The organism is Novosphingobium sp. 9U (assembly GCF_902506425.1).
Taxonomy (GTDB): domain Bacteria; phylum Pseudomonadota; class Alphaproteobacteria; order Sphingomonadales; family Sphingomonadaceae; genus Novosphingobium.
Genome location: NZ_LR732469.1, coordinates 55,154 through 511,069 on the forward strand (window position 1 = coordinate 55,154; position 455,916 = coordinate 511,069).

404 protein-coding genes, 6 tRNA genes, 1 other RNA gene and 1 pseudogene (1 of these 412 running past the window's edge) are annotated in these 455,916 nt (G+C 66.4%); 200 read left to right on the top strand and 212 right to left on the bottom strand.

What is annotated here, in order from left to right; genetic code table 11:
* Positions 1-236 precede the first annotated feature (236 nt).
* The 11 genes from GV044_RS00285 to GV044_RS00335 form a co-directional block, all read right to left on the bottom strand.
* Complete coding sequence (locus GV044_RS00285) at positions 237-2,528, bottom strand: EAL domain-containing protein (protein ID WP_159863843.1); 2,292 nt, start codon at positions 2,526-2,528, stop codon at positions 237-239.
* A gap of 248 nt (positions 2,529-2,776) precedes the next feature.
* On the bottom strand, positions 2,777-4,672 hold the full coding sequence (locus GV044_RS00290; protein WP_159863845.1) for an XrtA/PEP-CTERM system amidotransferase: 1,896 nt from the start codon (positions 4,670-4,672) through the stop codon (positions 2,777-2,779).
* A gap of 13 nt (positions 4,673-4,685) precedes the next feature.
* On the bottom strand, positions 4,686-6,239 hold the full coding sequence (gene xrtA / locus GV044_RS00295) for an exosortase A (protein ID WP_159863847.1): 1,554 nt from the start codon (positions 6,237-6,239) through the stop codon (positions 4,686-4,688).
* Positions 6,229-7,449 (bottom strand): TIGR03087 family PEP-CTERM/XrtA system glycosyltransferase, encoded by a 1,221-nt coding sequence (locus GV044_RS00300; protein WP_159863849.1) that lies wholly within the window; start codon positions 7,447-7,449, stop codon positions 6,229-6,231. Before GV044_RS00300 ends, xrtA begins: the two co-directional genes overlap by 11 nt.
* Entirely contained in the window at positions 7,450-8,526 is a 1,077-nt protein-coding gene (locus GV044_RS00305; RefSeq protein ID WP_159863851.1) for a FemAB family XrtA/PEP-CTERM system-associated protein, read from the bottom strand. It lies immediately after the preceding gene.
* A complete protein-coding gene (locus GV044_RS00310; RefSeq protein ID WP_159863853.1) occupies positions 8,523-9,395 on the bottom strand; it encodes an XrtA system polysaccharide deacetylase in 873 nt (290 codons plus the stop codon). The genes GV044_RS00305 and GV044_RS00310 overlap by 4 nt, the downstream gene beginning before the upstream one ends.
* 23 nt (positions 9,396-9,418) lie before the next feature.
* Positions 9,419-10,615 carry an XrtA/PEP-CTERM system-associated ATPase gene (locus GV044_RS00315; RefSeq protein ID WP_159863855.1) on the bottom strand — a complete coding sequence of 399 codons (1,197 nt, stop codon included), beginning with the start codon at positions 10,613-10,615 and terminating at the stop codon, positions 9,419-9,421.
* A gap of 20 nt (positions 10,616-10,635) precedes the next feature.
* Complete coding sequence (locus tag GV044_RS00320) at positions 10,636-12,378, bottom strand: preprotein translocase subunit YajC (protein ID WP_236554547.1); 1,743 nt, start codon at positions 12,376-12,378, stop codon at positions 10,636-10,638.
* Positions 12,375-13,454, bottom strand: a complete 1,080-nt coding sequence (locus tag GV044_RS00325) for a capsular biosynthesis protein (protein WP_159863857.1) — start codon at positions 13,452-13,454, stop codon at positions 12,375-12,377. The genes GV044_RS00320 and GV044_RS00325 overlap by 4 nt, the downstream gene beginning before the upstream one ends.
* A 10-nt stretch (positions 13,455-13,464) precedes the next feature.
* Positions 13,465-14,982 (bottom strand): XrtA system polysaccharide chain length determinant, encoded by a 1,518-nt coding sequence (locus GV044_RS00330; protein ID WP_159863859.1) that lies wholly within the window; start codon positions 14,980-14,982, stop codon positions 13,465-13,467.
* 19 nt (positions 14,983-15,001) lie between these two features.
* Positions 15,002-15,643, bottom strand: a complete 642-nt coding sequence (locus GV044_RS00335; protein WP_159863861.1) for an XrtA/PEP-CTERM system exopolysaccharide export protein — start codon at positions 15,641-15,643, stop codon at positions 15,002-15,004.
* A gap of 462 nt (positions 15,644-16,105) precedes the next feature.
* Between GV044_RS00335 and GV044_RS00340 the strand changes: the two genes are divergently transcribed.
* Positions 16,106-16,603, top strand: coding sequence for a hypothetical protein (locus GV044_RS00340; protein WP_159863863.1), 498 nt, complete (start codon positions 16,106-16,108; stop codon positions 16,601-16,603).
* Positions 16,604-16,744: 141 nt separating this feature from the next.
* Positions 16,745-17,770, top strand: a complete 1,026-nt coding sequence (locus tag GV044_RS00345; protein WP_159863865.1) for an IS110 family transposase — start codon at positions 16,745-16,747, stop codon at positions 17,768-17,770.
* 297 nt (positions 17,771-18,067) lie between these two features.
* Here the strand turns inward: GV044_RS00345 and GV044_RS00350 are convergent, their stop codons facing one another.
* Both GV044_RS00350 and GV044_RS00355 read right to left on the bottom strand, forming a co-directional pair.
* Positions 18,068-19,294: a pyridoxal-dependent decarboxylase, exosortase A system-associated gene (locus tag GV044_RS00350; RefSeq protein WP_159863867.1), complete on the bottom strand. Its 1,227-nt coding sequence runs from the start codon at positions 19,292-19,294 to the stop codon at positions 18,068-18,070.
* The gene (locus GV044_RS00355; protein WP_159863869.1) at positions 19,291-20,802 is read right to left on the bottom strand and encodes an acyl-CoA ligase (AMP-forming), exosortase A system-associated; all 1,512 of its coding nucleotides are present in this window, start codon (positions 20,800-20,802) and stop codon (positions 19,291-19,293) included. The genes GV044_RS00350 and GV044_RS00355 overlap by 4 nt, the downstream gene beginning before the upstream one ends.
* Between GV044_RS00355 and GV044_RS00360 the strand changes: the two genes are divergently transcribed.
* The 5 genes from GV044_RS00360 (at position 20,773) to GV044_RS00380 (ending at position 24,602) form a co-directional block, all read left to right on the top strand.
* Positions 20,773-21,843, top strand: coding sequence for a GNAT family N-acetyltransferase (locus GV044_RS00360; RefSeq protein ID WP_159863871.1), 1,071 nt, complete (start codon positions 20,773-20,775; stop codon positions 21,841-21,843). The two genes, GV044_RS00355 and GV044_RS00360, sit on opposite strands and share 30 nt — an antisense overlap.
* 59 nt (positions 21,844-21,902) lie before the next feature.
* Positions 21,903-22,166, top strand: a complete 264-nt coding sequence (locus GV044_RS00365; protein ID WP_159863873.1) for a phosphopantetheine-binding protein — start codon at positions 21,903-21,905, stop codon at positions 22,164-22,166.
* 64 nt (positions 22,167-22,230) lie between these two features.
* Positions 22,231-22,902, top strand: coding sequence for a hypothetical protein (locus GV044_RS00370; protein ID WP_159863875.1), 672 nt, complete (start codon positions 22,231-22,233; stop codon positions 22,900-22,902).
* A gap of 16 nt (positions 22,903-22,918) precedes the next feature.
* Entirely contained in the window at positions 22,919-23,695 is a 777-nt protein-coding gene (locus tag GV044_RS00375) for a hydrolase 1, exosortase A system-associated (RefSeq protein ID WP_236554548.1), read from the top strand.
* Between the two features lie 346 nt (positions 23,696-24,041).
* Positions 24,042-24,602, top strand: coding sequence for an outer membrane protein (locus GV044_RS00380; protein ID WP_159863879.1), 561 nt, complete (start codon positions 24,042-24,044; stop codon positions 24,600-24,602).
* Positions 24,603-24,753: 151 nt separating this feature from the next.
* Here the strand turns inward: GV044_RS00380 and trxB are convergent, their stop codons facing one another.
* Positions 24,754-25,737, bottom strand: coding sequence for a thioredoxin-disulfide reductase (gene trxB, locus GV044_RS00385; RefSeq protein WP_159863881.1), 984 nt, complete (start codon positions 25,735-25,737; stop codon positions 24,754-24,756).
* 167 nt (positions 25,738-25,904) lie between these two features.
* On the opposite strand from trxB, the gene GV044_RS00390 reads away from it, so the two are divergent.
* On the top strand, positions 25,905-26,699 hold the full coding sequence (locus tag GV044_RS00390; protein ID WP_159863883.1) for a histidine phosphatase family protein: 795 nt from the start codon (positions 25,905-25,907) through the stop codon (positions 26,697-26,699).
* Complete coding sequence (locus tag GV044_RS00395) at positions 26,696-27,577, top strand: NAD(P)H-hydrate dehydratase (protein WP_159863886.1); 882 nt, start codon at positions 26,696-26,698, stop codon at positions 27,575-27,577. The genes GV044_RS00390 and GV044_RS00395 overlap by 4 nt, the downstream gene beginning before the upstream one ends.
* 13 nt (positions 27,578-27,590) lie before the next feature.
* On the opposite strand, the gene GV044_RS00400 is transcribed toward GV044_RS00395, so the two are convergent.
* The 4 genes from GV044_RS00400 to GV044_RS00415 all read right to left on the bottom strand — a co-directional run bounded on the left by GV044_RS00400 (position 27,591) and on the right by GV044_RS00415 (position 32,992).
* A complete protein-coding gene (locus tag GV044_RS00400) occupies positions 27,591-28,640 on the bottom strand; it encodes a phosphotransferase family protein (protein ID WP_159863888.1) in 1,050 nt (349 codons plus the stop codon).
* 119 nt (positions 28,641-28,759) lie between these two features.
* A complete protein-coding gene (locus GV044_RS00405) occupies positions 28,760-29,614 on the bottom strand; it encodes an IclR family transcriptional regulator (protein WP_159863890.1) in 855 nt (284 codons plus the stop codon).
* A 131-nt stretch (positions 29,615-29,745) separates the two neighbouring features.
* Positions 29,746-31,305, bottom strand: coding sequence for a class I adenylate-forming enzyme family protein (locus tag GV044_RS00410; protein WP_159863892.1), 1,560 nt, complete (start codon positions 31,303-31,305; stop codon positions 29,746-29,748).
* A gap of 301 nt (positions 31,306-31,606) precedes the next feature.
* Positions 31,607-32,992, bottom strand: a complete 1,386-nt coding sequence (locus GV044_RS00415) for a short-chain fatty acyl-CoA regulator family protein (RefSeq protein WP_159863894.1) — start codon at positions 32,990-32,992, stop codon at positions 31,607-31,609.
* A gap of 139 nt (positions 32,993-33,131) precedes the next feature.
* Here GV044_RS00415 and GV044_RS00420 point away from each other — a divergent pair, with 139 nt between their 5' ends.
* From GV044_RS00420 to GV044_RS00440, 6 genes are all read left to right on the top strand, one after another.
* Positions 33,132-34,718 (top strand): isocitrate lyase, encoded by a 1,587-nt coding sequence (locus GV044_RS00420; RefSeq protein ID WP_159863896.1) that lies wholly within the window; start codon positions 33,132-33,134, stop codon positions 34,716-34,718.
* A 129-nt stretch (positions 34,719-34,847) separates the two neighbouring features.
* Positions 34,848-35,015, top strand: a complete 168-nt coding sequence (locus tag GV044_RS21765) for a hypothetical protein (RefSeq protein WP_184244221.1) — start codon at positions 34,848-34,850, stop codon at positions 35,013-35,015.
* A gap of 226 nt (positions 35,016-35,241) precedes the next feature.
* The gene (locus tag GV044_RS00425; protein ID WP_159863898.1) at positions 35,242-36,342 is read left to right on the top strand and encodes a type III polyketide synthase; all 1,101 of its coding nucleotides are present in this window, start codon (positions 35,242-35,244) and stop codon (positions 36,340-36,342) included.
* Positions 36,343-36,344: 2 nt separating this feature from the next.
* On the top strand, positions 36,345-37,049 hold the full coding sequence (locus GV044_RS00430; protein WP_159863900.1) for a methyltransferase domain-containing protein: 705 nt from the start codon (positions 36,345-36,347) through the stop codon (positions 37,047-37,049).
* The gene (locus GV044_RS00435; RefSeq protein WP_159863902.1) at positions 37,043-38,149 is read left to right on the top strand and encodes an NAD(P)/FAD-dependent oxidoreductase; all 1,107 of its coding nucleotides are present in this window, start codon (positions 37,043-37,045) and stop codon (positions 38,147-38,149) included. Before GV044_RS00430 ends, GV044_RS00435 begins: the two co-directional genes overlap by 7 nt.
* A 156-nt stretch (positions 38,150-38,305) precedes the next feature.
* Positions 38,306-40,336 (top strand): bifunctional diguanylate cyclase/phosphodiesterase, encoded by a 2,031-nt coding sequence (locus GV044_RS00440; protein WP_236554549.1) that lies wholly within the window; start codon positions 38,306-38,308, stop codon positions 40,334-40,336.
* A gap of 105 nt (positions 40,337-40,441) precedes the next feature.
* On the opposite strand, the gene GV044_RS00445 is transcribed toward GV044_RS00440, so the two are convergent.
* A complete protein-coding gene (locus GV044_RS00445) occupies positions 40,442-41,089 on the bottom strand; it encodes a TetR/AcrR family transcriptional regulator (protein ID WP_159863908.1) in 648 nt (215 codons plus the stop codon).
* 157 nt (positions 41,090-41,246) lie between these two features.
* On the opposite strand from GV044_RS00445, the gene GV044_RS00450 reads away from it, so the two are divergent.
* The gene (locus GV044_RS00450) at positions 41,247-41,573 is read left to right on the top strand and encodes a 2Fe-2S iron-sulfur cluster-binding protein (protein ID WP_159863911.1); all 327 of its coding nucleotides are present in this window, start codon (positions 41,247-41,249) and stop codon (positions 41,571-41,573) included.
* Between the two features lie 13 nt (positions 41,574-41,586).
* Positions 41,587-42,846 (top strand): cytochrome P450, encoded by a 1,260-nt coding sequence (locus GV044_RS00455; RefSeq protein ID WP_159863914.1) that lies wholly within the window; start codon positions 41,587-41,589, stop codon positions 42,844-42,846.
* A gap of 288 nt (positions 42,847-43,134) precedes the next feature.
* Here the strand turns inward: GV044_RS00455 and GV044_RS00460 are convergent, their stop codons facing one another.
* On the bottom strand, positions 43,135-43,995 hold the full coding sequence (locus tag GV044_RS00460) for an alpha/beta fold hydrolase (RefSeq protein WP_236554551.1): 861 nt from the start codon (positions 43,993-43,995) through the stop codon (positions 43,135-43,137).
* Between the two features lie 131 nt (positions 43,996-44,126).
* Here GV044_RS00460 and GV044_RS00465 point away from each other — a divergent pair, with 131 nt between their 5' ends.
* Entirely contained in the window at positions 44,127-45,473 is a 1,347-nt protein-coding gene (locus GV044_RS00465; protein WP_236554553.1) for an MATE family efflux transporter, read from the top strand.
* Positions 45,474-45,515: 42 nt separating this feature from the next.
* Positions 45,516-46,313 (top strand): molybdate ABC transporter substrate-binding protein, encoded by a 798-nt coding sequence (gene modA / locus GV044_RS00470; RefSeq protein WP_236554559.1) that lies wholly within the window; start codon positions 45,516-45,518, stop codon positions 46,311-46,313.
* Here the strand turns inward: modA and GV044_RS00475 are convergent.
* The 3 genes from GV044_RS00475 to GV044_RS00485 are packed head-to-tail and all read right to left on the bottom strand — an operon-like array spanning position 46,310 to position 50,521.
* Entirely contained in the window at positions 46,310-47,860 is a 1,551-nt protein-coding gene (locus GV044_RS00475; protein ID WP_159863917.1) for a DHA2 family efflux MFS transporter permease subunit, read from the bottom strand. The two genes, modA and GV044_RS00475, sit on opposite strands and share 4 nt — an antisense overlap.
* Positions 47,860-49,065 (bottom strand): HlyD family efflux transporter periplasmic adaptor subunit, encoded by a 1,206-nt coding sequence (locus GV044_RS00480; RefSeq protein WP_159863920.1) that lies wholly within the window; start codon positions 49,063-49,065, stop codon positions 47,860-47,862. The genes GV044_RS00475 and GV044_RS00480 overlap by 1 nt, the downstream gene beginning before the upstream one ends.
* Positions 49,058-50,521 carry an efflux transporter outer membrane subunit gene (locus tag GV044_RS00485; protein WP_159863923.1) on the bottom strand — a complete coding sequence of 488 codons (1,464 nt, stop codon included), beginning with the start codon at positions 50,519-50,521 and terminating at the stop codon, positions 49,058-49,060. The genes GV044_RS00480 and GV044_RS00485 overlap by 8 nt, the downstream gene beginning before the upstream one ends.
* Here GV044_RS00485 and GV044_RS00490 point away from each other — a divergent pair.
* Together GV044_RS00490 and GV044_RS00495 are read left to right on the top strand one after the other, a co-directional pair.
* Positions 50,506-51,210: a TetR/AcrR family transcriptional regulator gene (locus GV044_RS00490; protein WP_236554562.1), complete on the top strand. Its 705-nt coding sequence runs from the start codon at positions 50,506-50,508 to the stop codon at positions 51,208-51,210. The two genes, GV044_RS00485 and GV044_RS00490, sit on opposite strands and share 16 nt — an antisense overlap.
* A gap of 45 nt (positions 51,211-51,255) precedes the next feature.
* The gene (locus GV044_RS00495) at positions 51,256-54,699 is read left to right on the top strand and encodes an acyl-[ACP]--phospholipid O-acyltransferase (protein WP_159863926.1); all 3,444 of its coding nucleotides are present in this window, start codon (positions 51,256-51,258) and stop codon (positions 54,697-54,699) included.
* 35 nt (positions 54,700-54,734) lie between these two features.
* On the opposite strand, the gene GV044_RS00500 is transcribed toward GV044_RS00495, so the two are convergent.
* From GV044_RS00500 to GV044_RS00640, 29 genes are all read right to left on the bottom strand, one after another.
* Positions 54,735-55,643 carry an NAD(P)-dependent oxidoreductase gene (locus GV044_RS00500; RefSeq protein WP_236554563.1) on the bottom strand — a complete coding sequence of 303 codons (909 nt, stop codon included), beginning with the start codon at positions 55,641-55,643 and terminating at the stop codon, positions 54,735-54,737.
* The gene (proB, locus tag GV044_RS00505; protein ID WP_159863930.1) at positions 55,640-56,770 is read right to left on the bottom strand and encodes a glutamate 5-kinase; all 1,131 of its coding nucleotides are present in this window, start codon (positions 56,768-56,770) and stop codon (positions 55,640-55,642) included. Before proB ends, GV044_RS00500 begins: the two co-directional genes overlap by 4 nt.
* A gap of 110 nt (positions 56,771-56,880) precedes the next feature.
* Positions 56,881-57,939: a GTPase ObgE gene (gene obgE, locus GV044_RS00510; RefSeq protein WP_159863933.1), complete on the bottom strand. Its 1,059-nt coding sequence runs from the start codon at positions 57,937-57,939 to the stop codon at positions 56,881-56,883.
* A gap of 99 nt (positions 57,940-58,038) precedes the next feature.
* Positions 58,039-58,114, bottom strand: a tRNA-Ala gene (locus tag GV044_RS00515).
* Between the two features lie 88 nt (positions 58,115-58,202).
* The gene (locus GV044_RS00520) at positions 58,203-58,898 is read right to left on the bottom strand and encodes a hypothetical protein (protein ID WP_236554565.1); all 696 of its coding nucleotides are present in this window, start codon (positions 58,896-58,898) and stop codon (positions 58,203-58,205) included.
* A 179-nt stretch (positions 58,899-59,077) separates the two neighbouring features.
* A complete protein-coding gene (locus GV044_RS00525) occupies positions 59,078-59,818 on the bottom strand; it encodes a Bax inhibitor-1/YccA family protein (RefSeq protein ID WP_159863939.1) in 741 nt (246 codons plus the stop codon).
* A 115-nt stretch (positions 59,819-59,933) separates the two neighbouring features.
* The gene (proC, locus tag GV044_RS00530) at positions 59,934-60,752 is read right to left on the bottom strand and encodes a pyrroline-5-carboxylate reductase (protein ID WP_159863942.1); all 819 of its coding nucleotides are present in this window, start codon (positions 60,750-60,752) and stop codon (positions 59,934-59,936) included.
* 9 nt (positions 60,753-60,761) lie between these two features.
* Complete coding sequence (locus tag GV044_RS00535) at positions 60,762-61,280, bottom strand: YbjN domain-containing protein (RefSeq protein ID WP_159863944.1); 519 nt, start codon at positions 61,278-61,280, stop codon at positions 60,762-60,764.
* A 136-nt stretch (positions 61,281-61,416) separates the two neighbouring features.
* Positions 61,417-63,579: an SPOR domain-containing protein gene (locus tag GV044_RS00540; RefSeq protein ID WP_159863947.1), complete on the bottom strand. Its 2,163-nt coding sequence runs from the start codon at positions 63,577-63,579 to the stop codon at positions 61,417-61,419.
* A gap of 178 nt (positions 63,580-63,757) precedes the next feature.
* On the bottom strand, positions 63,758-65,365 hold the full coding sequence (gene ftsZ / locus GV044_RS00545) for a cell division protein FtsZ (protein ID WP_159863950.1): 1,608 nt from the start codon (positions 65,363-65,365) through the stop codon (positions 63,758-63,760).
* A gap of 193 nt (positions 65,366-65,558) precedes the next feature.
* Positions 65,559-66,869 (bottom strand): cell division protein FtsA, encoded by a 1,311-nt coding sequence (gene ftsA, locus GV044_RS00550; protein ID WP_159863953.1) that lies wholly within the window; start codon positions 66,867-66,869, stop codon positions 65,559-65,561.
* Positions 66,869-67,798 carry a cell division protein FtsQ/DivIB gene (locus tag GV044_RS00555; protein WP_159863956.1) on the bottom strand — a complete coding sequence of 310 codons (930 nt, stop codon included), beginning with the start codon at positions 67,796-67,798 and terminating at the stop codon, positions 66,869-66,871. The genes ftsA and GV044_RS00555 overlap by 1 nt, the downstream gene beginning before the upstream one ends.
* Positions 67,795-68,748, bottom strand: a complete 954-nt coding sequence (locus GV044_RS00560; protein ID WP_159863959.1) for a D-alanine--D-alanine ligase — start codon at positions 68,746-68,748, stop codon at positions 67,795-67,797. Before GV044_RS00560 ends, GV044_RS00555 begins: the two co-directional genes overlap by 4 nt.
* Before the next feature lie 160 nt (positions 68,749-68,908).
* On the bottom strand, positions 68,909-69,871 hold the full coding sequence (gene murB / locus GV044_RS00565) for a UDP-N-acetylmuramate dehydrogenase (protein WP_159863962.1): 963 nt from the start codon (positions 69,869-69,871) through the stop codon (positions 68,909-68,911).
* Positions 69,871-71,280 (bottom strand): UDP-N-acetylmuramate--L-alanine ligase, encoded by a 1,410-nt coding sequence (gene murC, locus GV044_RS00570; RefSeq protein WP_159863965.1) that lies wholly within the window; start codon positions 71,278-71,280, stop codon positions 69,871-69,873. Before murC ends, murB begins: the two co-directional genes overlap by 1 nt.
* A complete protein-coding gene (gene murG / locus GV044_RS00575) occupies positions 71,277-72,461 on the bottom strand; it encodes an undecaprenyldiphospho-muramoylpentapeptide beta-N-acetylglucosaminyltransferase (RefSeq protein ID WP_159863968.1) in 1,185 nt (394 codons plus the stop codon). Before murG ends, murC begins: the two co-directional genes overlap by 4 nt.
* The gene (locus tag GV044_RS00580) at positions 72,458-73,666 is read right to left on the bottom strand and encodes an FtsW/RodA/SpoVE family cell cycle protein (protein WP_159863971.1); all 1,209 of its coding nucleotides are present in this window, start codon (positions 73,664-73,666) and stop codon (positions 72,458-72,460) included. The genes murG and GV044_RS00580 overlap by 4 nt, the downstream gene beginning before the upstream one ends.
* Positions 73,666-75,009 carry a UDP-N-acetylmuramoyl-L-alanine--D-glutamate ligase gene (gene murD / locus GV044_RS00585; protein WP_159863974.1) on the bottom strand — a complete coding sequence of 448 codons (1,344 nt, stop codon included), beginning with the start codon at positions 75,007-75,009 and terminating at the stop codon, positions 73,666-73,668. The genes GV044_RS00580 and murD overlap by 1 nt, the downstream gene beginning before the upstream one ends.
* Positions 75,010-75,019: 10 nt before the next feature.
* Positions 75,020-76,090 (bottom strand): phospho-N-acetylmuramoyl-pentapeptide-transferase, encoded by a 1,071-nt coding sequence (gene mraY, locus GV044_RS00590; RefSeq protein WP_159863977.1) that lies wholly within the window; start codon positions 76,088-76,090, stop codon positions 75,020-75,022.
* Between the two features lie 17 nt (positions 76,091-76,107).
* Complete coding sequence (gene murF, locus GV044_RS00595; RefSeq protein ID WP_159863980.1) at positions 76,108-77,577, bottom strand: UDP-N-acetylmuramoyl-tripeptide--D-alanyl-D-alanine ligase; 1,470 nt, start codon at positions 77,575-77,577, stop codon at positions 76,108-76,110.
* Between the two features lies 1 nt (position 77,578).
* Positions 77,579-79,057, bottom strand: a complete 1,479-nt coding sequence (locus GV044_RS00600) for a UDP-N-acetylmuramoyl-L-alanyl-D-glutamate--2,6-diaminopimelate ligase (RefSeq protein ID WP_159863985.1) — start codon at positions 79,055-79,057, stop codon at positions 77,579-77,581.
* The gene (locus tag GV044_RS00605; RefSeq protein ID WP_159863988.1) at positions 79,054-80,871 is read right to left on the bottom strand and encodes a penicillin-binding protein 2; all 1,818 of its coding nucleotides are present in this window, start codon (positions 80,869-80,871) and stop codon (positions 79,054-79,056) included. The genes GV044_RS00600 and GV044_RS00605 overlap by 4 nt, the downstream gene beginning before the upstream one ends.
* Positions 80,872-81,423, bottom strand: coding sequence for a hypothetical protein (locus GV044_RS00610; protein WP_159863991.1), 552 nt, complete (start codon positions 81,421-81,423; stop codon positions 80,872-80,874). It lies immediately after the preceding gene.
* A complete protein-coding gene (gene rsmH / locus GV044_RS00615; protein WP_159863994.1) occupies positions 81,420-82,388 on the bottom strand; it encodes a 16S rRNA (cytosine(1402)-N(4))-methyltransferase RsmH in 969 nt (322 codons plus the stop codon). The genes GV044_RS00610 and rsmH overlap by 4 nt, the downstream gene beginning before the upstream one ends.
* Positions 82,385-82,888, bottom strand: a complete 504-nt coding sequence (locus GV044_RS00620) for a division/cell wall cluster transcriptional repressor MraZ (RefSeq protein ID WP_159863997.1) — start codon at positions 82,886-82,888, stop codon at positions 82,385-82,387. Before GV044_RS00620 ends, rsmH begins: the two co-directional genes overlap by 4 nt.
* Positions 82,889-83,293: 405 nt before the next feature.
* Positions 83,294-83,875 (bottom strand): GldG family protein, encoded by a 582-nt coding sequence (locus tag GV044_RS00625; protein WP_236554567.1) that lies wholly within the window; start codon positions 83,873-83,875, stop codon positions 83,294-83,296.
* 127 nt (positions 83,876-84,002) lie between these two features.
* Entirely contained in the window at positions 84,003-84,347 is a 345-nt protein-coding gene (locus tag GV044_RS00630) for a hypothetical protein (protein ID WP_236554569.1), read from the bottom strand.
* Between the two features lie 15 nt (positions 84,348-84,362).
* The gene (locus GV044_RS00635) at positions 84,363-85,376 is read right to left on the bottom strand and encodes a cysteine synthase A (protein WP_159864000.1); all 1,014 of its coding nucleotides are present in this window, start codon (positions 85,374-85,376) and stop codon (positions 84,363-84,365) included.
* A gap of 82 nt (positions 85,377-85,458) precedes the next feature.
* Positions 85,459-85,776 (bottom strand): 2Fe-2S iron-sulfur cluster-binding protein, encoded by a 318-nt coding sequence (locus GV044_RS00640; protein WP_159864003.1) that lies wholly within the window; start codon positions 85,774-85,776, stop codon positions 85,459-85,461.
* A 126-nt stretch (positions 85,777-85,902) separates the two neighbouring features.
* Here GV044_RS00640 and GV044_RS00645 point away from each other — a divergent pair, with 126 nt between their 5' ends.
* Positions 85,903-86,520 (top strand): DNA-3-methyladenine glycosylase, encoded by a 618-nt coding sequence (locus GV044_RS00645; protein ID WP_159864006.1) that lies wholly within the window; start codon positions 85,903-85,905, stop codon positions 86,518-86,520.
* A gap of 10 nt (positions 86,521-86,530) precedes the next feature.
* Here the strand turns inward: GV044_RS00645 and GV044_RS00650 are convergent, their stop codons facing one another.
* The 4 genes from GV044_RS00650 to argH are packed head-to-tail and all read right to left on the bottom strand — an operon-like array spanning position 86,531 to position 90,219.
* Positions 86,531-87,316 carry a bifunctional precorrin-2 dehydrogenase/sirohydrochlorin ferrochelatase gene (locus GV044_RS00650; protein WP_159864009.1) on the bottom strand — a complete coding sequence of 262 codons (786 nt, stop codon included), beginning with the start codon at positions 87,314-87,316 and terminating at the stop codon, positions 86,531-86,533.
* A gap of 4 nt (positions 87,317-87,320) precedes the next feature.
* On the bottom strand, positions 87,321-88,577 hold the full coding sequence (gene lysA / locus GV044_RS00655) for a diaminopimelate decarboxylase (RefSeq protein WP_159864013.1): 1,257 nt from the start codon (positions 88,575-88,577) through the stop codon (positions 87,321-87,323).
* Between the two features lie 5 nt (positions 88,578-88,582).
* Positions 88,583-88,831: a hypothetical protein gene (locus GV044_RS00660; protein WP_159864016.1), complete on the bottom strand. Its 249-nt coding sequence runs from the start codon at positions 88,829-88,831 to the stop codon at positions 88,583-88,585.
* Between the two features lie 14 nt (positions 88,832-88,845).
* On the bottom strand, positions 88,846-90,219 hold the full coding sequence (gene argH / locus GV044_RS00665) for an argininosuccinate lyase (protein WP_159864019.1): 1,374 nt from the start codon (positions 90,217-90,219) through the stop codon (positions 88,846-88,848).
* A 121-nt stretch (positions 90,220-90,340) separates the two neighbouring features.
* On the opposite strand from argH, the gene GV044_RS00670 reads away from it, so the two are divergent.
* Positions 90,341-90,832, top strand: coding sequence for a TlpA disulfide reductase family protein (locus GV044_RS00670; RefSeq protein ID WP_236554571.1), 492 nt, complete (start codon positions 90,341-90,343; stop codon positions 90,830-90,832).
* 36 nt (positions 90,833-90,868) lie between these two features.
* On the opposite strand, the gene GV044_RS00675 is transcribed toward GV044_RS00670, so the two are convergent.
* Positions 90,869-91,777: a glyoxalase gene (locus GV044_RS00675; RefSeq protein ID WP_159864025.1), complete on the bottom strand. Its 909-nt coding sequence runs from the start codon at positions 91,775-91,777 to the stop codon at positions 90,869-90,871.
* Between the two features lie 10 nt (positions 91,778-91,787).
* Positions 91,788-93,152: an SRPBCC family protein gene (locus GV044_RS00680; RefSeq protein ID WP_159864028.1), complete on the bottom strand. Its 1,365-nt coding sequence runs from the start codon at positions 93,150-93,152 to the stop codon at positions 91,788-91,790.
* A gap of 165 nt (positions 93,153-93,317) precedes the next feature.
* On the opposite strand from GV044_RS00680, the gene GV044_RS00685 reads away from it, so the two are divergent.
* On the top strand, positions 93,318-93,833 hold the full coding sequence (locus tag GV044_RS00685) for a nitroreductase/quinone reductase family protein (RefSeq protein WP_159864031.1): 516 nt from the start codon (positions 93,318-93,320) through the stop codon (positions 93,831-93,833).
* A 42-nt stretch (positions 93,834-93,875) separates the two neighbouring features.
* On the opposite strand, the gene GV044_RS00690 is transcribed toward GV044_RS00685, so the two are convergent.
* The 3 genes from GV044_RS00690 to GV044_RS00700 form a co-directional block, all read right to left on the bottom strand.
* On the bottom strand, positions 93,876-95,189 hold the full coding sequence (locus tag GV044_RS00690) for an MFS transporter (protein WP_159864034.1): 1,314 nt from the start codon (positions 95,187-95,189) through the stop codon (positions 93,876-93,878).
* Positions 95,179-95,592: an EthD domain-containing protein gene (locus GV044_RS00695; protein WP_159864037.1), complete on the bottom strand. Its 414-nt coding sequence runs from the start codon at positions 95,590-95,592 to the stop codon at positions 95,179-95,181. Before GV044_RS00695 ends, GV044_RS00690 begins: the two co-directional genes overlap by 11 nt.
* A gap of 89 nt (positions 95,593-95,681) precedes the next feature.
* Positions 95,682-97,280: a gluconolaconase gene (locus tag GV044_RS00700; RefSeq protein ID WP_159864040.1), complete on the bottom strand. Its 1,599-nt coding sequence runs from the start codon at positions 97,278-97,280 to the stop codon at positions 95,682-95,684.
* Between the two features lie 294 nt (positions 97,281-97,574).
* Between GV044_RS00700 and GV044_RS00705 the strand changes: the two genes are divergently transcribed.
* Both GV044_RS00705 and GV044_RS00710 read left to right on the top strand, forming a co-directional pair.
* Entirely contained in the window at positions 97,575-98,480 is a 906-nt protein-coding gene (locus tag GV044_RS00705) for an SDR family NAD(P)-dependent oxidoreductase (RefSeq protein WP_159864044.1), read from the top strand.
* A gap of 107 nt (positions 98,481-98,587) precedes the next feature.
* On the top strand, positions 98,588-100,420 hold the full coding sequence (locus tag GV044_RS00710; protein ID WP_159864047.1) for an NAD(P)/FAD-dependent oxidoreductase: 1,833 nt from the start codon (positions 98,588-98,590) through the stop codon (positions 100,418-100,420).
* A 169-nt stretch (positions 100,421-100,589) separates the two neighbouring features.
* On the opposite strand, the gene GV044_RS00715 is transcribed toward GV044_RS00710, so the two are convergent.
* The 5 genes from GV044_RS00715 to GV044_RS00735 form a co-directional block, all read right to left on the bottom strand.
* The gene (locus GV044_RS00715) at positions 100,590-101,768 is read right to left on the bottom strand and encodes an NAD(P)/FAD-dependent oxidoreductase (protein ID WP_159864051.1); all 1,179 of its coding nucleotides are present in this window, start codon (positions 101,766-101,768) and stop codon (positions 100,590-100,592) included.
* Between the two features lie 46 nt (positions 101,769-101,814).
* Positions 101,815-102,582, bottom strand: a complete 768-nt coding sequence (locus tag GV044_RS00720) for an enoyl-CoA hydratase/isomerase family protein (RefSeq protein WP_159864054.1) — start codon at positions 102,580-102,582, stop codon at positions 101,815-101,817.
* A 2-nt stretch (positions 102,583-102,584) separates the two neighbouring features.
* The gene (locus tag GV044_RS00725; RefSeq protein WP_159864057.1) at positions 102,585-103,847 is read right to left on the bottom strand and encodes an acetyl-CoA hydrolase/transferase family protein; all 1,263 of its coding nucleotides are present in this window, start codon (positions 103,845-103,847) and stop codon (positions 102,585-102,587) included.
* Complete coding sequence (locus tag GV044_RS00730; RefSeq protein ID WP_159864086.1) at positions 103,844-104,728, bottom strand: CoA ester lyase; 885 nt, start codon at positions 104,726-104,728, stop codon at positions 103,844-103,846. Before GV044_RS00730 ends, GV044_RS00725 begins: the two co-directional genes overlap by 4 nt.
* A gap of 130 nt (positions 104,729-104,858) precedes the next feature.
* Positions 104,859-106,025: an acyl-CoA dehydrogenase family protein gene (locus GV044_RS00735; protein ID WP_159864091.1), complete on the bottom strand. Its 1,167-nt coding sequence runs from the start codon at positions 106,023-106,025 to the stop codon at positions 104,859-104,861.
* 168 nt (positions 106,026-106,193) lie between these two features.
* On the opposite strand from GV044_RS00735, the gene GV044_RS00740 reads away from it, so the two are divergent.
* The 3 genes from GV044_RS00740 (at position 106,194) to GV044_RS00750 (ending at position 110,888) form a co-directional block, all read left to right on the top strand.
* A complete protein-coding gene (locus tag GV044_RS00740; RefSeq protein ID WP_159864094.1) occupies positions 106,194-107,366 on the top strand; it encodes a CaiB/BaiF CoA-transferase family protein in 1,173 nt (390 codons plus the stop codon).
* Between the two features lie 206 nt (positions 107,367-107,572).
* On the top strand, positions 107,573-109,351 hold the full coding sequence (locus GV044_RS00745) for a thiamine pyrophosphate-binding protein (RefSeq protein WP_159864097.1): 1,779 nt from the start codon (positions 107,573-107,575) through the stop codon (positions 109,349-109,351).
* A 127-nt stretch (positions 109,352-109,478) separates the two neighbouring features.
* On the top strand, positions 109,479-110,888 hold the full coding sequence (locus GV044_RS00750; protein ID WP_159864100.1) for an aldehyde dehydrogenase family protein: 1,410 nt from the start codon (positions 109,479-109,481) through the stop codon (positions 110,886-110,888).
* A gap of 150 nt (positions 110,889-111,038) precedes the next feature.
* On the opposite strand, the gene GV044_RS00755 is transcribed toward GV044_RS00750, so the two are convergent.
* Positions 111,039-111,641: a hypothetical protein gene (locus GV044_RS00755; protein WP_236554573.1), complete on the bottom strand. Its 603-nt coding sequence runs from the start codon at positions 111,639-111,641 to the stop codon at positions 111,039-111,041.
* 185 nt (positions 111,642-111,826) lie between these two features.
* Between GV044_RS00755 and yghU the strand changes: the two genes are divergently transcribed.
* Positions 111,827-112,666, top strand: coding sequence for a glutathione-dependent disulfide-bond oxidoreductase (yghU, locus tag GV044_RS00760; RefSeq protein WP_159864106.1), 840 nt, complete (start codon positions 111,827-111,829; stop codon positions 112,664-112,666).
* 66 nt (positions 112,667-112,732) lie between these two features.
* Here the strand turns inward: yghU and GV044_RS00765 are convergent, their stop codons facing one another.
* Positions 112,733-115,261 (bottom strand): TonB-dependent receptor, encoded by a 2,529-nt coding sequence (locus tag GV044_RS00765; protein ID WP_159864109.1) that lies wholly within the window; start codon positions 115,259-115,261, stop codon positions 112,733-112,735.
* A 140-nt stretch (positions 115,262-115,401) separates the two neighbouring features.
* Between GV044_RS00765 and GV044_RS00770 the strand changes: the two genes are divergently transcribed.
* Positions 115,402-115,476 (top strand) — tRNA-Gln (locus GV044_RS00770).
* 812 nt (positions 115,477-116,288) lie between these two features.
* Positions 116,289-117,185, top strand: coding sequence for an STM4504/CBY_0614 family protein (locus GV044_RS00780; RefSeq protein ID WP_159864115.1), 897 nt, complete (start codon positions 116,289-116,291; stop codon positions 117,183-117,185).
* Between the two features lie 142 nt (positions 117,186-117,327).
* Here the strand turns inward: GV044_RS00780 and GV044_RS00785 are convergent, their stop codons facing one another.
* Positions 117,328-117,867, bottom strand: a complete 540-nt coding sequence (locus GV044_RS00785; RefSeq protein WP_159864118.1) for a recombinase family protein — start codon at positions 117,865-117,867, stop codon at positions 117,328-117,330.
* 22 nt (positions 117,868-117,889) lie between these two features.
* On the bottom strand, positions 117,890-118,120 hold the full coding sequence (locus tag GV044_RS00790) for a hypothetical protein (RefSeq protein WP_159864121.1): 231 nt from the start codon (positions 118,118-118,120) through the stop codon (positions 117,890-117,892).
* Positions 118,121-118,767: 647 nt separating this feature from the next.
* On the opposite strand from GV044_RS00790, the gene GV044_RS00795 reads away from it, so the two are divergent.
* A complete protein-coding gene (locus GV044_RS00795; RefSeq protein WP_159864124.1) occupies positions 118,768-119,142 on the top strand; it encodes a hypothetical protein in 375 nt (124 codons plus the stop codon).
* A gap of 52 nt (positions 119,143-119,194) precedes the next feature.
* Here the strand turns inward: GV044_RS00795 and GV044_RS00800 are convergent, their stop codons facing one another.
* From GV044_RS00800 to GV044_RS00815, 4 genes are all read right to left on the bottom strand, one after another.
* Positions 119,195-122,890 (bottom strand): hypothetical protein, encoded by a 3,696-nt coding sequence (locus GV044_RS00800; protein ID WP_159864127.1) that lies wholly within the window; start codon positions 122,888-122,890, stop codon positions 119,195-119,197.
* 530 nt (positions 122,891-123,420) lie between these two features.
* A complete protein-coding gene (locus GV044_RS00805; RefSeq protein WP_159864130.1) occupies positions 123,421-123,837 on the bottom strand; it encodes a hypothetical protein in 417 nt (138 codons plus the stop codon).
* Between the two features lie 562 nt (positions 123,838-124,399).
* The gene (locus GV044_RS00810) at positions 124,400-124,591 is read right to left on the bottom strand and encodes a hypothetical protein (protein WP_159864134.1); all 192 of its coding nucleotides are present in this window, start codon (positions 124,589-124,591) and stop codon (positions 124,400-124,402) included.
* Between the two features lie 380 nt (positions 124,592-124,971).
* A complete protein-coding gene (locus GV044_RS00815) occupies positions 124,972-125,736 on the bottom strand; it encodes a hypothetical protein (protein ID WP_159864137.1) in 765 nt (254 codons plus the stop codon).
* 555 nt (positions 125,737-126,291) lie between these two features.
* Here GV044_RS00815 and GV044_RS00820 point away from each other — a divergent pair.
* Together GV044_RS00820 and GV044_RS00825 are read left to right on the top strand one after the other, a co-directional pair.
* Entirely contained in the window at positions 126,292-126,873 is a 582-nt protein-coding gene (locus tag GV044_RS00820) for a hypothetical protein (protein ID WP_159864140.1), read from the top strand.
* 216 nt (positions 126,874-127,089) lie between these two features.
* A complete protein-coding gene (locus GV044_RS00825) occupies positions 127,090-127,281 on the top strand; it encodes a DUF6771 family protein (RefSeq protein ID WP_159864143.1) in 192 nt (63 codons plus the stop codon).
* A gap of 1,770 nt (positions 127,282-129,051) precedes the next feature.
* Here the strand turns inward: GV044_RS00825 and GV044_RS00830 are convergent.
* Both GV044_RS00830 and GV044_RS00835 read right to left on the bottom strand, forming a co-directional pair.
* Positions 129,052-130,488: a tyrosine-type recombinase/integrase gene (locus tag GV044_RS00830; RefSeq protein WP_159864146.1), complete on the bottom strand. Its 1,437-nt coding sequence runs from the start codon at positions 130,486-130,488 to the stop codon at positions 129,052-129,054.
* 278 nt (positions 130,489-130,766) lie between these two features.
* Entirely contained in the window at positions 130,767-132,044 is a 1,278-nt protein-coding gene (locus tag GV044_RS00835) for an MFS transporter (RefSeq protein ID WP_159864149.1), read from the bottom strand.
* A gap of 192 nt (positions 132,045-132,236) precedes the next feature.
* Here GV044_RS00835 and GV044_RS00840 point away from each other — a divergent pair, with 192 nt between their 5' ends.
* From GV044_RS00840 to rutA, 6 genes are all read left to right on the top strand, one after another.
* Positions 132,237-133,031: an SDR family oxidoreductase gene (locus tag GV044_RS00840; protein WP_159864152.1), complete on the top strand. Its 795-nt coding sequence runs from the start codon at positions 132,237-132,239 to the stop codon at positions 133,029-133,031.
* Between the two features lie 141 nt (positions 133,032-133,172).
* Positions 133,173-134,363, top strand: a complete 1,191-nt coding sequence (locus GV044_RS00845) for an acyltransferase (protein WP_159864155.1) — start codon at positions 133,173-133,175, stop codon at positions 134,361-134,363.
* 11 nt (positions 134,364-134,374) lie between these two features.
* Entirely contained in the window at positions 134,375-135,103 is a 729-nt protein-coding gene (rutB, locus tag GV044_RS00850; RefSeq protein WP_159864158.1) for a pyrimidine utilization protein B, read from the top strand.
* A 4-nt stretch (positions 135,104-135,107) separates the two neighbouring features.
* Positions 135,108-135,491 (top strand): pyrimidine utilization protein C, encoded by a 384-nt coding sequence (rutC, locus tag GV044_RS00855; protein ID WP_159864161.1) that lies wholly within the window; start codon positions 135,108-135,110, stop codon positions 135,489-135,491.
* Positions 135,484-136,269 carry a pyrimidine utilization protein D gene (gene rutD / locus GV044_RS00860; RefSeq protein WP_159864164.1) on the top strand — a complete coding sequence of 262 codons (786 nt, stop codon included), beginning with the start codon at positions 135,484-135,486 and terminating at the stop codon, positions 136,267-136,269. Before rutC ends, rutD begins: the two co-directional genes overlap by 8 nt.
* Before the next feature lie 104 nt (positions 136,270-136,373).
* The gene (gene rutA, locus GV044_RS00865) at positions 136,374-137,447 is read left to right on the top strand and encodes a pyrimidine utilization protein A (protein ID WP_159864167.1); all 1,074 of its coding nucleotides are present in this window, start codon (positions 136,374-136,376) and stop codon (positions 137,445-137,447) included.
* On the opposite strand, the gene GV044_RS00870 is transcribed toward rutA, so the two are convergent.
* From GV044_RS00870 to GV044_RS00890, 5 genes are all read right to left on the bottom strand, one after another.
* Positions 137,434-138,180, bottom strand: a complete 747-nt coding sequence (locus GV044_RS00870; RefSeq protein ID WP_159864170.1) for an SDR family NAD(P)-dependent oxidoreductase — start codon at positions 138,178-138,180, stop codon at positions 137,434-137,436. The two genes, rutA and GV044_RS00870, sit on opposite strands and share 14 nt — an antisense overlap.
* An 89-nt stretch (positions 138,181-138,269) precedes the next feature.
* Positions 138,270-139,256, bottom strand: coding sequence for an L-histidine N(alpha)-methyltransferase (gene egtD / locus GV044_RS00875; RefSeq protein WP_159864173.1), 987 nt, complete (start codon positions 139,254-139,256; stop codon positions 138,270-138,272).
* A gap of 2 nt (positions 139,257-139,258) precedes the next feature.
* On the bottom strand, positions 139,259-140,494 hold the full coding sequence (gene egtB, locus GV044_RS00880; protein WP_159864176.1) for an ergothioneine biosynthesis protein EgtB: 1,236 nt from the start codon (positions 140,492-140,494) through the stop codon (positions 139,259-139,261).
* A 569-nt stretch (positions 140,495-141,063) separates the two neighbouring features.
* Positions 141,064-143,205 (bottom strand): M13 family metallopeptidase, encoded by a 2,142-nt coding sequence (locus tag GV044_RS00885; RefSeq protein ID WP_159864179.1) that lies wholly within the window; start codon positions 143,203-143,205, stop codon positions 141,064-141,066.
* Between the two features lie 300 nt (positions 143,206-143,505).
* Positions 143,506-145,335, bottom strand: a complete 1,830-nt coding sequence (locus GV044_RS00890) for an ABC transporter transmembrane domain-containing protein (RefSeq protein WP_159864182.1) — start codon at positions 145,333-145,335, stop codon at positions 143,506-143,508.
* 237 nt (positions 145,336-145,572) lie between these two features.
* On the opposite strand from GV044_RS00890, the gene GV044_RS00895 reads away from it, so the two are divergent.
* The 5 genes from GV044_RS00895 to GV044_RS00915 all read left to right on the top strand — a co-directional run bounded on the left by GV044_RS00895 (position 145,573) and on the right by GV044_RS00915 (position 149,974).
* Positions 145,573-146,817, top strand: coding sequence for a polyhydroxyalkanoate depolymerase (locus GV044_RS00895; RefSeq protein ID WP_159870628.1), 1,245 nt, complete (start codon positions 145,573-145,575; stop codon positions 146,815-146,817).
* A gap of 101 nt (positions 146,818-146,918) precedes the next feature.
* Entirely contained in the window at positions 146,919-147,653 is a 735-nt protein-coding gene (locus tag GV044_RS00900) for a murein L,D-transpeptidase catalytic domain-containing protein (RefSeq protein ID WP_371741543.1), read from the top strand.
* 76 nt (positions 147,654-147,729) lie between these two features.
* Positions 147,730-148,332 carry a TetR/AcrR family transcriptional regulator gene (locus tag GV044_RS00905; RefSeq protein ID WP_236554575.1) on the top strand — a complete coding sequence of 201 codons (603 nt, stop codon included), beginning with the start codon at positions 147,730-147,732 and terminating at the stop codon, positions 148,330-148,332.
* Between the two features lie 77 nt (positions 148,333-148,409).
* Positions 148,410-149,411 (top strand): XdhC family protein, encoded by a 1,002-nt coding sequence (locus tag GV044_RS00910; protein WP_159864188.1) that lies wholly within the window; start codon positions 148,410-148,412, stop codon positions 149,409-149,411.
* The gene (locus GV044_RS00915) at positions 149,408-149,974 is read left to right on the top strand and encodes an NTP transferase domain-containing protein (protein ID WP_159864191.1); all 567 of its coding nucleotides are present in this window, start codon (positions 149,408-149,410) and stop codon (positions 149,972-149,974) included. The genes GV044_RS00910 and GV044_RS00915 overlap by 4 nt, the downstream gene beginning before the upstream one ends.
* Here the strand turns inward: GV044_RS00915 and GV044_RS00920 are convergent.
* Positions 149,964-150,698 carry a TetR/AcrR family transcriptional regulator gene (locus GV044_RS00920; protein ID WP_159864194.1) on the bottom strand — a complete coding sequence of 245 codons (735 nt, stop codon included), beginning with the start codon at positions 150,696-150,698 and terminating at the stop codon, positions 149,964-149,966. The two genes, GV044_RS00915 and GV044_RS00920, sit on opposite strands and share 11 nt — an antisense overlap.
* A gap of 223 nt (positions 150,699-150,921) precedes the next feature.
* Between GV044_RS00920 and GV044_RS00925 the strand changes: the two genes are divergently transcribed.
* The 4 genes from GV044_RS00925 to GV044_RS00940 are packed head-to-tail and all read left to right on the top strand — an operon-like array spanning position 150,922 to position 154,066.
* The gene (locus GV044_RS00925) at positions 150,922-151,806 is read left to right on the top strand and encodes a TauD/TfdA family dioxygenase (RefSeq protein WP_159864197.1); all 885 of its coding nucleotides are present in this window, start codon (positions 150,922-150,924) and stop codon (positions 151,804-151,806) included.
* Positions 151,807-151,854: 48 nt separating this feature from the next.
* On the top strand, positions 151,855-152,751 hold the full coding sequence (locus GV044_RS00930) for an SDR family NAD(P)-dependent oxidoreductase (protein ID WP_159864200.1): 897 nt from the start codon (positions 151,855-151,857) through the stop codon (positions 152,749-152,751).
* A gap of 37 nt (positions 152,752-152,788) precedes the next feature.
* A complete protein-coding gene (locus GV044_RS00935) occupies positions 152,789-153,754 on the top strand; it encodes a TauD/TfdA family dioxygenase (RefSeq protein WP_159864203.1) in 966 nt (321 codons plus the stop codon).
* Positions 153,755-153,784: 30 nt separating this feature from the next.
* A complete protein-coding gene (locus GV044_RS00940; protein ID WP_159864206.1) occupies positions 153,785-154,066 on the top strand; it encodes a putative quinol monooxygenase in 282 nt (93 codons plus the stop codon).
* 165 nt (positions 154,067-154,231) lie between these two features.
* Here the strand turns inward: GV044_RS00940 and GV044_RS00945 are convergent, their stop codons facing one another.
* Positions 154,232-154,792: a YqgE/AlgH family protein gene (locus tag GV044_RS00945; protein ID WP_159864209.1), complete on the bottom strand. Its 561-nt coding sequence runs from the start codon at positions 154,790-154,792 to the stop codon at positions 154,232-154,234.
* A 132-nt stretch (positions 154,793-154,924) separates the two neighbouring features.
* Between GV044_RS00945 and GV044_RS00950 the strand changes: the two genes are divergently transcribed.
* Positions 154,925-155,617, top strand: coding sequence for a fumarylacetoacetate hydrolase family protein (locus GV044_RS00950; protein ID WP_201298985.1), 693 nt, complete (start codon positions 154,925-154,927; stop codon positions 155,615-155,617).
* On the opposite strand, the gene GV044_RS21995 is transcribed toward GV044_RS00950, so the two are convergent.
* Both GV044_RS21995 and GV044_RS00955 read right to left on the bottom strand, forming a co-directional pair.
* Complete coding sequence (locus tag GV044_RS21995) at positions 155,614-155,751, bottom strand: hypothetical protein (protein WP_236554577.1); 138 nt, start codon at positions 155,749-155,751, stop codon at positions 155,614-155,616. The genes GV044_RS00950 and GV044_RS21995 overlap by 4 nt on opposite strands.
* Before the next feature lie 23 nt (positions 155,752-155,774).
* The gene (locus GV044_RS00955) at positions 155,775-156,074 is read right to left on the bottom strand and encodes a hypothetical protein (RefSeq protein WP_159864215.1); all 300 of its coding nucleotides are present in this window, start codon (positions 156,072-156,074) and stop codon (positions 155,775-155,777) included.
* Between the two features lie 170 nt (positions 156,075-156,244).
* Here GV044_RS00955 and GV044_RS00960 point away from each other — a divergent pair, with 170 nt between their 5' ends.
* Positions 156,245-157,540 (top strand): cytochrome P450, encoded by a 1,296-nt coding sequence (locus GV044_RS00960; RefSeq protein WP_159864218.1) that lies wholly within the window; start codon positions 156,245-156,247, stop codon positions 157,538-157,540.
* A 38-nt stretch (positions 157,541-157,578) separates the two neighbouring features.
* Here the strand turns inward: GV044_RS00960 and GV044_RS00965 are convergent, their stop codons facing one another.
* Positions 157,579-158,823, bottom strand: coding sequence for a sulfotransferase (locus tag GV044_RS00965; RefSeq protein ID WP_159864221.1), 1,245 nt, complete (start codon positions 158,821-158,823; stop codon positions 157,579-157,581).
* Positions 158,824-158,970: 147 nt separating this feature from the next.
* Entirely contained in the window at positions 158,971-161,247 is a 2,277-nt protein-coding gene (locus GV044_RS00970; protein ID WP_159864224.1) for an FdhF/YdeP family oxidoreductase, read from the bottom strand.
* Positions 161,248-161,401: 154 nt separating this feature from the next.
* Here GV044_RS00970 and GV044_RS00975 point away from each other — a divergent pair, with 154 nt between their 5' ends.
* From GV044_RS00975 to GV044_RS01055, 17 genes are all read left to right on the top strand, one after another.
* Complete coding sequence (locus GV044_RS00975) at positions 161,402-161,632, top strand: AtzG-like protein (RefSeq protein WP_159864227.1); 231 nt, start codon at positions 161,402-161,404, stop codon at positions 161,630-161,632.
* Positions 161,629-162,981, top strand: coding sequence for an AtzE family amidohydrolase (locus GV044_RS00980; protein WP_159864230.1), 1,353 nt, complete (start codon positions 161,629-161,631; stop codon positions 162,979-162,981). Before GV044_RS00975 ends, GV044_RS00980 begins: the two co-directional genes overlap by 4 nt.
* Positions 162,978-164,351 (top strand): NCS2 family permease, encoded by a 1,374-nt coding sequence (locus GV044_RS00985; protein ID WP_159864233.1) that lies wholly within the window; start codon positions 162,978-162,980, stop codon positions 164,349-164,351. The genes GV044_RS00980 and GV044_RS00985 overlap by 4 nt, the downstream gene beginning before the upstream one ends.
* On the top strand, positions 164,348-165,277 hold the full coding sequence (locus tag GV044_RS00990; protein ID WP_159864236.1) for a 5'-methylthioadenosine/S-adenosylhomocysteine nucleosidase: 930 nt from the start codon (positions 164,348-164,350) through the stop codon (positions 165,275-165,277). Before GV044_RS00985 ends, GV044_RS00990 begins: the two co-directional genes overlap by 4 nt.
* Positions 165,277-166,854, top strand: a complete 1,578-nt coding sequence (locus GV044_RS00995) for a gamma-glutamyltransferase family protein (protein WP_159864239.1) — start codon at positions 165,277-165,279, stop codon at positions 166,852-166,854. The genes GV044_RS00990 and GV044_RS00995 overlap by 1 nt, the downstream gene beginning before the upstream one ends.
* A 166-nt stretch (positions 166,855-167,020) precedes the next feature.
* Entirely contained in the window at positions 167,021-168,265 is a 1,245-nt protein-coding gene (locus tag GV044_RS01000) for an allantoate amidohydrolase (protein ID WP_159864242.1), read from the top strand.
* Positions 168,258-169,490 carry an alanine--glyoxylate aminotransferase family protein gene (locus GV044_RS01005; protein ID WP_159864245.1) on the top strand — a complete coding sequence of 411 codons (1,233 nt, stop codon included), beginning with the start codon at positions 168,258-168,260 and terminating at the stop codon, positions 169,488-169,490. The genes GV044_RS01000 and GV044_RS01005 overlap by 8 nt, the downstream gene beginning before the upstream one ends.
* A 157-nt stretch (positions 169,491-169,647) precedes the next feature.
* The gene (gene puuE / locus GV044_RS01010) at positions 169,648-170,520 is read left to right on the top strand and encodes an allantoinase PuuE (RefSeq protein ID WP_159864248.1); all 873 of its coding nucleotides are present in this window, start codon (positions 169,648-169,650) and stop codon (positions 170,518-170,520) included.
* The gene (gene hpxZ / locus GV044_RS01015; RefSeq protein WP_159864251.1) at positions 170,510-170,890 is read left to right on the top strand and encodes an oxalurate catabolism protein HpxZ; all 381 of its coding nucleotides are present in this window, start codon (positions 170,510-170,512) and stop codon (positions 170,888-170,890) included. The genes puuE and hpxZ overlap by 11 nt, the downstream gene beginning before the upstream one ends.
* Complete coding sequence (gene uraD / locus GV044_RS01020) at positions 170,887-171,330, top strand: 2-oxo-4-hydroxy-4-carboxy-5-ureidoimidazoline decarboxylase (RefSeq protein ID WP_159864254.1); 444 nt, start codon at positions 170,887-170,889, stop codon at positions 171,328-171,330. The genes hpxZ and uraD overlap by 4 nt, the downstream gene beginning before the upstream one ends.
* Positions 171,327-172,742: an NAD(P)-binding domain-containing protein gene (locus tag GV044_RS01025; protein WP_159864256.1), complete on the top strand. Its 1,416-nt coding sequence runs from the start codon at positions 171,327-171,329 to the stop codon at positions 172,740-172,742. Before uraD ends, GV044_RS01025 begins: the two co-directional genes overlap by 4 nt.
* The gene (gene uraH / locus GV044_RS01030) at positions 172,739-173,068 is read left to right on the top strand and encodes a hydroxyisourate hydrolase (RefSeq protein ID WP_159864259.1); all 330 of its coding nucleotides are present in this window, start codon (positions 172,739-172,741) and stop codon (positions 173,066-173,068) included. The genes GV044_RS01025 and uraH overlap by 4 nt, the downstream gene beginning before the upstream one ends.
* Position 173,069: 1 nt before the next feature.
* Entirely contained in the window at positions 173,070-174,497 is a 1,428-nt protein-coding gene (gene xdhA / locus GV044_RS01035) for a xanthine dehydrogenase small subunit (RefSeq protein WP_159864262.1), read from the top strand.
* The gene (xdhB, locus tag GV044_RS01040; protein WP_159864265.1) at positions 174,490-176,808 is read left to right on the top strand and encodes a xanthine dehydrogenase molybdopterin binding subunit; all 2,319 of its coding nucleotides are present in this window, start codon (positions 174,490-174,492) and stop codon (positions 176,806-176,808) included. Before xdhA ends, xdhB begins: the two co-directional genes overlap by 8 nt.
* Positions 176,805-177,722, top strand: coding sequence for a xanthine dehydrogenase accessory protein XdhC (xdhC, locus tag GV044_RS01045; RefSeq protein WP_159864268.1), 918 nt, complete (start codon positions 176,805-176,807; stop codon positions 177,720-177,722). Before xdhB ends, xdhC begins: the two co-directional genes overlap by 4 nt.
* Before the next feature lie 103 nt (positions 177,723-177,825).
* Positions 177,826-179,109 (top strand): guanine deaminase, encoded by a 1,284-nt coding sequence (gene guaD / locus GV044_RS01050; RefSeq protein WP_159864271.1) that lies wholly within the window; start codon positions 177,826-177,828, stop codon positions 179,107-179,109.
* Positions 179,110-179,135: 26 nt separating this feature from the next.
* Positions 179,136-180,608, top strand: coding sequence for an NCS1 family nucleobase:cation symporter-1 (locus GV044_RS01055; protein WP_159864274.1), 1,473 nt, complete (start codon positions 179,136-179,138; stop codon positions 180,606-180,608).
* A 13-nt stretch (positions 180,609-180,621) separates the two neighbouring features.
* Here GV044_RS01055 and GV044_RS01060 read toward each other — a convergent pair whose 3' ends face one another.
* The 3 genes from GV044_RS01060 to GV044_RS01070 form a co-directional block, all read right to left on the bottom strand.
* Entirely contained in the window at positions 180,622-181,200 is a 579-nt protein-coding gene (locus GV044_RS01060) for a TIGR00730 family Rossman fold protein (protein ID WP_159864277.1), read from the bottom strand.
* Positions 181,200-181,733 carry a phosphoribosyltransferase gene (locus GV044_RS01065; RefSeq protein WP_159864280.1) on the bottom strand — a complete coding sequence of 178 codons (534 nt, stop codon included), beginning with the start codon at positions 181,731-181,733 and terminating at the stop codon, positions 181,200-181,202. The genes GV044_RS01060 and GV044_RS01065 overlap by 1 nt, the downstream gene beginning before the upstream one ends.
* Before the next feature lie 88 nt (positions 181,734-181,821).
* Entirely contained in the window at positions 181,822-182,739 is a 918-nt protein-coding gene (locus tag GV044_RS01070) for a LysR family transcriptional regulator (RefSeq protein ID WP_159864283.1), read from the bottom strand.
* A 310-nt stretch (positions 182,740-183,049) separates the two neighbouring features.
* On the opposite strand from GV044_RS01070, the gene GV044_RS01075 reads away from it, so the two are divergent.
* Together GV044_RS01075 and GV044_RS01080 are read left to right on the top strand one after the other, a co-directional pair.
* Positions 183,050-185,605: a TonB-dependent siderophore receptor gene (locus GV044_RS01075; RefSeq protein WP_159864286.1), complete on the top strand. Its 2,556-nt coding sequence runs from the start codon at positions 183,050-183,052 to the stop codon at positions 185,603-185,605.
* 150 nt (positions 185,606-185,755) lie between these two features.
* Positions 185,756-186,838: a purine nucleoside permease gene (locus tag GV044_RS01080; protein WP_159864289.1), complete on the top strand. Its 1,083-nt coding sequence runs from the start codon at positions 185,756-185,758 to the stop codon at positions 186,836-186,838.
* 199 nt (positions 186,839-187,037) lie between these two features.
* Here the strand turns inward: GV044_RS01080 and GV044_RS01085 are convergent, their stop codons facing one another.
* Together GV044_RS01085 and GV044_RS01090 are read right to left on the bottom strand one after the other, a co-directional pair.
* A complete protein-coding gene (locus GV044_RS01085) occupies positions 187,038-188,207 on the bottom strand; it encodes an isovaleryl-CoA dehydrogenase (RefSeq protein ID WP_159870633.1) in 1,170 nt (389 codons plus the stop codon).
* 94 nt (positions 188,208-188,301) lie between these two features.
* On the bottom strand, positions 188,302-190,641 hold the full coding sequence (locus GV044_RS01090) for a transketolase (protein WP_159864292.1): 2,340 nt from the start codon (positions 190,639-190,641) through the stop codon (positions 188,302-188,304).
* Between the two features lie 118 nt (positions 190,642-190,759).
* Between GV044_RS01090 and GV044_RS01095 the strand changes: the two genes are divergently transcribed.
* Positions 190,760-191,224 carry an Lrp/AsnC family transcriptional regulator gene (locus GV044_RS01095; protein ID WP_159864295.1) on the top strand — a complete coding sequence of 155 codons (465 nt, stop codon included), beginning with the start codon at positions 190,760-190,762 and terminating at the stop codon, positions 191,222-191,224.
* On the opposite strand, the gene nagE is transcribed toward GV044_RS01095, so the two are convergent.
* The 4 genes from nagE to GV044_RS01115 form a co-directional block, all read right to left on the bottom strand.
* Positions 191,225-192,865 carry an N-acetylglucosamine-specific PTS transporter subunit IIBC gene (gene nagE / locus GV044_RS01100; RefSeq protein WP_159864298.1) on the bottom strand — a complete coding sequence of 547 codons (1,641 nt, stop codon included), beginning with the start codon at positions 192,863-192,865 and terminating at the stop codon, positions 191,225-191,227.
* Entirely contained in the window at positions 192,862-195,291 is a 2,430-nt protein-coding gene (gene ptsP, locus GV044_RS01105) for a phosphoenolpyruvate--protein phosphotransferase (protein ID WP_159864301.1), read from the bottom strand. The genes nagE and ptsP overlap by 4 nt, the downstream gene beginning before the upstream one ends.
* Positions 195,288-197,231, bottom strand: coding sequence for a beta-N-acetylhexosaminidase (locus tag GV044_RS01110; RefSeq protein ID WP_159864304.1), 1,944 nt, complete (start codon positions 197,229-197,231; stop codon positions 195,288-195,290). Before GV044_RS01110 ends, ptsP begins: the two co-directional genes overlap by 4 nt.
* Positions 197,232-197,352: 121 nt before the next feature.
* Positions 197,353-200,079 carry a TonB-dependent receptor gene (locus GV044_RS01115; RefSeq protein WP_159864307.1) on the bottom strand — a complete coding sequence of 909 codons (2,727 nt, stop codon included), beginning with the start codon at positions 200,077-200,079 and terminating at the stop codon, positions 197,353-197,355.
* A 191-nt stretch (positions 200,080-200,270) separates the two neighbouring features.
* Between GV044_RS01115 and GV044_RS01120 the strand changes: the two genes are divergently transcribed.
* From GV044_RS01120 to nagA, 3 genes are read left to right on the top strand one after another with little or no spacing between them, the layout of a single operon-like run.
* A complete protein-coding gene (locus tag GV044_RS01120; RefSeq protein WP_159864310.1) occupies positions 200,271-201,014 on the top strand; it encodes a GntR family transcriptional regulator in 744 nt (247 codons plus the stop codon).
* Positions 201,015-201,016: 2 nt separating this feature from the next.
* Positions 201,017-202,048: an SIS domain-containing protein gene (locus tag GV044_RS01125; protein ID WP_159870636.1), complete on the top strand. Its 1,032-nt coding sequence runs from the start codon at positions 201,017-201,019 to the stop codon at positions 202,046-202,048.
* Positions 202,048-203,175: an N-acetylglucosamine-6-phosphate deacetylase gene (gene nagA, locus GV044_RS01130; protein ID WP_159864313.1), complete on the top strand. Its 1,128-nt coding sequence runs from the start codon at positions 202,048-202,050 to the stop codon at positions 203,173-203,175. Before GV044_RS01125 ends, nagA begins: the two co-directional genes overlap by 1 nt.
* 29 nt (positions 203,176-203,204) lie before the next feature.
* Here the strand turns inward: nagA and GV044_RS01135 are convergent, their stop codons facing one another.
* The 4 genes from GV044_RS01135 to GV044_RS01150 are packed head-to-tail and all read right to left on the bottom strand — an operon-like array spanning position 203,205 to position 209,397.
* Positions 203,205-203,480, bottom strand: coding sequence for a hypothetical protein (locus GV044_RS01135; protein ID WP_159864316.1), 276 nt, complete (start codon positions 203,478-203,480; stop codon positions 203,205-203,207).
* 59 nt (positions 203,481-203,539) lie between these two features.
* Positions 203,540-205,030 (bottom strand): efflux transporter outer membrane subunit, encoded by a 1,491-nt coding sequence (locus GV044_RS01140; protein WP_201298987.1) that lies wholly within the window; start codon positions 205,028-205,030, stop codon positions 203,540-203,542.
* A 2-nt stretch (positions 205,031-205,032) separates the two neighbouring features.
* Positions 205,033-208,221, bottom strand: a complete 3,189-nt coding sequence (locus tag GV044_RS01145; protein ID WP_159864319.1) for an efflux RND transporter permease subunit — start codon at positions 208,219-208,221, stop codon at positions 205,033-205,035.
* Between the two features lie 6 nt (positions 208,222-208,227).
* Positions 208,228-209,397, bottom strand: coding sequence for an efflux RND transporter periplasmic adaptor subunit (locus GV044_RS01150; RefSeq protein ID WP_159864322.1), 1,170 nt, complete (start codon positions 209,395-209,397; stop codon positions 208,228-208,230).
* A gap of 96 nt (positions 209,398-209,493) precedes the next feature.
* Between GV044_RS01150 and GV044_RS01155 the strand changes: the two genes are divergently transcribed.
* From GV044_RS01155 to GV044_RS01165, 3 genes are all read left to right on the top strand, one after another.
* Entirely contained in the window at positions 209,494-210,120 is a 627-nt protein-coding gene (locus GV044_RS01155) for a TetR/AcrR family transcriptional regulator (protein ID WP_159864325.1), read from the top strand.
* A gap of 300 nt (positions 210,121-210,420) precedes the next feature.
* Positions 210,421-211,416, top strand: coding sequence for a sterol desaturase family protein (locus GV044_RS01160; RefSeq protein ID WP_159864328.1), 996 nt, complete (start codon positions 210,421-210,423; stop codon positions 211,414-211,416).
* 83 nt (positions 211,417-211,499) lie between these two features.
* A complete protein-coding gene (locus GV044_RS01165; protein ID WP_201298988.1) occupies positions 211,500-212,186 on the top strand; it encodes a hypothetical protein in 687 nt (228 codons plus the stop codon).
* A gap of 366 nt (positions 212,187-212,552) precedes the next feature.
* Here GV044_RS01165 and pgl read toward each other — a convergent pair whose 3' ends face one another.
* The 7 genes from pgl to GV044_RS01200 all read right to left on the bottom strand — a co-directional run bounded on the left by pgl (position 212,553) and on the right by GV044_RS01200 (position 219,023).
* A complete protein-coding gene (gene pgl, locus GV044_RS01170; RefSeq protein ID WP_159864331.1) occupies positions 212,553-213,263 on the bottom strand; it encodes a 6-phosphogluconolactonase in 711 nt (236 codons plus the stop codon).
* 163 nt (positions 213,264-213,426) lie between these two features.
* Positions 213,427-214,236 (bottom strand): GGDEF domain-containing protein, encoded by an 810-nt coding sequence (locus tag GV044_RS01175; protein WP_159864334.1) that lies wholly within the window; start codon positions 214,234-214,236, stop codon positions 213,427-213,429.
* Between the two features lie 126 nt (positions 214,237-214,362).
* Positions 214,363-215,148 (bottom strand): SDR family oxidoreductase, encoded by a 786-nt coding sequence (locus GV044_RS01180; protein ID WP_159864337.1) that lies wholly within the window; start codon positions 215,146-215,148, stop codon positions 214,363-214,365.
* On the bottom strand, positions 215,145-215,963 hold the full coding sequence (locus GV044_RS01185; RefSeq protein ID WP_236554919.1) for an NAD(P)-dependent oxidoreductase: 819 nt from the start codon (positions 215,961-215,963) through the stop codon (positions 215,145-215,147). Before GV044_RS01185 ends, GV044_RS01180 begins: the two co-directional genes overlap by 4 nt.
* A 5-nt stretch (positions 215,964-215,968) precedes the next feature.
* On the bottom strand, positions 215,969-216,730 hold the full coding sequence (locus GV044_RS01190) for an SDR family NAD(P)-dependent oxidoreductase (protein ID WP_159864343.1): 762 nt from the start codon (positions 216,728-216,730) through the stop codon (positions 215,969-215,971).
* Between the two features lie 17 nt (positions 216,731-216,747).
* Positions 216,748-217,539 (bottom strand): carboxymuconolactone decarboxylase family protein, encoded by a 792-nt coding sequence (locus GV044_RS01195; RefSeq protein WP_159864346.1) that lies wholly within the window; start codon positions 217,537-217,539, stop codon positions 216,748-216,750.
* On the bottom strand, positions 217,536-219,023 hold the full coding sequence (locus GV044_RS01200; protein WP_159864349.1) for an aldehyde dehydrogenase: 1,488 nt from the start codon (positions 219,021-219,023) through the stop codon (positions 217,536-217,538). The genes GV044_RS01195 and GV044_RS01200 overlap by 4 nt, the downstream gene beginning before the upstream one ends.
* Positions 219,024-219,227: 204 nt before the next feature.
* On the opposite strand from GV044_RS01200, the gene GV044_RS01205 reads away from it, so the two are divergent.
* From GV044_RS01205 to GV044_RS01240, 8 genes are all read left to right on the top strand, one after another.
* Positions 219,228-219,893, top strand: a complete 666-nt coding sequence (locus GV044_RS01205; RefSeq protein ID WP_371741545.1) for a GntR family transcriptional regulator — start codon at positions 219,228-219,230, stop codon at positions 219,891-219,893.
* 100 nt (positions 219,894-219,993) lie between these two features.
* Positions 219,994-220,890 carry an SMP-30/gluconolactonase/LRE family protein gene (locus tag GV044_RS01210; RefSeq protein WP_236554579.1) on the top strand — a complete coding sequence of 299 codons (897 nt, stop codon included), beginning with the start codon at positions 219,994-219,996 and terminating at the stop codon, positions 220,888-220,890.
* On the top strand, positions 220,887-221,795 hold the full coding sequence (locus tag GV044_RS01215) for a 2-dehydro-3-deoxygalactonokinase (RefSeq protein WP_159864352.1): 909 nt from the start codon (positions 220,887-220,889) through the stop codon (positions 221,793-221,795). Before GV044_RS01210 ends, GV044_RS01215 begins: the two co-directional genes overlap by 4 nt.
* Positions 221,782-222,414 carry a 2-dehydro-3-deoxy-6-phosphogalactonate aldolase gene (locus tag GV044_RS01220; protein WP_159864355.1) on the top strand — a complete coding sequence of 211 codons (633 nt, stop codon included), beginning with the start codon at positions 221,782-221,784 and terminating at the stop codon, positions 222,412-222,414. The genes GV044_RS01215 and GV044_RS01220 overlap by 14 nt, the downstream gene beginning before the upstream one ends.
* A gap of 54 nt (positions 222,415-222,468) precedes the next feature.
* Positions 222,469-223,020, top strand: coding sequence for a transcriptional regulator (locus GV044_RS01225; protein WP_159864358.1), 552 nt, complete (start codon positions 222,469-222,471; stop codon positions 223,018-223,020).
* A 353-nt stretch (positions 223,021-223,373) separates the two neighbouring features.
* A complete protein-coding gene (locus GV044_RS01230; protein WP_159864361.1) occupies positions 223,374-224,549 on the top strand; it encodes an HlyD family secretion protein in 1,176 nt (391 codons plus the stop codon).
* 1 nt (position 224,550) lies between these two features.
* Entirely contained in the window at positions 224,551-226,128 is a 1,578-nt protein-coding gene (locus tag GV044_RS01235; protein WP_159864364.1) for a DHA2 family efflux MFS transporter permease subunit, read from the top strand.
* Positions 226,128-227,600 (top strand): efflux transporter outer membrane subunit, encoded by a 1,473-nt coding sequence (locus GV044_RS01240; protein WP_159864367.1) that lies wholly within the window; start codon positions 226,128-226,130, stop codon positions 227,598-227,600. Before GV044_RS01235 ends, GV044_RS01240 begins: the two co-directional genes overlap by 1 nt.
* A gap of 215 nt (positions 227,601-227,815) precedes the next feature.
* Here the strand turns inward: GV044_RS01240 and GV044_RS01245 are convergent.
* Together GV044_RS01245 and GV044_RS01250 are read right to left on the bottom strand one after the other, a co-directional pair.
* A pseudogene (locus GV044_RS01245) lies at positions 227,816-228,097 on the bottom strand (IS110 family transposase); the annotation flags it as partial.
* A gap of 301 nt (positions 228,098-228,398) precedes the next feature.
* On the bottom strand, positions 228,399-228,962 hold the full coding sequence (locus tag GV044_RS01250) for a TetR/AcrR family transcriptional regulator (RefSeq protein WP_159864370.1): 564 nt from the start codon (positions 228,960-228,962) through the stop codon (positions 228,399-228,401).
* A gap of 130 nt (positions 228,963-229,092) precedes the next feature.
* Between GV044_RS01250 and GV044_RS01255 the strand changes: the two genes are divergently transcribed.
* Complete coding sequence (locus GV044_RS01255; RefSeq protein WP_159864373.1) at positions 229,093-229,791, top strand: glutathione S-transferase family protein; 699 nt, start codon at positions 229,093-229,095, stop codon at positions 229,789-229,791.
* An 87-nt stretch (positions 229,792-229,878) separates the two neighbouring features.
* Here GV044_RS01255 and GV044_RS01260 read toward each other — a convergent pair whose 3' ends face one another.
* On the bottom strand, positions 229,879-231,270 hold the full coding sequence (locus GV044_RS01260; protein WP_159864376.1) for a sensor histidine kinase: 1,392 nt from the start codon (positions 231,268-231,270) through the stop codon (positions 229,879-229,881).
* Positions 231,260-231,925 (bottom strand): response regulator transcription factor, encoded by a 666-nt coding sequence (locus GV044_RS01265; RefSeq protein WP_201298989.1) that lies wholly within the window; start codon positions 231,923-231,925, stop codon positions 231,260-231,262. The genes GV044_RS01260 and GV044_RS01265 overlap by 11 nt, the downstream gene beginning before the upstream one ends.
* Before the next feature lie 103 nt (positions 231,926-232,028).
* On the opposite strand from GV044_RS01265, the gene GV044_RS01270 reads away from it, so the two are divergent.
* The 8 genes from GV044_RS01270 to GV044_RS01305 all read left to right on the top strand — a co-directional run bounded on the left by GV044_RS01270 (position 232,029) and on the right by GV044_RS01305 (position 241,012).
* Complete coding sequence (locus tag GV044_RS01270; protein WP_159864379.1) at positions 232,029-233,102, top strand: ABC transporter substrate-binding protein; 1,074 nt, start codon at positions 232,029-232,031, stop codon at positions 233,100-233,102.
* The gene (locus GV044_RS01275; protein WP_159864382.1) at positions 233,099-234,580 is read left to right on the top strand and encodes an OprO/OprP family phosphate-selective porin; all 1,482 of its coding nucleotides are present in this window, start codon (positions 233,099-233,101) and stop codon (positions 234,578-234,580) included. The genes GV044_RS01270 and GV044_RS01275 overlap by 4 nt, the downstream gene beginning before the upstream one ends.
* Positions 234,581-234,605: 25 nt before the next feature.
* Positions 234,606-235,907: a CitMHS family transporter gene (locus tag GV044_RS01280; protein ID WP_159864385.1), complete on the top strand. Its 1,302-nt coding sequence runs from the start codon at positions 234,606-234,608 to the stop codon at positions 235,905-235,907.
* A gap of 4 nt (positions 235,908-235,911) precedes the next feature.
* Positions 235,912-236,565, top strand: coding sequence for a YjbE family putative metal transport protein (locus GV044_RS01285; RefSeq protein ID WP_159864388.1), 654 nt, complete (start codon positions 235,912-235,914; stop codon positions 236,563-236,565).
* Positions 236,562-237,635 carry an AbrB family transcriptional regulator gene (locus tag GV044_RS01290; RefSeq protein ID WP_159864392.1) on the top strand — a complete coding sequence of 358 codons (1,074 nt, stop codon included), beginning with the start codon at positions 236,562-236,564 and terminating at the stop codon, positions 237,633-237,635. Before GV044_RS01285 ends, GV044_RS01290 begins: the two co-directional genes overlap by 4 nt.
* Positions 237,632-238,339: an alpha/beta fold hydrolase gene (locus GV044_RS01295; RefSeq protein ID WP_159864395.1), complete on the top strand. Its 708-nt coding sequence runs from the start codon at positions 237,632-237,634 to the stop codon at positions 238,337-238,339. Before GV044_RS01290 ends, GV044_RS01295 begins: the two co-directional genes overlap by 4 nt.
* Before the next feature lie 424 nt (positions 238,340-238,763).
* A complete protein-coding gene (locus GV044_RS01300; protein WP_159864398.1) occupies positions 238,764-238,943 on the top strand; it encodes a hypothetical protein in 180 nt (59 codons plus the stop codon).
* Between the two features lie 488 nt (positions 238,944-239,431).
* Complete coding sequence (locus tag GV044_RS01305) at positions 239,432-241,012, top strand: M10 family metallopeptidase C-terminal domain-containing protein (protein WP_159864401.1); 1,581 nt, start codon at positions 239,432-239,434, stop codon at positions 241,010-241,012.
* On the opposite strand, the gene GV044_RS01310 is transcribed toward GV044_RS01305, so the two are convergent.
* From GV044_RS01310 to GV044_RS01325, 4 genes are read right to left on the bottom strand one after another with little or no spacing between them, the layout of a single operon-like run.
* Positions 240,927-242,282 (bottom strand): serine hydrolase, encoded by a 1,356-nt coding sequence (locus GV044_RS01310; protein ID WP_159864404.1) that lies wholly within the window; start codon positions 242,280-242,282, stop codon positions 240,927-240,929. The two genes, GV044_RS01305 and GV044_RS01310, sit on opposite strands and share 86 nt — an antisense overlap.
* Before the next feature lie 41 nt (positions 242,283-242,323).
* Positions 242,324-243,805, bottom strand: coding sequence for a mannitol dehydrogenase family protein (locus GV044_RS01315; RefSeq protein ID WP_159864407.1), 1,482 nt, complete (start codon positions 243,803-243,805; stop codon positions 242,324-242,326).
* Positions 243,802-244,686: an ROK family protein gene (locus GV044_RS01320; RefSeq protein ID WP_159870651.1), complete on the bottom strand. Its 885-nt coding sequence runs from the start codon at positions 244,684-244,686 to the stop codon at positions 243,802-243,804. The genes GV044_RS01315 and GV044_RS01320 overlap by 4 nt, the downstream gene beginning before the upstream one ends.
* Before the next feature lie 36 nt (positions 244,687-244,722).
* Positions 244,723-246,036, bottom strand: coding sequence for a glycoside hydrolase family 1 protein (locus GV044_RS01325; protein WP_201298990.1), 1,314 nt, complete (start codon positions 246,034-246,036; stop codon positions 244,723-244,725).
* Between the two features lie 273 nt (positions 246,037-246,309).
* Between GV044_RS01325 and GV044_RS01330 the strand changes: the two genes are divergently transcribed.
* A complete protein-coding gene (locus GV044_RS01330; RefSeq protein ID WP_159864410.1) occupies positions 246,310-246,693 on the top strand; it encodes a TonB-dependent receptor plug domain-containing protein in 384 nt (127 codons plus the stop codon).
* Between the two features lie 223 nt (positions 246,694-246,916).
* Entirely contained in the window at positions 246,917-247,393 is a 477-nt protein-coding gene (locus GV044_RS01335) for an alpha-hydroxy acid oxidase (protein ID WP_236554920.1), read from the top strand.
* A gap of 419 nt (positions 247,394-247,812) precedes the next feature.
* On the opposite strand, the gene GV044_RS22000 is transcribed toward GV044_RS01335, so the two are convergent.
* Together GV044_RS22000 and GV044_RS01345 are read right to left on the bottom strand one after the other, a co-directional pair.
* Entirely contained in the window at positions 247,813-248,058 is a 246-nt protein-coding gene (locus GV044_RS22000) for a four-helix bundle copper-binding protein (protein WP_236554586.1), read from the bottom strand.
* A gap of 1,138 nt (positions 248,059-249,196) precedes the next feature.
* Positions 249,197-249,286, bottom strand: a tRNA-Ser gene (locus GV044_RS01345).
* Between the two features lie 167 nt (positions 249,287-249,453).
* Here GV044_RS01345 and hspQ point away from each other — a divergent pair.
* Complete coding sequence (gene hspQ / locus GV044_RS01350) at positions 249,454-249,834, top strand: heat shock protein HspQ (RefSeq protein WP_159870657.1); 381 nt, start codon at positions 249,454-249,456, stop codon at positions 249,832-249,834.
* Between the two features lie 26 nt (positions 249,835-249,860).
* On the opposite strand, the gene GV044_RS01355 is transcribed toward hspQ, so the two are convergent.
* Both GV044_RS01355 and GV044_RS01360 read right to left on the bottom strand, forming a co-directional pair.
* The gene (locus GV044_RS01355) at positions 249,861-250,325 is read right to left on the bottom strand and encodes a nuclear transport factor 2 family protein (protein ID WP_159864416.1); all 465 of its coding nucleotides are present in this window, start codon (positions 250,323-250,325) and stop codon (positions 249,861-249,863) included.
* A 79-nt stretch (positions 250,326-250,404) separates the two neighbouring features.
* Positions 250,405-251,298: an ABC transporter permease gene (locus tag GV044_RS01360; RefSeq protein WP_159864419.1), complete on the bottom strand. Its 894-nt coding sequence runs from the start codon at positions 251,296-251,298 to the stop codon at positions 250,405-250,407.
* 131 nt (positions 251,299-251,429) lie between these two features.
* On the opposite strand from GV044_RS01360, the gene GV044_RS01365 reads away from it, so the two are divergent.
* Entirely contained in the window at positions 251,430-252,134 is a 705-nt protein-coding gene (locus GV044_RS01365; protein ID WP_159864422.1) for a GcrA family cell cycle regulator, read from the top strand.
* Between the two features lie 98 nt (positions 252,135-252,232).
* Here GV044_RS01365 and GV044_RS01370 read toward each other — a convergent pair whose 3' ends face one another.
* The gene (locus GV044_RS01370) at positions 252,233-253,633 is read right to left on the bottom strand and encodes an MFS transporter (RefSeq protein WP_159864425.1); all 1,401 of its coding nucleotides are present in this window, start codon (positions 253,631-253,633) and stop codon (positions 252,233-252,235) included.
* Between the two features lie 133 nt (positions 253,634-253,766).
* On the opposite strand from GV044_RS01370, the gene GV044_RS01375 reads away from it, so the two are divergent.
* Positions 253,767-254,396 carry a peptidylprolyl isomerase gene (locus tag GV044_RS01375; protein WP_159864428.1) on the top strand — a complete coding sequence of 210 codons (630 nt, stop codon included), beginning with the start codon at positions 253,767-253,769 and terminating at the stop codon, positions 254,394-254,396.
* 20 nt (positions 254,397-254,416) lie between these two features.
* Here GV044_RS01375 and GV044_RS01380 read toward each other — a convergent pair whose 3' ends face one another.
* On the bottom strand, positions 254,417-255,175 hold the full coding sequence (locus GV044_RS01380) for a M23 family metallopeptidase (protein ID WP_236554588.1): 759 nt from the start codon (positions 255,173-255,175) through the stop codon (positions 254,417-254,419).
* 169 nt (positions 255,176-255,344) lie between these two features.
* Here GV044_RS01380 and GV044_RS01385 point away from each other — a divergent pair, with 169 nt between their 5' ends.
* Together GV044_RS01385 and GV044_RS01390 are read left to right on the top strand one after the other, a co-directional pair.
* On the top strand, positions 255,345-256,511 hold the full coding sequence (locus GV044_RS01385) for a diguanylate cyclase (protein WP_159864431.1): 1,167 nt from the start codon (positions 255,345-255,347) through the stop codon (positions 256,509-256,511).
* Between the two features lie 322 nt (positions 256,512-256,833).
* Complete coding sequence (locus GV044_RS01390; protein WP_236554590.1) at positions 256,834-258,009, top strand: sensor domain-containing diguanylate cyclase; 1,176 nt, start codon at positions 256,834-256,836, stop codon at positions 258,007-258,009.
* 749 nt (positions 258,010-258,758) lie between these two features.
* Here GV044_RS01390 and pnp read toward each other — a convergent pair.
* From pnp to rbfA, 5 genes are all read right to left on the bottom strand, one after another.
* A complete protein-coding gene (gene pnp, locus GV044_RS01395) occupies positions 258,759-261,089 on the bottom strand; it encodes a polyribonucleotide nucleotidyltransferase (RefSeq protein WP_159864437.1) in 2,331 nt (776 codons plus the stop codon).
* A 192-nt stretch (positions 261,090-261,281) separates the two neighbouring features.
* Positions 261,282-261,551 carry a 30S ribosomal protein S15 gene (gene rpsO, locus GV044_RS01400; protein WP_159864440.1) on the bottom strand — a complete coding sequence of 90 codons (270 nt, stop codon included), beginning with the start codon at positions 261,549-261,551 and terminating at the stop codon, positions 261,282-261,284.
* A 4-nt stretch (positions 261,552-261,555) separates the two neighbouring features.
* On the bottom strand, positions 261,556-262,578 hold the full coding sequence (truB, locus tag GV044_RS01405; protein ID WP_159864443.1) for a tRNA pseudouridine(55) synthase TruB: 1,023 nt from the start codon (positions 262,576-262,578) through the stop codon (positions 261,556-261,558).
* A gap of 3 nt (positions 262,579-262,581) precedes the next feature.
* Entirely contained in the window at positions 262,582-263,262 is a 681-nt protein-coding gene (locus tag GV044_RS01410) for a site-2 protease family protein (RefSeq protein ID WP_159864446.1), read from the bottom strand.
* A gap of 35 nt (positions 263,263-263,297) precedes the next feature.
* A complete protein-coding gene (gene rbfA, locus GV044_RS01415; protein ID WP_159864449.1) occupies positions 263,298-263,699 on the bottom strand; it encodes a 30S ribosome-binding factor RbfA in 402 nt (133 codons plus the stop codon).
* 108 nt (positions 263,700-263,807) lie between these two features.
* Between rbfA and GV044_RS01420 the strand changes: the two genes are divergently transcribed.
* Complete coding sequence (locus tag GV044_RS01420) at positions 263,808-264,122, top strand: RcnB family protein (RefSeq protein WP_159864452.1); 315 nt, start codon at positions 263,808-263,810, stop codon at positions 264,120-264,122.
* A 184-nt stretch (positions 264,123-264,306) separates the two neighbouring features.
* On the opposite strand, the gene GV044_RS01425 is transcribed toward GV044_RS01420, so the two are convergent.
* The 5 genes from GV044_RS01425 to rimP all read right to left on the bottom strand — a co-directional run bounded on the left by GV044_RS01425 (position 264,307) and on the right by rimP (position 270,910).
* The gene (locus GV044_RS01425) at positions 264,307-264,843 is read right to left on the bottom strand and encodes a DUF1697 domain-containing protein (protein WP_159864455.1); all 537 of its coding nucleotides are present in this window, start codon (positions 264,841-264,843) and stop codon (positions 264,307-264,309) included.
* 379 nt (positions 264,844-265,222) lie between these two features.
* Positions 265,223-267,943 carry a translation initiation factor IF-2 gene (gene infB / locus GV044_RS01430; protein WP_159864458.1) on the bottom strand — a complete coding sequence of 907 codons (2,721 nt, stop codon included), beginning with the start codon at positions 267,941-267,943 and terminating at the stop codon, positions 265,223-265,225.
* A 22-nt stretch (positions 267,944-267,965) separates the two neighbouring features.
* Positions 267,966-268,718: a DUF448 domain-containing protein gene (locus GV044_RS01435; protein WP_159864461.1), complete on the bottom strand. Its 753-nt coding sequence runs from the start codon at positions 268,716-268,718 to the stop codon at positions 267,966-267,968.
* Positions 268,699-270,333 (bottom strand): transcription termination factor NusA, encoded by a 1,635-nt coding sequence (gene nusA / locus GV044_RS01440; RefSeq protein WP_159864464.1) that lies wholly within the window; start codon positions 270,331-270,333, stop codon positions 268,699-268,701. Before nusA ends, GV044_RS01435 begins: the two co-directional genes overlap by 20 nt.
* A gap of 4 nt (positions 270,334-270,337) precedes the next feature.
* Entirely contained in the window at positions 270,338-270,910 is a 573-nt protein-coding gene (gene rimP, locus GV044_RS01445) for a ribosome maturation protein RimP (RefSeq protein ID WP_159864467.1), read from the bottom strand.
* 241 nt (positions 270,911-271,151) lie between these two features.
* Between rimP and GV044_RS01450 the strand changes: the two genes are divergently transcribed.
* Positions 271,152-272,303 (top strand): SGNH/GDSL hydrolase family protein, encoded by a 1,152-nt coding sequence (locus GV044_RS01450; RefSeq protein ID WP_159864470.1) that lies wholly within the window; start codon positions 271,152-271,154, stop codon positions 272,301-272,303.
* A gap of 44 nt (positions 272,304-272,347) precedes the next feature.
* Here GV044_RS01450 and pspF read toward each other — a convergent pair whose 3' ends face one another.
* Entirely contained in the window at positions 272,348-273,361 is a 1,014-nt protein-coding gene (gene pspF / locus GV044_RS01455; protein ID WP_159864473.1) for a phage shock protein operon transcriptional activator, read from the bottom strand.
* A gap of 162 nt (positions 273,362-273,523) precedes the next feature.
* Here pspF and GV044_RS01460 point away from each other — a divergent pair, with 162 nt between their 5' ends.
* From GV044_RS01460 to GV044_RS01480, 5 genes are read left to right on the top strand one after another with little or no spacing between them, the layout of a single operon-like run.
* Positions 273,524-273,709 (top strand): hypothetical protein, encoded by a 186-nt coding sequence (locus tag GV044_RS01460; RefSeq protein WP_159864476.1) that lies wholly within the window; start codon positions 273,524-273,526, stop codon positions 273,707-273,709.
* Entirely contained in the window at positions 273,706-274,611 is a 906-nt protein-coding gene (pspA, locus tag GV044_RS01465; protein WP_236554592.1) for a phage shock protein PspA, read from the top strand. Before GV044_RS01460 ends, pspA begins: the two co-directional genes overlap by 4 nt.
* 25 nt (positions 274,612-274,636) lie before the next feature.
* Positions 274,637-275,002 carry a PspC domain-containing protein gene (locus GV044_RS01470; RefSeq protein WP_159864479.1) on the top strand — a complete coding sequence of 122 codons (366 nt, stop codon included), beginning with the start codon at positions 274,637-274,639 and terminating at the stop codon, positions 275,000-275,002.
* 22 nt (positions 275,003-275,024) lie between these two features.
* Entirely contained in the window at positions 275,025-275,318 is a 294-nt protein-coding gene (locus tag GV044_RS01475; protein WP_159864482.1) for a hypothetical protein, read from the top strand.
* A gap of 17 nt (positions 275,319-275,335) precedes the next feature.
* Positions 275,336-275,551: a hypothetical protein gene (locus GV044_RS01480; protein ID WP_236554594.1), complete on the top strand. Its 216-nt coding sequence runs from the start codon at positions 275,336-275,338 to the stop codon at positions 275,549-275,551.
* A 133-nt stretch (positions 275,552-275,684) separates the two neighbouring features.
* Here the strand turns inward: GV044_RS01480 and GV044_RS01485 are convergent, their stop codons facing one another.
* Positions 275,685-277,730 carry an NAD(+) synthase gene (locus GV044_RS01485; protein ID WP_159864488.1) on the bottom strand — a complete coding sequence of 682 codons (2,046 nt, stop codon included), beginning with the start codon at positions 277,728-277,730 and terminating at the stop codon, positions 275,685-275,687.
* Positions 277,731-277,903: 173 nt separating this feature from the next.
* Between GV044_RS01485 and GV044_RS01490 the strand changes: the two genes are divergently transcribed.
* Positions 277,904-278,314 carry a SufE family protein gene (locus GV044_RS01490; protein WP_159864491.1) on the top strand — a complete coding sequence of 137 codons (411 nt, stop codon included), beginning with the start codon at positions 277,904-277,906 and terminating at the stop codon, positions 278,312-278,314.
* Positions 278,301-278,696 carry a YbaN family protein gene (locus GV044_RS01495; protein WP_236554596.1) on the top strand — a complete coding sequence of 132 codons (396 nt, stop codon included), beginning with the start codon at positions 278,301-278,303 and terminating at the stop codon, positions 278,694-278,696. The genes GV044_RS01490 and GV044_RS01495 overlap by 14 nt, the downstream gene beginning before the upstream one ends.
* 160 nt (positions 278,697-278,856) lie before the next feature.
* Here the strand turns inward: GV044_RS01495 and katG are convergent, their stop codons facing one another.
* On the bottom strand, positions 278,857-281,070 hold the full coding sequence (katG, locus tag GV044_RS01500; RefSeq protein WP_159864494.1) for a catalase/peroxidase HPI: 2,214 nt from the start codon (positions 281,068-281,070) through the stop codon (positions 278,857-278,859).
* Between the two features lie 129 nt (positions 281,071-281,199).
* Positions 281,200-281,718: a sterol desaturase family protein gene (locus GV044_RS01505; protein ID WP_159864497.1), complete on the bottom strand. Its 519-nt coding sequence runs from the start codon at positions 281,716-281,718 to the stop codon at positions 281,200-281,202.
* Positions 281,719-281,898: 180 nt separating this feature from the next.
* On the opposite strand from GV044_RS01505, the gene GV044_RS01510 reads away from it, so the two are divergent.
* The 8 genes from GV044_RS01510 to GV044_RS01545 all read left to right on the top strand — a co-directional run bounded on the left by GV044_RS01510 (position 281,899) and on the right by GV044_RS01545 (position 286,778).
* On the top strand, positions 281,899-282,270 hold the full coding sequence (locus GV044_RS01510; RefSeq protein ID WP_159864500.1) for a hypothetical protein: 372 nt from the start codon (positions 281,899-281,901) through the stop codon (positions 282,268-282,270).
* A gap of 74 nt (positions 282,271-282,344) precedes the next feature.
* A complete protein-coding gene (gene leuC / locus GV044_RS01515; protein WP_159864503.1) occupies positions 282,345-283,778 on the top strand; it encodes a 3-isopropylmalate dehydratase large subunit in 1,434 nt (477 codons plus the stop codon).
* A 5-nt stretch (positions 283,779-283,783) separates the two neighbouring features.
* Complete coding sequence (locus GV044_RS01520) at positions 283,784-283,963, top strand: hypothetical protein (protein WP_159864506.1); 180 nt, start codon at positions 283,784-283,786, stop codon at positions 283,961-283,963.
* Complete coding sequence (leuD, locus tag GV044_RS01525) at positions 283,963-284,562, top strand: 3-isopropylmalate dehydratase small subunit (RefSeq protein ID WP_159864509.1); 600 nt, start codon at positions 283,963-283,965, stop codon at positions 284,560-284,562. Before GV044_RS01520 ends, leuD begins: the two co-directional genes overlap by 1 nt.
* Before the next feature lie 103 nt (positions 284,563-284,665).
* Positions 284,666-284,989 (top strand): DUF1476 domain-containing protein, encoded by a 324-nt coding sequence (locus tag GV044_RS01530; RefSeq protein WP_159864512.1) that lies wholly within the window; start codon positions 284,666-284,668, stop codon positions 284,987-284,989.
* A gap of 3 nt (positions 284,990-284,992) precedes the next feature.
* Positions 284,993-285,226, top strand: a complete 234-nt coding sequence (locus GV044_RS01535) for a BolA/IbaG family iron-sulfur metabolism protein (RefSeq protein WP_159864515.1) — start codon at positions 284,993-284,995, stop codon at positions 285,224-285,226.
* A gap of 47 nt (positions 285,227-285,273) precedes the next feature.
* Positions 285,274-285,603, top strand: a complete 330-nt coding sequence (grxD, locus tag GV044_RS01540; protein WP_159864518.1) for a Grx4 family monothiol glutaredoxin — start codon at positions 285,274-285,276, stop codon at positions 285,601-285,603.
* A 386-nt stretch (positions 285,604-285,989) separates the two neighbouring features.
* Positions 285,990-286,778: an NUDIX domain-containing protein gene (locus GV044_RS01545; protein WP_159864521.1), complete on the top strand. Its 789-nt coding sequence runs from the start codon at positions 285,990-285,992 to the stop codon at positions 286,776-286,778.
* Positions 286,779-286,787: 9 nt separating this feature from the next.
* Here GV044_RS01545 and GV044_RS01550 read toward each other — a convergent pair whose 3' ends face one another.
* The 4 genes from GV044_RS01550 to GV044_RS01565 all read right to left on the bottom strand — a co-directional run bounded on the left by GV044_RS01550 (position 286,788) and on the right by GV044_RS01565 (position 289,902).
* The gene (locus GV044_RS01550) at positions 286,788-288,044 is read right to left on the bottom strand and encodes an MFS transporter (protein ID WP_159864524.1); all 1,257 of its coding nucleotides are present in this window, start codon (positions 288,042-288,044) and stop codon (positions 286,788-286,790) included.
* Positions 288,045-288,170: 126 nt separating this feature from the next.
* Entirely contained in the window at positions 288,171-288,497 is a 327-nt protein-coding gene (locus GV044_RS01555) for a PilZ domain-containing protein (RefSeq protein ID WP_159864526.1), read from the bottom strand.
* A gap of 387 nt (positions 288,498-288,884) precedes the next feature.
* On the bottom strand, positions 288,885-289,667 hold the full coding sequence (locus GV044_RS01560; RefSeq protein ID WP_159864530.1) for a LuxR family transcriptional regulator: 783 nt from the start codon (positions 289,665-289,667) through the stop codon (positions 288,885-288,887).
* Between the two features lie 158 nt (positions 289,668-289,825).
* Positions 289,826-289,902, bottom strand: a tRNA-Arg gene (locus GV044_RS01565).
* A gap of 160 nt (positions 289,903-290,062) precedes the next feature.
* Between GV044_RS01565 and GV044_RS01570 the strand changes: the two genes are divergently transcribed.
* Together GV044_RS01570 and recF are read left to right on the top strand one after the other, a co-directional pair.
* Positions 290,063-290,857: a queuosine precursor transporter gene (locus tag GV044_RS01570; protein WP_159870669.1), complete on the top strand. Its 795-nt coding sequence runs from the start codon at positions 290,063-290,065 to the stop codon at positions 290,855-290,857.
* 56 nt (positions 290,858-290,913) lie between these two features.
* Positions 290,914-292,005, top strand: a complete 1,092-nt coding sequence (recF, locus tag GV044_RS01575) for a DNA replication/repair protein RecF (protein ID WP_159864533.1) — start codon at positions 290,914-290,916, stop codon at positions 292,003-292,005.
* A gap of 205 nt (positions 292,006-292,210) precedes the next feature.
* On the opposite strand, the gene GV044_RS01580 is transcribed toward recF, so the two are convergent.
* On the bottom strand, positions 292,211-292,873 hold the full coding sequence (locus GV044_RS01580) for an arylesterase (RefSeq protein WP_236554599.1): 663 nt from the start codon (positions 292,871-292,873) through the stop codon (positions 292,211-292,213).
* Between the two features lie 56 nt (positions 292,874-292,929).
* On the bottom strand, positions 292,930-293,391 hold the full coding sequence (locus GV044_RS01585) for a DUF805 domain-containing protein (protein WP_159864536.1): 462 nt from the start codon (positions 293,389-293,391) through the stop codon (positions 292,930-292,932).
* Positions 293,392-293,585: 194 nt separating this feature from the next.
* Between GV044_RS01585 and typA the strand changes: the two genes are divergently transcribed.
* The gene (gene typA, locus GV044_RS01590; protein ID WP_159864539.1) at positions 293,586-295,418 is read left to right on the top strand and encodes a translational GTPase TypA; all 1,833 of its coding nucleotides are present in this window, start codon (positions 293,586-293,588) and stop codon (positions 295,416-295,418) included.
* Positions 295,419-295,655: 237 nt separating this feature from the next.
* Here typA and GV044_RS01595 read toward each other — a convergent pair whose 3' ends face one another.
* A complete protein-coding gene (locus tag GV044_RS01595; RefSeq protein ID WP_159864543.1) occupies positions 295,656-296,234 on the bottom strand; it encodes a hemerythrin domain-containing protein in 579 nt (192 codons plus the stop codon).
* 308 nt (positions 296,235-296,542) lie between these two features.
* On the opposite strand from GV044_RS01595, the gene GV044_RS21770 reads away from it, so the two are divergent.
* Positions 296,543-296,899 carry a hypothetical protein gene (locus tag GV044_RS21770; RefSeq protein WP_201298991.1) on the top strand — a complete coding sequence of 119 codons (357 nt, stop codon included), beginning with the start codon at positions 296,543-296,545 and terminating at the stop codon, positions 296,897-296,899.
* Between the two features lie 101 nt (positions 296,900-297,000).
* Here GV044_RS21770 and GV044_RS01605 read toward each other — a convergent pair whose 3' ends face one another.
* Positions 297,001-297,843, bottom strand: coding sequence for an outer membrane protein (locus GV044_RS01605; RefSeq protein WP_159864546.1), 843 nt, complete (start codon positions 297,841-297,843; stop codon positions 297,001-297,003).
* A gap of 250 nt (positions 297,844-298,093) precedes the next feature.
* Here GV044_RS01605 and GV044_RS01610 point away from each other — a divergent pair, with 250 nt between their 5' ends.
* The 3 genes from GV044_RS01610 (at position 298,094) to GV044_RS01620 (ending at position 303,619) form a co-directional block, all read left to right on the top strand.
* Positions 298,094-298,615: a hypothetical protein gene (locus GV044_RS01610; RefSeq protein ID WP_159864549.1), complete on the top strand. Its 522-nt coding sequence runs from the start codon at positions 298,094-298,096 to the stop codon at positions 298,613-298,615.
* A gap of 121 nt (positions 298,616-298,736) precedes the next feature.
* A complete protein-coding gene (locus GV044_RS01615) occupies positions 298,737-299,891 on the top strand; it encodes a glycosyltransferase family 1 protein (protein WP_159864552.1) in 1,155 nt (384 codons plus the stop codon).
* 416 nt (positions 299,892-300,307) lie between these two features.
* The gene (locus GV044_RS01620; protein WP_159864555.1) at positions 300,308-303,619 is read left to right on the top strand and encodes a hypothetical protein; all 3,312 of its coding nucleotides are present in this window, start codon (positions 300,308-300,310) and stop codon (positions 303,617-303,619) included.
* 115 nt (positions 303,620-303,734) lie between these two features.
* Here GV044_RS01620 and GV044_RS01625 read toward each other — a convergent pair.
* The 4 genes from GV044_RS01625 to GV044_RS01640 form a co-directional block, all read right to left on the bottom strand.
* Positions 303,735-303,810, bottom strand: a tRNA-Thr gene (locus tag GV044_RS01625).
* Positions 303,811-303,875: 65 nt separating this feature from the next.
* Positions 303,876-305,621: a DUF885 domain-containing protein gene (locus tag GV044_RS01630; RefSeq protein ID WP_159864558.1), complete on the bottom strand. Its 1,746-nt coding sequence runs from the start codon at positions 305,619-305,621 to the stop codon at positions 303,876-303,878.
* A gap of 72 nt (positions 305,622-305,693) precedes the next feature.
* Positions 305,694-306,593, bottom strand: a complete 900-nt coding sequence (locus tag GV044_RS01635) for a hypothetical protein (RefSeq protein WP_159864561.1) — start codon at positions 306,591-306,593, stop codon at positions 305,694-305,696.
* Between the two features lie 57 nt (positions 306,594-306,650).
* Positions 306,651-307,982: a replication-associated recombination protein A gene (locus tag GV044_RS01640; RefSeq protein ID WP_159864564.1), complete on the bottom strand. Its 1,332-nt coding sequence runs from the start codon at positions 307,980-307,982 to the stop codon at positions 306,651-306,653.
* 80 nt (positions 307,983-308,062) lie between these two features.
* On the opposite strand from GV044_RS01640, the gene GV044_RS01645 reads away from it, so the two are divergent.
* Positions 308,063-308,512 carry a hypothetical protein gene (locus tag GV044_RS01645; RefSeq protein ID WP_159864567.1) on the top strand — a complete coding sequence of 150 codons (450 nt, stop codon included), beginning with the start codon at positions 308,063-308,065 and terminating at the stop codon, positions 308,510-308,512.
* Here the strand turns inward: GV044_RS01645 and GV044_RS01650 are convergent.
* The 4 genes from GV044_RS01650 to GV044_RS01665 form a co-directional block, all read right to left on the bottom strand.
* Positions 308,509-310,029 carry a phospholipase D family protein gene (locus tag GV044_RS01650; protein WP_159864570.1) on the bottom strand — a complete coding sequence of 507 codons (1,521 nt, stop codon included), beginning with the start codon at positions 310,027-310,029 and terminating at the stop codon, positions 308,509-308,511. The two genes, GV044_RS01645 and GV044_RS01650, sit on opposite strands and share 4 nt — an antisense overlap.
* Before the next feature lie 115 nt (positions 310,030-310,144).
* A complete protein-coding gene (locus tag GV044_RS01655) occupies positions 310,145-310,774 on the bottom strand; it encodes a molybdenum ABC transporter ATP-binding protein (protein ID WP_159864573.1) in 630 nt (209 codons plus the stop codon).
* A gap of 128 nt (positions 310,775-310,902) precedes the next feature.
* The gene (locus GV044_RS01660; protein ID WP_236554601.1) at positions 310,903-312,180 is read right to left on the bottom strand and encodes a glycoside hydrolase family 130 protein; all 1,278 of its coding nucleotides are present in this window, start codon (positions 312,178-312,180) and stop codon (positions 310,903-310,905) included.
* Positions 312,181-312,184: 4 nt separating this feature from the next.
* Complete coding sequence (locus tag GV044_RS01665; protein ID WP_159864579.1) at positions 312,185-314,530, bottom strand: glycosyltransferase family 4 protein; 2,346 nt, start codon at positions 314,528-314,530, stop codon at positions 312,185-312,187.
* Positions 314,531-314,790: 260 nt separating this feature from the next.
* Between GV044_RS01665 and GV044_RS01670 the strand changes: the two genes are divergently transcribed.
* The 6 genes from GV044_RS01670 to GV044_RS01695 all read left to right on the top strand — a co-directional run bounded on the left by GV044_RS01670 (position 314,791) and on the right by GV044_RS01695 (position 321,089).
* Positions 314,791-315,813, top strand: a complete 1,023-nt coding sequence (locus tag GV044_RS01670) for a 2-oxoadipate dioxygenase/decarboxylase family protein (RefSeq protein WP_159864582.1) — start codon at positions 314,791-314,793, stop codon at positions 315,811-315,813.
* 2 nt (positions 315,814-315,815) lie between these two features.
* Positions 315,816-317,228, top strand: a complete 1,413-nt coding sequence (gene astD / locus GV044_RS01675) for a succinylglutamate-semialdehyde dehydrogenase (protein ID WP_159864585.1) — start codon at positions 315,816-315,818, stop codon at positions 317,226-317,228.
* Positions 317,225-318,424 carry a hydrolase gene (locus GV044_RS01680; protein WP_159864588.1) on the top strand — a complete coding sequence of 400 codons (1,200 nt, stop codon included), beginning with the start codon at positions 317,225-317,227 and terminating at the stop codon, positions 318,422-318,424. Before astD ends, GV044_RS01680 begins: the two co-directional genes overlap by 4 nt.
* Entirely contained in the window at positions 318,421-319,437 is a 1,017-nt protein-coding gene (locus GV044_RS01685; protein ID WP_159864591.1) for an arginine N-succinyltransferase, read from the top strand. The genes GV044_RS01680 and GV044_RS01685 overlap by 4 nt, the downstream gene beginning before the upstream one ends.
* 7 nt (positions 319,438-319,444) lie before the next feature.
* Positions 319,445-320,698 (top strand): N-succinylarginine dihydrolase, encoded by a 1,254-nt coding sequence (locus GV044_RS01690; protein WP_159864594.1) that lies wholly within the window; start codon positions 319,445-319,447, stop codon positions 320,696-320,698.
* Positions 320,699-320,819: 121 nt separating this feature from the next.
* On the top strand, positions 320,820-321,089 hold the full coding sequence (locus GV044_RS01695) for a hypothetical protein (RefSeq protein WP_159864597.1): 270 nt from the start codon (positions 320,820-320,822) through the stop codon (positions 321,087-321,089).
* A 4-nt stretch (positions 321,090-321,093) separates the two neighbouring features.
* On the opposite strand, the gene queF is transcribed toward GV044_RS01695, so the two are convergent.
* On the bottom strand, positions 321,094-321,555 hold the full coding sequence (gene queF, locus GV044_RS01700) for a preQ(1) synthase (protein WP_159864600.1): 462 nt from the start codon (positions 321,553-321,555) through the stop codon (positions 321,094-321,096).
* Between the two features lie 142 nt (positions 321,556-321,697).
* Between queF and GV044_RS01705 the strand changes: the two genes are divergently transcribed.
* Together GV044_RS01705 and metC are read left to right on the top strand one after the other, a co-directional pair.
* Positions 321,698-322,942 (top strand): hypothetical protein, encoded by a 1,245-nt coding sequence (locus GV044_RS01705; RefSeq protein ID WP_159864603.1) that lies wholly within the window; start codon positions 321,698-321,700, stop codon positions 322,940-322,942.
* Between the two features lie 34 nt (positions 322,943-322,976).
* The gene (metC, locus tag GV044_RS01710; protein WP_236554603.1) at positions 322,977-324,197 is read left to right on the top strand and encodes a cystathionine beta-lyase; all 1,221 of its coding nucleotides are present in this window, start codon (positions 322,977-322,979) and stop codon (positions 324,195-324,197) included.
* Between the two features lie 42 nt (positions 324,198-324,239).
* Here metC and GV044_RS01715 read toward each other — a convergent pair whose 3' ends face one another.
* From GV044_RS01715 to hisB, 14 genes are all read right to left on the bottom strand, one after another.
* The gene (locus GV044_RS01715; RefSeq protein ID WP_159864606.1) at positions 324,240-324,773 is read right to left on the bottom strand and encodes a J domain-containing protein; all 534 of its coding nucleotides are present in this window, start codon (positions 324,771-324,773) and stop codon (positions 324,240-324,242) included.
* A 127-nt stretch (positions 324,774-324,900) separates the two neighbouring features.
* Positions 324,901-325,431, bottom strand: a complete 531-nt coding sequence (pal, locus tag GV044_RS01720; protein ID WP_201298992.1) for a peptidoglycan-associated lipoprotein Pal — start codon at positions 325,429-325,431, stop codon at positions 324,901-324,903.
* A 101-nt stretch (positions 325,432-325,532) separates the two neighbouring features.
* Positions 325,533-326,945, bottom strand: coding sequence for a Tol-Pal system beta propeller repeat protein TolB (gene tolB / locus GV044_RS01725; protein ID WP_159864609.1), 1,413 nt, complete (start codon positions 326,943-326,945; stop codon positions 325,533-325,535).
* Positions 326,942-328,027, bottom strand: a complete 1,086-nt coding sequence (locus tag GV044_RS01730; RefSeq protein ID WP_159864612.1) for a hypothetical protein — start codon at positions 328,025-328,027, stop codon at positions 326,942-326,944. Before GV044_RS01730 ends, tolB begins: the two co-directional genes overlap by 4 nt.
* 18 nt (positions 328,028-328,045) lie before the next feature.
* Positions 328,046-328,498 (bottom strand): biopolymer transporter ExbD, encoded by a 453-nt coding sequence (locus GV044_RS01735; RefSeq protein ID WP_159864615.1) that lies wholly within the window; start codon positions 328,496-328,498, stop codon positions 328,046-328,048.
* A gap of 1 nt (position 328,499) precedes the next feature.
* Positions 328,500-329,210 (bottom strand): protein TolQ, encoded by a 711-nt coding sequence (tolQ, locus tag GV044_RS01740; RefSeq protein WP_159864618.1) that lies wholly within the window; start codon positions 329,208-329,210, stop codon positions 328,500-328,502.
* Entirely contained in the window at positions 329,207-329,689 is a 483-nt protein-coding gene (locus GV044_RS01745) for a YbgC/FadM family acyl-CoA thioesterase (RefSeq protein ID WP_371741546.1), read from the bottom strand. The genes tolQ and GV044_RS01745 overlap by 4 nt, the downstream gene beginning before the upstream one ends.
* Before the next feature lie 126 nt (positions 329,690-329,815).
* Positions 329,816-330,193, bottom strand: coding sequence for a histidine triad nucleotide-binding protein (locus GV044_RS01750; protein ID WP_159864621.1), 378 nt, complete (start codon positions 330,191-330,193; stop codon positions 329,816-329,818).
* A 28-nt stretch (positions 330,194-330,221) separates the two neighbouring features.
* Positions 330,222-330,545, bottom strand: coding sequence for a phosphoribosyl-ATP diphosphatase (locus GV044_RS01755; protein ID WP_159864624.1), 324 nt, complete (start codon positions 330,543-330,545; stop codon positions 330,222-330,224).
* A 68-nt stretch (positions 330,546-330,613) separates the two neighbouring features.
* The gene (locus GV044_RS01760) at positions 330,614-330,802 is read right to left on the bottom strand and encodes a PEP-CTERM sorting domain-containing protein (protein WP_159864627.1); all 189 of its coding nucleotides are present in this window, start codon (positions 330,800-330,802) and stop codon (positions 330,614-330,616) included.
* Between the two features lie 134 nt (positions 330,803-330,936).
* Positions 330,937-331,698, bottom strand: a complete 762-nt coding sequence (hisF, locus tag GV044_RS01765) for an imidazole glycerol phosphate synthase subunit HisF (protein ID WP_159864630.1) — start codon at positions 331,696-331,698, stop codon at positions 330,937-330,939.
* Between the two features lies 1 nt (position 331,699).
* A complete protein-coding gene (gene hisA / locus GV044_RS01770; RefSeq protein ID WP_159864633.1) occupies positions 331,700-332,428 on the bottom strand; it encodes a 1-(5-phosphoribosyl)-5-[(5-phosphoribosylamino)methylideneamino]imidazole-4-carboxamide isomerase in 729 nt (242 codons plus the stop codon).
* Positions 332,429-332,552: 124 nt separating this feature from the next.
* Positions 332,553-333,212, bottom strand: coding sequence for an imidazole glycerol phosphate synthase subunit HisH (gene hisH, locus GV044_RS01775; protein WP_159864636.1), 660 nt, complete (start codon positions 333,210-333,212; stop codon positions 332,553-332,555).
* Positions 333,175-333,768, bottom strand: coding sequence for an imidazoleglycerol-phosphate dehydratase HisB (gene hisB / locus GV044_RS01780; protein ID WP_159864639.1), 594 nt, complete (start codon positions 333,766-333,768; stop codon positions 333,175-333,177). The genes hisH and hisB overlap by 38 nt, the downstream gene beginning before the upstream one ends.
* 163 nt (positions 333,769-333,931) lie before the next feature.
* Between hisB and GV044_RS01785 the strand changes: the two genes are divergently transcribed.
* The 5 genes from GV044_RS01785 (at position 333,932) to GV044_RS01805 (ending at position 336,941) form a co-directional block, all read left to right on the top strand.
* Positions 333,932-334,432 carry an SspB family protein gene (locus GV044_RS01785; protein WP_159864642.1) on the top strand — a complete coding sequence of 167 codons (501 nt, stop codon included), beginning with the start codon at positions 333,932-333,934 and terminating at the stop codon, positions 334,430-334,432.
* A gap of 27 nt (positions 334,433-334,459) precedes the next feature.
* Positions 334,460-334,912 (top strand): hypothetical protein, encoded by a 453-nt coding sequence (locus tag GV044_RS01790; RefSeq protein ID WP_159864645.1) that lies wholly within the window; start codon positions 334,460-334,462, stop codon positions 334,910-334,912.
* 74 nt (positions 334,913-334,986) lie between these two features.
* Complete coding sequence (gene gmk / locus GV044_RS01795; RefSeq protein ID WP_236554607.1) at positions 334,987-335,661, top strand: guanylate kinase; 675 nt, start codon at positions 334,987-334,989, stop codon at positions 335,659-335,661.
* 102 nt (positions 335,662-335,763) lie between these two features.
* Positions 335,764-336,600: a 2,3,4,5-tetrahydropyridine-2,6-dicarboxylate N-succinyltransferase gene (dapD, locus tag GV044_RS01800; RefSeq protein ID WP_159864648.1), complete on the top strand. Its 837-nt coding sequence runs from the start codon at positions 335,764-335,766 to the stop codon at positions 336,598-336,600.
* A gap of 101 nt (positions 336,601-336,701) precedes the next feature.
* Positions 336,702-336,941 (top strand): hypothetical protein, encoded by a 240-nt coding sequence (locus GV044_RS01805; RefSeq protein WP_159864652.1) that lies wholly within the window; start codon positions 336,702-336,704, stop codon positions 336,939-336,941.
* Between the two features lie 33 nt (positions 336,942-336,974).
* Here the strand turns inward: GV044_RS01805 and GV044_RS01810 are convergent, their stop codons facing one another.
* Genes GV044_RS01810 through GV044_RS01820 form a run of 3 tightly spaced genes read right to left on the bottom strand, consistent with a single transcriptional unit; the run spans position 336,975 to position 340,164 of the window.
* On the bottom strand, positions 336,975-337,364 hold the full coding sequence (locus tag GV044_RS01810; RefSeq protein ID WP_159864655.1) for a response regulator: 390 nt from the start codon (positions 337,362-337,364) through the stop codon (positions 336,975-336,977).
* Positions 337,361-339,553 (bottom strand): ATP-binding protein, encoded by a 2,193-nt coding sequence (locus GV044_RS01815; protein ID WP_159864658.1) that lies wholly within the window; start codon positions 339,551-339,553, stop codon positions 337,361-337,363. The genes GV044_RS01810 and GV044_RS01815 overlap by 4 nt, the downstream gene beginning before the upstream one ends.
* Entirely contained in the window at positions 339,550-340,164 is a 615-nt protein-coding gene (locus GV044_RS01820) for a response regulator transcription factor (protein ID WP_236554609.1), read from the bottom strand. The genes GV044_RS01815 and GV044_RS01820 overlap by 4 nt, the downstream gene beginning before the upstream one ends.
* A gap of 159 nt (positions 340,165-340,323) precedes the next feature.
* Here GV044_RS01820 and GV044_RS01825 point away from each other — a divergent pair, with 159 nt between their 5' ends.
* The 3 genes from GV044_RS01825 to GV044_RS01835 all read left to right on the top strand — a co-directional run bounded on the left by GV044_RS01825 (position 340,324) and on the right by GV044_RS01835 (position 347,134).
* Complete coding sequence (locus GV044_RS01825) at positions 340,324-340,995, top strand: hypothetical protein (RefSeq protein ID WP_159864664.1); 672 nt, start codon at positions 340,324-340,326, stop codon at positions 340,993-340,995.
* Between the two features lie 448 nt (positions 340,996-341,443).
* Positions 341,444-345,724, top strand: coding sequence for an autotransporter domain-containing protein (locus tag GV044_RS01830; protein ID WP_159864667.1), 4,281 nt, complete (start codon positions 341,444-341,446; stop codon positions 345,722-345,724).
* 72 nt (positions 345,725-345,796) lie between these two features.
* Entirely contained in the window at positions 345,797-347,134 is a 1,338-nt protein-coding gene (locus tag GV044_RS01835) for a bifunctional diguanylate cyclase/phosphodiesterase (protein ID WP_159864670.1), read from the top strand.
* 192 nt (positions 347,135-347,326) lie between these two features.
* Here the strand turns inward: GV044_RS01835 and GV044_RS01840 are convergent, their stop codons facing one another.
* Together GV044_RS01840 and GV044_RS01845 are read right to left on the bottom strand one after the other, a co-directional pair.
* Entirely contained in the window at positions 347,327-348,700 is a 1,374-nt protein-coding gene (locus tag GV044_RS01840) for a class II 3-deoxy-7-phosphoheptulonate synthase (protein WP_159864673.1), read from the bottom strand.
* 134 nt (positions 348,701-348,834) lie between these two features.
* Entirely contained in the window at positions 348,835-351,804 is a 2,970-nt protein-coding gene (locus tag GV044_RS01845; protein ID WP_159864676.1) for a pitrilysin family protein, read from the bottom strand.
* 114 nt (positions 351,805-351,918) lie between these two features.
* Here GV044_RS01845 and GV044_RS01850 point away from each other — a divergent pair, with 114 nt between their 5' ends.
* From GV044_RS01850 to GV044_RS01875, 6 genes are all read left to right on the top strand, one after another.
* On the top strand, positions 351,919-352,506 hold the full coding sequence (locus GV044_RS01850; RefSeq protein ID WP_159864679.1) for a NifU family protein: 588 nt from the start codon (positions 351,919-351,921) through the stop codon (positions 352,504-352,506).
* A 20-nt stretch (positions 352,507-352,526) separates the two neighbouring features.
* Positions 352,527-353,144, top strand: a complete 618-nt coding sequence (gene tsaB / locus GV044_RS01855; protein WP_159864682.1) for a tRNA (adenosine(37)-N6)-threonylcarbamoyltransferase complex dimerization subunit type 1 TsaB — start codon at positions 352,527-352,529, stop codon at positions 353,142-353,144.
* Positions 353,145-353,170: 26 nt separating this feature from the next.
* Complete coding sequence (locus GV044_RS01860; protein ID WP_159864685.1) at positions 353,171-353,605, top strand: GNAT family N-acetyltransferase; 435 nt, start codon at positions 353,171-353,173, stop codon at positions 353,603-353,605.
* Between the two features lie 159 nt (positions 353,606-353,764).
* A complete protein-coding gene (locus GV044_RS01865) occupies positions 353,765-354,220 on the top strand; it encodes a MucR family transcriptional regulator (protein WP_159864688.1) in 456 nt (151 codons plus the stop codon).
* 112 nt (positions 354,221-354,332) lie between these two features.
* Complete coding sequence (locus tag GV044_RS01870) at positions 354,333-354,764, top strand: Fur family transcriptional regulator (protein WP_159864691.1); 432 nt, start codon at positions 354,333-354,335, stop codon at positions 354,762-354,764.
* A 1-nt stretch (position 354,765) separates the two neighbouring features.
* A complete protein-coding gene (locus tag GV044_RS01875) occupies positions 354,766-355,515 on the top strand; it encodes a 1-acyl-sn-glycerol-3-phosphate acyltransferase (protein ID WP_201298993.1) in 750 nt (249 codons plus the stop codon).
* Between the two features lie 79 nt (positions 355,516-355,594).
* Here the strand turns inward: GV044_RS01875 and GV044_RS01880 are convergent, their stop codons facing one another.
* Entirely contained in the window at positions 355,595-356,269 is a 675-nt protein-coding gene (locus GV044_RS01880; RefSeq protein WP_159864694.1) for a hypothetical protein, read from the bottom strand.
* A gap of 83 nt (positions 356,270-356,352) precedes the next feature.
* Between GV044_RS01880 and ispH the strand changes: the two genes are divergently transcribed.
* From ispH to GV044_RS01900, 4 genes are read left to right on the top strand one after another with little or no spacing between them, the layout of a single operon-like run.
* The gene (gene ispH / locus GV044_RS01885; protein ID WP_159864697.1) at positions 356,353-357,327 is read left to right on the top strand and encodes a 4-hydroxy-3-methylbut-2-enyl diphosphate reductase; all 975 of its coding nucleotides are present in this window, start codon (positions 356,353-356,355) and stop codon (positions 357,325-357,327) included.
* Between the two features lie 19 nt (positions 357,328-357,346).
* Positions 357,347-358,327, top strand: a complete 981-nt coding sequence (thrB, locus tag GV044_RS01890) for a homoserine kinase (RefSeq protein WP_159864700.1) — start codon at positions 357,347-357,349, stop codon at positions 358,325-358,327.
* Positions 358,328-358,343: 16 nt separating this feature from the next.
* Complete coding sequence (gene rnhA, locus GV044_RS01895) at positions 358,344-358,784, top strand: ribonuclease HI (RefSeq protein WP_159870690.1); 441 nt, start codon at positions 358,344-358,346, stop codon at positions 358,782-358,784.
* A 7-nt stretch (positions 358,785-358,791) separates the two neighbouring features.
* The gene (locus GV044_RS01900; protein WP_236554611.1) at positions 358,792-359,907 is read left to right on the top strand and encodes an FUSC family protein; all 1,116 of its coding nucleotides are present in this window, start codon (positions 358,792-358,794) and stop codon (positions 359,905-359,907) included.
* Positions 359,908-359,958: 51 nt separating this feature from the next.
* On the opposite strand, the gene GV044_RS01905 is transcribed toward GV044_RS01900, so the two are convergent.
* The 4 genes from GV044_RS01905 to GV044_RS01920 all read right to left on the bottom strand — a co-directional run bounded on the left by GV044_RS01905 (position 359,959) and on the right by GV044_RS01920 (position 363,013).
* Entirely contained in the window at positions 359,959-360,390 is a 432-nt protein-coding gene (locus tag GV044_RS01905) for a hypothetical protein (protein ID WP_159864703.1), read from the bottom strand.
* Between the two features lie 10 nt (positions 360,391-360,400).
* Complete coding sequence (locus GV044_RS01910; protein ID WP_159864706.1) at positions 360,401-360,874, bottom strand: hypothetical protein; 474 nt, start codon at positions 360,872-360,874, stop codon at positions 360,401-360,403.
* Between the two features lie 73 nt (positions 360,875-360,947).
* Positions 360,948-362,036, bottom strand: a complete 1,089-nt coding sequence (locus GV044_RS01915; RefSeq protein ID WP_159864707.1) for an FAD-binding oxidoreductase — start codon at positions 362,034-362,036, stop codon at positions 360,948-360,950.
* A complete protein-coding gene (locus GV044_RS01920) occupies positions 362,033-363,013 on the bottom strand; it encodes an alpha/beta hydrolase (RefSeq protein WP_159864708.1) in 981 nt (326 codons plus the stop codon). Before GV044_RS01920 ends, GV044_RS01915 begins: the two co-directional genes overlap by 4 nt.
* Before the next feature lie 88 nt (positions 363,014-363,101).
* Between GV044_RS01920 and GV044_RS01925 the strand changes: the two genes are divergently transcribed.
* The 7 genes from GV044_RS01925 (at position 363,102) to GV044_RS01955 (ending at position 370,536) form a co-directional block, all read left to right on the top strand.
* A complete protein-coding gene (locus tag GV044_RS01925) occupies positions 363,102-363,806 on the top strand; it encodes a prepilin peptidase (protein WP_159864709.1) in 705 nt (234 codons plus the stop codon).
* A gap of 87 nt (positions 363,807-363,893) precedes the next feature.
* Positions 363,894-364,916 (top strand): Flp pilus assembly protein CpaB, encoded by a 1,023-nt coding sequence (gene cpaB / locus GV044_RS01930; RefSeq protein ID WP_159864710.1) that lies wholly within the window; start codon positions 363,894-363,896, stop codon positions 364,914-364,916.
* 45 nt (positions 364,917-364,961) lie between these two features.
* Complete coding sequence (locus GV044_RS01935) at positions 364,962-366,551, top strand: type II and III secretion system protein family protein (protein WP_159864711.1); 1,590 nt, start codon at positions 364,962-364,964, stop codon at positions 366,549-366,551.
* An 11-nt stretch (positions 366,552-366,562) separates the two neighbouring features.
* On the top strand, positions 366,563-367,195 hold the full coding sequence (locus tag GV044_RS01940) for a CpaD family pilus assembly protein (RefSeq protein WP_159864712.1): 633 nt from the start codon (positions 366,563-366,565) through the stop codon (positions 367,193-367,195).
* A gap of 2 nt (positions 367,196-367,197) precedes the next feature.
* Positions 367,198-368,487 carry a pilus assembly protein CpaE gene (locus tag GV044_RS01945; protein ID WP_159864713.1) on the top strand — a complete coding sequence of 430 codons (1,290 nt, stop codon included), beginning with the start codon at positions 367,198-367,200 and terminating at the stop codon, positions 368,485-368,487.
* A 47-nt stretch (positions 368,488-368,534) separates the two neighbouring features.
* Entirely contained in the window at positions 368,535-369,506 is a 972-nt protein-coding gene (locus GV044_RS01950; RefSeq protein WP_159864715.1) for a type II secretion system F family protein, read from the top strand.
* 19 nt (positions 369,507-369,525) lie between these two features.
* Entirely contained in the window at positions 369,526-370,536 is a 1,011-nt protein-coding gene (locus tag GV044_RS01955; RefSeq protein WP_159864717.1) for a type II secretion system F family protein, read from the top strand.
* A 41-nt stretch (positions 370,537-370,577) separates the two neighbouring features.
* On the opposite strand, the gene GV044_RS01960 is transcribed toward GV044_RS01955, so the two are convergent.
* The 3 genes from GV044_RS01960 to GV044_RS01970 all read right to left on the bottom strand — a co-directional run bounded on the left by GV044_RS01960 (position 370,578) and on the right by GV044_RS01970 (position 373,128).
* On the bottom strand, positions 370,578-371,219 hold the full coding sequence (locus GV044_RS01960) for a TetR family transcriptional regulator (protein ID WP_159864719.1): 642 nt from the start codon (positions 371,217-371,219) through the stop codon (positions 370,578-370,580).
* 7 nt (positions 371,220-371,226) lie between these two features.
* On the bottom strand, positions 371,227-372,012 hold the full coding sequence (locus GV044_RS01965) for an SDR family oxidoreductase (RefSeq protein WP_159864722.1): 786 nt from the start codon (positions 372,010-372,012) through the stop codon (positions 371,227-371,229).
* Between the two features lie 156 nt (positions 372,013-372,168).
* Positions 372,169-373,128, bottom strand: coding sequence for a TauD/TfdA family dioxygenase (locus tag GV044_RS01970; RefSeq protein WP_159864724.1), 960 nt, complete (start codon positions 373,126-373,128; stop codon positions 372,169-372,171).
* Positions 373,129-373,177: 49 nt separating this feature from the next.
* Between GV044_RS01970 and GV044_RS01975 the strand changes: the two genes are divergently transcribed.
* Entirely contained in the window at positions 373,178-374,149 is a 972-nt protein-coding gene (locus GV044_RS01975; RefSeq protein WP_159864726.1) for a hypothetical protein, read from the top strand.
* 22 nt (positions 374,150-374,171) lie between these two features.
* Here GV044_RS01975 and GV044_RS01980 read toward each other — a convergent pair whose 3' ends face one another.
* Positions 374,172-374,636: a hypothetical protein gene (locus GV044_RS01980; RefSeq protein ID WP_159864728.1), complete on the bottom strand. Its 465-nt coding sequence runs from the start codon at positions 374,634-374,636 to the stop codon at positions 374,172-374,174.
* A gap of 326 nt (positions 374,637-374,962) precedes the next feature.
* Between GV044_RS01980 and GV044_RS01985 the strand changes: the two genes are divergently transcribed.
* Positions 374,963-378,103, top strand: coding sequence for a TonB-dependent receptor domain-containing protein (locus tag GV044_RS01985; RefSeq protein ID WP_159864730.1), 3,141 nt, complete (start codon positions 374,963-374,965; stop codon positions 378,101-378,103).
* 247 nt (positions 378,104-378,350) lie between these two features.
* On the opposite strand, the gene GV044_RS01990 is transcribed toward GV044_RS01985, so the two are convergent.
* Positions 378,351-379,988: a sulfotransferase gene (locus tag GV044_RS01990; RefSeq protein ID WP_159864733.1), complete on the bottom strand. Its 1,638-nt coding sequence runs from the start codon at positions 379,986-379,988 to the stop codon at positions 378,351-378,353.
* 78 nt (positions 379,989-380,066) lie between these two features.
* Here GV044_RS01990 and GV044_RS01995 point away from each other — a divergent pair, with 78 nt between their 5' ends.
* Entirely contained in the window at positions 380,067-380,330 is a 264-nt protein-coding gene (locus GV044_RS01995) for a hypothetical protein (protein ID WP_159864736.1), read from the top strand.
* A 9-nt stretch (positions 380,331-380,339) separates the two neighbouring features.
* Here the strand turns inward: GV044_RS01995 and GV044_RS02000 are convergent, their stop codons facing one another.
* A complete protein-coding gene (locus GV044_RS02000) occupies positions 380,340-381,506 on the bottom strand; it encodes an aspartyl/asparaginyl beta-hydroxylase domain-containing protein (protein WP_236554613.1) in 1,167 nt (388 codons plus the stop codon).
* On the bottom strand, positions 381,506-382,549 hold the full coding sequence (locus tag GV044_RS02005) for a hypothetical protein (protein ID WP_159864742.1): 1,044 nt from the start codon (positions 382,547-382,549) through the stop codon (positions 381,506-381,508). Before GV044_RS02005 ends, GV044_RS02000 begins: the two co-directional genes overlap by 1 nt.
* A gap of 80 nt (positions 382,550-382,629) precedes the next feature.
* On the opposite strand from GV044_RS02005, the gene GV044_RS02010 reads away from it, so the two are divergent.
* The 3 genes from GV044_RS02010 (at position 382,630) to GV044_RS02020 (ending at position 388,365) form a co-directional block, all read left to right on the top strand.
* Positions 382,630-383,916 carry an aspartyl/asparaginyl beta-hydroxylase domain-containing protein gene (locus GV044_RS02010; protein WP_201298994.1) on the top strand — a complete coding sequence of 429 codons (1,287 nt, stop codon included), beginning with the start codon at positions 382,630-382,632 and terminating at the stop codon, positions 383,914-383,916.
* Positions 383,917-384,153: 237 nt separating this feature from the next.
* Positions 384,154-387,288 carry a TonB-dependent receptor domain-containing protein gene (locus GV044_RS02015; RefSeq protein WP_236554615.1) on the top strand — a complete coding sequence of 1,045 codons (3,135 nt, stop codon included), beginning with the start codon at positions 384,154-384,156 and terminating at the stop codon, positions 387,286-387,288.
* Positions 387,289-387,381: 93 nt separating this feature from the next.
* On the top strand, positions 387,382-388,365 hold the full coding sequence (locus tag GV044_RS02020; protein WP_159864745.1) for a 2OG-Fe(II) oxygenase: 984 nt from the start codon (positions 387,382-387,384) through the stop codon (positions 388,363-388,365).
* 15 nt (positions 388,366-388,380) lie between these two features.
* On the opposite strand, the gene clpB is transcribed toward GV044_RS02020, so the two are convergent.
* Positions 388,381-390,960, bottom strand: a complete 2,580-nt coding sequence (gene clpB / locus GV044_RS02025) for an ATP-dependent chaperone ClpB (RefSeq protein ID WP_159864748.1) — start codon at positions 390,958-390,960, stop codon at positions 388,381-388,383.
* A 105-nt stretch (positions 390,961-391,065) separates the two neighbouring features.
* Between clpB and GV044_RS02030 the strand changes: the two genes are divergently transcribed.
* From GV044_RS02030 to GV044_RS02115, 18 genes are all read left to right on the top strand, one after another.
* Entirely contained in the window at positions 391,066-391,812 is a 747-nt protein-coding gene (locus tag GV044_RS02030; RefSeq protein ID WP_236554617.1) for an ATP-binding cassette domain-containing protein, read from the top strand.
* Entirely contained in the window at positions 391,809-393,293 is a 1,485-nt protein-coding gene (locus GV044_RS02035) for a glycine betaine ABC transporter substrate-binding protein (protein ID WP_236554619.1), read from the top strand. The genes GV044_RS02030 and GV044_RS02035 overlap by 4 nt, the downstream gene beginning before the upstream one ends.
* Before the next feature lie 90 nt (positions 393,294-393,383).
* Positions 393,384-393,830: a nuclear transport factor 2 family protein gene (locus tag GV044_RS02040; protein ID WP_159864751.1), complete on the top strand. Its 447-nt coding sequence runs from the start codon at positions 393,384-393,386 to the stop codon at positions 393,828-393,830.
* A 234-nt stretch (positions 393,831-394,064) separates the two neighbouring features.
* Positions 394,065-396,989, top strand: a complete 2,925-nt coding sequence (locus tag GV044_RS02045; protein ID WP_159864754.1) for a pitrilysin family protein — start codon at positions 394,065-394,067, stop codon at positions 396,987-396,989.
* Positions 396,986-397,285: a hypothetical protein gene (locus GV044_RS02050; protein WP_159864757.1), complete on the top strand. Its 300-nt coding sequence runs from the start codon at positions 396,986-396,988 to the stop codon at positions 397,283-397,285. The genes GV044_RS02045 and GV044_RS02050 overlap by 4 nt, the downstream gene beginning before the upstream one ends.
* Before the next feature lie 191 nt (positions 397,286-397,476).
* Positions 397,477-397,683, top strand: a complete 207-nt coding sequence (gene rpsU, locus GV044_RS02055) for a 30S ribosomal protein S21 (RefSeq protein ID WP_091145878.1) — start codon at positions 397,477-397,479, stop codon at positions 397,681-397,683.
* A gap of 134 nt (positions 397,684-397,817) precedes the next feature.
* A complete protein-coding gene (locus GV044_RS02060) occupies positions 397,818-398,384 on the top strand; it encodes an FKBP-type peptidyl-prolyl cis-trans isomerase (protein WP_159864760.1) in 567 nt (188 codons plus the stop codon).
* A 93-nt stretch (positions 398,385-398,477) separates the two neighbouring features.
* Positions 398,478-398,780: an Asp-tRNA(Asn)/Glu-tRNA(Gln) amidotransferase subunit GatC gene (gene gatC, locus GV044_RS02065; RefSeq protein ID WP_159864763.1), complete on the top strand. Its 303-nt coding sequence runs from the start codon at positions 398,478-398,480 to the stop codon at positions 398,778-398,780.
* A gap of 2 nt (positions 398,781-398,782) precedes the next feature.
* Positions 398,783-400,270 carry an Asp-tRNA(Asn)/Glu-tRNA(Gln) amidotransferase subunit GatA gene (gatA, locus tag GV044_RS02070; protein ID WP_159864766.1) on the top strand — a complete coding sequence of 496 codons (1,488 nt, stop codon included), beginning with the start codon at positions 398,783-398,785 and terminating at the stop codon, positions 400,268-400,270.
* Positions 400,271-400,503: 233 nt separating this feature from the next.
* Positions 400,504-401,508: an acyltransferase family protein gene (locus GV044_RS02075; RefSeq protein WP_159864769.1), complete on the top strand. Its 1,005-nt coding sequence runs from the start codon at positions 400,504-400,506 to the stop codon at positions 401,506-401,508.
* A gap of 140 nt (positions 401,509-401,648) precedes the next feature.
* The gene (gene gatB / locus GV044_RS02080; RefSeq protein WP_159864772.1) at positions 401,649-403,151 is read left to right on the top strand and encodes an Asp-tRNA(Asn)/Glu-tRNA(Gln) amidotransferase subunit GatB; all 1,503 of its coding nucleotides are present in this window, start codon (positions 401,649-401,651) and stop codon (positions 403,149-403,151) included.
* Positions 403,152-403,258: 107 nt separating this feature from the next.
* Complete coding sequence (gene crcB, locus GV044_RS02085; RefSeq protein ID WP_159864775.1) at positions 403,259-403,672, top strand: fluoride efflux transporter CrcB; 414 nt, start codon at positions 403,259-403,261, stop codon at positions 403,670-403,672.
* The gene (locus GV044_RS02090; RefSeq protein WP_159864778.1) at positions 403,669-404,988 is read left to right on the top strand and encodes an RluA family pseudouridine synthase; all 1,320 of its coding nucleotides are present in this window, start codon (positions 403,669-403,671) and stop codon (positions 404,986-404,988) included. Before crcB ends, GV044_RS02090 begins: the two co-directional genes overlap by 4 nt.
* 16 nt (positions 404,989-405,004) lie before the next feature.
* Positions 405,005-405,655, top strand: coding sequence for an HAD-IA family hydrolase (locus GV044_RS02095; RefSeq protein ID WP_159864781.1), 651 nt, complete (start codon positions 405,005-405,007; stop codon positions 405,653-405,655).
* The gene (locus GV044_RS02100) at positions 405,655-405,882 is read left to right on the top strand and encodes a hypothetical protein (RefSeq protein WP_159864784.1); all 228 of its coding nucleotides are present in this window, start codon (positions 405,655-405,657) and stop codon (positions 405,880-405,882) included. Before GV044_RS02095 ends, GV044_RS02100 begins: the two co-directional genes overlap by 1 nt.
* Positions 405,879-406,577, top strand: coding sequence for an ATP12 family chaperone protein (locus GV044_RS02105; RefSeq protein ID WP_159870708.1), 699 nt, complete (start codon positions 405,879-405,881; stop codon positions 406,575-406,577). The genes GV044_RS02100 and GV044_RS02105 overlap by 4 nt, the downstream gene beginning before the upstream one ends.
* Before the next feature lie 29 nt (positions 406,578-406,606).
* Entirely contained in the window at positions 406,607-407,110 is a 504-nt protein-coding gene (locus tag GV044_RS02110; RefSeq protein ID WP_159864787.1) for a nuclear transport factor 2 family protein, read from the top strand.
* Positions 407,111-407,135: 25 nt separating this feature from the next.
* Positions 407,136-407,531 (top strand): DUF6157 family protein, encoded by a 396-nt coding sequence (locus GV044_RS02115; RefSeq protein WP_159864790.1) that lies wholly within the window; start codon positions 407,136-407,138, stop codon positions 407,529-407,531.
* Between the two features lie 146 nt (positions 407,532-407,677).
* On the opposite strand, the gene GV044_RS02120 is transcribed toward GV044_RS02115, so the two are convergent.
* From GV044_RS02120 to GV044_RS02135, 4 genes are all read right to left on the bottom strand, one after another.
* Positions 407,678-408,286 (bottom strand): ABC-type transport auxiliary lipoprotein family protein, encoded by a 609-nt coding sequence (locus tag GV044_RS02120; RefSeq protein WP_159864793.1) that lies wholly within the window; start codon positions 408,284-408,286, stop codon positions 407,678-407,680.
* Positions 408,287-408,351: 65 nt separating this feature from the next.
* The gene (locus GV044_RS02125) at positions 408,352-409,290 is read right to left on the bottom strand and encodes an MlaD family protein (RefSeq protein ID WP_159864796.1); all 939 of its coding nucleotides are present in this window, start codon (positions 409,288-409,290) and stop codon (positions 408,352-408,354) included.
* 10 nt (positions 409,291-409,300) lie between these two features.
* Positions 409,301-410,227 (bottom strand): ABC transporter ATP-binding protein, encoded by a 927-nt coding sequence (locus tag GV044_RS02130; protein ID WP_159864799.1) that lies wholly within the window; start codon positions 410,225-410,227, stop codon positions 409,301-409,303.
* Positions 410,224-411,339, bottom strand: a complete 1,116-nt coding sequence (locus tag GV044_RS02135; protein WP_159864802.1) for an MlaE family lipid ABC transporter permease subunit — start codon at positions 411,337-411,339, stop codon at positions 410,224-410,226. Before GV044_RS02135 ends, GV044_RS02130 begins: the two co-directional genes overlap by 4 nt.
* Before the next feature lie 146 nt (positions 411,340-411,485).
* On the opposite strand from GV044_RS02135, the gene GV044_RS02140 reads away from it, so the two are divergent.
* The 3 genes from GV044_RS02140 (at position 411,486) to GV044_RS02150 (ending at position 416,539) form a co-directional block, all read left to right on the top strand.
* Entirely contained in the window at positions 411,486-414,140 is a 2,655-nt protein-coding gene (locus GV044_RS02140; RefSeq protein ID WP_159864805.1) for a valine--tRNA ligase, read from the top strand.
* 198 nt (positions 414,141-414,338) lie between these two features.
* Positions 414,339-415,070: a 7-carboxy-7-deazaguanine synthase QueE gene (locus GV044_RS02145; RefSeq protein ID WP_159864808.1), complete on the top strand. Its 732-nt coding sequence runs from the start codon at positions 414,339-414,341 to the stop codon at positions 415,068-415,070.
* Complete coding sequence (locus GV044_RS02150; protein WP_159864812.1) at positions 415,067-416,539, top strand: MATE family efflux transporter; 1,473 nt, start codon at positions 415,067-415,069, stop codon at positions 416,537-416,539. The genes GV044_RS02145 and GV044_RS02150 overlap by 4 nt, the downstream gene beginning before the upstream one ends.
* Before the next feature lie 34 nt (positions 416,540-416,573).
* Here the strand turns inward: GV044_RS02150 and GV044_RS02155 are convergent, their stop codons facing one another.
* The 5 genes from GV044_RS02155 to GV044_RS02175 form a co-directional block, all read right to left on the bottom strand.
* Positions 416,574-418,250 carry an ATP-binding protein gene (locus tag GV044_RS02155; protein WP_159870711.1) on the bottom strand — a complete coding sequence of 559 codons (1,677 nt, stop codon included), beginning with the start codon at positions 418,248-418,250 and terminating at the stop codon, positions 416,574-416,576.
* 106 nt (positions 418,251-418,356) lie between these two features.
* Positions 418,357-419,109 carry a TIGR02186 family protein gene (locus GV044_RS02160; RefSeq protein WP_159864816.1) on the bottom strand — a complete coding sequence of 251 codons (753 nt, stop codon included), beginning with the start codon at positions 419,107-419,109 and terminating at the stop codon, positions 418,357-418,359.
* Positions 419,106-420,020, bottom strand: coding sequence for a sulfite exporter TauE/SafE family protein (locus GV044_RS02165; protein WP_159864819.1), 915 nt, complete (start codon positions 420,018-420,020; stop codon positions 419,106-419,108). Before GV044_RS02165 ends, GV044_RS02160 begins: the two co-directional genes overlap by 4 nt.
* Before the next feature lie 89 nt (positions 420,021-420,109).
* On the bottom strand, positions 420,110-421,300 hold the full coding sequence (locus tag GV044_RS02170) for a hypothetical protein (protein WP_159864822.1): 1,191 nt from the start codon (positions 421,298-421,300) through the stop codon (positions 420,110-420,112).
* Positions 421,297-422,688, bottom strand: a complete 1,392-nt coding sequence (locus GV044_RS02175; protein ID WP_159864825.1) for a glycosyl transferase family protein — start codon at positions 422,686-422,688, stop codon at positions 421,297-421,299. The genes GV044_RS02170 and GV044_RS02175 overlap by 4 nt, the downstream gene beginning before the upstream one ends.
* 131 nt (positions 422,689-422,819) lie before the next feature.
* On the opposite strand from GV044_RS02175, the gene nhaA reads away from it, so the two are divergent.
* Positions 422,820-424,010: a Na+/H+ antiporter NhaA gene (gene nhaA / locus GV044_RS02180; RefSeq protein ID WP_159864828.1), complete on the top strand. Its 1,191-nt coding sequence runs from the start codon at positions 422,820-422,822 to the stop codon at positions 424,008-424,010.
* 3 nt (positions 424,011-424,013) lie between these two features.
* Here nhaA and GV044_RS02185 read toward each other — a convergent pair whose 3' ends face one another.
* Both GV044_RS02185 and GV044_RS02190 read right to left on the bottom strand, forming a co-directional pair.
* The gene (locus GV044_RS02185) at positions 424,014-424,433 is read right to left on the bottom strand and encodes a VOC family protein (protein WP_159864831.1); all 420 of its coding nucleotides are present in this window, start codon (positions 424,431-424,433) and stop codon (positions 424,014-424,016) included.
* 165 nt (positions 424,434-424,598) lie between these two features.
* On the bottom strand, positions 424,599-425,366 hold the full coding sequence (locus GV044_RS02190; protein WP_159864834.1) for a TorF family putative porin: 768 nt from the start codon (positions 425,364-425,366) through the stop codon (positions 424,599-424,601).
* Positions 425,367-425,604: 238 nt separating this feature from the next.
* On the opposite strand from GV044_RS02190, the gene GV044_RS02195 reads away from it, so the two are divergent.
* From GV044_RS02195 to GV044_RS02205, 3 genes are all read left to right on the top strand, one after another.
* Complete coding sequence (locus GV044_RS02195) at positions 425,605-426,429, top strand: metallophosphoesterase family protein (RefSeq protein WP_159864837.1); 825 nt, start codon at positions 425,605-425,607, stop codon at positions 426,427-426,429.
* Between the two features lie 110 nt (positions 426,430-426,539).
* Positions 426,540-427,703 (top strand): diguanylate cyclase, encoded by a 1,164-nt coding sequence (locus tag GV044_RS02200; protein WP_159864840.1) that lies wholly within the window; start codon positions 426,540-426,542, stop codon positions 427,701-427,703.
* A 124-nt stretch (positions 427,704-427,827) separates the two neighbouring features.
* Positions 427,828-428,397 (top strand): DUF1579 domain-containing protein, encoded by a 570-nt coding sequence (locus GV044_RS02205; RefSeq protein WP_159864843.1) that lies wholly within the window; start codon positions 427,828-427,830, stop codon positions 428,395-428,397.
* Between the two features lie 11 nt (positions 428,398-428,408).
* Here GV044_RS02205 and rnpB read toward each other — a convergent pair.
* The 4 genes from rnpB to GV044_RS02225 form a co-directional block, all read right to left on the bottom strand.
* Positions 428,409-428,839, bottom strand: an RNA gene (rnpB, locus tag GV044_RS02210) — RNase P RNA component class A.
* A 9-nt stretch (positions 428,840-428,848) separates the two neighbouring features.
* Positions 428,849-429,553: an N-acetylmuramoyl-L-alanine amidase gene (locus GV044_RS02215; protein ID WP_159864846.1), complete on the bottom strand. Its 705-nt coding sequence runs from the start codon at positions 429,551-429,553 to the stop codon at positions 428,849-428,851.
* 51 nt (positions 429,554-429,604) lie between these two features.
* Positions 429,605-430,249, bottom strand: a complete 645-nt coding sequence (locus tag GV044_RS02220) for a histidine phosphotransferase family protein (protein WP_159864849.1) — start codon at positions 430,247-430,249, stop codon at positions 429,605-429,607.
* Between the two features lie 50 nt (positions 430,250-430,299).
* Positions 430,300-430,695, bottom strand: coding sequence for a M67 family metallopeptidase (locus GV044_RS02225; protein WP_159864853.1), 396 nt, complete (start codon positions 430,693-430,695; stop codon positions 430,300-430,302).
* A gap of 98 nt (positions 430,696-430,793) precedes the next feature.
* Between GV044_RS02225 and GV044_RS02230 the strand changes: the two genes are divergently transcribed.
* The 3 genes from GV044_RS02230 to GV044_RS02240 all read left to right on the top strand — a co-directional run bounded on the left by GV044_RS02230 (position 430,794) and on the right by GV044_RS02240 (position 433,512).
* The gene (locus tag GV044_RS02230; RefSeq protein ID WP_159864857.1) at positions 430,794-431,729 is read left to right on the top strand and encodes an RluA family pseudouridine synthase; all 936 of its coding nucleotides are present in this window, start codon (positions 430,794-430,796) and stop codon (positions 431,727-431,729) included.
* Between the two features lie 94 nt (positions 431,730-431,823).
* Positions 431,824-432,729 carry an RNA polymerase sigma factor RpoH gene (rpoH, locus tag GV044_RS02235; protein WP_201298995.1) on the top strand — a complete coding sequence of 302 codons (906 nt, stop codon included), beginning with the start codon at positions 431,824-431,826 and terminating at the stop codon, positions 432,727-432,729.
* A 129-nt stretch (positions 432,730-432,858) separates the two neighbouring features.
* Positions 432,859-433,512, top strand: a complete 654-nt coding sequence (locus GV044_RS02240) for a glutathione S-transferase family protein (RefSeq protein WP_159864862.1) — start codon at positions 432,859-432,861, stop codon at positions 433,510-433,512.
* Positions 433,513-433,727: 215 nt separating this feature from the next.
* Here the strand turns inward: GV044_RS02240 and GV044_RS02245 are convergent, their stop codons facing one another.
* The 5 genes from GV044_RS02245 to GV044_RS02265 form a co-directional block, all read right to left on the bottom strand.
* Complete coding sequence (locus tag GV044_RS02245) at positions 433,728-434,009, bottom strand: hypothetical protein (RefSeq protein ID WP_159864865.1); 282 nt, start codon at positions 434,007-434,009, stop codon at positions 433,728-433,730.
* A gap of 146 nt (positions 434,010-434,155) precedes the next feature.
* A complete protein-coding gene (locus GV044_RS02250; RefSeq protein WP_159864868.1) occupies positions 434,156-436,957 on the bottom strand; it encodes a xanthine dehydrogenase family protein molybdopterin-binding subunit in 2,802 nt (933 codons plus the stop codon).
* Positions 436,954-437,430, bottom strand: coding sequence for a (2Fe-2S)-binding protein (locus GV044_RS02255; RefSeq protein WP_159864871.1), 477 nt, complete (start codon positions 437,428-437,430; stop codon positions 436,954-436,956). Before GV044_RS02255 ends, GV044_RS02250 begins: the two co-directional genes overlap by 4 nt.
* The gene (locus GV044_RS02260) at positions 437,427-438,296 is read right to left on the bottom strand and encodes a xanthine dehydrogenase family protein subunit M (RefSeq protein ID WP_159864874.1); all 870 of its coding nucleotides are present in this window, start codon (positions 438,294-438,296) and stop codon (positions 437,427-437,429) included. Before GV044_RS02260 ends, GV044_RS02255 begins: the two co-directional genes overlap by 4 nt.
* On the bottom strand, positions 438,293-439,030 hold the full coding sequence (locus GV044_RS02265) for a CoxG family protein (protein WP_236554622.1): 738 nt from the start codon (positions 439,028-439,030) through the stop codon (positions 438,293-438,295). Before GV044_RS02265 ends, GV044_RS02260 begins: the two co-directional genes overlap by 4 nt.
* A gap of 295 nt (positions 439,031-439,325) precedes the next feature.
* Here GV044_RS02265 and mtgA point away from each other — a divergent pair, with 295 nt between their 5' ends.
* Entirely contained in the window at positions 439,326-439,994 is a 669-nt protein-coding gene (gene mtgA / locus GV044_RS02270) for a monofunctional biosynthetic peptidoglycan transglycosylase (RefSeq protein ID WP_159864881.1), read from the top strand.
* A gap of 3 nt (positions 439,995-439,997) precedes the next feature.
* On the opposite strand, the gene GV044_RS02275 is transcribed toward mtgA, so the two are convergent.
* Positions 439,998-440,606 (bottom strand): carboxymuconolactone decarboxylase family protein, encoded by a 609-nt coding sequence (locus GV044_RS02275; RefSeq protein WP_159864884.1) that lies wholly within the window; start codon positions 440,604-440,606, stop codon positions 439,998-440,000.
* Between the two features lie 176 nt (positions 440,607-440,782).
* Entirely contained in the window at positions 440,783-444,133 is a 3,351-nt protein-coding gene (locus GV044_RS02280) for a carboxypeptidase regulatory-like domain-containing protein (protein WP_159864887.1), read from the bottom strand.
* 415 nt (positions 444,134-444,548) lie between these two features.
* On the opposite strand from GV044_RS02280, the gene GV044_RS02285 reads away from it, so the two are divergent.
* A complete protein-coding gene (locus GV044_RS02285) occupies positions 444,549-445,499 on the top strand; it encodes a cation diffusion facilitator family transporter (protein WP_159864890.1) in 951 nt (316 codons plus the stop codon).
* An 8-nt stretch (positions 445,500-445,507) separates the two neighbouring features.
* Here GV044_RS02285 and GV044_RS02290 read toward each other — a convergent pair whose 3' ends face one another.
* Positions 445,508-446,365, bottom strand: a complete 858-nt coding sequence (locus GV044_RS02290; RefSeq protein WP_159864895.1) for a VOC family protein — start codon at positions 446,363-446,365, stop codon at positions 445,508-445,510.
* A gap of 149 nt (positions 446,366-446,514) precedes the next feature.
* Here GV044_RS02290 and GV044_RS02295 point away from each other — a divergent pair, with 149 nt between their 5' ends.
* Complete coding sequence (locus GV044_RS02295) at positions 446,515-447,162, top strand: nuclear transport factor 2 family protein (RefSeq protein WP_159864898.1); 648 nt, start codon at positions 446,515-446,517, stop codon at positions 447,160-447,162.
* Positions 447,163-447,335: 173 nt separating this feature from the next.
* Here GV044_RS02295 and clpX read toward each other — a convergent pair whose 3' ends face one another.
* From clpX to GV044_RS02315, 4 genes are all read right to left on the bottom strand, one after another.
* Positions 447,336-448,598 carry an ATP-dependent Clp protease ATP-binding subunit ClpX gene (gene clpX / locus GV044_RS02300; RefSeq protein ID WP_159864901.1) on the bottom strand — a complete coding sequence of 421 codons (1,263 nt, stop codon included), beginning with the start codon at positions 448,596-448,598 and terminating at the stop codon, positions 447,336-447,338.
* A 124-nt stretch (positions 448,599-448,722) separates the two neighbouring features.
* Entirely contained in the window at positions 448,723-449,397 is a 675-nt protein-coding gene (gene clpP / locus GV044_RS02305; RefSeq protein WP_159864904.1) for an ATP-dependent Clp endopeptidase proteolytic subunit ClpP, read from the bottom strand.
* Between the two features lie 246 nt (positions 449,398-449,643).
* Positions 449,644-451,245 carry a trigger factor gene (tig, locus tag GV044_RS02310; protein ID WP_159870714.1) on the bottom strand — a complete coding sequence of 534 codons (1,602 nt, stop codon included), beginning with the start codon at positions 451,243-451,245 and terminating at the stop codon, positions 449,644-449,646.
* Between the two features lie 55 nt (positions 451,246-451,300).
* Positions 451,301-451,385, bottom strand: a tRNA-Leu gene (locus tag GV044_RS02315).
* Positions 451,386-451,520: 135 nt separating this feature from the next.
* Here GV044_RS02315 and GV044_RS02320 point away from each other — a divergent pair.
* Positions 451,521-451,712, top strand: coding sequence for a hypothetical protein (locus GV044_RS02320; protein WP_159864907.1), 192 nt, complete (start codon positions 451,521-451,523; stop codon positions 451,710-451,712).
* Between the two features lie 141 nt (positions 451,713-451,853).
* On the opposite strand, the gene sppA is transcribed toward GV044_RS02320, so the two are convergent.
* Positions 451,854-453,740 (bottom strand): signal peptide peptidase SppA, encoded by a 1,887-nt coding sequence (gene sppA / locus GV044_RS02325; RefSeq protein ID WP_159864910.1) that lies wholly within the window; start codon positions 453,738-453,740, stop codon positions 451,854-451,856.
* Between the two features lie 279 nt (positions 453,741-454,019).
* On the opposite strand from sppA, the gene GV044_RS02330 reads away from it, so the two are divergent.
* Together GV044_RS02330 and GV044_RS02335 are read left to right on the top strand one after the other, a co-directional pair.
* A complete protein-coding gene (locus GV044_RS02330) occupies positions 454,020-455,000 on the top strand; it encodes an aspartate carbamoyltransferase catalytic subunit (RefSeq protein WP_159864913.1) in 981 nt (326 codons plus the stop codon).
* Positions 454,997-455,916, top strand: the 5' portion of a protein-coding gene (locus tag GV044_RS02335; RefSeq protein WP_159864916.1) for a dihydroorotase family protein. 313 nt of this gene lie beyond the right edge of the window; only the first 920 of its 1,233 coding nucleotides appear in the window; it begins with the start codon at positions 454,997-454,999; the stop codon falls past the right edge of the window. The genes GV044_RS02330 and GV044_RS02335 overlap by 4 nt, the downstream gene beginning before the upstream one ends.

The window sequence follows — 455,916 nt, forward strand, 5'->3', positions numbered from 1 at the left end:
CTACCTGACGATTCACCATCGTCAGAACTTTCTGCGACCTTATCTTTATCAAGATCGAGATTACTTAAGCTTCAATCTTCGAAACGCGGTAAGTTACTTGACCGCTGTCGAAGGATGTCACTCGAACGAGGACCAACCCCAATGCCAGATCATATCGATTCCCCATGTAAAACCATCCGCGGTTTTCCGCGGTGACAACAGGGTTACCGAAATCTTAGCGATTCATCAACTCTTTTTTAACCAGTCGTTCGCACGCTCTTCTCAGCCAGATGCACGACGAAGTCTCTAAATGAGACAGGTCTACCTACGTAGTATCCCTGAACTTGGTCGCACTGCAGGCTTCTCAGCAAGGCCAGCGACTCGGCTGTCTCCACACCTTCGGCCACGACCTGCCGCCCCAGCGAGTGCGCCATCTCGATGATCGACTGGACAAGCAGGTGATCGCCCGGGTTGGTGTCGATCTCCCGAATAAACGACTTGTCGATTTTCACCTCGGCGGCCGGCAGGTAGCGCAGGTAGTCAATCGTCGCGTTGCCCGTGCCGAAGTCGTCGATCGAGATGCGCAGCCCCGCAGCTACCAGCTCCTCCATCATCTGGACGGTCTTGGCCGAGCGATCGAGGCGATCGGTTTCGGTGATCTCCAAGATCAGGTGCGCGGGATCGAGATCATGAGCGGCCAGAGTCTCAAGCACCATGCGCGGCAGCCTGGGGTTGCGCAGCAATTGCGCGGAGATGTTGACCGAGATCGAGAACTCATGGCCCTCGCGCACGAAGCTGGCGGCCGCGCGTACCGCCTTGTCGAGAACGAAGCGGGTGATGCGCTCGATGCGGTGGTACTCTTCGGCGATGCCGATGAACTTCTCCGGACTGATCGGCCCGCGTTCGGGATGCGACCACCGCGCCAGGGCTTCGGCACCGATGACTTTGTTCGTCAGCAAGTCCAGCTTGGGCTGGAAGGCAACCCAGACCTCGCCATTGTCGATGGCACGGTCGAGCGAGGCAAGCAGCGAAATCTCCCACTGCACTTCCCCCTTGGCGCCATCGTGATGGCACACCAATTCGTCCGATCGCACAGCTTCTTCGGCAGACTGCATGGCATTCGCCAGTCGGTTTGCGATGGTGTTCTGCAGTTCTGAGTCGACCCCACAGTTGAAACCGACGTCGACCTCGGTTCCGTCGATCACGATCCCGTTCTGGACGATCCGGTGCAGGCCTTCCAGGTTCTCGAACAATTCGACAATGTCGGTCAGGTTCGAAAGCCACACGAACATGCCGCCCTCATGGTACACCACCACCTCGGGCTCGCTTATGCGGATGCGGCGCTGGATCTCGGCTGCCAGATCGGCTTCCACCGCCCCTTCAAAGCTGCGAAGGATGCCCGAGTAGTTGCGGATTTTGAGCGCGACGAGCAGCCCGGAAGAGCGCTCGCGCATGTCGCGCAGTGCCTGCAGGCTTGGCAGCCCGGACGCGGCATTCGTCTCACTGACGTCTTTGATCTTGTCGAGTGTTCGAGCGCGGACCGTCGCATAGATCGCCATGATCGCAGCGGGTAGCACCGTAACTTCCACGCCATAACGGTCCAGCACGGTCGGAAAAACGAGCAGGATCAAGGCATAGCCAGCCAAACGGAGTGGCTTGAAGGATCGACCTCGGCCGATGCCGGTGGCCATCATAACGGCTACCAGGAGGAAGGCGGGCACCCAGCCCAGAGCCGTAGGGTTTTGCTCAATCAGTGTTTCTGCGGCGATTACATGGAAGTAGACACTCGGCACGAAGTCGCCAAGCGGCAGAGGATGTTGCTCGCTCGAAGAGGCAGTCAAACCCACGACGGCTTTGCGCCCGGAGAATTGCGCGGGAGTTATCCTGCCGTTCAGTACGTCGATGTAGCTGACCGTCGGTATGGTCTGATGATCGATCGCGAAATCGGCCCGGAACATGCGGCTGGTTTCGTGCACCTGATCGGCGAGCGCGGCAGACAAAGACTGCACCCGTCCAACCGTGCTCTTCGACATATAAGGGAAGCTGAAGCTCAAGTTGAGCGGATGGGCAACGACGGCCAGTGAGACCAAGCGAGCGTGCTGACGGAACGCTTTGGCGGGCACCCTGCTGAGCGTCGCATCTGAGCCTCCGGCGCGCATCGAGGCACCGAGATAAACACGACCCGGATAGCGATCGAGCGTCTTGATTAGCTTTGCCGCGCCCGCTGTCTGATCCGAAAACGGGTAAGTGCGGTTGAAGTACACACTCGTCGCCCCAGCCTTCATCAAGTTTTCGACGACCTGAGCATCAAGGCCTGGGTTCACGTCATTGTCGTGCAGTGCTTCCAGTGATCGATCGTCGATTTTAACGATAACGATCTGCCCGCTCGCATTCTCGCTGCGCAACTTCGTGCGCGCGGCAATGAATAGATCTTCCAGTGGCACCGTCACGCCGAGCACGCCGCACACCGCTCCTATCAGCAGCGCCGAGATGACGATGCGTGAGCGGCGATGGCGCCAAGCTGCTTTGAGGCGGGAAAGCAGGATCATGCGACGTCACCGGGCGGCCGCAAGCCGCGGCGCACGATGTCCCGCGCGCAAGCGCTCGGATCGGCGATCCGAGGTGCTTGCGTGAGCAGGAATTGGAAGAGGCGACCGTGGCTTTTCATGACGTCCTAGCTGACGCTTACCAGGCCGTCCTAGGGGCAATGTCCTAAGATTGGGTTTAGTTAACACGCCAGCCCGACGTTCGCGGGAGCCGCGCGCAGCGGGCGGGACAAGGGTTAAGAGGCCCTTTATCAGGCGATACCGAGTTGCCCTAGTGATCTATCAAGCATCAAAAGCTGCCACAATATCCGTGCGTTGTTGGCTGTTCCTGAGACATGATCGTGCGCAAGTGCAGTCAGACGCCGGTTGTCGAACCAGCCGGTTCGCCCCAGCGATGCACTGGCGCCGATCTCATGCGCCGCCCCGGCCAGTGGTCCGCGAAACCACGCCTCGATCGGCATGACGAAGCCCTGCTTCTGGCGGTACAGGATGTCGTCGGGCAGGTAGCGGCGCATGGTCCGCTTCAGCAGCCACTTGCCCTGTTTGCCGCGCAGCCGTGCGGTCTCCGGCAGCGTGGCGGCAAATTCGATCAAGCGGTGATCGAGCAGCGGCTCGCGAGCCTCCAGGCCTACCGCCATGCTGGTTCGGTCGACCTTGGTGAGGATGTCGCCAGGCAACCAGACCTTCAGGTCGGCGTACTGCGCGCGGTCCAAACCCGAGCGAGCGGGAGCCGCGCGCATCAAATCGGTGACGAGCGTCTCGCCTCGGTAGTCACCGCGCAAACGCTTGTATTCGGGCGAGTAAAGTGAGTCGCGTAGTTCGGGCGGTGCCACCCCGATCGCGCGGGCATAGCCCTGTGCGCTATCCCCAGCGAGCGACAACAGTGTGGTCTTGGCCCGGAGTGGCCGGGGTGCCCAATCCGCCTTTGGGTAGATTGCCCCGAGCGATCCGAACACCGGACCGCGCAGCGCGGCAGGCAGGACCGACCGCAGCCGATCCTCGCCATGTTGGAACAAGTGACGCCGGTAACCCGCGAACGCTTCGTCCGCGCCATCGCCCGACAAGGCGACGGTGACCGTCTCGCGCGCGAGCTGGCACACCCGCCAGGTCGGCAGCGCGGAGGCATCGGCGAACGGCTCGTCGAACATGGCAGCTAAAATATCGACCGACTGGAAGTCGTCCGGCGAAACCGCTCGTGCACGATGGTCGGTGCCGAAGCGTTCGGCGACGCGAGTGGCGTAGGCGCTCTCATCCAGGTCGGCGACGTCGAAGCCGATCGAGCAGGTCTTGACCGGAGACGCGCTCGCCTCCGCCATCAAGGCGACCACGCTGGAGCTGTCGACGCCGCCCGAGAGGAAGGCGCCGAGCGGCACATCGGCCACCATGCGCGAAGTCACTGCCTCGCGCATCAGGTGCAACAGTTCGGCCTCCAGGTCCTCGACCTTGCCCTTGCGGCGTTCGGCAAAGGAAATGTCCCACCACTGGCGCGGGTTGGGCATCGGCTTACCGCATTCGAGCAGCAGCGAATGGCCGGCGGGAAGCTTGGTCACGCCCTTCAGGATCGAGCGGGTGTCGGGCACGTAGCCCCAAGTGAGGTAATCCTCGATCGCCAGTGGGTCGACCTCGCGCCGCAGCAGCGGGTGCGCGACGAGTGCCTTGAGCTCGGAGGCAAAGGCCAGGCTGCCGTCACTGAGCGGCGCCAGGAACAGGGGCTTCACGCCCAGCCGATCGCGCGCCAGGAACAGCGTGCGCGCCGCCAGGTCGTAGATCGCGAAAGCGAACATGCCGTGCAGGCGGGTGACGCAGTCCGGCCCCCACTTCTGCCAGGCGGCGAGGATCACCTCGCTGTCGCCATCTGTGCGGAACACGGCGCCGGCTGCGCGCAATTCGTGGCGCAACTCGCGGTAATTGTAGATCTCGCCGTTGAAGACCAGCATCGCGCGGCCATCGAGTGAGGCCATCGGCTGCGGTGAGCCGGCGACGTCGATGATGGAGAGGCGGCGATGGCCGAGCGCGACGCCCGGCGCGGTCCACACGCCCTGCCCGTCGGGCCCGCGATGCGCGATGGCATCGCACATGCGCTCGAGCCGGGCCGGGTCGACCGGCTTGGGGGTCTCGAGATGGAAGATACCGGCGATGCCGCACATGTCGCCGAGGCTCCTACTTCACGCCGCCGATGCGGTCCATCCAGGTGCCGAGCGGGCCGGCGGCGTGCACGAACGCACGGATTGCCGGCTCGGCAGGTGCGCCGCGCAGGTCTTCGGCCGAGACGATCAGCACCATCGTGGCGCGCGTCCGCAAGGCGAGGCGGTCGGCCATGGCTGCGAGTTTCAACCGCGCGTTGCTGCCTGTCAGCAGGGGGCCCGTTCGATACCAGGTGTGCGCAACACGGCCGACATGGCCGGCGCCGAGCAGACGCTCCCCATGGCTTTCGGCGAGCGGTGTGGCGTTCGCCTGCCAGGCCCATTCGCTTTGCGGCACCAGGGCGCCCTCGCCGAACCCGCCCGCCTCGTGGCCTTCGCTCTGGCTGGCGTAGAGCGCGTAGAAGACGTCGACCCGGTGCCCTGCCGCATCGGCATAGCTGCCCAGCAGACGATGGTCGGAACCTCCGGCACGGGGCTGCCACCAAATTTGCGGGCGATAGTCGACGCGGGTCCAGCCGGGCACTGGCGGCAGGTCGATCGCAGTCGGCAGCGGTGCACTCATGCGATTGGCGGCATGAGCCCACCCCTGCACGCCCAGCACGATCGCCAGTGCTGCGAGGAGCGCGGGAACGGTGCCAAGGTGCATCGTGGAAAGCCTTGCCAGCACAGGTTGAGCAGCGATGGCCTCAGCATCGATCATCGGGTCATCGGCGGCGCGATCGAAGAAGCGCCAAGCCAGCGCCACGATCAGCGCAATGACGAAGGCAAAGAAGAACCAGCCGTAGACGATGTGGTCGAAGCCGGCTGCTGCCTTGGCACCGAAGAACTGTGCGGCATAGATCGTGCCCCAGGCGCGCACGCCGTTCGCCAGGATCGGCACCACGACGCACGCCAGCATCAGCCCTGCGCGCCGCCACGGCCGCACGAAACACGCGTTCGCCATCAATGCCCCAAACGCGACCATCGCGACCAGGAACTTGACGCCCGAGCAGGCCTCGGCGACCTCGAACAGTCCGGCCGGCGTGTGAATGAACACACCGTCGACTTGCGCCGTGATGCCGCTGAGGTGGACCAAGGCGATGGTGATATGCGCGGTCAGTGTCTGCAGCAGGGTCACCAGTTCCTCACCGCAAGGCACCAGGAAAGCCATGTAGAACAAGGGGAACAGCAGACCGGCAGTGACCTTGGGGCCGGTCAGCAGCGGCACCAGGGCCGCACTCAGCGCCACCACTCCAGCCTGGCGCGCTAGGTCGAGGCCGCTGAATGCGCCTAGCAGCCAGAGAAACGCTGCACCCGCCACCGCGAACAGGCCCGGCCACCATGCCTCAGGCGTCAGCTTCGCCAGTTCGGTGCGGCGCTGCCAAACCAACCAGGCCAGGATCGCCGGCACCAGCAGGATGTGGTTATAGGTAGAGATGTTCCACCACTGGCGAACCATGGCCGACCAGTCGCTTGCGAACAGCGCGAGAACCAATGCCGCCGCCAGGCTCAGCCTGACGATCGCCGCGCGCCACTGAGGGCTGAGCGCGTGCCAGCGCCAGCGTGGCAGCGGCAGTGCCTCAGGCAGCATCGCGCGCTTCCGCGGTGGGCAAGCCGACCAGTTGATCGAGATCGGCCAGGGCGGCAGGCCAGCTGGCGTTCTGAACGACATGCTCGCGCGCGGCCCTGCCCATCGCTTGCGCGCGAGGTCGGTCCTGCAGCAGCGCAATGCAGGCGGCGGCAAGCGCATCGTCGTCTGACGCGATCGACAGCTCCGCGCCATCGCGTGCGGCGATGCCGGTCGCGGCCTCAGGCGTGAGCACGACCGGCAGCGCCATGGCCATCGCTTCGAGGACCTTGTTCTGCACGCCGCGGCCGATCTCCAGCGGCACCAGCGCCAGGTCGCTGGCGGCTAGCCAGGGCTGCACATCCGGAACGCGACCCCAAACGTGCACGCCATCACCGCCGAGCGCGCTGACGCGATCGGCAGGATTGCGGCCGACCACGTGGAAGCTCGCTTGCGGAAAGGCCTCACGGATACGCGGCAGGATGCGCGTGACCGCACGCACGCAGGCATCGACGTTGGGCGCGTAATCCATCTGCCCGGTAAAGATCAGACGTGGATAAGGGAGCGATGCCAGCTGCGGCTCGGGGCGGACGCTCGAGGGATCGAACACCACGCTGTCGATGCCGTTGGCAAGCGTGCGGACACTGTCGTTACCCTCCGCGCGCGAGCGGAACAGTGCGGCTTCTTCATCGCTGATCAGCAGGCTGACGTCCGCGCGGCGGGCGAAGCGGGTCTCCTCCGCGCGTAGCAGGCGCCCCTCCCGCTTCTCGGCCCAGGCTTTCAAGCCACCATCGCGCGAGGCGTAAGCCTCGAACTTGGCGGAGTCGACGTCGACGAAGTCGGCGATCACCCTGCCTTTGAAGTCCTCGGGCACATACTGGCCCATCTGCCCGGAGAAGACGTAGATCGTTGTGATCGGACGCGTGGCTAGAACCTTGCGGATGTAACCTGCCAACGCAGTCGAATGAAAGGCGGTCAGGCTGATCGGCTTGCCGGTGAGCATGGCCGCCGCAGCGGCAAGCGGCAGCGGCTTGGACCGGTGCACCAGGCAATGGCTCGCTGCCACCCCTGCAAGCGCGCCTTGCTCCGCATAGTCGAGCGCATCGTCCGCGAAGGTGGCGACATGGACCGGCGCCAGGCCGGCGAGATGCTTGAGCACGTTGTGCGAGCGGATCTTGTCACCGCGATCCGGCGGGAACGGGATGCGGTGCGAAATGAACAGGATTTCGGACACTTAGCCCAGGCCTCGGGCGATCCAGGGCCCCAATCGATTGGCGACAGGCAGCGGCAGCTTCTGCCACAGCGCGATCTGCAACTTGTGCTTGGCGCTAGTCGGGTCGGCGTCGCGCGCCTCGCTGCCAGGCGCGGTCCACACGGCGTAGCTCAGCGGTTCGGGCGTAAAGCCCCAGTTACGCTTGAAGTGGTATGCGCCGCTCTCGGTCTTTGAGCGTCCGAAGTCGAACCGTTCGCACCCGCGCCGCCGAGCATGGAGCATCAGCTCGTAATACATGCGATCGTTGGCGCGCAGCCGTCGCGCATCCCAGGTACCGCCGCCCCAGTAGGGCATCACCGCGCCGCGCCAATAGAGCGAGAGCACGCTGGCAACGGGCTGGCCATGGTGCCGCACGGTGAGGATGTCGGCCTGATCTCCGAAGCCATCGAGCACGGCTTCGAACAGTGCGCGGGGAAACACCGGGGTACCCAGGTTGCGCACGCTTTGCGCGTAGACGGCGTAGTGAGCGGCGCGATCTTCGGGCGAGGTGCCGACCTCGATCTGGAAGTCGTTGGCCAGGCTCTTGCGAACCTCGGCGCGCTGCTTGCGCGGGATCGCGGTGAGCTGCGCTTCGTCGTCGGCAGCGAGCGCCGTGACAAAGCCGCAGTGCGATTGCGTGCGCAGCGCCCAGCCCTCGCGATCGTCGCTGACCGGCCCGCCGCGCAATTCGATGGTCGGGCAGGAATGGCTGGCGGCCAGGCGCTCGGTAGCGGCGAGCAGTTCGGCAGCTTCGCCGTCGTCAGCCATCAGCAGTCCACCATCGACGGCAAAGCCGGTGGAGGCCAGCAGCCGTCCGAAGATCGGCGAGTGGATCTCGTTGAGCGGGAGGTAACCGCTGAGAGTTCCCCCGCGCTCAGCGACCAGCGCGAGCGCGCGGTTGCCGGTACCCTGCTCCACCGCCTTCAGCCAGGCCGGCAGGTGGAACGGCGTGCCTTGCGGGTGTGCGGCGACGAACCGCTCGATACCCGCGCGCTCGTCAGGGTCGCGCAGATCGGCGAGCCTTACCGTCGTACGCATAGGTGCGAAGGGCGCGTTCATGCGGCGAGCGCCACGGCGCTGCGGGTCTCGCGCGCGGCAATCGCGTCCATGCGGCCCCAGGCGAAGTCCCGCACCAACCGGCGCAGCTTGGCCGCCATCACGTCGATGTTGGTGTAATGGCGAAACCGCGATCGCAGCGGCGCATCCTCCACGCGCGGCTGCTCGGGGTCGACTTCCCACGGGTGGAAGTAAAACACCGCCGGCCGCCCCTCGGCGTTCACCTGGCGGATCGCCCAGCGCGAAAAGGCGTAGGGCAGCACCCGAAAGAAGCCGCCGCCGCCCGCTGCCAGGCGCCGCCCGGCGAACATCGCGGTGGTCACGGGAATCTCCACCAGATCGCGCCGGGCGAGCGGGTGGAACGCGAAGCGCGGCGCCTCGCGCCAGCCATAGTGATCGTGCGCGATCGGCGCGACGCTGGACGAGTAGACGTAGCCTTGCGCTGCCAATTCCTCGTGCGCCCAAGGCGTGCGCGCATCGATGGAGAAGCTCGGCGCGCGATAGCCGGTGACCGCGACGCCTGCGGCATCCTCGATCGCACGGCGGCTGATCGCAAGGTCCTGCGCGAAGCTGGCGCGGTTCATGCGGAACACGCGCTGGTGGTCCCAGCCGTGGCTGGCGATCTCGTGTCCTTGCGCGACGATCCGGCGGATCAGTGCGGGATGACGCTCCGCCACCCAGCCCAAGGTGAAGAAGGTGCCCTTCACTCCCGCGTCATCGAACAGTGTCAGGATCGCGTCGCAGTTGCGCTCGACACGGGTCTTCAGCCCTTCCCAGCTGTCGCGTTCGATCACCGTCTCGAACGCGCCGACCTGGAACCAGTCCTCCACGTCGACCGAGAGGCCGTTGATGACTGGTGACGCCGATTGCATGCCTTGAACTCCTGCAGGCGCGATCAGGCCGCGGCGCGGCCTTCGTCGCCGCTCTCGATCCACTCGATGATCATGGTCAGCGCATGGCGGATAGTGCGGTCCTGCTCGGACAGGCGCGCGTCGAGCGCGGCGATCTGTTCGTCGATCGCGGCGACAAGCTCTGCGTGCACGGCCTGGCGGTTCTCCTCGCGCTCCTCGACCGTATTGGCGAGTTCCACCACGGCCTGCTGCAGTTCCTGGATCTGCGCATCTCGCTCTGCCACGGCGACTTCCAGCGCGGCCGTCGCGGCGACGGCGTCGGCGCGATCTTGCTCGGTCGGGCCCGTGGAGGCGACGGGTTGCGCAAGGGGCTGCGGGGTGGGCTGCTCGACCTTGGCTTTTAGCTGCGGCGACACCAGCGCGATGGTACCATCGTCGTTCAGCTCACCCAAGACTTGCGCCAGCATGGCACCGTCGATCCGCTCGCGCTGCTCGACCGCGCCCAGCAGCAGCAGGCGGTTCACCACCTGGTTGACGCGCCGCGGGATGCCGCCGGTTGCCTTGTGGATCTCAGCGAAGAGATGCTCGTCGAAGCTCGGATTGCCGTGCCAGCCGGCGCGGTTCATCCGGTGCTCGATATAGGGCTGGATCTCGTCCGGCTGCATCGCCTCCAGGTGATGCGTCGCGATCACGCGCTGGCGCAGCTGCTCCAGCTCGGGGCTGTCGAGCAGCAGGCCGCGAAACTCGGGCTGGCCGAGCAGCAGCGTCTGCAGCAGCGGGTGCGCGCCGAGCTGGAAGTTGGAGAGCATGCGCAGCTCCTCGAGCGCGCCGATCTCCAAGTTCTGCGATTCGTCGACGATCAGCAGGCAGCGGCGGCCGGCGCGCGCTTCCTCATGCAGGAAGTGCTCGATCATGCCGAGCGCGGTCGCCTTGTCGTGTCCTTCAACTTCAAGGCCGAAGGCATGCGCGACGACGTGGACGATCTCCTCGCCGTCCAATGCACTGGTGACTACTTGCGCAGCGGTCAGCATCGCCGGGTCGATCGTCGCCATCAGGTGCGCGACCAAGGTCGACTTGCCCGCGCCGACTTCGCCGGTAATGACCACGAAGCCCTCGCCCTGCGCCAGGCCATAGCCGAGGTAGGACAGCGCCTTGCGGTGCGTCAGGCTCTCGAAATAGAACGCCGGATCGGGAGTAAGCTGGAACGGCCTGGCTTCAAGCCCGTAGAAATCGTCGAACATCGTCTCTCTCCTACGGATGATCAGAAGCTGTAACGCATGCCAACAAGGGCAGAGGCGGTCCAGATGTCGTCGAGCGGTTCCGGTTGCAACGTGCCGTCGATGCCCACTGCCGCCGTGGCGCGCAGGCGGGCGGTGAGCAGGCGGTAGTAGCTCGCCGAAGCGCCGACGTTGGTGATGTCGTCCAGCAGCAAGTCGTCGCTCTTCAGCCACTGCGCATAGCCGTTGGTGGACCAGCCGGATTGCGGATCGATGCGGCCGCTGAGGAACGCGGCGAGCCAGTAATTCTGGTCCACTACGCCGTTCGCCGATGCGAGCACAGTGCCGCGTGCCGCCAGGAACTTGCGCCGATCATAGCCCGCGCCGATGCCGGCATCGAGCCCGCCCATCTTGAGCGTGTAGCTCGCCGCCACGCCGCGGGCGCGGAAGGTTGCCGAGCGGATCGAGCCGAGCGCCCCTGCCAGGCAGCCGTTGCCGCTGAGTGTGGAAGCACAGCCGCGCAGCTCGCCCGAGATGGGATCGCGCACCGCTTCGAAATCTTCGGGCAGGCCGTCGAGCAGGCGCGTGACCTGGCCGCCAAATCCGGCTACGTTGTCGTAAACCATGACGTTCAGCGCGCTGCGGTCGTTGGGCGCGTAGGTCAGCGTACCGTTGAAGCTGGTCGAGCCATAGCGGCGGCCGACATGCGCGGTCAGTGAGGTGCGGCGACTCGGACGCCACATCACTCCGACATCCCAGATCAGGCCGTCGACGTCGTAGGCGATCTGGCGCGGTGCGCTGTCGTCGGTAACGTAGCGTCCATTGCGCACCAGCGGCGCGCCATTGGGCCCACGCACCGCGTCGCGGCTGGAGATCTCGACATCCTCGTAGCCGAGTGCGCCGGTGACCTGGAGGTCGCGGTTGATCGGTACCGTGACGATGCCGCGCGCCTGCATGTCGCGCACGCGCTGGTCGAGGTTGGAGACATCTTCCTGGTAGAAACTGCCCGCCGCGCCCAGGCCGACCGGCAGCACCGTGCCGGGGGCCACCATCGCGGACAGATCGGCGATCTGCACGACGCTCTCGTCGAACACGTCGAACGAGCCGAGACCCAGGTCCTCGCCGTTGAAGTCGAAGTTGTTGTCCTGGTCGACCTTGGTGTAGCCGGCCCGGTAGTTGGCCGAGAGCGCGACATCGCCCGCGCGCGTCGCGAAAGAAGGGCCGGCATAGACCGAGTAGATCTTGGTGCTGCCATCGTTGCCGATGCCGCTGCTGCCAAAGCCGACGCCGCCGCGATCGCCGCTCGCCCGAGTGGCCAGCGCGCCGCCCTCGACCGTCAGGCCACGCGCGATGGTGGTGTAGCCGTTGACGAGGCCGCTGATGGTGTCGCCGTCGCCGGCGCGCTTGCCCCAGCCGAAGTGGTGCTCGTAGCGCACGGACGCTGCCAGCGCATTGTTGCGGCCGGAGATCGAGGCGTCGACGCCCGCCGCGACCTGAGTGTAGGTCAGCACTTCGTTGCCGGGCGACAGCTCGGCATTCACGATCTGGTTGACCTCGGCATAGGGGATCACGACCACCTGCTTGCCGCCACCGCCGCGGCCATTGCGGCCTGAACGCGTGGGCTTGCCGGCCTCGGGCGTGTCGCTCGGGGCATCGGCGCCCGGACCCTCGCTGACGTTGCCATAGCCGATCGACTGCGCCTGCGCGCCAGATGATAGCGCAAGGGCAGGCAGCGCGAGCGCCACCAGCGACGCGGTCGCCAGGAAGGTGGGGGGCATGATAGTCATTCCCTGTATCCGTAATAGGTGCCGAAGCTACGGCCGCTGGGGCTGAACTGCGCGGCGTTGAGCAGCAGCTGGATGTTCGGGCACGAGGACAGCAGTGAGACCGCGTCTTCCAGCGCGCCCTGTCCGGTGCTGTCGGCGCGCACGATCACCACCGCCTGGCCGACGTACTTGGCAAGCTCTGCCGCCGGCGAGGCCGCGAGCGCGGGCGGCGAATCGAAGATCACCATGCGGTTGGGAGCGCCGTGCGTCAGCCGCTCCAGCACCTTTTCGGTACGGGCGCTGGACAAGTATTCGCTGTCGTTGGTGGTGGTGTCGCCGGCAGGCAGGACCCACAGCCCGGGAATGTCGGTGGCGAGCACGAAATTGGCGACGTCCGCCGTCTCGTCCATCAGCGCGTCCATCAAGCCCGGTCCACCTGGCAGGCCGAGTGCGGAGAGGATCGACGGCTTGGCGAAATCGGCATCGACCAGCAGGACGTCGCTGTCCTTCTCGGCCGCGATCGACAGCGCCAGGTTGGCGGCGCAGTAGGTCTTGCCCTCGCCCGGATGGGGAGAGCTGATCAGCACGCGCTGCGCCTTCGTACCGGCCTTCTGGCGGCGCAGTTCGCTGGCCTGCACCATCAGCTGGCGCTTGACGATGCGGAACTCCTCGAGGAGCGCGGTAACCGAGCCCTCGGGCACGATCAGCCCGCTCTCGCGCAAGTGCTCGCGATCGATGGCGTGGCGCTCGCCAGAGAAGATGGCGGGGGCGGCGGGCGGTTCTGCCGCAACCTCGCGTTCCCGTTCCCCGTTCGGGTCGAGCGAAGTCGAGACACGGGGTTCCGGCGCAAACGTGTCTCGACTCCGTTCGACACGAACGGGAGTGGGATCAATGGCTTTTGCAGCCGCCGGAGTGGGTGCCTCCGCCACCTTCTTCGCCCGCAACACCGGCTCGCGCTTGGGAGGCAATGCCTCAGGCCGCGGAGCCGCCATGTAGCGCTTGAAGTCGAACCGCTCGGCCGCGCGCTCGATCAGCGAGTCGCGCGCAGGCTCGGCCTTGTCGCGCAGCGGGAGGGGGATCTTGCTCTGGTCGGTCATTGTCCGTTCCTCAAGCCACCATGCCGCGCTGGATGAATTCGACCGCGAGCAGCAGCACGAACAGACCGCCCAAGGCCGCCGTGCCGCCGTACCAAAGCTTCAGCCGCTTCGCGCGGAGGCGCCGGGCCGAGTCGGTCAGCGTCTGCGAGATTGCGCCCAAGACCGGCAGACCGGTGGTCCGCTCCAGCCCCGCCGTGGTGGCGAAAGTCGAGCGCAGCTTGCCCATGCCGAACGCCGCGCCGGCTCCGCCGACCAGGCCGACGATCAGGACGCCCAACAGCAGCACGGGGCGATTGGGAGCCGTGGGCGCACGCGGCGTTGTCGGCGGATCGACCACCTCGAACTTCACCGCCTCACGCTCGGTCTTGATCTCGCCGCGCAGCCGCAGCTCCTCGCGGTCCTGCAGGAGCTTGTCATACTGATCCTTCAGCACCGCGTAGTCGCGGCTGATCTTCTGCGCTTCGGCCGCAGCCTCGGGGTTGTCGAGCGCCTGCGCGGTCAGCTGCGCGATCTCGGACTGGAGCCCGGCCCGGCGCGACGTCAGCGCCTGCACCGTCGCCTGCCGATCGGCGCGCATCGATTCTAGCGAGCTGTACGCCGGGTTCGGCACGCCGCCGCCGCTCGCTGCTTCTTGCGCGGCAGGTGACTTCAGCGCCGCCACCTGGTTGCGCGCGGCGATCACGTCGGGGTGGCTTTCGGTAAGGCCGCGAGCACGCATGGCAGCAAGGTCCGCCTCGGCGCGCGCCAGCGATGCGGAAGCACCGCCGCCCGCACCTGCCAGCGTGCGCGGCGTGCCGGCAAGCTGGCCGTTCATCGCCGCTGCCGCGCTCTGCGCCGCGACAAGGTCGGCCTCCACGCCGCGCAGTTCGCTGCGGGCCGAGTCGAGCCGGGCCGAGCTGTTCGCTCCCCCTGCCGCCATCTCGGGATGCGCCTGCTCGAACACACGGCGGCGGTTCTCGGCCGCTTCCAGCTCTTTCTCGCGCTGCGCCAATTGCCCATTCACGAAGTCGAGCGTCTCGGTCATCTCGCCGCGATTGCCGGAGAGGTTCTCCTCGCGGAAAATGTCGATCAGCTTCTGCGCCACCGCCTGCGCGACCTTCGCGTTCTCGGCATCCGAGAGCGAGCTGTCGTTCGACACGGCGGTGATGTTGAAGAGGTTGTCCTGCTCGCTGACGACCTTGATGTTGTCGGCGAGGCTCAGCACCGCGGCCTCCATCGCTTTGGGCGACTCGATGCGATCGCCAAGCTCCGTGGCGCGGATGACCTTCTCCAGGTTCACTGCGCTGGTGAGCGTCTGGCGGATGCGCTCGATATCGCGCTTGCGGTCGGCAACCCCGATGCCGACTTGCTCGGCCAGTGCGTCATCCAGCTGGATGAAGATGCGCGCTTGCGATTCGTAGCTGTTGGGGATCAGCGCCACGACCAGCCAGCCGAGCAGGCAGATCGCCCAGGCGACGGCCAGCGCCAGCCACTTGCGGTGCCAGACGGAGTGGACTGCCGCGAGCGCTTCTTCGTAAATCGAGTTCATGTTCCTGCCCCCACCCTGCTCAGAACATGCTTTCGGGGATGATGATCACGTCACCGGGCGCCAGCATGACGTTGGCTTTGCTGTCGCCCTTCTTGAGCAAGTCGCCCAGCTTCACCGCGAACTCGGTCTGCTTGCCGGTGGACTTGTCGAAGCGGATCAGCCGCGCCTTGTTGCCCGCCGCGTATTCGGACAGGCCGCCCACCGCGATCATCGCGTCGAGCAGCGTCATGTTGGCGCGATAAGGGATCGAGGCCGGCTTCTCGGTCGCGCCGACGACGCGGATCTGCTGGCTGAAGGTGCCCGCGAACTTGTCGACGATCACCGAGACCAGCGGCTCTTGGATGTACTGCGAGAGCTGAAGGCGGATGTCCTCGGCCAGCATCGAGGGCGTCTTGCCCACCGCAGGCATGTCGGTGATCAGCGGCGTGGTGATGCGCCCGTCGGGCCGGACCTGGACCTTGGCGCCAAGCTCGGGATTGCGCCACACGAAGATCGTCAGCTCGTCCAGCGGGCCGATCACGTACTCTTCGCCCGGCCCTTCCTGCATCGACACGAAGGACGCCGGCGGCAGCTGTGGCCCGCTCGCGGTCGAGCAGCCGGTCAGCACCAGGCTTACCATCGCGCTGCCGGCCAGAAGACGGGCGAGGCGTACGTTCGGCATGGACATATCCCTGTGACGCCGACCATTCACGCGGTCGGCTGAAATCAGCCTCCGCTATCCCGCCAAAGGGTGAATATTAGGTTAGGGAAACCGCGTGGTTTGGCCCGGTCCCGCTTTGGGACGGGCGGGCTGGGGAGGGTTAAGGGTGTGCCCGGCCGGTGCGAGGAGGCGCGAGTGGCAGGCGCTCTGCTATATACCGACCATCCGTCATCCTGAACTTGTTTCAGGATCCATCGTGCCCCCTAGCCGGAACGTCACCGGCGTAAACCTACTGCACGCTCCGGTGCTCACAGCACAACGCGCCGAGGCGAGATGGACCCTGAAACAAGTTCAGGATGACGGCGTGTTTGGGTGGAAAGCCGTCATCCGCTCAGGCGGGTGCATGGTTGTTTCGCGCACTGTTTATCTTCGATCCACCAAGGCTCCGTTGTAAAGCTCAGTCGATTGTGCTGATCTGATGCAATGAGACGAACTCGATACAGCTTCGTCGTCCTTGCTTTCGCGACCATCTGGATAAAGGAGCCGGCTGCTGCCTGCGTACCGGCGAATTACAGCCCCACGGCCGCCCGAGCCGAACAGAATGCCTTCGAGCATTTCCACGAAGCGAATAGCGTCTACGAAGGCGTTCTTCTTGGGTGGCACGATTATGAAGATGGCGGAAGGCTATTGGTATTGAAGGCCTACAAAGGTCCTGCTGCGCCGTTTGATGTTGTAAGCTTACCGGGCGGCTCCAGTTGTTACAAAGAGGTTGCCCCATTTTCCGCAGGCGTCTGGGGTCAAAGCTTAGCCGTGGACACGTTTGATGGCTTTGAGGAGCAGAGGACCGTCGATATCTGGAAGAAACATGGGTTCGTAGAATCTGGAGCACTTACTCCAATTCGCCAATTCTATTCCGTCATCGCAATGGCGGTGAGCGCACTTGTTATTGTCCTCCATTCTCTGGTAAAAAAAGGCGGCTGAGCTGACACCACCTGCACTTCGCCGCCGGCTTAAGATCGCCCTCAGTTCGGCACGAAATGTCTGCAATTGATGCCGTGGACGGCGCTCCACCCCAAGCGGAGTCGGGTTTAATCTGCTCCGCCCAAGTGGAGGAGAAGTGTCATGGCGGATGTACACGTTATCGGGTTAGACATTGCAAAGTCGGTCTTCCAGCTGCACGGGCTTGATGGTGCAGGAGCCACCGTTCTGCAGAAACGGCTGAGCCGAGCCCGACTGCTACCCTTCTTCCAGAAGCTACCACCATGCCTGGTCGGGATAGAGGCGTGTGCAACCTCTCACTATTGGGCTCGTGAGATTGCCCGGCTTGGGCACGAGGTGAGGCTTATGCCGGCGCAATACGTAAAGCCATACCTGAAGCGGCAGAAGAACGACATGGCAGACGCGGAGGCGATCGCCGAAGCGGTCACCCGGCCCAACATGCGCTTCGTGGCAGGCAAGGATCCGCACGAGCAGAGCGCGATGATGCTGCACAAGGTGAGGCTGATGCTCAACCGTCAGCTGGTTATGCTCACCAATGCCATTCGCGCCCATATGGCCGAATTTGGCATCGTTGCGCCTGTCGGCCGTCTTGGCGTCGATCGATTGTTGGCGGTGATTGAAGACGAGACCGATCATCGCATCCCTGAGGCAGCGCGTCAGTGCCTGCAGATGCTCGTTGCCCAGTTGAAGGTGGTCAAACAGCAGATCCTCGAGAACGACCGCCGTGTCCTTGCCCTTGCCCGTTCAAGCGAGCTGGGCAGGCGGCTCATGGCAGTGCCTGGCATCGGGCCGCTCGTCGCATCGGCGCTGGTCGCATGCGTTCCAGACCCATCAGTCTTTCAATGCGGACGCAACATGGCAGCCTGGATGGGATTGGTGCCTCGGCAAAACTCGTCTGGCGGCAAGGCGCGGCTGGGATCGATTACCAAGGCTGGCAACCGCTATCTACGGCAGATGCTGTTTGCTGGCGCCATGGCCGTAATCCGACGAGCCATGCAGAGCACGCAACGTACATGGCTCGTCAGCTTGCTTGACCGTCGCAAGCCTAAGGTCGCGGCGATGGCATTGGCGAACAAGAACGCTCGGATCGCATGGGCCATGATGACGAGCGGGGACGCTTATCGTGGGCCAGCCGCTATCGCTGCATAAAGCTGCCTGGCTGAAAGCCAGCTTAGAGGTTGGAAAGGGCAAAGGAGCTATTGCACGAACGCCGGTCGACACCGCCGGATCAGACCACCCTATAACGCCCACGCACCTCTAAGTGCGAGCAATTGATCAGGGATCCGGTCCGCGAAAGGCATTATGGCCAGCGGCAACAACACGCCGCATCAAAAGGCCGGACACATGGCCGCACCGACCACCAAGTGCATGCACTCAGAACCCTTGCCAACGGAGCGCCGTCCACACATGGGCGATTGCTGCCGCTCACAGATACAAGTTCGATCGTTAAACCAGCATCTCCATAGCCGCACCCTGCCCCAGAAACGCCGAGGGACTCGCGCTCGCGCCATACGCCCCGGCGCAGAAGACCGCGACGAGATCGCCGGCTTCGGCATGCGGGAGCCCGGCCTTGTCGGCCAGGCGGTCGAGGGGGGTGCACAGGCAGCCGACGACGCTAGCTTCTTCCTCGACCGCGGCCTCGTAGCGTGTCGCGATCGCGACGGGGTAGTTGCGCCGAACCACAGTGCCGAAGTTGCCCGAAGCCGCCAGCTGGTGGTGCAGGCCGCCGTCGGTGACCAGGAACACCTCGCCATGGCTCACTTTGCGGTCGACGATGCGCGTGATGTAGACGCCTGCCTCGCCTACGAGATAGCGGCCCAGTTCAATGCAGAACTCGGTCTCGCGCAGTTCATCGGGCAGAGCGGCGAACTGCTCGGCCAATCGCTCGCCCACGAGGGCGACGTCGACCGGCACGTCGCCTGGAAAGTAGGGGATGCCCATGCCTCCGCCCAGGTTGCAGTGCGGCAGCGGCACGCCGCTTTCTCGCGTCAGCTGCGCTGCCAACGCGATCGCCTGCGCCTGCGTGTCGGCGACCGCGGAGGCATCGAGCGCTTGGCTGCCGGCGAAGATGTGGAAGCCACGCCATTCGGCTCCGGCGCCAGTGATCTCGCGCGCGAGCGCAGGCACCCGCTCGGCATCGATGCCGAACTGCTTCGCCCCGCCGCCCATCTTCATGCCCGAGCCCTTAAGGTCGAACGAGGGATTGACGCGGATCGCCAGCCGCGGTGTCGTGCCCAGCGTCTCGCCGATGGCCAGTGCGCGCCGCGCCTCGGCCTCGCTCTCCAGGTTGAGCGTCACGCCTGCAGCGATGGCGGCTTCCAGCTCGCGATCGCGCTTGCCAGGCCCTGCGAAGCTGACGCGCGCGGAAGGTATCCCAGCCGCCTGCACCAGTGCGAGTTCCCCTCCAGAGGCGATGTCGAACCCGTCCACCAGTCCGGAGAACAGCTCCAGCACCGGCCCGAACGGATTGGCCTTCACCGCATAGTGCAGCGCCAGCCGCTCGGGCATGGCCGCGCGCAGCTGGGCAACGCGCGTGCGGATCAGGTCGGCGGAGTAGAGGAACAGCGGTGTCTCGCCGGCCTCCTCCACCCATTCGGTCACCGGCCGACCGGCGACGGCCAGCACGCCATCTACGCTCTCGTAGCCTGCCGGAATCGGCCCTAGCGGCTTCATGCGGCGAGCTCCTGCTGGAGGCCGTTGCGGTCGATCTTGCCATTGGGGCCGACCGGCATCGCCTCGCGCCAGTGGATCAGCCGCGGCTGCATGAAGTTCGGCAGGTCCTGCGCCAGGCGCTTGGGCAGAGCGTCGCGCGCGTCCGGCGCACCGGGCGATGGCCTCACCACCAGGTGCACCGCCTGGCCCAACCGCTCGTCGGGCACGCCAAGCGCCACGGCTTCGATGACCAGCCCCGTCGAGAGCGCGGCCTCCTCAAGCTCCTGCGGGCTGATGCGATTGCCGGCGGACTTGATCATCGCATCGCGCCGCCCAACGAAATAGAGCAGCCCTTCCCGGTCGCGCCGAACCCGATCGCCTGACCACACGGCCATGCCGCCATAGCGGGACGCCGCCGGTGCCGGCCTGAACCGTTCGGCCGTGCGTTCGGCGTCCTGCCAGTATCCTTGCGCAACCAGCGGGCCACAGTGGACGAGTTCGCCTTCTACATCGTCAGCGGCGACTGCGCCGGCATCGTCGATGACCAGGATTTCGGCATGCGGAATGGCCTTGCCCATCGAGGTGGGATGGGCGTCCACCATGTCGGGATCGAGATATGTCGAGCGGAACGCCTCGGTCAGGCCATACATCGGGAAGAGCCGCGCTTTTGGGAAGAGAACGCGCAAACGGCGTACGAGATCGACCGTCAGAGCGCCGCCGCTATTGGTCAGTCGTCGCAACCTGGAGGCGGTCTCGACGGGCCAATCGAGTTCGGTCAGCTGCACCCACAGCGGCGGCACCGCGGCGAGCGTTGTGATGCCGTGCTTCTCCACCGCCTTCATCACGTCGCGCGGCACCAGGTAGTCGAGCGGGACCACGCAGCCACCCGCGTACCAGGTGCTGAGCAGCTGGTTCTGGCCATAGTCGAAGGACAGCGGCAGCACCGCCAGCGTGCGATCGTCCGCAGCGAGCCCGAGGTAGTCGGCCACGCTCTCGGCACCCAGCCACATGTTGGCATGGCTCAGCATTACGCCCTTGGGCCGCCCGGTGGAGCCGCTGGTGTAGAGGATCGCCGCCAGCGCCTGCGGATCGCCCGAGGACGGCGGCAGCGCGCGCCCGAGGGACTGGGCGGCGTCCAGCGCCGCCGCTTCTTCCACCAAGGCACAGCTTTGCGGCACATCGCCCGGCTCCAGCGTCTTTAACCGCGCCGGCGTGCCGATCAGCATGGCCGCGCCGCTGTCTGCCAGGATGTGCGCCACTTGCGCGCGCTTCAGCAGCGGGTTGACCGGCACGTGGACCAGCCCGGCTCGCGCCGCGGCGAGCGGCATCAGGCAGGTCAGCTCGCCCTTCGCAGCCCACGTCGCGATGCGAGCGCCCGGTTCGGCTTGCTCCGCCAGCCAGCCGGCCAGCACGGCGACACGCGATCTTAAGGTCTCGTGGTTAATCGTGCCCTCGCGCAGCACCAGGGCTGGCGCATCGGCCGCCCCTCGCTCGGCGAGATGGTCGAGCGTCTGGATCTGCGCAGGCATGAGGACAACTCCGAGGGCGATCGAAAAGTGGTGAACGTCGAATATCACGACGATCTTAAGGAAGTGCAATCCGACGCAGCACTGGCGCGGTTGCTCTCCCCTGAGATGCAGAGTGCGCCGTTCGATCGGCTCGAATGGTGGCGCTTGCTGGATGAGCATTGCGGCCTCTCGCCACGGCTGGCTGTCGCCCGCAATGGGGTGGGGAGCGCCGTGCTGCCGCTTACCGGCACAGGGCCGCACCTGACGCAGCTTTCCAACTGGTACACCTTCCGCTTTCGGCCCGTCGTAAGTCCAGGCGCCGAGGCCCTGCTGGCGGATCTCGCGCGTGACCTGTCCAGCCGTGCGCGGCGGCTCACCCTCACCGGCTTGCCCGAGGAGGATGCCGATCAGCTGGAAACGGCATTCCGCGCTGCAGGCTGGCTCGCCTGGCGCGAGCAGAGCGACGTCAACCATGTGCTCGAAGTCGCCGGGCGCGACTATGCCGCTTTCCTCGCCGGGCGGCCGGGCAAACTGCGCACGACCCTCAAGCGCAAGTCGGGCAAAGTCGTGACGCAGGTCCTCACCCGCTTCGACGCCGATGTATGGGCCGCCTACGAGGAGATCTACGCCGAAAGCTGGAAGCCCGAGGAAGGGTCGCCCGCGTTCCTGCGCGCGTTTGCACAGGCTGAGGGTGAGGCCGGACGGCTGCGCCTTGCCGTCGCCCATGCTGCCGATGACTCTAGCGGCCCTGCCCTCGCAGCGCAGATGTGGACGGTCGAGGGCGGCACCGCCTTCATCCACAAGCTCGCCCACCGCGAAAGCGCTAAGCCGCTGTCGCCCGGCTCGGTGCTGAGCGCCGCACTGTTCCGCCATGTCATCGATGTCGACACCGTCACGCTGGTGGACTTTGGCACGGGTGACGATCCCTACAAACGCGATTGGATGGAGCAGGTCCGCCCGCGCTACCGGCTCGACCTCGTCCGCCCGCAAGCGCCGGCGAACTGGCCCGTTATCGCGCGCCGCATGGTGCGCTCCCTTGCCGCAACTGCGAAGCGCGGCTAGAGCGCCCCGGTTTCAAATACCGCCCAAGAACAGAGTTTCGCGAAAAAGCTGGGAGACCCATGTCCGACGACACCGATCTGTTGCTGCGTCGCATCCTGACGGACGTGCTCGGCCTCAAGCAGAACCAGGCCGCCGACTTCACGGACGAGACCGGCCTGTTCGGCCACTTGCCCGAGTTGGACTCGATGGCGGTGGCCGGCCTCCTGACCGAACTGGAGGACCGCCTCGACATCGTCATCGACGACGACGAGATCGATGGCGAGATGCTGGAGACCTACGGCGGCCTGCTCGCCTTCGCCAAGGCCAAGCGCGAACAAGCATGAAGGCGCTGCGCCTCGCTTGCGGCCAGTTGAGGCCCGGCCAGGCACGGCAGGAACACCAACCGCGATGACGCCGCGCACCTGGGCATGCCCGCTCGCTAGCGGTAGCACGACTGAAGAATATGCGCTCGCCTTCGACAACGGGCGCGCCAAGCGCCTCCTGATCGTGCCCGCGCTGTTCGACGAGGCCAATCGGCTGCGCCGCTACACGGTAGAGGTCATGCGCCGGCTCGATGGCGCCGGGATCGACTGCTTCCTGCCCGACCTGCCCGGTACCAACGAGAGCCTGCAGCCGCTCGAGCGTCAGGAGCCGCAGGATTGGGTCGAGGCCATGACAGCAGCGGCACGGGTCTTCGGCGCCACGCATGTCCTCGGGCTACGCGGCGGCTGTCTGTTCACGCCGCCGGGCTTGCCGGCGCTGCACTATGCTCCGGCCAAGGCAGCGGGCATCCTGCGCCAGATGTTGCGCGCCCGCACGCTGTCGGCGCGCGAGGCCGGACGCGAGGAGACCCGCGAGGGACTGATGGAACTCGCACTGAGCCAAGGGATCGAATTGGCCGGACACCGGCTCGGGCGCGACTTTATGCGCCAGTTCGAGACGCTGTCGCTGCGCACGGACGCGCTCGAGATTGCGCAGGACACCATCGGCGGCTCCGGCCTGTGGCTGCGCGCAGAGCCCGGCGAAAATGCGGCTCAAGCCGACGCCCTCGCGGCCGCGATCGCGATGGCACTCGCGTGAGCAGCGGATCGCGCATGTGAGGCGGCATCTCACCTTCACTTGCGAGGGCACGCAGCTCGTCGCAACGCTGGACGAGGCGCCCGGCAGCACGGGCCTGCTGCTCGTGACGGGCGGCAACGAGGTGCGCTCGGGCGCATGGGCGGGACAAGCGCAGTTCGCCGCACAAGTCGCCGCTGCCGGCTATCCGGTGTTCCGCTTCGATCGGCGTGGCTGTGGCGATAGCGAGGGCGTCAACGCCGAGTTCCGCTCCAGCGCGCCCGACCTCGGCGCCGCGCTTGCGGCCTTCCGGGCCGAGTGCCCCCGGCTCACGCGGGTCGCCGGCATGGGCAACTGCGATGCCGCCAGCGCGCTCATGCTGGCGGGCGGCGCAGGCTGCGACGGGCTGATCCTGTCCAACCCGTGGACCTTCGAAGCCGACGCGGCGGACGAAGCGCCGCCGCAAGCCGTGCGCAGCCACTATCGCGATCGCCTCAAGGACCTGGGCGCAATTAAGCGACTCCTGACCGGCCAAGTCGCGATCGGTCCTTTGCTGAAGAGCCTGCTGTCTGCGGCCCGGCCCGCTGCCGCACCCAGTTCGCTCGCGCAGGAGATGGCGGCAGGCCTTGAGGCCTATGCAGGACACGTTCGCTTCCTTGTCGCCGATCGCGATCGAACCGGGCAGGCCTTCGCGGCGGCATGGGGCAACTCGGCGCCGATTGGCCGCTGCCCGGGCGCGACGCATAGTTTTGTCGAGGCCGACGCGCGTGCGTGGTTACTCCAACAAACCCTTCGCGCCTTGCAGGAACTTGGCTGAGCCTTCCTGACCGCGGCGATGATCGCTGACTTGCTACTGCAAGCGCAAGTGACGGGATCCTAATACGTGAGCAACGGCGCGCCGCATGATCTGCCAGCGACTGTGTGCCCCGCGCATCTCGGCCTCGATTACTCGCCGTCGCCACAATCCTGCCGCACCGCAGCATGCTGCCCTTCGCAAATGCTCGAGCCGCCAAGAAAAACGCTTGTTCGCCCGCCACTTCCTCCAGTGCACAAATGTCACACCTTCGCCGCATTGCGGTAAGCTGCTGCAACTCCGCACCCCTCAGCCGCATTACACGGCCTCATCGGCAAGGCCGGTGATGCTTTGAAATCGGAGTTTGAGAATGAAGAAGTTTCTGTTCGCTGCGGCCCTCGCTGTGTCGATGCCCGCCGTTGCCGTAGCGCAGGACGCCAGCACCGCGACCGCGCCCGACGGCACGCCCGCTTTCGGGATCGAGCCCTACGTCGGCGTGCTGGGCGGCTGGCACCAGTTCGACAAGGACAGCGAGTTCGGCAGCCCTCGCGGTGGCCGTATGGACGGCGCCCTGATCAGCGGCGTTGCCGGGGTGAACATTCCGCTCGGCCCCGTGTTCGTCGGCGCTGAAGGCAACGCGACCAAGGGCTTTGGCGACATCGATTGGGAATACGGTGCACGCGGCCGGATCGGTGCCCGCGCCGGCGACAGCGGCATGATCTACGTGTCGGGTGGCTACCAGTGGGTCAACGGCAAGCGCGCCTATGGCGACCACAGCGACTGGATGTACGGCGTCGGCGTGGAAGTCGGTCCCAAGGACATCGGCCTGGGCGGTATCACCACCAACAGCGGCATCCGTCTGCGTCTGCAGGCCGAGACCTACGACTTCGACAGCATCCGTCCCATGGCGGGCGTGATCGCGCACTTCTGAGCGGATCGGGGCCGGCCGCTGGTCGGCCCCGCCTTCTTGGGAATGCACAGGACCGAGCTGTCATCCGGGGCGCACCTGCATTCACGCAAGCGAGCCACCGAGACCGGATGACAGTTCGGCCTTTCTCTTTACAAAGGCCGCAGCGTCGAGATTACTCCGCCGCCTCCTTCTGCGCTTCGGCAAATTCCTTTTCCTGCAGGTAGCGCTCCGCATCGAGCGCGGCCATGCAGCCGGTTCCAGCCGCCGTCACCGCCTGCCGGTATGTGTGATCCATGACATCGCCGCATGCGAAGACGCCGGGAATCCTGGTCTTGGGCGTGCCGGGCTCCACTACCAGGTAGCCGCTCTCGTCCGTGTCGAGCTTGCCTGCGAACAGCGCCGTCGCTGGGGCATGGCCGATCGCGACGAAGGCACCGTCGGTTCCGATCTCGCTCTCTTCGCCGCTCACCGTGTCGATCACCGCGACGCCGCGCAGTTCGCCGGTGGCGTGATCGCCGACGAAGCGCTCGACCCGCTTGTTCCACACGACCTTCACGTTGGGGTGCGCGAACAGGCGATCCTGCAGAATCTTCTCGGCCCGCAGCGAATCGCGCCGATGCACGAGCGTCACGTCGTTCGAGTGATTGGTGAGGTACAGCGCCTCTTCCACCGCGGTATTGCCGCCGCCGATCACCACCACCTTCTTGCCACGATAGAAGAAACCGTCGCACGTGGCGCAGGCGCTGACACCCTTGCCCGACAGCTCCATCTCGCCCGGCACGCCCAGCCACTTGGCCTGCGCGCCGGTGGCGATCACCAGCGTCTCGCCTTCGTAGATGTCCCCGCCATCGCCGATCGCGCGGAAGGGCTCGCCGCGGCTCGGACCATCCAGATCGACCGAGACGATCGTGTCCCACAGCATGCGCGTGCCGACATGGACGGCCTGCGCTTCCATCTCCTGCATCAACCACGGCCCCTGGATCACGTCGCGAAAGCCGGGATAGTTCTCAACATCGGTGGTGATGGTCAGCTGGCCGCCGGGCTGCAGGCCCTGCACGACGATCGGCTTCATGCCGGCGCGCGCTCCGTAGATCGCGGCAGACAGGCCAGCCGGGCCGGAGCCGATGATGAGCATGCGGGTGGTATGCGTAGCCATGAAAAAACCTCCGGCTCGCGAGATAGCGATCCGGCCCATGCTTTGCCAATCTTGCGGGCTGCAGGGAATTGTTTGCTGTCCACAACTGCGATTTGCGACGGTCAGGTGGGCTCGGCCCTATGAACCACTAGGCGGAACCCTCGGCGCCGCCCGGCATTGCATCTGCCATGATCGATAGCGCTTCGCAGAACGCACGCAGCAGCCGCTGGCCCGCACGGCTGTGGGTGGTACGCCATGGCCAGAGCGCGGGCAACGTCGCCCGCGATGCCGCGCATGCAGAGGGCATGCTCCGCATCGACCTCGACGTGCGCGACGTGGACGTGCCGCTCTCCGACTTGGGCCAGCGTCAGGCGCAGGCGCTTGGGCGCTGGTTCGCCGACGCTCATGAGGACGATCGTCCCGAGGTCATCCTATGCAGTCCATATGTGCGCGCCCGCGAGACGGCGCGACTGTTCCGCGATGCCGGCGGGGCAGCTCAGGAAGAGCCGATCTGCGGTGACGAGCGCCTGCGCGAGAAGGAGTTCGGCATCCTCGACGGCCTGACCACCGCCGGCCTCCTCGCCGACGAGCCACAGCAGGCCGAGTTCCGCCGCCTCCTGGGGAAATTCTACCATCGCCCGCCCGGCGGCGAGAGCTGGTGCGACGTGATCTTCCGTTTGCGCTCGCTGCTCGACACCGTTTCGCTCCATTATCATGGCCGGCGCGTGCTGATCGTCGCGCACCAGGTGGTGGTGCTCTGCCTGCGCTACATCATCGAGAATCTCAGCGAAGAGGAGATCCTGGCGATCGACGCGCAGGGCGATGTCGCCAACTGCTCGGTTACCGAATACGCCTTCGATCCAGGATTCGGCCGGGAGGGCGGCCTAAAGCTGGTGCGCTACAATGCCACTGCTCCGGTGGCCGACGATCCTTCCGCGCAAGTCACCAGCGAGCCCGACGCCATGGTCGGTGCTCGCGGATGACGCCGCTCGACGACCAGTGGCTTGCCGATCATCCGCTGCCCGGGATCGAGCACGACACCGACAAGAACAAGCGCGGGCGCCTGCTGATCGCCGGCGGATCGGAGATCGTGCCGGGCGCGCTGCTGCTATCGGGCGAGGCCGGCTATCGTGCCGGTGCCGGCAAAGTGCAGCTCGCCCTGCCCGCCTCGGCCGCCACTGGGGTCGGCATCAGCATGCCGGAGGCAGCGGTCTTCCCGCTTCCGGTCAACGCTCAGGGCGAACTGGGACCCTCACCGGAAAAGCTGGGAGAACTGATCGGTCGCTGCGATGCCCTGGTCCTCGGGCCCGGTATGGGCAACGGATCCAACGTGCACGCGCTGATCGAGGCCGTGCTCGAGCACAAGGACGCGGGAGTTGCGCTCCTGCTCGATGCTGCAGCGATCGTTGCGGCGCCCGACTTCGCCGATGCCTTGCGCGGGTGGAGCGGTCCCTTGGTCCTCACTCCACATCCCGGTGAGATGGCCGGGCTGATGAAGTGCGAGGCCGAAGAGGTCTGCGACGAGATGGCGGCGCAGGCGGCGGAACGCTTCGATGCGACGGTGCTGCTGAAGGGTCCCCGCACCGTGGTGGCGACCAGCGGCGGCCCAGTGCTGCAGTTCCACGGCGGTGGTCCCGGTATGGCGACGGGCGGCTCGGGCGATGTGCTCGCCGGCGTGATCGGCGGCTTGCTAGCGCGCGGGGCCGACGCCCAAGTGGCTGCGGCCTGGGGCGTGTGGGCACATGGTGAATCCGGGCGCATTCTGGCCCGCAGCGTGGCGCCGATCGGCTTCCTCGCGCGCGAGTTGCTGCCGGCGATCCCCGCCTTGCTCTACGCGCGAGAACCACAGCAGGAGAGCTGAACCCGGCTGCGGGTCAGGTTACGCGCAGGCGCCTGGCCATGGTCTCGTCATCCATCATTCGGGTGCCGCGCAAGTGGCTGAGGCGCACGCCGGTGCAGGTCATCTTGAAGTGGGTGAAATCCTCGTACCACTCCAGCCCGGCCGACGACTTGCCCGAGACCTGCTCCCACAGGGCCACGGTCTCGTCATGCGAGCCCATGCCTTCGAGCGGCGCGCCATGGGTCGAGTTGGGGCCGTGCATGGTCTCGGCGATCACGCAGAACCACGCAAGGTCGTGCAGCGCGCCGCCAAGCGAAGGTTGCTCCCAATCCATCACTGCCACGACCTTGCAATCATCGCCGAACATCATGTTGCCGATCCGCGCGTCCCCCCAAACGAGGCCATCGGGCTGGTGCTCGGGCCACTCGGACTTGAGCCGCGCCAAGCCCGCACGCAGGATCGGCTGCGGTTCCACGTCTTCCAGCCAGTCCACGAAGCGGGTGTACTTGTCCCACTCCTGCGCCAGACCGCGGCGGGCATGCTCCGGCCCTTCAAGGAAGCCGAAGCCTTCGGTTGAGACCGTCTGGATCAGCGCCAGTTGCGTTACCGCATCGTGCCACAACGTCCGGCGCTGCTCGGGGCTGAGCTCAGTCATCCAGCCGCTGCGCGCGTAAGGGGGAATGCTGACGGGAACGCGGCCCTGCTTCTTCTCCATCACGAAGAACGGCTTGCCCAGCACGGCCGGATCGGCCTCGAACCACAGCGGCTCGGCGACACGGACGCGGCCGTCCTCGTGCAGCGCCTTCATGATGCGGTACTGCTCGTCGAACAGATTGTCGGGGAAGACGGTGAACTTCTCGGGCTTGATGCGCACGACGCAGCCCTTCACCCGCTCAATGCCGCCTTCGGCCCAATGCGCATCGAACAAGATCGTCTCGTGCGACTGACCGGCTCCGCGCGGATAGGCGAAGTTGTCGAGGCGAAGATCGCGCGCTTGCGGCAGCTTGCGTCCGAGCCAGTCCCGCAGGTCGCGCGAGAGATCCTCCAGATCACGGGTTTCCGGCGCTACGATCACATCGGACATGCGGCACTCCCAACCTGCGCATCTATTCGCTATAGCGAATTTCTTTTCGGCAGTATGATCGGGATACGTTGCAGCCTCTCGCGGGTCAACCCGGCGCGAGAGTTCTTCGGCCAGCGATGTCAGTCTTCGCTGTCGACCGATCGTCCGGACAGAAAGTCGGAGACGCGCTGACAGGCAGCGCTCAGGCGCTTGCCGGCCACTTGCAGTTGGGCGCCGCTCTGCGCGTCGTGGAAGCCCGCCATCAACAGCGCGATCGTGACCTTGCCGCGCGCGTCGTAGATCGGCGCCATGATCGCCGCGAGCGGATAGCGAGTCCCATCCTCCACCTGCAGCAGCGGGATCACCGGCGGATCGTCCCGTGCGGTCCGCAGCGGGGAGGACACGTTCTCGAACGACGGCTCCACGCCCGGTCGGCGCACCAGACCGATATAGCCATGCTCGCGCGTGAACTCGATGCCCGCCGCCAGCAAGTCGCTGCGCTCCTGGGTGGCGTCCGGGATGTTGCGCTCGAGCCAAGCAGTGGCGTCCTTGGGTGCGCGCGCGAAGAAAACAGGGGCTTGCGCCATCGTCAACGGCATGCGGGTGCCCAGCGGCACCGGGTAGCCGACGTGGTGCGCGCTGGTCGCCCGCTCGCGCAAGTGCATCATGTCGCCTTCGAGGAAGTAGGCACCGCAGATCACGTCGAAGTCATCGGCGATCGCGCGCATCTCGGGCTGGGCGACCTGCAGCGGCGAGAAGTGATCCGCCGCCGTGCGCCCGATCGCTGCCAGCGCCGGGCCCAGGACGTAAGTCTTGTCTCCAGTGCGATAGAGATAACCGACATCGACCAGGCCGGTCAGCAAGGCGTGGCAAGTCGCACGGCTGAGCTTGAGCGCGCGGACAAGGTCGGTCAAAGCGAAGGCTTGCCCCGGATGGTCGGCAATGAAGTTCAGGATGGCGGCGACGCGGCGCACACCCGGAGAAGACCGCGACATACAAACTTTCGCTATTTCGAATTCAGCGGGTATGTCGTTGTGTGGCGCGCGTCAATAGCACGGAGTCCCCGCCTGGGGATCGGTGCCACGAGCGACAACTGTGCGCTTGCCACCAGCTGGCAGAGCAGAAGCTAAACCGCCCTACCCAGCCGCTGCGCCAGCATCGCTGCGATCTCGCGCCGGGCGATCTTGTTGCTGTGGAGCAGCGGCACTTCCTCGCGCGTGAAGGCGACGTAGGCGCGCGGCACCTTGTAGCCCGACAGGCGCTTGCGCAGTTCCGCCTCGATCGCCGAGAAGTCGAGCTCGGCGCCGTCACGCGGGACCACTGCGGCCACCAGCAGTTGGCCGCGCTCCTGGTCGGGCAGGCCGAGCACGAAGGCGCTGTGCACGCCCTCCAGCGTTTGCATCTCCATCTCGACTTCAGCGGGCGAGACGTTGGACCCCATGGTCTTGATCATGTCGCCGCTGCGGCCGACGAAGTGGATGCGCCGGCCCTCCGGCCGCTCCTCGACCAGGCACATGTCGCCGGTCTTGATGTAGCCATCGGCGGTGTAGTAGCCCGCCTTCTCCAGCTTGTGCAGGCCGGTAGCGACGGGATATCCGCGCAGCTGCATCTCGCCGACCTGGCCGTCCCCGACCTGCTGGTCCTGCTCGTCGGCGATGCGCACGTCGTAGCCCGGCGCAAAATGGTCCATCGGCGCACAGACAGGGTAACCGGGCGCGCGGAACTCGTCGCCGTGGGAATAGGGTCCCAATGTCTCGCTCATGCCCAGGCCCCACCAGGGCTTGGGCGCCCTGGACAGCAGCGCCAGGTCATCGTCCGACAGCACTGACCCGAAAGCCATCCGGCTGTTGCTCATAGTGCGCTCGGCACAGACGGTGACCGCGCCCGCCTCCCAGTTGGGCACCAGCCACATCATCAGCCCGCCGACCCAGAACATCGGCATCATCGCCTGCTTTTCCTGACCTTTCTCCAGCGCGAACATGCCCTTGAGGTAGTGGCTGCGGAACAGCACCGGGCCGTGGTTGTGCTTGACGCCCTTGGGCAGCGCCATCGAGCCGGACGTGTAGATCTCGACGATCTGGTCGGATGTGTGCACCTCGCTCTCGACCCCGCGCAGGAAGTCGTCGTCGATCGCCGCACCCGCCTCGGTCAGGAAGTCGAGGCTGCGGAATGTCGGCGGGAGGTTCTCGCCATGCGAGATGATCCAGCGCAGATAAGGCACCTTGGCGATGCGCAAGTCCGGATCGGTGCCGGTGGCGAGTTCAGGCAGCGCCTCGCAAAGCCGCTCGACGTAGTCCTTGCCCAGCAGTTCGCGCTGCACATAGAGGCCGTGAACGTCCGACTGGCGCAGCACGCGCACCAGTTCATTGGCGCGGATCAGGGTGCTGATCGGGATGGCGATAGCGCCGATCCGCGCGGCGGCGGCGAACCACACGGCGAAGCGCGGACCGTTGCCGCAGATAAAGCCGATGCGGCTGCCCTTGCCCACTCCGCGCGCCAGCAAGCCGCGCGCGATCTGAGCCGACTGCGCGTCGAGTTCGGCGAAGCTGGCGGACTCATCGGGGATCGAGGCGTCGCGCAGCACGATGGCCGGCGCATCGCCGTAGGCCGCGGCGGCTGCGCGGATCAGTTGCGGGAACGTGGTCGCCTGGTGCGGGTCGTTCGGCACGGCGGGCTCCTGGCTCACGTTGGGCTTCCTCTCATGTTCTCTATCGACACGTGTTTAGTCCAGTTGCAGCAGTGCGTGAACCCGCAGGATGGCGCGCGAGGTTTGCTGGAACCGAGTGCGAGGACTAGTTTCGACTATTCGCCTGTGCAAACGATTTGTCACGATATCGAATAGATGTCCTCCCCGGTGCGGGAGGGGGACCGGCGCCGCAGGCGCTGGTGGAGGGGAGTCTCGCCAGCGCGTGAGGTTCGTTGAGGGGGCGACTCCCCTCCGTCGCGCACTGCGTGCGCGCCACCTCCCCGGCCCGGGCAGGTCAGGTTCAGCTCTCCGCGAAGGCAAACGGCTGCGGCGGCCGCCGATACTCATCGGTTAGGATCTCGCGGCCGATAGGGGGAGCCGAACGGGCCTCGCACTCGGCGCGATGGCAAAGCCGGCAAGTCACCCCGATCGGCGTCGGCACCGGCTGCGGCTCTTCGCGCGTATAGCCGAGCCGTGCTGCCTCAGGCGCTGCGCAGGCAAGCGCGATCGCGCGCAAGGTGCGGCCCTGCCCTCGCCCCGCGGCGCCAACTGTCCGCGCGATCGAGAAGAAGCGCTGGCCATCGGGCAATTCGAGCCACTGTGTCAGCACCTCGCCCGGGCTGCGGAATGACTTGTGCAGGCTCCACAAGGGACAGCCGCCGCCATGCGATGCGAAGGGGAAGCCGGCGCCGTCCAGGCGCTTGGAGACGTTGCCCGCTTCATCCACCCGCAGGAAGAAGAAAGGCACGCCCTCCTGTCCGGTACGCTGCAGCGTGGTGAGCCGGTGCGCCACCTGCTCATAGCTAGCGCCGAACACGCCGGCAACCGCCTCGATATCGTAGCCGCGCGCCTCGACGGTGCGGAAGAAGCGGTCGTAGGGCATGACCAACGCCCCGGCAGCGTAGGCGGCGAGCCCGCGGCGCACGAGCGTCTCGGCCGTCTTGCTGGAGAACGCATCCTCGCGCAGCACCTGGCTGATCTCGCTGCGCAGGGCCGTGTAGGCGACGTGCAGTGCAATCTGGAACGCGCGTGCGGACGGGTCGAGCGTGTCGGCGATCAGCAGCTGCTGATTGTGCCGGTCGAACCGGCGCAGCGCATCGACCAGCACGTCCGGAGGCAGGAAGCGCAAGCGCACGCCCTTCTTGGCGAGGAACTTGGCCGCGCCGCCTTCCTTGTCGATCTCTGCAGCCAGGTCCTCGGCGCGGCGATCGAGGCTGTCGATGTAGTTGCGCCGCGCGGCGAGGAACGCCTGGGCCTCGGCCACCGGATCCTGCGCTTCGCCTTCGTTCCCGCCTGCGCGTCGCTGTGCCAGTGCCTGCTGCTCGCGCAGATAAGCACCGTGCAGGCGCAGCAAGGCTTCGGAGATGCCGGGGAAACTGGTCGCCAGGTCGGAGACTTCCAGCGGCGGCATGTCGATGTCGGAGAAGATTGGGTCGCGCAGCACGTCGGCGATGCGCCGCGCGTAGCTCTCGCCATCCTCGCTGGCGAGATCGGTGACATCGAGCCGGTAAGTGCGCGCCAGGCGCAGCAGCATGTCGGCGGTGACCGGGCGCTGGTTGCGCTCCAGCAGCGCGATGTAGGAGGGCGAGATACCCAGGTCCTCGGCCATGACCTGCTGGGTCAGGCCGAGTTCGCGGCGCAAGCGGCGCAGGCGAGGACCAAGGTAGAGGGGGCGTGCTTCAGCCATACAATGGTCTTTGTCATAGCTGCACAACTTTACAAGGATCATCTGTAAAGTTTGACACGGCGACTCCGTCTGCCATTCCGCCGCACGCACCTGCAGCATAGGTGACCCTCAACGCATCACCGCATGAGGACCACCGAAAGTGACTTACCAGCAGACCATCGCCGAAGCCGGCCAGACGATCGAGACCGAACGCAATTGGGACGGGATCGAAGCCGAGTCCGTCGCGCGCATGCGCCTGCAGAACCGCTTCCGCACCGGCCTCGACATCGCCAAGTACACCGCCAAGGTGATGCGCGCCGACATGGCCGCCTACGATGCCGATCCGGCCAACTACACGCAGTCGCTGGGTTGCTGGCACGGCTTCATCGGCCAGCAGAAGCTGATCAGCATCAAGAAGCACTTCGGCACCACCAAGGGCCGCTACCTCTACCTGTCGGGCTGGATGGTCGCGGCGCTGCGTTCCGAGTTCGGCCCGCTGCCCGACCAGTCGATGCACGAGAAGACCTCGGTTCCCGCGCTGGTCGAGGAGCTCTACACCTTCCTCAAGCAGGCCGACGCCCGCGAGCTCGGCGGCCTGTTCCGCGACCTCGACAAGGCGCACGAGGCCGGTGACGAGCTGGAAGCCAAGCGCATCGAGCATGCGATCGACAACTACGAGACGCACGTCGTGCCGATCATCGCCGACATCGATGCGGGCTTCGGCAATGCCGAGGCGACTTACCTGCTCGCCAAGAAGTTCATCGAAGCCGGCGCCTGCTGCCTGCAGATCGAGAACCAGGTCTCCGACGAGAAGCAGTGCGGCCACCAGGACGGTAAGGTTACCGTTCCGCACGAGGACTTCATCGCCAAGATCCGCGCCATCCGCTATGCCTTCATGGAACTGGGCGTCGATGACGGCCTGATCGTCGCGCGCACCGACTCGCTGGGCGCCGGCCTCACCAAGCAGATCGCCTTCACCCGCGAAGCCGGCGACATCGGCGACCAGTACAACAGCTTCCTCGATTGCGACGAGGTCACCAGCGTCGGCCACGGCGAAGTGCTGATCAGCCGCGATGGCAAGCTGCTGCGCCCCAAGCGCCTGCCTTCGAACCTCTACCAGTTCCGCTCGGGAACGGGCGAGGACCGCTGCGTACTCGACTGCATCGAGGCGCTGCAGAAGGGCGCCGACCTGCTCTGGATCGAGACCGAGAAGCCGCACATCGCACAGATCGGTGGCATGGTCAGCCGCATCCGCGAGGTGATCCCGAACGCCAAGCTGGTCTACAACAACTCCCCCAGCTTCAACTGGACGCTGAACTTCCGCCAGCAGGTGTTCGACGCCTGGACCGCAGAGGGCAAGGACCTGTCTGCCTACGACCGCGCACGCCTGATGAGCGTGGACTATGACGGCACCGAGCTGGGCATTGAAGCCGACGAGCGCATCCGCACCTTCCAGAAGGACGCGGCGCGCGAGGCGGGCATCTTCCACCACCTCATCACCCTGCCGACGTATCACACCGCCGCGCTGTCGACCGACAACCTGGCCAAGGAGTACTTCGGCGAAGCGGGCATGCTCGGCTACGTCAAGGCCGTGCAGCGCGAGGAAATTCGCCAGGGCATCGCCTGCGTCCGCCACCAGAACATGGCCGGCTCCGACATCGGCGACGACCACAAGGAGTACTTCGCCGGTGAAGCCGCTCTGAAGGCCGGCGGCGCGCACAACACGATGAATCAGTTCGCCGCCTAAACATCAACGGGAGTTCGCCAGATGACACTTAACAGCGGACACCTGAAACTTCCGGACGGGGCGTTGCTGCCGCTCGCCTCGTTCGCCAGCCCCGCTCAGACACGCGAGCACAGGATAGGAGACGTGACCATGACCACCACGACCGAACCGAGCCGCGCCCGCGCGGTACTCTCGAACGAGGACTTCAAGCTTCTGCAGGAAGCCGTCGTCTATTACATCAAGGCGCATGAGGACGATCCGATCTCGTCCAAGTACGCCAACCTGCATCACCGTCTCGGCAGCGCTATCCGCCGCTGAACGGTCGCCGTTTTCCTGGGGAGGAAAGCCTCGGCCCGTCGCGCTACCCAGCGTGGCGGGCCGTTTCTCGTCTAGTCGAAAGGAGGCCGGCGGGCTTCCGAACCACTTGCCAGGCACTTCGCACTCGCCCGCAGAGGCAGTGCAGCCATCCCGACCGGCACGCGTTTAAACCCAACGCATTCATGGGCATCTTGCCAGCGAGTGCGGGACAGGCAGAGTGCTGGCGATGCAGACCCCGACCACCGCGCATATCAATGCGATCGGCACCGCCGTACCGCCACATGATGTCCACGCCGCCTTCAACCACATGATCGAGCCCATGCTCACCGATCGCCGATCGCGCGCGCTGTATGAACGCATGGCCAAGCGCTCGGGAATCGAGAGCCGTTACTCCTTCATCGAGCCGGTGGTGAACGATGCCGGCGAGATGGCCGACACCGGCCAGTTCTATAGCATGGACGATTTCCCCAGCACTGCTCGGCGCATGGAACGATACGAGCAATGGGCGCCCGAACTGGCGCTGCAGGCGATCGACCAGCTCGATGACGGCATCGCCGACCAGGGCATCACCCATGTCGTGGTGGCCAGCTGTACCGGGTTCGTCGCGCCCGGTCTCGACCAGATCCTGATACGCCGCACCGGCATCGATCCCTCCGCCGAGCGCACCTTGGTAGGGTTCATGGGGTGCTATGCTGCGGTCAACGCGCTGCGGCTGGCGCACCACATCGTGCGCTCCACGCCTGAGGCGCGCGTGCTCGTGGTCAACGTCGAGCTGTGCACGCTGCACCTCCAGAACACCGACCAGATCGACAAGCTACTCGCCATGCTGCTGTTCAGCGACGGCGCGACTGCGGCGCTGGTAACGGCCGAGCCCAAAGGCATCGCGCTCAAGGACTTCCGCCCAGCCGCCATCAAGGGATCGGAGGAACTCATCACTTGGCGGATCGGCGACCAGGGCTTTGCCATGCACCTCGATGGCCAGGTGCCGATTCGCATCGCCGAAGCGCTGCAGCACGAGCGTACGCGCAATGATGCCGACGGCATCCTGCGCGGGCAATCGACCGCCGACTACGACCTGTGGGCGGTCCACGCCGGTGGCCGCTCGATCCTGGATGCGGTTGAACGCGGGCTGGAACTACCGCCCGAAGCGCTGGAGCCTTCGCGCACGGTGTTGCGCGAAAAGGGCAACATGTCTTCGGCCACCCTGATGTTCGTGCTGGCCCGCATGCTGGCGGCGCGCGAGGAAGCACAGGGCGAGCGCAAGGGCCTGGGGATGGCATTCGGACCCGGGCTCGCAGCGGAAACCTTCCGCTTCAGCCTGCTCTGACCATGCCCGACTTGCGCCGCCGTTCGCAGACGCCCGAGTGGATGGACGGAGCCGATGTCACCGTGCAAGACTTCGCAGCCTGCGTGAAGGATCTGGCGGCGGTGAACACGGTCACCCTCGCGCGCGGCCCGACGCTGCAGTTTGTCGCCGATGCGGTGCGTCACGCGAAAGGCATTCCCACGATCCTCGACGTAGGTTTCGGCGCGGGCGACATGCTGCGCGCGATCGCTCGCATGCTGCGAAGCAAGGGATTGGCCGCAAGGCTTATTGGCATCGATCTCAATCCCCGCAGCGAGCCGGTCGCGCGAGACATGACCCCGGCCGATCTACCGATCGAGTGGCACACCGGCGACGCCTACGCCTGGGCGGAAGCGGAGCGCCCCGATCTCATCATCAGCTCCCTGGTCACGCACCACATGGACGATGCCGAGATCGTTCGCTTCTGCGCCTGGATGGAAGCGACGGCACGGCTCGGCTGGTTCGTCAACGACCTGCACCGCCACGCCGTGCCCTGGTACGGCTTCAGCGCCATGGCCGCGCTGGCACGCTGGCATCCCTTCGTGCGCCACGACGGTCCGCTCTCGATCGCCCGCAGCTTCCGGCGCGACGAGTGGCTGGCGCTGCTTCGGCAGGCGGGCATCGGGCAAGCGGCGACCATCCAATGGCGCTTCCCCTTCCGTTACTGCGTGGAGCGCCGGAAATGGTAGCGCCGGTGGTGGTGATCGGTGGCGGTCTCGCCGGGGCCGCGGCGGCCACGCGCCTCGCCCGCACAGGGCAAGCGGTCACCGTGATCGAGCGCGAGGGCGGACCGCATGAAAAGGTCTGCGGCGAATTCCTATCGGTGGAGGCGTGCCAAGACCTCACCGACCTGGGGCTGCCCCCTGAACATCTTGGCGCCGTCGCCATCGATCGCTTGCGGGTGCTGCATGGGCGGCACAGCGTCGAGGCCCCGCTCCCGTTCGTCGCGCGCGGGCTCTCACGCGCGATCCTCGACGAGGCACTGCTGGAGGCCGCCAGCCAGGCCGGTGCCGAAGTCCTCCGCGGTGTCCGCGTGACCGGGCTGGACGGCACACGGGTGCTGACCTCCGCCGGCGAACACCGCGCCGCCCACGTCATGCTCGCCACCGGCAAGCACGACTTGCGCGCAATGCCGCGAGGCGCGCCGGCGACGCGCGAAGGTTATGTCGGCTTCAAGATGCACTGGCGGCTCTCCCCTGCCGCTCTCACAGCGCTTGGCAGTGCGATCGAGCTGGTGTTGTTCGGGCAAGGATACGCGGGGCTGCAGCGGGTCGGCGCTGCCGAGGCGAACCTTTGCCTCGTGGTCCGGCGTAGCCACTTCGCCGACCTTGGCGGAACTTGGGAGGCCTTGCTGGCGCACCTCCTGCTCGAGCCGGGGCTGGCCTCGCGCCTGGCCGATGCGCAGCCGCTGCTCGCCAAGCCACTTGCCATCGCCAACCTGCCGTATGGGCACCTCTACCAGCCCCGATCCGATAACGATGCGGTGTGGCGGTTGGGAGACCAGGCGGCGATGACTGCCTCGCTCAGCGGAGACGGCATGGCGGTCGCGCTGCGCAGTGCCACACTGGCGGCGGACCTTTTTGCGCGCGGCGCGAGTGCGGCGCAGTTCCACCGGCAGCTGGCGGCGCAAGTGGGCCCGCAAGTGCGCCGCGCCATGGCGCTTCAGCGCATGTCCGAACGCCCGCTGGCGCTGCGATTGGGGCTGCGCGCCGCACGCTTTTGGCCCGCATTGCTGACCCATGGCGCCCAGGCGACACGTCTTCCTGCTTACCAGACGACGAAAGTATAACAGACGTCGACGAAGACGAGCGCGCTTTACACACAAGTTAACCTTTTCCGTTCAACTTCGGCGAGGTTTAGTGGGGCGCGGATGAAACTCGACTTCGGAGAAGGCTCTCTGCTGGGAGCCGCTGACTTACATTCCATGCAGTCGCTCGAAGCAGCGATGACCGCCGCGCACCTTGCCGAGCAGCGGCTGCGCGAAGCGATCGACCTGTTGCCCGAAGGCGTCGTCTTCCTCGACGCCGAAGGTCGCTACATCCTTTGGAACCAGCAATACGCCAAGATCTACGCCGTTTCGGCCGACTTGCTCGAGCGTGGCGGCCGTTTCGCCGATACTCTGCGCGTCGGCGTAGCGCGCGGTGACTATCCCGATGCTATCGGGCGCGAGGACGAGTGGATCGCCGAGCGCCTGGCCCGAATGTCGGAACCTTCCTCCCGCCATGAGCAGCGACTGGCAAACGGCCGGCGCATCCTGATCGAGGAGCGCAAGACGTCGGACGGCGGCACTATCGGCCTGCGCGTCGATATCACCGACATGCGCGAGAGCGAGGAAGCTTTTCGCCTCCTGTTCGAGCGCAATCCTGTCGCCATGGTCGTGTACGACATCGAGAGCCGCCGCGTCCGCTCGGCCAACCAGTCGGCGTCCGACTACTTTGGCTATTCGGCCAGTGCCATGGCGGGCCTACCCGCCAGCACGCTGTTCGCCGATCAGGAATGGCCGCGCGCGCATGACATGCTGTCGATGGACTCCAGTGGCCTGGGCGAAGTCTGGCAGATGCGCTGTGCCGGCGGCCTCACCGGAGAGGCGGTGGTCTCCACCCGTCTTTCGCAGCTCGAAGGCTACCCCGCGACGATCGTCTCGTTCTTCGACATTACCGAGCGCCGTCGCATCGAGCAGCGCATGGAGCACATGGCGCGCCATGACGAGCTGACCGGACTCGCCAATCGCGGCCATTGCCGCGCACACTTGCGTGCTACGCTGGAGCAGGCGGGATCGGACGAGACCGTCACCCTGGCGCTGGTCGACCTCGACCACTTCAAGGCGGTGAACGATACGTACGGCCATCACGTCGGCGATGCGCTGCTGACCGACGCGGCACGCAGGATGGCGGAGCTGGTGCCGGAAGACGCTCTACTCTGCCGGATCGGCGGCGACGAATTCGCGGTGATCTTTCGCCGCTCAAGCCGGACTCAGGCCGAGATTGTCTCACGCTCGATCATCGCCACGCTGTCGCAGCCGTTCCATGTGCAGGGCAACGTGCTGCACATCGGCGCGACCATCGGCTTTGCCACCTCTCCCTACGACAGCAGCGATCCCGAGACACTGCTGCGCTATGCCGACCTTGCACTCTATGCCGCCAAGGGTGAGAAGCGCGGCACCTGCCGCAGTTTCCAGCTGGGCATGGACGCGGCCGCGCAGGAGAAGACGCGGCTGGAGAACGACTTTCGCGATGCGCTCAAGCTCGGACAGCTCCACGTCCACTACCAGCCGCTGATCGACCTTACCACCGGTGCGGTCGAGTGCTTCGAGGCGCTGCTGCGCTGGCAACATCCGGTGCGCGGCCCCGTCTCGCCCGACGTCTTCATCCCGCTGGCCGAGGAGATCGGCCTGATCGATGCCGTCGGCCGCTTCGTGCTGCACACTGCCTGCCGCGAGGCGAAGAACTGGCCCGAGCACGTGAAGCTGTCGGTCAACGTCTCGCCGCTCCAGTTCCGCAACGGCAATCTCATCAGCACGGTCATCAACGCGCTCACCTCGGCGAACTTACCGCCCGAGCGGCTGGAACTGGAGATCACCGAAGCCGTGCTGATGGAAAAGGGCCCACGCCCTTCCGCCATCATCCGCAACTTGCGCACGTTCGGCATCGGCATCGCGCTCGACGACTTCGGCACTGGGTTTTCGTCGCTGAGCTATCTGCTCAATTACCCTTTCACCAAGATCAAGATCGACAAGTCGTTCATCCTGAACCTCGAGCGTGAAAGCAATTCGCGCGCGGTGATCCGCGCCGTGATCGGCCTTGCCCGCAATCTCGGGCTGACCGTCACGGCCGAGGGCATCGAGCACGAAGTGGTGCGGGATTACTTGCGGGACGAAGGCTGCATGCAGGGCCAGGGCTATCTGTTCGGCAAGCCCACTCCGGCTTGCGACCTGCAACGCTACCTGGAAACGGACGCGCAGCGCGACGCCGCCTGACGGGTAACGGTCACCGCCCGGTGCTTTCGCCCGGCACGGGCCTGGCCCACCCGGACGACATCGCCCGCCCGCATGCGCAGATCTGCGGCTGCCAGCTATCAATCCTCACACAATGACGGCGCGGCGGCAGAACTCCCAGATTACGCCGGCCAACTGATCGCGGCGGGCGCGGTCGGGCTGGCCGCCTTCCTCGGCGAGCAGCTCGACGTGGATGGTCGCAGAGACGAAGTTGTAGACCAGGCTGGCCTGCAGGCGCGGGTCGCATTCGCGCAGCAATCCCATGGCGACACCCTTGGCCAGTTCCTCGGCGATCAAGGCGATCAGCGGGCTCAGCGCCTTTTGCAGTTCCTGCGGCCGGCTCTCCGCCAGGCGCAAGTGCTCGCGGCTGAGCGCGGCGCTGCGCCGCCCGGTGCCCGGCCCGCCGAAGCCCAATTGGCCGATGACCAGCCCGTCGACGATCCGCCGCAGCGCCTCGACAGGATCGGCGGCGTGCTCCGCCTCTTGCCGGAAGTGCTCGGCCGCGAAGCTCAGCGTGCGCTCGAACACCGCCAGGACCAGATCGTCCTTGCCGTTGAATTGCTCATAGAACGCCCGCCGCGCCAGCCCCGAGCGCAATAGAACGGCGCGGATCGTCAGCCCTTCCAGACCGCTCTCGTCCAGCAGTTCGTCCGCCGCACGGATCAGGGCGTCGTTGCGCTGCGGGTTGCTTCCCAGGCTCGGCGGCTCCGCCTTTGAGGACGTCAATGTATCCATGTTGTGAAAGCTACGCCGGATCGCCTTCAGGGTCCAGCCACGCGACGTTACGCATCCATGCTGGGCATGAACTGCGCGATGACGCTCACGACCGATACATTGACTAAACCGCCCCACCCGTTTAAAACATTCGAGAACGATGTTCTCAGGAGAGTGTATGCCCAAGGTCACTTACGTGGCGCACGATGGCACGGAGACGCAGGTCGATGTGCCCGCGGGTGAAAACGTCATGCGCGGCGCGCTGTACAATGGCGTGGATGGCATCGTCGGCGAATGTGGCGGCGGCCTCTCGTGCGCCACCTGCCATTGCTATGTCGACGATGCCTGGACCGATCGCGTAGGCGGTCCTTCATCCGCGGCCGAGAGCGAACTGCTGGAGTCGGTCGCCACGGAACTGCGAGCCACTAGCCGGCTCAGCTGCCAGATCGACGTGACCGAGGCGCTAGACGGCCTCGTCGTGCACACGCCCGAAACCCAGTACTGAGCAGGAGCGAGACATGCCGATCGACGCCGCCAATCCCGTCCCGCCGACCCTCCCGCGCCGCGCCGGACCCGATCAGGTTCCTGAGCATATCGCGCCCGAACTGGTCCGCTCGGCCGGGATCACCTTCGCGCCCGACTTCCTGAAGGCGCCGCACGACTTCATGGCGGACCTCCACAAAGACTTCCCACCGATCTGGTACGACGTCTCGCCCTTCCAGAACGCCTGGAACGCCATCAAGCACGAGGATGCGCTGTTCGTGCTGCGCAATCCGGAGATCTTCTCCAACGAAGGCGCCACGCCTTTCCCGCGCGATCCGGACGACTACTTCTACTTCATCCCGATCGAGATCGACCCGCCGCACCATCGCAAGTACCGCAACATCGTCGATCCGATGCTCAGCCCCAAGGGCGTGCTGGCGCTGGAAGAGCGCATCCGCGCTCTCGCCAACGACCTCATCGACGAGGCGATCGAGGATATGCGGACCAAGGGCGAGTGCGAGTACACCACCGCCTTTGGCCGGCCGCTGCCGGTCTCGGTGTTCCTCGACATCATGGGCCTGCCCCAATCGATGCGCGACACCTTCGTCGACTGGGCGGTGAACCTGCTCCACTCGAACGACCGCGCGATCATGGCGCAGTCAATGAAGAGCATCTCGGACTACCTCAAGCAGGCGATCGAGGAGAAGAAGGCCAACCCCGACGACGGCGTCGTCAGCCGCATTGCCCATGCCGAGTTCGACGGTCGCCCGCTGTCGGACAAGGAAGTGTTCGGGTTCGTCGTGTTCCTGTTCATCGCCGGGCTCGACACCGTCTTCGCGACCTTGAACAACATCTGGATGTACCTGGCCGAACATCCTGAAAAGCGGCAGGAGATCATCGATCGCCCGCAGGACATCGACAAGGTGGTCGAGGAACTGCTGCGTCGCTGGTCGGTGACCTTCTCGGGCCGGGTGCTGGCGCAGGACTACGAGATGCGCGGCGTGCAGATGAAGGCAGGCGACCGCATCACTTGCGTGCTGCCCGCCTGCAACTTCGATCCGGAGGTCTTCCCCAACCCGCTGGAGGTAGACTTCGACCGCCCGCGCAAGACGATCCTGGCCTTCACTGTCGGCGTCCACAGCTGCATGGGCGCGCACCTTGCGCGTCTGGAAGTGAAGATCGCGCTCCAGGAATGGCTGAAGCGCATTCCGGATTTCGAGATCAAGCCGGGCTATGAGATCGAGTACCGCCCCGGCGGCGTGGTCGGGCCGGAGTACCTGCCGCTGGTGTGGTGAGTGGACGGAGCTGGCATGCTTCGACAAGCTCAGCACGGGCGCTGTCTGGCTGAGCGCGCTGATTTCTGAAGATCCTCCCCTCTAAGGGGAGGTGGCAGCGCGGAGCGCTGACGGAGGGGTGTCCCCCTCTCCGCCGTGTGCATCTCAGGCGGTGACACCCCTCCACCACGGCCTACGGCCGCGGTCCCCCTCCCTTTAAGGGGAGGATCGGGTCTATGCTGTGGGGGAGCGAGGTGCCTCATCGCCGCTTAGCATGATCTTGTCGATGGCCCCCAGCCGACCTCGCAATCAACCGCGAGCCAGCACCCGCTGGAGCGCCCGTTCGAACGCCACGGGCCGCTCGTACATCGCCCAGTGCCCCGCGTCCGCCACGACCTCGAATCCGGCATCCGGGCAGACCGAGTGCAAGGCGGCCTCCTGCAGCGCAGGGTCCGGATGCGGTCGGTCGAACTCACCCCAGATCGCGTCCACCCGGCAGCGCACGTCGAGGAGGATGCGCAGCAACTTGTCCGGCATGACCATGTCCGAAGCGATCAGTCGCGCGCGGTGAGCATTCGGCAGCAGCATGTGGATCGCCAGCGCGTCGGCGCTGTCGGGGTGATGGAGCATCAGCCCCAGCAGGTTGCTCTTGAGCACCGCCGTGCGCTCGTCGCCGCGCAGGCCGCTCACGCGCTGGAGGTGGATCGCCCCGTGCGGCGTGTCCAGCCCACCGCAGCCCGCCAGAATCAGCCGCCGCGCGACTTGCGGATGATAGGCCGCAAGGTGCGCGAAACACACGCCGCCAAATGAAAAACCGCACAGGTCCGCAGGCACGCCGGTGCCCAGTATCTGGTCGAGACCCTCGGCCAAGGCCTTGGCAATTCCGCGATGATCGGGCGTCTCCGGAAGCGCCGAATCCCCGTGGCCGGGCAGATCAACGGCGATGACGCGGCGGGTGCGAGCCAGGTTATCGATGTTGCGCACCCAGTGCTGCCACGAGCCTTGGGCCCCGTGCGCCAGGATCAGCGGCTCACCAGCGCCCCACGCTCGCCAGACCACCGTGCCGTCGCCGCAAGGTGTCTCGATCCGCTCGGCCTTCGCTTCAAGGGCGTCCAGCGTGGCTTCCGCCGTATCCGCACCAGCCGCTGTCCGGTCGCTTGCCATGTCCATCCGATGCTCTCCTCAGGCACAGCAAAGCATGGCCGCGCTGGACTTGTGAAGCATCGGCGGCATGGACGCACGGTCATCGCCGCCACGCTGCGCCGATTGACGTGGCGCGACAGGATCGCCACGCGGCAGGCGTGACCGCCACCTCGTCCTCCCCCACGCGCCTGGTCTGGGCGATCGCGCTTCCGGCGATGCTGACCAACGTCGCAACCGCGCTGTTCGGGCTCGCCGACATGTGGACCATCGGACAACTCGGCAGTGCGCCGGCGCAAGGCGCAGTGGAGCTGGGCGCGAAGTACATGATGGGCCTGCTCAACGTGTTCAACTTCCTGCGCACCGGCACCGTCGCCCTCACCGCTCAGGCAGCGGGGCGCGGCGATGCACAGGCGCAGGCTGCGACCCTGGCGCGGGCCCTTGCGGCGGCAGGAGCGATCGGCGCGGCGCTTCTGATGGCGATGCCCCTCGCCATACCCTTCGGCCTCGACCTGTTGGAAGCGCATGGCTCGCTGCGCAGCGAGGCCGGGCACTACATCGCGATCCGCTATTGGGCCGGGCCGATCTGGCTGGTGAACTGCGTGCTGGTCGGCTGGCTGATCGGGCGACGCCGGCTGCGCGCCGTGCTTGCCGTCGAGATCGCAGCCAACGCCGCCCACATCGCGCTCGATCTGACGTTCGTGCTCGGGCTGCATATGGGCGTCACGGGTGTTGCCGCGGCGACGGTGAGTTCCGAGGTGCTGAAATGCGCCCTGCTCGCCGCACTGGTCGTGCGCGAGCCCGAGGCGCGCCATGCCCTGGCCGCTGCCCGCCAGCGCTCGACCTGGGCGGCGCAGGCCTTGCGCGCGCTGTTCGCCATCAACCGAGACCTGTTCCTGCGAACCGTGCTGCTCACTGCCGCGATGCTGCTGCTGGCCCGCAGCGGCGCGCAGCGTGGCCCCGTGATGCTGGCGGCCAACGGCATCCTGTTCCAGTTGTTCATGCTCGCGACGCTGATCCTCGACGGGATCGAGAGCGCCGCGCAAGTGCTCTGCGGCGAGGCGCTGGGCGCGCGCAACCGCCGCCGCTTCGGAGAGGTGCTGCGCGCGTCTCTGGTGTCGGGTGGCGCAGTCGCGATGGCGCTGGCAGCGATCGCGCTCCTCGCCGGCAGCACTCTGGCGTCACGGTTCAGCACCGATCCGCAGGTCGTCGCCACCGCAGCAGCGCACACCGGGTGGCTGGTTGTGCTTCCGCTCGCCGGCGTCGCATCTTTCGTGCTCGACGGTGTGTTCGTAGGCGCGGGCTGGACGCGGGCGATGCTCGGCACGATGCTCCTGGCGATGATCGTCTACGTCGCGCTGCTGTTCTGTGCCGTGCCGCTGGGCAACCATGGATTGTGGCTGGCGTTCAGCGCGTTCTTCGTCGTGCGCGCAGCAGGGCAGATCGTCGTCATGCCCCGGCTGCTGCGCCGAGACCTTGGCGAACTCGGCCCTTCACAGCCGCGCTGAGTTTTATATACCGGCGGATACCATATCCGAAAGGGCATCTGCTTGCGCCGCATCCTGATCGTGCTTGTCGCACTCGCCGTGCTCGTCGCAGGAGTTGCTCTGTTCCAGCGCGGGCGACCTGCCACGCAAGCGGCGCCAGTGGTCCTCGCCGCCGCCAGTCTGCAGGAGTCGCTGGGGGCCGCAGCCAAGGTCTGGGCAGCCGAAGGTCACGCAAAGCCCGTGCTCTCGTTCGCAGCCAGCTCGGCGCTCGCGCGGCAAGTCGCAGCGGGCGCACCCGCGGACCTGTTCATCTCGGCGGATGAGGAGTGGATGGACACGCTCTCGGCCAAAAGGCTGATCCGCCAGGAGAGCCGCGCAACGCTGCTGGGCAACAGCCTTGTGCTGATCGCACCTGCCGCCAGCAGCGTAGACCTGAAGCTCGCTCCCGGCATGCCGCTCGCGCGTGCACTCGGCAACGGGAGGCTGGCGCTGGCCGATCCTGCCGGAGTGCCGGCGGGGCGCTATGCCAGGCAGGCGCTGGAGAAGCTGGGCGCATGGGATCAGGTGTCGGACAGGATCGCCGCCGGCGACAGCGTGCGTGCTGCCCTCGCCCTGGTTGCACGCAACGAGGCGCCGCTCGGCATCGTCTACGCGACGGACGCCAAGGCCGAGCCGAAGGTGCGCGTGGTCGGCACTTTCCCAGCCAACAGCCATACGCCGATCACCTACCCGATCGCGACACTGAAGACGGCGCGCAGCCCCGATGCGGAAGCCTTGCGGCAGTTCCTGCTGTCACCCGAGGCGCTGGCGGTGTTCCAGCGCTATGGGTTTACCCGGCCACCAGCGCTGAAGTCCACCTAGTGCGAGGCCGCTGGAGCAGCGCCCTTGGGCGGTCTCGGGGCGATCCAGATCGCCGAGGCAGCGAGCAGCAGCACCACGGCGGCGACCATGAACAAATGCGTGGTGCCTACTGCCATGCCCTGGTTGGTGACCAATTGCTCCAGTGCGGCGCGCGCCTGGTCGACGCTGAAGCCGCGCTCCTGCATGCGCGTCATCACTTCGGGAGCGCCGTTGAGCTGACCCGCCATCTGCGCCGTGTCCATCCGTGCCTGGTTTGACCAGTACGTCGTAACCAGGGCCGTCGCTACCGCGCTCGCAAGCGTGCGCCCGAAGTTGGCAATGCCCGCGGCCGACGCGGTCTCCTCGGGATCGACCGAACCAAGGCTGATCGTCGTCAGCGGCACCATGAACAGCGACACACCCGCGCCTTGCAGAAGCTGGGGCAGCGCCAGGGTCCAGAACGTCGCGTCGGTTGACCACCAGAGCGCGCGCAAAACCGAGCAGACTCCGATCCAGCTCACGCCGATGAAGACCAGCAGCCGCGGGTCGAACTTCTTCATCAGGTTCGGCACGATCGGCGACATGACGACAGCCAGCACGCCGCTGAACGCCATCACGAAGCCGGCGTTGGTGGCCGTGTACCCCAGCGACGTCTGCAGCCACTGCGGGATCACGACGACCGACGAGAAGTACGTTCCGAACGCCAGGATCAGAGATAGTGTCGAGGCGGAGAACCCGCCGTGACGGAAGACCTTGAGATTGACGATCGCGTCCTCCTCGGTCAGCTCCCAGATGACGAACAGCGCGAAGAAGATCGCCGCGATCACCGCGCAGGCCACGATAAACGGAGAGGAGAACCAGTCCTCCTCGCGGCCCTTGTCCAGCATGATCTGGAAGGCGCCGACCCAGATCACCAGCAGCACCAGACCCGTCGCGTCGATGGGGCGCTTCTCGGTCGGGGTCTCGGTGCCACGCAGCATGATGACGACGCCGAAGAAGATCGCGATGATGATCGGCGCGTTGATGAAGAAGATCCAGTGCCACGACCAGTTATCACTGATCCAGCCACCGAGGATCGGGCCTAGGATCGGCGCGACGACGACGGTCATCGCCCAGAGCGCCATGGCCTTGGGATGCATCTCCTTGGGGAAGATACGCAGCATCAGCGTCTGCGTCAGGGGCATCAGCGGACCGCCGCAAAGGCCCTGGCCGATGCGGAACGCGACCAGCATGCCCAGCGTGCTCGAGAAGCCGCACAGAACCGAGAAGAGGCCGAAGCCCACGAGCGAGAACACGAAAGTGCGCAAGGTGCCGAAACGCTGCGCGAGCCAGCCCGTCAGCGGCACGCAGATCGCCTCGGCCACGGCATAGGAGGTGATCACCCATGTGCCGGTCGAGACCGAGACGGCCAGGCCGCCGGCGATGTGGGGCACCGAGACGTTGGCGATCGTCAGGTCCAGCACGACGATGAAGTTGGCCATCGCCAGCACCAGGCCGGCAATGAGCAGCTTCACGCCGTGAAAGGCGCGAGGCTGCTCCGAAGCGGCGAAGAGCCCCTTGGCGCCCATCAACGGCGGCCGCTGCTCAGGTCGATGGTCGCCTCCATCGACAGGCCCACGCGCAAGGGATGCTCGCGCAGTTCCTTGGGATCGAGCTGGATGCGCACGGGCAGGCGCTGCACTACCTTGATCCAGTTGCCGGTGGCGTTCTGTGCCGGGATCAGCGCGAAGGCCGCGCCGGTCCCGCCCGAGAAGCCCACGACCTTGCCATGGTAGACCACGTCATCGCCATAGAAGTCCGAAGTGACTTCGACATTCTGGCCGCTGCGCACCTTGCCCAGCTGGTCTTCCTTGAAGTTGGCGTCGACGTAGAGCTGTTCGACAGGCACGACCACCATCGCGACGGTGGCATTGGTCACGCGCTGGCCAACCTGCACGGTGCGCTGAGCGATCACGCCGTCGATCGGCGCGCGGATCACCGTGCGGGCCAGGTCGAGCTTGGCGGTGGCAAGACGCGACATTGCCGCGCGCACTTCGGGCGCCTCGTTGACCGCGAGGCCCTGGGTGGCGGCGCGGCTGGCGGTTTCCTCCTGGCGAGCGCTAATCGCATCGGCGCGAGCCTGGCTGATGCTTGCTTGCGCCTGACGCACCGCGGCTTGGGCGGACGCGAGCGCATTGCGCGCACTGGTCAGCTCTTCACCGGAGACGGCGCCACTGCCATCCAGATTTGCGCGGCGCTGGTAATCCGTGCGTGCTTTCGCCAGGTCGGCTTGGGCGGCGGCGAGACGCGCTTGGCCTTCCGGGATGGCAGCCTCCTTCGCGGTTGCCGATGCCCCGGCGGCAGAGCCTTGGGCCCGCGATTGGGTGTAGCGCCGCTGCGCCATGCTCAGCATTGCTTCGGCTTCGGCCACGGCGATCTTCTGGTCGGCATCGTCCAGCCGCATCAGCAGCTGACCCTTGCGCACGGGTTGGGTATTCACCACCGCCACTTCGACCACCTGCCCCTGCGTCAGCGGCGTGATCTGCGCATTCTCACCCGCGACATAGGCGTTATCGGTCGAGACCGAGCGACTGCCGATAAGGAGCTGATAGGCGAAATAGAGCAGTCCGATCACCACCACGGCCACGACCAGCCCGATCAGGAGCGGCTTGCGGCGAGACTTGTCCATCACCGCGGCGGAGGCGCCGCTGGCACCGGGCTTGCTGTCATGGCCAGGATGGCCACTCTGGTCCTGATCCTGGCCGGCAGGGCGGTCCTGCACGTCGTCACTCATCGGTAGAGACCTTCTCGTTCATGTCTTGCGCAAAGCCCCCACCAAGCGCGCGCTTCAGCGCGACTTCGGTGGAAAGGGTGCGGAAATGGGCATCGATCGCGGCCTGGCGGGACTCTATGGCGACCTGCTGTGCGCTCAGCGCCTCGATGAAGCTGGAGAGCCCGGCGTCGTAGCGCTTGTTCGCCAGGTCGTAAGCGCCCTCGGCTTCACGCCGAGCCGCGACGGCGTCCACCTCCTGCGCGCGCGCCGCGTCGCGGCTGGCGAGCGCGTCGGCGATCTCGCGCAAGGCGTCGACCACGGTGGCATTGTAGTCCGCGACCGCCAGATCGAAGCTGCCGCGCGCCTGGCGATACTCACCCCGAATCCGGCCGCCATCGAAGATCGGCAGGCTGAACGCGCCGCCGGCATTGCCGTAGGTCGATCCGCTATCGAACAGGTTGGACAGGCCCAGTGAAGTGAGCCCGATCAGGCCGCTCAGCGAAATGTTCGGCAGGTATGCGGTCTTGGCGATGTCGATCCGCTTGCCCGCCGCTTCCACCCGCAGGCGCGCCGCGACGATGTCCGGGCGGCGCCCCGCAAGAGCAATGCCCGCGTCGGTCGGCAAGGGCGTTTCGGGAAGCTGCGAGATTGCACTCGGCGTGATCGCGAGACCACGGTCCGGCCCGGCTCCGAGCAGCGCCGCGATCGCGTTGCGCCGCGCGGCGATCTGCTCGCGGTTGGCGGACAGGGCGATGCGCGAGCGCAGCGTCTCGGCCTGGCTCTGGCGCACCGGCGACTGGTTCTCCAGCCCCTGCTCGGCCCGGCGGCGGGTCAGCGCGCCCAGGCTCTCGCGCGACTGCGAGGCCTGCACCAGCGCCTCGTCACGGGCGAGCAGCCGCGACAGGTCGAAGTACGAGGAGACTACATTGCTCGCCAGGATCAGCGAGGCCTGGCTGGCGTCCGCCTGAGCGGCCTCGGCCTCGGAGGTGGCGGCGGCCAGCAGCTTGCGGCGGCGCCCCCACAGGTCCAGGTCGAAGTCTCCTGTCAGCGCCAGGTTGCCGGTGCTCTTCCAACCCTTCGGTACGAACTCGGACGGTATGCCGTTGTTGTAGCTCTGCTTGGTCACACCAGCAGACCCTCTCGCGCCGATCTGCGGCAAGGTGTCCGCGCCGGTCACTTCGGCGGCGCCCCGCGCCTGGCGGACACGCGCCTGCGCAGCCGCGACGTCCGGCGATCCGGCCAGCGCCTCTGCCACCAGCGCATCGAGCTGGGGATCGCCGTAGGCCCGCCACCATTGCTCCCGCGGCCATGCGGCGGCCGGATCGGTCGCGCGCGCAAACGTCTGAGCGGTAGCGAGCGTTGCCGGCGGGCGCGTTTCCGGCCTCGCTCCAAGGTTCGGCAAGCCGCAGGACGCGAGCGCCGTAGTCATGGCCAGAAGCGCAGGGGCCCCGACTCGTGTGATTGTTTGAACCGTCATGTTGCAGTGCGAAATCGTCCTCCGGGTTGCATCTGTCAACGAAAAACTGTACTTGCCGGTACGGTATGGAAATCGTCACCAGCAAGCGCGAGCAAAACAAGCAACGACGCCGCACCGGCATCGTGGAGATCGCCACACGTTCATTCCTGGAGCGGGGGTATGCAGCGACTAGCATGTCCGCCATCGCCGACGAGCTTGGCGGTTCCAAGGCGACACTGTGGTCGCACTTCGCCTCGAAGGAGGATCTGTTCACGGCTGTAGTGGACGATCTTGTCGCGCGCTTCTCGGTCGAGATCGAGCAAGCCCTGACCCACGACAGCTTCACCGTGGAAGGCCTGCGCCGGTATTGCTTGCGGTTCCTAAGCAAGCTGATGGGTGAACAGGCGATAGCGCTTTTCCGGCTGATGATCGCCGAAGGCGAACGGTTCCCCGAGATCGTCGCCGTGTTTCATGCGCGCGCGCCGGTGAAGATGCATGCGGCAGCCGTAGCCTACTTTGCCACCCGCTTCGCCGAGCAGGAGGCCGTGACGCTGGCCCGCCTCACCAACGCGGCGCTGGTGGGCTACAGATCGCAGGCGCTGACCCGCCCCACCCTGCCCGATGAGGCAGAGATCGAGACGTTCGTGGACGACTTCATTGCCCATCTGCGCCTACCCGCATACCGTGACGCGCAAGAAGGCGGCATGTAGCGGCTGCCTCGTGCGGCCGGCAGGGCCGACAATGCAGGAGCCCGCGTGTCAGCACCCGACCTTTCGCTTCTTGGCAAACGCCGGCTCGGGCCGATGTTCGCCGTCCAGTTCCTCGGCGCCTTCAACGACAACCTGCTGAAATACGCGCTCGTCTTCATGGCGAGCTTCACGATCTACGCCGGTGAGCCGGACAAGGCCGGGCAGCTCGGCCTGATCTCGACGGCGCTGTTCATCCTGCCATACTTCCTGTTCTCGTCGATAGCCGGACAGCTTGCCGATCGGATCGACAAGGCACGCCTCGTCCGCCTGGTGAAGATCGCCGAGATTGCGATCATGCTGCTGGCCCTCGCCGGCTTTTGGTTCCAGTCGATCCCGATCCTGCTCGTGTGCCTGTTCGGCATGGGCGTGCATTCGACGGTGTTCGGGCCGGTCAAGTATTCGATCCTGCCCCAGCACCTGCACCCGCAGGAGATCATGGGCGGCACTGGCCTGGTCGAAGGCGGAACGTTCCTGGCGATCCTGGGCGGGCAGCTGCTCGCCGGCTTCATCCCGCCGTGGGAGGCCGGGGTCGTCGCAGTCTGCCTGGCGGCGATCGGCCTCGCGATGAGCCTCGCCGTACCAGCCGCGCCGCCTTCGGGCGCAAGCCGGCCGATCGACTTCAACATTGTCCGCGGCACCTGGGCGGTGCTCAGGACGGCGCACAATGGCCGGGGCGTGTGGCTGGCGATCCTGGGCATCAGCTGGTTCTTCAGCGCCGGCGCGGTGCTCACGATCGAGTTCGCGCCGCTGGTCTCCGGGCACTTCGCCGGCAGCCAGCATGTCGTGAACCTGCTGCTGGCGGTGTTCTCGGTGGCGGTAGCGCTGGGCTCGCTGGCGGTGAACCGGCTGCTCAAGGGCGAAGTCTCGGCCCGCTACGTTCCCGTAAGCGCGCTGCTGATGGCTGCCGGCCTCATCGACCTGTGGCTTTCCTCGCGCGCATTCCAGCCGCAAGTGCCGGGCGCGAGCGTCGAGCAGTTTCTCGCCAATCCCGGCAGCTGGCGAGTGATCGCGGACCTTGTGGTCACCGCCTTTGCCGGCGGTATGTTTATCGTGCCGCTCTATGCCATCCTGCAGGTCTTCACGGTGCCGGAGCAGCGCTCGCAAGTCGTCGCGGCGAACAACATCGTCAACGCGGCCGTCAATGTGCTCGTGGTCGCGGTGGCCGCACTGCTGGTGTCACGCGGGCTCGACATCCCCGGCGTGATCGGCACGCTAGGATTCGCGACGCTGGCGGTGGCCCTGATCAGCATCTGGCTGCTACCCGAAACCGTGTTCAAGACGGTGGTGCGCTGGGTCCTGCGCGCGCTCTACCGCGTCGAGCTGAGCGGCGCCGAGAACATGCCCAAGGAGGGCGAGCCGGCCGTCGTCGTCGTCAACCATCTCAGCCTGCTCGACGGCGTGCTGCTGGGTGCCTTCCTGCCCGGCAAGCCGACTTTCGCGATCAACACGCAGATCGCGAAGTCCTGGTGGGTCAAGCCCTTCCTCAAGCTGTTCGAGGCTTTCCCGGTCGACCCGACCAACCCGATGGCGGCCAAGGCGATGGTCCGCGCGGTGAAGGAGGGCAAGACGCTGGTCATCTTCCCTGAGGGCCGCATCACCGTCACCGGCGCGCTGATGAAGGTGTTCGACGGCCCCGGCATGGTCGCCGACAAGTCGGGCGCGCCGATCGTGCCGGTGCGCCTCGACGGCCCGCAGTTCACGCCCTTCTCGCATCTCAAGGGGAAGGTGAGGACCAAGTGGTTCCCCACGATCACCATCACTGTCCTGCCGCCCCGCCACTTCGAGATCGAGGGCGAGATGAGCGCCCGCCAGCGCCGCGCCGTCGCCGGGCGGCGGCTCTACGACGTCATGAGCACGATGATCTTCGACACCTCGCACACGCATGAGACGCTGTTCGCCGCGCTGTGCGAGGCGCGCCACATGCACGGCGGCCATGCGCCGATCGTCGAGGACACGAAGCGTGAGCCGCTGACCTATGATCGCCTGATCCTGGGCGCCGAGCTGGTGGGCGAACAGCTCGCCTACGTGACAAAGCCGGGCGAGAACGTCGGCGTGCTGCTGCCCAACGTCGCGGGCGTGACGCTCGCGTTCTTCGGCTTGCAGGCCGAGGGCCGGGTGCCGGCGATGCTGAACTTCACCGCCGGGCAGGCGAACCTCGTCTCCGCCTGCCAGACCGCGTGCATCGCCACCGTCGTCACCGCGCATGCCTTCGTCGAGCAAGGCAAGCTCCAGCCGGTGATCGCCGCGCTGGAGGCGGACGGCCGGCGCGTGCTCTACCTGGAGGACATCGCCAAGCAGATCGGCACCGGTGCCAAGCTGTGGAAGCTGCTGACCAAGCTGGGCGCCGCCAGCCGGCACAAGGCGCGCCGGATCTCACCGGACGCCCCCGCAGTGGTGCTGTTCACCAGCGGCTCGGAAGGGACGCCCAAGGGCGTGGTGCTGACGCATCGCAACCTGCTGTCCAACTGCGCGCAGCTGGCCGCGCGGATCGACTTCAACCCATCCGACATCGTGCTCAACGCGCTGCCGGTGTTCCACTCTTTCGGGCTGACCGGAGGCACGCTGCTGCCGATCTTCAACGGCGTGAAGACGGTGCTCTACCCCAGCCCGCTGCATTATCGGATCGTGCCGGCGCTCGCTTACGACGCCAATGCGACGATCATGTTCGGCACCGACACGTTCCTCGCCGGCTATGCGCGCATGGCGCACAGCTACGACTTCTACTCGCTGCGCTACATCTTCGCGGGCGCCGAGCGGGTCCGCGACGAGACCCGCCGAGCCTATGCCGACAAGTTCGGCCTGCGCATCCTGGAAGGCTACGGCGCCACGGAAGCCGGGCCGGTGATCGCCGTGAACACGCCGATGCACTTCAAGGCGGGCACGGTCGGGCGACTGCTGCCGGCGATCGATCAGCGGCTCGATCCCGTCGAAGGCATCGACGAAGGCGGACGCCTGTTCATCCGCGGGCCGAACGTCATGGCGGGCTACCTGCTCGCCAGCGACCCCGGCAAGCTGCAACCGCCGGAAGGTGGCTGGCACGACACCGGCGACATCGTCACCATCGATGACGAAGGCTTCATCGCCATCAAGGGCCGCGCCAAGCGCTTCGCCAAGATCGGCGGCGAAATGGTCTCGCTACCGGCGGTCGAGGGCTATGCGAGCAAGTTGTGGCCGGATGCCGAGCACGCGGTGGTCACCCGGCCCGATCCGAAGAAGGGCGAGCAGCTGGTGCTGTTCACCACCCAGCAGGGGGCGGAGGGCAAGGCGCTACAAGCCTGGGGCCGCCAGAATGGCGTCACCGAACTGATGCTGCCGCGCGACGTGCGCGTGGTCGATACGCTGCCGGTTTTGGGCACAGGTAAGCTGGATTACGTGACGATGGCCGAGCAAGCGAAGGGCGGCGCCAAGACGGCCGAAGCCGAAGAAGAAGAAGCGCCCGACGAAGCTTAACCCTCATCCTCGCGCGCCGGGGGAGAGGATGAGGGTTACATCCAGCCTTGCTCGTGATACCAGTCCGCAGTGGCTTTTAGCCCGGAACGCGTCTCGACTTGCGGCTCCCAGATCGCCGGCGGCACGCCAGCCGCCGGATTGCCGGTCCAGTCCGGATGCGCGAGATACGCCGCGCGATCCGCCGTCATCTTCGCCCCCTTGCCGCGCAGGAAGCCGTCGATCCCCGCCGCCCGCCGCAGCGACTTCGCCGACAAGCCCAGCACCCGCGGGCGCCGGCCCACGGCCCAGCCGATCGCCAGCGCCAATTCGCGGTGCTCCCAGCCTCCAGGCCGACCATCGTCAGGTTCGAACACCGCCTGGCTCACGCCCTCGCCGCCGGGCAGCAGCGCCAGCAGCAGGCGCCCCAAGTCCTCGACGTGGATCAGCGATGCCTTGCCCTCTCCAGGCACCGGCACGACTCCCCATCGCGCCGCGCGGAACAGCTCGAACATATCCTTGTCGTGCGGGCCATAGATTGCGGGCGGACGCACCACCGTCCAGTCGAGCAGGCTCGCCTTGACGATCTTCTCGCCCTTCGCCTTGGACGCGCCATAGGCCGAGAGGCCCGGTTCCCGCGCCGACAGCGAGGAGACGTGGACGAAGCGACCGACGCCTTCCTTCAGCGCCGCGTCGACCAGGTTCAGCGTGCCGAGCACGTTGCCGGTCTCGAACCCTTGCGGATCGGGCGCGTTGACCACCCCCGCAACGTGAACCACCGCATCGACGTCGCGCACCAGCTCGGCCAAGGCGGCGCGGTTCTCCAGATCGCCGATGATCCACTCCACCCCCTCGCGCGGTACCTGCTTGGCACGCGCGAGCGCCACCAGCTGATGCCCTGCGGCGAGCGCAAGATCGACGAATGCCCGGCCGACGAAGCCGGTCCCTCCAGTCAGGGCGATGATCACTTCAGGACCAGCTGGTCGCGATGGATGACGGCAGAGCGTGGGGCATAGCCGAGCAACGCAGCATGCTCGCTGGAGTGCCGCCCTTGCAGCCGTTCGCACTCGTCGGAGCCGTATTCGGCCAGCCCGTGGGCGAGGACCTGACCATCCTCGGCGCAGATCGCCACCGGATCGCCGCGCTCGAACGGACCGGCGACCCGAGTCACACCCTTGGCCAACAAGCTGGACCCGCGCGCCAGAGCCGCCGCTGCGCCCGCATCGACGGTAAGCTCGCCCTTCAGCCGCAAGCGTCCGCCGAGCCATGCCTTGCGCGCACCGGCGCGACGCCGCGTGCTGAACAATGTGCCGATGCCCTGCTGCGCCGCGCGCGCGATCGGACGATCGTGGGTCCCGTTGGCGATCACCAGCGCGATGCCGGCCAGTTCGGCGATCTCGGCCGCTTGGAGCTTGGAACTCATGCCGCCCGAGCCCATGCCGGACGCAGAGTCGCTGCTCGCCATTGCGCGAACCTCGGGCGTCACGCCCTGCACCTGCGGGATCAGCTGCGCGCCAGCATCTCGCGGATTGCGATCGTACAAACCGTCGACATCGGAGAGCAGCAGCACGGCGCTTGCCTGGGCTGCCTGCGCCACGCGCGCCGCCAGCCGGTCGTTGTCGCCAAAGCGGATTTCCTGCGTCGCGACGGAGTCGTTCTCGTTGATCACCGGCACCGCACCGGCGTCCAGCAACCGCGCCAGGGTGGCCGTGACGTTCAGGTAACGGCGGCGATCTTCCAGGTCATCCAGAGTCAGCAAGATCTGTGCGGCGGTCACGCCCTCGCCGCCCAGCAGTTCGGCCCACAGTCCCGAAAGCGCGATCTGGCCGACGGCCGCGGCGGCTTGCGCATCGGCCAGGCTGCCGCGCCCACCCTTTTCGAGCTTCAGCCGCCCTGCCCCCAACGCGATCGATCCAGAGGACACGACGATTACACGCTGCCCACGCGCCCTTGCTTCGGCAATCTCTGCGACCAGTCCCTGCAACCACGTGCGCCGCGCACCATCCGGCCCGACCAGCAGCGACGATCCGACCTTCACCACCAGAAGCGGGCACAGTGCGGCGTCGGCAAGGTCGGAGAGGCGGGCAATCGTCATGGGAGCGCCAGCCTCTAGGCAATTCGCCAAGTCATGGAAAGCGCATGCATGCGATGCGCGGCACGGGTTGTCGTGGACGAAATCTCTTTCGCCTTACATGCTCACGACGTTCAGAGCGGCGACCAGGGTGCCTCGTCTTCCTCTTCCTGCTCACCCTGCGGCCGTTCGGTGACCGTCGCCGCCGGCAGGTGCGCGATCACGGCGTCGAGGAGTTCGTCCATCCCCTCGCCCGTCGCACCGGAGATCGCGAAAACCTCATCCGCGCCGGCGTCCTGCAACTCCTCGGCGAAGCTCGCCGCGAGTTCCGGATCGGCGAGGTCGAGCTTGTTGAGCACGATCAGCCGCGGCTTCTCGTCCAGGCCACCGCCGTACGCGGACAGCTCTTCCTCGACGATCTGCATCGCCTCGGCCGGGTCAGTGCCGGCAATGTCGATCAGGTGGATCAGCACGCGGCAGCGCTCGATATGGCCGAGGAAACGGTCGCCGATGCCGGCACCGTCCGCCGCGCCGGCGATCAGGCCGGGGATATCGGCGAGCACGAATTCGCGGTTCTTGTGGCGCACCACGCCCAGCTGCGGGTGCAGCGTCGTGAACGGGTAGGCGCCGACTTTGGCGCGGGTGTTGGTCAGCTGGTTGATGAAGGTCGACTTGCCGGCGTTGGGCAGTCCGACCAGGCCAACGTCGGCGAGCAGCTTCAGCCGCAGCCAGACATAGGCCTCCTCGCCGGGCAGCCCCGGCTGATGCTGGCGCGGCGCGCGGTTGGTGCTGGTCTTGTACGAGGCATTGCCGCGTCCGCCGAGGCCACCTTCGAAGAACACCACGCGCTGGCCAGCTTCGACCAAGTCGGCGAGCACGGTGTCGCGGTCTTCGTCGTCGGCGATGATCTGGGTGCCGACCGGCACCTTGATCACCAGGTCCTTGCCCTGCGCGCCGTTGCGGTCCTTGCCCATACCATGGCCGCCGCGTGGGGCCTTGAAGTGCTGGGTGTAGCGGAAGTCGATCAGGGTGTTGAGCCCGGCGACCGCCTCGAACACAATGTCGCCGCCTTTGCCGCCATTGCCGCCATCGGGACCGCCATACTCGACGTACTTCTCACGCCGGAAGCTGACAGCGCCCGGGCCGCCGGCGCCTGCGCGGATGTAGATCTTGGCTTGGTCGAGGAAATGCATGGCGATTCCGGTCCGGTAAGCTCAGCGGCCTGTCCAGCGGTCCGCGCAAATGCGAACGGCCGCATCGATGTGCGGCCGATCAGCGTCGATTTCAATTACTGGTGGAGCCGAGGGGGATCGAACCCCTGACCTCGTCATTGCGAACGACGCGCTCTCCCAGCTGAGCTACGGCCCCGTTCCAGCAATCGCGCGAGAGGGCTTGGCCCCGGCTCGCGAGCGGCCCCGTTAGCGAAGAGGCCGCGTCAAGGAAAGTGATATTTCGCTTACTGCGGCTGCACCGCCGGCGGGCCGGGGCGCGCAGTGGTCGTCGTGTTGCGCGCCTGGTCCGGCGCGACCACCACGATGCCGCCGTACTTGGCCTGCCATGCGGCAAGGTCCGCACGATACTGGTCGTAGGCGTCGAAGAAGGCCATAAACGGCGCTTCGATCTTGGCGAGGCCCTGCGGTGCATAGCCCTCGATCTGACCGGCCGGGACGGCCGCGATCTCGGTCGCAAGCGCCAGGGCCGCATTGCAGAACGTCGATTTCACCGGCGGCACCGCGAAGAAGTTGTAGACCTGCGTCTGGTAGGTCTCACGCTCGCGGGTGCCCGACTTGCCGAACGCGCCGTTGAAGTTCTTGGTCAACTCGGCATTGGCCTTGTCGAGCGACTTGTCGTGGACCTTGAGGAAGTCCTTGTAGCCCGCCAGGATCGGCGCGTACTCAGGCTCGACGCAGTTGAGCGCGGCGACATTGTAGGCAGAACGTAAGTTCCACACCGCCTGGGCGGTCGACACGCTGGAGTTCACGGTCTTGCGAGTGCCATCGTCCGCCGCCTCGGGGATCCGCATGTTCAGCGGCGCTCCCATCGGCGGCTGTGGCTGCGGTGGGATGACCACCACGGGCGGGGGCGGCGGCGGGGGCGTCTTCTGGGCGCAAGCTGCCAGGACGCTGATCACCGCGAGCGGTGCAAGCTTCAAGAAACTAAGGGAAAATCCCTTGGTATTCGGACGCGTCACCGGCCCACTCCGCACATTCTGAGATATTCCATCTAACCGCTTAGCCCGACAAAGCAAACGCCCGGTGCGACCGAGTCGCACCGGGCACTGCCAATCACCTGTGGAAGATTCGCGAGGAGGTCCGCGGCTTCCGTTCGTTCTCAGTCGCGCTGACCCATGAAGCTCAGCAGGAACTGGAACATGTTGATGAAGTCCAGGTACAGGCTGAGCGCGCCGAGCACGATCGCCTTGCCCGCGAACTCGGTGCCGGCGAGCACGTAGTACTCCTGCTTCAGGCGCTGGGTGTCATACGCGGTCAGGCCTGCGAAGATCAGCACGCCGAGGACCGAGATGCCCATCTGCAGCGCTGACGAACCCACGAAGATGTTCACCACCGAAGCGACCAGGATGCCGACCACGCCCATGATCAGGAACGAGCCCATCGCGGACAAGTCCTTCTTGGTGGTGTAGCCGACCAGGCTCAGGCCCGCGAACGCTGCGGCCGTCGCGAAGAACGTGGTCGCGATCGAGGCGCCGGTGAAGACCAGGAAGATCGACGAGAGCGACAGGCCCATCACGATCGCAAAGCCCCAGAACAGCGCCTGCAACGTCGAAGTGCGCATGCGGTTGGCGCCAAAGCTCATCGCCATGACGAAGCCGAGCGGCGCCAGCATGATCACCCACTTTAGCGGCGAGGTCAGGACCTGCAGCGCGAGGCCCGACTGCGCGAACAGCATCGCCACCACGCCAGAGAGCAGCACGCCCGAAGCCATGTAGTTGTAGATCGACAGCATGTGCCGCCGCAGGCCGGCGTCGTAGCCGGCGCGGGTACCCGTGCGGGCGCCCAGGCTCGGGGACGCACCGAAGCCCGTACGGGGCTGGGGGTCGTTCCAGTTAGCCATTTCAAACTCCTTTCCGGCATCGCCCAATGCGATGGTTTCCGGACGTTCTCGAATATCGTCCTGTGCCGGCGACAATTCAAGAACAACCCGAACCGGAATAGCGTAACGAAGTGTGTCAGCCGCGCGAGTCAGCCTGGCGCGCTTCGCGGCCCATTTCCGCCGATCGCCGCTCAGCAGCCCTCATTGCCGCCTCGACCAGGCGCACCAGTGCGCTGTCGGCGTCTAGCACGTCCAGCCCGGCCTGGGTCGACCCGCCTGGGCTGGCGACACGCCGCGCCAGCTCTCCCGGCCCATGCTCCGATGACGCAGCGAGGAGTGCCGCACCTTCAGCCGTCGCCAGCGCCAGACGCTGCGCCTGATCCTCAGCCACCCCGAGTGCGACGGCCCCAGCGGCCAGCGCGTCGATGTAGCGATACACGAAGGCAGGCCCGCAGCCTGCGAGTGCGGTCACGGCATCGAACAAGTCCTCGCTCGCGAGCCATTCGGGGGTGCCGAGCGGCTGCAGCAGGGTCGTTACCGCTTGACGGCCCGCTTCATCGAGCCCCTGCCCAGCCAGAGCAAGCGGCGAGCGGCCGATCGCTGCGGCCAGGTTGGGCATGATCCGCACGATCCCGCCCGCATCCGGGAAGCGCGCCGCAAGCGTCGCCAGTTCCACACCCGCCAGGATCGAGAGCAGCACCGTGCCTCGTCCCAGTGCCGGAGCGACCTGAGGTGCGACGGCGTCGAGCAGTTGCGGCTTTACCCCGAGCAGCACGACGTCGAAGTGGCCTGGCGGTACCTCGCGCACCAGCGTCACGCCCGTGGGCACCGCGGCCATGCCAGGATCGGCAACGGTGATCCGCTCGGGCGCCATGCCTCCGGCGAGCCAGCCTTGCAGCATCGCCCCACCCATGTTGCCGCAGCCGACGATCAGCACTCGGTTCAGGTCAGCCATGGCGATCGCTCAAGCCTCGCCCGCAGCGTCGACGAGCGCGGCGGCGAGCGCCTCGGCGGGGGTCTTGTCGCCCCACAGGATGAACTGGAACACCGGGTAAAAGCGGTCGCACTCATCGATCGCGGCTTCCACCACCGTCTGCGCCTGCGCCGGCCCGAGCAGCCCGTCCTCGCCCAGCATCAGCCCGTGACGGTAGAGCACGACCCCGCCGTTCGACCACATGTCGAAGTGCCCCAACCACAGCTGCTCGTTGATCAGCGACAACGCCTCGAACATCGCCTGGCGCTTGGCTTCAGGCACGCGGATCTCGGGCAAGCAGAGCAGCTGGAGCACGCGGTCTTCGGCACGCCAGATCGCCTGGAACTGGTAGGTCGCCCAGCTGCCCTTCACTTCGGCGGAGATCTCGTCCTCGCCGGCATATTCGTGCGGCCAGTCACGCGCTTCGAACAGCGCCGCCAGCATCTCCACCGGAGCGGCTTCCTCTTCGCGTTCGATCTCGTCCCCAACGCTTCTCATATATCCCGACATCACGCCTCCATGACGTGGCTACGATTGCGACGGCAGGTGTGCGCTGCACAATCGCCAGACCGCACACGCCTGCGCAAAACTCGACAAGCCTGTGAACAGCGTGTGGATAAGCCGCGGGTATTAACCAGCGGCACGCCTATTTGGCTGCAAGCGCGTCCACGACTTGTCCTGCGGGGCTGGTCCAAACAAAGGCGCCGTCGAACTCGGCCTTCTTCGACAGAGCCACGAAGGCGCTCGCCGCCTTCTGCGTTTCAAACGGTCCCACCAGGATACGGTTGGTGCGGCCCATGTCGCTGACCGATGCCTGCCGGCCCTTGAACAGCGCAGGGTTCGCCTTCACGAACCGCCGCCAGTCGAAGGCGATCGCCGACTTGTCCCGGCCCACGCCGATCTGCACCCAGATGCGGCTGGGATGGCTCGGAGCGGCCTTCTTGACGTCCGCCTTCTTGTCCTTGGCGCTGGCATTCTTGCTGCCGGCCTTGTCCTTGGCACCAGCCTTCGCGTCGTCCTCGACCACGTCTTCGGCGAGCTTGGCCGCCGCGCCCTTCTTGCCGCCTGCCTTGGCGGGGTCCGTCTTGGCCAGGTCAGCTTTCGTCTTCTCGGCCGCGAGTTTCGCAGTCTCGGCCTTCGACTTGCCGGGCTTGGCCGGTTCGGTCTTCGGAGTGTCCGGCCTGACGAGTTCGGGTGCTCGCTGCGGCAGCGCCTGTGCGCGAGCGATTGAGCGAATGTCCACCGCGCCCGCGACCGGAGCCGCCGCGGCGCTGGGTGCGCCCAGGTCGGCAAAGATCTTCTCCAGCGAGACCGGGTCAGGCGGCGTTTCGGATGGAGCCGGCGCGCTCGAAGGCGTCGATGCAGCGAGACGACCGAGATCGAACCCGGGTGCCGGCAGCGGTGAGGCCGGCGCGCTGGCGAGTGCCGGCGTGCTCGCGGTTAAAACCGATGTCGGTGTCGGAGCAGGCGTGGGCGTAGGTGCTGGCGTTGTGGCGGCGCTTGGCACCGGTGCCTGCACCAATGTCGACGAGGGCAGCTGGATCGAGCCCGTCCGGACGGTTGCCGCACGCGACGGCTGCACCGCTGTGAGCGTCTGTCGCGTCGGTTCCGGCTCAGGCGCCGTGGCCCTGGGCGTCTGCAAGCCGGCAGCACTGGCAACGGGCACCGGCGCTGGCGTGGATTGGGTCGGAGCCGACGGCGCCGGCTGAGGCGAGCGTGATGCCAGCGCCGGGTTCGTGCCACCGACCGGCGGCAGTTCGCCGTCGCGGTCGATCGCCGGCATCGGCTCGGGCGGCGCAACACGCGGATTGGCCTCGGCACGCGCAAGCTGCGCGGTTTTCTCCTGTGCGCGGCGCTGCGCACGCGTGAGCGGACGCGCCTCTGTCGGCTGTGACGTGGACGCCGCCCTCTGACCGGTGCGGCTGCGCCCGCTGCCAAGCGCCTTGCCTTGTGGGATGAGCGCCGCGTCTGCGGCGGCAAGCCGCGTTGTCGGCGTGAAGGCAGCGATGGCGGGGTCGTCGCGCCCGATCTCGGACGCACGGGGGAACTTGCCCAAGTTCGCCGCGGCTGCCTGTTGCGCGCGGGTGAGCCGGGGCATGTAGCGCAAGTACGGCGTCACGCTCTGCGCCAGGGTCCCGGGCAGGATCGCGTTGACGGTGTCGACCGCTTCCTTGGTCTTGCCCTCGATCGCAAGGGCGAAGGCATGGCTGCGCCAGCCCGGCTTGTCCTGCTTGCGCAACAGCGGCATCAGCGTGGCCTCCGCGCCCGCCGTATCGCCGGCGATCGCTTGGCTGACGCCCAACCGGCGACGCGTTTCATCGTCGTCCCGGCGGCTGAGCGCAGTCCGGTAGTACCTCTGCGCCGTGACCGGATCGCCGACGAGGTCATAGGCGAGCCCCCGGTCAGCCGTTACGTCCAGCGACGAGCCACCGGCTTCGGCCTGCGCAAACAGGGGAATAGCCTGAGTGGGATTGCCTTGCAGCACCAGCGCGCGCGCAAGTCCGGCCTTGATGCGCGGATTGTTCGGGGAGATGCCGTCGGCGCGGGTGTAGAACCCCGCCGCCGCCTCCGGGTCGCCCATAGCGTTGGCAGTGTCACCTGCCTCGATGAGCGCCTGAAAATCGCGCGGATCGCGCGCCAGCCGCGCCAGCGCCGCATTCAGCCGCTGCGACTCCGCGCTCGGCATGCCTTGCACCACCGGCCGCGACACCGACGGCAGCGACTGCGCCATCGTCGCAGACGGGCACAGACTCACGCCGGCCGCAGCGGCGCTAGCGAGCCAGGCGGCAAGGCTGCGGCGGAACTGCAAGGTGGCTGAAATCCTTCTTAAAACCGGACGCCTGCAATCAAGACAAGCCGCCGGTTCCGTACGACCGTGCCGATCGATGACACAGCCTGCTTCGATCCCGGATCCATGCCACGCTCGATCTGAACGAGGCTGGAACAGGCACGCGGGAAGGGCCGAAGCGCCCTTCCTGCGCATGCGCTTACTGGTTGTTCTGACGCCCGAGGAAGCGCGGGATGCTGATCGAGCCGCTGTCGTCCTCGCTCTCGTCCTCGGTCGCCGCCGGCTTGGCACCGCGCGAAAGGTTGGACATGCGCTCGAACAACGTGCTGCCCGTGGAGGCAGGACGCGGCGCGGGCGCTGCCGGGGCAGGAGCCGCCGGAGCAGGCGCTGCAGCAGCCGGCTCGGACAAGAACGTGCGGCGGCGGCCGGGTGCCGGTGCCGGCTCGCTGGCTTCTTCCTGCAGGTTCAGCTCGTCTTGGCGACGAGCCTGAGGTGCCGGGGCGGGCTGCGCTGCACCCAGGCCGACGGGCGGGCGAGCCGGGCTCGGTGCGGCGCTACCGTAGCCGGCATCCTCGCCACCCAGTTCCTCGGCACCGCCCAAGTCGAACGCGCTGTCCTCTTCACCCAGTTCGGCGTCCGATCCCAGGTCGAACGGCTCTGCCGCGGGAGCCGCAGCAGCGGGCGCGGCAGGCGGAGCGGGCGGCGTATAGGCAGATGCGGGCGCCGGGCTGTAGGTCGGCGTTGCGGCAACCGGCTGAGCCGGCTGCGCCGCACCCGGACGAACGGGCCCGCGCGAACCGCTGAAGCTGACGGGGCGCGCCGCGATCTCGGCCTGCTCGGCCGATTGCTCTATTCCGGTCGCAACCACCGAGACGCGGATCTTGCCCTGCAAGTCCGGATTGAACGCCGAACCCCAGATGATGTTGGCATCCTGGTCGACCAGCTCGCGGATGTGGTTCGCAGCCTCGTCGACTTCGAGCAGCTTCATGTCGTCGCCGCCGATGATCGAGATGATCACGCCTTTGGCGCCCTGCATCGACACGCCGTCGAGCAGCGGGTTGGCGATGGCGCGCTCCGCAGCCTCCAATGCACGGTTCGGGCCTTCGCCCTCGCCGGTGCCCATCATCGCCTTGCCCATCTCGCCCATGACCGAGCGCACGTCGGCGAAGTCGAGGTTGATGAGGCCGGGCATGACCATCAGGTCGGTGATCGAGCGCACGCCCTGCTGCAGCACCTCGTCGGCGAGCCCGAAGGCCTCCTTGAAGGTGGTGTCGGCCTTGGCTACCAGGAACAGGTTCTGGTTCGGAATGACGATCAGCGTGTCGACATGCTTCTGCAGCTCGTCGATGCCCGTCTCGGCCGAGCGCATGCGGCGCGTGCCTTCGAACATGAACGGCTTGGTGACGACGCCCACGGTCAGCACGCCCTTGTCGCGCGCGGCCTTGGCGATGATCGGCGCGGCGCCGGTGCCGGTACCGCCGCCCATGCCCGCGGCGATGAACACCATGTGCACGCCTTCCAACAGGCGGTCGATCTCCTCGATCGTCTCTTCCGCGGCGGCGCGGCCGACTTCGGGACGCGAGCCTGCACCCAGGCCTTGCGTGATGTCGGGGCCGAGCTGGATGCGGTTTTCCGCGATCGAGCTGTTCAGCGCCTGCGCGTCGGTGTTGGCGACGATGAAGTCGACACCTTCGATCTGCGCCTGGATCATGTTGGCGATAGCATTGCCGCCAGCGCCGCCAACGCCAATCACGAGGATCCGGGGACGCAGCTCTTCGATCGCCGGCGGTCCGATATTGATGCTCATTCTACTCTCCTGGCAGACACGCGCGGGAAGGAATTCTTGACCAAGTCTGATGGCACAGCCCTGCGCGAACAAGCAAAGCGCGGCAAGGGTTTGTCCACAACGAACGGGCGCTTACGCGGGGCATTTCGGCGCAGAGGTCGGTACAGGTGGCCTGCCGCCCTCTCCCATTCGAGCCGAACAGGGCAAGAAGCCGTCAGAAGTATTCACGAAACGCGCGGTAGATGCGGCCGACGGTGCCGAGACGCTCGGCGCGCACGCTGGTCTGGCGGCGCTTGCTAAGCGTGCGGATGTCAATGGGATCGGCCGATGCATAGAGCACCAGGCCCGCCAGCGTGGAGAAGCCGGGCTTCACATGCGCCTCGGCCAGTCCGCTCAAGTGCGGTACGCGGCCGATCCGCACCGGCTTGCCGAGCGCGGCCTGCGCATAGTCGGCCAGCCCCACCAGCTCCGCGCCACCGCCGGTGAAAACCACTTGCTTGCCGCGCTGCCCGTTGAAACGCATCGCCTTGAGCGCCTTGTTGACCTCTTCCATCAACGAGCCGAGCTGGCCGGTGATGACGGCGATCAGTTCGGCTCGCGGAATGCGGTTCTTGTCGTCGGCATGGCGCGCGACCGGGCCGGTTTCTTCCTCGCCGGGCGCGTTGACCGGGATCATCTCGCGATGGTCCGCCGGGCTGGCGAGCGCCGACCCGTTAACGCACTTCAGCCGCTCGGCCTGAAAGCGGCGGATGCCGAAGGCCGAGGCGATCGCGTCGGTGACATCGGCCGAGCCCATGGGGATCGCCGTCAGCCCGGTCAGCATGCCTTGCGAATAGACGGCGACATTCGTGACCTCGGCGCCGAATTCGACCAGCGCCACGCCCAGGTCCCGCTCCTCGGGGGAGAGGCAGGCGTGGCCCGCCGCGATCGGGGAGCCGACCACCGCCTCGACCTCCAGGTGCGCGGACTGCACCGCCTCGGTCAGGTTGCGGATCGGCGCGCCGTCCGCGAGCATGATGTGGATGTCGACGCCCAGACGCTCCGCATGCAGCCCCTTAGGATTGGCGACGCCGTGTGCGCCGTCTAGCCGATACTGCGCGGGCTGCGCGTGGAGCACCATGCGCCCGTCGGGCCGGATCACGTCGCGTGCGGAGCTGAGGAGCATGTCAATGTCCTCCTGCTCGATGCGGCGCCCGCCGATCTCGGCATCGACTTCGGCGACCTGGCTGGCGAGACCCGCGCCCGAGCAGCCGATCCACACGCGCTGCACCGAAGTATCGGCCATCTTCTCCGCCCGGTCGATCGCATCGCGGATCGCGTACGTGGCAGCCGTCATGTCGGTGACGTAGCCGCGCCGCACGCCCTGGCTGGCGCGGTGACCGGAGCCGAGCACCACCACCTCGCCCACGTCCGAGATGCCGGCAACGATCGCCGAGATGCGGAACGAGCCGATGTTGACCGCACCGAACACGCGGCTGATGCGCGGCTGCGACGTGCGCGGGACCGAAGAACGCGAAGTCGCCATCAATTGTCCCCTGCCTTGCGCGTGGCCCCAGCCTTGAGCGCGGCTGCCTCCGCCTCACGACCAGGAATACGAAGATAGATGCGATCGCCCGCGCGCATGTCGAAGATCGTCACCTTGCCGCCCAGCAGCCGGTTGGTGCCGTCGAGCCGCGCGAACGAGACCAGAGCACCCGCCGACTCGCGCTCGCCCTCAGGCAAGGCAAGGACCTGTCCGGTCTTGAACGTCACGTTCCAGCGGCGATTTCCGATCCATTCAGCCTCCTGCACGCGGGGCTTCAATGCCGGCGCGGCGTCGAGCAGCTTGGACAGCGCCACGACCTGCTGGCCTGCGCCCATCCCCGAGACGATCAGCTTGCCCTGCGCCCGCCCGCGCGCCACCGTCTCCAGCTCGTGCCCGGTGTCGTCGATCAGCACGAAGCGATCGGCCTTGCGCAGCACTGCGTGCGGCTCGCGCTCGACGATGTCGATCACCAGGGTGTCCGGCAGCTGGCGCGAGACGCGTGCGTCCTTGACCCACGAGAGCGCGAGCAGGTCCTGACGCAGGCTCTCCAGATCGACCAGCGGCATCGCCCGATCCTGCTGGGCTAGCGCGCGCTCGTAGACCTTCAACTCGTTGATGTTCTTGACGCCGCGGACGTCGACGTGGCGCACTTCGAAGCCGGCATCCGAAGCGACTTGCGCCAGCTGCAGCCCCGCGAAGCTGGGCAGCCCCGCCGCGGACGCGACCACCCAGGCCAGCAGCGCCGCGCCCGCCAAGATCAGGATCAGGAACATGCGATGCAGCTGCGCTTCGGTGAAGGGCAGCGCCGCCATCGCCATGTCCACGGCCGACCCGGTCCGCGCCTTGGCCTGGCTGACCTTGGCCTTCTTGTCCTGTGCAGCGGCGGTCTTGCGGACGGTCGTCGCCTTGCGGCGGATGGTCTGGCTCATGGCGACTTCGCCTTTGCGCGCGCGTCGGTCAGGGCCTCGGCAATGATTGCCTCGACCAAGTCGGGATAGTCCATGCCGCAAGCCTTGGCCTGTTCCGGCACCAGGCTGAGCGGAGTCATGCCCGGCTGCGTGTTGACCTCCAGCAGGAACAGCCCTTCGGCACCCTGCTCGTCGTCCCACCGGAAGTCGGAGCGGCTCGTTCCCTTGCAGCCCAGCAGCTTGTGTGCGCGCAAGGCGATGTCCTTGCAGGCTTGGGTAATCTCGTCCGGGATCTCGGCGGGGCAGACGTGCTCGGTCATGCCCTCCGTGTACTTGGCGTCAAAATCGTAGAAGCCTGACTTGGGCTTGAGTTCGGTTACCAGAAGCGCGCGATCTCCGATCACGGCCGTCGTCAGCTCGCGCCCGCGGATGAATGGCTCGGCGAGCAGCTGGTCAAAGTCCTGCCACGGACCCTTCGCGCCGCGAGCGATCGGGTTGCCGTAGTTTCCCTCAGCAGTGACGATTGCAACGCCGACCGACGAGCCTTCGTTCACCGGCTTGAGCACATATGGCCGGGGCAGCGGATCGCGCTCGAAGATCTCCTCGCAGGCGACGATGCGACCACCGGGCATGGGGATACCGTGCGGCACGAGCGCCTGCTTGGTCAGCTCCTTGTCGATGGCGATCACCGAGGTCGCGAGGCCCGAGTGCGTGTAGGTCAGGCCCATCAGGTCCATCATGCCCTGGACGGTGCCGTCCTCACCCGGCGCGCCGTGGAGCGCGTTGAACACGACGTCGGGCTTGGCTTCGGCGAGCTTCACCGCCACGTCGCGACCCATGTCGAGCCGGGTGACGCGGTGGCCCTTGCTCTCCAGCGCCTTGGCCACGCCCTCTCCGCTCATCAGCGAGACCGGCCGCTCGTTCGACCAGCCGCCCATGAGCACCACGACGTGGAGTTTGGGGAGCGTCATGCTGTCCTCCCCGGCACGGGGAGGGGGACCGCGCGAAGCGTGGTGGAGGGGACTCGCGTCCAGGCGCCATGCACGAGGGACTGCTCGATGCCGAGAGTCCCCTCCACCGCCGTGCCGGCGGTCCCCCTCCCCGTGCCGGGCAGGACATGCGACGCCATACTCACTTCGTACCCACCCTTTGTATCTCCCACTCGAGCTCCACGCCCGAGTTGTCCTTCACGCGCCGGCGCACTTCCTCGCCCAGCGCCTCGATCTCGGCGCTGGTCGCGGTGCCGGTGTTGATGAGGAAATTGGTATGCTTCTCGCTGACCTGCGCGCCGCCGAGGCTCAGCCCGCGACAGCCCGCACGATCGACCAGCTCCCAAGCCTTCTCACCGGGCGGGTTCTTGAAGGTCGAACCACCCGTTTTGGAGCGCAGCGGCTGCGAGGCCTCGCGGCTGGCGGAGATGCGGTCCATCTCGGCCTGGATCGCGGCCGGCTCACCGGGGCGACCCTGGAACCGCGCGGCGACGACGATCGCACCTTCTGGAAGCTCGGAATGCCGGTAGGTGTAATGCAGGTTGTGGTTGGCTAGCGTGGCCAGCTCGCCCGAGCGCAAGACGACATCGCAGTCGACGAGGATGTCCTTGACCTCGCCGCCATAAGCGCCGCCGTTCATCCGCACGAACCCGCCGACGGTGCCGGGGATCGAGCGGAGGAACTCGACACCAGCGATGCCGGCATCGCGTGCGGTGGAAGAGACCAGGATGCCCGAGGCCCCGCCGCCGCACTCCAGCGTGACGTCGTCGAGCCGGCGCACTTGCGCAAAGGCCTTGCCAAGCCGCACCACCACGCCCGGAACTCCGCCGTCGCGCACGATCATGTTGGAGCCGAGGCCAAGTGCCATGACCGGCACCGCCGGGTCGAGCCCGCGCAGGAACGCCTGCAGATCGGCCAAGTCTTTTGGCTCGAACAGCCACTCGGCAACGCCGCCCGACTTGAACCAGACGAGCGGGGCCAGTGGCGCCTCAGGAGTAAGCTTTCCCCTCACCCCGTTCGTGTCGAGCGAAGTCGAGACACGCTGGCCTAGCGCTGCCGTGTCTCGACTGCGCTCGACACGAACGGAGGTGGGCTCCTGGCCCATCAGGCGGTGACCCGCTCGCCGATTGCGCTCGCGAGCCCGGCGGCCCACTTGGTGATGTCGCCGGCGCCCAGGCATACGACCATGTCGCCCGGCCGCGCCGTGCGCGCCAAGGCCTCAGCCAAGTCATCGGCGCCGCTCACGACATGCGCATCGCGATGTCCGCGCGCCTTTAGGCCAGCCACCAGCGTTTCCGCATCGACACCGTCGATCGGCGCCTCACCCGCAGCATAGACCGGCGTCACGTAGACGGCGTCGGCATCGTTGAAGGCGGTCTGGAACTCCTCCATCAGGTCGCGCAGGCGGGTGAACCGGTGCGGCTGCACGACCGCGAGCACCCTGCCGCGCACACCCTCGCGCGCGGCCGCGAGCACGGCGCGGATCTCGACCGGATGATGGCCGTAGTCGTCGATCACGGTCACGCCGTTGACCTCGCCCACCTTGGTGAAGCGTCGCTTGACCCCTCCGAAGCCGGCGAAGCCGCCGCGTACGATCTCATCGTCGCAACCCATCTCGATGGCGACGGCGATGGCGGCCAGCGCGTTCTGGACGTTGTGACGGCCGGGCATCGGCAGTTCGATGCCTTCGATCCGGCGCTGCTCGCCATCGCGCTCGCGCACCACGACGTCGAAGCGGTTGCCGCCCGGCACCGGCGTCACCGCCTCGCCGCGCACATCCGCCTGCGCGGAGAAACCGTAGGTGATCACCCGCCGATCACGCACGCGAGAGATCACAGCTTGCACTTCGGGGTGGTCGATGCACAGCACCGCCGCGCCGTAGAACGGCACGTTCTCGATGAACTCGACGAAGCACTCCTTGACCTTGTCGAAGCTGCCGTAGTGTTCGAGGTGCTCGGGATCGATGTTGGTGACGACCGCGATGGTGCCGTCCAGCCGCAGGAACGAGCCGTCGCTCTCGTCCGCCTCGACCACCATCCAGTCGCTGGCGCCCAGGCGCGCGTTGGAACCGTAGGAGTTGATGATGCCGCCATTGATCACGGTCGGATCGACGCCGCCCGCTTCGAGCAGACAGGCGACCATTGATGTCGTTGTGGTCTTCCCGTGCGTGCCTGCGACGGCAACGGTGTTCTTGAGCCGCATCAGCTCGGCCAGCATCTCCGCGCGCCGGACCACTGGGATGCGGTGCTCCAGCGCGTAGACGACTTCAGGATTGTCGCGCTTCACCGCCGTGGAAGTGACGACCACCGCACATCCGGCGACGTTCTCGGCAGCGTGGCCGATCATTACCTTGATGCCGCGCGCGCGCAGGCCCTCGACCACATAGCCCTCGGCGATATCGGAACCCTGCACGGTGTAGCCCAGGTTGTGCATGACTTCGGCGATGCCGGACATGCCGATGCCGCCGATGCCCACGAAGTGCACCGTGCCGATGTCGGTCGCGACGCCCTTCATTCCGCGCTCTCCAGCGCCAGTGCTTCCTTGTTCTTGGCCGGAGCCGACTTTGCGCCCACCCGGATCACGTCCATCATCGGCGCGACGCCGAAGCTTTCAACGAGATCGGCCAAGTCCTTGGCCGCATTGGGATAGCCGCAATTCCACGCGGCATGCGCCGCATTGGCGAGCGTCTCGGGATGCTGCGCCATCGCCTGGATCTGCTTGGCGAGTTCGCTGGCGGTGAACTTCTCCTGCCGGACCGAGCGCGCGCCGCCTGCGGCAACGATCTCGCGCGTGTTGGCGGCCTGGTGGTCGTCGGTGGCGATCGGGAGCGGGATCAGGATTGCTGGGCGGCCCACCGCCGAAAGCTCGGCGATGGTCGAGGCGCCGGCACGGCCGATGAACAAGTGCGCGCCGGCAAGCCGCTCGGCCATGTTTTCGAAGTAGGTCGCGAGTTCGGCGGGGATGCCGTGCGTCGCATAGCGATGGCGCACGGCTTCGATGTCCTCCGGCCGCGCCTGCTGGATGACCTGCAGGCGCGAACGCAAGGCGGTGGGCAGCATGGCGAGGCCATCGGGCACCACTTCGGACAGCACCCGCGCGCCCTGGCTGCCGCCGGTGACAAGGATGCGCAGCAAGCTTTCGCCCGTGAACATCGGGAACGGCGCCTCGCGCAATGCGAGCACTTCCTCACGCACCGGGTTACCGACCAGCGTCACCTTGTCTGCCAGCTTGGCATCGAGCCGATCCACTTGCGCGAACGAGGTGGCGATCGCATCGACGCGGCTGGCGAAGAAACGGTTCACACGGCCGAGCACTGCGTTCTGCTCGTGCAGGATCGTCGGGATCTTGGCAGAGCGTGCGGCGAGCATCGTCGGCAAAGCTGGATAACCGCCGAATCCCACCACCGCCGTGGGCTTGAAGCTTTCGAACAGGCGGAGCGCCATGCGCCGGCCTTCGAGGACACCCCGGGCGCCCTTCAGCCAGCCAAGTGGGTTCAACCCGGCGATGCGGCCGGGCGGGAGGACATGCGCGGGCAGGCTGTCGGGCTTGCCGGGGATCTGCGCGCCGCGCTCGTCGGTGATCAGCGCCACGTGATGGCCGCGCTTTTCCAGCTCCAGCGCCAGCGCGAAGGCGGGGATCAGGTGCCCCCCGGTCCCTCCGGCAGCCAGCACGTAGTGGCGGCTCACGGCAGTCATGCAATCTCTCCGACGTCGCTGAGCGAAAAGCGCTCGCGCTCGATAAACGGGTTTCTACGCGTGATGGCCAGCAGCAATCCCAGGCACGTGCACATGGCCACGGTGGACGAACCGCCGTACGAGACGAGCGGCAGCGTCATGCCCTTGGATGGGAACAGCTGCAGGTTCACCAGAATGTTGATGAAGGCCTGACCGCCGAACTGCGCCGCCAGCCCGACCCCGGCGAGAACGGTGAACAGATCGTCTTCGCGGATCTGGCGCATGATCGAGCGCACCATGATGGCGCTGTAGAGCAGGATCACGACGCCGCAGACCCACAGCCCAAATTCCTCGCCGATGACGGAGAAGATGTAGTCCGTGTGCGCCTCGGGCAACGACAGCTTGCGCGTGCCCATCCAGAATCCCGTGCCCAGCCACCCGCCGTTCAGCAGTGTGCGTTCGGCCAGCGCCACCTGGTCGTAAGCGCTGCCGCCGCCGAGGAATGCGTCGATGCGGTTTCGGCCGTTCTCGTAGAAGAAGTAGGCCAGCGTGATGCCGACGAGGCCCAAGCCGATGGCGCCGGCGATGCGCTTCACATCCAGGCCCGAAAGCAGGATCAGCACGAACCAGGTCGCCGAGAACAGCATCGTCGAACCGAAGTCCGGCTGAGCCATCAACAGCACCGCAATCAGGCCCATCAGACCGATGGTCACCTGCATGACCGGGATCTTGCCGTCGCGCACGCGCCAGGACAGAATCCAGGCGAGCAGGATGGGAAAGCCGCACTTCAGGAACTCGGAGGGCTGGATCGAGATGCCGAGGTTGATCCAGCGCCGCGCGCCGTTCACCTCGCCGCCGATGAAGGGGACCAGCATCAGCGCGAAGATCATCACGCCCGAGACCAGGATGCCAAGCCGGCGCGCAGTGTCCTTGCCCAGCGTCGAACTGGCGAACAGCGCAATCAGACCGAGCGCCTGCCAGCGCAAGTGAATGAAGAAGAAGTGCAAGTCCGACAAGTGCTTTGCGGAGGTCGACAGCCGGCGAGAACTGGCGGGAGAGGCGGCCGCGACCGAGACCGTGCCAATCGCCATCAGGATCAACACGAGCCCGAGCGTGACGCGGTCGATCTCCTGCCACCAGATCGCAAAGGTGCTGCGGCGGCCGCGGTTATAGCGGACCAGCGCGTTGCCGGTGGCGATCGATGCGACGGGTGCGCTGCTCGCCATCAGCTCTCTCCACCTGCGTTCTCAGCGTCTTCTTCGGTAAGCGCAGTGACGATCTGGCGGAACACGTCGCCCCTCGCCTCGTAATCGCGGAACTGGTCGAAGCTGGCGCAGGCGGGCGAGAGCATGATGACGTCGCCGGGCACGGCGCGCGCGATCGCCTCGCGGATCGCCTCGGCCATCATCTCGCTGCGCACGACTGCCATGTGTGGGGCCAGCAGGTCGGCGAATAGCGGCCCGGCATCGCCGATGGTATAGGCGGCCGCGACGTTGCCGTAGAACGGGCGGCATTCGTCCAGATCGTCTCCCTTGGGCAGGCCGCCGACGATCCAGTGGATCCGCGGATTGGGCGCGGGCGGGAACGCGGCGAGAGCGGGCGCAGTCGAGGCAGGGTTTGTGGCCTTGCTGTCGTTGATGAAGAGCACGCCGCCCGCCTCGGCAACGCGCTCCATACGATGCGGAAGCCCGTGGAACTCAGGCATTGCCGCCTGCCATTGCTCGCGGGTGATCCCCAGCGCCTCGACGATGGCGACGGCAACGGCGGCGTTCTGGAGATTGTGCGGCCCCTGCAGCGAGTGCCAGTCCTGCTGCAGGCTCGCCAGGTCGCGGCCATCGGCGAAGTGGACGCGGCCGGGTTCGTGGCGGGTCACCTGCATGCCGGCGATGGCGGCGGTGTCGTCGTCGCCGATGCCGAATACGGCATGGTGGTCAGGCCCTTGCAACGCGAACAGCCGCGCCTTGGACGCGACATAGCCGGCGAAACCATCGTAGCGATCGAGGTGGTCGGGCGTGATGTTGAGCAACGCGGCGACGTCGCAGTCCAAGCTTTGCGTCAGGTCGATCTGATAGCTCGACAGCTCGAGCACGTAGACGCCACCTGCGGGCAATAGCTCCTGGCCCAGGATCGGCAAGCCGATGTTGCCGCCCATCAGAGTCGGCACGCCGGCGCTCTCGAGCAGGTAGTGGACCAGCGCCGTGGTGGTCGACTTGCCATTGGTGCCAGTGATGCCGACAACTTTGTGCGGCGGCAGGTCGGCGCGGGCCTGCGCGAACAGCTCGATGTCGCCGATCACCGGCACGCCGGCCTGCGCGGCGGCTTCGGCGATGGGGTGGCGGTTGAGCGGAATGCCGGGCGAGACGACGACGCCATCGTAGCCGGTGAGATCGGCGCTGGTCGGATCGTTCAGCTCGACGCGGTCCGCCAGGGCGGCGCGCGGCTCCTCGCGGTTGTCCCACGCCATGACGTGCGCGCCGCTCACCAGCAGCGTCTCCACCACGGCCAGCCCTGAGCGAGCGAGCCCCAGGACTGCGTAGCGCTTTCCGGCAAAGACAGGAGAGACCAGCACGGCCGCGCCGTTACCGCAGTTTCAGCGTCGAGAGACCCAGCAAGGCAAGCACGATCGATATGATCCAGAAGCGGATGACAACGGTCGACTCTGCCCAGCCGAGCTGCTCGAAGTGGTGGTGTATCGGCGCCATGCGGAACACGCGGCGGCCAGTGCGCTTGAAGAAGAACACCTGGATGATGACCGACAGCGCCTCCAGGACGAACAGGCCGCCGACAACGCCGAGCACGATCTCGTGATGCGCGGCGACGGCGATGGCGCCGAGCGCTCCGCCCAGCGCCAGGCTGCCGGTGTCCCCCATGAACACGGCGGCAGGAGGCGCGTTGAACCACAGGAAGGCGAGCCCCGCCCCCATGATGGCGGTGCATAGGATGGCCAGTTCACCAGCGCGCGGCACGTGTGGGATGCCGAGGTAGGTCGCGTAGTCGACGCGACCAGCGAGGTAGGCGATGATCGCGAAGGTGCCCGCCGCGATGATGACCGGCATCGTCGCCAGGCCGTCCAGCCCATCGGTCAGGTTCACCGCGTTGCCAGCGCCTACGATCACCACCGCCGCGAAGACGTAGTAGAACGGACCCAATGGGATGTACCGGCCACTCAGGAACGGCACGTAGAGGTTGGTGTTCAGCTGGCTGACGATGATGAACGCCGCAATGCCGGCCACGATGAACTCCAGCAACAGCCTGATCTTGCTCGACAGACCGGCATGGTGGCGCTTGGTTACCTTGTCGTAGTCGTCGAGGAAGCCGATCACGCCGAAGCCGACCGTCACTGCCAGGCAGGCCCAGACGAACGGATTGGTCAGGTCCATCCAAAGCAGCATGGAGATCACGAGCGAGATCAGGATCATCAGCCCACCCATTGTCGGCGTCCCGCGCTTGGCGAGGTGCGTCTGCGGCCCGTCGGCGCGGATCGGCTGACCCTTGCCCTGCCGGACGCGTAGCATGTTGATGAACTTGGGACCGATGATCAGGCCGATCACCAGCGCCGTCATCAGCGCGGCGCCGGAGCGGAACGTCTGGTAGCGGAAGAGGTTGGAGACCCCTTCGAAGTGAAACCAGTCTGCGATGATGTACAGCATTGGGGGTGGTGCTAGCCTCAGCCTTCGCGTTTGCTGAGCGAGGTCACCAGCGCTGCCAGCCCGACCGAGTTCGATCCCTTCACAAGGATCGCATCATCGCGTTCGAGCCCGAAGGCGCGCAAGGTGTCCACCGCTTCCTGCACCGATCCGGCATGCGCGAAGGCCACCGCTTTGCCAAGCGCGTTGGGAACGGCTTTCCCCAGTTCGTCCGCAAGCGGCTGCATCTCAGGGCCAACCAGCACGGCATAGTCGACACCCGCCTCGCGCAACGGAGCGGCGAGCGCGGCGTGGTAGTCGGGGCCATGGCTGCCCAGCTCCTTCATCGCGCCGAGTACTGCGATGCGGCGGCGTGCCGGGGTGCGGCCAAGCTGCGCCAGCGTGGCGCGCATCGAGGCCGGGTTGGCGTTGTAGCTCTCGTCGATCAGCAGTGCCTGGCCGGGGGGCACGTCATCGTCGATGTCGATCTCCAGGCGAGCGCCGCGCCCGGCCAGACCCTCCATCTCGGCCAGCGCGACGCCCGCGGCACCGAGGTCCCCGCCCACCGCACGGACCGCGGCCATGACCGCAAGCGAGTTGATCACCCAGTGCTCGCCCGGCGATGCCACCGTATAGCACACGCGGCGGTCGCCAATGTCCGCCGTCACCAGCGAGCCGCCGCCGATTGCGGAGACGGCGTCGAGCAAGCGCACGTTGGCGTGCTCGGCCTTGCCGAACGAAACGACGGTAACACCCAATGCGTCGGCTGCGGCCTTCAGGCGCTCGAAGTGCGGGCTGTCGGCCGGGATCACCGCAATGCCGCCCGGCTCCAGGCCTTCGAAGATCTCGGCCTTGGCATCGGCGATTGCCTCTTCGGAGCCGAGCATCTCGATATGCGCGGGCGCGATCGTGGTGATCACCGCGACGTCGGGGCGGACCTGGCGGGTCAGCGCCGCGATCTCACCCGCGTGGTTCATGCCCATCTCGAACACGCCGAAGCGCGCGCGGGCGGGCATCCGCGCGAGGCTGAGCGGTACGCCGACGTGGTTGTTGTAGCTCTTCACCGAGCGATGGGCGTCGCCATGCGAGGCGCGGTCGAGCGCGGCAAAGATCGACTCCTTGACGCCGGTCTTGCCGACCGAGCCGGTCACGCCGATGATCTTGCCCCGGCCACGCGCGCGGGCCGCCGCGCCCAGGCGCACCAGCGCCTCGGTGGTGTCTTTGACCAGAATATGCTGGCCATCGACCGACCGGTCGACCACCACGGCAGCGGCACCCTTGGCGAACGCCATGTCGACGAAGCGGTGGCCGTCCATGGTCTCGCCCTTGAGCGCGAAAAACAGGTCGCCAGGCTGAACGTCGCGGCTGTCGATCTCGACCCCGGATGCCAGGAAGTCGGCACTTGCGGTGCCCTTCACGGCACGCGCGATGCTCTCGGCATCCCACAGCGCCAGCGGGATCTCGTCGGTCGCTTCGACGGGCCAGTCGAGGATGCGGGCGATGGCAGTCATTTCAATGCTCTCCCAAGGGGATAGAGGTCGCGCCAGACATTTCCCTGGCGACCGTTACGTCGTCGAACGGCAGCACCCGCGCATGCGCGCCGCTGCCAACCACCTGCCCCTGTTCATGCCCCTTGCCGGCGACGAGGACCACGTCCCCGCCGCCGGCCTCGGCGATCGCCGCGCCGATGGCATCGCGACGATCTCCGATTTCCATTGCCCCTTCGACACACCCGGCGAGCACCATGGCCCGGATCGCGGCGGGATCCTCGCCGCGCGGGTTGTCGTCGGTGACGATCACTGAGTCTGCATTGCGACAGGCCACCCGGCCCATCTGCGGCCGCTTGCCCTGGTCGCGATCGCCGCCAGCGCCGAACACGCAGATCAGCCGCCCCGTTACATGCGGACGCAGCGCGGCGATCGCCGCCTCGAGGGCGTCGGGCGTGTGCGCATAGTCGACGTAGATCGGCGCGCCCTTGGCCGAGACCGCCGCCCGCTCAAGCCGACCGCGTACCGTCTGCAGCCGCTTCATGGCATCGAACGTCTGTGCCGGAGCGCCACCCGTCGCCAGCACCAGCCCGGCAGCGACCAGAGCGTTGGCAGCCTGGTAGGCGCCGATCAGCGGCAGCTCGATCTTGACGGTCATGCCCAGGTACTCGACCTGCAGCGTCTGGCCGAGCGCGGTCGGCGTGCGCGTGCGCAAGCGAACGTCTGTGCCCTGCTCACCGACGGTGAACAGCTTCAATCCACGCTGCTCGGCATGGGCGATCGCCTTGGCGGACCAGGCATCGTCGGCCCACACGACCGCGGTTCCATCGTTCGCAACCACTTCGTCGAACAACCTCATCTTGGCTGCGAAGTAGTCATCCATCGTCGCGTGGTAATCGAGATGGTCGCGGCTGAGGTTGGTAAAGGCGGCGGCAGCAACCCGCGGTCCTTCGCTGCGAAATTGCGACAGGCCGTGGCTGGACGCCTCGAACGCGACGTGGGTCACGCCCTCGCGCGCGAGGCCGGTCATGTTCGCCAGGAACGTGACGATGTCGGGGCTGGTAAGCCCGGTGGACACGCTCTCATCGCTGGTGGTGACGCCCAGCGTGCCTATGGAGGCGGCGCGCAAGCCCGCCATGCGCCACAGCTGCCGCGTGAGTTCGACCGTGGAGGTCTTGCCGTTGGTGCCGGTCACCGCGACCAGCGTCTCGGGCACGGGAACGAAGAAGCCCTGCGCCAGCTTGGCGAACGCGCGGCGCGGCTCGGGGTCTGCGAAGTGGGCTACGCCCTCGACCTTGGCTTCCGGCCGCGCGACGATGGCGACGGCGCCGGCCTCGATCGCGGCCAGGATGAAGTCCTCGCCATTCACGCGCGCACCGGGGAACGCACCGAACACGGTGCCCGGCGCCACCTTGCGGTGGTCGATCGCAAAACCGGTGACGTTCGCCTCTCCCCCATGGGAGAGCGTCAGCCCGGCTGCCTCGGCGAGGGCAGAAAGCTTCATTCCTTGTCCGCCCCGGCCGGCACCAGCGAACGGATGTCCGAGATATCCACATCGCGCGTCTCGTCGGGCATGATGCCGAGCAAGGGGCCAATGCGCGGAACGACGCGGCTGATCACCGGCGCCGCGTTCCAGGCGGCGGTGCGCTGGAACGAGGTGGCGGCGGTGCCCTGCGGCTCGTCGATCATGGCGATCACGACATAGCGCGGGTGATCCATCGGGAAGGCCGAAGCGAACGTCGCGATCAACGAGTGCCGCTGATAGCCGCCCGCGCCGGGCTTCTCGGCCGAACCGGTCTTGCCGCCGACTCGAAAGCCCGGCGCGTCGGCCTTGCGACCGGTGCCGAAGGCGACGATCATGCGCAGCAGCTGGCGGATGCGCGCGCTGGTCGCGGCGGTGAACACCCGCTCGCCTTGGGGAACCTGGCCGGGCTGCAGCTTGGTGAGCGTCGCCGGACGGTAGATGCCACCGTTCACCAGCGCCGCATAGGCCGAGGCGAGGTGCAGCGGCGTCACCGCAATGCCGTGACCATAGGACACCGTCATCGTGCGCAGGCGCGGCCACACGCCCGAAGGCCAGATCGGAAAGCCGCGCGCGGGCAGCTCGATCGTCGGGCGCGCGTTCATGTGCAGCGCTTCCATGGTCTTCTTCAGCCGCACGCCGCCGAGTTCGTCGGCGATCTGCGCGGTCACCACGTTCGACGAGTGGATCAGCGTCTCGGGTACATTGAGCGAGCCGCCGAAGTTGTGGCTGTCGTGAATGGTGAAGCCCGCGACATGCAGCGGCGCTGCGGGCCAGCGCCGCCCCAGGTTGGTGATCGTGCCGGCATCGAGCGCCGAGGCGACCGTGATCGGCTTGAAGGTGGAGCCCAGCTCGTAGACCTGGTTGGTCACGCGGTTGAAGATGTTCGGCGTCGACGCGCGGTCGATCTTGTTGGGGTCGAACGACGGCAGCGAGGCCAGCGCCAGCACTTCGCCCGTATCGACATCCAAAACCACGCCCGCGGCGCCCTTGGCGGCCGAAAGCGCCATGCCGCGGCCCAGCTCGTCCTCGAGAGCGCCCTGCACACGCACGTCGATCGAAAGCGACATCGGTGCGCTACGGCCCTCGTCGGACTTGAGGCGCTTGTCGAAGAATTCCTCCATGCCGACCTTGCCGTTGCCGTAGCTGTCGACGAAGCCGAGCACGTGCGCCGCGGTGGAGCCCTGCGGATAGAAACGGGTGGTTTCCTGCGGGAACTCCAAGGCCGGCTCACCCAGCGCGTGCACGCGGTTGGCTTCCTCGGGCAGGATCGACTTGCGCAAGTAGCCGGGCGTGCCGGTCTCCAGCATGCGGCGTACCTTGCGCACGTCGAGGTCGGGGAAGATTGCCTGCAGCCGCGCGGCCACGTCCGCTGGCTTGCCGATCAGCGGCGACCCCTCGGTCATCGCCTTGGGGTTGAACCACAGCGAGTAGACATGGAAGTCGCGAGCCAACGGCGCGCCGTTGCGGTCGACGATGATGCCGCGGCTGGGGATCAGCAGGCTCGCCGCATCGAATCGCTGGCCGGTGCCGCCGGTCACGCCCAGGTACGTCAGCCGAATAAGCGCGCAAGTCGCCAGCAGCGCGAAGCCGACCAGCACCCACAGCGCCCGCCACTTCGCGACGACCAACGCCTTCTGGCGCACATTGGCAAGGCGATGCCGCCCCGTGGAGAGCGGGACGGCCGGACGGATCGGGTCGGGATTGACGAATGCCAGGCGCGGCGCGGTATGAGGCCGCACCACACCGGGGCTGACGGGAGCCAACCCCTCGGGCGAGATCGCGCGGGTTGCCATTTACTGGACGTCGCTGGCGAGTTCGATGCGCGCGAGCCGCTTGCGCAAGCTGCGGGCATCGCGGGCGAGCGCCACCGCTTCGTCCTTCTCCTTGGCGTCAGCCGCGGGCTTGTGCGCGGGCGTCTTCGCCTGGGCCGGGGCGACTCCCGTCACTGGAGAGACCATCGCCAGCAGGCCGCCGGCGGGAGCGCCGTCGCTCTCGTTCACCGTTTTGGCGCTGGCGTAGCGGATCGGCTGCGGCGCGCCCGGCGCCGGCGCCTTGCCCAGCGCGGCCAGCTGGCGCTCGCCCTCGATGTACTGCTCGGCCCGCGGCGCCTCGTAGCCGAACTCGACGTCGTTCAGCGTCTTCAACTGCTGCTGGTTGGAGCGGGTCTGGAATTCGGTCTGCAGGAAATCGATGTCGCGCTGTAGGTACGCGATCCGCTTCTCCGAACCGGCCACCTGGCTCCTTACTGCGTTGACCCGCAGCATCAACGCCAGGCTGAGCGCACCGCAGATCAGCAGCACGGTCATCCAGCCGATCGAATGAACGCGATCGCGAGTGAGGTTCATGCGGATTTCCTAGAGCGTGCAGGAGCAGGGGTACGTGACGCGCTGCGCAGGGTGGCGGAACGGGAACGGGGATTTCCGGCGACCTCGGCTTCGCTGGGCCGGATCGCCTTTGACACGTCGGCGAACGTCGGCGCATCGGCGGGCGCGCTCATCGGCAGGTGGCGCGAGGTCGAGGCGCTGGCGCCGCTGGCTTCGCGCAGGAACTGCTTCACGACCCGGTCCTCGAGCGAGTGGAACGACACCACCGCCAAGCGCCCCTCGGCGCGCAGCAGCGCCTCGGCCGCGACCAGACCGGCATCGAGCTCGTCCAGTTCGCCGTTCACGTGGATGCGGATCGCCTGGAAGCTGCGCGTCGCCGGGTCCTTGGGCGCGCCGACACGATAGCCGAGCGCCTTGCGCACCACCCGCGCAAAGTCCTCGGTCGTCTCCAGCGGACGCGCGGCGACGATCGCGCGCGCCACGCGACGCGATTGGCGCTCCTCGCCATAGGTATAGAGCACATCGGCGATGCGGCTCTCTTCGGCGGAGTTTAGGAAATCGGACGCGGATTCGCCCTCCTGGCTCATGCGCATGTCGAGCGGGCCGTTGGTGGAGAAGGCAAAGCCCCGCTCGGGCTGATCCAGCTGCATTGAGGACACACCGATATCCATCGCAATGCCGTCGACCCGCGCTATCCCCAGCTCAGCCAAGCTTTCCACCATTTCGGAAAAGCGGCGCGGGTGCAGCACGAGGCGGGGCGCCTCCTGGTGCAGCTCGGGCCAGCCTGCCGGGTTGCCGCGTGCCGCCGCGATCGCATCGGGGTCGCGATCGAAGGCGTGCACGGTGGCGCCGGCGTCGAGGAGACGCCGGGTATAGCCGCCCGCGCCGAAAGTGGCATCGACGATCACCGCGCCCGGGGCGGGGCGCAGTGCGTGGACGACCTCTTCGAGGAGGACGGGGATGTGGGGGGCAGCGGAGGCGCTCACTTGCCGGCCGCCTTCTTCAACTCGGCCTTGGCAAGGCTGGCGCAGGAGACTTGCGCGCCCTTGAACTGCGGCTCGGTCATGGCGGCCAGGGCTTCGGGGGCAAAGACGAAGAAGTACTGGCCCGCGCCCTGAAAGTAGAGCTGGTCTTCCACTTCGGCCAGGATCGCGAGATCTTCGGGCAGGACGAAGCGGCCCGAGCCGTCGAACGGGATCTCGTGGTAGTTGTAGAGGGTCATCGCCTTCATGTCGCGATCGAAGGGGAGGCCCGCCTGCATGGCGAACTGGCGCTCCTGCTCGATGATGTCCTCGAACTCGTGGGTGCGCGACAGGCCGTAGCCGACCAGGCAGTTCCAGCTTTCATGCCGGGCGAGGCAAAGGATCGGCTTGTCGCCGCTCGACGCCTTGACGGTGCCACGGAACAGGTTGGGCAGCACGAAGCGGTTCTTGTCGCGTCGAAGCGAGAAGCCCTGCCCCCTGTAGATCAACGGCTGCCCCGCCATCAGTTTCGACCAAATTCCCCGAAAGTGCCCCGTCCCGAAAAACAGCCGCGCTCCGCCTCACCCGCGCAAGTGCGCAAGCGGACGTTCCGGGACTTCGCGAGTCACGGAAGAGTTCGGGCTTTCCGATTGATGATTCTTCTATCGCACCCGTTCGGGGCCGAAAAGGGAAAAGTGGGGACGATCGGTGCCAAACTTGTTGATTGTGAGTCAGCTCGGCTCACGACGGGCAGCCCTGCGGCGTGCGGGATGATGCTATCCTCTAGAAATCCATGGTTTACCAGCGCTTCACCGCTAGCTCGCCGAGAAGGCGGCCGTCCCGCTCAATCCCCAGACGCGGCGCACCCGATCATCTCAAGGGAGGAGCCTAGCTCGCCAACCCGCAAGCGCCGCGGCAGCTTCTTCAGCTTATCGGCTAATGGCGAGGGCGATGAGTGCCTCAAGAGCCGTGATGCGTCCCGCATCTTCCCCATCGAACAGCGCTGCGTCCCCGACCACGATGGCGCGGCCCTTGCCGATGCGGCAGTCGGCCAGCAGCTGCTCCTTCCCGACACGACAATGCGCACCTGCTGAAACGCCGAGCTGCCCGCGCAAGTTCACCGGCAGGCGAATGCCTCGCGCCTCAACGGACTGCTCACCGCGCGGTTGCGCTTCGTCGAAGGCGAGCGCCAATCCCCAGTGGCTCAGGATCGGCGAGAGCATGGCGATGTCCTGCGGCCGACGCGGGTCGCCAAGTGGATAGTCCGAAGCCGCGGTCAGCATGGGATCGGCAAACAGCAGGACGTGCCCGCCACCCCTCACCCACGTATCGAGTGCGAAATTCTCATCCGGCGTCAGTGGTCGCGGCTGGACAAGCACCAGTAGAGCGCTGGAAGGCAACGGGAGGCCCTGCTCGCCGGCAAGAGTGTCGACCGGCACGACCTTGCCCTGCTCTGCCAGCGTGCGCGCGGCCCAGTGTTGCGGGCCGACGTCGGCAAGCTGTCCCCGCAAATCCCCGGCTTCGCCCCAGATTAACGGCAGGCTGCTCGACAGTCCGATAGTGCGTTGAGGAACGGGATGGGTCTGCGATCCACAGGCACTCAGGAGCAGGCCAAGTGCGAGCGCTGCCAGGCCGGCCTTATTGCGCCGCGGCTCCGGTCGCCTGCGCAGAAGACGCCACCGCTCCAGGAGTCGGATCGGCAGCCGGGACGACCCCGATGTCGGCCAAGGGCTCGCTCGCCGGCTTCTTGGGCTCCCCATCGACCGCGACGACCTCCTCGACAGGCTCGCGCGTATCGGTCAGGCGGGCACGGTCCATGATGATGTTGGCAAGACCGACGATCAGCAGCATCGCGCACAACCCGAACAGTCCGACCTGCAGGCGATGCATGGCCTGTGCGCGCAGCTCACGCGCGCCGGGAGGCGAGAAGTGCTGCGGCTTGGTGATCGGCTCGACTATGCGAGGCGGAGCGTTACCTGCCATCGACGAGACGATAGCTTATTGCGCCAGCCATGGGAAGACCGGCAGCCCCTTCGCCGTCAGCCACTCGCGATTGTAGAGCGAGGACAAGTAGCGGAAGCCGGTGTCGCACAGGATCGTCGCGACACGCGCGTCAGGACCGAGCTGGCGACCGAGCGCCACGGCGCCGGCGACGTTGATGCCGGAGGACAGCCCGAGGCACAGCCCCTCCTCCTGCAGCAGCCGTCCGACCCACAGAAGGCCCTCCTCGTCGGACACGCGAAACTGCGTGTCGATCGGTGCGCCTTCGAGGTTCGCGGTGATGCGTCCCTGCCCGATGCCCTCGGCGACGGACGAGCCCTCCGCCTTCAGCTCACCGCAGGCATAGTAGTTGTAGAGCGCGGCGCCGTGCGGATCGGTCAACGCAATGGTGATCGATTCATCGAAGGCCTTGAGGCCCATTCCAACGCCCGCGATGGTGCCGCCGGTGCCCGCGGCGCAGGTGAAGCCGCTGATGCGGCCGTCCATCTGCTCCCAGATCTCGGGCGCGGTGCTCTCGATGTGCGCCTTGCGATTGGCGATGTTGTCGAACTGGTTGGCCCAGACCGCGCCCTCCGTCTCCTCGGCCAGGCGGCGCGAGGTGTGGACGAAGTGGCCCGGATTGCTGAACGGCGCGGCGGGCACCAGCACCAGCTCGGCGCCGAGCGCGCGCAGTGTGTCCATCTTCTCGCGCGACTGGGTTTCGGGCATGACGATGACCGTCTTGTAGCCGAGCGCGTTGGCGACCAGCGCCGCACCGATACCCGTGTTACCGGCCGTGCCCTCGACAATGGTGCCGCCGGGCTTCAGCAGCCCCTTCTCCTCTGCATCGCGAACAATCCACAACGCGGCCCGGTCTTTCACCGAGGCGCCGGGGTTGGCGAACTCGCACTTACCCCAGATCTCGCAGCCGGCTGCTTCGCTTGGCCCCTGCAACAGGACAAGCGGCGTGTTGCCGATGAGATCGAGAGTGGACGGACGGGCTTGGGGGGCGGTGCCAGCGGGCGCAGTCATGGAGGCGGAAGTAGGTACAAGAAGCCCCAGGCGCAATCCGCATCTGTCCCCCTCCTCGTCAGAGAAGGGGGAACTCAGAAAATCAGTCTTCCTGCGCGATCGTGACCTTGGCGCCTTCGAGATCGCCGGTGATCGGCACCTGGCACGACAGGCGCGAGTATTCGTTGCGGTGCTCGGAGCTGTCGAGAAGGTCGTTCTCGTCCTCGCTCATCGGCGACAGCTTGCCGAAAGTCTCGGGATCGATGTGGACGTGACAGGTCGCGCACGAGCAGCAACCGCCACACAGCGCCAGCAGCTCGTCAAAGCCGTTGTCGCGGATCACTTCCATCAGCGTGCGGCCTTCGCTCGCTTCGACGTTCGATTCTTCACCAGACTGATTGACGACGATGATCTGCGGCATGGTGGTGTGTTCCGTCCCTATCGGAAAAATAATATGATACGCCATGTATCACAACGCCGGCCTATACAAGCCTTGGCTTCAGGCTGCTAGTGGGTGCCTCCCGCTTTGACAAGGTAGCCGAATTAGATGGGACTAAACGCACAGGCGTTGCGCGAGGGACTCGATGTGATCGCCGCGCAGGAGCCAGGCATGGCGCGCGCTCTGGAAATCGCCGGCTACCCCGAACCGCGCATTCGGGCCACGGGTTACGCCACGCTGCTGCGCACCATCGTCGGCCAGCAGGTGAGCGTCGCTGCGGCGGCCTCAGTCTGGAACAAGCTGGAGGCACTGCTGGGTGAGACCATGGCACCCGAAGTGCTGCTCGCCGCCGAGTTCGATGCGCTGCGCGGCTGTGGCCTCTCCCGCCAGAAACAGGGCTATGCGCGCTCGCTGTGCGAGCTGGTGGTCGCGGGCACGCTCGATCTCGCCAACCTACCAGCCGACGACGAGGAGGCGATCGCGCAGCTGGTGCAGATCAAGGGCATCGGGCGGTGGTCGGCGGAGATCTACTTGCTGTTCGCGGAAGGACGGCCGGACATCTGGCCGGCCGGCGATCTTGCCGTGCAAGCCGGCTTGCACAAGATTCTCGGGCTCGAAGCGCGGCCGACCGAGAAGGAAGCTCGAGTGCTGGCGGAAGGATGGCGGCCACACCGCGGGGCGGCCGCGATCTTCACCTGGCATTGCTACAACAACGCCGCGCTGTAGCGAGGGTCGCCTAGTTTCTCAACGTGACTACGAGGCCGCGTTGAACCTCGGGCTGGGCACCCCGCATGAGCGGCAGCCGCACCGCATCGGCCCTCGCGCGGTCCAGCACCGCGGTCGCGACGTCCGGCTCGAACGCGATCACGTCCGCCGCGCCCAGCCAGCGCATCTCGCGCAAGGTGAGATCGTCGGGATCTGCGCTCCGCAGCATGATCTCGACTGCTTGCGAGTCGAGCGCAACATCTGCTGCCGCAAGCCAGTCACCGACACGCCCGGCGCTGCGCTCGTCCAAAGGATCGAGTGGCCCACCCTGCCCCAACGCCGAGTCCAGCGCGCGCCGGCGATCGCCGGCATCCGGCCATTGCTTGCGCAGCGCCGACCGGCCGGCAAACAGCGCTTCCGCCAAAGCTCCCAAGGATCGCGGCAGCAGCGCCTCCAGCCGCAACCGCAGCTGCTTGGCCAACCCGGCCGAAGCGCCTCCCGTGCCGATAGCTATCAGCACCGGAGAGCGGTCCAGCACTGACGGAACCGTGAAGTCGCACAGTTCCGGCTTGTCTGTGACGTTCACCAGCAGCCCTGCACAACGCGCGCGGATCGCATCGGCTTGCATGCTGGCTTCGTCGTCGTGTGCGATGAAAGCGAGGCGCGCGCCCTTGTCGATGCCCTCCTGCAAGTCGTCCATCACCAGCCCACCGGCACGCTCGACCAAGCGCCGCTTGGCCTCGGCGGCATCGCCTGCCCCCAGCACGATCACCGGTTGATTTGCGACGCGATGGAAGAGGGGCAGGGAGGCGATCATGCGATCACAGCCACTCCGGCACGCGCTCCGCCGCCAGGATCGTCGCCGGCTCGATCCGCTCGGCGACGACGGCCCACTTGTCGCCATCGACCATGACTTCGGGCACCAGCGCGCGACTGTTGTAGGTGTTCGCCATCGTCGCCCCGTAAGCACCGGCGGTGCGGAATACGCCGAGGTCACCGGCCCCGACCATATCGATCTCGCGAGCCATGGCGAAGGTGTCGGAGCTTTCGCAGATCGGGCCAACGATGTTGGCGGTCATGCGCTCGCCCGTGGGCGCGACCGCGGCGAAATCGTGCCAGGCATCGTACATCGCCGGGCGCACGAGGTCGTTCATCGCGGCGTCGACGACGACGAACGGGTTCACCGCGCCCGGCTTGACCCGGATGACCTCGGTGACGAGCACGCCGCCGTTGCCGGTGATCACCCGCCCGGGCTCGAACATGATCGTCGCGTCCCAACCGCGCGTGACCTCGGCAACCATGGCACCGTACTCGGCCGGGCCCGGCAAAGTCTCGCCCACTCGGTATGGTACGCCGAGGCCGCCCCCCAGGTCCATGTGGGTCACGCTCAGCCCCTGCTCGCGCAGTTCGCGCATCAGTTCGCCCATCTTGACGAAGGCGATGCGCGAGGGTTCGAGATCGGTGATCTGGCTGCCGATGTGCACTGCCAGCCCCCGCATCGTCAGGCCTGGCAGCGGCGCCAGGCGCGCATAGATTTCGGCCGCGCGATCATAGGGCACGCCGAACTTGTTCTCAGACTTGCCGGTGGAGATCTTGGCATGGGTCTTGGCATCGACATCGGGGTTCACCCGCAGCGTGGCAACGGCCACCTGCCCGCGCTCGGCGGCCAGGGCGGCGAGTTCGATGCCCTCTTCCTCGCTCTCAAGATTGAACTGGCCGAGCCCGGCTTCTAGCGCCTCGGCCATCTCCGCCTTGGTCTTGCCGACGCCCGAGAAGACGATGTCGCCGGCGGGCATGCCGGCTGCCAGCGCGCGGTGCATCTCGCCGGCCGAAACGACGTCGGCGCCGTAGCCCTCGCTCGCGAGCAGCTTGAGCACGGCAAGGTTGGGGTTCGACTTGACGGCGAAGGCCAGGTGCACCCGCGGCGAGGCGCTCAGCGCCTCGCGGAACACGCGGGCATGCCGCGTCAGCGTGGCGCGCGAGTAGACGTATACGGGAGTCCCGACAGATGCCGCGATTGCGGCCAGCGGCACTTGCTCGGCGTGGAGTTCGCCGTGGCTGAGTTCGAAATGGTCCATGGGTCTTACTTGTCTTCGGGTGGGGGGAGGTCGAACGGATCGTCCTCGCGTTTCTCCGAGCGGGTGCGCAGCTCCACGCTGCGCTCGGGGATCGCCAGCGGCGGCGTGTCGAGCAGTTCGCCCGGGACTGGCTTCACCGCACGGCCATAGGGCGCGGGAGGCAGCTGCTGCCCGGCCTCGACCGCCAGATCCTTGCGCGAGCCACAGGCGGCTAGGGCGGCGAGGAGCCCACAGGCGATCACGATACGGCGCATCGGTGCTCTCACTTTCACTCGAGCCCCAGCGCAAGACGCGCCTCGGCCACCCGCTTCCTCACTTCGTCCGGAGCGGTGCCGCCATGCGACTTGCGCGCGGCGACCGAAGCCTCGACCGACAGCGCGGAGAATACGCGTTCGTCGATGCGGCTGTCGATGGCTTTCAGGTCCTCCAGCGGCAACTGGTCGAGAGCGACGCCGCGCTGCTCGGCCAGCTTCACCGCCGCGCCGGTGATGTGGTGCGCCTCGCGGAACGGAATGTCTGCCTGACGCACCAGCCAGTCGGCCAGGTCAGTCGCAGTGGCAAAGCCAAGTTCGGCGGCGGCCCGCATGCGATCGGTGCGGAACCGCGTCTCGGCGACCATGCCGGTCATCGCCGCGATCGATAGCGCCAGCAGGCTTGCCGCTTCGAACACCGGCGGCTTGTCGTCCTGCATGTCCTTGGAATAGGCGAGCGGCAGACCCTTCATGGTCATCATCAGCGAGACCAGGCAGCCGGTGATCCGGCCCGAGTGGCCGCGCACCAACTCGGCCGCGTCCGGGTTCTTCTTTTGCGGCATGATCGAGCTGCCGGTCGAAAGCGAATCGGGCAGCGCGACGAAGCCGAACGGCTGGCTCGCCCAGATGATGAACTCCTCGGCCAGGCGTGAGAGGTGCAGCGCGCACTGGCTCGCGGCCATCAGGTAATCGAGCGCAAAGTCGCGGTCGGATACCGAATCGAGGCTGTTGGCCGTCGGCGCATCGAAGCCGAGCGCCTGCGCCGTCATCTCGCGATCGATCGGAAAGCCGGTACCGGCCAGCGCCGCGGCGCCGAGCGGGCTCTTGTTCAGCCGCAGCCTCGCATCGGCAAACCGCGAGCGGTCGCGGGCGATCATCTCGTAGTAGGCCATTAGATGGTGGCCCAGCGTCACCGGCTGCGCGGTCTGCAAGTGGGTGAACCCGGGCATGATGCTGTCCGCATGCTCGCCGGCCCGGGTGACCAGCGCGCGTTGCAGCGCTTCGAGCCCGGACTGCGCCTCGTCCATCGCATCGCGCACCCAGAGGCGGAAGTCAGTCGCGACCTGGTCGTTGCGCGAGCGGGCAGTGTGGAGGCGACCGGCCGCCGGACCGATCAGTTCGGCCAGGCGGCTCTCGGTGGTCATGTGGATGTCCTCGAGGCTCCAGTCCTCGGGCACGCCGTTGGCTTCGTACTCGGCTGCGACCTGATCCAGGCCGCGCTCGATGGTTACCGCGTCCTCGTCCGAGACGATGTGCATTACGCCCAGCATCGCGACGTGCGCCTTGCTGGCGCGGATGTCCTGGCGCCACAATGCCTTGTCGAAGGGGATCGAGGCATTTATCTCGCGCATGATCGCCGAGGGCCCTTCCGCGAAGCGCCCGCCCCACATCTGGTTTCCTCCAGAAGCTGTTTCGGAGCTTGTGCCCTTGCTGCTGTCCCGCTCGTTCAAGCTCGTCGCCTTAAGTTGTGCTCTGCTGGTCGCGGGGTGCGATAAGCAAAGCCCCGAGCCGGTGCAACCGGACCAGAGCCCTTCCGAGCTGCCTAAGAGCGAAAAGCTGTCCGGCGTGCTCGACCGCTCGCACAAGGGAGAGGCGATGCCCGACCTGACGCTGAAGGATGCGAGCGGCAAGACGCTCGCGCTCTCCTCGCTGCGGGGTCAACCGACGCTGGTGAACCTCTGGGCCACCTGGTGCGCGCCTTGCGTGGTCGAGCTGCCGACGCTGGATCGCCTGGTCGACATCAAGGAAGGCAAGCTGCGCGTCGTCACCGTGTCGCAGGACATGAGCGGCACGGAGAAAGTCGCCGCCTTCGTCAAGGAGCGCGGCGGCGACAATCTCGAAGGCTGGATCGATCCCAAGGGAGACCTTGGTGCCAAGTACGGCGTGCAGACGCTGCCGACGACGATCCTCTACAACTCGCAAGGTTTGGAAGTCTGGCGCTTTTCGGGCGGCAAGATCTGGACCAACGCCGAGGCGCTGCAGCTGGTGAACGAGGCGAAGTAGGATCGAGGTTGTCCTCCCCGTGCCGGGGAGGACACGTCACCCGGCGGGCGCGAACTCGTGCATGCGTGAACCCACGGGCGGGTACCATTCCGAAGTGACCTCGGTCAGCCAGATCAGCCGGCCATGCGCCTGCTCGGGCACGATGGCGAAGCGGCTCGCGACATCGCCGATCAGTTCCAGCCCGCTCGCCCGCAGCGCATCCGCCGCACAAGCCGCATCGCGCACCTTGAACACCAAGTGGTAGATGCCCTTGATATCACGCGCATGCGCGGCGACGGCCGAGCCCTCTGCCCCGACCAGCGCCTCGAGCACGGTGTCGCCCATGTCGAACGCCGCGCACTCGCCCTCTGCCAGCGTTCGGCTGCCGATCTCCGGCCAGCCCAGCCGCTCGCCGAAGAGCACCCTCGCCTCTTCCAGCGTCGGCACCGACACGCCGATCGCCTGCAGCCCTTCGATCCCCAGCGGATTGTCCGACGGATCAGCCCGCCACACCGGATCACGCCGCGGATCGTTGGGCAGCTCCTGCGCTAATACCTCGATCCGCATGCCGAGCGCTTGGTGGCGCGCGATCAGGCAGTAGTGGTTCTCCATGCCCGGATCGTAGTGCAAATCGAACCCGGCGGCGCGCAGCCGCGCATCCGCTTCGGGCAAGCTCGCAACCTTCAGCGCCACGCCGATCCAGCGCATCGGATGCGCGGAGCGGCGTAGCATGTTGCCCAGCGGCGAGGACGGCTTCACGCCCTCACCCGCCGGCGCGATGGGGATGATCATGGTGTCGCCCACCATCATCAGGCTCTCCTCGCGGTCGAGCCCCATGCCGGCCGTTTCGGCAGTCTCCAGCATTTCGTAGACCGCACGCGCGCCGAACACGTCCTGGAAGAACGCGTCGCATGCGGGCCGGTCCGCGTTGTCGGCGATCGCCCAGCTGATGTGGGCGACCGGCATCACTGCCACTTCACTGCCACTTGAGCGGCGTTCCCGTGCCCATGAACTTGGCCAGGTTCATGTGCAGGCTCGCCACCGAGCGCTCCATGTAGGGGTTGGGCTGCGCGCCGCGGAAGCCGACGTTCTTCATGCCCTGCTGGACCGCGGCCATATTGGTAAAGTCTTGCTGCAGCACGGGTGGCCAGTCCTGCGGCTCGGTATACTCCCACTCGGTCTGCGGCGCCTGTCCCTCCGGATAGAGCTCGTAGACTGCGGCCTCGAAGATGCACTTGTCCGGATCGGCCTTGTAGGGGCGCGCCATGTAGCACAGCATGTTGTTGACGGCGTGGCCGATCTGAAAGTTCGGGAAGATCTGCCAGGCCGTGCCCGCTTTCGCGGTGTGCGAAGGGTCGACGGTCGGCCAGACCACGCCGCGCGCAGCGTCTTCCTCCCGCGCGGTCCGGATCCAGTAAGCCGAGACCTCTGCCGCGGGCGTGCCCTCCGGCAGTTCGTCCTTGAGGCGGTTCGCCACACCGACCAGCGTCTCGGTGGTGTTAGTGTTGGCATTGGCCCAGGTGAAGTTCTGCATTTCCGCCGTCGTCAGGCGGGGATCCTCGCCGGCGCCGAGGCGCAGCTTGCCCGCGTCTTCTTCCTGGCCCTTGGGCGCTTCATAGCCGATGTGCGAGTGCAGGCCCTGGTTGCGCGCCCAGCCGCGGAACTGGCCGAACTCCATGAACTCGGGATGCGTGGTGTTGACGTGGTAGGTCTCGCAGAAGGCCTCCATCGCGACCTTCCAGTTGCAATCGAACACTACCCACTTCCGCCAGCGCGGGCGCATGTTCTGCAGCTGGTAGGGATCGAGCATGGTGTTCGCCGGCGCGAGATACTCCGCCAGCGGCCCGGCTTCGGGATCCAGGTTGATCCAAAGCCAGCCGCCCCAGGTGTCGACCTGCACCTGGCCGACATCGGCCAGCCCGTCGCACAGCTTGCCCTGCCAGTCGTCGATATGCTCGACGTAGGTGTTCTTGCCATCGAGGTCGAAGGTCCAACCATGGTAGGCGCAGATGAAGTTGGGGCGACGGCCGCGGGCGTTGCGCTGGCCGGGCGGCGTGTCGACCAGCTTGCGGCCGCGATGCGGGCAGACGTTGTGCAGCGCACGGATCGTATCCGGCCCGGTGCGTACGATGATCACCGAGTCGTCGAGGATGTCGAACGTGATGTAGCTGCCGACCTCGTCGATATCGTCCACGCGCCCGGCCTGCAGCCAGACCTTGCGCCACAGACGATCGCGCTCCGCCCGGGCGTATTCCGGGGAGATATAAGCCTCGGCAGGGACGTTGACCGGCTCGGTGATGTCCGGCGACGACGCCTGCGCGATCTTGCTGAGTTCACCCATCTTCTATCCTCAATCGATGTGCGGCTTTGCGAGCTTTATCCCACTATTCGCATGGCAGCGCAAACCGGTGCGCCCACCGCCCGGGCGATTGTGTACATCCGCCTTGGCCTCTGGCACGAGATGGGCAAGAACCTGCCAAACGCAACGGGACGAGAGAGACAAGCCATGAGCGACGATACCTCAGCCGCCATCCGCGACACCCGCAAGGACTGGGTGGTCGAGCATCGCGAGATGTACCTGGAGTCGGGCGGCGCCAAGGGTCACATCATGGACATCACCCCAGTCGGCGGCCGCAATTTCGCGACGCATTGCATGATCAAGTACACCGGCCGCAAGAGCGGCAAGGTGTTCATCACCCCGCTGTGCTACGCCGACATCGGCGGCGAAGTGGTGATCGTCGCCTCGAAGGGCGGTGCCGACACCCACCCGGCCTGGTACCTCAACATCCGCGACATGGAGGAGGTCGAGTTCCAGGTCGCTACCCAGGCCTTCCGCGGCACCTGGCGCGAACCCGAGGGCGGCGAGCGCGAGAAGGTGTGGAACTTCGTGATCGACTGCCACCCGTTCTACGCCAACTACCAGGCCTCCACCGACCGGCAGATCCCGCTGGTGATGATGAAGGCGGTCGAGGAGATCCCGGTGTTCAAGGCCGAGGACGCGACCGGCACGCGGCAGTTCTGAAAGCGCCGCCCCCTCCTCTCCCCGTCGGGGAGAGGATACGGGTCAAACGCGGGGTGCGCTCCACTCCCGCGCCTTCCACGGCAAGCTGGCGATCGCCACGCTGCTCGCGGCCATGCACCCCAGCACGCCCCACAGAAACAGGGCATAGCTGCCGGTGTGGTCGAACACCGACGACGCGGCGAGCGGGCCGGCGGCGGTGCCGATCGACAGCGCCGCCAGCAGCCCGCCATAGAGCCCGCCGAAGTTCTTCAAGCCGAAGTGGCGGCTCAGGAGGTAGACGACCACGTCGATCTCGGCGCCCAGCGTCAGGCCGACCAGCGTAGCGGCAAGACCAAGCGCAAAGTACGAACTCGCTGCCAGCAGCAGGATCAGGCACGAGCCGACCGGAAGCACGAAGACCACCGCTCCGACCAGCGAGGCTGGAAACCGGTCGAGCAGCGCGCCCGTCGTAAGCCGGCCGACCAGCGAGAACACGCCGATCAGCGAGGCCAGCCCTGCTGCCGCCACCGGATCGGCACCGCGATCGGTTAGGATCGGCACAAAATGCACCACCAGCGCCAGGATGGTAAAGGTGAACAGCAGGCAAGCCACGAACAGCCGCGCGTAGATCGTCGAGAACACGCCCTCGCGCAACGTGGCTCCCGGCAGGTCGCGCGGTTTCGGCTTCTCCCCGGCCACCTTGCGCGCGCCCTTCTCGCGGTCGAACGCACTGCGGAAGAACACGAAGATGATGGGAAACGCGAGCAGCAGCCACAGTCCGCCCTGCGCCGCCAGTGCCAGGCGCCAGCCGAGCCGCCCGATCAGATAGCTGCCCATCAAGGGGAACACCGTCGCCGCGATCGAAGCGCCGCACAGCGTCACCGCAAAGGCCATGCCGCGCGACACAGTGAAGCGCGAGGCGACCGCGCTGGTCCAGATCGTCGCCTGCACCGGCAGCACGCAGAGCGACAGCAGGCCCCAAAGCAGATACCAGTTGAGATCGCTGCCTGTCGCCGTGCCGATCAACCCGAAGGTCGCCGGCACCAGGACGATGCCGAGCAATGCAAAGCCGCGCGGGCCGAACCGGTCGACCGCAAGACCGATCAGGATGCCGAAGAAGGCTTGGACGATCGTAGCCAGGCTGATCCCCGCCGTCGCCATCGCGCGCGACCAGCCAAACGCCTGTGAGACCGGCACCACATAGGGTCCGAAGCCGTAGATGTGGATGACGCTGGTGGCATAGCCGAACGCCGCCGCGATCGGCAGCATGGGGTAGGCGCGCCACTCGGCGCCACCTGTGATCGGCTCTGCCTGGACCAGCGCGTCGTTCGCAGGGACAGCTCCGACGCCGACGGCGTCGGCCGCCTCAACCCTCATAACGGACTTCGACCTGCGTCTGCTCGCCATTGGGTCCCATCGGCGAATCGTACTCGATGCAGGTTGCGACTGGATTGGCGTGGCTGGCAAACAGCTTCGCCTCGTCGGCCTTGGTCATCGGCATGCGCTCGGGATCGCTGATGATCCGCTGCGAGTTCTCGAAGTCCTCGCGGCTGTTCCACCAAATTTCCATGATGCAGTCGTAACCCGAATCGTGGATCTCGCCGGTAATCGGATTGCGCTCGGGCTGCAGGTAGCGGCGCACGTAGCGCACCGCATTGGGGATCGCCGGCTTGGCTCCGGACTTCTTGGCCAGCTGCGAGTGCTGGTTCTCGTAGTAGTCCATGAACTCGTCCATGGTCATGTTCGGGTTCTTGCGGAAAAAGCAGATCTGCTTGAGCATGGGTGTCCTCTCCCCTTGAAGGCGGCGCACAATGGCGCGCTGCCTCGATCCCTCTTTCGCCATTCCGCCGACGCGGAAATGACGAGGTGTTATTCAGATCTGCGCAAGGCCAGTACGCTGCCTTCCGCGTCAGCCGAGACGTAGACGGTGCCGTCCGACGCCGCGGCGATGCCAACGAAGGTGTTCATCGGGCCGCACATGTCGCCCACACCGCCCAGCTGCACCGTCGGGGCGCCGCCCGGTCCGCCGATCGGCAAGTCGGAGGCAAGCGTCTCGCGCGCGCCGCCCGACAGGTCGCAAGCGACCACGGCATTGGCGCCCGGATCGGCGATGTAGAGCGTGCCCGCGCCGATCGAGAGACCTTCCGGCCGGCCGAGCCCGTCGATCACCGTCTCCTTGCGGCCGCCACTCAGCTTGACCACGCGCCCCGCGCCGCTCTCGGCCACGAACACGGTGCCGTCCTCAGCCACGGCCACGCCCATCGGGCGGTCCAGCCCGGAGGCGAGTTCTGTCACTTCGCTGCCCTGCACTTCCAGCACGCGCCCGGTCGGCAGCTCGGCGAAGACCACGCGCCCGCCCTTGCCGACATCGATGCCCATCAGGCGGTCGTACCCGCTGGCAAGCACTTGCGTCGCCTGACCCGCCGGATCCCACAGCGCGACCTCGCCGTTGGCCGTGGTGACCGCCCACTCGTCGATCCCGGCGGAGGCGACATCGCGGATCCAACCGGGATAACCGGGCGAGAACAGCATGCCGGCGAGCTGCAGATGGTCGCCGGGTGCCAGCAGGTAGGTGAAGCCGCCGTCCGCCACTAGCAGATGGCCGTTGTTGCCGAAGGCCAGGCCCAGCGGCCATTCCAGCCCGCCTTCGACCAGCGGTTTGGTCTTGCCCGGCTCCAGCACTTCGGTGATCGAGCCGTTGATGTGGCTGACGAAGATGCGCTTGCCGATGAAGGCCACGTTGTCCAAGCCCGGGCCGATGTCGGCCAGCACCGACTTGTCGCCGGTGCGCGGATCGATCTTAAGCACCTGTCCCGAGTAGACCTGGGTCGAGACGATGTAGCCGTCCGGATGGAACTTGACCGAGTCCGGCACGCCCAGGTCCTTGGTCACGACCTCTGGCTGGCCGCCGTCCAGGCCAATGCGCCAGATCTCGTTGGCGCCCTGCGCGGGGAAGTAGAGCTTGCCATCGGGGCCGACTTCGAAGGCGTTCACCAGCGGCACGCCTTCGTAGATCACGCGGTGGTCGCTGCCATTGCGATCAAGCTCCATGATCCGCCCGCCGACGCGCAGTTCGCCCGCGATCAGGCGACCCTGGTGGTAGGTGATCGGGTTGGCCACCGGCATGTCACCGTGCACCACGCGGTACTCGCCAGACGGCGTCATCATCGAGACGCGCCCTTCGGTGATCTCCGTGCAGTAGAGGTTGCCGGCTTCATCGAACGCGAGATCGTCGGGGCCGATGATGCCGCCGCTCGACGGGCTGACCGTCTCGATCACGCCGGTATCGACGTCGATCGCGCTGACCCGGCTGCCCGCAACTTGGGCCACCCAGATACGTCCGTCGGCATGGGTGCGGATGCCGTTGGCGCTCTGCAACCGGCTTGCAGGCGTCAGCCGATGGAGCATCCAGCCTTCCGCCGGGGTGGCCGCGATGCCGGACTCGTTCCTGCCACTGGGTTGCAGCATGTATACACCTCTCCTGCGGCTCGATGCCGAATCTTTGGTCGTGGTGGTATCGTGCATACCGGGTGCGCGCAACGCGGGCGCGGTGGAGCCAGCGGGAAACCGCACGGGCGGACTCGTCGTGCCGGGCTCGACCCGGACCGCCGCTGAGCACCCTGCGGGGTTGGTGAGGTCGGCCAAGAAGGTATCGCTGCACCGTCGTCCTGCCGATTGCCATGGCAAGCTTGCGCGCATATCCGTTTGCCGTTCGGATAAATGAGCGCGGCATGTATCCGCCGCGACATGTGGGGAAGAGCCATGGCTGAGAGAAACTTCGAAGGCCGCGTGGCCGTGATCACCGGCGCCGGTCGCGGGCTCGGCCGTGCTTATGCGCTGCTGCTCGGCTCGCTGGGCGCCAAGGTGGTGGTCAACGACCTGGGCGGCGCCCTTCGCGGCGACGGTCCCGACGAGAGCGTGGCCCAGAGCGTCGCCGACGAGATCGTCGCAGCCGGCGGCGAAGCGATCGCCAACACGGATTCGGTCGCAACGCCGGAGGGCGGGAAGGCGATCATCCAGGCCGCACTCGACACCTGGGGCCGCATCGACGCGCTGATCCACAACGCCGGCAACGTGCGCTATGGCACCATCCGCGACATCAGCTACGAGGACTTCCGCAGCGTCGTTGACGTGCACCTGATGGGCGCCTTCCACGTCGTGCAGGCCGCCTTCCCGCACATGCAGGACGCAGGGTACGGACGCATCGTGCTCACCTCCTCGATCGGCGGCGTCTACGGCAACAAGCGCGTGGTGAACTACGGCGTGTCGAAGTCGGGCATGATCGGCCTTGCCAACGTCGCCGCGCTTGAGGGTGAGGACTGCAACGTCAAGTGCAACGTCATCGTGCCCAGCGCCGTCACCCGCATGGCGGAGGGCATCGACATCTCGCAATATCCGCCGATGGAGCCTGAGTTGGTCGCGCCCACCGTCGCATGGCTGGCGCACGAGGATTGCAGCGTCTCGGGCGAGATGATCGCCGCCATCGCCGGGCGCGTCGCGCGCATGTTCATCGCCGAGACACCGGGTGTGTACCAGCCTTCCTGGACGCTGGACGAAGTGGCCGAAGCGGCTCCGCGGTTCCTCGATGCCGCGGAAACGCTGGACTTCGGGCTGCACGGGCACATCGATCACATCACCTACAGCTTCGGCATGGCGAGATCTGGTTGATCAACGCTAATGAACAACACTGTTGACAATTAGGCTTGCGAGTTTATCTCTCGCATCAAGGCCAGCAGCTCGTCGCGAGCGCTGCCAGGAAAAGAGTGGGATCGGACATGAACTGCCTGAAATCGATCGTACCCGCGCCCGAGGAAGTCGACATCCCGGCGCTCAAGGCGAAGTACGCGGCCGAGCGCGACAAGCGCATCCGCAAGGAAAAGGGCGGCCAGTATGCCGCGCCCGAGGATCACCTGGTCCACGACACGCGTGAGCATGATCCCTTCACCCCGGTGGTCCCGCGCGATGCCGTCGACGAAGAGATCGACGTCGCCATCCTCGGCGCGGGCTGGACCGGCATCCTTGCCGGCTTCCACCTGACTCAGGCCGGTGTCACCAACTTCCGTCATATCGAGCACGCCGGCGGTTTCGGCGGCACCTGGTACTGGAACCGCTACCCCGGCATCCAGTGCGACAACGACGCCTACTGCTACCTGCCGCTGCTGGAGGACATGGGCACTCTGCCGTCCAAGAAGTTCGCCGACGGCAAGGAGATCTACGACTACATCCAGACCATCGTCGACAAGTACGGCTTCCGCGACAAGGCGCTCCTCCACACCGAGATCACCGGTCTGGAGTGGCAGGAGGACGCCAAGCGCTGGCTGGTCTCCACCAACCGCGGCGACACCATCCGCGCGCGCAACGTCATCATGTGCGGCGGCACGCTGTCGACGCCCAAGTTCCCGTCGATGCCCGGCATCCACAAGTTCAAGGGCAAGATGTTCCACACCAGCCGGTGGGACTTCGACTACACCGGCGGCGAGTGGGGCAATCCCGTGCTCGACAAGCTAGCCGACAAGCGCGTCGCCATCCTGGGCACTGGCGCCACCTCGATCCAGGCGGTGCCGTACCTGGGCAAGTACGCCAAGCAGCTCTACGTGATCCAGCGCACGCCATCGAGCGTCGACGAGCGGCCCAACCCGCCGACCGATCCGGACTGGGCGAGCTCGCTCAAGCCCGGCTGGCAGTCCGAGCGCCAGGCCAACTTCCTGCGCGCTGCCAACGAGATCATCCCCCCGGGCGACCCGGACCTGATCTGCGACATCTGGACCGAGATCAATCGCAACCTCAACGCGGAACTCGAGGAAGCGGGTTGGCCGACGATCGACTTCAACGAGTTCATGCAGCGGCGCGAAGTCATGGACTTCCGTGTCATGGAACGCCTGCGCAAGCGCGTGGAGTCCATCGTCCAGGACCCGGAGACGGCCGAGGCGCTGAAGCCTTACTATCGCTTCATGTGCAAGCGGCCGCTGTCGAACAACGACTACTACGAGACCTTCAACCGTCCCAGCGTCAAGCTGATCGACGTTTCGAAGACCGCCGGCCTCGAAGCGATGAGCGAGAAAGGCTTCATCCACGAGGGTCAGGAGTACGAGATCGACTGCATGATCTTCGCCTCCGGCTTCGAGGTGACCGGCGACCTCAAGCGCCGTTGGGGCATCGAGACGATCGTCGGGCGCGAGGGCGTGTCGATCTACGACTACTGGTCGGACGGCCCGCTGACGCTGAACGGCACCATGGCGCACAACTTCCCGAACATGTTCTTCACCGGCTACATCCAGGGCGGCCTCAACGGCAACACCACCTTGCAGTTCGGCGAGCAGGGCCGCCACGCCGCCTGGATCATCCGCGAGGCGCTTGAAAAGGGCATCAAGGCGGTCGAGCCGACGCAGGAGGGCCAGGACGCCTACATCAAGGAGTTTCGCGAGAAGGAGCTCGACCTCTCGATGATCCTCAACGAGTGCACGCCGAGCTACTTCACCAACGAGGGCGACAAGGAAGCCAAGTGGTTCCTGTTCCGCGGCTGGGGCCCCGGCTGGGACGACTGGCAGCGCAAGATGGACGCCTGGCGCGCGGCCGGCGACATGCCCGGCATGCGGCTGGACGCTTGAGCACGCCATCCTCTCCCCGCCGGGGAGAGGATACGCAGGCTTGCCGGCTTGTCTGCCTAGCCGAAGTTGGAGAGGGCCGCGGTTTACGCGAGCCTCGCGGGCCCTCTCCAAGCTACGCTCGCTGCCATGCAGCAAACTCCCCTATCCTCTCCCCGCGGGGGAGAATAGGTCAAACCGCTTGCCCCGCTGCGACCCCGCTCGCCCAAGCCCACTGGAAGTTGTAGCCGCCTAGCCAGCCGGTGACGTCCACCGCCTCGCCGATGGCATAGAGGCCGGGCACCTTGGTTGCCTCCATTGTCTTGGACGAGAGCCCGCGCGTGTCGATGCCGCCCGCGGTCACCTCGGCCTTGGCAAAACCCTCGCTACCGTCGGGCAGGAAGCGCCAGTCCGCCAGCCGCCCCTCGGCCGCCGTCAGCGCCTTGTCGGACACGTTGCCGAGATCGCCAGCCACACCGACCCGCTCCGCCAGCGCCTCGGCCAGCCGGGAAGGCAATGCGTCCTCCAGCACGCGGCGCAGCGAGGCCTTGGGACGCGCCCGCTTGGCTGCGACCAACCATCCCGCATCTTCCTCAGGCGCAAAGTCGATACCGACCTCCTCGCCACGCTGCCAGTAACTGGACACCTGCAGGATCGCGGGCCCGGAAAGCCCACGATGCGTGAACAGCGCGGCCTCCGCAAAGCTCGTCTTGCCGACCTTCGCGGCGACCGGCGTGCTGACGCCCGATAGCTCGCGAAACAGCGCCTCCTCTGCAGGCAGCGTCAGCGGCACCAGCGCAGGCCGCGGCTGCACCACCTTGAGCCCGAACTGCCGCGCCAGGTCATAGGCGAACCCGGTCGCCCCCATCTTCGGGATCGACGGCCCGCCCGTCGCGATCACCAGCGAGGCCGCCGAGGCGTCGCCACCGGAGAATCCGACCGTGAACCGCCCCTCCCCATGCGAAACGGCCGAAACCGCCGCCTCGCACCGCACCTCGACCGCACCCATCGCACACTCGTCGAGCAGCATGGCGACGATCTGCCGCGCCGAACCGTCGCAGAACAGCTGCCCAAGCGTCTTCTCATGCCAGGCGATGCCATGCCGCTCGACAAGCGCCAGGAAGTCCTGTGCCGTATACCGGCTCAGCGCCGATCGCGCGAAGTGCGGGTTTGCCGACAAGTACCGATCGGGCGCGGTGTGCAAGTTGGTGAAGTTGCACCGTCCCCCACCCGATATCACGATCTTGCGCCCCACCTCCGGCGCATGATCGAGCACCAGCACCCGCCTGCCCCGCTGGCCGGCGATGGCCGCGCACATGAGGCCGGCAGCGCCAGCGCCGAGGATGATCGCGTCGTAAGTCTGCTGCGTCATCGGCGCGCTCTAGGCGCAAGGGATCTGTGCGTCGAGGTGGCCTCGCTTATCGCCCCTGCCACTCCGGCTTGCGCTTTTCGGCAAAGGCGCGGGGGCCTTCCTGGGCATCGTGCGAATTGTAGGTCAGCTCGTGCGCGACGCGCGCGGCCTGAAGCGCGGCGGAGCGGCCCATCTCGGTCGCGAGCATCACCGTCTCGCGCGCGGCCTTGACCGAGAGCGGCGCGCCTTCGAGCACTTCGTGCGCGAGCGCGATCGCAGCCTCCAACGCGCCGCCCGGTTCGGCAAGGCGGTTGACCAGGCCGATCTCGTAAGCACGCTGTGCGTCGATCGGCTTGCCGGTGAGCACGATCTCCATGAACACCCGCTGTGGAATCATGTGGATCAGCGGCGCCGCCCACGGACTGCCGCGGCCGACCTTGACCTCGGTGATCGCGAACTTTGCGTTCGTACTTGCGACGCACAAGTCGCAGGCCTGGGCGATCATCCAGCCGCCGGCGAAGGCATGGCCGTTCACCGCGGCAATCGTCGGCTTCGTCAGCTCGATCGAGTCGTAGGGCAGCGCGAACATGTCGCGCGGGGGGACGGTCATGCCGGTCTCGACCATCTCCTTGAGGTCACCCCCAGCGCAAAAGGCCTTGTCGCCAGCGCCGGTGAGAACGGCAATCCTGAGCTGCGGGTCGGCCTCGAACCGCTCCCAGGCGGTGCGCAAGCCTTCGCGCACATCGCGGCTGAGGGCGTTTCGGGTGTCCGGACGATTGATGGTAAGGACGGCGATGCCATCCTCGCGGGCGTCGAACAGGACGGCGTCAGTCATGGTCAGAAACCTCGCTTGGCGATGTCGAAGGCGGTGCGGTCCAGCTCTTCGCGAAAGTCCGGGTGGGCCACCGCGACGAGGCGGCGGCCGCGCTCGGCCAGCGATTGCCCCTTCAGCTCGGCGGCGCCGAATTCGGTGACCACCACGTCGACTTCGGTGCGCGCCGAAGTGACCGGGCCCGAGAGCTGGGGCACGATCTTGCTGATCGTCCCGCCCTTGGCGGTGGCGCTCAGCACCATCAACGAGGCGCCGCCGGGCGAACGGGCTCCGGCACGAACGAAGTCGACCTGGCCGCCGGTGCCGCCGAGGTACGAAGCGCCGGACTGCTCGGCATTGACCTGGCCGGTGAGATCGACCTCCAGTGCCGAGTTGATCGTGACCAGTCGTGAAAGCTGCCCGAGCACGCCGGCGTCGTGGGTGTAGCTGGTGGGCGTCATGCGGATCGCCGCATTGTTCGCCGCCCAGGTGAAGAGCCGCCGGGTTCCGATCAGCGCGCCGTTAATCGAGATTCCCCGGTCGATTTCCTTGCGCGCATTGGTGACGACGCCAGCCTCGACAAGGTCGACGAGGCCGTCGCCGAGCATGCCAGAGTGGATGCCCAGGTCCTTGCGATCGAGCAGCAGGCGCAGGATGGCATCGGGCACCGCGCCGATGCCCGTCTGGATGACCGAGCCGTCGCCGATGTACTCGGCGCAGAACTTGGCGATCGCCTCGTCGGTCGCCCCGATCTTGGCCACCGGAACCTCGACCGGCATGCGGCTGACTTCGACCGCGACATCGATGGCGCTGGCGGGGATAAGCTCCCCAGGCACATAGGGGACCTGATCGTTGACTTCGGCGATGACGACCCGGGCCTTGTCGACGGCAGCGCGCACGTAGTCGCTGATCAGGCCGCAGGAGTGGTTGCCCTGCGCATCGGCCGGGCTGACCTGGATCATCGCCACATCGCACAGCATCTGCCCCCACGCGATCAGCGGCGCGACCTGGCTGACGTGGACGGGAATGACGTCCAGCGCGTTAGCCTTGGTCATCGACCGCAGAGCACCGATAGCGCCCATGGAGGACAGGCGGAAAGCGCTCGCGGTCTCGGGCGTGAACAGGCCGGAGAAGCTGGTGGCAATGAAGGCGCCAAGGTCGCCGATCGCAGCACCCTGGGCGATCAGCGCCTCGACCAGGGTGGTAGGCTCACCGCAAGCCTGCCCGAAGACGATGCGGTCTCCCCGGCGGAGGACTTGCGAGAGGTCGAGCGCCTCCGCGGCAATCATAGCCGGCCTGCCTGGCGCAGCACCCGCTCCGCGCGGGCGAGGTAGGGCCGGTCCAGCATGCCGCCCTTCCAGCCGATCGCGCCGACGCCGGGGTTGGCGGCGAACACGTCGACGATCTCTTGCGCCTCGGCGATCTCCGCCTCGCTGGGGGTGAAGGCGGCGTTGATCACCGGCACCTGCGCCGGGTGGATCGCCATCATGCCGCGATAGCCGTCACGACGGACCTTCTCGGCACGCTGGCGCAGCGCGTCGAGATCCTTGAAGTCGGCACTGATCGTTTCGATCGCGGTCACGCCTGCGGTCGCGGCACCCATCACGCAGAAGCTGCGCGCGAGTTCATAGGTGAAAGAATACGAGCCGTCCGGATTGCGGTTCGAGGAAGCGCCGATCGAGTCCGCCAGGTCCTCCGCGCCCCAAGTCAGCGCCACCACGCGCGGCGCGCCCTTGTAATCGCCACAGTGGAACATGCCCTCGGCGGTCTCGGTGACGAGGACGATCACAGGGGTGGAACCCTGCTCGATGCCGTTCGCGACTTCAAAGGCGTCCAGGTACTTGTCCAAGGTTTCGACGTCCTGCCGGCCGTAAACCTTGGGAAGCATGATACCGCCGGGGTGTGCCGGCATCACCGCGGCGAGATCGGCCAGGGTGTGAGGGCCATCGAGCGGGTTGACGCGCACCCACAAGCGATGACGCTGCTCGGGATGGGCCTTGATGAAGTCATGCACCATCGGCCGTGCGGTGGCCTTGCTGTCAGGCGAGACCGCGTCCTCGAGGTCGATGAGGACGATGTCAGCCTCGCCCTCCATCGCCTTGGTCATCTTCTTCTCGCTGTCGCCCGGCGCGAAGAGCCAGGAGCGGGCGGTTGCGGGTTGGTGGTGCATGATGGATCCTCCTTTGAGCCCCTCCTCTTCAGGGTCGGGGTTGGTGGGAGCGTGCCGACGACCGAACGCCGCAGGAGGACGCGAGCCCCACCCCCAAGCCCCTCCCCTGAACGGGAGGGGAGCATGCTCGTCAATAGCTCTTCGGCAGGTCGAGTACGCGCTCGGCGATGTAATTCATGATCTGGTGCGGGCTGACCGGGGCGATGCGGGGGATCAGCACTTCGCGCAAGTAGCGCTCGACGTGGTACTCCTGCGCATAGCCCATTCCGCCCATGCTCATCACCGCAGTCTGGCACGCCTCGTAGCCGGCCTCGGCGGCAAGATACTTCGCTGTGTTCGCCTCGGCGCCGCAGTCGAGGCCCTGGTCGAACATCGTCGCGGCCTTGAACACCATCAGGCTGGCCGCCTCGACTTGCATCCAGGCTTTGGCGAGGGGGTGCTGGATGCCCTGGTTCTGGCCGATCGGCCGGCCGAATACCACGCGCTCGCGGGCATAGCGGCTCGCCTTCTGGAGCGCGACACGCCCAAGCCCCGTCGCCTCGGCGCCCAGCAGCACGCGCTCGGGGTTGAGCCCCTGCAGCAGGATCTTGAAGCCTTGCCCCTCGGCACCGATGCGGTCCTCCTCGGGGATGAACAAGTCGGAGATGAACAGCATGTTCGAGCCGACGGCATGCCGGCCCATCTTGGGGATCAGCCGATGCTCGATCTTGTCGCGATCGAGCTTGCAGTAGAAGAGCGTCAGGCCTTCTGTCTTGCGCTTGACCTCTTCGAGCGGAGTGGTGCGCGCGATCAGCAGCATGCGGTCGGCGACGTGTGCGTTGGTGATCCAGATCTTCTCGCCGCTGACCTTGTAGCCGCCCTCGACCTTCTCGGCGCGCGTCTTCAGGCTGGTCGTGTCGAGCCCGGTGTTGGGCTCGGTCACGGCGAAGCACATCTTCTCCTCGCCCGACAGGATCGGCGGAATCATCCGCTGCTGCTGCTCCTCGGTGCCGTTGAGGATCACCGGTTCCAACCCGAACACCGGACCATGGATCGCCGAGGCCGCGGTCATGCCGCCGCCGCTCTCGGCCACGGCCTGCATCATCACCGCTGCTTCGGTGATGCCGAGCCCCGCCCCGCCGACCGCCTCGGGCATGGCGACGCCAAGCCAGCCTGCTTCGGCCATCGACATGTGGAACTCGTAAGGAAATTCGCCGGAGCGATCCTTCTCCAGCCAGTACTCGTCGGTGAACTGGGCACAGTGCTTGAGCACCGCTTCGCGGATGTTCTGCTGGTCTTCGGTAAAAGCGAAATCCACGGGCGACCGTCCTTCTGCGCGAGGCGAACTCTTGCAGGCGCACCTAGCAAGCCACGCAGGCACACACAACAGCTTGCGTGCCGATAACGGTTCGATGTTCGGAAATACGCATGGACGACGAGGGTTGCTTCGACTACGCGTCAGCACAAGCAAGAAGCGGAGGCGAGGATGAACGCAGCATCAGCAGGAGCGCAAGGACCGCTCGCCGGCGTGCGCGTCATCGATCTGACCAGCGTCGTCTTCGGCCCATACGCCACGCAGATCATGGCGGACATGGGCGCCGAAGTGATCAAGGTCGAATCTCCCGAAGGCGACAACACCCGCTGGATCACCACCGGCCCTGAAGAGGGAATGGGCGGCATCTACGTCAACGTGAACCGCGGCAAGAAGGGCGTCATGCTCGATCTGCGCAGAGACGAGGACAAGGCCGCCCTGCGCGCACTGGTCGCCACGGCCGACGTGTTCATCCACTCGATGCGCGGGAAGGCCATCGCCAAGCTGGGCTTCGACTACGAGGCGGTGCGGGCGATCAGGCCCGATATCGTCTACACCAACTGCTACGGCTACTCGCGGCGCGGCCCCGAGGCGGACAAGCCCGCCTACGACGATACAATCCAGGCCGAATGCGGCATCCCGTACGTCCAGGGCCTGATGAACGGTGAGCCGGGCTACGTCGCCACGATCATGGCCGACAAGGTCGCCGGCCTCCACGCGCTCTACGCGACGATGATGGCCCTGTTCCATCGCGAGCGCACTGGCGAGGGCCAGGAGGTCGAGGTCACCATGTTCGAGGCGATGAGCTCGTTCATGCTGGTGGAGCACGCCAATGGCGCGATGTTCTCGCCGCCGACCACGCCTGCGCACTATCACCGCGCGGTCGAGAAAAACCGACGGCCGTACAAGACCAAGGACGGCTACGTCGCCGCACTTGTATACAATGACAAGCATTGGAACGCCTTCGTCGGCGCGATCAAGCCCGATTGGGCGAGCGACGAATTTGCCACGCTGGCGCAGCGCGCCAGGCAGATCGGCCGCGTATACGGCCTGCTAGGCGAGACGTTCCTGACCCGCACCACGCAGGAGTGGCTAGAGACGCTCACCGCGCTGCACATCCCCTGCTCGCCGCTGCGCTCAACCGACGAGCTGTTCGACAGCGAGCAACTGAACGCGATCGGTTTCTTCGAAGAGGTTGACACCCCGCAAGGCCCGACGCGGTTCCCCGGAGTGCCGACCTGGTTCTCGAAAACGCCCGGAAAAGTGCGGGGCGCCGCGCCCAGGCTAGGGGAAGACAACGATGCGGTGCTCGGCGCCCTGGCGATGACGCAGGCAGCGAAGGAATGATCGCTTGCGGCGCGCGTCGTCGCAGGCAATGAACAGTGCTGTTGATTTGCATTTGGCAGGTGCTGCGCAACTGGCTAACAGCGAGTCCACGGCACGCCTTGGGAGGGTAATCCGCCCCATCATTGTGGAGGCTCGGGCAGCGCGCCTGGAGACCTCCCGCGAAGTTGGCAATAGACCGGACAAGAGATCGGAAGGAAGGCACCAAGATGTACGACAATGAGCCGCAGGCGGAGACCCCGACCACCAACGCGGGCATGATCCCCGTATACAAGCGCATGCTCGACTTGTTCGAGGCCGAGGGCATCAACACCCTGTTCGGCATCCCCGATCCCAACTTCGTCCACCTCTTCCTCGAAGCCGAGACCCGCGGCTGGACGGTCGTGTCGTCGCACCATGAAGCCGCCAGCGCCCATATGGCTGCAGGCGCCGCGCGCATCACCGGCAAGCCCGCCGTGTGCATCGCGACGCTCGGGCCCGGCCTCGCCAACGCCATGCCGGGCGTGCAGTGCGCCAAGGTCGAGAACGATCCCGTCATCATCATCGCCGGCCAGCGCGCCCGCGTGACCGAACGCCGCGTGCGCCGCGGCCGCATCCAGTTCGTCCGCCAGGAGCCGATGGTCGAGGACTCGGTCAAGTTCTCCAGCTCGATCGAGTACGGCGATCAGGTCGACGAAATCATCCGCGAGGCGATCCGCGTCACCATGTCGGGCACCCCGGGACCGGCCTACATCGAGCTGCCGCAGCACGTCATCCTCGAGGACGTGCCCAACACGCCGATCCTGCCGCCCGATCGCTATCGCCTGGTGAACGCCGGCGCCGACGGCGACCGCATCGCCGAGGCTGCCAAGATCATCATGGAAGCCAAGAACCCGATCCTGCTGGTCGGTCATGGCGTCCACACCAGCAAGTCGGGCGCCGCCGTGCGCGAATTGGCCGAGCTGATGCAGTGCCCTGTGATCCAGACCTCGGGTGGCACCAGCTTCATCGAAGGCCTGGAAGATCGCACCTTCCCCTATGGCTTCTCCGAGGCTTCGATCGACGCCGTAGTCGAGAGCGACTGCTGCGTGGCGCTCGCCACCGAATTGGGCGAGCCTTCGCACTACGGCCGCTGGCGCCACTGGGTCGACAACGAGGCCAACCGCAAGTGGATCTACGTCCAACAGGACCCCACCGCGATCGGCGTGAATCGCCCGATCGACGTGCCCTTGGTGGGTGACGTGCGCGGCGTCGTGCCGCAGCTCAGCCGCGCGCTGAAGGAACTCGGCGGCCGCCAGGCAACCGAGAAGCTATCGGCCTACATTCAGCAGGATGCGCAGCAGCTTGAGGAACTCGCCGAGGATGCAGCAGGCAAGCCGGACGGCAGCGAAAGCCTCATGCACACCAGCCAGTTCGTCACCGAAGCGACCAAGGCGTTCCCCGCGGACGGCATCATGATCCGCGATGGCGGCGCCACGGTGATCTTCCAGTGGACCTACTCGCAGTGCAAGCCGCACGACGTGATCTGGAACCAGAACTACGGCCACATCGGGACCGGCCTGCCTTACGCCACCGGCGCCATGCTCGCCGATCGCGCTGCCACCGGCGTGTCACGTCCGGGCATGCTGCTGACGTCCGACAGCTCGTTCCTGTTCCACATCGGCGAGCTCGAAGTAGCCGTGCGTGAGAACCTGAACCTGGTCTGTGTCGTCGGCGTCGATTTCCAGTGGGGCCTCGAAGTGGGCGTCTACAAGCGCACCTTCGGCCACGGCACCAAGGAAACCGGCACGCACTGGTCGGACAAGGTCCGCTTCGACAAGATCGGCGAAGGCTTTGGCGCTGCGGGCGAGTTCGTCACCAAGGCCGCGGACATCGGCCCGGCCATCCAGCGCGCCTACGAGCGTGGCGGCGTGACCGTGATCCACGTGCCGATCGACCCGGTCGCGAACTCGGAGGAAATGCCCAACTACTCCGAATTCCGCACCTGGTACGCCGAAGGCACACAGTAAGCAGCCCTGCCCCCTCCTGCCTGGAGGGGGCGCAAGGATACGGGGTGGGCTTTTCCGACCTCCCGGCCGGATCGCTCTCCCCAACCCCTCCCGAGATCGGGAGGGGATTTTGCGTTTGGAGAGAGCGATGCGCAACTACACCCAATTCTACATCGACGGCGCCTGGGTCGATCCGACCACGCCGAACACGGCCGAAGTCATCAACCCGGCGACCGAGGAAGTTTCGGGCACCATCTCGCTTGGCAGCATCGCCGATGTCGACAAGGCCGTTGCTGCTGCCCGTCGCGCTTTCGCCACTTACGGCGAGAGCACCGTCGCCGAACGCCTGGAGCTACTTGAGGCGATCCAGGCCGAATACCTCAAGCGGGAGGAAGAGCTCGGCCTCGCCATCCTCGAGGAAATGGGCGCCCCGCGCGCGCTGGCCACCGGCTTCCATACGCTGCTCGGCAAGGGACACCTCGGCACAGCAATCGAAGTCCTGCGCGAGTTCAAGTTCGAGGAGCAGCGCGGCCCCACGCTGATCCGCAAGGAGCCGATCGGCGTCTGCGGCCTGATCACACCGTGGAACTGGCCGATGAACCAGACTTGCGTGAAGATCTTCCCCGCACTCGCCGCGGGCTGCACCATGATCCTCAAGCCCCCGCAACTCGCGCCTTATTCGGCGCAGATCCTGGCCGAGATCATCCATGACGCGGGCGTGCCGGCCGGCGTGTTTAACATGATCCAGGGCAAGGGTAGCGAGATCGGCGCTGCCCTTTCCAAGCACGAAGATGTCGACATGATCTCGTTCACCGGCTCGGAAGCCGTGGGCGTGCAGATCCAGAAGGATGCGGCCGACACCGTCAAGCGCGTCGGCCTGGAACTGGGCGGCAAGAGCGCCTGGATCGTGCTGGACGACGCCAGCCTGGCCGGCAACGTCGCCGGTGCGACCGCGGGCATGATGGGCAACTCGGGCCAGACCTGCTCGGCCGGCTCGCGCCTGCTGGTGCCCTCCTCACGTTTGGACGAGGTCAAGAAGATCGCCGCCGAGGCGGCTGACGGCGTCACCGTCGGCGACCCGAACGGCAACTTCGCGATGGGTCCGGTCGTCTCCAAGAGCCAGTACAACGACATCCAGCGCTACATCCAGATCGGCCTCGACGAGGGCGCCGAACTGATCGCTGGCGGGCTCGGCCGCCCCGAGGGCCTCGACAAGGGCTGGTACGTCAAGCCGACGGTATTCGTGACCACCAACGACAAGGTGATCGCGCGCGAGGAGATCTTCGGCCCGGTGCTGGTGATCATCGGCTACGACGATGTCGACGACGCCATCGCGATTGCCAATGACAGCAACTTCGGCCTCGGCGGGTACGTCAGTGGCGAGGACGCGGAGCTGGCCCGCAACGTCGCGCGCAAGCTGCGCACCGGCGCGATCTGGGTCAATGGCGGCTTCGACTTCCACGCGCCGTTCGGTGGCTACAAGCGCTCGGGTAATGGCCGCGAGTGGGGCGAATACGGCTTCCACGAGTACTTGGAAGTGAAGTCGATCATCGGATGATGATCGGCTGAGCCGGCGTCTGTAACCTCGTCATTCCCGCGAACGCGGGAATCCATCTCCAAGTGGTTCCGTTTACGAGTCCTCAGGAGATGGATCCCCGCGTTCGCGGGGATGACGAAGATGGGTGTGGGATGTGGTGAGTAGCCTCACTCAAACCTCCCCCTCCTCCACCGTGTTGAACTGCGGGTGGAGCTCCTTCCACCTGTACATCCACGCCATCCCCTCGCGCGCCCGCACGAGATCATCGTCGCGCGGCGCCAGCGCCTCCGCAGCGGCTTTGGCGACATCCGGCAACACCGAGGTGTCCCAGCCCTGCTCCTCCACGTCGCTGGCGAGGCGGTGCGCGCCGCAGCGGCGCAGCATGGCCGGCAAGCGGTCCTTCAGCGCAGCCACGGCCCAGGGGATCATCGGCCCGTTCACGTCAGGGTCGTAGCCCCACAGGATGTTCACATCCTCCTCGTTGAGGATGTAGTGGTAGTGCAACACTTTCCCGAACACGTCGAAGCGGATGTACTCCTCGCTGCGCGCCGCGTTGTAGACGTGGATGCTGGGCCCGCGCACCATCCGTTCGGCGCTCTCGCCTAGTGCACGCGCCTCGACCGCAACGGTGATCGGCCCAGCCTCGAACCAGCGCGCGTGATGCTCGATAATCGGGATCAGCATGAACCGGTGGCGCTGTCCGCGGATCGTGTCGACCTGGCGATTGCTGCGCGGCGCCCTTGCCGCGGGCGGGTTCTCCATGGTCGCCACCATTGCTGCAATCTCCCGATGTGATCTGTTGTCCCGTGACATTGCAGGGCGGACCAAGTGCGCTGTCAATCGAAGCGGCTTGATCGACCGTCCAGCCAAGCTGTTCGCCTGCCGTTCACCACACCGCTTGTCGGCGCCCCGCCTGCACCTACCTTAGGCCTCGCCAATCACGGAAGGAACTCGCGACCATGGCCGATGCCCCCTACACGCCGCCCGCAGTCTGGACCTGGGACAAGGAGAACGGCGGGCAGTTCGCCAACATCAATCGGCCGATCTCCGGGGCGACGCATGAGACCGAGCTGCCTCGGGGCAACCACCCGTTCCAGCTCCACTCGCTTGGCACTCCGAACGGTCAGAAGGTCACCATCATGTTCGAGGAGTTGCTCGCTGCCGGTCACCCGGCCGAGTACGACGCCTGGATGATCGAGATCGGCAAGGGCGACCAGTTCGGCTCGGGCTTCGTCGGCATCAACCCGAACTCGAAGATCCCCGCCCTGCTCGATGTGAGCGGCGAGAAGCCGATCCGCGTGTTCGAGTCCGGATCGATCCTGCTGCACCTGGCCGAGAAGTTCGGCGCGTTCATCCCCACGGACCCGGAAGGCCGCGCCGAGTGCCTGTCCTGGCTGATGTGGCAGATGTCCACCGCGCCCCTGATCGGCGGCGGCTTCGGGCACTTCTATGCTTATGCGCCCGAAAAGTACGAGTACCCGATCAACCGTTATACCATGGAAACCAAGCGGATCATCGACGTCGCCGACAAGCGCCTGGCCGAGGTGCCCTACCTGGCCGGGGACCAGTACACGATCGCCGACATCGCCGCGTATGGCTGGCTGGGCAACATCGCGCGCGGAGAAGCCTACGGCACCGCGTATCAGTTCCTGGAATTCGGCAGCTACAAGAACGTGATCCGCTGGGCCGAAGAACTGTTCGCCCGCACGCCCGTCAAGCGGGGGATCAAGGTAAACCGCAACGGCGAGGGCTTGGTGCGAGAGCGGCACTCGGCCGCGGACATCGACGCAGTTATGTAAAAGCGAAGGGCTCGCCGATCCGAAGACCGGCGAGCCCTTGCTTGTGCTCAGGACTGAGCGATCCGATCAGCCACCGCCGAAGGTGACGCGCAGGCGCGCACCGTACATGCGCGGCTGGCCCAGGATCAGGTTCTCGGTACCGGTCGAGCCCCACGAGTTGCCGACGAACACCGGGTACTTCTCGTTGGTCAGGTTGGTGACGAAAGCCGCCAGGTCGACAGGGCTGCCACCCACGCCATTCCAGTTGAGGTTCAGGTTCCACAAGTTGGTGGATGGCAGGATGCCGTACGGCGTATCGTTGGAAGCGACCTGCTTGGCGGTGTAGGTGTACGTCGCCGAGACGCTCACCCGACCGATGCTGTCATCCAGCGGCAGCGTGTACGACGGCGTGATCGTGATACGATGCTTGGGCGAAAGCGGCAGTTCTCCGCCGACCAGCGCACCGGTCGTCGGCGGGAAATACCCGACGAAGTTCGGCGGGCTGTACGACTTCAGCTTGGTGTCGAGATAAGCATAGCCCAAGTTGATGTTCGCGCCTGCGTACGAGAACGAGGCGTCGGCTTCGATACCCTGGATCTTCGACTTGCCCGCGTTGACGATCGCCTGCGAGGGCGATGCGTTGGCTACGGTGCCGTCCGGGATCAGGTTGGCCGCCAGCTGCTGGTTCGAGAAGTCGTTGTAGAACGCTGCGACGTTGAAGTAGCCCGACAGCGTGCCACGGAACGAGGTCTTGGCGCCGATCTCGTACGTGTCGACCTTTTCCGGACCCCACGACACGGGGATCGTGTTCGAGGCGTTGACGTTGCCCTGGCGATAGCCGCGCGCGTACTTGGCATAGACCAGGATGTCGTTGGTCGGCTTGTAGTCCACGCTGATCAGCCACGTCGGCTTCTCGGACTTCTGCTTGATCGTGGTCAAGCAGTCCGGACCGGTGTTGCGCGCGGCGCACGAGATGCGCGGCGCCAGGCCATTGATGATCTGGATCGTGCGCGTCGCGCCCTCACCCTTCACCTTGTCGATCGTATAGCGGATGCCGCCCGTCAGCGAGAGCTGGTCGGTAAGCTTGTAGGTGCCCTGCGCGAAGAACCCGACGTTCTGGTACCAGTAGCGCGTCAGCGAGTTCTGGATGATCGACGGGATCGCCGGCGAACCGACATTGTTGATCGCGGTGCACTGCAACGTCGAGATGTCGGCGCAGCTCACCGTGGTGAAGATCGGGAACGGTGCCCCGGTCTGTGCCGGCTGCAGCACGGTGGTGATCGGCGAGTACGAGCCCTGGAACTGGCTGCCCGGCGCACTGCCTTCATAGTAACCGCCGAGCACGTAGTTCAGCGAGCCATCGCTGGTGCGGCCCTGGACCTGGAACTCTTCGGTCCACGTCTGCTGGTTCACGTTGTCGTAGTTGGGATCGGGGTTGAGGCCGACCCACGTGAACGGCAGGCCGCGCTGCGAAGCGGGAACCGTCGGGAACCAGCGCGGATCAGTGCCAGCCGCCGGAACGGTGTAGTTGTCGGAGCCGATGTTGAAGCTCTGGCGCTGACGGAACTGCTGGTAGCTGGCGATGTTCTTCAGCGTGATGGTGTCGCTGACGTTCCAGCTCAGGGTGTCCTGGACGCCCCACTGCTCGACCTTCAGGAACGGATTCGGAGCGTTCACATCAACGTCGAAGTAGCCATCTCCACGCGCGCGGGCCGGCAGAATGGTCTGCGCACAGGCGAGTGGCGCCAGGTAAGCAGCGGTGCTCGTAGCGCTCGGGAAGCCGAAGCGCGAACGGTCGACGCCCTGGTCACAGCCGGCAACGTTTGCACCGACCATGCGCCCGGCAGTGCCGTTGGTATTCGAATGGCTGTAGCGCGCGAGGATGTAGTTCTCGATGTCAGGCGTCAGCTCGGCCAGGATGCTCAGGCGCAGGGCAGTGTAGTTCACATCGCCGAAATCGTCGGCGCCGACGCCCGACTGGTTCTTGAGGAAGCCATCGCGCTTCATGCGGTCGAACCCGAGGCGGACCTTGAAGGTATCGGCCAGCGGAATGTTCAGCGCGCCCTGCACGCGCTTCATGTCGTAGTTGCCGTAAGAGCCTTCGATGTAGCCGCCGAGGTCATCCTTGGGGCGCTGCGGCACGATCAGCACGGCGCCGCCGGTGGTGTTGCGGCCGAAGAGCGTGCCCTGGGGGCCCTTCAGGACCTGGACGTTCTGCAGGTCGAAGAACTGGCCGACCCCTGCGCCGTTGCCGCCCGGCGTACCGCCCTGGGCACGCGGGCCGATCACGTCAGCGAAGTAGATCGCGACCGATGGCGAGGTGAAGCTTTCCTGCGTGAAACCGCGGATCGCGAACGTGGCCGTCTCAGCACCGTAACGCGAGTTGGCCGACAGTGACGGGGTGTAGGTCGCCAGATCGGCGCCAGACACGATGTTGCGGTTGCTCACCTGCTCCTGGTTGAAGACGGTGATGGAAATAGGAACATCCTGCAGACGCTCTTCGGTGCGACGAGCGGTCACGACGATGTCGCCGCCAGCGTCTTGTGCCAGCGCCGGCGTGGCGCTTGCGAGCGCCGTCGTCGCGAACAGGAACAGCTTCGCTGATGCGTGCCTCATTCAATCTTCTCCCTGGTACTCATCGGCGGTCGGAAAAAACTGATACCGCCTGGTTTTTTGCCGCTCGCACAAAGCCATTGATGCGGCAAGGGCCCTTTTCATGACGAAGGTTAGCAGCTAAGCGCCACCCCACCACGCGATGGGGCGTCGCCAAGTGGTAAGGCACCGGTTTTTGGTACCGGCATTCGCAGGTTCGAATCCTGCCGCCCCAGCCATCGCAGACTTTTCCTGACTTCTCAGACTGTTAGTAGCTCGCCACACGAAGTTGTGAGGCAGCTCTGTGGGGCAGGGATGTGGTGCTGTTCCCCGACTTATGAGCCTGAGAACATCGTTATCGCCATGGCGGTTTTGGTACCGCCTGAGTCGCGACAACCTTATTGCGCCCGCATCGCTTGCCGATTGTTGATCCAGCCACGTGCTTCCACGTTAGCCTCGTGGCGAATGGCTCAGCCGCTCGAGCAAGAAGCCGGGCAAAGCGCAACCAGGGCGCATGCCGGAGAGCTTCCCGGCATGAACATGTGGAGAACACGCGCGCCTCTCTGGTTAATTGATCGGTAATGGTGTTACCTGCCGTCGCGACGAAAAGGCCCGAATAGGTCGGTCCTGTCGCGATCAAGGAAACCAACATGAAGAAAACGACGCTTCCTCCTGGCACCTCGGCACCAAGGTCAGGCCAGTACGAGCAAATCGGGCCACGTGGCGGCCGCACGGGCGTAGAGCGCACCGTTGTTCGTGGTGAGCCGCTGCCGCCGACGCCCAGGTCTGGTATGGGGTACACCTTGGTTGATCCCACAAAGACCCGCTGAGCCCATGCGGGAACCGCTGGCTTGATGTTCAATGCGGAGACGCGAAGTCCTTGGCTCTTGAGGAGGGACCGGCCTCGGCCCACCCCTCTTTCACTCCACACACGCCACGTCTTCTATAGGTGAACCTTAGGATAGCGGTGGGGCGGCTCCGCCCGGAGCCGCCCTCTCCTGGGCGCGGCCACTAAACCGCGTGGGCTGAGAAACACAATCTTGAGGATAGCATGGCGTTACCGCAACTATTTTCCCGCAGGAGGCGCCAGCAGTCTGGCCCTGCCAGTGATATCTACTCATATGACTCCGTACCAGGAAAGGTACGGGTACAAATCGTACACTTGATTATCGAAGGTCTTGGCCGTCACGATCAGTACAGCGCGAACGCACCTTGGTGGGCGTTCATGCTCAAGACGATGAGGAAGGAGAAGGGCGTCTTTCATTTGACGGATGGGTTCGCCCACACGACAGAGGAGTACTGTAACTGGCTCTTGGCCGAGAGCGACATCCCGACATTCCTGGATGGGATAGAGGTGGCGTTCCAGGCTATCAAGGCGATGAAAGGTGAGTATCGGGAACAAGAATACGGTGAGATCGAGAACGAACTAAATGCGCGCCTTGCGGAGGCGGCAGTGGGATATCAACTCAAATCAGGCAGCATCATCCAACTTGATCGCGAAATAATCCACAAGGAGGTGGTGATGCCCGCTTTGCAGTTGCTGGCCGACCCACGTTTTGCTGGAGCTAACGACGAGTACCTGGATGCACATCGGTTCTATCGCGACGGTGACTTCGAAAGCTGCCTGATTGAATGTGGAAAGGCCTTCGAAAGCGTTCTGAAGGTTATTGGGGGAAAGCGTAACTGGGCGATCACTCCTAACGACGCCGCGAGCAAGCTTGTCTCGGCTGCTTTCACCTCCGGGTTCATACCTAACTACATGCAGGGGCAATTCACGGCGCTTCGGGCGGTACTGGAGGCTGGCGTGCCCGTGGTAAGAAATCGGATGTCCGGGCATGGTGCAGGCGGTCAGGTTCGGCAGGTGGATCGACATCTTGCCGCCTACCAGCTCCACCAGACAGCAGCCGCAATCGTGTTCCTAGTTGATCATGACAGGCTTACGCCGTGATGACGGCAGGATAGTATCTAGGCAGTTCCCCAGCGCCGGGTTTGCAAGAGAGGTCAGGCACAAATGACGGGCGCGCAGCGATTAGGCGAAAAAAGCAGGGCCTCTGCCGGGAACGCGTAAACTCGAGCGCCCCTCAGGCCCCCTAAGTTATCGCTCGGTACACGCTCGTCCGGCTGATCCCCAACTCGCGCGCTATGTCGGTGGGCCTCTTGCCCGCCCGATGCATCTCGGCAATCCGGTCGTTGTCGAGCTTGGCAGGTCGTCCCCTGTAGACTCCCTTCTCTTTGGCCTTCTCGATCCCATCCTTCTGCCGCTCTCTGCGAATGTCCATCTCGAACTCCGCGAAGCTGGCGAGGATGTTCAACAGGAGCTTTCCGTCTGATCGCGTGGTGTCGATTGCGCCCTGTTGCAGGCATCGGAACGTGACGCCCTTGGCTGCTAGCCCGTCAACGATCTGCCGTAGGTCGATCATGGAGCGCGCGAGGCGATCCAGGCGAGTGACAACTAGCGTGTCGCCCTCTCGGACGAATGCCAGCGCCTGTGCAAGCTGCTCTCGCTCGTCCAGGCTCTTACCGCTTCGCTTCTCAGCAAAGACGCGCTCGCACCCGGCGGCTACTAGCTGCTCTTGCTGCACCTCTAGGCTCTGGCCCACAGTGCTCACCCTTGCATATCCCACAAGCATCTGAGGTTCTCCCGAGTTCGCCTTAGGCAGCCAACAGCCGGTCGAGGCGCGCGGAGACAGCACGAGCCCGCACACCGGCAGCGATCCACTCAGGGTCGCACGGATCGTAAGTAAGGTTCAGTTCCTCGACATCCCCGAGCAGACGCTCGACGCGCTTACGTGCAGCAGCCGGACGGCCAAGGAAGAGGACGTCCGCACGATCACGAGCGCGGCGGGCGGAAGACATTACGACGTTCTCGAAGGCAGCGAGCATAACAGTGTTCCTTTTGGGTCTAAGATGCCTAAGCATATGTGTAACAAAATACCTGTGTCAACCCAAAAGGAACAGAAAAGTTGTACCAGGCTCTTGTGCCCTGTGGGTGTACCCAAAGGATGCAGTTGCGTTGCAGCCAGGATGAGCATGCCGCCACGATCCGGCGAGAGTGTCGCCTGGGCCACGTCGGCCAGCCCTCAGGAACCCGCAGGCACCCTCAGGTCACACAGGGATCATCTCGGCGGACCCACCCCATGGGGGGAAGCGCGGAACATCGTCATGCGTTATCCCGCTGCGGATTTTTTTAGCTGGACTGATCGGCTTTTGAGTTGCCCGAAGGCACCTGAGGATCAAGCCGTTAAGCCCGCAAAACTGCGAAAAGAGCGTGAAGCGCCACATTCGCCAAGGGCGGGAGCTCTCGCTGCTTTTAACTCCTCTTTGCCGTGTTTCCGAGGCCTTATTGCAGACGCCAAGCCGAGGCAGGAACCAGCCCGTAAACTCTCTTCTCCGAGGGTGGGTGGTATTGGACCATAACCGCGCGGGTCAGCTTCCAGGCACAATGAGCAGGTTGTCGCCGTCTGAGCAGTGGACTTTTGCGTTTGGATATGAGTTCCTGCAATAAATGATTCGCCTGTGGGGAGGTAACAGTGACGAAAACGCATAGAGCATTTCTGATCGCCGCCATTATTGGTGAAGTCCTGCTGCTGCTCGGTATCCTCTTGGGTCACCACACCGAGCTTTACCCAATTATCGGTGTAAAGCGCTTCCTACGTGATTCATGTTTGGCTGTCTGGGCAGTGGCCGTCCCAGCGTGGTTCACCCTGGAGGCGATGCTCTTCGCACCGGACCCGACTACGGAGCCGGTGCGCGCGCAAGCCTTTGCCAGAGGTCAGAGAGCCGGTCTTTACGCCACAACTGTGGCTGGCGCGATCATCTTCGCGGCCCTTGGATTATCAGCTCCGGAGGCCCAGCAGGTCACGGTACCACCCACGCAAGCCCCGCCGACGCCCTCAGGAACATAGTTGGAAGATGCCCACGGCAGGGGGACCGCGCTGGAGGCACGGTCCCCCTCACTCACATGCGCGAAGGCTCGGGCAATCCCATTGCCGCCACGTCCTGCATCGCCTGCCCAGCGGCGTCCCTGCGCGATAGACCCTCGGCCATGTAGTCGCTCAAGGACTTCATAGCTGTCCGATCCGAAGCGTACTGCGGGTTCCGCTCCATTAGCAGCTCACGGGCAGGAGCGTTGAAGTCGCGCATGACCGCGACAATCTCGTCCTGCTTCTGCTCCTTGCTGGGCAGCTTCTGGAACCAGGGGTCGGACATGAGGTAGCCTAAAGCCTCCTTCATGGTCTCTCCTTGGTCATTGAGGGCTTCGCCGCCCCGGATGTGGCGCAAGTCGGACAGCTCCTCGCTGGTCAGCTTAAAGCCAGCCGGGTCGGCCCTGCGGAGCGCCTGTATGTCGATGCCAAGGTCAGCAAGCTGAGCAGTGACGGGGTCAACATCAGACGTGGTCCCAAAAGCGACCCCGAGAGCCCTCCCGTCGACATCATTGCCGAGCGGGTCGACCTTGGACGGCAGCAGCATCCCACCGCCCGGCACGGACCGGAGAATGTTGTCCATCCAGCCGATGGCTTCAGGAGCAGAGCCGTGGAAGGTGTCGTTCAGCGTGCGTGACGTGCCCGCGAATGGGATCGTGCGAGCGAAGGCGGACTGCACGGCCTTCTCGTACCCCGGCACCAAACCCTCTTCTTGGTCGGAGAATACCGACTTCATCAGGTCGCGGATGCCGGTGACGTAGGTCTTCTCGAGGATGCCTTCGCGCGCAGCGAGGAAGGCAATCTGGATCGCGCCCGAAAGCGCTTCCTCATGCTCCGCACCTGCGTTGCCAGCATCCTGGTAGGCCTTGACGGCCTGCCCCACGAACCCGCCCAAGGCGAGCGTCAGGGCGAACGGATCAAGCCTGCCGATTTCCACGAAGGAGCCTCCAGGAAGGTTCAGGCGTCCCGGAGGTGCCCCTCGAAGATTGGCAGAGTTGTCGTAGCCGCCGTTGGTCAGCGTGATGGCACCCGATGCGGCAAGCACCGCACCCATGCCGATGACCATGGAGCCCAGCTCCATTCGGGCCTTCTCAAGTTCGGCCTCCATCCCGCCTTTTGCGAGGATGTCCTGGACCTCCTTGGCCTTGGAACCCCAAGGAGTGTAGGAGACCATGCCGCGCTCGAAGATGCGGACGGGTGTGCGGATGTAGGGAGCGAGCAGACCCTCGAAGGTCCCGAGGGAAACCGCCTTGTCCAGCATCTGCGCGCCCTTGGCAGCGGTCTGGCCTCCAGCGGTCTGGGGGCCATCCATGAACAGGACCCGCTCGGCTTCCTTTTCGGCTTGCTGAGAGAGCCCCAAGGCGAACCTGAGGTCCTCTGGCAGGTCACCGTGGGTCGCGAGGGCATCCTCCACCTGATCGAGCAGATCGCGGGGCGGCATCTCAGCCAGCTGCACCGCGCGTTGCTGTGCAAGCTGCAGCATCTCTTCGACGGGCAACCCCAGTTGCATCGTCTCCCGGACAGCTTGCCGAGCTGCCAGGGCGTAAGTCTCTTTCGTCTTCACGAAGGAGCGGCCCCAGTCGTCCAGGCTCCCGACGAGGGCTTTTGCCGTGGCCGTGCCCAGAGCATCCACAGTGTTACCCACAGCGGCCCGCGTGCGATATAGGGTCTCCAGCAGCCGCCCGAAGGAGCCGCCACCCACTTCAGCCATCTTATCGTCGAAGGCAGTGAGGTTGGTCACTGCGAGGCGCGGCTTGTCCGAGAGCTCTCGAACATCCGGCGGTCGATAGCCTTGCTCGACTAGCGCAACCTTGGAGGCGGAGGCTCGGAGCGCCGCCTTGCTCTCCCGCCCGTTCGCAACAGACGCGATCCGCTCGACATCCGACCACCACTCCCACTTTATCCGATCCATTGCAGCTCGGATGCCGCGCTTATGAGCAGTCATGTAGACCCTGCGGCCCACCTCCAACTCGAAGCGAAGGGCAAGTGCCTCGTCAGCCTTACCCGCTATCTCCATGTTCCTCGCCGCCCAGCGCTTCGCAGCGCCGTTGCGGAAGAAGTCATGCCCGATGAAGCCGATGGTGTTGAACAAGCCAGATGCTGGCGTGAGGGAGTTGGACTTGATGAACGATGTCACCGTGTTCATGGTCCTGCGCCATGCCGAGACCGCCTGGGCCTCTGCAGGATTGAGCAGGACCTCTTGGACCCGGTCTAAGTCGTCTAGGTTCTGAAGCCGAGAGATGAGGTCGACAAACTCGCCCTCGCCTAACTCCTTGAGCGATGCATCTACTCGCTTACGGACGCTCTCCTGCGTTTCGACGTGAAGAACGTCGTCCCGGATTTCAGCCATAGCCAACTTGCCGGTGTGCCACCGCATGTCTGCGAGGCCTCGAGCAATCTGCGCCTTGATGGCGGTGCCCTCGGCGTGGATGCGGATGGCCTTGGAGAGTTCGTCCAAGAGGCCCTCGCGTGCCTCGCGGTTCCCCTTCAGTATCTCCGGCAGGTACTTGTCCTTGGCGCGGGTGAACTGGAGGGCAGCCAGTAGCTGCTGATGGCCACCGATGCGGCCATCCGTCACGGCCTGCTGGGTGCGCTCGAGGGCCGCAGCGGTATCCGCTTCGGTCACTCCGGCCCCGTAGGCTGCCTTGAAGGCATTGTCCTGCTGCTTGGTCGTCTTAGCGCCGAGCCCGGCCTTCTCGAGGACGGCCTCAGTGGCCTCCTCCAGGAGCGTGGCTGCGCGCTTCGCGCCGTCCGCGTCAAGACCGTGGTCCGTAGCGTCGAGCCCGAGGAGCGAGCGATAGTGCGGATCGTCAACGACGCCGCCACTCAGCTCTGCGTTCTCCAGGCGCTGAGCCCATCGCTGGGCCTGCTGGACCGTCATCTTCCCGACGCGGTCCTGGATCGCCTTACGGGCCACCGACATCTCACCCACCAGCTCGCGCGTGGTGAGGATCGCGCCCTCGTCGAGGACGTCGTCAGCTTGGCCGGTGAGGCGGTTGAATGTGGGTGCGCGGGGGGTGTTCTCTCGGGTGGCCGAGACGGCACGTCCTGCGGTTTCCTTGCGGGCAGCCTGCAGGTCCTCCGCGACATCCTCCGTGGCACGCTCGATGCGCGCCGGGGTGATGGCAGAGGTGAGCCGAGGCGTGCGCCCGTAGCGCAGCGCCAGCATGTCGCGGGCAGCTACAGTTCCCCACTTGGCAGCGGGGATGATCGTAGCGCCCAGCACGTACCCGCCAGCGGCCCCGAGGGCACCGCCAGAGGCAGCGCCGAGGAGGCGGGACTTCAGGTCACCGTCAGCCGACCCGGAGCCGTAGAGGGCCCCTTGGACGCCTCCGGCCACCACCATCCCCTTGAGGCCTGTGGTGAGCCCACGGGCCGTCGCAGCGGCCTTAACGCGACCACCCCAACCCAGCACGGGCAGGAAGCCGCCGGTCAGCTGACCAGAGATGTAGGAAGCGGCGTGGTCCTCTTGGATGTCCGACAAGGCCTGCCGGTTATCCGCAAGCGCCTTGTCATAGTCCTTGCCGAGGAGGAGCCAATCGGCCCCTGCCCCGATTTCGTCGAGGTACCCAAAGGTGACAGTGTCAGCCAAGCCGTAGACGAAGCTGCCTGCGGTGTCGGTCTTGACGCGGTTGCGGGACCCAGAGCTACGCTCGACGGGCCTCTGCTCGGTCTGCGGTTCGGCCTCAGCGGCATCCGCTTCCGCGAAGAGATTGTCTAGGTCGCTCATGGGGTCCCTTGGTTACCGGCGGGGGAAAGGAAGGTCGCGGCCCGCAACCCGGCGAGCCGCTCCCGGCGGCGCTTGCTGCGAGCGGCTGCTTGCTTGCTGTCGCACGCTCGGCAGTCCGCGCGCTTTCCGTCGTGGGTTTTGCGGTCGATTGCGAACGACGCGAGCGGAAGGTGCCCTTGGCAGCGGAAGCAGAACTTGCATCCGGGCGCTACAGACAGCGGAGCCGACTTGCGCGGTCGTCCGAGCGGTAATGGTGTGGCGGGTTGAGGGGAAAGCGAGTGCTTCACTCTGAGCCCCCTTTAAACGGCGATAGGCGGGCTTGGTGCGCACGACGGCGCGCGGCATCTCGTTCAAGGCACTCCAGGCACTTGCCGCTACTTCGCAGCGCCCAGAAGGCAAAACCGGAACGGCGGTCGAGGTCGCCAATCTCGCGAGCAGCGGTGGCGAACGGAAATCGTGTCATGATGATCTTTCCTGGTGGTCGGTTTATCCGTGGCAGGGCGGCTGGCGGAATTGTGTCGGTGTGCGGGCTAGTTGTCCTGGGCCAGCGCGGGAGTCGGGTCCCACGGCGCGAGAGCAGCCGCGAACGGGTCGCCCACGGCATCGGCACTTGTGGCTGCAATCTCCGGCAAGCCGTCGCGGAGGAAGGCTTGCAGCGCCTTTCGGCGCTCGAAGCTTGGGGTGCCCACTTGCAACAGCTGCACGGCCCCGGAGTGTTCCTCGGGAGTCCTGCAAGATTTGAGGGCCTTATCGAGCGCCGCGCGCTCGGCAAATCGGCAGGCGAGCTCGGCAGTGCTGATGTACCCGCCGCCGGAGCAATCTTTGATCTTCAGGTGCTGCCGCGACGTGGGCTCATGCGACACGGCAGCACGGCGCAAGCGGGCCGTCGCCAAGGCAGACAACAGCTCGTCGGCCCGTGCATCCCGGTCGCCATTCTTCAGGCGCATTTCAGAGAGCAACGTCGCTTAAGTGCGCGTCAGAATAGCGAGGCATGAAAAGGCCTTTCAGAGGGGAACGGTCAGGCGGTGGTAGGTGTCCGCCAGGATGGACTTGATCGCAGCACGTCGACGGTCTCGAGCCTCACGGCACTTGCGACAGTCGGACGTGCGCCGGTCAGGCTTGGACCGGTCCATGTAGAAGCGTTGGAGCGGCTGCGCCGTGGAGCACACGAAACACCACTTGAACCCCGGCGGGACCGGGACAGGGACATTGCGGCGGGGCATGTCAGGATGAGGGCGTAAAGGCCCCAAAACGGACCGTGGGAGAGCGGAAGGTGCGCCGAGGGTAGTCTTACCTACCGCGCCCTTTCACCCCTCACTTTCAATCCGTTTTGGAGCCTTTACTGCTTACGAGCCAAAGGCTGCGCTCGAACAGGATAGAGCGCGCACGGCACGCCTAGACAGCCAGCGACCTGTTCTCGCCACGTACCAGGAACGAGCGGGTCGTAGACGCACTCCTTGCACTTGGCGTCGATGGCCGCACGCAGGGAAGCCCGAGGGCTGTTCGTGGTCATGTTTCGCGATTGAAGAAGTGCGCACGGTGGGCGCAGTCGACGTAGGTCGTTTGCGTCAGGCCATTGCCGAGGTCGACCTCGACCACGTCTTCCGGCGGCAAAGCGCCGCGAAAGCGGCTGAAGTCGTTCCCGTCCAGGTCGTCGGTCTCCGACTTCCAGCTGGTCACGTGAGTGGGGGTATCAGGCATGAGGGTCTTTCGTGTGCCCCTCCAGGCGGACCTAGAGGGGCTTGAGGTTGCTTAGGGTCAGCCCCTGCCGATGCCCGGCTTGAACTCGCCAGGGTCCAGAAGGGGTCTGCGGAGGTCAGCCGGGGACGGCTCGGGGGTGGTGGGTTCTGGTGGGGGCGCTGGGGGCTCCGGCAGTCGTCGAAGGACCGGCGCGGGCTCGGCAGGGAGCCGGAGAATCGGAGTCCCCATATCGACCCGCACCAACCCGTCCGGCAGTGTCGTCTCGGACTGCTGGTGCCGCTCAGCGAAGTGGCCGGAGGCGGGATCGTAAGGGTTCGGCCCGGTGTCGATGGGTCGACGTGGTCGGCTCACCCATCCCCGTGATGGGGAGTAGTGGGCCATTAGCCGAGATGGTTGCGGCGATTGCTCGCGAAGGCGCTGGCAAGACGTTCGATCTCTTCTTCTTCCAGCTTCCCAGCCGCACGCTCTTTCGCTGCCGACATGATGCGCAGCTGCGATTGCACAGCCTTGTGGTCCTGCACCGCCTGGTAGCGCGCACGTTGCAACCGGCGGTCGCCCTCGACGCCATCCAGCGCCCCGATGTGACGGACGATCTCCGCATGCCGCAGTTCTAAAGCGCGTCGGTTAGGACCGTCGACGCTGTAGACAGGCTTATTCACCTTGCCGCCCGTGTCCGGATCGTCGACCACATCCCATCGGGTCACGTCACCCAGCTGGGTCATGATGCCATCGGCTTCGCCTTGGAGTTTTTCCAGGTCCCGCTGGAGGTCGAAGGCTGCTCGCTGGTACGCGTTGGCACCCGCGCCGAGACCCAAGCGCACCCGCAGGCCCAGCGAATTCTTGCGCATGGCCTCAAGTGCCAGTTCGCTTTCCTTGCGGTCCCGAGCCTCTCCTGCCGGAATGCCGACGAGCTTCTGTTCGACCTCCGCGCGCATGCCATCGGGAAGCATTCGCGCGGTGAAACGCTCAGGCGTCTTGAACCCGCCTTCCCCACTGATGGGGCTCGGCGTGTTGTACGGGTCGAAGTTGGTGATGGAGTCCGCGAGTTCCTGATCTTCAGGCGCGATGTCGTAAGACTCGAGCGTGACGTTGCTGCCGGTGGTGTCGGCGGTCAGAGGAGCGAGGGGAGTTTCGTCAATGTGCATGGGTAGGCTTTCGCAAGAACGCGCCTCACCCGAAGGTTATCTGAGAGAGGCGCAAGGATGCTGGCAGACGCCAGCGGTGGGCCATCGGGCCAGGAGGGGCACGACGGGTCTTTGCTTCACCGCGAGGTGAAGCGAAGCTGATGGGGTGTGGTGCGCCCTAGCGTGCCCCTCCGGACACCAGAGCGCACCACAAGGGACCTCGACCCGTTCGACGACGGGGAGGTCTACCTATATCGAATTCGTGATTACCCGACGTACCATCAGCCGAGTATTATGTTCTGAAGCGCTTACCGGCTTCAACGAGCGCGCGCTCGATGTCGATGTTCATGTTACACGGCTATGCAGCAGCGCATCCATGATGTACTTCATTGATGTTTACAGGGGGGAAACATGTTAAAGAAGGTATGCTTTGCTGCATTGTTTCTAACGCCGACGTTGGCTTCGGCGCAAACACGCGAGCAACTCCGGCAGCAGCTAGAAGAAACTCGCGCTCAAATCAGAGAGGCCGAGGCCGCCGGGGTTGACCCGGCTGTGATTGCATCTTTGCGCGAGACCATGAATGACGTTGAGCAGTCGCTCAATGAGGACGATCAAGCAGAGGCGGAGCTTGCACAGCAGCCGCAGCCAGCCCTTTCATCGGACACCACAGCGCCCACGACGCAGGAGAAGGCCGCTACTGCCGAGAAGATACCATACGAGATCGGCGGGTCTCTGGGGCTGCTAGTCATGGTGCCCCTAGTTCCGGAGAGTGAGAACGCAGCTGTGCAGCTCCACACCAACTTCTTCTACTGTGGAGGAGATATAAAGCTTTCCTACTCGCTCCAGCCAGTACCGACGCGAAATCTGCACGAAGTTCAGTTCCGCGGCATGATCACAGCGCCTGACGGCTCGCGGGTTCCGTTCGATTTCGGCTCTGCTAGACATGTAGAGGGGCATCATCTTGGTTGTGGTTCGCAAGCGCGCACCGTCGACCACATAAGTAGGTTTGGCGACGTCGCAAAATACTCAGCTATGCTCGACGGCCTCCGAGGTAGCGAAGTTAATTACATCAAGACGTTCCTAGGCAAGTTCTTCGTCTCGCCGTACCCGGCCCCCTGGCCTCCAGGAACAATTGGTGCGCCGATGCAGAAGCCGTGAGCGTCAGCCGGAACTGTCGTCCGCCGTCTCCCTTCAGCCCATACGCCATCTACAATCAATCGAGCCCCTCACCAACACGTTGCCAGCATGGGACGGCTTAGATTTGACCCAAAGTTCCTCTCTTCCAAGGGTGGGTGATATTTCGAGAAAACGAGAAAGGGTAGGCCGACGCCTCTGATCTTGACGAATGTTCCGCATTCGTTCCATAGAAGGGGCATGCCCGCGCTCGACACTCACACCCTCTCCGAAGCCATCCTAGCTGCTCCTCCGTGGGCTCTTATAGGCGTTACAATGCCAGATGAGCGGATGCGGCTGAGGGCTGCCGATGGGCTTGCCCAGGCCATTGTGGAGCAGCTGGAGCAGGAGGAAGACGAGGGCGGGCCGGAGCAGCTTGTGCTCCCCATCTAGCCGATGATGCGCGGCTTCGACGCTGTAGCCTTGGTCACACCGGAACTAAGCTGATCTGCGCGGGCATCGCACTCACGCGCAAGGTCCTTCAGGCGGTTGATAGTCAAAGGGTCGCCGGCGCTTGTCACTAGACGGCGACACCTTGCAGCCATTGCGCGGAGAGTGCCGGGTTCGTCTTCAATCACCAATGCCTCCCACCTTAACAATGATTAAAGTCGGATGCGGACGAGATGGTTCCGGTGATCACTAGTAATTGGAGGAAAGGAGCGGGTGGTGGTATCCTGCCCCTCTCCCTCCTGTATCCTGAGGCGTCCTATGGTCTTCCGCAAGACACGAGAGAACACCGCAGTCACCCTACCGCTGGACGTGGTGCTGGAGTTGATCAAGGGGACGAGGGGAGAGCCCGTGTCTTTTGGGACAATGGCTCTGCTCCAGGTAGATGTGGGACACGCCATCTGCAGCCTGCCGGTGGAGCCTGAGGTGGCTGAGTCTATCTTCAGGGAGACCTTCGGCTGCGAGGTCTCCTAAGGTATACCCTAAGATATAACCCGCCCCCGAGGATGGGTGATAATTCGAGAGCCTGCCGAGGCAACGTCACCCACGCCCATATTCCGAATGATTTCACGGCCCCTCGGCGTCAGGCGGAACTGTCGCCTGCCGTTCCCTTTCAGGCTCCGCTCTGTCAACAACCAGCCGAGCCCCATCTCCGACGACCTGCGCTCCGCGAGGAACAGCTTGCAGCTCTGCCTGAGGCTCTTTGTCCCGAGGTTCGGTGCTTTTGCCTCGAAGTCCGCGAAGGTAGCCGGTGCGCCCTCTAGGTCAGCCTGGGCGACCGCGAGGAAGAACCCCACTTGCCCCAGCGTCACCCGGTCGGGAGCATCGGCAGCATTAGGCAGCATGGCTCTAGCAAGTGCGGCGAAGTCATGCAGGCGGGTGCGCAGCAGCTTATCGAAACCGTCTCTGGCCATCTCCGTCGACTACACGCAGGCTTGATGCTCTACAGTGGTCCAGACGCAAGTTGCTTAGCCCGGCGCGGCCTGCGTTGCGTGTCGAAGCTTGCTCCGAGGGGAACACGCCCTGAATAGCGACTGCAGAACGACTTTCAGGCGGCCCGCCGGGCGGTGCTAGGGGCGGCAGAGTTCCCCATGATCACAGCAATCGTACCTTCGGCAGCGTCTAGGCATGCGCGATACAGCTTCCTGCCACCAACCTCGATGACCTCGGTGCAATTGGCGTCCACCATCTCCTCTAGGCGACGGCGGATTGTGTCTGTTGAATATGCGCCGCAAAGCCGGTCAGCTATGTATTGGACGTTGGTCCACGGGTTTGAGGTGTAGAAGACCTCCGCGAGTGCAATGCCAATTTCTAGACGGCATGCGTGTCCTGCGGCTCCAACCCACACGCGTCGGAGCGCCTGGGTAGCAGCAAGCTTTTCGCGGGCGGCCCGGTGGCACCTTTCGCGCTCGCGCAACTGATCACAATTGAGCCGCATTCCCGTTCCCCCGTCCTACGGCTACTCTGAATAACCGATACGTTACCCTAAGTCACTGAAAATGAACGTCCATTAACCCGAATAGCCTGCTAACGGAGCCGTCTCGCCAAGGCGGCAACGTCTGAGAGGACCTCCAGGGTCGAGCAGCCACCCGCAGCACCTGCGTTCAAAAACGGGAGAAGAGAGACCACGCGGGCTAAGAGTGGGGCTCACGTACCTCGGAGGCACCTGCACGCGTTCTATAATCCGTTTTGAGGCCTTTACGGCCCCATCCTGACCTATCGGGCTGGGCAGGCGAGAACGGGATAGGACAGGAGCGCCACAATCTCAGCCTTGCGGTGGATGGACACGCCCTGCCCGTAAGTCCCGAACGTGATGCCCTTCTTCTCGTGCCCGACAATCTGCGCGACCTCAGTCTCCGGGATGCTGGCGGCTTCCCACTGCGCCACGGCGTTCTTGCGGAAGGAGTGGAACGCCTTGGCCCGTTCGGTGAAACCGAGGGCTTGCTTAAAGCGGGTAAAGTCCCGCCCCGCGTCCGCACCGGCTTTCTTGCCGGGACCCTCGGGATTGAAGTTGGGCCAGATGCGGTCCGTGAGCTTTTCACCGCGCTGGGTGAATAGCCCGGCGATGGCGGGGTGCACCGGCACCACCCGCTCGCCCGCAGGTGTCTTCGCATCCTTGATGTCGAACACGGGGACGCCCTCAATCTCCCGCAGGTTCCCCCAGGTCAGCCCTGCAATCTCGTCCAGCCGCATGCCACTGTGCAGCGCGACAAGCATGACCTCTCGCAGGTCGGCGCGCTTCGGCCCCGGATCGAACAGCCGCTTCAGCTCCTCAGGCTCCCATGGCCGATAGCCCTTCACGTTCACCCCGGCCCGCAGGCGTGCGCGATGCCCTGTGAATGGGTTGCGCCCCTCGGCATAGCCCCGCTCGCTCGCCCACTCCCACAAAGCTTGCAGGGTCGCGGCGTGGCGGTTGCGCGTGGCGTCCGACAAGCCCTTGTCCCGGCCTCCATAGGTGCGCTGCAGGTCATCCCAGGACATGGCGCGGGCGGCGGGAGAGCGAGCCCAAGAGCCGTCCAAGTGCCGCAAGGCATCCATGAACCTGGCAGCGTCTGGTCGCTCGATCCCTCGGATCGGTCGATCCTTCCAGTACCCAGCGAACAAAGCGAACGTGGCTCGCTTCTGCTGCTCGGTGTTGCTCTCTTTCAAGCCGCTCCGCGTCTTCCAGAGCTTCATGTAATCGGCAGCAAGTTGGCTGAACGATGGCTCGAACTGATGCCGCACCGCAGGCTTGCGACCCAGAACAGCAACGCGAGCGTCCTCCAGTGCAGCCAAGCGCGCAGAAGCCTCAGGCCCGGCTTCCTCGTCCTCCGGGATCGCGTCGGCTATCTTGCCAATCTCGTAGTCAATGCCAGCATCTATCGGGTCCTCTCCAGCGACATGCACCACAAACCGCCCCGCAGACGCCGCTTGCAGTGTCTCCTCGTAGACCCGCCGGAGGTTCGCGCGCTCGTCCTTCGCAAGCCCTTCACGCCCTGCCCACTCGACCCGGAGCCCGGCTTCCCAGGCGTCCGCCTCCACCTGCGCCACCTTCCGGCTGGTCGACGTGAGGGTTCGATAGAGGAACTCACGGTTGTCGTAGGAGGCTCTTAGGGCGGTCGGGATGCGCACCTTCGCCTCGAAGCGATTATGCCGGGCGCGGAGGGATGCCATGGGGAACCTCGGGTGTCTGTGGGGCAGGTTTGTGGGGCAGCTTTGTGAGGCCGAACCCCGCAGAAAACAAGCCTTTCTTTCACCCTCAACGGCTTAGGACCTACTCTGCTCCGGCTCCTGCCGCCCCAGCCATCGCCAAGGCGATATCGCTGTTCTCGCCAGTCTAGCCGCCGTTCGCGGCCTCCAAATGGACCTGCGAGACCGTTTCGCGGGACCAATGTTCTCCAGCAGAGGCATCGGCGCGAATCACCTGACGCCGCGGCGGGCTCGAACGCGCGTTATCCGATGCGGGCGCGATCGCGTTGCCACGGCAGGAGCAGGAACAGCGAGCTCCCCACAGCGACGCTGCCCGCCACGAAGAAGAGGTACGGCGAGAAGCTCCCCGATGCGGATAGCGACCAGCTGATGCCAAGCGCGCCCAATGCGGACGCCAGGAACGAGACGCAGTACAGTAGGCTGAGCGTCGTCGCGTAGATGCGCAGCTGGAAGTAGCGTGCGACTAGGAACGAGATCAAATCGCTCTCCGCACCGATCGAGAGGCCCACCAGGAACATGGCCGCGCCGATCACCGTCACGCTGTCGAGCGTGCTGCCCAGAAGCGCAAAGCCGATCGCGGGCAGGATCATCGAGAGCGCCGTCACCGGCGGCGTCGGATAACGGTCGAGCGCCAGCCCGCAGGAGATCCGTCCGACGATGGTGCCAAAGGCGTAGAGCGGGACGATGTTGGCCGCCGCTTGCGCCGAGATGCCGTTGTCGACCAGCATCAGGTTCATCTGGCTAGAATGCAGCGGCGTCTGCAGGAGGCACAGGAACATGCCGCCAAGGACGATCCAGAACACGCCGCTGCCCGTGATCGTCCGATAATCCTGCCGCGCCGTGCGCCCGGCAGGATCGACCGTCGGCACGCTTTCGGGCACCATCTCCGGACTCTGGCGTACGCGGCCCTGCCCCCGCGGGATCAGCGCCAGCGCGGCGAGCCCCCCGGCCAGCGTCAGGGCGCCGAGCGCGAGATAGGCGCTGCGCCAGCCGAAGTGCTCGATCCACCAGTTCAGTGCCGGCACCAGCACGATCGCCAGTGCTGCCGGAAAACAGTTGACCACCGTCAAGGCAAGACCGGTGGCACGCTCGAACTTCTCGGCAACCAGGCGTGTGTAGACCAGCGGGCTTGTGAGGCTCGCGACGGCAAGCACCACCGTGAAGATCGTCGCGTACCAGACGAAGTCGCCGTTCTGCATGGCGTAGGCGACGAAGCAGAGCGGCACCAGCAGCGTGCCGAGCAAGGCGACGCGGCGCACGCCGACCCGATCGGTCAGGCGGCCGACCACAGGCAGCACCAGCAGCGTCGACAAGGTGGCGATGCCGATCAGCGCGAACTGCGCCCGCGACCACCCGAATTCGCGGATCAGGTGCGGAGCGAAGGCACTGTTGGTATAGGCGAACAGCGGCAGGCTGGTGCCCGATCCGAGGCTCGCCGCCAGCAACGACCGCCAATTGCGGCGCATTTCGCCCCAGTAACTCACATCGCCATCCCCGCAGCGCCGCTCGGAAGGCGGCATTCGTGCGCCGTTGTCCGCGATGCGCCTTCCAATGTCGAGGGCGTGCGGTTTGAAGGAAACGGCGCTCTCCCCACGCCTGTCCCGCACGAGCGATACTTGCGGGTGAAAGCAGTTGGCGTTTCGACAGCCACGCATCGAGCGGCTAGCCAAGCGCCCAACTTTGCGAATCGCAACAATCGGGGAGCTGCCGAAATGAAGATCGACAACACCATCGCCGCCATCGTCACCGGTGGCGCCTCGGGCCTGGGCCGCGCAAGTGCCAAGGCGCTGGCCGATGCCGGGGTGAAGGTCGCCATCTTCGACATCAGCGAAGAAGCCGGCGAGGCGTTCGCGTCCGAGATCGGTGGCGTGTTCTGCAACGTGAACATTATGGACGAAGAGAGCGTGGAAGCCGGCTTCGCCAAGGCCCGTGAGGCGCATGGCCAGGAGCGGATCGTGGTCCACTGCGCGGTTGTCGCCGGTGGCGGCAAGACGGTGTCGTTCGACAAGAAGACCGGCGCTTACAAGCGCACCGCGACCGAGCAGATCGCGCGCTCGGCCGAAGGCATCTTCACCGCCAGCTACCGCGTCGCCTCCATTGCGGCGCTGGGCATGGCAAACGCCGATCCGCTGAACGAGGATGGCGAGCGTGGCTCGATCATCTTCACTTCGTCGGCAGCATCGCAGGATGGCCAGGTCGGCCAGGTCGCCTACGGCGGCGGCAAGGGCGCAGTGAACGCCATGGTCCTGCCGATGGCGCGCGACCTGATGGACCTGGGCATCCGCGTCAACGCGATCCTGCCCGGCACTTTCGCCACTCCGCCGATGCTGCGCGTCAAGGAGCATGCGCCCGAGGTGTTCGAAGGTCTCGGCAAGGCCGTCCCCTTCCCCAAGCGCCTGGGCAACCCCGAGGAGTTCGCCAGCTTGGTGCTCGAGCTTGCACGCAACACCTACATGAACGGCCAGCTGATCCGTCTCGACGGCGCGATCCGCATGCCGCCCAAGTAAGCGGGCTTTTCCAGGCAGAGTGAAGGGCCGTGCCGGAAGGTGCGGCCCTTTCTGGTTCGGAAGGGTGTGCCGCACCGTGCAAGTCGAAGCGTTAACCTTCCTTCTCTAGAGGCTGAGGGCTCGGCGGAGGGTTCCTTGGGATTGTTGCGGCTACTTCTGGCGCTTGCGGTGCTAGTCAGCCATGCTGGCTTGCAGGGCCGCCCGCTGCTCGTCGATGGCCCCGTGGCAGTGCAGATCTTCTACATCGTTTCAGGCTTCTACATGGGCCTGGTACTGAACGAACGCTACGATCGGCTGGCCCTCAACAGGGTGTTCTACGTGAACCGGCTGGCGCGCATCTATCCAGTCTACTTCGCCTTCCTCGCGCTCTATCTTGCCGTTTTCGCATTGCTGCAGTGGAGCACTGGCACCTCGCCATTAGCGCCATACTTTGGGGCCGGCGTGAGCATTGCCGACAAGGTCCTGCTGGGGCTGCTGAACCTGACCGTCGTGGGGCAGGACCTCACCTTTTACCTCGCTCCGGCAGACGGGCATCTGGTGCGAAGCGCCATGCCGTTCCAGCAAGGCGGCCACGAGGTGTTCCGCTTCATGGCCATTCCGATGGCATGGTCGCTCGCGCTGGAGCTGTACTTCTACGCCGTCGCGCCGTTCATCGCCCGCCGTCCGGTTCGGCAGATCGCGTGCGTGATGGTACTCTCGCTGCTCGCCCGGATCGTGGCAGCGTGCGCGGGCGTGAGCGCCGATCCATTCAGCTACCGCTTCTTCCCGTTCGAGCTTGCCCTCTTCCTGGCAGGTGTCCTCGGCTATCGAGCGTGGGCGGCATCGCCCCGGGCATGGCAAGGCACGCGTCCAAGGCTGCTCGCCGTCGCCGCCGTGGCCGCGGTCGTGTTCTACCCCGTCCTGCTCGGAAATTGGTCGGAGATCGCGTTCTTCACGCCGGCGCGCGTGACGACGCTCGCCCTCATGGCGGTCGCTCTCCCTGCGATCCACGAGTGTAGCCGCAACTGGCGGGCTGACCGCAGGATCGGCGAATTGTCGTTCCCGCTCTACCTTGGTCACCTTCTCGTCCTGGGTTTGATCCCCAGGACCGGCATGCTGGAGAGCCATCCGCTGCTTTATCTTGCGGCTGCCATCACCGTCAGCGGCCTTCTGGCCTGGTTCGTGGTGCGGTTCGTCGAGAGCGGCGTCGAGCGCTGGCGCCGTCGCAACGCCGCGCGAGCTGGAGCAGTGGACCGCGCTCAGGAGCCTCCGCGCGTCCCCGACATCGAGCGCACTTACAAGCCACCATGCCCGGTGCACCTGTCCGCTTGCCAAGGGAGCGTCGCTGCCTGATACTCCGCTAAGTGACAGAGCCGATCGTCGATCCTCATCCGGCAGGCGACACGCAGACCGTGGTCCTGCCCGCCCGGCCGCAGTCCGTTCGCCTCGATCCGGCGACGACCGCCGTGATCGTGGTCGACATGCAGAACGCCTATGCCAGCAAGGGCGGCTACGTCGACGAAGCCGGCTTCGATGTCGAACCGGCCGCAGGCGTGATCGCGCAAGTGGCCAAGGTGGTCGACGCAGCGCGCGCGGCACGCATGCCGGTGGTGTTCCTGCAGAACGGGTGGGATCCGGATTATGCCGAGGCCGGCACGCCGCTCTCGCCCAACTATCACAAGTCCAATGCGCTGAAGACGATGCGCGCTCGGCCAGAGCTATCCGGCCGGTTCCTGGCTCGAGGCGGGTGGGACTACGAGCTGGTCGAGGCACTCACGCCGCAGCCCGGCGACATCCGGGTGCACAAGCCGCGCTATTCCGCCTTCTTCAACTCGCAGCTCGACAGCGTGCTGCGCGCGCGCGGCATCCGCACGCTGGTGTTCACCGGCATCGCCAGCAACGTCTGCGTGGAATCGACGCTGCGCGACGGGTTCCACCTCGAATACTTCGGCGTCCTGTTGGAGGATGCGACCCACCATCTGGGTCCGGACTTCACCCGGCAAGCGACGCTCTACAATGTCGAGATGTTCTTCGGCTGGATCAGCACCGTCGCCGATTTCTGCGGCGCGGTGAACCAGCTTCCACAGGAGTAGCCGCTTGCCCTTCGAGCCGATCAACCCGCCCGCATTCCCCCCGCCAATCGCGCCCTACTCCGCCGGAGCGAAGGCGGGCAACGTGCTCTACGTATCGGGCATGCTGGCTTTGGGCGAAGGCGGCAGCGTGCTCCACATCGGCGATCCGGCGGCACAGACGCGCCACGTCCTCGAAGCGATCAGGACGACGGTGGAGGCCGCCGGCGGCACCATGGCCGACATCGCGATGAACCACATCTTCCTGAAGAGCATGGCCGATTACGCCGCGTTTAACGGGGTCTATGCTGAGTACTTCCCCGGCGACAAGCCGGCGCGCTACTGCATCAAGTGCGATCTGGTGAAGCCCGAGTGCCTGGTCGAGATCGCCAGCGTGGCGCACCTTGCCTGAGGCCGCGGGGCTCTTCTACGAAACCCACGGCGATCCCGCGAACCCGCCGCTGATCCTCTCGAGCGGGTTGGGTGGATCGGCCGGATACTGGGCGCCGAACGTTGCGGCGCTAGCGACACGCTTCCACGTCATCGCCTACGATCACCGCGGCACCGGCCGGAGCGACCGCGCGCTGCCTGACGCCAGCATCGGTGCCATGGCGAGCGACGTGCTGGCTTTGTTGGACGCGCTGGGGATCGAGCGGGCCGATGTGATCGGCCATGCGCTCGGCGGCCATGTCGCGCTCGAACTGGCTCGGACAGCGCCCGAGCGCGCGGGGCGCCTGGTCGTGATCAACGGCTGGTCCAGTCTCGATCCGCAGACAGCACGCTGCTTCGACGTGCGTCTGACTTTGCTTCGCAGCGCCGGCGCGCGGGCCTACCTCCAGGCACAGCCCTTGTTCCTGTTTCCCGCCACCTGGTTGTCCGATCACGACGCGCAGCTTTGCGCTGAACTAGAGACGCACCTGGCGCACTGGCCCGGCGACGCGACGATCGAAGCCAGGATCACGGCAGTGGCAGCGTTCGATGCGTCGGCGTGGTTGCACGAGATCGGCAGTCCGGTGCTGTTCGTGTGTGCCGTGGACGATCTCCTGGTGCCTTGGACGTGCTCGGCGCGAATGGTGGAGCGGCTCGGCGCATCGGCGGAACTGGTGCGGTTCGCCCATGGCGGACATGCCTGCAACGTGACCGAGGCAGAGCGCTTCAACGAAGCCGTCCTGGGGTTCCTGACAACATGACCACCTCACCCGTTCGTGTCGAGCGTAGTCGAGACGCGCTGGTGCGGCGCGATGTGTCTCGACTTCGCTCGATACGAACGGGAACTCAGCGGAGGTAAGCAACCATGCAAGTCGGCGTTTTCGTTCCCATCAACAACAACGGCTGGCTGATCAGCGAGAACGCGCCGCAGTACCTGCCCAGCTTCGATCTTAACAAGCAGATCGCCCAGAGCGCGGAAAAGCACGGCCTCGATTTCCTGCTCTCGATGATCAAACTGCGCGGGTTCGGCGGCAAGACGCAGTTCTGGGAGTATGGGCTGGAGAGCTTCACGCTGATGACGGGCCTCGCCGCCGTGACCGAGCGGATCAAGATCTACGCCACCTGCCCCACGCTGATCATCCCACCGGCCTTCGCGGCACGGATGTGCAACACGATCGATTCTATCAGCCACGGCCGCTTCGGCCTGAACCTCATCACCGGCTGGCAGCCGCCCGAGTACACGCAAATGGGGCTGTGGCCGGGCGACGAGCACTTCCGCAACCGCTACCAGGTGCTCGACGAATATGCCCGCATCCTGCGCGAGTTGTGGGAGACCGGGCGCAGCGACTTCAAGGGTCGGTTCTATCAGATGGATGACTGCCGGGTCGAACCGCGGCCTGAAGCGGAGATGAAGATCATCTGCGCCGGATCGTCGGACGCCGGGCTCGCGTTCTCGGCGCAGTGGGCGGACTATGCGTTTTGTCTGGGCGTGGGGGTCAACACGCCCACCTCCTTCGCCTCCAACAACACGCGCCTTGCGAAGTTCACGGCGGAGACGGGCCGTGCGGTGTCCGTCTTCGTGCTGATCATGATCATCGCCGCAGAGACCAACGAGGAGGCGATGGCGCGCTGGCAGCACATCAACGCCGGGGTCGACCTCGATGCGATCGCCTGGCTTGCCGACCAGGGCGCCAAGGACACGGTCAACACGGACACCAACGTGCGCCAGCTCGCCGCACCCGAGGGCGCGGTGAACATCAATATGGGCACGCTGGTCGGCAGCTACGAAAGCGTTGCGCGCATGCTGGACGAGATGGCGGAAGTGCCAAACACCGGCGGCGTGCTGCTGACGTTCGACGACTTCGTGGAAGGCGTCGAGACGTTCGGCACCCGCATCCAGCCGCTGATGAAGAGCCGCTCGGCCGTCACGTCACCGTGAAGCCGGCATCCACGTTCAGCACTTGGTTGGTCACCCGGTGCGCGGCAGGCGTCGCGAAGTAGAGCACGGCCGAACCGATGTCGCGCGGGGTGCACATGCCGAGCGGCGGGCGGCGATTGCCGGGTCCGACCGGTGGCGGCCCCTCTGCGCCGATCGCGCCGGGCGTGGCGACGCCGCCGGGCAGCACGGTATTGACGGTGATCGCATGCTCGGCCAGCTCGAACGCGGCCGTCATCGTCAACGTGGCGAGCCCGCCCTTCGAGGCGAGATAGGCCGAGAGGCCTTGCACGATCTGGCCCTCTAGCCCGCACGAGGCGCAATTGACGATGCGTCCGCCCTCACCCTTGGCGATCATCGCGCGCGCGACTTCGCGGATCAGCAAGTAGGGCGCGAGGCCGTTCACCGCGTGGAGGCGCTGCCAGTGCGCCGCGGTCCCGTCCAGCAGCAGTTCGCGATGCTGAAGCCCGGCGTTGTTGACCAGCACCCAGGGCGCGCCGTGGCGCTCGACAACTTGGGCCACCGCGGAAACGATCGAGGCTTCGTCCGCCAGATCGGCCAGCACGAAGTCAGCCGCCACGCCGCGCTCGACCTGGTCGCGAGCGCCCGGCTCATCGCGGTCGAGTATGACAACCTTGGCGCCTGCTTCGCTCAGGACTTCGCAGATTCCCAAGCCGATGCCCATGGCGCCGCCAGTCACGAGTGCGACGCGCCCACTCAAGTCGAACAAACCCATCGAACCGGCACTCCCCGTGATCGAGCGCTTAGCGCCCTGTCACGCCGACATGCCCCGCCTTGCGAACCCCGGCAAGCCGCGGGTCGCGCTCAGGCCGTCTGCTCGTTACCGATCGCCTGGGCGAGGATCACCATGAAGCGCCCTTGGGCGTCCATCCAGGTATGGCTCGGCTCCCAGCCCCCGGCGAGCAGCAGCGTGGCGGCACTGCGGCCTTCGTACTTGTGGCTGTTCTCCGTGTGGATCGTCTCGCCGCGGGAGAGGGAGAAGCTGCGCCCGGCAACCTCGAACGCGATATCGCGCCGGGCCTCCAGGTGCATTTCGATGCGGGCACGTGCATCGTTCCACACGGCGCGGTGAAGCAGCGCCTCCACCGGGATCGTGCCACCAAGCTCACGATTGATGCGGTGGGCCAGGTTGAGGTTGAACTCGGCCGTCACGCCCTGCGCATCGTCGTACGCCGCGGCGAGCACCGTCTCGTCCTTGATCCGGTCCATGCCGATCAGCAACTGGCTGCCGCTGCCCAGTGTCGCGCGCATGGTTCGCAGCAGGTCGACGGCGGCCGCAGGCTCCATGTTGCCGATGGTGGAGCCTGGGAAGAACCCCAGGCGCGGCTGCGAGGACAAAGCCGCGGGCAACTGCGCGGGTTCGCTGAAGTCCGCTTCGACCGGATGGATCGGCAAGCCCGGATAGCGCGCGGCCAGCGGCGCGCAGCTTTCCCGCAGGAAGTCGCCCGAGATGTCGATCGGCACGTAGCCGGAAGGGGCGATGCAATCGAGCAGCAGTGGGGTCTTGGTGGCGCTGCCCGCGCCGAACTCGACCACGACCCTGCCGGGCCCCACGGTCGAGGCGATCTCCGCGCAGCGCTCCGACAGGATGCCGACTTCGGTGCGCGTCGGGTAGTACTCGGGCAGGACGGTGATCGCTTCGAACAGTTCGCTGCCGCGGTGGTCGTAGAACCAGCGGGCCGGGATCGCCTTGCGCGATTGCGACAGGCCGGTCAGTACGTCTTCGCGAAACTGGATGTGGAGCGTGTCGGAGGCACGGTCGTCCTCCCGGATCAGCGCTGTCGTGGCCATCGTCAGAGATCCTTGGCGAGGCGCAGACCGGTGAACTGCCAGCGCTGATGAGGGTAGAAGAAGTTGCGATAGCTGGCGCGGGAGTGACCGCGGGGCGTGGCGCAACTGGCGCCGCGCAGCACGAACTGGCCGCTCATGAACTTGCCGTTGTACTCGCCCACCGCGCCTGCGGCCGGACGGAAGCGCGGGTAGGGCAGGTAGGCGGAACGCGTCCACTGCCACACGTCTCCGAACAGGGTAGACCCGCCGGCAGGGCTGACGGCTCCACCCTGATCGAACTGGTTGCCCGATCGCGCATCGTGGGCCTGCCCGATTGCTTCCCACTCGAACTCCGTGGGCAAGCGCAGCCCGGCCCAGGACGCGAAGGCATCGGCCTCGTAATACGAGATGTGCGTGACCGGCGCATCCGGATCGCGCACCCGCCAACCCTCGAGCATAAAGCTTTCGCCCTGTCGCCAATAGAGCGGCGCGTCGATGCCCTCGCGCTGCACCCAAGCCCAGCCGTCGGAAAGCCACGGGGCAGCCGTGCGATAGCCACCGTCGGCGATGAAGGCATCCCAGTCGCGCTGGGTGACGAGGCGGTCGGCCAATGCGAAAGGCTCGATCAGCACCCTGTGCGACGGGCCCTCGTTATCGAAGGCGAACCCCTCGCCGCCATGTCCGATGCGGGCGATGCCGCCCGGGTGCTCGTACCAGCCGCTGGGCGACGGGCTGCGCTGCGTCGCTCCTCTTGCGGGAGCGTATGCGGGGCCGAGCGGATTGCTCCACAGCGCATGCTTGATGTCGGTGAGCAGGAGTTCCTGATGCTGCTGCTCGTGCTGGATGCCCAGTTCGATCAGTGGCGCCAGTTCCGGACGCGTCAGCAACGGCGCGAGCGCGGCGTCGACATGCGCGCGCCAAGCCAGCACCTCGTCGAGGCTCGGCCGCGAGAGCAGGCCACGCGCGGCGCGGGCATGGCGAGCGCCTTCCGCTTCGTAGTAGGAGTTGAACAGGAAGGGCCAGCGCTCGTCGAAGCGCGTGTAGCCCGGCAGGTGATCGCGCAGCAGGAAGGTCTCGAAGAACCACGTCGTGTGCGCCAGGTGCCACTTCGCCGGCGAGGCGTCGGGCATCGACTGAACGGTGGCGTCGGCATCGCTCAGCGGCGCGACCAAAGCCTCGCTCAAGAGCCGAGTGGCTCGAAAACGTTCTGCCTGAGATGCTCCCCAGGCCGCTCCGCTCAGAGTGGTCGCAGCCTCCATGCGCGGTTAACGTACGATAAGCGCATCGGCTCCCGCAAGGCCGTTGCCCCCGGGGGAAAGTCGACGCGATCACGGGGCGCGAGCGCCAGGGCAGGCGAACCGCGGGGAATGGGGGAGCGATGAAGCTACGGACCCATTCGGCGCCAGTTCCGGACCGAGCCTAAGGAACACGCGCCAGGATCAAGGGGTCAGTTTTGGCTGGTACACATTCGCATCGTATCACCTCTTCGTTGGCGAGAGGGGAACACGAGCCTGGCGTGGTCGCCTGAGACACTCGCGCGCTTTAGCCTTTGGTGACGCGGGGCAAGCTGCTTCCCATTCAAAAGCCGCGGGTCGGAAGGTGTGACTTCGCGAGAGCGTCCGACCAGCTCTCTCGGGAACACCTCAACCTTATGGGTAGAGATTGAGGGTGTCACGAAAGGTTTGCTGCTGGTGGTGGAAGTTGGGGTTGATGCCGTGAGGAAGCGGACGGGCTTGAACAAGCTCAGCCCGGGCAGTCTCGGTGGTAAATCACGCAAGAAGCTCTAGCCTGCCCCCTCCCCTTGAGGGGAGAGGGCAAAGCGAGCCGATCACCAGATCCGCACGCGCTGCTCGGGCGGCAGGTACAGCTTGTCGCCCGGCTTCACGTTGAACGCCTTGTACCACTCGTCGAAGTTCCGGACGATGCCGTTGATGCGGTACTGGTCGGGCGAGTGCGGGTCGACGATCAGGTATTGCCGCCCCTGCGCCTCGCGGATCTTCGAACGCCAGACTTGCGCCCAGCCCAGGAAGAAGCGCTGGTCGCCGGTCATGCCACCGATCACCTTGTCGGGCTTGCCGTTCAGCGAGAGCTTGTAGGCGCGGTAAGCCAGGCTGAGACCGCCGAGATCGCCGATGTTCTCGCCCATCGTCAGCTTGCCGTTCACGCAGGTCTTGCCCTCGTCGTAGGGGCACAGCGCATCGTATTGCGCGGCGAGCTTGTCCTGCAGCTTCTGGAAATTGGCCTGGTCCTGCGCCGTCCACCAATCGCGCAAGTTGCCGGTGCCGTCGTACTTCGAGCCCTGGTCGTCGAAGCCGTGGCCCATCTCGTGGCCGATCACGCCGCCGATCGCGCCGTAGTTCACCGCCGGATCGGCCGAGAGGTTGAAGAACGGCGGCTGCAGGATCGCGGCCGGGAACACGATCTCGTTCAGCGGCGGGTTGTAATAGGCGTTGACCGTCTCGGGCAGCATCAGCCACTCCTTGCGATCGACCGGCTTGCCGAGGCGGCGCATCTGGTCCTGCTGCTTCCATGCTTCGGCGTTGATGGCGTTGCCGAGCGCGTCGGTAGGCGAGATCGTCAGGCCTTCGTAGGTCTTCCACTCGTCCGGTGCGCCGATCTTGGTGGTGAATGCGTCGAGCTTGGCTTCCGCTTCCTTGCGCGTTGCCGGACCCATCCAGGCGAGGTCCTGCAGGTTCGCAGCCATGGCCTTGCGCAAGTTGCCGACGAGGTCCGCCATCGCCGCCTTCTGCGCCGGCGGATAGTACTTGGCGGCGTAGATCCGGCCGAGCAGTTCGCCGATCTGACCCTCGACCGCGGAGATGCCACGCTTCCAACGCGGGCGCTGTTCTGGCTGGCCGCTCAGCACCTTGCCATAGAAGGCGAAGTTCGCGTCATCAATCTCCTTGGGGAGGTAAGAGGCGTGCGCCGCGACGAAGCGGGTCGCCAGCCACGCCTGCCAGGTCGCGATCGGCGCGCTGTTCACCAGCTTGGCCGTCGCCGGCACGCCGCCGCCGAACAGCGCCTGGGCCTTGGCAGCATCAATCCCGGCGGTCTTCAGCTCATCGGCCGTCGGCGGCATCTGCGACACGACGACGTACTGCGGCGACACGCCCAGTGCTTGGAAGAACGCGTTCATCTCGCCAGGTGTGGCAAGCGCTTCCGCCTCTGCGCGCGACAGCTTGTTGTAGGTGAGTTCGGGGTTGCGCTGCGCGGCGCGGTCCCACTTGGCCTGCGCCAGTTGCGTCTCGAGCGCCAGGATCGCCTTGGCCGTGCCCGGCGCGTCGGCATAGCCGAGCTTGCCGAGCAGGAACGTCGTGTACTCCAGGTACTTGGCCCGGATCTCCTGCGACTTGGCGTCGTTCTTCAGGTAGTAGTCGCGGTCCGGCAGGCCTAGGTCGCCCTGGCTCAGATAGAGCGCGTAGATGCCGCTCTGCTTCTCGTCCGGGTCCATGCTGGCATCGATCGGCGAGGCGAAGCCGGGCTGGCCGAACAGGCTCATCAGCTTGGTCGGGGTGTTCGCGGCCTGGATCTTGGCGAGGTAGGGCTTGAGCGGCGCCATGCCCTTGGCATCGATCGCCGCGGTGTCGGTGAAGGCCTTGTACGCGTTCGCCAGGCGCTCCTCGGCGGTGCCAGGCGCCTGCTTGGTGGCGGCCAGCCCATCGAGGATGTCGTGCAAGCGCGCGATCGAAAGGTTGTTGAGAATGTCGAACGAGCCGAAGCGCGAGCGGTCGGCCGGGATCTCGGTCTGGCTCAGCCACTTGCCGTTGACGTAGGTGTTGAAGTCGTCGCCCGGCTTGACGCTCGGCTCGAAGTACTTGGTCTGCACACCGAACGTGCCCCAGTCGGTCTCAGGCTGGACGGCAGCCGCGTCAGCCTTGGCAGGAGTTGCGGTCTGCGCCTGGGCACAGGGCGATGTGGCCAGCGCCGCCAGCGAGGCGGCGGCAAGAAGCGAGGTGAAGCGAAGAGGCAAGAGGCGAGGTCCTTCCCGGATCTGTAGCTGCGACCATGATGGCCAGCGGGTGCCGGACGGCCCCGCGCGATGGCCAAGGAGATAAGCGGATTCGCCGGGCAATCCAGTCCCTTGATCGGGTGGCGTTGCAGGTTGGTCGATCAAGGCGAGTCGATCCTCCCATACGAGGGGAGGTGGTGCACACGTACTGTGTGACGGAGGGGGGGCACCGCCAGCGGAGTGCTCGACCGAAAGGGTTACACCCCTCCGTTAGCCGCTCCGCGCCTGCCAGCTCCCCTTGCAGGGGGAAGATCTCAGGCCTCACCCATGCGGCGTCACATGCGGCGCATCGAACTGCAGCGCCGCCAGCCGTGCATAGAGCCCACCGGCCGCGCTCAGCCGCTCGTGCGTGCCTTCCTCGACGATGCGGCCTTCGTCCATGACCACGATCCGGTCCGCCTGGCGCACGGTGGCGAGGCGGTGCGCGATCACCAGCGTCGTGCGGTCCTTCATCAGCCGGTCGAGAGCGTCCTGCACCAGCCGCTCGCTCTCGGCATCGAGCGCGCTGGTCGCCTCGTCGAGCAGCAGGATCGGCGCATCGCGCAAGATGGCGCGCGCAATCGCCAGCCGCTGGCGCTGGCCGCCCGAGAGGCGCGCCCCGCCCTCGCCCAGGAAGGTGTCCAGCCCTTGCGGCAGTTCGCGCAGAAAGGTCTCGGCGTTGGCAGCGCGGGCGGCTTCCCAAATCTGCTCGTCGCTCGCGTCCCAGCGGCCGTAGCGCAAGTTGTCGCGCGCGTCGGCGGCGAACAGGACGCCCTCCTGCGGCACCAGCGCGATGCGGCGGCGCACTTCGTCCGGGTCGGCGGAGGTGAGCGGCACGCCGTCGATCTTGATGGTGCCGGTCTGCGGATCGTAGAATCGCTCGGCGAGCAGGAACAGCGTAGACTTGCCCGCCCCCGACGGGCCGACGATCGCGACAGTCTCGCCCGGCTCCACGGTCAGGGAGAACTCTCGCACAGAGGCTTGAGTCGGACGCGAGGGATAGCGGAAGGTGACCCGCTCGAAGGCGATCTGCCCCCGCGGCGGGCTGGGCAGTGCGAGCGGCCGTGCAGGTGCGGCGATCAGCGGCCGCTCGCCGAGCAGTTCGGCGAGGCGGCTGGCCGCACCAGCGCCGCGCACGAGATCGCCGTAGACTTCGGTCAGCGAACCGAACGCGCCTGCGACGATGCCGCCCGTCACCACGAAGGCAGCGATGGTCCCGCCCGAGATCACCCCGTTGGCCACGTCGATCGCGCCGCGCCACATCAGAAGGGTGATGGAACCGAAGATCAGGAACATGATCACCGCCGTCATCACCGCGCGGATCATGATGCGCCGCTTGGCGACATCGAAGGTGCGCTCCACCGCGGCGCCGAAGCGGCTCGCCTCGCGCTTCTCCTGGTTAAAGGCCTGCACCACCCTCAGCGCGCCGAGCACTTCGGCGACCAGCGCGCCGATGTCGGCGACGCGGTCCTGGCTGGTGCGCGAGACGGTCCGCAGTTTTCGACCGAAGAATGCGATTGGCAGGATCACCACAGGGATCGCGAGCAGCAGCCCGAGCGTCAGTTGCGGCGCCAGTGCGAAGAGGTAGATCACCCCGCCCACCGCCATGATCGCATTGCGCAGCGCCACCGAGACGGTCGAGCCGACCACCTGCTCGATGATCGCGGTGTCGGCGGTCATTCGCGAGGCGATCTCCTTGGGGCTGTTCTCCTCGAAGAAGCTGGGCGACAGGCGCAGCAGGTTGTCCTGCACCGCCAGCCGCACGTCGGCGACCACGCGCTCGCCCAGCCAGGAAACGCTGTAGAAGCGCACCGCCGTGCCGATCGCCAGCACCACCACGATCAGCAGCAGCAACTCGAACCAGCCGCCGATATCCGCCGGGTTGCCGCCATTGGCGAAGCCGCGGTCGATGACGAGGCGGAACCCCGCGGGGATCGCCAGGGTCGCGCTGGCGGTGATGACCAGCGCCACCCCCGCCGTGACCAGCCGGCCCGGGTAATTCAGCAACTGGCGCCAGATCATCACGAGTGGCGACAGGCTGCGCCGGCGAAGCGCCTCCGCTTCGATGTCCGAGTTCTGTGCGAGCGGGGCCGGACCGGCTGCTGGTTCCATGCGGCGGCGCCTTACTCTTTCGCATGGAGCAGGGAAAGAGGTGGTTCCGGCCGGGCCGCTCCTGTCTGGGTTTAGGGCCAGCGTGTTGGCACGCACATCGCTGCACGCTGTCGGAGTGGGTCCATAGGCACGCCTCCTGGCCAAATGCCGCATTGCACAATAACCGGATGTGCACCAAATAGAGCGCATTGAAACGGATGCGGCGTGCAAGCGTCGCGGCCCGAGGAGATCGGCTTCGTGCTCTACAACGCATATGAACTTCAACGCACCATGCTCAGCGGAGCGGCCGCCTGGGCCTCTATCGGAGCGGAAGTTCTGTCCAACCCAGCGCTGCCCGTCGGCTACTTCGGCCTTGGTCCGGTGCTCGCCTCCGCGCTCGACGTCTTCGCACATGCAGCGGCACCGCGCGGCAAGCCTGCCTTCGGGATCAAGGAGGTCACGGCTGACGGCAAGACCTATGGCGTGACCGAATCGATCGTGGCGTACCGTCCCTTCGGCAACCTGCTGCGCTTCGAACGTGACGAGCTGCCCGCCGATGCGCCCAACCTGCTGATCGTTGCGCCGATGAGCGGCCACTACGCCACCCTGCTGCGCGGCACCGTCGCGCGCATGGCGCAGTCCTCACGCGTGTTCATCACCGATTGGGCCGACGCCAAGATGGTCCCGCTCGCGGAAGGCACCTTCGATCTCGACGACTACATCGACTATCTGATCGCCTTTCTCGAGCACATCGGCCCCGGCACTCACGTGCTGGCGGTGTGCCAGCCCTCGGTCCCCGCCATTGCTGCGACGGCCGTCATGTCCGCGCGCGAGCACCCCTGTCGTCCGGCCACCCTGACGATGATGGGCGGCCCGGTCGACACGCGCGAGGCGCCGACCAGCGTCAACGATGTGGCCATGCAGCAGCCGCTCTCGTGGTTCGAGAACAACGTCATCGCCACCGTGCCGATGACCTATCCGGGCGCCGGCCGGAAGGTCTATCCTGGGTTCCTGCAGCTCGCCGGCTTCATGTCGATGAACCTGCACACCCATCTGATGAGCCACTGGGCCATGTTCCAGCACCTGGTGCGCGGGGACGAGGACAGCGCGGACGCCACCAAGGCGTTCTATGACGAGTATCGCTCTGTCTGCGACATGGATGCCGAGTTCTACCTCCAGACGATCGAGCACGTGTTCCAGGAACACTCGCTGCCCAAGGGCGAGTTCGTCCACCATGGCGAGCGAATTGACCTCGGCGCCATTCGCGACACTGCGATCCTGGCGATCGAGGGCGAGAAGGACGACATCTCCGGCATCGGCCAGACCCGCGCCTCGCTGCACCTGGCCGCCAACCTGCCGGAAGCGCGCAAGAAGTATTTCCTGGCGCAGGACGTCGGCCACTACGGCATCTTCAACGGTAGCAAGTGGCGCAACCGCATCGCTCCGGTGGTCGAGGCCTGGATCGCCGAGCACCAGAGGCCTGCGCTCAAGATCGTCGCCTGACCGCATGATCGGATCGACTGGGCGCGAGATGCCTGTCCGCCTCGGGTGTGTCTCGCCGGCCGTACTGGTTAGATTAAGCGAAATCCGCTAGACCAATGCCCATGGATCGGATGCTAGGCAGACGCGATGTTCTGAAGGGTACGGTGGCGATCGGCACGGGGCTCGCTGCCGTCGGCTGGGCTACGCCCGGTCTGGCGCAAGCCTTGCCGGCGCCCCTGCCCACGACTGCAGCCCCCGCTGGAGCCCCGCTCGATGGGCTCTTGCCCGGCGCGGCCCCTGTCAGCCCCGCCGCCGCGCTGCCGACCTCGCCGGTCGGCACGCCCGAGTACAACCGCCGCATCCTGGCCAATGCCAAGCGTCAGGTCGAACGGCTCGGCAGCAAGCTGTGGCGCACCGACTTGGTCGGTATCGCCGACTTCTCGCGTCCTTCGTGGGAGCCGCGGCTGCACTTCGCCAACTTGGAGAACGGCACCGTTCGCTCTTTCCTGCTCGCGCACGGCAAGGGTTCGGACCTCAGCCACACCGGTTGGCTGCAGAACTTCTCCGACCAGTACGGCTCGCTCGCGACCTCGCGCGGCGCGTATCTGACGTGCGAGTGGTACACCGGCAAGTACGGCACCTCGATCCGCCTGGTCGGGCTTGATCCTGACAACCGCACCGCGCTCGAACGCATGATCGTGATGCACTCGGCCTGGTATGTCGATGCCGGCATGATCGCCAAGTGGGGCAAGATCGGCCGTAGCGACGGCTGCTTCGCCATGAGCCCGGCCGACTTCAACGAGGCCCTGTGGCACCTTTCGGGCGGGCGCCTGCTGTTCGCGGATCGCATCGTCTAGACTCGTCTGACTTGGGCGCGGACTCGCGTTCTCGCCAAGCATCGACAGCACCGGCCTGCGATGTTACGCGACCATGATGGCAACACTGAGCGGGACCAAGCTGGCCGAACCCACCGACGCGCGGCAAGTCCGCTCGCGCAAGGCCCTCAATGCGGCGCTGCTGGCGCTGCTGGAAGAGAAGCCGTTCGACCAGCTCACCATCCGCGAGATCAGCGCGCGCGCCGGCACCGGCTATGCGACCTTCTTTCGCCACTACGAGACCAAGGAAGCGCTGCTGGGCGATGTCGCGTCCGAGGAGATCGGCGGTCTGCTGGCGATGACGCTGCCGATCCTGGACCAGGCAAACAGCTACGATTCCACGCTGGCGCTGTGCGGCTACGTCGCCGAGCACCGCGCCTTGTGGTCGGCCCTCCTCGCCGGCGGCGCCGCAGCGATCGTGCGCAATGAGTTCATCCGCCAGGCGCGCCTCTTGCCGCTCGCCGCGCAGCAGCAGAAGCCGTGGCTTCCGGCTGACCTGGGCGTGGTGCACGGCACCGGCGCGATGATCGACGGTCTGGCGTGGTGGCTGACGATCGGCACCGACCTTTCGGCCGAGCAGATCGCCACGATCCTCCACCGGCTGATCATCGCGCCGCTAGTCGGGGACACAGCGCCGCGTGAGGCCGCTGCGGCGCAGTAGTCCGCGCAGGACCGCCGGTTCGCCTTTGTCTTCATCGATCGTGGCGTGACCAGGCGCCCGCTCCTATATACCTGCCGATGCTGCCAAACGCCTACCCAGTCGAAGCCGATGTGCTGCTCGCCGATGCCGATTGGCCGACATTCGGCTGGAGCGACGACGTTCGTCCAGCGCTGGCGCAGGCCATGGCAGCGGGCCGACCCGCCGCGCTCGCGACACTGTTCGAAGTCGGTGGCAGCGCGCCGCGTGGTCCCGGCGCGCAGATGCTGTTCGTCGGCAATGCGGCGACCGGCTACTTCTCGGGCGATTGCATCGAGGGCGATGTCGCCGGCCATGCCCGGCAGGTGCTCGAAGACGGCGAACCGCGCCGGCTCCACTATGGCATGGGCAGTCCGTGGATCGACATTCGCCTGCGCTGCGGCGGCGCGCTGCACGTCCTGGTCGAGCGTATCCTGCCCGACAGTCCGCCAGCCCGGGCTCTGATCGCGCACGCTCGCGAGCGGACCGTGTGCCGCTGGCAGAGCGATGGGCGTGACCAGCAGGTACTGGTAGGTGACGGACCTCTGCTCGACATGAGCGACGAGCCGCTGACCATCCGCCGCCGCTATGATCCGCCACGCCGCCTTATCGTCACGGGCGGCGACCCCGGCGCGCTTGCGTTGGCGCGCCTCGGCCACGATGCAAGGTTCGAGACGATTCTCGTGCGCCCCCTCGGCCCGGAGGCCCCGCCGCCCTTCCCCGTGGCGCAGTACTTGCGCGAGCCTGTCGGCGAGGCGCTGGAGCGTCTTGGAGTGGACCGCTGGACGGCATACGTCGGCGCGACGCATGAGGACGAGCACGATCTGGGCGGGTGCCTTGCGGCGCTGCGGGGCGGTGCCGGCTATGTCGCGATGATCGGCGCGCGATCTCGGGCCGCGGCGCGCCTGGCCGCGCTCGAAGCCGCCGGAGCGACGCCTGAAGAGCTCGCGCGGCTGCAACTCTCACCTGGGGTTCCGGGGCTGGGCAAGGCGCCATGGGAAGTCGCGACCGGCATCCTCGCATCGGTCATGCAGGCGCTCAACCCGGCGCGCGAGCGGGCATGACGCGCGCGGCGCTGGTCCTCGCGGCGGGATCGGCTCGCCGCTTCGGCAGCGACAAGCTCTCGGCGCCGTTCCGAGGCGAGCCGCTGCTGTTCCAGGCCATCCGCGCGGCACGCGCGGCACCGGTCGACCGCGTGATCGTGGTCGCTCGTCCAGGCCTCGACTGCGGCACATGGCCCGGGGCACCGGCAACGGCGGTAGTCCGGGTGACAAGCGAAGCTTTGTCGGCATCACTCAAGGCAGGCCTTACCGCCGCCGGTGAGATCGAGACGCTGACCGTATTCCTAGGCGACATGCCGCTGGTTCCGCCCGATCTCGCCGCCAGCCTCGCCGCAATCCTGGACGACAGCTACGCCGCGATGCCGCGCCAGGGCGGCAAGCCGGGGCATCCTGTCGTGCTGAGCCGGCGAGCCCTTGCTGATATCCCAGGCCTGCAAGGCGACGCCGGCGCGGGCAAGCTGCTGCGGTCGCGCGACGATGTGGTCTTCCTAGACTGCGACGATGCTGGCATCCACGCCGACGTCGATCGGCCCGACGATCTGGAGCGCTTGGCAGTCAGCTCGTAGCGCGCAGCCGTTCCAGCCTTTCGCGCGCATCGTCCAGCAGCCTGGCCGCCTCGTCGATCAACCCGGCGTCCGCCGCCCCGTCACTCGCTTGCGATTGCGACAGGCCATGGAGGAACAGCTGCACGCCGAAGCGAGTCTGGCGGGTCACGGCCGCCATATCGAGATCGAGGCCCCATGCGGCGCTGTTGGCCGGGCCGGCAACGATGAGGTTGAGGAACGCATGCGCGGCCTCCATCGCCTGTCCCGGCTCCAGGTCCATGCGACGCGTGAACAGATCGGCGAGGTACGTCAGCGTCGGCTCGGTGCCGAGCCGCACGTTTTCGATGCTGATCTCGGGCATGCGCACCGACTCGGCATTGGTGAGCCGCATTAGCCGCAGGCCGGCGGGCTGAAGCACGTTGCCGACGAGCGCATCGCCGATGCGCACCAGGCTCTGCTCGAGGTCGGCCGCCTCGAGTGCGCGCAAATTCTCCACGGGGACCATCCACTCGTCGATCGCGCGCGAGAGTGCCGCCTTGAACAGGCGCGTCTTGTCCCCGTAGCGCGCGTACACGGTGCGCTTCGCCATGCCGGCAGCGGCCGTGATCGCATCGATGCTGGTGCCGTCGAACCCTTTTTCGAGGAACAGGTCCAGGGCCTTATCCAGCAGTTCCTCATTGCTCAGCGAGGGCCGGCCCGGGCGGCGCCGGACGGATAGATCGCCTGTCGCTTCTGCGTCCTGCAAAGCTGCCTAACCCCCATCCGATTGGTAACCCAAAGAAGCCTAACAGCCCGGTTCCCCTGCGGCAACGCCAGTATGAAACGACATAGGTGTGATTTGCGGGTGGAGGCATCTAGATTGTAAGTGACGTCGAGCTATGGAGGTGCTATTAAAACGACCAGGGTAACAATCGTGAGAGCACCATGAGCCGCTAAGACGGCCGCTCTCTCCAGCCTGGAGGAAGCCGATGACCCTCAGCTCAGTGCGGCTCACGCCGCGGATTGGGTCGGAACTGAAGATCACCAAGGCCGACCTGCTCGGCGGCAGCATGGCGACGGACATCAGAGCCCTTCTGGTCGCACGCGGCGCGGTGGTAATCCGCGATCTGCACCTCGACGACGAAGAGCTACGCACGGTCGCGCGATCGCTCGGAGATCTGCGCCTGGGCTCGGCCAAGCGGGCGAGTGACGGCAAGCTGCTGAACGAAGGCGATGGCGGCGTGCTGAAGGTCAGCCTCGATCCCAAGGTCAACCCGGACTACGCCCGGTTCCTGTTCGGCAACCACCTCTGGCACATGGATGGCACGTACGAGGCAGTGCCGCCGTTCGCGACGCTGTTCACACCGTTCCGCCTCTCGGTCGAGGGTGGCGACACCATGTTCGCCAGCACTTACGCGGCCTACGAGGATCTGCCCGCCGACGAGCAGCGGCAGCTCGACGGCCTGCGCGTGGTACACACGATGCAAGCGGCGCTGTTTCCCGCCAAGCGCGATTGCACGCCCGAGGAGTTCGCCGTCTGGTCGAGCTATCCGCAGCGGTCCCACCCGCTGGTGTGGCAGCACAAGTCGGGCCGCAAGTCGCTGGTGCTCAGCACCTCGGGCGCGTGGATCGAGGGGATGCATGCGGCGCAAAGTCACGATCTGCTGCAGCGGCTGATGGTGCACGCCACGCAGGACAAGTACACCTATCGCCACCAGTGGCGCCTCGGCGACCTGGCGATCTGGGACAACACCGGCGTCATGCACCGAGCGATGCCGTTCGAGCCAGGCAGCCAGCGCGAGTTCCACCGCTGCACGCTGAACGGCGAGGAAGCGATTACCGCGCCTAAGCGGGAGTTGGCGGAAGCGAGCTAAAAGCCGGAATCCTCCTGTGCAAGGCGGATATCAAGGGAGGAGAAACGCATGACCGAGATCACCGGTCGCACCGCGGTCGTCACCGGCGGGGGCAGCGGCATCGGCATGGGCCTGGCGCAGGCACTCGCTCGCGAAGGTGCCCGCGTCGCCGTGGCGGACATCATGATCGGCAACGCGCAGAAGGTCGCCGACGCGATCCGCAGCGAGGGCGGCGCAGCGATCGCCGTCGAGTGTGACGTGTGCGAACGCGCCTCGATCGCCGCCATGAAGGACGCGGTTCATGCCGCCTTCGGCCCGGTCCAGCTCCTGTTCGCCAATGCCGGCGCGACCTCGTTCGACCCGCTGATGGAGATGAGCGACGAAGACGTAGACTGGATCCTCCAGGTCAACCTGCACGGCGTGATGAACACCACGCGCGCCTTCCTGCCCGACATGATCGCTGCCGGAGAAGGCCACATCTGTGCCACGGCCTCCATGGCAGGGCTGCTGCCGGGGTGGATCCCGGTTCATGCGCCTTACTCGGCGGCGAAGGCCGGCATTATCGGCCTGATGATGAACCTCGCGCTGGAGCTGTCCGAGCACAACGTCCATACCACCAGCTATTGCCCGGGCGGGGTGGCGACGGGCATGAAGGTCAACAACGCACGATACCGCCCGCCGCGTTTCGGTGGCCCGGCGGACGAGGCGCCGCTGCATGTCGGCGAAGAGTCCGCCGCGGTCGCCGCTTCCCATGCCTTCTACACGCCCGAGGCGATCGCGCCGATGGTGCTTGACGCGGTGCGCCACAACCGCGCCTTCGTGTTCGACCACCCCGACCAGCGCGAGCACTTCCGTCGCACCTATTCGGCGGTAGTGGAGGCATGCTATGACGCCGCCGACGAGTGGCATCGCGATAACGGCACGCCGGCCGCAAACCCGCACGGCGCGATGTTGCTCCAGGACTGACACGCTGCAAGACTGACATGAGGCACGAGGATTACCGATGAGCGATCTTGATTTCCGTCCCCTGATCGAAGGCCGCAACTTCGGCGCACGCCTGCGCGGCATCACGTTCGAGCAGACTCAGGACCCTGAGATCCGAACCCAGGTGAACGCCTTGTTCGAGCGTCACGGCATGATCGTGTTCGAGGATGTCGAGCCTTCGGGCCGCATGCATGTCGCGCTCTCGAACATCTTCGGGCCGATGAAGGATCACCCCAGCAAGGCGGTGCCGCGCGTCGACCAGGACGCGATGCCTGGCGTCATCGACATGACCGCCAAACCCAACCTGGAAGGCCGCATCCAGGTCGGCGGCAAGGAACTGGTCAGCTGGCTCCCCTGGCACTTCGACCATGCCTACAACAACGAGCTGAACCGTGCCGGCGTCTTGCGCGCGCTCGACATTCCGCCGGAAGGTGGCCTCACGGGCTTCGTCGACGGTATCGAGCTGTACCAGGCGCTCTCGCCCGAGCTGCGTAATCGCATCGAGGGCAAGAACATTCTCTATCGAATGAACGTCTACATGGAGGACTTCCGGTTCGGCGCGCCCGACGATTACAAGTGCCTGGCCGAGAACCCCTACGCCAAGCCGGTGATGGACGAGGCGATTGGCGTACCGCGCTCGGTTCATCCCGCGGTGTGGACGCGCGCGAGCGGCGAGAAGGTGCTCCACGTCTCGCCATGGATGGCCGAGGGCATCGAGGGCGAGGAAACGCCCGAGGGCCATGCGCTGCTCGATGCAGTCAGCAAGGAAGTTTTCTCGCTCTCAAAGAGCCTCGGCTACTGGCACGAGTGGAAGCCTACGGACATGCTGATCTGGGACAACTGGCGCGCGCTCCACGCCGTCAGCGGCCACGACCCGCAGTACGGCCGCCGCATGCAGCGCACCACGATCAAGGGCGACTACGGCCTGGGCTACTTCGAAGGCGGTGCATCGAGCGACAACAAGGTGCTCGAGCGCACGTACTGACAGCTGCGGCGTGATCCTCGCCTGATGATAATGGTCATCGCCACCGTCCGCCTGCACCCGGGCAAAGACCCGGAATACGAGGCGGCGGTGGCGCGGATCATGCCCGAGGTGCGCGCGGCCAATCCGGGCATCGTGTTCTACCATGCGGCGCGCTGCCGCGAGGAGGCGGATACCTATCGCGTGGTCGAAGCCTATGCCGATCAGGCGGCGATGGACCGGCACATTGGCAGTGCGGCATTGCAGGCGTCACTGGCGGGGCTGATGCCGCTGGTGGCAGGCATCGAGATCAAGCTGCACGACGCGGTGGCGTAGTCTATCCTCTGATCCCCCCCTCCAAGGGGAGGTGGCGCGCACGCAGTGCGTGACGGAGGGGTGTCACCGCTGGCGTAATGCCGAGACGAGAGGGTTACACCCCTCCAACACCGGTTACGGCGGCGGTCCCTCTCCCCTTGCAGGGGAGGATCTGGCGCTTCGGACCTAAGCCCGTCCGGTCGTGTTCGCCAAGAACGACGGGTCGATCCCCTCCGCCCGCCAGGTCGCCGCCCAGCGCCCTTCCGCGGGTGTATCGAACAGCACCTCACGATGCCCGCCGGCCGCGTACCAGCCGTGTTGGCGCATCTCGCCCTCCAGCTGTCCGCCGCCCCAGCCGGCATAGCCAAGCGCGATCAGCCAGTCCTTGGGCCCACGCCCCTCGGCGATGGCGCGCAGCACGTCCAGCGACGCCGACAGCGCACAGAGCGGCTCGACGGCGATGGTGTCCTGCCCGCCCCAATCGGTCGAGTGGAGCACGAAGCCGCGCCCCGGCTCGACCGGTCCGCCATGATGCACCTCGCGGTCGGGCGCGTCGCCAGGATCGATGCCGACTTCCTCCAGCAGCTCGCGAAACCGCACGCCTTCGCGCAAGTGGCCGATGCCGATGCCCAGCGCGCCGTGCTCGTCATGGACGCACATAACGTTGACGGAGCGTTCGAACCGCGGATCGAACATGCCGGGCATGGCCAGCAGGATGCGGCCGGAGAGGTACTGTTCCTGTGTCACGCGTACGAATGTAGCCGCTCGGGCGCGCGCGGCAAGCGCAGGCGGAGTTCGGGCGGTCGAGCAGGCCGCGCGTCTTGGCGCGCGGCGACACGGCGGCTAGGGCGACACGGTCCATCTGGAGATCCGCGCTTCGTGAGCCTGCTGTTCGACCTGCCTCCTCCGCCCGCCGTCCCGCTGCTCGGCGAGGACGCGCGGTTCCCCGTCCACCGCGTGTTCTGCGTCGGCCGCAACTACGAGGCACATGCCCGCGAGATGGGCGACACATCGGTGCGCGAGACGCCGATCTGGTTCACGAAAGCGCCCAGCGCCGTGTGCCTGGCGGGTGGCGTGATCCCCTACCCTCCCGGCACCGCCAACTGCCACTATGAAATGGAACTGGTAGTGGCGATCGGGGCGCCGGGTTTTCGAGTCTCGGCGGATGAGGCGCCTGCGCTGGTGCTCGGCTACGCCTGCGGGCTCGACCTCACCCGACGCGACCTGCAGAATGCTGCCAAGGCCAAGGGCTATCCGTGGGACACCGGCAAGGACTTCGAGAACGGGGCCGTGATTGGGCCGATCACGCGCGTGTCGGCTTTCGGCGCGGTCGACGCACAGAAGATCGCGTTGCGCCAGAACGGCGCCGTGAAGCAGGAGGCGCAGCTCTCCGACATGATCTGGAACGTCGGCGAACTGATCGCGGATCTCTCCACGCTATACCACCTGATCCCGGGCGACCTTATCTACACCGGCACACCGGCCGGCGTGGGACCGTTCGTGACCGGCGACGTTCTGGAGGGTGAAATCGAAGAATTGGCGGCGATCAAGGTTGAGATCGGCGCCAGCTAACCCAGGCGATGCGGCGTCGGGTCGCCGCGCTCGGCGATGAGTTGGCGGCGCGCCTGGTTACGGGCGGCAAGGTACTCGCGCCCATGTTCGTGCAGCGTCGTGTCAATCATCTGAAGCGCGGCTGGCAGCGCCATGTCACTACGAACGCGCGCCCGCGCTACGTCTCGGTGGCGAACCGTGCCGGCTTGGACAGCAGCATCGGCAAGTCGGGCGAGGCGATGCGCGATTCGCGTCCGTTGGCGTGGATCAGGACGACGCGGCCAACCCCGGGCGTCGCCACGACGGCGGTGACCGTCTCGACCCAATCGTGCAAGATCGCCTTGAGTTCGGCCAAGGCACCCTGCGCCGTGGTGGCATCGCCGGCTGCTTCGAGTTCGGCCTCGAGTTCGAGGATCCGGCTCGTCGCCTCGCTCATGCGGTCGTCGGGCGTATCGTTCGTGCCTGCGTCCTGGCTCATCTCACGGGTCCCTCTTGTCGGTTCGGACCATCTGGGAACGTGTGAGCCGCGCGCAAGCTGCAAACCGACAGGCATCGCCGCAGCGACCATTGACACGCATGAGCAGCGATTTATGATCCATTGTGTATCATCAATCGTCCGAAACAAGGACGAACGCCTGGAGAGCCATCATGGCAACTACTGCCGAACGACCCGCCGACCTACCACTGGCCCAGCGCGACTACTTCAGCGACCACTCGCTGCTGGTGGACCCTTACGCCTACTTTGAGGCGATGCGCGCCGAAGGGCCGATCCATCGCGCGCCCAATGGCGTGGTGTTCATCACCGGCTTCCAGGAATCGGTCGACGTACTACTCGATACCGAGCATTTCTCCTCGTTCCAGACGCAGCTGGGGCCGGTCGCGCCCCTGCCCTTCGTGCCCGAGGGTGACGACTTGTCCGACCAGATCGCCGCGCATCGCGATCCCAGCACGATGTCCGAGCTGATGGTCGGCTACGATGGCGAGCAACATGCCAATGCCCGCTCGCTGCTCAACCGCTTGTTCGTGCCCTCGCGCCTGCGCGCCAACGAGGAGTACATGTGGATTTTCGCGGGCGAGCTTGTCGACGATGCCGTGGCGCGCGGCGGTTGCGAGCTGATCAGCGAGATCGCCACGCCCTATGTCACGCTGGTGATCGCCGACCTGCTTGGCGTACCGGAGCAGGACCGCGAGAAGTTCCGCGCCGTCATCGACGCCGGGCCGCCCCCGGGCAGCCTCGACGATGAAGGCTACGCGCGGGAGAGCCACCCACTGATGTTCATGGCGCAGTTCTTCATGCAGTACGTCACCGAACGTCGCGCCAATCCGCGCGAGGATGTGCTGAGCATGCTCGCCAATGCGAACTTCCCCGACGGCACCCAGCCCGATGCGCTGGAGGTGGTGAAGTCGGCGATGTTCCTGTTCGCGGCCGGGCAGGATACCAGCGCCAAGCTGCTAGGCAATGCCATGCAGCGCGTCGCGCGCGACAAGGCGCTGCAATCCCGACTGCGCGCCGAACCCAAGCTGATCGCCGGGTTCCTGGAGGAGACGCTGCGCCTCGAGGGCTCGACCAAGGCGACGTTCCGGGTGGTCAAGAAGGCCGTCAAGATCAGTGACTACCAACTGGTGCCGGGCGACCGCGTGTTCGTCGGCCTTGCCGCGGCCAACCGCGATCCGGTCCGCTGGGAGAACCCGACCCAGTTCGAGCTCGGCCGTCGCAAGATCCAGGAACATCTGGGCTTTGGTCGCGGTGCGCACACGTGCCTGGGCGCACCGCTCGCGCGCGTCGAAGTGCGGGTGATCTTCGAGCGCTTCTTCGAGAAGACCAGCGACATCTCGCTGGGCGACGAGCACCTTGGCGCCGACGGTGAGGCCCTGCTGGACTACGAGCCCAGCTTCATCATTCGCGGCCTGTCCAACTTGCGCCTCAAGCTCACGCCCGCGTGACCTGCTGATCCTCTCCCCGCCGGGGAGAGGACGGAGCGCTAAGCAGCCGCCAGCACACTCGCGTCGCGCGGCTGCAGCGTGGCGGCGATCTGATCCTCGGTCAGGCCGTAGTCGGCGATGTCGTAGCGATGCCGCTGCAGCTTGCGATGGCCGCGCCTGGCCATGAACTTGGCCATCTGCCGCTCCACGTCCAACGTGAACGGGGTGCCGAGCATGGCGTAAACCTTGCCCATTTCGGCCCGCCAATCCTGGTGCATGTCGGTGAAGGCGACATCGATCCCCGCCACCGCATGGCGATCTCGCGCGTGCGCCGTCCGTTCGGTGCGCAGCGCCACCTTGCGCAGCCATTCGCGCCCGATCCAATGGCGGTCGACCTCGTCCGATTGCACCATCATCTGATTATGAACAAGCGAGGCGGAGGAGCCGACCACCTCCTTGCCGTTACGGTGGAGCACGACGATGCGCGCATCTGGAAACGTGTGCAGCACCGCGTCGAGATCCTGGCTGAACTGCGGCAGCTTGAGGATCCAGGGCCGGTTGCCCTTGTCACGCCGCAGCCACTTGATCGTCTGCAGGTGCTGGCGGAACTCGGCGTAGATCGGCCGGCTGTCCAGCGCCTCGGCATAGCGAGCGAAGCTGGGGATGCACCATTGTGCTTCGAACGCTGCGCCATAGAGCGCGACGTTATGGAGGCCGATCTCCTCGTCCGCCTGATGCGGTCGGACCGGGTGGATCACGCCGAAGCGCGGATTGAGCCAGTGTGCCACGCGCAAGGCCAGCCATCCGCGCAGGCGCCGATCGTCGATCGGCAGCCAGTTCCAGCGCGGCAGCGGGTTCCAGCTTTCGAAGAACCGCGTGTAGGCGAACCGCTTGTCGCAAGCGAGCAGGCGCTGCATCCGCGTGCTGCCCGACCGCATCTGGCCAACGACGATGATCGGCGCGCGCAGCGGCACTTGTGCGATCTCGGGGCGGCGCTGCCACAACGCGGTCGCGCGCAATCGACCGGCGAGAGCCGCGACGAGCTGGCCGTAGGCAATCGTGGTGCCCAGCGGCGTCAGCGCCGCTTCGTCATGCAACGAGGCGGTCAGCCGGTCCAACCGGTCGCGCCAACCATCCTCGGCGCCGAAGTCGTGCAAGCCGGTGGTCTGCCGCGCGGCCGCGAGCAGCGCGTTCGGCTCCAGGCTCGGTCGCGAAAACCAGCCACGCCGCCAGGCACGCTCCAACCCCTCGTTCACGAAGCCGAGTCGGTCGTTGCCGCTGCTGCACCCTGCGGAGATAACCATCCCTGCGACAACTCGCGACAACTGCTAAGGTGCCGCGGAAGCTCGGCTTTGCCCGTGAGTACTCGCGAATGTTGCCGCAGTGAGGCCTGATGCGGATGTCCGCCGAGAGGTTGCGGGCGGCCTTCGACAAGCTCAGGCTGGGCAGCATCAAGCCACGACGCGCACCGGCACACCCTTCGCCGCCGGCGTCTTCGACTCCTCGTCATGATACCACACGGGGATCAGCGGATTGAGCTCCGGATAGTACCCCGCGATGCAGCCGCGCGGCAGCAGGAAGGGCGTCACGGCCAAACCATCGACCTGCCTGTGCACGCCATCGCCCGCATCGGTGACCAAGCCGACGACCTGACCCTTCGCCAACCCTGCAGCCTCGATGTCTTCGGGGTTCATCAGCACCACGTCGCGTGTGCCCTCGATCCCGCGCAGGCGGTCCGAATAGCCATAGATCGTGGTGTTGAACTGGTCGTTGGAGCGCAAGGTGATCAGGCGGAAGCGACCCGGCGCATCCTCGAACCCGACCGAACGCAGCCCGGTCGGCACGGTGAACTGCGCCTTGCCGCTTTCGGTCTTCCAGACCCGCTCTCGCGCGGCATTGCCCTTGTAGAAGCCGCCTGGCGTGAAGACGCGATCGTTGAAGTCGTGGAATATCTCCGGATAGGTCTCCGCGATCGCATCGCGGATCGTGGCGTAGTCGCCGACCCAGGTGTCCCACGGCACCTTGGCATTGGGCGGCAGCGTCGCCTTGGCCATGCCGGCGACGATCGCGACTTCGGACTTCAGGTGTTTGGACGCTGGCGTGTTCTTGCCCAGCGAGCCGTGGATGCAGGAGAGCGAATCCTCCATCGTCACGGCCTGTTCGCCGGTCGCCTGCGCATCGGTTTCTGAGCGGCCGAGGCATGGCAGCAGGTAGGCGACCTGGCCGTTGATCAGGTGGCTGCGATTAAGCTTGGTCGCGATCTGCACGGTGAGGCGCATGCGGGTCCACGCCTCCTCCATCGCCCGATGTTCGGGAATGGCGCGCACGAAGTTGCCGCCCAGGCCGATGAAGGCCTTGACCTGGCCCGACAGGATGTTCTGGCACGCCACCACGGTGGTCATGCCTTCGTCCCGCGGCGGCTCGAAGCCGAACTGCTCGGCCAGCTTGTCGAGCGGTACCAGATCGGGCTTTTCCGAGATGCCGACGGTACGCTGGCCCTGCACGTTGGAGTGCCCGCGGACCGGCGAGATGCCTGCCCCCTCGCGCCCGACATTGCCCTTCAGCAGCCACAGGTTGGTCAGCGTGGACAGGTTGTGGAAGCCGTGCACCTGCTGCGTCAGGCCCATGCCGTACATGCAGATCGAGTTCTTGGACTCGACGTAGATCTGCGCCGCCTCCTCGATGTCGGCGCGCCGCAAGCCACTCTCGCGCTCGATCTCGTCCCAGCCGGTCGCGTCGGCGTGGGCCTTGATCTCGGCAAAGCCAATGGTGTGCTGCTCGATGAAGTCGACGTCGAGGACGTGCGGCCCACCTGCCGCCAGCGCCTGCTCCTCGGCCGCGAGCACGTACTTGATCATGCCGGTGATCGCCGCGATGTCGCCGCCCGCCTTCACCTGCAGGTAGAGCGTGGAGATCTGCGTCGCCTTGGGCGTCAGCATCTCGACGGGGCTCTGGGGGTTCTTGAACACCTCCAGCCCCTTCTCGCGAATGGGATTGAAAGTGACGATCCGGCAGCCGCGCTTTACCGCTTCCTGCAACGGGTGCAGCAGGCGCGGGCTGTTGGTACCCGGGTTCTGGCCGAAGAAGAAGATGGAGTCGCAATGGTCGAAGTCGCTCAGCACGCACGTGCCGACGGGCGAGCCGATCACCTTCTTGAGCGCGACCGAGGTCGTCTCGTGGCACATGTTCGAGCTGTCGGGCAGGTTGTTGTGCCCATAGAGCCTGGCGAACAGAGCGTAGAGGTAGCTCGTCTCCAGGCTGGCGCGCCCCGACGAGTAGAACACCGCGGCACCGGGATCGATCGCCTTGAGCTCGGCGCCGATCGCATTGAACGCCTCATCCCAGGAACAGGGTACGTATTTATCGCTGGCCGGATCGTAGCGCATCGGGTGCGTCAGCCGGCCGGTCTGCTCGAGGTCGTGGTCCTTCCAGCCCTTCAGCTCGGTGACGGTGTGCTTGGCGAAGAACTCGGGCGTGCAGCGCCGCGTGGTCAGCTCCCACAGCGTCGCCTTGGCGCCGTTCTCGCAGAACTCGGCGACGTGGGGCTTTGCAGGCTTACCCCACGCGCATGAGACGCACATGAAGCCCTTGACCTTGTTCTGCCGCCGCAGCGTGTCGATCGCACCTGGCGTCGGCCGCTCACGCAGGGCCGTCTCGGCGATCCCGCGCAGCGATCCCCAGCCGCCTTCCGTTCCGGTGTAGTGAACGGTCTCGTCTTCGTCGGCCATGGATTCTGCCTTATGTTGCGCAACGTTGCTGTAACGCGTCGCAGCGACTGAGGTTCACGGGCTTGCGGGAGCAGTAGCGCTCGCATTTTTGCATCGATCTGTTCGTTTCATTGCGTTTGCTCGATAGGGTAGCGGTAGGCAGGAGGAAGCACCCATGCGTCGCGCGTCACTCATCCCCAGCATCGGCCTCCTGCTGCTGTGCCTCGGCGTCGGTATCGACGGCGTGCGGAGGTGGCGCAGGCGAAGCGGCGCGGTCCCCCGAACTCCTGAAGAGATTGCCGCGGCCGCACAGGCCCGCGGGCTGCCGATCCCGCCTGCATGCGAGGCGGGCGTCTCCGCCAACCTGGCGCTGCTGGCCGAGCACGCGGCGCGCCTGCGCGCATGAGTGCGATCCTGGATCTTGCGGCGCAGGTGCGCTCCGGTGCGGTCAGCGCCGTCAGCCTGGCCGAACGCACGCTCGCCGATATCGCGCGTGCCGATATCGGCTTGAACGCCGTCACCCGCCTGCTGCCCGAGCGCGCCCTGAAGGAAGCCGCAGAGGTGGACGCCATGGTGGCAGCCGGGCGCGATCCCGGCCCGCTTGCAGGCGTGCCCTATGGCGTGAAGGACCTGTTCGACGTCCGCGGCCTGGCGACCACCGCCGGCTCCACGCTCTACGCCGGTGCGCCGCCGGCGACGCGCGATGCCGAAGCAGTGGCGCGCTTGCGTTCCGCCGGCGCGGTGCTGGTGGCGACGCTCAACATGGACGCGTTCGCCTACGGCTTTGCGACCATCAACGCCCATCACGGCACCACCCTGAACCCGCACGATCCCGCACGCCTTGCAGGCGGGTCTTCCGGCGGTTCGGCGGCGCTGGTCGCAGCGGGGCTGGTCCCCTTCTCGCTCGGCTCGGACACCAACGGCTCGATCCGCGTGCCGGCCAGTCTGACGGGGACCTTCGGCCTCAAGCCTACGCACGGGGACTTGCCGATGGACGGCGTCTTCCCGTTCGCAGCCAGCTTCGACGACATCAGCCCCTTCGCCAACAGCACCGCAGACCTCCACGCGGTCTGGGAAGTGCTGGCGGCTCGCGTCGTTGAGCCCCGGCGACGTGAGTTCCGGGTGGCTCGCCTCGGTGGCCGGTTCCGCCAGAACATCGACCCGGACCAGCTCGCCGCCATCGACGCGATTGCGCCGACAGCGCCGCTGCTGGACTTGCCCGACGTGGCGCGCGCACGCTCCGCCGCGTTCATCATCACCGCCTACGAAGGTGGCGCACTCCACCGCGAGCGCCTGGCGCGCGAAGCGATGGCCTTCGATCCCGCCGTGCGCGACCGCCTGCTCGCGGGCGCACTCCTGCCCAAGCGCCTGTACCTCGAAGCGCAGGCTTTCCGCCGCGCCTACGAGGCCAGAATCGCAGCGCTGGTTGCGGAGTTCGACGTATTGCTCGCGCCGGCGACGCCCTGTGCCGCGCCGCTGGTGGAGGACCCGCGCATTCTCATCGACGGTGCGCTGTCCCCCGCACGGGCGGATCTGGGCATCCACACCCAACCGATCAGCTTCCTCCGCCTGCCCGCGCTGAGCGTGCCCCTGCACCGGCCCGGTCGCTTGCCGCTCGGCCTGCAGCTGATCGGCCGGGCGCATCGCGAAGCGGACGTGTTTGCGTTTGCCGCGCAGCTGGAGGCACAAGGCGTGATCGGATGGTCGCAGCCGCGCGACACGGGGCAGGCTACGCAGCAGGGGGCAATGGCGTGACACAGACCACCTTGGTGGAGGCGCAAGAGCCGCCACCCGCTGCAGAGACCGGCGCCCTCGCCCGCTACTTCCAACTGGGCGCCCGTGGCACCGACGTGCGCACCGAAGTGCTTGCCGGCGTTACGACCTTCCTGACGATGGCCTATATCGTGCTGGTGAACCCGGCGATCCTGGGTAGCGCCGGCATGCCGGTGGCGGCGGTGGCAGCGGCAACCTGCTTTGCCGCGGCATTCGCCTCGATCTTGATGGGCCTGGTCGCCAACACGCCGTTGGCGCTGGCGCCGGGCATGGGGCTGAACGCCTACTTCAGCTACACCGTCGTCCAGCAGATGGGGGTGCCCTGGCAAGTCGCGCTGGGATGCGTGTTCATCTCCGGCGTCGCGTTCCTGGTGTTGACCGCGACCGGCGTACGCCAGTTGATCGTCGCTTCGATCCCGCAATATCTCTTCGCCGCGGTGGCAGGCGGGATCGGGCTGTTCATCGGCTTCATCGGCCTCAAGGACGCAGAGATCGTCGTCGCCAATCCGGCGACCTTCGTGGCGCTGGGCGATCTCAAGGCACCCGGCGCGGCGCTGGCGCTGTTCGGCCTGGTGGTGATCGGCGCGCTGAGCGTCTGGAAGGTGCGTGGGGCGATGCTGATCGGCATCGTCGCCACCGCGATCGTCGGCTGGCTGGCGGGACAGGTGAAGATCGACCCGCAGCCTTACTCGCTCTCCGCTCTGACGGGCACGGCCTTGCAGCTCGACCTCAAGGGCGTGTTCGGCCTTGGCGGCAGTCACGGGTTGGGCTTGCTGGAGATCCTGTTCGTGTTCCTGTTCGTCGACCTGTTCGACAACATCGGCACGCTGGTGGCCGTGACCAAGCGTGCCGGGCTGATGGACTCGGCGGGCCGTATCCCACGGCTCAACCGTATCCTGTTCACCGATGCCACTGCCACGATCGTGGGCTCGATGGCGGGCACCAGCACCGTCACCAGCTATGTCGAGAGCGCCGCCGGCGTGCAGGCGGGCGGGCGCACCGGGCTGACCGCGGTCGTCACCGGAGTGCTGTTCCTGCTGACCATGTTCGTTGCGCCCTGTGCCCAGCTGATCCCGCTTGCCGCCACCGCGCCTGCGCTGATCATCGTCGGCGGGCTGATGCTGCTGCCCTTGACCGAGGTCGAGTGGGAGGATCCGCTCTCCGCCATCCCTGCCTTCCTCACAGTGGCGATGATCCCGCTGACCTTCTCGATCGCCAACGGCCTGGCCTTCGGCATCACGGCGCATGCCGCGCTCAAGCTGGTGCGCGGCACGGTGGTCAAGGGTGACTGGTTCCTGCTGCTGCTCGCCGCCTTGTTCGTGGTGCGCTTCGCCTGGATGGGAGGCGCATGATGCGGTTGCTCTTCACGCTTGCCTTGTCGCTGTTGGCGACGCCCGCCCTCGCCAAGCCGCTCGACAAGACACCTCGCACAGTGGTCATGACCGCGTTCTTCCCCGAGTGGCAGGCGCTGGAGCACGCGGTTGAGACGCCCCGGACCTACAAGATCAACGGCCTGACCTTCCTCACTGGCAAGATGGAGGGCAAGCCGGTGGTGCTGATGCAAAGCGGCGTCAGCATGGTCAACGCGGCGATGAACACGCAGCTGGTGCTCGACCGTTTCAAGGTGAAGCGCATCGTCTTTTCCGGTATCGCCGGCGGCGTCGACCCGGACCTGACGATCGGCGACGTGGTCGTCGCGCAGGACTGGGCGCAGTACCTGGAGGTCTCCTTCGCGCGCAAGACGGCGCAGGGATGGAAGACGCCCGAGCCGGTCGACCCCGCAGCACCGAAGAACTGGGGCATGATGTTCCCGCGCGGCGTGCGCGTGGGCAACGCCAGCGAGCCGGCCGAGCGGCGCTACACCATCGCCGTCGATCCCGGCCTCGTCGCCCTTGCCCGGCAAGTGGCGGGCACGACGCGCCTGCAGCGTTGCGTCAGCGCGCAGCAGGCGCAGGCAGACGCACCGCGCGGCTCCTGCCTCGATCACGAGCCCAAGATCGTCGTCGGCGGCACGGGCGTCAGCGCCAGCGTGTTCGCCGACAATGCCGAGTTCCGCGAGTACCTTCAGGCCACCTACAAGGCCCGCGTGCTCGACATGGAGAGCGCCGCCGTGGCACAAGTCGCCTATGCGAACCAGGTGCCCGCGGTGGTGTTCCGCAGCTTGTCGGACCTCGCCGGAGGCGACGAGAGCGAGAACCAGATGCAGACCTTCATGGCGCTCGCCTCGGTGAACTCGGCGCAAGTGGTGCGCGCCTTCGTGAAGGCGCTGCCGAACTGATGGAGACCGTGCGCGCCACGAACGCCATCGTCACTGCGCCGCACGTGCTCGCCGCCGAGGCCGGCTGTGCCGTATTGCGCGACGGCGGCAACGCGATCGAGGCGACGGTGGCTGTGGCGGCGGCGCTGGCGGTGGTCTACCCGCACATGACCGGGATCGGCGGCGATGGCTTCTGGTTGATCCGCGAGCCGGATGGCCACGTGCACTCGATCCACGGGTGCGGCGGCGCGGCGGCCGCGGCAGACCTGTCGCTTTATGCCGCAATGGACGCGGTGCCGACCCGCGGGCCGCTTGCCGCAAACACGGTGGCAGGCACGATTTCCGGCTGGGCGGCGGCACTGGAAGAGCCGGGCTGCACTCTGCCGCTCGACCGGCTGCTGCGCGACGCGATCCACCATGCGGGGGCCGGCGTGCCCGTCACGGCCGGCGGAGAAGCGATCGCCGCGGCGAAGAGCGCGGAACTGCGCGCGCAACCGGGCAGCTACGGCGCGGTGTTCGAGCCGGAAGGCCGCCCGCTCCGCCAGGGCGACGTGCTGCGCCAGCCGCTGCTCGCCGCGACCCTGCGCCGGCTGGCGGCAAATGGGCTCGACGACTTCTATAGGGGCGAACTGGCCGCCGCGATTGCGCAAGACCTGCAGGCCTTGGGAAGTCCCGTCGTCGCCGCCGACCTCGCCGCACACGCGTCCAGCCGGCCCGAACCGCTGAGCGTGCCGATCGCCGGCGCCCGGCTCTACAACAGCACGCCGCCAACTCAAGGGTTCGCCTCGCTGGTGATCCTGGCGCTGTTCGACCGTCTCGTGGCGGACGCACCGGACCAGTTCGCGCACGTCCACGGCTTGATCGAGGCGACCAAGCAGGCCTTCCTCCTGCGCGATGCCCACGTCGGCGATCCGCTTCACACGGATTACGACTTCCAGGCCCTCCTCGACGATCCCGCGGCGCTCGACGCCCTCGCTGCCCGGCTCGATCCGGTGCGTGCCCTGCCCTGGCCCCAGCCGCCGCAATGGGGCGACACCTGCTGGTTCGGTGCGGCGGATAGCGAGGGTCGGGTCGTCTCCGCGATCCAATCGACGTACTTCGAGTTCGGCTCGGGCCTGGTGCTGCCGCAGACCGGGATCACCTGGCAGAACCGCGGCAGCTCGTTCCGCCTGGCCGAGTCCGGCTGGAATGCGCTCAAGCCCGGGCGCAAGCCGTTCCACACGCTCAATCCGGCGCTGGCGGTGTTCGACGATGGGCGCGTCATGGCTTACGGCACCATGGGCGGCGAGGGTCAGCCGCAGACGCAGGCTGCGTTGTTCACCCGCTATGCCCGCTTTGGGATCGACCTGCAGGAGGCGATCAGCGCGCCGCGTTGGCTGCTGGGGCGCACCTGGGGCGAGCAGTCGACCACGCTCAAGCTGGAGGACGGGTTCAACGAGGCGCTCTACGCGCAACTGGCGCAAGCCGGCCACGACGTGGAGCGGGTCGGCCCACTGACCGCAACCATGGGCCACGCCGGCGCCATCGTACGCCTTTCTGGCGGCGGCTTCCAAGGCGCCACCGACCCACGCAGCGACGGTGGAGTGAGCGGGTGGTGAGTGTAAGCCTGTCCAGATCCTCCCCTGCAAGGGGAGGTGGCGCGCGGCGCAAGCCGCGTGACGGAGGGGTGTCACCGCTGGCGGAGTGCATGACCGAGAGGGTTACACCCCTCCACCACCGCCTACGGCGGCGGTCCCCCTCCCCTTGCAGGGAAGGATCTTGGCGATGACCGGCGCCCGCGCGGTGACCCGATGCGATGAACTCGGCCTGCCGCCTTACAGCGACATGCCGGGCGGGCTCTACCGCGGCTATCTCACCCCCGCCTACCTTGCCGCGCAGGATGCGCTCGCCGGCTGGATGGCCGAGGCTGGCATGGCCGTCCGCCGCGACCCGGCCGCCAATCTCGTCGGCCGCTACGAGGGCACGGATCCGCAAGCGCCGGCCCTGCTCATCGGCAGCCATCTCGATTCCGTGCGCGACGGCGGCCGCTATGACGGGCCGCTGGGCATTATGCTCGGCATTGAGTGCGTCGCCGCGCTCAGCGCGCAGGGCCGGCGCTTGAAGTTTCCCATCGAGGTCTACGCCTTCGGAGACGAGGAGGGCTCCCGCTTTCCTGCGGCCATGCTGACCAGCCGCGCAATAGCCGGGACTTTGACACCGGCCGCGCTGGAGATTGCCGATGCCGAGGGCATGACCTTGCAGGCGGCGCTCGAACTCGCGTCTACCTCCCCGTTCGTTCTTGAGGCTTACCTGACCGCCGCTCGCGCACCTGGCTCTACCCTCGCCTACCTCGAAGCCCATATCGAGCAAGGTCCGGTCCTCGAAGCCGAGGGCCTGGCCGTCGGCACCGTTACCGGCATCGCCGCGCAGCTGCGCTACAAGGTGAGCGTGCAAGGCATGGCGGGCCACGCCGGCACCACCACGATGCACCTGCGCCGCGATCCGCTCGCCGGCGCGGCAGAGATGGTGCTCGCGGTGGAGGCGCTGGCCCGGGCCGACAACTCGGACGTGGTCGCCACTGTCGGCGCGATCGAGGCGCTGCCGGGCGCGCCTAACGTGATCCCCGGCGAAGTCCGCTTCACCATCGACGTGCGCTCCGGCGCCGTCGAACGCCGCGACGCGGTGGCCGAGGCGATCCTGGCCCGAATTGCCGACATTGCCAGCGTGCGCAATCTGAACCTAGCCGTGCCCCGCATCCACGACTTGCCCGCCAGCCCCTGCGACCCCTTGCTGATGAACCTCATGGATCAGGCGCTCGCCGGGGCTGGCCAGCCCGTCCGTCGCCTAGTCTCGGGCGCCGGGCACGACGCCATGAACATCGCCGCGCTGTGCCCCACCGCAATGCTGTTCATTCGCTGCAAGGACGGTATCAGCCACAATCCCGCCGAGCACGTCGACCCCGCCGATGCGCAGATCGCGTTGCAGGTCATGCTCGGATTCATCGAACGACTGGCCGCCACTTATGCCTGACCTGGACCCGCTTCTGTTCGGCGAGATCGACCCGCCTCAGCGCCTGCTGATGGGCCCCGGCCCGGTCAATGCGCACCCGCGCGTGCTGCGGGCGATGAGCGCGGACCTTCTGGGCCAGTTCGATCCCGAGATGACCGGCTACATGAACCAGGTCATGGCGCTCTACCGCCCGATCTTCGGCACGGCGAATGAGTGGACGATGCTGGTCGACGGCACCGCGCGCGCCGGGATCGAAGCCGCGCTGGTCAGCCTGGTGGCACCGGGCGACACCGTGCTGGTCGTCAACTTCGGGCGCTTCGGCCTGCTGCTGACCGAGATCCTGGCGCGGATCGGCGCAGTGGTCGAGACGGTCGAGGCGCCCTGGGGCGAGGTCGTGCAGCTCGAGGCCATCGGCGAGGCGATCCACCGCGTCCAGCCGCACGTCGTCGCCACCATCCACGGCGACACCTCGACCACGATGGCGCAGCCGCTCGATGGCCTTGGCGAGCTGGCCCATGCCGCCGGCGCGCTGCTCTATGTCGATGCGACCGCGACCATCGGCGGCATGGAGCTCGCCGCCGACCGCTGGGGCGCGGACGTCGTGACCGGCGGCTTGCAGAAGTGCCTGGGCGGGCCCTCCGGATCGGCGCCGATCACCATCTCGCCTCGTTCCGCCGAGCACATCGGGCGCCGCCGCCATGTCGAACAGGGCATCCGCCGCCGCGACATCGCCGATGGGCAAGGACCGCGGATCGGTTCGAACTACTTCGACCTGGCCATGATCATGGATTATTGGTCCGAGAAGCGACTGAACCACCACACCGAGGCGACCAGCATGCTCTACGCCGCGCGCGAATGTGCGCGCATCGCGCTGGGCGAGGGTCTGGAGGCGCGATACGCCCGCCACGCCAGCGCCGGCCGGGCGATGACCGTGGGCCTACGCGCCATGGGGCTGACGGTGTTCGGCGACGATGCCTATCGCATGACGAACGTCACCGGCGTGCACATCCCGGACGGTGTGGATGGCGAGGCGGTCCGCACCATGATGCGCGAGGCGTTCGAGATCGAGATCGGCACCGCGTTTGGTCCTTTGCAGGGCAAGATCTGGCGTCTGGGCGCGATGGGCTACAACGCGATGAAGCACAAAGTGCTGCTGACGCTCGCGGCGCTGGAGGCGTGCCTGAGAGCGCAGGGCTACGCCGTGCCGCTGGGCGAGGCGGTGCCGGCGGCACTGGAGGCATGGTGACCGGGGGCGTGCCTGTCCTCCCCGGGACGGGGAGGGGGACAATCCGCAGGATGGTGGAGGGGACTCGCGTCCTCAAGCAGCCTCGCGTGCGGGCGAGAATTCCCTCCACCACCGGCTGCGCCGGCGGTCCCCCTCCCCGCACCGGGGAGGACAGGTCGTGAGAGACCTCGTCGGCTACGGCGCCCACCCGCCCGACCCGCAGTGGCCGAACGGCGCGCGGGTGGCGGTGCAATTCGTCATCAATTACGAGGAAGGCGCCGAAAATTCGGTGCTGAACGGCGACGCGGGCTCCGAGGCGTTCCTGTCCGAGATGGTCGGTGCACAAAGCCACCCGGCCCGCGCGATGGCGATGGAGAGCCTCTACGAATACGGCAGCCGCGCCGGGTTCTGGCGGCTCCATCGCCTGTTCACGCAGCGCGCCCTGCCCGTCACCGTGTTCGGCGTCGCCAAGGCCATGGAGATGAACCCCGAGGCGGTCGCTGCCATGCTCGCCGCGGGATGGGAAATCGCCAGCCACGGCCTGCGCTGGATCGACTACCAGACGGTGCCCGAAGCCGTCGAACGCTCCCACATCGCCGAGGCCATCGCGCTGCACACGCAGCTCACCGGCAGCCGCCCACTCGGCTGGTATCAGGGCCGCACCTCGCCCAACACTGCGCGGCTAGTCGCCGAGGAAGGCGGCTTTCTCTACGATGCCGATAGCTACGCCGACGATCTGCCCTATTGGCAAGGCCCCCAGCTGATCGTCCCCTACACGCTCGACGTGAACGACATGAAGATCGTCGCACTCAACGGCTTCACCGAGGGCGAGCAGTTCTTCCGGCATCTGCGCGACACCTTCGACCAGCTGCGCGAGGAAGGCGGCCGCATGATGAGCGTAGGGCTTCACGGCCGCATCGCCGGCAAGCCCGGCCGCGCACGCTGGCTCGCCCGCTTCCTCGACCATGTGATGCAGCACGAGGACGCCTGGGTAGCGCGACGGATCGATATTGCCCGCCACTGGATGGAGGTGCACCCTCATGCGGATTGACGATCCCGCGCTCCTCGCCGAAGTCACCGCCGCGTTCCACGCCTACGAAGCCGCACTGATGGCCGACGACATCGCCGCGATGGACGCGCTGTTCCACGATGCGCCTACCACCAACCGCTATGGGGTCGGCGAAGTGCTCTACGGCATCGAGGCGATCCGGGCGTTCCGCAAGGGCCGCGGCGGCTCGCCCCCGCGCAAGCTCGGCCGGGTGGCGATCACCACTTATGGCGACAGCTTCGCCACTGCCGATGCCGAGTTCGTCCGCGAAGGATCGGACCGCCGGGGACGCCAGACGCAGACGTGGGTCAGGTTCGCGGATGGCTGGAAGGTCGTCTCCGCCCACGTCAGCCTGGAAGGGACGACCGCGTGACCGCGCTGTTCGAGCACAGCCCCTGGGTCGAGGAGCGCGCCGATGCCCGGCCCTCCTCGGGCGATCGCCATGCCGACCTGATGGCCGTACTTTATATGGCCAGCCCCGAGGAGCAGCTCGCCCTGATCCGCGCGCATCCTGAGCTCGCCGGCAAGGCCGCGATCGACCGGACGCTCACCCAAGTTTCCGCCGCCGAGCAAGCCAGTGCCGGGCTCGATCGCCTCACCCCGGAGGAATACGAGCGCTTCCACGCGCTCAACGCCGCCTATCGTGCGCGCTTCGACATGCCGTTCATCATCTGCGTGCGCCTGACCGACAAGGCCGGTATCCTTCGCGAAATGGAGCGCCGCCTCGGCAACACGCGCGACGAGGAAGTCGCCACCGCGCTCGCGCAGATCGGCGAGATTGTCCGGCTGCGCCTCCAGGACACCGGCTCATGAGCCTGGCCGAGCTCGAAGCGGACCTCGCCCGCCAGCTCATGCTGATCGGCCACGGTGGCGCCGACTGGACTCGTCCACGCACACATCCCGATGGCCATGTCCACGACGTGATCATCGTGGGCGGCGGGCAGAGCGGGCTGGCCGCTGCGTTCGGCCTGCTGCGCGAGCGGGTGTCGAACATCCTGGTCATCGACGAGAACCCGGCGGGTTACGAAGGGCCCTGGGAAACCTACGCGCGCATGATCACGCTGCGCACGCCCAAGGACCTGACGCCGATCGACTTCGGCGTCCCCGCCCTCACCTACCGCGCCTGGTGGGAAGCGCAGCACGGCGCGGACGGATGGGCCGAGGTCGATAAGATCGCTCGCGGCGACTGGATGCGCTACTTGCGCTGGTACCGCCAGGTGCTGAACCTGCCGGTGCGCAACGACACCAGGCTCAAGGCGATCGTGCCGCTCGGAGACGGGCTGTTCCGTCTAGACCTCGTCGGCGGAGATCGCCTGCTCACCCGCAAGGTCGTGCTCGCCACCGGCATCCAGGGCGGCGGCGAGTGGCACACGCCGCCGATGATCTCGCGCGCGCTCGCGCCCGACCGCTACGCGCACACCAGCCAGCCGATCGACTTCGCCCCGCTCGCCGGCAAGCGCGTCGCCATCCTGGGCGGCGGCGCCTCGGCGTTCGACAATGCCAATGCGGCGCTCAGCCAACGTGTCGGCGAAGTTCACGTCCACATCCGCCGCAAAGTGCTGCCGCGCATCAACCCGATCCGCTTCATGGAGCGCGTGGGCTTCACCGCGCGCTATCCGGCGCTCAGCGACGCCGAAAAGTACGCGGTGATGCACGCGTTCCTGGGCCATAACCAACCCCCTACGAACGACACCTTCCACCGCGCCGCCGCGTGGCCGGGGTTTCAGCTGCACTTGGGCTCGCCCTGGCTCTCCGTCGAGGAGACGGGAGATGGCGCCAGGGTCCAGACCCCGCAGGGGAGCTTCGAGTACGACTTCCTGATCCTTTCGACCGGCCTCGTCAGTGACCCCGCCCTGCGCCCCGAACTGCGGCTGGTCGCCGACCGGATCGCCCGCTGGTCAGACCGCTACACGCCCCCGAACGGCCAGGAGAATGCCCTCATCGATGCGCATCCTTATCTCGGCCCTGCGTTCGAGTTTCTTGCGCGCGATCCTGCCGACACCACTCTGCACGGGCTGTTCGCCTTCAACTATTCGGCGCTGATCAGTCTGGGCCTCTCCGCCTCGGCGCTGTCAGGCCTCAGGAACGCGCTGCCCCGGCTGGTCAAGGGCGTAGCCGACCAGCTGTTCCTCGACGATCGCGCGGAGCTCATCGCCGACCTCATCGCCTACGAGGAGCACGAGTTCCTGGGCGAATGGCCTTCCAATGCGGAGGCCGCAGCATGAGCAGCCTCTCCACCCACGTGCTCGACACCACCCACGGCCGCCCTGCCGCCGGCGTCGCGCTCACGTTGTATGACGCCCATGGCGCACCGCTGTTCGCCGGCACGACCAACGAGGACGGCCGCTGCCCCGGGTTGCCCGCGCTCGCCACGGGGCTCTACGCCTTGCGCTTCGCCGTCGCCGATTACTTCCGGGCGTCGGGTGTCGATCTGCCGGAGCCACCGTTCCTCGACGTGGTGACGATCGACTTCGGCGTCTCGGGCGAAGGCCACTACCACGTGCCCTTGCTGGTCTCGCCGTTCGGCTACTCGACCTATCGGGGCAGCTGAGGTGACCGTGCGCTTCCTTGTCGACGGCGAGGTGATCGCGCTGGATGAGGTCGATCCGACCGCCACCCTGCTCGACCACTTGCGCTACCGCCTGCGCCGCACCGGCACCAAGGAAGGCTGCGCGGAAGGCGACTGCGGCGCCTGCACGGTGCTGGTGGGGGAGCTTCAGCCCAATGCGGTCGCATGGCGCGCGGTGAATGCCTGCGTGACGTTCCTGCCGATGCTCCATGGCAAGGCGCTGATGACTGTCGAAAGCCTGGTTACGGACGGTCAGCTCACCCCCCTGCAGGCTTGCATGGCCGCCAACGGCAGCTCGCAGTGCGGGTTCTGCACACCCGGGTTCGTCATGTCGCTGCACGGCCGCGCGATCGGTGCCAGCGGGTGCGAGTTGCCGGTAGCGGATGTGATTGCCGGCAACTTGTGCCGCTGCACCGGCTACGGGCCGATCCTGGCGGCAGGCGACACGGTCGCTGCGCTGTCGCAGGACGATGCCGCGCTGGTGCCTGCACTCCAGGCGATCGCCCTGCACGACACTGCCGGAGGCGAGTGGCACGGCCGCCGCTGGTTCGCCCCGCGCAGCGCCGACATGCTCGCGCAACTCCTTGCCGAGCACCCCCAGGCGCGCATCGTGGCGGGCGCGACCGACGTCGGGCTGTGGGTCACCAAAGGTCTGCGCGAACTCGACACGCTGATCTTCATCAGAGACGTCGAAGAACTGCGCGCGATCGACGAAACGCCCGACAGCCTGACGCTAGGCGCAGCGGTGACTTATGCTCAGGCGCACGCCGCCCTCGGCCGGCTGCACCCGGACATGGGCGAACTGGTGCGGCGGATCGGCGGCCTGCAGGTGCGCAATGCCGCCACCATTGGCGGCAACATCGCCAACGGCTCGCCGATCGGCGATGGTCCGCCCGCGCTGATCGCGCTCGGCGCCACTCTGACGCTGCGCAGCACGCAAGGCCGCCGCACCATGCCGCTGGAGGACTACTTCCTCGACTACGGCCGGCAGGACTTGCGCGCGGGCGAGTTCGTGGAGAGCCTCTCCGTGCCACGCCCCGCCCCTGAGACCGTGATCCATATCGCCAAGCTGTCGCGCCGTTTCGACAGCGACATCTCCGCCGTGTGCGGCGCGATTGCGCTTACCTTGCGCGACGGCTTGATCGCCGAAGCCCGCGTCGCGTTCGGCGGCATGGCCGCGACGCCGCGCCGGGCGGCGGCCTGCGAGGCGGCGCTGATGGGCCAACCCTTTACGCACACTACCATGACGGTAGCCGGCCAGGCCCTCCGCCAGGATTTTGCGCCGCTCACCGACGTTCGAGGGAGCGCCGACTATCGCCTTGAAGCTGCCGCCAACCTTCTGTACCGCCTTTTCGCGCGCGAGCAGGGGCAGGCGACCAGCGTGCTGGAACTCGAGCCGACCGATGGCTGAACGCGACCCGGCCCTGGTGCTCGACAAGCCCTCGCACCCGCACGACAGCGCACACCTGCATGTCAGCGGCGCGGCGCGCTACGCTGATGACATGCCCGAGCCGGCGGACATACTCCATCTCGCCTTTGGCCAGAGCAAACAGGCGCATGCCCGCATCGTCGCGATGGACCTGTCCCAGGTCCTCGCCGCGGAGGGCGTGATCGCAGTCTATACCGCAGGCGACATCCCGGGCGAGAACAACGTCGGCCCCGTCGCGCACGACGACCGGCTGCTGGCCGATGGCGAGGTCGTGTTCATGGGCCAGCCGGTGTTCCTCGTCGCCGCGACGAGCCAGCTTGCGGCGCGCGAGGCCGCACGGTTGGGGCAAGTTTCCTACGAAGTGCGCGAAGCGTTGCTGACCGTCGACCAGGCACGTGCCGCCGCCTCGCTGATCGAGCCGACCCAGCACATGCGCCGCGGCGATGCCGGGGCCGGTCTGGCAAGCGCCGCAAATCGGCTCGCCGGCCGCTTCGCTATGGGCGGGCAGGATCATTTCTACCTTGAAGGCCAGGTCGCCGTCGCGACTCCGGGCGAGGACGGGCAGGTGCACCTGCTCAGTTCGACTCAGCACCCCAGCGAAGTGCAGCACCTGGTCGCCAACCTGCTCAACCTCACCTCGGCCGACGTGACCGTCGAAGTGCGGCGCATGGGCGGTGCGTTTGGGGGCAAGGAAACGCAGGCCGCGCTGTTCGCCGCCGCCGCCGCGCTCGTCGCGCATCGCACCGGCCGCCCCGCCAAGTTCCGCTGCGATCGCGACGACGACATGGTCCTGACCGGCAAGCGCCACCCCTTCGAAGTCGCCTACGAAGTCGGCTTCGACGACGAGGGCCGCTTGCACGCGCTATCCCTGCAGCTTGCCTCGAACTGCGGTGCAACGCTCGACTTGTCCTCCGCCATCAACGACCGCGCGATGTTCCATGCGGACAACTGCTACTTCGTGCCTCACATCGCCATCGCGTCGGAGCGGCTGAAGACCAACACCGTGTCCGCGACCGCGTTCCGTGGCTTCGGTGGCCCGCAAGGCATGCTGGCGATCGAACGCGTGATCGATCACGTAGCCGCCGCCCTCGGCCGCGACCCGCTCGATGTGCGCGTGATCAACCTCTACGGGCCCGGCCGCGACTTGACCCCCTACGACATGCCGGTGGCCGACAACATCGCCCCGCCACTCATCGCGCGGCTGCGCGAGACGTCCCGCTACGACGCGCGCGTTCGCGAGGTGGAAGCGTTCAATGCCGCCAACGCGATCCTGAAAAAGGGCATCGCACTCACCCCGGTGAAGTTCGGCATCAGCTTCACGACCACCCACCTCAACCAGGCGGGCGCGCTGGTGCACGTCTATGCCGACGGCTCCATCCAGGTGAACCACGGCGGCACCGAGATGGGCCAAGGGCTCTACGTGAAGGTGGCGCAAGTGGTGGCGGACGTGTTCGCAGTGCCGCTTGCGCGCGTGCGCATCACCGCCACCCGGACCGACAAGGTTCCCAACACCTCGGCCACCGCAGCCTCGTCGGGTGCGGACCTCAATGGCATGGCCGCGTTTGAGGCGGCAATGACGATCCGCGACCGGCTCGCCGCCTTCCTTGCGCGAACATACGACTGCGAGCCTGGCCATGTGCTGTTCACTCCGGCCGGCGTGCTGGTGGCGGGCGAAGTGCTGGAGTTCGGCCATGTCGCGCGCAAGGCGCACATCGGCCGCGTGTCCCTATCTTCGACCGGATACTATGCGACACCCGGCATCGCCTACGACCGGGCCGCGCACAAAGGCCGTCCGTTCTACTACTTCGCCTATGGCGCCGCCGTGTCGGAAGTCGCGATCGACACCCTGACCGGCGAGCACAAGGTTCTGGCGGTCGACATCCTTCATGATGTCGGCCGCTCATTGAACGCCGCCATCGACCTTGGGCAGATCGAAGGCGGGTTCCTGCAGGGCCAGGGGTGGCTCACCACGGAGGAGCTGGTGTGGGACAAGACCGGGCGCCTGCTCACGCATAGCCCCGCGACCTACAAGATCCCCACCGCCTCCGACCGACCCAAGCGGCTGCGGATCGACTTGTGGGATGGCGAGAATGCCGAGCCGACGATCAATCGCTCCAAGGCCGTGGGCGAGCCGCCGTTCATGCTGGCGATCTCCGTCTTCTCCGCGCTCAATCGTGCGATCGCCGCCACCAACCCCGACAAGCGCGACATGCCGCCGCTGAACGCCCCCGCCACGCCCCAGGCGATCCTCGCCGCCATTGCGAGGCATCGCCAAGGGTCGTTGGGCGCATGACCCAGTGGATCGGCTGGCTCCGCCATTTGCCCGACCGCCCTACGGCCATGATCTCGCTGCTCGCGACCGAGGGGTCCGCCCCGCGTGGCGCCGGCACCCGCATGCTGGTCTGGGCCGAGGGGCAGGAAGGCACGATTGGCGGCGGGCAGCTGGAGCTGCGCGCCATCGAGCAGGCGCGCGCGGTACTGGACCTGCCGCGCGGCACGTGGCGGGTGCAGGACTACCCGCTCGGGCCACTGCTCGGCCAGTGCTGCGGCGGGCGGGTGCGGCTGATGGTGGAGCATCTCGATCCAGCGGCGCTCGACTGGCTGCACGATGCCGAACCCGGCCGCATGCTGGAGACGCGGCTGCGCGATGGTGCGGTGACTCGCGCCGTACACTTGCGCGAGACCGCCACGCGCCAGTCCGCACGCGGCGAGCGGCCCGTTGCGGGTGCGCGCATGGTCGAACCGGTCGGCGAGCGCCCGCGCCCGTTGTACCTGTTCGGCGCCGGTCACGTCGGCCAGGCGATTGCCCGGCACGCCGTCGGCCTGCCCTTCCAGCTGGCCTGGTTCGACACCCGGCCCGAGGAGGCGGCGATCGACGGCGTGACCCTCGTGTCCGAGGAGACCGTGGCCGATTGCCTCGCCGACGCGCCGGCGGATGCGGCGGTGGCGATCCTGACGCACGACCATCCGCTCGACTACCACCTCGCGCTCGCGGCGCTGTCCGGCAAGCCGCTCACCTTCGTCGGCCTGATCGGCTCATCGACCAAGATCGCCCGCTTCCGCTCGCGCCTGGCCGCGGATGGCGTCGGCGAAGAGGCGCTCGCCCGCCTAACCGCACCGATCGGCCTTCCCGGCGTGCGCGGCAAGGAGCCGGATGTGATCGCGATCTCAGTGTTGGCGCAACTGCTGACGCTGAGGGCCGAGTGAGCGTGGGCAACGCAGATCCTCCCCTGCAAGCGGAGGGGGACGGCCTGCAAGGCCTGCGCATCTCGCTACAGGCGGTCCCCTCACACGTCGGGGCTCGCACCTCATGATCCACGCCTTGCGCGCCGAGCTGCTCTCCGTCCCGCATGATCCTCGCGATCACCCCCACCCTATGCGCCACGAAGCCGACGGCTTGCTCGTCATCGAGGATGGCATTGTCGTCGCCCGCGGGCGCTACGCTGAGCTCTCCAAGCGCTACCCCGACGTCCCGACCCAAACCCTCCCCGGCCTCGTCGTCCCCGGCTTCATCGACGCGCACGTCCACTACCCTCAGACCGACCGCATCGCCTCGCACGGCGAGCAGTTGCTCGACTGGCTGGATCGCCACATCTTTCCCGCCGAACAGGCCTTCGCCGATCGCGCCCACGCCGACGAAGTCGCAGGGTTCTTTCTCGACGAACTGCTGCGCAACGGCACCACCAGTGCGCTGGTATTCCCGACCGTGCACGAGGGTTCGGTCGACGCGCTGTTCGACGCAGCGCAACAGCGCAACATGCGCGTGATCTCGGGCAAAGTACTGATGGACCGCGGCCCCGTAGGCCTGCGCGACACGGTGGCGAGCGGGCGGGCTGAGAGCGAAGCGCTGATCCGGCGCTGGCGCGGACGCGGCCGGCTGGGCTACGCAGTCACTCCTCGCTTCGTGCTCGCCTCCAGCGACGCACAGCTGGCGGACGCGGGCGCGTTGCTCGCCGAGCACCCGGACGTGCTGATGCATACGCACCTAGCCGAGAATGTTCGCGAATGCGACGCGGTCGCCGAGCGGTTCGCCGACGCCGCAGACTACCTCGACGTCTACGACCGCTTCCGCCTGGTGACCGCGCGTTCGGTCTTCGCACATGGCATCCACATGTCCGATCGGGCCTGCGCGCACTTGCACCACAGCGGCGCGGGGGTGGCGATATGCCCCAGCTCCAACTTGTTCCTGGGCTCGGGCTTCTTCAACTTCGGCCTGAACGATCGCCACAAGGTGCGCCTAGGCCTCGGCACCGACGTGGGTGCGGGCACTTCGTTCTCCATGCTGCGCACGGCGGGCCTCGCGTACCAGGCGGCGCTGGCGCGGTGCGAGGCGCTGGACCCGTTCCGGGCGCTGTATCTCGCGACCGCCGGTAGCGCCGCCCTGCTTCACATCGGCGACAAGGTCGGCGCGCTGGAGCCGGGGCAAGAAGCCGATTTCCTTGTGCTCGATCCCGCCGCCACGCCTTTGCTGGCGCGCCGCACCGCGCGAGCCGATCTCGCGGACCGGCTGTTCGCGTTGCAGATCCTGGGCGACGACCGCGCGGTGGCCGCCACGTACGTCATGGGCCAGCGCGCCTGGAGCCGAGGGACGTAAGAGTCAGCACAACCAGGGGCAGCGACATGCACGATCAAGACGACGCGCTCTGGAACGCCGACCTCGCGCCGACGGGGCCGGAGCAGCGCACTTGGCGCTGGTACCACTTCGCGGCGCTGTGGGTGGGCATGGTCGTCGCGGTCCCGACCTGGATGCTGGCGTCCGGGCTGATCGAGCAAGGCATGTCGGCCGTGCAGGCGACCTGGACGGTGCTGCTGGGCAACGTGATCATCCTGGCGCCGATGCTGCTGATCGGCCATCCCGGAGCGCGCTACGGCGTGCCGTTTGCAGTGCTGGTGCGCGCCTCGTTCGGCACCACCGGCGCGCGGCTGCCGGCGCTTGCCCGCGCGCTGGTCGCCTGCGGATGGTACGGCATCCAGACCTGGATCGGCGGCGAGGCGCTGCTGACGCTGCTCGGCATCTTCCTGCGCCAGGACTTGCGCGGTGCGGTCCTGCCGATCGTGGGTATCGGCGCCGGTCAACTGCTCGCCTTCCTGGTGTTCTGGGCGGTGCAGCTGCTGTTCGTGCGCAAGGGGCTGTTGACCATCCGGCGGCTGGAGACCTGGACCGCACCGCTCAAGCTGCTGGCCTGTGCCGGCTTGCTGTGGTGGGCGATCAGCGCTGCCGGAGGGCTCGGGCCGATCTTTGCGCAGCCCTCCGCCTTCGCGCCCGGCGGCCCGAAGCAGGGCCAGTTCTGGGCGGTGTTCCTGCCCACGCTGACCGCCATGGTCGGCTTCTGGGGAACGCTGGCGCTCAACATTCCGGACTTCACCCGCTTTGCGCGCAGCCAGCGCGACCAGGCCATCGGCCAGACACTCGGCCTTCCTCCCACGATGGGCCTGATCGCGCTGATCAGCGTGATGACCACGTCGGCGACGGTCGTGATCTACGGCAAGGCGATCTGGGACCCGGTCGCGCTCGCCGGCACGCTGAGCGGACCCTTCGTACTGCTCGGCCTACTGGTGATCGCGGTCGACACCGTCTCGTGCAACATCGCCGCCAACCTGGTGTGCTCGGCCTACGACTTCGCCTCGATCGCGCCCTCGCGCATCGACTATCGCCGCGGCGCGCTGATCACCGCGGCGATCGGCCTCTTCATGATGCCTTGGAAGCTGCTGGAGAGCACGCAAGGCTACATATTTACCTGGCTGACCGGCTACGGCGCGCTGCTGGGGCCGATCGCGGGCATCCTGATCGCCGACTACTGGATGGTGCGCGGCACGCGGCTGGACGTCGAGGGACTGTACCGCGTCGATGGCCCGTACAGCTACGGCAACGGCTGGAACGGCAAGGCGCTCGCGGCGCTGGCTCTCGGCATCGCGCCGAACCTGCCGGGGTTCCTGGCCGTCTCCGCGCCCGGAGTTTTCAGCCGCGTTGGCTCACTGTGGACCGGCATCTACAGCTACGCATGGTTCGTCGGCGTGGGTGTCTCGCTGACAAGCTATGCCTTGCTGATGAAGGCGCGGCCTGCCGGTACGCCGGCAATCGGTTCTGCTTGAGCATGCGGAGACCTCAAACGTCCTTGTCGCCAAGCCAGTGCTCCGTCTCGGGTGGCACGAACCCCGCGATCCGGTCGAGCATCGCCTCGGGATCCTTCTCCACCAGCAGCATCGCGCGGTGGCGCGGCTGGAGGAATCCTTGCGACACGACATGGTCGATGAAATCGCGCAAGCCCGAGTAGAAACCGCCCACGTCCAGCAGTCCGACGGGCTTGGCGTGGTATCCCAGCTGCGACCAGCACCAGGCCTCGAACATCTCCTCGAAGGTGCCGATGCCTCCGGGCAGCGTCACGAAGCCGTCGGCAAGGTTCGCCATCAGCGCCTTGCGCTCGTGCATGGTCTGGACGACGTGGAGCTCGCTGATACCCTGGTGGTCGTGCTCACGCGCGCGCAGCGCTTCGGGGATGACGCCGATCACTTCGCCGCCCGCGGAGCAGACCGCATCGGCGATCACGCCCATCAGGCCGACCGTGCCGCCGCCGTAGACCAGCCCGATGCCGCGCTTTGCCAGCAGGGTACCGAACTGCTCGGCCGCTTGGCGATAGATCGGTAGGGTCCCGGCGGAGGAGCCCAAGTAGACGCAGATGCGCATCAGGACAGGCGCTCCGGCACGGACAGCGCTTCCTCCAACAGGACCTCCTTCGAGCTGACCGATTCCCACGGGAACACGAACCAGCGCTTGTCCTCGGCCCGATCGATCGCGTCGGTCCAGTAATCGACTTGCGCGCGCGAGCCCGAGTTGTTGATCAGTACGGCAAAGCGCAGGTTCTCCGCCGCGCAGCCGTTCCCCACCAGCAACTCGCGAATGTAGGTGATGGTGCTGCCACTGTCGTTGATGTCGTCCACGAACAGCAGCCGCGATCCTTCGGCGCTCATGGTCGCGATCTTGGCAAGCAGTTCGTCGGCAAAGCCCGGCACGCGCGAGGAGTGGTCGATCGAGAGCATCGGCAAGTCGAGCTGGTGCGAAATGTAGACCGCCGGCACCAACCCGCCCCGGCCCACGCCGATCACGAATTCCGGCGCCCAGTCGCTTTCGCGGATCTTGCGCGAAAGCAGGCGAACTTTGGCGAGGAACTCCTCGTAGTATTCCAGGTAGTAGAGGTCGGGTTCTGCCGTTTCGCTCATCGGGGGTTCCTTGCGCAATTGCCCGGGGAGTAACGGACCCGTGCGGGATCGGCAATGCGGCGCAGGGTAAACCGAAAAGTTGGCTGCCTCACCCGGGACCGGCATAGCTCAGCTGCGCAAACCCGTTCTCGATCTCCCCCAGCACGATCCCAGCCGCATAGGACGGCGTCCGCGCGGCGGCGGTGCAAAGCGCCAGGGTCATCGGCCGCAGCAGGGCGTCCGAGATGCGCGTGAAGGAGAGCACGCCCGCCTCCACCTCGGTCTTGACGTCTAGCGAGGTGAGAATGCCGATGCCGACCCGCTCCAGAACTAGCGAGGTGATCATCTGGATGTTGTCGGAGATCGCCGCGCGCTCGGCCGCCATTCCCGTCGCGCCTTCCAGCACCGCGATCTGCTGCGAAACCGCCAGCGGCTCACCGGGCACTATCAACGGCTCGCCCAGGCAAGCCGAGAAGCGCGTCTCGCCCGTACCCGCAAGCGGGTGGTCGGGCGGCGTGACGAAGCCCAGCACCACCTCGACGAAAGCGCGCACCGTCAGGTCGCGATAGGAGTGCGGTTCGAACAGAATGCCGAAGTCAACCTCGCCGTCTGCCACCGCCTTGCGCACGGCCTCGTTCTCCAGCACGCGCACGCCGATGGTGATGCCCGGATAGCGCGTCTTGATCGAGCGGATCGCGGCGGGGATCGCGCCCTTCGCCAGCGCATCGATCACCGCCATCTCGACATGGCCGCGTTTCAGCCCGCGCAAGTCCTCGATCTGCGCGCGCACGTCGAGCATGTTCTTCTGCCAGCGCCCGCCCGCCGCCATCATGATCTCGCCCGCGGCCGTCAGCCGCAAGCCCGAGGGCAAGCGCTCGAACAAGGGCGCGCCAATCTCGGCCTCGACGTTCAGGATCTGACGCGCGATCGCCGAGGCTGAGACGTTCAGCTCGTCGGCCGCACGCCGGATCGAGCCGAGCCGACCCACCGCCATGAAGTAGCGCAGAAAGCGTGAGAATGCCGGCATCGACCCCGCTCTAATTTTTGCAACGCAGCATGGAATTCATTGCGTTTGCGAGCATTAAGTCAAGCGCATAGCACCATGTTGAGCAAGATCGGGCGACCTGCGGGCGCGTGTTCTTGCAAGGGGCTTGGCAAACAGGGCGGAACAAGTGGGCAGTGCGGGCTGCCCTTCATCACACGACCAGGCTGCAGGCGATCCGTCAGAGATCGCAGCCAAGCCACGCGCGTAACGACATCGGGGAGAGGCCAACAGCATCGGGGACCGGACCGGAGGGACAGCCCTGCCGCGAACCGGCCCGCACAGGGGGTAAGACATGACGGCCAAGCGCACACCTGCCGATCGGGCGGCGACCACTGCATCACGTTCAAAGCGCCACCGGGCGCTGCTCGCCGCCACGGCGAGCCTGCTGTGCTGCTCGGCCCTGTGCAGCCCAGCGATGGCCGAAGATGCTGCCGCAGCGGATGCTGCCGACGAGGCGCCTGGAGACGAGATCGTCGTCACCGGCGCGCTCGACGCGCTGCCGGTCAAGGACGTTGGCACCGTATTCGGCTTCGACAAGACGGTGACCGAAACGCCGCGCTCGGTATCGACCGTCAGCCAGGCGCAGATCGAACGCTTCGGCGTGACCAGCATCTACGACCTGATCGCGCAGGCGCCGGGCACCTTCACCAACTCGTTCTTCGGCGTCGGCGGTTCGCTCGACATTCGCGGCACGCCCGGCGAGACCTATTTTCGCGGCATCCGGCGCCTGGACAACCCGGGCAACTACCCCACCCCGATCGGCGCCGCCGACCGCATCGACATCGTGCGCGGGCCTGCCTCTCCCATCATGGGCCCAGCCAAGACCGGCGGCTACATCAACTTCGTGCCCAAGTCCGCCCGCGTCGGCAAGGGCAGCTACTTGAGCGAGCCAAAAGCGGAGCTGACCTACACTCGCGGCAGCTGGAACAACAACATGCTGTCCGGCAGCATCGTCGGCCCTGGCAACATCGGCAACCACGAGTTCGGCTATAGCCTTTACGGCGAGCTGACCGATGCCGACAGCTACTACGACAACATCGAGACGCGTCAGACGCTGCTCCAGGCCTCGTTCGACACCGACCTCACGCCCGAGCTGCGGATCGAGTTCGGCGGCATGTACCAGAACTTCAAGGGCACGCAGAACGGCGGCTGGAACCGCGTGACGCAGGACCTGATCGACAACGGCACCTACATTACCGGCCAGGCGAGCAACCTCGACACCAACGGCGACGGCAAGATCTCCCCCGCCGAGAGCCGCGCGGCCAACGGCGGTCTAGGCCTGGGCACCTTCGGCGGTGCGTTCTGCACCACCCCGCCCTTCTCGGTGCCCTTTGCCTTCGGCCTCAACAACGCGTGCCTCTCCACGCTCTACCCCGACTCCGGCCTGACGAACGTCGGCACCACCAAGCTCAGCCGCAAGAAGACGCTGACCGGCCCCAACGACTTTCTCGATAACATCGCCAAGACGCTCTACGCCGACCTGATCTGGGATGCGGGCGAAGACCTGGAGATCAAGAATCAGTTCTTCTACGACGGGTACAAGAACAGCAACGAGAACGCATACGGCTTCTCGCAGAAGGCGAACTCCTACGTGATCGAGGATCGGCTGGTCCTGTCCAAGAAGATCACCAACGAAGCCGGCACCTTCCAGATCCAGGCGGCGCCGTCGATCCGCTATACCAAGTTCAAGCACGCCGATGACTTTGGCTACGAATACTTCGGCCGCGTCGATTTGACCGAGGGTTACACGCCGCGCTCTACGCGCCTGCTCTCGACCCAGACAGATTCCGAATACTCGAGCTATTTTCAGGGCCATTATACCGACGCGGCGTTCAGTCTGCTCGCCGACCTGGACTTCGACTTCGGCCTCGATGTGACACTGGGCGGCCGTTACGACCGCATGAGCGTCACTTCCAGCGCGGTGCTACCCAAGATCGACCCGACGCAGTTCGGCGTCAACATTCCGCTGGCGGCGGTGAACACGCCCAACCGTGCGAACGGCTACAATACGCAGAAGGACACCAAGGGCGTATGGTCGTGGACGGCCAGCGCCAACTACGAGCTGCCCTTCGGCCTGATCCCCTACGCCACGATTGCCAAGCAGTCGGTGATCATCACCGGCCAGGGCGCCGAGGTCGATCCGTCGAACGTCTATGGCGACAGCTGGATCACCTCGTCCAAGCTTTACGAAGGCGGCATCAAGGGCAGCTGGCTGGACAGCAAGCTCTATGCCGCGCTGTCGGTCTACAAACAGACGCGCACCGACTATTCGATCCAGTCGCTGACGGTGAACCAGGCCATTCGCACCACCGGGCTGGAGGCGGAAGCGCGCTGGTCGGTTGATCGCCACTTGCTGCTGACCACCGCCTACACCCATACGAAAGTGCTGAACCAGGCCTTCGCCAACGGCGGCGGTGTGTTCTTCTACTACTACGGCGCCGACCTACTTTCCGCCAACGGCGTCGACCCGACGCTGATCCTGGGCGGCGCGCCCAATGGCCTCGTCCTGCTCACCGACAAAAGCCTGGCCGAGCGTCCCGGCATCCCGCGCAACCTCTATTCGGGCACCGCGTCCTATGCGTTCGACAACGGCATCGCCCTGACCGCCAGCGCTTACCATGTGCCCAAGACCTGGGCCGACTACCCTCACACGCTGCGGCTGCCTTCATACACCATCGTCGACCTGGGCGTGTCGTTCGAGACCGAGCACTGGCTGTTCCAGGTCAACGTCAAGAACGCGCTGAACGAACGGTACTTCCGCGCCAACTTCGTCGAGCTCTACGCCTCGCAGAACGTGAAGCCGGAACTGCCGCGTAGCTGGCAGGCGGCGATTAAGTATAAGTTCTGATCTTGTCTCCCTCCCCGGCGGGGGGGGGGGCTGTGAGTGGCGGCGCGTGGCCGAAGGCCGCGCGTCCACGCTGGCGTGAGTACGCCCCCACCCAACCTTCCGCTTCAGGGAGGGCCCGTCTTGCACAATCGAAAGGGTAGAGCCTCGCCTATGGCTTTCCGCAACCTCTTGGCCGCCGGCGCACTGACCATGGCGCTCGCAACACAAGCAGCAGCCGCACCGTCGGAGTGCGCCCCCACCCAGCTCTGCGCCAACCCGCTACCGGTCAAGGTCGTGATCGTCTCGCTGTTCGAGATCGGCGCCGATGAAGGCGACGCTGCCGGCGAGTTCCAGCTGTGGAAGACACGGCGACAGCTCACCCAGCGCATTGCCTTTCCGCAAGGCTACCATGACCTCTACTACAATCCGCAAACGCAAGTGCTGGGCATGGTCACCGGTGTCGGCACCGCCCGCTCGACCGCGGCGACCATGGCGTTGGGGCTCGATCCCCGCTTTGACCTGACCCATGCTTATTGGCTGGTGGCCGGCATCGCAGGGATCGATCCCGAGGACGCCTCGATCGGCTCCGCCGCGTGGGCGCGCTATGTCGTCGATGGCGACCTGGCGCACGAGATCGACGCGCGCGAAATCCCCAAGGACTGGAAGTGGGGCTACTTTCCGCGCGGTGCAAAGGGCCCGAACGACACGACCGCCAAGCTTAACCCGGACGGCAACGTCTTCCAGGTCAACCCCGCGCTGGTCGGCTGGGCCTTTCGCCTGACCAAGGACATGGCGCTACCCGACTCGCCAGCGATCCGGACCGAGCGGATGCGCTACACCGGCTATCCTAACGCCCAGAGGCCGCCGTTCGTGCTGCAGGGCGAGCAGTTGGCGGCGATGACCTTCTGGCACGGCGCGCTGCTGAACGGCTGGGCGAACGACTGGGTCAAGCGCTGGACCGGCGGCAAAGGTGAGTTCGTCACGTCCGCGATGGAGGACAGCGGCGTGTTCCAGGCGATGACTTACCTCGATCATGCCGGGCGCGCGGACAAGGACCGGGTGCTCGTGCTGCGCGCGGGCAGCAACTACACCATGCCACCGCCCGGCGTGGACGCGGCCTCGTACCTGTTGCGCGAGAACGAAGGCTATGCCGGCCTCGAAGCGGCGGTGGAGAGCCTGTACCAGGTCGGGTCTAAAGTGGTCGATGAGTGGCTCGACCACTGGGACCGCTACGAAGCGCAGCCGCCGCGCTGAAGTTCGCGCATATCGATACGCATAGCCTTCTCTCTGCCTGAGTGGAGAGCAGACGCAAAAAAAGGGCCGATCCGAAGACCGACCCACTGAAAGTTTGGGAGAGGATGCCTGAAAGGCACCCCCTCTCTGGCCCAAGCCCAGCCATGCTGCAAGTGCGAAGAACGACGCAGGGTGTTCTCTTTTTTGCAACCCCGCTGGCTTACTGCGCCGCGGGAGCGTCATGGGCGACCAGCTCGCGTCCGATCAGCATGCGCCGCACCTCGTTGGTGCCCGCGCCGATGTCGAGCAACTTGGCATCGCGCCAGAAGCGTTCGACCGGCCAGTCCTTGGTGTAGCCCGCGCCGCCCAGCGCCTGGATCGCCTCGCCCGCGACCTTCACCGCGTTCTCGGAGGCGAGCAGGATGCAGCCCGCCGCGTCGAAGCGCGTGGTGCGCCCGGCATCGCACGCCTTGGCGACGGCATAGACGTAAGCGCGCGAGGAGTTCAGCGCGACGTACATGTCGGCGACTTTGGCCTGCATCAGCTGGAACTCGCCGATCGGCCGCCCGAATTGCTTGCGTTCGCGCACATAGGGCAGCACCACGTCGAGGCAGGCCTGCATGATGCCCAGCTGGATGCCCGAGAGCACGACGCGCTCGTAGTCCAGGCCCGACATCAGCACTTTGACGCCGCCGTTCAGCGGCCCCATGACTTGCGCATCGGGCACGAAGCAATCGTCGAACACGAGCTCGGCGGTGGGTGAGCCGCGCATCCCAACCTTGTCGATCTTCTGCCCGATCGAGAACCCGGCGAAATCCCTCTCGATCAGGAAGGCGGTGATGCCCTTCGATCCGGCATCGGGGATCGTCTTGGCATAGACCACCAGCGTGTCGGCGTAAGCGGCGTTGGTGATCCAGAACTTGGTGCCGTTCAGCCGATAGCCGCCGTCCACCTTGTCGGCGCGCAGCTTCATCGAGACCACGTCCGACCCAGCGCCCGCTTCCGACATCGCCAGGCTGCCCACGTGCTCGCCCGATATCAGCTTTGGCAGGTACTTGGCCTTCTGCTCGGGACTGCCCCAGCGGCGGATCTGGTTGACGCACAAGTTCGAATGCGCCCCGTAGCTCAGGCCCACCGATGCGGAGGAACGGCTGATCTCCTCGCAGGCGATCAGGTGCTCCAGATAGCCCAGGCCCAGGCCACCATCGGCCTCCTCGACGGTGATGCCGTGCAGGCCGAGCTCGCCCATCTGTGGCCACAGATCTCGCGGGAACGCGTCGTCGGCATCCACCCGCGCCGCGATCGGTTCGATCCGGTCGAGCGCGAACCGCCGCGTGGTCGCACGGATGGTGTCGGCCATCTCGCCAAGATCGAAATCCATGTTCGCCATGTCGCTCTCCTGAATGCTCTCATCGACCATCCAGGCCGTGTTGCGCATCTTGGCAGTAGCCTCGACATGGTACAGGGCAAGCCACGCGATTGGGTCAGTCCCTGAGGATCAACTCCGCGGCGGCATCGATGATGGCATCGGCGTCGAGACGATAGGTACGGTACAAGTCGGGCAGGTTGCCGGTCTGGCCGAAGCGATCGGTGCCCAGCGGGCTCACGACCATGCCACGCACGCCGCCCAGCCATGACAGCGCCCCGGGCGAACCGTCGAGCACGGTGACGAGCCCGCAACCGCGCGGCAGGTCCGCCAGCAGGCGCTCGGCGTGGCACGGCGGCGATGCCCGGCCACCCCAGCGCGCGGCCCGGCTGGCGGACCATTCGCGGTGCAGCAGGTCGGGCGAGGTAACGTTCAGCAGGCCCAAGCCGGGCATGTCGTCCGCCAGCTGCTCCCACGCCGACAGCGCTTCGGGCGCGACAGCACCGCTGAAGATGATCGCCATCTCTGCATCGGCTGCAGGCTTCCTCAGCCAATAGCCGCCGGCGAGTGCATCGGCCTTCCAGCTATCGTCCGCACGCTCGACCTGCGGGATCGCTCGGGTGGTCAGCCGCAGATAGACGGAACTCCCATCCGCCCCCTGCAAGTACCCGAAGGCCCACTGCATGATCAGCGCCAGTTCGTCGGCAAACGCGGGCTCGAAGTACGTGAGGCCGGGCTGGCCCATACCAATCAGCGGCGTGTTGATCGACTGGTGCGCCCCGCCCTCCGCCGCGAGGGTCAGGCCCGATGGCGTCCCCACCAGCAGGAAGCGCGCGTCCTGATAGCAACCATAGTTCAGCACATCGAGGCCGCGGGCAATGAACGGATCGTAGACCGTCCCCACCGGGATCAGCCGCGTGCCGAAGTGCGGTGCCGCAAGGCCGAGAGCGGTGAGCAGCGAAAAGAAGTTGTGCTCGGCAATGCCCAGCTCGATGTGCTGCCCGGCCGCATGTGCCGACCACTTCTGCGCCGAGGGGATCCGCGCCTGGTGGAACACGTCGGTCAGCTCGCTGCGGCGAAACAGGCCACGCTGGTTGACGAAGCCGCCGAGGTTGGTGGTCTGGGTCACGTCGGGCGCGGTGGTGACGATCCGGTCGGCCAGCGCCTCGCCCGACTTCGCGAGGTCGAGCATGATGCGCCCGAAGGCGGCCTGGGTCGACAGCTCGGCGCCGCTGGGCACTGTCAGGTCCGGCACCGCGACGGCCGATGGCGCGGGCTCTGCCTCACGTCGAGCCAGCGCGCTGGCCTGCACCAATGCCTGCGCCTCGGCCGCGATGTTGTCACCCAGGCCCGCCCAGGGCTCCCACTCCTGTCCTTCGGCGATTCCCATGTCGGAGCGGAACTGCGCCATCTGCGGCGGGTTCATCATGCCCGAATGGTTGTCCTTGTGCCCGGCAAGGGGCAGGCCGTAGCCCTTCACCGTGTAGGCGATGAACAACGTTGGCCGTTCGTCCTGGCAAGCATCGAACGCCTCGACCAGCGTCTCCAGGCAATGGCCGCCCAGGTTGGTCATCAGCCGTCCAAGGGCATCGTCATCGAAGCTGGCGAGCAGCTTGGCGACGTTCGCCTTTGCGCCGATATCAGCGGTGAGCCGCGCCCGCCACGCGGCACCGCCCTGGTAGGTCAGCGCGGCGAAATCGGCATTGGGGCAGTTGTCGATCCACTCCTGCAAGTGCCGGCCGCCCGGCCGCTTGAAAGCGGCGAGCTGGCGCTTGCCGTACTTCAGCGTCAGCACCCGCCAGCCGCAAGTCTCGAAGATGTCGTCGAAGCGGCGAAACATGCGATCGGCAGTGGTGTAGTCGAGCGACTGGCGGTTGTAGTCGACCACCCACCAGCAGTTGCGCACGTCGTGCTTGTAGGCCTCGATCAGGCACTCATAGATGTTGCCCTCGTCCAGCTCGGCATCACCCATCAGCGCGATCATGCGGCCGGCGTCCTCCTCGCGCAGCTGGCCATGCGCGATCAGGTAGTCCTGCACCAGGCTGGTGAACGCCGTCGCCGCCACGCCGAGGCCGACCGACCCGGTCGAGAAATCGACGGGGATCGCGTCCTTGGTGCGCGAGGGGTAGCTCTGCGCTCCGCCCAGCCCGCGGAACCGCTCGAGCGCGTCGCGCGACTGCTGGCCCAGCAGGTAGTGGATCGCGTGCAGCACCGGACCTGCATGCGGCTTCACCGCGACCTTGTCCTGCGGGCGCAAGGCGTGGAAGTAGAGCGCGGCCATGATCGTCGTCATCGAGGCGCAGCTCGCCTGATGGCCGCCCACTTTCAGGCCGTCCACCTTGGGGCGCAAGTGGTTGGCGTTGTGGACGATCCAGGACGAGAGCCAGCGCAATCGACTGTCGAGCGCCTCCAGCGTCGCGATCTCCGCCCTGGCGCTGCTCTCGATAGCTTGTGACATCCGCGTCCTCCTGGACATACAATACCGCATGAGCGTGAGGCGCGTCCTTGCGTAGCGCGGCAGGAAACTGGCAGGAGGCGCAATCTTCCACTCGCCTCAGTCAGGAAGGCCGCAGAATATGCCAAGAACGCTCGACGACATCGATCGGCGCATCCTGATGGAGATCCAGCGCAATGGCCGCATCTCCAACCAGGAACTGGCCGAGCGCATCGGCCTCTCACCCAGCCCCTGCCTGCGGCGGACCAAGAGCCTGGAGGAGCAAGGCCTGATCTCCGGCTATGTCGGGCTGGTCGACCCGGCGCTCGTCGGGTTGAGCGTGACCGCCTTCGTGCGGGTCAGGCTTGAGAAGCAGGGCGACCGCCACCTGACCGAGTTCGAGGAGGCGGTGGCCCAGTTGCCCGAAGTCATGGAGTGCTATCTGATGACCGGCGAGGCCGACTATCAGCTGCGGGTGCTGGTCGGATCACTGGCTGAGTTCGAGGACTTCCTGCGCCAGAAGATCACCCGGATCGGCGTGGTGGCCGAAGTCACCAGCAGCTTCGCCCTGCGCCCGGTGGTGTACCGGACCGCCTTGCCAGTCTGATCAGGAGGCTGGCTCAGGCGCGGCCTGCGGGATAGAACCGATCCAGTCGGCGCCCTGCCAATCGCCGATCAGGTGGACGGAGCCCTCGCCAATCATGGCGGCCTGCACGCCCGCTTGTAGGAACAGGTCGGCCTGCGCCTGGCCCGCGGCATCGGTCATCACGATCAGGCGCCGTCCGCGGATCTCCAACCGCTCGGGATGGAGCGCTCTCACCAGGCCGGCCACATTGGGCGTCGGTGCCGGCGTACCGCCAGCCAGTCGCTGGCGGATCGCGCGGGCGAGTTGGTCCGCTTCGGTCCCCACAACCACTTGCACGCGGCCGCTTCCCAACTTGAGCACTCCGCGCGCGCCGCTCGCGCGCAAGGCGGCTTCGTCTAGCCGGTTCGCGTCGGAGACGACGAGTCGCAGCCGCGTGGTGCAGGCGTCCACTTCGACGAGGTTGCCGGCGCCGCCGAGGGCGCCGATGATCGCGGATGTCCGGTCCTGCGGCACGGTGGCGGCGGATACTTCGGCGTCGCGACCCGGTGTCTTCAAGTCGAAGCGGCGGATGCAGAAGGCGAACGCCGCGTAATAGATCGCGGCATAGGCAATCCCCACCGGGATCAGCAGCAGCGGGCGCGTGGCGAGGCCGTAGTTCAGCACGTAATCGAGCAGGCCGGCGGAGAAGCCGAAGCCCAGCCTCACCCCCAGCAGCGACATGATCACCATCGCCAGGCCGGTCAGGATCGCATGGATCAGGAACAGCAGTGGCGCCAGGAACAGGAAGGTGAACTCGATCGGCTCGGTCACACCGGTCAGGAATGCCGTCAGCGCCAGGCTGAGGTACAGGCCGGACACTGCCTTGCGCCGCTGGGGCAGCGCGGCGCGGTACATCGCCAGGCACGCGGCGGGCAGGCCGAACATCATCACCGGGAAGAAGCCGGCCATGAACCCGCCGGCTTGCGGGTCGCCAGCGAAGAAGCGCTTCAAGTCTCCGGTGGCGCCGTGGAAGTCGCCGATCAGGAACCAGGCGATGTTGTTGAGGATATGGTGCAGCCCGGTCACCAGCAGCAGCCGGTTGAGCAAGCCATAGACGAACAGCCCGATCGGCCCGGAGGTGACCACCCAGTAGCTCAGACCGTCGACGCCGCGCTCGAACCAGGGGAACGAAACCCCCAGCGCCACGCCAATTGCGAGGCCCGCCAGTCCCCCGGCAATCGGCACGAAGCGGCGGCCGGCGAAGAAGCCGAGGTATGGCGGCAAGGCGATGTCGCTGAAGCGATTGTAGAGCACGCCAGCAGCGAGGCCCGCGGTGATGCCGGCCGGAACGCTCAGCTTGGCCATCGCCTTCGCCGTCTCGACCGCGTCGCCGGGCAGCAGCGACTCCGCGCTCTTGGTGGCGACAAGGAAGCAGACGACACCCGCAAGTCCTGCAGCGCCATGGTTCTCGCGCGCCAGTCCGACCGCAACGCCGATGGCGAACAGCAAGCCCAGGTTGGCGAAGATCGCATCGCCGGCGGCAGCGACGAAGGCGACGTCCAGCATGTCGGGCTGGCCCAAGCGCAGCAGCAGCGCCGCGATCGGCAGGACCGCGATCGGCAGCATCAGCGCCCGCCCGAGCGGCTGCAGGCGCTGCAGGATCACGCCGCCCACTCGCTTCATTGCACGGCCCCCTTCAGGATGGTGCGCACCTCTTGCGCGCAAGACGCAGCGCAGGCGCGTTCGGCCAAGGCAACGCACGCCGCCATGTCGAGCCGGCGCACCGCGGCCTTGATCGCCGGGATCGCAGCAGGAGGCGCCGACAGCTCGGTCACGCCCAGGCCGATGAGCACCGGCGCAGCCAGCGTGTCCGCGGCCAAGCCGCCGCACACACCGATCCACCGCCCATGCGAACGCGCGCCCTGCGCCGCCATGCCGATCAGGCGCAGCACGGCGGGGTGCAGAGCGTCGACCTTGGCCGAAACCGCCGCGTTCCCGCGGTCGCAAGCGAGCGCATACTGAGTGAGGTCGTTGGTGCCGATCGACAGGAAGTCCGCCTCTGCGGCGATCTGGTCGGCGAGCAGGGCGGCGGATGGTGTCTCGATCATCACGCCCAGCGCTACCGGCTTGCTGCGCCCGACGGCGGCGATCGCCCGATCGAGCATGGCGCGGACCGCGCGCAGCTCGGCAAGGTCGGTGATCATTGGCACCATGATGCGGCATTGCTCACCAGGAACACCTGCCACCGCCGCGCATAGCTGGGTCTCCAGCAAGTCGGGCCGGGCGAGGCTGAGACGAACGCCGCGCAGGCCCAGCGCCGGGTTCTCCTCGTGCGCCGCGGGCAGGTAGGGCACCGGCTTGTCCCCGCCGATGTCGAGCGTGCGCAAGATCAGCGGCCGATCGCCGAGCGTCGCCGCAATGCTGGCGTAGAGTGCGCGCTGCTCGTCCTCGTCGGGTGCGTGCTCGCGATCGAGGAACAGGAACTCGGTGCGAAGCAGGCCGCAGCCTTCTGCTCCCGTCGAAACGGCAGCAGCCGCATCGGCGAGCGAGCCCAGGTTGGCGAACACCTCGATCCGGGTGCCGTCCGCCATGTGGCAGAGTTCATGCGCCGAGGAGGCGTCCGCCGCGCGGCGCTCTCGCCGCTCGGCAATGGTCTGTGCGACGCTGGCCAGGCGATCGACTGCCGGTTCGCTCTCGATCCGGGCCGCGTCGGCATCCAGGATGATCGACTGTCCCTCAGGGATGGCGAGGACACCCTCGCCCGCAGCGACGATCATGGGAATACCGGCCGAACTGGCGAGAATGGCGACATGCGCGGTCGGGCCGCCTGCCGCCGTGACGATCCCGGCCAGTCGCGCTTGATCGAGCGCCAGGAACTGCGAAGGCAGCAAGTCCTGTGCGATCAGGATCGCGCTCTTGGGCAGCGCAGGCGGGGCTGCCTCGACGCCCGTGAGGGCCTGCACCACTTGCTGGCCCACGTCCTCCAGATCGGCCGCGCGCTCCATCAGCAGGCTGTCGCCCGTGGCGCGCAGCACCGCCGCCGCTTGCTCGGTCGCAACGAGCCAGGCGTGCGCGGCGCTCCGCCCCTCCGCGATCTCGCGCTGGGCGGTGGCGAGCAGATCAGGGTCTTCGATCAAGGCACGGTGCGCCTCACCGATCGCGCCCGCCTGCATGGCGGCGGTCTGTCGGAGTGCGGCGTCGAGCGCCTCGCGCTCCAGCGCGACCCCGGCTCCGTCACGCGGAGGTGCCACGGTGCGGGCGCGGTAGTGGAACGCCTGGCCGATCGCGAGGCCGGGCGAGGCGCAGATGCCCCCGCCGCCCTGGGTACTCGGCTTCATGGGAGCTTCGGCGCCCTCCTCGTCCCCGAAGCGCTCGGCGGCAAAGGCGGCCAAGGCATCAAGCGCAGCCTCTGCATCCGCGCCGCTAGCCTCGGCTTCGATCCGCTGGCCGTGCTTGGCGGCCAGCGCCAGGAGCGATGTCGTACTGCGCGCATTGGCGAAGGCGTCGCCATTGCGAAGCGTCACCTCGGCGACATAGGGCCGCAGCAAGGCGACGATCCGCGCCGCCGGACGCGCGTGAATGCCATGCGGCGCGCTGATCTGGATCGTGCGCCGTGCGATGCTTCCGGTCCGCGTCTGCGGCGCCGCGGCGGCGCCTGCCTCGACGCTGGCGAAGCGATCACCCGCGGCAAGCAGCCGTCCGGGCCGCTCCACGACGATCCGAGCCCCTTCGCTGACCACGACGATCGGCGTGATCAGGTCTTTGGCTGCGAGCGCAACGGCGTCGAGGTCGAAGCGGATCAGCGGATCGCCGACCGCCACCCGGTCGCCGGCGCGCACCTGTGCCTCGAAACCGCGGCCACCGAGCGCGACGGTTTCCAGCCCGATATGCATCAGCAGCTCGACGCCATTAGCCAGCAGCAGCGTGACCGCATGGGCGCTGTCGGGGATCGACAGGACCTGCGCCGCCGCCGGCGCGCGCAGCACAGCCTCTGTCGGATCGATCGCGGCACCAGGCCCCATCATGCCTTCGCCGAAGACCGGATCGGGCACGCTCGACAGCGGAGCGAGCCAGCCGGCGAACGGTGCGTGCAGAGCCACGGCGGTCACGGCAGCACTTCGGCCTTCTGCACGGCCCAGAGCGGATCGGGGCCCTTCGCCGTGTAGGTGATGCACAGGCTGCGTGCCGGGCGCGATAGCGGCGCTTCGAGCCGCGTGGTGCCCGGATTGTCAGCTGCCTTTGCCAGCGGCAGGACGGCCAGGCGATCTCCTTCGCAGCCGTCGCGCACCTCGAACTCCCCGGCCGCCGTGGCGGGAGGCCGAAACACGATCTTGGCCCGGTCGGCGCCGAGTTGGTAGTTGAACGGCAGTTGCCCGACAGTCAGCGCGATCCTGCGCGCCTTGTCGCTGCCATCGAGCATCCAGCACGGATTCATGATGTCGACCAGGAGGCGCGCGCGCGGGCCGGTGGCGGGATAGTCGTCCTCCAGGTCGAGCGTCAGCTTGTCCGTGCAGGTGCGCAGCGGTCCTGCAGCTGGCGGATCCTGGAACGCGGTGTCGGCCGCGGCGAGCCCCAGCGGCCGCAGCCGGTCGAGCTGCGGACGCAGGCGACTGATGAAATCGGCGTAGCTTCCCTTGCTGGCCGACCACGCGATCTCCGCCACGGCACTCACGCGTGGGAACAGCATCCAGGCGGCGCGGTCTTCGGTGCGCACATGCTCGGTCCACAGGTTCGCCTGCAGGCCAAGGATATGGCGCCGCTGGTCAGGCGTCAGCGCAGCGGGCGCAGGGTCGAAAGCGTAAACGTCCGCCAGGCTGACCACCATGCCGCGGCCGGGCGGCTCCTGCGGACCGGTGCCCTGGCGATGGTCGAGATAGAGCACGGGCGCCGGGCTGAGGATCGTGTCGTGCCCGCTGCGCGCTGCGGTGATCGCGCCGTCAATGCCGCGCCATGACATGACGGTGGCATCGGCAGGCACTCCGCCTTCCAGCACTTCGTCCCAACCGATCATGCGCCGGCCATGCTCGGCCAGGAGCTTCCCGACGCGAGCCATGAACCAGCCTTGCAGCGCGTTCTCGTCCTTGAGGCCGAGCGCCTTGATCCTGGCCTGGATCGACGGGTCGGTCTTCCACTGCTCCTTGGCCGCCTCGTCCCCGCCGATGTGGATCCAGGGCGAGGGGAACAGCTCCATCACCTCGGTCAGGACATCCTGGAGGAACCCGAAGGTCGGCTCGTCGGTGTTATAGAGCCAGGGGAACACGCCCCAGTCCGACCACACGTCTTTGGGCAGCGGAACGCCCATGCCGAGCTTCGGATAAGCGCGGATCGCGGACGTCGCATGGCCCGGCATCTCGATCTCGGGTACGATGACGATGCCGCGCTCCGCCGCATAGGCGACCAGCGCACGCACTTCGGCCTGCGTGTAAAAGCCGCTGACTGGCGGCAGCGCCGGTGCTCCGGGAGCACTCGCCGGTACGCGCGAGCCGGACACTTGCGTCAGGCGCGGGTACTTGCGGATCTCCAGCCGCCAGCCCTGGTCGTCGACCAGGTGCCAGTGCAGGCGGTTGAGCTTGTGCGCCTCCATCCAGTCGAGCAGGTGGCGGATGAACGCGGGTGACTGAAAGTGGCGCGCGCTGTCCAGCATGACCCCACGCCAGGCGAAACGCGGCGCGTCGGTGATGGTCACCTCCGGAACGCGGTGATCGGCGCCTTGGCTGGCGAGCTGCCAGAACGTGACGGCGCCGTGGATCAGACCCGCCTCGTCCGTTGCGGTGATCGTCGCACCGCTCTTGTCGGTGATCAGGCGGTAGCCCTCCGCGGGCATGCCCGGTTTCAGGACAAACCGAACCCGGTAGCCCGAAGCACTCTCCGCAATGCCCTGGCTGGCGAGGAGCTCCTTCAAGCGGGCACCAGCCTGCCGGGCGTCACCTTCGATCCGCACCGATCGCAGCGCCCTGCCCTCGCCCTGCACCGCCACGCTCTGCGGCTGCGGGAGGAGTCGCGGCTGCGCGGCGGTGAGCGCGCTGGCGAGTATCAGACCCAACATCATGCCGTCCCCTCGCGCTCCCGGCTCATGCCCGGCTTGTGGACTGTAAGCCCGTTCGCGGACATGGGCGAGATGTCATCCCGGCCTGGTCGGGAGAGAGGTCCAGGCCGGGATGCGCGCAAGCTCAGTACTTCAGGCGGACGCCGGCATAGAAGATCCGGCCGTTGTCGTAGAGCGCGCGGAACGCCGTTGTCTCGCCCGCGTACTGGTGGATCTTCTCGTTGGTGAGGTTTACCGCGTCCGCCGTCACCGCGATGTTGTCGGTGACCCGCACGTTGACCGAGGCATCGAGCGACTCGGTCGCCGACTGGTTCAGCTGCGCCGCGCGATCGATGTTGATGAAGAACTTCGAGCGGTAGTTGTACGACAGCCGGGCCGAGAGCCAATCGTTCTCGAAGTATCCGGTCAGGTTCAGCGCGTGCTTCGAATTGCCCGGGATCGGATCGCCCGAGTCCGACTTCGCATCGGAGTAGGTGTAGTTGACGATGGCACCGAACGGTCCCCAGATCCGGCGCGAAGCCTGTAGCTCGATGCCCTTGTTAGTGCCGCCCGAGCCGTTCGACCGGCGGTTGATGTCGAACAGGCAGTTATAGAGGTTGGCATTGGCCGTGCCCGCGGACTGGCAGCGTGCAAGGTTTGGCGTCGAGGTCTCGACCGGAAACACCTCCTGCACCGTGCGGTTGACGATGTAGGACTTGATGTCCTTGTAGTAGAGCGCCGCAGCGAAGATGGTTTCGCGATCGGGGTAGAACTCGATCGAGAGATCGGCGCCGTTCGCACGGTAGGGCTTCACGTTCGGATCGCCACCGTCACCCGACAGCGCGCCCGGGTTCAGGCTCACGCGGGGAACGATGTCGGTGTAGTCGGGGCGTGCCACCGTGCGGCCCGCGGCGAAGCGCACGACGAACTGCGGCGAGAGATCGAGCGCCAGGTTCACGCTGGGCAGGATGTCGGTGTAGGCCTTTTTGACCGAGATCGGCAGGTAGACGCCGAAGGCATTGTCGGTCACCGCGCCCGGCGTGTTCGCCGGCACGCCCAGCTGATTGCCGCTCGACTTCTGCTCGGTGCGGATCACGCGGACGCCGAAGTTGCCGTGGAACGCGTCGCCCGGGCGGCCGATCTTGGCCATCGCATAACCGCCGTAGGTTTTCTCGTTGATCGAGAAGTTCTCCGGCGGGTTGAGGATGCGTGCGCGCGCGGAGTCCGGAAGCGCCTTGATGATCTGCGCCAGCTTGGCGGCGTCGATGTTGAAGTAGCTCGTCAGAGTGCCTGGCCGGGCGATGTTGTCCAGGAAGTCGTCGGGCGTGGAGCCGCCGGCGAAGTCGTCCGAAGTGCACGGCGCGCCGCCGCAGCCGGTGCTGGAAAGCGGCACGAAGAAGCCGCCGTAGGTCGTCGCCAGGAAGAAGGTGTTGCGATCGTGATCGGTGTACTTGCCGCCGACTTTGATTGCGGAGAGCGCGCCCAGATCGAGCTCGTGCTCCCAATCGGCGTAGATGTACTTCTCTTTATCGCGGTTGCCGATCGAATGGTACGAAGCAAAATCGAAGATTAGGCTGGACGGATCGTTGGGGTTGATGCCGCCGCCGTAGCTGACCTCGGGCACTTTGCCGTCGGTCATGTCGAAGGTGAATGAGCCGGGCGCGCCGCCTTCGTAGAAGGGCTGGTTCTTGGTGTCGCCCTTGGCCTTGGTCAGGCCCACCTTGACGTGGACGGTGTCCGCATCGGTCGGCTTCCAGGTCGTATCGAAGTCCGCCGACCACGTCTGCGCCAGCGCTTGGCGGTAGATCGCGTCGTAGACCACGGCGCGGCCCGTGGGCGTCGACGTGATCGTGCCGGATGTCACGGTGCCGTTCTGGACCACCGCGTTAGTCAGCGTGCCACCGCCCCCCAGCGCGTTCGAGCCCCAGGCCATGAAGTTGCGGTTAAAGTTGTCGGCGTTGAACCGCGAGTAAAGGCCGGTCGCGACGATCTCCAGCGTGTCGGACGGCTTGAATTGCAGCTCGATGTTGGCGCCATAACGCTCGCGCTTTTGCTCGAAGAAGGCCGAGCCGATGAGCGAGGGCACTTGCGCCGCCTGGCCGTTGACCGTGGTGGCGGTATAACCCAGCACCTCGACACCATCGCGGCGAATGCGGCGCTTCTGGTAGACGGCGCCAATCAGCACGCCGAAGGTCTCGTCCGCGTTCTTCCAGCTGAGCAGGCCCGATGCCTGCGGATCGATCTTGTCCGAACGCTCGGAGTAGACGCCCTGCACCGAGCCCGACAGCGACCAGGCATCTAGGTCCAGCGGATGGCGGGTGTGCACGTTGATGGTGCCGCCGATGCCGCCCTCTTCCACGTCGGCCTGCGCGCTCTTGTAGACGTCGAGCTGGCCGACGATTTCGGCGGGAAGGGTCAGGTAGTTGAACGACCGCGTGGCGGAGAGCTGGTCCTCGATGAACCAGTCGGCTGTGGCGATGGCATGGCCGTTGACCAGCGTCTTGGTGAGGTTTGGCGCGGTGCCGCGCAGCGAGACGCGTTCGCCTTCGCCGAAGGTGCGGTTGATGACGATGCCGGGAATGCGCTGCAGCGCCTCGGCGACGTTCTTGTCGGGGAACTTGCCGATATCCTCGGCGGTGATCACGTCGGCGACGATGTCCGACTTGCGCTTGGCATCGATCGAGGCCCGCAGCGAGCCGCGGATGCCGGTCACGACGATGTCGTTCTCGTCTGCGGCACCCGTATCGTTCGGCGGCGGCGTCACTGCGCCCGACGGCGCCGTGTCAGTCGGCGCGGTGTCTTGCGCGGAGGCTGCGCTTGCCATCAGCGCCAGTGCGCTCGCCGTGCCGTAAACTAATCCCCGAATGGCCATGATCGATTCCCCTTCGAACTGAACCTTGCTGGTCTACAAGTAAGTACCACTTACATACCAATATCCATACCATCTCCCCCGAATCGAACGCCGTCAAGGGGTGTTTGCGACATTTTTGTTTCAGACGAGATTAGGGCTTGGCAAGTGGTCTGCTATTGGTCTTATATGCAGCAGATGATGGAAGAGACGACATGGCCAACCTGGCAGGACTGATCGGCGCGCTCGACGATGGCGGGCGCGGCTCGCTCTATGCGAAGCTGCGCGACGCCCTTCGCGATGCGATCGACCGCGGCGTGCTCAAGCCGCAGGAGGCGCTACCGGCCGAACGCGACATGGCGCAGGACTTCGGGATCTCGCGCATCACCGTGCGCAAAGCGCTCGATTCGCTTGTGGCCGACGGCCTGCTCACACGCCGGCAGGGTGCGGGCACCTTCGTCGCCGGACGGGTGGAGAAGCAGTTCTCCAAGCTGTCCTCGTTCTCGGAAGACATGGCGGCGCGCGGGCGCTCGGTGCGTAGCGAGTGGCTGCACCAGGCCGAAGGCGCGGTGACGCCGGACGAGGCGCTGATGCTGGGCCTCAGCCCCGGCAGCGCCGTCTACCGCTTCAACCGCATCCGCTATGCCGACGAGCTGCCGATGGCGCTGGAGCACGCGGTCATACCGGGCTTCGCGCTCAGTGGCCTCGATGTGGTCGGACGCTCGCTCTACGCGGCGCTGCAGGACGCCGGCATGCGGCCGGTCCGCGCGCTGCAGCGGTTGCGCGCCGTGTCGTTCGATGCCGATCAGGCCAAGCTGCTGGGCATCGAGCCGGGCGCGCCGGGCCTGTTCATCGAACGCCGAGGCTTCCTGGACGATGGCCGCGCCGTGGAAGCGACGCAGAGCTGGTACCGCGGCGATGCCTACGACTTCGTCGCCGAACTCAACACACGGGCATGACCATGGCAGCACCTGAGACTACGCGCATGTTCGCCGAGGCTGCAGAGGCCGGCGAAGTCGTGGCGCGGCAACTGGCCGACAACGCGGACACGCTCGCCGCCTTGGGCGAGGCCCTGCGCGAGCGGGCTCCGCGCGGCGTCCTCACTTGCGCACGCGGCAGTTCAGATCATGCCGCCACCTTCGCCAAGTACCTGATCGAGACGCGCGTACAGGTGCTGACCACTTCGGCCGCGCCTTCGATCGCGTCGATCTACGGCACGCCGCCGATGACCGGGGACATGCTGGCGATCGCCATCTCGCAGTCAGGCAAGAGCCCCGACATCCTCGCCACTTTGCAGGCGGCAAAAGCGGCCGGCGCGCGCACTCTAGCGCTGGTCAATGTCGAGGACTCGCCGCTGGCGAGCCTGGCGGACACCATGCTGCCGCTGCGTGCGGGCCCGGAGACGAGCGTCGCCGCGACCAAGTCCTTCATCGCGACCTTGGCCGCCATCACGGCGCTGGTCGCCAGCTGGACTCGGGACGAGCCGCTTGCCGAGGATCTCGCCAGCCTGCCCGAGCTGTTGCCGCAGGCCTTTGCGTGCGACTGGTCGGCGATGGTCGATGCGCTCGCCTCGGCAAAGGGCCTCTACGTGATCGGCCGTGGTCTCGGCCTTGGTGTGGCGCAGGAGGCGGCGCTCAAGTTCAAGGAGACGTGCGGACTCCATGCCGAAGCCTTCAGCGCCGCCGAAGTGAAGCACGGCCCGATGGCGCTGGTCGGCCCGGACTTCCCGCTGCTGGTGTTCCGCCAGGATGACGAGACCGCGGGCGGCACCGACGCCTTGGTGGCCGAGATGGTCGCGCGCGGCGGCACCGTTCTCCTCGCCGGCGGCGAAGCACCCGGCGCGATCGCCATGCCCTTGCCGGTGGCAAGCGCAGCAGTGCAGCCGATCCTTGCGATTCAGGCCTTCTACCGCGCCGCGAACACGCTTTCGCTGCGGCGCGGCTTCGATCCGGACCGCCCACCCTATCTCGCCAAGGTGACCGAGACGGTCTGATGGCGTTCGCACTCATCAATGGTCGCGTGCTGGTCGACGGTGCATTTCGCGATGACGTGGCGGTGACGGTCGAAGGACCGAACATCGTCGCCATCGGCAACGCGGATGCCGGCGTCGAACGGATCGACCTGGATGGCGCCATGCTGCTGCCGGGTTTCGTCGACAGCCAGGTGAACGGCGGCGGCGACGTTCTGTTCAACGCCGAGCCCACGGTCGAGACCATTGCCGCCATGGGGCAAGCGCACGCCCGCTATGGCACGACGGGTTTCCTGCCGACGCTGATCAGCGACGATCTCGAGGTCGTGCGACAAGGCATCGCGGCGGTGGATGATGCCATCGCCGCGGGCGTGCCGGGCGTGCTGGGCATCCACATCGAAGGGCCGTTCATCAGCCTGGAGCGCAAGGGTATCCACAGCGCGAGCCACATCCGCGCGCTCGACGACGCCGGGCTGGAGGTGCTCACCTCATTGAAGCGTGGACGCACCCTGGTGACGCTCGCGCCCGAGCGCGCGACGCCCGGCTTTATCCGCAGCCTCACGCAAGCAGGGGTCATCGTAGCGGCCGGGCACACGAATGGCACGTACGCGCAAGTGACCGCGGCGATCCACGCCGGGCTGACCGGCTTCACGCACCTGTTCAACGCGATGTCGCCGCTCACCAGCAGGGAGCCCGGTGCGGTTGGCGCCGCCCTCGACAGCCTCGAGACGTTCTGCGCGATAATCGTCGATGGCTTCCACGTCAGCCCCGTGACCATGCGCCTGGCGATACGCTGCAAAGCGCACGATCGCTTCATGCTGGTCACCGACGCGATGCCGACGACAGGCGGATCGCAGCGCAGCTTTTCGCTTCAGGGTCGCCGCATCGAGGCGCAGGATGGGCGGCTGGTCGCCGACGACGGCACTCTGGCCGGATCGGACCTCAACATGCTGCAGGCGGTCACCAACGCTGTGGAGATGCTGCAGGTCCCGTTCGAGCAGGCAGTATCGATGGCCACGGCCGCGCCTTGCGCGTTTCTCCAGCTATCCGCCTATGGCCACATAGCAGTGGGCAAGCGGGCCTCGATGATCGCCGTTCGCGACGGCACGGTCGAGCGCAGCTGGGTCGATGGCAGCAGCCTGCAGCTGTAGCGCGGCAGGTACCGGATCAGATCCGGCCGTCAGTTCCGGCGGTGCTTGCCGCCATAGTAGGACCCGATGAAATCGCCGATCTTCGACATCTCCGCAGCAGCGGCGACGGCGCTGTCGGCACAACAGGGCAGCGGGCCCTTGTCGGCCTCCGCCGCGCGTGCGGCCACGCGGTCGCACAGCTCTTCGATATCGGCGCGACTCAGCAGGTTCTTCTCACGCAGCAGGCACAGCAGCGTCTGGAGAATGACAAGGCTCTTGTCGCCATTGTCGATCTGATCGCTGGCCAGCACATCCAGGTTACGCATGGCATCTCTCCTATTTTTTTGGGAGTGTATGCCAAACGCACGAACGTGCAAGGGGTGTGTCAGCGCCTCGTTTGAGGCCCAGTCTCAGGTAAATCCCCCTGCTGCAGCCCGCCGCCCAGAGCCCGATAGAGTTCGATCAGATTGTTGATCCGCGACAGCCGCGTCGTCGCCAGCTGTTGCTGCGCGGCGTACGTGGTGCGTTGTGCATCGAGCGCGGTCAGGAAGCTGTCCACCCCGGCGCGATAGCGCGCGTCGGACAGGCGCGCGGCGACTTGCGCCGCCTCTGCTCGGCGAGTCTGCGCATCGATCTGCTCGACAATGGTACCGCGCTGCGCAAGCGCATCGGCCACTTCGCGAAAGGCGGTCTGGATCGTGCGCTCGTACGTCGCGACCGCGGCCTGCTGCGAGGCGCGCGCATAGTCCAGGTTCGCACGATTGCGGCCGCCGTCGAAGATCGGCAGCCCGATCGCGGGCGAGCCGGTGTAGGTATAGCTGCCGGAGCGGAACAGCCCGCTCAGTGCCGTGCCGATGGTGCCGATCGTGCCGGTCAGCGAGATCTGCGGGAAGAACGCCGCCCGTGCCGCGCCGATATTGGCGTTCTCTGCGATCAGCTGGTGCTCTGCCTGCAGCACGTCTGGCCGCTTCAGGAGCACCGACGAGGACAGGTCCGAGGGCAGCGCATCGCGCGTGATATCCTCGCCGCCCAGCCCGCCGGGCAACTGCTCGGCCGGCACCGTGGTGCCGACCAGCAGGTTCAGTGCGTTCTGGTCCTGCGCGATGCGCGTGGTCAGCGCGGCGACATCGTTGCGCGCACCTTCGAAGTTCGTCTCGACCTGGCGGCTCTCCAGCTCGGACGCGACCCCGATGCGGAACTGCGCGCGTGTGAGGTCCAGGGTTTGCTCGAACGTCTTGAGCGTCTCGCGGGCGATCCGCAGCTGTTCCTGGTCGGACGCCATGGTCGCCCAGGCCGTGCCGATCTCCGCAATCAGGCTGATGCGGGCGGTGCGCGCCGCTTCCTCGCTGGCGAAGTATTGCTCCTGCGCGGCGCGGCTGAGGTTGCGCAAGCGGCCGAACAGGTCGAGCTCGAACGACGAGAAGCCGACGTTGGCCGAATAGATCGCAATGTCGGTGGAGAGGGACGTGGAGCCTGTGCCCATACCCACGCCGGTGCCCGCTCCGCCTGCTCCCGCCGCGCCGAGCGGGCTGTTGGTGTAAGTCGCGCTGCCATTGGCGCTGATCGCCGGCAGCTGGTCGGCGCGCTGCACGCGGTACTGCGCGCGCGCCTGCAGCACGTTGGCCGCCGCTACCCGCAAGTCGCGATTGTTGGCGAGCCCCGTCTCGATCACCGCGACGAGCCGCGGGTCGGTGAAGAAGTCCCGCCAGCCGACCAGCGCGATGTCGGCAGGCGCATCGGCGCGGGGCGCAGGATAGGCGCCACCTTGCGGGAACTGCTCTGGCGCAGCCCCGACCGGCCGGATGTACTTGGGCGCCAGGTTGCAGCCGCCCAGCAGCGAGGCACCGGCGAGCAGGAACGCGATTCTTTTGGTCATGCTCAGGCTCCCTGCCTCTCGGGACCATGCGGCATATCCTGGACCGTCTCGCCATCGGGCTCGTCGCGCGCTGCGGGCTCCTTATCGCCGCCCTTGCCGAAGAGGCGCAGGACCACGACGAAGAACATCGGCACCAGGAAGATCGCGAAGACAGTCGCGGTCAGCATGCCGCCCACCACCGCGCGGCCGATAGCGTTCTGCCCGCCTGCGCCCGCACCGGTCGAGATCGCCAGCGGCAGGACGCCGAAGATGAAGGCGAGGCTGGTCATCAGGATCGGCCGCAAGCGCAGCCGCGCCGCTTCGATCGCGGCCTGGAACGGCTTCATCCCGCCCACCACCCGCTCTTCTGCGAACTCAACGATCAGGATCGCGTTCTTGGCCGAGACACCGATGGTCGTGATCAGGCCGACCTGCAGGTAAATGTCGCTGTTGAGGCCGGTGAGCGCCGCCGCAGTCAGCGCGCCGATCACGCCGAGCGGCACGACCAGGATGACCGAGATCGGCACCGTCCAGCTCTCGTAGAGCGCGGCCAGGCACAGGAACACGATCAGCATCGACAAGGCGTAAAGCGCCGGCGCCTGCCCGCTCGACAGCCGCTCTTCGTAGGAAAGGCCCGCCCACTCCAGCGACGTGCCCGACGGCAGCTTGCCATGGATCTCTTCCATGATCTTCATCGCCTCGCCCGAGCTGACGCCCGGTGCCGGAGCGCCCTGGATCTCCATGGCCGGGCTGCCGTTGAAGCGCGTCAGCTGCAGCGGCGCCAGCGCCCAGTCGAGATTGCTGAAGGCGTTGTACGGCGCCATCTGGCCGTTCTGCCCTCGCACGTAGAACTCGTTCAAGTTGTCGGGCTGCAGGCGATAGGGTGCATCGGCCTGGACGTAGACGCGCTTGACGCGGCCCCGGTCGATGAAGTCGTTGACGTAGGATCCGCCCCAGGCAGTGGCGATAGTGGAACTGGCGTCGCCCAGATTGAGGCCCAGCGCCCGCGCCTTGTCCTGGTCGATTTTGACCTTCAGCTGCGGGGCGTCATCCAGGCTAAGCGGACGCACTTGCGCCAGCCGCTTGTCCTTCGCGGCCATGCCCAGCATCTGGTTGCGCGCCGCCAACAGTCGTTCGTGGCCGATGCCGCCACTATCGACGAGCTGTGCGTCGAAGCCGGTGGCGTCGCCTAGCTCCTGCACCGCCGGCGGGATCAATGCGAAGATCGTCGCGTCCTTGAACGCGGGGAACTGCTTATTCGCGCGTGCGACCACGGCCTGGGCGCGGGAATCGGACCCGCTGCGCTCGTCGAAGTCCTTCAGCTTGACGAAGGCGATGCCGGCATTCTGCCCCTGCCCTGAGAAGCTGAACCCGTTCAGCGTGAAGGCGCCCTCCACTGCTGGATCCTTGCTAAGCACCTCGCGCACGTATTCCAGCGCGCGCTCGGTCCGCGGCGCCGTCGCTCCAGAGGGAGCCTGGACCACGACGAACAGCGAGCCCTGGTCCTCGTCGGGGAGGAAGCCGGTTGGCAGGCGCCAGAACAGCAGGCCCACGCCGCCCACGATCACCAGGTAGATCAGGAGCGAGCGCTTCCAGCTGCGCGCCGTGCGCTTAACTCCGCGCTCGTAGGCTTGCGTGCCCCGGTCGAAGCGATCGTTGAACCAGCGGAAGAAGCGCGCCAGCAGTCCGGTGCCTTCGTGCTTGCTGGGGTCGTGCGGCTTCAGGATCGTGGCGCAGAGCGCCGGCGTCAGGATCAGTGCCGTCAGGACCGACAGCACCATGGCCGCAACGATCGTCAGCGAGAACTGGCGATAGATGACGCCGGTAGAGCCGCCGAAGAAGGCCATCGGCAGGAACACCGCCGAGAGCACCAAGCCGATGCCGATCAGTGCGCCGCTGATCTCGTCCATGGACTTGCGCGCCGCGTTCTTGGGACTGAGCCCTTCGGTGGTGATCAGGCGCTCGACATTCTCCACCACGACGATGGCGTCGTCGACCAGCAGGCCGATCGCCAGCACCATGCCAAACAGGGTCAGCGTGTTGATCGAGTATCCGGCCAGCGCCATTACCGCGAACGTGCCGAGCAGCACGATCGGCACCGCGATCGTCGGGATCAGCGTTGCCCGCCAGTTCTGCAGGAACACGAACATGACGACGAACACCAGCACCACTGCTTCGATCAGCGTATGGATGACCTGCTCGACCGAGAGGCGCACGAACGGCGTGGAATCGTACGGGTAGATGACCTTCACGTCGCGTGGGAGGGTCTTTGACAGTTCGCCGACCCGCTCCTTGACGGCTTCCACCGTGTCGAGCGCGTTGGCGCCGGGCGCCAGATTGATGCCGAAGCCGGTCGCCAGCTTGCCGTTGTACTTGAGATCGAAGCCGTAGACTTCCGAGCCGAGCTGCACGCGCGCCACATCCGAGAGGCGCACGATCGCGCCGTTCGCATTGCTCTTGAGGCGGATCGCGCCGAACTCCTCGGGCGTCTGCAGCCGCGACTGTACCGATACGGTGGCGTTCAGCATCTGCTCGCTCGGGGACGGCTGCGCGCCCAGCTGGCCTGCGGAGACTTGCGCGTTCTGCTCGCGCAAGGCCGCAGTGACGTCGGCGATGGTCAGCTGGTAGCTGTTGAGCTTGGTCGGATCGACCCAGACGCGCATCGCGTATTGCGAACCGAAGGCCTGGGTTTCGCCGACGCCCGTGATGCGGCTGATCGGGTCCAGCAGGCGCGAGGCGACCATGTCGGCCAAGTCGGCGCCGTCGTGCGTGCCGTCTTCCGAATAGAGGCCTACCACCAGCAGGAAGCTGGCCGACGACTTGGCGACGCGGATGCCCTGCTGCTGCACTTCCTGGGGCAGGAGCGGTGTCGCCGCCTGCAGCTTGTTCTGCACCTGGACTTGCGCGATGTCGGGATCGGTGCCCTGTTCGAACGTCAGCGTCACCGTCACCTGCCCGGCGGACGACGAACTGCTATCGAAGTAGCGCAGGTTGTCGATGCCCTTGAGCTGCTGCTCGATGATCTGGGTGGTGGTGTTCTCCAGGGTCTGCGCGTCGGCGCCCGGATAGGTCGCGTTGATCGTCACAGTGGGTGAGGCGATCGCCGGGAACTGCGCGACGGGCAGCGTGCGGATGGCGAGCAGGCCCGCGAGCATCAACAGGATAGCGATGACCCATGCAAAGATGGGTCGATCGATGAAATAGCGCGCCATGCGGGGTTACTTCGCTCCGCCCTGCGAGGGAGCGGAAGCCGGCCGCGCCGGTGCGTTCGGGTGCCAGGGTACCGGCTTCACGGTCGCGCCCGGCTGCGCCATCTGGCTGCCTTCCATGACAACGCGGTCGCCGGGGTTGAGGCCCGAAGTCACCAGCCAGTCGTTGCCGATCACCCGATCCGTCTTGAGCACGCGCTGCGCCACCTTGTTGTCGGACCCGACCACCAGCGTTACCGCCTCGCCGCGCTCGTTGCGGGTCACGGCGCGCTGCGGGATGAGCAAGGCATCGCCCTGCACGCCCTCGACCAGTTCGGCCCGCACGTACATGCCGGGCAACAACAACGCGCGCGGGTTGGGGAAAACCGCGCGGATTGTCTGCGTGCCGGTGGCCGGATCGACGCTCACGTCGGCGAACTGCAGGCGACCCTCAATCGGATAGACCGATCCGTCCTCCAGCCGCAGCCGCACGCGGGCGGCACTGCCGCCGCGCGACAGCGATCCGGCCAGCAGCTGCTGGCGCAGGCGCAGGAGATCCGCGCTCGATTGCGGCACGTCGACGAAGATCGGGTCAAGGCGCTGGATGGTGACCAGCGCGTCGCCCTGCCCGGCGGTCGCCAGGCCGCCGGTCGTCACGACGCTCCGCCCGATCCGCCCGGAGATGGGCGCGCGAATGGTGGTGCGCGCCAGATCGATCTCGGCGCTGCGCACTGCGGCTTGCTGCGCGGACACATCGGCCCGCGCCTGCTGCGCCGTGGTGATCGCATTTTCGTAGTCCTGCCGTGCGATGGCGTTGATCCGCACTAGCTCGCCATAACGACGCTGCAGTGCAGCACTGGAGGCGATCGATGCGCGCGCCCGCGCCAGGGCGGCGCGCGCACTGGCGACCTGCTGCACGTAAGGCTGCGGGTCGATACGGTAGAGCGCCTGCCCCGCCGAGACGGTGTCGCCCTCCTGGAACAGCCGAGCCACGATCAGGCCGCTCACCTGCGGGCGCACTTCCGACGTCTCGTAGGCGGTGGTCCGCCCGGCCAGCGTCACCGTCAAAGTGGCGGGCTGCGGCTTCACCTGCAGCACCCCGACTTCGGGCGTGGGCGGCGCGGCCGGCTGCTTCTCGCCCGACGCGCACGCCGCCAGCAGGAACGACGCCAGGAGTGCTGCGCGTGATGAAAGAGCCATTGGTGTCCTGGTGTTTATGGCAGATTGACTTATTGTGAATGATCGTTCACTCACATGCTGCTACTGCGAAGAAGGCAGGGCGTCAAGGGAGCATCGATGTCGCATCCTTCTGCCGGACAGCCAGTCTCGGGCGCTCGGCGCACGGCCCAGGCCCGGCGCGAGCGCATCATCGCGGCCGCGCGGACGCTGTTTGCGCAGCATGGTTTCGACGGCACCGGGATGGCGCAGATCGCCAAGGAATCGCAGATCCTGGTCGGGCAGATCTATCGCGACTTCGCCGGCAAGGAGGACCTGATCGCAGCCATTGTCGAGCGCGACATCGCCGATCTGCTCGACGATCCCAAGCTAGCAGGCGCGATGGCGTCGGGTCAGGCCGACCATCTCCTGCAATGGATGCGCGCTTTCATCGGGGAAAGCCTGGACGACGACAGTCGCAAGGTGCTGTCGGACATACTGTCGGAGGGCACGCGCAATCCGCGCATCGCCACGATCCTGCGGCAGGCCTGTGAGCGCCTGCGTGAGCGGATCGCCAGCGCTGCGTTGATCTGGATACCGGGGCCCGAGCAGCAGGCCGAGCGCGAGGGCCTGGCCGACCTTATCCTCACCGCATGCGGCGCCCTCCATCACCGCCAGATTTTCGGCCTTGGGACAAATGAGGTCATCACCCGAAAGCTGGTCCAGATGGTCGAGGCGGAGATCGAGCGGCTCAGTAAAGCTAGCTGAGGCAGGTTGTTCGCAGGTGGCGTCGAGGAGTGACAGTTAGGATCCAGGCTGCAATCGATAGACGTGGCGACACCCGGATCAAGAAAGCCGCCGCACCCGGGTCATAGATTTCGCTTCTGTCTCACATCCGATTTGTGCAACTTCTCCGGTAATCGGATTTACGAGATTATGGGAGCCTGAAGAGCCGAGGAACCACGGCGGGCGGCTTGACGCCGATGCGGCTGGGATGATTGCCGCACACACGTTGAGCCTGCCTCGCCCAGGTCCGAGGCCGCAGCAGCGCAATCGAAAGATCTGTTGATGACCGAGACGATCGCAGCCGAGAGACCGTCCTACATGGTGAGCGCGCCCGTTACGATGGGCCTGGACAACTTGCCACGGGTGCAGGGTGGTCCGATCAAGCAGGCGTTCTTCACCCACTTCCAGCCGGCGTTTCTGATCGCGATCGTCGCGTTCTACTACTACGCGCCGGACGCATGGGTGAAGCCATCGGTCACGCTGTGGATCGGCCTTGGCGTGAAGTTCCTCATGCTCGGATTCGAATGGATCAGCCCCCGCCACAAGAGCTGGCAGCACACCTGGAAGGAGCTCGCCTGCGACACCTTCTACGTCGCCATGGGCATGATGGTGGTGCGCGTCCTGTTCGCGCCGATCAGCGACGATGTGATCATCGCCTGGTTCCAGGACAACTTCGACCTGGCCAAGTTCGCCTGGTTCATGACCATGCCGCTGCTGCTGCAGGCCTTCCTGATCTCCTTCATCGGCGACTACTTCCAGTACTGGATGCACCGCGGCATGCACAACTGGTACCCGCTGTGGGTCACGCATGCGCCGCACCACTTCGTCACCCAGCTGAACATCCAGAAGGGCGCCATCGGCAATCCGGTGGAGATCTTCCTGATCGGTCTGGGCGTGGGCGGACTGTTCGACTTCCTGCCGCGTGCCGCCCTGCTGGCCGGCGCATTCGGAATTGCCGTGGGCACGTACCAGCACTGCAACATCCGCTTCAACACGCCCCGCTGGTGGTTCAAGATCTTCAACACCACCGAGCACCACAGCCTGCACCACGCGCAGGACTATGACAGCACGCGCAGCAACTACTCGGGCACCTGGATTTTCATCGACCGCATCCATGGCACCTGCCGCGATGGCGAGGCCGAACTCCTGGGCCAGGAAGGCGGCCGCCGCATGTCGATCTGGGAAACGATGCACTACACCTTCAGCGAGCCGTACAAGCTTCTCAAGGAGAAGTTCGCGGACCGTCGCCAGATCACCAGCGCCGTTCCCGCCGAGTAACGATGCGGACGCCTGCACCAGGCACCGGCATAGGCCCCAAGAACAAGGCGGCACCGCAAGTGCGCCATCCCTAAGGAAGACCTGTGAACCTACGCGGCATCGACTGGATCTGGACGGTCAGGGGACGCATCGCGGTCGAGCCGATGCAGTCGCCCGCCGGCGCCTTCGACAAGCTCGATCCCATGTTCCACGAAAAGGGCACGAGCTACCGCGTTGATGGCGACACGCTGTCCTTCACCAAGAAGGACCAGCTGCCCCAAGACAAGATGTCCGTGTTCGACCACGGCACGCTGCGCATCTCGGACGGTACCCTTCGCTACGAGATGACCAGCCGGGCGCTGCTCGCCTGCTTCTTGGCACCGGCGCTGTTCTTTGGCGTCGGACACATCGGCGTGGCGATCGACGGCTGGCGCAATCCGCCCGAACTCGCCGCCGCCAAGGAAGCGGCGGAAAAGAAGCGCTCTCGGGTGAAGGCCGAGGACGTTCCGATGAACCCCATCGACGAGTTCCTCGGCGCCGCCAAGCCGGAGAAAAAAAAGGAAGACAAGAAGGGCGACGAAGTCGGCAAGCGCAAGCGTAAGCCGTCGATGACCACCGCGTACGTCTTCATGGGCATCTTCTTCGCGCTGTGGGTCCTTGGCCGCATTCTCGAGAACGTCCTGATCCACAAGCGCATGCGCAGGCTGCTCACGGGCGAGAGTCTCGCGCTGGCTACGGACGAGCAAGGGTTTCGCCAGTCCGGCTACCCTTCCCCGCGGCAAGCGGCGTGACGAGGAGCGCTGACTGAACGCAGACCGCTCGGCTGAGGGCTGATGTTGTCATTCCCACCCCGGCTTTGACAAGCCGCGAATCTCGCCGCAACCGGCCCGCCATACGGTTGGCTTCGGTGCTACCGCTACGGCTTACCCCATTACTGCATGGGCTGAGCTACTAAAGCCGCCAAATGCCTTGGCGTCTGACCCGCACCAAAACGCACCCTTAGCCCGCATCCTTCGACAAGCTCAGCATGATCGATGCAGGAGCTCTGCCGCGGTATGAAGCATGCAGAACGGTGCCGCCGTCTGCTCTACCAGGCCTTGTGAAACTGCTGCGGCCGCCAGACCGACCGCAGCCACTGCAATCTTAAAAGCGCAGGATCACTTCGGCGCCCAGTGGATGTCCACCGGCAGTTCGGTGCTCGCCAGCACGCGGCCGATCGGGAAGGCCGAGGACTTGCCCTGCTTGATGGCGGTTTCGATCACCTTGCGCTTGTCCTGGCCCGTCACCGCGATCATCAGCGCTCGCGCCGTGGTGATCGCCGCAAGGCTGAGGGTAACGCGCGGCACCGGCGCGTCGGCCGGCAGCGGATCGGGCATGACGCCGAGCGCACGGCGCTCCTTCGGTCCGGACAGCGCTTCGTCGTAATCGGGCCCGGGAAAGATCGACGCCGTGTGCCCATCGCTGCCCACGCCCAGCAGGCACAAGTCTAGCGGCCAGTGCAGGTCCTGCATCAGCGCATCCGCAGAGCCCCCGGCCGCCTTGTAATCCGGCAGCGCGTTGGGAACGATCGGCATCACGCGCGCGCCCTTGGGCAGAAAGTGCTTGGCCAAGACCGTTACGTTGCTCAGCGGATCGCCGAGCGGCACGATGCGCTCGTCCCCCGGAATGATGGTGACGCGCTTCCAGTCGAGCTTGGCGGCCGCCAGCTTCTCGTAGATCGGCAACGGCGTCTCGCCGCCGGCTAGCGCGATTACCGCGGCACCGCGGGCATCGAGCGCGCTTTCGATGATGAAGCCGATATCGCCCGCGACGGCCGACGCCATCTCGGCTGCGTCATCGTATTCCCACCATTCGACTTCCTCGCTCACGTGAGCTCCCTTCTGGTTCCCGGTTCCGGCAATGCCACGCTGGCGTGATCGGGTGATCCCTAGCCGAACCGCGCAGAGCCGCCAAACGCCGACTGTCGAGAGATGGGGAAAGCCTGGCTTGCTAGCAAGGCGATCAGCCTTGCCAAGCTGCACTGTGTACGTGCTACGCAGGTAAAGCTTGGGACGGCAGCGGCGATCCGCTGTAGAGTGTCTGCGCCATCTGGAAGCAACTTCCTCCTGCGCGCTTGGCGCAGTACATCGCATCGTCGGCCCGGCGCAGCAGCACGCCGACATTGCTTGCGTTTGCGTTCGAAGCGATCCCGACCGAGACCCCGATAGTGGCGCCGCCGCACTGTGGCATCGGTGCCGTAAGCTCTTGTACGATGTTGCTGGCGAGCCGCTCCAGAGCGTCGCCAGATATGCCGGGCTGGATGACGCAGGCGAACTCGTCGCCGCCGAGACGGGCGGCAAGCATTCCGGGCCAACGCTCGGACATGTGTCGCAACCTGTCGGCCACGCAGCGCAAGACGTCATCGCCTGTCTCGTGCCCATGCCGATCGTTCACGGCCTTGAAGCCATCGAGGTCGAGCATCAGCACGGTCATGTCGGCGGCCGCGCCGCAGCGAATGCTCCGCAGCCGCTCTGTGAGAGCCCGACGGTTCGGCAATCCGGTGAGCTCATCGACATGGGCCGCGCGCACAGCACGCGTGCGCTGCAACTCCATCTCGCGGATGTAGCGCCTCACTTGCAGGTCGCGCACGATGAACAGGTAGAGAAAGGCAAGGCTGAGAACGAGCGCGATGATCATCACTTCGTCGAGCTGCATGTACTCGAACCGGCGCACCAGATGGCAGAACCGCTCGAATGCCTGGAAGCGCACGGCGGCGAGCGATGCTGCCAAGGCGCTGCCGAGGACGACCGCAGTTTCGACGTTCAGCGCCGCGAGCCGTGGAACGTGCGGGAACTCTGCCATTGCTCTTCCTCAATCCCCCGGCAGGATATGACATCAATGCGACTGTCCGGGCCGTTAAAGAGAGCGGCTAACGTGCGATTCACATTTCGGCTTCGCTAGGCAGACCAGGCGATTACGCGCCGCCGATCACGGCCGCAGCACCCAGCCGCCGTCGACGTGGATGGTCTGGCCGGTGATCCAGGCGCCGGCCGCCGAGCAGAGCAGTAACGCGGTGCCGACCAGTTCGTCCGGCTCCCCACGCGAGCGCAGCGCCACGGTCATGTCGAGGAACTTGATGAACGGAGAATCGTCCGGCACCAGCAGTTTGCCGGCGTCCGACATGACGTTGCCGGGAGCGATGGCGTTGACGGTGACGCCATCCTTGCCGAACTGCTTGGCGAGCGTCGTGGTCAGCCCGACCAAGGCCAGCTTGGTCACGCCGTAGAGGCCTTGTGCGGGAAAGGCTCCCCCCGAGGACTGGTTGATGATCCGCCCGCCACCGCGTGCGCGCATCGATGGCAGCACCGCGCGCGAACAGAGCAGCGCGCCGTTGACGTTGACGGCGAACGCGCGGTTCCATGCATCGAGGCTGATCGTCTCGCAATTGTCGTAGCTCACGTCCACCATCAGCGCCGCGTTGTTGATCAGGATGTCGACACCACCGAACGCGTCATCGGCCGCAGCCGCCATCGCCAGCGTGGATGCCTCGTCCGCGACATCGACTTGCGCGGACACGGCCTTGCCGCCCGCCGCCACGATTTCGTCGGCAACGGCCTGGGCGCCCTCGCGATTGAGGTCGGCCACCACGATCGCAGCGCCGGCATTGGCGAGGCCCATGGCGTAAGCACGGCCGATCGAGTTGCCGCGCCCGCCCGCGCCGGTAACCACCGCAACTTTGCCCTCCAGGCGGAACTGGTCGAGGGTGAAGCTCATGATGCGGACTCCTTGCTTGCGCCAACGGCGGCTGAGAGGAACGGTGCGGCCGCAACTCGCAGCGCCTCGGCTCCGGGATCGTCGGGCAGTGTCGTCTTGAGCAAGGCGACATCCTTCACCAGCAGCGGCGCTCCGTGCGAGAAGGCCTCAGGCGTCGGCAGGCGCGCATAGACCTCGAAGCCGAAGCTGCGTCCGCTGCTGACCTTGATCAGACCGAGCAGCGCCGCGCGGTCCAGCCCCAGCGCCTCGCCTGCCTGGGCGGCCGCGTGCGCCAGACCCATGTTGGCTGCCATCAACGCATTGTTGACGATCTTGGCCCGCTGTCCCGCGCCCGCCTTGCCGAGCAGGACGATGGTGGCGCCGAAAGTTGCCAACACCGGCTTGGCCAAGGCGAAAGCCTCGGGCGCGCCGCCGCACATGACTGCCAGCGTGCCCGCCGCCGCTCCAGGGCCGCCACCGCTGACGGGCGCATCGAGGAAGGCGATGCCCTCCTCGGCGCACCGCTGGGCAAGCGCCGCGCAGCTATCGGGAAGGATCGTCGAGTGGATGACGAGGCAGCTGCCCCGCTTCATGGCCGGGATCAGCTCGTCGCAGATCGCCGCGACGCCGGCATCGTCGACCACGCAGATGCCGACCACGTCGCACCGCTCGCCCAGTTCGGTGACGCTCCCGGCGGCTCGGGCGCCCTTGGCGACGAACGGCTCCAGCGCCTCGGCACGGCGAGCCCAGACTACGAGTGGAAAGCCCGCGGCGACGATGCGCTCCGCCATGGGGCCGCCCTGGCTGCCGAGACCGATGAAACCGACGGTGACCATCGCCATCAGCCCGCAGTGATGCCGGCGTCGATGGTGACGCACGAACCATGGAAGCCGCGCCCCGCGTCGGAGGCGAGCAGCGCGATCATCTCGGCCACGTCCTCGACCTCCACGGTACCGCGAAAGCCGGTGTAGCGCTTCAGGAGATCGAAGTCGCAGCCTTCAGGCGGTCGGAAGTCCTTGGCGATGTTGGTGATCATGCCGCCCGGCGCCACTGCGTTGATGCGGATCGGCTTGCGCTGGTACTCCATCGCCATCGCCTTGGTCATGTTGACGATGCCTGCCTTGCTGGCGCAGTAGGCGGCGGCGTAAGCCTCACCGATGAACGCGGCGGACGAGGCGACGTTGACGATCGCGCCCTGGGCTTCGAGCAAATGCGGGATCGCTGCTTGCGAAAGCAGGAACGGCGCGGTCAGGTTCACCGCGATCGTGCGCGCCCACAGCGCCTCGGGCATCTCGTGAGAGTTGGCGAGGTAGATGACGCCCGCCACGTTGCACAGCGCATGGAGCCGGCCGAACGCATCGACAGCCGCGGTGATCGCCCCTGCGCACGCCGCAGGCTCGGACAAGTCCGCCACATGCACCCTCGCCTCGCCGCCAGCAGCACCGAGCAGCCCGCGCGTTTCCTCCAGCCCTTCCGGGTTCAGGTCCACCAGGCACAGCTGCGCGCCCGCACCGGCAAGGCTGAGCGCAACCGCGCGGCCAAGTCCCGACGCAGCGCCGGTGACCACCGCCACTTTGCCGGTCATGTCGATCTTGATGCTCATGGTTTCGCTCCCTGCCCTCAGCCGTTCCAGGCCAGGCCCTTCTCGATCTTGGCCGCCTGCTCGAAGACGACGCCCTGCACCACCGATGCCCGCGGCCAGCTGGCATGGATTGCGTACTGCAGGACGAATTCGTGCAGCTCGGCGGCCGTGCAGTTGCCGCTCGCCATAGCGGCGTGGAAGTGGCTGCCGATCGGGATCACCGCGGCCGAGTTCGCTACGCCCACCAAAGTCAGGAATCGGCGCGAGCGCTGGTCCAGACCGGGGCGGCACCACATCTCGCCGAAGACGAAGTTCAGGATGCCGTCCTGCAGGAAGGGCGTTCCGTTGCCGACCGGCGGACCATCGAAGGTCATGACATCGGTGAACGCCGCAAAGCCCTGCTCCATCCGCACCTGCGGGTCCCAAGGGTCGGCGCGCACGGGAGCGAGCGTCACCGGATCGAGGCCGAGGGCGTCCTGCACACGCGTGATTGCCGCGTCGAGGTCGCCGCCCTTGTCCCAGCCGCAGTACACCGCGACATGCAGCGCCGCCTCGCGCAGCTCCGCCAGCGAGAGCTCGCCGGTGGTCAGCGCGCCGCGCACGTAATTGTCGATCGTCTCGGGTGCGCCGTTGTTGCTGGCCGACGCCGCCAGCGAGATCAGGAACCGCGCGCGCCGATCGAGCCCCGGCCGCGACCAGACTTCGGCATAGATGAAGTCACGCCAGGTCTCCTGCCACAAGGTGGCGGGCTCCGCTGCCGTCCTGCCGGTCAGCTCGCTCTGGAGCGCTAGGCCACGCTGCGTCCGCTCACGCGGTTCGAGCAGGCTCACTGGCCAGCCTCCGAAGCGGCCATGCTCATCCAGATGTTCTTGGGCTGAAGGAACTCGTGCAGGCCCTCGACGCCGCCCAGCCGGCCGTGGCCGCTCTTCTTGAAGCCGCCGAACGGAGCATTGGGCTGCATCGCCTCGCCCGCGCCGTTGACGTGGATCATGCCCGCCTGCAGCTCGCGCGCCACATGGTGGCCGCGCCGCAGGTTCTGGGTGTGCACGTAGGCGCCCAGTCCATATTCGGTGTCGTTGGCCAGCGCGATCGCCTCGTCCTCGGTGTCGAAGGGCGTTGCCACCAGCACGGGCCCGAAGACCTCGTTCTGCGCGATTTCGCAGGCGTTCGGCACGTCGGCGAGGACGGTCACCGGCAGGAAGAAGCCGTCGGCATGATCGCCCTCCAGCCGCTTGCCGCCTGCAACGATGCGCCCACCGGCGCCGATCCCGCGGTCGACCATGCCCTGGATGCGGTCGAGCGCGGTCTGGCTGATCACCGGGCCGAGCACGGTCGATGCTTCGAACGGATCGCCGGCCTGCACGTGGTCGGCCATGGCGCCGATGATCTGCAGGTACTGATCGTAGACGCCGCGCTGCACCAGCAGCCGGGTCCCGTTGACGCAGCCCTGGCCGTTCGACGAAATCGCGCCGCTCAGGCCCTTCTTTGCGGCGGTCATCAGGTCCGCGTCGTTAAACACGATCACCGCCGACTTGCCGCCCAACTCCAACCCGACCGGCTTCAGCGAACGCGCCGCGCTGGTCAGGACCTTGGTGGCGGTCGCGCCCGAGCCGATGAACTCGATCTTGTCGATGCCGGGGTGCGCGACCATAGCCTCGCCGACGTCGGCAGCGCCGGTCACCAGGTTGGCGACGCCGTCCGGCACGCCTGCCTCGTGCAGCATCTCGACGAGCTTCATCACGCTGTAGGGCGCCAGATCGGGCGACTTGAGGACGATGCAGTTGCCGGCCGCGAGCGCCGGCGCGATCACCATCGTCGCGGCGAACAGCGGACCATTCCAAGGCACGATCACGCCGACCACGCCGTAGGGTTCGAACGCCACGTAGTCGTGCGCCGGGCCGCCCCACATCGGGATCGTGCGGCCATGGATCTTGTCGCACCAGCCGCCGAAGTACCGGAACTTCTGCGCCGCGTCGTAGCCCATGTAGGGCGCGACCATCGCCACCGAGCCGTTTTCGGAAACGAGGCTGGGCACGAAGTCCGATGATTTCGCCTCGAACAGCGCGGCGACCTTGAACATCAGGTCGCGGCGCTTGTCTCCAGGCATCGCCCGCCAGGCCGGGAAGGCTGCCCTGGCGGCGGCGACGGCGCGATCGACGTCGCCGGCGCTGGCCATCCCGATCTCACGCGTGACCTTGCCGGTCGCGGGGTAGATGTGCGGGATACGTTGGCCGGAGCCGCTTTCTTCGCGCTGTCCGCCGATAATGTTGGGGAAGCGCGGCAGCGCCTCCGCGTCCGGATCTCTGAAACCCATGGCCACCACTCCCGCCGACGTTGCTGCGCTTCACCCGGCCGTTCTGCCGAGGTGCGCCGATTCTGGGGTTTGTATAAGACGCGTTTTATACGGCTCGCAAGCGCTCCTTTTCCGCCGTGACGATGTTGCATGGCGTATTTACACGCGTATATATGCCGAATGATCGAAAGCGAGGCACGACCAGCTCCCGGCAAGCGACAGATTGTGCAGGCGACGGCCGAGCGGCTGCGGCATCGGATCTTCGCCTGCCCACCCAACCAGCAGATCGGCTCTCTGCCCGAGCTTGCCCGCGAGTGCGGAGTCGGCATCGTCACCATCCAGCAGGCCGCGCGCATTCTGGAGCATGAAGGCGTGCTGGAGGTGCGGCGTGGGCCTGGAGGCGGTTATTACGGTCGCCGACCGAACCTGGGCGATCTGGAGCGCATCCTGAGCGCTTATTGTCAGAGCGAACCCACCTCCTGGCGGGAAGTGCTCGACATTACGTCGCTGCTGTTCAACCGGCTGTGCGCGGCCGCCGCACGCTGTGACGATCCGGGGCTGCACGCCGAATTGCGACAACTGGCGGCCCAGATCGGGGCATGCACCGACGGAGCGCTGCTCGGCGACTTTGAGACGCGGCTCCAGGAATTGCTGTTCCGCATGGTGCGCCGCCCCTTGTTCGAGCTGTTGACGCATGTGGCGCTGGGCACCGCGCAGAGTGCGAAGACCGGCGAGGCGATGCGCGATCTCTTCGGTCTCGAGCAGTGGAAGGAAAGCCGCGCGGGCATCATCGCCGCGATCCTCGCCAAAGATCCCGCCCTCGCGCACTTTCAGGCCGATCGCTTGAACCGTCAGGCGCTGGTCAAGCTCTGTGGCCTTGAAGATTACTGAGGCTTCATAATCTCGTAAGCGGCGACGGCGCCACGGCCGCTTGATCCGGGAACGAAGGCGATCTACTCCTACAAAAGAGCCGCCGCGGAGAGGACCGAACTTGGCTGAAGCTATCGCCCAAGCGGAACCGTCCGCGACGCCCACCCCCGAACTGGTCTGGCAACTGGACGCACTCCTCGGCGAAGGGCCGGCGTGGATGCCCGACGAGGGGGCGCTCTGGTTCGTCGACATCAAAGGCGGCAAGCTCCACCGCTTCCACCCGCAAACCGGCACGCGCGAGACGATCGAGACAGGCGGCCAGCCCAGCTTCGTCGTCGGCTGCGAAGATGGCGGGCTGATCGTCGGCTCCGACAGCTGCATTCATCGCGTCGAGGCAGGCCGCCTTGGCGCCGTTCTCGCACCGATCCCGCAGCCCGCGCACAATCGCACCAATGACGCGACGGTGGACGCGAGCGGGCGCTTGTGGGTAGCGACGATGGATGACCATGAGGAGCGAGAGACCGGATCGCTGTGGTGCCTGGAAGCGGGCACGCTACGCCATGCGGGAACCAGCGCCGTAGTCACCAACGGACCGGCGGTGACGGCGGACGGATGCACGCTCTACCGCGTGAACTCTGGCGAGCGGCGCATAACCCGCCATGCGATGAGCGACAGCGGCGAACTGGATGCCGGCGAGCTGTTCGTGCAGCTGAAGCCCAGCGAAGGTCACCCGGACGGCATCGTGCTCGACAGCGAGAACTGCATCTGGGTCGGGCTGTGGGACGGCTGGGGCGTGCGCCGCTATGCGCCGGACGGTACGCTGCTGCTGCACGTCCCCCTGCCCTCCGCGCGCGTGACCAAGGTCGCGTTCGGCGGCCCCGACCTGAAGACGGTCTACGTTACCACCGCCCGGATCGGACTGGACGAGGAGGCGCTTGCGCGTCAGCCGCTCGCCGGTGGCCTCTTCGCCTTCGCCGCGCCCGCGCCTGGACTGCCCCTGCCCAAAGTCCGCCTGTGAGCATACGAGCGGAAATCCTGGGTGATTGGGGCACGAGCAACCTGCGCCTCTGGCTGCGCTTTGGTGGAGCCGTGGCTGAGCGGCGCGACGGCCGTGGCGTCGGAGCGCTAGCAGCCAATGCTGCGCAACAATTGAGGGACCTGACGGCAGCCTGGCGCGAGGCTTACGATATCAGCGTAATCGTCCTTTGCGGCATGGCCGGTGCGCGCGGTGGCCTGCACGAGACCGGCTACGTCGAGTGCCCGGCGAGCGCCGCGGACTGGGCGGGTCGGGCAGCCCGCACCGAGATCGCCGATACGCCCGTCACGATCGGCAGCGGCCTTGCCTTTCGAGATCGGGATGGCCGCGACGACGTCATGCGGGGCGAGGAAACGCAGGTGTTCGGCGCGCTGCGACTCCATCCCGAGTTGGCGATCGGCCGGGCGACGATGCTGCTGCCGGGCACCCACTCGAAGTGGGTCACGCTCGACGGTGGCCGCGTCACGGGCTTGCGCACCTTCATCACCGGCGAACTCTACGCGCTGCTCTCCCGTTCCAGCCTGTTTGCAACCGGTGGAGCAGACGAGAGCGGACACACTGACGAAGAAGGATTCGCGCAAGGCATGGCGGAGGGGCGCAATGCTCCCGGCCTGACCGGTAGCCTGTTCCAGGCGCGTGCTGGCCAGTTACGTCAGGGCCGCTCGGCGGCGTGGGCGCGCAGCTATCTGTCGGGCTTGCTGCTCGCCTCCGAGGTGGCGCAAATGCAGCAACTCGGCATGCTGCCAAACCAAGTCACCATGATCGGCGCGCACGCCTTGTGCGAGCGCTACCGCACTGTCCTTGCATCGGCTGGCGTGGCCACCCGCCTGCTTGACGACGAAGCCTGTACTTTAGCCGGACTGGAACTGATCCTTGCCCACGATTGACAGCCTGCTGGCCGCGGGGGAGCCGCCGATCGTTGCCATCCTTCGCGGCCTTGCTCCCAGCGATGCGCTGGCGGTCGGCACCGCGCTTGTCGATGCAGGCGTGCGCATGATCGAAGTGCCGTTGAACTCGCCCGATCCGTTCGAGAGCATCGCGGCCTTGCAGCGGGCGTTCGGCGGAGAGGCGCTGATCGGCGCGGGAACCGTGCTGGACACCGCTTCGGTCGAGCGACTGGCCCAGACCGGCGCCCGCCTCATGGTGACGCCCAACACGTCGGCGCCGGTGATCGCCCGGGGCGTTGAACTCGGCCTGGAGGTCCTGCCTGGTTTCCTCAGTCCGAGCGAGGCGTTCGCAGCGCTTGCGGCAGGCGCCCAGCGGCTGAAGCTTTTCCCAGCCGGCGCACAGGGCACCGGCTACTTGCGCGACGTCCGGGCCGTGCTGCCCACGCACGTCGGTGTCTGGGCGGTCGGCGGCGTCGATGCCGCGAATGCCGGCGAATGGCTGCACGCGGGCTGCGAGGGCGTGGCGCTCGGCTCGGCGGTGTTCAAGCCGGGCATGGCCGCGGACGAGGTCGGCGAGCGGGCCCGCGCCGTTGTTGCCGCCTGGCGATCCGCGCGCTGATCACGGATGCTGCGGCAGGCCGCAGCCATTCGCCCTGCGCCTCGTTGATCAGCCATGCTGGTGTTCCTGGACTTCGAAGCGTCATCGCTCGGCAAACGCAGCTATCCGATCGAGGTGGGTTGGGTCTTCGAAGACGGGCGCTCGCAATCCTACCTGATCCGCCCTGCCGAGACTTGGACGGATTGGGACGTGGAGGCCGAAGCCATCCACGGGATCGCTCGATCAGAACTCGTCGCCAAGGGCGTGGCGCACGACGAGGTCGCCCGGCAGATGGTGGAAGACCTGAGCGGACACGACTTGGCAGCGAGTGCGCCTTCGTGGGACGGCAAGTGGCTGAGCACCCTGCTGCGCGCCGCCGGCCTGCCGCGCCATAGTCTCCGCCTGCGAGACAGCGACGATGTCCTTAGCGAGAGTGCGCTGACCATTCTTGCGCCGGTGATCGGAAGCGATCGGCTCGAGCAAGTCGTCGCCGATGTTCTTGCGAGCACCGACGTGCATGCACCGGATTGGAAGCCGGCACACCGCGCGCTGGCGGACGCCGAGGAGGAGAGGTCACGCTGGATTGCTGTCAAGGCGGCCGCTCAGCGGATCGCCGCAGCCGCTTGACAGACTGTCAGAGCCTTCCGAATCCTGCGTTCAGGCGACCATGAACAGCGCGAACAGGAATATCAGCAGCGCGACCATGCTCGCCATGCAGAGCACGCCGAAAGGGCATTGATGGGCTTGGGGGTGGATCCTCTCCATGATCATCCCTTCTTCCAGAGTCGTATTCTTTTATACGCGGAACTTACGACATGGTTGCGCTTTGGGCAAGATTGCTGGTGTAAAACGCAACGCAACCATTGCGCCGTGATCGCCTTTCGCAGCTTGGCATGGTGGATCGGCCGGGGGATCTTATGAGACGCAATTGCATCCGTGGCTTGCGCCATGATCGCGACCGCAGCAGACGCTAGAGCTTCATGGCAGACGATCAGCAGCAACCGCATACCCAAGTCGACCACCAGCCTGACGAGGATCGCGAGGAAGGCGCCCAGCGCCGCTCGCTCAGCCCGCGCACCAAGCTGATCCTGCTTGTCGTCGCGGTGCTCTTGCTGGTCGGCGGCGGTATTTGGTTCTTCCGCCACAAGACTTACGGGCAATTCTTCCAGGAGACCAACGACGCGACGATTATGGCGGACGCCGTATCGATCGCGCCGCGCGTGAATGGATACGTCGCGCAGGTCATGGTGCTCGAGAACCAGGACGTGGCAGTGGGCCAGCCGCTGCTGCGGATCGACGCGCGCAACTACCAGGCGCAAGTGGACCAGGCCCGCGCGCAGATCGCGCAGGCCGACGCGAGCGCCGACAATGCACGAGCGTCGATCTCCGAGCAGCAGGCCGCGATCGCCCAGGCCGAGGCCCAGCTCGCCGCTGCACGCTCCAAGGCTGCGCATGACGCGGCCGAAGTGGCGCGCTATGTCCCGCTCGCTGCCAGCGGAGCGGAGACGCGCCAGCAACTCGCACAATTGCGACTGGCCGCGACCCAGTCAGCCCAGCAAGTGCGCGAACTGGCGGCCGGGCTGGAGATCCAGCGGCGCAAGATCACCGGCATCCAGACGCAGATCCGGCAAGCGCAGGCGCAAGCCCAAGGCGGACGCGCGCAGCTCGCCTCCGCGCAGGTCGACGTCGGCGGTGCCTTGCTAAAGGCGCCGGTCGCAGGGCGGGTCGGGGACAAGACGGTGACACCAGGGCAGTACGTGCAGGCCGGCACCCGGCTGATGTCGCTGGTGCCGCTCGACCAGCTCTACGTCGTCGCCAACTTCAAGGAAACGCAGTTGGCGCTGATGCGGCCGGGACAGCCTGCCAAGATCGCCGTGGACGCGCTGTCGGGCACCGAGCTCGACGGCAAGGTGCTCAGCATCTCGCCCGGCACCGGCGCGCAGTTCTCGATCCTGCCGCCGCAGAACGCGACCGGCAATTTCACCAAGATCGTGCAGCGCGTGCCGGTGCGCATCGCCATCACCGCGCCTCCTGCGGCGCGCAAGCTGCTGGTGCCCGGCCTCTCGGTGACGGTGACGGTCGACACCCGCGGCGCCAAGGGCGAGCTCGACCGCATCGAGGAGCAGCAGGAGCGGCTCGAGAAGCAGGGCCGCTGAGGTGGCGAGCGCGGCTCCTCCTGCCGGCCAGACGAAAGGCCAGAGCGGTACGAGGACGGCGAATGCCGACCTTGGCGCGTGGCTCGCGGTTGCGGCGGGCACGCTGGGCGCGCTCATGGCGACGCTCGACATCTCCATCGTCAACTCGGCCCTGCCGACGATCCAGGGCGAGATCGGCGCCACGGGGACCGAGGGCGCTTGGGTCGCCACCGCCTACCTGGTGGCCGAGATCATCATCATCCCGCTTTCCGCCTGGCTGGAGCGGCTGCTCGGCCTGCGCCGCTTCCTGCTGATCGCGGTGACGCTGTTCACCGGCTTTTCGGTGCTGTGCGGTATCTCCACCACGCTCAACATGATGATCATCGGCCGCGTCGGCCAAGGCTTTACCGGCGGCGCGATGATCCCGACCGCGCAGACCATCATCGCCCAGAGACTACCTCCGCATCAGCAATCGATCGGGACTGCCATGTTCGGCCTGGTCGCCACCCTCGGACCGCTGCTCGGCCCGTTGGTGGGGGGCTGGCTGGCAGAGAACGTCAGCTGGCACTACGCCTTCTTCCTCAACGTGCCGATCTCGGCGCTGCTGATCGTGCTGCTGGTTGTCGGCCTGCCCGACCAGAAGGCCAAGCTGCACCTGATCCGCCAGGCCGACTGGTTCGGGATCGCCGGCCTCGCCCTCGGCATGGGTGGGCTCACCGTGTTCCTGGAGGAAGGTTCGCGCGAGGAGTGGTTCGCCTCGCCGCTGATCCAGAAGATGGCGATCATGTCGGTGATCGGGTTTCTACTGCTCGCCTACGGCCAGGCGACGGCGGCTCGACCGGTAATCAAACTGCGGCTGCTACTGGACCGTCAATTCGGATCGGTCGCGCTGATGGGCGTCGCGCTGGGCGTGGTCCTCTATGGCACGTCCTATGCGATTCCCCAGTTCCTGGCCGCTATCGCCGACTACAACGCGCTGCAATCGGGCAAGGTGGTGCTGCTCTCGGGCATTCCCAGCTTGCTGATGATGCCGCTGGTGCCGTTCCTGGTTCGCAAGCTCGATATCCGCATCGCCGTGGCGCTCGGGATGGGGATCATGGGGCTCTCGGCCTACATGGAGACGGGGCTGACGCTCGAGTCCTCGGGCGGCGACTTCACCGATTCGCAGCTGATGCGCGGCGTCGGGCAGATCCTGGGCATGCTGTTCCTCAGCCAGGCGGTGGTGCAGTCGGTGCCGGCCGAAGACGCCGGCGATGCCTCCGGGCTGTTCAACGCGATGCGCAACATGGGCGGAAGCTTCGCGCTGGCAGGCATATCCATCCTGCAGCAGAGCCGCGTCTGGCTCCATTCTCGCCGGCTGGAGGAGACGCTGAACGCCAACGCGCCTGCGGTGCAGGACTATGTCACCGGCATGGGGCGCGCCGTCGGCAACCCGGACGCAGGTATGCGGCTGCTCGGGCAACAGATCCAGGGACAGGCGCTGGTCATGACCTACAACGACATCTTCTTCGCCATGAGCCTCGTCACCATTGCCGTGATCCCGCTCGTGCTGTTCCTTCGGCCCTTGCCCCGGAACGCCTCGCTCGCGGCGGCGCACTGATGCGGCGCATGGCGCTCTTTGGCCTAGTAGGCCTCTTGGCCGGTTGCACCGTCGGCCCCAACTACGATGGGCCGCCCGAGGTCGCATCCGCCGCCACGGCGCGCGGCCGATTCGTGCGCGCCGACGATCAGGCGCTCACCACCGCACCGGGCTTGGCGCGCTGGTGGGACACGCTGGGCGATGCGACATTGTCCGCGCTGGTCGACGATGCCCTGGCGCACAGTCCCAACATCGACATCGCGCAAGGCCGCATCCGCGAGGCACGCGCCCGGCTCGATTCCAACCGCGCCAACCTGCTGCCGAGCGTCTCGGCCGCCGGCATGTACGTCAACGCCCGCCTCCCCGGCTCCGGGCTCGGGGCGCTGTCGGGGGGCTCGTCCAGCGACGGCGAAGGCAGCGGCGGTGAGCAGGAAAGCTCAGACAGCGGCTCCTCCAGGCTCGAGTTCTACAACCTGGGTGCCAACGTCTCGTGGGAACCGGACCTGTTCGGCGGGCGCCGTCGCGGGATCGAGGCCGCGCGCGCCACGGTCGCCCAGCGCTTCGCAGACCTTGCCGACGCGCAAGTCTCCTTGAGCGCGCAAGTGGCGCAAAGCTACGTCAACTTGCGCGATGCCCAGGTACGCTCGCGCCTCAACGCGGAGTCCAGCGCGAAGCAGCGCCAGGCGCTCGACTTGACTCGCCAGCGCTACGCACGCGGCACCGCCTCGCGGTTGGAGGTCGAGCGGCTGCAGGTCCAGCTGGAGTCCACCGATGCCCAGAACATCCCCCTGTCCGCGCAAGTGGCGATGTACAAGGATGCGCTCGCGGTGCTGACCGGTCGCACCCCGGGCGAGCTCGACGCGACCCTGCAGAGCGAGGCGCCCGTGCCGCTTCCGCCCGCGCAAGTGCCGATCGGCGATCCGGCAAGCCTCGTGGCCCACCGTCCCGATATCCGCGCTGCCGAGCGCGCGCTCGCCGCCAGCACCGCGAACATCGGCACACAGAAGGCCAAGATGTTCCCCGGCATCAAGTTTTCCGGCATCCTGGGCCTCGGCGGGACGAGCCCCGGCGACGTGCTCGACCCTGGCAACCTCAGCCTGCTGCTCATGCCGCAGCTCAGCTGGCCGATCCTCGATTTCGGCCGCAACCGCGCCGCCGTGCGCGAGGCCGAGGCGCAGCGCGACACGGCCGGTGCGCAGTATCGCCAAGCCGTGCTCGAGGCCTTGCAGGATGCGGAGGACAGCCTGGCGCGCTTCGGCGCCACCCGGCGCCAGCTCGCCGGACTGATCCGATCAGAGCGCAGCGCCGCCACGGCCGCGCAGCTGAACCGCCAGCGCTTCGAGGCGGGTACCAGCACGCTGATCGACCAGCTCGACATCGAGCGCCAGGAGCTGTCCGCGCGAACCGCCGTCTCGCAAGCCCGCGCTCAGCTCACGATCGACTACATCGCAGTGCAGAAGGCTCTCGGCCTGGGCTGGAGCGAGCCGAGCTAAGGCGCCAAGGCACGAAGCTGCTGTCTGACGAAGCTTGGAGCCCGGCCGCTAGGCCGGAGGGATCTCGGGCGCGATCAGCCGGAGAAAATGGTGCCCAGAAGAGGATTGCGCCGGGGGTCGCCGTCGGCAACCTCGGGTGCGGTTGAGTTTTCTTCTGCCTTTTCAGTGCTGGCGGATGTGATGCCCAGAAGAGGACCAGCATCTTGGGCAAGGATTGCGTCCGTCTTGTTGGCTGCCATGTCGAGCGCAGCCTTGGCGTGACGGGCATCGATGCAGATCGCTGGCAAGCCTTCGGCCGTAAGGGCATGAAAGAACCAGACTGACAGCGGACCGGTCTCGAACACCACCCGCTTGGCTCTTGGAGCTCGTTTGCGGATCACTTGCGCAATAAGCTCAGGATCCGAGGCGCACTTGCCGCGCCAGATCCGCTTGCCCTCGCGACGCACTGAGATCGCCGTCTCTTTCATCGAGACATCAAGACCAATATACTCGTCCATGGTTGTTCTCCGCTGATGCTGGGCCCGGTCACCAATCGAGAGCCCGTTCTTCATCATACCGGGGAACAACCACCTGCATCAGCACCGATCGCGCAGTGGTGGACCGCTCCCAGCGATTACACCATGTTCATGTGGACTGATCGGCCCTTTGCAGGCCCCGTGTCGAGCGCACGAATAGCCCGAAAGGGGGACTACCCGTCGTTCCCATAAACTCGCGAAATGGCTGCTCCCGCCCGAAGCCGCTTCCGGCGCCGTCCGGTCAGCCGATTGCTTTGGTCGCATGCGAAATCATACGCGACGATCAGGCTGGCAAAAGCCCCGCTGACCTATAGCTTTCAATCAGCGTGTCGAAGAGCGCGATGTTCGAGCGGCTCCTCGCAACGATCTGCGCGCCAGCAACCGCTGCATAGATCGCGCGTGCCCTTGCCTCGCTCTCATCCGGGCCGACGATCTTTGCGGCGACGAGCTCCTTGCTCAACCAGGCCACGTTGATGTCGGCAAAAGCCTGGACCTCTCTCAGCACCGGCTCGGGCAGTTCGTCATATTCCGCAGCCATGAAGCTGCTCAGGCAGATCCGATTTTCGCGGGCTAGCGAGGCGCGGAATACTCCGGGGTATTGCCGCAGGGCGTCCATCGGCGTGTCGGCGTTGGCCGAGATCGCCTCAAATTCGCGAGATATGTCTTCCCAGTAGCGGCGTGCGACAGCCTCACCGAGAAGCGCCTTGTTGGCGAAATAATAGTTGATGCTTGCCGCCTTGATGCCGACCGTCGCGGCAAGATCGCGGAAATTGATCCCGGCATAGCCACGAGCCATCGCCGCCTCTCGCGCCGCCAGCAGGATCGCTTCGCGCGCATTCTCTTTCATCGTTGTTGCCATTGTTCAAACCTCCGCCTGCCATATGGCAGACAGGGGTTGACTCTGCAAGGTTCGAGTCGTAATCAGCTACCTGTCATCTGGCAGGCAGGTGACGAACCAGATTAAAGTGAGACACTCCATGACCGACAAGTTGAAGCTCTTTACCTCTCCCTCTGCTTTCCCCAACCCGCAGCGTTTGAGGATTTTCATGCACGAGAAGGGCATCGCCGATCATTTCGCCGAGACGGTCTACGACATGACGCCCGTCGGGGAGCAGCGTGGTTGGAAGCACTTGAAAATGAACACCTGGGGGGAAACGCCGACCCTCGCGCTCGCGGATGGATCCTTTCTCAGCGAGACGTCTGCCATCGCACGTTACCTCGACGACACGTTCGAGGGCCGCAAGATCATGGGTGCGACGCCACACGAGCGCGGTCTCGACCAGATGTGGGATAATCGGGTTTGGGTCCACGTCCTCTATCCGATCGTCACCGCGTTCCACGTTCTTCATCAGGGTCTCGGTCCGAAGCTCGAGCTGACTCGCAATCCCGCCTGGGGTGAGCACTCACGCAAGGTTGCGCTGACGCACGCCGGCCTTGTCGATCGGCATCTCTCGGACGGCCGCTCGTGGCTGCTGGGCGGCGACGAGCCGACCTTCTCGGACATCACGCTGGCGACGGCGATCGCCTTCTCGAAGTTCCCGGTAAACGCCACTCCGCTCGATGAGCGCTTCGAGCACATCGACGCCTTCTTCAAGCGCTGGCAGACCCGGCCGACTTACCTGGCTGCCTATGCCGATCGGAACAGCGGGGTCGCCGAGCTCGACAACCGTGCTTGAATGTTTGGCCACCGATCTCGGCAGTGAGGTGTCACGTTTTCTCGCCCACCATCATTCACATTGAGATAGGCGGCCAACATGGCACCATCAAACTGCGCCCGCGGGCGTGGGTAGCGCCAGCTTCACCCGCAAGCCCGGGTACGTGTTAGTCAGCGCTAGGCGAGCACCCAAGCGCTGCGCGGCGGAGTGGACGATGGCGAGGCCTAACCCGCTGCCCTCCGCGTCGCCACTGGTAGTGAGGCGAACGAAACGCTCGCCCACACGACCAAGGTCCGCATCCGACAGTCCAGGCCCGTCGTCGGCTACACAGATCACGGTCTCCTGCTCCTCGCGGCTGATGGTGACCGCGACCGTTCTTCCCGAACAATTGTAGCGGATCGCGTTGTCGACGAGGTTCGACAGGATCTCGAACAGCAGCGTGCGATGGCTGGCGATCGGCAGGCCTCCTTCGGGCGCGTTGAAAGCGATCTCGATGCCCGCATCAATGGCTTGAGCGATGCGGCGGTTGATCACTGCGACGGCGACTTCGCGAAGGTCCACCTGCTCAAGCGGGGGTGAGGTGCCCGCCTCCTCGGCGCGTGCGAGGGCGAGAAGCTGGGTGACGAGGTGCTCCAGACGATCCGCGGCATCGCCGATTTCACTGAGGGCTTGCGGGTCGCCGCGCCGGGCGAGCGCAACCTGCACTTTTAGCACCGCGAGGGGCGTGCGCATCTGGTGCGAGGCGTCGGCAGTGAAGCGCCGCACGCCCTCGGTCGCGTGCTCGAGCCGGGCCAGCAGATTGTCGAACGAACCGGAGAGGGGGCGCAACTCGACCGGCAGCGGACCGGGGCGCAGCGGCGACAAGTCCGGAGTGGCGAGCGTGTCACGCGCGGCGACGGCGTTGCGCAGCCGATCCAGCGGCCGCAAGCTCCAGGCGAGTGCGGGACGGACCAGCAGCACCGCGACGCCGATCAGCAAGACCTCGCCGATCAGCAGTGCGAGGACCAGCCGGCGCCACAAGGCGTTGCGCCCCTCCAGCGTCTCGGCGACCTGCACCACCACCGGCTGCTCGATCCTTGGCAGCGAGCGGCGCACCTCGGCGATGCGGATGCCCTGCCCGCGATAGTCGGCATAGCGAAAGCGCGGTTCATCGAGGCGCAGCTCGCTGATGCGGGGCGCGGGCAAGTCGGCATAGCCCGTCAGCAGCTCGCCCCCTACCGCGATGCGGTAGTAGACATTGTCGCGCTCCGTATTCTCTAGCATGCCAAAAGCGGCGGACGGCAAGTCCAGTGTGACCTCGCCGCGCTCCACCTGCACCGTTTCCGAGATCGCGCCGAGGGCGCCGCCCAGAACGCGATCGTTGGTGCGGCGCACGACGTCCGCGATCAGCGTGGCGCCGGCCAGCCCCAGCACGATCGCGATCACCAGCAGCGGCGCGATCATCGAGGCAAGCAGCCGCGTGCGCAGCGCCAGCGAGCGCTCAGACGTTTCAGCGGCCATCGAGTAAGTAGCCTACTCCGCGTACGGTGCGGATCGCAGGGCCGTCGGGCGCCAGCTTGCCTCGCACACGGGTGATGTTGACCTCAATAGCGTTGGGGCCGACCGGCTCGTCATAGCCGAACACTTCGGCCTGAAGCGTCTCGCGCGAAACGATCTGGCCCGCCCGGTTGGCGAGCGCGTCGAGCACCGCCCACTCGCGCCGCCGCAATTCGAGCACGCGTTCACCGACCCGTGCCTCGCCCGTCGAGCGGTTCAGCACAAGCGTGCCGACCGTCAGCTCGGGCGTGGGGTCGCCACCCCGCCGTCGCCCGAGCGCCCGAATACGGGCCTCCAGTTCCTCGGGTGCGAACGGTTTGCGCAAGTAATCATCGGCGCCGAGGTCCAGCCCGCGCACGCGATCGTCCAATGCGTCACGCGCGGTGAGCATCAGCACTGCCACTCGCTCGCCGCGCCGGCGAAGGGTGGAAAGCACCTCGAAACCGTCGATTCCCGGCAGGCCAACGTCGAGCACGATAAGCCCATAGGGCTCGTCGGGCGCGACCATCAGCGCGTCCTCGCCGGTGATGACGTGGTCCACCGCGTGCCCCGTTCCGCGCAGCAATGCGACGATGCTGCGCGCCAAGGCCGCGTCATCCTCGACGATCAGGATGCGCATGGCCTGCCGCTTCCGTGAAAGGTTGATGACAGGTTGGTGCGGTAGCCCATGACTGCGAGCTTACCCGAACGCAGAGCCGGGAAGCCAGAGGAGCTTGCAAGAGATGCGTAATCTGATCGTGCTGCTTTCGATTGTGGGGCTTGCCGTGCCGGCAGCCGCGCAGCGCCCCGCCGGCTATCCGCGATCCTACGAAAGCTTGATGGCCGCGGCTCGTGCCGAGCGGATCGTGCGCGTCTACGGCAATGCCGATGCAGCCACGATGGCGCCGCTGATCGCCGCGTTCCGCCGCACCTTCCCCAGCGTGCAGGTACAGTACAATGACCTGGGATCGACCGACCTCAACCGCCGCTTCGTCAGCGAGACGCGCGCCCGTCGGCCCAGTGCCGATCTGGTCTGGTCGTCGGCCATGGACCTGCAAGCCAAGCTCATCAACGACGGCTATGCCCAAGCCTATCAAAGCCCCGAGAAGCCTGCCCTGCCTGCGACCGCGGTGTGGAAGAACATGGGCTACGGCGTCACCGCCGAGCCGGTGGCGCTGGTCTACAACAAGCGACTGATCGGCCAGGGCCAAGTGCCGCGCACGCACGAGGCCTTCGAACGCCTGCTTCGTGATCGGCGCAAGTTCCTCGCCGGCAAGATCGCAACGTACGATCCCGCACGCTCCGATGTCGGCTACCAGTACCTGGTCGAGGACTATGCGATCACGCGTGACACCCGATCGCTGCTGCAGGCGATGGCAGCGACGCGCCCGCTGCTGTCGCGCACCACCAAGCCGATGCTCGACGCGGTGGCGCAAGGCCGCGTAGCCATTGCGTACAACGTGGTCGGACCTTACGCGATCCGGCTTGCTCGAAGCAACGGACGGGTCGGCGTGGTCTTCCCGCGCGATTACACCATCGTCGCTTCGCGCGTCGCCTTCATCGCCCGCGAAGCGCGGCATCCGGCAGCGGCCAAGCTGTTCCTCGACTTCCTCCTCTCGCGCACGGGACAGTCGCTGCTCGCGCGCCAGTGGCTGCTGCCGGTGCGCGGCGACGTCGGCTCGCCGCGATTGGCGCCGGGCAAGGCGCGGCCGATCCGGGTCGGCCCGCAGCTTCTCGTTCACCTCGACACCATCAAGCGCCGTCGGTTCCTGGCCGACTGGAACGCGATCCTTTCCGAAGGAGCCAAGCTGAAATGAAGTTCCTGTCCATCGGCTGCGCATCGTTCGCGCTCGCAGCCGTCAGCCCCGCCCTCGCGCAAGCGCCCAGCGAGGAAGAGCTTCCCGCCCTGGTCCGCGCACAAGCCGCAGAGATCGCGTCACTCAAGGCACGCCTCGACAAGCTAGAAGCGAGGGAAGCTTCCGCGCAGCCGCCCGTGCTCGCCGCTGCTCCGTCACCCTCGCCTGCGCCTACCGGAAGCAGGCCTCCGCGTGCTGTCGCGGTCACAACGCCCTATGCGCCGCAGATCGTGCCGCCCGGCCCGGCCGAGCGGGACATTCGCCGTGCGCAAGAGGCAAACGCGGCGGGCGTCACCACCGAATGGGGCGCCGGACTGCCGGTGTTCCATTCCGCTGACGGCAACTTCACCTTCAAGCCGCGCGGCCGCATCCTGGCCGATGTCAGCTCTACCTTCGGCTCGCGCTATAAGGACCGCAACCTGACCGTCACTGGCATGCGCGCATTGCGCATGGGCGTGGAGGGCGGCGTCGGCACGCAGTTCTTCTATCAGTTCGAGACCGACTTCTCCGAGAACGAAGTCGACATCGTCACCGCATTCATCGGCTGGCGCGGTCGTATCGCCAAGAGCCTCGACTACGACGTGCGCGCCGGTCACTTGTTCAACGACCGTGCTTTCGAGGGCTCGACCGGATCGGACTCGACGCCGTTCCTGGAGCGCAGCACAGTCTCCACCGCCATCATTCCGCAGCGCGGCTTCTATGGCATCGGGATCATGCCGCGGCTGTTCTGGAAGACCGCCCATGCCTCACTGACTTTGACCGGCGATCGGGTGGACGGCAACCAGACCACCAGCGACAGCCGCACGGTGCTCGCCCGCGCGCACTGGAACCCGATCAAGGCCGATCGTGGCGTGCTGCACCTGGGGCTCTGGGGCTTCGACGAGCACTTGTCCGAGGCCGCCACCGCGCTGACCCGCAACACCGTAATCGGCGGCCGCTTCAACGGCGCACTGCGCGTCTCCAGCGGCACGTTGACGGGCGGCACCGGCACCACCGGCTACGGCGCCGAGCTGGGCGGCTATGCCGGCCCGGTCTGGATCATGGCCGAGGCCGGCCAGCGACACGCCCGCCTCGACAACGATCGGCCCGACTTCGTCAGCAAGGCGTGGAGCGTGTCGGGCGGGTGGTTCGTCACTGGCGACCTACCTCCTTACAACCCGCGCTTGGGCAGCTTCGGTCAGCCGACCGTGCTCTCGCCGATCTTCGAGGGCGGCCCCGGCGCGATCGAGCTCACCGCCCGCTACGAGAGCCTGGACTACACCGACATCCTGAGCGGCGGCCAAGGCTGGGCGGCGACGGTCGGCGCCAATTGGTACCTCAACAGCTTCACCCGCCTCCAGCTCAACGCCATCCACTGGAACACCGACAACCGGGCCGGCGCCTTTGTGGGCTCCGACAAGGGCCAGACCATCAGCACGCGCATCGGCGTCACGTTCTGACCACCTCCATACGAGGACATCCGCGATGAATCTGGCTCTCTACGGCTTCCTCATGGTGGCCACCTTCATGACGCTGATCATGACCAAGCGCATGACGCCGCTGGTCGCGCTGATCGTGGTCCCCACCATCTTCGCGCTGATCGCCGGGTTTTCCACTGGCCTTGGCGACATGATGATCGACGGCATCAAGAACCTGGCCCCGACGGGGGTCATGCTGCTGTTCGCCATTCTGTTCTTCTCGATCATGACCGACACGGGCCTATTCGATCCCTTGGTCAACCGCCTTCTGCGCATCGTCCATGGCGATCCGATGAAGATCCTGATCGGCACCGTGGTGCTCTGCGCGCTGGTGAGCCTCGATGGCGACGGTTCGACCACGTACATCATCACCATCGCCGCCCTCCTGCCGCTCTACAAGCGCTTCGACATGAACCGCCTGTACTTGTGCTGCCTGCTGATGGTCACCAGCGCCGTCATGAACCTCACGCCGTGGGGCGGGCCGACGGCACGGGCCGCCAGCGCGCTGAAGCTCGATCCGGCGGAAGTGTTCCTGCCGCTGATCCCCGGCATGATCGCCGGCATCGCCTTCCTGATCGGTCTGGCCGCCTGGTTCGGCCGCAAGGAGCGCCGTCGTTTGGGCCATGTTCCGACCAACGAGCCCACGGCCTTTACCGGCATGGCCGTTTCGCAGTTTCCTGAAGCGCGCCGCCCCAAGCTGCGCTGGATCAACGCGCTGCTGACCGTCATGCTGCTCGCCGGGCTCGTGCTGGGCGTGCTGCCGCTCTCGATCCTGATGATGCTTGCCTTCGCGATCGCGATGATCATCAACTACCCGCAAGTCGCCGAGCAGAAGGAGCGCATCGCCGCGCATGCCGGCAACGTGCTGGCGGTGGTCTCGCTGATCTTCGCCGCGGGCATCTTCACCGGCATCCTCTCGGGCACCGGCATGGTCGAGGCGATGAGCCGCGAAGTCGTCGGCGTCATCCCGCCGGTCCTCGGGCCCTACATGGCGCCGATCACTGCCGCTCTCAGCCTGCCGTTCACCTTCTTCATCTCGAACGATGCGTTCTACTTCGGCATGCTGCCGATCCTGGCGGAGGCGGGCGCGCACTACGGCATCGAGCCCATGGCGATCGCCCGCGCCTCGCTGATGGGACAGCCGGTCCACATGATGAGCCCGCTGGTGCCCTCCACCTACCTGCTCGTCAGCCTGGCCGGCATCGACCTGGCCGACCACCAGCGCTTCACCCTGATCCCGGCGACGCTGGTGTGCGTGGTTATGACGCTGGTCGGCATGCTCGTCCTCGCCTTCCCGCTGGTGGGGTGACGCCATGACGGACCTCTGGAACCACATCGTCGCCGACTTCTCGAACCTCGGCTCCCCGTCCGCCTTGGCCGCCTTTACCCAGGTCGTGCTGATCGACGTCATGCTCGCGGCGGACAATGCCATCGTCGTCGGCGCGCTTGCTGCCGGTCTGCCCCCGGCGATGCGCCGCAAGGTCATCCTGATCGGCGTCGCCGCGGCGCTGCTGCTGCGCATCGCCTTCGCGTTGATGGTCACGCAGCTGCTGCAGGTGGTCGGCCTGGTGTTTGCCGGCGGACTGCTGCTGCTATGGGTCGGCTGGAAGATGTGGCGCGAGCTGCGCGAAGCCGTGGACGACGACGCAGGCGAGCCGCTCGTCGCCCAAGCCCCGCGCCGTTTCTGGACCGCCGCCTGGGCAGTTGCGGTCGCCGACGTGTCGATGAGCATCGACAACGTGCTGGCCGTCGCGGGCGCAGCGCGCGATCACCCCGGCATCCTCGCCGTCGGGCTGATCCTCTCCGTCGCGCTGATGGGCCTTGCCGCCAACGTCCTTGCCCGCGTCATCGAGCGCTATCGCTGGATGGCCTATGTCGGCCTGCTGGTGATCCTCTACGTCGCGCTGCGAATGATCTGGGAAGGCCTGACCGACCCTGCGCTTGGCGTGCTGACCCTGTTCGCATGAGCGCAGACCCGGCCGCGCAAACCGAAGGCGACGGCGCCCGCATCGTCGTGCGCTTTGCTGCCGCGGTGGCGGTGGGCGCGCTCGGCGGCGCGCTGTTCGCAGGCCTACACACACCCCTGCCCTGGGTGCTCGGCTCGATGGCGGCCTCCGCGGTGGCGAGCATCGCCGGTCTCCCGGTCGCCGCCGGACCGGCGACCCGCCGGCCGATGGCGGCGGTGATCGGGGTCGTGCTGGGATCATCGTTCCATCCCGGTCTCGCCGGATTGGTGCGCGAATGGTGGTTGCCGCTCCTGCTGCTGCCGGTGTTCCTGACGATCGCGGCGGTGCTGTGCGTCACCTGGTTCCGCCGGGTCGCCGGCTTCGACCCTGCGCCCGCATACTTCGCCGGCATGCCCGGAGGCATCGCCGAGATGGTGCTGATGGGTGGCGAGCGCGGCGCCGACGAGCGCACGGTCGGCCTGATCCACGCCGCCCGCATCTTCCTGGTGGTGTTCGCCCTGCCCTTCATCATCCGCCACTTGCACGAGTCGGCCAAGGCGCCGCCCCTAGCCGTCACTGCGCCCGAGGTCTGGCCCGATGCCTCGCTGCTGCTGTGGGGCGGCGGCAGCTGGATCGTCGGACTGGCACTCGGCCGCGCGCTGCGCCTGCCGGCCTGGCATCTGATGGGCCCGCTTGCCGTCAGCGCCGCGCTGCACCTGTCTGGCTTGACCGACTTCCGGGTCCCCGCCTGGCTGCTTTCCGCCGCGCAAGTGGGGCTCGGCGCCACGATCGGCTGCCGCTTCGGTGGGCTCACTCTGCCTATCTTCACCCGCATCATCGCGCTCGCGGCCGGCTCCACCCTGATCCTGCTGGGCGTGACCTTCGCCTTCGCACTGACGATCGGCCAACTGACGGGGCTCGACTTCTCCCTGCTCGCGCTCGCCTACTCGCCCGGTGGACTCGCGGAAATGAGCATGGTGGCGCTCAGCCTCGCGCTCGAGCCCGGCGTCGTCGTCATTCATCACCTTGCCCGCGTGGTCTTCGTGCTTGTCGCCGCGCCCCTTGCCTTTCGCCCGGAGATCCAACGATGATCCGCAAGCCCATTCCCCTCGTCTTGCTGCCTGCAATGGGGTGCGACGGCCAGCTCTGGGCGCGCCAGGTAATCGACCTGGCCGACATTGCGCACCCGGAGCTGGGTGATCTCACCGTCGACGACACGCTCGCCGCCATGGCCGCCCGCGTGCTCGCCCACGCTCCGCCGCGCATCGCAGTGGCGGGCGTCAGCCTGGGGGGCTACGTAGCTCTCGAGATGATCCGCCAGGCGCCCGAGCGGATCGAGCGCGTCGCACTGTTCGCCACGCGCGCGTCGATGCAGATGCGCCCCCGCACTGTCAGCGAGCAAGGCACGCTGGCGACCGCGCCCGCCGCCGACCCGATGCTCTCCGCCAACGTGAGCGGCCCCGTCCAGGCGATGGCCGAGCGCGTCGGCGCCCCAGTCTTCGAGCGTCAGCAGCGCGCCCTCCTTCAACGCCCCGACATCGGACCGGCAATCGACAGCGTGAAGGTGCCGACGCTCGTCGCTGTGGGGGATCGCGATCGGATATGCCTGCCCGATGATGCTCGAGCGCTCGCCGATCGCGTTCCGCGCAGCCGCTTCCACGTCTTGCGCAACTGCGGCCATCTTGCACCCATGGAGAGGCCGGGAGAAGTAACCGGATTGCTGCGCGAGTGGCTAACAGAGGGTTCACCACGCCGGGTGCTCAGCGACCCCGTGACACCGCGTGGTTGCCGGTGACAGATGAACATACCTTCTCGCCCATCGCCTGCAGGCGCTTAGTGCCGGCTATCACATTGGTGCCTTCGCCCGATGAATCGAGGAGAGATGCCGCGGTCCTAGTTATGGTTGGTGTGCGGAGATCGTTGCACGAGATTGTCGACCAGTCGTTCCGGCGGGCGCTAAGGGATGTTATCGCAGTATCCACTTGATCGTCCCGCTGATCCGCTCTCACCGGACGACAAGCGCCATTCACGGTGGCGCATGGTGCCGCGCGGCAGCACGATCCGGCTTACAGCAAGCTCGCGGGTGTAGAGCGATGGAACGAAGGCAGCTTGGCCGATCTCCAAGTGCTCGTGGCCTAGCACGGACGTGGCAATCCTGGAGCGCGAGACGCCGCCGAGGGCTCCAGGCCTCACTGTGGGGTCAAAATGCAGATGTGCAGATGATCGCAGCCGAGGCATGCAACGCCATTGACGCGGCTCCTCTCAGGCCAGTCCTTGATCTGGGCGAGACGCCGTTCCCCCACGCGTACGCCCGCAACGTGGGTTCGATCGCCTCGTTCGGGCTCATGCTGTGGCGCGAGCTGATGGTGATCCGGCTCGGCAGCGCTGACAGCAGCTAGCGATGGTGTGATCGATGCGCCCGCCACCGGCGGGGAGCGGTTGCGCTAAGGATCTGTATTCGTACAAACAACGACCGAGTTGCGGCCACTCACAGCCAGCTCTCAGCTCCTCCACTTGAGTCGCCCGTTCATGTTATCCGCACAAGCATCGGCATGCGCGCAGCCCGTGGGAGTGATCACTCAGGGGATGGAAGCGCGTTAGCGGCAATCGACGGTCTGTCCGTTCTCAACGCCAGCGTCACTGTATCGAGGTGATTGGCCTCAAGGTGCCAACACCAGCATGCCCCGACTGACTTCGACTCCCTAGGACGCGGAAGAACCAGCGTCCCATGCAGACGGCCTACAAAGCGGCCGAAGCGACCATTATCGAGGCTTGTATATGGCGAGGCAAACCATGAGTTTTTGCCGGCAAATTGATGTTGATGGCTAGCGACCAGCTTCTGCTGCACGTTTGGCCGTGAGCCAACGATCTACCGTTGCCCTCATCATTGAACATTCACAAGGTGGCGAGCTTGAGAAAGGCTTTCGAAATCACGCTGTTAGCTTCCGGAGTAGGCTTGGCAGCGCTCCTGCTGCTTGTTGGTGCGAAGTTTGGACAGACCGCCCCGCCCACCGCCATAATGGAGGCGGCGGTAGGGCAAGCATCGGTCAACAGCGGCGAGCGTCGCGCAGCGCCACAGTCAGCCGGCACGCACGTTACTCTGCCCGAGCTGGTTTACTTCGGCGCCGCCTGGCAGATGCTGAGCAAGCACACGGGCATGCCACCGATCTCATTGGGTGGCGGCTACACGAATGCAAGGGTAGAGCGAACTGGCGACGGCCTGTTCTTCGCCGGGACCATTGATCGCGTGGACAGCACCGGCAAGGTCACCGATGTGATCCTCGCCTTTGCTGGCGCCCAGGGTATAGGCGATCTCATCCAGGGTGAGGCGCTGGCCAGTGGCCGCGTGCTCGCAGAGCCGAAGTGGGCCGATGTGCTGTTCGAGCGCATCTGGCGCGATCCCCGCTATGCGCATGCCCGCATCCATGTGGCCGGCCATTCGCTGGGTGCCGGCTATGCGCTTTTCGTTGGCATGGAAGCGGTTGCCGCGCATGGACGTGAGGCGGTCAACTCACGCCTCAGCATAACCGTGTTTGGAGTGCCGAACTGGGGACCGCAATCGGCGCGGTACTTCGGTGTTGATCCGCACGCGCTCGACCGCGTCGTGACCGGGTACACGGCCCTGAACGATCCCGTGATCACGAATGGCGGCACCGACCGGACGGGTGTGTCCGTGTTCCTGCCCGCCTTCAAGGGTCTGACAGGCTTCAAATCGATGTTCAACGCCGTCGCCGCGCACTGGCCGACCACATACATGACGAGCCTTGGTCTACCTTCCTGGCTGTCGCCACAACAGAAGGCCGCTTATGTCAAAACAGTGGGCACGCTGTTAATCAGCGGCAACAGTGTCGATCCAAATTCCGGGCCGCCTGGCCGCCTGCCGATCATCGTGGAGGGCAGCGCCCAGGACGATTCGATCAGCGGCACAGCGGGCGACGACGTCATCGCAGGCCGAGGCGGACGTGACCTGCTGAGAGTCGGCGCGGGGCATGACCGGTTCCTCTATCTGGAAGCATTGGACAGCGGCCCAGCTCCGGAGAGGGCAGACCGTATCCTCGACTTCGCACCTGGCGACCGGATCGGCCTTTCGCGTATGGACGCTGACAGCTCCAGCCCAGGCCGGCAGTCCTTCACCCTCATCCCGGCGCGGCCATTCACCGCACCCCGGCAATTGGCGGTCTGGTCAGATGGCAAAGCGACCTGGATTGCGGGCAATGTAGACAGGGATAATGCCGCCGATTTCCTGATCCAGCTGGATGGCGACCATCACCTCTCAGCGGCCGACTTCGTCCTCGAGCCGCTCGCCACCAACAGCGCCTTGGCTCGTTACATCGACGGCAAAGCTGCCGTCCTGAAGTCGCACAGACCCGTCCGGCAGAACTCTATGGTTGCACGGGCAGCTTGGCCAAGTCCCTGGCTAGAGCCTTGTCGAAGTCGTTGCCCAGTCCGATCGAACCGAGCATGTTGATCATCATCGTCGCACGAACGTGACGCACCGGATCGACCCAGGCCCGGGTGCCAGCAGCACCGTCCCAGCCATACGCACCCTTGCCTCTGCCGAACCCATCGACGTCCTTGAGGACAACAAAGCCACCCGCACCGAACCCCGCCGGCTCGCCAGGGGCGACCGGACCAGGGCCGTTCATGAACACGCCCGCCGGCATCAGGTTGGACTTGGCCAATCGCGCGGTGTTGATGCTCAGAATGCGCTTGCTGCCCAGACGCCCGTCGTTGAGCAACATGCGCAAGAAACGATCGTAATCGCGCGCTGTGCTCACCAGCCCGGCGCCGCCATAAGGGAAGCTGGGCGCATTCAGGTAGACCGAAGTCGCAGGGCGATCCAACAGTGCGATCGTGTCGTTCACCGGCGTGGTGCTACCAGGCCATGTCTTCTCCAGCGCAGCACGCGGGCCGTAACTGGCTGCGAGACGCTTGGCTTGAGTCGCGTCCACTCGCCATCCCGTTGAGGTCATGGCCAGCGGCGTCAGCAGTCGCCGCTGCACGAAGTCGGCAAGGGGCATGCGGCTCGCTTTCTCGATCACAGCCGCAAGCACGTCTAGTCCCATCGAGTAGTTCCACGCCGTGCCGGGATCAGCCACAAGCGGCGAGCGTCCTGCGCGACCAGCGAATTCGGCCAGGTTCGGCGCACGCAATGGCCGCATCCTCGACTCCAGCACACGGTTGAACTGGAAAGGCGTCACACCCTGCGCCTGCAATTGCTGCTGCGCCGGCGTATTCGGCAGAATGGCGTAGTTCAGGCCAGAGGTATGCGTCATCAGATCGCGGATGGTGATCGTTCGCTTCGCCGGCCGCGTGATCATGGCCTTGGCGGGGTCAACGAGGACCTTGGCCGTTGCGAACTCCGGGAAGAAGTCGCTGACCGGCTGATCGAGGCGCAGCTTGCCCTCGTCGATCAGGATCATCGCGGCGATGCCGGTGATCGGCTTGGTCATGGAGTAGATGCGCCAGAGCGTGTCCGGGCTGGCCGGCATGCTGCCGCCGAAGGCCGTCTTGCCGGCTACGATCCAGGTGGGCGGCTCGTCGCCGACGCCGACTGCGATGGCGATGCCGGGTACCTTGCCATCGCGCACAACCGGATCGACGAAGGCTCGCACCGCCGGAAAGGCCACTGCTGCCTTGCGCGTGGTCGCCGGTGCAGGAACAGGAGCCCGCGCGTCCGCGCCAGTGGGGGCGAGGCCCAGCAGCGCGATCGCGGCATGCATCGGGAAGCGCTTCATTACCTTCGCTCCCGGCTTGAGTTTCTTCACCAGAGGATGGATCACGAAGTGAATGCCTTTCGTGCCTGAGCTAGTGTTACTCGGGCGCCGGACGCATAGAGCGACCGGAGCCAGCGCTCCACCGGACCGATCAGGCCTGGGCTCTCGCCCAAGTTCCCGAACAACGGCTTGATCGACAGAAGCGCGCGAGGATCAGCGCCGCCCTCCAGCGCCTTTTCCCGCAGCAATCCGGCAAGCGGATGCGCGACCACCAGCGGCTGCCCCGCTTCATCTTCGCCACGTACCCGGCGCAGCCATGCCGCCAGCGCGAGGGCAAGCAACTCGATCGGCGCACCAGCCGCCAGGCGATCGCGGATCGGGTCGAGCAGCAGATTGATCGGCGCATCCGCATTGACCCGGTCGACGGTGTCTTTGATCCGTCGGTTCGAGAACCGAACGACGAGTTCCGCCTTGTAAGCGGTCAGGTCAACGCCGGGCAGCGGTGGCAGCGTGGGCCCGGTCTCCCGGTCCATCGACGCCTGCATGTAGCTGCGGATGTCCTGATCGGGCAGCGCCTCGTCGATGTGCGTGTAGCCGGCGAGACGGCCGAGCCCCGCTATGCCGAGATGGCTGGCGTTGAGCAGGCGCAGCTTCATCATCTCATAGGGCTGGACGTCATCGACGAACTGGGCGCCGACCCGCTCCCACTCGGGCCGTCCGGCGACGAAGGCGTCCTCGACCACCCATCGCGTGTACCGCTCCGACACGACCGGCCAACGATCCGCGATGCCGTAGGACGAGGCGAGATCGGCGATATCCTCGGGCATGGTAACCGGGGTGATGCGGTCCACCATGGTCCTGGGAAAGCTCGCCTCGCGCGTGATCCAGTCGGCGAGCGAAGGATCCTGCCGCTCTGCCACTGCCAGCACGGCGCGGCAGAGCACCGCGCCATTGTGCTGGATGTTGTCGCAACTCAGTGCGGTGAATGCAGGTAAGCCGCGCTGTTTGCGACAACGATAGCTCTCGACCAGGATGCCGATCGCCGATCGCGGTCCGTGGGGATGAGCCAAATGATGGACAATCGCCGGATGGTTGAAGTCCAGTTGCCGGGTGGCGGGGTTCAGGCAGTACCCGTTTTCGGTGCTGGTCAGGCTCACGATCCGGACAGCGCGATCGGTGATCGCCTCGATCACTGCACGCGAACTTTCGCCGGCAAATATGACACGGCAGAGCGAGCCGATCACGGTGGCCGTCTCGCTCTCATCCTGCCGCTCGATCAGCGGGCAGAGACCGTCTTGCGGCTCCAGGGCTTCGAGCATGCGGCGATCGGCGGGCAGCAGGCCTACGCCGATGATGCCCCACTCAGTTGCCGTGGGCTCGGCGTTCATCAGCGCACAGGTGTAGCGTGCCATGTGCGCGCGGTGAAAGCCGCCAAGCCCCAGGTGCACGATCCCTGCCGCCACACGCGCGGGAACGTAGGCCGGGCGACCGATATCTGCTCGGAGCGCCGGGAGGCTGGCGCGCGATAGCGGCAGAGGGCTCACGATCGGAACGCCTGTTCGCCCAGCACGATCGCGCCGAGCGGGCCTGCCCTGTCCCCCAGCGCCGGGGGAACGACATAGGTGTCCGCTTGCGCGACTTCCGGCATCGACACGTAGCCTGTCAGGCTCCTGGTCATCGCGGTGCGTACGCGTGGAAACAGACGCGCAGTCCCCACCATGACGCCGCCCATGATGATCCGGCGTGGCACGCCCGTCAGCACCAGGGTGTGAAGAAGCTGCCCTAATGCATGCGCCACTCCATCCCACACCGTGTTGTCGGGCGCGAGCGTCTGCCCTGGCTCGCCAACGCGGGCGGCGATCGCTGGAGCGGAAGCGAGCCCCTCCAGGCAGTCGCCGTGGAACGGACACACGCCGGGCCACAGGTCGCCCACCTGTCGAGCCGGGCGGATGTGACCAAACTCGCTATGCGTCAGCCCGTCGACCGGCTCGCCGCCTGCAACCAGACCCACCCCGATGCCGTTGCCCACCGTGACGTAAGCCAAGTCCTGCAAACCCTGTGCAGCGCCCCAACGCGCTTCCGCCAGCGCCGCGCCGACGACAGCCGTGTGGAAACCGGTCGGAACCTGCGTGCGCCTGGCCAAGCGCCCAGCGACATCGGTGTTCGTCCAGCCCGGCTTGGGCGTCGCGGTGATGTGACCATAGGACGCGGAACCGCAATCGATCGAGATCGGGCCGAAACTGGCGATGCCCAACGCGACAAAGCCATGCCAGCGATCTAGTACCGCCTCGATCGCGCTCAAGGTCTGGTTCGGGTCGGTGGTCGGTATCTGGACCTCGTCCACGACTGCATAGGGTCCGCGCGCCAGGATGCAATCGATCTTGGTACCGCCCAGTTCGATGCCGGCGATCAGCGGCGCATCGATTATCGAACTCTCCTTCCGCCAGCAGGCCTTGCGCGCTCAGATCGTTCCGGTACGCGCAATGCGGCCGAGGTAATGTGCGCTGGGCTTGGGCGTTCGCACGAACGTCTCGCGGTCCACCGACACCAGGCCGAACTGCTGGGTGTAGCCTGCGGTCCACTCGAAATTGTCCAATAGCGACCAGTGGATGTAGCCACGCAAGTCGACCCATTCGGCGAGGCAGTCGCGCACCTCTTCCAGACATTCGTCGATGAAGTTGATGCGTTCACGGTCATCGTGCGTGGAGATGCCGCTTTCGGTGATGATCACCGGCTTGCCGCTCTGCTTCGCGGCGTAGCGGACCATGGCCCCGAGTGCGGGCGGGTAATACTCATAGCCCGCGTCTGTCTTGCGCGCACCTTCGGGTACCGGCATCGGTCCCGCCGGCCCGATCAGGATGCGGGTGTATGTCTGCACGCCCACAAAGTCTGCCGGCACGCCAGGGTCTAACCACGCACCATAAAGCTTGTGCACAAGGTCCGCCTTGAGCGCCTCTCCGCCTGTCACCGCTTGCAACTCCTGCATCGACAAGCTGATGCCGACCGGGAAATCGCCCGGTCCAGCCTTTATCGCCGCATAAGCCAGAGCATGGGCCTTGCGCATCGGCGGCTCGATCTCGTCAGCATCGGCAAAGATCCAGGACGAGAAGCGATCCGAGCCACACGCCTTGGCCGACGCTGCGAGCATCTGCGCCACGCGCGGCCGTATCTTGGCTGCCGCTGGAACGAGCACAGGGATCAGCCGCGGCGCGTTCATCTCGTTGAAGGTGGTTGCGCCGGAGATCAGGTTGCCCAGCTTTGCCGTCGTGCGATCGGCGAAGCGGGCGAACAGTTCGGGGCCATCCACCGCCAGGAACCCGCCGCGTGCGGCGTACCAGCGCGGCACGGTGAAGTGGTTATAGGTGACGATGGGCGCGAGACCGTGCGCGTGGCACGCCTCCAGCATACGACGATAATGGTCGAGCGTTGCTTGCGAGAACACGCCGGGCTCGGGCTCGATCCGCGCCCATTCGACTCCGAAGCGATGCGTGTTGAAGCCCAGCGATGCTGCGATCCGGATGTCCTCCTCGAAGCGGTCGTAACTATCGCAGGCATCGCCGGCAGGTTCGCGAAACAACGTGCCGGGCACATGCTCGTTCAGCCAGCTGTCCGAGTTGACGTTGTTGCCCTCGCTCTGGTGCGCGGAGATGGCGGTGCCCCAATAGAAGCCCTTGGGTGCCTTCATTGCCTTACGCGCAGGAGCCGCTGCAGCGATCCCGGCGCGGCCTGCCAAGGCGGCTGCCGCTGCAGCTTTGATGATGGTGCGCCTTTGCATCAGCCGCTCCTTGTCTGTTGACCGGCACCATGCCGAAGTCCTCCGGCTATATCCGGCTATCCTTCGCATGACAGGCAGATGCGTTTGCCGAGAGGCAGAGAGCCTGTGCCGCTGCGCCTGCAAGGTCGCCCGATCACCGCGATGATCCGGCACATCCTTTTCCCGGATCGGCATACTGAGTGGCCTGCCACTCCTCAACCTATCCGATAGGAGGATCGCAGCTATCAGACGTGATGCGGCAAACGCACCCAAGTATCGCATAAGGGAGAGATCATGACCAGGCTCAAGATCGCGGTGATCCGCAGCGTTCTGCTATCCGGCGCCACCTCCATGGCCCTGCTGGCGCACTTGGCACCGGCGCAGACGTTGTCGGCGACTGCGCAGCCGGAGCCGGTCGCACCCGACAATGGCGGCATCGCAAGCAACAGCACCGGCGCGCAGGATATCGTCGTCACCGCGCAGAAGCGAAGCGAACGCCTGCAGGACGTGCCGGCATCGGTCGCGGTGCTCAGCACGCAGGACTTGACCAAGCAAGACGCGGTGCGCTTCGAGGATTACGCCACCCGAGTTCCCGGCCTGACCTTCACCTCGGTTCGCACCGGGCAGGCGCAAGTCACCTTACGCGGCATCACTACGGGCGCTGCGCAGTCGACCTGATCCACGGCCTCGCACTTACCGTGGATACGCCTGTCGCTGGAATCGGGAGCGCGACGGGGTGAGCGGCCTGTCCTTGCCTCCCATCTTACCCTGAAATTCCTGCTCAGCTTCGCTCTCCACCCCACCTGATCTCTGCCCGCGCTGACAGGATCGAAATTCGATCTGGCGAACGTCAGCCACAAGGTGGATGCGCTGGCGTCAGGTCCCATAAGCCTCTTCGATTATATGGGGGCAGTTCGATCGTTCTGTTACCTGGCGCGACGTCGAATGGCTTGAGCGCGAGTGGAACGGTCCGCTCGCCATCAAGGGCGTGATGGGGGATGCTCGCGGGTCGATAAAGTCGGGTGCGACCGGCGTGATGATCTCCAATCATGGTGGACGCCAGTTGAACGGCGCACCCGCACCCGCCCATCAGATTGCAGCTATCCGCGAAGCCGTTGGTGATGCACCGGACGTTATCTGCGATGGCGGGATCCGGCGCGGTTCCGACATCGTCAAGGCAATCGCGTTAGGCGCAATGGCCTGTTCGATCGGACGTCCCTACCTCTACGGCCTTCCAGCCGGTGGAGAGGCCGGGTTAGACCGCGTGCTGACACTGCTGAGCGAAGAGCTCGAAGGCACCATGGCGCTCGCAGGGGTGAACGACAGCGCCTCTTTGGCTCGTCGCCACGTGCGGGAGCGAGGGCGATCCAAAGGATGAGTGCATTACCATTCCATGGCCACTTCACTGTCATGTAGCTCAGGTTGGTGCAACGGGCATTCATTGAACTTACGGCTGGAGAACCTCTCGGCCAGAAACTGCACGACAATATCGATCTTGACCCATAATGCCGTTCAGCGGCACTTGGGCATTTCCGCACTTAAGCCGCTTGTTCATCTCTGCCGGGCGCCGCCTTTGGAGCTATACGATCACGTCCACGTGCTGGCGGACGCCTTCACCTTTTACCCCTGTGATCGCCGCGCTGCTTGCCGCTCACTCTCTTGGACGAGTGCGGACGGACGCAGCGATGCCAAAAAGGCGGTGATGCTTATCTCTCGGGCGACCGGTAATCCATGATGAGAGCAATCCTCTCGACCGCCGTATCCGCACATTGTACGCTGTTCGCGCGGAGATGTCGCTCAATGCAGCGTGGCCAGCGCTTCGCGGCAGTCGTGACCGCATTCGCGGCACATCGTCGCGCATAGCCGGCAGTGCTCGTGATCGTGCTTGTCGCACTCTGCAGCGCACATGAAACACGCCTCCAAGCAGGCGGTCAGCATAACGCGCACCATTGCATCGTTATCGGACGTCTGGCGTACCCCGACCTTGGCTGCTGCGTTGCAGATGTCGGCGCAGTCGATGCACGCGCGGATGCATTGCGCCATGTCTATAGGCTCGGCCGAGCATGCATCTGCGCAGGAGGTGCAGAACAGCGCACAGTACATTGCGTGCTTCGCAGTTTGTGCCATTGGCTCGTTGGTGTGGCCATTTGCGTCGGGGTGGAGCGCAAGCATCTTCCGAACAGACATAAGCTACCTCTCGTGTTCTGGTCTAAGCTGAGGTGATGCGCCCGTGCGCCGCAGTGTCAATGGCCTACGAGGCTCGCGTCCGGAGCGTGCATCGCAGGCCATCCGTTTGGCGCAACAGCGCGCGCAAGAGTCAGAGCCAAACCAACCCGATAATGAGTAGGACGGTCCCGACCAGCCCTATGACAACACGCCTCGACCGCGGAAGCACATCATACAACTGGATCGCCGCAGCCACCAGCAGCGTGCCGAGCAGCGCGCTCGCCCAATACATTGCCTCTCCTTCTTGCGGTCCACAATACCATTCCCTTGCGCAACTCGGAAGACATGCGGCACCGAAGGCTCCTGATGGTAGGCTGTCGAGCGTCGCGCCTGTTGGCACCTAGACGGCTAATGGAGAGGGCCCTCCCGCCGTTCTAACAGGTGAGCAGCGCTCGGACTTTGTCTGGTAGGCTAGCTGAGCTAAGGTGCGTTGATCCGAAAGCGTTCTCCGCAAGGGGTCGGCCTACGTTCAGACGATCAAAGACGTGGTCCCGGCCGGGCGCCGCATCTAAGGTATCGCACCGATCGTGCTATGATCTCACGCTTGCGCGCAGCGCAACCAACCCCCGCGCCTTCGCACTTGCACCATAACGGATGCGTCAATAGAGAGGGTGTGCCTTTCAGGCATCCTCTCCCAATCTTTTGACAGCCCGATCCATAGTGATCGGGCTTTTTTCTTGCCGCCCCAACCTTGTTTGCTATCCCGAACCTGCGGGCGAACCCGTGAATAATCGACATTCCGGGGCCGGCGTTGGAGAGGGTGCCTAGACAGCCGGCCGGCCCCCCTCAATTGGCCCACCCAGCGGCTTTCAGAGCACCTGATGTCGGAAGATCCTTGCCTATCGCATGTGGATGGGCATGAACGGGAAGGAACCAGCCAATCCCGCAAAGCATTGCATTTCTGCCGATTTTGCCAATGCCAGTGGACTGCGGGGACCCCCTGCGGAGGGGTCTCTGGCGGAGAGGGTGGGATTCGAACCCACGGTACCGTCACCGGTACACCGCATTTCGAGTGCGGCGCATTCGACCACTCTGCCACCTCTCCGCGAGGTCTTTGCTGGTAGCGGGAACGGGTCCCGCCGGTCGAGCGAAGCGCGCGGTTAGCCCAAGGTTGTCGGCTTGCCAAGAGCTTTGTCGCTGGAAATCGGGGATGATCCGGGCGACTTGCTTGTTTAGGTTCTGCGCGGGTCCTATATTTCGACCATGAACAGCATGAACCGTGCCTCTTTCTATCTCCCTCAAGCCGGCCGCGTGATTGAAGCGCCGCGCAGCGCGCGCGCCCGTTTCGCGATCGGTAACATCGTCCGCCACAAGCTGCACGACTTTCGCGGCGTGGTTTTCGACATCGACCCCGTCTTCGCCAACAGCGAGGAATGGTATGAATCGATCCCTGCCGACGTCCGGCCCCAGCGCGAGCAGCCGTTCTATCACCTCCTCGCCGAGAGCGAGGACAGCAGCTACGTCGCCTATGTCAGCCAGCAGAACCTGCTCGAGGATGGCGAAGGCGGGCCGGTTGACCATCCTTCGATTGCGCAGATGTTCGACGACTTTGCCGACGGCCACTACCAGGTGCGCCGTGGCGTCTCGCACTAGAGCCCTGATGGCCTAGGCTGTGTCGGTCAGCCGGCCGGGCGCGGCCCTTTCAGGTGTGCCCGCCCATCGGCGCCGGCGATGATCGGGGGCGTGCCGAAACTGCGCTCGATCCGCAGGTAGGACAGTGCCATGGTCGCGATCTGCCAGCGGCCATCGCGCTTGACGTAAGTTTCCAGGTAGTGGCCCCAGCCGTGGTTCTGGCTGCCATCCTCCCAGATGTTGTAGTCTTCCATCGCCCACACGCCGGTAGCGCTGTCCGGGCCGGTCAACTCGATCTCCGGCATGTGGCCGTGGTGCACGCTCTGCAGGATGGTCATGGCCCGCGCATAGTCCATGAAGGCGTCGCGCCCCACGACGCGCTGCCCGCCGGCCCTGGTAAGGTCGACGACGACATCGGGCGCGAAGACTGCCTCATAGAGGTCCCAGTCCTTGGTATCGAGCGCACGGAAGTAGCGGGCCTTGAGCTTCCGGATCTCCTCGACATCATCCATGCTGCGATCCTCTCCAAATGCGACGGGAGGATGCTATGTTGCTCTAATGGGCAGCGCCAGTCCCCGCGAGGGAGCGGATTTAGCTCTTCAGCTTCCAACCGGAGCGCAGCACCAGGTAAGTCACCAGCGCCAAAGCGGCATTGAGCACACCCAGGCCGATCGCGGAGTGCAGTACGGCGGTGTTGGTGTCGCCGATGTCGCTCACGCCCAGGAAGCCGAAGCGAAAGCCGGAGATCACGTAGAAGAACGGGTTGAAGCGGCTGATCGTCTGAAACGCGGGCGCAAGATTGTCGATGACGTAGAAGGTGCCCGAGAGGAGCGAGAGCGGCGCGATCACGAAGTTGGTGACTGCGGCGTTGTGATCGAACTTTTCGGCCCAGATCGAGGACAGGAAGCCCAGCAGCGCCAGGAAGAACGAGCCCATCAGGCCGAACCATACGATCGCCCAAGGGTGCGCGGGCCGCAGGTGCACGTCGGGCCACAGCAGCATCGCGCCGGTCAGCGCCAGGCCGACCAGGATTGCGCGGGTCACCGCCGCCGAGGTCATCGCCAGCATCAGCTCGCCCTCTGTCAACGGCGGCATCAGGAAGTCGATGATGGTGCCCTGGATCTTGCCCGAGAGGAAAGAGAAGCTCGCGTTGGCGAAGGCGTTCTGCATCATGCCCATGACGATCAGGCCTGGCGCCACGAAGGTCGCGAAGTTGACGCCGAGCACTTCCTTGCCGCCGCGGCCCAGCGCCACAGAGAAGATGACCAGGAACAGCATGGTCGTGATCGCAGGCGCCCAGATGGTCTGGGTCTGCACCTTGAAGAAACGGCGCACCTCCTTCATATACAGGGTCTTGAGCCCGATCCAGTTCACTTGGTGGATCACGGGCTCTCCCATTGCTGGGAAGGTGCGGGCCGGAAAGCTGCGAGCCCCCGGGATCTGGGCGGGCGAAATGAGTTCCGCCGAAGAGGGTTGATCGGCCATGGTGCCGCGACTATCGGCTGGCCGCTCCGCAGGCAAGTCCCTCGGGCAGGGTCCGGCAGGCAAGATTGGGCACATCGGTGCCACGGATGACGATACGGCCTCGCGTTGGAGGCTCAACGAACGGATTGCAGATGAGCTGGACGGACGAGCGGATCGAGAAGCTGCGGAAGATGTGGGAGGGCGGTGCGACCGCCAGCCAGATCGCCGACGACCTGGGCGGTGTCAGCCGCAACGCGGTGATCGGCAAGGCGCATCGCCTTGGCCTCAAGGCACGGCCCTCTCCCGTCAAGCCGAACGAGAAGCCGGCTCGCCCTGCTCCGGTGGCCAAGCGCCCGAGCCCGAGTGAGTCGCGCGACGACGAAGTGAACGAGACGCCCGATCGCCCCGAGCCCGTGGCCGCTGCTCCCGTGTCCGAGCGTCCGGCGCCGACGCCCACGCCTGCTCCCGCCAGCCCTGCTGCTGCCGAGCCTGCTGCGGAGGAACCCGTTCGCGCGCCACAGCCGCGGATCGTCTCGGTTGGGCCCGGTGGCTTCTTGCGCCAGGGTCCGGGCGACCAGCAACAGCCGATCCCTCCCGCACCGCCGCGCCGCCTGGTGCCGGCCAAGCCGAGTGCCGAGATCGCCGGCAAGACCAGCCTGCTCGACCTTAACGATCGCATCTGCCGCTGGCCGATGGGGCACCCGGGCGAACCGGACTTCCACTTCTGCGGCGACAAGGTGAACCCTGGGTTCCCGTACTGCGTCGACCACTGCGGCCGTGCGTATCAGGCACAGCTGCCTCGCGGTGCGCGCCGTCCGCCCCCGCCCCTGCCCTTTGGCGGCCCGCGGGTTCGCTGATCTGAAAGAAGGCCGGTGTCGGGTGCGACGCCGGCCTTTTGCGTTTACGGATTACACGCGGTGGACCATCGCGGTTTGCCCGATCTTCCGCCCGCTCCTCAGCCTCGTGCCAGGCCGCGCTCCTTGCTCCCCTGCAGCAGCGCCGCGCAAGCTGCTCCCGTCAGCGTCAGCCCTGCCATGACCGCCATCGTGAGCAGGTAGGACGAAGGCGCAGGGAAGTGCGCTCCGCCTTCCGGCGCCGCCACCGTCCGGCTCGCCAGCAGCATGGCGATGACCTGCGCGCCCACCGCCGCGGCGATGCCGCGCACGACCTGCATCGAGCCGATCGCCTCGCTGGTGCGCTCCTGCGGCACGGAAGCGACGACGATGTTGGGGATCGCGGCTTGCAGGATCGTGGTGCCGAACGAAATTACGCACAGCAGCGCGATGACGAGGCCGAGCACGTTGGGCAGCAGCATCGCCGCGCACCAACCCGCCGCCGCGAGCAGCGCGCCCGCCGTAACCGTCATCCGGTTGCCCGCGCGCCGGATCAGCCAGCCGGCGAACGGTCCCGCAAAGAACGACAGGAAGTTCGACGGCAACTTGGCCAGGCCCGCCACCGTGGCGCTGAGTCCGAGGCCGACGGCGGTCCACCCGGGCGACTGCATGTAGGACGAGAACACGTAGACGATCTGCATCGTCCCCATGCCGAGCAGTACGGTGATGAGATTGGCGACGGCGAAGTTGCGGTCGCGGAACAGGCGCAAGTCGACGAACGGCTCTTCCGCGCGCAAACTGCGGCGTGCCCAGATCGCGAAGAGCACCGCGCAGACCGCCAGCATCGCCAGGATCTGCGGGGCGAACCAGCCGGCCTGCTTGGTCGCGCCCAGCGCGTAGAGCAGGAGTCCAATGGCGGGCACCGGCAGCAGCCCCTCCACCCAGTCGATCGGGCGCCGCGTGGGTGTGCCCGGCTTGTCCGGCACGAAGGCGGCGATCGCGGTCACCGAGAGCGCCAGCAGCGCCGCGCTAGCCCAGAACAGTGCATGCCAATCGAGATTGTCGACGATCACGCCGCCAGCGACGAGGCCGAGCGCAGCCCCGGCACCCAGCGCAGTGGTCAGCACGCCGATGCCCATCGGCACCTTGTCCTCTGGCAGGCTCTCACGCACGATGCCGATCGAGAGCGGCAGCACTACGGCGGACAACCCCTGCAGCGCCCGGCCGACAAGCACCACGCCGAAATGCGTGCTGACCGCGCTGATCACCGAGCCCACAAACGCCAGCGCCAGCAGGATCAGCACCAGCCGCTTGCGTCCGCGGATGTCACCCAGGCGTCCCACCACGGGCGCGGTAGCGGCGGCGATCAGCATGTGCACGGTGATCAGCCAGCCCACCTTCAGCGGATCGCCGAACTGTCGGGTCAAGGTCGGCAGCGCGGCATAGACCATCGAGGCTTCGAAGGTGACGGTCATCTCCGCCAAGAACAAGGCGGCGATGATCAGTGCCGGTGCGGATCGCATCGGGGTTCCTCTTCCATGCGCCGGCTTGGTTGCCGGCCTTCTTGCTCGCAAGCCTATTGAACTTGTGTTCAGCAGCCAAGCGGTTTGGTGAGGCGGGTTGCCCGGCGGTGGAAAGCAAGGGCAAGGTCGCCCCATGCTCAAGCGATTCGCGCCCCTTCTCGCCCCCGCCCTGCTCGCTCTAAGCGGTGCCGCACCTGCGCCCACTCCCGCCAAGGACGTCACCGTCGCAATCACCACCAGTGCCGGCACGATCACCGTCGACCTCGATGGTGAGCATGCACCGCTGACCACCGCCAACTTCCTCAAGTACGTGGACGGTCGCAAGTTCGACGGCACCGCCTTCTACCGCTCGATGCACCTCGACTGGGGCACCCCGCCCAACGGGCTGATCCAAGGCGGCACGCAGAACGATCCCAAGCGCACCTTCAAGCCGGTGGCGCACGAGCCGACCAGCCAGACCGGCTTGCTCCACAAGCGCGGCACGATCTCCATGGCGCGCTTTGCTCCGGGCACGGCGACCGGCGATTTCTCCATCATGCTCTCGGACCAGCCCGGTCTCGACGCCAAGCCGGATGCGCCGGACGCCGATGGCAAGGCAGGCTTCGCTGCATTCGGCCAGGTCGTCGGGGGGATGGACGTGGTTGACAAGATCTGGGCCATGCCGCGGTCCGCCACCAACGGCGTCGGCGTGATGAAGGGCCAGATGCTCGATCCGGTGGTGAAGATCGTCAGCGTTCGCCGGATTGCAACGCCCGCTAGCTGAGCCGCGCGAACGTCAGCGGATCACTTCGGGGCGGCTCGCCCCGTCAGCAGCGGATAGGGATTGATCGCTGTCCCTTGCTGCGACCAGCCCTGTGACGGATCGGCGCTCCACACGGCAAAGTGCAGGTGCGGCGCGGCGGGATCGGCATTGCCGGTATGCCCCACCGTGCCCAACCGCTGCCCAACCTGCACGGTCATGCCCTCGCGCAAGGCAGGATCGTAGCCGGCGAGGTGCGCGTAGTAATAGATCAGCCGCCGGTCGGGCGAGCGGATGTAGATCGTGTTGCCTCCATCGTGAGAGAGGAACAGCTTCTCCACCCGGCCCGGCGAGGCGGCGAGCACCGGCGCGCCCTCGCCCGCCATGATGTCGATAGCATCGTGCTGGCGCGCGCCTTGAGCCCGGCCTTGCGAGAACGTGTCGGTGAGGCTCGCCGCGGCCACTCCAACCACTGGGATCGCAAGCCGACCGACCTGCACCGGAGCGAGCACGTGAGGTCGGGTGGGCGCAGCCCCGGGCGCTCCACCGGTCAGTCCATCGAGGAGCCCGGACCGGCCATCCGGCGCGCCTGCGTCGCGTGTCACCGCGCCTGCGGAGCCACGATGATCCGCGGCGATATGGCCGTGGAACAGCCACGCGCCCAGCGCGACCCAGAATGCCGAAGTCAGCACCACGCTCAAGGTGATGGCGCGGCTCAGTCCGGGCCAGCCGACCTGCATCGTCACGCCGGGTATGCCGCTGTGCTCGCCCGCCGCGCCAGTACAGTCCCCAGTACAGTCCATCGCCCGGTGAGTACGAGTGCAGTAGCAGACACGTGAACATCCCCTCGGTTCGAGGTGGCCCGGCGCCACCTCGCGGTCCGTCCTACAAACGAACATTCCGGGGAATGGCTGCGCTACAACAAACAAGCCGTCTTGACTTGACGGACGGTCGCGTGTGCTTGGGCAAGCCATGAGCGAAGACGAGACGCATACCGTGCGTGCAGGCTGGCTGCACCGGCTGGGCCTCACCCCGCGCCGCCGCGCATCCGATCCCCCGGTAGACGCGTCGGCCTGCCCTCCTCCTACGGACACTACGCTGCAGCGCCGGCGCGAGATGCTGGCCGACGTGTCGAGCTTCCTGATGGCGCACGGGCTGCCGGTGAACAGCTTCACGCTCGATGTCGCACACAAGGTCATGGCCGAGACCGACACGCGGCTGATGCGCGCCGTGGAGGACCGGGTGCGGGCGGGCGAGCCGATCACGCTCGATTGGCTCGAAACCGTTGCGGACCGGTGTGGCAAGCCCGAGGGCACGCAGGCGCTGCAGGACCTGATCGAGCGCCTGGAAAGTACCATCACCCAGTTCGCGCAGACTGCCAGCGATGCGCGCAGTGCGACAAGCCGCTACAGCAGTGCGCTCGAGCAACACGCCGAAGGTCTTGACGCCAATGACGCGCTGCAGGGCGGGGACACGATCGCTGCGCAGATCGCCGTCATGGTGCACGACATGCTGGCTCGCACGCGCCTGCTGGAGGGCGAGCTCGACCGCTCCGCACGCGAAACGCGCAAGCTGGAGAAGAACCTTGCCGATGCGCGGCGCGAGGCCGAAGTCGATTATCTCACCGGTCTGCCCAACCGCCGCGCCTTCGAGGCCGTGTTCGCGCAGGAAGTCGCCGAGGCACAACAGGCTGGCCACGCGCTGTGCGTCGCCTTTTGCGACATCGACCACTTCAAGCGCATCAACGATGCTCACGGCCACGAGGCGGGAGACCGCATCTTGCGCACCGTGGCGAAGACGCTTTCCAGGCTCCTGCCCAATGCCTGCCACGTGGCGCGCCATGGCGGCGAAGAGTTCGTGATCGTCATGCGCGGGCTGAGCATGGCAGAGGCCGTGGCCAAGCTCGACGAAGTGCGCGGAGCGATGGCTGGGCGGCGCCTGATCAACCGATCCACCGATATCCCGTTTGGCCAGATCACGTTCTCCGCCGGGATTGCCGACGTTCGCGCGCACGAGGATCCGCGCGAAGCGCTGCGCTGTGCCGACCGGGCCCTCTATGTCGCCAAGAGCGAGGGCCGTAATCGCATCGTCTGTGCACCAGTACCCTTTGTTGATGGGATGCGGACCGCCAATTCCTAACGCAAACGCCGAGTCGCAAACACATGCGCAATGCCGTTCTCGATTGTCGGCCATGCCGCCCGACTCTCGCATATGATCTTCAAACCGCTGTACTTTCGCCGAAATCCTGTGCTCGATTACTTTGCAGGCCGCGAAGCCGTATTGCTGACCCTGAAAGCGGTCAGGAATCGTTAGGGAATTCGGCTTATGATCCAACGTGGATAAAAGCACGGGAAGAGCCGCGGTGCAGGGACAGAATTCATTTACGGCTGACCTGAGAGTCACCTCCACCCGCCGCGTCGCAATCATGGGCATCCAGGCCCTGAGTTGTGTCTCCATCGCAGTGGCTGTCTTTGGTCCATCCCAGCTGGTGCGTCCGGCAGCGAGCCTGGCGCTCGTAGTCATGGTGATCGTCTTCCTCACCGGGTTGTTCTTTGCCCGCGGAGCCGTCAGTCAGGCGATCCGCCAGCGCACGCTCTTTCGCGAAGCCGAAGAGACCAAGCAGCAGGTCGAAGAGCTGTTCGCGATGACCGACATGCTCCAGGCTGCCGAAGATCACGAGGACGCCGGATCGGTCCTTCTCGCAACTGCCCGTCGCCTGCTGCCCGAGTTCGGCGGCGCGCTCTACGTGTTCAACAACTCGCGCGACCGGCTCGACCTGGCCAAGTCGTGGAACGTTACCGAGAGCTTCCATCCCAGCGATACGCTGCTGCCGAGCAATTGCTGGGCGCTCAAGCGCGGCAAACAGCACATCAACGACATCTCTCGCGAGACGCTGTGCTGCATGCACACCATCGGCACCGCGCCCAACATCGAAGTGCCGATGATGGCGCGCGGCCAGGTGCATGGGCTGCTGGTGCTGTCGATCGACGGTGAGGAGGCGTTCGATCGCCTGGAGCAAGTCGGCCGAGTGGCACGCGCGCTTGCCGACTCGATGTCGCTCGCGCTCTCGAACATTGCCCTGCGTGAAAAGCTGCGGACCCAGTCGCTGCGCGACCCGCTGACCGGCCTCTACAACCGCCGCTATATGGAAGATGCGCTGGAGCGCTACATCAGCCTGGCCGAGCGTACCGGCAGCGCGACATCGGTGCTGATGATCGACCTCGACAACTTCAAGCGCCTCAACGACGAGCACGGCCATGCAAAGGGCGACGCCGTCCTGCGCGATGTCGCCGCACAGCTCGTCACGGCGCTGCGTCCATCCGATGTCGTCGCCCGCTACGGCGGCGAAGAGCTGATCGTGATCCTGCCCAACTGCGGGATCGACGACGCCGCGATCAAGGCCGAGATGCTGCGCATGCGCATCGAAGGCTTGTCGGACGCGCACGGCGTGGCCGTCAGCGCCTCGTTCGGTGTGGCCAGCGTGCCCCAGACCTCCACCAACGCCGCCGACGTCGTGCCCATGGCCGATGCGGCGCTCTATGCCGCCAAGAAGGCCGGCAAGAACTGCGTCGTCTGCACCGACAAGCGCGCCGGCCGCGACGACAAAGGCACGCCGAGGTTGGCGGTCACGGGGTGATTACGTGAGCCGTATCCCAGCCTAGCCCTACCCCACACTAAGAACCTGAACTCAGCCGATCCTCTCCCATCGGGAGAGGGGGACCGCTCGCGCAGCGAGTGGTGGAGAGGGGTTGAGGCCGGCGGAGGCCATGCCGTGACGCGCCCCCTCCGTCAGCCCTGACGGGCTGCCACCTCCCCCGATGGGGAGGATCAGGCACAATAACGCGCCCGCCGGCGAGCGCGGGATAACGCCTGAGGAACCCGGACAAATGCGGCCGGCGCTGCCCTGGCGCGACAGGGTTGGCTCGCGCTTCCAGTGTTGCGAATGTCCGGCGTGGGAAGCCGTAAGCGCCACCGGCTCGGCCCTGATCCACGAAGCACCGGCGAGACGGGCTCGCAGCTGGTCTCCGGCCTTTCGTGAGAGAGCAAGGCTTCGCATGGTTGCAGACGCCCGTCTAAAGCGCCGGCCGCGGTGGTTGCTGGCAAGAGCGACAGGCCTGAAGCCGCTCGTCTGCATCCGACCTGCTTCGACGTATAACCGATATGGTTCTAGGTGTCAAGCTGCACGCCTCTCGCCCTGAGGGGGAGGTGGCGCGCGCGCAGCGCATGACGGAGGGCTGTCGCCGTCAGTATGATGCGCGACCGCGGAGTTACACCGCTCTACCACCGCCTGCGTCGCCCCCTTCCTTGCAGGAGGATCGCAACGAAAAAGGCCGCGCCAGTCACCCGGCGCGGCCTCATCATGTCAGGGGCGGTCAGCCCACTGGCTCAGTCTTCCTTGAGGAAGGCCGGCAGGTGGTCGGGGTTGCCGCCGCCATTGTCGCCGCCATCACGGCGCGGGCCGCGGGGACCACGATCGCCACCACGGTCGCCACCGCGATCGTTGCGGGGACGACGACGGTCGCCGCCGCGATCACCACCACGGTCACCGCCACGATCGCCGCCCGGACGGTCCCCACGCGGCTCGCGAGGTTCGCGGGCCGGACGGGTGTCTTCCAGCTCGGCGCCGGTCTCCTGGTCGACGACGCGCATCGACAGGCGGACCTTGCCGCGATTGTCGATCTCAAGGACCTTGACCTTCACGGCCTGGCCTTCCTTGACGACATCGGTCGGCTTCTCGACACGCTCGTTCTTCATCTCGGAGACGTGGACGAGGCCGTCCTTGCCACCCATGAAGTTCACGAACGCACCGAAATCAACGATGTTGACGACCTTGCCGTCGTAGATCTTGCCGACTTCGGCTTCCTCGACGATGCCGAGGATCCACTTCTTGGCGGCCTCGATCTGGTTTACGTCGGAGGACGAGATCTTGATCACGCCTTCGTCGTCGATGTCGACCTTGGCGCCGGTCTCGGCGACGATCTCGCGGATGACCTTGCCACCGGTGCCGATAATGTCGCGGATCTTCGACTTGTCGATCTTGATCGTCTCGATGCGCGGAGCGTGGGCCGAAAGCTCGGTGCGAGCCGAACCCAGGGCCTTCTGCATCTCACCCAGGATGTGCGTGCGGCCAGCCTTCGCCTGCTCGAGCGCCTGACCCATGATCTCCTTGGTGATACCGGCGATTTTGATGTCCATCTGCATCGTGGTGATGCCGGCTTCAGTGCCGGCGACCTTGAAGTCCATGTCGCCGAGGTGATCCTCGTCGCCCAGGATGTCGGACAGCACCGCGAAGTCCTTGCCTTCCAGGATCAGGCCCATGGCGATGCCCGCCACCGGACGCTCGATCGGAACGCCCGCATCCATCATCGACAAGCAGCCACCGCAGACGGTCGCCATCGAGGACGAGCCGTTCGACTCGGTGATGTCGGACAGCACGCGAATGGTGTACGGGAAGTCCGCCTTGGTCGGCAGCACCGGGTGCAGCGCGCGCCATGCCAGCTTGCCGTGACCCACTTCGCGGCGGCCCGGAGCGCCGAAACGCCCAACTTCGCCGACCGAGTACGGCGGGAAGTTATAGTGCAGCATGAAGTTGGAGTACGACAGGCCGTCGAGACCGTCGATCATCTGCTCGGCGTCCTTGGTGCCCAGCGTGGTGGTGCAGATCGCCTGCGTTTCACCGCGGGTGAACAGCGCCGAACCGTGGGTGCGCGGCAGGAAGCCGACGATGGACTCGATCGGGCGGATCTGGTCGAGCTTACGGCCGTCGATGCGCGAACCGTCCTTGAGGATGGCGCCGCGAACGATGTCCGCCTCGACCTTCTTCATGGTCTTGATCGCGACCATCTGGGTCTGCGGGGTCTCGCTGGCGAAAGCCTCCTTGGCCTTGGCGCGAGCGGCGTTAAGCGCGTTCGAGCGGGCCGACTTGTCGGTCAGCTTGTAGGCTGCGGCGACATCCTTACCGACGGCGCTCTTGAGCTTCTTCTTGATGTCGGCGGTGTTGTCCGACAGGTCGACGTCCCAGGGATCCTTGGCGGCCTGCTCGGCTAGATCGATGATCAGGTCGACGACCTTCTTGATCTCGTCATGCGCGAACATGACGGCGCCAAGCATCTCATCCTCGGACAGCTCCTTGGCTTCCGACTCCACCATCATCACGGCATCGCCGGTAGCAGCGACGACGAGGTCGAGGCGGCCGTTCTCGGCCAGCGCCTGGTCCTGCTTCGGGTTCAGCGTGTACTCGCCATCGACGAAGCCGACGCGCGCGGCGGCGATCGGGCCCATGAACGGCACGCCCGAGATGGTCAGCGCAGCCGACGCGGCGATCATCGCGACGATGTCGGGCTCGTTCTCGCCATCATAGCTCATGACCTGAGCGATGACGTTGATCTCGTTGTAGAAACCTTCGGGGAACAGCGGACGCACCGGGCGGTCGATGAGACGGCTGGTCAGCGTCTCCTTCTCGGTCGCGCCGCGCTCGCGCTTGAAGAAGCCGCCCGGGATCCGGCCGGCGGAGGAGAACTTCTCCTGGTAGTGAACGGTCAGCGGGAAGAAGTCCTGGCCTTCCTTCACCGACTTGGCGGCGGTCACGGCGCAGAGCACCACGGTGTCGCCCAGGGTGGCCAGCACGGCGCCGTCGGCCTGACGGGCGATGCGGCCGGTTTCCAGCGTGAGGGTCTTGCCGCCCCACTCCATGGATACAGTCTTTACGTCGAACATTAGGTTCTATCCTTAACCCACGGGCCAGATTGCCTCGCGGGGTTTACTGCCGGGGATACCGTCCCGGTCCGGTATGGAGCCTCTCGTGGCCCCTTGGCCCAGCCGCCGAATTGCGACCCTGGCCCTCGCGCTCCTGCATTTTCAAGAGCCCAACAGAGCAGCGGCCCCGGTTTCCCGGAGCCGCCGTGAAACTTACTTGCGAAGACCCAGCTTCTGGATCAGCGCGTTGTACCGCGCCACGTCCTTCTTCTTGAGATAGTCCAGCAGCGAGCGCCGCTTGTTGACCATCGCCAGCAGACCGCGGCGCGAGTGGTTGTCCTTGTGATGAGCCTTGAAGTGCCCGGTCAGGTTGTTGATCCGCTCGGTCAGGATCGCGACCTGCACTTCCGGCGAACCGGTATCGCCCGACTGGCGGGCGTTATCGGTGATGATTTCCTGCTTCTTTTCAGCCGTTACCGACATGGTCTTACTCCGCGACATCTGGGAGGTTGAAGCCCCGGGAGACGCGGGCGTCGCCGCCCGATAGTTCCAGCAGCGCGACCGGGATCATCCGCAGTCTCGCCAGGTGGAGCCCGTCTTCAAGGGGCAGTCCGGTTAGAACGCGGCCCTGTCGGACCGCCCTTGCCTGCTCCGGGTCGAGGTCGATGGCCGGGATGTCGTCCAGCCCCGCCTCCAGCGGCAAAGTCACATGTTCAAGTGGCGCGCCCTTACCGATTTCGTTCAACTTGTCCAGCGATATCGCATGGGAGAGGTCGAACGGGCCGGCCTTGGTCCGGCGCAGCATGGTCACCGTGCCGCAGGTGCCGAGCGCTTGCGCGATGTCTCGCGCCAGACTGCGGATATAGGTGCCCTTGGAGACGATTGCGAGGAGGGTGATATCGCTGAGTTCCTCCCCCGTCGGGGGAAGTGGCAGCCCGTCTGGGCTGCCGGAGGGGGCGCGGCACGAAACAAGGTCAGCGGGGCTAACGCCCTCTCCACCACTCGCCGCGCGAGCGGTCCCCCTCTCCCGATGGGAGAGGATCTGCAACGAGTAGATTGTAACATCTCGGCTCGCCAATTCCACCGCTTGCCCTGCCCGCGCGAGATCGTAAGCCCGCTCGCCATCGACCTTTAGCGCCGAGTAAGCCGGCGGCACTTGCGCGATCGGGCCGGTAAAGCGTGGCAGCACCGCCTCGATCTCGGCCATGCTCGGCCGCACGTCGCTGGTGGCGATCACCGCGCCTTCCAGGTCCAGAGTATCGGTTTCTTCCCCGAACCTTACGGTGAACTCGTAAGCCTTGTTCGCATCGAGCATGCGGCCCGTCACCTTCGTGGCCTCGCCCAGCGCCACTGGCAGCACGCCGCTCGCCAGCGGGTCGAGCGTCCCGCCATGGCCGACCTTCACGCTCTTGCCGAAGCCCGCCTCGCGCAAGTTGCGCTTCACCGCTGCGACAGCCTGGGTGGAGCCCAGTCCCACCGGCTTGTCGAGGATGATCCAACCCGAAAGCACTACTCAAGCGCCTGCGACGGCGCGTACGAGCGCGTCGAAGTGGTCGAGCGTCCAAAGCACCGGCGGCAGCACGACGTTGCGCATCAGCCCGGCGCTCGGCCAGATGTACGGCACGACGACCAGCAGCACGAACACCAACGGGAAGCCGAACGGCCGCAACTTCTCGTAAGCACGCGCGGCCCGGCGCGGCAGCAGGCCTTCCAGGATGTGCGATCCATCGAACGGCGGGATCGGCAGCAGGTTGAACAGCGCCAGCGAGACATTGATGAACACGAACGATGTCAGGCTGAGCATGACGAACGCCATCACCCCGCCTTCTGCGCCGGCGCGCACGACAAGTCCGAGCGCCACGGCGCCGAGCGTCGCCAGGATCAGGTTCGTTAACGGCCCGGCGGCGGCGACGGCCATCATGCCAAGTCGGCGGTTACGCAGACGGCGGTAATCGACCGGCACCGGCTTGGCCCAGCCGAACGTCGGCAAGCTGGCGAGCGCGAGCATTCCGGGCACTACGATCGTGCCCATCGGATCGACATGGCGCAGTGGATTGAGGCTCAGCCGCTTGCGCTCATGCGCGGTGGGGTCGCCCAACAGGCGCGCGACCCATCCATGCGCGACCTCGTGGAAGACGATCGCGACGATCAGCGGCACGATCAGCGCCGCGGCCTGGAGAAGGGTCTGTTGCATGGGCAAGAACTAGGAAGGACGCGCCGTGCGCGCAATCACTCGCCCAGGTCCCCCAAGTCGCGCTGCACACGCGGGTCGGATAGGAGCCGCTCGATGCGGTCCGCCTCGTCGAACGTATCGTCGATGCGGAAGCGGATCTTGGCCGCCGACTTGAGGCCCAGGTGTCGTGCGACTTCCTTCTGGAAGTAGGCCGTGTTCTGGCGCAACGCGGTCAGCACTGCATCCTGATCCGTGCCCAGTAGCGGCTTCACGTAAGCCGTCGCCAAGCGAAGATCGGGCGACATGCGCACTTCAGTAACGCTGACCGAGTGCGCGCTCAGGATATCGTCGTGAACCTGCTGGCGGGTGAGGATTTCGGACAGCACGTGGCGCACGCGCTCGCCCACTTTGAGAAGGCGAACGGAGTGCTGCTCGGGAGTGGCTTGCTGGCGTGACATGGTGCCTTTGCATGTGGCGGTGTCGCGACATTTTGCAACAATTCATTACGCGACCCTGGCTGGACGAGGCGCGTTAATCCGGCGAAATCACGGCCCAAGGAGAACGCCATGAAGTCCCTTCTGCTCACCGCCATCGCCGCCACGCTGGTCGTGCCGAGCCTTGCCACTCCGGCACTCGCACAGAACCATCCTGGCAATCACGGCCGCCAAGTGAGCCAGGTCGCCAAGTACAAGCAGTTCAAGCGCGGTCAGAAGTTCGACCGCCGCTATGCCCAGAACTACCGTGAGATCAACTATCGCCAGTACCGTAGTCTCAAGGCGCCGCCCCGCGGCTACCACTGGGTGCGCTCAGGCAACGACGCGTTGCTGGTGGCGGTCAGCAGCGGCGTGATCGCTTCGATCGTCGGCGGCACTTTCCGCTAAGTTCAGTTCCCGTCGGGATCGGTGGAGGCATGGTGTCCCTTTGCCTCCTGCGATCCTGACCGGTGCCGTTGCGGGGCCTCCCTGGCCCAGGGCGAGCCGGCTTTTCGCCGCCGTCCGGAACGCCCTTCCCTCACCCTGCCCCGGTGATGGACGCAACGGACTTACCTGGCGGCAGCCCGCTCGCTCAGGTCATCTTGTCGAAAATGCGCTGAAGCGATCGCATATTGCGCGCCGTACCCTCGCACCCGAGCCGCCGGGCCATGAAAGGTCCGGTCAGCTTCGAGTTGCCGACTCCATCTACGAAATCGATGAAGAGCGCACGACCGCCGAGCGCAAGACGCTCTGGCCCGCGACTGGCTTGATCGGCCACCAACCGGTCAAACTGCGTGGGATCGGGCTGGCACGCCAGGAAGTGCGTGTGCACCAGGTTCTCGGCGCCGTCGGCACGGAAGGGATTGTCTTCGATCGCCGCGCGGATCTCTTCGGCCGTGCGAACGGCAACAAAGCTCTTCATGTCGAACCGGTCGCGCATCATGTGCGAGAACAGGTCCTCCAGCCCATCGGTGGGTCGATCGTCGAAGGAAAACAGCACGTTGCCGCTGGCGACCACCGTCTCCACGTCCTCGAACTCTTCGCGCTCGAAGGCATAGCGCAAGTCGGCCATCTTGAGCCGATTGCCGCCGACGTTGATGCTGCCGAACAGGGCGACGTAGCGGGTCATGTTCGCTCCAGGCGTTGAGGGGCGATGCGCGCTTGAAACGGAGGCATTTCAGGCGTATATGCTAGGACACTACGGTAACTTGCATCCAAATCATCTGCCAGGGCTCGGACGTTGCAGCGTCCGGGCCCTTTGCATTTTGGAGGGCGGCATTGCAGTGCCGATCTCCTCACTGGCTACTTGCGGCCAAGCTCGATGAGCTTGATCACCAGGGTGACGAGCGCGAGCATGAGCGTCGCGACGCCAATCACCAGAATGACTACGGTATTTTGATCCAAAAACATCACCTGCCTTCCCGTCGCAAGTTGCGACAAGAGGCAGGTTAGAGGATCCTGTTACGGAGCGGGCCTTACAATCCTGTAAGCGCCCGCTCCGACCCCGATCACCCCACCGTACGATCGCGATGGCTCACCTCGAAGACTTCGAGCTGATCGCCCGCGCGGATGTCGTTGGTGTCGGCCAGGACCACACCGCACTCCATGCCCGCACGCACCTCGTCCACGTCGTCCTTGAAGCGGCGCAGCGACTGAATGGTCGTCGCCGAGACGATGACGTCGTTGCGGGTGAGACGCGCGTGGATGCCCTTGCGGATGAGGCCTTCCTGCACCAGCAGGCCAGCGGCCTTGTCGCGCTTGCCGGCAGGGAACACCTGCTTGACCTCGGCGCGGCCGACAACGGTTTCGATGCGCTCCGGACCCCAAATGCCCGCCATCTGCTTGGCGACTTCGGCGGTCAGCTCGTAGATGATGTCGTAGTACATCATCGGCGTCTTGCTCTTCTCGATCTGCTCGCGCGCCTTGGCGTTCGGGCGGACGTTGAAGCCGACGATCGGCGCACCACTCGCCGCAGCCAACGTCACGTCGCTCTCGGTGATCGCACCCACGCCGGAGCTGAGCACGCGCACCTTGATCTCGTCGTTCGACAGGGCATGCAGCGCCTGGTTGATCGCCTCGACCGAACCCTGCACGTCGGCCTTGATGACCACCGGGTACTCGATGACGTTCTGCTTGGCGGTGAGTGCCGAGAACATCGTGTCGAGGCTGGCCGGCGCGGTCGCCGTGCGCTTGGCCGTCGCCTGTTCCTGGCGATAGGCCGAAACCTCGCGGGCACGCTGCTCGCTATCCACCACCGACAGGACATCGCCCGCCATCGGCACGCCGCCCAGGCCCAGGACCTCGACCGGCAGCGCCGGCGGCGCTTCCTTCACCTGGCGGCCCTTGTCGTCGAGCATCGCACGCACGCGCCCGCTCTCCGAGCCGACGACGAAGATGTCGCCGACCTTCAGCGTGCCGCGCTTCACCAGCACGGTCGCCAGCGGCCCCTTGCCCTTGTCGAGCTTGGCTTCGATAACGGTCGCCTCGGCGTCGCGGTTGGGGTTGGCGCGCAGTTCGAGCAGTTCTGCCTGCAGCAGGATCTTCTCGACCAGTTCATCAAGGCCCAGGCCGGTCTTGGCCGAGACTTCCACGTCCTGCACGTCGCCCGACATCTCCTCGACCACGACCTCATGCTCGAGCAGGCGCTCGCGAACGCGCTGGGCATTGGCCTCGGGCTTGTCGATCTTGTTGATCGCGACGATCATCGGCACGCCAGCCGCGCGGGTGTGGCGGATCGCCTCAACGGTCTGCGGCATGATGCCATCGTCGGCCGCGACCACCAGCACCACGATGTCCGTGACATTGGCACCGCGCATGCGCATCTGCGTGAACGCGGCGTGTCCGGGCGTATCGAGGAAGGTGACGAGGTCGCCGCCCTTGGTCTTGATCTGGTAGGCGCCCATGTGCTGGGTGATGCCACCCGCCTCGCCACGCACCACGTCGGTGCCACGCAATGCGTCAAGCAGCGAGGTCTTGCCGTGATCGACGTGGCCCATGATCGTGACGACCGGCGGACGCGTGACCAGCGACTCCTCGGCATCGACATCCACCGATGCGTCGATGTCGACATCACTCTCGGACACGCGCTGGATGTTGTGGCCGAACTCGGTCACCAGCAGCTCGGCGGTATCCTGGTCGATCGTCTGGTTGACGGTGACCATCATGCCCATCTTGAACATCGCCTTCACGAGGTCGGCGCCCTTCTCGGCCATGCGGTTGGCGAGTTCCTGGACGGTGATGCCTTCCGGCACCACGACATCGCGGACCTGCTTCTCGCGCGGCTGCGACTTGCCGCCGAAGTGGGTACGACGCTCCTTCTCGCGAGCCCGCTTCAGCGCGGCGAGGCTGCGGGCGCGGGCGCCTTCATCCTCGTTGAGGGCGCGCGTGACGGTGAGCTTGCCGGACTGGCGGCGGTCGGCGCCGCCAGCACTCTTGTTGCGGTCGCCCGGACGTGCCGGGGCTGGCGGCGGAGCGCCCTTCTTCGCGTCGATCTTCTTGGCTGCGGAAGAACCTGCACCGGCTGCCGAGGATGCCACGGGCGAGCCGCTGGCCGCGGTCGCGGGCTCGGCGCGACGAATCGGCTCGGGGCGCTGCACGGGCGTGAAGCGGCGCGGCGCGGGGGTCACTTCGGGCGCAGGTTCAGGCGCACGCGCTTCCGGCTGAGCAGAAGGTGCCTCGGCAACCGGCTCAGGCGCCGCAGCGGCAGCTTCCACCGGAGCGGCTTCGCTCACCGCGGCCGGCGCTTCGACCGACTCCTCAGCGACGGGAGCGGGTGCGGGAGCCGGGGCTGCAGCCGCCGCAGCAGCCTCTGCCTCGGCGCGGCGGTTGTCCTCGGCACGGCGGGCCTCTTCGGCGATCGCACGGGCGCGCTCGTCCGCCTCGCGGCGGCGACCTTCCTCGGCAACGCGCAGCCGATCTTCCTCGGCCTCACGCTGCAGACGCGCGACGCGCTCCTGTGGCGTTTCGCCTGCGGGAGCCGGACGCGCCGCGACGGGCGGCGGTGGCGGCGCGACGGGCGCCGGTGCCGGTTCGGGCGCGGCCACGACGGGTTCGGGCGCACGAGTCTCGGCCTCGCCCGGACGGCCCAGCACCTTGCGGCGCTTCACCTCGACCACGACCTTATTGGTCCGGCCGTGGCTGAAGGTCTGCTTGACCTCGCCGGCCTCGACCGACCGCTTGAGTCCAAGCGGCTTGCGTCCGAGGGTAGGCTTGTTGTCGGTCTCGCTCATAAGTCTCTATTCGCCCTTCGAATCAATTCGTCGTTGCGGCCGAAGGTGCGGCTTGCGCCGGCCCTTGGCCTCCATCAGCTTCAGTGCCAGCCGCTACGGCCTGCCCTCGGAAATGCAGCAGGCGCTGCAGCGGCGCGGCGACTCTCTCGGCCGCTTTGCTATCTGCCAGCGCCAAGTGAACGACGTTGTCGCGGCCCAATGCCACAGACAGCGCCGCTCGGTCCAGTGGCAACACCGTCCCTCTAAGCCCGCTTCCTTCCGCGTCGCTGCCCACGCGCCAGGCCTGGTCCAGCTTGCGCGAACCATCCTCGGCAGCGTCGGCGGCATGCGCCAACCAGCGCACTTTGCCGTTACGCGCGTTCTCCGCGATCCGGTCGGAACCGACTAGCAGCCGCCCTGACTTGGTCTCGAGACCCAGCCGATCGGTGAACGCACGCACGAGAGCGGTATCGATCCGCTCGGCCAGATCTTCGGGGATGGTGAGCGGTGTGCCGTCCAGGGACTTGCCAAAGGCCCGCAGCAGCGCCCCCTTTAGTTTGCCCTTCGCCTGTGCTTTTTCAAGGTCTTGGCGTGAAACGCCGATCCATGCGCCGCGCCCTGGGGCACGCGCATGTACATCGGGCAGCACCACGCAGGCGCCATCCGGGCCGGGCGGGGACACCGCCAGCCGGATGAGCGCATCGCGCGGCGCCGCTTCGCCGGAGAGGATGCAAGTCCTCTCCGGTCCTTCACGGGAACTGTCGGAACCTAGGCGATCATTGTGAGGAATCCGCATCGGCGGCCTCCTCAATAGCGGGCTCTGCGGCTTCCGGCTCGTCTTCGAACCAGTGCGCGCGCGCGGCCATGATGATCTCGTTGCCCTGCTCTTCGTTCAGGCCGTATTCGCCCAGAACGCCGCCCTTGTCCTCGTCGCGAGCGCGCCGATTAACGGTGCCATCGCGGCGGCGCTGCTCCTGCCGCTTCTTGGCGATCAGTTCGTCGGTGGCGAGGTCGGCCACGTCGTCCAACGTCTTGAGGCCCGCCTTGCCCAGCGTGACCAGCATCGCTTCGGTCAGGTGCGGCAGCTCGGCCAACGCGTCCTCCACGCCCAGCGCCCGGCGCTGTTCGCGGTAGGCTTCCTCGCGGCGCTCCAGCGCTTCCTGCGCACGGCTCTGCAGCTCCTCGGCCAGCTCCTCATCGAAGCCTTCGATGTTGGCGAGCTCGGCGACGTCGATGTAGGCCACTTCCTCCATCTCGCTGAAGCCTTCGGCCACGAGCAACTGCGACAGCGTCTCGTCGACGTCGAGCTCTTCCTCGAACATCTTGGAGCGCTCGACGAATTCCTTCTGGCGCTTCTCCGAGCTCTCCTGCTCGGTCATGATGTCGATCTGCGAGCCGGTCAGCTGTGATGCGAGGCGCACGTTCTGGCCGCGGCGGCCGATCGCCAGCGACAGCTGATCGTCAGGCACCACCACTTCGATTCGGTTCTCTTCCTCGTCGATGACGACGCGGCTGACGGTCGCGGGCTGGAGACCGTTCACCACGAAGGTCGCGGTGTCCTCGCTCCACGGAATGATGTCGATCTTCTCGCCCTGCAGCTCCTGCACGACGGCCTGGACGCGGCTTCCCTTCATGCCGACACAGGCGCCGACGGGGTCGATCGAGTGATCGTGGCTGATCACGCCGATCTTGGCGCGCGAGCCCGGATCGCGAGCGGCGGCCTTGATCTCGATGATGCCGTCGTAGATCTCGGGCACTTCCTGCGCGAACAGCTTCTTCATGAACTCAGGGTGCGCTCGGCTGAGGAAGATCTGCGGACCGCGGTTCTGGCGCTCGACCTTGAGCACGATGGCGCGGACACGCTCGCCGACCCGGGCCGCTTCGCGCGGGATCTGCTGGTCGCGGCGGATCACGCCTTCGGCACGGCCAAGGTTGACGATGACATGGCCGAACTCGACCGACTTAATCACGCCGGTGATGATCTCGCCTGCGCGGTCCTTAAACTCTTCGTACTGGCGCTCACGCTCGGCATCGCGGACCTTCTGGAAGATCACCTGCTTGGCCGATTGGGCGTCGATACGGCCGAGATCTACGGGTGGCAGCGGGTCGACGATGAAGTCACCCAGCTTGGCGTTCTTGTCGAGCTTCTGGGCGGCCGCGAGATCGACCTGCTTGAAGTAATCCTCGACCTCCTCGACCACTTCGACGACGCGCCACAGGCGCAGATCGCCAGTGCGCGGATCGAGCTTGGCGCGGATGTCGTTCTCGGCGCCGTAGCGGTTGCGCGCCGACTTCTGGATCGCCTCTTCCATCGCCTCGATGACGATGGACTTGTCGATCATCTTTTCCGACGCGACCGAATTGGCGATCGCGATCAGCTCGGCGCGGTTGGCGGAAATCGCACTGGCCATGGGATTAGTCTTCCTGTTCCTCAAGAATTTCGTCAGCGCCCTCGATCTCGATCGGGCGGGTAGCGGCGATCAGCTTGTCCGTTAGGATCAGCCGAGCGGATTGCACATTGGAAAGCGGGAACGTGACCCGGCCCGACTTGCGATCGTCGAACAGCACGGTGTCGCCCTCGAGCCCGGCCAGATCGCCGTGCAGCGCCTTGCGGTTCTCCGCGACCGGCTCGACCAAGTTCACCTTGGCCTCGTGACCTGCCCAGTTGATCCAGTCCTTGGGGCGAGTCAGCGGACGGTCGATCCCCGGTGAGCTGACCTCGAGGCGATAGGCCTCCTCGATCAGCGCTTCACCGGCTTCCTCAAGCTCATCGAACTTATCGGAGATGCGATGCGAGAGAGTGGCGCAATCGTCGAGCACGAGCTGTCCGGTCTTCGGGTCCTCGGCCATGATCTGCAGCGCGATTTCCCCGCCCGACTCCGTCTCGCCAACTTCGCTCTTGCCGAAGATTCGCACGCGCACGAGATCGAAGCCAAGGGCTTGCACCTCTGGCTCGACGACCTGTGTGATCCGCGTGATATCGGTCAAATTGTCAGCTCCGGTTTGCCGGACATCAGGCAAGGCAGTTTCGCGCCGGCCCCTTGCGGCGCCAGCCCGATCTTGCATTACCAATGTCGGGATGCGGGCTACTTAGTCCTTCGCCCCGGCGAAAGCAAGTGCATGGTTCATGCCATGCAGATTAGAGCCGCAGACCACACAGGCTTCGACCTGCCGCCATGGACAGCGATCCTGCGCGCATCTAGGTAATCTGCGCGATACCGAGGACGCCATGATCCGACTGAAACACTTCGTGGCCGCCACAAGCGCAAGCCTCGCCTTGGCTGCTGCGACAACGGCGGCGCCACCAAGTCACGCGCGGGCGGGGCCGACGGAGTCCGAAGCCAAGCTGCTGAAGGTGGCGTTCATCGGTGGCTCGATCACCGAAGGCGCATTTTCCAGCGTTCCTGCCAAAAGCTATGCCGGACTGGTCAGCAGTTGGCTGGGTACGCGCAATTGTAAGGTGGAGGCCCGCAACCTCAGCCTTGGGGGCACAGGGTCCGAGTTCGGCGCCTACCGCGCCAGCCATGACCTCGCCGGGTTCGCGCCCGACCTCGCCTTCATCGAATTTGCGGTCAACGATGCCGGCAATGCCAGGCCCGCCATGTTCGCACACATCGACGCCATCGTCTTCAAGCTGCGCCAGGCGAACCCGCGCGTGAAGATCGTGTATCTATCCACCACGGACATTCGCGAGGAGGCCGAGCGCCGCGCGGGTCGGAGGGCAAGGTGGGTCGAGGATTCGGCAGCGGCCGCAGCCTTCGAAGGCCTGCAGTACATCGACGTCGGCGCGAGGCTCTGGGTGAAGGTCATCGCCGGCGCACCGGTAGCGACGTACATGAGCGATGTCGTTCACCCCAACGATTCCGGGCACCAGCTCTACTTCGAAGCGATCCGCGACGCGCTGGATTCGACCATCCCGCTCGCCACGCAGCCGCGTGTGACCAGCTCGAGGCTGATCGGGCAGAGCAAGCTCGACACCGCGCGTCTAGAGCGGGGTTCGTTGGCCACCGGTTGCCGTCCAGGCACGCTCGCGCTCAAGTACATGGATGCGGCGCTGACCTGCGACCAGGGTGACAGCTTCACCTACACTTTCACCGGCACCACGATTGGGCTGCTCAAGGCCGAAGTGCGCGACGGGGGGCGCCTGGCCTGCACGATCGACGGCGGCAACCCGACCACGGCAGATTTCTACAGCGACGCCACCCACATCTACGAGCGGCCCTTCCCGCTGTTCCTCTACCACAACCTGCCGTCCGGCCAGCACACACTCGCCTGCCGCGTGACCGGTGAGACGATCAGCCTGCCGCAGGGCACATCCACCGGGCACAAGGTGACCGTCGGCTATTTCATGGTCAGCGACGAGCGACCGGTTACTCTGTGACGGGTGAGTGGTGGCTGGCGCGGCCGACGAACGGCTAAGCCCGCTCAACCCGGCGCAGTCAGTCCATGCTTGCGCAGGCAATGCCGCAGCTGATCGTAAGTAAGGCCGAGCGCGCCTGCGGTCCGCCGCTGGTTCCAGCGGTGCCGCTCCAGTGCTGCCGAGACCAGCGCGCGCTCGTGCTCCTCCACCGCAGCGCGCAAGTCGCTGACCGTCGGCGAAGGAGGAGTAATCGCTGCGGCCAAGGTCGGCTCCGATGTCGCCACGTCGACTTGTTCGCGCGGTGCCCAGATGCTTTCGAACGGATTGAACACGATCTGCGCGATCGGGCGTTCCTGATCGTCCCAGCGGTAGACCGCGCGCTCGATCACGTTGCGCAGCTCGCGCACATTGCCGGGCCAGGCATAGGCTTCCAGCGCATCGGCTGCGGCTTGCGTGAAGCCGGGCCAGTGGTCCCAGCCGAGCTCGGTCGCCATGCGTCTGCCATAGTATTCCGAGAGCTCGGCGACGTCGCCTTCGCGCGCGCGCAACGGCGGCAGGGTAATCACCTCGAAGCTCAGCCGGTCGAGCAGGTCGGCCCGGAACCGCCCCTCCGCCGCGGCACGCGGGAGATCGGCATTGGTCGCGCCCACGATCCGCACGTCGACTTGCACCGGGCGCGACGAGCCGATGCGCGTGACCTCGCCATACTCGACCGCGCGCAACAGCCGCTCCTGGGCCGCCATCGACAGCGTGCCCAACTCGTCGAGGAACAACGTGCCCTTGTCCGCCTCCTCGAAGCGCCCCATTCGCGCCCGGGTGGCGCCGGTGAAGGCACCAGCCTCATGGCCGAACAGTTCAGCTTCGATCAGCGTCTCGGGTAGAGCCGCGCAGTTGAGCGTCACCAGCGGCTCACCCCAACGCGCGCTAAGGCGGTGCAGGCGTTGGGCGATCAGCTCCTTGCCGGTACCTCGCTCGCCGATGACCAGCACCGGTCGCCCGGTCGAAGCCGCTCGAGAGGCGCGCTCGACCGCATCGAGAAAAGGTGTGGACTGCCCGATGAACTGAAAGTCGCGCTCCATACCACGAGTTAGCGAAATTTCCCGAACTTTGGCAATACCGGAAGGTCTGCAAGCCACACCTTAGCCACGAACCTCAGGTTTCCTGCGCCTGCGCGAGTTTGGCACGGCGCTTGCGAAGCTGTGGGCACTACCAAGGCTCAGGCTCAGGCAAGGACGAGACCCATGTTTTTCCGCAACGACGCACCCGCCGGCAAGTTCGCCCGCTCCAAGCTGGACGCCGCGATCCTCGCCAGCGTGCTTGCAATGGGCACGCTCAACCTGCTGGTCATGGCGGACCAGATCGGCATCCCCAAGGCCTATGCAGCCTCCAGCTGCCGCTGCGCCCCGGCGGGCATCGCGCTGGCATGACCCGGCTTGATGCGGAGATCGCCGGGCTGCGCGGGCAGCGTCAGGCGCTGCCTGCTCCCCTGCTGACGCTCGATGGCCTGGATGAGTCCAGCTCGACCGAATCCGGCGCGAGCGAACCCGGCTCGACGTGGGGAACCTCCAAGGCGTACTATCATCATCAAGGCGACCAGCCCTTCCAAGGCGGCCGTCACACGATCAGAAAGGCACCCTCTTCGATGGGCATCTTCTCCCGGACGCGCGACATCATCGCCGCCAACTTCAACGACCTGCTCGAAAAGGCCGAGGATCCGGCCAAGATGATCCGCCTGATCATTCTCGAGATGGAGGAGACGCTGGTCGAAGTGCGCACCTCCAGCGCGCGCACGATCGCCGACCAGAAGGAGATGCGCCGCCACGTTGCCAAGCTGGACAAGCTGCAGGCCGACTGGTCGGACAAGGCGCAGCTGGCGCTCAGCAAAGACCGCGAGGATCTGGCCCGCGCCGCTCTGCTGGAACGCAAGAAGGCGGCCGACATGGGCGACCAGCTCAAGGCCGAGATCGAAGTGCTCGACGACGCGTTGCGTGCCTACGAGCAGGACATCGAGAAGCTTCAGAACCGCCTGCGCGAGGCCCGCACCCGCCAGTCCTCGATCGCCGCGCGCCTGCAGAGCGCCGAGAACCGCGTCAAGCTGCGCACGCTGCTGTCCAGCGAGCGTGTCGACGAGGCCATGGTGCGGTTTGACCAGCTCGAACGCCGGGTCGACTATGCCGAGGGGCGCGCCGAGTCGATGAGCCTGGGCGACAATCGCCAGCCAAGCCTCGCGGACGAGATCGCCGCGCTGGAGAGCGGGGACAGCATCGAGGCGGAGCTGGCCGAGATGAAGCGCCAAATGGGCGACAAGCCCGCGGCGACTTCCAACTGACACGAGAAGCAAGGGGAACAGGACAATGGCAAGCGGACCATTCTATCTCGACAAGTCGAACGCCAAGCTCGCCGGCGTATGCGCGGGCGTGGCCGACTACACCGGCGTCGACGCACTATGGGTGCGGATCGCCACGGTGTTCCTGACGCTCTTCGTCTCGTTCATCACCATCCCGATCTACATCGTGGCGGCATTCGCAGCGAACAAGCGGCCGATGGCGCTCTACAGCGAGGTCGAGGAAGAGCGCCTGTTGCGGCGTATGCAGCGCTCGCGCAGCAAGGTCCGCTACCGCTCCGAGCTGACCGACATGGACCGTCGCGTCGCCGAGATCGAGGCGCGCTACTACACCAGCAACGCGCGGCTCGCCGCCGAGATCGACAGCCTGCGCTGACGCGCGAACAAGGATTACGGACATGGAAGGTGTTGTCGCCCTGCTCGTTCCGCTGGCGCCGTTTCTGATGGTCTGCTTCATCGTGTGGACCAAGCACCAGCGCAAGATGGCCGAGCTGCAAGTCGCCGCTACCGCCGAGAAGGCGGCGCAGTACGCCTCGCACTCGCGCGAGTTGGAAGAGCGCGTCCGTGTGCTGGAGCGCATCATCACCGATGGCGGCTATGACACTGCCCTGCAGATCGAGGCCTTGCGCGACACGCGTGAGGTCGAAGCGCAGCGCCGCAGCGACGCTCCGGTGGGAGTGACCAAGCAATGAGCTTCTGGAGCGCCATCGTGGCGATCGTCGCCATTGCTGCCTTCGCATGGACGAGAGCGCAGCGTCATCGCGGCGGCTCGTCTTCGATGGGTGAGGGGTTGGTGTCTCGCGAGCCGGAACTGGAGCGCGAGATCGAGCAGTTGCGCCAACGCATAGCGGTGCTGGAGCGGATCGCGATCGAAGAGCGTGGCGGCGACAGGCTGGCACGCGAGATCGAGGCGCTGCGGGATTGAGAACGGCGTCGTCCCGGGCTTGACCGGGGACCGGTAGCGGAATCCGCGCAAGCTGTCGTCGAGGCGCGCTCCTACCGGTTGCCTCGCGAGATGGCGCAACCGGTCCCGGATCAGGCCCGGGACGACGTGGGCTTCAAGGCAAAGCTTTCCGCAACTCCGCCAGCCAAACCTCGGCACTCGCATCGGACGGCGCTCGCCAATCGCCACGCGGGCTGAGCGCCCCCCCGCTCGAGACCTTCGGCCCGTTCGGGATTGCCGAGCGCTTGTACTGCGCGAATGCGAAGAACCGCTTGCAGAACTCCTCCAGCCACCTGGCGATCACCGGCAGGTCGTACGTCACCTTCGCCTCTTCGGGCAGGCCTGCCGGCCACTCGCCGTGCGCGGCATCGTGCCAGGCATGCCATGCCAGGAACGCCACCTTGGATGGCTTCTGCCCGAAGCGCATGATGTGGTGCAGGAAGAAGTCGTTGAGCGCGTAGGGGCCGATCTTGTCCTCGGTGCTCTGCATCTCGCCATCCTCGCCTGCCGGGACCAGCTCGGGCGAAATCTCGGTGTTGAGGATCGAGAGCAGCACTTCGCGCGTGCTCTCGTCGACCTGGGTCGTGGCCGTCCAGCGGATCAGGTACTGCATCAGCGTCTTGGGCACGCCGGCGTTGACGGCGTAGTGGCTCATCTGGTCGCCGACCCCGTAGGTGCACCAGCCCAGCGCCAGCTCGGACAAGTCGCCGGTGCCGACCACGAAGCCGGAGTGCTGGCTTGCCAGGCGGAACAGGTAGTCGGTGCGCAGGCCCGCCTGGACGTTCTCGAAAGTAACGTCGTAGACCTGCTCGCCGCGGCCGAAGGGATGACCGATGTCCTTCAGCATCGTCGTTGCGGCGGGACGGATGTCGATCTCCTCGGCGGTGATGCCGAGCGCGTCCATCAGCTTCCAGGCGTTGCTCTTGGTCCCCTCGCTGGTGCCGAAGCCGGGCATCGTATAGCCACGGATGGCGCTGCGCGGCATGCCGAGCCGGTCGCAAGTCTTGGCCATGACGATCAGCGCGTGGGTGGAGTCGAGCCCACCCGAGACGCCGATGATCAGGCTCTTAGCCTTGGCCGATTCGACGCGGCGCATCAGGCCGTCGACCTGGATGTTGAACGCCTCGTAGCAGTCGGCGTCGAGCTTGTCGGCGCGGTCGGGCACGAACGGGAAGCGGCGCATGGGGCGCTGCAGGCCAAGGTCACCGCTGGCAGGCTGGTGATCGAAATAGATCGTGCGAAAGGTCTGCTCGGGGCTGCCGACAGCGCGTGCGGCGTCGGCATAAGTCGGCAGGCGCAGGCGGTCGTTGACGATGCGGGCGCAGTCGACATCGGCGATGCACAGCTCGGGTTCGAGCGAGAAGCGCTCGGACTCGGCGAGCAGTCCGCCCAGCTCGTAGATCACGCCCTGCCCGTCCCACGCCAGATCGGTCGTGCTCTCGCCGTGGCCGCCCGCCGAGTAGACGTAGGCCGAGTACGTGCGGGCCGATTGCGAGCTGCACAGCAAGTGGCGATCGTCCGCCTTGCCGATGACGATGTTGGAGGCGGACAGATTGCACAGGATCGTCGCCCCGGTGAGCGCGCCCAGGGACGACGGCGGCGTCGGCGCCCAGAAATCCTCGCAGATCTCGATGTGGAAGATGAAGTCGCGCAAGTGGTTGGAGGCGAAGACCAGGTCGGTGCCGAACGGGACCTCCTGCCCCGCAACGCGAATGGTGCGACCGGTCACGCCGATGCCGCTCGTGAACCAGCGCTTCTCGTAGAACTCGCGGTAGTTGGGCAGGTAGCTCTTGGGCACGACGCCCAGCAACTTGCCGTCGGCGATCGCCAGGCCGCAGTTGTAGAGCCGCCCGCGGTCGGCCAAGGCCGCCCCGATTAGGAGCACTGGCGAGAGGCCTTTGCTCGCCTCGACGATGTCGCCGATCGCGTCCTCGACCGCCTCGATCATCGCCTGCTGCAAGTGCAAGTCGTCGATCGCGTAGGAGGACAGGCACAGCTCGGGATAGACCACCAGGTCCACGCCCGCATCGTGGGCGCGCCTGGCTTCCGCGATGATACCGTCGCGGTTGTAGGCAACGTCGGCGGTGCGGACCTTCGGCGTGGAGGCGGCGACGCGGACGAAGCCGTGGCGGTGCAGGTCATAAAAGGGGTGGTCGGTCATGCCGGTGACCTGACAGCTACTAGCTTCAAACGCAACGAACCACTCCATCACCGTTCGTGTCGAGCGAAGTCGAGACACACTGGCCTGGTGCACACGCGTCTTGACTTCGCTCGACACGAACGGCGAGGGGATTTGACTTGTTCCAGGCGAGCTTGGCCTTACATGCCTCAGCCATGCGCAGCCTCGACGACATCCGCGAAGAGTACGAGTTCCTTGATGGCGATGAGCGTTATCGCATGCTCATTGAGCTGGGACGCGAGCTGGACCCGATGCCCGACGCGCTGAAGACCGACGCCACCAAGGTGCGCGGCTGCTCGGCCAGCGTCTGGGTCTACCCGACCAAGGTGGAGGATGGCACCCTGCACTTCCTGGCCGACAGCAACGCCGCGATCACCAAGGGCATCGTCTCGCTGGTGCTCGCCGCTGTGCAGGACAAGCCGGCCGGCGAAGTGGCGGCCACCGACATCGCGGCAAGACTCGAGCCCTTCGACTTGCGCAACCAGCTCTCCTCCAATCGCACCCAGGGCGTGCCGAACATGATCGCGCTGATCCGCGAGACTGCGGCACGCTATGCCGCCGGCTGAGGAGCCCGAGTTCGCCAAGCCCGCGACCGGCCGCATGCGGCTGCTGTGGGCTGCGGGCGGCTGGTTCTTCGTCGGGCTGGGCACACTGGGCATCTTCCTGCCGCTGCTGCCCACAGTGGTGTTCTATCTGCTGGCGGCCTGGTGCTTCTCCAAGAGCCACCCGCATCTCGCCGAGAAGCTCTACGCCAACAAGCGCTACGGCCCGCACCTTGTCGCCTGGCGCGACCGGCGAGCGGTGAGCCGCAAGGGCAAGGTTTCGGCGATCCTGGCGATGAGCGCGAGCGTGCCGTTCGTCTATTTTACGCTAGGCTGGCCGCTGGTGTTGATCCCGCTGGCGGTGCTGGTGGTGCTGGGACCGTGGATCTGGACGCGCGCGGAATGACCGATCCTCTCTCCGGCGGGGAGAGGATAGCGGAGCTTGTTCCGTGAGGAACTAGCGCAGCTTGGAGAGGGCTGCGCACGCACGCACCCTCTCCAACTCCGGCTAGTTCGCTACGCTCCCAAGCCTGCGTATCCTCTCCCCGGCGGGGAGAGGATAAGGTTCACGCCACCAGATCGAAGCGGTCGGCGTTCATCACCTTGGTCCAAGCGGCGATGAAGTCGCGCACGAACAGCTCGCCCGCGTCCGCCCCGGCATAGACTTCCGACACGGCGCGCAGCTGCGAGTTCGAGCCGAACGCCAGGTCGGTGCGCGTGGCGGTCCACTTCTGCTCGTCGGTCGCCCGGATGGTGCCGGCAAAGACCTGGTCGCTGCTCTCGTCGACTACCTTCCACGCCGTGCCCATGTCGAGCAGGTTGACGAAGAAGTCGTTGGTGAGCTGGCCCTTGCGGTCGGTCAGCACGCCTTCCTCGATGTCGCCATGGTTGGCGCCGAGCACGCGCAGGCCACCCACCAGCACCGCCATTTCGGGCGTGCTAAGCCCCAGCAGCGAGGCACGGTCGACCAGCAACTCCTCGGTCGGCACGCTCATGCGCGTCGGCAGATAGTTGCGGAAGCCGTCTGCCTGCGGCTCCAGCGGCTCGAAGTTGGTCGGATCGGTCCACTCCTGCGAGGCATCGGTGCGACCCGGCGTGAAGGTGACGGGTACTCTGTAGCCTGCCTTCTTGGCCGCTTGCTCAACGCCGACGGCACCGCCCAGCACGATCAGGTCGGCGATCGAGACCTTCTTGGCAGCGGTATCGAACTCCGTCTTGATCCGCTCGTAGACCGCCAGCACCTTCTCCAGCTTGGCCGGCTCGTTGACGTGCCAGCTGCGCTGCGGCTCCAGGCGGATGCGACCGCCATTGGCGCCACCACGATGGTCCGACTTGCGGTAGGTCGAGGCCGAAGCCCAAGCGACCGAGACCAGCTCCGAGACAGTGAGGCCGGACGCCAAGATCTTACCTTCCAGCACCGCCACGTCGGCCGCGTTGATGGTGGCGTAATCGGCCTTGGGGATCGGGTCCTGCCAGATCAGGTCCTCCGCCGGCACGTCCGCCCCCAGGTAGCGGGCCTTGGGCCCCATGTCGCGGTGGCACAGCTTGAACCATGCGCGCGCGAAGGCGTCGGCGAACTGGTCGGGATTGGCGTGGAAGCGCTCGGAGATCTTGCGATAGTCCGGGTCGACCTTCATCGCCATGTCGGCAGTGGTCATGATCGTCGGCACCTTGACGCCGGGCGTGTGGGCCTTGGGCGCCAGCGTCTCGTCCGGATTGCCCACCGGGTGCCACTGCCAGGCGCCAGCGGGGCTCTTCTCCAGCTCGTACTCGTGGTTGAGCAGGTTGTCGAAGTAGCCGTTGTCCCAGGTGGTCGGGTTCGCGGTCCAGGCACCTTCGATGCCGCTGGTGATCGTGTGATCGCCCATGCCGCTCTCATGGCCCGACTGCCAGCCGAGGCCCTGCTGCGCGATGTCGGCGCCCTCGGGCTCGGCACCCACGAGGTTGGCATCGCCCGCGCCGTGGCACTTGCCGAAGGTGTGGCCGCCCGCGGTGAGCGCCACCACTTCCTCGTCGTTCATGCCCATCCGGGCGAAAGTCTCGCGGATGTCGCGCGCCGAACCGACCGGATCGGGCTTGCCGCCGGGGCCTTCCGGGTTCACGTAGATCAGGCCGAGCTGGATCGCGGCGAGCGGGTTCTCGAGCGCTAGGCCGGCCTTGTCGTCGATGCGGGTCTGGCCGAGCCATTCCTCCTCGGTGCCCCAGTAGATGTCCTTCTCGGGCTCGAACACGTCGGCGCGGCCGCCGCCGAAGCCGAACACCGGGCCGCCCATCGATTCGATGGCGACGTTGCCGGCAAGGATCATCAGGTCGGCCCACGACAGGTTGCGGCCGTACTTCTGCTTGATCGGCCAGAGCAGGCGGCGAGCCTTGTCGAGATTGCCGTTGTCCGGCCAGGAATTAAGCGGCGCGAACCGCTGCGAGCCGGAGGATGCGCCGCCGCGACCGTCACCGGTGCGGTAGGTGCCGGCGCTGTGCCAGGCCATGCGGATGAAGAACGGGCCGTAGTGGCCGTAGTCCGCCGGCCACCAGGGCTGGCTGTCGGTCATCAATGCGTGGAGGTCGCGCTTCACCGCCTCCAGGTCGAGCTGCTTGAAGGCCTCGCGATAGTCGAAGTCGTCGCCGTAAGGGCTGCCGGTCAGGCCCTTCTGCGGCAGGATCTCCAGCGAGAGCTGGTTGGGCCACCAGTCGCGATTGTGTCGGCCGAGCAGCTTGCGCATGGCCGCGCCCTCTTTCATCGGGCAACCGTGGAGCGGGCTGCCGCTGGTCTCTGCGTCCATGATGTCACTCTCCTCTAATGGCGTGCGCTGACCCTAGCTGCGACAATCCTAGAGGGAGAAATGAGTTCGGGCGATGACAGCGATAGAAGCACCCGAACGAACGAGCGTACAGCTGCGGAGAACGTGGCTTCAATCCTCTACCGCCTCACGCAGCACCGCGACTCCGGCCTGGCGCTGGCCCCGCAACTCACGCTTCAGCGAAGCCGGATCGCGTGCAACAACGAAGCCGAAGCTGACGCCGCCCTCCTTGCCGATCGTCGCGTGGTGTAGCTTGTGCGCTTGGACAAGGCGCTTGGCGTAGCCGCGCTTGGGCACCCATCGGAAATAGCGTTGGTGCACCAGCCCATCGTGGATCAGCGTGTAGATCACGCCATAGATCAGCACGCCCAGCCCGATCCAGGTGCCCGGCCACCAAGCTCTCTCGCCCATGACCAGCGGCGACCCGACGGCGAACGCGGCGATGCTCAGCCCCGCGCCGAACGCGGCGTAAAGGTCGTTTTTCTCCAGCAGCTTGTCATGCGGTTCGTGATGGTCGCGGTGCCAAGCCCAGCCGAAGCCGTGCATCACGTACTTGTGGCTCGACCACGCAACGAACTCCATGGCGGCGACGGTCGCCAGCACGATCAGGATGGGGCCGAGCCAAGACATGGCCGCGCATCTACGCCTCTTCGTCGCACTTGTCAGCCGCCCGCAGGAACAAGCGCCGCGACACTTTCGTACAAATGCGCACAGATCAGCGACGAACCATTTCCTCGCTGTTCAGTTTAGAGGGCATAAATCTGAACACGACGGATCACCCGCCGCTGTCAACAAGAAGGACTAAGTACCATGCGCAAGCTCACCAAGATTGTCGCCCCTGCCCTTATCGCCGCAATGGGCATGGGCCTGGCCGTTCAGGCCGACGCGCAGTCGATGGGCCGCCACAATGCGGGCCACGCCACCCCGGTGCGCAACTCCAACATTCGCGCCGACATCAATGGCTTGAACCGCGACATCGATCGTGCCGTCGCTCGGCGCACAATCTCGAACCGTGAGGCCATGGGCCTGAAGCGTGATGCTATCCAGGTGCAGCGCCTCTATCAGCAGTACGCCCGCAATGGACTGACCCGCAGCGAGGTAAACACCTTGCAGAACCGCGTTGATCGCATCCACGTGGCTCTGCGTGCCGAGCGTCGCGACCGCGACAATCGCCGCGGCTAAGCGCAACATCGTTGCTTGAAGGTGCGCCCGTCCCGCTTGAAATGCGGGGCGGTCGCGCCTAATCGCGCCTGATCATGACAAACGGTCCGCGCACTCTCTACCAGAAGATCTGGGATGCCCACGTCGTCGACACGCGTGAGGACGGCACCAGCCTCATCTACATCGACCGCCATCTCGTCCATGAAGTGACGAGCCCGCAGGCCTTCGAGGCCCTGCGCATGGCCGGTCGTCCGGTGCGCCGCCCCGATCTCACGCTCGCCGTGCCGGACCACAACCTGCCGACCACGCCGCGCAAGGATGCGGCCGGCAATCCCATCCCGATCGCTGACGCGGAAAGCGCCAACCAGCTAGCCACGCTGCGCGTCAACGCCCCGCAATTCGGCATCCGCTACATCGATGCGACCGATCGTGAGCAGGGCATCGTCCATGTCGTCGGCCCCGAGCAGGGCTTTTCGCTGCCTGGCGCGACGATCGTCTGCGGGGACAGCCACACCGCATCACACGGCGGCCTGGGCGCGCTGGCGTTCGGCATCGGCACCAGCGAGGTGGAGCACGTGCTCGCCACGCAGACGCTGCTGCTCAAGCAGAGCAAGACCATGGAAGTGCGCGTCGAAGGTCAGCTTGGCCCGGGCGTCACGCCCAAGGACGTGGTGCTCCATATCATCGGCGTCACCGGTATGGGCGGCGGCACGGGTCACGTCATCGAATACCGCGGCAACGTGTTCGAAGAGATGTCGATCGAAGGCCGCCTGACCGTCTGCAACATGGCGATCGAGGGCGGCGCCCGCTCCGGCCTGATCGCGCCCGACGAGAAGACGTTCGCGTACCTCAAGGGCCGTCCTTACACGCCCAACGGCGAAGACTGGGACAAGGCGGTCACCTGGTGGAAGAGCCTTGCGACCGATCCTGGCGCCACCTTCGACAAGTCCTTCGTCATCCGCGCCGAGGACATCCAGCCGACTGTCACCTGGGGCACCAGCCCGGAAGACACCTCCGCGATCGGCGGCTACGTCCCTGCGCCCGAGGACTTCACCGACGCTTCCAAGCGCGATGCGGTCCGCGTTAGCCTCGACTACATGGGCCTGACGCCCGGCACCAAGCTGACCGATGTCGAAGTGCAGAACGTCTTCATCGGCAGCTGCACCAACAGCCGCATCGAAGACATCCGCGCCGCCGCCGCCGTGCTCAAGGGCCGCAAGAAGGCCGATCACGTGAAGTGGGCGATCGTCGTCCCCGGCTCGGGCCTGGTCAAGGAACAGGCCGAGGCTGAGGGGCTGGACAAGATCATCGTCGAGGCGGGCCTGGAGTGGCGCGAGCCGGGCTGCTCGGCTTGTCTTGCCATGAACCCCGACAAAGTGCCCGCCGGCGAGCGCTGCGCGTCCACCAGCAACCGCAACTTCACCGGGCGGCAAGGTCCGGGCAGCCGCACTCACTTGATGAGCCCGGCGATGGCCGCCGCCGCCGCAGTGACTGGCCACCTCACCGACGTGCGCGAACTGGTAGGATAACCGACATGGCAGACGACAACGACTCCCTCGCCGGCCGCGCCGCGATCGCCGCCGGCGCCGCCATCGGCTCAGCCGCGGTCGCCGCGGCGCTGATGTACGTGAAGCGGCGCAGCGACAAGAAGAAGGCCAGCAGCCTGCCGCCGCCCACCAGCACGGCGCCGCACTTCCCTGCGGAAACCGACTGATGCAGCCGATCAACCACGTTGCCGGGCGCGCCTATCCGTTCGGGCGCAAGAACGTCGACACCGACGTGATCATCCCGGCGCACTGGCTCAAGACCGTCACTCGCGAGGGCCTCGGCCGCGGCGCCTTCGAGGCGGTGCGCAAGGAACCAGGGAACGTCTTCGAGGATCCGGAATACGCCGGCGCGCCGATCGTGATCGCGGGCGACAACTTCGGCTGCGGATCGAGCCGCGAGCATGCCGCCTGGGCCCTGCTCGACATGGGCGTGACCTGCGTGATTGCACCCAGCTTCTCGGACATCTTCTCGGGCAACGCGTTCAAGAACGGTATCCTGACCGTCGCCTTGCCCCAGGACGCGATCGACCGCCTCATGGAGGTCGCCCAGACCGACCCGATCGACATCGATCTGCAGACCCAGTCTGTCACCACGCAGTTCCAGGATCGCTGGAGCTTCGACATCGATCCGTTCCGCAAGCACTGCCTGCTCAACGGACTGGACGAAGTCGGCATGACGATGGCGCAGGGCGATGCCATCGGCGCTTACGAGAGCAAGGCCAAGATCGAGCTGCCGTTCCTGGCAAAGACGCTGGCGACGGCCTGACCAATCCTCTCCCCGGCGGGAGAGGATTGGAGAAAAGCATGGTTGCCCCGCAGCGCCCCCGTCCCTATCGGCGAGGTGCAACCATTCGAGCAGGGGCATGCCGATGACCACATTCGACGACCGCGAGCGCGCCGAAGAGGCCAGCTTCGCCCATGATGCCGAGATGCAGTTCCGCATCCAGGCCCGCCGCAATCGCCTGCTGGGTGAGTGGGCGGCCGATCGCATGAACCTTTCTCTTGCCGAGCGTGACGCCTACGCCAAGGCCGTCGTCCAGGCCGACTTCGAGGAAGCCGGCGACGAGGACGTGATCCGCAAGCTGCTGGGCGACCTCACCAGCGCCGGCGTCGACACCGACGAGGCCGAAGTGCGGGTTGCGCTCGAGGCCAAGCTGGTCGAGGCCCGGCGCATGCTGATGGGCGAGGCCTGAGCCATGGCGATGCCCGCAGCCGAGATCGAGACGCTGATCCGCACCGCCCTGCCCGACGCGCAAGTCACCATCACCGACCTTGCAGGCGACGGCGACCACTACTCCGCGCACGTCGTCTCGTCGGCATTCGTCGGCAAGACCCGCGTCGCGCAGCACAAGCTGGTCTACGAAGCGCTGGGCGGGCGCATGGGCGGCGTGCTCCATGCCTTGCAACTGACCACCGCTGTTCCCAACTGATCATTCGCACATGATGCTGCTTACGCAGCGACAAGGAATAGATTGCCATGACCGACGTGAACAGCCGCATTGGCGAGATCGTAAAGTCCAGCGACGTCGTGCTCTTCATGAAGGGTACGCCGCTGTTCCCGCAGTGCGGTTTCTCCAGCCGCGCGATCGCCATCCTCGATCACCTCGGTGTCGCATATGAGAGCGTCGACGTGCTGCAGGACATGGAAGTCCGTCAAGGCATCAAGTCCTTCTCGGACTGGCCGACGATCCCGCAGCTCTACGTCAAAGGCGAGTTCGTGGGCGGTAGCGACATCATGATGGAGATGTACGAAGCGGGCGAACTGCAGCAGCTGATGGGCGAAGCCGGCGTCGCACGCGCCAGCTGAGGCCACCGCCAACCATGCACCAAAACGGCGCCTTTGGGCGCCGTTTTCGTTTAGGCACCATGCAAGGTCGACGGGTGAGATTTCGCCACTCGACGGCGCAGGGAGCCGTTCGCACGGTGCCTGCCAGCCTACAACGCAAGTGAGAGCTCGGGGAGGCGGGGCCAGGAGACTGGGCGGCCCCGCCTCTAATTCGAGACGTACTCGGGGGTACATCGAACTAAAAGCATAAAGCGTGCCAAATCTCATCAGCCGCAGAAAAGTGCCATTCTTTCAATCCGCTGAGTTCGATCACGACAGCTTGTGTAAAGCGCACCGACACGCCCTCGCCCCCACGATTAGGACGACTGCCACTTGCGCGCCGGACGGCGAGAGGCGACACTTGCGACATGGTTCAGGACAATGCGCAGCGCCCTCCACACGCGGACGACGATAGCGGCGTCCCGGCCGCGACGGTGGTGATCTTTCGCCGCACGCAGGCGGGCCCGCCCGAGCTGCTGATGGTGCAACGCTCCAGCCAGATGCGCTTCGCCGGCGGCGCGGCGGTGTTCCCCGGCGGCAAGGTGGATCCGGGCGATCGCATCCTGGCAGCCCAACTCTGCCGGGGCGAAGACCCAGTGATCGGCGCGGCTCGCATCGCCGCCATCCGCGAGACCTTGGAGGAGACCGGCCTTGCGATCGCCGTGCGCGAGCCGGTTTCCGCGCAGCAAGCGGCTGACGCACGCGCCATGCTGATCGCGCAGGGCCTGCTCGCACCGGTGCTCGACGCGTTCGGCTGGACACTGGAGCCGGACCGGCTGACACTCTACGCACATTGGCGTGCGCCCGTGGAACGCGGGTTCGACACACAATTCTTTGTGCTCGATCTCGGTACCGGCGCGGTCGACATCGCGGTGGATGCTACGGAAAACACCAAGCTGTTCTGGATCAGCGCGGCGCGCGCGCTGGAGCTGGCCGATGCTGGGGAGATCAGCGTGATCTTCCCGACGCGGCGCAACCTTGAGCGCCTCGCGCAGTTCGCCACCTTCGACGATGCTCTGGCGGACATCGCGCACCATCCTGTGCGCAGAATCATGCCCGCTCAGGTCCAGCGGGACGGCGAGACCTGGCTGCAGATCCCCCACGGCCACGGCTATCCGGTCCTGGGACAGCCGTTCGCCACCGCCAAGCGCGGCTGAGCTAGGTCTTCAGGCGGGCTGCGGCTCTCCCTGGACCGGCGAGGCCTTCAAACCGCTCGCTGCATAGAGACCACATAGCACCGCGATGGCGAAGACGATCGCCATGGCCGTGACGGGGATCGCGAACGAGCCGGTCTCACGCGCGATGCGGGCGCCGCCGATCATGGCGCAGGCCATGAACGGTAGCGAAATCACCGTGTTAAGCCCGAAACCGCGGCTGTAGCTTGGCTGGCCGAACGTGTCGCTGATCCCGCGGCCCAGCGCCGGGATTGCGCCCGCGCCATGCATGCCGATCAGGCCGACGATCAGGGCGACCGCGGCGAACGGCGGCTCGGTCAGCAGGAGTGCCCACAGGATCGCGCAGTTAAAAGCAACCAGCGCCAGCGTGCGACCGCCGCCCAGCTTGTCGGCCACCCAGCCGAACAGCACCGACCCGGCGATCCCGACCAGCGACATGATCGAGGCGAGCAGCGCCGATTGCGCGCGCGAGAAGTCCCACGACTGGCCCATCGGCACCAGCAGCGAGCCGAGCATGACCGAACTGGTGATGCTGGCGCAGTTAGCCAGCGACAGCGCCCAGAACTTGGGGCGGCTCAGCAGCTGTCCCACGCTCAGCGAGCCATCGGCGGTGCGCTTCTCGCCAGTGGCGACGGGCGCGACATAGCCCGGCGGGTGATCGACCGTCAGCGCGGTGAGCGGCAGCATCAGAATGGCGCTCACGCCCGCAAGCGTGAGATAAGCGGCCTGCGGACCGTAGTCCGTCAGGAAAGCATTCAAGGTGACCGGCAGCACGGCGATGATGATCGGCAAGTGCACCAGGCCGAGCGCCAGCCCGCGGTTGTGGTTGAACCAGCGAGTCACCAGCGTCGCCGGCCCGATCGAGCCTGCCAGGCTCATCGCCGGGCCGAAGCACAGGCCGTAGGCGGCCAGGTAGAGCGGGTAGCTGTGCGTCAGGCCGAGCACCAGGTAACCGAGCACCGTCAGCACCGCGCCCAGCATCAGCAGCAGGCGCAGCGAGTAGCGGGCGACCAGCACGCCGACGATCGGCGCCAGCGCCGACGAGCCCACCAGCATCAGCAGTATACCGGCTGAGGCTTGCTCGAGCTTGACTCCGAGGCGCCCCTCGACCGATGCGAGCAGAACGCTGAAGGAACCCATGACGGTTCCGATCACGACATTGTGCGAGACGCCGGCGATCAGCCCCATCCGCTTGGCGAGCGGGTGATTGGGCGTATCCACGGCAGGACTTATGGAGCTCAAAGCCACGGCATTCTCCCTTGGCCTCTGCTGGGCCGTATACAACTTGGGAGAGTGTGGCGGCCCTGAGCCGTCGAGGCCAGCCCCTTTTTCGCTGCCGGTGCGATCCTTCGGACGTGCCCGCCAGGTCGCTCGTCAGTCCCGCGTGACCGAGACCTGCGTTCCCAGCTCGTGCAGACGAACCAGGTGGTCGACGATCGGGCCGTAGATGGCGCGATCGAACTCCAGCCCTGCGCAGTCGCCTGCGATCCACCGCACGGTGCCGCCGAGAGCCTCCATACCGTCGGGCCGGATGATGACGCGCGAACCCACGCGGAACATCAGGGTCTCGGTACGGATGCAGCAGCCCTGCGTGGAGATATCCGAGATCTCGCCCGAGTCGCGCAGCCCGTTGGGAGTGCGGCATTGTGCGGGAAGCACGATTGCCCTGCGTTGCGCGCGCCGAGGTATCTCAACAGACATGGCAGGACTATGCCCGCACCTGGTGTATACTTCGTTAAGCGGGCTGCGTCTGATGGCGGGATCGGCACACGTCCGAACCGATCCCGCCAAGCTCTCAGGTGCGACCCAAGAGCCAAGGGCCAGGCGCACGTGAGGGCGTACGCCGGCCACTTTGGACTGTTCTCGATCGGCCAGCCCGGCATCGTAGCGACGCCGGCGCACTGCGTCGCCCCCACAAGGAAGACGACGGCTCGCGGCGAGGGGAAGTCGAGGGAAGCCTCGCGGGCCGATCTGAGAGCGACAGCGGTGTGGCGCACAACGCTGACGCTCGGCAGTCCCGGTCTTGGGGGACATGCCGGGGGCTATGCCCATCCCGGTCCCAGATCAGCGTGATTCCGGTGCGCAGGCCTAGTCGCCAGCATTGCTCCCAGGCACTTGGCCCGGTGTGGATGCCGGAGCCAACTCTGGCTGGGGCCGGAACGGGCCGGTGTAGAGGTGCCCTGCCAGCACCGAATGCAACACGGCAGACGTGCGATCCGATACGCCAAGCTTGCGGAAGGCGCGGCGCACATAGCTGTCGACCGTCTCCGCCGAGATGCCCAGGATCTCGGCGATGACCGAATTGCTCTTCCCCATCGCGATCCAGTAGACGACGTCCAGTTCCCGCTCGGACAGGCGAACGTCGATTGGCTCCTGCGTGTCGATCAGCTCGCAGTAGCGCAGAAACGACATCTGCGCGATCGCATGCGCGGCCGCTGCGCTCTCCTCGCCGATGGACGTGCCTGGCACTGCCGGCAGACCGACGAAGCCGGTCCGGGCGCCGGGTCCGTAAGTGGGCAGCGCCAGTCCATCCTCGAAGCCGAGTTGCGACAGGAACCGGTAGAACGCCTCCTCCTGCTTGCCCGGCGCCTCGATGGTGCGCGCCTCGCTCCACCGCACCGGGCGGCAAAGGCGGAGCGCCAATTCGGGAAGCGGATCCTCATACCGCAGGCGCTCTGGATAGGCTTGCGACCATTCCCCGGCCATGTTGTTGGCACTATGCACCCGGCCGAAGCGCTTGTCGGAAGTTACCGGAGTGACGAAGTAAGCGCGCGGGAACCCGATCGCCGCGAACGCTTCCATCGTCGCCTCGCGCAAGTCGATCACCGATCGCGCGGCGCGAAGTCCCGCCAGCCCTGTGCGAAGCTGCATCAATGTCTCCAGCAGCAAAACTACATGCGCTGCTGCCAAAGCATAGAAGATCGACCTCGCCCGCGCAAACTGTGCAGCCCGCCTGCGGGACTTGCATCCACTGTAAAATGATGAGCCGAGTCGCAGGCCAGAAAACCGCGGATCGGTCCCGAAGCGAGTGGCGCGCCCGACAGGGTTCGAACCTGTGACCCCAAGCTTAGAAGGCTCGTGCTCTATCCAGCTGAGCTACGGGCGCACGCGGCGCCTCCTTTAGCGCGGTTTGGCGATGTCGCAAACGCTGCGAGGGCGAGAGTGCACGGTTGCGATGCGAAGTTCGTCCGCAAGATCGCGGCTGTCCGTGTGCACCTTCAACAAACCCACTAGGCGCGCGCATGCACCCGCGTTACGCTTTGCCGATGAGCGACGAGCAGCTTTCCCGTATCGACGGCCAATCGGGTGCGCGCCGACATTTTCGCTACTTCGACTTCGTGATGACCGGCTTTGTCGTCATCCTCCTGCTCTCCAACCTGATCGGCGCGGCCAAGCAGGCGCAAGTGACGCTGCCGTTGCTGGGCCCGGTGACGTTCGGCGCGGGCGTGCTGTTCTTCCCCGTCAGCTACATCATCGGCGACGTGCTGACCGAGGTATACGGCTACGCCAACGCCCGGCGCTGCATCTGGGCCGGCTTTTTCGCGCTGCTGTTCATGGTCGTCATGAGCGTGGTGGTGGTGAACATCCCGGCCAATCCCGAGTGGGCGCTGGCCTCGTCCACATACAGCGTCGCCGGGCGAGAGGTGACCGCACCCAACCAGGCCGCCTACATGGCGATTTTTGGCCAGACGCCGCGCATCGTCTTTGCCTCGCTGGTGGCGTTCTGGGCCGGCGAGTTCGTCAACTCCTTCGTGCTCGCGCGCATGAAGGTGATGACCTCGGGCAAGCACTTGTGGATGCGTACGATCGGCTCGACGATCGTCGGCGAAGGCGTGGACAGCTTGCTGTTCTATCCGCTCGCGTTCCTCGGCGTTGCAGGCTTCCCGTTGCACCTCATCGCGTCGCTGGTGGTCACCCAATGGCTGATCAAGACGACATGGGAAGCCGTGCTGACGCCGGTCACTTACCTTGTCGTCGGGTTTCTCAAGCGCCGGGAGGGCGTGGACGTCTACGATGAGAACCTGGACTTCTCGCCCTTCGCCAAGGCACGCCCAAAATGAGTTCGCTTGAGCATCGTTTGACCTGGGCCCAGTCGCACAGGTAGGCGGGCGCCACGATGGCGCTCGACCGCATCCTGCTGACCGATTTCCGAAACCACCGCGACACGCAGGTGGAGGGCACCGCACAGTTCAACCTGCTGGTCGGCGAGAATGGCGCCGGCAAGACCAATGTGCTGGAGGCGATCTCCCTGTTCGCTCCGGGCCGGGGCCTGCGCCGTGCGAGCTTGGCCGACATGCCCGCGCAAGATGGCCGCGGCGGCTTCGCTGTCAGCGCCGACCTGGCCTCGCGAGGCGAGCCGGTGCGGCTCGGTACGGGCGTGCCGGCCGAGCGCCCCGGACGGCGGCTGGTGCAAGTGAACGGAGCTGAGGCGCCGGCGGTGCGGCTGGCGGAATGGCTCTCGATCGGGTGGCTGACACCCGCGATGGACCGGCTGTTCTCCGAGAGTGCCGGCGGTCGTCGGCGCTTCCTCGACCGGCTGGTACTGGCCCTGCGCCCCGGACATGCCGGTCACGCGACGCGGCTGGAGAGCGCCCTGCGCGAACGCAACAACATGCTGTCCGACGAGCGGGCGCCGGATCCCCGCTGGCTCGACGCCATCGAGAAGCAACTGGCGGAGGCCGGCGCCGCCGTGGCGCAAGGCCGGCGCGAGACGGTGGAGGCGCTGGACGATCTGCTCGCGCAATTGCCGGCGTCGCCATTCGCTCGGCCTTCGCTTACCTACCGCGCCGGCGGGCCTGACGAGCCCGGCGCTCTCGCCGCGGCCTTGCGAGAGGGTCGTGCTCGCGACCGCGCGGCGCAACGGACACTCACCGGCCCGCATCGCGACGAGCTGGAGGTACGCCTGGCAGCCAAGAACCAGATGGCGGCCGAATGCTCCACGGGCGAGCAGAAGGCGATGCTGATCGCGATCGTGCTGGCTCACTCGCAACTGCTGGAAAGTGCGGGCGAGCGGCGGCCTCGGCTGCTGTTGCTGGACGAAGTCGCGGCGCACCTCGATCCGCTGCGCCGTGAAGCGCTGTTCGAGCGCCTGCGCGCGGGAGCGGCGCAAGTATGGCTCACCGGCACCGAGACGCAGCCTTTCTCCGCGATCCTGCGCGAGACTTCGGTGTGGCACGTCGAAGGCGGCAAGGTGGTGCGGCGGGATTGAGCGGTTGGGCGTGATCGACACCCCTTCCCTTTCACCCTCTCCCCTTGAGGGGAGAGGTAGCGAAGCTTGCCGCGATAGCGGCTAGCGCAGCTTGGAGAGGGGTTTCCGATGGTCGAGAGGGCAGAGACCCCTCTCCAACTCCGGCTAGCCAGCAAGCTGGCAAGCCTTCGTATCCTCTCCCCGTTCGGGGACAGGGCAAGTCTCCTCAGCGCCGAAGTTCCCGTCTCGGCAGCGCCTCTGCCACATCGTCGACAGTGGCAGCCACCATCTCCTCGATCCCTAGCGCAGTCGGATGCGCGCGGTCGGGCTGCACCAGGTCCGGCTTGCCCTGCAGCGGCTGCAGGAAGAAGGGGACGAGCGTGGCGCCGTACTTGTGCGCCAGGCTGGGATAGATCGGGTTGAAGTCACGCGCATAGTCGGCGCTCAGCGCGGGCGCGGCGAGCATGCCGAGGAGCACGACCCGCACCTTTCGCCGCTGCAACGCGGCCAGAATCGCATCCAGGTTCGCGCGCGTCTCGGCGGGGGCGCGGCCTTGCAGCATGTCGTTACCGCCCAGGCTGACGATCACCAGATCGGGGCGGACCGGCTGCGCATCGAGCGTGCGCTCCAGCCGTCGCAAGCCTTGCTGAGTAGTCTCGCCCGAAACGCCCGCATTGGCGATCCGTGCGTTGACGCCGCGCGCGCGCAGCGCCGCCTCCAGCTTGGCCGGATAGCTTTCGCCCTCGTGCAGCCCGTAGCCCGCCAGCAACGAGTCTCCGAACGCCAGGATCGGTCGCTCGGGCCCCATCACCGGGATCGGCACTGGCTGCTCGAGCGGGTCGGCGGTGTTCTGCGGCGCGGGCTCCTTGCCGCTGCCGCACGCTGCCACCGTGCAGGCGATGACGAGCGCTACAGCGATCCGGCCGATTGCACCGGACGCGTGTGTCAGGCGAAGACCTGGGAGCTGGCGGGATCCTTCGGATCGGATCCGAAGCGATTGGGTCCTGCCGTTCCAGGCAGCAGCATGAGCACCAGGAAGGCGATGCCCACAAGCGAGCCGACCAGCGGGATGAACGAGAGCACGACCACGCCCAGATACCACCACCCGCTCATGTCGCGATCGTGCAGCCGGCGCACCGTCACTGCCAGCGTCGGGATGAGCGTTGCGAGCCAGTAGAGCAGGAGCAGCAGGCCGGCGCCTCCGAAGAACAGCGAACCGATGAGGCCGACCGGATCGGAACCCCCATTCTGCAGCGCGGATAGCGACACGCCGGTTCCGATCATGATCCCGCCGATCACCGCATAGACAATAAGGTTGAACAGTCCGAAAGCCCAGAACTCCATCCGGCGCGACCTGCCGTTCAAATCAGCATAGCGCCGAAACGGCAGGAACATGTACTCCAGCATACCCAATCTCCCTGTTCTTTGCCGTCACGGCACGGCTGCAATGCACAAACCGGTCGGGAGTGCCCGTCGCGTTCGTCCGCACCCGCGCTTGCCCCGCGCGGACACTTCGAGTAAGGGCGCGCGGATTGTGCGGTGCAGCGAAGCGCCGCCCCCTCGTTAACGACCTACCCGATCCTCGAACTTACAGGCCTATCATGTCAGCCCCGCTTCCGCTGCGCAATATCGCGATCATCGCGCACGTCGACCATGGCAAGACCACGCTCGTCGACCAGCTTTTCCGCCAGTCCGGCACCTTCCGCGACAACCAGCGCGTCGAAGAACGCGCGATGGATTCGAACGATCTCGAAAAGGAGCGCGGGATCACGATTCTCGCGAAGCCGACCTCGATCGAGTGGAATGGCTATCGCATCAACATCGTCGACACCCCCGGCCACGCCGACTTCGGTGCCGAAGTGGAGCGCATCCTCTCGATGGTCGACGGCGTGATCCTGCTCGTCGATAGCTCGGAAGGCGCGATGCCGCAGACCAAGTTCGTCACCGGCAAGGCGCTGGGCCTGGGCTTGAAGCCGATTGTCGTGGTCAACAAGATCGACCGTCCCGACGGCCGCCACGCCGAAGTGCTAGACGAGGTATTCGACCTGTTCGTCAGCCTTGATGCCAATGACGAGCAGCTGGACTTCCCGACGCTCTACGCTTCGGGCCGCAACGGCTATGCCAGCACCGATCCCGACGCGCGCGAAGGCACGCTGACGCCCCTGTTTGAAAAGATCGTCGAGCACGTTCCGGCGCCTGAGGCCGACGTCGATGGCCCGTTCAAGTTCCTGGTGACGCTGCTCGATCGCGACAACTTCCTCGGCCGCATCCTGACCGGCAAGGTCCAGTCGGGCCGCATCAAGCTGAACGACCAGATCCGCGCCCTCGACAACGACGGCAACGTCGTTGAGACCGGCCGCGCCTCCAAGCTGCTCGCCTTCCACGGCCTGGATCGCATCCCCGTCGAGGAAGCCAAGGCCGGCGACATCATCTCGATCGCGGGCCTGACCACCGCCACGGTGTCGAACACGATCGCCGATCCGAGCGTAACCGATCCGCTCCACGCGCAGCCGATCGATCCGCCGACGCTGTCGATGCGCTTTGCCGTCAACGATTCGCCGATGGCGGGCCGTGAAGGCAGCAAGGTGACCAGCCGCATGATCCGCGACCGCCTCGCGCGCGAAGCCGAGACCAACGTCGCCATTCGCGTCACCGAAAGCGCCGACAAGGACAGCTTCGAAGTCGCCGGCCGTGGCGAGCTTCAGCTGGGCGTCGTCATCGAGACGATGCGCCGCGAAGGCTTCGAGCTGGGCATCAGCCGCCCGCGCGTGCTGTTCGGTGAAGACGCGAACGGCAAGAAGACCGAGCCGTACGAGACCGTGGTGATCGACGTGGACGACGAGTACTCGGGCACGGTCGTCGAGAAGATGAACATCCGCAAGGGTGAGATGACCGACATGCGTCCGAGCGGTGGCGGCAAGACCCGCATAACCTTCTCGGCACCCTCGCGCGGCCTGATCGGCTACCACGGCGAGTTCCTGTCGGACACCCGCGGCACCGGCATCATGAACCGCCTGTTCGAGAAGTACGACGCGCACAAGGGTCCGATTCCGGGGCGCAAGAACGGCGTCCTGATCTCCAACGGCGCCGGCGAAGCGAACGCCTATGCGCTCGGCCCCTTGGAAGAGCGTGGCGTGTTGTTCGTCGGCGTCGGCGAGCCGCTCTACGAAGGCATGATCATCGGTGAAAACGCCAAGCCCGACGATCTTGAAGTGAACCCGATGAAGTCCAAGCAGCTGACGAACTTCCGTTCGACCGGCAAGGACGACGCCATCCGCCTGACGCCGCCGCGCGTGATGACGCTGGAGCAGGCGATCGCCTACATCGACGACGACGAGATGGTCGAAGTCACGCCGAAGTCGATCCGCCTGCGCAAGGCGATTCTCGATCCCAACGAGCGCAAGAAGGCCAGCCGCAAGAAGGACGCTGCGTAAGCCTCAACCACGCTTCCTCATCCCCGCACAGGCGGGGATCGATCTCCGGGGCTAACAGAAAGCGCCAGCGGCGGGGTTAAACCCACTGCTGGCGCTTTCTTGTTGGGATCGCGAGGTGCCGTTTGGCTGAACCCCGGCGAGTTGGGCTAAGTCACGGAATCAATCCCCGCCTGCGCGGGGATGACGAACAGACGGTGAGATCGAGGGGCGACCTCCTTGGCCGCCCCAAACTCCATGTCAGGCAATTTCGGATAGGTGTGCCGGCTGGTTGCCGCCGCCGCTGCTGCCGCGATCGTAGCGGCCGAACTCCTCGGCGTAGCGCTTCGTCATGGCTTGCTGCTTTTCCAGCGGCACGTTCTGGATCACGTCGGGGAACCAGCTGCTCTCTTCCTGGTAGACGTGCTGCAGCACTGCGCCCTGGATGTGCTCCAGCTTGTCCCGCCACTCCTGGCTCATCGGGTCGAGGTTTTCGAGGATCGCCATGTTGATCTTGGCGGCAGCTTGCTCCTCGTATGCCATGGTCGCGCGCGCCTTGCTGCTGCCCTCGACGAGAGAGGGGTAGATCACCGCCTCTTCGGCATTGGCATGGGCCATCAGGATGCCGCCCAACTCGGTAGCGGCGGCGCGGCGCTCCCCGGCCCCGGCGGCGTTAAGCGCCTGGCCGAAAGCGGATTCGATCTGGCGGTGGTGGTCGAGGATCTGGCCGAGCCAGTCATCGCCCTGAGACAATTGCTCGGCCTTGCGGCGAGCCTCGGCACGGTCTTCCTGCGAGGCCATCGGTGTGACGGCGGCGGCAATCTTATCGAGAAGGGACATCGGCGTAACTCCGTGTTTTGCAGTCCCTTACTAAGCGCCTGCCAAGCTCTGCCCGTTCCGCACCGCTCTGCGGATGAACGCACATGCGCACCGTTCTGACTGACCGGCATAAGCTTCAAAGTGCCTGGTGAAGACGGGTCTCAGGAAGGATCACGCCAGGTTGTTCATAGCCGAGGCGACAAAGCTGAACAATCGCTGCAGCGTCCGTCCCGCAGCAGTTCAGTTTACGTCCGCTAGAACAACATCAACGAACCGACGTGCGCACCGCCAGAGTTTGGCTCCGCCTCCGTCGGCTCAGGAGATTGGACATGAACATCATCCACAAGGGCGTCCTTGCTTCGACCCTCGCCGCCAGTGCCATCGTCTCAACCGCGTCGCCTGCCATGGCCCGCGACTACTATCGCGATCGCGGGGACAACACAGCGGCAGTGGCGATCGGCGCCGGTATCATCGGCCTTGCCGTCGGCGCGATTGCAGCCTCGAGCAACCACAACGATCGCTATTACGACCGCCGCTACTATCGCAATGGCGACGGCTACTATCGTGACAACCGGTCGTACTATCGCAACGACCGCTACTATGACCGCTCGCGCCGCTATGACTCGCGCGACTGGAACAACCGCAGTCGCTATGACGATCGCTACTACGGTCGCCGCGGGTACTGAGTTCGTCAAGCCGTCAGGCGGCTACCCCTTGCACGTCTGATCGGCAAAACTGGCGCCCGGTTCGTAAGAGCCGGGCGCCTTTTTCGTGCTGGTGCCGGAACTTAGAAGTGGAAACCGACCGTCGCGCGCAGCGAGTGGTAGTCGAAATCCTTGTCCGCGACCTTGATGTTGGTGCCACCGGCGCCGCCGATCAGGAACGGGTTGTTTGCCGGCGCGGTACCCCGGCCCACGGACACGTTGTACTTGTTGTCCTTGTAGCGGTTGTACAGGTACTCGACACCCAGACTGACGTTGTTGGTCACCATGATCTCGCCGCCGCCGCCGGCCTGCCAGCCGAAGCGGGTCTTGCCATCGCGGTTCTCGTCGAACGAGTTCAAGCCGTTGGTGGTGAGGAAGCGGTGGTTGATCTTCGCCAGGCTGGCACCACCGGTGACGTAGAACAGCGCTCCGCCGCCAGGCGTGTAGCCGGCGCGCAGGCGGGCAGCGACGCTGTAGTCCAGCTTGCGCTCGACCGTGTAGCTCGCGGGCGTAGTGCTGAAGCCCGTGGCGCGGTCGATCGACTCGTTCTTGCTGCCTTCGATCAGGCCGCCCAGAACGAAGTTGTTCATGCGGCGATCGTAGCCGATGCGCCCGCCGTACTCGAGGCCGTCCTTGTCTCCGCGGCACCCGTCGGCGGCGCGCGCCGAGTTCGCACGGCCGTTGCAGAACCCGGGCGAGAAGGCGTTGGCGCCGGCGGCGGTGGTGACGGTATCGTCATAGCGGCCATCGCCATCGTTATCGAACACCAGACCCCGGCCATTGTAGTTGCCGTTCGCCGCGGTGCCGACGAAGCCGCCGATATAGGGGCCATCGAAGTGGGCATCGCGATCCTGGGCCATGGCCGGGACAGCAGCGAGGGCGGCCAGCCCGAATGCGATGGCCGTCATTGTCGAACGTGCGTGCATGTTGTCGTTCCTATGTAAACTTAACGGATGTGAACCTTCCCTCGCCCGCATAAAGTCGCGGAATGCAGGCAAGTTGCCGCCCCAAAGGGCATTTTGAGGAACCTGTGACATCCGCGCCACGTTCGCTCTGGCAGGCCCGCTATCAGGGTTAAGACGTGGTTCAGCGCCAACCTGCTGAATGGATCATCTCGAATGTATCGAGGCGCCCGCCGATTCCGCCGTACTTGGCAGGCTCCGGAAGGGAGTACCAATGAAGACGTTTTTCAAGACTTTGGGCGTGACGGCGGCGCTGGCTGCGACTTCGCTTGGCTTCGTGCAGAGTGCCGAGGCACGTGACCGCTGGGGCCGTCGAGGCGGCGGAGACGATGCCGCCATCGCCATTGGTGCCGGCATCATCGGCTTGGCCGTTGGCGCCGCAATCGCGGACCGTGGCGATGGCCGGTACTACGACCGGCGCTACTATGACAGCCGGCGGTACGTGACCGTGCGCGGTCGTCCTGGATATTACTACTACTACGACAATGCCCCACGTCGCTATTATCAGGACCGCTACTTCGGCCGCCAAGGCTATTACGGGTACGGGTATGGTAATGGCTACTACGGCAACCGCTGGGACCGTGGCTATGGTCGGGGCAACTGGGACCGTCGCGGGTACGGCAATCGCGACTGGGATCGCCGGGGCGACTGGCGCGGAGACCGTCGTGGCTGGGATGGCCGTGATCGGGACGGGCGCGGTTGGGACCGCGGCGGTCACGGCGACTGGCGTCGATAGGAATGGCGGGGCTCGGGCACGCGCCTGAGCCCCCTCCTCAACTCGCCGTTCCTGCCTGGCTGGCTCTGTCGTAAATCGCAGCCTCGCCAAGCGCAACGCGCAAGGCTATGGGCAGCCGACCATGGACACTGCCGACCTGCGCATCGCCCTGTTTTCGGGCAATTACAATTATGTTCGGGACGGAGCGAACCAGGCACTTAATCGCCTTGCGGGCTACCTGCTCGACCAAGGCGCGGCGGTGCGGATCTACTCGCCGACAGTTGCGAACCCCGCGTTCGAGCCGACCGGCGATCTGGTCGGCGTACGGGCGCTGCCCATCCCGGGCCGGGGTGAATACCGCATGCCGCTGTGGCTGCCGCGCAAGGTGCGCAAGGACCTCAGGGACTTCGCGCCCAATGTGGTGCACGTCTCCTCGCCCGACCCGGTCAGCCACGAGGCAGTGAGCTGGGCACGCAAGCATGAGCTGCCCGTGCTCGCCTCGGTGCACACGCGGTTCGAGACCTATTTTCGGTATTACAACATGGCTTGGGCAGAGCCACTGATGGAGGCGTTCCTGCGTCGCTTCTATCGCCGCTGCGACGCCCTTGTCGCCCCGTCCGAAAGCATGGCGCAAGTGCTGCGCGAGCAGCGGATGAACTACGACATCACGATCTGGTCGCGCGGTGTCGACCGCGAGGTGTTCAATCCCGACGTGCGCTCGCTCGAGTGGCGGCGCTCGCTCGGCATCGGCGACGACGAGATTGCGATCGGCTTCCTGGGGCGCCTGGTCATGGAGAAGGGCCTCGACGTCTTCTCGGACACCATCGACGCCCTTCGTCGGCGCGGCGTGCCGCACAAAGTGCTGGTGATCGGCGAAGGCCCTGCGCGCGAGTGGTTCGAGAGCCGGTTGCCGGGCGCCGCGTTCGTTGGCTTCCAGGCGGGCGCTGACCTCGGCCGCGCCGTCGCCAGCATGGACGTGCTGTTCAACCCCTCTGTCACCGAGACGTTCGGCAACGTCACTTTAGAGGCGATGGCGTGCGCCCTGCCCGTCGTCGCCGCGGCCGCGACCGGGAGCGAGAGCCTGGTCGAGGACCACGTCTCGGGCCGCCTCATCCGGCCCGGCGCAGTGCACCAGTTCGCCGAGGCACTGCGCGGCTATGTCGAGAACGCCGAGCTGCGTGCCCGCCATGGCGCTGCCGGCGAGCGCCGCGCGCTGGACTTCAGCTGGGACCGGATCAACCAGGCCGTCGCCGATACCTACCTGCGTCTGGTCCGCCGCAAGCCTGGGCGCGGTTAAGGCCGCCGGCCCCACCCTCTTCCATGATCTTCGGGCTCAACCCAACGCCCTGACTCAGAACCTTTAGTTCACGCCTACCCCCACCTCGCGCTTGGGCGCATCTTTGACGCTGTCGCCGCACATCCGGCACATAGTCGGTGAACTACTCGGTACGGCAAGGTTGTTGCTTCGGACCGAGGCGAGGCGCCCGCTCGGCTCGGTCCAGCCAAGGCCGCGTTCAACCAAGAGCACTCGGCCGTCATGGTTTCTTGAAGTGGGTCGTTGTAATTTCACGTTTTACATGCCCGCAACAAGGTCACGGTAAAGCAAAGACAGCCGTTTGATCCATTTCGCGCCTAGAAGCGCGTTGCCGCCGCGACAATTAGTGATACCGTTGTGCACTGCTGCGAATCAGATCACTCCGGGGGGAAGTGCTCATGAAGCTTTGGCTTGCCATCGCGATACTTGGCGCGATCTATGCCGTCATTCACGTCTTGCTGATACCCGCGATCGAGCGGAACTGGCTGGCGATGAGCAATGGCAAGAAATACGCGAAAGCCGGCACCATCGCAGCGCTCGAGACACTCCGGGATTTCCTCAAGATCGCGCTGATCGTGTTCGTAGCCGCGTTCGTGATCCTGAGTGTGGTCACGCTCGTCTCGCCGGCATTCGGCGGCACGCTGCTGCAGTGGACCTACCACGCCGTTTCGACGCTGAACGACGTCATCTCGCCCATGCGTGACTTCCTGGGCGGCCTTGTGTTGTGGATCGCGCTCGCCGCCCTGTTCTGGGCAGCCTGGCGCATGCGCAAGGGCGGCATCACCGCGGCACTCGAAGCCGAACGGCACCGCCAGATCGACGCGCTGTTCGCCGACGATGCGCAGTTCGAGGATCTGCCACCCTCTTCGGACATGGATGTTGTCGCCGGCAATATCGCCACGGTCGATGCATTGATGGCGCAACTTCAGGATGCCGGGGGGCCGGAAGCGTCCGCCAAGCTGAAGCAGCTTGAAACCATGCGCGACCAACTGGTGACGCAGTACACCTACATGGACGTCGATCGCCGTATCGACTTGTCGTCCGTGCCGATCGACGAGGCTGAGCCGGGTCCGGGCATCTGGGCTCGCCTGCGCCTGGGCCTGTTCAGCAAGGGCATGCAATCAACGCTGGGCGGCACCGGCAAGTTGCTCAAGCGAGTGGGCACATCCGCTGCCTGCCTGCTCGTCGTCGGCGTCAGCGCGCCCGTCCTCGCCGCTAGCGGGATCATCCCCACACTCGGCTCGATCAACGACCTGCAGGTTTACCGCACGCAAGCGCTGGCGCAGGAAAGCCTTAAGCAGATCGCCCGCGTTGCTGCATCAAAGCCTCCCGCACCTCAACAAGACGAGCAGGAAGAGCCCGACGCTGCTCCGGGCGCTGTATCGCCCTATCGCGTCGCGGCGCAGCAGTTCGCGCATTCGCTTGCCGGATCGTCCGACTTCCGCTCCTCGCTTGCGCACGCCCAGCCGGATCTTGGCAACGCCCCTGCCGCATTGCGCGATGCCGATCGCGTTGTTGAGGAAGTGGCGATCCGCGACGCCTTGCTGCGCGAGTTCTCCGCCAACTCGTCCGAGCGCGCTGTCGCCCTGCGCGGAGTGGGCTTCGGCGACTTCGATGCCATGCCGCCGGAGGCGCGCCAGCGCTACGGCGCCTTCCGCGAGCACGTCGCTCGAGAGGCCTCGGCGCCGCGCCAGGATGCGGTGGTCGACCGGCTGGAGCAGTGGCTGCGCGCCAAGGCCGATGCTTCGCCGCGGTTCAAGAAGCGGCTGTTGGCTGGCGTCGCCTTGTTCCAGCAGCCGGCGACGCTGGGCGACATGTTCAGCACGGTGGTCGACGAAGTGCTGTCGGATTCGATCAAGGCCGCGCTGCCCGATCCGGGTGCCCCCGGCCTGTTCGCGGACAAGGCGTTTGGCGCGGGTGAGGATGGCTTGAACACCGCAAGCTCGCGCATGGTCCAATCCAAACTGACCGACTTCCTCAACGACATCGAAGCGGGCAAGCCCTACGCCAAGGCTATCGAAGGCGTGCGGAGCGGCCGCAGGGTTCCTGCCTACTTCCTGCGGTCTGAGGCGCCGGCCGTGCATGCGCGACTGGCGCAAGCGGATGACAGCGTCACGCGCATCGCCGCCACCGCAAACGACCTGCACCCCAGCCTGCAGGCGGCCGACAACCCGAAGGCTGCGGTCCGCGTCGAGCAGGCAGTGGTGCGCCTTCAATCGGCGGCGTCAGGATCTGCGCCGGCGCTGCGTCAGGCGCTCGAGGGCTCGGCCGGATCATACGAGGACCTGTTTCCGGGTCGTGCCCAGGCGATGAACGAGTCGCCGCTCGGCAAGGCACTGTCGAAGGTGTTCAGCTACTCCGTGGAGATGCCGGCCACGGTGTCGAATGCGGTGTCCGGCCTGGCCGACATCGCGGATTTCGCCAATTTCGGAGGCTCGGGAGCGAAGCGAGCTTCCGCTGGCGCCTCGCGCAGCTTCGCGCGGCTGATGGGGTCGGTGCGAGTCGGCGGAGTGCTGATCGGCTCGACACCAACAAAGGGCGCCCCGTTGCAGGTGCAGGACATCGTCTGGCAGTCGCAAGGCCGCGATGTCGCAATCAGCCTCCTCCAAAACGGCCGCATCGTGCCGATCGGCAAATTCGATGGCGAGATGGTCCAGCAGGCGCTCGCCTATGCAGCAGATGAGCGGCCGACCACGGTGACGATGACGTCGGGACCACTGATGCTGGGCATGTTGCGCGTCCACATCCATCCCGCGCTGCTCGACTCCGAACTCGGCTGCGAGATGATGGAGCTCGACCGCTTCGTCGATACCGCGACGTCGGACTGGGAGCCGCGTGAGGAATGGTCGACGATGGCCGAGACGCAACTGGCCGTCTACAACGGCGCCGCTGGCGACCGCGACAGGCTCGATAACCTGGATGTTCCGTTCGAGACAGCCGTCAACCAGGCATTCCCCAGCAGCTGGAACGCCGCCGATCCCAAGATGTCGTTGTTCGCGCACGATCCGGAGCGCTTCGACGGCGCCTTGGTCAAGCGCATGGGCGAATGCCGTTCGCAGTTGGGCCAAGGCCATAAGGCGTACATGACCTGCGTCGGTTCGCCGGTCGACCCGCTGCGCTATCCCTCGCAGCCATACGCCGTCTGGAGCGGAGTGCGCGAGGCATCCTATCCGCTCTCGCTCGACAGCTTACGCTATGGCCCCTCCGCAAATCGGCTCCGCTTCATGCTCCAGGTCGCCTTCGAGCGCCAGCCGCCGTGCGACGACGAAGCCTGCGAGAACATGGCTCCGGGTACGCCCTGGGAGTTCCCGGCGATCGCCTCGGGCCTGAGCGAACGTACGCTGAGCTTTGCGCATGGGAACGCGTCGGCCGCGCGCATCCTGGCGCGCGCCGATCGCTTCACGGCATTGCAGCGCCTGTTCCGTGTCGCCTTGTCAGGTGGGCTCGGCGACGGGTTTCCGCGGCATCGCCTGATCGCGCTGATGCAGGATGCGGCGAAAGCCGATCCGATCGATCCGGTCACCACCCCGGACTGGAACCAGTCCCGCGAGAGAGCGCTCCAGCTGCTGGCTCTCCTCCGCAAGGAACCTTCAGACAACGAGATCGCTGCCGCCCGGCTCGAATACATCGAAAGCGTCGCTCAGCCCGACAGCGGCGAGCGTTTCTCCGGAGGCGATACCTGCAAGGGCGGTGCGTACGCGCTGCACTGACCGGGTGAAGTGCTCAGCGCAAAGGCAACGTCGCGTCGCCAGGACACCGAGGATGCGCCTGTGCGGCTCATGCGAAACGCCATGCCGATCGAGGCAGCAGTGCTCGCAAGGTCCATGGTGCCGGCTACAGGATTCGAACCCGTGGCCCCCTGATTACAAATCAGGTGCTCTACCAACTGAGCTAAGCCGGCCGCTGGTGGATGCGGTGCCCCATACAGCGGGTATGGGGCACCGGTCCAGACCGGAAACGCGCGCGTTAGAAAACCGCGCGGGGTTCCGGTTCGTTCATCATCGTCTGGCGGATCAGCGGGATCGGCGCGCCGCCAAAGCCCAGGAAGGTGTCGTGGAACTGCTTCCACGCCGCCTTGCCACCGCGGGTCGCGGTCCAATCATCGCGCAGCTTGCGGATCATCAGCTTGCCCAGCGTGTAGTTGAGGTAGGCCGGATCGTAGGTGCCGCGCGCGGCCTGCTGCTCGGCGGTGCCTTCGACCTGATAGCACTCGTTCTGGAACATCGCCTGAGACTGCGCCTGGGTCATGCCGCGGGCATGGAGGCCGATTGCAGACAGGAAGCGGCAGTCCCGCAGCAGCGCGTTGGAGATCTGGCCGACGTGGACGCCGGGATCGCCGTTGCCGTATCCGGCATCCCACATCATCTCCTCAGCGTAGTGCGCCCAGCCCTCTGCGTAAGCGTAAGGCACGAAGATGCGCGCGATCCACGAAGGCGCGCGGTTCGAGTGCAGGAACTGCAGGAAGTGCCCCGGCATGACCTCGTGCACGCTGGTGAACAGCAGGTCGTTCTTGCCCGGAATGTAGTCCAGCTGCTTCTGCTTCGACCACGCCGGGTCGGGCGGTGAGATGTAGAAGATCGACGGGATGCCCTTCTCGTACGGCCCCGGCGGATCGATGTAGGCGCTGTTCTGTCTGTTGTAGGGCGGACTTTCGCGTACGAGCGCCTGTTCGGTGCCGGGGATGGTCACGATGTCCTTGGCACGCACGAAGGCGGTGAGCTCGGGGATCTGCTTGCGCGCGGCCTCTACCGGACCGTCCGCAGGCTTGTCGGCGTTCAGCTTGTCGAAGCACTGCGGGATGGTCTTGCCGGGCGCGTACTTCGCGCAGGCGAGCTTCAGTGCATCCTGGTTGCGCTTGAGGTCTGCGCGGCCGATCGCCTCCACTTGGTCGAGCGGCAAGTCGACCAGTTCGGTCTCCTTGAGCATGCGCGAGAACAAGTCCGCGCCGAGCGGGAAGTCCTGCGTGGCGGTGGCCTGCTGGCCCTTGAGCCAGGTGGCGAGGTCCGCCATCGCCTGACCGGCCTTCTCCGAAGAAGCCTTGAACTCGGCCTGTAGCGCGGGGTCCTTGACGTCGGCGAATGCGGTGCGCGCATCTCCGCGATAATACTCGGCGAAACCGCCGAAGCCGGAGATACCGTGCTTGATGAAACTGGCGGGCAGCGGCGTGCGCAAGTTGGCGCGGATGTTGGCGGCGGCCGCGGGGATCGCGTTGAAGAACGAGATCATCGCGCGCATGCGGGTCGGCTTGTCGGCGTACTCGCGGCTGACGTAAACGTTCGGGTCCAGGCCGCCGTCGATGTACCAAGCCGGGTTGCGATGCGGCCGGTCTGCCTCGGCGATCCAGAACAGCTCACGCCGAGTGTAAGCGACCAGGTTGTCGCGCTCCATCGCGTCCTGCGCCGAAAGTCCGGTGTAGGCGCCGGCGTCGGTCACCACAGAGCGCAGGAAGGCCACGCGGGTGGCAAGGCCGGCATCGCTCCAGTCGGGCAACTTGCCGTCGAAGCGGTGATCGCCCTGGTAGATCGCGGTGGCGGGGTCGAGCGCGAACCAGCGGTCGATCGTCGCCTGCACGAAGTCCTTCCACGCGAGCCGGTTGGCAGCTGGCGCCACCGGTGCCTCGGCGCTGGCATTTGGCGGCGGCACTTGCGCGGTCGTGCAAGCGCCGAGCGTTAGGCAGGCGATGCCGGTCAGCAGGATGGTTCTGGTTCTCATTGGCGGCCCCTTCGTAAACGCGCGAAGGGGTGCCCACGTGTGCGGACACCCCCTCCCGCCTGCGAGTGTGGTCTAAGCCGCGCCGAACGTCCACCCCTCGGTGCGCGCGATTTCGCGAGTGAGTTCGGGAGGGTGCCAGAGAGTGTGATCGTCAGCATGCCGTCTCAGCCACGCGGAAGTGAGCAAGGCGTCCGAGCTGTGGTCGTCGATGCCGCCGGTTAGGCCGGTCGGCGGCGAACCGAGTTGCGTCAGCGCGGCATCGAGTGAGGCGCCGTCGCGGATCTTTGAGCGTGCGGCGGTGCGGCTTGCGGCCAGGGCGGCGATGGTGGTGTAGATCTCGACGATCACGGAGCCGGTGGCGGGCAGCTCAAGGCCATCGACCGGCCAGACGAACACGCGGCCGTTCAGCTGGTGCAGCAGGCGCATACCGGTGAGACTCGACTTGCCTACTTGCGCCGCTCCGATGAGATTGAAGTTGCTATATGGCTTGCACCCTGCCCGCTCCTGCGCGGTTTCGGTCAGGCGGAAGCGGCCGCGGCGATGTGTCGCTTGGGCGAGGTGGAACGCCGCGCCCTCCCGCCCGCCGTGGCGGCGAAAGTAGGCGCTGAGCTGCGGGTGGTCGACGAAGCTGGACGCGGCAAGGTGCGGGTCTGAAGCGCAGGTCTCGTCGATAAGGCGCCATAGGGCATGCGCATCGTGCGGGCTGTCGGCCCAGCCCGGGAAGAAGGCGGCGGCGTCGGCGTGCGGGAGTGATACGCCCAGGTCCATGCCAACCAGGGTGTCGGGCGGGAGGCTGTCGCGCAGGTAGTCGAGCACGGCGGCGCGCGACCAGTGGCGGTGGTCGGGTGGGCTTAACAATTGCGGCGCTTCGCCGGTGGCCGAGCATAGGCCGAGAGCGATGCCGGCCTGGCGCTCCCCGGCTGCACCAGACCAGTCGATCGCGAGGAAGTGGGAGAAGCGATTAGGCGGCATCAACCTTCAACTGCGCCAGCCGACCTCCCGTGGTGTGAGTAGTAACGAACAAGAGGATCAATCCCCCCGCCGCTCGCGCCGCTTCTTGTCCCACCATTCCATGCGCTCGATCACCTGGCGCTCGAAGCCGCGCGCGACCGGCTTGTAGTAGGCCTGCGGCTGCATCTCCTCGGGCCAGTAGTCCGCGCCGGAGAAACCGTCGTCCGTGTCGTGGTCGTAGGCGTAATCCTTGCCATAGCCGATGTCCTTCATCAGCTTGGTCGGCGCGTTGAGGATGCTGGCGGGCGGCATCAGCGAACCGGTCTCGCGAGCGGACTTGAAGGCGGCCTTTTGCGCCACATAGGCCGCGTTCGACTTGGGTGCGGTGGCGAGATAGAGGCAGGCCTGGACGATCGCCAGCTCGCCTTCGGGAGAGCCCAGGAATTCGTACGCATCCTTGGCGGCAAGGCACTGCACCAGCGCCTGCGGGTCGGCGAGGCCGATGTCCTCGCTGGCGAAGCGCACCAGGCGGCGCAGCACGTAGAGCGGCTCCTCACCAGCGGTCAGCATTCGCGACATGTAGTAGAGCGCGGCCTGCGGGTCCGAACCGCGCAGCGACTTGTGCAGCGCCGAGATCAGGTTGTAGTGCCCCTCGCGGTCCTTGTCATAGACCGCCACACGGCGCTGCAGAAACTGGCCGAGCGCGGCGGGATCGAGCGGCTCGGGCAGCTTGGCGGCATAGAGCGTCTCGGCCTGGTTTAACAGGAACCGCCCATCGCCATCGGCCGAGGCGACCAGTGCCTCGCGCGCCTCCGTGGTGACGGGCAGCGGTCCTTCCAGGCCTTCGGCGCGGGTCAGCAGTGCCTCCAGTGCGATGGCGTCGAGCCGATGCAGGATCAGCACTTGCGCGCGGCTGAGCAGCGCGGCGTTCAGCTCGAAGCTGGGGTTCTCAGTGGTGGCGCCCACCAGCGTCACGGTACCGCGCTCTACATAAGGCAGGAAACCGTCCTGCTGCGCGCGGTTGAAGCGATGGATCTCGTCCACGAACAGCAGGGTGCGCTGCCCCGCCTTGGCCGCGGTGTCGGCTTCGGCGAAGACCTTGCGCAATTCCGCGACGCCCGAGAACACCGCACTGACCGCGGCGAAGCGCATGCCCACCGCGTCGGCGAGCAGGCGCGCGATGCTGGTCTTGCCGGTGCCAGGCGGCCCCCACAGCACCATGGAGGACAGGCGGCCCGCCGCCACCATGCGGCCGATCGCGCCTTCGGGACCGGTCAGATGCTCCTGCCCGATCACCTCGCCCAGATTCTGCGGGCGCAGGCGGTCGGCAAGGGGGGCGTCCGCACGCGCCGGCTCGCCTCGGGCGTGTGCGGGCTGCGCGGGCAAGTCGTCGGCGAAGAGATCGGCCATGGCGCTCATCTAGCAATTTACCACGCCGATTGCATCGCCTCTGCGCTGGGCGTAATCGTGCCGCGACAGGAGACACGCGCATGGATGCGACGATTGGCGCCACGGGGGCGGAGAAGGCACCGGTGCACCTGTGGGTCGTGGGCACGCTCAGCCTCTTGTGGAATGCTTTCGGCTGCTTCGACTTCGTGATGACGAACGTGCGCGATGCGGCGTACCTCGCGGACTTGCCGCCTGACATGATCGACTACATCGACGGCTTCCCGGCCTGGGCGGTGATCGCCTGGGCCATGGGCGTTGGTTTCGGACTGCTCGGGTCGATCCTGCTGTTCGGACGCTCTCTCTATGCGGCTTACGCCTTCGCATTCTCGGTGCTCGGACTGGCAGGCACACAGCTTTACCAGTTCGGTGAAGGCACCCCGCGCGGCATGGACACGCCCGCGAACTGGGGCATGACGGCGTTAATCTGGGTCATCGCGCTGGCGCTGCTGTTCTACGCGCTGCGCATGCGGGCTCGCGGGGTGCTGCGCTAGAGGTAGCGCTCGATCGGCAGCTTGGAGAGCAATGACACCAGGGCTCGGCTGATCGGGTTGGTGCTGGGCTCGGTGGTTTCGGGCTCGGGATCGTCGTCGCGCGCGTCGGTCCAGCAGACTTCGCCCTCAGGTGTCAGGCCCAGGCAGTAGACGTTCTCGGCGATGTCGCGCTCGAACGATTTGGCGAGATCCGCTGCCAGCTCGGGCGACTCGATCAGCAAGCCCATTTCGGTGTTGAGGTGGGCGGAACGCGGATCGAAGTTGGCCGAGCCGATGTAGACTTGGCGCCCATCCACGCCGATCGTCTTGGCGTGGAGGCTGCGGCCTTCCTCCCGCAGCGCCCGAGCGCTGGCCGATCGTGTGCGCACGAATTTGCGCGCGGTCTTGGGCTTGTCGTCCGGCGCCGGCATTTCAAACAGGCGGACGCCCGCCTTTAGCAGCGGCAGCCGGCACGGCGCATAGCCGGTATGGACGAAGCCGACATCGGTGGCGGCGAAGGAGTTCGTGAGCACCCTCACCCGAACGCCGCGCCGCGCCAAGTCGCCAAGCTCCGCCGTGCCACGCGCCGTCGGCACGAAGTAGCCGGAGATGATCTCCAGCTGGCTCTCTGGCATGGTGAGCCCGGCGGGCATGAGCGCGCGCAGATCGGTGGCACCATCGCGAGCGCCGTCAGCCGCGTAGTCGTGGTTGACGAGCTTGGCGCACGCCCAGGTCATCGTCACGGTGCCGTCGATCATCTCGCCGAACAGCTTGCGGGAGCGGACGGCTTCGCGGTAGCGATCCGCCCGCTGGCTGGTCGCCATGCGCACCCTGGCCCGCTCGACCTTCCGGCGTTTGCGCGCGGACACACGCCCGACGAGGCTGCCGACCGGACGCACTTGCGCCCCGTTCCAATAAGCGTCGAACGCAAGCGAAACCTCCGGCACGACGGCGCCGACCGCCAGCACGTCGAGATCCGCGAACTGGCCTTTCTGGCGCGCGGCGAAGTATTCGTCGCCGATGTTGCGACCGCCCAGGATCGTTGCCTGGCTGTCTACCGTGAAGCTCTTGGCATGCATCCGGCAGTTCAGGCGTTTGAAGTCAAACAGGTAGTTGATCGGCTTGGGCCAGCGCACGGCGCACGGATTGTAGAGACGCACTTCGAAGTTGGCATGCGCGTCGAGGCAGGCGAGGCGCGCGTCGAGCCGGGCGGTGCCGATGTCGTCGACGATCAGCCGCACCCGCACCCCGCGCTCGGCGGCCGCTTCCAGCTCGTCAAGCAGCAGCGAGCCGGACAAGTCGTCATGCCAGATGTAGTACTGCACATCGAGCGTCCGCTCCGCCGATCGCGCCAGCAGCACGCGTGCAGCAAAGGCGTCCTTGCCGTCGCGCAGCAGCTTCAGGCCGGTAAGTTCGTCATCGTCGGGGCCGCGGCTGTCGACTTCGCGGCCGAGCGTCGTGAGCGCGGTGTCGAGATCGGCATGGGTCGCCGGCACCGCGCGATGCGGCGGCAGCTTGAAGGCCTTCAGGCGTCTCACAGATCGTCGCTCCCCACCGAGAAGGAATGCGGAGCGCCGGTGGTTGTTGCAAGCCCCCTGCCGCGCAGTCGCGGTTCGGTCACCCGTCGGGCCCCGTTCACCAGCCCGGCCCCTCTCACCAGCCCGGCAAGGTGACGACCTGGTCGGCCAGGCGCTCGACTTCGGCACGGTCATGGCTGACGTACAGGATGGGTATGCGCAATTCGTCGCGCACGCGCTCGATCACCCGCATGATTTCCTCACGCCGCGCGGCGTCGAGCGATGCGAGCGGCTCGTCCATCAGCAGCACGCGGGGGCCCGAGAGCAGCGCCCGTCCAATGGCCACGCGCTGGGCTTCGCCTCCCGAGAGATGCCGCGGCATGCGATCGAGCAAGTGCTCGATGCCAAGAAACGCGACCGCATCGCCAGGCTCCATCCACCGGCGTTCCGGCGGCACGAGGCCCCAGCCGAACAGCAGGTTCTCTCGCACGGAACGATGTGGAAAAAGCCGGTTGTCCTGGAACACGTACCCACAGGCGCGCTGTTCGGGCGCAAGGTTCACCCCGTTGGCACGGTCGAACAACACTTGTTCGCAGACTGCGATGCGCCCGCTTTGGGGCGTGACCAGACCGGCAACGGCATCGAGCACGCTGGTTTTGCCCGCGCCCGAGGGGCCGAACAGCGCGGTGAGGCCGTTCCCGGCTTGGATCGCAGCCGTGACTATTCGCTCTCCGCGCGCGATGACGATGTCGAGTTCAAGGCTCATCGCATGCGCCATACCAGCGCAGACGGATTGACCAAGCCCGAGAACAGCGGGGCATAAAGGGTATTCCTCCTCTCCCCCTAAAGGGAGAGGGTAGGCTGATAAGCCTCGGCAGCGCCCTGCCGCGGCAATCAGTCCAGCAGTGCCAGCATGTTGTCGATGGTCGTCGTCGCGAAGCCCACCGCGCTGTCCGAGATGCCATACGGCAGCAAAAGCCGCTCGCCCACGCGCAGCGCGCCGCAGGTGTAGACCACGTTCGGCACATAGCCGGAGCGGTCGGCGTTCTCCGCGGTCAGCACCGGCTCGCGCGAGCGGGCGATGACCTTGGAGGGTTCGTCGCGGTCGAGCAGCGCGGCGCCCAGCGCGTACTTGCGCATGGCGCCGACGCCGTGGGTCAGGAGCAGCCAGCCCTCATCGGTGAGGATGGGGCTGCCGCAGTTGCCGATCTGGATGAACTCCCACGGGTAGGCGGGCTCCATCAGCAGCACGCCCTCGTCGTCCCACTCGTCCACCTTGTCGGAGCTGAGCAGGAACAGGTTCTTGCCGTCCTGCCGGCCGACCATCATGAACTTGCCCCCGATCTTCTCGGGAAACAGCGCCATGCCCTTGTTGCGGCCGGCCTTGCCGCGGATGGGCTCAAGCCCGAAGCTTCGGAAGTCGCGGGTGCGCAGCAGTTCCGACCGGATCGAACTGCCCGAGTAAGCCGTGTAGGTGCCGATCCACTCGTAGTCGCCGCCGCCATGGTCGAAGCGCACCAGGCGCAGGTCTTCCAGCCCACCGCGCTGCTGCTCGGTGATCGGGAAGATGACCGTGTTCGACAGGCTGGAGTCCGGGTTTCGCCGCACCGTCACCGGGCAATCCGCGCAGGCAAGCCCCTCATCGTCCAGCTCTACAGAGGTGCCGAAGCTGGCTTGGTGCCAGAGCTCGAAGTTGCCGTCGGCCTCGGCGATGCCTTCGCGGAAGGCGACCGAGCTGATGTGCCCCTCTCCCACCGCGCGCAACGACATGACGAACCGCACCGCGCCGTCCTGCATGCCGGACTGGTCCGGATGCGGAACGATCGACGGGTTCATCAAGGCAGCGGCCGCGAAGGTATATTCGTGGCAGAAGTAGCTTCCGATCAGGCGCTGCTTGGTCTCGGAAAAGTCCGACGGGTCGAGCTGGAGGTTGACCGCCACTTCATCGAAGCGGGCTGCGAAGATGCGCTCGGTCTGCCAGTGCCGTTCCTCGAAGTCGCGCAGAACCCTCTCGTATTCGAGTTCCGCGCGATCGTCGGTCAGCGAGGCCACATCGCGGACGAGCCGCTGCGCGCGACCGTCCGGATCGTTCTTCCCCTGCCAACCGAGGTGGAACGGGCGCAGGACCACCCGACCTGGATCGGCATGCAGCCGCGTTTCGAAGATATGCAAGGCTTCAGCGCGCGGTTTCTCGAGCAGGTTCAAGCAAGCGTCCTTCGGGGGATTCGGTCTGCGTCCGGTAGAGAGCCAGCATGGCATAGTGCGAAAGTTGGAAGGCGAGAATACTCTCCGCGCCGCAATTTCGGTTTGCCCCACGGGGTGTCACCCCGTCGCGACACCGACCCGTTGTCATGTCGGCCAGCTGCACGCCGCGATCGTTGCCGCCGAAGAACCATGACCAGGCCGCGATCGCGTGCTCGTACCAGAAGCCGTTATCTTGCGCGCGATGGGCACTCAAGGCCGCCTCGATCGCAGCTTGCGCTTCCAGGGGCTGCTGGTCGAACGGCAGGTAGGTATGCGGCTTGCCGAAGCTCTCCGATCCGATCGGGCGGAACACGCCGCCCGACGAGATCTGCCGGCGGCAGATCCATTCCAGTGTCTCGAGGCCAGAATTGATCCAGTCTTCGCGCCCGAGCGCCACGCCCGCCTCGATCATCGCTTGGGACAGACGCGGGTTGTCATAGCCGAGCACAGCCTCGAACCAGGCCCAATCCGGGCGCCGCTCACCGCCGAGCAGTTTCTCGAGGAAGTGACCGCCGTGTTCCAGCGTCGCGAGCGAAGCCTCATGACCGGGCTCGGCACGCAGCATCGCCGCGGCACCCAGAATCTGGAAGGCAATAGCGCGGGGAGAGCCGATGTCGTTCAGCTGCGGCAGCGCGCAATCATACAAATTGCGCGCCCATTCGCGCATGTCCGGATCCGGCGCACAATGCGCGGTGTGGCCCAAGGCCCAGATCGCCCGGCCGTTGGAATCGTCCGATCCGATGTCCTCGCACCAGGTGCGATCGAAGCGCATGAAGTTGCGGAAGCGCTTCTCTTCAGGGTTCCACGCGTCTTGGATGAACGAAGCGTAGACCATGCTCCAGCGCATCCGTTCGGTCGGATGCAGCCCCTCGGCCACGTTCATCAGCATCAGCGCGCGGACGTTGTCGTCCAGGCAGTAGCCGTGCTGACGGTTGGGAACGATACCCACCGAGTGCTGCAGCATGCCCGTGGCGTCGCACATGGCGATCACGCCCGAGAGCCCCGGCGTGGCCGTCAGCGGCGCGCGGCGCGGTGCGGGTGCCACAGCGCCGGCAGCCAGCCGCGCAGTGGCATCCGCGAAGCGCGGCCAGATCGTCTCGCGCCCGCGGTTGTAGGCGCGGCGCTGCACGGCGGCGAGCTCTGCCGGGTTATCGAGCAAGTTGGTGACCGCGCGCGCGATCTCCTCGTGCGAGCCGGGCTCGATGAGGTTGCCGACGCCATCGCCCAGCAGTTCGCAGGCATGCAGGTAGCGGGTCGAGATCACGGCCTTACCCAGCGCCACCGCGTAGCTGAGCGTGCCCGAGGTGGACTGCTGCAGGTTCGGGTACGGCGTGATGTAGATGTCGCAGGCTTCGAGCTGGTCGAGCAGCTCATCGTTGTCGAGGAAGCGGTTTTCCCACTCGATGTGATCGGCGACATCCAGCCGCTCGGCAAGCGCCATCAGACCTTCGCGATAGCGCTCGCCCTCGCTGGCGACAAGGTTGGGATGCGTGGCGCCGACGATGCGGTAGATCGCTTCCGGGTGACGCTCGACGATGGCGGGCAGCGCTTCGATGGCACGCTCCAGACCCTTGCCGGGGCCGAGCAGACCGAAGGTCATCAGCACCTTGCGGCCGGTCAGACCGAAGCGCGCCTTGAACTCGGCCTGGCGCCCGAACGGCCGGTCGGGAGCGCCGTGCTCGATCACTTCCAGGATCTCGGGATTGGCGCCGTACTTGCTGATCAGCAACTCGCGCGAGTGGCGCGACATGACCATGATGCGCGATGCGCGCGTCACCAGGTGGCACAGGATTGCGCGCTGGCGCTCGGACGGGTCAGCCAGGACGGTGTGGCAGGTAAGGATCAACGGCGCGGCGAGCCGGTCCACGAAGTCGCACACGGCCTGTCCGTCGTCACCGCCGAAGATGCCGTACTCGTGCTGCAGCCAGACTGCGTCGACGCCGGACTCGTTGATCGTGCGCGCCGCTCGCGCGAACGTCTCGCCATCGTTGCCGGCGATCACCTGCGTGCCAGCGTCGTACGACAGCGGAGCGGAGGGATCGTCTAGCGCGTAGACTTCCACGCCGACTTCCGCATGGAACTCCCGCAGCTTCTCGGCGATATCGGCCGTGAACGTGGCGATGCCACACTTTCGCGGAGTATAGGTGCCGATCAGCGCAACGCGGATCGGCTTCGTTTCAGAGGAAGGGGCCGGTGCCTTGGCACCCTCAAAGATCGCCAGGATCTCCGCCGACTTTGCAGGGCGGGAAGCGAGCAGGTCTCGAGGAGCATGGTTCATGCAGCGTCCGTTCAGAAAGCAGTGATCGCTTACCAAATGCTGCCCGGCGGCGTTCGGTTCCTTGCTGCACTGCAAAATAATGACAGAACGAAGTTGATCTACGTTGGAATGCGTCCTCCCACACGGAGGGCGGAGCTCGCACTGCGGCGCACCACGTACTTTGCCGGGCAGCGAAGCCCGTGGACAGCAAGCCGGTACGTACCTAAGCTAAGCTGGATGCAAAGTTGCACGGCAGAGCAATAAACGAACACGAGGTCGCGATGGCAAGCGCAGAGGTCGGCATAATCTCTACGATCGAGAACTTGCTCCAAGGCCAGGTTGGATCGGCGCGAGCCAAGGCGCTGCTGGAGACGCTCGAGATCGACCGGCGGCTCTTGAGTTCAAGCGACACGGCAAGCCGCGCCGAACTGGCCATGGCGCTCAACATCCTGCTGTTCGACGACTTGCTGAAGCGCGTGCCGACAGCCGCCCGGATCGTTGCTGAGGACGTTGCGTTCGGTCGCAAGATCGTCTTCGACCATGGCGCGCTGCGGACCATCGATGGGCCGCTGGGCGCCTTCCCGCGCGGGCATGCGGCATTCGGTCGCCTGCTGGAGCCGCTGGGCTACCGTGTCGATGCGCTCTATCCTTTGCCCAAACTGAACATGACCGGGCGCGCTTATGTGCACCGCGATTTGCCCGAAGCGGTGCCGCAATTCTTCGTCAGCGAGTTGCACCTCGACCGCCTTGACCAAGATGCCCGGGACGCGGCCTTGCGCGTGTTCGGCCAGACGCAGGACGTTCTCGACAGCGCCGCGACGGAGGCCCTGGCGCGCCTAGAGCAGGAGGGAGGCCTCCCCTCGGCCGAAGCCGGCGCACTGCTGAAAACGCTGCTCGCCGCATTCGACCGGCACCATCCGGAGCCTGCCCTCCCCGATTACGAGACCTTGCTGCTCCACTCCAAGGAAGCGGCCTGGATCGCGACCGAGGGTCACGCCTTCAATCACGCGACCACGCGCGTTCCCGATGTCGAGGCACTCGCCCAGCAACTGAAGGCGCGCGGCTATCCGCTGAAGGAAGCGGTCGAAGTGTCCGCCAATGGCCGCGTGCGGCAGACCGCGATCCTCGCCGACAAAGTGTCCCGCGGCTTTCGCGATGCGGGCGGCAAGCGGATCGAGCGCGAGGTGCCCGGATCCTTCTACGAGTTCATCAGCCGTGACATCGACCCGGCGACCGGATCGCTCGACCTGACGTTCGACAGCGGCAATGCCACTGGGATCTTCGCGGTTACGAGGAGCGCGTGAGCATGCTGCAATCGCTAGACCCGGCCAGTGGAGAGATCGTCTGGGAAGGACCGGAGACCGACGCTGGCGCGGTGCAGACTGCTCTCGCCCAAGCGCGCAAGGCCGCTGCAAGCTGGGGTGCCCTGCCCACCGAGCAGCGTGTCGCCCATGCGCAAGCGTTCAAGGCGGCCCTCGAGAGTCGTCGGGAGAGCCTGGCGACCATCATCTCGCGCGAGACGGGCAAGCCCCTGTGGGAGACCCGCAGCGAGGTCGCCTCGATGATCGGCAAAGTCGATATATCCATTGACGCGCAGGCCGAGCGGGCGGGCGAGCGCCGCAATGCCATGCCGTTCGGAGAGGCGGTGCTGCGGCATCGTCCGCACGGCGTAATGGCCGTGCTCGGCCCCTTCAACTTTCCCGGCCACTTGCCCAACGGCCACATCGTGCCCGCGCTGCTCGCCGGCAATGCGGTGGTGTTCAAGCCCTCCGAACTGACCCCGGCAACCGGCGCGGCCATGGCCGAATGCTGGGCGGAAGGGGGCCTGCCCAAGGGTGTGTTCCAGGTGGTCCAGGGTGGACGCTCCACCGGTGAGGCGCTGCTGGCGGGCGACATAGATGGCTTGCTGTTCACCGGATCGGCGGGAGCGGGGGCGCACTTCCGCCGCGTCTTTGCCGATCGCCCGCACGTGATCCTGGCGCTTGAACTCGGCGGCAACAATCCGCTGGTCGCATGGGACGGCGACATCGAGGAAACCGCCTCGATCGTCGTACAATCGAGCTTCGTCACGACCGGGCAGCGCTGCTCCTGCGCGCGCCGGTTGATCGTGCCGGACAGTGCGTTCGGACGCGGTCTGGTGGAGGCGGTTGATGCCCTCGCCCGGCGCATCGTGATCGGCCGCTGGAACGACGATCCTCAGCCTTACATCGGCCCACTCATCTCAGCCGCGGCGGCAGCCGGAGCGAAGGCGCATGCCGATGCGCTGGTAGCGCGCGGAGCCGTGGAGGTACGCGGCTTCAAGGTGCTCGACTGCATGGGTCCGGCATTCGTCCGGCCCGCAATCCTCGATGTTACCGGCGTCGACGTGCCCGACGAGGAGATCTTCGCGCCGATCGTGCAAGTCACCCGCGTCGCCGACTTCGACGGTGCCATGGCTGCTGCGAATGCGACGCGCTTCGGGCTTTCGGCAGGCTTGGTCAGCGGCGACGACAACTTGTGGGGGCGCTTCGTGCTGGAAAGCCGCGCGGGCGTGGTCAACCGCAATCGGCCGACCACGGGCGCGGCCGGATCGATGCCGTTCGGGGGCCTGGGTGAGAGCGGCAATCATCGGCCCAGCGCTTACTACGCGGCGGATTACTGCGCCTATCCGGTGGCAAGCTTCGAGGCGCCTCGCGCGAACGGCAACGCCGCTGCGCTCGCCGGCATGCTCAAGCCATGATCGCGCGGGATGAAGCCGCGCTGCTCGATCCGGTGGAGCGCGAGCCGATCCTTGCCCGCACTCTGGAGTGGGCCGCGATCAACAGCGGCACGGCCAACCTCCCCGGGGTCACCGCCATGGCCGAACGACTGGCGGATGCCTTCGCGGCGTTGCCGGGGGAGGTCTCTCTGGTCGACCCTGCGCCGGTCGAGAAGATCGCCGTCGATGGGAAAGCGCGCGATGTCGAACACGGCCGGCACCTGGTCCTGAGCGTCCGGCCCCAGGCTGCGCGGCGCGTGTTGCTGACCGGGCACATGGACACGGTCTACCCCGCCGACCACCCGTTCCAGACGACCGATTGGCTCGACGCGGATACGCTGCACGGCCCCGGCACCGCCGACATGAAGGGCGGCCTGTCGTTGATGCTGGAAGGCCTGCTGGCTTACGAGAGCAGCGCGCCCACGCTGGGCTATGATGTGATGATCAACTCGGACGAGGAAACCAGCTCGCTGTCCTCCTCCGCACTGATCGCGCAGCTCGCGCGGGGCAAGCTGGCGGCGCTGACCTACGAGCCGGCACTGCCGGGCGGTGTGATGGCGCGCGCTCGGCACGGGTCCGGCAACTTCGCGGCGGTGGTGACTGGGCGCTCCGCACATGCTGGGCGCAATCCCGAAGACGGACGCAACGCGCTGGTGGCCGCGGCCGATCTCGCGCAGCGCCTGCACCGAGCTCGGCGTGATGGACTGACGGTGAACCCGGCGCGCATCGAAGGGGGATCGCCGAACAACAGCGTGCCCGATCTCGCCATCCTGCACTTCAACATTCGCCCGCGCGGGCCCGAAGACCTGAACGAAGCGCAAGCTCTTATCGCAGCAGCGGTGGCCGACGTAGCAGCCGAACACGAGGTCTCGATCCACCTGCACGGCAGCTTCGCGCGGCCGCCGAAACCCATCAGCCCGGCAACCGAGGGCCTGTTTGCGCTGGTCTCCCAGGCCGCTGCCGACCTTGGTGAGCCGATGACCTGGAAGGACACAGGTGGCGTGTGCGACGGCAACAACATCGCCGCGTGCGCAGTGCCGGTGATCGACACCATGGGCGCTTGCGGCGGCGCGATCCACTCACCCGACGAGTTCCTCCTCGCCAGCTCGCTCGACGCGCGGGCCAGGCTGACGGCGCTGGTGCTGCACCGGCTTGATCGGCAGGGACTGTCCCGATGACCTTCCTGTTGCGCACCGCCCGAGAGAATGATCTGGCCGCGCTCTATCGCATGGCCAAGGGCACGGGCGGGGGCTTCACCAACCTGCCGCCCGACAAGCCGACGCTGGAGGCCAAGCTGCACCGTGCCGCCGCCAGCTTCAGCCAAGACATTCAGGACCTGCGCGACGACCTGTTCGTGTTCATCCTAGAGGACACTGCCACCCAGCGCACCCGCGGGACGTGCCAGATCATGTCGCAGGTCGGTACGCAGCTCCCGTTCTACTCCTATCGCATCGGCCGGATCACCCAGCACTCCAAGGAGCTCGACCGCACATTCCGCGCCGAGATGCTGACGCTCAGCACCGATCTCGACGGGTCGAGCGAAGTGGGCGGCCTCTACCTCGATCCGACCGAGCGCTCGGCCGGCGTCGGCAAGCTGCTCGCGCGCAGCCGCTACCTCTTCATTCGCAGCCACCGCGCGCGCTTTGCCGACCGCACCTTGGCCGAGCTGCGCGGCGCCATCGACGATGCCGGCAACTCGCCATTCTGGGATGGGCTCGCCGGCCGCTTTTTCGACATGACCTTCCGCGATGCGGACGAGTTCAATGCGCGCATGGGTAACCAATTCATCGCCGATCTCATGCCGAAGCATCCCATCTACACCGCGCTCCTTCCGGAGAGCGCGCGCCACGTCATGGGCCAGCCGCACTACTCGGGCCGACCGGCGATGCGCATGCTGGAGAACGAGGGCTTCGCGTTCCAGAACTACATCGACATCTTCGACGGTGGCCCTTCCATGATCGCGCAGACCGATCGCATCCGCACGATCACCGAAGCGCGCGACGCGGTGATCGTCGCAGTTGGTGAAGGGGTCGACGGAGCCGAATACCTAGTCTCCTGCGGACGTCTCGCACAGTTCCGCGCGTGCCTTGCCCACGTCTCTCCGGTCGATGGCGGTGTGATGATCGATGGCAGCGCTGCGGTCCTGCTCGAGGTTTCCGCCGGCGACACCATCAGCTACGCACCCGCATGAGGCCCCCATGCTGACCGAGATCAACTTCGACGGTATCGTCGGCCCCAGCCATAACTATGCCGGCCTCAGCCACGGCAATCTGGCGAGCACGCGCAACTTCGGTCGCGTGTCACGGCCGCGTGATGCTGCGCTCCAGGGCCTGGCGAAGATGCGGCTCAATCTGGAGCTCGGGCTCGTCCAAGGCTGGTTCATGCCGCAGGATCGTCCGGACGAGGCATGGCTGGCGCGGCTCGGCACCGACATGGCGCAAGCCACGCCCGAGCTACGCTATGCGGCGATGTCCGCGTCGTCCATGTGGGCCGCGAACGCCGCCACGGTCAGCCCGGCCCCGGACACCGTCGATGGTCGCTGCCATCTGACGCCGGCCAATCTGGTGACGATGCCGCATCGCAGTCATGAGTGGCCCGGCACGCTGGCGCAGCTGCGACTGGCTTTTGCCAACGCCGACCACTTCGCCATCCATGATCCGGTGCCGCCGCCCTTCGGCGACGAGGGCGCTGCCAATCACATGCGGTTCTGTGCGGAGCACGATAGCGCGGGCGTGGAGGTGTTCGTGTATGGTATGGGCGGTGCGCCCTTCCCGGCCCGTCAGCATCGCGAAGCCAGCGCCGCCGTTGCGCGGCTGCACGGGCTCGATCCCGAGCGCACGATCCTCGCGCGACAGTCTGACGAGGCCATCGCCGCCGGTGCGTTCCACAACGATGTCGTCGCCGTCGCCAACGAATACGTGCTCTTCGCGCACGAGCAGGCGTTCGCTGACCGCGAAGATCTTTACGCGGCCTTGCGGAGCAGGCTGCCCGAGCTGGTCGTCATCGAAGTTCCTGCGAGCAGCGTGAGCCTGGCCGACACCATCGCCTCGTACCTGTTCAACGCGCAGTTGGTCACCCTGCCCGGCGGCGGCATGGCACTGATCCTGCCGGGCGAGGCGCGCGCGACGCCGAGCGTCTGGGCTTGGCTGGAGCAGATGGTAGGCGGCAATGGCCCGATCCGCGAGCTGCACGTCGCCGATCTGCGCGAGTCCATGGCGAATGGCGGCGGCCCGGCGTGCCTGCGTCTGCGAGTGGTTGCCGATCCCACCTCGATCGATCCGCGCTTCCTGGTTTCACCGGACCGGCTCGACCTGGCGGAGCAGATCGTCAGCCAGCATTGGCCAGAAGAGATCGCACCTCACGATCTTGCCCGCCCCGCGCTCTGGCAGACGGTGCGCTCAGCACGCAACGCGTTGCTGGACGGGCTAAGCCTTACCGAGCTTGCGGATTAACCATCATTCACGAAGCGCAAGTAAAATCGTCGTCTAAACTGCATCCTGGCGCGAAAATGACACGAAAGACGGGATACCTCTGCTCTCCGGCGCGTTGACCTCTTGAGAAAGGGGACAACAGATGAGCGGAGTGATCTTTGCCCTCGCGCTGTTCGGTTGCACTGACGACGGTTCTGCATGCCAGCGCCTGTCGGGTCCGGAGCAGACCTATGAGAGCCGGATTGAGTGCCTTGCCGCGCAAGGTGCCGCGCTCGACAGCGACAGCGCCATGGCTGCCGACTTCCCCAGCGTTTACGCGCAGTGCATGACCAACACGCAACTGGCGCATCTCAGGCACGGCGCAGTCGACCTTCGCAAGGCCGGCATTACGTTCGCCGACGCGGCCGACTGAACGTTCAGCCGCGTCCTCGGTACGAAGCGACGCCTTGATCGGGCACCCATAGCCCCGCCGGCGGCGCGTCGGACTGCCAGAACACATCGATGGGGATACCACCTCGCGGATACCAGTATCCGCCGATGCGCAGCCAGCGCGGCTGCATCTCGGCGAACAGTCGCTGCCCAATGCCCACCGTCACATCCTCGTGGAAGCCGCAATGATTGCGGAACGAGCCCAGGAACAGCTTGAGGCTCTTCGATTCGACGATGGTCTCCCCGGGTGCATAGTCGATCACCAGGTGCGCGAAGTCGGGCTGGCCGGTCACCGGACACAACGACGTGAACTCCGGCGCGGCGAAGCGGACGAGGTACAGCGAGCCACGACGCGGGTTCGGGACGTAGTCGAGCTGCGCCTCCTTGGGTGACGGTGGTAAGGCGCTTTGCTGGCCCAGATGAAGCGGAGAGGCTGGCGGTTCACTCATGCATGTGCCAATGCCGCCAACCCGGCCCGGAGGCAACCTGCCGCGCGAGGCGGCGGGGTTAAGTCGGTATTCAGTCGCGCCCGGGCAGCCGCCATTCCGGCAGCCGCCCAAGAGGCGCGGGGAACGGGCCAGGGGACGTTGGATGAGGGCCGCTTTGCGCAGGATCACGCTCGGTTCGTCGGCTACGCTGGCAGCGGTGATGCTGCTTGCGCAAGCGGCGGTGGCGCAGGACGCCGGGACGGTCACCGACTATCGCCTGCCCGACCCCAAGCAGTCATCGGCGCCGCGCGTGCAAGGCCCGGTCGATCCCGAGAACCCTTACGGTACCCCGTCGCGCGCGCCGCAGCCGGAGCGCACTCCAGCACCGAAGCCCACCGCTTCACCATCTCCGCGCATCAGCATCCCTGCACCGAGCCGGGAGGAGCAACGGCCGGCAGCGCGAGCAAGCGCGACGCGGCCAGCGCCGCGGGCGAGCGCTTCGGCTGCTGCTCCTGCCAGCGCCGCCCCCTCTCCCACGGCCACAGCGCCCGAACCGCGTCCTGAGAGGACGCCACCCCCGCCCGTCGCTCCCAGCCCAGCTCCGGTTGCGACGGACGAAGCGCCGCTGGTGCTTCCTCCGACGCCGACTGCAGCGAACGGGGATCGCACGTGGTGGATCGTCGCTGGCGTCGCTCTCATCGCAGTGGCTGGCGGCGCACTTCTGCTGCTGCGACGCCGCCGCCCTGCGCCGATCGACAACAGCTACGAGATCGAACCGGCCCCGCCGGCTGCAGAGCCTGTGCCCCAACGGCCCCGCCCTGCAACGCCGCCGCCCAGCCCTCTGCCGACCCCGCCGGGGGCCGCGCCTCGAAGCGAAGCATCAACCCGCGAGCCTTTCGCGGTCACTATCGACTTCAGGCCGCAAGCGATCCGGCTGTCTCTGGTCTATGCCACCTTGCAGTACGAGATGGCGGTTACGAACACGGGTGCGGAAACGCTACCGAACCTGATCGTGCGCGGCGACCTCTCCTCCGCGCACGCATCGATCCCCGTCGAGCAGCAGCTCGCCCCGCCTATCGAGGCGCTCGAGCTCAAGCATGAGCTTGCCCCGCTCGCCGCCGGTGAAACGGCTACGGCTAAGGGCGAGGTTCGGGTGCCGATCCAGCAGATCCGTCCGCTGGTGAAAGGCAGCGCAAGCTTCCTCGTCCCGCTGGCACGCTTTTGCTTGTCGCAACCCGATGGCAGCTTCGTGCGCCGCGTGTTCACGGCAGGCCCGCGCGATGCCGAGAGCGGCGCCATCGCATCGGTGCGCCTCGATGCAGGCCCACGTAACTTGCGCGAGCTGGGCGCGCGCGAGATCGAGGCGGCGCGCGGCTTCGCGCTCGACCCGGTTGCCGCGCACGGCTAGGCTCGACGCCAGACCCGAGTTCAGGAGTTAGGTGTTGAAAGACAAGGCCGATGCGCCGGCGCAGGCGCTCGCAACCGCCACTCGCCTGGTGAACGCGGGCCGCCGTGCCGAATGGACCGGTGCGGTGGTGAACCCACCCGTCTGGCGCGCGAGCACGCACTTGTACGAGAACACCGCAGCGCTTGCCGAAGGCGTGCGCGGCAATGCGGACGGACGGTTCTTCTATGGCCGGCGTGGCGCTCCCACCCAGTGGGCCCTGGCGGACGCGCTGACCTCGCTGGAGAACGGCGCAGCGGGTACCGTGCTCTATCCCTCCGGTGTTGCAGCGATCGCCGGAGTGCTGCTCACGGTGCTGCGGCCCGGCGACGTGCTGCTGATGACGGACAACGCTTACGACCCCAGCCGGGCGATGGGGCGCGGCTTGCTGGCCGACTTCGGCGTGGAGACGCGCTACTTCGACCCTATCGATCTCAATGGCTACCAAGCCGCGTTCTGCACCCGCACTCGTGCGGTCCTGCTGGAGGCGCCCGGCAGCTTGACGATGGAGGTCTGCGACGTTCCCGCGCTCGCCCAGATCGCGCGGCAGCACGGCGCTATTTCGGTCCTGGACAACACCTGGGCAGGGCCGACCGGCTTCGATGCGCTCGGCCACGGTGTGGATGTGACCGTCATGGCGCTCACCAAGCATGTCGGGGGCCACTCCGACCTGATGATGGGCAGCGCCAGCGCCGGGCCGGAGCTCTACAAGCGCCTGCGCATGCGCGCGCAGAACCTGGGCCTGGTTGTCTCGCCGGACGATGCAGCGCTTGCCCTGCGCGGCCTGCGAACTTTGTCGCTAAGGCTTGAGCAAGAGACCCGCTCTGCGCTGGCGATCGCGCAGTGGCTTGCCGAGCAGCCCCAGGTCGCGCGGGTGCTGTGCCCCATGCTGCCGGGCTCGCCAGGTCACGATCTGTGGCAGCGAGACTTCACCAGCGGCTGCGGGCTGTTCAGCTTCGTACTGCGCGGCGGCGATGCGGCGCGGCGCAATCGGCTGATCGACGCATTGTCGCTGTTCGGCATCGGCTATTCCTGGGGCGGGTTCGAGAGTCTGGCGACCCCACTAGACCCTGCGCCGCTGCGCAGCGTCATGGCTTGGCCGATGCGCGATGGGGATGCCGCCGATCGTTATGGGGTGCGGCTGTCGATCGGGTTGGAGGACAGTGCGGACCTGATCGCGGATCTCGGGCAGGCGCTTGGGGTTATGGATCGCGGTTGATCGGGTAAAACGCACCGTTATGGCTTTACAACCTCACTCAACCTAACCGCGCCACTCCCGCCGCTCTTCGCCTTGGCGCAAAACCTCATACGCCAGCTGGTACGACTGAAACGCCTTGGCAGCCTCTGGGTCGTTCGGCCGCACATCGGGGTGAACCTCTTTGGCCTTGGCACGCCACGCCTTTTTCACCGCATCGAAATCGGCATCCGGTTCGAGCTCCAGAACTTCCAGAGCGCGCATCTCGTCGCGGCTGCGCGTGCCATCGCCCGAGCCTGCCCAACCATAGTGCGCAGCTTCCTTGTAGCCGCCATTGTCGGACCGCTCCTGCGCCTCGCGCTGCTCGGCCTCTTCCTTGTCGAGACCGGCGAAGTAGTCCCACCCGGCGTTGTACTCGGCCGCATGCTTCTGGCAGAAGTACCACCGGTCCGGGCTGTTTGGCGACTTGGGAGCGGGGCAGTCACCCGCTTCGGTGCAGCCGTGCCGGTCGCAGAGGCGGATATGCGCGGCCTCGCGGCCGGCTTCATAACCGCGCCAACGCGGAAAGCCCCAGTCGTTGGATCGGCGCGCCTTGCTCATAACCTCGCGATAAGCCCCGACTCGCGGGCGACGCAAGACTTGTTCTGAGTGCGATAATTCCCATGCGAATGGGTGCCGGACGGTCCGGCACCCGCTGTCAGGATCAGTCGACCTGTCAGTCGCCAGATCAGTCGATCGTGACGGTCACCGCGCGGCGGTTCTGCGCCCAGGCCTGCTCGTCCGAGCCGAGCGCCACCGGGCGTTCCTTGCCGTAGCTGACCGTGGACAGGCGGCTGGGGTCGACGCCCAGGCTGACGAGGTAGTTCTTGGCCGCATTGGCGCGGCGCTCACCCAGCGCAATGTTGTATTCGCGCGTGCCGCGCTCGTCCGAGTGACCTTCCACCGTCGCGCGCTTGGCCGGATAGCGGGCCAGCCACTGCGCCTGCTTGGCAAGTGCGGCCTGGTCGCTGGAGTCGATGTCGTAGCGGTCGGTGTCGAAGTAGATCGTGTCCTGCCCGGCCATGATCTGCACGAAATCGGCCTGGCTGCCGGGCGTCGCCGCGCCGAGCTGGCCGGTGTCGGTCGAGCTGGTCGGCGCGCCGGGCTCGGGCGGCAGTTCCTTGGGCGGCTTGCTCTTGCAGGCCGAGATGGCGAGCGCGCCGGACAGAAGCAGGATGGTTGCAAGCTTTGCCGGTGCGGGCTTTGCGGTTGCAGGCATGAGCGTGTCTCCTCTCGAGGCCATCGAAATGGCTGGATTGCGCGGGTGGTTCCGAGCCGATGCTATCAGGCTCGGGCCACGCTGTATCGCGCGTTAGATACTTACGGCCGGATCGGTCCCCACGCCGGGTCCGACGCGCCGACCGGCGTCGGCAGGCGGCGCTCGTTGCGGCCGGTCAGGTCGACCTGCCAGATCGAGGCCTGGCCGGTGCCCTTGGCGGTACGGAAGAATTGGATGATGCGCCCGTTCGGCGACCAGGTCGGCGCCTCGTCCTGCCACGAGTTGGTCAGGTGGCGCATGCCGCCGCCGTTGGGGTTCATCACGGCGACGCGCAAGTCGCCGGCGATGTGAGTGAAGGCGATCTGGTCGCCGCGCGGGCTCCACTCGGGCGTGGCCGCGCGGCCGCCGAAGAAGCTGATGCGCCGCTGGCCAGAGCCGTCCGCGTTCATCACGTAGACCTGCTGGCTGCCCGACTGATCGCTTTCGTAGACGATCTTGCTCCCATCGGGCGAATAGCTGCCGCCGATGTTGATGCCCGGGCCATTGGTCAGCTTCTGCGGGGTGCCGCCTCCTGCCGAGGAGATGCGGTAGATGTCGGTCGTGCCGCCCTTCGCCATCGAATAGAGCACCCACTTGCCATCGGGCGACCAGCGCGGTGCCAGCGTCGGGTTGCCGGTGCGTGCGATCAGCGTCTGGCGATCGGTGGCCAAGTCATACGAGTAGATGCTCGGCTGGCCGTTCAGGTAGGACAGGTAGAGGATCTTGGAATAGTCGGGCGAATAGCGCGGCGTCAGCGCCATCGCCTGACCGCTGGTGAGATAGCGGTGATTGGCGCCGTCCGAATCCATGATCGCCAGCCGCTTCATGCGGTGGCCCTTGGGTCCGGTCTCGGCGATGTAGGCGATCTTGGAATCGAAGAACGGGCTCTCGCCCGACAGGCGCGAGTAGATCAAGTCCGAGCATTTGTGCGCCGCGCGCCGCCAGTCCGACGCGGCGAACTGCCAGCCGCCCTTGATCAGCTGGCGGGTGAGGCTGATGTCGTAGAGATAGCAGCCGACCGTCAGTTGGCCGTCCGCGCCCGCCTTGACGTAGCCCTGCACCAGCATGTCCGCGCCGCGACCTGACCAGCTGGGATAGTCCGGCATCTGCACTTGCGGCAGCGTCGGCTGCGGCAGGCCGGCAGGTCCGGTCGGCTTGAACAGGCCGTTGTTCTTGAGGTCCGAGGCGATGACCTGGCTGATCGCCTGCCCCAGCTGCGCTGTCGAGCCGGCGTTGGTCTGCGTCGGCACGTCGCGATCGGTGGCGAAGGTGGTGATGGCGATGCCGAGGTCCTGCCACTCGTTCTCGTCCGAGACGCTACCAGTCAGGCCGCCATCGTCGGCTTCGGCGCCGGTGGCAGTCGGTTGCGGAGCGGGGGTGCCGGTGACCGGCAGATCCTGCGCGGCGAGCGGCGCGCCGGCGAGCGCCAGAAGCAGGGCAAGGGTGAATCGGGGCGTCGTAAAGCGCTTGGTCATTGCGAGAGCCTCTTGTCGAAACGGAAGGACGACACGCGTTTCCACGCATCGTAGTATTGTTCGGGCAGATCGAAGGGCGCGGCCAGCCGGACGGCGCGCACGGCCTGCTCGGCATGGCGCTCGGCCTGGGCGCGGTTGTTCTCGTTGATGCCCAGCTGGCGCACGACCGTTGGCGTTCCGGCCAGCGTGCCGTCGCGGTTGAGGTTGAACGACAGGATCGTCACCAGCTCCTCGGCATCGAGCCCTTGCGGCGCCGACCACTTGGGCTTGAGCTGACGCGAGATCGCACTGGCGAGCGCCGACTTCACCGCCGGCCCGATCGCCGCTGCCGGCGCTGCCGTGCTCGCACGATTGTTGGACGTCGCACCACTCACGCCTGCCAGGAAGTCCGACCCGATGCGACTGCCGCCGGCGGGTGCATTGGACTTGGTAGCCGTCTTCGCAGGCGGCGACTTGGCGGTGCCCGTCTTCGCAGGCGTTTTCGCCGGCGCCGACTTAGCCGGAGCGGACTTCGCCGGTGAAGCCTTGGCAGGAGGAGCCTTGGCGGGAGCGCGGGTCGCCGGCTTGGCGGTCGGCGTCTTCGGGGCCGGCTTTGCAGGCGCGGGCCGTGCTTTCTCAGGCGTCTTTGGTGCCGGGCGCTGAGTTGGGCGCGGCACGGGCCTGGGAACCGGGCGCGGTGCTGGCCGCTCGACCTTGGGCTCGGGCTTCGGCGGCGTCGGCTTCGGAGGGGTAGGTTTCGGCGGCGTAGGCTTCGGCGGCGTAGGCTTGGGCGGGGCCGGCTCTGGCGGTGCAGGCTCAAGCCGGGCCGGCTGCGGCTCGGGCTCGCTCTCCGCTGGCTCGGCCTGTTCCTGCGGCTGCGGCTCGCCCAAGCTGGGCGCGACGGGCGGCGCGGCCTGGCTGTTGGGCTGCGGCGACGTGCTGGTGAGCCCCACCTCGTCGCTGATCGTCACCTCGATCCGCTCGGGCGGCGTGACCACCGGCGCGGAGTGCGGGCGCAGCAACAGCAGCGCGACCAGCGCGGCGTGCGCGGCGATCGCGATCCCGAGGCCGAGGCCTTCCTCCTTGCGCAGCGCTAGAGCCATTGTCCCTACCAGCTACCCTCAGGCCCCTGAACCGCCGGTGACGCCCGTCACCAGCGAGATCGAGTTGAAGCCGGCGCGGTTCAGCTCGCCCATGACTTCCATGACCTTGCCGTAGTCGAGCGCCTTGTCCGCGCGCAGCGTCACCAACGGCTTCTTGCCTTCGGGCGTATCGGGGATCGCGGCCAGGCGGTCCGCCAGTTCACCGGGTGCGAGCGCGTCCTTCTCCAGGTAGACGGTGCCGTCGGTCTGGATGGTGATGGTGACTTGGCTTGCCTCCTCGCTCATCGCCTTGGCGCGGCTGTCGGGGAGTTCGACCGGGACGGCAGCCTTGAGCAAGGGTGCGGTGACCATGAAGATGATCAGCAGCACCAGCATCACGTCGACCAGCGGCGTGACGTTGATCTCCGACATCGGCGTGCCGGCACGCCCACGCCCACGGCGCCGACCGCCGCCTTGCAGGCCCATCGCCATGTCAGCGCTGCTCCAGCTGGAGCGTCAGCGCGGAGTGCAGCTTGTCGGCAAAGCGCTGCAGCCGCGCCTCGAACCCGTTCACCCGGTGCGAGAAGCGGTTGTAGGCGATGACGGCCGGGATCGCCGCGAACAGGCCGATCGCGGTCGCGAACAGTGCCTCCGAGATGCCTGGCGCCACCACCGCTAGCGACGAGTTCTGCTGCTGGCCGATCTGGAAAAAGCTGTTCATGATGCCCCACACCGTCCCGAACAGCCCGACGAACGGCGCGACGGAACCCACCGTGGCGAGGAAGTTCAGGCGATTGGACAGCTTGTCCGCTTCCTCTCCCACCGACGAGTTCATCGCCAGTGCCACGCGCTGCCGAGCGCCTTCGGGATCGACGTTGACGGCTGCATTGCGCTTGTATTCGGCGAGCCCCGCACCGGCGACCTTGCCGATCGGCACTTCACCGCGGCGCCGCTCGCGCTGGAACGCGTCGAAGTTCTCCGCCTCCCAGAACCCGCGCTCATAGCCGTCGCACTGGCGGTTGACCCGGCCCATGCGCAGCAGAAACGAGACGATGATGGTCCAGGTCCAGACGCTCGCCAGGATCAGCCCGACCATGACCACCTGAACGACGATGTCTGCGTCAAGGAACAGCTTGACGGGATTGAGCCGGGTCGGCGCACCGGCGGCCGCCTCGGCGGCGGCCATGAGCAGATCGAACGTCATTCTTGTCCTTCCGGGGATGAAACGAACGAAGCGAAGGCGCGCTGCCATGCTTCGGGTTGACGGCGTGGCCGCCCGTCGGGGCCGATGAAGCCGACACGCACTGTGGCCTCGGTCAGCCGGGTATCGCCGCGCCAGGCGCTCTGGCGCAAGGTACAACTGGCGCGGCCGACAGTCTCGGCACGCGTTTCGATGTGGATCGCATCGCCCAGCCGCGCCGGGAGCAGGTAGCGCAGCGAGACTTCGGCAACCGTGTAGAGCCCCTCGCCCGCATCCAGCGCCTGCGCCTGATCGATGTCGAGCAGGTCGAGCAGATCCGACCGCGCCCGCTCGAACCAGCGCAGGTAGTTAGCGTGATAGACCACCCCGCCCGCGTCGGTGTCCTCATAGTACACGCGCAGGGCATAGCGGTGAACCGCGCCGTCCAGCACGCCGCCGGGAGGAGAGGGAAAGGCCGTCATCTGCGCGAAGTCCTTAACCATCCCCCGGGCCGGTGCAAAGGCATCGCACGCACATCATGGCTGACAAGCGCTAGTCAGCCCCGCATGAACGGCGGTTAAACGGAGAGGCGTCCCTCGTCCCGGCTCACACGCGGGATCATGCCAGCCTCAATCGCAAATCATGTGGAAGAACTGGCGTCCGCCGAAGATGTGGACGTGCAGGTGCGGCACTTCCTGGTGGCCGTGTCCGCCCATGTTGACCATGAGGCGATAGCCCGGCGTGTCGAGCTCCAGCTGGCGCGTCACCGTCCCGACCGCGCGCATGAAGCCGGCGATTTCGGCGTCGCTCGCCTTTGCCGTAAAATCGTCCCAAGAGACGTAAGGCACCTTGGGGATGACCAGGACGTGCACCGGCGCCTGCGGGCGGATGTCGTGAAAGGCGAGCGCGTGATCGTCTTCATAGACCTTGTTGCAAGGCAGCTCGCCGCGCAGGATCTTTGCGAACACGTTGGCGTCGTCATACGGCAGCTTGGGATCGATCGGCATGGGGGCAAGCTCCTTCAGGACGCTGAAATCAAGACTGGCGCGAGGCTTTCTCAGCGATGCCGGAGACGCCTTCGCGGCGGTCGAGTTCGGCTAGGACTTCGGCCAGAGGCACTTCTCGCGCGGCAAGCAGGATCACAAGGTGGAACAGCAGGTCCGCGGCTTCGCCGACCAGCGCCGGGCGATCCTCGGCAAGCGCGGCGATCACCGTCTCGGTCGCCTCCTCGCCCAGCTTCTGCGCGATCTTGTTGATGCCGCGCGCGTTCAGCTTGGCGACGTAGCTGCTGCCGGGATCAGCCGAGCGGCGCGACAGCACCGTCGCTTCGAGGCGGGCGAGAGTATCGGATTGAGCCATCGCCGCGCGTCATGCGGCGCGGCGCGGAGCGGGTCAAGCGCGGGTCACGGCTCGATCAGTCCCGCTAATTAGTCTCTGGGACGCTTGGACGAGAACCGGCGGCCGATGGCAACACCGGCCACCCCGAGGCCGAACAGCAGCATCGCACTCGGCTCCGGCAGCGCGACGCTGCCCGAGGCGGCGAGCGCCGGCGTGGCGCACGCGGCGGCAAGGACCGCAGCGGTGAGGATCGTCGGCAGAATGCGGGTTCGCGGCACGACAGGACCTTTTGCATGCTTGGTACTGTCGTAAACGCAACTCCCATGCCACTTACGAGTAAGTACGAGCCTAGGCCAAGCTCAATGGTTAACGCGGCAAGTCGGCATCGCGCAGGTGTAAAGCCTGGCGACACTCAGGCGCGGGCCGGAAGCCCCGCTGCGCGTAGCGCGCCATGCGCGTCGGCGATAGAATGCTTGCCGAAGTGGAAGATCGAAGCCGCCAGCACAGCGCTCGCATGGCCTTTTGTCACGCCCTCTACGAGGTGGTCGAGATTGCCGACGCCGCCGCTGGCGATGACAGGCACGCCGACTGCATCGGCGATCGCCCGGGTCAGCGCCAAGTCATAGCCACCTTGCGTGCCGTCGCCGTCCATCGAGGTCACCAGCAGTTCGCCCGCACCTAGCTGAGCGAGCTTGACCGCATGGTCCAGCGCATCGAGGCCGGTCGCTCGGCGGCCGCCGTGGGTGAAGATCTCCCACCGGCTCTCTCCCACCTTGCGCGCATCGACAGAGGCGACCACGCACTGGCTGCCGAAGCGTGCGGCGATGTCCGACACGACCTCGGGCCGGGCGACGGCGGCGGAGTTCACCGCCACCTTGTCCGCTCCCGCTAGCAGCAGCGCCCGCGCGTCCTCGGCTGTCCTGACGCCGCCCCCGACGGTGAGTGGCATGAAACACACTTCGGCCGTGCGCCTCACGATGTCGAGCAAGGTGCCTCGGCCTTCATGGCTGGCCGAGATGTCGAGGAAGCAAAGCTCGTCCGCTCCGGCCGCGTCATAAGCGCGCGCCTGCTCGACCGGATCGCCCGCATCGCGCAGTTCGACGAAGTTGACGCCCTTGACCACGCGACCATCGGCCACGTCGAGGCAGGGAATGACGCGAACGCGGACGGTCACGCTACTCCCTCTCTGCCATGGCGATCGCCGCGGCCAGGTCGAGCCGCCCGTCGTAAAGCGCCCGGCCGGTGATGACGCCCTCGATCCCGTCCTTGGCATGCAGCGCCAGCATGCGGATGTCGTCCAGCCCCTTCACGCCGCCGCTGGCGATTACCGGCAGTTCCGTGCGGCGTGCGAGGTCGACCGTCGCCTCGATGTTGCAGCCCTTGAGCAAGCCGTCTCGGCCGATGTCGGTGAACAGCAAGCTGGCAACGCCCGCATCTTCGAAGCGGCGCGCCATGTCGACGATCGATACGTCCGACACTTCCGCCCAGCCCTCGGTCGCGACCATGCCGTCGCGCGCATCGACCGCGACGACGATGCCGCCGGGGTACTCGCGCGCCATGTCCTTGACGAACTGCGGGTCCTTGAGCGCGGCGGTGCCCATGACCACGCGGCTCACTCCGAGATCGAACCAGCCGGCGACCGCCTCGGGCGTGCGGATGCCGCCGCCAAGTTGCACGTGGCCGGGGAACACCTGGAGGATGCCTTCGACCGCTTCGCGGTTCTGCGCCGAACCGGCGAACGAGCCGTCGAGATCGACGACGTGGAGGTACTGCGAGCCTGCCTCGGCGAAGAGAGTAGCCTGTGCGGCCGGGTCATCGCCGTACACGGTGGCGCGCGCCATGTCGCCTTCGGCGAGGCGGACGACTTGCCCCTGCTTGAGGTCGATGGCGGGGAAGACGATCATGGCTTCGGAAACCCTCTCCAACTCCGGCTAGGCGCCTGCGGCACCAAGCCTACGTTTCCCCTCCCAGCTGCAGAGAGGATAGCGAAGCTTACCGCGTCAGCGGTTGGCGCAGCTTGGCAAGGGCTCAAGGCTTCCACTCCAGAAACCGCGCCAGCAGCGCCAGCCCGTAGGCTTGGCTCTTCTCCGGGTGAAACTGCACGCCCACCACATTGTCGCGCGCCACGGCTGCGACCAGGCCGCCGCCATGGTCGGTCATCGCGGCCACATCGGTGCCCTGCTCAGGCGCGAAGTGATAGGAGTGCAGGAAGTAGGCCTCGCCCGCCTCGATCAGGCCGCCCGCACGATCATGGCGGCCGATAGAGACATCGTTCCAGCCCATATGCGGCACCTTGATCGCCGGATCGGTCCGCTCGATCAGCCTTACCTCGCCCTCGATCCAGTCGAGCCCCGGCGTGATGCCATGCTCCAGCCCGCGAGAGGCGAGCAGTTGCATGCCCACGCATATGCCCAGGAACGGCGCGCCGCCCACGTGCACGCGCTCGGTCATCGCCTCGACCAGGTGCGGGATCGCGCGCAGTCCCTCAGCGCAGGCCTTGAAGGATCCCACGCCGGGCAGCACGATCCGGTCCGCCGCGCGCACCACGTCGGCGTTGCTGGTGACATGGACATCGTCCGCCCCCGCAGCCTTCAGCGCATTGGCGACCGAGTGGAGATTGCCCGCGCCGTAATCGATCAGGGCGAGGACTTCAGCCACCCAGCTGGCCCTTGGTTGAGGGCACCGCATCGCCCTTGCGCGCATCGAGTTCGACCGCAACGCGCATGGCGCGGGCGAAACCCTTGAAGATCGCCTCGCAGATGTGGTGGTTGTTGGTGCCGTAGAGCAGCTCGATGTGCAGCGTGATGCCAACAGCCTGGCCGATCGAGTGGAACCAGTGCTCGACCAGCTCGGTGTCCAGCTCGCCCAGCTTCTCCTGCGTGAACGCGGCCTTCCACACGAAGTAAGGCCGGCCCGAGATGTCGAGCGCCACGCGCGCCAGCGTCTCGTCCATCGGCGAGTAGGCGCTGCCGTAGCGGCCGATCCCCCGCTTGTCGCCCAGTGCCTCGGCAATGGCCTGGCCAATGGCGATGGCGCTGTCCTCGCACGTATGGTGCTGGTCGACGTGGAGGTCACCGACGACGCGGCAGCGGATGTCGATCAGCGAGTGGCGCGAGAACTGCTCGATCATGTGGTCGAGAAAGCCGATCCCAGTCGACACCTCGTAGGCGCCGGTGCCATCGAGGTTCACCTCGACGGCGATGTCGGTCTCGTGGGTCTTGCGGGCGATCCGGGCGGTGCGCATGCGCGGCCTATAAGCGGGCGCCGCGCAGAATCAATCGTGTGGCATGCCGCATCGCGGCGATCCGGAGCGATCGTGTGCGATGCAGCATGAAAACGTGCCCCTTTGTTGATAATGCCGCCCTTAGCGGGTTGACCGGCTGCGACTCGATGCGCAGTTAGGCCGGATGACAGATACGCCGCCGGACAGCCTCATCCCCTACGACGAGATCGTGCAAGAGGCGCTGCGCGCCGTGGTGGGCCGCGTGCTCGGCCAGGTGGTCGCGGGCGGTGGCACCCTGCCCGGCAACCACCACTTCTACATCACCTTCAAGACCGCGGCTCCCGGCGTCTCCGTGCCGGCAGAGCTGAAGGCCCGCTTTCCCGACGAGATGACCATCGTTCTGCAGAACAAGTTCTGGGACCTGGTCGTTGGCGATGATTTCTTTGGCGTCGGACTCAGCTTCAACCAGATCCCGGCCAAGCTGCACATCCCGTTCTCGGCGATTACCGCCTTCGTCGACCCGGCCGTCGACTTCGGCCTGCAGTTCCAGGCGATGGTCGCGCCCGAGGACGAGACTGATCACGATCCCGATAACGATGGCGCGGAACGCGAAGGTGCCCCGCGCATTACTCCGAGCGAGGACGGCTCGAACGTGGTGTCGGTCGACTTCGGCAAGAAGAAGTAGGCGGGCGCAGCCCGGGATCGGGTAAAGATGGCGAAATCCACTCTGCGCAAGCGACTGGCCAATCTGACCTCCAGCGGTCGCGCCAGTGGCTCGACCAAGGAGACGGTCAAGAAGGCGCTGCCCGGCAAGCCCGAGGAACTGCACGGGCCTAGCCCGAACCCGGCGACCAACCTGCTGCTTGCCGACGTGGCGCTGCGAACGGGCACGATGATCGCGCGCCGCGCAGTCGAACGCCAGTTGCTCGGGGCCAAGTATCCGACCCGCAAGGCCGCTGCGATCCTGCGGGGCCGTTCACTGACCGAATCCGCGTTGCACTCTGTGCTGGCGCGCGTCGCCGTGCGATCGGTCCCGGGTGCAATCCTCGTTGGTGGAGGCCTCGTCGCCAAGACCCTCTACGACCGCGCGACGGGACGCCAAGCGCGTGGTGATGGCGAGGCCAAGCTGCACGAAATGGCCAAGGACGGCGCGGACGAGGTCTGACTTGGCGATGACCTCGTCGACGTCCCGCGCATCCCCTATCTTGATTTGACGGCTTCGCGCCGCCATCAGCGGGCATGACGAATCCTGAAGTCGCCGCTCCTATCGTTCCCGATTCCGACGCGCTGCACCGGCGCGGGCTGATGTTCATCCTCTCGTCGCCTTCGGGCGCGGGCAAGACCACGGTCTCGCGCATGCTGCTGCAACGTGATCCGCGCCTGCGCATGTCGGTTTCGGTCACGACCCGCTCGCCCCGGCCCGGCGAAGTGGACGGGCGCGACTACCACTTCACCGACCACCCCGGGTTCGAGCGGATGGTGGAAGAAGGCGAGTTCCTGGAATGGGCACACGTCTTTGGCCACAGCTACGGCACGCCCAAGGCCGAAGTGAAGGCAGGCCTGCGCGACGGCAACGACTACCTGTTCGACATCGATTGGCAGGGCACGCAGCAGCTCTACCAGAAGATGCAGAGCGACGTGGTCCGCGTGTTCCTGCTACCCCCCAGCATCGACGAACTGCGCCGCCGCCTGAACGCACGCGGCACCGACAGCGCCGAAGTCATCGCGTCGCGCATGGAGCGCGCCAAGGCCGAGATCAGCCATTGGGATGGCTATGACTACGTGATCGTCAACGACGACATCGATATCTGCTTCGCCAAGGTCTCGCAGATTCTGGCGTCCGAGCGGATGCGTCGCATGCGGCAGACCGGGCTGATCCCGTTCGTGCGCGAGTTGACGGCGCCGGATAGCTAGGCCGTTGTAGCGCGGGCTGGCTAATCCCCCACACACCAGCCTTGTCCCCATGCGCGCCACGCGATAGGCGCTGCCCCGCATCATATCTCCAGGGGTTCCTCAATGTCCGATCTCGCCGCCGCCATCGAAGCCGCCTTTGACGCGCGCGACACCGTTACGCCTGCCAGCGAGGACGTGCGCAAGCTGGTGGACGAGGCGCTTGGTCTGCTCGACAGCGGCGCCGCGCGCGTTGCCGAGCCCGACGGCCAGGGTGGCTGGAGGGTCAACCAGTGGCTCAAGAAGGCCGTGCTCCTGTCTTTCCGCCTCTCCGACAACGCACCGATCGAGCATGCCGCCGCTGGGGCGCCGGCCTTCGACAAGGTGCCGCTGAAGTTCGCAGGTTGGGGCGAGAACCGCTTCAAGGACGCTGGCGTGCGCGTGGTGCCGGGCGCCGTCGTGCGACGCAGCGCCTACATCGCCAAGGGCGTGGTGCTGATGCCCAGCTTCGTGAACCTGGGCGCCTACATCGACGAAGGCACCATGGTGGACACCTGGGCTACCGTCGGTTCCTGCGCGCAGATCGGCAAGAACGTGCACATTTCGGGCGGCGCCGGGATCGGCGGCGTGCTCGAGCCGCTGCAGGCCGGACCCGTGGTGATCGAGGACAACTGCTTCATCGGCGCGCGCTCGGAAGTGGCCGAGGGCGTGGTGGTCGGCACCGGCGCAGTGCTGTCCATGGGCGTGTTCATCGGCGCCTCGACCAAGATCGTCGACCGCGCGACCGGCGAAGTGCACATCGGTCGCGTGCCGCCCTACTCGGTCGTGGTGCCCGGCTCGCTGCCCGGCAAGCCGTTGCCCGACGGCACGCCCGGGCCGTCGCTCTACTGCGCCGTGATCGTCAAGACGGTAGACGCGCAGACCCGCTCCAAGACCGGGATCAACGAACTCCTGCGCGACTAGGGCACTTTGGTGAAGGGCGGCACGAGGAACGGCCGCCCCGCCCATGCGTTTGCCCCGATGCAAGTTCCGCCAATTGCGGCATCGCATCGAGGAGACATGCCATGGAAGTTCGCAACGGCGAAGTTCACGTCAACAGCACCGAAGCCAGCGCCGGCAGCAAGAACAACGTGGTGCGCTACATCCTGGCGATCAGCTTGGCGCTGGTCGTCATCGCCTTCGCCATCATCGTCATGACCGGCGCGATGACCTCCAACCAGAGCAACAACGGCACCGACGATTCCGCCCGCGCCAAGGCCGAGCAGCAGCAGACCTCACAGCAGCCGAGCGGTCAGCAGCAATAAGGGTGAGAGGGCGGCCGATGGAGGCCGCCCCGATCAGCCCGGCCGAGCCACTACCGCGCGCACTTTGGTGGCCAAGGTCATCGGATCGAAGGGCTTCAGGATCACGCCGTCGGCACCGGTGGCGACATACTCGTCCAGTCCTGCGCGCGAGGCTCTGGCGGTCATGAAGATGGTCTTCGCCTCGCCCAGATCGTCGCGCTCACCAAGCGCTGCGTGCAGTTCGAAGCCATCCATTCCCGGCATCATCACGTCGAGCAGGATCACATCGGGTCGCCAGGGCTCACGCTCCAGCATGTCCAGCGCCTCCTGGCCGGACGAGACCGCACGAACGTCCATGCCTGCATCGATGCGCAGCGCCATGGTGGCGATGGTGCGGATGTCGTCGTCGTCATCGACGTAGAGGACGCGAAGATCGGGGGTCATTGTGCCTGCCGCTCCCTGAGGATGCGCAGCACCGTCGACCGCAAAGTCGGCAGCGTGTTGCGCGACTTGACCAGCACCGCTTCGACCCGGCTGCTCGGATCGAGCGGGACATCCTGAGCGGAGAACACGATCGTCGGCAGCGGCTCTCCTCGCGCGTCGACCAGCAAGGGCAGGATCTCCAGGCCCGAGCCATCGGGCAGGCCGATGTCGAGAATGACGAGGTCCGGTTTCTCCAGTTCCAGGATCGCACGTGCCGAGACCAGGCCGTTGGCGCGGATGACGCGCGCCTCGCCCGATAGCGAGGCGGCGACGACCTTCACCAGGTCCTCGTCATCGTCGATCTGCAGCACGGTCGGACAGTGCGCAGTAGAGCTTCCCAGCGGCGCCGGCGTCTCGGCGGCGCCATCGTCCTCGTCCGCTGGCGGCGCAGTCTCGGCTTCGATGCAGGGGAGCGAAAACGCGAAGCAGGCGCCTCCCGATGGCGCGCTCTCCACCCAGATCGTGCCGCCATGGCGGTGGATGATCTCGCGCGCGATCGCGAGGCCAAGACCCGTGCCGCCGACGGAGCCAGCGGTCGGAGCTTGAACGAAGCGATCGAAGATGTGCTCGCGATAAGCGGCCGGCACGCCCGGCCCCTGGTCGCAGATGCGCGTGACCGCCCCGCTCGCTTCGAACTGGAGGCCGACGGTCACGGTCGAGTGCTCGGGCGTGTGGCGCAGCGCGTTCGACAGGAGATTGGCGGTGACCTGGAGCAGGCGCTGGCGATCCGCCTCGACCGCGCAGGTATCCTCGTCAATATCGACCCGCAGCGTCACGCCCTTGACCTGCGCCGATCCCTGGCTCTCGGCCGCAGCCTGGCGGATGACCGCTATGAGATCGGTGGGCACCATGTCCAGCGCCATGCGGCCGCTGCCGAATTTCTCGAGGTCAAGGATATCGTTGGTCAGGCGGATCAGCCTGCGCGCGTTGTTCTCGGCGATCTCGACCAGCTGCCGGGCCGGATCGGGCAGCGCACCCGCCGCTCCGCCCCGCAGCAGGCCCAGCGAACCGACGACCGAAGTGAGGGGCGTGCGCAGCTCATGGCTGACGGTGGCGATGAAGTCGTCCTTGATCCGCTCGATCTCGCGCCGGTGCGAGATGTCGCGCACCGACGCGACGATGTGCAGGCCGTCGGGCACCGGCATCAGACCCAGCGCGACATCGACCGGAATCACCCGCCCGTCCCGCGTGCGCGCCTCGCGATCGAGGAACAGCGAGCGCCGCAGCTTGCCCTCAGCCAGACCGACCCGCTCGTGGAAGCTGCCGTCTCCATCGGCGATATCGAGCACCACCGAGACGTCGCGGCGGCTGAGTTCCGCCGGCTCGTACCCCAGCACGGAGCGCGCAGCCGCGTTGACGTTCTCGATCGTGCCGCTGGGATTGAGGATGATGATGGCGTCGCTGGTGCTGTCGAGGATGGCGCGGTTGCGTGCCGATGCGTCGGCTTCGGAGACCATGACCTGCCAGCGCTGGCGCCGCGACACCCAGATCGCCACCATGCCCCCCAGCATCACCGCGCCGATGACGATGATCAGCAGCCAGACGACCTGCCGCGTGCGGTAGGTCCGATCCCAATAAACGGCCCGGCCTGCCTCCAACTGCCGGGCATCGTCGGCGATCAGCCCCTGCAGCTCGGCCTCGATGCGGTTCATCAGCAGCAGCCCCTGCCCGGCCGAGACACGCGCCAAAGCCGCTTCTTGCGCCCCACGCCGGACCGAACCGAGCACCTGGTCCATTTCCGCGAACTTGGCGGTGATCAGTTCCCGCATGACGCGATTCCTGCTGCCGCCGTGTCCCAAGCTGCCGGCCGATCGCTGCAGTGCGTCGAGCTCGTCCATGATCTGCTGGCGCGAGGGTTCGTAGCTGCGCAGGAACGTAGGGTTGTGAGTGATGACGAAGCCGCGCTGTGCCGTCTCCGCCTTGCGCAAGTTCGCCAGCAAGGTGAGCGCGCGCACGTGCCGCTCGGAAACGCCGGTCACCAGGTCGCCGGTGTGCCGCATGCGTCCATATTCGCCGTCGAGCCAGAGACCGAATGCCACCAGTAGCGCGGGCAGGAGGAGAGCGAGGATGAGGTAGCGCGGCATCCAGGGTGGCCGCGGCGCATCGACCGCTCGCTCCATGCCGGGCGTCGCGGTCACCTGCGCTGTCATTGGGAGGTCTCTCCAAGCAGCGGCTGAAGGGCAAGGACGGCCTGCGCCCGATTGGTGACGCCTAGTTGGCGGAAGATCGCGGTGAGATGCGCCTTTACCGTCGCCTCGCTGACGTGGAGATCATGCGCAATCTGCTTGTTGGCGCGTCCGTCGGCGAGCGCAAACAGCACCCGCCGCCGAGCCGGCGAGAGCTGGGCCATGCGGTCGCGGATCGGGCCTGCATCACCTTTTACCGGACCAACCGAGAATACCGGCTTGCCCGCGACGATCCCACGCAGCGCATCGGCGAGGTTATCCAGCGGCGCCGACTTGCGCAGGAAACCGGCGGCGCCAAGCTCGCGCGCGGCCCGGGCAAGGTTTGCATCCTCGCGCCCGGTAACGATCACCACGGGCACTTGCGGCAGGCAGAACTGCAACCGCAGCAGCCCGGAGAACCCTTGCGTATCGGGCAGCATCAGGTCCAGCAGAGCAAGATCGAAAGCAGGTCTTTGCCCGGCGATGGCTTCGGCCTGGGCAATCGTGCCGGCGCCGGTGATCGCGGCGCCGGGTATTGCGTGGCGCACCGCGAGGGCCAATCCCTCGCGCGCCAGCGGATGATCGTCCGCGATCAAGATCCTTCGCGTTTGCGTTCCCATTGTTCCGACCCGGCGGCGCCTTCGCGCTCTGTTTCCTGCTTCAAACAGGGGTAAGTTCGGATTTATCGTTCTGGTGTACAGCGTTATTCATTCCAGAGGCGTTCAGATAAACAAAGCGCCCAGGGTCCAATAACGATGAAGAACGACGATCTATTGTTCCAAGACGCGCCGCTTGTCCTCTTGGCGACGCGTGATCGCAGCCTATCCGCCCAATTGTGCGAGGTTTTGCAGGCCCGAAGCTGGCGGGTCGGAATCGCAACGAATGCCGAGGAGGCTCGCAGGATCGCCGCGGCAGAGCCGATCGCGATGCTGATCATCGACGGCAGCGAACCACAGGATGACACGAACCCGCTGGCCTGTGCACTTCGCGATAGCTCGGGACCCAGCCAGGCCGCGCCGATCCTCGCGCTCGCCTCAAGTAACGAACACCAAACTGATCCGAAACCGACCAGTGTGGACGGTATGTTGCCGCCCTTGGACTCTGGAATGAAGCTGGTGCGCGCGCTCGAGCGCTGGCAGCCGGTCTCGCTCGAGCCGACTCGGCGGATCGTGGCCATGTTCGGTTCAGGCCCGATCGCGGGCATGATGGAGCGGCTGGCGCTGCGCCTCGAAGCCGCGCTGGCCAGCCTGGACCGAAACAAGATCGATACCGCCGAGGCCCATCGTCTGGCCGGCCTGTGCGGTACCCTAGGTTTCGCGCAAGCGCATGCGGCCTGGCTCGACATCTCGCTGGGGGACAGCACCGCGCTCGACGAAGCACGCCGCACCACGCGCCTGACTCTCGCGGCGATCGCCCGGGGGCTTTAGCTTCCGGAGCACGGAGGGCGCGTCGTCTCGCAAGCGCCGCAAGTAACGCACATGAAGCTTCGTAGATGTGGCGTGCAGCATGATCCCGGCCGATCGCCGGTGCACGCTGCAGCATCACGCTTCCGAATGCCGCAAACGTATGAAAGTTCCTGCGATTTTTTGCGCTGGTTAATTTCGCGTTATCCCGCGGGCTTAGGTTCTTCTTAAGATTTCGGGACACAGCATTGTCGTGCGAGGGGGCAGAGAGGATACGGCGATGCCCAAGACTTACAGGGGTACGGCAAGCAGAGTCGCAATGACCGCTTGTCTTGCAGCAATCGGCACGACTACTTTTGCATCACAAGCACAGGCACAGAATATCTGCAGCGCTCTGCTTGGAGCGACTACGTGCGACGTAACCACCGACACGCTGGTTACGCCACTGCTCCCGGTCACCGGAACGCTGGATGTGACGGTCAACAGCGCCACCGACCTCCTCGGCTCGGTCGCGGCCGACGCCACCGGGGCCGTCGATCTGGCGGCCAATAGCAACATCCTCTCCAACACGGCCAACGCGCCAGCCCTGTCGCTGACCAGCGACGATGCGATCAATGCGACGGTCCAGAGCCTCACCACCAGCGGCGCCAACGCCACTGCTGCGCTGCTGCGCGCCGGCGCCGGCGTGACGCTCCAAGCGCTGGGACCGGTGACCACCTCCGCCGGTGGCGCAGACGGCATCAACGTGCTGTCCGCCTCACTCGACCTGACGGCCGACGCGGTGCAGACCTTGGGCGCCGATGCGGACGGCCTCGAACTCGTCACGCTCGACGGTCCGATCGCGCTCGACGTCGATCTGGTCGAGACGCAAGGCGCTCTCGCCGACGGTGCGATCCTGAACGCAGTTGGCGGCATCGACCTCGATGTCGGCGTGCTGCGCACCGAAGGCGGGCAGGCGCTCGGCCTCAATCTCTCGACCGACCCGACGGCCTGCGCTGCGCTGGCGGCCGGCAGTTGCGACATCAACGGCGTGGTCGGCACGCTGACCACGCAAGGACCCGGCAGCATCGGCGCGCTGGTCAACGCGGCTGCCGCGACCACGCTTACGGTCGACGTGCTGCAGACCAACGGCAACGACGCGGCGGGCATCGATCTCACCACCACTCCGCAAGCCTGCCTCGTGCTCGGCGCCGGCGCCTGCGGGACCGACTTCACTGTGGGCAACCTGCTGACGTTTGGTGACCGCTCGCCCGGCATCCTTGCCACCATCGTCGGCCCGACGAACGCGAACGTCGACCTGCTGGAGACCGACGGCGTCGACTCGCCCGGCATCGCCATCGTCGGCGATCCCGCCGCTTGCGTCCTGCTCGGCTCGGGCGCGTGCGACACGGGCGTGAACGTAGGCAACCTGCTGACTACCGGCGACGGCTCCGGTGGCCTTGCCGTCGACGTGCCGGCGCTGATCACCGCCGATCTCGGCTCGGTCATCACGCAGGGCGACAATGCGCCCGGAATCGTCCTCAACGCCGATCCGCAGGCTTGCGCGACCTTGGGCGTGGGCGCTTGCGGCGTCGATCTGAACGCAACCCAGGTCACCACTGGCGGCGCCAACTCGCCCGGCATCGGCATCGCCGCCGTCGGCCCGATCTCGCTCGATCTCGGCAGCGTGACCACGAACGGGATCAACTCGCCGGCGATCGGCATTGCCACCGACCCGACGGCCTGCGCGATTCTTGGCGCTGGCGAGTGCACCACCGACGTCACCGCAGGATCGATCACCACGGGCGGCGATGGCTCGACTGGCCTGGCGGCGCTGGTCAGCGGCCCCGTGACGGTGACCACCGGTCCGATCACTACGCTGGGGACCGATGCCGACGGCATCGCCCTGGTCGCCGATCCGACCGCCTGCCTCGTCGCGGGCGTCGCCACGTGCCCGATGACCGTCGCCACGGGTCCTGTCAGCACGGGCGGCAATGGCTCGACCGGGATCGGACTGGTCGCAGCGGGACCGCTCCAGCTCGACACGGGCAACGTCTCGACCCTCGGGCTTGATGCACCGGGCGTGGTCGTCGGCGCCGACCCGACTGTGTGTGCGATCATCGGCTCGGGCGCTTGCACGACCACCATCAACACCGGGTCGATCACCACCAACGGCGACGATTCGCCGGGCCTTGGCGTGCTCGCGGGCGGTCCGCTGACCGTCACCACCGGGCCGATCTCGACGCTGGGCACCGATGCCGAGGGCATCACCCTGGTTACCGATCCCACGGCCTGCGTGCTGGTCGGTGCGGTCTCGTGCGCCACCACCGGCGTGCTCGGACCGGTGACCACCGGAGGCGACGGCTCCACCGGCATCGGCGTCGCGGCGGCCGGGCCTGTGCGGCTCGACACCGGCAGCATCACCACGCTGGGCAACAACGCGCCCGGCCTGGTGGTCGATACCGACCCGGCGGCCTGTGCCATCATCGGCAACGGCACTTGCACCACCACGGTCAACACCGGCTCGGTGACCACCGGCGGCAGCAACTCGCCCGGCGTCGGCATCATCGCCGGCGGTCCGACGACGGTGAGCACGGGTCCGATCACCACGGCGGGCGGACAGTCGCCCGGCCTGACGGTGACCACCGACCCCGCTGCCTGCCTCGCCGTCGGCGCGGCGCTGTGCACGGCCGAGATCGTCACCGGCCCGATCCAGACCGGCGGCACCGACTCGCCTGGCGTGACCGTCGGCGTGACCGGCCCGACCACCATCACCACCGGTCCGATCACCACGGGCGGCGGCAACTCGGACGGCGTGACGGTCACCATCGACCCGACGCTGTGCCTGGCACTCGGCCGCACCGACTGCGTCACCACCGTCAACACCGGCCCGATCGACACCGGCGGCCCAGGCTCGGGCGGCGTCGTCATCACCGATCCGGGTAGCGGTCCTGGTGGAGGGACCGGCGGACCTGGCGGCGGCACCGGCGGACCGGGAGGCGGCACCGGCGGCGATACCGTCACCGTGATCACCGGCCCGATCACCTCCGACGACGACGGCGTCAACGTCGGCACCGGCTGCACCCAGGTCAACGTGACGGCCACCGGCCCGATCAACTCGCGCACCGGCACCGGCATCGAAGTCGCCAGCGCTTGCGGGGTCACCGTCACCACGCTCGACGGCGCCCCCGTCCAGGGCGCGACCGGCGGCATCGACGTGACTTCGGGCACCGGCTCGGTGATCACCATCGGCGACCTGGTGCAGGCGGGCAACGGCCTGGCGGTGCAGGTCAACGGTGCGGCAACCGTGGTGACCAACCAGGCCACCGGCGAAGTGATCGGCCGCATCGACCTGACCGATGCGAACGACGTGTTCAACAACGCCGGCAGCTTCCGCCCGGTCGGCAACAGCAGCTTCGGCGCGGGCACCGACGTGCTGAACAATTCCGGCTCGATCGTCGTCAACCCAGGCGCCCCGGCAGCGCCGGCGGCTGTGACCTTCACCGGGTTGGAGACGCTCAACAACTCAGGGCTCATCGACATGCGCAACGGCCGGGTGGGCGACAGCCTGACCGTTCCGGGCGCCTTCGTCGGCTCGGGCGCGAGCACGCTGGGGGTCGATGTCGGTGCCACCACTGCCGACCGCCTCGTCGTCGGTGGCGCGGCGACCGGCTCCACCCAGGTGCTGGTCAACGGCCTCAACGGCGGCTTCGTCAACAACGCCGTCGTCGTTGATGCCGGCGCGGGCACCAGTGCCGGTGCTTTCACGCTGGGCAACGGCGGCACTGTCGGGATCGTGGACTACTCGCTGGTCTACAACCCGGGCACCAACGACTTCGCGGTCTATGGCCTGCCCAACCAGTCCGCCGTATCGCCACTGCTGCTCGTCGATGGTGCCCGCCAGATCACCTACCGGTCGAGCGACGCGGTCGCCGCCCACCTCGATGGGGTGCGCACCGGCAAGGCGTTCTGGATGGATGCGTATGGCCTGGTCGACAAGCGCCGGCAGGGCTTCGCCACCACCGCCTTCGGCCAGCCGGTTGGCTACTCGCTCGACAGCACGCAGGACTTCTTCGGCGTCCAGGCCGGCGTGGACCTGCTCGGGACCGAGACCGGCACGGTTGCCGGCATCACCGGCGGCTATGCCAGCAGCCAGCTGAACATCGCGGCAGGCGCTGGCCGGGCGCGATACGACAGCTTCAACGTCGGCCTCTACGGCCGCGCCGCTGCCGGACCGATCCGGATCGAGGGCCTGGCCAAGTACGAGCACGTCAAGGCCAAGTACGGCGATGCCCTGATCGGCGTCAGCGACCGCTCCAAGGCCGACGGTTTTGGCGGCTATGTAAAGGTGTCGGGCGCGTTCGGGTCGGACCGGTTCACGTTCTCGCCCTTCGCCTCGCTCGACTACTCGGACCTCGACTGGAAGGGTCTCGACCTCGGCGTCGCCACCGCCGACTTCGACACCGCCAAGGGCCTGCGCGGCAAGGCGGGGGCGCGCGTCGATACGCTCGTCTCCGACGGGCCGAGCAAGATCCGCCTCTACGCCTCGGGCGCCTACGTGCACGAGTTCAAGGGCCGCGATCGGATGACGCTAGAGGGTGGCGGGTTCAGCTTCGCCTACCGCCTGCCGGCAGTGCCCGACTACGGACAGGCCAAGATCGGCGTCGCCATCGACCAGGGCGAGCGGGTCAGCGGCTTCATCGAGGCTCAGGGCGACTTCAGCAGCTCGTACAAGGGCGGCGGCGCCCGAGCGGGGCTCTCCCTGCGGTTCTGACCGCACACCTCGGGGAGGACGGCACCGCCGCCCTCCCCTTTTTATTGCGACGGAAAGGTTTTGCACTTGGACATGAAATGGTCCCCCAGGGCAGATCCCTCTGCCGACCCCGCTGGGCTCCACCGCCAGTTCACCGCGTCTGCCGGCACTTGGCTCGACATGCGCGCCTGCGCCCAGGTGGTCGAACGCGCGTTGCGCGACTTGCCCGCAGGCGAGCGGCTGGGTCTACTGCTCCTCGAAGTCTGGGGCCTGAGCGAACAGCTCGACGCGCTGGTGAGCGAACACGGCGTCGCCGCGGGGGAGAGGGCCACCGTCTCGCTGTCCGCCGGCCTGCCCCCCGACACGCGGATTGCTCGGGTTGGCCGGGGCACGCTGGCGTTGATCTTCCCACAACTCAGCAACATCGCCGAAGGTGAGCGCCTGGCCGAAGCGGTGGCGACCGGGCCGCTGCTGATCTTCGCCGGCGCCGGCATTCCCGTGCCGCTCGATGTGCGCGCCGGCCTGGCGATTGCACCCGATCACGGCACCACCTTCGAGACGCTGCTCGCTCGCGCCGAGCTGGCAGTAATCGAGCTGCGCTCGCAGCAATCCAGCAGCTTCGCCACTTACCGCTCCGACGTGCAGGCCCGCGCCATCCGTCGCGCGCGGCTGCGACAGGACCTGGAGCGCGCCGAGCAGGAAGGCCAATTCGAGCTGTTCTACCAGCCCCAAGTCGACCTTGCGACCGGGCGTATCGTCGGCGCCGAAGCGCTGATGCGTTGGCATCATCCCACCCACGGCTTGCTGGCTCCGGGCGACTTCCTGGCTCGGCTGGAGCAGATGTCGCAAGCGCGCGCGGTCGACACCTGGGTGCTGGAGACCGCCGCCACGCAGGCCGCGGCCTGGAGCGGCACCAAGCCCGGCGTGCGCGTGGCGATCAACATCTTCCCCGATCGACTAGGCGATCGGCTGGTCACCGATGTCGAACGGGTGCTGGGCGAACACGGCCTTTCCCCCGAAGCGCTGGAGATCGAAATCCCCGAGCGCCATGCCTTAGACGACATCGACAGCGCCGCGCGCACGGTAAAATCGCTGCGAAGGCTGGGCGTGTCCGTGGCGCTGGATGACTTCGGCACCGGCTTCGCCTCGCTCACCGCAATCAGCGCGCTCGACGTCAATCGGCTGAAGATCGACCGCAGCTTCGTCGCCGACATGCTGTCGAACGGCAAGAGCGTGGCGATCGTCTCGACCCTGATCGAGCTGGGCCGGCGGATCGACTTGTCAATCCTGGCGGAGGGGATCGAGACGGCCGAACAGCGCGACGTACTGGCAGCGTTCGGGTGCAACGAGGGTCAGGGCTACCTATTCGGCAAGCCAATGCCGGCGGAGCAGCTGTGGCCGGTCTGCCAGGCGGTGCGACGGGCGGGGTGACGTTGGCGACGCCCTCACGTGAGGGGACATCGTGAGGTCAAGAGGATAGCTGGTACGCTTCGACGTGCTCAGCCTTGGCGGTATTGGTGTCAGCTGCTCCAGGACAAGCCAGCCCGGTGCGGCCGTCCCTGACATCCGCTGGCTGGCCGGTCGAAGTCCGCCAGTCGATCACTCGACTGGCGGCTCCTGACCTCAAGCGGCCTGCTTGTGCCGCTCTACCGCTTCGAGCTTGAGCATGTCGGCCATCTTGAACGCCAGCTCGATCGACTGCGCGCCGTTCAAGCGCGGGTCGCAGTGTGTGTGGTAGCGGTCCGCCAGGATCTCGTCGGTGATGGCGATGGCGCCGCCGGTGCACTCGGTGACGTCCTGGCCGGTCATCTCGATGTGGATGCCACCCGCATGCGTGCCCTCGGCGCGGTGGACGGCGAAGAAGCCGCTCACTTCGGCGAGGATGCGGTCGAACGGACGGGTCTTGAGGCCGCTGTCGGTCTTGATGACGTTGCCGTGCATCGGGTCGCACGACCACACCACCGGGTGACCCTCGCGCTGCACCGCGCGCACCAGCTTGGGCAGCCCGTCCTCGACCTTGTCGTGCCCGAAGCGGCTGATCAGCGTCATGCGGCCAGGCTCGCGGCCCGGGTTGAGGATGTCGAGCATGCGCAGCAGCGCGTCGGGCTCCAGGCTCGGCCCGCACTTCATGCCGATCGGGTTGCCGACGCCGCGCAGGAACTCGACATGCGCCGAGCCCTCGAAGCGGGTGCGGTCACCGATCCACAGCATGTGCGCCGAGCAGTCGTACCAGTCGCCGGTCAGCGAATCGCGCCGGGTCAGTGCCTGCTCGTACTGCAGCAGCAGCGCCTCGTGGCTGGTGTAGAAGCTGGTGCCCTGCAGCTGCGGCACGGTCTGCGGATCGACGCCGCATGCCGCCATGAAGTCCAGCGCTTCGCTGATCTTGTCCGCCATCTGCGCGAACTTGGTGCCCCAGGGGCTGCGGCCAATGTGATCCATCGTCCATTGGTGAACCTGGCGCAGGTTCGCGTAGCCGCCGCTCGCGAAAGCGCGCAGCAGGTTCAGCGTGGATGCCGACTGCGTGTAGGCGCGCAGCATGCGATCCGGATCGTTGGTGCGGATGCCCGCCTCGAACTCGACACCGTTAATGATGTCACCCAAGTAGCTGGGCAGTTCCTCGCCGCCGATCGTCTCGGTCGGGGCCGAGCGCGGCTTGGCGAACTGGCCGGCGATGCGGCCGACCTTCACCACCGGCTGTTTGCCCGCGAACGTCAACACGACCGCCATCTGCAGCAGCACGCGGAAGGTATCGCGAATGTTGTCCGGATGAAACTCCGCGAAGCTTTCCGCGCAGTCCCCGCCCTGGAGCAGGAAACCGCGACCGGCGGCAACCTCAGCCAGGTCCTTCTTCAGCTCGCGCGCTTCGCCTGCAAACACCAGCGGCGGGAACTTTGCTAGCGTGGCCTCGACCTCGCCCAGCTTCTCCGCGTCGCCATAGGAAGGCAGGTGCCGCGCTTCGTGCGCCTTCCAGCCTTCCGGTGTCCAATTGCTCGCCACGTCACTCACTCCTCAGCGCGCGGCGGGTGCCGGCGCAATACAAGGCGGCGCACATACGCCCTGCGCGCAAGGATTGCAAAGTCGGGTTTGCTGGTAAGCGTGATCGGCAATCCCAGCGTTGGCGATGTGCGGCGCTACTTGCGCGCCGCCACCTTCGCGTCCTTCTCCGGCACCACTTCCAACCGCCACGAGGCGTCCTTGCCCAGGTACTTGGCGGCGAGCGCCTGCATCTGTGCGGGTGTGGTCACCGTGTAGTCGGTCATGACCGAGCGAAGCGACGCAAGGCGCGAGGCGTCGGTTGTGGCGCCTTCGATCTGTTGCATGAAGAAGGCCGAACTGCTGGCGGCGCGGGTGATCTGCTGGCGCAGCGGCTCGATCACGCGGGCGAGTTCGTCGGCCGTGGGTGGATTGGTGATCAGGTCCTGCGCGATCTGGTCGGCCGTTTGGAAGAACACCGGCACCGATTTGGGATCGACTTGCGCCATCGCTGTGATCGAACCTCCGGCCTTGAGGTCGACCGGCCATGTCGAGAACACATATGGCGCATAGGACGCGCCCAGCTTCTCACGCAAAGCATCGAGCAGACGGTTGGTGAACAGCTGCGTCAAAATCTCCAGCTGGCGCGATTCCGGCACGCCGACGGAGCCACCGCCGGTCGGCCATGAGATCACCGCCGCCGCCTGGTCGGGATCGCCATGGTGGTGCAGGACGATCGGCGTGTCGGACGGCTTGGGCACCGTGATCTCGGCCGTGCCGGTGGGTACCGGAGCCGGATCGCGCGGCTTCAGGGCACCGAAAGTGCGCTGCAGCGCCGCCACGGTGGTTGCGGGATCGAAGTCGCCGAAGATCTGCACTTCGATCGGTCCGCTGGCGAGTGCCTTCTCCCAGACCTTGCGGAAGCCCTCAGGCGTGGTCTTGTCGATCTCGGCCGGGGTCGGCGTCTCGAAGCGAGGGTCCTGCCCGCGCTGGTAGAACTGCAAGTCGCGGTTGAGCACGCCTTGGGGCGAGGTCGAAAAGGTGTCGTACTGGATCTTGGCCGCGGCCTTGGCGCGCTCGAACGGCTGCTTGTCCCAGCGTGGCAGGTCGAGCTTTGCGGCGAAGAGATAGAGCTGGTCGGCAAGGTCCGCTGGCCGAGTCTCGGCCGTCATCTCGAACGCGGCATCCTGGACGTCGAAGTCGAAGCCCATCTTGCGGCCGGTCGAGATACGGTCGAGATCGTCCTGGCCGAGCGTTGCCAGGCCGGAGCTGACCAGCGCCGTCTCGCCCAGCGAGATATAAGGCGCGTCCTTGGGCGCGATCTCGCGATAGCCGCCCCCGAAGCGGACCTTCACGGTCACGCGACCGGGCTCTTCCTGTACCGGCCACAGCAGCACTTTGACGCCGTTGGCGAAGGCCAGCTGCTGAATGCCGAGCAAGCCGGTGCTCTGCGACTGCGTGACCTGGCCCGGCTTGCCGATCGCGGGCAACTTGTCGAACGAGACTGGCGCCGAGTTGGCGGCCTGGCGCACCTGCTCGTCGGGCTTGACCGGCTCGGCCAGCGCCTGGCGCAACCCGGCATCGGTCGCGGTGCCTTGCTTTTGCGTGATGAACAAGCCGCGCGTCACAGTGCCGGTGAACAGCTGCTGCGTGTGCTGGAGCACGGCAGCGGGCGTGAACAGCGGCTTGGACTCGCGGAAGATGCGCAGCACCGCTTCGGGCGAGGCGACCGTCTCGCGAATGTCGAGCGCGTTGACGAGGTCGTCGGCCAGCTTGGCGCCGGGCAGGAGGCGGCGCTGCTCGACCGGCACCTGGAACGCGACATCGAGCTCGGCCAGTTCACGGTCGATCTCGGCCTGCGTCGGTGGGCGCACCAGGGCGTCGGCGATCACCGCGCGCACGTCGTGGAGCGCCGCCTTCCAGTCGTCGCCCAACGGCGTGATCGAAACGAAGGTCGCATCGGCGGAGCGCGCGACGTCCTGCTGGTTCACTTGCGCGGTTAGGAAGCTACCGCCCAGCCGTGCCTTGGCTTCCAGTCGGCGATTGATGATCGCCTGCGCCAGCGCGTCCGTCATCAGGCCCTGGTTGTAGACGATGGTATCGTTAACCTGCCGCCAGGGCCGCAGGACGGCATAGTTGATCCCGGCCGGCAGATCGGGTTCGACCAGCACCTTTGCCTCGCCGATCGGATTTTTAGGGTCGACGCCGGCCGGCGCCACCGGATCTCCGAAGCTGGGCGCCGGCACTGCCTTGCCGGGCGGGTTCCAGTCGGCGAACCACTTCTTCACGGAAGCTTCCAGCTGCGCCGGCTCGGCATCGCCGGCAACGATCACGACGACGTTCTGCGGCCTATACCAGCGGTGATAGAACGCGCGCACGCTCTCCTGCGTGGTTGATTGCAGCGACTTGACGGTGCCGATCGGCGAGCGGTCGGCGAGCGGCTGGCCGTGGTAGAACGCCTCCTGCATCGCGTCCTGCACGCGCTTGGCGGCCCCGCCGCGCTCGCGCATTTCGGCCATGACGATCGGCAGGTCGGCCTTCAGGTTGTCCGCGCTCAGCGTGGGCGCGGTGACCATGCCGGAAAGCAGCTTCATCGTCTCGTCGAGCGAGGTGGGCGTGGCGTTCGGCAGGTCGAGCTTGAACACGGTCTGCGTGTTGCTCGTCTCGGCATTGGTGTCGGTGCCGAAGGAGGCACCCAGCCGCTGGAACGTCGCGATCGCCGCGCCGCTCTCGATGTACTTGGACTGGCGGAACACCATGTGCTCCAGCAAGTGCGCATAGCCACGCTCGTTGTCGGTCTCGTAGAGCGAGCCGGCGTCGACGCGGATGCGGATGGAGACCTGGCCCGGCGGCACACCGTTCTTGCGCACGGCGTAACGCATGCCGTTGCTCAGCTCGCCGAAGTTCCACTCCAAGTCGGGCGGCACGTCGCTGCCCTTGTAGAGCCACGGCACCTTGCTGGCGCTGCCCGGAGCCACGGTGCCCTGCACAGGCTTGGCGGGCACCGGCTTTGCAGGCGCCGGCTTTGCCGACACGGGAGCCTGCTGCGCCAGAACGGGTGAAAGCGTCGAAGTGGAGAGGAGGAGAAGGCAGGCGAGCGAGCGGACGGCGCGCGATGAGATGTGCATGGCGAAAGGTATAGGGGCTGCATTGCTGAAGGGCCAGTGAATAGGCAAAGCTTTGCGGCGCAATCATCGCCCGGCGCACCTTGACCACAGGGACGCTTCGCCTACATCGCCTTCATGTATATCGAAACCGAAGCGACGCCCAATCCCGCCACGCTCAAGTTCCTGCCTGGCCGGCAGGTGATGACGGCGGGCACGCGTGAGTTCACCTCGCCAGAAGCGGCCGAAGCTTCGCCGCTGGCGCAGATGCTGTTCGATCTGGGCGACGTGACCGGCGTGTTCTTCGGGCACGACTTCGTCTCGGTGACCGCGGCACCCGGCGTCGAGTGGGCTTCGCTCAAGCCGCAGGTCGCGTCGGTACTGCTCGACCACTTCGTGTCGCAGGCACCGCTGTTCACCGCCGGCACCGCGGCGGGCTTCTCCGTGCCTGGTGACGAGGACGACCTGCTCGACGGTCAGGCGGACGACCCTGCGGACGCGGACATCGTCGCGCAAATCCGCGACCTGATCGACACGCGCGTGCGACCGGCGGTCGCCAATGACGGCGGCGACATCATCTATCGCGGGTTCCGCCAGGGCGTGGTGTTCCTGACGATGCAGGGCGCCTGCTCGGGCTGCCCCTCGTCCTCGGCGACGTTGAAGCACGGCATCGAAGGCCTGCTGAAGCACTACGTGCCCGAAGTCACCGAAGTGCGCGCCGCCTGAGTATCCGCTAGGCCTTGGGCATGCACGCCGGGCGCACTCTGGTCATCGATACCGCGACCGAGGCCTGCTCGGTCGCGCTGTTCGAGGGCGGCGATTGCGTCGCTGGCGAATGGCGCATGCTCGGGCGTGGCCATGCCGAGAACCTGGTGCCGATGATCGCGGCGCTGCCCGAACGCGGACGGGCGACACGGATCGCGGTCGCCCTTGGGCCCGGCAGCTTCACCGGCGTACGCGTAGGCATCGCCGCGGCGCGGGCGCTAGGACTTGCGTGGGGCGCTGAAGTCCTCGGCTATCCGACGCCGGCACTAGTCGCGGCGATGGCCCGCGCGCAGGCGGGCGCCCTCCCCATCACCGTGGCGATGACCGGAGGCCATGGCGAGTGGTTCGTCGCGCGCTACGATGCGGAGGGCGGCGAGGTTAGCCCCGTCGGCTCCCTGCGCCCGGACGTGGCGGCGGCCGGCGCCGACGATCTCGTCGCAGGTAATCAGGCGGCGGCGTTGGTCGCCGCCCGAGGCACCGGCCGCTCGATCGAGCTCTGGCCGGACGCGCGCGCCTTTGCGCTGCTCAGCGAGGGGGACCTGCAATCGCCCGCCCCCATGTATGGCCGACCGCCGGATGCGAAGGTGGCGGCGCGATGACCTGCGGCGACGACGTCGACCAGATCATGGCGATCATGGCCGTGGCGTTCGACCCGGCCTATGGCGAAGCTTGGACTCGTCGCCAAGTCGAGGACGCATTACTGCTGGGTAACTGCCACGCCTACCTCGCCGCACCCGATGGTGCACCGGTCAGCGCGCAGGAACGCGCAGTCGGCTTTTCGCTGTCGCGCACAGGGTTCGAAGAAGAGGAACTGCTGCTGTTCGGCGTCGTGCCAGAGTATCGCAGCTGCGGTGTCGGGCGCGCCATGCTGGTCGCGCTATCCAGCGCTGCAAGTTCGCGCGGAGCGCGGCGGCTTTTACTGGAGATGCGCCGCGGTAATCCAGCAGAACGGCTGTATCGCACGTTCGGCTTCAGCGTGATCGGCGAAAGGCGCGATTATTACCGAACTCCTGTTGGCACGCGTATCGACGCGATCACCTTTGCCTGTGAAATCGCCTGAAGAGTTACGCGGTATTCTGTCGATTGTGACGATACATAGCTGTTACACTTAAATCACATCAAATAGTGTTGTCATCGCGGGCCGAGTGGTTCAATGGCGGTGCATCAAGCGAACGAGCTTGTGCAATCCCATAACCTATGGTCGCATCTAGAGGTCAATATGCAGAACATCGAAACCGACATGAGCGAAACACTGATCACGCTGACTTCGGACATCGTGGCCGCTCATGTCAGCAACAACAACGTCCCCCTGGAAGATCTGCCTTCGCTGATCACCAACGTCTACGGCGCACTCGCCAGTCTGGGCGGCAGCGAGCCGGTGCAGGAAGAGAAGCCTGAGCCCGCCGTTTCGGTGCGCGCCTCCGTGAAGCCCGACTACATCGTCTGCCTGGAAGACGGCAAGAAGCTCAAGATGCTGAAGCGTCACCTGATGACGCACTACAACATGACGCCCGAAGAGTATCGCCAGCGCTGGAACCTGCCTGCCGACTACCCGATGGTCGCCCCCAACTATGCCGAGAAGCGTCGCGAACTGGCCAAGAAGATCGGCCTGGGTCGCAAGCCCAATGCCCGTCGCGGTCGCCGCGCCAAGGCTGCGCCGGCCGTCCCCGCCTGAACGGCGGGCTCAATAGCCGAACCATCGTTGCAATAGTTGTGAATGCGGCGGCGTCGTCCTAGATGGGACGGCGCCGCCGCAGCGCGTTCGCCGCAACCCCTAGGAAAACGACGTGCACCAGCCCATCGACATCGAAGCTCTCTGCGCTCAGCGTGGCCTGCGCATCACCGAGCAGCGCCGCGTCATCGCCAAGGTGCTGTCCGAGAGCACCGATCATCCTGACGTCGAGAAGCTGCATGAGCGTGCGGCGAAGATCGATCCGGGCATCTCGATCGCCACCGTCTATCGCACCGTGCGCCTGTTCGAGGAGGCCGGCATCCTCGACCGGCATGACTTCGGCGACGGCCGTGCACGCTACGAAGCCGCGCCCGAGGCACACCACGACCACATGATTGACGTCGAGACGGGCAACGTGATCGAGTTCGTCGACCCGGAACTAGAGTCGCTGCAGCGGCAGATCGCCGAGCGCCTCGGCTTCCGCCTCGTCGATCACCGCATGGAGCTGTTCGGCGTCAAGATCGGCCGCGAGGGCGGCGAGCGCTGAGATGAGCCCCGGCACAGGTGTGGCCGGCCGGCTGCGCCTGGCCCTGCGCGGCGCAGCGCTGGTCGGGTGGCTGGCGCTGTGCCTGGCGCTCTACGGCCTGCGCGCAATTCTGCCCGGCCGCAACTGGGTGCCGCGCTTATTCCTGGGCGGCACCTTGCGGATCGTCGGGGCGCGGCTGCGCGTGCTCGGAGAACGAGCGCCGGCGCCGTGTTTCCTGATCGCCAATCATCTCAGCTGGATGGATATCCTGGCGCTGGCCGGGGCGACCGGCACCGCGTTCGTCGCGCATGACGGGCTCGCCGGCAATCCCGCGCTGCGTTTCCTGTGCCGGCTGAACCGCACCGTCTTCATCGCCCGGGGCGAGCGCGGCAGTGTCGCTGGGCAAGTCGAGCAAGTGCAAGAGGGCCTGCACGAGAGCGGGGTGCTCACCTTGTTTCCAGAGGGCACTTGCGATGACGGCGTGACGCTGCTGCCGTTCAAGTCCTCACTGCTGGCGGCGGTGGATGGCGGCGATCAGACGGTTGCGATCCAGCCGGTGTGGATCGACTATGGGGCCGAGGCGGGCGAGATCGCCTGGTTCGGTGATGAAGGCGGGCTCGCGAACTTCACGCGCGTGCTGGCGCGTGCGAGGCCGGTTCAGGTGACCTTGCACATGCTTGCTCCGCTCGGACCGCAAGAGCGCCAGGATCGCAAGACCATCGCAGCGGCTGCTCGTGAGGCGATCGAGGCGAGCGCTCTCGGCACTACCTAGGGCGAGTTTCCCTCATTCCCGTTCGTGTCGAGCGCAGTCGAGACACGAACGGAGGTGGGTTGGAGCGTCCTACCCGGGATCAACGCGTGGCGTTGTACGCCAGCTGGTCGTTGTTCAGCTGGAAGCCCACCAGCAACTCGAACGAGGCGCGCGCCACTGCGGCGCGGACCTGCGGGTCCGCCAGCGGGTCGACCGCGGCGTCGGTGTCCCCAGGCTTGCGCTTGCGGGTGATGCGCTCGCGGATGTCCTCGGGCAAGGTTGCCGCCGCACGGTCGATGTAAGCCGATGCGGTACCCTTAGCCTGCGCGCGCTCCTGGCCGGCGGCGAAGTTGATCGTGATCGAGCCGATGCGCTTGCTGGCCACCGTATTGCCGCCCTGCAGAACGGAAACGAAGTAGGGTATCGTCACCTGACGCGCGCCGCCCGTATCGGACCGGCGAGCGAGCACGTCGAACGTGGCGGTTGCGAAGACCTTTTCCCCCTGCTCCTCGTTGCACTGGCTGCGCACGTTGGTCATCGTCGCGACGACGTCGATGTTGGCCGCGGTCTTGTCGCCGGGGGCGCGGAACATGGTGACGTCGCCGGTGTAGTCGGGAATGCCGACGGCCGGGCAGCGCGAACGGATCGCGGTGATGCCCACGCCTTCGTCCACGACGATGTCGCCGCGCTTCGCACAGCCTGCGAGAGTCCCGGCCAGCAGCGCTGCGACGGTGACGGCGCGCAAGGTGGGAACGGGCAGACGGCGTGCGATCATGCGAGACATCCTCGGGTCAGCCAAGATGGCCAAGTATGCGCTTGCCCTAGCGAGGCGCGCGGCAAAGCGCTAGAGGCCGCAGGATGAACGCGCCCTTTCCTGCTCCGATGACCTCCGCGGATCTCGCGCCGCTGCACTTGCTGATTGCCGCGCCGCGTGGCTTCTGCGCCGGTGTCGACCGTGCCATCGAGATCGTCGAGCGCGCGATCCAGCGCTATGGCGCGCCCGTCTACGTGCGGCACGAGATCGTGCACAACAAGTTCGTGGTCGACAGCCTCAAGGCCAAGGGCGCCGTGTTCGTCGAGGAGATCGACGAAGTGCCCGACGGCGTGCCGGTGATCTTCAGCGCGCATGGCGTACCCAAGGCCGTGCCCGCCGAGGCTACCGCGCGTGGGCTCGACTGGCTGGACGCGACGTGTCCGCTGGTCAGCAAGGTCCACCGCCAGGCCGAGCGCCAGATCGAGGCCGGGCGGCACATCCTGTTCATCGGCCATGCCGGACATCCCGAAGTGATCGGCACCTTCGGCCAGGTGCCCGAAGGCACGATGACGCTGATCGAGACGGTAGCCGATGTCGCCGCGCTGTCGATCGGTCCGGACGTGCAACTGTCGTACCTCTCGCAGACCACGCTGTCGGTCGACGATACCGCTGCCATCATCGAGGCGATCACCCGGCGTTTCCCCGGCGTGGTCGCGCCCAAGGCCGAGGACATCTGCTACGCCACGTCCAACCGCCAGGCGGCGGTCAAGGAGATCGCGCCCCAGTGCGACATGGTGCTGGTGATCGGTGCGCCCAACAGCTCCAACTCGCTGCGGCTGGTCGAAGTGGCGGAGCGCTGCGGCAAGCCCGCGCACATGATCCAGCGCGCGACCGACATCGATCCGGCCTGGCTTGACGGCGTGGCGACGCTGGGCATCACCGCCGGCGCTTCCGCTCCCGAAGCTCTGGTCGAGGAAGTGCTCGCCCGCCTGCGCGAGTTGCGCGAGGTCAGCGCCGAGGAGATCGTCACCGCGCGCGAGCGGATGATCTTCAAGCTGCCCCGCCAACTCGCCGACTGAAGCACCAGGGAGCGGGCCAATGGCAGTCTACACGCGGCTCGGCGCCGAGGAGATGGCGCGGATCATCGCCGCGTTCGACGTCGGCACGCTGGTCTCGGCCAAGGGCATTGCGGAAGGCGTGTCCAACAGCAACTGGCTGATCGAGACACAGTGTTTCGAACATGCGCGGCGCTTCATCCTAACGATCTACGAGAGCCGCACCGAGATCGGCGACCTGCCGTTCTTCCTCGGCCTGCTGGACCACCTTGCCGCGCGCGACTGCCCGGTTCCGCGCACGATCCACGACCGCGAGGGCGCATCCTTTCGCCTCTACGAGGGCAAGGCGCTGGCGCTGATCGAGTTCCTGCCCGGCGTTTCGGTCAGCGAACCGACCGCCGGCCAGGCGCGCGCAGTGGGCGAAGCGCTGGCGCAGATACACCTGGCCGGGCGCGACTTCCCCGGCGAGCGCGCCAATGGTCTGGGTCGCACGGCCTGGGCGCAGTTGCTGGGCGATTGTGGGCGCGACGGGCTGACCGCGCTCGACCCTGGCCTTGCCGACCTGGTCGAGCGGGAACTGACGCTGATCTCCAGCCAATGGCCCGAGCACCTGCCGCACTCGGTCATCCACGCCGACTTGTTCCCCGACAACGTGCTGATGCTGGGCGACAAGGTCGCCGGGCTGATCGACTTCTACTTCGCCTGCGTAGACGTCACCGCCTACGACGTTGCGGTGACTCATGCCGCCTGGTGCTTCAGCGCTGATGGCCGGCACTTCCTGCCCCAGCTTTCGGCCGCCTTGCTCGAGGGCTACCAATCGCTGCGCCCGCTCTCGGCCGAGGAGCGCGCCGCCCTTCCCCTGCTCGCCCGCGCCGCGTCGCTGCGGTTCCTGGCGACTCGCGCTTACGACTGGATGAACACGCCCGCGGACGCGCTGGTCACGCCCAAGGACCCGCTGGCCTTCGCCCGCAGGCTTGCCTTCTATGGCGAGGACTGCAATGCCGCTCTCTTCGAGCATGTCTGAGCCGGCGACCAGTTCCTTGAAGCAAGTCGAGATTTTCACTGACGGCGCCTGCAAGGGCAACCCCGGCCCCGGCGGCTGGGGCGTGATCCTGCGCATGGGCAAGCACGAAAAGGAACTCTCGGGCGGCGACCCGCAGACGACCAACAACCGCATGGAGATGACCGCCGTCATCCGCGCGCTCAACGCGCTGATCGAGCCGTGCGAGGTAACCGTGTGCACCGACAGCCGCTACGTGATCGACGGCATGACCAAGTGGGTGCACGGCTGGCAGAAGAAGGGCTGGGTCAACGCCAGCAAGCAGCCGGTGCGCAATGCCGACTTATGGCACGACCTGATCGACGCCTGCCACCGTCACAAGGTCGAATGGAAATGGGTGCGCGGCCACGACGGCCATGTCGAGAACGAGCGCGCCGACAAGCTGGCCAGCGACGCCGCGCTGGCGGCGGGCGGCCGCTGAAAGCGTCTTGCCGGTCGACCTGAGACCCTTGCCGGGCCAGCTCGCCGCCGAGCTGCGGGCCTTGGTCACGCCAGGCCCGCGCATGGCGGACGAGTGGGCCTGCATCGCCTCGGTCATGCTCGCCATCCTGCTGGCGCATGCGATCGGCGCGCGGATGGTCGCCTGGGCGGCATTCACCGCGTTCGTGCTGATGAAGGGAGACCCGCGCGAGACGATGCTGCGCGGCGTGCTCCGCATCGTCGGCACGGGCTTCGGAGCCGGACTGGCGCTGGCCGTGGTGCCGCTCGCCGCGCGGTCGCTCCCGCTGGCGATGGCATGCGCGGCGCTGGTGGGCACCGTGGCGCTCTATGGCATGCTGACCGCGCGGCGTGCCTATGCCTGGCTGCTGGTGGGCCTGACTTTCGAGATGATCCTGCTCGACAAGCTGGAGCATCCCACGCTGGACACGCACGCGTTCTCGCAGACCCGGATGCTGGAAGTGGTCGCCGGCACGATCGCCTGCGTGGCAGTCAGCCTGTCCGTTCGCCTGTTCACGCGGCCCGGGGCGAACGCGGCGCCGATCGAGACGCCGCGGCGCATGTACTGGCACCCGGCCGCGGCGCGCCACGCGGCACAAGCGGGCGTGACGCTAGCGCTGCTGCCGCTGCTCCACCATTTCGCCGGCATTCACGAGCTGGCGCAAGCGGGCGTCACGATCATGGCGGTGATGATCGTGCCGGCCACGGGCCTGGGCACCAGCGGCCTCGTGCCGGTGAGCCGCCGCCTGCTCCACCGCGCCATCGGCTGCCTCAGCGGCAGCGCGCTGGCGCTGGCCATCCTGCTGGTCGCGGAGGGCTCGGTGCCGGTGCTGGTCGCCGGGACGATTGTGGGCATCCTGATCGGCCGCCACATCGAAAACGGCAGCACCCGCGCGCCTTACATCGGCCTGCAGTTCACGCTGGCGATCTTGGTCGTGCTCGTCCCCGATAGCTACGCCACCGCCGAAATCCGACCCGGCGTGCAGCGACTGATCAGCATCCTCCTGGGCATGGCCCTGCTCGAGCCCGTGCTGCTGGTGTGGCATGCGGTGAGTGGGCGGCGAGGCGTTGAGGCTCGGTCGGAGAGCGGAGCCGGGTCGGAGTGAGGTTTGGCGGTTGACAAGGCTTAGGTCTGCTTTGGAGTGAGAAAGCGGACGTCAGCGCAGGGCTGCCACACACCCCTTCTTAGTGGCTCGAAATGTGAAGCTCTGGACTGCTCCCTGGGTTACATAACCGACGAGACAATCGTGTTGCTCGCCTGACGTGTAAGTAAGAGCGACATGTCCGGTCGCTTCGCAGTCTATTGCGTAGCTAACAAGAAGCTGCTTACCCGTTCGTCTTAGTGGAACCTTGGCGCCGCAAAGCAGAAGGTTTGCTCCACTAACTATGCCCTGCTCATCCTCAACGGCAAAGCTGTTGGTGGCGGTGTTGCAGCCCGATACGACCACCAGCACTGCGAGCACGAGCCATCTCATATGCTGTGAATGCCTGTTGTCGCGAATAACCGCAACATAGGCGTGAACGGGCGATTGATCCAGGGAAGCACAATGGGCGCTGTTGCCGCAGAGATGCGCGGAAATGGTCAACATCGAAAATCAATCAAGGGCGCGGCAGCGGCAGTTGTTCGAAGATCTTGTGCATCCTAGTGTTCCGGGCAGCGTTACGGCGGGCATCGCAGCCAAAGTCCATCAGGAAATGCGCGTCATACCTCGGGCCTTTCCAACGGATGTACATGGCACCCATATCAGTCGTTTTTGGCACCTCACTTGGGCATGTGCCTCTTATAAACCGCCAAGCGCTCTGGTCCGAGTACGTTTCAGCTTCGGCGCGGTAAGGCTCCAGGGTGGCTAGGAACCTCAAGAACTGCCGGTGCGTCATTTTGAAGGTGCCGCTCCTCGCAGCCAAGGGCGGTTCGTTGATGTGATATGTACCGGAGCCTGCGGAGCTGATCGTCACATCTTCAGCGACCCAGCCCGAGCGCCGCATCTCGATCCTTTCGATCGCAGGATGATCGGCCTTTCCGCAGGCGCCGACGATCAAAATGGCTAGGCATGGAGCGATCAAGCGCATCATCGAACTCTGCCTCTTCGGGCTCACGTCGACGAAGCATGCCAATTGCCGGGGCGTTAGCTCCATGCGGTCTGCGTCAGCGCTCAAATCGCCCTGGCGCGAACGGCTGGGGATCGACGTCGCCCCATACTTCGCCCAGCACCAGGCCGGCCGCAAGACGGGCGGCAGCGGGGGCGGTCTGGATGCCGAAGCCGCCTTGCCCGGCGAACCAGAGAAAGCCGGGCACTTCGCGGTCGAAGCCGTAGACCGGCAGGCGATCGGGCGCGAAGCTGCGCAGGCCGGCCCAGCGGTGCTCGACGTGCTCGACGGTCCAGTCGACCACCCCGCCCAACCGCTCCACGGCGAGTGCCACGTCGATCTCCTCCGCGGCGGCGTCGCATGGCACGCTGGGCGTTTCATCATGCGGGCTGAGCCAGAGGCGGCCGGCATCGGGCTTGAAGTAGAAGCGCTCGGCCACGTCCAGCACCAGCGGCAGGCTGGCCGGAACCACCGGATCGACCCGCAGCTGGGCGATGGTGCGGCGCAGCGGCGCAATGCCGAGCGGGGCGACGCCGGCGATCCGCGCGACCGAGTCGGCCCAGGCGCCGGCCGCGTCCACGAGGATCTCGGCCGTGACGGCGCGGCCATCGCTCAGCGTCAGCGACCAGCCGGACGGCTGGCGCATAGCTGAGGCCAAGTCGGCGCGGCACCACAGCTGCGCTCCGCCCTCTCGCAGTCTTGCGAGATAGTGCTGGTGGAGCGCGGCCACGTCGATGTCGCTGCAGCTGGGCTCCAGCACGCCATGCGTCCACGCGGGCTTGAGGCCGGGAATGCGCGCCTCCAGTCCGGCGCGGTCGAGGCGCTGCACTTCGACGCCGATGCCGGCGAACGTCTCGGCGAAGCGCTCGACCTCGCCGATCTGATCGGTGGTGCCGATCGTCAGCGCCTCGCGCGGGGCAAGCACGCCGAGCGCCCGCAGCGCGGGGCCGGACGCAGTGGTGAGCGGCTGCACGCCGGGCCCGCCGTAGCTCTCGGTCCAGAACGCGGCGGAGCGGCCAGTGGTGTGGTAGCCGGGGCGATCCTCTGCCTCCAGCACCAGCACGCTGGCGCGCGGGGCAAGCTCGGCGGCGATCGAGGCGCCGGCCATGCCTGCTCCCACGACGACGATGTCGAAGCGCTCGGTCATGGCTGAACCGGTGCCGTCCGGTCCAGGAACTCGGCGATGGCGTTCAGCGCCCTGACGCGCACCGGCAAGGATTCGCGCAGGATCTCGTGCCGCGCTTCTTCTCCGAAAGTCACCAGCTCGACGCGGGGCAGGCGCGCGGCGGCACGCCGGATGGCGCGCCAGGACACCAGTCGGTCGGCGGTGCTGCCCAGCAGGAGCACGGGCAAGTCCACGCGCTCGAGCTGCCCCGCTTTCTCCAGCGACCGGATCGAAGCCAGCGCGGCGACGATCCAGCCCCAGCTGGGCGGACCGAGGGGAAGCTCGGGCCGCTGTTCGTACCACCAGTCCTCATCCTGAAAGCGCACTTCGTCATGCGTCAGGATCTGCATGCGCATGTTCGAGAGCGGCAGCGGCCCTCGTTGCCACTTCCAGGCGGGCGTGCGCGTCCCGCGCATTCCGGCGATCACGCGGCCTAGCGGATGCAGCAGGGCCGAGGGCGCCCAGCCCGGATTGAGCCCCAGCATCGGCGCAACCAGCACTGCCGCCTGGGGCCGGACCCGCTGCTCGGCCAGTGCGCGCAGCACCAGATGCCCACCCATCGAGTGGCCGACGGCGACGTGCGGACCCGGCACGCTGGCGCGCCAATCGTTCCAGAACGCTTCGAAGTCGGCGATCCAGGGCGCGAAGTCATCGGCATGGCCGGTCGTCGCGTCCGCACCGAGTCGACCCGAAAGCGCCTGCCCGCGCCAGTCAATCGAAGTGACGTGCCAGCCCGCCGCATGCCAGCCGTGCAGCACGGGCAAGTGCTTCTCGTAGAAGTCCGCGCGGCCAGGCGCGAACAGCAGCGCACCGCGCGCCGGGCCCGATTGCGGCCAGTCGATGCGGCGAATGGCATGGCCGTCACGCGCGCGCCAGGTCTCCTCCCGCGCATGTGCCGGGATCGAGCGGCCGTCGTATTCGGCTGGGTCTGCAGGTCCGGGACCGTCCGCCGGGCTCATCGCGCAGACGCCGGGAGGGGTGCCTTGGTTACTGTTCGGTAAGTCATGTTCGCTAGTGCGGTGCCCCGTGACAGGGAGCTTCATAGAGATGGCGGGCGGCTGGATTTCGTACGCACTGCTGGCCGCATTGGCAACCGCGCTGCTGGTCGCCGCGGTGACCGACTTGCGCCGGCGCGAGATCGATAACTGGCTGAACCTTACCGTCGCCCTGTGCGCGCCGCTGTACTGGCTGGCCGCGGGACTCGACTGGGTGGCCGTAGGCTTCCAGCTCGTGCTGGCGCTGTTCACCTTCGTGGCCGCCTGCACCCTCTATGCCGTGCGCCAGATGGGCGGGGGCGACGTCAAGCTGTTGAGCGCCCTAGCCTTATGGTTCGTGCCGGGCAGCTTCGTGCAGCTGATCGTCATCATGGGCGTGATCGGCGGCGCGGCCTCGGTGGCGATGGCGGTGTCCAACATGCGCCCCGCGCCCCACGAAACGCTGCGCAACGCACTCTCTACCGTGACCGCGGCGGCCTGGGTGCTGGGCGCCTGCGCCGTGACTTATACGGCGGCGACCGGACGCTCGCTGATCGCGCCGGGATCGCTCGACAAGGTTACCGAACTGCTGCCCGGAGCGTGGGCCGCGGCGATTCTTGGGATTGCGCTGCTGGCGGTGTTCGCCACTGGCCTGCGCCACATCTTCCGCCGCCAGGGCGATGCGATTTCCATACCTTACGGTGTCGCGATCTCGGCGGCAGGGCTCTGGGTGCTCGGCCAGAATATGATCTCAGGGCCATTTGCGGCGGCATCGTAAGAATAAGAGCCAGAGTGAACCCGATCTTTACCAATTTGCCCCAAGTAGCACGGATCAACTCGGGGATCTTCAGGGGGCTGCCAAGCCATGGATAAGAAGAAGCTGCTGCTGCTCGTCGCAGCGCTGCTGATTGCAGTGACCACGGCCTTTGCGGCCCGCTCCGTCTTCTCCGGCGGCGCGGTTGCGCCCACGGCCGAGGCGGTTCCGGTGACTCCGGTCGGCCCCAAGGTCCTGGTGGCGCAGCGCGCGCTGCCGACCGGCACGATCATCACCGCCGACTCGGTCTCGTTCCAGGACTGGCCCAAGGAGCTGGTGCAGGACGCCTACTTCCTCAACGGCCAGGCCGACATGAGCAAGCTGCTGGGCACCGTGGTCCGCTATCCGATCACCGCCGGCCAGCCGCTGACCCAAGGTGCGCTCGTTGCGCCGGGCGACCGCGGCTTCCTGGCCGCCGCGCTCGGGCCGGGCATGCGCGCCATCACCATCCCCGTTTCCGACACCTCGGGCGTCGGCGGGTTCGTGTTCCCGGGCGACCGTGTCGATCTGATGCTGACCCAGTCGGTCAAGAGCGGCGCCGACCAGGAGCTGAAGGCAGCCGAGACGATCCTGCGCAACGTGCGCGTCCTCGCCACCGATCAGGCAACCGCCACCGAGACGGTCGAGGGCAAGAGCGTGGTCAAGACCTCGCGCACCGTCACCCTCGAAGTCACTCCGCGCATCGCCGAGAAGATCTCGGTCGCCGAGACCGTCGGCCAGCTCAGCCTCAGCCTGCGCCCGCTGGCGGACAACCAGGCCGACTTCGAGCGCGTGCTCGCCAGTGGTGACCTGAAGGTACCCGAAGGCGCGTCGAAGGAGCAGGAAGACCAGCTCATGCGCCAGGCGATGAACCACCCGATCGAGGGCAGCACGACTTTCGTGACCGGCGGCGACGTCTCGCGCTTCCAGCCCTCGCGCTACATCCCGCCATCGTCCGCAGCTCCCGCCGCGCCGATGATGTCGGCTCCGGCGGCACCGTCCAGCGGCGTCGCGGCGGCCCCGGTGGTCCACATGGGTCCGGTGGTCCGCGTCACTCGCGGCAAGACCACCACTGCCGAAGCGGCGGGCAAGTAAATGCGCCGCCTCAACCAGCCTCATTTCGCCCAGAAGGGTAACGCCATGACCTTCCGTCTTCTCAGGAATGCGTTGTTCGCCGCATGTGCCGCCGCGCCCCTGGCGCTGGTGCCTGCCGCTCCGGCTGCCGCACAGGCGGTGATCCGCCCGGCGCAGGACATCCAACTGTCGATCGGCTCTGGCCAGCTAGTCAGCCTGCCGGGCACCATGGCCGACGTGTTCGTGTCCAACGACGCGGTGGCCGACGTGCAGGTCAAGTCGCAGCGCCAGCTCTACGTGTTCGGCAAGGGTGGCGGCCTCACGACCGTCTACGCCAGCAACGCCAAGGGCGACGTGGTGTGGTCCGCCAACGTGCGGGTCGGCTCCAATCTCGACAGCGTCGATTCGATGCTGCGCATGGCCATGCCCGACGCCAAGATCGGCGTCTCGACGATGGGTTCGAACACCTTCCTGCTGACGGGCACGGTCAAGTCGCCCGAGGACGGCGCCGAGGCCGAGCGCCTGGTGCAGGCCTTCGTCGGCAAGGAAGCGAACGTCATCAGCCGCGTGCGCACCGCGACGCCGCTGCAGGTCAACCTGCAGGTGCGCTTCGCCGAAGTGAGCCGCTCGCTGGTGAAGCAGCTGAACTCCAACCTCACCACGATCGACGGCACCGGCGGCTTCAAGTTTGGCCTGGGCCAGGGTCGCCAGCCGGGCACGACCTTCAACGCGGACCCACGCGCTCCGTTGGGCATCGGAACCAGCGTCAGCGCCACCGGCATCAACCCGATCACCGGGGCCACCGTGACCATCCCGGGCTCCAACGTTACGCGGGTCGACGGGCTGACAACTCTCGCTGGAGCCGGCAAGCTGTTCGGCCTCAATATCCTTGGCGCGCTGGACGCGGGCGAGAACATCGGCCTCGTCACCACGCTGGCTCAGCCCAACCTCACCGCGCTGTCGGGCGAGACCGCCGACTTCCTGGCAGGCGGCGAATATCCGATCCCGATCTCGCAGGGCCTCGGCGCCACGTCGGTCGAGTTCAAGAAATACGGCGTCAGCCTGGCGTACACCCCCACGGTGCTGTCTAACGGCCGCATCTCACTGCGCGTGCGCCCCGAAGTCTCGGAGCTGACGACGCAAGGGTCGGTGGTGCTGAACGGCTACTCGATCCCGGGCATCACCGTGCGCCGGACCGAGACCACGGTCGAACTCGGCTCTGGCCAGAGCTTCATGATCGCGGGACTGCTCAGCAACAACTCGCAGAACACGATTCAGAAGCTTCCGGGCGCCGGCGACCTGCCCATCCTGGGCTCGCTGTTCCGCTCCACCAGCTACCGCCGCGGCGAGACCGAGCTGGTGATCGTGGTGACGCCATACCTGGTAAACCCGGTGGACGGCAGCCAGATCTCGCTGCCGACCGATGGCTTCAACGCGCCCGACGATCTGCAGCGCATCCTGGGCAACATGGAAACCGACTCGTCCGTCGGCAGCAAGTCGGGCCGCTCACGCCCGACCTCCGCGCCCGTCGCCACCGAGGCGCCGGGCATCGGCGCCGCCACCACGCTGCCCGCCGCCGACGGTAAGAAGGCCAAGTCCGCCAAGCGCTCCGCCGACGCGGGTTCCGCCGCGCCCGGCTTCGCCACCAAGTTCTGAAGGGATCGACGATGAAGCACCACATCCTCTCCATCGCCGCCCTTGCCCTGAGCGCATCGCTCGCTGGGTGTGCCGGCATGCCGACCAACCGCTCGATGAACTCGGTCCACGAGCCGGTGGTCGAGCGCGTCAACTACACGCTCGACCTCGCCACCGGCAACGGCGGCCTATCGTACCCCGAACAGCAGCGGCTCGCCGGCTGGTTCGAGGAGCTGGGCCTGCGCTATGGCGACACCATTGCACTGCAGGACCCGATGCAGAGCCCAGAGACGCGCGGCACGATCGACGCTCTCGCCTCGCGCTACGGCCTGAACGTCAGCGATACGGTTCCGGTCAGCACCGGCTTCGTCGAGGCGGGCACCACCCGCGTGGTCGTCACGCGCAGCAAGGCGGTGGTCCATGGCTGCCCCGACTGGTCGGGTCATTCGGACGCGAACTTCCACAACGGGCTGTCGCGTAACTACGGCTGCGCCACCAACAGCAACCTTGCCGCGATGATCGCCAACCCCGAGCACCTCGTGAAGGGCGACGGATCGCAGAGCGACACCACGATCATGAGCTCGAACAAGGCGATCAACGCCTATCGCGCCAAGACGCCGAGCGGCTCTGCCGAGCTCAAGGCCAGCGGCACCAAGGGGAACTGATCATGAATGCACCCTGGAAAGCCGGTTCGCGCGATCCCTTCGCCGCCTACTTGTGCGACGACGCCTCGCTTGACGTGCTGCGCCCGCTCGCAATGGAGCTGGGCTGGCAGCCCGAGAAGTGCAACAAGGGTGGCCTGCGCAGTGCCGTGCAGTCCCTCTCGATCGCGGCGAGCCCGAACATTCTGATGGTCGACTTGTCGGAAAGCGGCGATCCGCTGAACGACATCAACGCGCTGGCCGAAGTCTGCGAGCCGGGCACGGTGGTGCTGGCCGTCGGCCAGGTCAACGACGTGCGCCTCTATCGCGACCTCATCTCCAGCGGCATTCACGATTACCTGCTGAAGCCCTTGTCTCCTGCCGCCGTGCGCGATGCGCTGGCCGAGGCGCAGACCGCGTTCGCCAATCCCAAGTCGGTCGATACGGGCGCCGAGAAGCGTCACGTCTCCACCGCCGTGGTCGGCACGCGGGGCGGCGTCGGCGCATCGACGATCGCAACCTCGCTCGCCTGGCTGTTCAGCGCTGAGGACAAGCTTTCGACCGCCCTCCTCGACCTGGACATTCACTTCGGCACCGGCGCGCTCAGCTTGGATCTGGAGCCCGGCCGTGGCTTGACCGACGCGATCGAGAACCCCAGCCGCATCGACGGCCTGTTCATTGAGCGCGCGATGATCCGCGCGAACGACAACCTCGCGCTGCTCTCGGCCGAGGCGCCGATCCACACGCCGCTGCTAACCGACGGCGGCGCGTTCCTGCAGTTGGAGGAGGAGTTCCGCTCCGCCTTCGACATGACCGTGATCGACCTGCCGCGCTCGATGCTGGTCAACTTTCCGATGCTGCTCGCCGACGTGAATGTGGTGGTGCTGGCGACCGAGATGACGCTGGCGTCGGCACGCGACTCCATCCGCCTGCTCTCGTGGCTGAAGTCCAACGCGCCGCATGCGCAAGTGATCGTGGCTGCCAACAAGGTCCAGGCCGCGTTCTCGGAGATCACCAAGGCCGATTTCGAAGCCTCGATCGAGCGCAAGCTGAGCCTGTCGATCCCGTACGACATCAAGGCATCGAGCAACGCGGCGAAGCTCGGCCAGACTTTCGTACACGCCAACCGCGCCAGCAAGGCCGGTGCCGCCATGCGTGAGCTGGCACAACTGGTCGTCGGCGCCAGCGAGGAGAGCGACAAGGCCGCTCCCAAGAAGGCACTGCTCAGCAAGTTCGATTTCAAGACCATGCTGGGCAAGAAGGACAAGGTCGCTGCCGCGCCCAAGCCGAAGGCGAAGGCCAAGGCGGGGCGCTGAGCCCTGCCCAAGCGATCCTGATCTGAATTCGAAAGGCGAACCCGGCCATGAACTTGCTCCAACTCCTGCTGACCGTGCTTGGCTTGACCGGCGCGATGGCGATGGTGTGGGCGGCGTTCGCGGGCCCCTCGCCCAAGAAGGAGTCGACGCGCCGCCTGAAGCAAGTCCGCTTCCGGCACTCGGACAATGCGCTCGAGCGGGTCGAGATGCAGATGCGCAAGGCCGTCGCCGCGCGCCGTCCGAAGACCTACCAGGTTGCCGGCTCCAGCTCGCGCATCGAGGCGTTGGCATTGCGGCTGCACCGTACCGGCAAGGGCTGGACGCTGCAGCAGTACATCCTAGTCTCGCTGGGGATCTTCGTGCTGGTCGGCGCGCTGGTGCTGATCAAGTCGGGCGCGCCGCTGCTGGCGCTGGTGGTCGGCATCTTTGCCGGCGCCGGGCTGCCGCACATGGTGGTCAACTACCTGATCAAGAAGCGCAACACCCAGTTCACCGTCAAGTTCGCTGACGCCATCGACTTGCTGGTGCGCGGCCTGCGGTCCGGCCTTCCGGTCTCCGAGACGCTGGGCATCGTCGCCAACGAGGTCCCTGGGCCTGTCGGCGAAGAGTTCAAGCTGATCACCGAGCGGATCAAGATCGGCAAGTCGATGGAGGACGCCCTTCAGGACACCGCCAACCGCCTCGACATGGCCGAATTCAGCTTCTTTTGCATCACGCTCGCCATCCAGCGTGAGACCGGCGGCAACCTGGCCGAAACGCTGGCGAACCTGTCCGACGTGCTGCGCAAGCGTGCGCAAATGAAGCTGAAGATCCGCGCGATGAGTTCGGAATCGAAGGCCTCAGCCTACATCGTCGGCTCGCTGCCGTTCATCGTGTTCGGCATGATCTATTGGGTCAACTCCGGCTACATCGGCAAGTTCTTCCAGGATGAGCGGCTGATGGTCGCCGGCATGGGCGGCATGGTTTGGATGAGCATCGGCGCCTTCATCATGGCCAAGATGGTCAGCTTCGAGATCTGAGCGGGGACGTTACCACATCATGCTGACCCAACCTGCCGGTCCGACCATCCTGGGCTTCGACGTGCTGTTCATCGGCACGATCCTGGTCGCCGTCGCCGCTGGCGCGGTGATCCTGGCGATCTACGCCGCGATCACCGTGCGCGATCCGATGACCAAGCGCGTCAAGGCGCTGACTGAGCGGCGCGAGCAGCTGAAGGCCGGCATCACCGTCGCGCCGCGCAAACGCCAGAGCGTGGTGCGCCGCAATCAGCATACCGACAAGCTGACGCACATGCTGGGCAAGTTCCGCATGTTGCAGGACAGCCAGATCAAGACGGTGCAGCAAAAGCTGTTCCAGGCCGGTATCCGCAAGAAGGAATACGCCGTCGCGGTGATCTTCGCCCGGCTGGTGGCGCCGATCGTGCTTGGTTCGCTGATGGGCGCACTGATCTACTGGGTCGAATACTGGCCGGAATGGGGCGAGTTCAAGCGCTTCATGGTTTTCGCCGCCTCGGTCGGCCTGGGCTACAAGGGCCCCGACATCTTCCTGCAGAACAAGATTTCCAAGCGCACCGACGCGATCCGCAAGGGCCTGCCCGACGCGCTCGACCTGCTGGTGATCTGCGCCGAAGCCGGCCTCACCGTCGACGCCGCGTTCGAGCGCGTCGCTCGCGAGCTGGGCCGCGCCTATCCCGAGCTGGGCGACGAGTTCTCGCTCGCCTCGATCGAGCTCGCGTTCCTGACCGATCGCCGCTCCGCGTTCGAGAACCTGGCCTATCGCGTCAATCTGGACTCGGTGCGCGGCGTCGTCACCACCATGATCCAGACGGAGCGTTACGGCACCCCTCTGGCATCGGCCCTGCGCGTGCTCTCCGCTGAATTCCGCAACGAGCGCATGATGCGGGCCGAAGAAAAGGCCGCGCGCCTGCCCGCGATCATGACCGTGCCGCTGATCCTGTTCATCCTGCCGGTGCTGTTCGTGGTCATCCTCGGCCCGGCGGCGTGCTCGATCGCCGATGCCTTCTCGGGTGGCGGGCCGGCGGGGAACTAAGGTCGGTGCCCTCTCCCGGACGGGGGGAGAGGGCCGAGTGCTCAGCGCGCCAGAATTCCCGCCATGATGATGTCGATTGTATGCTCGCGGTACCGGTCACGCAGTTCTTCAGTCAGCGTGTCCTGGTCGAAGCAGTACTTCATCACCAGCCGCGTCGAGAAGAACCGGTCCACCGCGCCCGTCACGGTGAAGTAGAACAGCTGAGGATCGATCGGGCGGAACACCCCTGCCCGCACGCCCTCGCCTATCAGGTCCTCGTAGGCGCGATAGATCGGTGAGAGGTAGCAGTCGGCGATCCGCCGCGCCTCCGCATCGTCGCTCTCGCGCACCATCCGCATGGTCAGGCGGTTGAGGTACGGCACCGCGTAGAAGGTGTCGATGACCTTGGAGATATGACGCCGCAGCTTCGCCTCCGGGTCCATGTCCCCCTTGGCGACCAGCGCATCGACGCTGCGCACGATCGCGTCCCAGTCCCGATCGAGCAGCGCCTTCAGCAATCCGGCCTTGTTGCCGAAGTAGTACTTCACCAACGCCGAGTTCAGTCCGGAGCGCAGCGAAAGCTCCGACAGCGAGATGTCGACGATGTCGCCCTCGCGCATGATCGCGCTGGCGGTGTCGAGCAAGTGCTCGCGCGCGCCGGGCGGCACGGCCAGAGCGACATCCTCGACAGCCACTCGCTTCATGGCAGGATCACTTCGGCCCCATGCGGATCGCGCCGTCGAGGCGGACGGACTCGCCGTTGAGGTAGTCGTGCTCGATCATGAACAGCGCGAGCTTGGCGTATTCCTCGGCCTTGCCCAGGCGCTTGGGGAACGGCACCATCGCGGCGAGCGCATCCTGCACCTGCTGCGGCATGCTGGCCATCATCGGCGTCTCGAAGATGCCGGGCAGGATGGTGTTCACGCGGATGCCGTCGTTCATCAGGTCGCGCGCGACCGGCAGCGTCATCGCCAGCACACCGCCCTTGGAAGCCGCGTAAGCCGCCTGCCCGATCTGACCGTCCTGTGCCGCGACCGATGCGGTGTTGACGATCGCGCCGCGCGAGCCCGCCTCGTCCACCGGCTCGAGCGTGACGATGCCGGCCGCCGCCTTGGAGATGCAGCGGAAGGTGCCCACCAGGTTGATGGCGATAGCCTTCTCGAACAGCACCATATCGTGCGACTTGGGCGCACCCGTCTCGCGGTTCTTGCCGACGGTCTTGGCGGCAGGCGCGATGCCGGCGCAGTTCACCAGCACCCGCTCCTGGCCATGCGCGGCGCGGGCCTTGGCGAAGCCGGCGTCGACGCTGGCGTCGTCGGTCACGTTGACCTCGCAGAAGACGCCGCCGATCTCGGCTGCGATCGCCTCGCCCGCTTCGGCGTTGAGGTCGAACAGGGCAACCTTGACGCCCCTGGCCGCTAGCGCCCGTGCCGTTGCGGCGCCCAGGCCCGATGCGCCGCCCGTGACCACTGCCGCTACGCTGCTGTCGAGAATCATGCCTGTCACCCCTTGTTGCATCGGCCGCGGGCGGACACGAGTTCTCGCGCGTTGGCCTTCTTAATCGCTCGATTAAACCGCACTACCACAAGGGTCAATCGACGAAAGAAACCCCTCGCCACGGACCGGCACAACAGCGCTGCAGCGTAGCTGCGGTCACCAGTCTGGCGGCAGCGGCGGCATGAAGTCGCGCTGGCGCCACAAGGGCTGTGGTGGCTCCTCGGGGTCGCGCTCGGCAAAGCCGACATAGCCGAAGAACGTTGCGATCAGCCGCTCGCCGGGATCGGTGATGGCGGTGCGGCCATGCATGAAGCGCGTGTTGTCGAGCATCAGCAGGTCGCCCTTGCGCCAATCGACGGCGACCCCGACGCGCTCTGCCGTCGCGCGGATCGCCTGGAGCCACGGCTCGGGCACCGGCCGCCCGTCGTCGAGCAATGGGAAGTCCGGGCGGCGGTTGTTGAAGCGAGCGAACAGCAGGAAGTTGCCGAATGCCGGCTGGTCGCTGAACATCGGCCAATGCAGCGCGGGCCGGGTGAAGATACGCACAATCTCGCCATGCAGCTTGCGGAAGAAGTAGGGGCAGTTCTCCGGCGGCGAGAGCAGTTGCGCGTCGGTCGGCGTGGGCGTGCCCAGCCAGAACTCCAGCAGGCCCGGCCAGGTCGGCTTGATATAGAGCAGGCGCCGCCCTTCCAGCCCTTGTCGAACTTCGGTCGGGAGGGCGCGAACGAGCTCCACGCCATCGCAGATCGTCGTCGCGCCGCCGGCTCTTGGCGCGGAGAGGCAGCCGAAGAACGCGGCATCGGGCTTCCACGGCTCTCGCGAGAGCTCGGGGTGAAAGTTAAAGGCCCCCGCCCCGCCATCCACCGTGAGCACGTTGCGCTCCGCATCGAGCACGCGGCGCCCGGGGCTCTCGTTGATGACCGAAGTCGGGCAGAACTGGCGCGCGAACCGGCCGAATGCCTCGACATCGGTGGCGAACCCGCGCAGCAGCAACGCGCCATGCGCCTTGTACAGCGCCACGACCTCGTCACGATCCACGGCGAGGATATCGCGTGTTTCGGATGGTTGGATCAGAACGTAGGGGCGGCCCGGCTCTGGCAGACTGACGGTCGGCATGATGCCAGCAGGTAGCCGCTGACGAGCCCGCATGCTATACCCAAGCGCGATGGCCCTGACCCTTGCTGACCTCCTCGCCTCGCCGGACCATTACCTGCATTCCTTCGAGGACCAGTCCGCCGTCTACGTGCCGATGGACCGCGCCGCGTACCATCGCTCGATCTTCCTCGACGGGCGGATCTCGCCGGCGGGCTCCGGGTCGATGAAGGTGCCGTTGGCGACATTCGGCGGGCGGGTTCCGCGCCCGGCCGACACCGGATGGATTTTCCACGTCGCGCATTGCGGCTCGACCCTTCTGTCCCGCGCACTCGACACGGCCGAAACCAACCTGGTGCTGCGAGAGCCGCTGGCCTTGCGCCAGGCGGCCGTGAACGGCGACGCCGGCGTGCTCGCGCTGGCCGCGGCAATGGTGTCCAAGCGCTATCAGGCGGACCTGCCGACCGTCGTGAAGGCCAACGTGCCGGTCAACTTCATGCTGCCGCAGCTGCGAGCGCTCTATGCCGAGGCGCCGGCGATCTTCCTCTATCTGGGCTTGCGTGACTACCTGCTGGCGATCCTGCGCAGCGACGATCACCGCGTCTGGCTGCGCAGGGTGACGCAGCAGCTGGCACCTCATCTTGGCGACCTGTCAGGGCTGCAGGACGGCAAACGCGCGGCAGCGCTGTGGCTTGGGCAGATCCGCTCTTATGCGGCCAGCATCTCGCAATACCCGAACAGCCGCAGCCTCGATGCCGAGCGTTTCTTCCAGGAGCCGCAGCCGGTGCTGCAAGCGGCGGCCGCGCTGTTCTCGATCCCGCTCGACGACAAGGCCATCGCACAGATTGCGCAAGGACCTTTGTTCACGCGCTACTCCAAGAACCCGTCGCAAGCCTTTGACAACGCTGCGCGGCAAGCCCGAAGCGAAGCTCTACTGCCCCAGCTCAGCGCAGAGATCGCAAGCGCCGAGGCTTGGATCGAGGCCAACGGCGCCGACGTTCCGGAGGCACTCGACACGATCGCCAAGGCCGCGCTGATCTCCTGAGCAAATGATTGAGACAGGCTGCTCAGCGCAGGCGCATGCCCCGCACCGAGCGTTGCCCGGCCACCGCGATGAAGTAGTTGCCTAGCGATCCGCTGCGGATGCGCACTTTATCACCCGGCTTGGGCGGAAACGGCATCGGGTCGGTCGTTACCCAAACCGCACCACCTTCGGCAAGTCGCAGCTCCACCCGGCCATTGGCGACGACGCGCGCAGACGCGATCGTGGTGTTGAGTTCCTTGATCTCCTCAGCCTCGGCGTCTCGCCCGCCACCACGGCCCTCGTCCCGATCGCCGCCCCCGAACAGGCCGATGCGTGGCAAGGTGAAGCCGAACAGTGATTTGCGTGCCGAACGGATGTCCTGGCGATCCAGGATCGTCACCTCCTTGGACTTCACCGCCGCCTCCAGTTCGCGGGCGGTCGCATCGAAGCAGTCGGCGCGTGCCTCGGCGGCCGCGATCGTGCGGCACTTGGCAAAAGAGTCCAGCAATCGCGAACTTGCCGCTTGCTGCGCGTGCGCTTCGCAAGTGCAAAAACACAGTGCTAGCGCCGCCGTGATCGTCCGCCCTCTCATTATCCCTCCCGATGTGCTGTGGCCAAAGGGCTACGCCGCACCGGCACCTTCCACAAGCCTCTACGTGGACCTGTTGCATTCGTGTGACATGTCGCAAGATTATTTCAACGTGCCCGCGATCTCGTTTGCGATGCGGGGAAATCGAATTAGCGTCGTGCTCATTGGGTCAAGGCTCAGCATGATGCGTCCCGCGAAAAGGACCAACCTGCTCCGAGCACGACCCCAATAGGGGACATGCACATATGAACACTCGCTATCGCGCGCGCCTGCTCAACTCATCTTTGTTGGTCAGCGCCGCTCTCGTCGCCACGCCTGCACTCGCGCAGACGGCTGATCCGGCCAGCCAGCCCAAGACCGGCGTCCAGAGCACCGATCCCGCCGCGCCCGCAGCCGGCGTTTCCAGCGCCGACGCCGCTCCGCCGGCAGCAGAGAACAGCACCGGCGAGATCATCGTCACCGGCTCGCTGATCCGCAACCCGAACCTGGTTTCGTCCAGCCCCGTCAGCGTGATCGGCCAGGAAGAACTGAACCTCCGCCAGGTGAACAACGCCGAACAGGTCCTGCGTGACCTGCCGGGCGCAGTCGCCAGCATCGGCTCGGCCGTTAACAACGGCAACGGCGGCTCGTCCTATGCCGACCTTCGCGGCCTGGGCAACTTCCGCAACGTCATCCTGCTCGACGGTCAGCGCATCGTGCCTTCGAGCGCGGTTGGCCGCGTCGACCTCAACAACATTCCGCTCGCCCTCATTGAGCGTGTCGACACCCTGACCGGTGGCGCCGCAACCACCTACGGCGCCGACGCCGTATCAGGCGTGATCAACTTCATCACGCGCTCCGACTTCTCGGGCATCGAGTTGAATGCATCCGAGCAGATTACCGAGCAGGGCGATGGCGAATACAATCGCATCGACCTGACCATCGGCAGCAACTTCGACGACGACAAGGGCAACGTCGTGTTCTCGGTCGGCTACCAGAACGCCGACCCGGTTTATCAGTCGGCTCGCAAGTTCTCGCGCAACAACTACACCTCGACCTCCGGCGGCGTCGGCGGTTCGGGCACGACGGTTCCCAGCCGCTTCACTCTTGGTGGTCTGGCGGGCGCCGGCAACCCCGGCTTCGTGTCGGGCAACCGGCAGATTAACCCGGTCACGGGTGCTCTGGGCAGCGTCACGAACTTCAACTTCAACCCGTACAACGTCTTCCAGACGCCGTTCGAGCGCTTCAACATCTACGGCGCCGGCAAGTACGAGATCGCTGACAACATCGAGATCTACTCGCGCGGCCTGTTCTCGAAGAACACCGTCAGCACGATCATCGCGCCGTCGGGCATTTTCGGAACCAGCCTGGCCATCCCGTTCTCAAACCCGTACCTGCCGGCAGCGGCACGTGCGACCTTCTGCGCCAACAACCCGACCTTCACCGCCGCCGGCGTGCAGGTGGCTCAGCTGACTACGGCGCAGTGTAACGCGGCGGCGACCGCCACTAGCATCACCGATCCCAACTTCCGGTACTTCACGGCAGCCACGAACCGCCGCACCACCGAAGTCGGCCCGCGTATCTCCGACTACACTACGCAGATCTTCGATTACCGCGCAGGCATCAAGATCGGCATCACCGAGGCAATCGGCCTGGATATCTCTGGCAGCTACGGCGAATCCGAGAACCAGCAGACCATCCAGAACTACGTTCTGGCCTCGCGCGCCCGTTCGGCCGCTTTCGCCACCAACACCACGACCTGCCTCGGCGGCGCTCCGGGTGGCGCCCCGATCGATGCCGGCCCAGCAGGCTGCGTACCGATTAACCTGTTCGGTCCCGATGGTTCGATCAGCGCCGCGCAGGTCGGCTACCTGACCGCCAACAGCACTTCGACCAACCGCGCTTCGCTGGCCCAAGCCCGCGCTCTGCTCTCGGGTGACATCGGCGCTTCCTCGCCGTTCGCGGAAGACCCGATCGGCTTCGCTCTCGGTGCCGAGTTCCGCAAGTACCGCGCTTCGCAGGACTCCGACATCCTGTCGCAGACCCCTGGTGAGCTCGGTGGTGCCGGCGGCGCCGCTCCGACCTTCAACGGTGGCTACCAGGTCTGGGAAGGCTATGCCGAAGTCATCGCGCCGCTCGTCACCGATCGGCCGTTCTTCCACAGCCTGACGGTCGAGGGCGGCGTTCGCTACTCGAGCTACAAGGTCCAGGCTCCCGGCACGCCCAGCTACGACACGTGGACGTACAAGGGTGCGGCAACCTGGGAACCGGTGGAGAGCGTGAAGCTGCGCGGCACCTACCAGCGTGCCGTTCGTGCACCGAACATCAACGAGCTGTTCGCGCCGGTCTCCACCGCTCTGACCAACCTGTCGTACGACGCCTGCGCCGGTGCTGGCCCGCTGACCAATGCCAACCTGCGCGCCGTCTGCCTTGCGCAGGGTGCTCCGGTGGCCTCGATCGGCAACATCGAAACGCCGACCTCGGCCCAGGCCAACTTCACCGGCGGCGGTAACATCAACCTGCGCCCGGAAAAGGCTGACTCGTACACCCTGGGTCTCGTGTTCCAGCCCGACTTCGTTCCGGGTCTGTCGATCACCGTCGACTACTACAACATCAAGGTGAAGGACGCGATCTCGCAGCCGACCGCGGGTGACGCCTACAACCTGTGCTTCGGCGACCAGGCCGGCAGCGGCATCACCGCCGCCAGCGCGACCGACCCGCTCTGCACCCAGATCCGGCGTAACCCGGATACGGGCGCCCTGGACGGTGACGCGGCGACCACGCCGGGTCTGTTCATCCTTCCGAGCAACCTGGGCCGGATCAAGACCGACGGTATCGACCTTGGTGTCAACTACCGCCGCGATCTGGGCTTCGCGAAGCTGAACCTCAGCTTCCTGGGCAACTGGACGCACAAGTCGGTGTTCCAGGCTACCCCGGTCTCCGACGTGCGCAGCTGCGTTGCTCGCTATGGTCAGAACTGCGGTTCGCCGGGTTCGGCTGGTCCGAGCTCGAGCGCAGGCTCGCTGCAGCCCGAGTTCACCTGGAACCAGCGCACCACGCTGACCTTCGGTTCAGTTGATCTGTCGCTGCTGTGGCGTCACATCAGCAAGATGAAGGTCGAGGATGGCGTAGTCGCGTTCGACGGCACGATCGCTGCGGGCGCTCTGGCCGGCAAGGACGTGAACTTCGGTCGCATCGGCGCTTACGACTACTTCGACCTGGCGAGCCGCGTCGGCGTGAGCGACAACTTCGACCTGACCTTCACTGTGATGAACCTGTTCGACAAGCAGCCCCCGATCGTGGGCGGCACCATCGGCTCGACCACGTTCAACAGCGGCAACACCTACCCGTCGACGTACGACGCGCTGGGTCGTCGCTTCGCAGTGGGCGCTCGCGTCAAGTTCTGAGACACCACACTACGCACATCGATGAGGGGGTGGGCTTCGGCCCGCCCCCTTTTTTGTTGTGAGGTCGGCGCAACGGAGCAAAGCCAAGCTACGGCCGTAAGATCCTCCCCCGCAAGGGGAGGTGTTAGTCCGCGGGACTGACGGAGGGGTGTCAGCGCTAGCGGAGTATTCGACCGGGAAGGTCACACCGCTCCGGCACCAGCTACGCTGGCGGTCCCCCTGCCCTGCAAGAGGAGATCCGGGCCAGCTACACCTCAAACCCGTAGCGCTCGATCCACGGACGCAGGATCGGCAGCGCCGGCGCGAGGTGGTCGGCGTAGCGGTGCCACTGGCCACGCCCGTCATAGAGACCGCGCCGTACCTGCGTGGCGCTGGCGGTCTGCACGCCGCGGGTCTGCGCGGTGCGGTCGAAGCGGCGGAAGTCCTCGGTCCAGGCAAGGCCGATGAACGCCGCCATGGCGCGCACCGTCTCCTCGAAGTGCGTGACCAGCCGGTCGTAGCGCACTTCATGGAAGGCGAGCGGCAGGTGCTCGCGGCAGCGCTCGGTCAGGTCCATCAGCGCCGCGTAGTGCCGCGCTGCGTCCCCCAGGTCGCTGAAGGCCCAGGCGGCGGGGCTTGGCGTGAAGTTGATGCGAAAGCAGCTGAGCACCACGTCGCGCGGGTCGCGGCGCATGATCAGCACGCGCGCGTTCGGGAACAGGCGCGCGATGATCGGCAGCTTGATACCGCCGAGCGGGTTCATGTCGACGAACAGCTTGCCCGCTACATCGCCGCCGTAGCCGCGCACACGGCTCCAGTATGCCGCGCGGAAGCGGGCGATTTCGGCAGCATCGAGGCTGTCCAGATCGCGCATGGTGCCGTCGTTGCGGACCAGCACGTCGTCGGTGTCCGCCAGCGTGTCGCGCTCCTCCAGCGCGACGACGCCGGGCGCGCTCGCCAGGATGTTCTCGACCAGCGTGGTGCCCGAACGGGGATAGCCGATCAGGAAGACGTGCGTGGCCGCCTCGCCCTCGACCGGCGGAACCTCCCGCACGGCCGGCGCTGCCGTCACCTGGCGCGCGATGGTCTCGATGTAAGCGCGATGCGAAGGCCGGTCGGGACCAGGGCTCAGCACATCGCCATAGACCTTGCGGAAGTTCGCCTGCGCCTGGGTATAGCTGGCGAACGCCTCGTCGATGCGGTCCTGGCGATCGAGCGCATCGCCTAGCAGGGTGAGCGCACGAGTGCGATCGTCGCCGCTCGGCTCCGCCGCCAGCAAAGTGCGCAAGTCGGCTTCGGCAGCGGCTCCGTCGCGTGCCTCGATCGCCAGTGTCGCCAAGGCGAACGTCGCCGCCGGATCGTGTGGCTGCAGCGCAAGCGCCCGGCGCGCGAGGTCACGTGCAGCCTCAGCCTCGCCGCGTCGCGCCGCCGTATCCGCAAGTCGCCCAAGCGCCGGCGCCAGGTTGGGATCGACGGCCAGCGCGCGACGGTAGCTTTCGCTCGCGGCGGCGGTCTCACGCAGTGCGTCCAGCGTGTACCCGCGCTCCAGCCAGGCGGCGGCGTGGCGCGGCTCGGCGGCGACGACGCGGTCGAGCACCGCCAGCGCCTCGCGCAATTGCCCTTCCTTGCGCAGGACCGCGCCGATCGCGCCGAGCACCATGACGTCGCCCGGGGCGATCTTCAGCGCGGCGCGCAGCAGCCGGTGCGCGCCGGCGTAGTCGCCCGCTTCCTCGCGCCGCCATGCGGCCAAGTTCAGCAGCATCGTATCGCGCTCGCCCGCGCGCAGCAGAGCTTCAGCGAGTTCGGCGGCCTGCGCGATGTCGCCCGAGGCGAGCGCCTGTTCGATCCCCGCGCGTGCCTTGGCGCGTTTGCCCGTCGACAAGTTGGCCGATGTCTTGCTTCGCATGTGCGCGCAAGCTCTCGCGCATCTTTACGCATGCCGCAACCTGTCATAGATTTCGCGATATCCAGAAGGGGCACGACGATGATGCAGTTCCTGGCCGCCGCGGCGGTTCTTCTGGCCAGCGCCACGACGCCGGCCGCACCCACAAAGGGGGACGAACCCGAAAGATCGGCCGACAACGACGACAAGAAGATCTGCAAGCGCTTCACCGAGACCGGCTCGCTGGTCCGCGGCTATCGCGCCTGCAAGACCAAGCGCGAATGGGAGCGGGAACGGGACACCGCGCGCGCCTTCGGCAACGGTATCAACTCGTGCCGCGACATGGCTGAAAAGGGCGGCTGCTGAGCCTCAGGCTCACGCTCCAGCCTGATCCTCGGCGGTGACGCCGTATGCGCCGATCGCCTCGTACAGCGCCGTCAGCCCCTCGCGCTCTGTAGCGCTAAGGTCGGGGCGCCATATCTCGAACAGCAGCACGACGCGGGTCTGATCGCTCTCGTTCCAGGCTTCGTGTTCGATTGTGTCGTCGAAGATCATCATCCGGCCTTGCTCGACGGCGCGCTTGTGGTTGCCGACGCGCAAGTGGCAACCGGGCGGCACGATCAGCGGCAGATGACAGATCAGCCGGGTGTTGATCATGCCGTGATGCTGCGGAATGTGCGTGCCGGGCCGGAGCACGGAGAACAGCACCATCGGTGAGCGCCCGGCGATGTGCGGGATCGGCAAGCCCTCCAGCGCCGCCAAGGTTTTGGGAAAGCGGCTTGCGTTCTCCGGTACGAGCGCGCCGCCACGATAGAGGTGGAAGGCGCTCCAGCGCGGATCGGCAAGCAGCGGGTGGCGCTTGGCCGGGCGGTTCTCCTCTGGGGCCACGTAAGGCGCGAGCACCGCGTCGCTTGCCAACAGGGTCTCCAGCTCGGCCAGGATCGCCGGTGCCGCAGCTTCGAGCGCAGGCACCCAGGCGAACTCCTCCGCTTCGAAGAACGCCCGCTGGGCCAAGCCCGGGTAGTAGAAGCTGGTCGGCTGCTGCAGCTGGACTTCGGCCCTGGCCGCCAGGATCTCCAGGGCTTCGGTGAAGCGCGCGCCGACGCTGGCCGGCACCACGCCGCTGGCTTGCAAGTGCTGTTCAAGATGCGCCTCGAAGATCGCACCGGACCCGGCGACAGCCGTCTCCGCGCGGCGCAGCATGTCGATGAGGTCCTGCGGCAGACGTCCCGCGCGCGGAGCCTGGCGCAGCGCAGCCTCGTACCAGCTGACCGCAGCGCGCGGGTCGCCGGCCGAGTTCAGCGAGTCTCCCCGCATGATCAGCGCGTAGAGGTTGGCCGGCTCTGCCGCGAGCACGCCGTCGAGCGCCCGGTGCGCCGCCGGTGCATCGCCGAGCATCGCGCAGGCCTGCGCCAGGAGCAGCTTCATCTGCGCCGTCGCCTGCCCTGCCCTCTCGACCGGCTCCAGTGCCCTGCGCGCCGCCGCTGCATCGCCTCGGCGCAAGGCCGTCAGACCGGCCTGCAGCGCCGCCGCCGGGGTCATCACGCGTGCTGCCCGGCGAGCAAGGGCGCGGGCGGATCGAGCGCGATCCCGGCCGCTTTCGCCACGGCCTCGGCCCACTGCGCCACCTTGTCGATCTCGTCGCCGTGGATCTGCTCCGCCGCGCTATGCTCAGCCTCGCGCTCGGCTGCGGCGAAGTCGTTGCCGAACTTGGAGTGACGCGTGAACGCCGGCCCTGAGACGATCTGCGCCGCCGCCGCTGGATCCAAGGACAAGCCGAAAAGCGTGGCCAGGCACGTCGTCGTCGTTGCCGGATCGCGCATCAGCTCGGCGCTGCTCAAGGTGCGCACGCGACTTTCGCCGAACTGCGCCACCAGCCGCGCGAACAGCGCCTGCTGCGCCAGCCAGCCGACCGCCGCCACCTGGAGGTCGCTGTGCCCAAGGTGGTCACGCGGCGTGAACCCCATGTCGATCAGGCGATCGTCGAGCAGCCCCAGGAGCAGCGTGCGCACCCACAGCCGACCGTCGAGGCCTTTCTTGGCGATCGAGGCGAGGTACGTCCGCAGCGGCGCGTAGAGCAGCACTGCATGGCTCTGCGGCCGCAAAGCGAGGATCGGTGCGGCAATGCCGTTGGCGATGTTCGACGGCTTCACGATCACCGCCTCTCCTGCCGCGAAGGGGCGGGCCAGCAAAGTCAGCGCATCGTCGAGCACGGAGGCCATGTCCGGCCCCTTCCCCCCGCGCCGCTTCCAGCCGACGAGATCGTTGAACAGCACCGGCTCCTTCAGACCCATCGCCCAGCCCGGCCGATCGAACGCGCGCGCCAGCAGCGTGGAGCAGCAATAGGCCGAGTGGAAGATGAAGTGCAGCGGCGCAGGGCTCGCCGTCAGCGCCAGTGCATCGGCGCGCCGCACCACCAGCGGTTCGAGCCCCGGTGGCAAGTGATCGTCGGTCAGGAACGTCGCGGTCCGGTGCGCCTCGCGCGGAACCCGGACGAAGTGGACCGCGTCGTGCCCGGGATCGTACCGATGCGCGAGCCACGTCGCGTCGGCCAGCAAGGGGGCGGAAGAGGCTGATAGGCTCATGCGGGACCGGCGGGCATGCGCTTTGGTTTGCAGGCGCGCTCCGGTTTGTCCAGTGGCCGCCGCCGCGATATAGGCGGGCCATGAACCAGATGGAAGTCGAGCAGGCCTTGCGCGCTGCGGCCGGTGCGCGGCAGGCCGGGCAGATCGATCGCGCCGCGCGCCTCTACCAGGACGTGCTGACACAGGCCGGCGAGCACCCGGTCGCGCTCAATGCTCTGGGCGTCATGGCGCTCGCGGCCGGGTCGTTCGCGCAGGCCGCCATCCTGTTCCGGCGGGCGCTCGCGGTCGATGCCAGCGCGATCGACCTGTGGCTCAACCTGGCCACGGCCCATCGGCATGAGGGCGATGCGGGCGGCGAGCGCGCGGCGCTGCTCGGTGCCCTCGGGCTGGACCAGCGCCACTTCATGGCGAACGTCCGCATGGCGGAACTGTGCGAGCGGACTGGCGATGCGACCGGCGCGGCGGAGAAGTGGCGTGGCGTTCTCGCGATGGCGCCGCTGATCGAGGAGCCCACGCCGGCGATGGCCGCGATGTTCGCGCATGCCCGCAGCTTTGTGGAGCAGCAGCAGGCCGGCTTCGCCGCGGCGGTCGATGCCGATCTGGAGATGGTGCGCGCGGAGCACACTCCAGCCGAACGCAGGCGCTTCGACGCGTCGATCGATCACCTGCTAGGGCGTCGCCAGATCTATCCCAACGTCTGCGCCGGGCTGCACATGCCGTTCCTGCCCGCCGATGAATTCTTCGAGCGCCGCCACTTCCCGTGGCTCGATCAACTCGAAGCGGCCACGGGGACGATCACCGCCGAGTACCTGGCCTTGCGCAGCGGCACCGATGGCGAGTTCAAGCCCTACGTCGCGATGGAACCGGGCACGCCCGCCAACAAGTGGAGCCCGCTCGACCACCGGCTGGACTGGGGCGCCTACCACCTGTGGAAGAACGGCACTCGCAACGACGAGGCCTGCGCACGCTGCCCGCAGACCGCGGCGCTGGTCGAGGCTCTGCCGCTCGCCCGCATTCCCGGGCGCGCGCCGACCGTCTTCTTCTCGGTGCTGGAACCGGGCGCTCACCTCCCCGCGCACACCGGCGTCAGCAACGTGCGCGCGATTATCCACTTGCCGCTGGTGGTGCCCCAGGATTGCACGTTCCGCGTCGGCGGCGAGACCCGCACCTGGCGCGTGGCCGAGGCCTGGGCTTTCGACGACACGATCGAGCACGAGGCGTGGAACCGCTCGGGCGAGCGGCGGGCCATCCTCATCTTCGATGTCTGGAATCCTCACCTGACGAGAGCCGAGCAGACGCTGCTCGCGGCGTTCTACCCCGTCGCCGACCGTCACGGGTATGCCGGACAGGGCGGCGCGGGCGATTGAGCCACACGAAGAACCTTACGCAACCCACTAGGTAATCATTGTTAATCATCGAGTGTGACCTGCAAGCCACAGCCGGATAACCAAGTTTTCCGCAGTGGCGTTAGCGATTGTCACAGCGTGCCAACCTTGCAACACACGGTGTCATGGCGGGGGCGCTTGACGCGTCCCAAGCTGATTCCGGCCCGGCCTGACGGCGAAATCAGGCAGCGCGGGCTTGTACGAAGGGACACACAACAAGTGGCATCAACTTTCACCAAGGCTGCGCTGCGTGGCGCAACCAGCCTCACCGTGTTCGCGGTGCTAGGCTCGACGGCTGCGTTCGCGCAGGACACGTCGGCACCGGCCGCAGAGACGAGCGCTGACACGGCCGCCGAATCTGATCAGATCGTCGTCACCGGTTCGCGCATCCGCCGCCCCAACCTGGAATCGGGCGCACCGATCAGCACCGTCGCTGGCGAAGAGTTCTTCGACACCGGCCGCGTTTCCATCGGCGACGTGCTGAACGAAATGCCGCAGCTGCGCAGCACCTTCAGCCAGCAGAACTCGACCCGCTTCCTGGGAACGCGCGGCCTGAACCTGCTCGATCTGCGCGGTCTGGGCACGCAGCGCACGCTCGTTCTCGTCAACGGCCGCCGCCATGTGGCCGGCGACGTCCTTAGCAACGGCGTCTCGCCCGACGTCAACACCTTCCCGACCGACCTGATCGAGAGCGTCGACGTGCTGACCGGTGGCGGTTCCGCGGTCTATGGTTCCGATGCCATTGCCGGCGCGGTGAACTTCAAGCTGAAGCAGGACTACGAAGGCCTGCAGATCCGCGGCCAGAACGGCATCAGCCAGTACAAGGACGCGGGCAACCAGTACGTTTCGGTCCTGGCCGGCAAGAACTTCGGCGACGGCCGCGGCAACATCGTCGCCAACCTGGAATACGCGCACCAATCCGACTACTATGCGTCGGGCCGCAAGCGCCTGCGCCAGGTTGACGGCTTCGTCGTGGTCGACACCGATCCAGCTGGTGCCGACAATACGCCTGACCGCACCTTCCTGCGCGATATCCGTTCCACCACGATCTCGTTGGGCGGCCTGATCAACCTGGCGTCGGGCAACCGCTGCGGCGTCGCGTCGAACGGCGTGAACTTCAACTGCACCTACCTGTTCCAGCCCGATGGCACGCTGGTGCCGCAGACCGGAACGCGCGTCGGCCTCGGCCCGAACGGCAGCTTCCTGGGTGGTAACGGCTACAGCGGCCGTGAAGGACGCCTGGTCGCGCTCTCGCCGGAGCTGAACCGCTACTCGGTTAACGTGCTGGGTCACTACGAGATCTCGCCGGCGTTCGTACCGTTCTTCGAAGCCAAGTACGTGCGCACCGAAGCGCAGGGCTCGCAGAGCGGTCCGTTCTTCTCGCAGGGTACGACCCTGGGTGATCCCTCGCCGATCAATCGTGAACAGATCAGCATCAACAACCCGTACCTGAGCACGCAGGCGCGTGACCAGATCATCGCTGCCCGCCTCGCGAACGGTCAGGCCACGACGGCTGCCACGCGCTTCTCGCTGCGTCGCAACTGGCTGGACTTCGGCATCCGCGACGAGCGGATCGTCCGTGAGACGTACCGGGGCGTTCTGGGCGTTCGTGGCGACTTCAACGACGATTGGAACTTCGAGGTCTCCGTCAACTACGGCGAACACCACGAGAAGAACACGATCCTCTCGAACGTGAACGTCCAGCGCTACCTGCTGGCGATCGACACGGTTCGTAACCCTGCTACCGGCCAGATCGTCTGCCGTTCGCAGATCGATCCGACTGCGGCCCTCGGCGCGCTGACGGACGCAAACGGTGACGCCCGCACGACCGCGAACGATCCGCGCCTGGCTGCGGACATCGCCGCCTGCCAGCCGCTCAACCCATTCGGTGAAGGCTCTGTCACCAACGCGGTGCGCAACTACCTGCTGGTTGACTCCAAGGCGAACGGCAAGATCACGCAGTTCGTCGCCAACGGCTTCGTCGCAGGTGATCTCAGCCAGCTGTTCGAGCTGCCGGGTGGCCCGATCGGCTTCTCGGTCGGTGCCGAGTACCGTCGTGAGACGCTGCGCTACGATCTCGACGATCTGACGCAGGAAGGTTACGCCTTCTACAACGCGATTCCGTCCTTCCGTGCGCCGGCGTTCGAGGTGAAGGAAGTCTTCGGCGAGCTGAACGTGCCGCTCCTCAAGGACCGTCCGTTCTTCCAGGAACTGAGCTTCTCGGGCTCGGGCCGTATCGCCGACTACAAGGGCGCGACCGGCACCGTCTACACCTACGGCGGCGAAGCCGTGTGGAAGCCGATCAACGATCTGCGCCTGCGCGCAAGCTACACCCGTGCGACCCGTGCGCCGAACCTGACCGAGCTGTACTCGGCACAGGGCCAGAACTTCGCACCGGCACCGAACGACCCTTGCTCGCTGCGCAACATCGGCCAGGGCTCGTCGAACCGGGCCGCGAACTGCGCCGCCGCCGGCATCCCGACCAGCTACGACTTCGTCTACACGCAGTCGCTGCAGACCATTTCGGGCGGCAACCCGCTGCTGCGCGAAGAGAAGTCGGACAACTACACGGTTGGCGGTGTTTACACGCCCAGCTACGTGCCCGGCCTGTCCTTGTCGGTCGACTACTACGACATCACGGTGAACAACGTGATCTCGTCGATCGATGCGCAGACGATCCTGAACAAGTGCTATGACGGCTCCGCCGGCAACGCGTTCTGCGATCTGTTCCAGCGCAACGGTGCGGGCACCGGTCCGAACGGCGAAGTCGCCTATCAGGTGCTCGACGGGACGCTGCTGGAATCGTCGGCTAACTTCGCAAAGCTGAAGGTCCGCGGCATCGATACCGAACTGGCCTATCGCCACTCGTTCGACTTCGGCACCGTGAACTTCCGCGCGAACTGGACCCATGTCCTGCAGAACGACGCGTTCCTTGATCCGGACGATGCAAGCTTCGCCGACCAGGCACTGTACGAAGTGGGCGATCCGAAGGACCGCATCACCGCCAACGCCTCGATCCAGCATGGCAAGGTAACCTTCGGTTACCAGGTCCGTTGGATCGGCAAGCAGGTGTTCGGTGAGGCCGAGAACACGATCTCGGTGCAGGGCCGCGACCCGGTCAACGCTGACTACGCGGATGCCAAGGGCTACGGAAACGTGTTCTACCACGACATCCGTCTGGACTATCAGGTCTCCGACGAGTTCAACTTCTACGCAGGCATCGACAACGTCGGTAACCGCTTCCCGCCGTGGGGCGGCACCGGCATCGGCGCTGGTTTCGACAACGTCGGCGTGACCGGCCTGTACGACAACCGCGGCCGTTACTTCTACGCCGGGTTCAAGGCGAACCTGTAATCCAGGCACGCTTACCTGAGTAAAGGAGGGCGGGGGACATTCCCCCGCCCTTTCTTGTTTGGCGACCGTCGATCATGCGCTAGGCCACGTCGGATGAGCCAAAGCGTCGCACGGGCCGATCACCTTATCCGGCTTGGCCGCATCAACGACGCGATTGCCCTGCTTCGCCAGGCAGCGGAGAGCGGCGACGCGCAAGCCGCGGCTTTCCTGGGCGAACTGCGCCTTTCCGGCCAGATCATCCGTCGCGATCTTCGCGAGGCGCGTGCATGGTTCGGCCGAGCCGCCGCACTGGGCCTTGCCTCTTCCGAACCGATCTTCATCGCCTTGCTGGCGAACGGCGCCGGCGGCACCGAGCGACGCTGGGCTGAAGCACTGCGTCGGCTGCGTGAAAGCGGCGCGCGTGATCCCTGGGCTTTGCAGCAGGCGAGCCTGCTTGCCGACATGGCGATCACGGACGAAGGCGATCCGCTCTCCCGTCCTTCGCGCGCCACACTGTTTGCCGAACCGCTGGTGGAGACCATCGCGGGGTTCCTGTCCCCTGCGGAATGCCGCTACCTGATCGCCCGGGCCGAGCCTTTCATGCAACCCGCCGAAGTGGTCGACCCGCGCTCCGGACAACTGATGCGAGACCCGGTCCGAAAAGCGAGCAGCGCCAGCTTTCCCTTCGTGGTGGAAGACCCGGTGCTGCACGCCGTCAATCGGCGCATCGCGGCGGCGACTGGCACGACATACGAGCAAGGCGAACCGCTGCAGGTCCTGCGCTACGATCCCGGCGACGAGTACAAGCCGCATAGCGATGCGCTGCCGCCGGGTAACAACCAGCGGACGACGACTTTTCTGGTGGCGCTCAACGACAGCTACGATGGGGGTGAGACGGAGTTTCCGCGCCTGAACTTCCGCTGGCGGGGCAAGCCGGGGGATGCGCTCTGCTTTGCGAATGTCGATGGCACGGGCGCGCCCGAGCCGCTGGCCTGGCACGCGGGGACCCCGGTCAGACGCGGCACGAAGTTCTTGCTGTCGAAGTGGATCCGCCAGGACCCGCTGGACCTTAGCGGGCCGCCGGGCCGGCCGCTCTGACCGGCCCGGAAGCGCTTACCCCGCGCTGATCGCCAGTGCCCCGTCGCCCTCGTCGATGTGCACGGTGGTGCCATCGGGGATTTCCCCACCGAGCAGCTTCTCGGCCAGCGGGTCCTGCAGGTAGCGCTGCACCGCCCGCTTCAAGGGACGTGCGCCGTAGACCGGGTCGTAGCCGACACGGCCAAGCCAGCGCTTGGCGGGCTCGGTGAGGTCAAGCGTGATCTTGCGGTCCTTGAGCAGCTTCTGCACCCGGCCGACCTGGATTTCAACGATCGGGCCCATCTCGCCCTGTCCGAGGCGGTGGAACAGGATTACTTCGTCCAGCCGGTTCAGGAACTCGGGGCGGAAGTGTCCGCGCACGATCTCCATGACTTGCGGCTCGACGCTGCTGACGTCCTGACCCTCGTCGAGGTTGGCGAGATACTGGCTTCCCAGGTTGCTGGTCAGGATGATCAGCGTGTTGGTGAAGTCCACCACCCGGCCCTGCCCGTCGGTCAGGCGACCGTCGTCGAGCACTTGCAGCAGCACGTTGAACACGTCCGGGTGCGCCTTCTCGACCTCGTCGAACAGCACGACCTGGTAGGGCCGGCGCCGCACCGCCTCGGTCAGCACGCCGCCCTCGTCGTAGCCGACGTATCCCGGAGGCGCGCCGATCAGGCGGCTGACGGCGTGCTTCTCCATGAACTCGCTCATGTCGATGCGCACCATCGCGTTGTCGTCGTCGAACAGGAACGAGGCCAGTGCCTTGGTCAGCTCGGTCTTGCCTACACCCGTGGGGCCGAGGAACAGGAACGAGCCCATCGGCCTGTTCGGATCCTGTAGCCCCGCGCGAGCACGGCGCACCGCCTTGGACACGGCGGTCACCGCCGCCGCCTGCCCGATCACGCGCGCGCCGATCGCGCTTTCCATGTTGAGCAGCTTCTCGCGCTCGCCTTGCAGCATCTTGTCGACGGGCACGCCGGTCCAGCGGCTGACGACGCCGGCGATGTCGTCCTCGGTCACTTCCTCACGCAGCATGGCATTGCTCGCCTGCGCCTCGGCCTCGGCAAGCTGGCGCTCCAGCGCGGGGATGGTGCCGTAGGAAAGCTCGCCAGCCTTGGCCAGGTCGCCCTGGCGCTGCGCCTGTTCCAGCTCCAGCCGCGCGGCGTCGAGCTGTTCTTTCAGCTTGCCCTCGGCCGCGATCTTGTCGCGCTCGTTCTGCCAACGCGTGGTGAGCTCGCTCGACTGCTGTTCGAGATTGCCGAGCTCTTCGCGCAAGGTCGTCAGCCGATCCTTTGAGGCGGTGTCGGTCTCCTTGGAGAGCGCCATTTCCTCGATCTTGAGCTGGATGATGCGACGGTCGAGCTTCTCGATCTCCTCGGGCTTGCTCTCCACTTCCATGCGGATGCGGCTGGCGGCCTCGTCCATCAGGTCGATTGCCTTGTCGGGCAGGAAGCGGTTGGTGATGTAGCGGTTGGACAGCGTCGCTGCCGCCACGATCGCGCCGTCGGTGATGCGCACGCCGTGGTGCAGCTCGTACTTCTCCTTGAGGCCGCGCAGGATCGAGATCGTGTCCTCGACCGTGGGTTCATCGACGAAGACCGGCTGGAAGCGGCGCTGCAAGGCGGCGTCCTTCTCGACATACTTCTGGTACTCGTCGAGCGTGGTCGCACCGATGCAGTGAAGTTCGCCGCGGGCGAGCGCCGGCTTGAGCAAGTTTCCCGCATCCATAGAACCCTCGGACGCGCCCGCGCCGATCAGCGTGTGCATCTCGTCGATGAACAGGATGATGTGGCCTTCCGCGCCCTTCACCTCGTCGAGCACGGCCTTCAGCCGCTCCTCGAACTCGCCGCGGTACTTCGCGCCGGCAATCAGCGAGCCCATGTCGAGCGCCATCAGCGCGCGGTCCTTGAGGCTGTCCGGCACGTCGCCGTTGGCGATGCGCAGCGCCAAGCCTTCCGCGATCGCAGTCTTGCCGACGCCGGGGTCGCCGATGAGGACGGGGTTGTTCTTGGTGCGCCGCGCCAGGATCTGGACGGTGCGGCGAATCTCCTCGTCGCGGCCGATGACGGGGTCGAGCTTGCCCGACCGCGCTGCTTCGGTGAGATCGCGGGCGTATTTCTTCATCGCGTCGTATGCGTTCTCGGCCCCCGCACTGTCGGCGGTGCGGCCACCGCGCAGCTGGGTGATCGCCGCTTCTAATGCGGGTGCGGTAAGGTTAGATGCGGCGAGCGCCTTACCTGCCTGCGTGTTCAGCGCCAGCGTCAACGCCAGAAGCATGCGCTCCACCGTGACGAAGGCGTCGTTCGACTTGGCGGCAAGCTGCTCGGCCTGGTCGAGCACGCGCACGGCGTCGTTGTCGAGGCCAGGTGTCGTCTGCGCGCCCGAGCCGCTAACGGCGGGGATCTTCTCCAGCGCGGCATTGACGCCGTCGAGCGCGAACTTGGGATTGCCGCCGGCGCGCTGGATCAGGCCGGCGGCCATGCCTTCGCTGTCGTCGAGCAGCGCCTTCAGGATGTGCTCGGGCGTGATGCGCTGATGGTTGAGCCGGATCGCAGTGGTCTGCGCGGCCTGCAGGAACCCTTTGGCGCGGTCGGTGAACTTTTCGAGATTCATGGTGGAATGTGTCCTCCTCTTGCGGCAGATGTGGTGTTGCTGATTGGCCACACAAGAGAGGTGGCCTGATTTTTGATGGGTGCGGTGGAGGTGTCGGCATGGAGCATGCCCACCAACCTGCTAGCGTCGGCATCGATGTACGAACTCGACGCCGTGCGCGTGTCCTTTGGCGGGGTTGAGGCCCTTGCCCGGACCAACTTGACCATTGCCAGGGGCGAGACGCTTGTGCTGCTCGGGCCCTCGGGCTCGGGCAAGTCGACGCTGTTGCGCTGCCTGATCGGGCTCTCGCCGTACCGGGGCACCTTGCGCTTCGATGGCGAGCCGGTGCGCGACTGGCGCGTGGTGCGGCAGCGCCTCGGCTACGTCATCCAGGAAGGCGGCTTGTTCCCCCACTTGTCCGCGCGCGGCAACGTGGTGCTCGCGGCGCGCGAGTTCGGCTGGGACGCTGCTAGGATCGAAGGACGCGTTGAGGAACTTGCGGAACTCGTCGATCTTGATGCGCAGCAGCTCGCCCGCTTTCCCGGCGAACTGTCGGGCGGGCAGCGGCAGCGCGTGGCGATGATGCGTGCGCTGATGCTGGCTCCCGATGTGCTGCTGCTGGACGAGCCACTGTCCGCGCTTGATCCGGTGACGCGATTGCGGCTGGCAGGAGAACTGCGCGACATCTTCGTGCGGCTGAACATGACGGTGGTGATGGTGACGCATAGCTTGCGCGAGGCGCGCTTCTTCGGCGGTCGCGCGGTGCTGATGCGCGACGGCGGGATCGTGCAACAGGGCAAGATTGCCGAGCTGGAGGAGCGGCCGGCGGATGACTTCGTGGCCGAGTTCCTGGCGGCGGAGGCGGCGTTGTGAGGCGGCCTTGTGAGATCCTAGCGCTGGTCCTGCTCATCTTGCTCGCTATTACCCCCACCCTCGCCCAAGCCAAACCCGTCACCATCGGCTCCAAGAAGTTCACCGAGAGCGTCATCCTCGCCGAGATGGCGCGGCTTGCACTCGAGCAGGCGCACGTCCCCGCGCAGCACCGCCGCGAGCTGGGCGGCAGCCGCATCCTCTACGATGCCGTCGCGGCCGGAGACATCGCCGCCTATCCCGAATACACCGGCACGCTGCGCTTCGAGATCTTCGCCGACCGCAAGCTGGCGAACGACGCCGCGCTGGGGCCCGTCCTCGCGCAACGCGGGTTCGCCCTGTCACGTCCGCTCGGCTTCAGTGACGGCTATGCACTCGCGATGCGGGCCGACACTGCCAAACGCCTGGGTCTGACCAAGCTCTCCGACCTCGCCCGACATCCCGAGCTGACGGTCGCCGTGTCGAACGAGTTCGTCGACCGCGCAGACGGCTGGCGCGCCCTCTCCGCCGCTTACAACTTTGGCGCCATCAAGGTGCGCGGCATCGACCACGACCTGGCTTATCGGGCCATCGCCGGCAGCCAGATCGACGTCACCGATGTCTACACCACCGACGCCGAGATCGCCGCCTACGGCCTCGTGGTACTGGAGGACGATCGTGCCTTCTTCCCGCGCTACGATGCCGCGTTCCTCTACCGCCGCGATCTCGATCCCCGCGCCGTCGCGGTGCTCGACTCGCTTGCCGGACGGCTAGACGAGGCGAAGATGCGCGAGCTCAATCGCAAGGTCCGCATCGACGGCATGAGCGAGACCGATGCCGCACGCGAAGCGCTCGGCCTGGCTGCGCAAACGCAGGACGACAGCCGCTGGCGCCGCCTGCTGGACCGCACGCGCGAGCACTTCGCCCTGGTCACCGCCGCACTGGCGCTTGCCCTGGTCGTTGCTCTACCGCTCGGCGTCGCCTCGGCCCGCCTGCCGCGATTGGGTGCGCTTGTGCTGCCACTGGCGGGCTTGCTGCAGACGATCCCCAGCCTGGCGCTTTTCGTCATGCTGATCCCGCTGCTCGGCATCGGTGCCGCGCCGACTATAGCAGCGCTGTTCGTCTATTCGCTGTTGCCGATCGTCAGGAACACGCACGCCGGGCTGACCGGCATAGCGCCGGCCCTGCTCGACAGCGCAGAGGCGCTCGGCCTGTCGCGCCGCACGCGCCTGCTGCGCATCGAACTGCCGCTGGCATTGCCGACGATCCTGGCGGGCGTGCGCACCGCGGCGGTGATCGCGGTGGGATTGGCGACGCTGGGTGCGATCATCGGCGCGGGCGGGTATGGCCAGCCGATCCTCACCGGCATCCGCCTCGCCAACAACGGGCTGATCCTGGAGGGCGCGATCCCCGCCGCCGTGTTCGCGCTGGTGATCGAGGGCGGGTTCCACTTGCTCGAACGCGCGATCACGCCGCGTGGGCTGCGAACATCGGCGCGGCGCTGATCGACACTACTGTCGATTACGCCCTTGGCGCGGCGCGGCGCAGCATCTAGCTTCGCGGGCAAACCGAACAACCAAGGACGAGGAACCAGCGTGGCCCAATTCACTCCCCAACAAGCGGCAGACGTCCTGGCGATCAAGCAGGTGATCTACGAGTGGGGCGACGAGCTCGACATCAACAACGGCCTCAAGATCCTCGACGCCGGCGTGCTGGCCGACGATGTGCGCTACTTCGTCGGTGGCGAGTGGCGCGAGGGCAAGCAGGCGGTCGCGCAGTTCTACCAGGGGCGCAAGGCGACGCTGGGCGACAATGCTCCGGTCATGCGCCACATCATCTCGTCGCTGCGGGTGTCGCTCGATAGCGCGGATCATGCCAAGGTCGGCTACCTCCTTGTGTTCTTCGCCAAGGCCGGAACACCGCCGTTTGAAGGCTATTGCGATCCTCTCGCGGTCGCCGACGTGAAAATGGAATGCACCCGCGGCGCAGATGGTGAGTGGCGAATTTCGCTGTTCGACAGCGGTCAGATCTTCAAGCGCTGACACCCGCGTCCTCTCCCCGCCGGGGAGAGGATACGATGACTTGAGAGCGCGAGCGAACTAGCCGAAGTTGGAGAGGGACATGCCATTTACGGCTCCCTCGCCAGCTTAAGCCGCCGCGCCTCTGCAAGCGCTAGCTCCTTTGGGAGCAAGCTTCGTTATCCTCTCCCGATGGGGAGGGGAGGGGATCTTAACGCAGCACTGGCCCTGTCTGCGCAAGCTGCTACACCCTTCCCCATGCGTCACCTCACGACTGCGGCCCTGCCCGCTCTTGCCGCCGCCCTTGCCCTCTCGGCCTGCGCTCAAACCCCCGCTCCCCCGACGGCAAGCTCTCCTCCGCCGACCAGCCAGGCCGCCTCGCCCAAGGACCTCGTCGCCGCGGTCGACATTCCATTCGAGAAGTTCACGCTGGCGAACGGCCTGACGGTCCTGGTCCACACCGACCGCAAGGCGCCGGTAGTGGGCGTCACCACCTACTACCGCGTCGGCTCCAAGCACGAACCGCGCGGCAAGACCGGGTTCGCGCACCTTTACGAGCATCTGTTCTTCGGCGGCTCGGCCAACGTGCCCAGCTTCGATATCCCGCTGGAGGCCGCCGGCTCCACCCCCACCAACGGCTCCACCTGGTACGATCGCACCAATTACGTGGAGACGGTGCCCACCGGCGCGCTGCCGCTGGCGCTGTTCATGGAAGCCGACCGCATGGGCCACCTGCTGCCCGCGGTCACCCAGGACAAGCTCGATAAGCAGCGCGGCGTCGTCCAGAACGAGAAGCGCCAGGGCGACAACGAGCCTTACGGCCTGCTCAGCTACGCCGTGGGCGAGGGGCTGTTTCCGGTTGGCCATCCCTATCGCCACGAGACGATCGGCTCGATGGCCGACCTCGACGCCGCTACGCTGGGCGACGTGCGCAAGTGGTTCACCGACCACTATGCCCCCAACAATGTCGTCCTGGCGCTGAGCGGCGACATCGACGCCGCCACCGCACGACCGATGGTGGAGAAGTACTTCGGTGCCATCCCGCGCGGTCCCGAAGTCCGCCCTGTTCAGGCGCTACCGGTCACGCTTTCTGCCACGCAGACGCGCGAGATGACCGATCGCGTGCCCGTCACGCGGGTCACTCGCAACTGGAGCGGCCCGGGCCTCAACGATGCCGACTCGCCCGCACTGGAGATCGGCCTACACATCCTGGGCGGCCTTGCCAGCTCGCGGCTCGACAATGCCTTGGTGCGCGGCAAGGAAGTGGCCGTTTCCGTCACCGCCAGCGCGCAGACTTTCGAGCAGGTCAGCTTCCTGCAAGCGACGATGGACGTGAAGCCCGGCACCGATCGCAAGCAGGCAGAGGCCGCCTTCGATCAGGTTATCAGCGCCTTCGTGCAGCAAGGCCCCAATGAGGACGAAGTGCGCCGCGCGGTGATGAGCGTTATCAGCGGCGAGATCGGCGGCCTCGAAGTCGTCGGCGGCATGGGCGGCAAGGGCGCGACCCTGGCCGAGGGCGAGCTCTATTCGCACGATCCTGCCAAGTACAAGGAAGACCTGGCGCGCATGGCCGCGCTCACCCCGGCAGACGTGCGCAGCGCGCTGCAGCGCTGGCTGACGCGCCCGGTGGTCTCGGTTGCGGTCGTCCCCGGCGAGCGGACCGAATCGGGTGAGACCAAGGGCGGGTGGGGCGACGAGGGCAGCACCAAGCCTGCCCCCGTCGACCCCAAGGCGCCAGCGGCAAAGCTGCCGCCCGCCCCCAAGCTCAGCGAGCCACCTGTCGCGCCGATCGCCGACCTCGACTTCCCCACGGTCGAGCATGCGACCTTGTCGAACGGCATCCCGGTGGCGCTCGCGCGCCGCACCGCGATCCCCAAGGTGGTGCTGTCGATCGCTTTCGACGCAGGCTTTGCCGCCGATTCGCTCGACACGCCGGGCACGCAGGCGCTGATGCTCTCGGCGCTCGAGGAAGGCACCACCACTCGTGATGCCACTGCCATCGCCGAGGAGCAGGAGCGGCTGGGCGCCTCGATCAGCACCGGCGGCAGCCAGGACCGCAGCAACGTCGGCCTGTCCGCCCTCACCGCCAACCTGGCACCGTCGCTGGCGCTGCTGGCTGACGTGGTGCTGCACCCGGCATTCCGTCCGGCCGACGTGGCGCGCGTGCGCGACCAGCAGCTCACGGCCTTGCAGCAAGTCCAGGCCTCGCCCCAGGCGCTGGCCCAGCGCACGCTCGACGGACTGGTCTATGGCGCGCACCCTTATGCGCTACCGTCGGACGGCCTCGGCACCCCGGCCGCCGTTGCCGCGCTGAGCCCGGAGTCGCTGCGCGCGGCGCATGCCAAGTGGCTCCGCCCCGACCTCGCGCGCATCACCGTGGTGGGCGACATCACCATGGAGCAGCTGAAGCCCATGCTGGAGGCGGCGTTCAGCGGCTGGAAGGTCCCTACCGCTCCCGCGCCGCACAAGGCGCTCGATGCCGCGCTGCCCCGGCAGCAGGCGCGCATCGTCGTGCTCGATCGTCCCGCCTCGCCGCAGTCGTACATCGCCGCGGGCCGCGCGCTGCCGATCCAGGGCACGACGCAAGGGACCGAGGCGCTGAACCTTGCCAACGACGTGCTGGGCGGCGGCTTCCTCTCGCGCCTGAACGGCGACTTGCGCGAGGACAAGGGCTGGAGCTACGGCGTCTACAGTGCGGTCTCACGGCCGATCGGTCCACGCACGCTGCTGGTCAGCGCACCGGTGCAGACCGACAAGACCGGCGCCTCCGTCAAGGCGATCCTGGCCGACATGGCCGCCTTCCCCGCTAAGGCCCCACCCACCCCGGTCGAGCTCCAGCGCGTCACCGAAGGCGCGATCCGCGGCATGCCCAACTCGTTCCAGACCAACGGCAGCGTGCTGCAGGCGATCGAGAACAACGACCGGCTTGGACGCCCCGACGACTACTATGAGACGCTCGCCAGCACTTATCGCAAAATCGATTCGCAGCAGATCGAAGCCGCGGCGCGCCAGTACTTGCAGCCGGACGGCATGACGATCGTTATCGTTGGCGACCGCAAGGCCGTCGAGCCACAGCTCACGGGCCTGACCGTGCCGATCGAATACCGCGCCGCGCCGGCCCTTGCCAACGATGGCGCGGAGGGTGGTGCGGCCGCACCTGAGACAAAGGACACATCGCAATGAGCGCCGCCGGAACCTGGGACATCCGCATCAAGACGCCGATCGGCGACCAGACCGCACGCGTCACCGTCGCCCCCGATCACATCGGCGGCTTCACCGGCACGATCAGCGGCGATCCCGGATCGATGGACATCGCCGGCAAGATCGATGGCGATCGGCTCACCTGGAGGATGAAGACCACCAAGCCGATGCCGCTCGACCTCGACTGCAACGCGCTGGTCCAAGGCGACACGCTGGAGGGCGGAGTGAAAGCCGGCATCTTCGGCACCATGGCGCTGACCGGCACGCGGGTTGGGTGAAATTAGGCGCAACTGGCCGCTTTCCCATGCTTGCGGGTTGCCAAAGCCGGGCACCTCTGGTAGCCGCGCGCCGTTGTCGCCAGTCCTGACCGGGACTCAAGCGGCGTTCGCATTCGAAGATTTCATGGGTTGTCCCGCCAAGTGGCTGCGCGGGACGGCCTCGTTTCGCATTTTGTGAGGTTGGTTAGTTTATGCAAATTCTCGTACGGGACAACAACGTCGATCAGGCCCTTCGCGCTCTCAAGAAGAAGCTGCAGCGTGAAGGCGTGTACCGCGAGATGAAGTTGCGCCGTCACTACGAGAAGCCGAGCGAGAAGCGCGCGCGTGAGAAGGCTGCCGCCGTTCGCCGCGCTCGCAAGCTGGAGCGCAAGCGCCTGGAGCGCGATGGCGCGAAGTAGGATTTGCGCGGTTTATCGCGGGAAGCGCCCGGCTTCCCGCTTGATGACCGCACCGTCCTGAGCCATGAGGGCGCGGAGGCGATCCGCGCCCTTTGCGTATCTGCCGACAACCAGTTCATGAGGCCTTTCGAGACATGACCGAGATCACCCGCGTCCCGCTCCAGCCGATCGCCCGTGGCAGCCTGACCAAGCTGTGGGTCGGCATCGCCGCCGTTGCGCTGCTCGCCGGTGGCGTGGCCTGGGCCGCGATGCCTGCGTCGGTGGACGTCGACACGATCAAGGCCGGTGCCGGCGAGTCGCCGACGCGCGAAGACGTCGCGCTGGTGAACTACAAGGGCACGCTGCCCGATGGTAAGGTGTTCGACGAGGGCAAGCAGGCCGTGCTGCCGCTGGCCGAAGTCGTCCCCGGCTTCACCAAGGCGCTCGAGCAGATGCAGCGCGGCGGCAAGTACAAGGTCCATATCCCCAGCTCGCTGGCTTACGGTGACAAGGCCGCAGGCCCGATCCCGGCAAACACCGACCTCGACTTCGAGATCGAGCTGCTGGACTTCAAGAGCCGCGCCGACATCGAGCAGCAGCAGCGCATCATGCAACAGCTGCAGCAGATGCAAGGCGCGGGCGGTATGCCGGGCGCGGGCGCTCCTGGTGGCCCTGCCGGCGCACCCGGCGCAGCACCGCAAGGCGTCCCGCCGACGCAGTAAGCTTACCCGTGCGGCTGGCACGCCGCGCTTGAGGCTTTGGGAGGCGGGTGCTAGCTGCCCGCCTTCACGCTTTCTCGGACATGAGGACCAACCATGTCGGTCGATACCGCAATCGTGGCGAAGATCGCCTCGCTCGCCCGCATCAAGCTGGGCGCCGCCGAAGTCGAGGCGATGGTGCCTGAACTGAACGGCATTCTGGCCTGGGTCGAGCAGCTCGGCGAAGTCGACGTGACCGGCGTCGAGCCGATGACCGCCGTCATTCCCAACACCCTGCGCCTGCGCGACGACGTGATCGATGCCGATCCGCTCACCGGCGGCGGCGTGCGCGACAAGGTCCTCGCCAACGCTCCCGCAGCCGAGCACGGCTTCTTCGGCGTGCCCAAGGTGATCGAATAAGCATGACCGATCTGACAGACCTCGGCGTCGCCGCCATCCGCTCTGGCGTGACCTCGGGCCAGTTCACCGCCGTCCAAGTGGCCGAGGCGTTCAACGCCAATGTCGCTGCCGCGCAGGACGCGCTGAACGCCTTCATCGTCGCCACGCCGGAAAAGGCGATCGAAGCCGCACAGGCCGTCGATGCCAAGCGTGCCGCGGGCGAGCCGCTCGGCAAGATGGGCGGCGTGCCGATCGGCATGAAGGACCTGTTCGCCACGGCCGGCATCCAGACCACCGCCGCCAGTCATATGCTGGAAGGCTTCGTGCCGCAGTACGAGAGCACCGTCAGCCAGAAGTTGTGGGACGCCGGCGCGGGCATGCTCGGCAAGCTCAACCTCGACCAGTTCGCGATGGGCTCCTCGAACGAGACCAGCTACTTCGGTAACGTCGTCAGCCCTTGGAAGCGCAACGACGGCGGTAATGCCGCGCTCGCGCCGGGTGGCTCGTCAGGCGGCTCCTCCGCCGCCATCGCAGCGCGGCTGTGCCCGGCGGCAACCGGCACCGACACCGGCGGCTCGATCCGCCAGCCCGCCGCCTTCACCGGCATCACTGGCATCAAGCCCACTTACGGCCGCTGCTCGCGCTGGGGCGTCGTCGCCTTCGCCAGCTCGCTCGACCAGGCCGGACCGATGGCGCGCGACGTCACCGACTGCGCAATCATGCTGGAGGCCATGGCCGGGTTCGACCCCAAGGATTCGACCAGCCTCGACTTGCCGGTGCCCGCATGGGAGGCCGGCCTCGATACCGACCTCTCCGGCAAGACCGTGGGCATCCCGCGCGAGTACCGCATGGACGGCATGGACGCCGACGTTGCCAGGTCATGGGATGACGGGATCGCTTGGCTGAAGGATGCCGGCGCGACCATCGTCGACATCTCACTGCCTCACACCAAGTACGCGCTGCCCGCCTACTACATCATCGCGCCAGCCGAAGCCTCATCCAACCTCGCGCGCTACGATGGCGTGCGCTATGGCTTGCGCGATCTGCCCGAGGGCGCCGGCCTGCAGGACATGTACGCCGCCACGCGCGAAGCCGGGTTCGGCGCGGAAGTAAAGCGGCGCATTCTGATCGGCACCTACGTGCTCTCGGCCGGCTACTACGACGCCTATTACACCCAGGCGCAGAAGGTCCGGGCGCTGATCGCGCGCGACTTCGAAGCCGCGTTCCAGAAGTGCGACGTGATCCTGGCGCCGACTGCTCCGTCCGCCGCCTTCGCCCTCGGCGAGAATGTCGATGATCCATTGTCGATGTACCTCAACGACGTGTTCGCGGTGCCTGCCAGCCTTGCCGGCCTGCCTGCCATGTCGGTCCCCGCAGGACTGAACCGGGAGGGCCTGCCGCTCGGTTTGCAGATCATCGGCCGCGCGTTCGACGAGCAAGGCGTGCTCAACGCAGGACTGGCGATCGAGCAGCGGGCGGGCTTTACGGCGCGGCCTGCGAAGTGGTGGTAAGGCTCGGCTGAACCCGGAGGCAGCGCGCGGGCTGCGACAAACTCAGCGAAGCAGTCGTGGGTGCTTGGCACTTCTAAGCTTCAGCGCTTACCCGCCGAAGCTTTGCCCGACGCTGCTAAGGCTGAGCATGTCGAAGCCCGCCAGCTAGCGCTCGCCACCAAGAACATCCACTACGGACGCAAGTACCTTAGCGCCGATTTACACAACACCACCTCACGAATACTCTCGCCGGCATGCAAAGTGCCCGTGTCGACTGGCTGGACGTAGCGCGCGGGGTCGGCATTCTGCTCGTCGTCGCAGGACATGCCGAGCGCGGCGTGGTTGCCGCGGCGATGACCGGACCGCCGCGCTTCGGCACCTGGGACCTGGCGCTCTATACCTTCCACATGCCCTTGTTCATGCTGCTGGCAGGGATCAACGTCCCGGCGTCCTTAGCCAAAGGCGCCCGCCCATTCCTCGCGGCCAAGTGCTGGACGGTGCTCTACCCCTATGTGCTGTGGTCGCTCATCCAGGGCATGCTGCTGATCGCGCTCTCGGGCATGACCAATACACAGGCGCGCTGGACAGACCTGCTGGCGATCGCCTGGCAGCCGCTCTCACCCTTCTGGTTCTTGTACGCGCTTTTCGCCTTCATGGTGCTGGTCGTGCTGGTCCGCAATGCGGTCGCCCTCGCCGCCTTGGCGGTTGCCGCGCTGATCGTCAGCGGTCTGCTGGAGCGTGAGAGCCTGGTCCATCAGATCACCTACATGCTGCCCTTCTTCGTCATCGGCGTGCTCGGATCGGAGCGGATCAAGGCGCTGCCCCTGCCCCTGCAAGCCGGGCTGGCGCTCGCGGTCGCGTGGCTGCTGGCGTTCCAGATCGTGCCGCGCACCGATACCATGCCCTACCTCACGCCTTGGTCATTCCCGGCGGCGCTCGCCGGCATCGGCGTCGTCTTCGCGCTGGCGCAGGGGATCGGCGGCCGGCTCAAGGGCGGGCTGATGGCCCTGGGCGAGGCGTCGATGAGCATCTACGTCATGCACATCATGGCCAACGCGGGCACCCGCATTGCCTTGACCAAGCTAGGGCTGCCGCTGCCACAGTGGGGGCTCATTGCCGCATGCACCAGCGTGGGCGTGCTGGGGCCTTTCGCGGCGCACCAGGTGCTGCGCTCGCGCGGATTGTTGCCGGTGTTCGGGCTTGCTCGTCCGGTGCGGCGTAAGGCGGAGTTCCCCCTGGCCAGGCCTGCGTCTGCCTGACGATCCCCGCACATGCTTTCACTGCACCATGCCGGTTCGTGTCGTACGGAAGAATGGTCGTTACCCGATGTGGGAATGCAAGATCCCCCACACCCAAATCCCACTTTGCGTCCCGCGCCGCGCCTTTGTATAGCGGCCTCATGTCAGACAGCACATACCGCATCCAGGGCGCCACCGGTGAGTGGGAGGTCGTGATCGGCCTCGAAGTCCACGCACAGGTCACGTCGAACTCAAAGCTGTTCTCCGGCGCGGCGACCGCGTTCGGAGCAGAGCCTAATTCGCAAGTCAGTCTGGTCGATGCCGCGATGCCGGGCATGCTGCCTGTCCTCAACCGCGAATGCATCCGCCAGGCGGTGCGCACCGGCATGGCGATCGATGCGCAGATCAACACCTGGTCGCGGTTCGACCGCAAGAACTACTTCTATGCCGACCTGCCGCAGGGCTACCAGATCAGCCAGCTCTACCATCCGCTGGTGGGCGAGGGATCGCTGACCGTCGATGCCGACGAGAAGGCCGGCATCCCCGAGGCAAAGGTCATCGGCATCGAGCGCATCCACGTCGAGCAGGACGCGGGCAAGCTGATGCACGACCAGCATCCGACGATGTCCTATGTCGACCTCAACCGCTCGGGCGTGGCGCTAATGGAGATCGTCAGCCGCCCCGACATGCGCTCTCCTGCGGAGGCAGGCGCTTACGTAGCGAAGCTGCGGCAGATCCTGCGCTACGTCGGCTCGTGCGACGGCAACATGGACCAGGGCTCGATGCGCTGCGACGTCAACGTATCGGTGCGCAAGCCGGGTGAGGAGTTCGGCACACGAACCGAGACCAAGAACGTCAACTCGGTGCGCTTCGTGATGGCCACGATCGAGCATGAGGCTTCCCGCCAGGTCGACGTGCTGGAAAGCGGCGGCAAGATCGTTCAGGAAACACGCCTGTTCGATCCCGGGACGGGCACAACCCGCTCGATGCGATCCAAGGAAGACGCGCACGATTACCGCTACTTCCCAGATCCCGATCTGCTGCCGCTCGTGCTCGACGATGCGTTCCTGGAGGACTGCCGCAACTCGCTGCCCGAACTGCCCGATGCCAAGCGCGCGCGCTATGAGGGCGAGCTGGGCCTGTCGCCCTACAATGCGGCCGTGCTCACCGCCGATGTCGAGACTGCACGCTGGTTCGAGCTGCTGCTGGGCGAAACCGCGACAGCGCAGGGCAAGCAGCCGGCCGACGTCGCCAAACAGGCGGCGAACTGGCTGATCTCCGAACTGTTCGGCGCGCTCAATAAGCTCGGCAAGGATCTGGAGAGTTCGCCGATCAGCCCTTCGGCCGGCGCGGAACTGCTGGCGCTGGTCGGCAAGGGCACGATCTCGGGCTCCATCGCCAAGCAGGTGCTGGAGAAGATGCTGGAGAGCGGCGACGGCGCCGCCGCGATCGTCGAGCGCGAAGGGCTCAAGCAGGAAAGCGACACGGGCGCGATCGAGGCCAAGGTGGACGAGATCCTCGCCGCCAACGCCGACAAGGTCGAGCAGTATCGCGGCGGCAAGGAAGCGCTGTTCGGGTTCTTCGTTGGCCAGACGATGAAGGCGATGCAGGGCAAGGCTAACCCCCAAGTGGTGAACGAGATCCTGAAGGCCAAGTTGGGCTGAACTAGCGCGGCAGGCTAGCGTCGTCCCGAGCTCGACCCGGGACGACGTGGCCCCGCTTTCTTCCGAAACATTTGGCTTGTCGCCGCGCCCGGTCTATGGGCCACACCATGCCGCAGCCACCGCAACCCTCGTTTCTGACAGCCTCGCTGCTTGTCGCCGCCGGTGGCGCGATCGGTTCGTGGCTGCGCTTCTGTGTCGGACGCGTGTGGGTTTCGGCCATCGGCCCGGTCCGTGCGAGCGCCTTTCCGTGGAGCACGCTGACCGTCAACGTCACCGGCAGCCTAGCCATGGGCCTGCTGGTGGGCTGGCTTGCGCGTCATGGCGCCGGTGAGGCGACACGGCTGCTGCTAGCAGTCGGCGTGCTCGGCGGTTTCACCACATTCTCCTCCTTCAGCCTGGAAGTCGTCTCCCTGATCCAACGTACCCAACCGGGCCTCGCGCTCGCCTATCTCGCTGCCTCGCTTGGCGCCGGCCTGCTCGGCCTGACCGCCGGCCTCTTGGCTGTACGAGGCGCCGCGTGAGCAAAGGTCCCGCCCAAAGCGACAACGTGCGCCAGTTCAAGGTCGGTGCCGACGACGACGGCGTTCGCCTCGACCGCTGGTTCAAGCGCCACTTGCCCCAGGTCGGCTTCGCTACCGTCTCGCGCTGGGCGCGAACCGGGCAGATCCGCGTCGACGGTGGCCGCGCCAAGGTGGACACGCACCTCGTGGCCGGCCAGACCCTGCGCGTGCCGCCTGGCGGTGACAAGGACGCCGGCCGGCCAGCGCGCCGCGAATTGACGGAGGCGGAACTCGAACTCGCCGACTCGATGGTGCTGACGCAAGACCGCGCGGCCATCGTGCTCAACAAGCCGCCGGGCCTCGCCACGCAAGGCGGCAAGGGCATGACCGAGCACGTCGATGGGCTGCTCGATGCCTTCGCGCAAGACGGTGGCCCCCGCCCGCGGCTGGTCCACCGGCTCGACAAGGACACCTCGGGCGTGCTGCTGATCGCGCGCACGCCGGGCAGCGCGGCCTACTTCTCCAAGCGTTTCTCGGGTCGCTCGGCGCGCAAGATCTACTGGGCGCTGGTGGTGGGCGTGCCTTCGATCGAAGACGGCATGATCGAGCTGCCGCTGAGCAAGCAGCCCGGCACAGGCGGCGAGAAGATGCACGTCGATGTCGAGGGCGGCCAGTCGGCCCGCACCCGCTACCGCGTGCTGGATCGCGCGGGCAACGCCGCCTGCTGGGTCGAGCTGCACCCGCTGACCGGCCGCACGCACCAGCTGCGCGTGCACATGGCGGCGATCGGACATCCGATCGTAGGCGACGGCAAGTACGGCGGCCAGGATGCGTTCCTCACCGGCTCGATCAGCCGCAAGATGCACCTGCACGCCCGTCGGTTGATCATCGATCATCCCGACGGCACCCCGCTCGACGTCACCGCTCCCCTGCCCGAGCACTTCGCCATGGGTATGGAGCAGTTGGGCTTCGACGAGGCTGACGGCGCCGACATCCCCGAGCCTCGCGCGGAGGACACCCGCGAGGACAAGAAGCGGCTGGCCAAGGCGCATGCCAAGCAGTTCCGCAAGGAACGCCGCGGCGAGCGCCGCTCGCGCGGGGGCGACGCGCCGGAGCGACCGGGACCGAGCAGGTCAGGTCCGAAGGCCGGAGCCGGCAAGCCGAGCGCCGCCAAGTCTTCCGCCAAACCTCCCAAAGCCGGCAGACCGAGCGGCGACAAGCCTGCGCCGCGCGGGCCCGGCGCCTCTCGCCCGGCGAGCGGCAAACCTGCTGCAAGGACCGGCGCTCCACCGCGTGGTCCATCGGGAAGGCCGTCCGCACCGCGGGGCAAGCGCTGATGCGGAGCCTGCCGGCGTGAAGCTCGCCGTGTTCGACTGCGATGGCACTCTGGTCGATGGCCAGGCGCCGATCTGCGAGGCCATGGAGGCCGCATTCGCCTCGCAAGGACTGACCGCGCCCGAGCGACCGACCATTCGCCGCGCCGTCGGCCTCTCGCTCCCGCAGGCCATGCGCGCGCTGCTGCCGGGCCGCGACGAGGCCCTGCATCATGCGCTGGCGGAGCACTACAAGACGGCGTTCCGTACTGCGCGGAGCGACGGGCGCGTGTCGCAGCCGCTGTTCCCCGGGATCGCGCAAGTGCTGCATAGGCTGGTTGAGGCAGGCTGGACGCTCGGCGTCGCCACCGGCATGTCCGACCGCGGTCTTGCGCATTGCCTGGCTGACAACGACATCGCCGCGCTGTTCGTCACGCTCCAGACCGCCGACCGGCACCCATCCAAGCCGCACCCGGCGATGCTGGAGGCCGCGCTGTTCGAAGCGGGCGCGCAAGCCGGCGAGGCAGTGATGATCGGCGACACCTCGTACGACATGGCGATGGCGCGCGATGCCGGCGTGCGCGGGATCGGCGTTGACTGGGGATACCACCATCCGCACGAACTGCTCGCATCGGGCGCCGAAACGGTGGTCGAGAGCCCGGCCGCGCTGTCGGCGCTGCTGCTCGCTTGATGGCTCGGCAGGAGGTCGATCCGGCGCGCGGACGCTTCTTCACGATCCAGGCCGTGCGGCTGGCGGGCGTCGCTTTCGTGGTGGTCGGCATGCTAATCGCCTCGCACCGCATCGCCTTGCCCGGTAGGTTGCCGTCCTGGCTCGGCTACCTGCTGATCGTCAACGGGCTAGTGGACGTCTTCGTCATTCCCGTAAGGCTCGCGCGCAAATGGAGATCGCCGGAGTGAAGCGCTTCTACAAGGCCGTGACCGTCGAGATGCAGGACGGCGGTTGGCGCGTGCTATTGGACGGACGCGGGATCAAGACTGCCGCCGGGGCCGTGCAAGTCGTGCCGACGCAGGCGCTCGCCCAGGCGCTTGCCGCCGAGTGGGAGGCGCAAGGCGAGACGATCGACGCGACCACCTTTCCGCTGCGCGACCTGACGGACTTTGCGATTGATGCCATCGCCGGTGGGAAGGAGGACGCCGTCACCGCCCTGCTTCCTTACGCCGAGACCGATACGCTGTGCTATCGTGCCGATCCGGACGAGCCGCTGCACCGCCGCCAGTTAGACGCCTGGGAGCCAGTGCTGACGCGCGCCGAGCAGCGGTTCGGCGTCCACTTCACGCGCGTGTCGGGCATCGTCCACAAGCCGCAGCCCCCGCAAACGCTGGCCAGCTTGCGCGCCGAGCTGGAGGCGAAGGATCCCTTCACCCTCGCCGCCCTGCGCATGCTGGCGAGCCTCGCCGCCTCGTTCGCCATCGCGCTGCTGGCGATCGAGCCCGACGCCGATGTTGGCGGCTTGTGGGATGCTGCGAGCCTCGAGGAAGAGTGGCAGGCCGAGCTCTGGGGTCGCGACGAAGAGGCAGAGGAACACCGTGCGCAGCGGCGCGACGCCTTCGCGCTGGCGGCACGGTTCGCGGCACTGGCGCGGAGCGGCTGAGCTCAGAACGATAAGGCGGGAGAGAGATCGTGGGCAAGAGCATCGAACACGTGATCGCCGAGTCCGAGATCAGGGACGTCCACTTGCGTTACTGCCGCGCCAACGATCGGCGCGACGAGGAGCTGATGCGCAGCTGCTTCCACGCCGATGCGGTGATCGAGCTGCACAAGGGGCTGGACTTGGAGGCGTTCCTGGCGCTCGGCCGTCAGATCCTCGCCCAGTACACGGTGACCTGGCATAACACCGGCAACCAGCTGGTCGAGGTGCATGGCGATGCCGCCTGGGCCGAGCACTACACGATCTCCTCGCACCGCATCGCCGCTGACAATAAGGGCCCACTGCGCGACTGGATCGCGCATGGCCGCTACATCGATCGCGTGGAGCGGCGCGATGGCGTGTGGCGCATCGCGCGGCGCAAGATGGTGGTGGATTACACCCGCATGGATCCCGTCGGCGAGGGCGAAGCAGGCCTGGGCAGCGGCGGCGGCTCGAGCGATCGCAACGATCCGTCCTTTGCGATGCGGTTGGTGTGAGCGCGGGTAGGTTGCGAGGAGTGCTATGACCACGAACTACCAGGATACCTTCATCACCGTCTCGCCCGACTGCGGCCTCGCCGCGGCCAATCGTACACCGAAGCCGGGCTCGGTGGCGGCCCAGCAATTGGAACGGCTGCTTGCTGCCCCTTACACGCTGACCAGCGACGATCTGCTGTTCGCCGTGCATGCCGCTCGCCACGAAGCGCCCGAGGCCGAGCATGCGGCGTTGCGCGCAGAGTTCGAGAGCAAGCCGCGCGCCTGCCTACGCGCTTCGCCACTGGTGAAGACGCACGGCTGGGGCTTGCACCACGATTGCCAGGGGCGAGTGGCGGCAGTTGCGATCGAGGATCCGGACTATGCAGTCCTGCTCGCGGATCCCGCGCTGAAGATCAGGGCAGGAATGCGCAGCAAGCGCTGACTTGGCCGGCCATGTCGTCCCGGGCTCGACGCCGGACCGGTTCGGCAACGATGGAACTCTCGTAACAACGCCACCACGGGAGCTTGCGAGATGGCGAAACCGGTCCCGGATCAAGTCGGGGACGACGATGCACCGCTGACGGTGCCTTACTGCGTCAACCAGCTTGCGACCTGCCCGGCGACATCGTTGCTCGCTTGGCCAAGCGCCGCGGCGACTGGCTCGGCCTTGGCCTGGATGCCAGGCACCACCGACTCGAACCGGCGCGAGGTGATGGCACCGCCCTTGTCCTGGCGCTGGATGTCCACCCGGACCACGACCGACTGCGTCGGCGCGTCGTAGCCCATGGCCAGCAGGCGGCCAGTCACCATCGTCCTGCCGACCACGTCGAAGTCGCCGTCCTCGACGACGAGCCGGCTGGTCTTGGCGCGCAGCGTCTCGGCGAGCAGGCTGCGGAACTGGCGCGAGGGCTTCTCGACCCAGGCGACGTCCTGCAGGTAGGCGATCGTCGCTGCGTTCACCCGCACGGGCACGCGCAGCATCTCCAGGCTGCGGTCGGACTCCGGGTCCATCAGCACGATGGCATCGGCGCCGGTGCCGGTGGTCGCCGGGCCCACTTGCGCCGATGTCGCGGGCACCAGGCTGATCAGCTGCTTGGGCGCCTTGCCGCCAAGGCCGAGGCAGCCCGAGAGCATCAGGCTGGAAGCCAGAGCAAGCGTGGAGCCGATGAGGCGGCTGTGCGGACGGTGTGCGGACATGCGGCGTGCCTCTTCCCTGTTCTTCGGCGCTGGTGCCAAAATCGTTGCCGGCATCATGGCCGAAATCATGGCTTGTAGTCCGGCACGCGCTGGCCCTTCAGCAGCGCACCCGCGCCCTGCTCGTCGATCTTCTCGGTGACGTTGCGCAGCGCGCGGGTGGTGGCGCGCAGATCGCGGATCGCCGCCTCGGCCGACGGGATCGTCGAGGTGGAGACCTGCCGCAGCGCCGGCTGCGCGGTGTCGAGCGTCTTGTTGAGCTGCTCCATGGCCGCCTGTGCCGAACCCAGCGTCTGACGCAGCTGCACCGCGAGCGAGTTGCCCTCGTTGCCCAGCACGTCGTCTGCCTTGTCGGCGACGTTCTGGAACGATTGCAGCGTCAGCCGCGCCTGCGCCAGCGACTTCTGCAGCTCCACCATGGCGCCGCGGAATTCGGGCGTCGCGGACGAGATGTCGCGCGTCATCTTGTTGGTGTTCTCGAGGATACCGCTCAGCGACTTGCGGTTGTCCTCGTTCAGAAGCAGGTTGAGGTTCTCGGTCAGCGTCGCCAGCCGCTCCAGCAGCAGCGGCGCGTTGGAGAGGATTTCGCCTAGGCCGCCGCGCTTGGTCGGGATCACCGGCACGCCTTCAGGGCCCGGCTCGACGATCGGCGGGGCGCCCTTCTGCGCGCCTTCAAGCTGGATGTCGCTGACGCCCGTGAAGCTGCCCTGGATCGTCGCGCTGGTGCCCACGGTGATCGGCACCTTCTCGTCGACGCGGATGCGCACGCGGATGAAGCTGGGATCCTGCGGCCACAGCTCGATCTGGCTGATCTGGCCGACCGGAACGCCAGCGTAGGCGACCTCCGACCCTTTCGCCAGCCCGTCCACCGACTGCTTGAAGAAGATGTCGTATTCGTTCTGCGCGCCCTGATTCAGCCGCGCGATCCAGATCACGAAAGCAGCCAGCAGCGCCAGCAGCACCAGGGTGATCGCACCGACCCAGACGTGGTTTGCCCGTGTTTCCATCGCCTTTGCCTTATGCTCCGCCAGTGCCCTGGATGTCGGTATTCTTGATGCGGGCGTCGGTCGCGTCGAGCCCCTTGGTGGCGATCTGCGCGAGCGGCGCCCTTTCGGGCTCTTGCCGCTCCTCGCTCGCCTGCGCAGCCCGCCCGCGGGGTCCGTTGAAGTATTCCTGGATCCACGGATGATCGAGCGCGAGCAGTTCCGGGATCGTGCCGACCGCGATCACGGTCCTGTCCGCCAGCACCGCCACCCGGTCGCAGATGGCGTAAAGCGTGTCGAGATCGTGGGTGATCAGGAACACCGTCAGCCCCAGCGTCTCCTTCAGCTCGCGGGTGAGCTGGTCGAACGCCGCGGCGCCGATCGGATCCAGACCTGCAGTGGGCTCGTCCAGGAACAGCAGCTCGGGATCGAGCGCCAGTGCACGCGCCAGGCCAGCACGCTTCTTCATGCCGCCCGAAAGCTCGCTGGGGTACTTGAGCGCGGCCTCCTCGGACAAGCCGGAGAGCCGGACCTTGAAGCGCGCAATCTCGCTGCGCAGCGAGTCGGACATGTCCGGGTAGAACTGCTTGAGCGGCACTTCGACGTTCTCGCCCACGGTCAGCGTGGAGAACAGCGCGCCGCCCTGGAACAGCACGCCCCAGCGCGAGCGGATGTCGATCTCGCCGGGTTGCTCCTCGGGGTGCGTCATGTTGCGACCCAGCACGTGGATCTCGCCAGCGTCGGGCTGCTGCAGGCCGATGATCGAGCGCATCAGCACCGACTTGCCGGTGCCAGAGCCGCCGACCACGCCGAGGATTTCGCCCTTGCGGACCTCCAGCGACAGGTCCTCGTGGATGACATGCTCGCCAAACGAGTTGCGCAGGCCCTTGACCACGATCGGGAACTCCGGATCGTGGTCATGCGTGATAACAGGCGCCTCGGGTGCGTGCAGCTCGCTCATTTCCAGCCGATCTCGGTGAAGAATATGGCGAAAAATGCGTCGAGCACGATCACGGTGAAAATAGCGGTGACGACGGCCTGCGTGGTGCGCAGGCCCACTTCCTCGGCGTTCGCCTCCACCTGCATGCCCTGATAGCAGCCGGCGAGCGCGACGATGAGCGCGAACACCGGCGCCTTGATCAGGCCGATCCAAACGTCCGTGATCGGCACCACTTCCTGGGTGCGCTGGAGGAAGGTCAGGAACGGAATGTCGAGCGCGAAGTTCGAGATGAAGGCGCCGCCGATGATCGAGATCACCGAGGCGTAGAAGCCCAGCAGCGGCATCATCAGCACCGAGGCGAACACGCGCGGGATCACCAGCGCCTCCATCGGCGAAACGCCGATCGTGCGCATGGCATCGACCTCCTCGGTCAGCTTCATGGTGCCGATCTGCGCCGCGAAGGCCGAGCCCGAGCGGCCCGCGACCATGATCGAGGTCATCAGGATGCCCAGTTCGCGCATCGAGAGCCGGCCGGTCAGGTTGATCGTGTAGATCTCGGCACCGAACTGCTGCAGCTGCACCGCGCCTTGCTGAGCGATGACGATGCCGATCAGGAAGCTCATCAGCCCGATGATCCACAGCGAGTTCACGCCCACATACTGCATGTGGTGGATCATCGCGGTGCCGCGCAGCCGCGACGGGTGGCGCAAGACCTTGCCAGATGCGACGATCAGCGCGCCCAGGAAGCCCATGACGCTGACGAGGCCATGGCCCCAGTTGACAATCACGTCGCCCACTTCGTCCAGCGTGCGGGTGATCAGGCCCAGCCGGGGCTCTGCCGCCGGGTCGCTCTCATCGAGATCGCCGATCGCGGCGAACAGGCGCCGTGCCTGCTCGCTCTCGCCGACGATCTGCGCGTCGTGCTTGCGCGCGAAGCGGCTGACCAGCCAGGCGCCGGTCGTGTCGATGTCGGTCACCCCCGACATGTCGACGCGCTGGAACCCGGGGGTGACGCCGTCGAGCTTGGTATCGAGATTGCCCAGCGAGTGGACGCGCAACGGCCCCGTCAGCGCCAGGGTGGAAACGCCGCCTTCTTGCGTCTCGGCAAGGTTGAAGTCAGCCCATTCCCGCATGCTTGCTCGTAATGGGCGAAAATGGCTGGGGCGGCAAGTAGTTCCCCCTGAGCGGTGAGTTGGGTTTGCTCCCGCTCCTCTCCCCGGCGAGGAGAGAATGGCTCCGTCCTTGCCCCCACACGAGCACGGTGGCAAAGCGCCGCGCCATGACCGACGCCCAGAACAGCGACAGCGCACAGATGCTCGACAAGACCTTCGATCCCGCCGCGATCGAGGCGAAGTGGTACCAGCATTGGGAGAACACCGGCCTGTTCCGCCCCGAGCGGCCGGACGCGACGCCGTTCACCATCGTCAACCCGCCGCCGAATGTAACGGGTTCGCTGCACATCGGCCACGCGCTCGACAACACGCTGCAGGACGTGGTGATCCGCTACGAGCGGCTGCGCGGCAAGGACGCGCTGTGGGTGGTCGGCACGGACCATGCGGGCATCGCCACGCAGATGGTGGTCGAGCGCCAGATGGAGCAGCGCCAGGACAAGCGCACCAACTACACGCGCGAACAGTTCATCGACAAAGTCTGGGAGTGGAAGGCCGAAAGCGGCGGCACCATCACCGGCCAGCTGCGGCGCCTGGGCTGTTCGATGGACTGGTCGCGCGAGCAGTTCACCATGGATCCGCACTTCACCAAGGCCGTGGTGAAGGTGTTCGTCGACCTCTACAACCAGGGCCTGATCTACCGCGACAAGCGGTTGGTAAACTGGGACCCGCGGCTGAAGACCGCGATCTCCGACCTCGAGGTCGAGACGCGCGAGATCGACGGCAAGTTCTGGCACTTCAAGTACCCGCTGTCGGACGGCTCGGGCTACATTTCGGTCGCCACCACCCGGCCCGAGACGATGCTGGCCGACATGGCCGTCGCCGTGAACCCGGCTGACGAGCGCTATAAGCCGCTGCTCGACCGCAAGGCGACCGTGATCCTGCCGATCACCGGCCGCGAGATCCCGATCGTCGCCGACGAGCATGCCGATCCGGAGCTCGGCTCGGGCGCGGTGAAGATCACGCCGGGGCATGACTTCAACGACTTCGAAGTCGGCAAGCGCGCCGGCATCAAGGCGGCGGACATGCTCAACATGCTCGATGCCGAGGCGCATGTCTGCCAGACCGCCGACGGGCTGATCCCGGCCCAGCTCATCGGCATGGACCGCTTCGCTGCGCGCACGTGCGTCGTCGATCTGATGGAGCAGGCCGACCTGCTCGAAAAGGTCGAGGATCGCGTGATCCAGACGCCCTATGGCGACCGCGGCGGCGTGGTAATCGAGCCCTGGCTCACGGACCAGTGGTACGTCGATGCCGAGACGCTCGCCAAGGCGCCAATGGAAGCCGTCCGCTCGGGCGCCATTGAGATCGTGCCGAAGAGCTGGGAGAAGACGTTCTTCAACTGGATGGAAAACATCCAGCCTTGGTGCGTCAGCCGCCAGCTGTGGTGGGGTCATCGGATTCCGGCGTGGTATGCTGACGATGGCTCGATCTACGTAGCCGAGACCGTGGAAGAGGCGCAGGCGCAGGCCGGCAACAAGCCGATCAAGCGCGACGAGGACGTGCTCGACACCTGGTTCTCCAGCGCGCTCTGGCCGTTCGCCACGCTCGGCTGGCCGGACGACGATGCGCTGGTCGCGCGCCACTACCCCAACGATCTGCTGATTTCCGGCTTCGACATCCTGTTCTTCTGGGATGCGAGGATGGCGATGCAAGGCATTCATTTCATGAAGGAAGTGCCGTGGAAGCGGCTCTACCTCCATGGTCTGGTGCGCGCGGCGGACGGGCAGAAGATGTCCAAGTCCAAGGGCAACGTGGTCGATCCGCTCGGCCTCATCGACCAGTACGGCGCCGACGCGCTCCGCTTCTTCATGGCGGCCATGGAGAGCCAGGGACGCGACGTGAAGATGGATGAGAAGCGGGTCGAGGGTTACCGCAACTTCGCCACCAAGCTGTGGAATGCCGCGCGCTTCTGCCAGTCGAACGGCATCGGCGCGAGCCAGTCGGTGGCGGCGCCTGCGGCGACCTCCGCCGTCAACCGCTGGATCATCAGCGAAGTGATCGAGACGGTCGCGGCGCTGGACAAGGCGATGGCCGACTTGCGTTTCGATGCGGCCGCCAACACCATCTACCAGTTCGCCTGGAGCCAGTTCTGCGACTGGTACATCGAGCTGATCAAGGGCTCCTTCGACGAGGAAACCAGAGCGGTAGCTGGCTGGGTGCTCGACCAGATCCTGGTCATGCTCCACCCGTTCATGCCCTTCGTCACCGAAGAGCTCTGGTCGAAGATGGGCGATCGGCCGTACGAGCTGATCGTCGCCAAGTGGCCCGAGCCGGGAGCCCAAGTCGATGCGCAGGCCAAGGCCGAAGTCGAGTGGCTAATCTCCCTCATAGGCAACTTGCGCGGCGCCAAGGCCGAGCTCGGCATCGCGCCGGGTGCGCGGCTGACGGCTTACCTTGCCGAGCCTTCCGAGGCGACCCGCGCGGTGATCGAGCGCAACGGCGCTGCCATCGACCGGCTTGCGCGTCTGGACGCGATCCGGTTCGAGGCGGCTCCCGCGGGCGCCGCGATGCAGGTCGGTGCGGGTGACGCCATGCTGGCGATCCCGCTCGAAGGCGTGATCGATATCGCGGCCGAAAAGGCGCGGCTCGAAAAGGCGCTCGCGACTTCGGTGAAGGAGCGAGATTCTATCGCCAAGCGGCTGGAAAACCCCGCTTTTGCCGAGAAGGCTAAGCCCGAAGCGGTGGAGAAAGCCAAGGCCGACCACGCCACCCACGCAGCCGAGGCCGGGCGGTTGCAAGCGGCACTGGCGCGGCTAGGCTGACAGCCCCCTTTCTCTCACCGCCGGGGAGTGGGTGGTTAGTGCTAACCGAAAGCATTTTCCTACTTCGCGCCGATCTGTCATCTGCCGCGCCATGTTCGTCGTTTGCCCATCGCAGTCTGCTCCGGACACTGGCACGGGGACCCCGGCAAGTCTGCGTCTGGACACCGGCAATTGCGGCAACTCGAACGGCAACCGCCGATGCTGACCCTCGCAACCACCAACCCCGGCGAGCCGGAAATCTTCGCCTCGCTCCAAGGCGAAGGCGCGTCACTCGGTCGGCCGAGCACGTTCGTGCGCCTCTCGCGCTGCAACCTGGCGTGCCAGTGGTGCGACACTGCCTACACCTGGCGCTTCGAGGGCGATAACCGCCCGCACCGTGATGCGCTCGCCTTCGATCGCCAGGCCAACCAACTCACGCTGAGCGAGGACGATGTCGCCGCCCGCATTGGCGCACTCTCGCCCGACCGGCTGGTGATCACCGGCGGCGAGCCGCTGCTGCAAGGCGCAGCCCTCGCCCGCCTCGTAGCGTTGCTGCCCGGCATGCACGTCGAGATCGAAACCAACGGCACCGTCGCGCCCCATCCCGCGCTCGACGCGCAAGTGCACCAGTACAACGTCAGCCCCAAGCTGAGCCACAGTGGCAACCCGGCCGAGCTCGCGCTGATTCCCGAACGCCTCACCGCCTGGGCACAAGATGATCGCGCTTACTTCAAGTTCGTGGTGGCGGACCATGGTGATGTCGGCGAAGTGCTCGCGCTCCAGGCCACATACGGCATCCCCGGCGATCGCCTGTTCCTGATGGCAGAGGGCCGCAGCCCGGCCGAGCTGCACGCCCGCAACCGCTGGCTCAGCGATATCTGCCTAAAGCACGGCCTGCGCTTCACCGATCGCTTGCACATTCACCTCTACGGCGACACGAGAGGCACATGAACGAGGCGAGCCCCATACCCATCGGTGAGAACGCGGCAGAGATGCAGCCGACACCGCAGACGCCGCCTCCCGCTAAACCCGGCGCGATGAAGGGCGACCTGACGCAAGGGCCGATCCTGGGCACCTTGCTGACGTTCTCGGTGCCGATGCTGATCAGCTCGATCCTGCAGACACTGAACGGCTCGATTAACGCGATCTGGGTCGGCCGGCTGCTGGGCGAGAGCGCGCTAGCGGCGACTGCCAACGCCAACATCGTGATGTTCCTGCTGATCGCGCTGGTGATCGGTTTCGGCACCGCGACCACCGTGCGCGTCGGGCAATTCTTCGGCGCGCGCGACATCGAGGCGGCGCGCCGCAACTTCGGCACCGGCGTCGGCTTCTGCATCTTGCTGGGGGTGCTGACCGGCGTGGTCGGCTGGGTCTTTACCCGCGATATCCTGACGGCGCTGGGCACGCCCGAAGCCAGCGCAGAGCTGGCGCTGGCCTACCTCCAGGTGGTGTTCATCACGATCCCGTTCGGCGTGGTGTCGATGATGGTGTCCATGGGCATGCGCGGCGCGGGCGATTCCAAGACGCCGCTCTACGCGATGATCCTCACCGCGGCCGTCGACGTCGTGCTCAACCCATTGCTGATCATTGGCCCTGGCCCGCTGCCGACCCTGGGCATCGCCGGATCGGCCATGGCGACGGCCTTCGCCAATATCGCGGGCCTCGTGTTCCAGCTCTGGCGCATCTACGGGCAGGACCTGCCGCTGCGGCTGCGCGGGCCCGAGCTGCGCTACCTGATCCCGCAGGGCAATGCGCTGCGCTACATCGTCGCCAAGGGCATTCCGATGGGCGCGCAGATGGTGCTGGTCTCCTCGGCCGGGCTTGTGATGATCGGCCTCGTCAACCGCGAGGGGTTGAACGCCTCGGCGGCATACGGTGCCTCGTTGCAGCTATGGAACTACCTGCAGATGCCCGCCTTCGCGGTCAGCTCGGCGGTCAGCGCGATGGTGGCGCAGGCGCTGGGCGCGGGCAATCACAAGCGCGTGGGCGACGTGACCCGCGTCGGGCTCACCGCCACGCTGGCGATGTCGGTGGTGCTGGCCGCATTGATCGTGCTGGCCGATCGTCCGCTGCTCGCGCTGTTCCTGGGCGGCGAGAGCCCGGCGATGCCGATCGCGCAGCACATCCAGCTGGTCTGCACCGGGTCGTTCGTGATCATGTGCGTCACGATGATCCTGTCGGGTACCATGCGTGCGTATGGAGCGGTGATCGCACCCATGGCGATCATGTTCCTGGCGCTCTACCCGGCACGCCTGGGCTTCTATTACGCCGCCTACCCGCAACTGGGTGGAGAAGCCGTGTGGTGGGCCTATCCCGCTGGCTCAGTCGTCGCGGCGGGCCTGACGCTGGCGTATTACGTCTGGGGCAAGTGGCGGAAGGCTGCGGTTCTGCCGCCAAAGACGGGTGCGCCGGCGGCTTGAGCCGTTACTCTGTTCCCAATCGGAAAGAAGCCGCTTAGCGCCCCCCTGCCCGCCAGCGCTGGACGGTGCGCAGGATCATCTGCTGCTCGCCCCCGCTCTGACGCCACAGCTCGCTGAACGAGGGGTCGCCAGAAGCGGGTCGCTTGCGCTCCTCGAGGTCATCGAAGGCGACGCGGATCGGGATCGACACGCCTTCGCCGCAGATCACGCACTCGCGGTTGCGGAGCGCAGGGATCGCATCGAGGAACCCGCGCGCACCCTCAGGCATGGCCGCGCGCACGAAGGCCTGGTCGCGCTCGTTGTTGAGCCGCATGGCGACGATCGTGCCGCATTGCGACAGCACACCCTCGGCCAGATCGGACGGGCGCTGCGTGATCAGGCCGAGCGAGACGCCGTATTTGCGCCCTTCCTTGGCGATGCGCGAGAGAATGCGCCCTACCGACGAGCCATCAGCGTTCTTCTCACTGGGCACATAGCGATGCGCCTCTTCGCAGATCAGCAGGATCGGCTGCGTGCGCTCCTCGCGCGCCCAAACTGCAAAATCGAACACCAGGCGGCTGAGCACGGCGACAACGGTGGCGGTGATCTCGGACGGGACGCCCGATACGTCGATGATCGAGATCGGACGGCCGTTCGAAGGCAGCCGGAACAGCTGGCCGATGAACTCGGCCATGACGTCGCCCACCAGCATGCCTGCGAACATGAACTGGTAGCGCGGATCGGCCTTGATCTCGTCGATCTTGTTCTTAATCCGCATGTAGCCGGCGGTGGTCCGGCCCTTGTCGAGCTTCCCCATCTCGTTGTTGAGAATGACGCTGAGGTCGGACAGCAGGTACGGGATCGGGGCATCGACGGTGATGCGGCCAAGCTCCTGCGCCAGGCGATTGCGCTGGCGGGCCTCGAGCAGGCACTTGGCCAGGATCTCGGCATCCTCCAGTCGCTCATGCCCGCGGGCGGTCAGGAACACTTCGCAGTGCTCCTCAAAGTTCATCAGCCAGTACGGCATCTGCAGGTTGCTGACGTCCAGGATCACGCCATTGTCGCGAAACGCCGCGCCGTACTCGCCGTGCGGGTCAATCATCACGATGTGGCCTTCGGGCGCCGCCTCGCAGATGCGGTGGAGGATCAGCGCGGCCGTGGTCGACTTGCCGGTGCCGGTCGAGCCCAGCAGAGCAAAGTGCTTGCCTAGCAGGGCATCGACGTAGAGCCCGGCGCGGATATCCTGGCTAGGGTAGACGCTGCCCACCTCGATCACCGCGCGGCCGGTGCTGGCATAGACCTGCCGCAGGTCCTCGGTGGTGACTGGATAGACCAGCGAACCCGGTATTGGGTAGACGGTGACGCCGCGACGAAAGCCGAAGATGGCGCCGGTGCTCTTGTCGACGTCGCCCTCACCCAGGAAGTCGATCTGCGCGACGATGGCGTCGGCAGAGCCCGGATCCTGCTTCTGGCTGCGCACGCTGGCGAGGAGCCAGGTGTCGCCGGCCTTGATCTTCACCTGGCAGCCGACCTGGCCCGACAAGGCGAGCGTCTGGTCTGCATCGCGCGCGCATTCGGACAAGCGCGGTACATCGAGCACCACGCGCGATCCCGAGCCGGCGATCTCGATCACCATGCCGATCGGATCGGCCGCACTACCCGTCGCGACGGCGGAGCGGCGGTCCGATATGTCGGCGATATGGGCAGGACGCGCGTTCCCGAAGTCTGCCATGTGCGTGATCGTGTCCTTGGCGACGGCGAAGTCTATTCGCTTCAAGCACTAAGCGCGCAGGGTTAAAAACGCCCTAAGCCGGCCCGCCCGCCCTCGTCGCGGCGAATCAAACCAGCGCGAAGACCCGCCCTGCGAGCCAGCCCATGCCGATCGAGACGACCACCGCAAGCAAGCCGTATAGCAGGCCGTATCGGTCGGAAAACGCCGCGATTGCGCGCTCAATCCCGATCTTCCGCACCTCCACCGTGCTGCTGGCCGAGGCGACGACCCGGCCCTTGCTGACGGCAAAGGTCTCGGCCGTGTACGTGCCGATGGGCACGCGCGAGGGTAGGCCGATCCGTGCCTGGTAGAGCACTTGTTCGCTCACCTTCACGGCGCCTTCCTCCTGGCGATAGAGGCCATTGCCGGAGTTCAGCTTCACCAGACCGGCCGCGAAGCGCGCTTGTTCGGCCGGGTCGATCGAGCCGATGGGCGAGAGCTGCAGCCACTTGAGGCCAAGCTCATAGATCGCTGCAGTCTTGTCATCGACTATCTGGCTGATCGGCCGGGTCGAGGCGATCGCGTAATAGGAGGGCGCAGAGCGCAATTCGGCGCTGTCGACGTTGATCCAGATGCCGGCGACCTTCTGCTTCTCACGCACGACGATCGACTGGGTCGGGCCCTTCAGGACGATGATGATGTCGTAGTCTTGTGCCGCTCGCGTGCCCTCTGGATTGAGCACCGCCCCGAACAGCAACAACTCGGTGCCGGTGAAGCCCTGGCGCAGCAGAACCTCGTGCTGCGAGACCTCGGGGACCAGGATCGGCTCTCGCGCAGCGCCCAGAACCAGCAGGAGCAGCAAGGCAAACAGCGGCTTCAAAGCGGCGCTACCGTGTAGATCTCGTCCGGTCGGTAACCGAGGCCGAGCGCCATGCGGAGCGCGACCATGAGAACGATCACCGCGAGCAACAGGCGCAGCTTCACCGGGCTTGCCTTCTGCGCGAACTGCGCGCCGATCTGCGCGCCGGTGACCGAGCCGACCAGCAGCAGCGTGGCGAGCACGATGTCGACCGCCTTGGTGGTCAGCGCGTGCATCATCGTCGTCGCCATCGTCACGAACAGGATCTGGAACAGCGAGGTGCCGACGACGACATTGGCGCTCATGCCCAGGATGTAGAGCATCGCCGGCACCAGCACGAAGCCGCCGCCGATACCCATCAGCATGGTGAGAATACCGGTCGCCATGCCCAGCAGCAGCGGCGCGAGCGGCGAAATGTAGAGGCCGGAGCGATAGAAGCGCCAGCGCATCGGCAGGTTGGCCACGAGAGGATGGTGGCGCCGCTTGCGCGCGGGCAACGGGACGCCGGTGCGCTCCGCCCGCAGCGTCTGGATGCTTTCGCGCGCCATGAGGCTGCCGATCGAGCCGAGCAGCACGACGTAGAGGATGTTGATCACGGTATCGATCTGGCCGAGCCGCTCGAGCAGGTTGAACAACAGCGCGCCGATGCCGGTACCGATGATGCCGCCCGCCACCAGCACGCCGCCCATCTGGTAATCGACCCCGCCGCGCCGCGAGTGTGCAAAGGCGCCCGAGACGCTCGCGCCGGTCACCTGGCTCGCGGCGGAGGCGGCGGCGACCGTAGGCGGGATGCCGTAGAAGATCATCAGCGGCGTCGTCAGGAACCCGCCGCCCACGCCGAACATGCCCGAGAGCAGGCCGGTCAGCAGTCCCAGGCCAACGATGATGAGGCCGTTGACCGAGAGGTTGGCGATAGGCAGGTAGACGTCCACGACCCAGCCTCGCTAGCCTACCCGTGTGGCCGAGAAAAGGCGCGTTGCGGCGCGACCGGCGTTATGCGGTGAGTTCTGTCGATCCGGCTTCAGAACCCCGTAGCCAGGGTCAGTGCCGGACCCGAGTCCGGTTCGGCGTTGCCAGTGACGCGGAAGCGGTAGTCGACGGCGACCCGGCCGAACATCTTGGATGTCAGCGGGAGCGTCACCGTCGCGCCCGGCCCCGCGTCGAGCCGCGACGCGCCCTTTTGGATTCCGCCCCAGGCGCCGGCGCCGACCCGCGCCTCGATCCGGCCCACGCTGAGGAGCGAGCGATCGACCCGCAGCTGCCCATCGGCGAAAGCCGTGGCATAGCGGCCGCCGACATATCCCGCTTGGCCGTAGACCTCTGCGCGCAAGGCGCCGGGCAGCGCGAGCGGCGGCACTTCGGTGACCGCGATCACCGCGGGCTGGACCCGGCGCGAGCCGTTGGCATCCGTCACTCGAGCTTCGACGCCGGCAACGATCGGCAACGACGGCAAGGGTCGGCCGGAGAAGCCGAGCGCCGCCGAGGATTCGCGGAAGGTCCCGAGCGACGTGGTCGTGCGCACGTAGGCGGTCGGCCGGTGCGCATCCTTGAGGCTGAGGCGATAGCGGAACACCGCGCCCGTCTGGCTTGCGCCGTAAGTGGCAGGCAGGGTGCCGGGCGCAGGGGCGATGCCGAAATCCTTGCGCAAAAGTGCCCAGGCGTCTCCCGACCAGCGGCTGCGCTGTCCGATCAGGCGGTCCATCCGCCCACCCAGCAGCGTTCCCGACTCGCCAAGATGGGCTGTGGCTGGAGCGCTCGGCGACGTCTCGAACGTGCCGAACTGTTCCTCGCGGCGGGTGGCGGCAATGGGACGGTCCTGCGGGAAGCCCGGGAAAAAGCTTTCGCTCTCCGGTGCCATCGCCATCCGCGCCGGCAAGCGCTGGACCTGCCCCGGCATCGCAGGCCCTGGGACGTAATAGACAGGCACGTACTGTACGCTAGGCGCGAACATCATCGGCGGTCCGGCATAAGCCTGAGCGGGATAGGCTTGGCTCGGATACGACAGCGGCCCGGCATAGTACGCCGCCCCTTGTGGCCCGACATGCCCCTCCGTGGCCGCTGTCGCGGTGCCGACGGTCAGCACCGCCTCGGGCAGGTTCATGCCGCCATCCGAGCCGATGCTGGTGACCCGCGCCCCCACCCAGCCGAGCAGCAGCGCGCCCAGCACTACAAGCGGCTGCCCACGCAGGCGGCGGCGAGCGGGCGCGTTCATGCCGCCGCCTGCAGCGTGGCGGGATGGTGGCTATGCTCGGTCTTGTCCCAAATCACCGCGCCCCCTCGCAAGGTGCGCATGTAGGAGGCAAGCGCGCGCCGCCCCGCCATGATCGCGATGATGTTGGCGACGAACATGCGCGGGATCGAGCGCAAGCCCTCGGCCCATCCGTACTCGCGCGCGGTGAAGGCGAACCGCATCGCCACGCGCCAGATCATGCTGGCGAGGCACACCCACAGCATGATTCTGAGCCCCGGTGACGTGCGCACGGGCGTGACGAGGCCCGCGAGTTTGGCGGCGAACAGCACACCTGTCAGGCACAGCCACCCGTACGCAGCGGCGAGCACGACCGCCATCAGCGGACCGCGCCGGTCACGCAGCCGCATCCAGCCATCGACAGGCCGGCGCGACCAGCCGAGCCGGTCCCAGCCCTGCAGCGCGATGCCGTGGATCCACCGCGTCTTCTGGCGCACGGCCGTCTCCAGCGTCGCCGGGAAATAGGCGCGGGTCGCGACCAACCTGCCGTCGGCATCGCGCACCCGCAGGAAGCGCGAGCGGCCACCGGCATGCGAGAAGAGCAGCCCGAGTTCGTAATCCTCGGTCAGGCACTCGGATGCGAAGGGTCCGTTGCCGCCCTCCGCCTCGCGCACCTTGGCGAGCGCTCCCAGCCGCTCGCGTCCGAAGCCACAGCCCACGCCCGCCGCCGGGATCGGTGCGCCGAGCGCGTCACGCACCACCAGCGTCTTGCCGTGCGCTTCGGCGAACTCGTCCGAGTAGTGCCCCGCGATCCATGTCGAGCTTGGCTGTGGTTCGGGCAAAACCGGCAGCTGCACGAAGTCCGCATCGGCTAGGCCGGAGGCGATCACGGCGATGGCATCGGCGTGCACCATGTCCTCCGCATCGTGCATCACCACGCCCGCAAAGCGCCGCCGCTCGCGCCCCTCGTCGTCGCACATGGCGCGGTAGACGCGGTTGAGGCAGTCGGCCTTCGTCGTGGGGCCGGGACGATCGTGGATGACGATCCGCAGGCGCGGATCGCCCGCGGCACCTGCCATGGCAGCAGCGACCGTCACCGGATCGTTGCCATAGCAGCCTACGTAGAGCCGGAGGTCCCGCTGAGGCCAGACGCGCAGGGCATGGCCGATGGTGTGGCCGATGACCTGCGACTCCTTCCAGGCCGCGATGTAGACGGCGATCGCACCGGGGCGAGCTGCGGCGTCGGCGATCCGAGGCGACTTCGTCTTGAACGCTCTCAGCACCAACCACACGCAATCGACGGCGAATTCATCGAGAGCGCCGAGCACGAACCAGAACGCCGCGAAATACAGCAGCTCCTGCTCCAGCAGCTGCACCCCCGAGAGAATCGATCGGATCACATCTTCAGGCATGGTCTGAACCCCCGAAGCGCATCGTAGGAATACTTAGAAGGTCCCGCTATTTACAATCCTGTAACCATGTCCTGAGCGCTGCCGGTGAGCGGACCCTGCAGCTTGCCCTCGGCGACCACATCGGGGAGAGGATGCTGATGTCTCGACACCCAGCCAACCGCCTCGCGTCAGCCATCAACCGCATAGCGCGAGGGGAAGCTGCCGGTGGTTTGTTGCTGATCGCCGTAGCGGCGGCGGCGATGCTGGCGGCGAATTCGCCTCTGCAGCACGGCTACCATGAACTGTTCCATGCGGCCCTGCCCTGGTCGCCGGTTCCCAAGCTCGACACACTGCACCTGTGGATCAACGACGCGCTGATGGCGGTGTTCTTCTTCGTCGTCGGTTTGGAGATCAAGCGCGAGGTCCTGCAAGGCGGCCTCTCGGACCCGCGTCGCCGCCGCCTGCCGGTGTTCGCCGCCGCCGCCGGGATGGCGATGCCTGCCCTGGTCTATCTGCTCGTGGCGGGTGACGGCGGCGAAGTGCCGCGTGGCTGGGCCATCCCGGCCGCCACCGACATAGCGTTTGCCGTGGGGGTGCTCGGCCTCATCGGCAAGCGCGTGCCGGCATCGCTGCGGCTGTTCCTGCTGACGGTCGCCATCGTCGATGACCTAGGCGCAGTGACGATCATCGCGGTGTTCTACACGCCGTCCGTCGACCTGGCCTGGGGCCTGGGCGCGCTGGCATTCTTCGCTGGACTGGTCGCCGCCAATCGCAGCAGAGTGCGCCGTGTGCCGGTGTTCCTGCTGCTGGGCCTCGGGCTTTGGCTCTGCGTCCTCTACTCCGGCATCCATGCGACGATCGCGGGCGTGCTCGCGGCTTTCACCGTACCGCTGCGCAACAATGCGGCCGGAGACAGCATGCTGCTGCGCCTGGAGCATGCGCTGGTGCCGTGGAACAGCTTCGTCGTGGTGCCCCTGTTCGGGTTCGCCAATGCTGGCGTCGCGCTGGCGGGAGCAGGCCTGTCCGCCGTGCTGGACCCGGTGCCTCTCGCCATCGCGCTCGGCCTGTTCGCCGGCAAGCAGCTGGGCATCATGGCCGCGCTTGTCGCTGCCCGGGCGCTCGGCTTTGCAGCGCTTCCGGCGGGCGCCAGCTGGATGCAGCTGTGGGGCATGGCGATCCTGTGCGGGATCGGCTTCACCATGAGCCTGTTCATCGGCGCCCTAGCCTTCCCCCACCATCCGCAACTGGTGGAAGAAGCAAAGCTGGGCGTGCTCGCCGGATCGCTGCTGTCGGCGCTGCTCGGCTATGCCGTGCTCAGGTTGGCACCGACGCGGACGGCGTGAAGCCTACCAGCTGCCGACGTTGGGCATGCTCGTCCAGGGCTCCTGCGCGGGCAGGCGCCCGTCCTGCAGCAGCTCGACCGAGATCCCGTCGGGCGAGCGGACGAAGGCCATATGCCCATCGCGCGGCGGGCGGTTGATGGTGACGCCCGCGTCCTGCAGACGCTGGCACGTCTCGTAGATGTCGTTGACCCGATAGGCGAGGTGCCCGAAGTTACGGCCGGCGGCATATTCCTCCGGGTCCCAGTTGTGCGTCAGCTCGACTTCGGCGACGCCCTCCTGCCCCGGTGCCGCCAGGAAGATCAGGGTGAAGCGTCCGGCCTCGTTGGACACGCGCCGGACTTCCTGGAGGCCGATCAGCTCGAAGAAGCGGATGGTGGCGTCGGGGTCGCTGACGCGGATCATGGTGTGGAGGAACTGGGTCATGTGCGGCCTCGTCTGTCGATCCTGGCGCGAGCATGCGGCGCTCGCGGACATGAGGCGCCAAGTGCCCGATCCGGCGCACGATCGCAAGGCAAGCGGCCTGGGCCCAAACGCGAAGAGCCCGCCCGGATCGCTCCGGACGGGCTCTTGAGCGGATCTACGTGGTGATCAGAAGGTGGCGGTCAGCGTGCCGACCACGGTGTCGTCGGTGTAGCTGTCTACGCTCGCGCCCGAGACGCCGACGTAGGAGACGCTGGCCGAAAGCGGACCGAACAGGGTCATCGATGCGCCGATCGAATAGTCCCAGCCGCTCTTGTCGGCATTGCAGTAGTAGCACGGAGCCAGGCTGCCGTCGGTGTAGCCGATGTGGCCCGATACGGTCAGCGGCGTGCTGGGAACGCCGATGTCGACGTTGCCGTAGACGTAGAGGTTGTCGTCCTTGCGGCCGGTGTAGAAGTTGGGCAGCGCATCCTGCTTCCAGGCGTAGGCGGCACCGACCTTGATCTTGGCAGGACCGGCCTGGCCGCTGACCGAGGCGTAGGGCTCGAAGAATTCGGAGTCGGCCCCGCGGCCGTTCGGATAGGCGTAGTACAGCAGACCCGCGTCCAGCGTCAGGCCAGGGCTGACTTCACCGGTCCAGCCGCCGAACAGGTCGACCTCGGTGCTGCCATATGCATCGCCCACGTCGAGCGACGAAGCCCAAGTCGCGATGTAGAAGCCGCTCGAGTGCGAGATCGTGATGCCGCCCTGAACGGCGATGTCGCCACCGGACTGCGACACGCCGCGGAAGCGGTAGTCGCTGGTGAGCGCGACGTTGCCGGTGACCGTGATCTCCTTCGGAGGGCTGGTCTCATCCTGGGCAAAGGCGGGCGTCGCGGCGAATGCGGAGCACGCAAGCAGAGAGGCGGCGAAAACGCCGCGGACGGACGTGGACATGTGCAAATTCCCTCACAAGTTCTATTTCAGACTTGTCCCACCTGCTGCTGCCAAGCCTCTTGGTTCGGGCCCTCTATCGACAGCCATCGTTGGCTGCACCGATCTGCTGCATTGCACAACTTATTTCTGAACCATTGCGAAAGATTGCTGGCCGCAGTGTTGATTTGAGGCAACTTGTTCAGGATGCGGCCACGTCTTGCCCGCTAATGCGCGAGCGGATATGATGCAGCGCAACACAATGAAAAGCTTACTTCGCCAGTTCACGGACAAGCTCACAGGCAGGCCCGCGCAGCCTCCTCGACCGACGGCAGCGGCCGCTACGCCCCCGGGTACCAGGGTCTACGCCGTAGGCGACATCCACGGCCGGCTCGACTTGTTCGAAGAAATGATTCGCTCGATCGAAGCGGACGACGCGCGGCGCAAGCCGGCGCGCACCAGCATCGTGCTGCTGGGTGACCTGATCGATCGCGGGCCGGACAGTGCCGGCGTGGTTGCGCGCGCGCGTGACTGGGCGAAGCAGCGCGCGATCAAGCTGATCATGGGCAACCATGAGGAGATGTTCCTCGACAGCTTCAGCAAGCAGGGCATCCTGCGCAGCTTCATGCGCTTTGGGGGTCGGGTCACGCTGCTCTCCTACGGCGTGTCGGCACGGGTTCTGGGCGAGGCCGAGGGCGAAGAACTGCAGCGGATCATGGCCGATGCAGTGCCGCAGGAAGATCGCGATTTCATCGCCGGGTTCGAAAAGATGGTTCGTTTCGGCGACTACGTATTCGTCCATGCCGGAGTGCGGCCCGACATGCCGCTCGAGCGTCAGACCGGCCAGGACTGCCGCTGGATCCGTGAGCCTTTCCTCAGCCATGGCGGCGATTTCGGCGGCATGATCGTCCACGGCCACACCGTGACCGACAAGCCCGAGCTGATGCACAATCGCATCGGCATCGATACCGGCGCCTTCATGAGCGGCAAGCTGACTGCGATCGGCCTCGAAGGCACCCAGCGCTGGCTGATCCAGGCGTGCGAGCAGGAAAGCGGCGAGATCGCGTCGGTCGCGCAAGCCGCCTGATCGCCGCGAGCCTGGCGGGGGCTGCGCGAAAGCCGATCAGGATTACCACGCGTTAACAGTATCTTTTCGGGTCCACCTTATGCCCACATCAAGGATACTTGGTGTGGGTTATGCGCGTCGATCTTCTGACCCTATATTGCCTGGCTGTCGGCACGCTCCTGCTCAGCACCGCCATGACGCTGTGGGAGTGCCCTGCCCGCCCGAAGCGCTCGCGAGAGATGATGGTGCTCGCCGGTGGCTACTTCGCACTTGCCATGGGCTGCGCGCTTGCCACCACCAGGGACTCGCTGCCTGGCGCGCTGGGCGCCGCGCTCAGCAACGTCACGATGCTGGGCGGGTACCTGCTGATCCTTCATGGCGTCGCGGTTCTTGATAAGCGCAGCCACCGTCGCGCGAGCATAGGCTTGCTAGCGTTGTCGGTCGTCGCCTGGGCAGTCGGTGGCGCGATGTGGCAGGTGCAGTTCTGGAATTACCTGAGCGCGTTGCCGATCGCGCTCGTAAGCGCCGCCACCGCATGGGAAATGGCCCGCAACCGGGCCTTGCGCACCATGCGTGCACGTCCGATCGTGATCGCCGTCGCGGGCGTGCACGCGCTGTTCTACCTTGGCCGAAGCTTCGCGCTTCCCGCGTTCGCGAGCGTCTACGGCATTGAGGCAGTGACGCTCGCCGGCAAGGTCACGATGTACGAAGGCGTGCTCTACTCGGTCGGTCTGCCGATGGCCTTGCTGGCGCTGGTGCGCGAGGAGGCGCATGCACAACTGCTCGAAGCTTCGCAGACCGACTACCTGACCGGCCTGGGCAATCGCCGCTGGTTCTTTGAGCAGGGCGAGGCGGTCCTGTTAAACACGCGCGGAGGCGCGCTGCTGGCATTCGATCTCGATCACTTCAAGGCGATCAACGACCGGCATGGTCACGCGACTGGCGACCAGGTGCTGCGCCACTTCTCGCGTGTCGTGCGCAAGGCAGCGGGACCCGACGCAATCGTCGCGCGACTGGGCGGAGAGGAGTTCGCAGCCGTGCTGCCCGGCCATGACCGCAAGAGCGCAAGCCTGATCGGGGATGCCGTGGTGCGGGGCCTTGCCGCCGTGCTGGTCCACGATGCGCAGGGGGAGCCTGTCAGCGCGACCGTCAGCATTGGCGTGGCCGAACTCGGCAGCGACGGCCTCGAACTCAGCAGCCTGCTCTCGGCAGCCGATCGTGCGCTCTATCTCGCCAAGGCGCGCGGTCGCAATCGCATCGAGTTCGCCCCGCCACTCGTCTGTGCGGCGGCCTGAGCAGGTCGGCCTACAAGACCCTGACGAGCCGGCGGAAATACCTTGCTAGTGCCACCGCGCCGACCCATTCTGACCTCCGGACCAGCGCAGGCAGGCGCCCGTTCGGCAGCAGGGGGATAGGATGATGCGTTTCGCATGTGCCGCAGCGCTCGCGGCTGTGTCAGTTTCAGCCAGCGCGCAAGTCCAAGCGCCGGACGCAGGCGCTCAGAAAGCCGGGATGGAGAAGCTGGCCGCGCTCGATGGCGAGTGGCGCGGGCACGCAACGGTGCTTCAGTCCGGCGGTGGGGCGCCGCTGTCGCTGGTTCACACCGAGCGGGTCGGCACCATGCTGGACGGCACCATCCGCATCATCGAGGGTCGCTCGTACAAGCCCGACGGCTCGGCTGGCGGCTTCAACGCCTTCGCGATCATCAGCTACGATGCGGCTCGCAGCAGCTATGCCATGCAGTCCTACGCAGGCGGGCGCGCCGGCAGCTTCACGCTGGTGGCGACCGCGACCGGGTTCGAGTGGACCATGCCTGCAGGACCCGCTGCGCATATCCGCCATGTCGCCACGCTCTCGGGCAAGCACTGGCACGAGGACAGCCTCTACGAGGCCGAGGGCAAGTCGCCGGTGAAGGTGTTCACGATGGATCTCGACCGCATCGGCGACAACGCCTGGCCCGGCGCAGGCGCGGTCACGCCGAACCCCTGACCTGAAGTAGAAACGCCGGGGAGCCTGTAAGCCGGGTTCTGTCTCGTCGACGGTATCCTGCTTGCAGGACCGTATCGCCGAGGGCAGCCATTCCTCTTACGCGGTGCATTGCTGCACCGCTCCAGCGACCAACCCGGGCTGTCGGGTCCGAAACAGACCCGCCTCGGCCCTAAGGCCTTGGCGCGCAGCCCCTATTCGGTCTTGCTCCGGGTGGGGTTTGCCATGCCGCTTGCCGTTACCGGAAGCGCGGTGCGCTCTTGCCGCACCCTTTCACCCTTACCTTGGCTCCGAAGAGACTCGGCGGTCTGCTCTCTGTGGCACTTTCCCTAAGCTTCGGGCCGAAACCCTTCGCCCGGCGGGCGTTACCCGCCACCCTTGTTTCGTGGAGCCCGGACTTTCCTCGGCACCTCAGGTGAGATGACGCGGCTGCCCGGCTCCCCGGCGCGGGGGCTCACCTAGCACGACCGGTGTCGCGTTCCAACAGGAGCTCGAGCAGGATGCCGCCGATCTCCCCGTCGATCTCGCCGTCGATGTATTCGGGTCGAAAGCGTCGCTGGAATGCGGCCACGGCAGCGCGCCCGTCGATGATGTCGTACCCGAACCGCTCCAATGCGAGGTAGAACGCGCCGGGATTGTCATAGAACAGGTTCATCTTCGCCTTGGGGATCTCGAGCGCGAGGCCGAGTTCGCCCAGCCGCGCCCAATCGAAGTACTCGCCGGGATCGACCTTGCGCGCGGGCGCCACGTCGGAGTGGCCGACGACGTTGGCGCGCGGAATGTCGTGGCGGTCCATCATATCGGCCAGCAGCGGCAGCAGAGCGTCCATCTGCGGCTCAGGAAATGGGCGATAGCCAAACTCGTGCCCCGGATTGACCAGCTCGATGCCGATGCTGGCCGAGTTGATGTCGGTCACCCCGCGCCAGTACGACTTGCCCGCGTGCCAGGCGCGCTTGTCCTCGGGCACCAGGTTGATGACGGTGCCATCCTCCTCGATCATGTAATGCGCGGAAACCTGGGACGAGGGATCGCACAGCCGTGCGAGCGCCTCGCCCGCGGTGCGCATGCCGGTGTAGTGGAGCACCACCATCGTGATCGGCAGCTGCCGATCGTTGAAGTTGGGCGAGGGGATGACCTTGTTGACCAGCCAGCGGTTCATCGTCCCACCCCTAACCTCTGCCCTCGGCCCTCTGCAACCGACCCTCTGCCGTCAGGCCGCGTCGGGCAGCATGGCGCCGAGCACCAGGGCATCGTCGCCCAGCATGTACTGCATCTGGCCGCCTACCGTACGCGCCAGCGCCGCCAGCATGGCCGAGGGCGCGGTGCGGCTCGACAATTCGGCGTCGGGCAGCTCACCCTGCAAGGCGCGGCCGATGTCGCGATCGAAGGCGATCCGCGGACCTTCCGAACGCACGACGATCTCGCTCACGCCGTCGCGCTGCTCCGCGGCGAGCGAGAGCACCCCGCCGCGCGGCAGCGCTTCCATGCCGATCAGTGCAAAGTTGAGCAGGGTCTTTATCGCCGGCTTGGGCAGCGCATCGCTCCCGAACGCCCATTCCACGGTGATGCGCGGATTGTTGGCGACAAGCGCATCCACCAGCACGCGAGCCTCGTTGACCGCAACCAGCTCTCCAAAGCCCCCTGCCGCGCCGAATGCGAGGCGAAAGAATTTGAGCTTGTCTGCCGAGATGCGCGCGCTTTGCTCCAGCAGCTCGAAGCAGCGCTGGCGCATGTCGGGATCCTTCTCGTCCGCGAGCAGCTCGAGCCCGTTGCTGAGCGCACCGACGGGGCTGAGCATGTCGTGGCACAGGCGCGAGCAGAGCAGGCTGGCAAGGTCGAGCGCACTGGTGGTCATGGGATCGCTTATCCGTTTCTTCTTCTCAGGCCTGGGCAGCTGTCGGCGCCCTAGCCTTCGACAACCTGGCAGGAAAGTGGCGTAAATCCATTCCCGCTATCGCGCCAGAAAGCAACCTCGCCACCCGCGACGATGGCCCAGACGCGCAAATCGCCGGTGGAATGTTCGCAGTCGGTCGCCGACGGCACCGGATGCCCGCTGGGATGCGAGTGGTAATAGCCGATCACCTCCGGGCCACCGGCCCGCGCCGCCTTGTGCGCGCCTAGCAGAGCAATGGGATCGATCTCGAAGCGGGTGAGCGGTTCGGGCGAAACATTGGCGGCGGGCAGCGCTTGCTCGATCCGCCTCCCCTGCCCCAGCAGCAGGCCGCAGCACTCGCGCGGAGCCGCCCGCTCCGCTTCCTCGCGCAGTGTGGCCAAGACGCCACTTGTCACCTCGACCGTCATGCCCACGTACTAAGCATGACCGGGGGGCTGCTGCACTTTATCTCTTCATCCGTTTTGCGCGGAGGCGCTTCCACCTCTGCGCCTCCGCGTGCAACCACGTGAGCGAAGCGATCATTACGGGCGCCACCAGCGCCGAAGGCCGCCTCGACAAGGCACTGGCTGACGCCAGTGGCCTGTCGCGTGAGCGGATCAAAGCGTTGCTTGCAGAGGGCTGCATCACCGTTTCCGGCTCCGTCGTATCGCAGCCTTCGCTCAAGATCGCGCAAGGGACGCCCTTCGCGATCGACGTCCCGCAAGCTGCTCCTGCCGAAGCAGAGGCGCAGGATATCCCGCTGGTGATCGCCTTCGAGGACGAGCACCTGATCGTCGTCGACAAGCCTGCCGGCCTCGTGGTCCATCCCGCCGCCGGCAATCTGGACGGCACGTTGGTCAACGCGCTGCTGCACCACTGTCACGGTCAACTCTCGGGCATCGGCGGCGTGGCACGCCCGGGGATTGTCCACCGGATCGACAAGGACACCTCTGGCCTGCTGGTCGCCGCCAAGACCGACGTTGCCCATGAGGGACTCGCCAGGCAGTTCGCCGACCATTCCATCGTACGCGCCTACCGGGCGGTCGTGTCGGGTCATCCGCGCTCGACGGCGGGGCGGATCGAAGGTGCCATCGCCCGATCTAGTACTAATCGCAAGAAGATGGCTCTCGTCGAAGACGGCCGCGGCAAGCACGCAGTCACCCACTACAAGGTGCTGGAACGGCTGAAATCCGCGGCTTTGGTGGAGTGCAGGCTCGAGACCGGACGCACGCATCAGGTGCGCGTTCACATGGCGTCAATCGGTCATGCGCTACTAGGAGATCCGACGTATGGACGCACACCTTCCCAGCTGCGACCGCTCCTCGACCGGCTACAATTCCAGCGGCAAGCTTTGCACGCCGCGGAACTCGGCTTCGTCCATCCCGTTAAAGGAGAAACGGTCCACCTCGTCAGCCAGTTACCGGAAGATATGGTAACTCTGATCAGGGAATTGCAAGACTGAAATCGGATATGTGTGCTATACTGCACAGGTGGCCCCAAGATAAGACGCCTGCATGGGTCTTCGACCGTGGGCCGACACAGAAAGGACGGATCACGTGACTAAGGAACGCAATCTGCCAGCCGTTCCCTCACTCGGGGGCGAGCAGAGCCTCAATCGCTACCTCTCCGAGATCAAGAAGTTCCCGGTGCTGGCGCCCGAGCAGGAATACATGCTCGCCCAGCGTTACCGCGAACATGAGGATCGTGAGGCGGCGGCGCAACTGGTGACCAGCCACCTGCGCCTCGTAGCCAAGATCGCCATGGGCTACCGCGGCTACGGCCTGCCGGTGTCCGAGCTGATCTCCGAAGGCAACATCGGCCTGATGCAAGGCGTCAAGAAGTTCGAGCCGGAGCGCGGCTTCCGCCTGGCAACGTATGCGATGTGGTGGATCAAGGCTTCGATCCAGGAGTACATCCTGCGCTCGTGGAGCCTCGTCAAAATGGGCACCACCGCCGCGCAGAAGAAGCTGTTCTTCAACTTGCGCCGCATGAAGAAGAACCTCGACGCTTACGAGGACTCGGACCTGCATCCCGAGCACGTGGCGGCCATCGCGACCAAGCTCGGCGTGTCCGAGACTGAAGTGGTCAACATGAACCGCCGCATGATGATGGGCGGCGACGCGTCGCTCAACGTCTCGCTGCGCGAGGAAGGCGAAGGCCAGTGGCAGGACATCCTGCAGGACGACAATCCGCTGCAGGACGAGATCGTCGCCGAGGCCGAGGAGAAGACCGTGCGCCACGACCTGCTGGTCGAGGCCATGGACTCGCTCAACGAGCGTGAGCGCGACATTCTCACCGAACGTCGCCTGACCGATGACCCGAAGACGCTCGAGGAGCTGAGCCAGGTCTATCATGTCAGCCGCGAGCGAGTGCGCCAGATCGAGGTGCGCGCGTTCGAAAAGCTGCAGAAGGCGATGAACCGTATCGCTACGGACAAGCGGCTGTTGCCCGCGCTTGGTTGAGCGTGGCCGGCTGACGCTTTCGCCGTGATGATCGAAGAGGGCCGTCCGCAAGGGCGGCCCTTTTTCGTTGTGCGCTTCTCAGGCGGTGCCCGGCGAGGCATGCTGGTGCGACCAAAGCGGAGCACCGCCATGACCGTGACCATCACTGCCTTCGAAAGCTCACCCGACCGCGGCCGAGGCCTGGCGCGCGACATGCGGGTGCGCTGGGCACTCGAGGAGGTCGGCCAGCCCTACGAAGTACGGCTGCTCTCGTTCGCGGAGATGAAGGAGCCGGCGCATCTGGCGCTCCAACCATTCGGTCAAATCCCCAGCTACGAGGAGGACGGGCTCGTCCTGTTCGAGACCGGCGCGATCGTGCTCCATATCGCCTCGCGGCGCACAGGGCTGCTGCCGCAAGACGAGGCGGCGCGGAAGCGTGCGGTCGCATGGATGTTCGCAGCACTCAACACGGTGGAACCGCCGATCGTCGAACACTCGATGGCGCTGGTCTTGGAGCGCGACAAGCCCTGGTTCGCTGCGCGCATGCCGATGCTGGAGCAGCGGGTAGACCAGCGCCTGGAGCAGCTATCGCGCGCGCTCGGCGATGCCGAGTGGCTCGAATGCGGCTTTAGCGCAGGTGACCTGATGATGGTTTCCGTGCTGCTGCGGATCCGAAGCTCAGGCTTGCTGAGCGCCTATCCCAATCTTGAAGCCTATCTCGCGCGCGGGGAAGCCAGGCCCGCGTACCAGCGTGCGTTTGCTGCCCAGCTCACGGCCTTCGAGCGCAGTAGAGCGGAACGTTAACGGGTCGACAATCGAAGTTGCCGTTGGTCGCTGCAAGGCATCGGCCTGTCGCAGGAGTGGAACAAAGACCTTCGCTGAAACGTCGCTCCTACAAGAGCCAAGCACACGAACAATGGAGTGATAATAATGCGTAAGATGCTTCTCCTCGCCGCCGCAGCCATCATGGTTCCGGGAGCAGTCAGCGCACAGTCGAGCGTCAATGATCCTGCCGCCAATCAACCGAATTCTTCGACGTCAACCAACGCGCAGTCTGGCATGGGCGATACCGCCAATCCGATGGCAAGCGATACGCATACGGGCAGCACCATGGACAACAGCGCCTCCAGCTCGGCCTCGGGTAGCGCGATGAGCTCGTCGACCGACGCCGCCGCGCCGTCCACCAGCGCCACCGACGCAGGCGCAGCAACTGGAACCTCGGCCGCCGGCACGACTGCCTCGGGCTCGGCCGACATGAGCGCCAGCGCCGATGCGACTTCGCCCAGCACCGCGATGAACAAGACCTACCCGACTTGTTCGCGCACCCTGAAGGACTCCTGCCGCAATCCGGGCGGCAAGTAAGCCTCTCAGCCAGGCCGATCGGGCCCGACGAGCAGATGCGCGGGTGGCCGTTTTAGCCGCCCGCGCTTCGCTTATGGGCTGATCGTCAGACGCGGGTGCCGCTGACTTTCGCGGTGCCGAACATGCCCATCTTGCACTTGCCTGTGATCGTATCGCCATCCAGCTGAAGATCGTACTTCAGCGTGATCTTCATCGGCTTTTCGACCGCCATGTTGAACTTGGCATTGCCGTTGTCCCAAGTGCCCCCGGCGAAATCCTGGCGGCCTTCCGGTGCTTCCAGGTAGCCCGACAGCGCCCCCTCCTCGACATCGAAGTGCGCCTTCATCGCCTGCGGACCCATCGGCGTCTTCAGCGTCATGGCCCAGTCGCCGGCAATCGTCGCTGCCTCGGCGGGCTGGACGCCGCCAGGCAGCACAACAGCATCGATCGGAGGCCGCACATCCGTACCGATCCCGGGTGCGGGTACGTCCTGCGCAGCATCGGACGCAGCGGCCGTTTCACCCAGGCGGTGCGCCCTGGTACCCGAGACATCGCGCTGCTCGATCACGTCGAGGATGCGTGCAGGCGTCAGCGGCAGCACCAGTTCTTCGATCTCACCGAACGGGCTGAGCGCATCGGCGATGGCGTTGACGAGCGTCGGCGGCCCTATGATCGCCCCGCCCTCCCCTACGCCGCGCATGCCGCCGATGGTCATGGACGGCGTGTTAGCATGGACGTACTCGAACACCGGCACGTCGGTGATCGCGGGCAGTAGGTAGTCCTTGAACGTCGCTGCCAATGGATTGCCGCGCGCGTCGTACGGCATGTTCTCCAGCAGGACCATGCCGATCGCCTGCGCAAGTCCGCCCGCAACCTGCCCCTCGACGACGGCCGGGTTGATCACGGTGCCGCAGTCTTCCGAGGCGATCCAGCGCAGAATCTTCACGAAGCCGGTCTCGGCATCGACTTCGACGACACAGGCATGTGCCGCACTGGTCATCGTCATCGGCGGCGGCTGGTAGCGGAACTGCACTTCCAGGCCGGCCTCGAACTCGGGCGGCAGGCGGTGCGGCTCGCCATAAGCGATGTTCGCCAGCTCGCCGATCGGCCGCGACATCTCGGGCGCGCCGGCGACGTGCACCATGCCCTCCTCGATCGATACGCTCTCGGGCGAGGCATTGTAGAGGTGCGCCGCGAGCGTCTTGACCTTGTCTGCCAGCATCTCCGACGCGCGGATCGCCGCGCCGCCGCCGATCACGCCCTGCCGACTGCCCGCCGCGCCCGGACCGAAGCCGCCACGGGTGTTGTCGCCTTCGTAGACGGTGACGTCCTCATAGCGCACGCCCAAACGGTCGGCGATGCACTGCGCCATCGTCGTCGCGGTGCCGTGGCCTTGCGAGTGCGTCGACATCGTCGCAGTGACCTTGCCGGTCGGCTCGATCCGCACTTGCGCCAGCTCACCCGTCATCGGCGCCATCGATCCGGCCGAGCCGGTCGGTTCGATATAGGCAGCCACACCCAGGCCGAGGTAGCGGCCCTGCTTTCGAGCCTCCGCCTGCTCGCGGCGGAACGCGGGCACGTCAAAGTGCTGCACCAGCTTGTCCAGGCACTCGCCCGGCGTGATGTCGTCGACCGGGATGCCCATGCAGGAGGTGACCGGCTGATCGCTCAGGTAGACAAGGTTGCGGCGGCGCAGCTCGATCGGATCGATGCCGATCTTGCGCGCGGCCTTGTCCAGCAACGTCTCGCGCACCAGTGACTCCATCGCCCACGGCCCGCGGTATGCCGCCAGGCCGTTGGTGTTGGTGTACCATCCGCGCGAAAGGAAGCTATAAGCCGGCATCTTGTACGCCGGCCACATGAACATGTGCACCGCGATGTTGGCGTCCGCGCCCTGCGGGTACGCGCCGTTATTGCAATCGTAGATGCTGTGTGCGCCCAGCAGCCGTCCGTCCGGATCGAACGCGACATCAAGCTTCACCTCCTGCTCACGGCATTGCGGCGAGGCGGTCAGCGCCTCGTAGCGATCCTCGGTCCACTTGAGCGGCCGCGGGAACAGGATGGCCGCGCAGATGACCGCGCACTCTTCCTTCCACGGCGTGTTCTTCAGCCCGAACGAGCCACCCACGTCCTTGGCGATCACCCGGATCGCACCTTCAGGCAGCCCGAGCGCGGTGCTGACCCAACGCGCGATATTATGCGGGCTCTGGCAGGTGATGTAGAGCGTCAGCTCCTCCGGCCCCTCGCGCGTGGCGAGCACGGCACGGTTCTCCATCGGCGCCTGCGAGATACGCTGGTGGATCACCGTCTGGGTGATCCGATGGGTCGCGCCTTCCAGCGTAGCGGCAAGTTGCTCGGGCACCTCGTCATCGCCCATTTCGACCGAGACGTTGCTGTGGGTGTCGGGGTGGATCGGCTCGGCCGCCATGGCTTGCGCGATCGTGACGACTGGCTCCAACTCTTCGTACTCGACCGCGATCAGCGCCGCGGCGTCCTCGGCAATGGCGCGGCTCTCCGCGATCACCAGCGCGAGCGGATCGCCGACGTACTGGACGTAACTCTCGGCCAGCGGGGCGACCGGCACTTCGGAGGGCGTGAAGAAGAAGCTCATCATCGTGATGGGCTGCTTCGCCAGGTCCTTCGCGAGCATCACCGCATGGACTCCAGGCACCTCCAGCGCGGCGCTGGTGTCGATCGAGACGATGTTGCCGCGCGCCACCTGGCTGCGCGCAAAGGCGACGTGGAGCGTGCCGGGAAGGGTGACGTCGTCAGTGTACTGCCCGCGGCCGGTCAGCAGGCGCGCGTCCTCCTTGCGGGGCACGCGCTTGCCGATCCAGCGGGCAGCGCCGATGCCTCGGTCCGCGCCGCTTCGATCCGCGTTGGGTGCGATCGCGTCCGCCTCGCTCATGCTGCGCCTCCGTCGACCAGGATCTTGGCGGCTTTGCGGATGCCCTGGTAGCCGGTGCAACGGCAGATGTGGCCGGACATGGCGGCGATCAGCTCGTCCTCGGTGGGCTTGCACCCCTCAGCCGTCAGCGCGGCAAAGGTCATCACCACTCCCGGCGTGCAGAAGCCACACTGCAGCCCATGCGAGTCGCGCATCGCCTGCTGGACCGGGTGGAGCGTGCCCTCCGGATCGGCGAGCCCCTCGACCGTGGTGACCTCGGCTCCATCGGCCTGCACCGCCAGCATCAGGCATGACCGCACTGCGCGCCCGTCCACCACGACCGTGCAGGCCCCGCAGACACCGTGCTCGCAGCCCAGGTGCACGCCGGTGTAGCCCGCGTCGATGCGGAGGTAGTCGCCCAGCGACATGCGCGCCTCGACCGTGCCGGTCTGGCGGCGGCCGTTGATGGTCATCGAGATCGGATGGTCGCTCATGCGGGTTCTCGCAAGCTGAGGGCTTCGCGGAAGGTCTTGGCGAAGATGCGCCGGCCGACGGTGCGGCGGTACTCGGCGCTGGCATGGTGGTCGTCGAAGGGGGCTGTGTCGGCGACGGCGGTCACGGCCAGCGCATCGGGATCGAGGCTGTCGAGGCTCTTGCCGATAAGCGCGCCTTCGAGCTGCGTCATGGCGATCGGGGTCGGCCCCATGCCGAACCAGGCGAGACCGGCCCGCGCGACCTTGTCGTTTTCGATGACCGCAGCGCCGACCATGCCGACAAGCGCGAAGTCACCCGGACGCTGCGCGACTTCGCGGAACAGGACCTGGTGCCCCTCGGGCCAGTCGGGATAGACGATGCCGGTCACGAGTTCGTCGGGCTCGATCGCGGTCATGTAGGGACCGATGTAGAACTCGCGTGCGGGTACCATGCGGGTGCCGCGTACGGAGGTCAGCTCGATCGTGGCGCCCAAGGCCACGGCGGTGGCGGGCATCTCGGCCGCCGGCTCGCCGAGTGCGACGGAGCCGCCGATGGTCCCGCGGTTGCGCGTCTGGTGGTGGCCGACATGGCTGAGCGCTTTGACGAACACTGGCAAGTGCCGCGCCAGCGTCGCATCCTTGAGTGCGTCGGCCTGGCGGATCGCCGGCCCAATGCGCGTGCCGCCCTCTACCCGGGACACGCCGGCGAAGCCTTCGATCTTGTTGATGTCGACCAGAATGAACGGCTGGCTCATCCGCAAGTTGAGCAGCGGCATCAGCGTCTGCCCGCCGGCGATCACGGTGGCGCCGCCGCCAACCTCGTCGAGGATGCGCACCGCCTCCTCGATCGTGCGCGGCGCGATATAGTCGAACGGTGCGGGCTTCACTTGCCGCCTCCGCGTCGACCGGCCTCGTACGCGACCGCAGCGACGATGATGAGAGTGAAACCTACGATCAGCAAGGCAAGGCCGTTGTAGTTCCGGCCCAGCATGAAGCCGGTGAACAATGTGACGATCAGCGCGATCACCCAGCCCCAGAGCGGTGCGGGAGCCGAAGCATGCGCCGGTGCCAACGGATATGTCGGCGCGGCAGGCGCGACTGGCGGCACCACGTTCGGCTGCGGAGCAGGCGTGGCAGCCGCGCCTTGCGGCTGCGCAGGGCCGGCCGGCGTAGCCTGCGCCTCTCCGCCCCCGACGACTTCGCCGAAGTTGGAAAAGAACTTGCCCGCCAGGTTCTTGGCCGTCGCGTCGATAATCGGACCACCCAGTTGCGCCATGCGTCCGCCAACTTCCGCATCGACATCGTAGGAGACCAGCGTGCCCCCGCCCGCCGCGTCCGACAGGCGGACCTTCGCGCCCCCCTTGGCCGAACCGGCGATGCCGCCGTTGCCCGAGCCGGTGATGGTGTAGCCGTTCGGCGCATCGAGGTCCGACAGCTCGACATTGCCTTTGAAACGGGCGCCGATCGGACCGATCTTCACTTCGGCGACGGCGACGAAGCGGTTCTCGCCATCGCGCTCCAGACTCTGGCAACCGGGGATGCACTGCGCCAGGACCTCCGGATCGTTGAGCGCCTCCCAGACTTCGCGGCGACCCGCGGCTATCGGCTGCTCACCCGTCATGCGCATTGGCAACTCTCCCTCGCCTTTTGACCCGGCAAGCACATGGCAGCCGAACGACTAGCGATACACAGTGGCTCATTCAATTGCCCGTACGGCAGGGTAATGCAAGCGCATAGCGCGGCGCGGCCATGGCCAAGCGGCTGCAGACGGCCTGACAGCTGCCATATCGCGGCGGCGAACCGACACGCTGCCGGCAACCCTGCCGGATGCTTGCAGCGATAGGGAACTCTTGCCCCCATGGCGAGCGTACCGCTAGTGAGGCCTGCGGGTCGCATCGGCCGCGCACAGGGGGTTCATGCTGCGTCTCGCCGCCAAGATTGTGTTCTGGTTCGTGGCCGTCAGCCTGGGCCTGACCGTGCTGTTCCGCTTCGTCCCTCCCCCGGTCACCGTGACGATGCTGGTAGACGCGAACGGCATCACCAAGGATTGGACCCCGCTCAGCCGGATAGACCGCAACATGGTCGCCGCAGCCATCGCCGCGGAAGATGGCAAGTTCTGCAGCCACAACGGTTTCGATACGATCGCGATCGAGCAGGCGATGGAGCGCAACATGCGTGGCGACCGCATCCGCGGCGGCTCCACCATCAGCCAGCAAACCGCCAAGAACGTCTTCCTATGGCAGGGCGAAGGCTGGACCCGGTACTTGCGCAAGGGCCTGGAGGTCTGGTTCACCTTCCTGATCGAGAGCTTGTGGGACAAGCGTCGGATCATGGAGATGTACCTTAACGTCGCCGAGACCGGTATCGGCACGTACGGAGTCGAAGCTGGTTCTCAGCGGTACTTCGGCACCTCGTCGGCACACCTCACTCCGGCGCAGGCCGCGCGAATGGCCGCGGCCCTGCCCAGCCCCAAGAAGCGCAGCGTGACGAACCCGCGTGGGTTCACGCGCCGCTACGGCAACTCCATCGCTGCGCGCATCGGCGTGGTGAAGCGCGGTGGGCTGGACGCCTGCGTCTACGACTGAGGCTCAGACCGCGGTCAGCCCGCGATTGTGCGCCGTCAACGAGATGCGCAGGGCGTTCTGGACGAAGGCCGTGGTGTGATAATGGCCGACGATCATCGGCAACTCGAGCAGTTGCCGCTCGTCGAGGAACACCGCAAGCGCGCTCCAGGTGTCCTCGCCGATCATCGCATCGGCATGCAGTTCTTCCGCGGCACGCAGGATCGCTTCATCTTCGGCATTCCAACCAGGGGCGTTCGAACCGAGCGTGATCCGCTCCACATCCGTGGCGTCGATGCCGAGCGATCGTGCGGAGATCACGTGCTCGCCCCATTGGTACGGCGCACCGCATAGCCAGCCGGTGCGCAGGATCAACAGCTCGCGCCATCGCGCCGGCAGTGCGCTTGCTGCCGTAATGGCGACGCCCAGGTCCATGTAGGAGGCGAAGAACTCCGGGCTGTGCGCCAGCACCGCGTAGAAGGGGTCGAGCGGCAAGCCCTCGGGATAATCGTAGATCAGCCGCAGCCGCTCGATCGCCGCATGATGGCGCGCGTCGAGCTGGTCTGCCGGGAGAGCGGAGAGCCGACAACCGGCCGTGATCTGCGCCATGCGCTCGCCGAGATCGCGCTGCTTCATCGCCCCTCCCCAAGCGCCACCGGGCACCCACTTCCAGGCGAGAAGCTATGCGCTTCGCCGATTGCTTAGCAAGCGGGCCGGGCGTTGCAGGGCGAGATCCCGCAGGCACGATCTCCAACGAAAAAGGGAGGAGGCACGGTGCCTCCTCCCTCGTTCGTGGTGCGTGTTCCGAAATATCAGAAGCTGAAGCGAGCGCCCACGCGGATGGTGTAGAGCGACTGCGGTGCGTAGATCGTGTCGCTCGGCGTCGCGGTGGGCAGCGAGTAGCGATACTGCGCGCAGGCCTGGCCCGTGTTCGCCGCGACCGGGCCAGCCTGGCCGGTCGGCGTCGCCGCGGTGAGGCACGACACGCGCGCCGCAACTGCGGTGTACGAGAACTGGTACTCGCGGATCTGACCCCACTTCTTGTTCAGGAAGTTGGTGAAGTTCTCGATATCGCCGAACAGCTGGATGCGCGACTTCGACCAGCCCGGAACCGGGATTTCCTGAGCGACGTGCAGATCAATGCGGGTGAACCACTTCGAGTTGAACGCGTTACGCGGAGCGATGCTGCCGCGGTACTTGCCCAGGCCCGACGAGTTGAAGAACGCGTCGAGCGTGTTCTGTGTCGCCACCGAGTCGTACGACACCTTCGGATCGTTGATGCCGGTCGGCACGTACATCAGGTAGCGGCTGAGCGAACCGGTGGTCCCGAAGATCGGGCTGCGGCCGCTGCCCACGTCCTGGAACGTGTAGCTGAACGGGCGGCCGATACGGGTTTCGCCGAAGAGCGCGAAGGTCGTCTTGTAGTCGCCGAAGAACGCGTGATCGAAGGTCAGGTCGTACTTGAAGTTGTGCTTAACCTCGTCGTTCGAGATGCCGTAGGCGGCACCGTTGGCGTCGAGGAAGGCACCGTTGGCGTAGTTGGAACCGGCGGTCGACGAGGTGGCCGGAGCCTGGTCCTTGACGTCCTGGTAGGTGTAGCTGGCGCCGATGTTCAGGCCGAAATCGAAGTCCTTGCGAATGCGGGCGACGGCGATGTAGCTGCGGCCCTTCTTCGTGTTGGTCAGGATGATGTCGTTGAACGTGTCGGCGAAGGTCGTCAGCGAGGTGTAGCGCACGCGGCCGTCAGGCGTGGTCAGCGCGGTCGGCACCGAACGGGCGTCGGTGAAGAACACCTGGTTGCGCACGTCGGAGTAGAGGAAGTCGGCGCCAAAGGTCCAGCCACGGCCGAAAGCGCTTTCGCTGAAGGTCGGGGTCCAGTCCGCCGACAAGGTGGCGCGCCACTGCGACGGAACCTTGAACTTCGGGTCGGTGGCGTTGGTCGCGGCGGCCGAGACACCGCTGACGAGCTGCGCGTTCGCCGCCGCCGGAATGGTGTTGCCGTTGACGTTGGTCAGCACGGCCGCGCCGGTCGCCTGATCCGACCCCGCATAGGTGCCGTTGTTGAGCTGGCGGATGTCGACCAGGTTCGACAGGATGCCCGTGTTCGAGAAGCTGTTCGACAGGTAGACGTCGGGCGTGCCGCCGCCGACGATGCCGAGGCTACCGCGCACGTTGATCGAACGGCTCGGCGTGAACTCGAAGCCGAAGCGCGGCTGGAACAGGCCACGCCCCGAGAGGAACGCGGTGTTGGCATAGCCATAGCGCGACACGAACGCGGGGTTCAGCGCCGGGCGGCTGTCGCTGCCATAGACATCGTAACGCGCGCCATAGCTGATCGACAGCATGTCGTTGATGCGCCAGTCGTCCTGCACGCCGAAGGTGTAGCTCATGTAGTTGAACACACCCGAGGCATCGTCCGGGTTCAGCGAGGGAACCGCGTTGATGTAGCCGAAGCGCTGCGCGTTGCCCGCCTGGAAGTCGGCGATCGAGTCGAAGTAGTAGGCGCCGGTGGTGCCGGCCGCCGGGCTCGACGAGCTCAGGAACGCGTTGAAGACGTCGACGTGCTGGATCTCGGTGAACACGCGCAGATCGTGATCGTTCATCGTCAGGCGTGCCTGGGCAATGCCGCCCCAGGTCTGCGTGTTGAGCGCGTTGGTCTGGCGCGACACGTCAGGACCGAACGAGACGATAGCCGAGCCCGGGGCGCAAGCCAGCGAAGCGCCGGCACCAGCGGCACCCGGGTTGGTGCGGTCGGACGTAGGAGCCGTACACACGCGCATCTGCGCGAAACCGCGACCCATCAGCGGGTCCTGGATGCGCTTGTAGTCCTTGTAGAAGCCGCGGACTTCGGTGGAGAAGTTGTCCGACCATTGCGAGTTCAGCTGCGCAACGGTCGTCCACAGACGGTTGCCCGAGATGTAGGCGTTGGAGGCGAGACCCAGGGCCGGAGCACCGGTGCTGGCGCTGGTGTTGTTGGTCAGGACCAGCTCGTCCTTCGCGTAGGTGCCGGTCACCGAGAACCGCTGCGTATCCGAAAGCGCGACGTCCAGCTTGCCGACGATGCGATCGTCCTTGTCGCCGTTGCTGTTGACAACATCGCCCGTCGTATAGCCATAGCGCGACGAGGCGATCGACGAGATCTGATCGACCTGGCTCTGCGTCAGTGTCGGAATCGCCGAGCCGGCGTTGTTGTCGGACGGACCTTCGGGCGTCGGGCGCGGCGCGCGGACGCGCTCGCCGGCGATCATGAAGAACACCTTGTCCTTGATGATCGGGCCCGAAAGCTCTGCACCGTAGTTCTTGTACTCGAAGTTGGGCAGAACCACGCGGCCGGTCGGCACGCCCGGACCAGCCTTCGTCCGCTTGCCGGACAGTTCGTCGGCCGAGTAGGCGAAGAAGCCGGTACCCTGAAAATCGTTGGTGCCCGAGCGCAGGATGACGTTGACCAGGCCACCCTGGAAGCTGCCGTCGCGTACGTTGTTGGAAGCGACCACGGTCGAGAACTGCCCGATCGCGTCGAGCGGGATCGGCGAACGGCGGCTGGGAAGGCCGTCGGCATTCAGGCCGAAGTTGTCGGTGATCGCGACACCGTCGACGACGAAGCGGTTGAAGCGCGCGTTCTGGCCGGCGAACGAAACGGCGCGGCCGCCTGAAGGCGTGTCATCGAGGCGGGCGAAGGGATCGCGGCGCATCAGGTCGCGGATGTCGCGGTTCACCGAAGCAACGGTGGCGATCTTCTCGGCATCGAGCACGGTGGCCGGGCCACGCGAGATCGAGCCGGCGCCCTTGATGCGGGTTGCGGTCACGACGATGGCGTCGGCGCCCGAGAGGTCGACAGGCAGGTTGTAGGTCTGGGCGACGACCGTCGAAATGTCGGTCACTTGGGCGTCGGGCAGGCCGGGTGCGGTCACCTTGACTGTGTAGGGGCCACCCGGACGCAGGCCGGTGAGGAAGAACCCGCCGTTCGCGCTGGTGGTCGCGCTGCTGGTCGCGCCAGTGGCGGTGTTCGTCGCCTCGACGGTTGCGCCAACGACCGGGCTGCCGTCACTCGTCACCGTGCCGGAGATCGACGACGTGGTTTCCTGCGCAACCGCGGGCGTGGCGAGAGCGCCAGCCAGCGAAATGGACGCAACGCTTGCTGCGAGCAGATACCTGATTTGCATGTCACATGTCCCCTTGTCGCTCCTCCTTCCGCCAGAAGGAGCCAGTCGCCGAGCAACGTACCGTTGGCCATGACGGACAGCTCACCAAGGCCCCTGCCTCGACGAATCTGCCGGCGATTCTCCGCGCCTATGATCCCGGTCCGTGACAGAACCGTGACACTTTTCGAGGCTTGAAAAACCACTTAGCCGGCAGTGCAAGCTGCATCGTCATTGCCGACTAACCATTTGGTACGTCGTCAATGTCTGCCTCATAGCCGACCGATTGTGACAGTGCAGCGGGGCGTGTTGGATTTTGCTGCGCTGCGGCAAATATGTCACTGCATTGCCGAAGCCGATGCGCCTTCGCCGTTGCCGATCGCGCCCGCAACCTGCTGGCGCTTGAGCAGGAGCGGCCGAACATGCGAGAGACGCTCGCATGAGCGCCGGTCACCATCATGAAAATACGCAGGGTCACGGCCATTCGCACGGTCATCACCACCACCACCATGCGCCGGAACCTGGCGGCGGTGGCGACTTTGCCCTCGCGATCGGCATCAACCTGGTGTTCGTCGTCGCGGAAAGCCTTGCCGGGCTGTTCAGCGGATCGATCGCGCTGGTTGCCGATGCCGGCCACAACTTGTCGGACGTGCTCTCGCTCGTGCTCGCGTGGGTGGCGAGCACACTGTCGCGGCGGGCACCGTCCGACCGGTTCACCTATGGATTGAAGAGCTCGTCGATCCTTGCCGCCATCGCTAACGCGGCGCTGCTTTGGGTCGCTGTCGGCGGCATCCTGGTCGAGACGATCCGCCGCTTGGCCGATCCGGCGCCGACCGCGGGCATGACCATGATCTGGGTCGCCGCGGCCGGCATCGTCGTGAACGGCGCGTCGGCGCTCCTCTTTGCCAAAGGCAGCAAGTCGGACCTCAACTTGCGCGGCGCTTTCGTGCACCTGATGGCGGACGCCGCTGTCTCGGCCGGCGTGGTGATTGCCGGGCTGCTGATCCTGGCGACGGGCTTGGCATGGATCGACCCTATCGCCTCGCTGCTCGTAACAGCAGTGATCGGCTGGTCGAGCTGGGGACTGATGCGCGATTCGCTCCGGCTCGGCCTGCTGGGTGTTCCTGCCAGCATCGACCTTCGTGAAGTGCGCGGCTTTCTGGCCGGCCTCCCCGGCGTGACCCGCGTCCACGATCTCCACGTCTGGCCGATGAGCACCACCGAATCGGCCCTGACCGCGCACCTGGTCATCCCGGAAGGGCAGCCCGGCGATGCCTTCCTGCACCAGGTCGCGCACGATCTGGAGCATCGCTTCGGCATCGGCCACCCGACCTTGCAAATCGAGATGGGTGATGGCGACTGTGCGCTCCAGAGCGAAGCGGTAATCTAGCGCCTGCCTCAGCCGACGAATTCGTGCCGCGCGCCCAGAAAGTCTTGCGGGTCTATGGCGAAGCCGACACTGACGCAGCCCTCCTGGATGAGTCGCAAGCCGAGCTTCTCGCCCAAATACGCGCGTGAGGCCGCGATGTCCGACACTCGCCAGACGAGCGCATAGATGCCGTTCTGCTCGCGCGCGAGGAAGGCGCCGAGCGGACCGGTCGCGGCATCGTCCGGCTGGATGAAGGCGACCTTGGTGTCGCCCACCTGCAGCACCACGCGCCGGCCGGGCTGTGGCAGCGCCGTGGCGGCGTCTTCGATCACCGTGCCGTCGATCACTTGCGTAAAGAAGTGCAGCGCGGCGTCCATCTCGCTCGTCACGCAGGCGATATGGTGGAGTCCGGTCACCCGGCACGCGTGCCCTGCACCCACCTGCGGATTCCAGTTGCCGCGGTCGTAGGGATCGTTCGGCATGCCCAGCTCGCAGACTTCGAGCAGCACGCCGCCGGTGGACTCCGGCTTCACGAAGAAGAACACGCCGTAGTCGCCGGCAACCGTACAACCCGCCTCGCGAAAGGCGGCACTTGCAGCCGTGCCGTCGGCGACCTTGAGTTCGAACGAGTGGTAAGCCTGCCCGATCCTGGCGGTCATGCGCGCGAAGGGCTTGCTCAGGTCCTCGGGATGGCGCGGCGCCATCGGTTCGACCATGTGATCGGTGACGTAGAGCAACGCCGCGTCGCGATCCTCGGCCGGGAAGTAGTTCTCTGCAAAGACCAAGCCGCCCAGCGCATCCTGGTAGAGCTGCCGGCACTTGGCGATGTCAGTCGTCGCATGGATCGTGTGGATGATGCGCGATACCTGCACGCGATGGTCGGCCATGCTCTCTCCCCTTCGTTTTGCGAGAAGAGTGGTCAGGTGCGGCACGGCTGGCAAGCGGGGTGGCGACACTCGGATACAATATCGCGATTGCGGCGTCGCGGCCGGGTGCTAGGCCTATGCTCGGGAAGAAGAACAAGGGGTTGAGTGCGATGAGACGAATGCAAATGCGCGCGGCACTGCTGCCGATGGTGCTGGCTTGCGGAGGACTGTCGCAAGCCGCTCTCGCCGATCCCAAGAGCGATTTCGACGCCCGCTACGCGCAACTCGAAACCGCCATGGACACGCGCGAGCCCGAGCAGATCGAGCCCTTGGTCACGCCCGACTACAGCGTCACCGACATCGGCGGTCGCAAGCAGGACCTGGAGGCCATGCTCGATCGGCTCTCCATGATCCCGGTCGATCCCGATCGGCGCGAGGTCGTCACCATCGACTCGGTCGACGTGCACGGCGACACCGCCGACGTGCTCCAGCATCGCGAGCGCAGCGGCACGCGCGAGGGGCCGGACGGCAAGGAGCACACGATGAGCTTCGTCGTCGCCTCCCACGACACCTGGGTGCAGAGCCCCAAGGGCTGGCTGCTCAAGACCAGCGAGGCCGAGACGATGACGATTACGCGCGACGGTCAGGTCGTGCGTCAGATGAAGAAGGGTGACCCGATGCCCGAGCGCGGCTTTGGCCGGGGTGGCCGCGGACCGGGTGGACGTCGCGGCGACGGCATGGGTCCGCCTCCCGGTGGACCGCCGCAGGGCGATGGTCCGCCTCCAGGTGATGGCCCGCCGCCTAGCGATGGCGAGTAGACCGCCGCAACTCTAGCGTCGTGTCCCGGGCTTGACCCGGGACCGGTTTCGGCAAAGCACTCACAAAAGGGCGTGCCGTCAAATAGCTCGGGAGATGACAGAACGGCCCCGGTTCAAGCCCGGGACGTATGCCTACAGCGGCTTGCCTTCAGGCCGAAGCCGCCAGCTCCGGATCAGGCGGCTTCTTCTGCCTTGTCGCCCTTGTGGACGCGGATCGGCTCCTTGCGGCCTTCCACCACATCCTTGTCGACTACGACCTCGGCGATGTGATTTTCGGTCGGCAGGTCGAACATCGTGTCGAGCAGAATGCGCTCCACGATCGAGCGCAGGCCACGGGCGCCGGTCTTGCGCTCAATTGCCTTCTGCGCGATTGCTTCCAGCGCGTCGTCAGTGAACGTCAGTTCGACGTCTTCTAGGTCGAAGAGCTTGGCATACTGCTTGATCAGCGCGTTCTTGGGCTCGCGCAGGATCTTCACCAGCGCGACGATGTCGAGGTCTTCCAGTGTCGCGATTACCGGCAGGCGGCCGACGAACTCAGGGATCAGGCCGAACTTCAGCAGATCCTCGGGTTCGGCCATCTGCAGCAGCTCGCCGATGCGGCGCTTGTCGGGATCGGCGACATGGTTGCCGAAACCAATCGAGCGCTTCTGCAGGCGGTCGGCAATGATCTTGTCGAGGCCAGCGAAAGCGCCGCCGCAGATGAACAGGATATTGGTTGTGTCCACCTGCAGGAATTCCTGCTGCGGGTGCTTGCGGCCGCCCTGCGGAGGCACGCTAGCCGTGGTGCCTTCCATCAGCTTGAGCAGCGCCTGCTGCACGCCCTCGCCCGACACGTCGCGCGTGATCGAAGGGTTTTCGGCCTTGCGGCTGATCTTGTCGATCTCGTCGATGTAGACGATGCCGTGCTGCGCCTTTTCGACGTTGTAGTCGCTGGCCTGCAGCAGCTTGAGGATGATGTTCTCGACGTCCTCGCCCACGTAGCCAGCTTCGGTCAGCGTCGTCGCATCCGCCATCGTGAACGGCACGTCGAAAGTCTTGGCAAGCGTCTGCGCCAGCAGCGTCTTGCCCGAGCCGGTCGGGCCCACGAGCAGGATGTTCGACTTCGACAGTTCGACATCGCCGGACTTGCCGGAGTGCTTCAGGCGCTTGTAGTGGTTGTGCACCGCGACCGAAAGCACGCGCTTGGCGCGGTCCTGGCCGATGACGTAGTCGTTGAGCGTCTCGCAGATCTCGCGCGGGGACGGCACGCCGCCGTCCTTCTTGCCGGCGATCCCAGCCTTGGTCTCTTCGCGGATGATGTCGTTGCAAAGCTCGACACATTCGTCGCAGATGAAGACCGTCGGCCCGGCGATCAGCTTGCGCACCTCGTGCTGCGATTTACCGCAGAAGCTGCAGTACAGGGTGCTCTTGGCGTCAGATCCGCTCAATTTGGTCATTCTCGTTCTTGCTGCCCCGGCGCGGGGCGACTCGCCACCCTTACTCTGCAGGTGGCCCGTTGATCAATCCTAGCCGGTCAAGCTTTCGGCGAGGTGAAGGGCGGCACTAGGGCCGCCCTTAGCATCAAGACTTTGCTTCGTCAGCCTTTTCCGCGTCCGGACGGCTCTCGAACACCTTGTCGACCAAGCCGAAGGCCAGCGCCTCGTCGGCTTCGAGGAAGGTGTCGCGGTCCATGGCTTTCTCGATCTCGTCCAGCGACTTGCCGGTGTACTTGACATAGAGATCATTCAGGCGGCGGCGCATACGCAGGATCTCGCGCGCCTGGATCTCGATGTCCGAGGCCATGCCCTGCGCACCGCCCGAAGGCTGGTGGACCATGATCCGCGCGTTGGGCAGTGCGATGCGCATCCCCGGCTCACCGGCAGCCAGCAGGAAGCTGCCCATGGAGGCGGCCTGGCCGATGCAGACGGTGGAAACGCGCGGACGGATGTACTGCATGGTGTCGTGGATCGCCATGCCGGCCGTCACCACGCCGCCCGGCGAGTTGATGTACATCGAAATGTCCTTGGAGGGGTTCTCGCTCTCCAGGAACAGCAGCTGGGCGACGATCAACGAGGCCATGTGGTCCTCGACGGCGCCGGTGATGAACACGATGCGCTCGCGCAGCAGGCGCGAGTAGATGTCGAAACTGCGCTCGCCGCGGCTGGTCTGCTCGACCACCATCGGCACCAGCGCACCGGTCACGGGATCGGTGGTGAACTTACCCTGGGCGCCGCTTGCGCCGAACAAGTCGATCATGGAGGTCCTCTTCAATCTGGAACCGCTATGTCGCGTGCCCCCTGCCGGAGTTCAAGGGGATTAACCGAGGTATCCCCGCGGCGGTGCCAAGAGGCTGGGGATAGCTCGCCAAACGCAAGGGGATAGCTTGGCAAACGCACGGAGGCAGCCCGGTTCGACGCAGTGCTACGGACGGACGCTTCCAAACAGAAAAGGCGCCGTGGTGTCCCGCGGCGCCTTTCTTGCTGTTGGTCGGAACCGAAGAGATCAGTCTTCGGTCTTCGCCGCCTTCTTGGCCGTAGCCTTCTTCGGCTTCGCTCCGCCCTCGGCATCTGCGTCAGCAACAGGCTCGTCGGACGCTTCGGCCTTCTTCTTGGCCGGTGCCTTCTTGGCCTTCTTCACCTCGCCGGCGTCCTCGGTCGCGGTCTCCTGCACAGTGTCTTCGCTGGCCGCAGATCCTGCCTCGGCATCGTCCTTGGGTTCGGCCTTCTTCGCCTTCTTCGCCGCAGCCTTCTTCGGCTTGGCGTCGGTCTTCACCTCGTCGGCGTCGGCCTCGATCGCGGCCTGCAGCTCGTCGCGGGTGACTTCACGCTCGGTGACCTCGGCCTTCTCGATCAGGAAGTCGACGACCTTGTCCTCATAGAGCGGAGCGCGCAGCTGGGCGGCGGCCATCGGATCCTGGCGCACGTACTCGACGAAACGCTGGCGATCTTCGGGACGGTACTGCTGCGCGGCCTGCTGCAACAGCATCTGCATTTCCTGGCCGCTCACCTCGACGCCGTTGGCCTGGCCGATCTCCGACAGGAGCAGGCCCAGGCGCACGCGGCGCTCGGCGATCTTGCGATAATCGTCCTTCTCGGCTTCGATCTCGGCGCGCGCGGCTTCGGGATCTTCCTCGTTCGCGGCTTCGTTCTGCAGCTGCTGCCAGATCTGCTCGAACTCGGCCTCGACCATGGTCGGCGGCACGTCGAAGTCATGGCCGGCGGCGAGCTGGTCGAGCAGCTGGCGCTTCATCTGGGTGCGGGTGAGACCGGCGGTCTCCTGCTCCAGCTGACCGCGCAGCAGACCCTTGAGCTGATCAAGGCCTTCCAGGCCGAGCTGCTTGGCAAAGTCGTCGTCGATCTTGGTTTCGCCCGGGACCTTCACTTCGTGCACGGTGATGTCGAAGGTCGCTTCCTGGCCGGCCAGGTTCTCGGCGCCGTAGTCCTCGGGGAAGGTCACGGTGATGGTGCGCTCGTCGCCAGCCTTCGCGCCGATCAGCTGCTCTTCGAAGCCGGGGATCAGGCGGCCCGAGCCGATGACGATCGCCTGACCCTCGGCCTTGCCGCCCTCAAACTCTTCGCCGTTCAGCTTGCCGACGAAGTCGCACAGCACCTGATCGCCGTCTTCGGCGGCGCGGCCTTCCACGGTCTCGTAGCTCTTCTGCTGGTCGGCAAAGCGCTGGACCTGCTCGTCAACGGCCTCGTCCTGCACCGGCACGGTCAGCTTCTCGAGCTTCAAGCCCTCGAGCGAAGGCGCCTCGATCTTGGGCAGCACTTCCAGGCTGACCGAGAGCTCGGCGTCCTTGCCCTCTTCATAGCCCTCACCCAGGCTGACGTCGGGCTGCATCGCGGGGCGCAGCGCGTTGTCGGCGACGAGCTTGTCCATCGCCTCGTTGATCGAGGTCTGCAGCGCTTCCTGGTGGAGCGCCGGGCCGTGCATCTTCTTGACCAGATTCGCCGGGACCTTGCCGGGGCGGAAACCGGGCATCTTCATCTGCGGCGCCATGCGCTTCACTTCGCCCTCGATGCGGGCGGAGATCTCGGTAGCGGGGATGGTCACCGTGTAGGCGCGCTTCAGCCCCTCGTTGGTGGTCTCGACGATCTGCATGGGTACGATGCCTTCCTGTACGCGTGGCACCGGGCATCCTCGCATGGGCGGAAACTGGTGCGGGCGAAGGGACTCGAACCCCCACATCTTTCGATACTGGTACCTAAAACCAGCGCGTCTACCAATTCCGCCACGCCCGCAAAGAAACCGGTGGCCTGAAACTCAAGGGACGTGCCCTTATAGTGGCCAGCGGATTAGGGCAAGGGTCGCCGAGACGACGGGCAACTTGCTCACAGGCGACGCGTTGATGGAGCGAACTCACGAAAGGATTGCCCATGGCCACCGACCCTGGCGCCCCGCGCCCCGACATCGATCGCCCCGACGTGGCCCCGGCCGAGACCCCGGCCCCCAACGAGCCGAGCCAGCCAGGCGCTCCCGATGGCCCGGATGAAGCGCCTTCCGAGGCTCCGGCCTACGACGTGCCGGATCAGGGCCCGATCGAGATGCCGCCGCCGATGGAGGCTTGAAGGATCGCATCAAGCCGGGCGTGACCCGGGTCGGTTCCGCCAGCGACGAACCTTTCGTCGCCGCTGCTGACGAGAGCTTGCGACATGCCCAAATCGGTCCCGGGTCGAGCCTGCGACGACGTTAGCCGGTAGGCTCGCCCTCTACTTGCCCCCAAGCGCCGCCAACCGCAGTAGCAAGCCGGTTACGACCGATCCCTGCGGCTTGCGGGCGGCAGCCGGCACCCTCGGACACTCCAGGCACATCGCCTGCATGCCCTGCCCTGACAGCATCGCCTCCGCTTGGCCCAAAGCCGCGCTCAACTGCTCGCGCTGGCGTCGCGCCGCCATGGCAGCGATGTCACCGCCGGCATCGCGGCGCCGGTACATCTGCAGCAGCAGCGCATTGAGCGGGTCTTCCTTGCGGCCGATGTACTGCACATGCCACGCCGCGTTGCCGAGCTTCGCCGTCTTCGCTGCGTAAGCCAGCGCCGCATCGAAGTCACCGAACGCGTCGACCAACCCGTTCTGCCGCGCCCGCTCGCCCGTCCAGACGCGGCCTTGCGCGATGGCGTCGACCTGCTGAGGGCTCTTGTCGCGTGCCTTGCCGACCAGGCCTAGGAACTTCCCGTAGGCATCCTCGATGCCCATCTGCACCATCTGCTCCAGCTCAGGAGAGAGGCCGCCCATCAGGTCGGGCTGGCCCGACAGGGGCGTCGTCTTCACACCGCCTGAGTTCACGCCGATGTCCGCCAAGGCCCGCTCCAAGCTGGGCAGGATGCCGAACACGCCGATCGATCCGGTGATCGTGCCCGGCTCGGCGAACACGTACTGGGCGGGGGTAGAGACCCAATAGCCGCCGCTGGCCGCCAGGTTGCCCATCGAGGCGATCACCGGCACGCCCTTCTGCTTGTAGCGCTCGATGGAGCGGCGAATTCGCTCGGAGGCGAGCACCGAGCCGCCTGGCGAATCGATGCGGACGACCAGCGCCTTGATGTCGTTATCGAGCGCGTCGTCGAGCGCCTTGGCGATGCGGTCGCCGCCTGCGGTGCCTGGTCCCGCGTCGCCGTCGACGATGTTGCCCGCGATCGTCACCACGCCGATCGCAGCGCCGCCGGTCTTCTCCGGATGCGCTGCCAGGTATGTCGCCAACTGCGTGCCGACGATCTGGCCCGAAGACGTCTCCGCCGCCGTGCCGCCGGACAATTGCGCCACGCGCGCCGCGAAGTCACTGGGGGTGCCAATCTTGTCGACGAGCCCAGCTGCTTGTGATGCCTTGGCGAAGTCTCCGCCCGAGTTGCGCAGCCAGCCGATCGGATTGCCGGTGACCAGCGCGAGGTTCGCCTTGGGCCGGGCCTTCTTCACGTCCGCCTGCCAGCTGCGCCACAATCCGCCGTAGAGGTCGGTGTAGGACTCGATCGCGGCTGGCGACGGCCCATCGCGAGTATAGGGCTCGACGAAGGTCTTGTAGGTGCCGACGCGGAAGACGTGCGCGTTGACCTTCAGCTTTTGCAGCAGGGTGCCGAAGTAGAGGTTGTTGCCCCCCGGACCGACTGCCATCGCGCCGCCCATCGGGTTGACCCAGGCCTCGCTGGCGTGAGCGGCCAGCTGCGTGCCATCATCGGCATACGTATCGGCATATGTCAGCACCGGCTTGCCCGAGGCGCGCACCGCATCCATCGCCGCGCCGATGTCGCGCAAGTGGACGAAGCCGCCGCCGGTGAAGCGCGAAAGATCGATGGCGACGAGCTTGATCTTCTCGTCCTTCGCGGCCGCCCGCAACGCCCGCTGGATGTCGCGCGCGCGCACGTCGGTCGGCAGCTCGGCGTTGGTCGTCTGCGCCAGGATCAGGTCCGAGGTGGTGACGTCGGCGGTCTCCTCGACCACCGCACCGTCCAGCTGAATCACCAGCGCGCCTTCGCTCACCTTGCCGGGCGTCGGCCGCATCGACAGCACCGCGTAGAGCAGGCCGAAGAACAGCAGCAGGAACACCAGCACTAGCGCGTCCTTGATCGCGACGAGCAACTTCCAGACCTTGCGGGCGAATTTCATGCGGGGGACCTGCCTTTCGAGCGAGCCTTAGCGATGATGCGGAGGATGGGGAAGGAGCGAAGGCCCAGCGAAAGATCCTCCCCTGCAAGGGGAGGTGGCAGGCGTGTAGCGGCTGACGGAGGGGTGTAACCCTCCCGGCCGCGCACTCCGCTGGCGGTGACACCCCTCCGTCACGCGGCTTGCGCCGCGCGCCACCTCCCCTTGCAGGGGAGGATCTTGGGGAGAAGCACCAACCGAGGGTTGAGCCCACTCCCGCCCCGCCCTACAGCCCTGTCCTCGATGACAGCGCCGACCTACACCTACCCGGCAGGCTCCGCGGCCTTCCCGCACCGCGGGCTCGTCGGCATCGCCGGGCTCGCCCCGCACGAAATCCACTACATGCTCGACGAGGCGGAGCAGTGGGTGGAGATGAACCGCCAGGCCAAGAAGACGCGCGACCTTCTCGCCGGCTTGACCATCATCAACGCCTTTTTCGAGAACTCGACCCGCACGCTGCTCAGCTTCGAGATTGCCGGCAAGCGCCTGGGTGCCGATGTCGTCAACATGGCGGTCGCCACCAGCAGCGTGAAGAAGGGCGAGACGTTGATCGACACGGCGATGACGCTGAACGCCATGCACGCCGATGCGATCGTGATCCGGCACGCCAGTTCGGGCGCGGTGCAGCTGATCGCCGACAAGGTCGACTGCCCGGTGCTGAACGCCGGCGACGGCCAGCACGAGCATCCGACGCAAGCACTGCTCGACGCGCTGACGATCCGTCACGCCAAGCGCAACTTCAACGGCCTGGTCGTCATCATCTGCGGCGACATCCTGCACAGCCGCGTCGCCCGCTCCAACATCCTGTGCCTGACCTCGCTCGGCGCCGAAGTGCGCGTCTGCGCGCCGCCAGCGCTGATGCCGGCCGACATCGAGCAGATGAACGTCGCCGTCTTCCACGACTTCGGCAAGGCGCTGGAAGGCGCAGACGTGGTGATGATGCTGCGCCTGCAGCTGGAGCGGATGCAGGGACAATTCATCCCCTCCCCCCGCGAGTACCGCCATCTTTATGGGCTGACGCTCGACCGACTGGCGACGGCACAACCTGACGCGCTGGTCATGCACCCCGGCCCGATGAACCGCGGTGTCGAGATCGACAGCAACGTCGCCGATCATGTCGAGCGCTCGCAGATCACCACGCAAGTCGAGATGGGCGTCGCCATGCGCATGGCCTGCCTCGACGTGCTGACGCGCCGGGCGCGCGGTGTGGAGGGTTGGGCATGAGCGCGGCTGCTCCCCTCACGATCGTCAACGGACGCCTTGTCCTTGGCGACGCGATCGTACCGGGCGCCGTGCGCTGCGAAGGCGACCGCATCGTGGCCGTCGGCACGGAGGTTTCGCCGGCTGAAGGCGATCGCATCCACGATGCGAAGGGCCAGCTGATTGCCCCGGGCCTCGTCGATTTCGGTGTCTTCGCGATCGACAAGCCGGCCTTCCACTTCGGCGGCGTCACCCGCGCCGCGCTGATGCCGGACCAGAGCCCGCCGCTCGACCGGCCGTCCAGCGTCCGCTTCGCTGCCTCGTCGGGCAAGCCGGACTTTTGGGTTCACCCGCTCGCCGCCGCGACGAAGGGCCTGGCGGGCGAGAAACTGGCCGAGATTGCACTGATGCGCGACGCCGGCGCGCGCGGCATCGCCACCGGTCGGCAATGGATCGCCGACTCGGGCACGATGCTGCGCCTGTGCCAATATGCCGCCATGCTCGACATGACCGTCTGTGCCCATGCCGAGGACGCAGGGCTCGTAGGGAGCGCCGTCGCCACCGCCGGTGAAATGGCGACTCGCCTGGGCCTACCGGCAGCGCCCGCGCAGGCAGAGGCCCTTGCGATCGCCCGCGACCTCGCCATCGCCGAGATGGCCGGTTGCGCCATCCACTTCCGCACCGTCACCACTGCCGTCGGGCTCGATCTGGTCCGGCAGGCCAAGGCCCGTGGCGTGCGGGTGACGGCAGGCGTGACGCCGGCCTATTTCATGCTGTCGGACCTCGCCACGGCGCAGTTCCGCACCTTCGCGCACCTCTCGCCCCCGCTCCGTTCCGAGAGCGACCGCAAGGCCGTGCGCGCCGCGCTTGCCGATGGCACGATCGACGTCGTCGCGTCCGGGCACGATCCGCGCGGCCCTGAGGACAAGCGCCTGCCGTT

Bases quoted from the DNA above. Each gene is read 5' to 3' on its own strand.
- GV044_RS00285 (WP_159863843.1), bottom strand. From the start codon at position 2,528: ATGATCCTGCTTTCCCGCCTCAAAGCAGCTTGGCGCCATCGCCGCTCA.
- GV044_RS00290 (WP_159863845.1), bottom strand. From the start codon at position 4,672: ATGTGCGGCATCGCCGGTATCTTCCATCTCGAGACCCCCAAGCCGGTC.
- xrtA (WP_159863847.1), bottom strand. From the start codon at position 6,239: ATGCTGCCTGAGGCACTGCCGCTGCCACGCTGGCGCTGGCACGCGCTC.
- GV044_RS00305 (WP_159863851.1), bottom strand. From the start codon at position 8,526: ATGAACGCGCCCTTCGCACCTATGCGTACGACGGTAAGGCTCGCCGAT.
- GV044_RS00310 (WP_159863853.1), bottom strand. From the start codon at position 9,395: ATGCAATCGGCGTCACCAGTCATCAACGGCCTCTCGGTCGACGTGGAG.
- GV044_RS00315 (WP_159863855.1), bottom strand. From the start codon at position 10,615: ATGTTCGACGATTTCTACGGGCTTGAAGCCAGGCCGTTCCAGCTTACT.
- GV044_RS00320 (WP_236554547.1), bottom strand. From the start codon at position 12,378: ATGACTATCATGCCCCCCACCTTCCTGGCGACCGCGTCGCTGGTGGCG.
- GV044_RS00325 (WP_159863857.1), bottom strand. From the start codon at position 13,454: ATGACCGACCAGAGCAAGATCCCCCTCCCGCTGCGCGACAAGGCCGAG.
- GV044_RS00330 (WP_159863859.1), bottom strand. From the start codon at position 14,982: ATGAACTCGATTTACGAAGAAGCGCTCGCGGCAGTCCACTCCGTCTGG.
- GV044_RS00335 (WP_159863861.1), bottom strand. From the start codon at position 15,643: ATGCCGAACGTACGCCTCGCCCGTCTTCTGGCCGGCAGCGCGATGGTA.
- GV044_RS00340 (WP_159863863.1), top strand. From the start codon at position 16,106: ATGAGACGAACTCGATACAGCTTCGTCGTCCTTGCTTTCGCGACCATC.
- GV044_RS00345 (WP_159863865.1), top strand. From the start codon at position 16,745: ATGGCGGATGTACACGTTATCGGGTTAGACATTGCAAAGTCGGTCTTC.
- GV044_RS00350 (WP_159863867.1), bottom strand. From the start codon at position 19,294: ATGAAGCCGCTAGGGCCGATTCCGGCAGGCTACGAGAGCGTAGATGGC.
- GV044_RS00360 (WP_159863871.1), top strand. From the start codon at position 20,773: ATGGTCGAGCGTCTGGATCTGCGCAGGCATGAGGACAACTCCGAGGGC.
- GV044_RS00355 (WP_159863869.1), bottom strand. From the start codon at position 20,802: ATGCCTGCGCAGATCCAGACGCTCGACCATCTCGCCGAGCGAGGGGCG.
- GV044_RS00365 (WP_159863873.1), top strand. From the start codon at position 21,903: ATGTCCGACGACACCGATCTGTTGCTGCGTCGCATCCTGACGGACGTG.
- GV044_RS00370 (WP_159863875.1), top strand. From the start codon at position 22,231: ATGACGCCGCGCACCTGGGCATGCCCGCTCGCTAGCGGTAGCACGACT.
- GV044_RS00380 (WP_159863879.1), top strand. From the start codon at position 24,042: ATGAAGAAGTTTCTGTTCGCTGCGGCCCTCGCTGTGTCGATGCCCGCC.
- trxB (WP_159863881.1), bottom strand. From the start codon at position 25,737: ATGGCTACGCATACCACCCGCATGCTCATCATCGGCTCCGGCCCGGCT.
- GV044_RS00390 (WP_159863883.1), top strand. From the start codon at position 25,905: ATGATCGATAGCGCTTCGCAGAACGCACGCAGCAGCCGCTGGCCCGCA.
- GV044_RS00395 (WP_159863886.1), top strand. From the start codon at position 26,696: ATGACGCCGCTCGACGACCAGTGGCTTGCCGATCATCCGCTGCCCGGG.
- GV044_RS00400 (WP_159863888.1), bottom strand. From the start codon at position 28,640: ATGTCCGATGTGATCGTAGCGCCGGAAACCCGTGATCTGGAGGATCTC.
- GV044_RS00405 (WP_159863890.1), bottom strand. From the start codon at position 29,614: ATGTCGCGGTCTTCTCCGGGTGTGCGCCGCGTCGCCGCCATCCTGAAC.
- GV044_RS00415 (WP_159863894.1), bottom strand. From the start codon at position 32,992: ATGGCTGAAGCACGCCCCCTCTACCTTGGTCCTCGCCTGCGCCGCTTG.
- GV044_RS21765 (WP_184244221.1), top strand. From the start codon at position 34,848: ATGACCACCACGACCGAACCGAGCCGCGCCCGCGCGGTACTCTCGAAC.
- GV044_RS00425 (WP_159863898.1), top strand. From the start codon at position 35,242: ATGCAGACCCCGACCACCGCGCATATCAATGCGATCGGCACCGCCGTA.
- GV044_RS00430 (WP_159863900.1), top strand. From the start codon at position 36,345: ATGCCCGACTTGCGCCGCCGTTCGCAGACGCCCGAGTGGATGGACGGA.
- GV044_RS00435 (WP_159863902.1), top strand. From the start codon at position 37,043: ATGGTAGCGCCGGTGGTGGTGATCGGTGGCGGTCTCGCCGGGGCCGCG.
- GV044_RS00440 (WP_236554549.1), top strand. From the start codon at position 38,306: ATGACCGCCGCGCACCTTGCCGAGCAGCGGCTGCGCGAAGCGATCGAC.
- GV044_RS00445 (WP_159863908.1), bottom strand. From the start codon at position 41,089: ATGGATACATTGACGTCCTCAAAGGCGGAGCCGCCGAGCCTGGGAAGC.
- GV044_RS00450 (WP_159863911.1), top strand. From the start codon at position 41,247: ATGCCCAAGGTCACTTACGTGGCGCACGATGGCACGGAGACGCAGGTC.
- GV044_RS00455 (WP_159863914.1), top strand. From the start codon at position 41,587: ATGCCGATCGACGCCGCCAATCCCGTCCCGCCGACCCTCCCGCGCCGC.
- GV044_RS00460 (WP_236554551.1), bottom strand. From the start codon at position 43,995: ATGGACATGGCAAGCGACCGGACAGCGGCTGGTGCGGATACGGCGGAA.
- GV044_RS00475 (WP_159863917.1), bottom strand. From the start codon at position 47,860: ATGGGCGCCAAGGGGCTCTTCGCCGCTTCGGAGCAGCCTCGCGCCTTT.
- GV044_RS00480 (WP_159863920.1), bottom strand. From the start codon at position 49,065: ATGAGTGACGACGTGCAGGACCGCCCTGCCGGCCAGGATCAGGACCAG.
- GV044_RS00485 (WP_159863923.1), bottom strand. From the start codon at position 50,521: ATGACGGTTCAAACAATCACACGAGTCGGGGCCCCTGCGCTTCTGGCC.
- proB (WP_159863930.1), bottom strand. From the start codon at position 56,770: ATGACGATTGCCCGCCTCTCCGACCTTGCCGACGCCGCACTGTGCCCG.
- obgE (WP_159863933.1), bottom strand. From the start codon at position 57,939: ATGCATTTCCTCGACCAAGCCAAGATCTACATCCGCGCAGGCGCCGGC.
- GV044_RS00525 (WP_159863939.1), bottom strand. From the start codon at position 59,818: ATGGCTAACTGGAACGACCCCCAGCCCCGTACGGGCTTCGGTGCGTCC.
- proC (WP_159863942.1), bottom strand. From the start codon at position 60,752: ATGGCTGACCTGAACCGAGTGCTGATCGTCGGCTGCGGCAACATGGGT.
- GV044_RS00535 (WP_159863944.1), bottom strand. From the start codon at position 61,280: ATGTCGGGATATATGAGAAGCGTTGGGGACGAGATCGAACGCGAAGAG.
- ftsZ (WP_159863950.1), bottom strand. From the start codon at position 65,365: ATGAGCATCAATATCGGACCGCCGGCGATCGAAGAGCTGCGTCCCCGG.
- ftsA (WP_159863953.1), bottom strand. From the start codon at position 66,869: ATGGCGACTTCGCGTTCTTCGGTCCCGCGCACGTCGCAGCCGCGCATC.
- GV044_RS00555 (WP_159863956.1), bottom strand. From the start codon at position 67,798: ATGAGCCAGACCATCCGCCGCAAGGCGACGACCGTCCGCAAGACCGCC.
- GV044_RS00560 (WP_159863959.1), bottom strand. From the start codon at position 68,748: ATGACGCTCCCCAAACTCCACGTCGTGGTGCTCATGGGCGGCTGGTCG.
- murB (WP_159863962.1), bottom strand. From the start codon at position 69,871: ATGGGCCAGGAGCCCACCTCCGTTCGTGTCGAGCGCAGTCGAGACACG.
- murC (WP_159863965.1), bottom strand. From the start codon at position 71,280: ATGAAGGGCGTCGCGACCGACATCGGCACGGTGCACTTCGTGGGCATC.
- murG (WP_159863968.1), bottom strand. From the start codon at position 72,461: ATGACTGCCGTGAGCCGCCACTACGTGCTGGCTGCCGGAGGGACCGGG.
- GV044_RS00580 (WP_159863971.1), bottom strand. From the start codon at position 73,666: ATGGCGAGCAGCGCACCCGTCGCATCGATCGCCACCGGCAACGCGCTG.
- mraY (WP_159863977.1), bottom strand. From the start codon at position 76,090: ATGCTGTACATCATCGCAGACTGGTTTCACTTCGAAGGGGTCTCCAAC.
- murF (WP_159863980.1), bottom strand. From the start codon at position 77,577: ATGACTGCCATCGCCCGCATCCTCGACTGGCCCGTCGAAGCGACCGAC.
- GV044_RS00600 (WP_159863985.1), bottom strand. From the start codon at position 79,057: ATGAAGCTTTCTGCCCTCGCCGAGGCAGCCGGGCTGACGCTCTCCCAT.
- GV044_RS00605 (WP_159863988.1), bottom strand. From the start codon at position 80,871: ATGGCAACCCGCGCGATCTCGCCCGAGGGGTTGGCTCCCGTCAGCCCC.
- GV044_RS00610 (WP_159863991.1), bottom strand. From the start codon at position 81,423: ATGAACCTCACTCGCGATCGCGTTCATTCGATCGGCTGGATGACCGTG.
- GV044_RS00620 (WP_159863997.1), bottom strand. From the start codon at position 82,888: ATGGCGGGGCAGCCGTTGATCTACAGGGGGCAGGGCTTCTCGCTTCGA.
- GV044_RS00630 (WP_236554569.1), bottom strand. From the start codon at position 84,347: ATGGCAGGTAACGCTCCGCCTCGCATAGTCGAGCCGATCACCAAGCCG.
- GV044_RS00635 (WP_159864000.1), bottom strand. From the start codon at position 85,376: ATGACTGCGCCCGCTGGCACCGCCCCCCAAGCCCGTCCGTCCACTCTC.
- GV044_RS00640 (WP_159864003.1), bottom strand. From the start codon at position 85,776: ATGCCGCAGATCATCGTCGTCAATCAGTCTGGTGAAGAATCGAACGTC.
- GV044_RS00645 (WP_159864006.1), top strand. From the start codon at position 85,903: ATGGGACTAAACGCACAGGCGTTGCGCGAGGGACTCGATGTGATCGCC.
- GV044_RS00650 (WP_159864009.1), bottom strand. From the start codon at position 87,316: ATGATCGCCTCCCTGCCCCTCTTCCATCGCGTCGCAAATCAACCGGTG.
- lysA (WP_159864013.1), bottom strand. From the start codon at position 88,577: ATGGACCATTTCGAACTCAGCCACGGCGAACTCCACGCCGAGCAAGTG.
- GV044_RS00660 (WP_159864016.1), bottom strand. From the start codon at position 88,831: ATGCGCCGTATCGTGATCGCCTGTGGGCTCCTCGCCGCCCTAGCCGCC.
- argH (WP_159864019.1), bottom strand. From the start codon at position 90,219: ATGTGGGGCGGGCGCTTCGCGGAAGGGCCCTCGGCGATCATGCGCGAG.
- GV044_RS00675 (WP_159864025.1), bottom strand. From the start codon at position 91,777: ATGCCGGTCGCCCACATCAGCTGGGCGATCGCCGACAACGCGGACCGG.
- GV044_RS00680 (WP_159864028.1), bottom strand. From the start codon at position 93,152: ATGGGTGAACTCAGCAAGATCGCGCAGGCGTCGTCGCCGGACATCACC.
- GV044_RS00685 (WP_159864031.1), top strand. From the start codon at position 93,318: ATGAGCGACGATACCTCAGCCGCCATCCGCGACACCCGCAAGGACTGG.
- GV044_RS00690 (WP_159864034.1), bottom strand. From the start codon at position 95,189: ATGAGGGTTGAGGCGGCCGACGCCGTCGGCGTCGGAGCTGTCCCTGCG.
- GV044_RS00695 (WP_159864037.1), bottom strand. From the start codon at position 95,592: ATGCTCAAGCAGATCTGCTTTTTCCGCAAGAACCCGAACATGACCATG.
- GV044_RS00700 (WP_159864040.1), bottom strand. From the start codon at position 97,280: ATGCTGCAACCCAGTGGCAGGAACGAGTCCGGCATCGCGGCCACCCCG.
- GV044_RS00705 (WP_159864044.1), top strand. From the start codon at position 97,575: ATGGCTGAGAGAAACTTCGAAGGCCGCGTGGCCGTGATCACCGGCGCC.
- GV044_RS00710 (WP_159864047.1), top strand. From the start codon at position 98,588: ATGAACTGCCTGAAATCGATCGTACCCGCGCCCGAGGAAGTCGACATC.
- GV044_RS00715 (WP_159864051.1), bottom strand. From the start codon at position 101,768: ATGACGCAGCAGACTTACGACGCGATCATCCTCGGCGCTGGCGCTGCC.
- GV044_RS00720 (WP_159864054.1), bottom strand. From the start codon at position 102,582: ATGACTGACGCCGTCCTGTTCGACGCCCGCGAGGATGGCATCGCCGTC.
- GV044_RS00725 (WP_159864057.1), bottom strand. From the start codon at position 103,847: ATGATTGCCGCGGAGGCGCTCGACCTCTCGCAAGTCCTCCGCCGGGGA.
- GV044_RS00730 (WP_159864086.1), bottom strand. From the start codon at position 104,728: ATGCACCACCAACCCGCAACCGCCCGCTCCTGGCTCTTCGCGCCGGGC.
- GV044_RS00740 (WP_159864094.1), top strand. From the start codon at position 106,194: ATGAACGCAGCATCAGCAGGAGCGCAAGGACCGCTCGCCGGCGTGCGC.
- GV044_RS00745 (WP_159864097.1), top strand. From the start codon at position 107,573: ATGTACGACAATGAGCCGCAGGCGGAGACCCCGACCACCAACGCGGGC.
- GV044_RS00750 (WP_159864100.1), top strand. From the start codon at position 109,479: ATGCGCAACTACACCCAATTCTACATCGACGGCGCCTGGGTCGATCCG.
- GV044_RS00755 (WP_236554573.1), bottom strand. From the start codon at position 111,641: ATGGTGGCGACCATGGAGAACCCGCCCGCGGCAAGGGCGCCGCGCAGC.
- yghU (WP_159864106.1), top strand. From the start codon at position 111,827: ATGGCCGATGCCCCCTACACGCCGCCCGCAGTCTGGACCTGGGACAAG.
- GV044_RS00765 (WP_159864109.1), bottom strand. From the start codon at position 115,261: ATGAGGCACGCATCAGCGAAGCTGTTCCTGTTCGCGACGACGGCGCTC.
- GV044_RS00780 (WP_159864115.1), top strand. From the start codon at position 116,289: ATGGCGTTACCGCAACTATTTTCCCGCAGGAGGCGCCAGCAGTCTGGC.
- GV044_RS00785 (WP_159864118.1), bottom strand. From the start codon at position 117,867: ATGCTTGTGGGATATGCAAGGGTGAGCACTGTGGGCCAGAGCCTAGAG.
- GV044_RS00790 (WP_159864121.1), bottom strand. From the start codon at position 118,120: ATGCTCGCTGCCTTCGAGAACGTCGTAATGTCTTCCGCCCGCCGCGCT.
- GV044_RS00800 (WP_159864127.1), bottom strand. From the start codon at position 122,890: ATGAGCGACCTAGACAATCTCTTCGCGGAAGCGGATGCCGCTGAGGCC.
- GV044_RS00805 (WP_159864130.1), bottom strand. From the start codon at position 123,837: ATGCGCCTGAAGAATGGCGACCGGGATGCACGGGCCGACGAGCTGTTG.
- GV044_RS00810 (WP_159864134.1), bottom strand. From the start codon at position 124,591: ATGCCTGATACCCCCACTCACGTGACCAGCTGGAAGTCGGAGACCGAC.
- GV044_RS00815 (WP_159864137.1), bottom strand. From the start codon at position 125,736: ATGCACATTGACGAAACTCCCCTCGCTCCTCTGACCGCCGACACCACC.
- GV044_RS00820 (WP_159864140.1), top strand. From the start codon at position 126,292: ATGAATGACGTTGAGCAGTCGCTCAATGAGGACGATCAAGCAGAGGCG.
- GV044_RS00825 (WP_159864143.1), top strand. From the start codon at position 127,090: ATGCCCGCGCTCGACACTCACACCCTCTCCGAAGCCATCCTAGCTGCT.
- GV044_RS00830 (WP_159864146.1), bottom strand. From the start codon at position 130,488: ATGGCATCCCTCCGCGCCCGGCATAATCGCTTCGAGGCGAAGGTGCGC.
- GV044_RS00835 (WP_159864149.1), bottom strand. From the start codon at position 132,044: ATGCCGCCTTCCGAGCGGCGCTGCGGGGATGGCGATGTGAGTTACTGG.
- GV044_RS00840 (WP_159864152.1), top strand. From the start codon at position 132,237: ATGAAGATCGACAACACCATCGCCGCCATCGTCACCGGTGGCGCCTCG.
- rutA (WP_159864167.1), top strand. From the start codon at position 136,374: ATGCAAGTCGGCGTTTTCGTTCCCATCAACAACAACGGCTGGCTGATC.
- GV044_RS00870 (WP_159864170.1), bottom strand. From the start codon at position 138,180: ATGGGTTTGTTCGACTTGAGTGGGCGCGTCGCACTCGTGACTGGCGGC.
- egtD (WP_159864173.1), bottom strand. From the start codon at position 139,256: ATGGCCACGACAGCGCTGATCCGGGAGGACGACCGTGCCTCCGACACG.
- egtB (WP_159864176.1), bottom strand. From the start codon at position 140,494: ATGGAGGCTGCGACCACTCTGAGCGGAGCGGCCTGGGGAGCATCTCAG.
- GV044_RS00890 (WP_159864182.1), bottom strand. From the start codon at position 145,335: ATGGAACCAGCAGCCGGTCCGGCCCCGCTCGCACAGAACTCGGACATC.
- GV044_RS00900 (WP_371741543.1), top strand. From the start codon at position 146,919: ATGGATCGGATGCTAGGCAGACGCGATGTTCTGAAGGGTACGGTGGCG.
- GV044_RS00905 (WP_236554575.1), top strand. From the start codon at position 147,730: ATGGCAACACTGAGCGGGACCAAGCTGGCCGAACCCACCGACGCGCGG.
- GV044_RS00910 (WP_159864188.1), top strand. From the start codon at position 148,410: ATGCTGCCAAACGCCTACCCAGTCGAAGCCGATGTGCTGCTCGCCGAT.
- GV044_RS00915 (WP_159864191.1), top strand. From the start codon at position 149,408: ATGACGCGCGCGGCGCTGGTCCTCGCGGCGGGATCGGCTCGCCGCTTC.
- GV044_RS00925 (WP_159864197.1), top strand. From the start codon at position 150,922: ATGACCCTCAGCTCAGTGCGGCTCACGCCGCGGATTGGGTCGGAACTG.
- GV044_RS00930 (WP_159864200.1), top strand. From the start codon at position 151,855: ATGACCGAGATCACCGGTCGCACCGCGGTCGTCACCGGCGGGGGCAGC.
- GV044_RS00935 (WP_159864203.1), top strand. From the start codon at position 152,789: ATGAGCGATCTTGATTTCCGTCCCCTGATCGAAGGCCGCAACTTCGGC.
- GV044_RS00940 (WP_159864206.1), top strand. From the start codon at position 153,785: ATGGTCATCGCCACCGTCCGCCTGCACCCGGGCAAAGACCCGGAATAC.
- GV044_RS21995 (WP_236554577.1), bottom strand. From the start codon at position 155,751: ATGGCGCTGCCAGCCGCGCTTCAGATGATTGACACGACGCTGCACGAA.
- GV044_RS00955 (WP_159864215.1), bottom strand. From the start codon at position 156,074: ATGAGCCAGGACGCAGGCACGAACGATACGCCCGACGACCGCATGAGC.
- GV044_RS00960 (WP_159864218.1), top strand. From the start codon at position 156,245: ATGGCAACTACTGCCGAACGACCCGCCGACCTACCACTGGCCCAGCGC.
- GV044_RS00965 (WP_159864221.1), bottom strand. From the start codon at position 158,823: ATGGTTATCTCCGCAGGGTGCAGCAGCGGCAACGACCGACTCGGCTTC.
- GV044_RS00970 (WP_159864224.1), bottom strand. From the start codon at position 161,247: ATGGCCGACGAAGACGAGACCGTTCACTACACCGGAACGGAAGGCGGC.
- GV044_RS00975 (WP_159864227.1), top strand. From the start codon at position 161,402: ATGCGTCGCGCGTCACTCATCCCCAGCATCGGCCTCCTGCTGCTGTGC.
- GV044_RS00980 (WP_159864230.1), top strand. From the start codon at position 161,629: ATGAGTGCGATCCTGGATCTTGCGGCGCAGGTGCGCTCCGGTGCGGTC.
- GV044_RS00990 (WP_159864236.1), top strand. From the start codon at position 164,348: ATGATGCGGTTGCTCTTCACGCTTGCCTTGTCGCTGTTGGCGACGCCC.
- GV044_RS00995 (WP_159864239.1), top strand. From the start codon at position 165,277: ATGGAGACCGTGCGCGCCACGAACGCCATCGTCACTGCGCCGCACGTG.
- GV044_RS01000 (WP_159864242.1), top strand. From the start codon at position 167,021: ATGACCGGCGCCCGCGCGGTGACCCGATGCGATGAACTCGGCCTGCCG.
- GV044_RS01005 (WP_159864245.1), top strand. From the start codon at position 168,258: ATGCCTGACCTGGACCCGCTTCTGTTCGGCGAGATCGACCCGCCTCAG.
- hpxZ (WP_159864251.1), top strand. From the start codon at position 170,510: ATGCGGATTGACGATCCCGCGCTCCTCGCCGAAGTCACCGCCGCGTTC.
- GV044_RS01025 (WP_159864256.1), top strand. From the start codon at position 171,327: ATGAGCCTGGCCGAGCTCGAAGCGGACCTCGCCCGCCAGCTCATGCTG.
- uraH (WP_159864259.1), top strand. From the start codon at position 172,739: ATGAGCAGCCTCTCCACCCACGTGCTCGACACCACCCACGGCCGCCCT.
- xdhB (WP_159864265.1), top strand. From the start codon at position 174,490: ATGGCTGAACGCGACCCGGCCCTGGTGCTCGACAAGCCCTCGCACCCG.
- xdhC (WP_159864268.1), top strand. From the start codon at position 176,805: ATGACCCAGTGGATCGGCTGGCTCCGCCATTTGCCCGACCGCCCTACG.
- guaD (WP_159864271.1), top strand. From the start codon at position 177,826: ATGATCCACGCCTTGCGCGCCGAGCTGCTCTCCGTCCCGCATGATCCT.
- GV044_RS01055 (WP_159864274.1), top strand. From the start codon at position 179,136: ATGCACGATCAAGACGACGCGCTCTGGAACGCCGACCTCGCGCCGACG.
- GV044_RS01060 (WP_159864277.1), bottom strand. From the start codon at position 181,200: ATGCGCATCTGCGTCTACTTGGGCTCCTCCGCCGGGACCCTACCGATC.
- GV044_RS01065 (WP_159864280.1), bottom strand. From the start codon at position 181,733: ATGAGCGAAACGGCAGAACCCGACCTCTACTACCTGGAATACTACGAG.
- GV044_RS01070 (WP_159864283.1), bottom strand. From the start codon at position 182,739: ATGCCGGCATTCTCACGCTTTCTGCGCTACTTCATGGCGGTGGGTCGG.
- GV044_RS01075 (WP_159864286.1), top strand. From the start codon at position 183,050: ATGACGGCCAAGCGCACACCTGCCGATCGGGCGGCGACCACTGCATCA.
- GV044_RS01080 (WP_159864289.1), top strand. From the start codon at position 185,756: ATGGCTTTCCGCAACCTCTTGGCCGCCGGCGCACTGACCATGGCGCTC.
- GV044_RS01085 (WP_159870633.1), bottom strand. From the start codon at position 188,207: ATGGCGAACATGGATTTCGATCTTGGCGAGATGGCCGACACCATCCGT.
- GV044_RS01090 (WP_159864292.1), bottom strand. From the start codon at position 190,641: ATGTCACAAGCTATCGAGAGCAGCGCCAGGGCGGAGATCGCGACGCTG.
- GV044_RS01095 (WP_159864295.1), top strand. From the start codon at position 190,760: ATGCCAAGAACGCTCGACGACATCGATCGGCGCATCCTGATGGAGATC.
- nagE (WP_159864298.1), bottom strand. From the start codon at position 192,865: ATGAAGCGAGTGGGCGGCGTGATCCTGCAGCGCCTGCAGCCGCTCGGG.
- GV044_RS01110 (WP_159864304.1), bottom strand. From the start codon at position 197,231: ATGATGTTGGGTCTGATACTCGCCAGCGCGCTCACCGCCGCGCAGCCG.
- GV044_RS01115 (WP_159864307.1), bottom strand. From the start codon at position 200,079: ATGGCCATTCGGGGATTAGTTTACGGCACGGCGAGCGCACTGGCGCTG.
- GV044_RS01120 (WP_159864310.1), top strand. From the start codon at position 200,271: ATGGCCAACCTGGCAGGACTGATCGGCGCGCTCGACGATGGCGGGCGC.
- GV044_RS01125 (WP_159870636.1), top strand. From the start codon at position 201,017: ATGGCAGCACCTGAGACTACGCGCATGTTCGCCGAGGCTGCAGAGGCC.
- nagA (WP_159864313.1), top strand. From the start codon at position 202,048: ATGGCGTTCGCACTCATCAATGGTCGCGTGCTGGTCGACGGTGCATTT.
- GV044_RS01135 (WP_159864316.1), bottom strand. From the start codon at position 203,480: ATGCGTAACCTGGATGTGCTGGCCAGCGATCAGATCGACAATGGCGAC.
- GV044_RS01140 (WP_201298987.1), bottom strand. From the start codon at position 205,030: ATGACCAAAAGAATCGCGTTCCTGCTCGCCGGTGCCTCGCTGCTGGGC.
- GV044_RS01145 (WP_159864319.1), bottom strand. From the start codon at position 208,221: ATGGCGCGCTATTTCATCGATCGACCCATCTTTGCATGGGTCATCGCT.
- GV044_RS01150 (WP_159864322.1), bottom strand. From the start codon at position 209,397: ATGGCTCTTTCATCACGCGCAGCACTCCTGGCGTCGTTCCTGCTGGCG.
- GV044_RS01155 (WP_159864325.1), top strand. From the start codon at position 209,494: ATGTCGCATCCTTCTGCCGGACAGCCAGTCTCGGGCGCTCGGCGCACG.
- GV044_RS01160 (WP_159864328.1), top strand. From the start codon at position 210,421: ATGACCGAGACGATCGCAGCCGAGAGACCGTCCTACATGGTGAGCGCG.
- GV044_RS01175 (WP_159864334.1), bottom strand. From the start codon at position 214,236: ATGGCAGAGTTCCCGCACGTTCCACGGCTCGCGGCGCTGAACGTCGAA.
- GV044_RS01180 (WP_159864337.1), bottom strand. From the start codon at position 215,148: ATGAGCTTCACCCTCGACCAGTTCCGCCTGGAGGGCAAAGTTGCGGTG.
- GV044_RS01185 (WP_236554919.1), bottom strand. From the start codon at position 215,963: ATGGTCACCGTCGGTTTCATCGGTCTCGGCAGCCAGGGCGGCCCCATG.
- GV044_RS01190 (WP_159864343.1), bottom strand. From the start codon at position 216,730: ATGAGCATCAAGATCGACATGACCGGCAAAGTGGCGGTGGTCACCGGC.
- GV044_RS01200 (WP_159864349.1), bottom strand. From the start codon at position 219,023: ATGGGTTTCAGAGATCCGGACGCGGAGGCGCTGCCGCGCTTCCCCAAC.
- GV044_RS01225 (WP_159864358.1), top strand. From the start codon at position 222,469: ATGCTGGTGTTCCTGGACTTCGAAGCGTCATCGCTCGGCAAACGCAGC.
- GV044_RS01230 (WP_159864361.1), top strand. From the start codon at position 223,374: ATGGCAGACGATCAGCAGCAACCGCATACCCAAGTCGACCACCAGCCT.
- GV044_RS01240 (WP_159864367.1), top strand. From the start codon at position 226,128: ATGCGGCGCATGGCGCTCTTTGGCCTAGTAGGCCTCTTGGCCGGTTGC.
- GV044_RS01250 (WP_159864370.1), bottom strand. From the start codon at position 228,962: ATGAAAGAGAATGCGCGCGAAGCGATCCTGCTGGCGGCGCGAGAGGCG.
- GV044_RS01255 (WP_159864373.1), top strand. From the start codon at position 229,093: ATGACCGACAAGTTGAAGCTCTTTACCTCTCCCTCTGCTTTCCCCAAC.
- GV044_RS01260 (WP_159864376.1), bottom strand. From the start codon at position 231,270: ATGGCCGCTGAAACGTCTGAGCGCTCGCTGGCGCTGCGCACGCGGCTG.
- GV044_RS01265 (WP_201298989.1), bottom strand. From the start codon at position 231,925: ATGCGCATCCTGATCGTCGAGGATGACGCGGCCTTGGCGCGCAGCATC.
- GV044_RS01270 (WP_159864379.1), top strand. From the start codon at position 232,029: ATGCGTAATCTGATCGTGCTGCTTTCGATTGTGGGGCTTGCCGTGCCG.
- GV044_RS01275 (WP_159864382.1), top strand. From the start codon at position 233,099: ATGAAGTTCCTGTCCATCGGCTGCGCATCGTTCGCGCTCGCAGCCGTC.
- GV044_RS01280 (WP_159864385.1), top strand. From the start codon at position 234,606: ATGAATCTGGCTCTCTACGGCTTCCTCATGGTGGCCACCTTCATGACG.
- GV044_RS01285 (WP_159864388.1), top strand. From the start codon at position 235,912: ATGACGGACCTCTGGAACCACATCGTCGCCGACTTCTCGAACCTCGGC.
- GV044_RS01290 (WP_159864392.1), top strand. From the start codon at position 236,562: ATGAGCGCAGACCCGGCCGCGCAAACCGAAGGCGACGGCGCCCGCATC.
- GV044_RS01295 (WP_159864395.1), top strand. From the start codon at position 237,632: ATGATCCGCAAGCCCATTCCCCTCGTCTTGCTGCCTGCAATGGGGTGC.
- GV044_RS01300 (WP_159864398.1), top strand. From the start codon at position 238,764: ATGATCGCAGCCGAGGCATGCAACGCCATTGACGCGGCTCCTCTCAGG.
- GV044_RS01310 (WP_159864404.1), bottom strand. From the start codon at position 242,282: ATGAAGCGCTTCCCGATGCATGCCGCGATCGCGCTGCTGGGCCTCGCC.
- GV044_RS01325 (WP_201298990.1), bottom strand. From the start codon at position 246,036: ATGCAAAGGCGCACCATCATCAAAGCTGCAGCGGCAGCCGCCTTGGCA.
- GV044_RS01330 (WP_159864410.1), top strand. From the start codon at position 246,310: ATGACCAGGCTCAAGATCGCGGTGATCCGCAGCGTTCTGCTATCCGGC.
- GV044_RS22000 (WP_236554586.1), bottom strand. From the start codon at position 248,058: ATGGCGCAATGCATCCGCGCGTGCATCGACTGCGCCGACATCTGCAAC.
- hspQ (WP_159870657.1), top strand. From the start codon at position 249,454: ATGAACCGTGCCTCTTTCTATCTCCCTCAAGCCGGCCGCGTGATTGAA.
- GV044_RS01355 (WP_159864416.1), bottom strand. From the start codon at position 250,325: ATGGATGATGTCGAGGAGATCCGGAAGCTCAAGGCCCGCTACTTCCGT.
- GV044_RS01360 (WP_159864419.1), bottom strand. From the start codon at position 251,298: ATGGCCGATCAACCCTCTTCGGCGGAACTCATTTCGCCCGCCCAGATC.
- GV044_RS01365 (WP_159864422.1), top strand. From the start codon at position 251,430: ATGAGCTGGACGGACGAGCGGATCGAGAAGCTGCGGAAGATGTGGGAG.
- GV044_RS01370 (WP_159864425.1), bottom strand. From the start codon at position 253,633: ATGCGATCCGCACCGGCACTGATCATCGCCGCCTTGTTCTTGGCGGAG.
- GV044_RS01375 (WP_159864428.1), top strand. From the start codon at position 253,767: ATGCTCAAGCGATTCGCGCCCCTTCTCGCCCCCGCCCTGCTCGCTCTA.
- GV044_RS01380 (WP_236554588.1), bottom strand. From the start codon at position 255,175: ATGGACTGTACTGGGGACTGTACTGGCGCGGCGGGCGAGCACAGCGGC.
- GV044_RS01385 (WP_159864431.1), top strand. From the start codon at position 255,345: ATGAGCGAAGACGAGACGCATACCGTGCGTGCAGGCTGGCTGCACCGG.
- pnp (WP_159864437.1), bottom strand. From the start codon at position 261,089: ATGTTCGACGTAAAGACTGTATCCATGGAGTGGGGCGGCAAGACCCTC.
- rpsO (WP_159864440.1), bottom strand. From the start codon at position 261,551: ATGTCGGTAACGGCTGAAAAGAAGCAGGAAATCATCACCGATAACGCC.
- GV044_RS01410 (WP_159864446.1), bottom strand. From the start codon at position 263,262: ATGCAACAGACCCTTCTCCAGGCCGCGGCGCTGATCGTGCCGCTGATC.
- rbfA (WP_159864449.1), bottom strand. From the start codon at position 263,699: ATGTCACGCCAGCAAGCCACTCCCGAGCAGCACTCCGTTCGCCTTCTC.
- GV044_RS01420 (WP_159864452.1), top strand. From the start codon at position 263,808: ATGAAGTCCCTTCTGCTCACCGCCATCGCCGCCACGCTGGTCGTGCCG.
- GV044_RS01425 (WP_159864455.1), bottom strand. From the start codon at position 264,843: ATGACCCGCTACGTCGCCCTGTTCGGCAGCATCAACGTCGGCGGCAAT.
- infB (WP_159864458.1), bottom strand. From the start codon at position 267,943: ATGAGCGAGACCGACAACAAGCCTACCCTCGGACGCAAGCCGCTTGGA.
- GV044_RS01435 (WP_159864461.1), bottom strand. From the start codon at position 268,718: ATGCGGATTCCTCACAATGATCGCCTAGGTTCCGACAGTTCCCGTGAA.
- nusA (WP_159864464.1), bottom strand. From the start codon at position 270,333: ATGGCCAGTGCGATTTCCGCCAACCGCGCCGAGCTGATCGCGATCGCC.
- GV044_RS01450 (WP_159864470.1), top strand. From the start codon at position 271,152: ATGATCCGACTGAAACACTTCGTGGCCGCCACAAGCGCAAGCCTCGCC.
- pspF (WP_159864473.1), bottom strand. From the start codon at position 273,361: ATGGAGCGCGACTTTCAGTTCATCGGGCAGTCCACACCTTTTCTCGAT.
- GV044_RS01460 (WP_159864476.1), top strand. From the start codon at position 273,524: ATGTTTTTCCGCAACGACGCACCCGCCGGCAAGTTCGCCCGCTCCAAG.
- pspA (WP_236554592.1), top strand. From the start codon at position 273,706: ATGACCCGGCTTGATGCGGAGATCGCCGGGCTGCGCGGGCAGCGTCAG.
- GV044_RS01470 (WP_159864479.1), top strand. From the start codon at position 274,637: ATGGCAAGCGGACCATTCTATCTCGACAAGTCGAACGCCAAGCTCGCC.
- GV044_RS01475 (WP_159864482.1), top strand. From the start codon at position 275,025: ATGGAAGGTGTTGTCGCCCTGCTCGTTCCGCTGGCGCCGTTTCTGATG.
- GV044_RS01485 (WP_159864488.1), bottom strand. From the start codon at position 277,730: ATGACCGACCACCCCTTTTATGACCTGCACCGCCACGGCTTCGTCCGC.
- GV044_RS01490 (WP_159864491.1), top strand. From the start codon at position 277,904: ATGCGCAGCCTCGACGACATCCGCGAAGAGTACGAGTTCCTTGATGGC.
- GV044_RS01495 (WP_236554596.1), top strand. From the start codon at position 278,301: ATGCCGCCGGCTGAGGAGCCCGAGTTCGCCAAGCCCGCGACCGGCCGC.
- katG (WP_159864494.1), bottom strand. From the start codon at position 281,070: ATGGACGCAGAGACCAGCGGCAGCCCGCTCCACGGTTGCCCGATGAAA.
- GV044_RS01505 (WP_159864497.1), bottom strand. From the start codon at position 281,718: ATGTCTTGGCTCGGCCCCATCCTGATCGTGCTGGCGACCGTCGCCGCC.
- GV044_RS01510 (WP_159864500.1), top strand. From the start codon at position 281,899: ATGCGCAAGCTCACCAAGATTGTCGCCCCTGCCCTTATCGCCGCAATG.
- leuC (WP_159864503.1), top strand. From the start codon at position 282,345: ATGACAAACGGTCCGCGCACTCTCTACCAGAAGATCTGGGATGCCCAC.
- GV044_RS01520 (WP_159864506.1), top strand. From the start codon at position 283,784: ATGGCAGACGACAACGACTCCCTCGCCGGCCGCGCCGCGATCGCCGCC.
- leuD (WP_159864509.1), top strand. From the start codon at position 283,963: ATGCAGCCGATCAACCACGTTGCCGGGCGCGCCTATCCGTTCGGGCGC.
- GV044_RS01530 (WP_159864512.1), top strand. From the start codon at position 284,666: ATGACCACATTCGACGACCGCGAGCGCGCCGAAGAGGCCAGCTTCGCC.
- GV044_RS01535 (WP_159864515.1), top strand. From the start codon at position 284,993: ATGGCGATGCCCGCAGCCGAGATCGAGACGCTGATCCGCACCGCCCTG.
- grxD (WP_159864518.1), top strand. From the start codon at position 285,274: ATGACCGACGTGAACAGCCGCATTGGCGAGATCGTAAAGTCCAGCGAC.
- GV044_RS01545 (WP_159864521.1), top strand. From the start codon at position 285,990: ATGGTTCAGGACAATGCGCAGCGCCCTCCACACGCGGACGACGATAGC.
- GV044_RS01555 (WP_159864526.1), bottom strand. From the start codon at position 288,497: ATGTCTGTTGAGATACCTCGGCGCGCGCAACGCAGGGCAATCGTGCTT.
- GV044_RS01560 (WP_159864530.1), bottom strand. From the start codon at position 289,667: ATGCAGCTTCGCACAGGGCTGGCGGGACTTCGCGCCGCGCGATCGGTG.
- GV044_RS01570 (WP_159870669.1), top strand. From the start codon at position 290,063: ATGAGCGACGAGCAGCTTTCCCGTATCGACGGCCAATCGGGTGCGCGC.
- recF (WP_159864533.1), top strand. From the start codon at position 290,914: ATGGCGCTCGACCGCATCCTGCTGACCGATTTCCGAAACCACCGCGAC.
- GV044_RS01585 (WP_159864536.1), bottom strand. From the start codon at position 293,391: ATGCTGGAGTACATGTTCCTGCCGTTTCGGCGCTATGCTGATTTGAAC.
- typA (WP_159864539.1), top strand. From the start codon at position 293,586: ATGTCAGCCCCGCTTCCGCTGCGCAATATCGCGATCATCGCGCACGTC.
- GV044_RS01595 (WP_159864543.1), bottom strand. From the start codon at position 296,234: ATGTCCCTTCTCGATAAGATTGCCGCCGCCGTCACACCGATGGCCTCG.
- GV044_RS21770 (WP_201298991.1), top strand. From the start codon at position 296,543: ATGAACATCATCCACAAGGGCGTCCTTGCTTCGACCCTCGCCGCCAGT.
- GV044_RS01605 (WP_159864546.1), bottom strand. From the start codon at position 297,843: ATGCACGCACGTTCGACAATGACGGCCATCGCATTCGGGCTGGCCGCC.
- GV044_RS01610 (WP_159864549.1), top strand. From the start codon at position 298,094: ATGAAGACGTTTTTCAAGACTTTGGGCGTGACGGCGGCGCTGGCTGCG.
- GV044_RS01615 (WP_159864552.1), top strand. From the start codon at position 298,737: ATGGACACTGCCGACCTGCGCATCGCCCTGTTTTCGGGCAATTACAAT.
- GV044_RS01620 (WP_159864555.1), top strand. From the start codon at position 300,308: ATGAAGCTTTGGCTTGCCATCGCGATACTTGGCGCGATCTATGCCGTC.
- GV044_RS01630 (WP_159864558.1), bottom strand. From the start codon at position 305,621: ATGAGAACCAGAACCATCCTGCTGACCGGCATCGCCTGCCTAACGCTC.
- GV044_RS01635 (WP_159864561.1), bottom strand. From the start codon at position 306,593: ATGCCGCCTAATCGCTTCTCCCACTTCCTCGCGATCGACTGGTCTGGT.
- GV044_RS01640 (WP_159864564.1), bottom strand. From the start codon at position 307,982: ATGGCCGATCTCTTCGCCGACGACTTGCCCGCGCAGCCCGCACACGCC.
- GV044_RS01645 (WP_159864567.1), top strand. From the start codon at position 308,063: ATGGATGCGACGATTGGCGCCACGGGGGCGGAGAAGGCACCGGTGCAC.
- GV044_RS01655 (WP_159864573.1), bottom strand. From the start codon at position 310,774: ATGAGCCTTGAACTCGACATCGTCATCGCGCGCGGAGAGCGAATAGTC.
- GV044_RS01665 (WP_159864579.1), bottom strand. From the start codon at position 314,530: ATGAACCATGCTCCTCGAGACCTGCTCGCTTCCCGCCCTGCAAAGTCG.
- GV044_RS01670 (WP_159864582.1), top strand. From the start codon at position 314,791: ATGGCAAGCGCAGAGGTCGGCATAATCTCTACGATCGAGAACTTGCTC.
- astD (WP_159864585.1), top strand. From the start codon at position 315,816: ATGCTGCAATCGCTAGACCCGGCCAGTGGAGAGATCGTCTGGGAAGGA.
- GV044_RS01680 (WP_159864588.1), top strand. From the start codon at position 317,225: ATGATCGCGCGGGATGAAGCCGCGCTGCTCGATCCGGTGGAGCGCGAG.
- GV044_RS01685 (WP_159864591.1), top strand. From the start codon at position 318,421: ATGACCTTCCTGTTGCGCACCGCCCGAGAGAATGATCTGGCCGCGCTC.
- GV044_RS01690 (WP_159864594.1), top strand. From the start codon at position 319,445: ATGCTGACCGAGATCAACTTCGACGGTATCGTCGGCCCCAGCCATAAC.
- GV044_RS01695 (WP_159864597.1), top strand. From the start codon at position 320,820: ATGAGCGGAGTGATCTTTGCCCTCGCGCTGTTCGGTTGCACTGACGAC.
- queF (WP_159864600.1), bottom strand. From the start codon at position 321,555: ATGAGTGAACCGCCAGCCTCTCCGCTTCATCTGGGCCAGCAAAGCGCC.
- GV044_RS01705 (WP_159864603.1), top strand. From the start codon at position 321,698: ATGAGGGCCGCTTTGCGCAGGATCACGCTCGGTTCGTCGGCTACGCTG.
- GV044_RS01715 (WP_159864606.1), bottom strand. From the start codon at position 324,773: ATGAGCAAGGCGCGCCGATCCAACGACTGGGGCTTTCCGCGTTGGCGC.
- pal (WP_201298992.1), bottom strand. From the start codon at position 325,431: ATGCCTGCAACCGCAAAGCCCGCACCGGCAAAGCTTGCAACCATCCTG.
- tolB (WP_159864609.1), bottom strand. From the start codon at position 326,945: ATGACCAAGCGCTTTACGACGCCCCGATTCACCCTTGCCCTGCTTCTG.
- GV044_RS01730 (WP_159864612.1), bottom strand. From the start codon at position 328,027: ATGGCTCTAGCGCTGCGCAAGGAGGAAGGCCTCGGCCTCGGGATCGCG.
- GV044_RS01735 (WP_159864615.1), bottom strand. From the start codon at position 328,498: ATGGCGATGGGCCTGCAAGGCGGCGGTCGGCGCCGTGGGCGTGGGCGT.
- tolQ (WP_159864618.1), bottom strand. From the start codon at position 329,210: ATGACGTTCGATCTGCTCATGGCCGCCGCCGAGGCGGCCGCCGGTGCG.
- GV044_RS01745 (WP_371741546.1), bottom strand. From the start codon at position 329,689: ATGGTTAAGGACTTCGCGCAGATGACGGCCTTTCCCTCTCCTCCCGGC.
- GV044_RS01750 (WP_159864621.1), bottom strand. From the start codon at position 330,193: ATGCCGATCGATCCCAAGCTGCCGTATGACGACGCCAACGTGTTCGCA.
- GV044_RS01755 (WP_159864624.1), bottom strand. From the start codon at position 330,545: ATGGCTCAATCCGATACTCTCGCCCGCCTCGAAGCGACGGTGCTGTCG.
- hisA (WP_159864633.1), bottom strand. From the start codon at position 332,428: ATGATCGTCTTCCCCGCCATCGACCTCAAGCAGGGGCAAGTCGTCCGC.
- hisH (WP_159864636.1), bottom strand. From the start codon at position 333,212: ATGCGGTGCCCTCAACCAAGGGCCAGCTGGGTGGCTGAAGTCCTCGCC.
- hisB (WP_159864639.1), bottom strand. From the start codon at position 333,768: ATGCGCACCGCCCGGATCGCCCGCAAGACCCACGAGACCGACATCGCC.
- GV044_RS01785 (WP_159864642.1), top strand. From the start codon at position 333,932: ATGACAGATACGCCGCCGGACAGCCTCATCCCCTACGACGAGATCGTG.
- GV044_RS01790 (WP_159864645.1), top strand. From the start codon at position 334,460: ATGGCGAAATCCACTCTGCGCAAGCGACTGGCCAATCTGACCTCCAGC.
- gmk (WP_236554607.1), top strand. From the start codon at position 334,987: ATGACGAATCCTGAAGTCGCCGCTCCTATCGTTCCCGATTCCGACGCG.
- dapD (WP_159864648.1), top strand. From the start codon at position 335,764: ATGTCCGATCTCGCCGCCGCCATCGAAGCCGCCTTTGACGCGCGCGAC.
- GV044_RS01805 (WP_159864652.1), top strand. From the start codon at position 336,702: ATGGAAGTTCGCAACGGCGAAGTTCACGTCAACAGCACCGAAGCCAGC.
- GV044_RS01810 (WP_159864655.1), bottom strand. From the start codon at position 337,364: ATGACCCCCGATCTTCGCGTCCTCTACGTCGATGACGACGACGACATC.
- GV044_RS01815 (WP_159864658.1), bottom strand. From the start codon at position 339,553: ATGACAGCGCAGGTGACCGCGACGCCCGGCATGGAGCGAGCGGTCGAT.
- GV044_RS01825 (WP_159864664.1), top strand. From the start codon at position 340,324: ATGAAGAACGACGATCTATTGTTCCAAGACGCGCCGCTTGTCCTCTTG.
- GV044_RS01835 (WP_159864670.1), top strand. From the start codon at position 345,797: ATGAAATGGTCCCCCAGGGCAGATCCCTCTGCCGACCCCGCTGGGCTC.
- GV044_RS01845 (WP_159864676.1), bottom strand. From the start codon at position 351,804: ATGCACATCTCATCGCGCGCCGTCCGCTCGCTCGCCTGCCTTCTCCTC.
- GV044_RS01850 (WP_159864679.1), top strand. From the start codon at position 351,919: ATGTATATCGAAACCGAAGCGACGCCCAATCCCGCCACGCTCAAGTTC.
- tsaB (WP_159864682.1), top strand. From the start codon at position 352,527: ATGCACGCCGGGCGCACTCTGGTCATCGATACCGCGACCGAGGCCTGC.
- GV044_RS01860 (WP_159864685.1), top strand. From the start codon at position 353,171: ATGGCGATCATGGCCGTGGCGTTCGACCCGGCCTATGGCGAAGCTTGG.
- GV044_RS01865 (WP_159864688.1), top strand. From the start codon at position 353,765: ATGCAGAACATCGAAACCGACATGAGCGAAACACTGATCACGCTGACT.
- GV044_RS01875 (WP_201298993.1), top strand. From the start codon at position 354,766: ATGAGCCCCGGCACAGGTGTGGCCGGCCGGCTGCGCCTGGCCCTGCGC.
- GV044_RS01880 (WP_159864694.1), bottom strand. From the start codon at position 356,269: ATGATCGCACGCCGTCTGCCCGTTCCCACCTTGCGCGCCGTCACCGTC.
- ispH (WP_159864697.1), top strand. From the start codon at position 356,353: ATGAACGCGCCCTTTCCTGCTCCGATGACCTCCGCGGATCTCGCGCCG.
- thrB (WP_159864700.1), top strand. From the start codon at position 357,347: ATGGCAGTCTACACGCGGCTCGGCGCCGAGGAGATGGCGCGGATCATC.
- GV044_RS01905 (WP_159864703.1), bottom strand. From the start codon at position 360,390: ATGTTGACCATTTCCGCGCATCTCTGCGGCAACAGCGCCCATTGTGCT.
- GV044_RS01910 (WP_159864706.1), bottom strand. From the start codon at position 360,874: ATGATGCGCTTGATCGCTCCATGCCTAGCCATTTTGATCGTCGGCGCC.
- GV044_RS01915 (WP_159864707.1), bottom strand. From the start codon at position 362,036: ATGACCGAGCGCTTCGACATCGTCGTCGTGGGAGCAGGCATGGCCGGC.
- GV044_RS01920 (WP_159864708.1), bottom strand. From the start codon at position 363,013: ATGAGCCCGGCGGACGGTCCCGGACCTGCAGACCCAGCCGAATACGAC.
- GV044_RS01925 (WP_159864709.1), top strand. From the start codon at position 363,102: ATGGCGGGCGGCTGGATTTCGTACGCACTGCTGGCCGCATTGGCAACC.
- cpaB (WP_159864710.1), top strand. From the start codon at position 363,894: ATGGATAAGAAGAAGCTGCTGCTGCTCGTCGCAGCGCTGCTGATTGCA.
- GV044_RS01935 (WP_159864711.1), top strand. From the start codon at position 364,962: ATGACCTTCCGTCTTCTCAGGAATGCGTTGTTCGCCGCATGTGCCGCC.
- GV044_RS01940 (WP_159864712.1), top strand. From the start codon at position 366,563: ATGAAGCACCACATCCTCTCCATCGCCGCCCTTGCCCTGAGCGCATCG.
- GV044_RS01945 (WP_159864713.1), top strand. From the start codon at position 367,198: ATGAATGCACCCTGGAAAGCCGGTTCGCGCGATCCCTTCGCCGCCTAC.
- GV044_RS01950 (WP_159864715.1), top strand. From the start codon at position 368,535: ATGAACTTGCTCCAACTCCTGCTGACCGTGCTTGGCTTGACCGGCGCG.
- GV044_RS01955 (WP_159864717.1), top strand. From the start codon at position 369,526: ATGCTGACCCAACCTGCCGGTCCGACCATCCTGGGCTTCGACGTGCTG.
- GV044_RS01960 (WP_159864719.1), bottom strand. From the start codon at position 371,219: ATGAAGCGAGTGGCTGTCGAGGATGTCGCTCTGGCCGTGCCGCCCGGC.
- GV044_RS01965 (WP_159864722.1), bottom strand. From the start codon at position 372,012: ATGATTCTCGACAGCAGCGTAGCGGCAGTGGTCACGGGCGGCGCATCG.
- GV044_RS01970 (WP_159864724.1), bottom strand. From the start codon at position 373,128: ATGCCGACCGTCAGTCTGCCAGAGCCGGGCCGCCCCTACGTTCTGATC.
- GV044_RS01975 (WP_159864726.1), top strand. From the start codon at position 373,178: ATGGCCCTGACCCTTGCTGACCTCCTCGCCTCGCCGGACCATTACCTG.
- GV044_RS01985 (WP_159864730.1), top strand. From the start codon at position 374,963: ATGAACACTCGCTATCGCGCGCGCCTGCTCAACTCATCTTTGTTGGTC.
- GV044_RS01990 (WP_159864733.1), bottom strand. From the start codon at position 379,988: ATGCGAAGCAAGACATCGGCCAACTTGTCGACGGGCAAACGCGCCAAG.
- GV044_RS01995 (WP_159864736.1), top strand. From the start codon at position 380,067: ATGATGCAGTTCCTGGCCGCCGCGGCGGTTCTTCTGGCCAGCGCCACG.
- GV044_RS02000 (WP_236554613.1), bottom strand. From the start codon at position 381,506: ATGACCCCGGCGGCGGCGCTGCAGGCCGGTCTGACGGCCTTGCGCCGA.
- GV044_RS02005 (WP_159864742.1), bottom strand. From the start codon at position 382,549: ATGAGCCTATCAGCCTCTTCCGCCCCCTTGCTGGCCGACGCGACGTGG.
- GV044_RS02010 (WP_201298994.1), top strand. From the start codon at position 382,630: ATGAACCAGATGGAAGTCGAGCAGGCCTTGCGCGCTGCGGCCGGTGCG.
- GV044_RS02020 (WP_159864745.1), top strand. From the start codon at position 387,382: ATGAGCCAAAGCGTCGCACGGGCCGATCACCTTATCCGGCTTGGCCGC.
- clpB (WP_159864748.1), bottom strand. From the start codon at position 390,960: ATGAATCTCGAAAAGTTCACCGACCGCGCCAAAGGGTTCCTGCAGGCC.
- GV044_RS02030 (WP_236554617.1), top strand. From the start codon at position 391,066: ATGCCCACCAACCTGCTAGCGTCGGCATCGATGTACGAACTCGACGCC.
- GV044_RS02045 (WP_159864754.1), top strand. From the start codon at position 394,065: ATGCGTCACCTCACGACTGCGGCCCTGCCCGCTCTTGCCGCCGCCCTT.
- GV044_RS02050 (WP_159864757.1), top strand. From the start codon at position 396,986: ATGAGCGCCGCCGGAACCTGGGACATCCGCATCAAGACGCCGATCGGC.
- rpsU (WP_091145878.1), top strand. From the start codon at position 397,477: ATGCAAATTCTCGTACGGGACAACAACGTCGATCAGGCCCTTCGCGCT.
- GV044_RS02060 (WP_159864760.1), top strand. From the start codon at position 397,818: ATGACCGAGATCACCCGCGTCCCGCTCCAGCCGATCGCCCGTGGCAGC.
- gatC (WP_159864763.1), top strand. From the start codon at position 398,478: ATGTCGGTCGATACCGCAATCGTGGCGAAGATCGCCTCGCTCGCCCGC.
- gatA (WP_159864766.1), top strand. From the start codon at position 398,783: ATGACCGATCTGACAGACCTCGGCGTCGCCGCCATCCGCTCTGGCGTG.
- GV044_RS02075 (WP_159864769.1), top strand. From the start codon at position 400,504: ATGCAAAGTGCCCGTGTCGACTGGCTGGACGTAGCGCGCGGGGTCGGC.
- gatB (WP_159864772.1), top strand. From the start codon at position 401,649: ATGTCAGACAGCACATACCGCATCCAGGGCGCCACCGGTGAGTGGGAG.
- crcB (WP_159864775.1), top strand. From the start codon at position 403,259: ATGCCGCAGCCACCGCAACCCTCGTTTCTGACAGCCTCGCTGCTTGTC.
- GV044_RS02100 (WP_159864784.1), top strand. From the start codon at position 405,655: ATGGCTCGGCAGGAGGTCGATCCGGCGCGCGGACGCTTCTTCACGATC.
- GV044_RS02115 (WP_159864790.1), top strand. From the start codon at position 407,136: ATGACCACGAACTACCAGGATACCTTCATCACCGTCTCGCCCGACTGC.
- GV044_RS02120 (WP_159864793.1), bottom strand. From the start codon at position 408,286: ATGTCCGCACACCGTCCGCACAGCCGCCTCATCGGCTCCACGCTTGCT.
- GV044_RS02125 (WP_159864796.1), bottom strand. From the start codon at position 409,290: ATGGAAACACGGGCAAACCACGTCTGGGTCGGTGCGATCACCCTGGTG.
- GV044_RS02130 (WP_159864799.1), bottom strand. From the start codon at position 410,227: ATGAGCGAGCTGCACGCACCCGAGGCGCCTGTTATCACGCATGACCAC.
- GV044_RS02135 (WP_159864802.1), bottom strand. From the start codon at position 411,339: ATGCGGGAATGGGCTGACTTCAACCTTGCCGAGACGCAAGAAGGCGGC.
- GV044_RS02140 (WP_159864805.1), top strand. From the start codon at position 411,486: ATGACCGACGCCCAGAACAGCGACAGCGCACAGATGCTCGACAAGACC.
- GV044_RS02145 (WP_159864808.1), top strand. From the start codon at position 414,339: ATGCTGACCCTCGCAACCACCAACCCCGGCGAGCCGGAAATCTTCGCC.
- GV044_RS02150 (WP_159864812.1), top strand. From the start codon at position 415,067: ATGAACGAGGCGAGCCCCATACCCATCGGTGAGAACGCGGCAGAGATG.
- GV044_RS02155 (WP_159870711.1), bottom strand. From the start codon at position 418,250: ATGGCAGACTTCGGGAACGCGCGTCCTGCCCATATCGCCGACATATCG.
- GV044_RS02170 (WP_159864822.1), bottom strand. From the start codon at position 421,300: ATGAACGCGCCCGCTCGCCGCCGCCTGCGTGGGCAGCCGCTTGTAGTG.
- GV044_RS02175 (WP_159864825.1), bottom strand. From the start codon at position 422,688: ATGCCTGAAGATGTGATCCGATCGATTCTCTCGGGGGTGCAGCTGCTG.
- nhaA (WP_159864828.1), top strand. From the start codon at position 422,820: ATGCTGATGTCTCGACACCCAGCCAACCGCCTCGCGTCAGCCATCAAC.
- GV044_RS02185 (WP_159864831.1), bottom strand. From the start codon at position 424,433: ATGACCCAGTTCCTCCACACCATGATCCGCGTCAGCGACCCCGACGCC.
- GV044_RS02190 (WP_159864834.1), bottom strand. From the start codon at position 425,366: ATGTCCACGTCCGTCCGCGGCGTTTTCGCCGCCTCTCTGCTTGCGTGC.
- GV044_RS02195 (WP_159864837.1), top strand. From the start codon at position 425,605: ATGAAAAGCTTACTTCGCCAGTTCACGGACAAGCTCACAGGCAGGCCC.
- GV044_RS02200 (WP_159864840.1), top strand. From the start codon at position 426,540: ATGCGCGTCGATCTTCTGACCCTATATTGCCTGGCTGTCGGCACGCTC.
- GV044_RS02205 (WP_159864843.1), top strand. From the start codon at position 427,828: ATGCGTTTCGCATGTGCCGCAGCGCTCGCGGCTGTGTCAGTTTCAGCC.
- GV044_RS02215 (WP_159864846.1), bottom strand. From the start codon at position 429,553: ATGAACCGCTGGCTGGTCAACAAGGTCATCCCCTCGCCCAACTTCAAC.
- GV044_RS02220 (WP_159864849.1), bottom strand. From the start codon at position 430,249: ATGACCACCAGTGCGCTCGACCTTGCCAGCCTGCTCTGCTCGCGCCTG.
- GV044_RS02225 (WP_159864853.1), bottom strand. From the start codon at position 430,695: ATGACGGTCGAGGTGACAAGTGGCGTCTTGGCCACACTGCGCGAGGAA.
- GV044_RS02240 (WP_159864862.1), top strand. From the start codon at position 432,859: ATGACCGTGACCATCACTGCCTTCGAAAGCTCACCCGACCGCGGCCGA.
- GV044_RS02250 (WP_159864868.1), bottom strand. From the start codon at position 436,957: ATGAGCGAGGCGGACGCGATCGCACCCAACGCGGATCGAAGCGGCGCG.
- GV044_RS02255 (WP_159864871.1), bottom strand. From the start codon at position 437,430: ATGAGCGACCATCCGATCTCGATGACCATCAACGGCCGCCGCCAGACC.
- GV044_RS02265 (WP_236554622.1), bottom strand. From the start codon at position 439,030: ATGACGGGTGAGCAGCCGATAGCCGCGGGTCGCCGCGAAGTCTGGGAG.
- mtgA (WP_159864881.1), top strand. From the start codon at position 439,326: ATGCTGCGTCTCGCCGCCAAGATTGTGTTCTGGTTCGTGGCCGTCAGC.
- GV044_RS02275 (WP_159864884.1), bottom strand. From the start codon at position 440,606: ATGAAGCAGCGCGATCTCGGCGAGCGCATGGCGCAGATCACGGCCGGT.
- GV044_RS02280 (WP_159864887.1), bottom strand. From the start codon at position 444,133: ATGCAAATCAGGTATCTGCTCGCAGCAAGCGTTGCGTCCATTTCGCTG.
- GV044_RS02285 (WP_159864890.1), top strand. From the start codon at position 444,549: ATGAGCGCCGGTCACCATCATGAAAATACGCAGGGTCACGGCCATTCG.
- GV044_RS02290 (WP_159864895.1), bottom strand. From the start codon at position 446,365: ATGGCCGACCATCGCGTGCAGGTATCGCGCATCATCCACACGATCCAT.
- GV044_RS02295 (WP_159864898.1), top strand. From the start codon at position 446,515: ATGAGACGAATGCAAATGCGCGCGGCACTGCTGCCGATGGTGCTGGCT.
- clpX (WP_159864901.1), bottom strand. From the start codon at position 448,598: ATGACCAAATTGAGCGGATCTGACGCCAAGAGCACCCTGTACTGCAGC.
- clpP (WP_159864904.1), bottom strand. From the start codon at position 449,397: ATGATCGACTTGTTCGGCGCAAGCGGCGCCCAGGGTAAGTTCACCACC.
- tig (WP_159870714.1), bottom strand. From the start codon at position 451,245: ATGCAGATCGTCGAGACCACCAACGAGGGGCTGAAGCGCGCCTACACG.
- GV044_RS02320 (WP_159864907.1), top strand. From the start codon at position 451,521: ATGGCCACCGACCCTGGCGCCCCGCGCCCCGACATCGATCGCCCCGAC.
- sppA (WP_159864910.1), bottom strand. From the start codon at position 453,740: ATGAAATTCGCCCGCAAGGTCTGGAAGTTGCTCGTCGCGATCAAGGAC.
- GV044_RS02330 (WP_159864913.1), top strand. From the start codon at position 454,020: ATGACAGCGCCGACCTACACCTACCCGGCAGGCTCCGCGGCCTTCCCG.